This window comes from Azospirillum sp. OGB3, assembly GCF_014192915.1.
Lineage (GTDB): Bacteria > Pseudomonadota > Alphaproteobacteria > Azospirillales > Azospirillaceae > Azospirillum.
In genome coordinates this window covers 165,176-612,129 of sequence record NZ_JACHYN010000002.1, presented here as the reverse complement: position 1 = coordinate 612,129, position 446,954 = coordinate 165,176, and the positions used below count along the sequence as shown (strand labels likewise).

General features: G+C 68.7%; 407 protein-coding genes, 11 tRNA genes, 1 other RNA gene and 1 pseudogene (2 of these 420 running past the window's edge). 181 read left to right on the top strand and 239 right to left on the bottom strand.

The annotated features are described in order from the left end of the window. On the top strand, positions 1-1,347 hold the 3' portion of the coding sequence (locus tag FHW79_RS06755; protein WP_247884193.1) for a TrkH family potassium uptake protein. 129 nt of this gene lie to the left of the window's left edge; only the last 1,347 of its 1,476 coding nucleotides appear in the window; its start codon lies off the left edge, out of view; its stop codon occupies positions 1,345-1,347. 32 nt (positions 1,348-1,379) lie between these two features. Here FHW79_RS06755 and FHW79_RS06750 read toward each other — a convergent pair whose 3' ends face one another. The 4 genes from FHW79_RS06750 to FHW79_RS06735 form a co-directional block, all read right to left on the bottom strand. Beyond that, positions 1,380-1,727 (bottom strand): type II toxin-antitoxin system RelE/ParE family toxin, encoded by a 348-nt coding sequence (locus tag FHW79_RS06750; protein WP_183178172.1) that lies wholly within the window; start codon positions 1,725-1,727, stop codon positions 1,380-1,382. Further along, complete coding sequence (locus FHW79_RS06745; RefSeq protein ID WP_038527053.1) at positions 1,714-1,986, bottom strand: type II toxin-antitoxin system ParD family antitoxin; 273 nt, start codon at positions 1,984-1,986, stop codon at positions 1,714-1,716. Before FHW79_RS06745 ends, FHW79_RS06750 begins: the two co-directional genes overlap by 14 nt. Before the next feature lie 53 nt (positions 1,987-2,039). After that, the gene (locus FHW79_RS06740; protein ID WP_183178171.1) at positions 2,040-3,200 is read right to left on the bottom strand and encodes a phosphoserine transaminase; all 1,161 of its coding nucleotides are present in this window, start codon (positions 3,198-3,200) and stop codon (positions 2,040-2,042) included. Between the two features lie 72 nt (positions 3,201-3,272). Beyond that, positions 3,273-4,409 (bottom strand): sialidase family protein, encoded by a 1,137-nt coding sequence (locus FHW79_RS06735; RefSeq protein ID WP_183178170.1) that lies wholly within the window; start codon positions 4,407-4,409, stop codon positions 3,273-3,275. 137 nt (positions 4,410-4,546) lie between these two features. Here FHW79_RS06735 and FHW79_RS06730 point away from each other — a divergent pair, with 137 nt between their 5' ends. Next, on the top strand, positions 4,547-5,563 hold the full coding sequence (locus FHW79_RS06730) for a radical SAM/SPASM domain-containing protein (protein ID WP_183178169.1): 1,017 nt from the start codon (positions 4,547-4,549) through the stop codon (positions 5,561-5,563). A 19-nt stretch (positions 5,564-5,582) separates the two neighbouring features. Here FHW79_RS06730 and FHW79_RS06725 read toward each other — a convergent pair whose 3' ends face one another. Next, positions 5,583-6,959 carry a YihY family inner membrane protein gene (locus FHW79_RS06725; RefSeq protein WP_183178168.1) on the bottom strand — a complete coding sequence of 459 codons (1,377 nt, stop codon included), beginning with the start codon at positions 6,957-6,959 and terminating at the stop codon, positions 5,583-5,585. Positions 6,960-7,095: 136 nt separating this feature from the next. Here FHW79_RS06725 and fabI point away from each other — a divergent pair, with 136 nt between their 5' ends. From fabI to FHW79_RS06710, 3 genes are all read left to right on the top strand, one after another. Next, a complete protein-coding gene (gene fabI / locus FHW79_RS06720; protein WP_183178167.1) occupies positions 7,096-7,944 on the top strand; it encodes an enoyl-ACP reductase FabI in 849 nt (282 codons plus the stop codon). A gap of 187 nt (positions 7,945-8,131) precedes the next feature. Beyond that, on the top strand, positions 8,132-9,223 hold the full coding sequence (gene aroC, locus FHW79_RS06715; protein WP_183178165.1) for a chorismate synthase: 1,092 nt from the start codon (positions 8,132-8,134) through the stop codon (positions 9,221-9,223). A gap of 47 nt (positions 9,224-9,270) precedes the next feature. Further along, positions 9,271-9,792, top strand: a complete 522-nt coding sequence (locus FHW79_RS06710) for a hypothetical protein (protein ID WP_348984067.1) — start codon at positions 9,271-9,273, stop codon at positions 9,790-9,792. 25 nt (positions 9,793-9,817) lie between these two features. On the opposite strand, the gene FHW79_RS06705 is transcribed toward FHW79_RS06710, so the two are convergent. Next, positions 9,818-10,912 (bottom strand): response regulator, encoded by a 1,095-nt coding sequence (locus tag FHW79_RS06705; protein ID WP_183178162.1) that lies wholly within the window; start codon positions 10,910-10,912, stop codon positions 9,818-9,820. A 215-nt stretch (positions 10,913-11,127) separates the two neighbouring features. On the opposite strand from FHW79_RS06705, the gene FHW79_RS06700 reads away from it, so the two are divergent. Together FHW79_RS06700 and sppA are read left to right on the top strand one after the other, a co-directional pair. Beyond that, a complete protein-coding gene (locus FHW79_RS06700) occupies positions 11,128-11,700 on the top strand; it encodes a peroxidase-related enzyme (protein WP_183178161.1) in 573 nt (190 codons plus the stop codon). 28 nt (positions 11,701-11,728) lie between these two features. Beyond that, complete coding sequence (gene sppA / locus FHW79_RS06695; RefSeq protein ID WP_183178160.1) at positions 11,729-13,480, top strand: signal peptide peptidase SppA; 1,752 nt, start codon at positions 11,729-11,731, stop codon at positions 13,478-13,480. A 38-nt stretch (positions 13,481-13,518) separates the two neighbouring features. Here sppA and FHW79_RS06690 read toward each other — a convergent pair whose 3' ends face one another. From FHW79_RS06690 to FHW79_RS06680, 3 genes are all read right to left on the bottom strand, one after another. Beyond that, positions 13,519-13,869, bottom strand: coding sequence for a hypothetical protein (locus tag FHW79_RS06690; protein ID WP_183178158.1), 351 nt, complete (start codon positions 13,867-13,869; stop codon positions 13,519-13,521). 26 nt (positions 13,870-13,895) lie between these two features. Further along, positions 13,896-14,264, bottom strand: coding sequence for a hypothetical protein (locus FHW79_RS06685; RefSeq protein WP_183178157.1), 369 nt, complete (start codon positions 14,262-14,264; stop codon positions 13,896-13,898). A 194-nt stretch (positions 14,265-14,458) separates the two neighbouring features. Continuing rightward, a complete protein-coding gene (locus tag FHW79_RS06680; protein ID WP_183178156.1) occupies positions 14,459-14,704 on the bottom strand; it encodes a hypothetical protein in 246 nt (81 codons plus the stop codon). Between the two features lie 646 nt (positions 14,705-15,350). Between FHW79_RS06680 and FHW79_RS06675 the strand changes: the two genes are divergently transcribed. After that, positions 15,351-18,398 (top strand): chemotaxis protein CheB, encoded by a 3,048-nt coding sequence (locus FHW79_RS06675; RefSeq protein WP_348984066.1) that lies wholly within the window; start codon positions 15,351-15,353, stop codon positions 18,396-18,398. Continuing rightward, entirely contained in the window at positions 18,395-20,941 is a 2,547-nt protein-coding gene (locus FHW79_RS06670) for a PAS domain S-box protein (protein WP_183178155.1), read from the top strand. The genes FHW79_RS06675 and FHW79_RS06670 overlap by 4 nt, the downstream gene beginning before the upstream one ends. A 74-nt stretch (positions 20,942-21,015) precedes the next feature. Here the strand turns inward: FHW79_RS06670 and FHW79_RS06665 are convergent, their stop codons facing one another. The 3 genes from FHW79_RS06665 to FHW79_RS06655 form a co-directional block, all read right to left on the bottom strand. After that, positions 21,016-21,228, bottom strand: coding sequence for a hypothetical protein (locus FHW79_RS06665; protein ID WP_014240891.1), 213 nt, complete (start codon positions 21,226-21,228; stop codon positions 21,016-21,018). A gap of 75 nt (positions 21,229-21,303) precedes the next feature. Beyond that, a complete protein-coding gene (gene fetB / locus FHW79_RS06660) occupies positions 21,304-22,101 on the bottom strand; it encodes an iron export ABC transporter permease subunit FetB (RefSeq protein WP_183178154.1) in 798 nt (265 codons plus the stop codon). A 4-nt stretch (positions 22,102-22,105) separates the two neighbouring features. Beyond that, on the bottom strand, positions 22,106-22,696 hold the full coding sequence (locus FHW79_RS06655) for an ABC transporter ATP-binding protein (RefSeq protein WP_183178152.1): 591 nt from the start codon (positions 22,694-22,696) through the stop codon (positions 22,106-22,108). 128 nt (positions 22,697-22,824) lie between these two features. Here FHW79_RS06655 and FHW79_RS06650 point away from each other — a divergent pair, with 128 nt between their 5' ends. After that, on the top strand, positions 22,825-24,366 hold the full coding sequence (locus FHW79_RS06650; protein WP_183178151.1) for an MDR family MFS transporter: 1,542 nt from the start codon (positions 22,825-22,827) through the stop codon (positions 24,364-24,366). Between the two features lie 14 nt (positions 24,367-24,380). On the opposite strand, the gene FHW79_RS06645 is transcribed toward FHW79_RS06650, so the two are convergent. From FHW79_RS06645 to FHW79_RS06610, 8 genes are all read right to left on the bottom strand, one after another. After that, complete coding sequence (locus FHW79_RS06645) at positions 24,381-25,499, bottom strand: AI-2E family transporter (protein WP_183178149.1); 1,119 nt, start codon at positions 25,497-25,499, stop codon at positions 24,381-24,383. A gap of 226 nt (positions 25,500-25,725) precedes the next feature. Beyond that, on the bottom strand, positions 25,726-27,123 hold the full coding sequence (locus FHW79_RS06640; protein ID WP_183178148.1) for a HAMP domain-containing sensor histidine kinase: 1,398 nt from the start codon (positions 27,121-27,123) through the stop codon (positions 25,726-25,728). A gap of 19 nt (positions 27,124-27,142) precedes the next feature. Then, positions 27,143-27,820, bottom strand: a complete 678-nt coding sequence (locus FHW79_RS06635) for a winged helix-turn-helix domain-containing protein (protein WP_035674886.1) — start codon at positions 27,818-27,820, stop codon at positions 27,143-27,145. Positions 27,821-28,013: 193 nt separating this feature from the next. Beyond that, positions 28,014-29,591, bottom strand: a complete 1,578-nt coding sequence (locus FHW79_RS06630; protein WP_183178147.1) for a DegQ family serine endoprotease — start codon at positions 29,589-29,591, stop codon at positions 28,014-28,016. A gap of 121 nt (positions 29,592-29,712) precedes the next feature. Next, positions 29,713-30,261, bottom strand: coding sequence for a tetratricopeptide repeat protein (locus FHW79_RS06625; RefSeq protein WP_348984065.1), 549 nt, complete (start codon positions 30,259-30,261; stop codon positions 29,713-29,715). Positions 30,262-30,457: 196 nt separating this feature from the next. Beyond that, positions 30,458-32,602, bottom strand: a complete 2,145-nt coding sequence (gene fusA / locus FHW79_RS06620; RefSeq protein ID WP_183178144.1) for an elongation factor G — start codon at positions 32,600-32,602, stop codon at positions 30,458-30,460. A gap of 229 nt (positions 32,603-32,831) precedes the next feature. Continuing rightward, positions 32,832-33,179, bottom strand: coding sequence for a RidA family protein (locus FHW79_RS06615; RefSeq protein WP_183178143.1), 348 nt, complete (start codon positions 33,177-33,179; stop codon positions 32,832-32,834). A 112-nt stretch (positions 33,180-33,291) separates the two neighbouring features. Continuing rightward, positions 33,292-34,080: a trypsin-like peptidase domain-containing protein gene (locus tag FHW79_RS06610; protein WP_247884192.1), complete on the bottom strand. Its 789-nt coding sequence runs from the start codon at positions 34,078-34,080 to the stop codon at positions 33,292-33,294. Between the two features lie 42 nt (positions 34,081-34,122). On the opposite strand from FHW79_RS06610, the gene FHW79_RS06605 reads away from it, so the two are divergent. The 4 genes from FHW79_RS06605 (at position 34,123) to FHW79_RS06590 (ending at position 38,386) form a co-directional block, all read left to right on the top strand. After that, positions 34,123-36,351, top strand: coding sequence for a DNA topoisomerase (locus tag FHW79_RS06605; RefSeq protein WP_183178141.1), 2,229 nt, complete (start codon positions 34,123-34,125; stop codon positions 36,349-36,351). 231 nt (positions 36,352-36,582) lie between these two features. After that, positions 36,583-37,032, top strand: a complete 450-nt coding sequence (locus FHW79_RS06600) for a hypothetical protein (RefSeq protein WP_137103235.1) — start codon at positions 36,583-36,585, stop codon at positions 37,030-37,032. Positions 37,033-37,120: 88 nt separating this feature from the next. Next, entirely contained in the window at positions 37,121-37,471 is a 351-nt protein-coding gene (locus FHW79_RS06595) for a hypothetical protein (RefSeq protein ID WP_014240907.1), read from the top strand. An 87-nt stretch (positions 37,472-37,558) separates the two neighbouring features. Next, positions 37,559-38,386 carry a hypothetical protein gene (locus tag FHW79_RS06590; protein WP_183178140.1) on the top strand — a complete coding sequence of 276 codons (828 nt, stop codon included), beginning with the start codon at positions 37,559-37,561 and terminating at the stop codon, positions 38,384-38,386. A gap of 65 nt (positions 38,387-38,451) precedes the next feature. Here FHW79_RS06590 and FHW79_RS06585 read toward each other — a convergent pair whose 3' ends face one another. Next, complete coding sequence (locus tag FHW79_RS06585; RefSeq protein ID WP_183178139.1) at positions 38,452-41,103, bottom strand: glycosyltransferase; 2,652 nt, start codon at positions 41,101-41,103, stop codon at positions 38,452-38,454. Between the two features lie 190 nt (positions 41,104-41,293). Here FHW79_RS06585 and FHW79_RS06580 point away from each other — a divergent pair, with 190 nt between their 5' ends. Together FHW79_RS06580 and FHW79_RS06575 are read left to right on the top strand one after the other, a co-directional pair. Further along, positions 41,294-41,560 carry a hypothetical protein gene (locus tag FHW79_RS06580; protein WP_183178138.1) on the top strand — a complete coding sequence of 89 codons (267 nt, stop codon included), beginning with the start codon at positions 41,294-41,296 and terminating at the stop codon, positions 41,558-41,560. A 24-nt stretch (positions 41,561-41,584) separates the two neighbouring features. Beyond that, entirely contained in the window at positions 41,585-41,806 is a 222-nt protein-coding gene (locus tag FHW79_RS06575) for a hypothetical protein (protein ID WP_183178137.1), read from the top strand. Positions 41,807-41,828: 22 nt separating this feature from the next. Here FHW79_RS06575 and FHW79_RS06570 read toward each other — a convergent pair whose 3' ends face one another. From FHW79_RS06570 to FHW79_RS06550, 5 genes are all read right to left on the bottom strand, one after another. Next, positions 41,829-42,602, bottom strand: coding sequence for a Fe-S cluster assembly protein HesB (locus FHW79_RS06570; protein WP_348984064.1), 774 nt, complete (start codon positions 42,600-42,602; stop codon positions 41,829-41,831). Beyond that, positions 42,599-43,138, bottom strand: coding sequence for a hypothetical protein (locus tag FHW79_RS06565; RefSeq protein ID WP_183178135.1), 540 nt, complete (start codon positions 43,136-43,138; stop codon positions 42,599-42,601). The genes FHW79_RS06570 and FHW79_RS06565 overlap by 4 nt, the downstream gene beginning before the upstream one ends. 108 nt (positions 43,139-43,246) lie before the next feature. After that, a complete protein-coding gene (locus FHW79_RS06560) occupies positions 43,247-46,627 on the bottom strand; it encodes a DEAD/DEAH box helicase (protein WP_183178134.1) in 3,381 nt (1,126 codons plus the stop codon). Positions 46,628-46,813: 186 nt separating this feature from the next. Continuing rightward, positions 46,814-47,467, bottom strand: coding sequence for a phosphatase PAP2 family protein (locus FHW79_RS06555; RefSeq protein ID WP_051140303.1), 654 nt, complete (start codon positions 47,465-47,467; stop codon positions 46,814-46,816). Positions 47,468-47,490: 23 nt separating this feature from the next. After that, a complete protein-coding gene (locus tag FHW79_RS06550) occupies positions 47,491-47,952 on the bottom strand; it encodes a hypothetical protein (protein ID WP_183178133.1) in 462 nt (153 codons plus the stop codon). Between the two features lie 257 nt (positions 47,953-48,209). Between FHW79_RS06550 and FHW79_RS06545 the strand changes: the two genes are divergently transcribed. Together FHW79_RS06545 and arsN2 are read left to right on the top strand one after the other, a co-directional pair. Next, positions 48,210-48,286 (top strand) — tRNA-Arg (locus FHW79_RS06545). Between the two features lie 132 nt (positions 48,287-48,418). Next, a complete protein-coding gene (arsN2, locus tag FHW79_RS06540) occupies positions 48,419-48,964 on the top strand; it encodes an arsenic resistance N-acetyltransferase ArsN2 (RefSeq protein WP_211108128.1) in 546 nt (181 codons plus the stop codon). Here the strand turns inward: arsN2 and FHW79_RS06535 are convergent. From FHW79_RS06535 to FHW79_RS06515, 5 genes are all read right to left on the bottom strand, one after another. Beyond that, positions 48,933-51,263: a tetratricopeptide repeat protein gene (locus FHW79_RS06535; RefSeq protein WP_183178132.1), complete on the bottom strand. Its 2,331-nt coding sequence runs from the start codon at positions 51,261-51,263 to the stop codon at positions 48,933-48,935. The two genes, arsN2 and FHW79_RS06535, sit on opposite strands and share 32 nt — an antisense overlap. A 174-nt stretch (positions 51,264-51,437) precedes the next feature. Further along, positions 51,438-51,513, bottom strand: a tRNA-Ile gene (locus FHW79_RS06530). Positions 51,514-51,662: 149 nt separating this feature from the next. Beyond that, a complete protein-coding gene (rpoD, locus tag FHW79_RS06525; protein ID WP_183178131.1) occupies positions 51,663-53,624 on the bottom strand; it encodes an RNA polymerase sigma factor RpoD in 1,962 nt (653 codons plus the stop codon). 185 nt (positions 53,625-53,809) lie between these two features. Next, entirely contained in the window at positions 53,810-55,732 is a 1,923-nt protein-coding gene (dnaG, locus tag FHW79_RS06520; RefSeq protein WP_183178130.1) for a DNA primase, read from the bottom strand. A 38-nt stretch (positions 55,733-55,770) separates the two neighbouring features. Continuing rightward, the gene (locus FHW79_RS06515) at positions 55,771-56,232 is read right to left on the bottom strand and encodes a GatB/YqeY domain-containing protein (RefSeq protein ID WP_094302953.1); all 462 of its coding nucleotides are present in this window, start codon (positions 56,230-56,232) and stop codon (positions 55,771-55,773) included. 453 nt (positions 56,233-56,685) lie between these two features. Here FHW79_RS06515 and carA point away from each other — a divergent pair, with 453 nt between their 5' ends. The 3 genes from carA to FHW79_RS06500 all read left to right on the top strand — a co-directional run bounded on the left by carA (position 56,686) and on the right by FHW79_RS06500 (position 61,543). Next, positions 56,686-57,861: a glutamine-hydrolyzing carbamoyl-phosphate synthase small subunit gene (gene carA / locus FHW79_RS06510; RefSeq protein WP_014240921.1), complete on the top strand. Its 1,176-nt coding sequence runs from the start codon at positions 56,686-56,688 to the stop codon at positions 57,859-57,861. A gap of 254 nt (positions 57,862-58,115) precedes the next feature. Beyond that, complete coding sequence (locus FHW79_RS06505) at positions 58,116-61,184, top strand: cache domain-containing protein (protein WP_183178129.1); 3,069 nt, start codon at positions 58,116-58,118, stop codon at positions 61,182-61,184. Between the two features lie 104 nt (positions 61,185-61,288). Beyond that, a complete protein-coding gene (locus FHW79_RS06500) occupies positions 61,289-61,543 on the top strand; it encodes a restriction endonuclease (RefSeq protein ID WP_094302956.1) in 255 nt (84 codons plus the stop codon). 16 nt (positions 61,544-61,559) lie between these two features. On the opposite strand, the gene FHW79_RS06495 is transcribed toward FHW79_RS06500, so the two are convergent. Further along, on the bottom strand, positions 61,560-62,153 hold the full coding sequence (locus tag FHW79_RS06495) for a hypothetical protein (protein WP_183178127.1): 594 nt from the start codon (positions 62,151-62,153) through the stop codon (positions 61,560-61,562). Positions 62,154-62,362: 209 nt separating this feature from the next. Beyond that, positions 62,363-63,619, bottom strand: coding sequence for a phosphoglycerate dehydrogenase (gene serA / locus FHW79_RS06490; protein ID WP_211108127.1), 1,257 nt, complete (start codon positions 63,617-63,619; stop codon positions 62,363-62,365). 200 nt (positions 63,620-63,819) lie between these two features. Between serA and arsC the strand changes: the two genes are divergently transcribed. Together arsC and prmB are read left to right on the top strand one after the other, a co-directional pair. Then, the gene (arsC, locus tag FHW79_RS06485) at positions 63,820-64,161 is read left to right on the top strand and encodes an arsenate reductase (glutaredoxin) (protein ID WP_183178124.1); all 342 of its coding nucleotides are present in this window, start codon (positions 63,820-63,822) and stop codon (positions 64,159-64,161) included. Then, positions 64,162-65,103 carry a 50S ribosomal protein L3 N(5)-glutamine methyltransferase gene (gene prmB / locus FHW79_RS06480; protein ID WP_183178123.1) on the top strand — a complete coding sequence of 314 codons (942 nt, stop codon included), beginning with the start codon at positions 64,162-64,164 and terminating at the stop codon, positions 65,101-65,103. It begins immediately after the preceding gene. On the opposite strand, the gene FHW79_RS06475 is transcribed toward prmB, so the two are convergent. Then, the gene (locus FHW79_RS06475) at positions 65,104-65,694 is read right to left on the bottom strand and encodes a GNAT family N-acetyltransferase (RefSeq protein ID WP_183178122.1); all 591 of its coding nucleotides are present in this window, start codon (positions 65,692-65,694) and stop codon (positions 65,104-65,106) included. A gap of 206 nt (positions 65,695-65,900) precedes the next feature. On the opposite strand from FHW79_RS06475, the gene FHW79_RS06470 reads away from it, so the two are divergent. Beyond that, positions 65,901-66,239 (top strand): hypothetical protein, encoded by a 339-nt coding sequence (locus FHW79_RS06470; protein ID WP_183178121.1) that lies wholly within the window; start codon positions 65,901-65,903, stop codon positions 66,237-66,239. Positions 66,240-66,278: 39 nt separating this feature from the next. On the opposite strand, the gene pssA is transcribed toward FHW79_RS06470, so the two are convergent. Beyond that, a complete protein-coding gene (gene pssA / locus FHW79_RS06465; protein ID WP_183178120.1) occupies positions 66,279-67,187 on the bottom strand; it encodes a CDP-diacylglycerol--serine O-phosphatidyltransferase in 909 nt (302 codons plus the stop codon). Beyond that, positions 67,184-67,882 carry a phosphatidylserine decarboxylase gene (locus tag FHW79_RS06460; protein ID WP_145678433.1) on the bottom strand — a complete coding sequence of 233 codons (699 nt, stop codon included), beginning with the start codon at positions 67,880-67,882 and terminating at the stop codon, positions 67,184-67,186. Before FHW79_RS06460 ends, pssA begins: the two co-directional genes overlap by 4 nt. A gap of 127 nt (positions 67,883-68,009) precedes the next feature. Here FHW79_RS06460 and FHW79_RS06455 point away from each other — a divergent pair, with 127 nt between their 5' ends. Beyond that, complete coding sequence (locus tag FHW79_RS06455) at positions 68,010-68,474, top strand: hypothetical protein (protein WP_149163256.1); 465 nt, start codon at positions 68,010-68,012, stop codon at positions 68,472-68,474. Between the two features lie 19 nt (positions 68,475-68,493). On the opposite strand, the gene FHW79_RS06450 is transcribed toward FHW79_RS06455, so the two are convergent. Together FHW79_RS06450 and FHW79_RS06445 are read right to left on the bottom strand one after the other, a co-directional pair. Then, positions 68,494-69,573 (bottom strand): LysM peptidoglycan-binding domain-containing protein, encoded by a 1,080-nt coding sequence (locus tag FHW79_RS06450; RefSeq protein ID WP_183178119.1) that lies wholly within the window; start codon positions 69,571-69,573, stop codon positions 68,494-68,496. Positions 69,574-69,728: 155 nt separating this feature from the next. Continuing rightward, positions 69,729-69,953 carry a hypothetical protein gene (locus tag FHW79_RS06445; RefSeq protein WP_183178118.1) on the bottom strand — a complete coding sequence of 75 codons (225 nt, stop codon included), beginning with the start codon at positions 69,951-69,953 and terminating at the stop codon, positions 69,729-69,731. Positions 69,954-70,095: 142 nt separating this feature from the next. Here FHW79_RS06445 and FHW79_RS06440 point away from each other — a divergent pair, with 142 nt between their 5' ends. The 4 genes from FHW79_RS06440 (at position 70,096) to FHW79_RS06425 (ending at position 73,379) form a co-directional block, all read left to right on the top strand. Next, positions 70,096-70,680 carry a TIGR00730 family Rossman fold protein gene (locus FHW79_RS06440; RefSeq protein ID WP_183178117.1) on the top strand — a complete coding sequence of 195 codons (585 nt, stop codon included), beginning with the start codon at positions 70,096-70,098 and terminating at the stop codon, positions 70,678-70,680. Positions 70,681-70,920: 240 nt separating this feature from the next. Next, positions 70,921-72,144 (top strand): NADP-dependent isocitrate dehydrogenase, encoded by a 1,224-nt coding sequence (locus tag FHW79_RS06435; protein WP_109070573.1) that lies wholly within the window; start codon positions 70,921-70,923, stop codon positions 72,142-72,144. Positions 72,145-72,301: 157 nt separating this feature from the next. Continuing rightward, positions 72,302-72,682: an oxidoreductase gene (locus tag FHW79_RS06430; RefSeq protein ID WP_137138954.1), complete on the top strand. Its 381-nt coding sequence runs from the start codon at positions 72,302-72,304 to the stop codon at positions 72,680-72,682. Positions 72,683-72,770: 88 nt separating this feature from the next. Then, the gene (locus tag FHW79_RS06425) at positions 72,771-73,379 is read left to right on the top strand and encodes an exopolysaccharide biosynthesis protein (RefSeq protein WP_183178116.1); all 609 of its coding nucleotides are present in this window, start codon (positions 72,771-72,773) and stop codon (positions 73,377-73,379) included. Positions 73,380-73,521: 142 nt separating this feature from the next. On the opposite strand, the gene FHW79_RS06420 is transcribed toward FHW79_RS06425, so the two are convergent. From FHW79_RS06420 to FHW79_RS06405, 4 genes are all read right to left on the bottom strand, one after another. Continuing rightward, positions 73,522-73,905, bottom strand: a complete 384-nt coding sequence (locus FHW79_RS06420) for a GcrA family cell cycle regulator (protein ID WP_094302970.1) — start codon at positions 73,903-73,905, stop codon at positions 73,522-73,524. A 175-nt stretch (positions 73,906-74,080) separates the two neighbouring features. Beyond that, the gene (locus FHW79_RS06415) at positions 74,081-74,872 is read right to left on the bottom strand and encodes an anti-sigma factor (protein ID WP_183178115.1); all 792 of its coding nucleotides are present in this window, start codon (positions 74,870-74,872) and stop codon (positions 74,081-74,083) included. Then, a complete protein-coding gene (locus FHW79_RS06410; RefSeq protein WP_183178114.1) occupies positions 74,872-75,375 on the bottom strand; it encodes an RNA polymerase sigma factor in 504 nt (167 codons plus the stop codon). Before FHW79_RS06410 ends, FHW79_RS06415 begins: the two co-directional genes overlap by 1 nt. A 141-nt stretch (positions 75,376-75,516) precedes the next feature. Beyond that, a complete protein-coding gene (locus tag FHW79_RS06405; RefSeq protein WP_183178113.1) occupies positions 75,517-76,962 on the bottom strand; it encodes an NADP-dependent isocitrate dehydrogenase in 1,446 nt (481 codons plus the stop codon). A gap of 250 nt (positions 76,963-77,212) precedes the next feature. Between FHW79_RS06405 and FHW79_RS06400 the strand changes: the two genes are divergently transcribed. Then, entirely contained in the window at positions 77,213-77,692 is a 480-nt protein-coding gene (locus FHW79_RS06400) for a phosphate-starvation-inducible PsiE family protein (protein ID WP_183178112.1), read from the top strand. 14 nt (positions 77,693-77,706) lie between these two features. On the opposite strand, the gene FHW79_RS06395 is transcribed toward FHW79_RS06400, so the two are convergent. The 4 genes from FHW79_RS06395 to FHW79_RS06380 all read right to left on the bottom strand — a co-directional run bounded on the left by FHW79_RS06395 (position 77,707) and on the right by FHW79_RS06380 (position 82,313). Continuing rightward, positions 77,707-78,027: an antibiotic biosynthesis monooxygenase gene (locus tag FHW79_RS06395; protein ID WP_183178111.1), complete on the bottom strand. Its 321-nt coding sequence runs from the start codon at positions 78,025-78,027 to the stop codon at positions 77,707-77,709. Positions 78,028-78,152: 125 nt separating this feature from the next. Beyond that, positions 78,153-78,857: a hypothetical protein gene (locus FHW79_RS06390; RefSeq protein ID WP_183178110.1), complete on the bottom strand. Its 705-nt coding sequence runs from the start codon at positions 78,855-78,857 to the stop codon at positions 78,153-78,155. 129 nt (positions 78,858-78,986) lie between these two features. Next, positions 78,987-80,678, bottom strand: coding sequence for a methyl-accepting chemotaxis protein (locus tag FHW79_RS06385; protein WP_183178109.1), 1,692 nt, complete (start codon positions 80,676-80,678; stop codon positions 78,987-78,989). 441 nt (positions 80,679-81,119) lie between these two features. Beyond that, positions 81,120-82,313: a VWA domain-containing protein gene (locus FHW79_RS06380; protein ID WP_183178108.1), complete on the bottom strand. Its 1,194-nt coding sequence runs from the start codon at positions 82,311-82,313 to the stop codon at positions 81,120-81,122. A 67-nt stretch (positions 82,314-82,380) separates the two neighbouring features. Here FHW79_RS06380 and FHW79_RS06375 point away from each other — a divergent pair, with 67 nt between their 5' ends. Together FHW79_RS06375 and ccoG are read left to right on the top strand one after the other, a co-directional pair. Then, positions 82,381-82,932, top strand: coding sequence for an HD domain-containing protein (locus tag FHW79_RS06375; RefSeq protein WP_183178107.1), 552 nt, complete (start codon positions 82,381-82,383; stop codon positions 82,930-82,932). Positions 82,933-83,036: 104 nt separating this feature from the next. Further along, positions 83,037-84,497, top strand: coding sequence for a cytochrome c oxidase accessory protein CcoG (ccoG, locus tag FHW79_RS06370; RefSeq protein ID WP_183178106.1), 1,461 nt, complete (start codon positions 83,037-83,039; stop codon positions 84,495-84,497). Between the two features lie 42 nt (positions 84,498-84,539). On the opposite strand, the gene FHW79_RS06365 is transcribed toward ccoG, so the two are convergent. From FHW79_RS06365 to FHW79_RS06350, 4 genes are all read right to left on the bottom strand, one after another. Then, the gene (locus FHW79_RS06365) at positions 84,540-85,037 is read right to left on the bottom strand and encodes a DUF6803 family protein (protein ID WP_183178105.1); all 498 of its coding nucleotides are present in this window, start codon (positions 85,035-85,037) and stop codon (positions 84,540-84,542) included. Positions 85,038-85,136: 99 nt separating this feature from the next. After that, a complete protein-coding gene (locus tag FHW79_RS06360; protein WP_183178104.1) occupies positions 85,137-85,589 on the bottom strand; it encodes a hypothetical protein in 453 nt (150 codons plus the stop codon). Next, a complete protein-coding gene (locus FHW79_RS06355; protein ID WP_183178103.1) occupies positions 85,586-86,566 on the bottom strand; it encodes a pyridoxal-phosphate dependent enzyme in 981 nt (326 codons plus the stop codon). The genes FHW79_RS06360 and FHW79_RS06355 overlap by 4 nt, the downstream gene beginning before the upstream one ends. A 356-nt stretch (positions 86,567-86,922) precedes the next feature. After that, positions 86,923-87,768 (bottom strand): MoxR family ATPase, encoded by an 846-nt coding sequence (locus FHW79_RS06350; RefSeq protein WP_183178102.1) that lies wholly within the window; start codon positions 87,766-87,768, stop codon positions 86,923-86,925. A gap of 116 nt (positions 87,769-87,884) precedes the next feature. On the opposite strand from FHW79_RS06350, the gene FHW79_RS06345 reads away from it, so the two are divergent. Next, positions 87,885-88,289, top strand: coding sequence for a DUF962 domain-containing protein (locus FHW79_RS06345; RefSeq protein ID WP_183178101.1), 405 nt, complete (start codon positions 87,885-87,887; stop codon positions 88,287-88,289). Here FHW79_RS06345 and alaS read toward each other — a convergent pair. Both alaS and recA read right to left on the bottom strand, forming a co-directional pair. Then, positions 88,286-90,955 carry an alanine--tRNA ligase gene (gene alaS, locus FHW79_RS06340; protein WP_183178100.1) on the bottom strand — a complete coding sequence of 890 codons (2,670 nt, stop codon included), beginning with the start codon at positions 90,953-90,955 and terminating at the stop codon, positions 88,286-88,288. The genes FHW79_RS06345 and alaS overlap by 4 nt on opposite strands. Before the next feature lie 446 nt (positions 90,956-91,401). Next, complete coding sequence (gene recA / locus FHW79_RS06335; protein WP_014240962.1) at positions 91,402-92,481, bottom strand: recombinase RecA; 1,080 nt, start codon at positions 92,479-92,481, stop codon at positions 91,402-91,404. Positions 92,482-92,704: 223 nt separating this feature from the next. On the opposite strand from recA, the gene FHW79_RS06330 reads away from it, so the two are divergent. Then, positions 92,705-93,208 carry a class I SAM-dependent methyltransferase gene (locus FHW79_RS06330; RefSeq protein ID WP_183178099.1) on the top strand — a complete coding sequence of 168 codons (504 nt, stop codon included), beginning with the start codon at positions 92,705-92,707 and terminating at the stop codon, positions 93,206-93,208. A 12-nt stretch (positions 93,209-93,220) separates the two neighbouring features. Here FHW79_RS06330 and FHW79_RS06325 read toward each other — a convergent pair whose 3' ends face one another. From FHW79_RS06325 to flgB, 7 genes are read right to left on the bottom strand one after another with little or no spacing between them, the layout of a single operon-like run. Then, a complete protein-coding gene (locus FHW79_RS06325; protein ID WP_183178098.1) occupies positions 93,221-95,746 on the bottom strand; it encodes a PAS domain-containing sensor histidine kinase in 2,526 nt (841 codons plus the stop codon). Positions 95,747-95,796: 50 nt separating this feature from the next. Further along, on the bottom strand, positions 95,797-96,873 hold the full coding sequence (gene flhB / locus FHW79_RS06320; RefSeq protein ID WP_183178097.1) for a flagellar biosynthesis protein FlhB: 1,077 nt from the start codon (positions 96,871-96,873) through the stop codon (positions 95,797-95,799). Positions 96,874-96,888: 15 nt separating this feature from the next. Then, entirely contained in the window at positions 96,889-97,659 is a 771-nt protein-coding gene (fliR, locus tag FHW79_RS06315) for a flagellar biosynthetic protein FliR (protein WP_183178096.1), read from the bottom strand. After that, complete coding sequence (locus tag FHW79_RS06310; RefSeq protein ID WP_183178095.1) at positions 97,656-97,976, bottom strand: flagellar biosynthetic protein FliQ; 321 nt, start codon at positions 97,974-97,976, stop codon at positions 97,656-97,658. The genes fliR and FHW79_RS06310 overlap by 4 nt, the downstream gene beginning before the upstream one ends. A 59-nt stretch (positions 97,977-98,035) precedes the next feature. Continuing rightward, positions 98,036-98,335: a flagellar hook-basal body complex protein FliE gene (gene fliE, locus FHW79_RS06305; protein ID WP_183178094.1), complete on the bottom strand. Its 300-nt coding sequence runs from the start codon at positions 98,333-98,335 to the stop codon at positions 98,036-98,038. 38 nt (positions 98,336-98,373) lie between these two features. Further along, on the bottom strand, positions 98,374-98,784 hold the full coding sequence (flgC, locus tag FHW79_RS06300) for a flagellar basal body rod protein FlgC (RefSeq protein WP_183178093.1): 411 nt from the start codon (positions 98,782-98,784) through the stop codon (positions 98,374-98,376). A 49-nt stretch (positions 98,785-98,833) separates the two neighbouring features. Next, the gene (flgB, locus tag FHW79_RS06295) at positions 98,834-99,238 is read right to left on the bottom strand and encodes a flagellar basal body rod protein FlgB (RefSeq protein WP_183178092.1); all 405 of its coding nucleotides are present in this window, start codon (positions 99,236-99,238) and stop codon (positions 98,834-98,836) included. 225 nt (positions 99,239-99,463) lie between these two features. Here flgB and FHW79_RS06290 point away from each other — a divergent pair, with 225 nt between their 5' ends. The 5 genes from FHW79_RS06290 (at position 99,464) to FHW79_RS06270 (ending at position 103,393) form a co-directional block, all read left to right on the top strand. Next, a complete protein-coding gene (locus FHW79_RS06290; protein WP_183178091.1) occupies positions 99,464-99,790 on the top strand; it encodes an EscU/YscU/HrcU family type III secretion system export apparatus switch protein in 327 nt (108 codons plus the stop codon). Then, on the top strand, positions 99,787-100,155 hold the full coding sequence (locus FHW79_RS06285) for a hypothetical protein (protein WP_183178090.1): 369 nt from the start codon (positions 99,787-99,789) through the stop codon (positions 100,153-100,155). Before FHW79_RS06290 ends, FHW79_RS06285 begins: the two co-directional genes overlap by 4 nt. Positions 100,156-100,163: 8 nt before the next feature. Next, positions 100,164-100,514, top strand: coding sequence for a flagellar biosynthetic protein FliO (locus FHW79_RS06280; RefSeq protein WP_183178089.1), 351 nt, complete (start codon positions 100,164-100,166; stop codon positions 100,512-100,514). Then, positions 100,514-101,284: a flagellar type III secretion system pore protein FliP gene (gene fliP, locus FHW79_RS06275; RefSeq protein ID WP_183178320.1), complete on the top strand. Its 771-nt coding sequence runs from the start codon at positions 100,514-100,516 to the stop codon at positions 101,282-101,284. Before FHW79_RS06280 ends, fliP begins: the two co-directional genes overlap by 1 nt. Before the next feature lie 210 nt (positions 101,285-101,494). Then, on the top strand, positions 101,495-103,393 hold the full coding sequence (locus tag FHW79_RS06270) for a potassium transporter Kup (RefSeq protein WP_183178088.1): 1,899 nt from the start codon (positions 101,495-101,497) through the stop codon (positions 103,391-103,393). A gap of 113 nt (positions 103,394-103,506) precedes the next feature. Here FHW79_RS06270 and FHW79_RS06265 read toward each other — a convergent pair whose 3' ends face one another. The 9 genes from FHW79_RS06265 to FHW79_RS06225 all read right to left on the bottom strand — a co-directional run bounded on the left by FHW79_RS06265 (position 103,507) and on the right by FHW79_RS06225 (position 113,368). Next, entirely contained in the window at positions 103,507-106,947 is a 3,441-nt protein-coding gene (locus FHW79_RS06265; RefSeq protein ID WP_183178087.1) for a tetratricopeptide repeat protein, read from the bottom strand. Between the two features lie 5 nt (positions 106,948-106,952). Continuing rightward, positions 106,953-107,690, bottom strand: a complete 738-nt coding sequence (locus FHW79_RS06260; RefSeq protein ID WP_183178086.1) for a flagellar motor protein MotB — start codon at positions 107,688-107,690, stop codon at positions 106,953-106,955. Further along, positions 107,687-108,373: a hypothetical protein gene (locus tag FHW79_RS06255; protein ID WP_247884190.1), complete on the bottom strand. Its 687-nt coding sequence runs from the start codon at positions 108,371-108,373 to the stop codon at positions 107,687-107,689. Before FHW79_RS06255 ends, FHW79_RS06260 begins: the two co-directional genes overlap by 4 nt. 4 nt (positions 108,374-108,377) lie before the next feature. Beyond that, entirely contained in the window at positions 108,378-109,094 is a 717-nt protein-coding gene (locus FHW79_RS06250; RefSeq protein WP_183178085.1) for a protein phosphatase CheZ, read from the bottom strand. A gap of 447 nt (positions 109,095-109,541) precedes the next feature. Next, the gene (locus tag FHW79_RS33500) at positions 109,542-109,880 is read right to left on the bottom strand and encodes a general stress protein (RefSeq protein ID WP_137114835.1); all 339 of its coding nucleotides are present in this window, start codon (positions 109,878-109,880) and stop codon (positions 109,542-109,544) included. 202 nt (positions 109,881-110,082) lie between these two features. After that, on the bottom strand, positions 110,083-111,042 hold the full coding sequence (locus tag FHW79_RS06240; RefSeq protein ID WP_183178084.1) for a hypothetical protein: 960 nt from the start codon (positions 111,040-111,042) through the stop codon (positions 110,083-110,085). Then, positions 111,039-111,749, bottom strand: a complete 711-nt coding sequence (locus FHW79_RS06235; RefSeq protein WP_183178083.1) for a DUF6468 domain-containing protein — start codon at positions 111,747-111,749, stop codon at positions 111,039-111,041. Before FHW79_RS06235 ends, FHW79_RS06240 begins: the two co-directional genes overlap by 4 nt. Further along, positions 111,746-112,828: a flagellar motor switch protein FliM gene (gene fliM, locus FHW79_RS06230; protein WP_014240985.1), complete on the bottom strand. Its 1,083-nt coding sequence runs from the start codon at positions 112,826-112,828 to the stop codon at positions 111,746-111,748. Before fliM ends, FHW79_RS06235 begins: the two co-directional genes overlap by 4 nt. Before the next feature lie 18 nt (positions 112,829-112,846). Continuing rightward, positions 112,847-113,368, bottom strand: coding sequence for a flagellar basal body-associated FliL family protein (locus FHW79_RS06225; RefSeq protein ID WP_035674997.1), 522 nt, complete (start codon positions 113,366-113,368; stop codon positions 112,847-112,849). Between the two features lie 498 nt (positions 113,369-113,866). On the opposite strand from FHW79_RS06225, the gene flgF reads away from it, so the two are divergent. From flgF to flgH, 4 genes are read left to right on the top strand one after another with little or no spacing between them, the layout of a single operon-like run. After that, complete coding sequence (flgF, locus tag FHW79_RS06220; protein ID WP_183178082.1) at positions 113,867-114,589, top strand: flagellar basal-body rod protein FlgF; 723 nt, start codon at positions 113,867-113,869, stop codon at positions 114,587-114,589. A 25-nt stretch (positions 114,590-114,614) separates the two neighbouring features. Then, the gene (gene flgG, locus FHW79_RS06215) at positions 114,615-115,400 is read left to right on the top strand and encodes a flagellar basal-body rod protein FlgG (protein ID WP_014240989.1); all 786 of its coding nucleotides are present in this window, start codon (positions 114,615-114,617) and stop codon (positions 115,398-115,400) included. Positions 115,401-115,444: 44 nt separating this feature from the next. Next, complete coding sequence (gene flgA / locus FHW79_RS06210) at positions 115,445-116,236, top strand: flagellar basal body P-ring formation chaperone FlgA (protein ID WP_183178081.1); 792 nt, start codon at positions 115,445-115,447, stop codon at positions 116,234-116,236. Between the two features lie 13 nt (positions 116,237-116,249). Then, complete coding sequence (gene flgH, locus FHW79_RS06205) at positions 116,250-117,020, top strand: flagellar basal body L-ring protein FlgH (protein ID WP_183178080.1); 771 nt, start codon at positions 116,250-116,252, stop codon at positions 117,018-117,020. A 249-nt stretch (positions 117,021-117,269) separates the two neighbouring features. Here flgH and FHW79_RS06200 read toward each other — a convergent pair whose 3' ends face one another. The 4 genes from FHW79_RS06200 to FHW79_RS06185 all read right to left on the bottom strand — a co-directional run bounded on the left by FHW79_RS06200 (position 117,270) and on the right by FHW79_RS06185 (position 121,230). Continuing rightward, on the bottom strand, positions 117,270-118,355 hold the full coding sequence (locus tag FHW79_RS06200) for a calcium-binding protein (RefSeq protein WP_348984062.1): 1,086 nt from the start codon (positions 118,353-118,355) through the stop codon (positions 117,270-117,272). Positions 118,356-119,135: 780 nt separating this feature from the next. Then, positions 119,136-119,645 carry a hypothetical protein gene (locus FHW79_RS06195; RefSeq protein WP_183178079.1) on the bottom strand — a complete coding sequence of 170 codons (510 nt, stop codon included), beginning with the start codon at positions 119,643-119,645 and terminating at the stop codon, positions 119,136-119,138. 559 nt (positions 119,646-120,204) lie between these two features. Then, entirely contained in the window at positions 120,205-120,624 is a 420-nt protein-coding gene (dksA, locus tag FHW79_RS06190) for an RNA polymerase-binding protein DksA (RefSeq protein WP_035675009.1), read from the bottom strand. A 189-nt stretch (positions 120,625-120,813) separates the two neighbouring features. Beyond that, positions 120,814-121,230, bottom strand: coding sequence for a flagellar assembly protein FliX (locus FHW79_RS06185; RefSeq protein ID WP_183178078.1), 417 nt, complete (start codon positions 121,228-121,230; stop codon positions 120,814-120,816). A gap of 252 nt (positions 121,231-121,482) precedes the next feature. On the opposite strand from FHW79_RS06185, the gene FHW79_RS06180 reads away from it, so the two are divergent. The 7 genes from FHW79_RS06180 (at position 121,483) to FHW79_RS06150 (ending at position 127,823) form a co-directional block, all read left to right on the top strand. Beyond that, on the top strand, positions 121,483-122,646 hold the full coding sequence (locus tag FHW79_RS06180) for a flagellar basal body P-ring protein FlgI (RefSeq protein WP_247884189.1): 1,164 nt from the start codon (positions 121,483-121,485) through the stop codon (positions 122,644-122,646). Then, positions 122,646-123,053, top strand: a complete 408-nt coding sequence (locus FHW79_RS06175) for a rod-binding protein (protein ID WP_183178077.1) — start codon at positions 122,646-122,648, stop codon at positions 123,051-123,053. The genes FHW79_RS06180 and FHW79_RS06175 overlap by 1 nt, the downstream gene beginning before the upstream one ends. Next, a complete protein-coding gene (locus FHW79_RS06170; protein ID WP_183178076.1) occupies positions 123,046-123,561 on the top strand; it encodes a flagellar basal-body protein in 516 nt (171 codons plus the stop codon). Before FHW79_RS06175 ends, FHW79_RS06170 begins: the two co-directional genes overlap by 8 nt. A 240-nt stretch (positions 123,562-123,801) precedes the next feature. Continuing rightward, the gene (locus tag FHW79_RS06165) at positions 123,802-125,820 is read left to right on the top strand and encodes a flagellar hook-length control protein FliK (RefSeq protein ID WP_183178075.1); all 2,019 of its coding nucleotides are present in this window, start codon (positions 123,802-123,804) and stop codon (positions 125,818-125,820) included. Between the two features lie 40 nt (positions 125,821-125,860). Next, a complete protein-coding gene (locus FHW79_RS06160) occupies positions 125,861-126,589 on the top strand; it encodes a flagellar hook assembly protein FlgD (protein WP_183178074.1) in 729 nt (242 codons plus the stop codon). Between the two features lie 214 nt (positions 126,590-126,803). Continuing rightward, positions 126,804-127,127 carry a DUF1153 domain-containing protein gene (locus FHW79_RS06155; protein WP_051657784.1) on the top strand — a complete coding sequence of 108 codons (324 nt, stop codon included), beginning with the start codon at positions 126,804-126,806 and terminating at the stop codon, positions 127,125-127,127. 240 nt (positions 127,128-127,367) lie between these two features. After that, complete coding sequence (locus tag FHW79_RS06150; protein WP_183178073.1) at positions 127,368-127,823, top strand: MaoC family dehydratase; 456 nt, start codon at positions 127,368-127,370, stop codon at positions 127,821-127,823. A gap of 85 nt (positions 127,824-127,908) precedes the next feature. Here FHW79_RS06150 and FHW79_RS06145 read toward each other — a convergent pair. Continuing rightward, positions 127,909-127,984 (bottom strand) — tRNA-Lys (locus FHW79_RS06145). A gap of 75 nt (positions 127,985-128,059) precedes the next feature. Next, positions 128,060-128,135, bottom strand: a tRNA-Lys gene (locus FHW79_RS06140). 280 nt (positions 128,136-128,415) lie between these two features. Here FHW79_RS06140 and FHW79_RS06135 point away from each other — a divergent pair. Next, positions 128,416-129,942, top strand: a complete 1,527-nt coding sequence (locus FHW79_RS06135; protein ID WP_183178072.1) for a class I SAM-dependent methyltransferase — start codon at positions 128,416-128,418, stop codon at positions 129,940-129,942. Positions 129,943-129,957: 15 nt separating this feature from the next. On the opposite strand, the gene FHW79_RS06130 is transcribed toward FHW79_RS06135, so the two are convergent. Both FHW79_RS06130 and FHW79_RS06125 read right to left on the bottom strand, forming a co-directional pair. Further along, positions 129,958-130,752, bottom strand: coding sequence for a DUF2243 domain-containing protein (locus tag FHW79_RS06130; protein WP_183178071.1), 795 nt, complete (start codon positions 130,750-130,752; stop codon positions 129,958-129,960). Between the two features lie 64 nt (positions 130,753-130,816). Beyond that, complete coding sequence (locus FHW79_RS06125) at positions 130,817-132,649, bottom strand: ABC transporter transmembrane domain-containing protein (protein WP_348984061.1); 1,833 nt, start codon at positions 132,647-132,649, stop codon at positions 130,817-130,819. Between the two features lie 252 nt (positions 132,650-132,901). Between FHW79_RS06125 and rpmE the strand changes: the two genes are divergently transcribed. Beyond that, positions 132,902-133,126, top strand: a complete 225-nt coding sequence (gene rpmE / locus FHW79_RS06120) for a 50S ribosomal protein L31 (protein ID WP_014241009.1) — start codon at positions 132,902-132,904, stop codon at positions 133,124-133,126. An 83-nt stretch (positions 133,127-133,209) separates the two neighbouring features. Here the strand turns inward: rpmE and FHW79_RS06115 are convergent, their stop codons facing one another. Next, the gene (locus FHW79_RS06115) at positions 133,210-133,617 is read right to left on the bottom strand and encodes a DUF1465 family protein (RefSeq protein ID WP_183178316.1); all 408 of its coding nucleotides are present in this window, start codon (positions 133,615-133,617) and stop codon (positions 133,210-133,212) included. A 279-nt stretch (positions 133,618-133,896) separates the two neighbouring features. Here FHW79_RS06115 and FHW79_RS06110 point away from each other — a divergent pair, with 279 nt between their 5' ends. Next, the gene (locus FHW79_RS06110; RefSeq protein WP_038526830.1) at positions 133,897-134,358 is read left to right on the top strand and encodes an Hsp20 family protein; all 462 of its coding nucleotides are present in this window, start codon (positions 133,897-133,899) and stop codon (positions 134,356-134,358) included. A gap of 83 nt (positions 134,359-134,441) precedes the next feature. Here the strand turns inward: FHW79_RS06110 and FHW79_RS06105 are convergent, their stop codons facing one another. The 5 genes from FHW79_RS06105 to FHW79_RS06085 form a co-directional block, all read right to left on the bottom strand. Further along, positions 134,442-136,352 (bottom strand): PAS domain S-box protein, encoded by a 1,911-nt coding sequence (locus tag FHW79_RS06105; protein WP_348984060.1) that lies wholly within the window; start codon positions 136,350-136,352, stop codon positions 134,442-134,444. 98 nt (positions 136,353-136,450) lie between these two features. After that, entirely contained in the window at positions 136,451-137,248 is a 798-nt protein-coding gene (locus FHW79_RS06100; RefSeq protein WP_183178070.1) for an alpha/beta hydrolase, read from the bottom strand. Positions 137,249-137,258: 10 nt separating this feature from the next. After that, complete coding sequence (locus FHW79_RS06095; RefSeq protein WP_183178069.1) at positions 137,259-138,569, bottom strand: O-acetylhomoserine aminocarboxypropyltransferase; 1,311 nt, start codon at positions 138,567-138,569, stop codon at positions 137,259-137,261. A 187-nt stretch (positions 138,570-138,756) separates the two neighbouring features. Beyond that, entirely contained in the window at positions 138,757-139,887 is a 1,131-nt protein-coding gene (locus tag FHW79_RS06090; protein ID WP_183178068.1) for a carboxylate-amine ligase, read from the bottom strand. A gap of 6 nt (positions 139,888-139,893) precedes the next feature. Next, on the bottom strand, positions 139,894-140,766 hold the full coding sequence (locus FHW79_RS06085) for an N-formylglutamate amidohydrolase (RefSeq protein WP_183178067.1): 873 nt from the start codon (positions 140,764-140,766) through the stop codon (positions 139,894-139,896). Between the two features lie 186 nt (positions 140,767-140,952). On the opposite strand from FHW79_RS06085, the gene FHW79_RS06080 reads away from it, so the two are divergent. Beyond that, on the top strand, positions 140,953-141,867 hold the full coding sequence (locus FHW79_RS06080) for a DMT family transporter (RefSeq protein WP_183178066.1): 915 nt from the start codon (positions 140,953-140,955) through the stop codon (positions 141,865-141,867). A 109-nt stretch (positions 141,868-141,976) separates the two neighbouring features. Further along, positions 141,977-142,735 carry an FCD domain-containing protein gene (locus tag FHW79_RS06075; protein ID WP_348984059.1) on the top strand — a complete coding sequence of 253 codons (759 nt, stop codon included), beginning with the start codon at positions 141,977-141,979 and terminating at the stop codon, positions 142,733-142,735. Between the two features lie 113 nt (positions 142,736-142,848). Here FHW79_RS06075 and FHW79_RS06070 read toward each other — a convergent pair whose 3' ends face one another. The 40 genes from FHW79_RS06070 to FHW79_RS05875 form a co-directional block, all read right to left on the bottom strand. Beyond that, the gene (locus FHW79_RS06070; protein ID WP_183178064.1) at positions 142,849-143,496 is read right to left on the bottom strand and encodes an adenylate kinase; all 648 of its coding nucleotides are present in this window, start codon (positions 143,494-143,496) and stop codon (positions 142,849-142,851) included. Further along, on the bottom strand, positions 143,496-144,836 hold the full coding sequence (gene secY / locus FHW79_RS06065; protein ID WP_014241020.1) for a preprotein translocase subunit SecY: 1,341 nt from the start codon (positions 144,834-144,836) through the stop codon (positions 143,496-143,498). Before secY ends, FHW79_RS06070 begins: the two co-directional genes overlap by 1 nt. Positions 144,837-144,954: 118 nt before the next feature. After that, positions 144,955-145,440: a 50S ribosomal protein L15 gene (gene rplO / locus FHW79_RS06060; RefSeq protein ID WP_149467682.1), complete on the bottom strand. Its 486-nt coding sequence runs from the start codon at positions 145,438-145,440 to the stop codon at positions 144,955-144,957. 4 nt (positions 145,441-145,444) lie between these two features. Next, positions 145,445-145,636, bottom strand: coding sequence for a 50S ribosomal protein L30 (gene rpmD / locus FHW79_RS06055; RefSeq protein ID WP_014241022.1), 192 nt, complete (start codon positions 145,634-145,636; stop codon positions 145,445-145,447). A gap of 2 nt (positions 145,637-145,638) precedes the next feature. Further along, positions 145,639-146,220 carry a 30S ribosomal protein S5 gene (rpsE, locus tag FHW79_RS06050; RefSeq protein ID WP_035675037.1) on the bottom strand — a complete coding sequence of 194 codons (582 nt, stop codon included), beginning with the start codon at positions 146,218-146,220 and terminating at the stop codon, positions 145,639-145,641. A gap of 12 nt (positions 146,221-146,232) precedes the next feature. Then, positions 146,233-146,595: a 50S ribosomal protein L18 gene (gene rplR, locus FHW79_RS06045; RefSeq protein ID WP_014241024.1), complete on the bottom strand. Its 363-nt coding sequence runs from the start codon at positions 146,593-146,595 to the stop codon at positions 146,233-146,235. An 8-nt stretch (positions 146,596-146,603) separates the two neighbouring features. Further along, on the bottom strand, positions 146,604-147,137 hold the full coding sequence (gene rplF / locus FHW79_RS06040) for a 50S ribosomal protein L6 (protein ID WP_014241025.1): 534 nt from the start codon (positions 147,135-147,137) through the stop codon (positions 146,604-146,606). 13 nt (positions 147,138-147,150) lie between these two features. Then, positions 147,151-147,549 (bottom strand): 30S ribosomal protein S8, encoded by a 399-nt coding sequence (gene rpsH, locus FHW79_RS06035; protein ID WP_035675041.1) that lies wholly within the window; start codon positions 147,547-147,549, stop codon positions 147,151-147,153. 13 nt (positions 147,550-147,562) lie between these two features. Continuing rightward, positions 147,563-147,868: a 30S ribosomal protein S14 gene (gene rpsN / locus FHW79_RS06030; protein ID WP_014241026.1), complete on the bottom strand. Its 306-nt coding sequence runs from the start codon at positions 147,866-147,868 to the stop codon at positions 147,563-147,565. Positions 147,869-147,887: 19 nt separating this feature from the next. Then, the gene (gene rplE / locus FHW79_RS06025) at positions 147,888-148,430 is read right to left on the bottom strand and encodes a 50S ribosomal protein L5 (protein WP_094303024.1); all 543 of its coding nucleotides are present in this window, start codon (positions 148,428-148,430) and stop codon (positions 147,888-147,890) included. A gap of 11 nt (positions 148,431-148,441) precedes the next feature. Then, positions 148,442-148,762 carry a 50S ribosomal protein L24 gene (gene rplX / locus FHW79_RS06020; protein ID WP_348984057.1) on the bottom strand — a complete coding sequence of 107 codons (321 nt, stop codon included), beginning with the start codon at positions 148,760-148,762 and terminating at the stop codon, positions 148,442-148,444. Then, positions 148,759-149,127, bottom strand: a complete 369-nt coding sequence (gene rplN / locus FHW79_RS06015) for a 50S ribosomal protein L14 (RefSeq protein WP_012973215.1) — start codon at positions 149,125-149,127, stop codon at positions 148,759-148,761. Before rplN ends, rplX begins: the two co-directional genes overlap by 4 nt. A 17-nt stretch (positions 149,128-149,144) precedes the next feature. Further along, a complete protein-coding gene (gene rpsQ, locus FHW79_RS06010) occupies positions 149,145-149,399 on the bottom strand; it encodes a 30S ribosomal protein S17 (protein ID WP_014241029.1) in 255 nt (84 codons plus the stop codon). Between the two features lie 12 nt (positions 149,400-149,411). Further along, a complete protein-coding gene (gene rpmC / locus FHW79_RS06005) occupies positions 149,412-149,618 on the bottom strand; it encodes a 50S ribosomal protein L29 (RefSeq protein WP_183178062.1) in 207 nt (68 codons plus the stop codon). Next, positions 149,615-150,046: a 50S ribosomal protein L16 gene (gene rplP / locus FHW79_RS06000; RefSeq protein ID WP_014241031.1), complete on the bottom strand. Its 432-nt coding sequence runs from the start codon at positions 150,044-150,046 to the stop codon at positions 149,615-149,617. Before rplP ends, rpmC begins: the two co-directional genes overlap by 4 nt. Before the next feature lie 15 nt (positions 150,047-150,061). Beyond that, entirely contained in the window at positions 150,062-150,838 is a 777-nt protein-coding gene (gene rpsC, locus FHW79_RS05995; RefSeq protein ID WP_014241032.1) for a 30S ribosomal protein S3, read from the bottom strand. 1 nt (position 150,839) lies between these two features. After that, positions 150,840-151,235: a 50S ribosomal protein L22 gene (rplV, locus tag FHW79_RS05990; RefSeq protein WP_035675046.1), complete on the bottom strand. Its 396-nt coding sequence runs from the start codon at positions 151,233-151,235 to the stop codon at positions 150,840-150,842. A gap of 3 nt (positions 151,236-151,238) precedes the next feature. Next, the gene (rpsS, locus tag FHW79_RS05985) at positions 151,239-151,517 is read right to left on the bottom strand and encodes a 30S ribosomal protein S19 (protein ID WP_014241034.1); all 279 of its coding nucleotides are present in this window, start codon (positions 151,515-151,517) and stop codon (positions 151,239-151,241) included. 12 nt (positions 151,518-151,529) lie between these two features. Then, positions 151,530-152,357 carry a 50S ribosomal protein L2 gene (rplB, locus tag FHW79_RS05980; RefSeq protein WP_094303028.1) on the bottom strand — a complete coding sequence of 276 codons (828 nt, stop codon included), beginning with the start codon at positions 152,355-152,357 and terminating at the stop codon, positions 151,530-151,532. A 16-nt stretch (positions 152,358-152,373) separates the two neighbouring features. Continuing rightward, entirely contained in the window at positions 152,374-152,691 is a 318-nt protein-coding gene (locus FHW79_RS05975) for a 50S ribosomal protein L23 (RefSeq protein WP_094303029.1), read from the bottom strand. Next, positions 152,688-153,308, bottom strand: a complete 621-nt coding sequence (rplD, locus tag FHW79_RS05970) for a 50S ribosomal protein L4 (protein ID WP_183178061.1) — start codon at positions 153,306-153,308, stop codon at positions 152,688-152,690. Before rplD ends, FHW79_RS05975 begins: the two co-directional genes overlap by 4 nt. 5 nt (positions 153,309-153,313) lie before the next feature. After that, on the bottom strand, positions 153,314-154,024 hold the full coding sequence (rplC, locus tag FHW79_RS05965; protein ID WP_109070630.1) for a 50S ribosomal protein L3: 711 nt from the start codon (positions 154,022-154,024) through the stop codon (positions 153,314-153,316). Positions 154,025-154,084: 60 nt separating this feature from the next. After that, positions 154,085-154,393 (bottom strand): 30S ribosomal protein S10, encoded by a 309-nt coding sequence (rpsJ, locus tag FHW79_RS05960; RefSeq protein ID WP_014241039.1) that lies wholly within the window; start codon positions 154,391-154,393, stop codon positions 154,085-154,087. A gap of 457 nt (positions 154,394-154,850) precedes the next feature. Beyond that, positions 154,851-156,041: an elongation factor Tu gene (gene tuf, locus FHW79_RS05955; protein ID WP_014241041.1), complete on the bottom strand. Its 1,191-nt coding sequence runs from the start codon at positions 156,039-156,041 to the stop codon at positions 154,851-154,853. A gap of 37 nt (positions 156,042-156,078) precedes the next feature. After that, entirely contained in the window at positions 156,079-158,157 is a 2,079-nt protein-coding gene (gene fusA, locus FHW79_RS05950; RefSeq protein ID WP_183178060.1) for an elongation factor G, read from the bottom strand. A 26-nt stretch (positions 158,158-158,183) separates the two neighbouring features. After that, positions 158,184-158,654, bottom strand: a complete 471-nt coding sequence (rpsG, locus tag FHW79_RS05945) for a 30S ribosomal protein S7 (RefSeq protein ID WP_014241043.1) — start codon at positions 158,652-158,654, stop codon at positions 158,184-158,186. A gap of 12 nt (positions 158,655-158,666) precedes the next feature. Continuing rightward, a complete protein-coding gene (rpsL, locus tag FHW79_RS05940; protein WP_012973201.1) occupies positions 158,667-159,038 on the bottom strand; it encodes a 30S ribosomal protein S12 in 372 nt (123 codons plus the stop codon). A 319-nt stretch (positions 159,039-159,357) separates the two neighbouring features. Beyond that, on the bottom strand, positions 159,358-160,071 hold the full coding sequence (locus FHW79_RS05935) for a DJ-1/PfpI family protein (protein WP_183178059.1): 714 nt from the start codon (positions 160,069-160,071) through the stop codon (positions 159,358-159,360). Between the two features lie 126 nt (positions 160,072-160,197). Continuing rightward, entirely contained in the window at positions 160,198-164,367 is a 4,170-nt protein-coding gene (gene rpoC, locus FHW79_RS05930) for a DNA-directed RNA polymerase subunit beta' (RefSeq protein WP_183178058.1), read from the bottom strand. 100 nt (positions 164,368-164,467) lie between these two features. Then, positions 164,468-168,661 carry a DNA-directed RNA polymerase subunit beta gene (gene rpoB / locus FHW79_RS05925; protein ID WP_183178057.1) on the bottom strand — a complete coding sequence of 1,398 codons (4,194 nt, stop codon included), beginning with the start codon at positions 168,659-168,661 and terminating at the stop codon, positions 164,468-164,470. A gap of 233 nt (positions 168,662-168,894) precedes the next feature. Beyond that, complete coding sequence (rplL, locus tag FHW79_RS05920) at positions 168,895-169,269, bottom strand: 50S ribosomal protein L7/L12 (RefSeq protein WP_014241048.1); 375 nt, start codon at positions 169,267-169,269, stop codon at positions 168,895-168,897. Between the two features lie 57 nt (positions 169,270-169,326). Then, positions 169,327-169,845 carry a 50S ribosomal protein L10 gene (rplJ, locus tag FHW79_RS05915; protein ID WP_014241049.1) on the bottom strand — a complete coding sequence of 173 codons (519 nt, stop codon included), beginning with the start codon at positions 169,843-169,845 and terminating at the stop codon, positions 169,327-169,329. Positions 169,846-170,112: 267 nt separating this feature from the next. Beyond that, positions 170,113-170,814, bottom strand: coding sequence for a 50S ribosomal protein L1 (rplA, locus tag FHW79_RS05910; protein ID WP_035675066.1), 702 nt, complete (start codon positions 170,812-170,814; stop codon positions 170,113-170,115). A gap of 4 nt (positions 170,815-170,818) precedes the next feature. Then, positions 170,819-171,253: a 50S ribosomal protein L11 gene (gene rplK / locus FHW79_RS05905; RefSeq protein WP_014241051.1), complete on the bottom strand. Its 435-nt coding sequence runs from the start codon at positions 171,251-171,253 to the stop codon at positions 170,819-170,821. Between the two features lie 134 nt (positions 171,254-171,387). Continuing rightward, positions 171,388-171,918, bottom strand: a complete 531-nt coding sequence (gene nusG, locus FHW79_RS05900) for a transcription termination/antitermination protein NusG (RefSeq protein WP_014241052.1) — start codon at positions 171,916-171,918, stop codon at positions 171,388-171,390. A 5-nt stretch (positions 171,919-171,923) separates the two neighbouring features. Then, a complete protein-coding gene (gene secE / locus FHW79_RS05895) occupies positions 171,924-172,121 on the bottom strand; it encodes a preprotein translocase subunit SecE (protein WP_035675069.1) in 198 nt (65 codons plus the stop codon). 69 nt (positions 172,122-172,190) lie between these two features. Next, positions 172,191-172,266 (bottom strand) — tRNA-Trp (locus FHW79_RS05890). 154 nt (positions 172,267-172,420) lie between these two features. Then, on the bottom strand, positions 172,421-173,611 hold the full coding sequence (tuf, locus tag FHW79_RS05885) for an elongation factor Tu (RefSeq protein ID WP_014241041.1): 1,191 nt from the start codon (positions 173,609-173,611) through the stop codon (positions 172,421-172,423). 81 nt (positions 173,612-173,692) lie between these two features. Next, positions 173,693-173,766 (bottom strand) — tRNA-Gly (locus FHW79_RS05880). A 64-nt stretch (positions 173,767-173,830) separates the two neighbouring features. Then, a tRNA-Tyr gene (locus FHW79_RS05875) sits at positions 173,831-173,916 on the bottom strand. A gap of 144 nt (positions 173,917-174,060) precedes the next feature. Between FHW79_RS05875 and rlmB the strand changes: the two genes are divergently transcribed. The 4 genes from rlmB (at position 174,061) to FHW79_RS05855 (ending at position 175,955) form a co-directional block, all read left to right on the top strand. After that, positions 174,061-174,912 carry a 23S rRNA (guanosine(2251)-2'-O)-methyltransferase RlmB gene (gene rlmB, locus FHW79_RS05870; protein ID WP_183178056.1) on the top strand — a complete coding sequence of 284 codons (852 nt, stop codon included), beginning with the start codon at positions 174,061-174,063 and terminating at the stop codon, positions 174,910-174,912. 91 nt (positions 174,913-175,003) lie between these two features. Then, a tRNA-Thr gene (locus FHW79_RS05865) sits at positions 175,004-175,079 on the top strand. 34 nt (positions 175,080-175,113) lie between these two features. Next, a complete protein-coding gene (locus FHW79_RS05860; protein ID WP_183178055.1) occupies positions 175,114-175,572 on the top strand; it encodes a hemerythrin family protein in 459 nt (152 codons plus the stop codon). A gap of 110 nt (positions 175,573-175,682) precedes the next feature. Further along, the gene (locus FHW79_RS05855) at positions 175,683-175,955 is read left to right on the top strand and encodes a hypothetical protein (protein ID WP_183178054.1); all 273 of its coding nucleotides are present in this window, start codon (positions 175,683-175,685) and stop codon (positions 175,953-175,955) included. A gap of 151 nt (positions 175,956-176,106) precedes the next feature. Here the strand turns inward: FHW79_RS05855 and FHW79_RS05850 are convergent, their stop codons facing one another. Together FHW79_RS05850 and FHW79_RS05845 are read right to left on the bottom strand one after the other, a co-directional pair. Continuing rightward, entirely contained in the window at positions 176,107-176,679 is a 573-nt protein-coding gene (locus tag FHW79_RS05850) for a polysaccharide biosynthesis/export family protein (RefSeq protein ID WP_114860736.1), read from the bottom strand. 234 nt (positions 176,680-176,913) lie between these two features. Further along, complete coding sequence (locus FHW79_RS05845; RefSeq protein ID WP_183178053.1) at positions 176,914-178,218, bottom strand: outer membrane beta-barrel protein; 1,305 nt, start codon at positions 178,216-178,218, stop codon at positions 176,914-176,916. An 865-nt stretch (positions 178,219-179,083) separates the two neighbouring features. On the opposite strand from FHW79_RS05845, the gene FHW79_RS05840 reads away from it, so the two are divergent. The 5 genes from FHW79_RS05840 (at position 179,084) to FHW79_RS05820 (ending at position 184,388) form a co-directional block, all read left to right on the top strand. Then, positions 179,084-179,524, top strand: coding sequence for a MarR family transcriptional regulator (locus tag FHW79_RS05840; protein WP_183178052.1), 441 nt, complete (start codon positions 179,084-179,086; stop codon positions 179,522-179,524). A gap of 173 nt (positions 179,525-179,697) precedes the next feature. Further along, positions 179,698-180,924: an ABC transporter substrate-binding protein gene (locus FHW79_RS05835; protein ID WP_183178051.1), complete on the top strand. Its 1,227-nt coding sequence runs from the start codon at positions 179,698-179,700 to the stop codon at positions 180,922-180,924. A 166-nt stretch (positions 180,925-181,090) separates the two neighbouring features. After that, a complete protein-coding gene (locus tag FHW79_RS05830; RefSeq protein WP_183178050.1) occupies positions 181,091-182,932 on the top strand; it encodes an ABC transporter permease in 1,842 nt (613 codons plus the stop codon). Continuing rightward, positions 182,929-183,675: an ABC transporter ATP-binding protein gene (locus tag FHW79_RS05825; protein ID WP_183178049.1), complete on the top strand. Its 747-nt coding sequence runs from the start codon at positions 182,929-182,931 to the stop codon at positions 183,673-183,675. Before FHW79_RS05830 ends, FHW79_RS05825 begins: the two co-directional genes overlap by 4 nt. Beyond that, positions 183,672-184,388, top strand: a complete 717-nt coding sequence (locus FHW79_RS05820; RefSeq protein ID WP_183178048.1) for an ABC transporter ATP-binding protein — start codon at positions 183,672-183,674, stop codon at positions 184,386-184,388. Before FHW79_RS05825 ends, FHW79_RS05820 begins: the two co-directional genes overlap by 4 nt. Before the next feature lie 35 nt (positions 184,389-184,423). Here FHW79_RS05820 and FHW79_RS05815 read toward each other — a convergent pair whose 3' ends face one another. Together FHW79_RS05815 and otsB are read right to left on the bottom strand one after the other, a co-directional pair. Next, positions 184,424-184,669 carry a hypothetical protein gene (locus FHW79_RS05815; protein ID WP_137139021.1) on the bottom strand — a complete coding sequence of 82 codons (246 nt, stop codon included), beginning with the start codon at positions 184,667-184,669 and terminating at the stop codon, positions 184,424-184,426. Between the two features lie 76 nt (positions 184,670-184,745). Next, positions 184,746-185,570, bottom strand: a complete 825-nt coding sequence (otsB, locus tag FHW79_RS05810) for a trehalose-phosphatase (RefSeq protein ID WP_183178047.1) — start codon at positions 185,568-185,570, stop codon at positions 184,746-184,748. 496 nt (positions 185,571-186,066) lie between these two features. On the opposite strand from otsB, the gene nagA reads away from it, so the two are divergent. Then, positions 186,067-187,275 carry an N-acetylglucosamine-6-phosphate deacetylase gene (nagA, locus tag FHW79_RS05805; protein ID WP_211108125.1) on the top strand — a complete coding sequence of 403 codons (1,209 nt, stop codon included), beginning with the start codon at positions 186,067-186,069 and terminating at the stop codon, positions 187,273-187,275. Positions 187,276-187,552: 277 nt separating this feature from the next. On the opposite strand, the gene FHW79_RS05800 is transcribed toward nagA, so the two are convergent. Further along, complete coding sequence (locus FHW79_RS05800; RefSeq protein WP_183178046.1) at positions 187,553-187,882, bottom strand: hypothetical protein; 330 nt, start codon at positions 187,880-187,882, stop codon at positions 187,553-187,555. Between the two features lie 72 nt (positions 187,883-187,954). Next, a complete protein-coding gene (locus FHW79_RS05795) occupies positions 187,955-188,869 on the bottom strand; it encodes an ROK family protein (protein WP_247884188.1) in 915 nt (304 codons plus the stop codon). Between the two features lie 205 nt (positions 188,870-189,074). On the opposite strand from FHW79_RS05795, the gene FHW79_RS05790 reads away from it, so the two are divergent. Then, positions 189,075-191,543 (top strand): ankyrin repeat domain-containing protein, encoded by a 2,469-nt coding sequence (locus FHW79_RS05790; RefSeq protein ID WP_183178045.1) that lies wholly within the window; start codon positions 189,075-189,077, stop codon positions 191,541-191,543. A gap of 97 nt (positions 191,544-191,640) precedes the next feature. Here the strand turns inward: FHW79_RS05790 and FHW79_RS05785 are convergent, their stop codons facing one another. The 17 genes from FHW79_RS05785 to FHW79_RS05705 all read right to left on the bottom strand — a co-directional run bounded on the left by FHW79_RS05785 (position 191,641) and on the right by FHW79_RS05705 (position 215,560). Then, a complete protein-coding gene (locus tag FHW79_RS05785) occupies positions 191,641-193,332 on the bottom strand; it encodes a methyl-accepting chemotaxis protein (RefSeq protein ID WP_183178044.1) in 1,692 nt (563 codons plus the stop codon). A gap of 509 nt (positions 193,333-193,841) precedes the next feature. After that, positions 193,842-195,242, bottom strand: a complete 1,401-nt coding sequence (locus tag FHW79_RS05780; RefSeq protein WP_183178043.1) for a M20/M25/M40 family metallo-hydrolase — start codon at positions 195,240-195,242, stop codon at positions 193,842-193,844. A 183-nt stretch (positions 195,243-195,425) separates the two neighbouring features. Further along, positions 195,426-196,121: an urea ABC transporter ATP-binding subunit UrtE gene (gene urtE, locus FHW79_RS05775; RefSeq protein WP_014241091.1), complete on the bottom strand. Its 696-nt coding sequence runs from the start codon at positions 196,119-196,121 to the stop codon at positions 195,426-195,428. A gap of 174 nt (positions 196,122-196,295) precedes the next feature. Further along, the gene (gene urtD, locus FHW79_RS05770) at positions 196,296-197,042 is read right to left on the bottom strand and encodes an urea ABC transporter ATP-binding protein UrtD (protein WP_183178042.1); all 747 of its coding nucleotides are present in this window, start codon (positions 197,040-197,042) and stop codon (positions 196,296-196,298) included. Between the two features lie 6 nt (positions 197,043-197,048). Beyond that, entirely contained in the window at positions 197,049-198,188 is a 1,140-nt protein-coding gene (urtC, locus tag FHW79_RS05765) for an urea ABC transporter permease subunit UrtC (protein WP_183178041.1), read from the bottom strand. 4 nt (positions 198,189-198,192) lie between these two features. Next, complete coding sequence (gene urtB, locus FHW79_RS05760; protein WP_183178040.1) at positions 198,193-199,797, bottom strand: urea ABC transporter permease subunit UrtB; 1,605 nt, start codon at positions 199,795-199,797, stop codon at positions 198,193-198,195. A 188-nt stretch (positions 199,798-199,985) separates the two neighbouring features. Beyond that, positions 199,986-201,305, bottom strand: coding sequence for an urea ABC transporter substrate-binding protein (gene urtA, locus FHW79_RS05755; protein ID WP_183178039.1), 1,320 nt, complete (start codon positions 201,303-201,305; stop codon positions 199,986-199,988). A gap of 213 nt (positions 201,306-201,518) precedes the next feature. Beyond that, positions 201,519-202,397 (bottom strand): sugar phosphate isomerase/epimerase family protein, encoded by an 879-nt coding sequence (locus FHW79_RS05750; RefSeq protein WP_247884187.1) that lies wholly within the window; start codon positions 202,395-202,397, stop codon positions 201,519-201,521. 162 nt (positions 202,398-202,559) lie between these two features. After that, positions 202,560-203,732 (bottom strand): dihydrodipicolinate synthase family protein, encoded by a 1,173-nt coding sequence (locus tag FHW79_RS05745; RefSeq protein ID WP_183178038.1) that lies wholly within the window; start codon positions 203,730-203,732, stop codon positions 202,560-202,562. Positions 203,733-203,748: 16 nt separating this feature from the next. Further along, entirely contained in the window at positions 203,749-204,900 is a 1,152-nt protein-coding gene (locus FHW79_RS05740) for a Gfo/Idh/MocA family oxidoreductase (RefSeq protein ID WP_035675142.1), read from the bottom strand. Positions 204,901-204,920: 20 nt separating this feature from the next. Beyond that, a complete protein-coding gene (locus FHW79_RS05735) occupies positions 204,921-206,213 on the bottom strand; it encodes a hypothetical protein (protein WP_183178037.1) in 1,293 nt (430 codons plus the stop codon). Between the two features lie 191 nt (positions 206,214-206,404). Next, complete coding sequence (locus FHW79_RS05730) at positions 206,405-207,229, bottom strand: ABC transporter ATP-binding protein (RefSeq protein ID WP_183178036.1); 825 nt, start codon at positions 207,227-207,229, stop codon at positions 206,405-206,407. A gap of 26 nt (positions 207,230-207,255) precedes the next feature. After that, positions 207,256-208,254, bottom strand: a complete 999-nt coding sequence (locus FHW79_RS05725) for an ABC transporter substrate-binding protein (RefSeq protein WP_035675146.1) — start codon at positions 208,252-208,254, stop codon at positions 207,256-207,258. 67 nt (positions 208,255-208,321) lie between these two features. Continuing rightward, the gene (locus FHW79_RS05720; RefSeq protein WP_200776838.1) at positions 208,322-209,194 is read right to left on the bottom strand and encodes an ABC transporter permease; all 873 of its coding nucleotides are present in this window, start codon (positions 209,192-209,194) and stop codon (positions 208,322-208,324) included. Between the two features lie 171 nt (positions 209,195-209,365). Then, positions 209,366-210,073, bottom strand: coding sequence for a TetR/AcrR family transcriptional regulator (locus tag FHW79_RS05715; RefSeq protein WP_183178035.1), 708 nt, complete (start codon positions 210,071-210,073; stop codon positions 209,366-209,368). 162 nt (positions 210,074-210,235) lie between these two features. After that, a complete protein-coding gene (locus FHW79_RS05710; protein WP_183178034.1) occupies positions 210,236-212,572 on the bottom strand; it encodes an SH3 domain-containing protein in 2,337 nt (778 codons plus the stop codon). A 240-nt stretch (positions 212,573-212,812) separates the two neighbouring features. Continuing rightward, complete coding sequence (locus tag FHW79_RS05705; RefSeq protein WP_183178033.1) at positions 212,813-215,560, bottom strand: SUMF1/EgtB/PvdO family nonheme iron enzyme; 2,748 nt, start codon at positions 215,558-215,560, stop codon at positions 212,813-212,815. A gap of 289 nt (positions 215,561-215,849) precedes the next feature. On the opposite strand from FHW79_RS05705, the gene FHW79_RS05700 reads away from it, so the two are divergent. Further along, the gene (locus tag FHW79_RS05700) at positions 215,850-216,080 is read left to right on the top strand and encodes a DUF3126 family protein (protein WP_035674258.1); all 231 of its coding nucleotides are present in this window, start codon (positions 215,850-215,852) and stop codon (positions 216,078-216,080) included. Between the two features lie 111 nt (positions 216,081-216,191). Here FHW79_RS05700 and FHW79_RS05695 read toward each other — a convergent pair whose 3' ends face one another. Further along, on the bottom strand, positions 216,192-216,803 hold the full coding sequence (locus FHW79_RS05695; RefSeq protein ID WP_183178032.1) for a hypothetical protein: 612 nt from the start codon (positions 216,801-216,803) through the stop codon (positions 216,192-216,194). A gap of 342 nt (positions 216,804-217,145) precedes the next feature. Beyond that, on the bottom strand, positions 217,146-217,565 hold the full coding sequence (locus FHW79_RS05690; RefSeq protein WP_183178031.1) for a cupin domain-containing protein: 420 nt from the start codon (positions 217,563-217,565) through the stop codon (positions 217,146-217,148). Positions 217,566-217,739: 174 nt separating this feature from the next. On the opposite strand from FHW79_RS05690, the gene FHW79_RS05685 reads away from it, so the two are divergent. From FHW79_RS05685 to FHW79_RS05670, 4 genes are read left to right on the top strand one after another with little or no spacing between them, the layout of a single operon-like run. After that, entirely contained in the window at positions 217,740-223,217 is a 5,478-nt protein-coding gene (locus FHW79_RS05685) for an AMP-binding protein (RefSeq protein ID WP_183178030.1), read from the top strand. Continuing rightward, the gene (locus tag FHW79_RS05680; protein ID WP_094306364.1) at positions 223,214-223,987 is read left to right on the top strand and encodes an ABC transporter ATP-binding protein; all 774 of its coding nucleotides are present in this window, start codon (positions 223,214-223,216) and stop codon (positions 223,985-223,987) included. Before FHW79_RS05685 ends, FHW79_RS05680 begins: the two co-directional genes overlap by 4 nt. Next, positions 223,980-224,804: an ABC transporter permease gene (locus tag FHW79_RS05675; RefSeq protein ID WP_247884186.1), complete on the top strand. Its 825-nt coding sequence runs from the start codon at positions 223,980-223,982 to the stop codon at positions 224,802-224,804. Before FHW79_RS05680 ends, FHW79_RS05675 begins: the two co-directional genes overlap by 8 nt. Positions 224,805-224,836: 32 nt before the next feature. Next, positions 224,837-225,859, top strand: a complete 1,023-nt coding sequence (locus tag FHW79_RS05670; protein ID WP_183178029.1) for an ABC transporter substrate-binding protein — start codon at positions 224,837-224,839, stop codon at positions 225,857-225,859. Between the two features lie 9 nt (positions 225,860-225,868). Here the strand turns inward: FHW79_RS05670 and FHW79_RS05665 are convergent, their stop codons facing one another. Further along, on the bottom strand, positions 225,869-226,177 hold the full coding sequence (locus FHW79_RS05665) for a peptidoglycan-binding domain-containing protein (RefSeq protein ID WP_038526709.1): 309 nt from the start codon (positions 226,175-226,177) through the stop codon (positions 225,869-225,871). Between the two features lie 192 nt (positions 226,178-226,369). Continuing rightward, positions 226,370-227,492, bottom strand: a protein-coding gene (prfB, locus tag FHW79_RS05660; protein ID WP_104675338.1) for a peptide chain release factor 2 whose coding sequence is annotated in 2 segments (ribosomal slippage) — positions 226,370-227,422 and positions 227,424-227,492 — 1,122 coding nt in all. Because the reading frame shifts where the segments join, the coding sequence is not laid out codon by codon here. Between the two features lie 330 nt (positions 227,493-227,822). Between prfB and FHW79_RS05655 the strand changes: the two genes are divergently transcribed. Both FHW79_RS05655 and FHW79_RS05650 read left to right on the top strand, forming a co-directional pair. Next, the gene (locus FHW79_RS05655) at positions 227,823-229,262 is read left to right on the top strand and encodes an MBOAT family protein (protein ID WP_183178028.1); all 1,440 of its coding nucleotides are present in this window, start codon (positions 227,823-227,825) and stop codon (positions 229,260-229,262) included. A gap of 13 nt (positions 229,263-229,275) precedes the next feature. Next, positions 229,276-230,232 carry a hypothetical protein gene (locus FHW79_RS05650; protein WP_183178027.1) on the top strand — a complete coding sequence of 319 codons (957 nt, stop codon included), beginning with the start codon at positions 229,276-229,278 and terminating at the stop codon, positions 230,230-230,232. Between the two features lie 71 nt (positions 230,233-230,303). On the opposite strand, the gene FHW79_RS05645 is transcribed toward FHW79_RS05650, so the two are convergent. Next, a complete protein-coding gene (locus FHW79_RS05645; protein ID WP_183178026.1) occupies positions 230,304-232,811 on the bottom strand; it encodes a penicillin-binding protein 1A in 2,508 nt (835 codons plus the stop codon). A gap of 266 nt (positions 232,812-233,077) precedes the next feature. Beyond that, the gene (locus FHW79_RS05640) at positions 233,078-234,385 is read right to left on the bottom strand and encodes an N-acetylmuramoyl-L-alanine amidase (protein ID WP_247884185.1); all 1,308 of its coding nucleotides are present in this window, start codon (positions 234,383-234,385) and stop codon (positions 233,078-233,080) included. Between the two features lie 574 nt (positions 234,386-234,959). Between FHW79_RS05640 and FHW79_RS05635 the strand changes: the two genes are divergently transcribed. Further along, positions 234,960-238,094, top strand: a complete 3,135-nt coding sequence (locus FHW79_RS05635; protein WP_183178024.1) for a ribonuclease E/G — start codon at positions 234,960-234,962, stop codon at positions 238,092-238,094. Between the two features lie 82 nt (positions 238,095-238,176). Continuing rightward, positions 238,177-238,740: a transcription elongation factor GreB gene (gene greB, locus FHW79_RS05630; protein ID WP_183178023.1), complete on the top strand. Its 564-nt coding sequence runs from the start codon at positions 238,177-238,179 to the stop codon at positions 238,738-238,740. A gap of 12 nt (positions 238,741-238,752) precedes the next feature. Here the strand turns inward: greB and FHW79_RS05625 are convergent, their stop codons facing one another. The 3 genes from FHW79_RS05625 to FHW79_RS05615 form a co-directional block, all read right to left on the bottom strand. Then, positions 238,753-239,367, bottom strand: a complete 615-nt coding sequence (locus tag FHW79_RS05625) for an HAD family phosphatase (protein ID WP_247884184.1) — start codon at positions 239,365-239,367, stop codon at positions 238,753-238,755. A 17-nt stretch (positions 239,368-239,384) separates the two neighbouring features. After that, complete coding sequence (locus FHW79_RS05620) at positions 239,385-240,140, bottom strand: DsbA family protein (RefSeq protein WP_183178022.1); 756 nt, start codon at positions 240,138-240,140, stop codon at positions 239,385-239,387. Between the two features lie 107 nt (positions 240,141-240,247). Further along, positions 240,248-241,600 carry a M48 family metalloprotease gene (locus FHW79_RS05615; protein WP_348984055.1) on the bottom strand — a complete coding sequence of 451 codons (1,353 nt, stop codon included), beginning with the start codon at positions 241,598-241,600 and terminating at the stop codon, positions 240,248-240,250. On the opposite strand from FHW79_RS05615, the gene FHW79_RS05610 reads away from it, so the two are divergent. Together FHW79_RS05610 and FHW79_RS05605 are read left to right on the top strand one after the other, a co-directional pair. After that, on the top strand, positions 241,569-242,990 hold the full coding sequence (locus FHW79_RS05610; protein ID WP_247884183.1) for a gamma-glutamyltransferase: 1,422 nt from the start codon (positions 241,569-241,571) through the stop codon (positions 242,988-242,990). The two genes, FHW79_RS05615 and FHW79_RS05610, sit on opposite strands and share 32 nt — an antisense overlap. A 19-nt stretch (positions 242,991-243,009) precedes the next feature. Beyond that, the gene (locus FHW79_RS05605) at positions 243,010-244,164 is read left to right on the top strand and encodes a pyridoxal phosphate-dependent aminotransferase (protein WP_183178021.1); all 1,155 of its coding nucleotides are present in this window, start codon (positions 243,010-243,012) and stop codon (positions 244,162-244,164) included. A gap of 168 nt (positions 244,165-244,332) precedes the next feature. On the opposite strand, the gene FHW79_RS05600 is transcribed toward FHW79_RS05605, so the two are convergent. Together FHW79_RS05600 and FHW79_RS05595 are read right to left on the bottom strand one after the other, a co-directional pair. Next, the gene (locus tag FHW79_RS05600; protein ID WP_183178020.1) at positions 244,333-245,697 is read right to left on the bottom strand and encodes a glutamate--cysteine ligase; all 1,365 of its coding nucleotides are present in this window, start codon (positions 245,695-245,697) and stop codon (positions 244,333-244,335) included. Positions 245,698-245,778: 81 nt separating this feature from the next. Continuing rightward, positions 245,779-246,573, bottom strand: a complete 795-nt coding sequence (locus tag FHW79_RS05595) for a 16S rRNA (uracil(1498)-N(3))-methyltransferase (protein WP_183178019.1) — start codon at positions 246,571-246,573, stop codon at positions 245,779-245,781. Positions 246,574-246,723: 150 nt separating this feature from the next. Here FHW79_RS05595 and ubiA point away from each other — a divergent pair, with 150 nt between their 5' ends. Then, positions 246,724-247,650: a 4-hydroxybenzoate octaprenyltransferase gene (gene ubiA / locus FHW79_RS05590; protein ID WP_183178018.1), complete on the top strand. Its 927-nt coding sequence runs from the start codon at positions 246,724-246,726 to the stop codon at positions 247,648-247,650. A 24-nt stretch (positions 247,651-247,674) separates the two neighbouring features. On the opposite strand, the gene FHW79_RS05585 is transcribed toward ubiA, so the two are convergent. Beyond that, positions 247,675-248,406: a CHAP domain-containing protein gene (locus tag FHW79_RS05585; protein WP_348984054.1), complete on the bottom strand. Its 732-nt coding sequence runs from the start codon at positions 248,404-248,406 to the stop codon at positions 247,675-247,677. A 249-nt stretch (positions 248,407-248,655) separates the two neighbouring features. On the opposite strand from FHW79_RS05585, the gene FHW79_RS05580 reads away from it, so the two are divergent. The 6 genes from FHW79_RS05580 to FHW79_RS05555 all read left to right on the top strand — a co-directional run bounded on the left by FHW79_RS05580 (position 248,656) and on the right by FHW79_RS05555 (position 254,953). Continuing rightward, the gene (locus tag FHW79_RS05580; RefSeq protein WP_183178016.1) at positions 248,656-249,315 is read left to right on the top strand and encodes a 50S ribosomal protein L11 methyltransferase; all 660 of its coding nucleotides are present in this window, start codon (positions 248,656-248,658) and stop codon (positions 249,313-249,315) included. A gap of 3 nt (positions 249,316-249,318) precedes the next feature. Then, positions 249,319-250,095: a HEAT repeat domain-containing protein gene (locus tag FHW79_RS05575; protein ID WP_183178015.1), complete on the top strand. Its 777-nt coding sequence runs from the start codon at positions 249,319-249,321 to the stop codon at positions 250,093-250,095. 94 nt (positions 250,096-250,189) lie between these two features. Next, on the top strand, positions 250,190-251,701 hold the full coding sequence (locus FHW79_RS05570; protein ID WP_183178014.1) for a UbiD family decarboxylase: 1,512 nt from the start codon (positions 250,190-250,192) through the stop codon (positions 251,699-251,701). A gap of 41 nt (positions 251,702-251,742) precedes the next feature. Continuing rightward, positions 251,743-252,855: a DUF3616 domain-containing protein gene (locus FHW79_RS05565; RefSeq protein WP_183178013.1), complete on the top strand. Its 1,113-nt coding sequence runs from the start codon at positions 251,743-251,745 to the stop codon at positions 252,853-252,855. Between the two features lie 131 nt (positions 252,856-252,986). Continuing rightward, positions 252,987-253,436: a DoxX family protein gene (locus FHW79_RS05560; RefSeq protein ID WP_183178012.1), complete on the top strand. Its 450-nt coding sequence runs from the start codon at positions 252,987-252,989 to the stop codon at positions 253,434-253,436. A gap of 161 nt (positions 253,437-253,597) precedes the next feature. Beyond that, the gene (locus tag FHW79_RS05555; protein WP_183178011.1) at positions 253,598-254,953 is read left to right on the top strand and encodes a metallopeptidase TldD-related protein; all 1,356 of its coding nucleotides are present in this window, start codon (positions 253,598-253,600) and stop codon (positions 254,951-254,953) included. Positions 254,954-254,991: 38 nt separating this feature from the next. Here the strand turns inward: FHW79_RS05555 and FHW79_RS05550 are convergent, their stop codons facing one another. The 3 genes from FHW79_RS05550 to FHW79_RS05540 all read right to left on the bottom strand — a co-directional run bounded on the left by FHW79_RS05550 (position 254,992) and on the right by FHW79_RS05540 (position 258,147). Beyond that, positions 254,992-255,414, bottom strand: coding sequence for a hypothetical protein (locus FHW79_RS05550; protein WP_183178010.1), 423 nt, complete (start codon positions 255,412-255,414; stop codon positions 254,992-254,994). 128 nt (positions 255,415-255,542) lie between these two features. Next, positions 255,543-257,153 (bottom strand): hypothetical protein, encoded by a 1,611-nt coding sequence (locus FHW79_RS05545; RefSeq protein WP_183178009.1) that lies wholly within the window; start codon positions 257,151-257,153, stop codon positions 255,543-255,545. Between the two features lie 121 nt (positions 257,154-257,274). Next, complete coding sequence (locus FHW79_RS05540) at positions 257,275-258,147, bottom strand: diacylglycerol kinase family protein (RefSeq protein ID WP_348984053.1); 873 nt, start codon at positions 258,145-258,147, stop codon at positions 257,275-257,277. A gap of 288 nt (positions 258,148-258,435) precedes the next feature. On the opposite strand from FHW79_RS05540, the gene FHW79_RS05535 reads away from it, so the two are divergent. Together FHW79_RS05535 and FHW79_RS05530 are read left to right on the top strand one after the other, a co-directional pair. After that, entirely contained in the window at positions 258,436-259,263 is an 828-nt protein-coding gene (locus tag FHW79_RS05535; protein ID WP_183178007.1) for a UDP-2,3-diacylglucosamine diphosphatase, read from the top strand. Then, entirely contained in the window at positions 259,260-260,258 is a 999-nt protein-coding gene (locus tag FHW79_RS05530; protein ID WP_183178006.1) for a glycosyltransferase family 1 protein, read from the top strand. The genes FHW79_RS05535 and FHW79_RS05530 overlap by 4 nt, the downstream gene beginning before the upstream one ends. Positions 260,259-260,303: 45 nt before the next feature. Here the strand turns inward: FHW79_RS05530 and FHW79_RS05525 are convergent, their stop codons facing one another. Next, positions 260,304-261,659, bottom strand: coding sequence for a globin-coupled sensor protein (locus tag FHW79_RS05525; RefSeq protein WP_183178005.1), 1,356 nt, complete (start codon positions 261,657-261,659; stop codon positions 260,304-260,306). Positions 261,660-261,944: 285 nt separating this feature from the next. Here FHW79_RS05525 and FHW79_RS05520 point away from each other — a divergent pair, with 285 nt between their 5' ends. From FHW79_RS05520 to FHW79_RS05485, 8 genes are all read left to right on the top strand, one after another. After that, positions 261,945-263,228, top strand: a complete 1,284-nt coding sequence (locus FHW79_RS05520) for a 3-deoxy-D-manno-octulosonic acid transferase (RefSeq protein WP_183178004.1) — start codon at positions 261,945-261,947, stop codon at positions 263,226-263,228. A gap of 32 nt (positions 263,229-263,260) precedes the next feature. Beyond that, complete coding sequence (lpxK, locus tag FHW79_RS05515; protein WP_348984074.1) at positions 263,261-264,235, top strand: tetraacyldisaccharide 4'-kinase; 975 nt, start codon at positions 263,261-263,263, stop codon at positions 264,233-264,235. Then, positions 264,228-265,136, top strand: a complete 909-nt coding sequence (locus FHW79_RS05510; RefSeq protein ID WP_183178002.1) for a lipid A biosynthesis lauroyl acyltransferase — start codon at positions 264,228-264,230, stop codon at positions 265,134-265,136. Before lpxK ends, FHW79_RS05510 begins: the two co-directional genes overlap by 8 nt. A gap of 11 nt (positions 265,137-265,147) precedes the next feature. Then, entirely contained in the window at positions 265,148-265,819 is a 672-nt protein-coding gene (locus FHW79_RS05505; RefSeq protein ID WP_183178001.1) for a LysE family translocator, read from the top strand. A gap of 129 nt (positions 265,820-265,948) precedes the next feature. Further along, positions 265,949-266,341 (top strand): NADH:ubiquinone oxidoreductase subunit NDUFA12, encoded by a 393-nt coding sequence (locus tag FHW79_RS05500; protein ID WP_038526645.1) that lies wholly within the window; start codon positions 265,949-265,951, stop codon positions 266,339-266,341. Positions 266,342-266,371: 30 nt separating this feature from the next. Next, on the top strand, positions 266,372-266,857 hold the full coding sequence (gene mlaD / locus FHW79_RS05495; RefSeq protein ID WP_014241151.1) for an outer membrane lipid asymmetry maintenance protein MlaD: 486 nt from the start codon (positions 266,372-266,374) through the stop codon (positions 266,855-266,857). Between the two features lie 156 nt (positions 266,858-267,013). After that, positions 267,014-267,283 carry a hypothetical protein gene (locus FHW79_RS05490; RefSeq protein ID WP_137114903.1) on the top strand — a complete coding sequence of 90 codons (270 nt, stop codon included), beginning with the start codon at positions 267,014-267,016 and terminating at the stop codon, positions 267,281-267,283. Positions 267,284-267,388: 105 nt separating this feature from the next. After that, positions 267,389-267,826 carry a DUF2155 domain-containing protein gene (locus FHW79_RS05485; protein ID WP_348984052.1) on the top strand — a complete coding sequence of 146 codons (438 nt, stop codon included), beginning with the start codon at positions 267,389-267,391 and terminating at the stop codon, positions 267,824-267,826. A gap of 21 nt (positions 267,827-267,847) precedes the next feature. Here FHW79_RS05485 and aat read toward each other — a convergent pair whose 3' ends face one another. After that, positions 267,848-268,489, bottom strand: a complete 642-nt coding sequence (gene aat, locus FHW79_RS05480) for a leucyl/phenylalanyl-tRNA--protein transferase (protein ID WP_183178000.1) — start codon at positions 268,487-268,489, stop codon at positions 267,848-267,850. Between the two features lie 125 nt (positions 268,490-268,614). Between aat and FHW79_RS05475 the strand changes: the two genes are divergently transcribed. Beyond that, positions 268,615-269,268 carry a ribonuclease T2 gene (locus FHW79_RS05475; RefSeq protein WP_183177999.1) on the top strand — a complete coding sequence of 218 codons (654 nt, stop codon included), beginning with the start codon at positions 268,615-268,617 and terminating at the stop codon, positions 269,266-269,268. 157 nt (positions 269,269-269,425) lie between these two features. Here the strand turns inward: FHW79_RS05475 and accC are convergent, their stop codons facing one another. From accC to FHW79_RS05450, 5 genes are all read right to left on the bottom strand, one after another. Then, positions 269,426-270,769, bottom strand: coding sequence for an acetyl-CoA carboxylase biotin carboxylase subunit (gene accC / locus FHW79_RS05470; protein WP_183177998.1), 1,344 nt, complete (start codon positions 270,767-270,769; stop codon positions 269,426-269,428). Positions 270,770-270,789: 20 nt separating this feature from the next. Continuing rightward, the gene (gene accB, locus FHW79_RS05465; RefSeq protein WP_183177997.1) at positions 270,790-271,239 is read right to left on the bottom strand and encodes an acetyl-CoA carboxylase biotin carboxyl carrier protein; all 450 of its coding nucleotides are present in this window, start codon (positions 271,237-271,239) and stop codon (positions 270,790-270,792) included. Between the two features lie 23 nt (positions 271,240-271,262). Continuing rightward, the gene (aroQ, locus tag FHW79_RS05460; RefSeq protein WP_014241158.1) at positions 271,263-271,712 is read right to left on the bottom strand and encodes a type II 3-dehydroquinate dehydratase; all 450 of its coding nucleotides are present in this window, start codon (positions 271,710-271,712) and stop codon (positions 271,263-271,265) included. A gap of 125 nt (positions 271,713-271,837) precedes the next feature. Further along, a complete protein-coding gene (locus FHW79_RS05455) occupies positions 271,838-272,632 on the bottom strand; it encodes a transporter substrate-binding domain-containing protein (RefSeq protein ID WP_183177996.1) in 795 nt (264 codons plus the stop codon). Between the two features lie 34 nt (positions 272,633-272,666). Then, positions 272,667-274,130 (bottom strand): dynamin family protein, encoded by a 1,464-nt coding sequence (locus tag FHW79_RS05450; RefSeq protein WP_183177995.1) that lies wholly within the window; start codon positions 274,128-274,130, stop codon positions 272,667-272,669. A gap of 188 nt (positions 274,131-274,318) precedes the next feature. Between FHW79_RS05450 and FHW79_RS05445 the strand changes: the two genes are divergently transcribed. Together FHW79_RS05445 and FHW79_RS05440 are read left to right on the top strand one after the other, a co-directional pair. Beyond that, positions 274,319-275,314 (top strand): cation diffusion facilitator family transporter, encoded by a 996-nt coding sequence (locus FHW79_RS05445; protein WP_348984051.1) that lies wholly within the window; start codon positions 274,319-274,321, stop codon positions 275,312-275,314. Positions 275,315-275,383: 69 nt separating this feature from the next. Next, entirely contained in the window at positions 275,384-275,941 is a 558-nt protein-coding gene (locus FHW79_RS05440) for a hypothetical protein (protein ID WP_183177993.1), read from the top strand. A gap of 194 nt (positions 275,942-276,135) precedes the next feature. On the opposite strand, the gene FHW79_RS05435 is transcribed toward FHW79_RS05440, so the two are convergent. Both FHW79_RS05435 and FHW79_RS05430 read right to left on the bottom strand, forming a co-directional pair. After that, positions 276,136-276,498, bottom strand: coding sequence for a hypothetical protein (locus FHW79_RS05435; RefSeq protein WP_183177992.1), 363 nt, complete (start codon positions 276,496-276,498; stop codon positions 276,136-276,138). Positions 276,499-276,641: 143 nt separating this feature from the next. After that, the gene (locus FHW79_RS05430) at positions 276,642-279,083 is read right to left on the bottom strand and encodes a methyl-accepting chemotaxis protein (RefSeq protein ID WP_183177991.1); all 2,442 of its coding nucleotides are present in this window, start codon (positions 279,081-279,083) and stop codon (positions 276,642-276,644) included. Positions 279,084-279,584: 501 nt separating this feature from the next. Here FHW79_RS05430 and FHW79_RS05425 point away from each other — a divergent pair. After that, positions 279,585-279,836: pseudogene (locus FHW79_RS05425) on the top strand (helix-turn-helix transcriptional regulator); the annotation flags it as partial. 565 nt (positions 279,837-280,401) lie between these two features. On the opposite strand, the gene FHW79_RS05420 reads toward FHW79_RS05425, so the two are convergent. Together FHW79_RS05420 and FHW79_RS05415 are read right to left on the bottom strand one after the other, a co-directional pair. Further along, on the bottom strand, positions 280,402-281,577 hold the full coding sequence (locus FHW79_RS05420) for a hypothetical protein (protein ID WP_183177990.1): 1,176 nt from the start codon (positions 281,575-281,577) through the stop codon (positions 280,402-280,404). Between the two features lie 171 nt (positions 281,578-281,748). After that, on the bottom strand, positions 281,749-282,345 hold the full coding sequence (locus tag FHW79_RS05415; protein WP_183177989.1) for a DUF882 domain-containing protein: 597 nt from the start codon (positions 282,343-282,345) through the stop codon (positions 281,749-281,751). A gap of 332 nt (positions 282,346-282,677) precedes the next feature. Here FHW79_RS05415 and FHW79_RS05410 point away from each other — a divergent pair, with 332 nt between their 5' ends. Continuing rightward, entirely contained in the window at positions 282,678-283,910 is a 1,233-nt protein-coding gene (locus FHW79_RS05410; RefSeq protein ID WP_183177988.1) for a L,D-transpeptidase family protein, read from the top strand. A gap of 69 nt (positions 283,911-283,979) precedes the next feature. Here the strand turns inward: FHW79_RS05410 and FHW79_RS05405 are convergent, their stop codons facing one another. Both FHW79_RS05405 and FHW79_RS05400 read right to left on the bottom strand, forming a co-directional pair. Next, a complete protein-coding gene (locus FHW79_RS05405) occupies positions 283,980-284,564 on the bottom strand; it encodes an HPF/RaiA family ribosome-associated protein (protein ID WP_183177987.1) in 585 nt (194 codons plus the stop codon). A gap of 48 nt (positions 284,565-284,612) precedes the next feature. Continuing rightward, on the bottom strand, positions 284,613-284,906 hold the full coding sequence (locus FHW79_RS05400) for a DUF2934 domain-containing protein (RefSeq protein WP_183177986.1): 294 nt from the start codon (positions 284,904-284,906) through the stop codon (positions 284,613-284,615). A 223-nt stretch (positions 284,907-285,129) separates the two neighbouring features. Between FHW79_RS05400 and FHW79_RS33495 the strand changes: the two genes are divergently transcribed. After that, entirely contained in the window at positions 285,130-286,440 is a 1,311-nt protein-coding gene (locus FHW79_RS33495; RefSeq protein ID WP_348984050.1) for a polysaccharide deacetylase family protein, read from the top strand. 33 nt (positions 286,441-286,473) lie between these two features. On the opposite strand, the gene FHW79_RS05390 is transcribed toward FHW79_RS33495, so the two are convergent. The 5 genes from FHW79_RS05390 to treZ all read right to left on the bottom strand — a co-directional run bounded on the left by FHW79_RS05390 (position 286,474) and on the right by treZ (position 293,230). Continuing rightward, positions 286,474-286,869, bottom strand: a complete 396-nt coding sequence (locus FHW79_RS05390; protein WP_247884182.1) for a hypothetical protein — start codon at positions 286,867-286,869, stop codon at positions 286,474-286,476. Between the two features lie 72 nt (positions 286,870-286,941). Further along, positions 286,942-287,139, bottom strand: a complete 198-nt coding sequence (locus tag FHW79_RS05385) for a hypothetical protein (protein ID WP_183177985.1) — start codon at positions 287,137-287,139, stop codon at positions 286,942-286,944. 649 nt (positions 287,140-287,788) lie between these two features. After that, on the bottom strand, positions 287,789-288,955 hold the full coding sequence (locus FHW79_RS05380; protein WP_183177984.1) for a PAS domain-containing sensor histidine kinase: 1,167 nt from the start codon (positions 288,953-288,955) through the stop codon (positions 287,789-287,791). Positions 288,956-289,215: 260 nt separating this feature from the next. Then, complete coding sequence (locus tag FHW79_RS05375) at positions 289,216-291,276, bottom strand: amylo-alpha-1,6-glucosidase (protein ID WP_183177983.1); 2,061 nt, start codon at positions 291,274-291,276, stop codon at positions 289,216-289,218. Beyond that, on the bottom strand, positions 291,269-293,230 hold the full coding sequence (gene treZ / locus FHW79_RS05370) for a malto-oligosyltrehalose trehalohydrolase (RefSeq protein WP_348984049.1): 1,962 nt from the start codon (positions 293,228-293,230) through the stop codon (positions 291,269-291,271). Before treZ ends, FHW79_RS05375 begins: the two co-directional genes overlap by 8 nt. 112 nt (positions 293,231-293,342) lie before the next feature. Here treZ and FHW79_RS05365 point away from each other — a divergent pair, with 112 nt between their 5' ends. Beyond that, positions 293,343-294,089, top strand: coding sequence for a ThuA domain-containing protein (locus FHW79_RS05365; RefSeq protein WP_183177981.1), 747 nt, complete (start codon positions 293,343-293,345; stop codon positions 294,087-294,089). A 4-nt stretch (positions 294,090-294,093) separates the two neighbouring features. Here the strand turns inward: FHW79_RS05365 and FHW79_RS05360 are convergent, their stop codons facing one another. From FHW79_RS05360 to FHW79_RS05340, 5 genes are all read right to left on the bottom strand, one after another. Beyond that, positions 294,094-294,348, bottom strand: a complete 255-nt coding sequence (locus FHW79_RS05360; protein WP_183177980.1) for a hypothetical protein — start codon at positions 294,346-294,348, stop codon at positions 294,094-294,096. Between the two features lie 29 nt (positions 294,349-294,377). Next, on the bottom strand, positions 294,378-295,568 hold the full coding sequence (locus FHW79_RS05355) for a zinc-dependent alcohol dehydrogenase (RefSeq protein WP_183177979.1): 1,191 nt from the start codon (positions 295,566-295,568) through the stop codon (positions 294,378-294,380). Further along, positions 295,565-296,302, bottom strand: coding sequence for an SRPBCC family protein (locus tag FHW79_RS05350; protein ID WP_183177978.1), 738 nt, complete (start codon positions 296,300-296,302; stop codon positions 295,565-295,567). Before FHW79_RS05350 ends, FHW79_RS05355 begins: the two co-directional genes overlap by 4 nt. Then, positions 296,299-296,733, bottom strand: a complete 435-nt coding sequence (locus FHW79_RS05345) for a DUF3775 domain-containing protein (RefSeq protein ID WP_183177977.1) — start codon at positions 296,731-296,733, stop codon at positions 296,299-296,301. Before FHW79_RS05345 ends, FHW79_RS05350 begins: the two co-directional genes overlap by 4 nt. Positions 296,734-296,813: 80 nt before the next feature. Next, the gene (locus tag FHW79_RS05340; RefSeq protein ID WP_183177976.1) at positions 296,814-297,020 is read right to left on the bottom strand and encodes a hypothetical protein; all 207 of its coding nucleotides are present in this window, start codon (positions 297,018-297,020) and stop codon (positions 296,814-296,816) included. Positions 297,021-297,242: 222 nt separating this feature from the next. Between FHW79_RS05340 and FHW79_RS05335 the strand changes: the two genes are divergently transcribed. The 4 genes from FHW79_RS05335 to leuA all read left to right on the top strand — a co-directional run bounded on the left by FHW79_RS05335 (position 297,243) and on the right by leuA (position 301,159). Next, complete coding sequence (locus FHW79_RS05335; protein ID WP_183177975.1) at positions 297,243-297,902, top strand: dienelactone hydrolase family protein; 660 nt, start codon at positions 297,243-297,245, stop codon at positions 297,900-297,902. Between the two features lie 75 nt (positions 297,903-297,977). Continuing rightward, complete coding sequence (locus FHW79_RS05330; RefSeq protein ID WP_183177974.1) at positions 297,978-298,352, top strand: CidA/LrgA family protein; 375 nt, start codon at positions 297,978-297,980, stop codon at positions 298,350-298,352. Continuing rightward, on the top strand, positions 298,349-299,071 hold the full coding sequence (locus FHW79_RS05325; RefSeq protein WP_094301991.1) for an LrgB family protein: 723 nt from the start codon (positions 298,349-298,351) through the stop codon (positions 299,069-299,071). Before FHW79_RS05330 ends, FHW79_RS05325 begins: the two co-directional genes overlap by 4 nt. A gap of 390 nt (positions 299,072-299,461) precedes the next feature. Further along, entirely contained in the window at positions 299,462-301,159 is a 1,698-nt protein-coding gene (leuA, locus tag FHW79_RS05320; protein WP_183177973.1) for a 2-isopropylmalate synthase, read from the top strand. A 215-nt stretch (positions 301,160-301,374) separates the two neighbouring features. Here leuA and glyS read toward each other — a convergent pair whose 3' ends face one another. The 3 genes from glyS to FHW79_RS05305 form a co-directional block, all read right to left on the bottom strand. Continuing rightward, complete coding sequence (gene glyS / locus FHW79_RS05315; RefSeq protein ID WP_183177972.1) at positions 301,375-303,624, bottom strand: glycine--tRNA ligase subunit beta; 2,250 nt, start codon at positions 303,622-303,624, stop codon at positions 301,375-301,377. Positions 303,625-303,628: 4 nt separating this feature from the next. Further along, a complete protein-coding gene (locus FHW79_RS05310) occupies positions 303,629-304,516 on the bottom strand; it encodes a glycine--tRNA ligase subunit alpha (RefSeq protein WP_145626780.1) in 888 nt (295 codons plus the stop codon). A gap of 88 nt (positions 304,517-304,604) precedes the next feature. Continuing rightward, complete coding sequence (locus tag FHW79_RS05305; protein WP_183177971.1) at positions 304,605-304,874, bottom strand: hypothetical protein; 270 nt, start codon at positions 304,872-304,874, stop codon at positions 304,605-304,607. A 193-nt stretch (positions 304,875-305,067) separates the two neighbouring features. On the opposite strand from FHW79_RS05305, the gene FHW79_RS05300 reads away from it, so the two are divergent. Beyond that, positions 305,068-305,295 (top strand): type II toxin-antitoxin system HicB family antitoxin, encoded by a 228-nt coding sequence (locus FHW79_RS05300; RefSeq protein ID WP_038526563.1) that lies wholly within the window; start codon positions 305,068-305,070, stop codon positions 305,293-305,295. 170 nt (positions 305,296-305,465) lie between these two features. Here FHW79_RS05300 and FHW79_RS05295 read toward each other — a convergent pair whose 3' ends face one another. The 3 genes from FHW79_RS05295 to FHW79_RS05285 are packed head-to-tail and all read right to left on the bottom strand — an operon-like array spanning position 305,466 to position 307,351. After that, on the bottom strand, positions 305,466-306,338 hold the full coding sequence (locus tag FHW79_RS05295; protein ID WP_348984047.1) for a S49 family peptidase: 873 nt from the start codon (positions 306,336-306,338) through the stop codon (positions 305,466-305,468). A 51-nt stretch (positions 306,339-306,389) separates the two neighbouring features. Then, a complete protein-coding gene (locus FHW79_RS05290) occupies positions 306,390-307,133 on the bottom strand; it encodes a methyltransferase (RefSeq protein ID WP_183178305.1) in 744 nt (247 codons plus the stop codon). A 2-nt stretch (positions 307,134-307,135) separates the two neighbouring features. After that, a complete protein-coding gene (locus FHW79_RS05285; protein ID WP_183177969.1) occupies positions 307,136-307,351 on the bottom strand; it encodes a DUF2007 domain-containing protein in 216 nt (71 codons plus the stop codon). Positions 307,352-307,461: 110 nt separating this feature from the next. Here FHW79_RS05285 and FHW79_RS05280 point away from each other — a divergent pair, with 110 nt between their 5' ends. The 4 genes from FHW79_RS05280 (at position 307,462) to FHW79_RS05265 (ending at position 309,481) form a co-directional block, all read left to right on the top strand. Beyond that, the gene (locus FHW79_RS05280; RefSeq protein ID WP_183177968.1) at positions 307,462-308,478 is read left to right on the top strand and encodes a polyprenyl synthetase family protein; all 1,017 of its coding nucleotides are present in this window, start codon (positions 307,462-307,464) and stop codon (positions 308,476-308,478) included. A 109-nt stretch (positions 308,479-308,587) separates the two neighbouring features. After that, positions 308,588-308,664, top strand: a tRNA-Pro gene (locus FHW79_RS05275). 205 nt (positions 308,665-308,869) lie between these two features. Continuing rightward, a tRNA-Pro gene (locus FHW79_RS05270) sits at positions 308,870-308,946 on the top strand. A 121-nt stretch (positions 308,947-309,067) separates the two neighbouring features. Further along, positions 309,068-309,481, top strand: coding sequence for a hypothetical protein (locus FHW79_RS05265; protein ID WP_183177967.1), 414 nt, complete (start codon positions 309,068-309,070; stop codon positions 309,479-309,481). A gap of 3 nt (positions 309,482-309,484) precedes the next feature. Here the strand turns inward: FHW79_RS05265 and FHW79_RS05260 are convergent, their stop codons facing one another. Beyond that, positions 309,485-309,874 carry a carboxymuconolactone decarboxylase family protein gene (locus FHW79_RS05260; RefSeq protein ID WP_183177966.1) on the bottom strand — a complete coding sequence of 130 codons (390 nt, stop codon included), beginning with the start codon at positions 309,872-309,874 and terminating at the stop codon, positions 309,485-309,487. Between the two features lie 256 nt (positions 309,875-310,130). On the opposite strand from FHW79_RS05260, the gene FHW79_RS05255 reads away from it, so the two are divergent. Next, positions 310,131-312,266: a hybrid sensor histidine kinase/response regulator gene (locus tag FHW79_RS05255; RefSeq protein WP_183177965.1), complete on the top strand. Its 2,136-nt coding sequence runs from the start codon at positions 310,131-310,133 to the stop codon at positions 312,264-312,266. 28 nt (positions 312,267-312,294) lie between these two features. Here FHW79_RS05255 and FHW79_RS05250 read toward each other — a convergent pair whose 3' ends face one another. Both FHW79_RS05250 and FHW79_RS05245 read right to left on the bottom strand, forming a co-directional pair. Further along, entirely contained in the window at positions 312,295-312,483 is a 189-nt protein-coding gene (locus FHW79_RS05250) for a hypothetical protein (RefSeq protein ID WP_014241200.1), read from the bottom strand. Positions 312,484-312,646: 163 nt separating this feature from the next. Continuing rightward, on the bottom strand, positions 312,647-312,877 hold the full coding sequence (locus FHW79_RS05245) for a hypothetical protein (RefSeq protein WP_014241201.1): 231 nt from the start codon (positions 312,875-312,877) through the stop codon (positions 312,647-312,649). 363 nt (positions 312,878-313,240) lie between these two features. On the opposite strand from FHW79_RS05245, the gene FHW79_RS05240 reads away from it, so the two are divergent. Continuing rightward, positions 313,241-314,134 carry an NAD(P)-dependent oxidoreductase gene (locus FHW79_RS05240; protein WP_183177964.1) on the top strand — a complete coding sequence of 298 codons (894 nt, stop codon included), beginning with the start codon at positions 313,241-313,243 and terminating at the stop codon, positions 314,132-314,134. Between the two features lie 73 nt (positions 314,135-314,207). Here FHW79_RS05240 and FHW79_RS05235 read toward each other — a convergent pair whose 3' ends face one another. The 3 genes from FHW79_RS05235 to FHW79_RS05225 form a co-directional block, all read right to left on the bottom strand. Then, the gene (locus FHW79_RS05235; protein ID WP_183177963.1) at positions 314,208-315,611 is read right to left on the bottom strand and encodes an FAD-linked oxidase C-terminal domain-containing protein; all 1,404 of its coding nucleotides are present in this window, start codon (positions 315,609-315,611) and stop codon (positions 314,208-314,210) included. Between the two features lie 269 nt (positions 315,612-315,880). Then, the gene (locus FHW79_RS05230) at positions 315,881-319,489 is read right to left on the bottom strand and encodes a hydantoinase B/oxoprolinase family protein (RefSeq protein WP_183177962.1); all 3,609 of its coding nucleotides are present in this window, start codon (positions 319,487-319,489) and stop codon (positions 315,881-315,883) included. A gap of 110 nt (positions 319,490-319,599) precedes the next feature. Beyond that, positions 319,600-320,154, bottom strand: a complete 555-nt coding sequence (locus FHW79_RS05225) for a GNAT family N-acetyltransferase (RefSeq protein WP_183177961.1) — start codon at positions 320,152-320,154, stop codon at positions 319,600-319,602. A 321-nt stretch (positions 320,155-320,475) separates the two neighbouring features. On the opposite strand from FHW79_RS05225, the gene FHW79_RS05220 reads away from it, so the two are divergent. The 23 genes from FHW79_RS05220 (at position 320,476) to lpxC (ending at position 346,698) form a co-directional block, all read left to right on the top strand. Then, on the top strand, positions 320,476-321,213 hold the full coding sequence (locus FHW79_RS05220) for a TerB family tellurite resistance protein (protein ID WP_183177960.1): 738 nt from the start codon (positions 320,476-320,478) through the stop codon (positions 321,211-321,213). Positions 321,214-321,433: 220 nt separating this feature from the next. Then, positions 321,434-323,260 carry an ATP-binding cassette domain-containing protein gene (locus FHW79_RS05215; protein WP_183177959.1) on the top strand — a complete coding sequence of 609 codons (1,827 nt, stop codon included), beginning with the start codon at positions 321,434-321,436 and terminating at the stop codon, positions 323,258-323,260. Further along, entirely contained in the window at positions 323,257-324,135 is an 879-nt protein-coding gene (locus tag FHW79_RS05210; RefSeq protein WP_183177958.1) for an EamA family transporter, read from the top strand. Before FHW79_RS05215 ends, FHW79_RS05210 begins: the two co-directional genes overlap by 4 nt. Positions 324,136-324,142: 7 nt before the next feature. After that, positions 324,143-324,853, top strand: a complete 711-nt coding sequence (locus FHW79_RS05205) for an N-acetylmuramoyl-L-alanine amidase (protein WP_183177957.1) — start codon at positions 324,143-324,145, stop codon at positions 324,851-324,853. A 62-nt stretch (positions 324,854-324,915) separates the two neighbouring features. Then, positions 324,916-325,333: RNase P RNA component class A (gene rnpB / locus FHW79_RS05200), an RNA gene on the top strand. Positions 325,334-325,886: 553 nt separating this feature from the next. Further along, entirely contained in the window at positions 325,887-326,384 is a 498-nt protein-coding gene (locus tag FHW79_RS05195) for an MraZ family transcriptional regulator (protein WP_038526524.1), read from the top strand. Beyond that, positions 326,381-327,391: a 16S rRNA (cytosine(1402)-N(4))-methyltransferase RsmH gene (rsmH, locus tag FHW79_RS05190; protein WP_183177956.1), complete on the top strand. Its 1,011-nt coding sequence runs from the start codon at positions 326,381-326,383 to the stop codon at positions 327,389-327,391. The genes FHW79_RS05195 and rsmH overlap by 4 nt, the downstream gene beginning before the upstream one ends. After that, positions 327,388-328,116 carry a hypothetical protein gene (locus tag FHW79_RS05185; RefSeq protein ID WP_183177955.1) on the top strand — a complete coding sequence of 243 codons (729 nt, stop codon included), beginning with the start codon at positions 327,388-327,390 and terminating at the stop codon, positions 328,114-328,116. The genes rsmH and FHW79_RS05185 overlap by 4 nt, the downstream gene beginning before the upstream one ends. Continuing rightward, complete coding sequence (locus FHW79_RS05180; protein ID WP_183177954.1) at positions 328,113-329,918, top strand: penicillin-binding protein 2; 1,806 nt, start codon at positions 328,113-328,115, stop codon at positions 329,916-329,918. Before FHW79_RS05185 ends, FHW79_RS05180 begins: the two co-directional genes overlap by 4 nt. Continuing rightward, on the top strand, positions 329,881-331,353 hold the full coding sequence (locus FHW79_RS05175) for a UDP-N-acetylmuramoyl-L-alanyl-D-glutamate--2,6-diaminopimelate ligase (protein ID WP_348984046.1): 1,473 nt from the start codon (positions 329,881-329,883) through the stop codon (positions 331,351-331,353). Before FHW79_RS05180 ends, FHW79_RS05175 begins: the two co-directional genes overlap by 38 nt. Next, positions 331,350-332,846, top strand: a complete 1,497-nt coding sequence (locus FHW79_RS05170; protein ID WP_183177953.1) for a UDP-N-acetylmuramoylalanyl-D-glutamyl-2,6-diaminopimelate--D-alanyl-D-alanine ligase — start codon at positions 331,350-331,352, stop codon at positions 332,844-332,846. Before FHW79_RS05175 ends, FHW79_RS05170 begins: the two co-directional genes overlap by 4 nt. Before the next feature lie 10 nt (positions 332,847-332,856). Beyond that, on the top strand, positions 332,857-333,942 hold the full coding sequence (gene mraY, locus FHW79_RS05165) for a phospho-N-acetylmuramoyl-pentapeptide-transferase (RefSeq protein ID WP_035675379.1): 1,086 nt from the start codon (positions 332,857-332,859) through the stop codon (positions 333,940-333,942). Positions 333,943-333,955: 13 nt separating this feature from the next. Then, entirely contained in the window at positions 333,956-335,359 is a 1,404-nt protein-coding gene (murD, locus tag FHW79_RS05160) for a UDP-N-acetylmuramoyl-L-alanine--D-glutamate ligase (protein ID WP_183177952.1), read from the top strand. Beyond that, positions 335,359-336,480: a putative lipid II flippase FtsW gene (gene ftsW / locus FHW79_RS05155; protein WP_183177951.1), complete on the top strand. Its 1,122-nt coding sequence runs from the start codon at positions 335,359-335,361 to the stop codon at positions 336,478-336,480. The genes murD and ftsW overlap by 1 nt, the downstream gene beginning before the upstream one ends. Positions 336,481-336,485: 5 nt before the next feature. Further along, positions 336,486-337,625 carry an undecaprenyldiphospho-muramoylpentapeptide beta-N-acetylglucosaminyltransferase gene (gene murG, locus FHW79_RS05150; RefSeq protein ID WP_183177950.1) on the top strand — a complete coding sequence of 380 codons (1,140 nt, stop codon included), beginning with the start codon at positions 336,486-336,488 and terminating at the stop codon, positions 337,623-337,625. Then, positions 337,622-337,888: a hypothetical protein gene (locus tag FHW79_RS05145; RefSeq protein WP_183177949.1), complete on the top strand. Its 267-nt coding sequence runs from the start codon at positions 337,622-337,624 to the stop codon at positions 337,886-337,888. Before murG ends, FHW79_RS05145 begins: the two co-directional genes overlap by 4 nt. A gap of 7 nt (positions 337,889-337,895) precedes the next feature. Further along, positions 337,896-339,311 carry a UDP-N-acetylmuramate--L-alanine ligase gene (gene murC, locus FHW79_RS05140; protein ID WP_183177948.1) on the top strand — a complete coding sequence of 472 codons (1,416 nt, stop codon included), beginning with the start codon at positions 337,896-337,898 and terminating at the stop codon, positions 339,309-339,311. Positions 339,312-339,322: 11 nt separating this feature from the next. Then, positions 339,323-340,249: a UDP-N-acetylmuramate dehydrogenase gene (murB, locus tag FHW79_RS05135; protein ID WP_183177947.1), complete on the top strand. Its 927-nt coding sequence runs from the start codon at positions 339,323-339,325 to the stop codon at positions 340,247-340,249. Continuing rightward, a complete protein-coding gene (locus FHW79_RS05130; protein WP_183177946.1) occupies positions 340,246-341,196 on the top strand; it encodes a D-alanine--D-alanine ligase in 951 nt (316 codons plus the stop codon). The genes murB and FHW79_RS05130 overlap by 4 nt, the downstream gene beginning before the upstream one ends. Then, positions 341,181-342,143: a cell division protein FtsQ/DivIB gene (locus FHW79_RS05125; protein WP_183177945.1), complete on the top strand. Its 963-nt coding sequence runs from the start codon at positions 341,181-341,183 to the stop codon at positions 342,141-342,143. The genes FHW79_RS05130 and FHW79_RS05125 overlap by 16 nt, the downstream gene beginning before the upstream one ends. 82 nt (positions 342,144-342,225) lie before the next feature. Continuing rightward, complete coding sequence (gene ftsA / locus FHW79_RS05120; RefSeq protein ID WP_183177944.1) at positions 342,226-343,488, top strand: cell division protein FtsA; 1,263 nt, start codon at positions 342,226-342,228, stop codon at positions 343,486-343,488. Positions 343,489-343,630: 142 nt separating this feature from the next. Continuing rightward, a complete protein-coding gene (gene ftsZ / locus FHW79_RS05115) occupies positions 343,631-345,394 on the top strand; it encodes a cell division protein FtsZ (RefSeq protein WP_183177943.1) in 1,764 nt (587 codons plus the stop codon). Between the two features lie 359 nt (positions 345,395-345,753). Continuing rightward, on the top strand, positions 345,754-346,698 hold the full coding sequence (gene lpxC, locus FHW79_RS05110; RefSeq protein WP_183177942.1) for a UDP-3-O-acyl-N-acetylglucosamine deacetylase: 945 nt from the start codon (positions 345,754-345,756) through the stop codon (positions 346,696-346,698). A 445-nt stretch (positions 346,699-347,143) separates the two neighbouring features. On the opposite strand, the gene FHW79_RS05105 is transcribed toward lpxC, so the two are convergent. Further along, on the bottom strand, positions 347,144-347,542 hold the full coding sequence (locus tag FHW79_RS05105; RefSeq protein WP_183177941.1) for a bacteriohemerythrin: 399 nt from the start codon (positions 347,540-347,542) through the stop codon (positions 347,144-347,146). A 111-nt stretch (positions 347,543-347,653) separates the two neighbouring features. Continuing rightward, positions 347,654-350,041: an NAD-dependent DNA ligase LigA gene (gene ligA / locus FHW79_RS05100; protein ID WP_183177940.1), complete on the bottom strand. Its 2,388-nt coding sequence runs from the start codon at positions 350,039-350,041 to the stop codon at positions 347,654-347,656. A gap of 265 nt (positions 350,042-350,306) precedes the next feature. On the opposite strand from ligA, the gene FHW79_RS05095 reads away from it, so the two are divergent. Then, positions 350,307-350,834 (top strand): hypothetical protein, encoded by a 528-nt coding sequence (locus FHW79_RS05095; RefSeq protein WP_183177939.1) that lies wholly within the window; start codon positions 350,307-350,309, stop codon positions 350,832-350,834. 290 nt (positions 350,835-351,124) lie between these two features. Next, the gene (locus FHW79_RS05090; protein WP_348984045.1) at positions 351,125-352,561 is read left to right on the top strand and encodes a globin-coupled sensor protein; all 1,437 of its coding nucleotides are present in this window, start codon (positions 351,125-351,127) and stop codon (positions 352,559-352,561) included. Between the two features lie 41 nt (positions 352,562-352,602). On the opposite strand, the gene FHW79_RS32535 is transcribed toward FHW79_RS05090, so the two are convergent. The 9 genes from FHW79_RS32535 to FHW79_RS05045 form a co-directional block, all read right to left on the bottom strand. After that, positions 352,603-354,444, bottom strand: coding sequence for a carbohydrate-binding domain-containing protein (locus FHW79_RS32535; RefSeq protein WP_247884181.1), 1,842 nt, complete (start codon positions 354,442-354,444; stop codon positions 352,603-352,605). Positions 354,445-354,847: 403 nt separating this feature from the next. Next, positions 354,848-356,518, bottom strand: coding sequence for a DNA repair protein RecN (gene recN / locus FHW79_RS05080; protein ID WP_183177937.1), 1,671 nt, complete (start codon positions 356,516-356,518; stop codon positions 354,848-354,850). 8 nt (positions 356,519-356,526) lie between these two features. Further along, complete coding sequence (locus FHW79_RS05075) at positions 356,527-357,345, bottom strand: outer membrane protein assembly factor BamD (protein ID WP_014241237.1); 819 nt, start codon at positions 357,343-357,345, stop codon at positions 356,527-356,529. Between the two features lie 128 nt (positions 357,346-357,473). Beyond that, positions 357,474-358,211, bottom strand: coding sequence for a protein phosphatase CheZ (locus tag FHW79_RS05070; RefSeq protein ID WP_014241238.1), 738 nt, complete (start codon positions 358,209-358,211; stop codon positions 357,474-357,476). 200 nt (positions 358,212-358,411) lie between these two features. Then, positions 358,412-359,518 carry a protein phosphatase CheZ gene (locus FHW79_RS05065; RefSeq protein ID WP_183177936.1) on the bottom strand — a complete coding sequence of 369 codons (1,107 nt, stop codon included), beginning with the start codon at positions 359,516-359,518 and terminating at the stop codon, positions 358,412-358,414. A gap of 3 nt (positions 359,519-359,521) precedes the next feature. After that, a complete protein-coding gene (locus FHW79_RS05060; protein WP_014241240.1) occupies positions 359,522-359,887 on the bottom strand; it encodes a chemotaxis response regulator CheY in 366 nt (121 codons plus the stop codon). 369 nt (positions 359,888-360,256) lie between these two features. Continuing rightward, entirely contained in the window at positions 360,257-362,287 is a 2,031-nt protein-coding gene (locus tag FHW79_RS05055) for a M24 family metallopeptidase (RefSeq protein WP_183177935.1), read from the bottom strand. Between the two features lie 104 nt (positions 362,288-362,391). Then, positions 362,392-362,853 (bottom strand): TerB family tellurite resistance protein, encoded by a 462-nt coding sequence (locus FHW79_RS05050; protein WP_149648405.1) that lies wholly within the window; start codon positions 362,851-362,853, stop codon positions 362,392-362,394. Positions 362,854-362,920: 67 nt separating this feature from the next. Continuing rightward, the gene (locus FHW79_RS05045; protein WP_183177934.1) at positions 362,921-363,835 is read right to left on the bottom strand and encodes a 50S ribosomal protein L11 methyltransferase; all 915 of its coding nucleotides are present in this window, start codon (positions 363,833-363,835) and stop codon (positions 362,921-362,923) included. Between the two features lie 318 nt (positions 363,836-364,153). Here FHW79_RS05045 and FHW79_RS33215 point away from each other — a divergent pair, with 318 nt between their 5' ends. Then, positions 364,154-365,260, top strand: a complete 1,107-nt coding sequence (locus tag FHW79_RS33215; protein ID WP_183177933.1) for a PDZ domain-containing protein — start codon at positions 364,154-364,156, stop codon at positions 365,258-365,260. Between the two features lie 16 nt (positions 365,261-365,276). On the opposite strand, the gene FHW79_RS05035 is transcribed toward FHW79_RS33215, so the two are convergent. Then, entirely contained in the window at positions 365,277-366,473 is a 1,197-nt protein-coding gene (locus FHW79_RS05035) for a hypothetical protein (protein WP_183177932.1), read from the bottom strand. 136 nt (positions 366,474-366,609) lie between these two features. Then, on the bottom strand, positions 366,610-368,949 hold the full coding sequence (locus FHW79_RS05030) for a UvrD-helicase domain-containing protein (protein WP_183177931.1): 2,340 nt from the start codon (positions 368,947-368,949) through the stop codon (positions 366,610-366,612). A gap of 562 nt (positions 368,950-369,511) precedes the next feature. On the opposite strand from FHW79_RS05030, the gene FHW79_RS05025 reads away from it, so the two are divergent. Then, complete coding sequence (locus FHW79_RS05025; RefSeq protein WP_014241248.1) at positions 369,512-370,201, top strand: response regulator transcription factor; 690 nt, start codon at positions 369,512-369,514, stop codon at positions 370,199-370,201. A gap of 247 nt (positions 370,202-370,448) precedes the next feature. Beyond that, the gene (locus tag FHW79_RS05020; RefSeq protein ID WP_183178302.1) at positions 370,449-371,111 is read left to right on the top strand and encodes a response regulator transcription factor; all 663 of its coding nucleotides are present in this window, start codon (positions 370,449-370,451) and stop codon (positions 371,109-371,111) included. Between the two features lie 28 nt (positions 371,112-371,139). On the opposite strand, the gene FHW79_RS05015 is transcribed toward FHW79_RS05020, so the two are convergent. Together FHW79_RS05015 and FHW79_RS05010 are read right to left on the bottom strand one after the other, a co-directional pair. After that, positions 371,140-371,910, bottom strand: coding sequence for an alpha/beta hydrolase (locus tag FHW79_RS05015; RefSeq protein WP_183177930.1), 771 nt, complete (start codon positions 371,908-371,910; stop codon positions 371,140-371,142). A gap of 212 nt (positions 371,911-372,122) precedes the next feature. Beyond that, positions 372,123-372,683 (bottom strand): hypothetical protein, encoded by a 561-nt coding sequence (locus FHW79_RS05010; RefSeq protein ID WP_183177929.1) that lies wholly within the window; start codon positions 372,681-372,683, stop codon positions 372,123-372,125. 232 nt (positions 372,684-372,915) lie between these two features. Between FHW79_RS05010 and FHW79_RS05005 the strand changes: the two genes are divergently transcribed. Then, a complete protein-coding gene (locus tag FHW79_RS05005; RefSeq protein ID WP_183177928.1) occupies positions 372,916-373,365 on the top strand; it encodes a YccF domain-containing protein in 450 nt (149 codons plus the stop codon). Here the strand turns inward: FHW79_RS05005 and FHW79_RS05000 are convergent. Further along, positions 373,359-374,516 carry a DUF3095 family protein gene (locus tag FHW79_RS05000; protein WP_183177927.1) on the bottom strand — a complete coding sequence of 386 codons (1,158 nt, stop codon included), beginning with the start codon at positions 374,514-374,516 and terminating at the stop codon, positions 373,359-373,361. The two genes, FHW79_RS05005 and FHW79_RS05000, sit on opposite strands and share 7 nt — an antisense overlap. Positions 374,517-374,694: 178 nt before the next feature. Here FHW79_RS05000 and FHW79_RS04995 point away from each other — a divergent pair, with 178 nt between their 5' ends. Continuing rightward, a complete protein-coding gene (locus FHW79_RS04995; RefSeq protein ID WP_183177926.1) occupies positions 374,695-375,969 on the top strand; it encodes a hypothetical protein in 1,275 nt (424 codons plus the stop codon). 58 nt (positions 375,970-376,027) lie between these two features. Here the strand turns inward: FHW79_RS04995 and FHW79_RS04990 are convergent, their stop codons facing one another. Beyond that, complete coding sequence (locus FHW79_RS04990) at positions 376,028-376,468, bottom strand: CBS domain-containing protein (RefSeq protein WP_183177925.1); 441 nt, start codon at positions 376,466-376,468, stop codon at positions 376,028-376,030. A 431-nt stretch (positions 376,469-376,899) separates the two neighbouring features. Here FHW79_RS04990 and FHW79_RS04985 point away from each other — a divergent pair, with 431 nt between their 5' ends. Further along, positions 376,900-377,256, top strand: coding sequence for a hypothetical protein (locus FHW79_RS04985; protein WP_183177924.1), 357 nt, complete (start codon positions 376,900-376,902; stop codon positions 377,254-377,256). A 90-nt stretch (positions 377,257-377,346) separates the two neighbouring features. On the opposite strand, the gene FHW79_RS04980 is transcribed toward FHW79_RS04985, so the two are convergent. The 4 genes from FHW79_RS04980 to FHW79_RS33210 form a co-directional block, all read right to left on the bottom strand. Further along, positions 377,347-378,555 (bottom strand): acetate/propionate family kinase, encoded by a 1,209-nt coding sequence (locus tag FHW79_RS04980; RefSeq protein ID WP_183177923.1) that lies wholly within the window; start codon positions 378,553-378,555, stop codon positions 377,347-377,349. A gap of 14 nt (positions 378,556-378,569) precedes the next feature. Next, positions 378,570-379,967 (bottom strand): bifunctional enoyl-CoA hydratase/phosphate acetyltransferase, encoded by a 1,398-nt coding sequence (locus FHW79_RS04975; protein WP_183178301.1) that lies wholly within the window; start codon positions 379,965-379,967, stop codon positions 378,570-378,572. 632 nt (positions 379,968-380,599) lie between these two features. Further along, positions 380,600-382,840, bottom strand: coding sequence for a CHASE domain-containing protein (locus FHW79_RS04970; RefSeq protein WP_183177922.1), 2,241 nt, complete (start codon positions 382,838-382,840; stop codon positions 380,600-380,602). 241 nt (positions 382,841-383,081) lie between these two features. Further along, positions 383,082-384,533: a hybrid sensor histidine kinase/response regulator gene (locus FHW79_RS33210; protein ID WP_348984044.1), complete on the bottom strand. Its 1,452-nt coding sequence runs from the start codon at positions 384,531-384,533 to the stop codon at positions 383,082-383,084. A 453-nt stretch (positions 384,534-384,986) separates the two neighbouring features. On the opposite strand from FHW79_RS33210, the gene FHW79_RS04960 reads away from it, so the two are divergent. The 3 genes from FHW79_RS04960 (at position 384,987) to FHW79_RS04950 (ending at position 388,687) form a co-directional block, all read left to right on the top strand. Further along, positions 384,987-386,120 (top strand): HAMP domain-containing sensor histidine kinase, encoded by a 1,134-nt coding sequence (locus FHW79_RS04960; RefSeq protein WP_183177920.1) that lies wholly within the window; start codon positions 384,987-384,989, stop codon positions 386,118-386,120. Between the two features lie 112 nt (positions 386,121-386,232). Next, complete coding sequence (locus FHW79_RS04955; protein WP_183177919.1) at positions 386,233-386,715, top strand: MmcB family DNA repair protein; 483 nt, start codon at positions 386,233-386,235, stop codon at positions 386,713-386,715. Positions 386,716-386,812: 97 nt separating this feature from the next. Then, the gene (locus FHW79_RS04950; RefSeq protein WP_183177918.1) at positions 386,813-388,687 is read left to right on the top strand and encodes a response regulator; all 1,875 of its coding nucleotides are present in this window, start codon (positions 386,813-386,815) and stop codon (positions 388,685-388,687) included. Here FHW79_RS04950 and FHW79_RS04945 read toward each other — a convergent pair. Beyond that, the gene (locus tag FHW79_RS04945) at positions 388,684-389,247 is read right to left on the bottom strand and encodes a GNAT family N-acetyltransferase (RefSeq protein ID WP_183177917.1); all 564 of its coding nucleotides are present in this window, start codon (positions 389,245-389,247) and stop codon (positions 388,684-388,686) included. The two genes, FHW79_RS04950 and FHW79_RS04945, sit on opposite strands and share 4 nt — an antisense overlap. A gap of 183 nt (positions 389,248-389,430) precedes the next feature. On the opposite strand from FHW79_RS04945, the gene FHW79_RS04940 reads away from it, so the two are divergent. The 3 genes from FHW79_RS04940 to FHW79_RS04930 all read left to right on the top strand — a co-directional run bounded on the left by FHW79_RS04940 (position 389,431) and on the right by FHW79_RS04930 (position 393,737). Next, positions 389,431-391,515: a 4Fe-4S binding protein gene (locus FHW79_RS04940; protein WP_183177916.1), complete on the top strand. Its 2,085-nt coding sequence runs from the start codon at positions 389,431-389,433 to the stop codon at positions 391,513-391,515. A 197-nt stretch (positions 391,516-391,712) separates the two neighbouring features. Beyond that, complete coding sequence (gene moaA, locus FHW79_RS04935; RefSeq protein ID WP_183177915.1) at positions 391,713-392,738, top strand: GTP 3',8-cyclase MoaA; 1,026 nt, start codon at positions 391,713-391,715, stop codon at positions 392,736-392,738. Between the two features lie 144 nt (positions 392,739-392,882). Continuing rightward, complete coding sequence (locus FHW79_RS04930) at positions 392,883-393,737, top strand: NAD kinase (protein ID WP_183177914.1); 855 nt, start codon at positions 392,883-392,885, stop codon at positions 393,735-393,737. 24 nt (positions 393,738-393,761) lie between these two features. Here FHW79_RS04930 and FHW79_RS04925 read toward each other — a convergent pair whose 3' ends face one another. Then, positions 393,762-394,628 carry an N-formylglutamate amidohydrolase gene (locus FHW79_RS04925; protein ID WP_183177913.1) on the bottom strand — a complete coding sequence of 289 codons (867 nt, stop codon included), beginning with the start codon at positions 394,626-394,628 and terminating at the stop codon, positions 393,762-393,764. 256 nt (positions 394,629-394,884) lie between these two features. On the opposite strand from FHW79_RS04925, the gene FHW79_RS04920 reads away from it, so the two are divergent. Together FHW79_RS04920 and FHW79_RS04915 are read left to right on the top strand one after the other, a co-directional pair. Next, positions 394,885-395,835, top strand: a complete 951-nt coding sequence (locus FHW79_RS04920) for a succinylglutamate desuccinylase/aspartoacylase family protein (RefSeq protein ID WP_247884179.1) — start codon at positions 394,885-394,887, stop codon at positions 395,833-395,835. A 19-nt stretch (positions 395,836-395,854) separates the two neighbouring features. Then, positions 395,855-396,916 (top strand): AbrB family transcriptional regulator, encoded by a 1,062-nt coding sequence (locus FHW79_RS04915; RefSeq protein ID WP_183177911.1) that lies wholly within the window; start codon positions 395,855-395,857, stop codon positions 396,914-396,916. Between the two features lie 316 nt (positions 396,917-397,232). Here FHW79_RS04915 and FHW79_RS04910 read toward each other — a convergent pair whose 3' ends face one another. Beyond that, entirely contained in the window at positions 397,233-397,766 is a 534-nt protein-coding gene (locus FHW79_RS04910; protein WP_183177910.1) for a CreA family protein, read from the bottom strand. 127 nt (positions 397,767-397,893) lie between these two features. Here FHW79_RS04910 and FHW79_RS04905 point away from each other — a divergent pair, with 127 nt between their 5' ends. The 3 genes from FHW79_RS04905 (at position 397,894) to FHW79_RS04895 (ending at position 400,584) form a co-directional block, all read left to right on the top strand. Then, positions 397,894-399,006: an AI-2E family transporter gene (locus tag FHW79_RS04905; protein ID WP_183177909.1), complete on the top strand. Its 1,113-nt coding sequence runs from the start codon at positions 397,894-397,896 to the stop codon at positions 399,004-399,006. Positions 399,007-399,089: 83 nt separating this feature from the next. Further along, positions 399,090-400,124, top strand: a complete 1,035-nt coding sequence (locus FHW79_RS04900; protein ID WP_183177908.1) for an SPFH domain-containing protein — start codon at positions 399,090-399,092, stop codon at positions 400,122-400,124. A gap of 31 nt (positions 400,125-400,155) precedes the next feature. After that, positions 400,156-400,584: an NfeD family protein gene (locus tag FHW79_RS04895; protein WP_183177907.1), complete on the top strand. Its 429-nt coding sequence runs from the start codon at positions 400,156-400,158 to the stop codon at positions 400,582-400,584. A gap of 364 nt (positions 400,585-400,948) precedes the next feature. Here FHW79_RS04895 and FHW79_RS04890 read toward each other — a convergent pair whose 3' ends face one another. Then, complete coding sequence (locus FHW79_RS04890) at positions 400,949-401,365, bottom strand: HRDC domain-containing protein (protein WP_183177906.1); 417 nt, start codon at positions 401,363-401,365, stop codon at positions 400,949-400,951. Between the two features lie 227 nt (positions 401,366-401,592). Between FHW79_RS04890 and FHW79_RS04885 the strand changes: the two genes are divergently transcribed. The 4 genes from FHW79_RS04885 (at position 401,593) to FHW79_RS04870 (ending at position 404,614) form a co-directional block, all read left to right on the top strand. After that, a complete protein-coding gene (locus tag FHW79_RS04885) occupies positions 401,593-402,567 on the top strand; it encodes a hypothetical protein (protein WP_183177905.1) in 975 nt (324 codons plus the stop codon). A 144-nt stretch (positions 402,568-402,711) separates the two neighbouring features. Next, positions 402,712-403,029 carry an STAS domain-containing protein gene (locus tag FHW79_RS04880; RefSeq protein WP_247884178.1) on the top strand — a complete coding sequence of 106 codons (318 nt, stop codon included), beginning with the start codon at positions 402,712-402,714 and terminating at the stop codon, positions 403,027-403,029. Positions 403,030-403,048: 19 nt separating this feature from the next. Continuing rightward, positions 403,049-404,308: a fused response regulator/phosphatase gene (locus FHW79_RS04875; RefSeq protein ID WP_183177904.1), complete on the top strand. Its 1,260-nt coding sequence runs from the start codon at positions 403,049-403,051 to the stop codon at positions 404,306-404,308. A 93-nt stretch (positions 404,309-404,401) separates the two neighbouring features. Further along, positions 404,402-404,614: a hypothetical protein gene (locus tag FHW79_RS04870; protein ID WP_014241290.1), complete on the top strand. Its 213-nt coding sequence runs from the start codon at positions 404,402-404,404 to the stop codon at positions 404,612-404,614. A 58-nt stretch (positions 404,615-404,672) separates the two neighbouring features. Here FHW79_RS04870 and FHW79_RS04865 read toward each other — a convergent pair whose 3' ends face one another. Next, a complete protein-coding gene (locus FHW79_RS04865; protein WP_183177903.1) occupies positions 404,673-405,143 on the bottom strand; it encodes a ferritin family protein in 471 nt (156 codons plus the stop codon). 608 nt (positions 405,144-405,751) lie between these two features. Between FHW79_RS04865 and FHW79_RS04860 the strand changes: the two genes are divergently transcribed. From FHW79_RS04860 to FHW79_RS04840, 5 genes are all read left to right on the top strand, one after another. Then, on the top strand, positions 405,752-407,518 hold the full coding sequence (locus FHW79_RS04860; RefSeq protein ID WP_183177902.1) for an ABC transporter permease subunit: 1,767 nt from the start codon (positions 405,752-405,754) through the stop codon (positions 407,516-407,518). A 13-nt stretch (positions 407,519-407,531) separates the two neighbouring features. After that, positions 407,532-408,845: a nitrate/sulfonate/bicarbonate ABC transporter ATP-binding protein gene (locus tag FHW79_RS04855; RefSeq protein ID WP_183177901.1), complete on the top strand. Its 1,314-nt coding sequence runs from the start codon at positions 407,532-407,534 to the stop codon at positions 408,843-408,845. 88 nt (positions 408,846-408,933) lie between these two features. Further along, the gene (gene hrpB / locus FHW79_RS04850; protein ID WP_183177900.1) at positions 408,934-411,486 is read left to right on the top strand and encodes an ATP-dependent helicase HrpB; all 2,553 of its coding nucleotides are present in this window, start codon (positions 408,934-408,936) and stop codon (positions 411,484-411,486) included. Between the two features lie 17 nt (positions 411,487-411,503). Then, on the top strand, positions 411,504-412,031 hold the full coding sequence (locus FHW79_RS04845) for a DNA-binding protein (protein WP_183177899.1): 528 nt from the start codon (positions 411,504-411,506) through the stop codon (positions 412,029-412,031). A 43-nt stretch (positions 412,032-412,074) separates the two neighbouring features. Further along, entirely contained in the window at positions 412,075-413,307 is a 1,233-nt protein-coding gene (locus FHW79_RS04840; RefSeq protein ID WP_183177898.1) for an adenylate/guanylate cyclase domain-containing protein, read from the top strand. A gap of 164 nt (positions 413,308-413,471) precedes the next feature. On the opposite strand, the gene FHW79_RS04835 is transcribed toward FHW79_RS04840, so the two are convergent. The 3 genes from FHW79_RS04835 to FHW79_RS04825 all read right to left on the bottom strand — a co-directional run bounded on the left by FHW79_RS04835 (position 413,472) and on the right by FHW79_RS04825 (position 418,484). Further along, on the bottom strand, positions 413,472-415,028 hold the full coding sequence (locus tag FHW79_RS04835) for a SpoVR family protein (RefSeq protein WP_137139176.1): 1,557 nt from the start codon (positions 415,026-415,028) through the stop codon (positions 413,472-413,474). 166 nt (positions 415,029-415,194) lie between these two features. Further along, the gene (locus tag FHW79_RS04830; protein WP_183177897.1) at positions 415,195-416,487 is read right to left on the bottom strand and encodes a YeaH/YhbH family protein; all 1,293 of its coding nucleotides are present in this window, start codon (positions 416,485-416,487) and stop codon (positions 415,195-415,197) included. A gap of 50 nt (positions 416,488-416,537) precedes the next feature. Then, entirely contained in the window at positions 416,538-418,484 is a 1,947-nt protein-coding gene (locus FHW79_RS04825) for a PrkA family serine protein kinase (protein ID WP_183177896.1), read from the bottom strand. 553 nt (positions 418,485-419,037) lie between these two features. Between FHW79_RS04825 and FHW79_RS04820 the strand changes: the two genes are divergently transcribed. Continuing rightward, on the top strand, positions 419,038-419,268 hold the full coding sequence (locus FHW79_RS04820; protein ID WP_183177895.1) for a hypothetical protein: 231 nt from the start codon (positions 419,038-419,040) through the stop codon (positions 419,266-419,268). Between the two features lie 34 nt (positions 419,269-419,302). Here FHW79_RS04820 and FHW79_RS04815 read toward each other — a convergent pair whose 3' ends face one another. Continuing rightward, positions 419,303-419,692: a response regulator gene (locus FHW79_RS04815; RefSeq protein ID WP_183177894.1), complete on the bottom strand. Its 390-nt coding sequence runs from the start codon at positions 419,690-419,692 to the stop codon at positions 419,303-419,305. 146 nt (positions 419,693-419,838) lie between these two features. On the opposite strand from FHW79_RS04815, the gene FHW79_RS04810 reads away from it, so the two are divergent. Further along, positions 419,839-420,687: a DUF4743 domain-containing protein gene (locus tag FHW79_RS04810; protein WP_183177893.1), complete on the top strand. Its 849-nt coding sequence runs from the start codon at positions 419,839-419,841 to the stop codon at positions 420,685-420,687. A gap of 21 nt (positions 420,688-420,708) precedes the next feature. Here FHW79_RS04810 and FHW79_RS04805 read toward each other — a convergent pair whose 3' ends face one another. The 3 genes from FHW79_RS04805 to FHW79_RS04795 form a co-directional block, all read right to left on the bottom strand. Then, positions 420,709-422,271, bottom strand: coding sequence for a PAS domain-containing hybrid sensor histidine kinase/response regulator (locus FHW79_RS04805; RefSeq protein WP_183177892.1), 1,563 nt, complete (start codon positions 422,269-422,271; stop codon positions 420,709-420,711). A gap of 167 nt (positions 422,272-422,438) precedes the next feature. Beyond that, on the bottom strand, positions 422,439-423,290 hold the full coding sequence (gene gluQRS, locus FHW79_RS04800; RefSeq protein WP_183177891.1) for a tRNA glutamyl-Q(34) synthetase GluQRS: 852 nt from the start codon (positions 423,288-423,290) through the stop codon (positions 422,439-422,441). 79 nt (positions 423,291-423,369) lie between these two features. Further along, entirely contained in the window at positions 423,370-423,537 is a 168-nt protein-coding gene (locus tag FHW79_RS04795; RefSeq protein ID WP_014241314.1) for a hypothetical protein, read from the bottom strand. A 332-nt stretch (positions 423,538-423,869) separates the two neighbouring features. Here FHW79_RS04795 and FHW79_RS04790 point away from each other — a divergent pair, with 332 nt between their 5' ends. Both FHW79_RS04790 and FHW79_RS04785 read left to right on the top strand, forming a co-directional pair. Then, positions 423,870-424,433 carry an HNH endonuclease gene (locus tag FHW79_RS04790; protein ID WP_183178299.1) on the top strand — a complete coding sequence of 188 codons (564 nt, stop codon included), beginning with the start codon at positions 423,870-423,872 and terminating at the stop codon, positions 424,431-424,433. A gap of 42 nt (positions 424,434-424,475) precedes the next feature. Beyond that, positions 424,476-424,640, top strand: coding sequence for a DUF1289 domain-containing protein (locus FHW79_RS04785; RefSeq protein ID WP_183177890.1), 165 nt, complete (start codon positions 424,476-424,478; stop codon positions 424,638-424,640). A gap of 33 nt (positions 424,641-424,673) precedes the next feature. Here FHW79_RS04785 and FHW79_RS04780 read toward each other — a convergent pair whose 3' ends face one another. Together FHW79_RS04780 and FHW79_RS04775 are read right to left on the bottom strand one after the other, a co-directional pair. Next, complete coding sequence (locus FHW79_RS04780; protein ID WP_183177889.1) at positions 424,674-425,288, bottom strand: demethoxyubiquinone hydroxylase family protein; 615 nt, start codon at positions 425,286-425,288, stop codon at positions 424,674-424,676. After that, on the bottom strand, positions 425,285-425,815 hold the full coding sequence (locus tag FHW79_RS04775) for a disulfide bond formation protein B (RefSeq protein ID WP_183177888.1): 531 nt from the start codon (positions 425,813-425,815) through the stop codon (positions 425,285-425,287). Before FHW79_RS04775 ends, FHW79_RS04780 begins: the two co-directional genes overlap by 4 nt. A gap of 137 nt (positions 425,816-425,952) precedes the next feature. Here FHW79_RS04775 and FHW79_RS04770 point away from each other — a divergent pair. The 3 genes from FHW79_RS04770 (at position 425,953) to FHW79_RS04760 (ending at position 427,109) form a co-directional block, all read left to right on the top strand. After that, positions 425,953-426,039: transfer RNA gene (locus FHW79_RS04770), tRNA-Leu, on the top strand. Positions 426,040-426,163: 124 nt separating this feature from the next. After that, positions 426,164-426,559, top strand: coding sequence for a cupin domain-containing protein (locus tag FHW79_RS04765; RefSeq protein ID WP_183177887.1), 396 nt, complete (start codon positions 426,164-426,166; stop codon positions 426,557-426,559). 157 nt (positions 426,560-426,716) lie between these two features. Beyond that, a complete protein-coding gene (locus FHW79_RS04760; RefSeq protein WP_183177886.1) occupies positions 426,717-427,109 on the top strand; it encodes a c-type cytochrome in 393 nt (130 codons plus the stop codon). Positions 427,110-427,124: 15 nt separating this feature from the next. Here the strand turns inward: FHW79_RS04760 and FHW79_RS04755 are convergent, their stop codons facing one another. Then, entirely contained in the window at positions 427,125-427,712 is a 588-nt protein-coding gene (locus FHW79_RS04755; RefSeq protein ID WP_211108122.1) for a PQQ-dependent catabolism-associated CXXCW motif protein, read from the bottom strand. Positions 427,713-428,124: 412 nt separating this feature from the next. On the opposite strand from FHW79_RS04755, the gene FHW79_RS04750 reads away from it, so the two are divergent. The 4 genes from FHW79_RS04750 to FHW79_RS04735 all read left to right on the top strand — a co-directional run bounded on the left by FHW79_RS04750 (position 428,125) and on the right by FHW79_RS04735 (position 431,094). Further along, positions 428,125-429,111 (top strand): ABC transporter substrate-binding protein, encoded by a 987-nt coding sequence (locus FHW79_RS04750; RefSeq protein ID WP_183177885.1) that lies wholly within the window; start codon positions 428,125-428,127, stop codon positions 429,109-429,111. Further along, positions 429,111-429,869 (top strand): ABC transporter permease, encoded by a 759-nt coding sequence (locus FHW79_RS04745; protein ID WP_183177884.1) that lies wholly within the window; start codon positions 429,111-429,113, stop codon positions 429,867-429,869. Before FHW79_RS04750 ends, FHW79_RS04745 begins: the two co-directional genes overlap by 1 nt. Then, positions 429,760-430,569, top strand: a complete 810-nt coding sequence (locus tag FHW79_RS04740) for an ABC transporter ATP-binding protein (RefSeq protein ID WP_183177883.1) — start codon at positions 429,760-429,762, stop codon at positions 430,567-430,569. The genes FHW79_RS04745 and FHW79_RS04740 overlap by 110 nt, the downstream gene beginning before the upstream one ends. 90 nt (positions 430,570-430,659) lie before the next feature. Continuing rightward, positions 430,660-431,094, top strand: a complete 435-nt coding sequence (locus FHW79_RS04735; RefSeq protein WP_183177882.1) for a hypothetical protein — start codon at positions 430,660-430,662, stop codon at positions 431,092-431,094. A gap of 179 nt (positions 431,095-431,273) precedes the next feature. Here FHW79_RS04735 and FHW79_RS04730 read toward each other — a convergent pair whose 3' ends face one another. The 6 genes from FHW79_RS04730 to pedF all read right to left on the bottom strand — a co-directional run bounded on the left by FHW79_RS04730 (position 431,274) and on the right by pedF (position 437,391). After that, a complete protein-coding gene (locus FHW79_RS04730; RefSeq protein ID WP_145622721.1) occupies positions 431,274-431,939 on the bottom strand; it encodes a response regulator transcription factor in 666 nt (221 codons plus the stop codon). Between the two features lie 227 nt (positions 431,940-432,166). Beyond that, the gene (locus FHW79_RS04725; protein ID WP_183177881.1) at positions 432,167-433,918 is read right to left on the bottom strand and encodes a methanol/ethanol family PQQ-dependent dehydrogenase; all 1,752 of its coding nucleotides are present in this window, start codon (positions 433,916-433,918) and stop codon (positions 432,167-432,169) included. Positions 433,919-434,191: 273 nt separating this feature from the next. Next, positions 434,192-435,124 carry a quinoprotein relay system zinc metallohydrolase 1 gene (locus FHW79_RS04720; protein WP_183177880.1) on the bottom strand — a complete coding sequence of 311 codons (933 nt, stop codon included), beginning with the start codon at positions 435,122-435,124 and terminating at the stop codon, positions 434,192-434,194. Continuing rightward, a complete protein-coding gene (locus tag FHW79_RS04715) occupies positions 435,121-435,933 on the bottom strand; it encodes a quinoprotein dehydrogenase-associated SoxYZ-like carrier (RefSeq protein ID WP_183177879.1) in 813 nt (270 codons plus the stop codon). Before FHW79_RS04715 ends, FHW79_RS04720 begins: the two co-directional genes overlap by 4 nt. A gap of 142 nt (positions 435,934-436,075) precedes the next feature. Continuing rightward, a complete protein-coding gene (locus tag FHW79_RS04710; RefSeq protein ID WP_183177878.1) occupies positions 436,076-436,936 on the bottom strand; it encodes a transporter substrate-binding domain-containing protein in 861 nt (286 codons plus the stop codon). 11 nt (positions 436,937-436,947) lie between these two features. Continuing rightward, positions 436,948-437,391 (bottom strand): cytochrome c-550 PedF, encoded by a 444-nt coding sequence (gene pedF, locus FHW79_RS04705; protein ID WP_183177877.1) that lies wholly within the window; start codon positions 437,389-437,391, stop codon positions 436,948-436,950. A gap of 264 nt (positions 437,392-437,655) precedes the next feature. On the opposite strand from pedF, the gene FHW79_RS04700 reads away from it, so the two are divergent. Genes FHW79_RS04700 through FHW79_RS04685 form a run of 4 tightly spaced genes read left to right on the top strand, consistent with a single transcriptional unit; the run spans position 437,656 to position 441,416 of the window. Continuing rightward, positions 437,656-438,828 (top strand): ABC transporter substrate-binding protein, encoded by a 1,173-nt coding sequence (locus tag FHW79_RS04700; RefSeq protein ID WP_183177876.1) that lies wholly within the window; start codon positions 437,656-437,658, stop codon positions 438,826-438,828. 52 nt (positions 438,829-438,880) lie between these two features. After that, the gene (locus tag FHW79_RS04695) at positions 438,881-439,849 is read left to right on the top strand and encodes a YVTN family beta-propeller repeat protein (RefSeq protein WP_183177875.1); all 969 of its coding nucleotides are present in this window, start codon (positions 438,881-438,883) and stop codon (positions 439,847-439,849) included. 20 nt (positions 439,850-439,869) lie between these two features. Then, entirely contained in the window at positions 439,870-440,610 is a 741-nt protein-coding gene (locus FHW79_RS04690; protein WP_183177874.1) for an ABC transporter ATP-binding protein, read from the top strand. Beyond that, positions 440,607-441,416 (top strand): ABC transporter permease, encoded by an 810-nt coding sequence (locus tag FHW79_RS04685; RefSeq protein ID WP_183177873.1) that lies wholly within the window; start codon positions 440,607-440,609, stop codon positions 441,414-441,416. The genes FHW79_RS04690 and FHW79_RS04685 overlap by 4 nt, the downstream gene beginning before the upstream one ends. Positions 441,417-441,426: 10 nt before the next feature. On the opposite strand, the gene FHW79_RS04680 is transcribed toward FHW79_RS04685, so the two are convergent. Continuing rightward, positions 441,427-443,091 carry an NAD+ synthase gene (locus FHW79_RS04680; RefSeq protein WP_183177872.1) on the bottom strand — a complete coding sequence of 555 codons (1,665 nt, stop codon included), beginning with the start codon at positions 443,089-443,091 and terminating at the stop codon, positions 441,427-441,429. A 146-nt stretch (positions 443,092-443,237) separates the two neighbouring features. Here FHW79_RS04680 and FHW79_RS04675 point away from each other — a divergent pair, with 146 nt between their 5' ends. From FHW79_RS04675 to FHW79_RS04665, 3 genes are all read left to right on the top strand, one after another. Beyond that, a complete protein-coding gene (locus FHW79_RS04675; RefSeq protein WP_183177871.1) occupies positions 443,238-444,806 on the top strand; it encodes an FAD-dependent oxidoreductase in 1,569 nt (522 codons plus the stop codon). Between the two features lie 127 nt (positions 444,807-444,933). Beyond that, entirely contained in the window at positions 444,934-445,911 is a 978-nt protein-coding gene (locus FHW79_RS04670) for a hypothetical protein (RefSeq protein ID WP_183177870.1), read from the top strand. 133 nt (positions 445,912-446,044) lie between these two features. Further along, the gene (locus tag FHW79_RS04665; protein WP_183177869.1) at positions 446,045-446,464 is read left to right on the top strand and encodes a nuclear transport factor 2 family protein; all 420 of its coding nucleotides are present in this window, start codon (positions 446,045-446,047) and stop codon (positions 446,462-446,464) included. A 27-nt stretch (positions 446,465-446,491) separates the two neighbouring features. On the opposite strand, the gene FHW79_RS04660 is transcribed toward FHW79_RS04665, so the two are convergent. Further along, positions 446,492-446,954, bottom strand: partial view of a serine hydrolase gene (locus FHW79_RS04660; protein ID WP_183177868.1) — the 3' end only. It continues 716 nt past the right edge of the window; only the last 463 of its 1,179 coding nucleotides appear in the window; its start codon lies beyond the right edge, outside the window — the gene reads right to left on this strand; the stop codon is at positions 446,492-446,494.

The window sequence follows — 446,954 nt, the reverse complement described above, 5'->3', positions numbered from 1 at the left end:
TGGACCGCCTTCGTCGGCTCCAGCGCGGCGACGCTGGCGGTCAGCGGCGGCATGGTCCTGGCGACGTCGAGCAAGGAGCACGCGCGCTTCACCGTGAAGCAGCATTTCCTTCTGACGACGCTGTCCTGGTGCGTCCTGGCGGCCTTCGGCGCCCTGCCCTTCATGATCTCCGCCGCCCGCCTGTCCTTCACCGACGCCTATTACGAGGCGATGTCTGGCCTCTCCACAACCGGCGGCACGGTCATCGTCGGGCTGGACGACTCCCCGCCGGGGGTTCTGCTGTGGCGCTCGCTGCTCAACTGGTTCGGCGGAGTCGGCATCATCGTCATGGCGATCGCGGTGCTGCCCATCCTGCGGGTCGGCGGCATGCAGCTGTTCCGCACCGAGTCCTCCGACAAGGGCGACAAGCCCTTCGCCACGGTGCAGGATACCGCCGGGGCCATCGCCATGATCTATCTGGCGCTGACTGTGCTGTCGGCGGTGGCCTACCATCTGGCCGGCATGACGTGGTTCGACGCGATCAACCACGCCATGGCCTCCATCGCCACCGGCGGCTTCTCGACCAAGGACGCCTCGCTCGGTTGGTTCGATTCCCACGCGGTGCTGTGGGTGGCAACCTTTTCGATGATCTGCGGGGCCTTGCCGCTGACCTGGTACATCCGCCTGCTGCGCGGCCAGCGCAACGCGCCGGTCTTCGGCGACAGCCAAGTGAACGCGCTGCTGGCGATCCTGCTGGTGGCCGGCGTCGCCATGACCCTGTGGGCTTTCACGGTGGTCGGCCTGCCCTTTTGGGACGCGCTCAGCCATTCGGCGGTGAACGTCACCTCGATCATCACCGGGACGGGCTTTGTCTCCACCGACTATTCGACCTGGGGCAGCTTCGCCGTCGTCGCCTTTTTCTTCTTCTACTTCATCGGCGGCTGCACGGGCTCGACGGCTGGCTCCATCAAGGTCTTCCGCTGGCAGGTGCTGGCCCTGTCGATGCTGAACCAGATGCAGCGGATGCTGAAGCCGAACCGGGTTCTGGTCCCCCTCTACCAGGGCAAGGTGCTGGACGAGGATGTGGTCGGCTCGGTCATCAACCTCGCCTTCGCCTTCATGGCGGCCTTCGGCATCTTGTCGCTTCTGGTCGCCGCGATGGGGGTAGACTACCTGAGCGCGGCCAGCGCCGTCGCCTCCGCGCTCGCCAACGCCGGACCGGGGCTGGGGCCGGTGGTCGGCCCGTCGGGCACCATGGCCCCCCTGCCCGACGCCGCGAAATGGGTGCTGAGCTTCGCCATGCTGCTGGGCCGGCTGGAGGTCTTCACCGTGCTGGTGCTGATCCTGCCGAGCTTCTGGCGGGATTAAACAGGCCATGAAAAAGGCCGCGCCGGAGTGGCTCAGCCGCGCAGCCTGTCCAGAATCTGGTGGCTGTGATTCACACCGCCGAAGAAGACGGCGAGAATCCGGACTTCGAGCAGCCCCTCATCGATTTCGAAATAGAAGATGAAATTCCGACTGGTCACGGTGCGGATGCCGGATCGGATTTCCGGATGCTCCGTGCCACGATGCGGATGGGCCTCGAACGTACGCATGTAGGAAAGAGCGTCGTCGATCCGCCCGGCGGCCCGTTCCATCGCGCGCTCCCCATCGTCACCCAGGTCCCGATAGGCCTGGACGAGATGATCCTCGATCAGGTCGAGGTCCCGGGTAACGGAGGCCGCACGGCGGACCTTATAGAGCCGCACGCGCACGCCTCTTGCGCTCCAGCATCGCCCGGGTTTCCGCTTCGCCGTCATCAAGATCGACGAATGCACCGGCGCGGCGCTGGTCGATCAGGATCCGCAGCGCTTCGATCTCGGCGTTGCTTCTCTCGGTGTCGCGCCGAAGCATGTCGAGACCGCGCTGGAGCACCGCGCTGAGGCTTGGATACTGCCCGGTCTCGACAAGGCTGCGTGCGAAGGCTTCCTGTTCGTCGGTCAGCGAGATCGAGGTCTTCACGGTCATGCGTTGCCCTCCCTCACCAACCAAGTACTACCCAGTAGCACCAGCGTCAAGGTTCAGCGCCCGAAGGCCTCCGCCTTGACCGTGGCAAAGGCCCAGTCGAGCCAGGGGAGGACCGCCTCCATGTCCTCGTTCTCCACCGTGGCGCCGCCCCACAGGCGCAGCCCCGGAGGGGCGTCGCGGTAGGAGCCGGCGTCGAAGGCGGCCTCCTCCTTCTCCAGGAGCGCGGCGAGCTTCTTGGCGAAGTCGGCTTGGGCCTCCGGCGTCAGGGCGGTCACCTCGGGGTCGGTGAAGCGCAGGCAGATCGAGGTGCAGGAGCGCGTCGCCGGATCGTCCGCCAGGAAGCCGGCCCAGGTCGAGGCTGCCGCCCATTCCGAGACGATGCGCAGGTTCTGCTCCGACCGGCGGATGAGTTGGGTCAGGCCGCCGACCGACAGCGACCAGCGCAGCCCGTCGATGGCGTCCTCGACGCAGAGCATGGACGGCGTGTTGATGGTGTCGCCGACGAAGATGCCCTCGATCAGCTTCCCGCCACTGGTCAGGCGGAAGATCTTCGGCAGCGGGCGGTCGGGCTGGAAGCTCTCCAGCCGCGCCACGGCGCGCGGGCTGAGCACCAGCATGCCGTGCGCGCCCTCGCCGCCCAGCACCTTCTGCCAGGACCAGGTGGCGACATCGATCTTGCTCCAGGGAATGTCCATGGCGAAGGCGGCGGAGGTCGCGTCGCAGATCGACAGGCCCTCGCGGTCCGACGGAATCCATTCGCCGTTCGGCACGCGCACGCCCGACGTCGTGCCGTTCCAGGTGAACACCACGTCGCGGCTGAAGTCGGCCTGCGACAGGTCCGGCAACGCGCCGTAGGGGGCCTGGATGGTCCGCACGTCGGACAGGCGGAGCTGCTTGGTGACGTCGGTCACCCACTCCTTGCCGAAGCTCTCCCAGGCCATCATGTCGACGCCGCGCGGCCCCAGCAGGTTCCACAGCGCCATCTCCACCGCCCCGGTGTCGGACGCCGGGACGATGCCGATGCGGTAGTCGCCGGGGATCGCCAGGACGGCGCGGGTGAGGTCGATGACCTCCTTCAGCTTCGCCTTGCCCGGCTTCGAGCGGTGGGAGCGGCCGAGCAGCGCGCCGTCCAGGGCGTCCAGCGACCAGCCGGGCCGCTTGGCGCAGGGGCCGGAGGAAAACAGCGGATTCGACGGCCGGCGGGCGGGCTTCATGGACACTCTACTCCCGGAACATGGGATTGCGGTATGGCCGGGGACGATAGGAGGTGCGCGGAACTCCGTCAATCAGCCGCTCACGCGCAGCAGCGTCGCCTGGATGTGCCGGATGCCCGCCGCGTCGCAGATGTAGTAGCAGACCGCCACTCGCCCGTCCGCCAGCACGGTCGCCCAGGGATAGCCGACATCGGGCGACGGCGCGTCGGCGCGGATGACGATCTCCGGCGCGCTTTCCAGCGTCTCGCACCGGCAGTCCCAGACCCGGGCGCGCACGCCGTATGGCTCATGGCGGTAGCCGTAGACGACGAGCAGCCGCCCGTCGGGCAGCGGGCAGGCGTCGTAGGGATGCCCGATGACCGCGCTCTCGATCCACGGCGCCCAGCTTTCCCCGAGGTCATGGGAGACAGATGTGGCAAGGCGGTCGCCCAGCCCGGTGGTGCGGTGGAAGGCGACCAGCTGCCCATCCGCGGTCAGGTGCAGGGCGGTCTCGCAGAAGCCGGCCCGCCCCGCCGGGTCGCGCGCGATGGTGCTGCGCAGGGTCCAGCTTTCCCCCTGGTCGCGGGAGGCGAACAGGTAGCTGGTGTAGGGACCGCCGGTGTAGGTCGCCATCAGCAGCGTGCCGTCCGGCGCCTCCACCGCCCGCCCGCGCACCGCACCGCCCAGCATCGGGCGCAGGCCGGGCAGGATCGGTCCCTGGCCCGGCAGCTCCGGCAGGTAGCGGTGGGCCGACCAGTGCCGACCGTCGTCGTCGCTGACTCGGGTGCTGCCGCCCCAGAACAGGAAGAAGGTGCCCGACGTCTCGGCGTTGCCCAGCAGGTGGACGCCCTTCTCGCGCAGCCGCAGGCCGTGGCGCGCCGACATCGGGTACCAGCCGAAGCTGCCCAGGATGATCCGCCCCGAGCGCAGAACCAGCAGGCTGGGGTCCTGGTCGCCCGCCTCCGGATCGGTGGGCAGCGGCAGCGGCGTGCCCTCCGGCTCGAAATCCGGGGTGAAGCGCTGGATCACGAGATGCGAGCGCGAGTCCACATGATCGACGCTGGTGAAGTCGCCGCCGCCCTCGGCCGGCTCCCCGTGCAGCCAGCGGTGATCGCGGGCGCGCCGGAAGGCCACCAGCACCCGCCCGTCGGCCAGAGTCGCCGCGGATGGGAAGGACGCGTAGAAGCGACGGTCGCTGTAGACGATGCGATGGGAAAGACTGTCGAGCATGCCCCTGGAATCCACCTTGCGCCCGCGGCATTGGGGACGCCCGTCCAATGTCCGGTTGCCGGAATGAAGGATTCCTTTACGGTGCGCGTGATCCCTTGCTAGTCACACGCTTTCCGCAGCCCTGCCCGGCGAAGGTCATGACCGAAGTGAACACCGAAGCGGCCGCCCCCGCGAACATTCCCTACGGCCGTCACCGCGACCGCAACGACCTGTCGCAGGTGCTGCCGCTGACCACCCCCTTCTCGCTGCTGATCGACCCTTCGAACGGCTGCAACTTCCGCTGCGTCTTCTGCGCCACCGGGAACCCGGAGCTGCTGAAGGAGGTCGGTCGGCCGCGCGGGGCCATGAAGTTCGACCTGTTCCGCAAGATCGCCGACGACATCGCCGCGTTCGACGCGCCGATCAAATCCGTCCACCTCTACAAGGACGGCGAGCCGCTGGTGAACACGCGGATCGAACACATGGTCCATCTTCTGAAATCGCGTGGCCTCGCCCGCCATGTCGAGATGACCAGCAACGGCTCCCTGCTGACGCCGGAGCGGGCGGACGCGCTGCTGGCCGCCGGGCTGGACGCCATGCGCGTCTCCGTCTACGGAGCCAGCGACGCCATGTACAAGCGGGTGACCCGGCGCTTCGACCGCTTCCAGACCATCGTGGACAACGTGGCCTATCTGTACCGCCGCAAGACGGAGCTGGGCCGTGACTTCCACCTCCACTGCAAGATCATCAACGTGGAGCTGACGGAGGAGGAGCGGCAGAGCTTCATCGACACCTTCACGCCGATCGCCGACAGCCTCTTCGTCCATCCCCTGCACGGCGAGGCGCTGGCGGAGGAGAGCGCCTTCGCCGCCGCCCCGGACACCGCCCGCAAGGTCTGTTCCGAGCCCTTCCTGAAACTCGCCATCAACTTCAACGGCGAGGTCTCGGTCTGCTGCGCCGACTGGCGCATGGGCACCATCGTCGGCAACGTCGCCGAGGAATCACTGCATGACATCTGGAACGGCGAGCGGCTGCGCGATTTCCGCCTGAAGCATCTGGAGGGCCGGCGCGACGAGATCGAAGCCTGCCGCGGCTGCTCCTACGTCCAGACCCTGCCCGCCGACAACAACCTGGACGGATTCGCGGCGGACCTCATCGCCAAGTACCGGGCTTGAGCGTTCGCAGGGCGCGCGTTCAGGGCCAGCGCTTCGCGCGCAGCGGCACCGCGCCGGAGCCCTCCCCCGCCGCGGTTCCGGAAACCTGCGTTCCGGAGAGCTGGGTTCCGGAGACCTGCGGCTCCGCTTCCCGCGGCCCCGTTTCAAGCGGTCCCGCCTCCAGCGGCCGGTCGGACAGCAGGTCCTTGATCGCCACGCCGAGGATGTCCTCCTGGGTCCGCTCCGCCTGCTCCAGAAGCTGGGCCGTGCGGTCCTGCCAGGGCAGCTCCAGCCCGCCCAACCCCCGGACGGAGCCGCGCAGGCCGATGCCCAACGCCTTCATCAGGTCGTAGAGCGTGGCCTCGCTGAGGTCGCGGGTGACGACCCAGGCGTTGTGCGTGGTGTGGGCCACCCAATGGGCGTCGCGAAGCTGCTCCAGGATGCCGTCGATCAGCACCGTGCCCACCGGCACGCGCCCGACCAGCGTCCGCCGCCGCAGGCCGACGCCGAGCCGCGTGCCCTCCAAAAGCTCGTGAAGGACGGCCAGCGCCAAGCCCAGCCGCTGGGCGGGCAGAAGCCCCTCCGGCCCGCCGCGGGTGATCTTGCCGGCCCGCCATTCGGGCAGCGAGGCGGTGATGACCGCGCCGAACAGCACGGTGGACCAGGCGATGTAGAGCCAGAACAGGAAGATCGGCACGGTCGCCAGCGCGCCGTAGATCGTCTGGTAGGCCGGGAACTCCTTCATGTACATGGCAAAGCCGGCCTTGGACGTCTCCAGCAGCAGCGAGGCGACCGCCCCACCGCAGGCGGCGTCCATCCAGCCGACGTCCCGGTTCGGGATGATGACGTAGAGCAGCGTGCAGCCGACGAGCTGCAGCATGAAGGGCAGGATCGCCCCGATCCCCACCAACGGGTCGGCGAAGCCCTCCAGATGGGCGAACTGGAGCACCGCCCACAACGTGCTGGACAGCGACAGGCTGGCGCCGGCGAACAGCGGGCTCAGCGACACCACCGCCCAGAAGGACAGGATGCGGGTGACGTAGGAGCGCGGCTCACGCACCCGCCAGACGGTGGCGAAGGACCCCTCGATGGTCCAGATCAGCAGAACGGCGGACATCGCCAGCCCGACGATGCCGAACACCGGCATCTGCCCGGCGTTGGCCATGAAAGCCGCCAGATACTGCAAGATGGCGTCGCTGTTCTCCGGCACGAGATTCTTGAACAGCAGCGTCTGGATGCGCGACTGCAGCGCGTTGAAGGCGGGAAAGGCGGAAAAGATCGCGAAGCCGATGGTCATCAGCGGCACCAGCGCCAGCAGCGAGGTGTAGGTCAGCGAGGCCGCGGTCTGGAAACAGTTGTCGTTGTAAAAGCGCATGGAGGAATAGGCGATGAAGCCGCCGATTTCCCGAACGCGCACAAAGGGGTTCCAGGCCCCTTTCGACGTGCCTTCGGTTTCAGCCACAGGACGCCTCCCGCCTTGGTTTGACCGGGCCGGCCTTTCGTGTAGGATGCGGCCCACTTTTCAAAGCATACTCTGGATGCACGAGGTACGGATGTCCAACCCGAAGCCGCTCATGGACGGCAAGCGCGGCCTGATCATGGGCGTGGCGAACGATCGTTCGATCGCCTGGGGAATTGCCTCCACGCTGGCGCAGCACGGCGCCGAGCTGGCCTTCACCTATCAGGGTGACGCGCTGCTGAAGCGTGTGAAGCCGCTGGCCGAGCAGGTCAAGGCCCCGCTGCTGCTGCCCTGCGACGTCACCGACGAGGCCAGCGTCGACGCGACCTTCGCCGCCATCGAGAAGGAATGGGGAAAGCTGGACTTCCTGGTTCATGCGATCGCTTTTTCCGACAAGAACGAGCTGGACGGCCTCTATCTCGACACGACGCGGGCCAACTTCCTGCGCACCATGGACATCTCCTGCTACTCCTTCACCGCAGTGGCGCAGCGCGCCGTTCCGCTGATGAAGGATGGCGGCAGCCTGCTCACCCTCTCCTACTACGGCGCCGAGCGCGTGATGCCCCACTACAATGTGATGGGCGTCGCCAAGGCCGCGCTGGAGGCGAGCGTGCGTTACCTTGCCGTCGATTTGGGCGGTCGGAACATCCGCGTCAATGCCATCTCCGCCGGCCCGATCAAGACGCTGGCCGCCAGCGGCATCGGCGACTTCCGCTACATCCTGAAGTGGAACGAGCTGAACGCCCCGCTGAAGCGCAACGTCACCATCGGCGAGGTCGGTGGCGCCGGCCTGTTCCTGCTGAGCGACCTCGGCACCGGCGTGACCGGCGAGGTGATGCACGTCGACTCCGGCTACCACACCGTCGGCATGGTCGCGGTGGACGCGGCGGCCGAGGTGTCGCAGCTCCTGGGATCGCTGGGCGGCTCCGGCAAGGCGGAGTGACGGCTTCCAAGTGACCGCTTGGCGGGCGCCTCCGGCTTCACCCGGAGCGCCCGCTGACACCCCATGATCCTTCGTTGATATCGCCGATTCTCGACCCTCGTGCTTGACGCGCTGGCGGAAACGCCGCAAGAAACGCGCTCCACCGCACGTCGTGCGGACAGATCGTGTCGCATCGGGAGTCCTCGCCATGGCCGGCAACAGCTTCGGAACGCTTTTCCGCTTCACCACTTGGGGCGAAAGCCATGGGCCGGCGATCGGCGTGGTGGTGGACGGTTGCCCGTCGCTGCTCTCCCTGACCGAGGCGGACATCCAGCCCTGGCTCGACAAGCGCCGCCCCGGCCAGTCGCGCTACACCACCCAGCGCCAGGAGCCGGATCAGATCAAGATCCTGTCGGGCGTCTTCGAAGGCCAGACCACCGGCACGCCGCTCTCGCTGATGATCGAGAACACAGATCAGCGCTCCAAGGACTACAGCGAGATCGCTGCCAAGTTCCGGCCCGGCCACGCCGACTACACCTATTGGAAAAAGTACGGCATCCGCGACTACCGCGGCGGCGGGCGCTCCTCGGCGCGCGAGACGGCCTGCCGCGTGGCGGCGGGCGCGGTGGCGCGCAAGGTGCTGGGCGACGGCGTGACCGTTCGCGGCGCGCTGGTGCAGATCGGCCCGCACAAGGTGGACCGCAGCCGCTGGGATTGGGCGGAGGTCGACAACAACCCCTTCTTCTGCCCCGACCCGCAGGCCGCCGCCGAATGGGCCGACTATCTGGACGGCATCCGCAAGAGCGGCTCCTCCATCGGCGCGGTGGTCGAGGTCGTGGCCTCCGGCCTGCCCGCCGGGCTCGGCGACCCGCTCTACGACAAGCTGGACGGCGATCTCGCCCGCGCCATGATGACCATCAACGCTGTCAAGGGCGTGGAGATCGGCAACGGCTTCGAGGCCGCCACCCTGACCGGTGAGCAGAACGCCGACGAGATGCGCGCCGGGCCAGCCACCGAAGATGGATATGGCGAGCCGGAGTTCCGGTCCAACCTCGCCGGCGGCATCCTCGGCGGCATCTCCACCGGACAGGACGTCGTGGTGCGCTTCGCGGTAAAGCCGACCAGCTCCATCCTCACCCCGCGCCAGACGGTCGATCTGCAGGGCAAGGACACCGACATCCTGACCAAGGGCCGTCACGACCCCTGCGTCGGCATCCGGGCCGTTCCAGTCGGCGAGGCGATGATGGCCTGCGTTCTGGCCGACCATCTGCTGCGCCACCGCGCCTACGCGCGGGGCTGATGCCGATGCGGGGACCGGGACGCAGGACGGGTGCGTGGCGTGGCGCCGTGATCGCGGGGGTTCTGCTGGTCGCCGCCCTCCCCGCCACCGCCCAATCCCCGGCCTACCGCGAGCATGCGGAGACCTTCAAGGACTGGCGACTCTACTGCCAGGTCTGGAGCGAGCCGCGCCGCGTCGAATGCGAGCTGCTGTCCCGCCCCGGCAGCGACCGGCGGTCGCGCCTCGTCTGGCTGCGCTCCAGCGAGCGCTGGCTGGAGGGGCTGCGCTTCCGGCTGGACGAGCAGACGATGGACCTGTCGAAGATCGTCCGCGTCTGGGTGGACCGGGCGCTGTTCCGCCCCGAATACCCGTGCGAGCGCTTCGAATGGGAGACCAACACCTGCGCGGTGGTCGATCCGGAGACCAACGCCAAGCTGGTCGAGCGGCTGGCTCCCGGCAAGGAGGTTTCCGCCGTCGGCTCCGCCCCGGCGGGCGGCAAGGCCGAGGTGCGCTTTTCCCTGACCGGCTTCAAGCCGGCGCTGGAGCGCATGGAGGAGATCCGCCGCGAGGCGGGAATTCGCTGGAAATAGACCCCACTGGAAACAGAAACGGCGCTCAGGCCGGATCGCCCTCGCCCTCCGGCTTGGCGTACTTTTTCTTGGCGCGGTCCAGCGAGGCCAGAAGCCGCCGGCCGGTCGTCCCGCCGTCGCCGCTGATCCGCCCGCCCATCACCGCCTTGATGGCGTCCACATGGGCCTTCAGCAGCAGGCGCTCGTTGCCGGTGACGGCGGAAAAGCCGCCCTGCGTCGCCTCGTAGAGCGACTTGGCGATCCGGGTGATCAGCGGATAACCGAAGATGCCGCCCTGCCCGCGCATCTCGTGGGCGGAGCGGTTGATCCGCGCCATCAGCACCGGGACCGCGGCGGCGTCCGCGCCCAGCCGGTCGACGCGGCGGGCCAGTTCGTCCACCTCCCCGGCGATCCAGGTCGCGTAATCGCCGGCCCGGTTCTGGATCTCCGCCTCCGCCGCCGCCAGCACCTCGTCGGGCAGGCTCGACACGGGGGCCTTCGGCGCGATGCCCATCTTGGCGCCCAGCCGGTTGGGCAGATCGAAATGCACGACGGGGAAGCGGTCGATGCCCACCGCCTTGGACTTGCTGTGCACCACCAGGATTTCAGCGGGCCCAGTCATCCGGCAGTCCATGGCCACGGGCCGTTGCGTCCGCCGCCGGTCCGGCCCGAAATAGCCCTTGGCGAGCACGAAGCGCCGCGGCCGTGCGATGGCGGCCAGCAGGCGACCGGCGATGATGGCGGCGGAAAAGGGCTTGGCGATGAAGTCGGTGGCGCCCAGGTCGCGCGCCTGCTCCACATACTGGCGGTCGGCGGCGCCGGACAGCATCAGCAGGGGCAGGAAGCGGTCCGGCGACCGCGGGCTGAAGCGCAGCCAGCGCAGCAGCGTCAGCCCGTCCACCTCCGGCATCACCAGATCGGTGATGATCACGTCCACCGGCGCCGTGCCGGGCGGCAGGGCGGCCCGCCGCTCCTCCAGGAAGCGGATGGCCTCGGCTCCGTCGGACTCGGCGTGCACCGCGCCGACCCCGATGGCGCGCAGGGTGGCGCTCAGCACGTTGCGGATGAAGGCGCTGTCCTCGACCACCAGCACCGAAAGGAGGCCGAGCCTGGGCGCGCCCTTGGCACCCGGATCGTTCATCGCTGGGACCACTGCGTTGCGACGGGGTCAAGTCTTCGCATGGGCGACGGTCCTTGGCGAGGAACAACGCACGAAAGGCTGGGTTGCAACCCCGCGGCGAGGCGCCATGCCGCCTGACCGGAGGTGGGGCTTTGCGAAGCGCCGCCGCCCGGCTACCCTGTCGGCCAAAACAACATCGTCCGCAGCGACGCCAACCACCGGAGGAGACCACCGCAATGCCGCAACCCGATCACGTCATGGCCCTGCCCGTTCCCGAGACGCCCGACCTCGACCCGGACATGGCCGCGCTCTTCGCCAAGTGCGAGGAGAAGCTGGGCTTCGTGCCCAACGTGCTGCGCTCCTACAGCCTGCGCCCGAAGAAGCTGCGCACCTTTGCCCAGCTCTACAACGAGCTGATGGTCGGCGAGAGCGGGCTGTCCAAGCTGGAGCGCGAGATGATCGCCGTGGTCGTGTCCTCGGCCAACCACTGCTACTACTGCCTGGTCGCCCACGGGCAGGCGGTGCGCAAGCTGTCCGGCGACCCGGAGCTGGGCGAGATGCTCGCCTTCAACTACCGCGCCGCCAAGCTGGAGCCGCGCCAGCGCGCCATGCTCGATTTCGCGTGGAAGCTGACCAAGGAGCCCTGGACCATGGGCGAGCCGGACCGGCAGGGACTGCGCGACGCCGGCTTCGGCGAGGAGGAGATCTTCGACATCGCCGATACCGCCGCCTTTTACAACATGTCGAACCGCGTCGCCTCGGCGGTGGACATGATGCCGAACCGCGACTACCACAAGCAGGACCGCTAAACGCCGCGCAACCACCGGAGCCCCCCGGATGCTGAGGTTCTTTGTCCGCCTGTTCGCCCTCATCGGCTTCCTGGTGGTGGCCGCCGTGGTCACCGGGGTCGTCCTGGCGGTCCGGCATGAGCCCTCCCTGCCCGACACCGTGGTGCTGGAGCTGGACCTCCGCGACCCGCTGGCGGAGGGCAGCGTGGACCGGCTGGGCAGCGTCCTCGGCCACGAGACGACCTTCCAGGAGGTGCTGGACGCGCTGGAGCGGGGGCGCGCCGACCCGCGGGTGAAGGGCGTGCTCGCCCGCTTCGGCGGCGACGGCGCCAGCTTCGCCCAGGTGCAGGAGCTGCGGGCGGCGGTGGAGCGGTTCCGCGCATCGGGCCGCTTCGCCATCGCCTTCGCCGAATCCTACGGCGACACCGGGGCGGGCAACCGCTCCTACCTGCTGGCCAGCGCCTTCGACGAGGTGTGGATGCAGCCACTGGGCCTGCTCGGCCTGACCGGCCTGTCCGCCCAGATCCCCTTCGCCCGCGGCGCGCTGGACAAGCTGGACATCCAGCCGCAGGTCCTCCAGCGCGAGGAGTACAAGAGCCTCGCCGACAGCGTCATGCGCACCGACTTCACGCCCGCCCACCGCGAGATGATGGAGTCGCTGCTCGGCGACCTGACCAACCAGATCGTCGATGGGGTGGCGGTGAGCCGCCGCCTCCCTCCCGCCGCCGTCAGGGCGGCGATGGACCGCGCCCCCCTGATCGACCGCGAGGCGGTGGACGCCAAGCTGGTCGACCGGCTGGGCTACGCCGACGAAGCGCGGGAGGAGGCGCTGCGCCGCGCCGGGGCCGTGCCCGGTGCCGACACCATGGAGGCGGCGGAGTATCTGGAAGTCGCCGGCCCGCCCAACCGCAGCGGCCCGACCATCGCGCTGATCCACGCCGCCGGCACCATCACCGGCGGCGACAGCGGCAAGCCCGGCCTGGGGGAGGTCACCGCTGGGTCGGAAACGATCGTGTCGGCCATCGAGGACGCGGTGGACGATCCCGACGTCAAGGCCATCCTGTTCCGCATCGACAGCGGCGGCGGCAGCGTGACCGCGTCCGAGACGATCCGCCGCGCCCTGGTGAAGGCCCGCCAATCGGGCAAGCCGGTGATCGCCACCATGGGCGGCACGGCGGCGTCCGGCGGCTATTGGATCGCGCTGGCCGCCGACCGCATCGTCGCCTCCCCCGCCACCGTGACCGGCTCCATCGGCGTGGTCGCCGGCAAGATGTCGGTGGCCGGCCTGTCGGAGCGGCTGGGCGTGCATTGGGGCGTTCTCGACACCGCGCCCAACGCCGGGCTGTGGTCGCCCTTCCGCCCCTTCGGCCCCGCTGGGGAGGAGCGGCTGAACGCGATCATCGACAGCAGCTATTCCACCTTCCTGTCCCGCGTGGCGGAAGCCCGGCACCTCACCCCCGAGCAGGCGCGGGACGCCGCCAAGGGCCGCGTGTGGACCGGCGCCCAGGCCAAGAATCTCGGGCTGATCGACGAGTTGGGCGGAGTCGCCACCGCGCTGACGCTCGCCAAGCAGGCGGCGAAGCTGGAGCCGGACGCCCCGGTCACCGTGACCGGCTACCCCCGCCCGAAGCCGCTGATCCGGGAAATCCTCGACCTCGCCTCGGGCAAGGGCGATCTGGTGGAGGCCGTGGCGGTGCTGGCCGGGCTGCGCCCGGCGTTGGCCGAACTGGCTCCGCTGGTCAAGGCGGCCCGCGGCGGCGCGGTGGAAGCGCGCATGCCGCCGCTGGGCATCGAGCGGTGACGCATCGTTCGGGCGGCAAAGCGGCTGTTGGCCGCCCGTTACTCATCCAGTTTTTCAAAGTCGAACAATAGCCTGCCGGATTTGACCGTGTAGGTTCCGCACCACCAAAGCTTGATCTTGTATCGGAGCGGTTGGGCAGCGTTGAAGCGTTGAAAAAAAATGTAGTAACCGCTTTTATAGCGGACGTGAGCGGTTCCAACAGGTGTAGACGGAAAAAGAATATCACTCCTGCTTTCTGGGTGACCATCAAAAGACTCAACAAGATACTCAATTATCTTTCGGCCTTCAGGATTGATCTTCGCGCGCTCTGAAAGGAAATCTCTCGTAACAAGTCGTGAGCAAATTATTTGAGCGCGCGACCCAGCCAAGGGAATATTGATTTTCTTCATATTCAGCCGCCTGATTTACAAAGCCTTCAGCCGGACCCCTCAGCCAACTTAGAAGCGCTGGCAACGACCTGACTGGCTGTGCTTTTTTGTCGAAGCGGGCTATCGGCCTTCTTGTAGACTTCCCATCCGGTCTCTTTGACCGACTTGGAGAGGTGGCTGAAGAGTTTGTTCGCCTTGCGCTGTTGTTCGGGCGACGCAATCCGAGACACAGTTGGAACGGCCCCCGCGACTTTCAGCACGTCCTCAATACGGTCGGCGGCCCCCGCGGCCGGCGTTGCCCTTAGAGCGAAAACCCCCCATCTCTGCGCATTTCTGGCGACGAGTGATTTCGACTTCGGCTTTTTTGCGCCCATATTGGTTAATCCAAATTCAATCAAAACAGTCTTGTCTACCACTAATTTTAGTACGATACGGAAGCATCCTCAACACAATTCCGGCTATGAGTATAGTTACTTAACTTTAGTTCGCGGCCTCGCATCGCTTCAGAAGACTTTTGTATGCATAAAGATCAGGCCGGCGGGATGACCGCCGGCCTGCGAAGAGTGGCTGCGTTGCACCGTGACGAAAGCGCGCCGTCCATGGAGCGTCGTCAATGGCGCGTCGCAAGCCCCGCCGAACAGAGCATCATCAGCGAACTGGCGCCGGCCCGGTTCTCACTTTCCAAGTAACTCTGAAATCCTGGGGAACAGACCAACCGCGCGATTTCGTCCTTCGAAAAGACCGGCAGGAAGGGATTGTTCGACAGCTCCTCGTAAGCAGCCCTGGCCACTACTCTCAGGTTAAGCGGAATCGCCGCGATATATCGGTCGAGAGCACATTCGTCCTCGCGCTCCATCTGGCGCACTCCTTTCCTACGTTTCTCATGATTAGTGGCTACGGATTAAAGATTGCGCAAAGCGCCAATCGCGTAAAGCGACATAAGCGAACGGGGCAACAGATCCTGCACAGTGTTGTGCCCGTATCACATCATACGTTTTGGGTAAGCTGTGCGCTGGTGGCAAATCCCATCGATTTTTATCTTTCCACCCTGCCATGAAGCCGGGCGAGCGGAGAAAGGAGAAAGGCGCCGTGACGCAATGAATTCACGCAATCGATCTCAGGAGATTAGAAGGGAATGAATATGGAAAACCACGTCACATTCGAAAGTCTGGGCCTGGAGTGTTTCCGAAGCCGAACGCGAGCCTCATCAAAAACATCGCCAAAATGAGTCCATTGGTCATATGCGATACGTTAAAACACCATGACCCACACTCGCCGCCTGATCTTCGGAATGCCAACGGCACTCGCGCATCCAAGGCAAAAATTGTCCGGATTGACTGGCATGGACGCTTCCTATATAGCCGCTGGACCCTCCGCCGTTTCAAAGCCGCCGGCGCGCACGGAAAAGGAAAAGCGCCGTGCAAGGGAGGGTTTGAATGTCATGGTCAGACGGCAAATAATTCAGTAGGCCGTCCTTTACTCCCGCAGACCCGAAGTGCTCCGTGGAACCAGAAGACAACAATCGCCCCATCGCCGACGCCCACACGCCGCCCGACGAGGGTGAGGATACGGTTTCCGTCTATGGTCCCTATCCGGAAGGCCGGGATCGGGTCTGCTGCATCGTCGGCATCGGCGCTTCCGCCGGTGGGCTGGAAGCGCTTCAGCGCTTCTTCGACAATGTGCCGGGGGAGAGCGACCTCGCCTATGTGGTCGTCCAGCATCTCTCGCCGGTCCACAAGAGCTTGATGGTCGATCTGCTGGCCAAGCACACCGCCATGTCGGTGGTGCAGGCCGCCGACGGCATGGCGGTGGAGCGCAACACCGTTTATCTGCTGCCCCCCGCCAAGCACCTGTCCATCGAGGACGGCCGGCTGATCCTGACCGCCAAGGACAGCGCCGGGGGCATGAGCCTGCCCATCGACATCTTCTTCACCGCCCTGGCCAAGGACCAGGGGCCGCGGGCGCTGGGCGTGGTGCTGTCCGGCACCGGGTCGGACGGCACGCGCGGCTTGCTGGCGATCAAGTCGGCGGGCGGCTTCGCCGCGGCGCAGGACCCCGAATCCGCGCAGTTCGACGGCATGCCGCGCAGCGCGATCGCCACCGGGCAGGTGGACGTCGTCAAGACGGCGGACAAGCTGCCGGGCTGCCTGATTGAACACGCCGGCCGGGTGCTGTCGCGCAACCTTCCTGTCCCACCCCGACCGCAGGATCGCGACAACGACCCTCTGGCGCAGATCGTCGCGGCCATCCGCTCGGTCACCGGCGTCGATTTCTCGCATTACAAGCTGGCGACCCTGCTGCGCCGGATCGAGCGGCGGATGCACACCGCCGGCCTCGATTCGATGAGCGACTACGCAGCCCTGCTCCGCCGCAACAGCGCCGAGACGGTCAGCCTCTACAAGGAGATGCTGATCGGCGTCACCCGCTTCTTCCGCGACGAGGGCGCCTTCGCCTCCCTGGCCGACAAGGTGATCCCCACCCTGCTGGCCAAGCGCAGCCCCACCGACATGGTGCGCGTGTGGGTCTGCGGCTGCGCCACCGGCGAGGAGGCCTATTCCATCGCCATCCTGTTCGCCGAGGCGCAGGAGCGGATGGGGCGGTCCTTCGACGTCAAGATCTTCGCCACCGACATCGACCAGGACAGCATCGAGATCGCCAGCCTGGGCGAGTACCCGCGCTCCATCGCCGAGGACGTGTCGCACGAGCGGCTGACCCGCTACTTCTCCGCGCGCGGCGACCATTACCTGGTGTCGCGCGACATCCGGCGCATGGTGGTCTTCGCGGCCCACAACATCATGCGCGATCCGCCCTTCACCAAGATCGATCTGGTGAGCTGCCGGAACCTGCTGATCTACATGGACTCGCCGCTCCAGCGGAAGGTGCTCAGCCTGTTCCAGTACGCGCTGCGGCAAAGCGGCTTCCTGTTCCTCGGCACCAGCGAGACGCTGGGCGACCTGTCGGCGGAGTTCCACGTCCTGGACAGCCGGAACAAGCTGTTCCAGAGCCTGCGCACCGGCACCCACCGGCTGTCGCGGCTGCTCGTCCCCACCGTCGCCGCGCCGGTGCACCGCCATGGCGACGAGACCATGTCGCAGGCGCAGGAGGAAGGGGCCGCCATCGACGAGGCGATCTCGACCCTGATGCGGGCCTACGTGCCGCCCAGCCTGCTGGTCAACGAGCAGATGAACATCATGCACGTGTTCGGCGAGGCGTCGACGATCCTGAAGGTGCCGCCGGGCGAGGCCACGCTGAACGCGCTGAAGCTGCTGCCTTCCTCGGTCTCCATGGTGGTGGGGACCGCGCTGACACGGGCCTTCCGCTCCGGCGAGGAGTTCGCCCTGTCGAACATCCCGGTGAAGGACCGCGAGGGGCTGCCCGCCGTCAGCCTGCGCGTGAAGCCCTTCGTCGCCCGCAAGACCGGCCGGCGCTTCGCGCTGATCGTGCTCGACCCCAGCGCGCCGGCGCTGGCCCTGCCGGACAGCGACTTCGACTTCGACACCGACACCGCGGAGCGCATCCGCGGGCTGGAGCAGGAGCTGGTCTCCCGCGGCGAGAACCTCCAGGCCACCATCGAGGAGCTGGAGACCGCCAACGAGGAACTCCAGGCGACCAACGAGGAGCTTCTCGCCTCCAACGAGGAATTGCAGAGCACCAACGAGGAGCTGCAGTCCGTCAATGAGGAGCTGTATTCCGTCAACGCCGAGTATCAGGCGAAGGTGGAGGAGCTGACCGAGGTCACCAACGACCTGGACAACCTGCTGCGCTCGACCGAGATCGGCACGGTGTTCCTGGACAGCGGCATGGTGATCCGGCGCTTCACCCCGGCGGCGGCGCGCTTCATCAACATCATCCCGCGCGACGTCGGCCGGTCGATCTCGCACTTGTCAACCAACATCGACTACCCGGATTTCCTCAAGGACATCGAGCGGGTGTTCCATGACCACAAGCCGGTGGAACGCCACGTCCCGGTGCGCGGCGACCGCTGGATTCAGACACGCATCCTTCCCTACCTGACCGAGAAGAACCAGGTGGCAGGGGTGGTCGTCACCTTCGTGGACGTCACCGCCGCCAAGGCTGCGGAGCACCGGCTCCAGACGGTGCTGGACAGTCTGCCGGAGCATGTGGCGGTCATCGATTCCGACGGCGCCATCACCATGGTCAACCACGCTTGGCGCATGTTCGGCGAGAAGAACGGCGCCCCGGCGCTGGACCGCTGTGGTCCGGGAACCAATTATCTTGATGTCTGCAACGCCGAGGAAGGAACCGAAGGCGAAGACATCGCCCGTGCCGTGAACGACGGGCTGCGCCGGATTCTGTCCGGCGACATCGAGCAGTTCACCATCGAATACCCTTGTCATTCCGACAAGGAGGAGCGCTGGTTCATGATGCATGCCTGCCGTCTGGCCGGGTTGTCTGGGGGAGCGGTGGTCAGCCACATCGACATCACCAATCGGAAACGGATGGAACTGCGGGCGAGCGGACGGCGGCAGGGTCAACGCAAACAAGGCGGCACCACCGCCAAAGGCCCGGCGGCCGGAGACGCGGCGTGAACGGCTTCCGCAACGAACGGCTTCGCAAGCGCGCGGAACAGGCTCTCAACTCGGGCGGCTTCGAAGGCGCGGAGGTCTCGGCGACCACGCTCAAGGAGGTTCTGCACGAGTTGTACGTCCATCAGGCCGAGCTTGAGATCCAGAACGAGGAGCTGCGCACCGCCCAGCAGGCGCTGGAGGCCTCGCGCATCCAGTATCTCCAGCTCTTCCAGTCGGTGCCGCTGGCCTGCTTCACCGTCAACGCCGCCGGCATCATCTGCGAGGCCAACGTCGCCGCGGAGCGGCAGTTCGGCCTGCCGCTCCGCCGGCTGAAGGGCCGCCCGCTGACCCTCATGGTGGAGTCGCTGGACCATGGGCGCCTGTTCACGGCGCTGGCCCGGCTGCGCGATTCCGGACAATGGACGCGCCAGGAATACGCCTTCGTCGGCGCCCACAGCGCCATCGACGGGCTGACCGACGCCCGGGTCGTCGAGCTGGAGGCCGGACCGGACGGCGTCGACAAGGGCGACGTCCTGCTGACCATCACCGACGTGACGGAGCGCAACGCCTGGGTCAGCGAGCTCCAGGACGCCCGCGACGAGGCCGAGCGCACCCGCGCCGCCTACCACCACATCCTGCAGGCGGTGGCCGACGGCATCTGCGGCCTGGACGCGCGCGGCGCCGTCACCTTCGTGAACGCCGCGGCCCAGTCCATGACCGGCTTCGGCGCCAGCGAACTGGTCGGCCGTTCCTTCGCCGCGCTGATCGGCGGCGACGCGGAGGAGGAGGGCCGGCGCGCCCTGACTCTGTCGCTGGCCGACGGGCTGGTCCGGCAGGTGACCGATGGACGCCTGCGCCGCCAAGGCGGTGAGGATTTCGTGGCGGAGCTGACCATTTCCCCGATCCGCCAGAACGGAGCGATCACCGGAGCGGTGGTGGCCTTCCGCGACGTGACCGCACGCCGCGCCGCGGAACAGGCGCTGGCGGAGAGCGAGCGGCGGCACCGCACGCTGGTGCAATCGCTGTCCGAAGGGCTGGTGATGCGCTCGACCGACGGCACGGTGATGGTCGCCAACGCCATGGCGGAACGGTTGATGTCAGGGCCGACGGGCGTGCTGCTCGACCCTCTCGCCCGCCCCCTCGAAAGCCGCAAGCCGGGCGATCGGACGGGCCGCGCGGCGCGGCGGCGCTTCATCGGCGCCGACGGCGCCCGGCTGACCGGACTGCCGCCCGCCGCCAAGGCGGTGGACAGCGGGAAGCCGGTGGTCGAGCAGATCGTCGGCATCGCCGAGGGCGACGAGGCGGCGGCCCCGATCCGCTGGCTGCGTGTCTCCAGCCACCCGGTCCCGGGCGCGGACGGACGGCCCGAGGCGGTGGTGTCCAGCGTCACCGACATTTCCGCCATCAAGTCGATGGAGCGCGACCTGAACGTGGCGCTGGATGCCAAGGAACGTTTCATGGCGGCGGCCAGCCACGACCTGCGCCAGCCGGCCCAGGCGCTGACCCTGCTGTCCGGCCTGCTGCTGAAGGAGCCGATCCCCGAGGACGCCCGGCGCATCGCGACCCAACTGCGCGACACCGTGGCCTCGCTCGGCGGGCTGCTCGACTGCCTGCTGGACATTTCCAAGCTGGAAGCCGGCCTCGTCACCCCCCACAGCGCTCCGGTCGAGGTGGGGACGATCATGGAGCGGCTGCACGGGGAGTTCCGGGCGGTCGCCGCCTCCTCCGGGCTGACGCTGCGCACCGTGCCGGTGCGGCTGGGCGTCTGCACCGATGGCGGCCTGCTGGAGCGGGTGCTGCGCAATCTGCTGACCAACGCCATCCGCTACACACGGCAGGGCCGGGTGCTGTTCGGGGCGCGGCGCCGCGGCGGAGCCCTGCGGTTCGAGGTGTGGGACACCGGCATCGGCATTCCGGAGAACCAGATCGACCGCATCTTCCAGGACTTCTACCAGATCGGCAACGCCGCCCGCGACCGGCGGGAAGGGTTGGGCATGGGGCTCAGCATCGCGCGGCGCCTCATCCACATGCTGGGAGGCACCATCGAGGTGACCTCAGTGCCGGGCAATGGGTCCTGTTTCGCCGTCACCCTGCCGTCCGGGGCCATTCTCGACCAGCGGCACTGCGGCGATTCACCGGACGACTCCGCCGCGGGAGGTGCCGAGGCGGACGGCGACGCCTCCGTCCTGCTGGTCGAGGACGACGCGGTGATCCGCATGGCGCTGGCGCTGATGCTGGACGGCTGGGGCTACCGCGTGACCGAGGCCGGCTCGGTGGCGGAAGCGCTGGACCTGGTGGACGGCACGCTGGCGCCTGACCTCGTGCTGACCGATTACCGCCTGCCGGACGGCGACACCGGGCTGATGCTGATGGACACGCTGCGCCGCCGCTTCGGTCCCGACCTGCCGGGGGTGCTGCTGACCGGCGACACCTCGTCCGACCGGCTGCGCGAGGCCGCCGGCGCGCAATGCGCCCTGCTGCACAAGCCCATCCAGCCCGACGACCTGCGCCGCACCGTTCGCGCCAGCCTGGAGCACCGCGACGTGGAGACGGAGGCGACGTAGCGGCGTTTTGCCCCCTCCCTGCCCCTCCCCCGCTGCCGCAGGGGAGGGACGGGGTGGGGGCAAAGTCAGCCGCCTTACGGACGCTCCAAATCCGCCTGGGTGGCGCGCTTCAGGTGGTTCAACCGCTCCTCGGCCTCGTTGCGGGCGTAGGGGCCCTCCACATCCATGCCGAAGCTCACATAAAATCCGTCGGCTTGCGCGATGTGGGTTCCGACGGGCAGATACTCGTCGGTTGCCTCGTCGTTGCCGATGATCGCGCCGTTCCGGATTTCCACGATGTGCGCCATGACCCGCTCCCCCACCGTCGTTGGTGAACACCAATCGGTGTTCAACGGCGGCGCTCCCGTCCGGGTTCCTTCCGCTCACCGCCGCCGCACCAGCCGGTCGAGCCGCAGCCGGTGCCGCCGGTCGCTGAGCCGCCGCACCGTCGCCAGCGAGGCCGCCAGCACGCCCAGCCCGGTCGCGCCGGAGATCAGGAACATGATGAGGATCTGGTACTTCACCGCCTCCCCCGGATCGACGCCGGAGAGGATCTGGCCGGTCATCATCCCGGGCAGGGCCACCACGCCCATCGCCGCCATGCTGTTGATCGTCGGCATCAGCGCGGTGCGCAGCGCGTGGCGCAGGGTGGGCCGCAGGGCCGTCCAGCGGGTGCAGCCGAGCGCGAGTTGCGCCTCGATGGCCGCCCGCTCCCGCGCCGCCGTCGCGGTCAGCGTGTGGAGGGCCAGCCCCACTCCGCTCATCGCGTTGCCCAGCACCATGCCCAGCATCGGAATGGCGTAGCGCGCGTCCCACCATGGATCGGGCCGCACCGCGGTGGACAGGCCGAGCAGCAGGACGATCCCCGCCGCCGCCCCCATCGCCCCGGTGCCGATGCCGTAGGACCACCAGCCGGTCAGCCGCCGTTCCTGACGGGCCATCGTCTCCTGGCCGGCGAACAGCAGCATGATCAGCGCCGCCCCCAGGGTCAGCCAGGGCGACTCCAGGGCGAACAGCCGGGTCAGCACCAGCCCGACCAGCGACAGCTGGACCACCATCCGCAGCGCCGCCACCAGCAGCGGGCGCGCCAGCCCCAGATCCAGCGCCATGGACAGGCCGCCGTTGACCAGCAGGAGCAGCGCCGCCACGGCGAGGTCAGTGTAATGCAGGGTCACCAGCATCGCCCTACCCCTCCGTCACCACGCCGTCCGCGACGTGCAGATGGCGGTGGGCCAGCCGGACGGCCTGCTCCGGCGCGTGGGTGACGATCAGCACCCCGGCCCCGCGGACCAATTCAGCACGCAGCAAAGCCTCCACCCGCTCCGTCGCCTCGGCGTCCAGCGGGCCGGTCGGCTCGTCGAGCAGAAGCACCTCAGGCCGCTGGACCAGCGCGCGGACCAGCGCCAGCCGTTGCCGCTCCCCGGTGGACAGGCGGGCGACCGGCCAGCCCATGACATCGCCCGGCAGGCCCAGCGCCCCGGCGAGCGCCGCGGCGCGGTCGGGCTGCGCGAAGTGGGCGCCCACCCGATCCTCCCACCAGCCTGATTCGGCGGCGACGTAGGTGACCCGGCGGCGCCAGAGCGGCGCCGGCATGTCATCGCGACGATCGCCGTTCAAACACACCTCGCCGGACGACGGGTCGAGGTCGGCCAGGGCGCGCAGAAGCACGGACTTTCCTGATCCGGATCGCCCCTGAACGGCGACGCATTCGCCGGCCTTCAGCTGGAAACTGGCGGGTTTCAGCACCGGGGTGGACAGGTTGCGGACGCTCAGCATCAAGGGTTACCGCGACTATTCCGGACTGTGGAAAGGGAGATTAGCAGCCATTCATGGCGGAGTCCTTGCGCGGAACGTCCCGGGGGCTATGGTACGCCCCACCGCTCATTCCGGCCTGAACCGAGACCATGACCGACGCCTCCAACGACCACGCCGTCTTCACCCACCGCGAGATCATGCGGGTGTTCAGCGGGGTGGCGCTCGCCATGCTGATGGCGGCGATGGACCAGACCATCGTCGCGACGGCCCTGCCGACCATGGCCCACGACCTGGGAAGCCTGGAGAATCTGCCCTGGGTGGTCACCGCCTACCTGCTGGCCTCGACCTCGACCACCCCGATCTATGGGAAGCTGAGCGACCTCTACGGGCGCAAGCGGGTCCTCCAGGTGGCGATCTTCCTGTTCCTGATCGGGTCGGTGCTGTGCGCGCTGGCGCAGAGCATGGGGCAGCTCATTCTGTTCCGCGGCATCCAGGGTCTGGGCGGCGGCGGCCTGATGGCGCTGGCCTTCACCATCATCGGCGACGTGGTCGCCCCACGGGAGCGCGGGCGCTACCAGGGCTACATCGGCGGCATCTTCGCCCTGTCCAGCGTGGCCGGGCCGCTGCTGGGCGGCGTGTTCACGGAACGGCTGAGCTGGCACTGGATCTTCCTCATCAACCTGCCGCTGGGAGCGGCGGCGCTGCTGATGACCAGCCGGGCGCTGGACCGCCTGCCGGCGGGACGGGCGAAGCCAACCATCGACTATCTGGGGGCGGCGCTGCTGATGGGCACGGTGACCTCGCTGCTGTTCGTGGTGTCGCGCGCCGGGGTCGCCCTGCCCTGGACCTCTCCGACGATCCTCGGCCTGTGCGCGCTGGGCCTCATGATGCTCGGGGTCTTCCTGTGGCACGAGCGGCGGGTGGAGGAGCCGATCCTGCCGCTCCACCTGTTCCGCGAGCCGGTGGTGGCGGTCGCCAACCCGGTGGTCGCGGTGTCGGCCATGGTGCTGTTCGCCGGCATCGTCTATCTGCCGCTGCGCTCGCAGCTCGTCGCCGGGACCAGCGCCACGACGTCGGGCTTCCTGCTGCTGCCGATGGTGCTGGGCATGGTGCTGGGCGCGGGCGGCGGCGGGCGGCTGATCTCCAAGTCCGGCCGCTACAAGATCTTCCCGCTGGCCGGGCTGGCGCTGGCGGCGCTGATGTATCTGGCGCTCGGCCTGTCGCCGACGGTGTCGGAGAGCGGGCTGTGGTCCACGCTGATCCTGGTGCCGCTGGGCATCGGGCTGGGACTGGTCATGCCGGTGATGACGGTCGCCGTGCAGAACGCGGTGGACCGGCGCGACCTGGGTGCGGCCACGGCGTCGGTCGGCTTCTTCCGCTCGCTCGGCGGCTCGGTCGGGGTGGCGGTGTTCGGCGCGGTCTTCGCCGCCGATGTCGAGGCCCGGCTGAACGCCGCCGGCCTGCCCGGCATAAGCGGGCGCGAGGTGATGGAGCGCGGCCCGTCCGCCCTGGCCAATCTGGCCCCCGCCGCCCGCACCGCCGCCCAGTCGGTGTTCGAGCACGGCTTCTCCACCCTGTTCCTGCTGGCCGCCGGACTGGCGGTGGTGTCCTTCGCGCTGACCCTGTTCCTGAAGGAGCTTCCCCTGCGCTCCGCCGCCGACGCCGCCAAGGCCGGGGCGGAGGCGGCCTGAGGGCTGGAACCGACCTACGCCTTGTCCTCGCTGGGGAAGTGCCGCCCTTCCCCCAGCTTGTCCTCGATGTAGAGCATGTTGACCAGCACCAGCATCACGACCGCGAAGGGCGTGGCCAGGAACATGCCCATCAGCCCGAACAGCACGCCCCCCGCCGCGATGGCCGCGATGGTGATGACCGGGGGCAGGTCCACCACCTTCTTCTGCATCAGCGGCATGACGACGTTCCCCTCGACCTGCTGGATCGCCAGGTAGAGCAGCGCCACCCACAGCGCCTCCTGCGGCGACTGGGCGAAGGCGATGAGGATCGCCGGGACCGCCGCCAGGAACGGGCCGATCAGCGGAACGAACTCCAGGAGCGCCGCCAGCAGGCCCAGCGCCGGGGCGCTCGGGATGCCCAGCAGTAGCAGGCCCGCGGTGGTCAGCACGCCGACGATGGCCATGGCCGAAAGCTGCCCGATCAGCCACTTCCACAGCGAGTCCCCCATCACGTCCATCACCTCCCGCGCCCGCTCGTGGCCGCGGGGCGGCACCAGCAGGATGACGCCGCGCTGGTAGACGCCGGGCGAGGCCGCGAGGTAGATGGCCGTGAACATCACCACCACCAAATCGCCCAGGAAGAACATCACGCTGGAGGCGACCGTCTGCAGCCGGTTCAGCCACGAGGAGGCGTCCCGCCCCTGCTCCATGATCTGGTCGCGCAGCGAACCCGGAAGCTGCTGCACCGCCCCGCTGATCTGCTGGGAAAGCTGGTCGAACTGGCTCACCACCGACTGGCCCATCAGGACGCCGCCGCCGATCAGAATCACCGCCAGAAGCAGCAGGACCACGCCGAGCGACCAGCCCTGCGGCAACCCGGTGAAGCGCCGCACCAGCCCGGCGATGCGCTGGAACAGGATCGCCAGAAGCACGCCTGCGAAGACCAGCAACAGCGCGTCGGCCACCTGCCAGGCCAGGAACAGCGTCCCCACCACGCCGGCGGCAATCAGCATCTTCCAGGTGAACAGCTTCAGTTCGGTCGCGGTGTTCCGCCCGGCGGTTGTTGGCTCCCCAGCCTGCATGGGGGCCTGAATGGGGGCCTGAATGGGGGCCTGAATGGGGGCCTGAATGGGGGGCTGTCTGGTCGCGTCCATCGTTTCTTCCCGCCGTGTTGCCACCGGCATGCCGGTCCGATGGACAAACGTCGCCCGCAGGGAAGTGTTGCACCGCCAAGCCTCTAGCACCTTCGTGCTAATACGCTTATCCGAATGCGCGCGGACGGTTGGCGCCCCATATCATGTCTGACGCCAAGGAGTCATTCTCGCTGATGTCACCTCAGAAGCCCGCCGGAAACGGCGGGCTCTTTTCTTGTGGAGCGCCTCACGCGGCGTCCGGCGGGAAAACGATGCCGACCTTCAGGCCCGGCTCGTTGTCCTCCAGCCGCAGCGACGCGTCGTGCAGCCGCGCCACCGCCTCCACAAGGCTGAGGCCCAGCCCGTTCCCCGGCGAGGCCCGCGCGGTATCGAGCCGGACGAAGCGCTCCAGCACCTTCTCGCGCATGTCGGCGGGGATGCCGGGACCGTTGTCCGCCACGGTGATGCGGGCGGACTGCCCCGGCCCGACGCCCTCCAGCAGCAGAGTGATGCGCCCGCCCTCCGGCGTGTATTTGATGGCGTTGTCGAGCAGGTTCGACACCGCCTGGGCCAGCAGCTGCTCGTTCCCCCGCACAGTCGGCTCGGCCCGGATGTCGGTGACCAGGGTCAGGCCCTTCTCCTCGGCGACCGGCTCGTAGAGGTCGGCGGCCAGGCGGACCGCGTCGGCCAGCCGCACCGGCTCCAGCGCCTTGCGGTTGGCGCCGGACTCGGCCTCGGCGATGGACAGCAGCGCGGTGAAGGTGGCGAGCAGCCGGTCGGCCTCCAGGATGGTGTCCTGCAGAACGGCGCGGTAGACCTCCGGGTCGTCGGTCTCACGGATCAGCGCCAGCTCGACGCGGGCGCGCAGGCGCGACAGCGGCGTGCGCAGGTCGTGGGCCACGCTCTCGGTCACCTGCCGCATGCCGGTCATCAGCCGCTCGATCTGGTCCAGCATGGCGTTCAGGTTGCCGGCCAGCCGGTCGATCTCATCGCCGCCGCCGCCGCGCGGGACTCGGCCCGACAGATCGCCGGCCATGATGCGGTGGGTGGTGCGGTTGATCGCCTCGATCCGGTGCATGGCGCCGCGCGCCAGCAGCAGGCCGCCGCCCAGCCCCAGCACCACCGTCACCAGGAAGACCCAGCGCAGCGACACGACCATGCGTCCGCGGAGCTGATCCAGCTCGCTCATGTCGCGGCCCACCAGAAGGCGGAACTGGCCGGGCAGGACGAAACTGACCGCCATCGCGGTGGAGGGCCGGTTGTTCACCCCGCCGTAATCGGAAATCTTGAAATGGGTCCAGCCGCCCGGCCCCGCCGTGGCGTCGGGCCAGCCCGACAGGTTGCCGGCCAGGATGACGCCGCCCGGCGTGGTCAGCAGGTAGATGGAGTTGGTGTGGGAGTAGCCGCTGCGCTCGCGCACGGAATCGACCAGCCCACGCAGGCCGGCGCTGCGGTACTGGTCCTGAAGCCCGGCGACCTCCAGCGCGATGGTGGCGCCGATCTCCTCCTCCAGGAAGCCCGCGGTGGAGCGGTAGACCACCCCCAGGATCACCCCGACCGAGATGATGAACAGGCCGAGATACAGCAGGGCCAGCCGGAACGGCGTGGTGCGCAGAAGGCGCAAGGTGGGAATCGCCGCCTTCACCCTTTCCGGCCCGCCATCCTCATTGCGGCGCCCGCAGGCTATAGCCGGCGCCGCGCACCGTGTGGATCAGCGGCGTCGGGAAATCCTTGTCGATCTTCTGGCGCAGGCGGGCGATGTGCACGTCGATGACGTTGGTCTGCGGGTCGAAGTGATAATCCCACACATTCTCCAGCATCATGGTGCGGGTCACCACGCTGCCGGCGTTGCGCATCAGATATTCCAGCAGGGCGAATTCCCGCGGCAGCAGGTCGATGGACTTGCCGGCCCGCCGGACGGTGCGCGACAGCAGGTCCAGCTCCAGATCGGCGACCGCCAGACGGGTCTGCGGCTGGGCGGCGCTGCGGCGGCGCACCAGCACCTCGATCCGGGCGAGCAGCTCGGAGAAGGCGAAGGGCTTGGTCAGGTAATCGTCGCCGCCGGCCTTCAAACCCTTCACCCGGTCGTCCACGCTGCCGAGCGCCGAAAGGAACAGCACCGGCGTGTCGTTGCCGGTGGCGCGCAGGATCTCGACCAGCGACAGCCCGTCGCGGCCCGGCAGCATGCGGTCCACGATCATGACGTCGTAATGCTCGGAGCCGGCCAGGAACAGCCCCTCCTTGCCGTCGTTGGCGGCGTCCACGACATGCCCGGCCTCCTTCAGCCCCTTGGCCAGATAGGAGGCGGCCTGCTGGTCGTCTTCGATGACGAGGACTTTCATGAGCATGAGTCTACCGCATCCTTCCGCGAGTCCAAAGGTGAATGCCCTCGCCCCTCCGGGGAGGGGAAAGGGCCGAACGAAACAAAGGGGGAGGATGTCCGCGCGGCGGGGGCTCGCATGACGGACACCCTCCACCCCGTCACACCGGCCCCCGATCGTTGGAGGGGATGAGGAGCGCCGGTGTTTTCCGGCGTCACGCCTTGACGAGCTTCAGCGGGACGAAACTCTCGTTGCCGCCGCGGTTGACCAGCAGCAGAACCGCCTTGCGGCCGTCCTTCTCGGCCTCGTGCAGGCTCTTGGTCACCTCCGCGGGGGAGGTCACGTTGTGGTCGCCGACCTTGACGATCACGTCGCCCGGGCGGACAGGCAGATCACCGGCCTGCGGCGACACCGCGGTGACGACCACGCCCTTGACGCCCTCGCCCAGGCCGAGGCGGCTGCGGGCGGCGCCGTCAAGCGGGGCCAGCTTCAGCCCGTTGACGGTCTCCACCGCGCTGTCGGCGGCCGGACCGGCCCCTTCCGCGGCGGCCATGCGCTGTTCGGCGGGGAGCGGCGCGATGTGGGCGGTCAGGGTCGTTTCCTTGCCCTTGCGGACCACGGTCATGTCCACCGTGTCGCCGGCCTTGGTGTCGGCCACCCGGCGGGTCAGGTCGCGCAGCGTGTTCACCGGCTTGCCGCCATAGGCCAGGATCACGTCACCCTGGCGCACGCCGGCCTTGGCGGCGGGGCTGTCCGGGGTCACCTCGGCGACCAGGGCGCCCTTGGTCTGGGGCAGGCCGACCGACTCGGCGATTTCCGGCGAGATCTCCTGGATCTTCACGCCCAGCCAGCCGCGCTCGACATGGCCGTTTTCCTTGAGCTGGGCGACGACCTGCTTGGCGATGTTGGAGGGGATGGCGAAGCCGATGCCGACCGAGCCGCCGTTGGGCGAATAGATGGCGGTGTTGATGCCGATCACCCGGCCATCCAGCGTGAAGGTCGGGCCGCCCGAATTGCCGCGGTTGATGGCGGCGTCGAGCTGGAGATAGTCGTCGTACGGACCGCTGTGGATGTCGCGCCCGCGGGCCGAGATGATGCCCTTGGTCACCGTGCCGCCCAGTCCGAAGGGGTTGCCGACGGCCATCACCCAGTCGCCGACGCGGGCGGCGTCGCTGTCGCCCCAATCCAGCGCGGGCAGCGCCTTGTCGGACTTCACCTTCAGAAGGGCGATGTCGGTCTTGGCGTCGCGCCCGACCAGCGTGGCGGGCAGCTCCGTTCCGTCCTGGAGCGTGACCTTGATCTCGTCGGCGCCGTCGATGACGTGGTTGTTGGTCACCACATAGCCGGCCGCGTCGATGATGAAGCCGGAACCGAGCGAGCCAACCTTGCCGCGCGGCTGGCCCTCGGACTCGTCGTCAGAACCGCCGCCCGGACCGCCGCCCGGACCGCCATTTTGGCCGAACTGGTCTTGGAACTGGCGGAAGAACTCCTCGAAGGGCGACCCCGGCGGGAAGCCGGGCATGCGCGGGTTGCCGCGCTCGGCCTTGGCCTGCTGGGTGGTGGAAACGTTCACCACGGCGGGCGACACCTTGGCCGCCAGATCGGCGAAGCTGCCCGGCGCGTTCTGGGACAGCGTGTTCTGCGTCAGGGCGCTTTCGGCGGCCGCGGCGGTGGACTGGTTGGCGATCAGGAACGGACCGGTCAGCACCGTGGTGCCGAGGAGGACGGCGGCGATGGTACGCCGCACCCGGCTCGACCGCGGGGCGCGTCCGGCGTTGGCGGGGGTGGACATCGGTTGCTCTCCGTGACTGGCATGCGTTGTTCGTTGTCCTGAACCTAGCGGACGCCGAGTCACGGGGGGCTTGCGGGCGGATTAAAAGTTTTTCAGGGAGGGATTAGGACGTCACGTCCTGTTACAGCGCCGATCCGGCCATGCGCAGGCGGATGTTGGCGGCCTGCTGGCGGACGCGGTCGAGGTGCGGGTTGATGGCCAGCGCTGCGTCGAAGGCACGCAGCGCCCCCGCCGGCTGGTCGATGGCGAGGTAGACGAGGCCCAGACCGGCCAGCGCCCCGAAATGCCGCGGTTCCAGCGCCAGCACCCGGCGGATGTCGCGCACCGCGGCGTCGTAATCGCCCAGCATGTATTCGGCGTTGGCCCGTTTGTTCCAGCCCTCGGCGTAGGCCGGATCGGCGGCGACCACCTGGTCGAAGGCGGCCAGCGCCTCGCCGTAACGATCGGCGTTCAGGCTCTGGACACCGTGATGCATCAGCACGATCAGGTCGTCGTTGGAATGCTCCAGCCAGACGTCCCAGATGCGGTCCTCGACCGCCTCCGCCGCGACCGCGTCGCCGGCGGTCTGCAGGTCCTGGAACAAGCCACCGAGTCGCGCGTCCTCCTGCCCTGCCCAGGCCCGCGAACCGGGGCCGGAAGCGCCGAGGATCAGGAGGGCCAGCAAGGCCACGGGCAAGAAGATTCGCTGGGTCATTCCCAAAAACTGGGATGCGTCACCTGCCGGCAACACTGATCCGAAAGAGGTATCGCCGCAAGAAGAATCCCTCATCCCGCCGGGGTGGCGCCGGCAAAGTTCCCGCCGGACAAAGAAAAAGAGCCGGCGAATCGCTTCGCCGGCCCCTTCCCCTGAAAGCAGCAGCCCGTTATCAGGCGGCCTTGTTGCTGCGGCCCGCCACGATCTCGTCGGTGACGTTGCGCGGCACCGGCTCGTAGTGGCTGAACTCCATCGAGTAGGACGCGCGGCCCGAGGTCATGCCACGGAGCTGGCCGATGTAGCCGAACATCTCGTTCAGCGGCACATGGGCCTCCACGGCGATGTTGCTGCCACGCTCCAGCTGACCGAGCACCGTGCCGCGGCGGCGGTTCACGTCGCCGATGACGTCGCCCAGGTAATCGTCCGGGGTGACGACCTCGACCTTCATGACCGGCTCGAGCAGGATCGGACCGGCCTGCTTGAGGGCCTCACGGAAGCAGGCCTTGGCGGCGATTTCGAACGTCAGGGCGTTCGAGTCGACGTCGTGGTACTTGCCGTCCACCAGGCGGGCGCGGAAGTCCACAGTCGGATAGGAGGCGAGCACGCCCTCTTCCTTCTGCATTTCCAGGCCCTTCGCGACCGACGGGACGTATTCGCGCGGCACCGTGCCACCAACCGTCTCGTCCTTGAACACGAAGCCCTCGCCACGCTCCAGCGGCTCGAAGACGATCTTGACTTCGGCGAACTGGCCCGAACCGCCGGTCTGCTTCTTGTGGGTGTAGGTGTACTCGACCGGCTTGGTGATCGTCTCGCGGTAGGCGACCTGGGGCTTGCCCATGTTGCCTTCCACGCCGAACTCCGTGCGCAGACGGTCCAGCGTCACTTCCAGGTGCAGCTCGCCCATGCCGCGCAGGATGGTCTGGCCGGTTTCACGGTCGGTCTCCAGACGCAGCGACGGGTCCGCGCGAACCATCTTGCCGAGCGCGATGGAGAACTTCTCCTGCTCGCCCTTGGTCTTCGGCTCGACCGAGACGCTGATGACGGGGTCGGGGAAGCGCATGCGCTCCAGGATCACCGGGTGGGCGGCGTCGCAGAGCGTGTCACCGGTGTCCGTCTCCTGCAGGGAGACGAGCGCGATGATGTCGCCAGCGCGGGCTTCCTCGATCGGGTTGGCCTGGGCGGCGAACATCTCGACCATGCGGCCGATCTTCTCGCGCTTGCCGCGGGTGGTGTTCAGGACCGACATGCCCTTGGTCAGCACGCCCGAGTAGACGCGCACGAAGGTCAGCGAGCCGTAGGTGTCGTTCAGCACCTTGAAGGCCAGCGCCGCGAAGGGCGCGTCGTCGGAGCTGAGACGCTCGCCGTTCGGGTTGCCGTCCTCGTCCACCGTCTTGATGGCCTCGACGTCGGTCGGGGCCGGCAGCAGGTCGACGACCGCGTCCAGAACCTGGCAGACGCCCTTGTTCTTGTAGGACGAGCCGCAGAGAACCGGGGTGAAGGTGCTGGTGATGGTGCCCTTGCGCAGGCAGGTGCGCAGCACGTCGGCCGACGGCTCCTCACCCGACTCCAGGTAGGCTTCCATCGCCGCGTCGTCCATCTCGAGCGCGGTGTCGACCAGCTCGGCGCGCAGGGCCGGGATGCTGGCGATGTTGTCCAGGTCTTCCTTGACGGTCAGGTTGAGCTTGCTCGCCAGATCGTCGGTGATGTCCCAGATTTCCCACTTGGCGTCCTTGTCGTCCGAGAACCAGACGTACGCCTTCATCTCGATCAGGTCGACCATGCCGCGGAAGTTGTCTTCCGAGCCCAGCGGAACCTGGATGCAGACCGGGCGGGCGTTCAGGCGGCTCTTGATCATGCCGACGCAACGCTGGAAGTTCGCACCCGAACGATCCATCTTGTTGACGTAGCAGATGCGCGGGACGTTGTAGTTGTCCGCGAGGCGCCAGTTGGTCTCGGACTGCGGCTCAACGCCGGCCACGCCGTCGAACACGACGACCGCGCCGTCGAGCACGCGGAGCGAGCGGTTCACCTCGATGGTGAAGTCCACGTGGCCCGGGGTGTCGATGACGTTGATCTTCTTGCCGCGCCAGAAGGTCGAGACGGCAGCCGACTGAATCGTGATGCCGCGCTTCTGCTCCTGCTCCATGTAGTCGGTCGTCGTCGAGGACTTCAGGTCCTTCGTCTCGTGCACGTCGATGATCGTGTGCTTACGACCGGTGTAGTACAGGATGCGCTCGGTGGTCGTCGTCTTGCCGGCATCGACGTGGGCGATGATGCCGATGTTCCGGATGTCAGAAAGAGGCGTTTGGCGCGGCATGTTGCGAATCCATTACTGTAACGCAGCTATCGAAGCGCAACGACGGTCGTCCGCTCCGGCGGCAGAGGTTGGTCGGGGTTTTACGGATGATCTGTTAAGGCGTGATTAACGTTCTGTAAATCCGGAAGGTCAAGCCTTCCGGATTTTTTCGAAGCACGCGGCCCTCACAGTCTGGTGGGCCACGCCGGCAAACCCCAACCGAGGGAGCCGGGTCGCCCCGTCACGCAGCTTATTTGGCCGCCGTCACCTGAATTTCAACGAGGTACTCCGGCGCGGCGAGCTTCGCTTCCACGGTGGCGCGGGCGGGCGGGTTGGTCGTATCGACCCAGGCTTCCCACGCCTTGTTCATCGCGCCGAAGGTGGACATGTCCGTCAGATAGATGGTGGCGGACAGCAGCTTGCTCTTGTCGGAGCCGCCCTCGGCCAGCAGGGCGTCGATCTGGCCCAGGATCTGGCGGGTCTGCGTCTCCACGTCCGGAGTCGGATCGTTGGCCACCTGGCCGGCCAGATAGACCGTGTCCTTGTGGATGACCATCTGGCTCATGCGCGGTCCGGAATGGAAGCGCTGGATCGACATCGGTACGGCTCCGGTTACGGGGTCTTGAACGCGCGTACGTCTATGCGATTCACGTCCACCGGCCTAGCAAAAAATGAGGCGCCACCGCTCAAAGCTGCCCCGCGCCCGTGCATCACCGCAAAGAAGGCGTATTTCCCTCGACCGCGGCCACGAAAGCGGCGCTCGGCACGGCGATGTTGCGGGGGTTGGGGCCGCTGACCGCGGCGACCGCGATGCCGGCCACCGCCCAGCCCTCCCCCGCCCCGTCCGCGCCCCCATCCCCGCCGGGCGTGCGCACCAGCAGCGCCGCCCCGCTCACCCCGCGCGTGCCGTCGCAGTCGTGGACCAGCAGCGGTCCGCGGTCGGTATCGTTGATGCCGCGCGCCGCGCAGCCGGTGTCGGCGGTGACGAGGTGCGCCCGGTCCTGGCTGTAGCCGCCCAGCATCAGCGGCGTGCCGGCGTCCGGCGGGACTCGGGCGAGCGGCAGCGGCGGCATCCCCTCCGGCGCGTCGCCGTCGAGCGTCAGCACCGCCCAGTCGCCGACCAGCCCGTCGAGCCGCCGCTCGGTGTCGTAGGGGCCGCCGGTCTCCAGCGCGGCGACGGCGCGGTGCTGCCGGTACTCACCGCGCTCGTAGCCGAACAGCACGTGCAGGGAGGAGGCCGGCAGGAAGCGCTGCGCCCGGTTGATCAGGCAGTGGGCGGCGGTGACCACCCGGCGCGGCGCCACCAGCACGCCGGTGCAGCGGGCGCCGAGATTGCTCTGCACCTTGACGAGACTGTTCCACGGCGCGTGGGTGGCGTCCACCACCACCCGCCGGTCCTTCGCCCCGATCCCCGGCAGCAGCGGGTTCTGCGCCGCCGCCGGGAGGGCGGCGGCGAGAAGCGGCACCGCGATCAGAAAACCGCTCAGAATGGCCATCATGTGTTCTTGATACGTTTTCATGTTCGTCTTACCATGGCAGCCATGGCCACGCTCATCATCACGGAAAAATCCAGTCAGGCAAAGGACCTGCACGCCGCGCTGGGGGATCGCTACGGGCGCATCCTGCCGGCCGAGGGGCACCTGCTGCGTCTGGCCGAACCGGACGAGGTCAACCCGGACTGGAAGCGCTGGGCGCCCACCCTGCTGAAGCCGGACGGACTCTACCCGACCCGGCCGGACAGCGGCGGTAACAAAACGGCGAAGCTGGCGGCGATCAAGGCGGCGCTGAAGGGTTGCGACCAGGTCATTCTCGCCACCGACTGCGACCGCGAGGGGCAGCTGATCGGCCAGGAGATCCTGGAGCATCTGGGCTTCCGCGGGCGGGTGCAGCGCGCCCTGTTCACCGCCCAGGACCCCAAGACGATCCGCGACGCCTTCGCGAAGCTGAAGCCGAACACCGAGCTTCGCCCGCTCTACGAGGCGGCGGTGGCCCGCCAGCAGGCCGACCAGATCTTCAACCTCTCCCTGACCCGCACGGCGACCAAGACGCTGCTGGCGCCGGGGACGCGCGGGGTGATCGGCATCGGGCGGGTGAAGACCCCGACCCTGTCCATCGTCTGCCTGCGCGAGTTGGATATCCGCAACTTCAAGCCGGAGGATTATTTCGAGGTCGTGGCGACGGCCACCGCCGCGGGCGGCTCCTTCCTGATGCGCCACGCCCCGCCGCCGAAGGACCGCATCAAGGACCGCGCCCGCGCCGAGGCCATCGCCCGCGCCGCCGACGGCCATGGCGGCCCGCTGTCGGTGACGGTGGAGGACCGGCGGCAGGCCCCGCCGAAGCTCTACGACCTGCCAGCGCTCCAGAAGACCTGCGGCCAGCGCTGGGGCTGGACCGCCGACCGCACGCTGGAGGTCGCGCAGGAGCTTTACGACGGCGAGGGCAAGAAGCTCATCACCTACCCGCGCGCCGAGGCGCGGTATCTGTCGGAGAACCAGATCGCCGACGTCCCGGCGATCACCGGGGCGCTGACCCGGCTGCGCGGCTTTGCCCATCTCGACCTGTCCCGCCCGGTGATCCGCCGCGGCAAGTCCGGCCATTTCTGCGACAAGGCGCTGGAGGGCGTGTCGCACCACGCCATCGTGCCCAACGTCAACGTGCTGGACGATCTGGAAAGCCGGCTGAACCGCCTGAGCGACGACGAGAAGCGGCTCTACGCGCTGATCTGCCGCTCCTACCTCGCCGCCGTCATGCCCGACTACGACTACCGGCAGACCACCGTCCTGATGAACGTGCCCGTCGAGGGCAAGCCGGTGGTTTTCCGGGCGGTCGGGCGCATCCCCCTGAAGCTCGGCTGGAAGGCGGCCTTCGGCTCCGCCGAGACGGACGGCAAGCCCGACGAGAAGGAGGAGGAGCAGACCCTGCCCCCTCTGACCGACGGCGAGCCGGCCCGCCTGTCCGAACCGCGGGTGGAGGCCAAGCGGACCCAGGCGCCGCCGCGCTACAACGAGGGCACGCTGGTCGACGCCATGCAGAACGCCTGGCGCTTCGTCGAGGACCCGGCGCTGCGCGACCGGCTGAAGGAGGCCAAGGGCATCGGCACCCCGGCCACCCGCGCCGAGATCATCAAGGGCCTGCGGCGGCAGAACCTGCTGGGCGCCGACGGCAAGTGGCTGGTCCCCACCCCCGCCGGGCTGCAGCTGTTCGAGACGCTGCGCGGCGCCGCCCCCACGCTGGTCGATCCCGGCACCACCGCCTTGTGGGAAATGCGGCTGGACGAGGTGGTGGTCGGGCGCGCCGACTTCCGCAGCGTCATCGACGGCATCGCCGACGAGGCCGGGCGGCTGATCGGCGCGCTGGTCGGCAACCGAGGGCCGGCGGTGGATCTCGGCGTCCGCGGCGGCCCGATCCGCGCCGGACGAGGAATCGGGCGACGGCGTTCCGCCAGCCCGCGCGCCGCTGGAACGACGCCGCGGCCACGCACGCGCAAGGCGGCGGTTGCCACGGTCGGTGAGGACGGCGAAGCGCTGAAGAAACCCCGCCGCACCCGCAAGAAGGCCGCGCCGGAGGTGCCCGACTCGATCAGTCCGGTCGCCGCGCCCGTCCCGGCGGTCCCCGCCGCGCCGCCGGGCGGCGCGCGGCGCAAGGCGCCGACCGACAAGATGGTCGCCTTCGCCCGCAGCCTCGCCGACCGCAAGGGCGTCGAGCTGTCGGACACGGTGCTCCAGGACTTCGATTCCTGCCGCCAGTTCCTGGATCAGCACGCGCGCTGAGCGCCGACTCTCCCCCACCCCGGCCCTCCCCCGCTTCGCAGGGGAGGGAGAGCGGTCCCCTCCCCTGCGGCAGCGGGGGAGGGTTAGGGAGGGGGCAAAACGTCCCTCAAACCGCCGGAATCACGCCCCGACTGTGGCCCAGGCCACAGCGGCGGGGGCGGCATCCGCCTACCCTCTCCTCCACGGACATCGAGCCACACACGGCCCCACACCCCGGAGGAGACCCAGCCCATGCGCCGCCTGACCCTGATCGCCGCCGCTGCCGCCACGCTGCTCGCCGCTCCCCACGCCTTCGCCAACGACCTCAAGACCGGCGGCATGCCAGTCAACCCGATGATGATGCAGCCGGGCTTCGGCAGTCCCTTCGCCGCGGCGCCGTCGCTCTCCAACACCAACGTCGGCGTCGCGACGAACCTTGCGGCGGGAATCGGCAACAAGGCCAAGCAGAACGTCTTCACCATGCAGCAGGGCACCGGCGGGTCGCTGGTGAACACCAACGTCGGCGTCGCCACCAACGTCGCCGCCGGCATCGGCAACAAGGCCAAGCAGAACGTCACCGGCGTCACCTTCGGCTTCGGCAAGGGCGGCCTGCTCGACACCAACGTCGGGGTGACGACCAACGTCGCCGCCGGCATCGGCAACGCCGCCGGGCAGAATCTGTTTGGTCTCAAGGCCCAATAGGCTCAAGGCACAGTGATCCACCCCATCCGGCGCCGCCAATCCGCAAGGCGGCGCCCCTTTCCGGATTCCTCACTGGAGGACTGCCGCCATGCTCCGCTTCGCCCTGCCGGTCTTCGGTGCGCTTGCCGCCATCCTGGCCCTGGCCGGAACCCCGCACACCGCCGCCGCCGAAAACCTCGCCTGCCAGACGGTCAACGGGAAGACGGTGTGCAGCCGCGGTTCGGGCTCGCTGTCGTGCCAGACGGTCAACGACCGGACGACCTGCGTGACCGGGCCGGGCGCGCTGACCTGCGAGACCGTCAACGGCCATACCGCCTGCCGCCGCGGCCCGTCGCAGCCGGATCTGAAGCCGATGCCGATGCCGCCGATGCCCCCGCAGGCCGCCCCGATGCCCGATCACCCCTTCGGCAAGAACTTCCCTTTTGAGGAAGAGGCGTAAAGCGCCCCGACTGTGGTCCGCCTCACAGCGGTTCCCCGCCCGCCCGCCCTAGGATCAGCGCACACCGCCGAACAGAGGAGCCCCGCCATGATCCGCATCCGCCGCTTCGCGCCGCTGCTGTCCGGCCTCGCCGCCCTGGCGCTGCTGGGCGGAACCGCCGCCGCCCAGGATGCCGGCGGCTTCTCCGTCAACCCGCAGCTGGGCGCGGCGGTCGGCATGTCGATGGGGATGGGCATGGGGATGCCGCCGCTGCTGCCGCGCCAGCCCGTCTTCGTCAACGCCGTCCGGCGCGGCGCCCCTCCGGGTGCGACGGTGACCAACCCCAACGTCAGCCGTCAGGCCACGCACCAGCAGGCCATCGCCAAGATCCGCGGCGACGCCGGCTTCCTGGGCGGCTTCAACAAGGGGCAGGCGCTGGCCGCCAGCCGCCAGCCGCCGCCGGAACCGATCGTGCCGAACTTCACCTTCATCGACGCCCCCTTCATCGTGAACAACTTCGACAGCTCGCTGGCCCTGTCCTTCGGCGACAGCAACGTGACGGAGCAGTTCATCATCCAGGGTGCGGACGGGTCCGCTGGGGGTGGAGCCGGTGGCGGTGTCGCAGAGCAAGCGGCCGTGCCGGCCCCCGTCGGCCAAACGCCCACCCCGGTTCAGGCTCAGGCCCCGGCGCCGGCCAAGGCTCCGGTCCCGAAACCCCAGCCGGGCGTGACCACCGGCAACGGTGGCCCGCCCCCCGACGGCTTCTTCGATCCGGTGATGAGCAACTTCGGCCCGCTGCCGCATCTGCCCGCGGCCCTGGCCAGCGGCGGCATCCAGTTCAACAACGTCGGCAGCGCCTTCAACGCCGCGATGGGCCAGGGAAACGTCGCCTCCCAACAGATCACCAGCATCCAAGGGAAGAAGGGCAAGCGCTGAACCATCGACAAGGAAAAGCCCCCTTGCCGGCGGCAAGGGGGCCTTCTCCGTTCAGAGTTGCGCCGTTACGCGGCGACCGGCTCGTTGGCGGCCTTGGCCGGGGTGGCGGCGGGCTGGACCACGCCCTGCGGGGCGGGCAGCGGCGCCGGGCGCGGGGTGCCGGCAGGCAGCATGTCGCCGATCGCGAGGCCCACGGCCATCAGGTTCGGAACGGCCATCGCGGTCAGCAGGATCGCCCACAGCTCCAGCGACAGGGTGCCCAGCGGGTTGGCGAACCACGCGGTCACCGCGGAGACCAGCAGCGCACCCGACAGCCAGGCTTCCGGCTTGGCGCAGAAGGCGCCCTGGGTCCGCTTGCCGCCCTTGGCGGTGACGCGGAAGGCATCGCGTTTGCGGACCACACCGCGCAGGGCGGCGAGCGCCACCGTGGTGGACAGCGCCATGCCCACGGCGCAGGCCCCGAAGCTCTCCTTCCACGAGTTGCCGGAGGCGTAGCGCGAGGCCAGCAGGCTCGACCCGGCGCGCAGGACCAGGGCGCCCAGCACCGCGGCGGTGGCCTGGACCGGCGGCAGGTGCAGCGGCAGGACCAGCGAGGCGAAGGTCCAGGTGACCGCCGCACCGGCGGCCAGCACGCCCACCGCGTCCGACCACCAGCGCGCCCAGTTGGTCAGGTAGCCGATCTTCTGGCCGACCGTCAGCTCCGTAGCGCCGGGCAGGAACTTCCGCCAGTGGGCGCGCAGGATCTGCGTGGAACCGAAGACCCAGCGGTCGCGCTGCTTGCGGAACTGCATGAAGTTGTCGGGGGCGAGGCCCTGGCCCAGACGCTCGTCGGTGTAGGCGGCGCGGTAGCCGGCCGACAGGATGCGGATGCCCAGCTCCGTGTCCTCGCAGATTCCCTCTTCCGACCAGCCGCCGACCTCTTCCATGGCGGAGCGGCGCAGCATGATCATCGTCCCGTGGCAGACGAAGGCCTGGGAGGTCAGACCCTCCTGCATGCCGACGTCGAAGAAGGGGCGGTACTCGGCGGTCATGGCGGCCTTCAGCGGCGTCTCATGGCCGTCGCGGTGCTCCTGCGGGGCCTGGACGATGCCGATGCGCGGGTCGGCGAAGGTCGGGGCCAGCTTGTTCAGCCAGTCCGGCTCCACCGTGTAGTCGGCGTCGAGCACGGCGACGATTTCGGCGCGCGGGTCGGTGTGGCGCAGCGCGGCGTTCAGCGCGCCGGCCTTGAAGCCGCTGATCTGCTTGTACCAGTGGAACTTGAACTTCGGACCCAGTTCGGCGCACAGCTCCTCGACCGGACGGACCAGCGCCTCGTCCTCGGTGTTGTTGATGAGGACGACGACCTCGTAGTCCGGGTAGTCGACGCGGGCCAGCGAGGTCAGCGTGGCGGCCAGCACGTCCGGCTGCTCGCGGCAAGCGGCGATGTGCACGGAGACCATCGGCTTGTGCTCCGGCACCGCGGGGACCCGCGGCAGCAGGGCCGGGGCGCGGCCGGTGAACAGGCGGCGGGCCACCTCGGTCAGGTCGGCGAAGGCCACCGACATCATCAGCGCGCCCAGCAGGAAGGCGGAACCCCAGGTGGTCGCGGCACCGAAGGTGAAGTATTCGGCGTAGGCGCCGGCGACGGCCGAGCCGACGCCGAAGCCGACGATGTTGGCGCCCACCGACGCGGCCAGCGCGTAGGTCATGTTGGTGCGGCGGCGGAAGGCTGCGAAGGCCGACAGGGCGAGGCCGAGGGCCAGCGCCACGGCGGCGCCCGCACGGTCGCCCCAGGGGGCCGGGACGTCGCCGGCCAGCGGCCACTTCGGCGCGCGGTCGGCGTCGAGCACGCCCCAGGTCGGGCCCGGCGAGCCTTCGATGCTCGACTTCCACACGCCGTCGAACGCCTCGACCACGTTGTAGTCGATGCCGAGCATCCCTGCCTCGGCGGCGAAGTTGCGGACGACGAAGGCCTGGGCCTGCGGCGTCGGGTAGGCGTCGTGGAAGTTCTCGCCGCCCGACGGCCAGCCCACCTCGCCCACGAACAGCGGCTTGCCCGGATGCGCCTTGCGCACGGTGTCCAGCCGGTCGCGGATCCAGGTCAGCGCCTTGTCCACCGGCACGCCTTCCCAGTAGGGCAGGACGTGGACGCCCATGTAGTCGGACGCCGCGATGGTCTCCTTGGCCTTGACGATTTCCGACCACACGTCGGCGGTGCCGACCTTGATGTGCTTCGGCACGCCGGCGCGGACGCGGCGGATGTAGGAGGCTAGCTCCGCGTCGGTCAGCTCGGCGCGCAGCAGCGTCTCGTTGCCGACCACGACGCGCTCGATGCCGCGCACGGTGCGCGACAGCACGATGGCGCGGGCGACCTCGCGCTCGTTGCGGGCCTTGTCGTCGCTCAGCCAGACGCCCAGCGTGACGTCCAGGCCATGCTTGGCGGCGATGGCCGGCACGTCGCCCTGGGAGCCCAGCGTGGAATAGGTGCGCACACCGTCGGCGAAGCCGGCGATGGCGGTCATGTCGCGGTCCAGTTCCACCGCATCGACCACCGGCTGGTGGTTCGGGTCGTAGCTGCGGCCCGACGGGGAGTAGGAGACGGATTCGATGCGACCCGGCACGGCGTCCACAGGAGTGGGCGCGTTGCGCCAGGACCAGAAGGACGCGTGGCCGGCGGTCACGGCGAGCATCGCCGCGGCCAAGGCCGCAGACCGGATCGAACGCTTCGGGTTGCTCATGTGGGGATTTCGCAAGCCTGGGTAGGATGGGTGGCGGGCGCCACCGGACACACAGACGAACGTGCGCTGCAAAAAACTATTCCCGCGCCCGCGTCGATTTTTTTCGCCCACCGCCGGGATTACCAAATCGGGAACGGCGAACGCTCCGCCCCTGTTGGCATCACCAACCGCAACGACCGGAGACGACGAAATGACCGGCAAAAAGGTCGATGTGACCGCGCTGGAGGAAACGATGGACGAGGTGGTCGAAACCCTCGACCTTGCCGAGCAGGCCGCCGGCTATGTCCGCAAGGAAAGCACCGACCCCATGGACCAGGCCCGCGCCGCCGCCGTGCAGAAGCAGGCCGAAGCCATGCTCGACGCCGCCGAGCAGGCCGCCTCCGGTGGCGAACGGCCGCAGCGCAGCAACCCCTCCCCCCTGCCGGGCATGCGCCGCCCGCCCTCCCTCATCAATTGATGATCATTCGGCAAGGAGACAAATATGGCCGGCAAGCATGAACAGAGCCCTGAACACCGCAAAGCCCACGATCTCGCCGAAGAGGCCATAGAAACGGCGGCCCAGGGCGACACGCGCAAGGCCAAGGGGCTGGCGGACGAAGCCAAATCCATCGACCCGAAGATCGGCCAGGAGATGGCGCGCGAATTGGAAGGCGACCGCCGTCAGGCCGAAAACTACAAGGGGAAGGCGGGCGAGGCCCCCTGACACCTTATTCCCGGCTGACTTGTTATTCCTGGCGGACTTGGGGCGGTGGCACTCCCGCCATCCGCCCCTGCCCCTCCGGACACAGCTCCAGCAGCACGCACCGCTCACAGGCCGGGTTGCGGTAGAAGCAGACCCGCTGCCCGTGCAGCATCATCACCTCGTGATGGTCGTAGATCTGCTGAGCCGTCCACTCCTGGGGAAGCCGCGCCTCCAGGACGGTGTGCGACGGGCCGACGGCCACGCTGGGCGGGATCAGGCCGGTGCGCACGGCAACGCGGTGGTGGTGGCTGTCCACCGGCAAGGCGGGACGGCGCAGGCTGCTGAAGCTCATCACCGCAGCGCTGGTCTTCGGGCCGACGCCGGGAAGCGCCTGCAACCAAGCCCGCGCCTCCGGCACCGTCATCTCCGCCAGGAAATCCAGGGAAAGCTCGCCGCGCAGTTCGGTGATCCGGCGAAGGATCGCCTGGATGCGCGGCGCCTTCTGCTCCGGCCAGGTCACCCCGGCGATGACCGACTCGACCTCCGCCGGATCGGCGTCGCGCACCGCCGCCCAATCTTCACCCCAGCGCGCCCGCAAGGCGCGGAAGGCCGCGCCGGACGCCGCGTTGCGCGTGCGGTGCGACAGCAGCGAGGACACCAGCTCGCTCAGCGGGTCGAGCGCGCGGAAATAGGCGATCGGACAGCCGAAGATCAGGCAGAGCCGGCGGTGGATCTCCAACAGCTTCTCATCGGGCAAGGCCATGGGCGAGAGCGCGAAGGACGCCTGATCGTCGTTGGCCTTGAGACGGCGCTTCACGGGGCCGTCACACCGCCGGACCGGCCGCCCTCCGGAAGCATCAGCCCCTCGTCCGCCGCCATGGCGCGGGCGCGGGGATCGGCCTGCACGGCGCGGGCGGTGTTGCGGGCGCGCTCCTGGACGCGGCGGAAGGCGCGGAGCAGGGCCTGGGCCTCCGCCCGCTCCTGCTCGTCGCGCCGCGATTCCGCCGCTTCCGATGCGGCGATCTTGCCGGCGGTGGAGCGCTGCGTCTCGCTGTAGCCGAACAGGCCGGGCTCCCAGCGCTTCAGGTTGGCGTAGGCCAGGGCGCGGGCGGAGCCGTCCAACCCCTGCCCGCCCTCCCAGGCGGCGCGGGCGGCGTGCAGCTCGTCGGCCAGCACCCGCTGGGGCGGGCGCGGCGGTGGTGGTGGCGGCTGGTGCAGCCGGGTGCGCGCCGCCTTCAGGGCGGCCACGCGGTCCGGATCGTCACGCCAACGGCGGGCGTCCGCGGCGGCGTCGCGCCACGCGCCGATGAGCCGTTCCGGATCGGGTGCGGTGTCCCGCTTCGTCGATGCCATGGCCCTCCCCGTTGCAAGGGAAACGAACGCAATGCTTTCGTCGTCAAGGATCTATGCCATGGCGCCGCAAAGGCCAGACCGGGAAGGGCGGTAATCCCGAGGGTGCGGTCAGTCCGCCGCCCTACCCAGCAGATAGTCGATGTCCCCGCCTTCAAGTGCACTGATGAGACCGCTGCCCTCGATGGTTGCGTCGGACAGGTTTCCTTTGCGCCGTTGCAAGTCGAGGATGCGCTCCTCCACCGTGTCGGCGGCGATCAGCTTGTAGACGAAGACCGGTTTGTCCTGCCCGATTCGGTAGGCGCGGTCGGTCGCCTGATCCTCGGCCGCCGGGTTCCACCAGGGATCGTAATGGATCACCGTGTCCGCCGCCGTCAGGTTCAGGCCTCGTCCGCCCGCCTTCAGGCTGATGAGGAAGACCGGCACCTCGCGGTTCTGGAAGCGGTTGACCGGCTCGGCGCGGTCCAGCGTGCGCCCGGTCAGCTCGACATAGCCGATCTTCGCCTCCTCCAGCCGCAACTTGATGAGGTCGAGCATGGATGTGAACTGCGAGAAGATCAGGATGCGCCGGCCTTCCGGCACCATTTCCAGCACCATGTCGGTCAGCGCGTCGAGCTTCGCGGTCTCCTTCACCTTGCCGGCGGCGGGGATTTTCACCAAGCGCGGGTCGCAGCAGACCTGACGCAGCTTCAGAAGCGCGTCGATGATGGTGATGGCGTTGCGCGACACGCCGCTGACCGCCAGAGCCGCCCGCACCGTCTCGTTCACCGACAGGCGGATGGTCTCGTAGAGGTCGCGCTGCGCCGGCTCCAGGTCGATCCGCACCACCACCTCGGTCTTCGGCGGCAGTTCCTTGGCCACCGCCTCCTTGGTGCGGCGCAGCAGGAAGGGGCGGATGCGGCGCATCAGCTGCTTGGCGCGGGTGCCGTCGGCGCGCTTCTCGATGGGGGTGCGGTAGCGGCGTCCGAACTCCTTGCGGTCGCCGAGCAGGCCGGGCATCAGGAAGGCGAACTGGCTCCACAGCTCGCCGAGATTGTTCTCCACCGGCGTGCCGGACAGGCAGAGCCGATTGCGGGCGTTCAGCGCGCAGACGGCGCGGGTCGCCTTGCTGTCCGGATTCTTGATGGCCTGCGCCTCGTCGAGGATCAGCAGGTGCCAGTCCCGGCGCTTCAACACCTCGACGTCGCGGCCGACCACGCCGTAGGTGGTCACCACGATGTGGGCACGGTCGAGGTCGCCCAGCTTCTCGTGCCGGTCCAGACCGTGCAGCACCACCACCCGCAGGTGAGGCGTGAAGCGCTGCGCCTCGGCCACCCAGTTGGGGACGAGGCTGGTGGGCACGACGACGAGGCAGGGATCGGTCAGCCGGCCCTCCTTCTCCTCCATGGCGATGTGGGCGAGCGTCTGGGCCGTCTTGCCCAGGCCCATGTCGTCGGCCAGGATGCCGGCCACCCGGTTGGCCCGCAGCCCCTGCATCCAGGCCAGACCGACGCGCTGGTAGTCGCGCAGCGTGCCCTGGAAGCCCGGCGGCGGGTCCATCTCGGCCGGCAGCTCCTGCTCCTGGATGGTGCGCAGGTAGCGGTCGATCTGGCCGGTGTCCTCGGTGCGCCGCGCGATCAGGTCGTCGATGTCCAGCAGCCCGTCGGCCTCGGTCAGCGGCACCTTCAGCGTGTCGTCGAGCCGCCGCCCGCTGTCGAGCATGGACTCCAGGACGCTGAGCAGCCGTTCGACCCGCTCCGCCGGCAGGGCCAGCACGTTGCCGTCGTCCAGCACCAGATGGGCGCGCCCGTCGATCACGCGGGTCGCCTCCATGCCGCCGCGCTCGATCAGCGTCGCCAGGATGGGCAGCAGGGCACGGCGCTCCCCGTCGATCTCCACGCCGACGTCGAGGTCGAACCAGCCGTCGCCGGAATCGCGCACGGCGACCGCGACCTCCTCGTTCGCCTCGACGACGCGGGTGCCAAAGTCGGCGCCGATCTCGACGGTCCAGCCGTCCTTGCGCAGGACCGGCACCTCGGTCTTCAGAAAGGCCGACCAGCGCTCGTCGGCGTCCTTGCCGGTCAGCCAGTGCACGCGGGTGCCGCGGGCGTTCAACTGGCCCTTGGGCGGCTCGATGCGCGCCTGGGCGAAGCCGAAGGCGGCGAGACGGTCCAGCGCACCCTGCTCCAGCGCCTTGTCGCGACGGACGAAGACCGCGCCGGCGGGCTCCTCGACGCGGGCGAACTGGCGCTGGTCGTCGGGCTCGATCTCCGAGGGCGAATCATCCTCGCCGTAGTCGAAGGCCAGCCGCAGCACGTCCACCAGACCGCCGTCCGGCGACACCACCCGGCCCAGCCGGGCAACGACGCGGGGGTCGCGCTCGACGATGGTCGCGGCGGGATCGGAGCCCATGCGCACGCCGCCGGGCATGCCCGCGGCGAAGGCGGAGGCCGCCGGGAAGTCCGGGCGCTCCGCCATGGGCCGGGCCGCTGCTGGTCGGGCGGACGCCTTCAGGAGCGCCGCCTTGGCGGGGACGGTCTTCGCAGCGGGCGGGACGACCGCGGCCTTGGGCTTCGGCACCTCCACGACCTGCAACTCGACCGGACAGACGGTGCCGGCCTTCGGATCGACGCACCAGTAGCCCAGCCCCTTGATCAACGCGGCGCCGGGCGGCAGACCGGTCGGGCGCAGCTTGCGCGTCGCCGGGTCGCGAAAGGCGCGGATGGTCATCCCCGCCCCCTCCGCCAGCGTCGTGCCACCGCGCCAGCGCAGCCGCCCGCAGCCGAGCAGCCGGCGCAGGATGCGGTCCACCACGTCGCCACGGCTCTTGGCGACCGGCGTGCGCACCACCCCGCCGCCGCCGAGCAGACGGGCGATGGCGCGATCCACGTCGCCGTCCAGGCTGCGCGGCGCCCGGGCCAGCACGTCGCGCGGGCTGGCCGGGGTGGACACGTCGTCGCCCTCCCCCGCCCCCTCCACCGCGATGACGGCGGAGACGAACATGGCCGCGTCGTCCTTGCCCGGCTCCAGGGTCCAGCGGACGCTGAGCACCGGATCGGGCGGAGGTGGCGTCGCCGGGGCCGGAACCGGCGGCTGCACGGGGGTCGGCTCGGGAACCGGCTGGAGCGCCGGCGGCTCCCCCTCCGGATGGGCCGCCGGGGGCGCGTCGAACAGGGACATCTGCCGCCCTTCCGGACGGGCGTCGAGCGTCATCAGCGCCGCCGCGGCCATGTGCGCGCAGGCATTGCGCCCGCAGGTGCAGCTCTTGTCGAAGACCACCCGGCTGCGCCCGCGCACCGGGACGACCGTCACCGACAGGGTCCGGCCAAGGTCGGTCACCGTGGCGGCGATCCGCGCCTCCGCCTCCAGCAGCATCACCGCCCCGGTCAGGATGAGCGTGCGCCCGCGCTGCAGCGTCTTCGCATCGAAGACGCGCGCCAGATCCTCCTGCGAAAAGGAGACCGTCGCGCTGGCGGTGGCGGCGGCGCGTGGAAGGGAACCGAACAGCGACATGGGCCGGAAGGGATACCGAGAAAGCAGAACGGGTCAGGAACGGGGGCGTCGGTATAAGCCCACACCATGCCCCGTCGCAAGCCCGCTCTCAACCCTCAACCGACACCGCAAGGCAAACATTCCGGTTGCCAAGTCCAGGAAAGACCAACCCTGCACAACCGCTGCATCCGTCAAGAAAAACACCCGCTACAGCCGTTCGAGGAAACTGTTCAGCGGCGGCATCGGGCCGCAGACCGGAGATTCCTCACGGAGCAGATAGGCGAAATGCTTCAGCATCGGTTCGGCGTTGGTGCGGTCGCCGAGCGCGTAGGTGGCGACGCCGAACAGAACGACCAGGGCCAGGACCAGCGGGCTGAGGTTCAGGCGCGACGGGGTCATCCGGTTGAAGCTCTGCGCGAAGGCCGCCACCGCCAACCCGCCGAGGACGAGGCCGACCACCACCTCCGTCACCGAATGGTAGCGCAGCAGGATGCGCGAGGCTGCCACGCCCACCACCAGCCCAAGAGCGCCGAGGACCACCACGCCGCGCCGCCAGCCGTCCAGCGAGCGCGCCGCCATCACCCCGACGGCTCCGTAAACGGCGGCGGCGAGCGCGGCGTGGCCGCTGGGGCTGGTCAGCCGGTCGTCGAACAGGCGGATGCCGCAGGCGTGGCCCAGGATCTTCAGAAGCGCCACCGAGCCCATCAGCATGGCCAGCACGGCCAGCCAGCGCGCCGCCGAGACCGCCGAATGGCGGCGCCACAGCATCACGATCAGGATGCCAGCCACCGGCAGCACGAAGGACGTGCTGCCGAGAAGCGAGATCGCCTTGTTGACGTGCCAGAGGTTCAGATGTCCCACGGTCCTCGCGGCTCCCTTTCCGTTCAGCGCATGCGAACGAGCATTCCGTCCCGGTAGTTCCAGGCCGCCGTGCTCTTTCCATCGGACGCCGGCAGCGAAACGGTCAGCGTCCGGTCCGCCTGCTCCACCTTCGGCGCGTCGCTGCAGGTCCCGAAGGGCAGCGAGACGGAAGGCTTGGCCCCACCGAGGTCGAGCACGCGGAAGCGCGCGGCGCACTTGCCGTCCACACTCTCCTGCAGCAGCACCAGCCAGCGCCCTTCCATGTTGTAGGCGTTGACGAAGGACAGGGTGCGCCCCTCGCGGTCCTCGTAGACGACGCGGTCGTTGACGGTCACCTGGATGACCTTCGGCCCGAGTTCGACCATTTGGACGACCTCGTTGCCGATGGCCGCGGACACCAGGACCGCGGCGCCGGACCGGTCGTCCGCCGCCTGCGCCGTCCCGATTGCCGCCGTCCCGATTGCCGCCGTCAAGAAAGCTGCCATCAGCGAACCCACCGGCCCCATAACGGCGCGGCTCAGAAACGTCATGCCCATAGCTGTTCTCAAATGCCCTTCTGGCTGGTCGCTCTCCACGCCAAGGTAAGCCCAACCGCCGCCATTCTGTAGTCCGTCAAAGGGCTGACATCCCCTTGCCGGAAAAATTTCACGAGCCGGACGATTTTGGTTGCCTTCCGGCCACGCCGCGATTAAAAACCGCGCCACCGCAGACGACGGCCCCGCCGACGCCGCGGCAGAGAGAAGCGCCCGTAGCTCAGCTGGATAGAGCACCAGACTACGAATCTGGGGGTCAGGAGTTCGAATCTCTTCGGGCGCGCCACTCTCCTCTTCCCATGCAAACTCCCTCGACACGGTGCCGAACGCGGTTGGATCAGACGATCCGACGGCGCTATTGTCTGTTTTCGGCGGTCATTCGCACCGCCGCGGGCATGCCGAGCGGGAGGAAGCCTTCATGATGGGATCGCGGACGGCCACGCCGCTGGCGGAGCAGGAGTTGCCGGCCCTCGCGACTCTTCTCGCCATGGAAAACTTGCCGAGCCAGGACATCACCGACGCAGGGCGGCGCTTCTGGCGCGTCGACGACCCCGATGGGCTCCTGGGGTACGGCGGCTTGGAGGTCTATGGGCGCGACGGGCTCCTCCGCTCGGTCGTCATGCCGCCGGAGCGCCGCGGCAAGGGCGATGGCCGTGCGGTCGTGGACGCGCTCTCCCGCGAGGCCGTGGCGCTCGGCCTGGAACGGCTGTGGCTGCTGACCATCGGCGCCGCCGGCTTCTTCGAACGCATCGGCTTCACGCGCGCGGAACGCGGCGAAGTGCCGCCGGACATTCGCGCCAGCGCGCAGTTCGCCGGTCTGTGCCCCGGCAGCGCCGTCTGCCTGCGCCGTGACCTCGTGTCGCCCCGGATGGAACCCGCTGTGGACGCCGCCGTGGACGCTGCCATGGACGCTGCCATGGACGCCGCCGCGGCTATCCCGTCAGGAACCGTTCCAGTCCGGTGATGGCCGCCCGATCACGATAGACGGCGGGAAGCGCGACAGACTGGCGGGATCTGCGAATGGATCGCGCCTCGGGATCGAGCCCCAAGCGAATGGCGTCCGCGATGAAGCCGTCCGGGCTTTCGGACACTGCATCGGCCATGCCAAGGCGGTCCAGCAGAGCGGCGGCAAGCCGTCCACGCATGAAACGCCCCCGCAAGGTCACCACCGGAAGTCCCGCCTCCACCGCCTGCAAGGCGGTGTTGAACCCGGAAAAGCCGATGCTGTCGAGATAGACGTCCATCACCCGCAGAGTGGCGAGATACGCGTCATGGTCGAGCGGATCGGCGAAGATGCAATGCTCACGGCTGTCGATCCCCTGAAGGGCGAAGGCCCGCTCCAGCCGGTCCTGCAAGCGGCGGGTGACGGCGGCTTGGCCGTGCCGGAAGAACAGGAACCGGCTGCCGGGCACGGCGGCGGCGATGGCGGGAAACACACAGTCGTGCTGCGGCAGGTACTTGAACAGGCTTTGGCTGCACAGGAAGGCCGGCGCCCCGTCAGGCAGGCCGAAGCGCCCGCGCGCGACCGACGAGACGGGCTGGCTTGTGGGCTCCACATAACAACCCAGGTTGGGCAACCGGACCAGGCGCTCGCTGTAGAAGGCGTCTCCTTCGGGCGGCTCCAGAAGTTCGCCCGACAGGTAATGGTCCAGAGTGGGAAGCCCCGTCGTGTCGGGGTGCCCCCAAGCGACGGCCTGCACCGGTGCGAGGCGCAGTGCCGCGAGCCGATAGGTCGTGGCCTCCATACCGACTTCGGGGAACAGCACCGCGTCGGGCCGGTCGGCGACGATGGTCTCCGCCCAGCGCTCCACGGTGCCGAGCCCGCGGCGGAACGCCGCGCAACGCGATGCCGCCACAGCGGTGCGCGAATCCTCCTCCCCGGTGAGGTGGTAGCCCAGGAGGATGAAGCGATCCGGATCGAGTTGGGTGAGCCAACCGGCCAGGATCGCCCGCCAGACCGAATGGTCATGGAAGTATGAGGAGACGATCCCGACCCGCAACCGGGCTCGGGCCGACGGGAGTCGGGTCGATGCGCGAGGCGAAACCGGGATGGATGGGATTCGGTCTTGCAGGCGCGCCGCCATCAGCCCGGCCATGATGCCGCCGAAGGTTTCCTGCAAAGACCGGTTGTCCATGCCCTGGTAAGCCAGCAGGAAAGGCAGGTGCGAGCCTGCAAGATCGGAGGCGCTCCGCTGCACCTCGACCGGAGCGCCGGGACCGACCAGCCCGTCGAGTACGGCAAGATGGTGCGCGTAGGCGTTCCGTCTGGACGCCAGTTCCGCCTCGTCGGCGTAGACGTGGCTGAGCTGCCCGATGCACAAGGCCAGCCGGGACCCGGCGTCTCCAGGCGCGGCCTCCACCGCCCGGGCCAGGAAGCCGGCGGCCAGGACGTCTTCCCCCCGACCGGCGTGGAGCACCCCCAACGCGTACAGCAGCCCTGGATGATCCGGACAGACGCGCAGCCCCCGGTTCAACATGCACAAGCCGGCGGGCTGTCGAGGTCCGGACGACGCGCTGCTCAGCCCGAAATAGGCGTCACCGTTGTCGGGCTGGCAGGCGATCGCCCGGCGGAACACGGCCATCGCCATCTCGGTGCGCCCGAGATCGGCGAGCGCCGCGCCGAGATTGACCAGCATCATCGCCGAGTTGGGCGCGAGCCGCGCGGCGCAGCGGAAGGAGGTTACCGCCTGCTCCACGGCACCGTCGGCGCGCAGGAGGTTGCCGAGATTGTTGCAGGCCGCGCCATGACCCGGATCGAGCGCGATGAGACGGCGATAGGCCGTCGCCGCTCCCGCCTCCTCCCCCCGTGCCCGTAGCATCCGCGCGAGTGAGAAGCACAGGCCGGCATCCTCGGGGGACAGGCGCAGACACTGCCGCAAGACCGACACGGCCTCGTCGGTCGGGGCCCCTCCGGCCAGAATGGACGCCAGGCCGGTCAGTGCCTCTGGATGGCCGGGGCGCAGCGTCAGCGCCCGGCGGTGGAGCGACGCCGCCTCGTCCGTCCGGCCCAGCGCCAGGACCAGCTTGCCGAGGTTGGCGTGGAAGTCGGCGATGTCCGGGGCGCTGGCAATGGCACGGCGAATCCGCGCCACCGCCTCCGCGGGGCGGCCCTGCTGTCCGTCGAGCACGCCCAACAGATGCAGCGCGTGAGGCTGGTCCGGCTCGACGGCGAGGATTCGGCCGTAAAGTTCCCTGGCCTCGGTCAGTCCGCCCTGGAGATGATACTCGACCGCAAGCCCCAGCGCTTCCTGCACCGTCGCCATGGAGACGCCCCCGCGCGCACCGTCATTGATCGGGGCAACCTACGGTAAATTCAGTTTTCCGGACAGCCTTACTGCGTTGCACGGGGTGATGCGTCCGTACCGCACCATCGCCACGGTCGCTTTTCCATTTGCCGCATCGGCAAGCCTTGGACAGTGGCAACCCATTGGAAAGCTTGGTGGGCCCGGCCGGATTCGAACCGACGACAACACCGTTATGAGCGGCGCGTTCTAACCGCTGAACTACAGGCCCCCACCAAGGGATGCCGAATGTGCCCAGAACCGGGGGCTTATGCAACCCCGTTCGATAAAGGCCGAAGGCCAAAATGAAAAGGGGGACCCGAAGGCCCCCCGCTTTCCATACGACCGCATTCCGCGCGGCGCGTTCGCTTCCCGGAACCCTCAGGTATCCAGGAAGCTGCGCAGCTTGCGCGACCGCGACGGGTGCTTCAGCTTGCGCAGCGCCTTCGCCTCGATCTGGCGGATGCGCTCGCGCGTCACGTTGAACTGCTGGCCGACCTCTTCCAGCGTGTGGTCGGTGTTCATGCCGATGCCGAAGCGCATGCGCAGGACACGCTCCTCGCGCGGGGTCAGCGAGGCCAGGACGCGGGTCGTCGTCTCGCGCAGGTTCGCCTGGATGGCGGCGTCGAGCGGCAGGACCGCGTTCTTGTCCTCGATGAAGTCGCCGAGATGCGAATCTTCCTCGTCGCCGATCGGCGTCTCGAGGGAGATCGGCTCCTTGGCGATCTTCAGGACCTTGCGGACCTTCTCCAGCGGCATCATCAGACGCTCCGCCAGTTCCTCCGGGGTCGGCTCGCGGCCGATCTCGTGCAGCATCTGGCGGCTGGTGCGGACCAGCTTGTTGATCGTCTCGATCATGTGGACCGGGATGCGAATGGTCCGCGCCTGGTCGGCGATCGAGCGGGTGATCGCCTGACGGATCCACCATGTCGCGTAGGTCGAGAACTTGTAGCCGCGCCGGTACTCGAACTTGTCCACCGCCTTCATCAGGCCGATGTTGCCCTCCTGGATCAGGTCCAGGAACTGCAGACCGCGGTTCGTGTACTTCTTCGCGATGGAGATCACGAGGCGCAGGTTGGCCTCGACCATCTCCTTCTTCGCGCGGCTCGCCTCCTTCTCGCCCTTCTGGACGGTGGAGACGATGCGGCGGAACTCGCTGATCGGCAGCTTGGCCTCATCCGAGATGCTCGACACGCCGTCGCGCGTCTTGCGGATGTCGGCCTCGTACTTGTCGTAGAACTTGCCCCAGGTCTTGGGGTTCAGGCCGCGGATGCGCTCCAGCCAGTTCGGGTCGAGTTCGTGCCCGAAATAGTGGTTCAGGAAGTCCTCGCGCTTCACGCGGCAGTCGGTCGCCATGCGCAGCAGCTTGCCCTCGAAGCCGGTCAGCTTGCGGTTCAGGGCGTAGAGCTGCTCGACAAGCTGCTCGATGCGCTGGTTGTTCAGGCGCACCGTGTTCATCAGCTCGACCATCTCGGTCTTGAGCTTGTCGTACTTCTTGTCCGACTGCTTGGCCACGTCCTCGCCGCGCTGGATGGCCGCGATGCGGCCCTCGTGCAGCTTGTGCAGCTTGTCGTAGGTGGTCTTGATCTTCTCGAAGGTCTCGATGACCTGCGGCTTCAGCGCGGCTTCCATGGCCGACAGGGACAGGCTGTTCTCGCCGTCCTCGTCGCCTTCCTCCTCGCTTTCGCCCTCCGGGCGCGGCGGACGCTCCTCGTCGGTCTCCTCCGGGGCGGCTTCCACCGTCTCGGCCAGACCTTCGGGGATCTCCTCACCGTCCGGGCCGCCGCCATAGGTGGCGTCCAGGTCGATGATGTCGCGCAGCAGCATCTTCCCTTCCATGAGGGCGTCATGCCACTCAAGGATGGCACGGATGGTCAGGGGCGATTCGCAGATCGCCCCGATCATCATCTCGCGCCCGGCCTCGATGCGCTTGGCGATGGCGATCTCGCCCTCGCGGGACAGCAGCTCGACCGAGCCCATCTCGCGCAGATACATGCGCACGGGGTCGTCGGTGCGGCCGATGTCGTCATCGTCCAGATTGCCGGCGGACCGGCCTTCGCCCTCGCCGTCGGCGTTGGCGTTGCCTTCCGAGTCCTGCTCTTCCGATTCGACGATGTTGATGCCCATCTCGGAGAGCATGGCCATCGTGTCTTCGATCTGCTCGGAAGACGACGTATCCTGCGGCAGGGCGGCGTTCAGCTCGTCATAGGTGACGTAGCCACGCTCCTTGCCGCGGGCGATCATCTTCTTGACGGCAAGACCCATGCCGTCCATGAGCGGGCCGTCGCCGGCCTCGTCCCGGGCTTCGGAAACTTCAACGCTGTTCGCAGCTTTCGTGGCCATGCGATCGATGCCCCCGCATTACCCCATTATAAAAACCCATAGCACGCATCGCAGCGGCCCCCCGCTGTCGATCCGCACCTGCTTAAACCGGTTGTGAACCGTTCCGGACCTTGTCCGGCCTGACCCTTCCGGGTCTCATTCCCTCCGGCCCTTCCCTTCCGCACCACGCCCGGCGGCGCTGGCCGCTAGGCATCGTCGAGATCCTCGTCATCCGTCATACCCATTCCGGACCTGATGACCTCCTGTTGAAGGGCCACGACCCGCGCGAAGTTCGCCTCGCTGTTGTCACGGGCCAAAGCCGCCTCCGCTTCTCTCAAATCGGCCATCACCTGCCTGTGATGCAGGTGATGCCATGTCGGCCACCACCCCCGTTTCGCGTCCAGGGAGGACGCGTCCGGGCGTGCAAAGCCGGCATGGACATAGGTCGACTCGCTGAGCAGAGAGCGGACAATGGTATCATAGCCGGCGGAAGACAAGTGGCGACAAAGCGATGCGGCGTCAAGTCCCGAGTCGTTTTCCCGCCGTTCAGCAAGCAATCCAATGACCGCTTGGCGCAATTCCTCCAATTCCCGGTCGGGAAACGGCAGCATGCCCAACGATTCGCCCAACTCATCAAACAGTTCGGGGTGATTGATGATCACGGCGAGCAGAACGCGTTCCCGCGCCGCGGCGAGATTGCCGGGGTTGCGGCGGCGGTGGCCGGGCGGTGGTGCCGTGCGCAGGCCCGGCAGGCCCGGCGTGTGCCGGCGCGTCTGCTGGCCGAAGCGCCCGCCCCCCTGCCATTGCCCCCCCGGAACCCAGGGGCCGCGCTCGTTGCGCTGGCGCGGCGGCGGGGCGAAGGCCTCGTCGACACGGCGGCGCATCTCCGTGCGGTAGAAGACCTGCACGTCGCGGTCGGCGATCTGCCCGACCCGCGAGTCCAGGGCGGCTTTCACCGCCGCCTTCGATTCGGGGGTGTCGGTGGGCTTGCCTTCGGTCTCCATGCGCCAGACCGCCTCGGACAGCGGGATGGCCTCGCCGAGCACCTCCTGCATGGCGCGGGGGCCGTGCAGGCGGATCAGGCTGTCGGGGTCCTCGCCCTCCGGCAGGAAGGCGACGCGGGCGGAATGGCCGGGGGCGAGGTGGGGCAGGATGCGCTCGACCGCGCGCCACGCCGCCCGCCGCCCGGCGTTGTCGCCATCGAAACAGAGAAAGGGCACCTTCTCCGCGTCGGGGATCAGCTTCCACAACTCCTGGACCTGCGTCTCGGTCAGGGCCGTGCCGAGCGGGGCCACCGCCCCTTCGAACCCGGCGCGGACCAGCGCGATGACGTCCATGTAGCCTTCGGCGACGATCACCGGCTTGCCGTCCGCCGCCGCCTGCCGCGCCCGCGACAGCCCGTACAACAGCGTGCCCTTGTGGAACAGCGGCGTGTCGGCGGTGTTGACGTATTTCGGACCGTCGCCCTCCAGGATGCGCCCGCCGAAGGCGACCACCCGGCCGCGCCGGTCGGTCACCGGGAAGATCACCCGGTTGCGGAAGAAGCTGTAGGGCGTGCGCCCGTCGTCCGGCCGCTTCAGCAGGCCGGCGGTCACCATGTCCTCTTCCGAGAAGCCCTGCTTTAGAAGCTGGCTGCGCAGCGCGCCGGAATCGCCGGGGGCGAAGCCGAGGCGGAAGCGCGCCATGCCGTCGGTGTCCAGCCCGCGGCGCTGGAAATACTCCAGCCCGGCGCGCCCCGCCGGGGCGTAGAGCTGCTGCTCGAACCAGCGGGCGGCCTGCTCCACCAGATCGTGCAGCGTCTTGCGCCGCTCGTAGCGCTGCTTGTCCTCCTCGGTGGCGCGGGGGACCGGCAGTCCCGCCTCGCCGGCCAACGCCTCCACCGCCTCCGGAAAGGCGAGGTTGTCGTGGCGCATGACGAAGCCGATGATGTCGCCGTGCGCCCCGCAGCCGAAGCAATGGAAGAAGCCCTTCTGGTCATTGACGTAGAAGGAGGGCGACTTCTCGTTGTGGAAGGGGCACGGCGCCTTGTACTCGCGGCCGGCGCGGATCAGGCGCAGGCGCTTGCCCACCACGTCCGACAAAGCGAGACGGGTGCGCAGTTCTTCCAGGAATTGAGGCGGGAAGGCCATGGGCGGGCGGCCCCCGTGCTAGATCGGATAACGCACGTTCAGCAGGCCGAAAGCTGCTGCTTCACGGTGCCGCTGACCTTGGCGAAATCCATCTGGCCGGCGTAGCGGGCCTTCAGCTCCGCCATCACCTTGCCCATGTCCTTGATGCAGGTGGCGCCAATCTCGTCCACCACCGTCTTCACGGCGGCGGCCACTTCCTCCTCCGACATCTGCTTGGGCAGGAAGCCCTCGATGACGGTGATCTCCTCGCGCTCCTGCTCGGCCAGTTCCAGGCGGCCGCCCTGCTCGTACAGCTTGATCGACTCGCCGCGCTGCTTGATCATCGTCTGCAGCATGGAAAGGATCTCGGCCTCGTCGATGCCGTCGGTGACGCCGCGTGAGCGCGCCGCGATGTCCCGGTCCTTCAGCGCGGCCAGGATCAGGCGCACGGTCGAGACGGCGCGCTGGTTCTTGGCGAGCATCGCCTGCTTCAAGGCCTCGTTCAGGCGCGTGCGCAGCATTGCGTGTGTCCTTCGTGTTCGTCAGATGTGTTCGTTAAGGTCGAAACGATCAACGGCCGCCCGGCAGCGTCCGCACCGTCCCCATCCATGGGATGGCGCGTGAGACGCGGCGCGAACCGGCAATATTCCTAAATTTGCGCCGGATTGCCACGTCAATTCCGAAGGGCCGCTTCACGCCACCCGACAGCCCCTCCAACGGCCAAGCCCCACCGGTGAAGCACGGCGAATATGCAAACGCGCCGCTGGAAATCGGGGTACCAATCGTCATATACGGTTGACCGGCTCACCCGTCCCGACTAATCGATCCAGGCTCAGACACCCGAACCGCAAGGAACCGGGATGGCGGGGCACGGACCGACGACGACGCGTGCGCCCAGCGGGACGGGACGCGGCGCCGACGTTCCGCGATGCAGGAATATGTGGCCCGCGGCGGCTCTTGATAAGGTCTGAAGGATGGCTCAATCGACTCTCCCGGCGGGCGATGCCGGCGCTTACACCGGTGTCCTGGTTCTGGCCGACGGCACCGTCTTCAAGGGCCGAGGCATCGGTGCGGTGGGGGATTCGGTGGGCGAGGTGTGCTTCAACACCTCGATGACCGGCTATCAGGAAATCCTGACCGACCCCAGCTACGCCGGGCAGATCATCACCTTCACCTTCCCGCACATCGGCAACACCGGCGCCAACCCGGAGGACATCGAGACGGTGACCCCCGCCGCGCGCGGCCTGATCCTGCGCGCCGACGTCACCGACCCGTCGAACTGGCGCGCCACCCGCCATCTCGACGACTGGCTGAAGAGCTACGGGCTGGTCGGTCTGGCCGGGGTGGACACCCGCCGCCTGACCCGCCGCATCCGCGACCTGGGCGCCCCGAACGGCGTCGTCGCCCACGCGCCGGACGGCAAGTTCGACCTCGACGCGCTGGTCGCCAAGGCCAAGGGCTGGCCGGGGCTGGAGGGCATGGACCTGGCCAAGGACGTCTCCTGCCGCCAGACCTACGGCTGGGATGAGGGCGCCTGGACGCTCGGCGCCGGCTACGCCACGCAGGAGAGCCCGCGCTTCCACGTCGTGGCGATCGATTTCGGCGCGAAGCGCAACATCCTGCGCTGCCTCGCCGCGGCCGGCTGCAAGGTCACCGTGGTTCCGGGCACCGCCACCGTCGAGGACGTGATGCGTCACAAGCCGGACGGCGTCTTCCTGTCGAACGGCCCCGGCGACCCCGCAGCCACCGGCGAGTACGCCGTGCCGACGATCAAGGGCCTGCTGGACACCGGCCTGCCGATGTTCGGCATCTGCCTCGGCCATCAGATGCTGTCGCTGGCGCTGGGCGCCAAGACGAAGAAGATGCCGCTGGGCCACCGCGGCGCCAACCATCCGGTCAAGGACCTGGCCTCCGGCCGGGTGGAGATCACCAGCCAGAACCACGGCTTCGTGGTGATGGAGGAGACCCTGCCCGCCGACGCCGAGGTGACCCACGTCAGCCTGTTCGACGGCACCAACGAGGGCATCCGGCTGAAGAACAAGCCGGTCTTCTCGGTGCAGTACCACCCCGAGGCCTCGCCCGGCCCGCAGGACAGCCACTATCTGTTCGACCGCTTCGTGGCGCTGATGGACGGCAAGCAGCCGGCCTGACGTTCGACGGACGCACCGACCGATGATGGAAAGGGAGCCGCTCGCGGCTCCTTTTTCTTTTCATGCACGCGGGGTCGCCGCGCTCCTTGCCCTCTCCACCTCCGCCGCCCCAATCGATCGAAGGGGTTAGCCGGATTTCCACCCCCTTCGATAAAAACCCTGCTCCGTCAAAGGTGTGTCCTTTGCTTCCGGACTCTGCGATGGTTACGGACGCGTCCACCGCCATGCATACTGGAGCATGATATCCCTTGCCAGTGCACGCTCAGGATGACAACGCACCCGCCGGGAACGACGGCGTGGCGGGCGACGACCAGCCCCGGGCCGGCGGCCTGTCGCTCCGCACCGGACTGGTGCTGCTGGTCATGGCGGCGCTGTTGCCGATGCTGGGGTTCGCCGGCTGGACAGTCTTCCGCATGGCCGAGACGCAGAGCGCCGCCATCGAGCGGTCCGGCCAGGATCTGGCGCGGACGCTGGCGGTCGCCGTCGACCGCGAACTCATGGCGATGGAGACGGCGCTCCGGGTATTGACGACCTCCCCCCACCTGGAGAAGGGCGATCTCGCCGCCTTCCACCGGCAGGCGACCGAACTGCTGCGGCACAAGGGCTCCCAGCGCGAGGGTGTCCACATCATGCTGAGCAACGCCCAGGGTCAGCAACTTCTCAACACGAGGCGCCCGTTCGGCGAGCCGCTTCCCCGCAGCGCGGTGACCGGGCTGATCCGGCGGACGGCGGACAGCGGCCAGACCCAGATCTCCGAGATTTTCACCGGCGCTCTCGCCCAGCGCCCCCTGATCGCCGTCGCTCTCCCCATCACGCGGAACGGCCCCTCGGAGCATGTGCTGACCATGAGCATCCCAGCCGAGATGTTCATCGACGTGCTGCGCCAACAAGGTCTTTCGGAGGGCTGGGTCGCTGCCCTGTGGGACCGGCAGGGCGTCGTCATCACCCGCACCGCCGCGCACGACACCTTCACCGGCACGCCGATCCCGGCGGAGGTGTTCCGCCGGACCGCCTCGACCGGTTCCGGCACCTTCGCCATCGTGGCGCGGGACGGCACACCGCTGTTCAACGCCTTCGCCCGGTCGGAGTTGTCGGGCTGGACCGTCGCCGTCGGCGTGCCGCAGGCGCTGATCGCCGAGCCCATGCGCCGCTCGGTCGCGCTGGTGTTGTGCGGCGGCGGCATCCTGCTGCTGGTCAGTCTGGCGATGGCCCTGGCGGTCGGGCGGCGCATCGCCGATCCGGTCGCGGCGCTGGCCGGCTCTGCCCTGGCGCTGGGGCGCGACGGCCCGCACGCCTCGCTGGTGATGACCGCCCCCGCGCCGATCCGCGAGGTCAACGCGGTCGCCGGCGCTCTGAACCGGGCGGCCCGCCGCCTGCGCGACAGCGAGGCGCAACAGCGGCTGGTCATGGAGGTCGTCGGGTTGGGAGTCTGGCGCTTCGACATGCGCAGCCGCCGTTTCCATGGCTCGGACCGCACCGCCGCCCTTCTGGGAGTGCCGGTGCTCGACGGCGCCTCGGTCGAGTCCTGGATTCGCAACGTTGCGGCCGATCACCGCAACGCTGTCCGCGCCGCCCTCTTCCGTGATGCCCCGGCGAAGGGCGAGCTGGAGGCGGAGTTCCCCGTCGGCTCTCCCGACGGACAGGTGCGCTGGCTGGCCATGCGTGGCTCCTGCCTGACCGATCCGGACGGCACCACCCGCGCCGTCGGCATCCTGGAAGACGTGACGGAGCGGCGGCGCGCCCACGAGATGCAGCTCGGCGAGCTGGTCGACCGCCACACCTCCGATCGCCGCCTGTTCGCCGCGATCATCGAAAGCTCCACCGACCTGATCGTCGCGGTGGACCAGGAGTGTCGCTACATCCTCTTCAACGGCGCCTACCAGCGGGAAGTCGAGGCGCTCTATGGCCACCGTCCGGCCATCGGCCAGCGCCTGCTGGAGATGATGGAGCATCTGCCGACCGCCCAGGTCACCGCGGAATCCTTGTGGAGCCGCGCGCTCGGCGGGGAGCGCTTCACCATCGTGGAGGAGCTGGGCGACCCCACCCTGCAGCGCAAGCGCTACGAGCTGGCCTTCGGCACCATCCTGGATTCCAGCGGGCGGCGCATCGGCGCCTATCACGTCGCCCGCGACGTCGAGGAGCGGGAGCGCACCGGCCAAGCCCTGCGCGAGATCGAGGAGACGCTGCACCAGGCCCGCAAGATGGAGGCCATCGGCCAGCTCACCGGCGGCATCGCCCACGACTTCAACAACCTGCTCCAGGCCATCGGGACGTCGCTCTACCTGCTGCGCGCCGCCAGCGAAGGCGGCGGGGCCAGCCATCCCCAGGCGCTCGACATGGCGGAGAAGGCGGTGGAGCGCGGCGCCACCCTGACCCAGCATCTCCTGGCCTTCTCCCGCCGGCAGCGGCTGGAGCCCAAGACGGTCGACGTCGGCGCCCTGGTCACCGGCATGGGCGGGCTTCTGGAACGCACGCTGGGCGGCACCATGCGCATCGTGACGGAGACGGACCCCAGCCTGTGGCCGGCGCGGGTCGACCCGAACCAGCTCGAAATGGCCATCCTCAACCTCGCGATCAACGCGCGGGACGCCATGGCGGCGGGTGGCACCCTGACCATCCGCACCGGCAATTGCCCGGACGACATGGAGGGACGGCCGCTCGATCTCGCCGCCGGGGACTGCGTATCCATCGCCGTCGCCGACACCGGCAGCGGGATGAGCGAGGAGACGGCGGCCCGCGCCTTCGAGCCCTTCTTCACGACGAAAGGCGTCGGGCACGGCACCGGCCTGGGCCTGTCGATGGTGCATGGGCTGGCCGCGCAATCCGGCGGGACGGTGGTCCTGACGACCCGTCTGGGCGCCGGCACGACGGTGACGCTCTATCTGCCGAGGGCCGACGCCGAGGAGGACGCCGCCCCGGACGCCGCGCTTCCCGCCGCCGTCCAATCCCCGCCCCGCCCCGCCACCATCCTGCTGGTGGAGGACGAGGCGCTGGTCCGCATGGCGACCGCGACGGTTCTGGAGCAATCCGGTTTCCGCATCATGGAGGCGTCCAGCGGCCCCGACGCGCTGGACGCCTTCGCCCGCGAACCGGAGGTGGATCTCGTGCTGACCGATTACGCGATGCCTGGCATGACGGGGTTGGAACTGGTGCAGGAGCTGCGTGCCCGGCGTCCCGGCCTGCCGGTCCTGATGGTCACCGGCTATGCGGAAATCCAGCGTGCCTCGGCGCTGGACGGGCTGCCTATCCTGCAAAAGCCTTATCAGGCCGACGAGCTGGTCGCCCGCATCCGCGCCGCCCTGCCCGCCGCGCCCTCTGCCTGACGGCCGCCGCCCGAACGGACGCCATGCCGCCGCCCGCCCCGTCCCATCCGCCCGCGTTCCATCCGCCCTCGTTCCATCCGCCTTGCCCGCTCTGCGGCCGCCCGATGGTGCCCGGCCCCAGCCTGAACGAGCATCACCTGATCCCGCGCACCTACGGCGGACGGGACACCGTGACCATGCACCGCATCTGCCACGCCAAGATCCACGCGGTGCTGAGCGAGGCGGAACTGCGCGACCACTACCACACCATCGCCAGCCTGCGCGCCCACCCGGACATCGCCGCCTTCCTGCGCTGGGTATCGCGCAAGCCGCCGGAGTTCATCGACCGCCACGCCTCCGGACGCGGGCGCCGGCGGTGACGCGTTCCTTGATGGATCAGACGCGCCCAAGGTAGCGGTTGATTTCACCGTTGCAGGATTGGCCGATCCGCTCGTATTCGGCGGGGGTGTCGATGCGGGCCTGCCGCGCGTTGCGCTCGCGCCCGAACTCTTCCATCAACTGCCGCATCGCCGCCTTGATCGGCTGCTCGATCGCCGCCATGACCTGCCGCTCGGAGCGGCCCTGGGCGGGTCGGGCGCGGCCGACCACCTCCTCCAGCCGGCGCTTCAGGACCGGCACATATTCGCGCAGAAGCTGCTCGTCCACCGTGACGTGGCGCATCTCGTGGGCCAGGACCTCGCCATGGATGCAACTGCCTTGCGGCAGCTCGCGGGCCACATAGACAGTGCGCTCGTCATAGCCGAAGGTGACGGTCAGCGTCTGCGCCGCGCCGCAATAGCGGCCCTGCCCGAGCGACGCCGTCACGACGCCGGCCTGCCATTGCTGATTGTATTGAATGGCCGCCAGCCCCAGCGTGTGGGAATTGGCGATCCGCCCCGCGACGGGCCGCCGCCCCGGCTTTTGGGCCAATTGTCGGATCGACTGGCTGTAATCGGTGCGCAGCGGGGCGATCTGCAGATCGAGGACCACGCGGGCCGGCGCGAACTCCGGACAGGCGGCGATCCCGCTCTGTGCGACCGCGGTTTGCGCGGCCGCGGGCGCCGCGAAGCAAACCCCTCCTCCGCCCAGGCACAGGAGCGTCAGGAGACTGGCGCTTACACGCGGTCGAAACGGGCGGAAGGTCATTCCGCCTATGTCGGTGCGGCCCTCGCCGACGGCAAGGGCCGCGACGCCGGACCTCAGCGCTTGCCCGGATAGAGGAAGCGGGCCTTCAACGTGCCCTCGATGGAGCGCAGGTCGCTCGCCACCTCGTTCTCGTCCACGTCGCCGTCGACGTCCACCACGACGTAGCCCAGTTCCGGGTCGGTTTGGAGATACTGCGCGGCGATGTTCAGGTCGCGGCCCGAGAACACCTCGTTGATCTTGCGCAGGACGCCCGGACGGTTCTCGTGGACGTGCAGGAAGCGGGTGCTGCCGGCGTGGACCACCGGCAGGCCGACCTGCGGGAAATTCACGGCGCCCATGGTCGAGCCGTTGTCCGAATACTCGATCAGCTTCTGCGACACCTCGGTGCCGATGTTGGCCTGCGCCTCCATCGTCGAGCCGCCGATGTGCGGGGTCAGGATGACGTTGTCGAGCCCGCGCAGCGCGCTCTCGAACACCTCCTTGTCGCCGCCCGGCTCCTTGGGGAACACGTCGATGGCCGCACCCAGCAGGTGCTTGTCCCTCAGGGCGGCGGCCAGCGCCTCGATCACCACGACCTTGCCGCGGGCGGCGTTGATCAGGTGGGCGCCCTTCTTCATGGCGCGGATCTGCGCCTCGCCGATCATGTCGCGGGTCTGCGGCGTGTCGGGGACGTGCAGGGTCACCACGTCGGACACCGCCAGCAGCTCCTCCAGCGAGTGGCAGGGCTGCGCGTTGCCGAGCGCCAGCTTGTTCACGACGTCGTAGTAGCGGACCTTCATGCCCATCGATTCGGCCATGATCGACACCTGGGTGCCGATGTGGCCGTAGCCGACGATGCCCAGCGTCTTGCCGCGGATCTCGTAGCTGTCCTTGGCCGACTTCATCCAGCCGCCGCCATGCACGAGGGTCGACTTCGAGAAGATGCCGCGCATCAGCATGATGACCTCGCCGATCACCAGCTCCGCCACCGACCGGGTGTTCGAGTAGGGCGCGTTGAAGACCGGGATGCCGAGTCGGCGCGCGGCCTTCAGATCGACCTGATTCGTGCCGATGCAGAAGCAGCCGACGCTGAACAGGCGGGTCGCGGCCTCAAGGACCTTGGCGGTCAAATGGGTGCGCGAGCGGATGCCCAGCATGTGGACGGACCCGATGCGCTCCAGCAGCTCCGATTCGTCCAGCGCGTGCGGCAGACGCTCCACGGTGGCGTAGCCGCCATGCGCCAACTCGTTGATGGCGTTGTCGTGAACGCCTTCGAGCAGCAGGATGTTGATCTTGTCCTTGGAGAGCGAGAGCTTCGTCACGGCCGGCATCCGTCGAAATGAATGGCCCCGCACGCGGCGGGCCGCCAATAATGCGAGCGCGCAAGGTAATGCCAAGCGCCGGCCTTGTCACGCGAGGGATGTTGCGTTGCCGCCGCCATTCCGCATGGCGGGTTGGCGCCGCGCGCGGGGCGGGTGTATTGCTGCCGCAGGCAATGCCTTGGGCTGGGAACAGCGAGGGAAACACCGGGATGAGCGACGTCACCATCTACCACAACCCGCGCTGCACCAAGTCGCGCCAGACGCTGGAGCTTCTGCGGTCCAGGGGCGTCGAGCCCACGGTCGTGGAGTATCTGAAGACCCCGCCCTCCCCGGCCGAGCTGAAGGCCATCCTGGCCAAGCTGGGCAAGGGCCCGCGCGACATCCTGCGCGCCAAGGAGGCGGCGGAGGCCGGGATCGCCAAGGATCTCGACGGCGACGCCCTGATCGACGCATTGTCCGCCAACCCCGCCGCCATCGAGCGGCCCATCGTCGTCACGGGCGACAAGGCCCGCGTGGGCCGTCCGCCGGAAAGCGTTCTGGAGATCCTGTAAGTGACCAAGCCCTCCCTGGACCTCACCCCCGCCGACGCGGCGACCGAGCTGCGCACCGTCCGCGACCTGATCCGCTACGGCGTCAGCCGCTTCACCGAGGCCGATCTGGATTACGGCCACGGCACCACCAACGCCCATGACGAGGCGGTGTTCATGGTGCTCGAAGGGCTGAGCCTGCCCATCGACCAGCTCGACCCCTATGTGGACGCCCGGCTGACCCTGGCGGAGCGCCGCAAGGTCGCCGACCTGCTGCACGCCCGCGTGGAGACGCGCAAGCCGGCCTCCTACCTGCTGAACAAGGCCTACATCCAGGGCATCCCCTTCTATGTGGACGAGCGGGTGATCGTCCCGCGCTCCTACATCGGGGAGATCCTGTTCTCCGACCTGATCGGCGGCGACGACTTCACGCTGGTGGAGGACCCGACGGAGGTCGAGCGGGTTCTCGACCTCTGCACCGGCTCGGGGTGCCTCGCCATCCTGGCCGCGCAGATCTTCCCGGAGGCCCAGGTGGACGCGGTGGACCTGTCCGCCGACGCGCTGGAGGTGGCCAAGCGCAACGTCGCCGACAGCGGGTTCGAGGACCGCATCGCCCTGCACCACGGCGACCTGTTCGCGCCGCTGAAGAACCGCAAGTACGACGTCATCATCACCAACCCGCCCTACGTGGACGCCGAGGCGATGGCCGCCCTGCCGCCGGAGTTCCGCCACGAGCCGCAGATGGCCCTGGCGTCGGGCGAGGACGGACTGGACATCGTGCGCCGCATCCTGAAGGACGCGCCCAAGCACCTGACGCCGGAAGGCGGCCTGCTCTGCGAGTTCGGCACCGGCCGCGAGATCCTGGAGGCCGAGTATCCGGACCTCGACTTCTTCTGGGTCGAGACCGCCAACAGCTTCGGCGAGGTCTTCTGGCTGACCCGCGACCAGCTGAAGCCTGGCCGCTAACTAGACCGCGCGCCGGAGCAGCACGCTTCCCCCCTGGTGCGGCAGCCGCTCGTGCCAGGGGATGTCGGCGCGGCCGATCTCGGCGAAGCCTTCCTTGGCGTAGAGTTGGCGGGCGTCGGCGTTGTCGGCCCAGACATGCAGCGTCACCCGGTCGAACCGGCCGCGCCGCGCCCGTTCATAGACCCAGGCGAGAAGCTGGCTGGCGATGCCGTGGCGGCGCCATGCCGGGTCGACGGCCAGCGCCGACAGAAAATAGCTGCCCCAGTCGTGCACCCGGTTGAAATCCTCCATGTGGGCCAGCCGGTCGACGGGCAGCCCGCTGTAATCCTGCGTCTTGATCCAGTCCACGGGGTAGGCGTGGGCGACTCCGACGATGCGGCCCGCCGCCTCCGCCACACCCGAATGGCGGTGGGAGAAGGACCCCGACGTGCCCGCCAGCCCCGGCACCAGCATCTCCGCCGCCGTCTGGCCGGGCACCAGCCCGTCGAGCAGGAACTCGTAGACGCCGCCGCCGGCCATGTCGATCAGCCGCGCCAAGTCCGGCGCGTCGTCCGGCTCGGCCGGGCGGATGTGGATGCCGCTGTCGTTCATGGCTTCGCGTGTCCTGTTGAGAGCGTCATTTCCCGACTCCATTGACCATGGCCGCCCATCGCCCTATCCTGACGCCCATGATGGACCGTCACCTTACCCTGGGTCTGCGAATTAGCAGCCCGGTTCTCGTGTGAGAGCCGGGGTTTTCGCGCGTCTGCAGGTCTGACCCTGCACTCATCGACTCAAGACCAAGGTAAGAGAGATCCATGTCCACCATCACGTTGTCCGCCGTCACTCTGGCGGCGCCCGCCGCCGAATCCCGTCCGACCGATCCGAACCGCCTCGTCCGCTTCGCCGTCCAGGCCGACGCCGATCCCGGCACCCTGCCCCGCGTGCTGGAGCTGTTCGCCAAGCGCGGCCTTGTCCCGCTGTCGCTGAACAGCCGCCTGCTGAGCGACGAGTTGACGGTGGAGGTCGAGATGACCGGCATGGTGGCCGCGGAATCGAACCATGTCGGCAATTGCCTGCGCCAGATCCCGATGGTCCTGACGGTCGCCGTGACCGAGCGGACCGTGCCGCTGGACCTGCCCGCCGCCGCCGAGTGACGGCGACGGCGGGCGGCTTTCGTCAGTCACCGGCTTTCGTCAGTCGGACGACGGCGTCCTGGTCTTTTCAGACACCATCTCAGGCGATGGGGGCGGCACGTCCGAAGCGGCCGCCGCGGGCTCCTCCACCGGAGTCTCCTCCGTCTCCTTCATCAACTGGGCGGCCTGCTGCAGCTTGCGGAACTGCGCCACCGAGAAGGGCAGGCTCGCCAGATAGGCCAGCCCGAGGAAGGCGAGCGTCCACCAGGGCTGGCTGACCAGCGAGGCGGCGAGCAGGCCGACGCCGACCAGACCCGGCACCACATACTGGGTCGGCACCCGCATGCCCTTGAAGGAGAAGGTCGGCAGCGTGCTGACCATCAGCCCGCCCATCGCCAGCGTCCAGGGCACGACGACGGCCGGATGGCCGGCGATGTCCGGCCCGGCCTCGAAGCCGATGACCATGGGAAGGACGGCCAGACCGGCGCCCGCCGGGGCGGGAACGCCGGTGAAGTAGTTGAAGGCCCAAGGCGGCAGGTCGACGTCCAGCCGCGAGTTGAAGCGGGCCAGCCGCAGCGCCGCGCAGACCGCGTAGGCCATGGCGGCGATCCAGCCCAGGCTGCCGGCGCCGTTCAGCGCCCACAGATACATCATGAAGGCGGGGGCCACGCCGAAGCTGATGACGTCGGACAGGCTGTCCAGCTCCGCGCCGAACTTGCTCTGCCCGTTCAGCAGGCGGGCGATCCGCCCGTCCAGCGCGTCGAAGATCGCCGCGATGACGATGCAGACGACCGCCTGCTCCCACCGCTCGTGCATGGCGAAGCGGATGGCCGTCAGGCCGGAGCACAGCGCCAGCACCGTCAGCACGTTTGGCAGAAGATGGTTGATCGACAACCCCTTCAGCCGCGGGTGCGGACGGCGCGCCCGGCGCTTGCGGAACACTGCCGGCTTGAAGACCGGACGCTTCATCGGCGGACATCCCCCTGCCGTTGCGGTTCGGTGGCGGTCAGGTCGGCCAGCACGGTCTCGCCGCCGATCGCCGTCTGCCCGACGCAGACCAGCGGGACCACGCCGTCCGGCAGATAGACGTCGGTGCGGCTGCCGAATCGGATCAGGCCGAACCGCTCGCCCGCCTTGACCTCCTGGCCGGCCTTCACCCAGTAGAGGATGCGGCGGGCGACGAGGCCGGCGATCTGCACATAGGCAATCTCACGCCCGTCGGGAAGGCGGTGGCGGAAGGCGGCGCGCTCATTCTCCTCGCTGGCCTTGTCCAGCGCGGCGTTCACGAAGGTGCCCTTGTGGTATTCCGCCGCGACCACCGTGCCGTCCGCCGGCACCCGGTTGACGTGCACGTTGAAGACGTTGAGGAAGATGCTGATGCGGGTCAGCGGCGCGTCGCCCATGCCCAGCTCCGGCGGCGGAACCGCGGGAACGATCATGGTCACGCGCCCGTCGGCGGGGCTGACCAGCAGGCCGGGCCGCGTCGGCGTCACGCGATCGGGATCGCGGAAGAAATACACGCACCACAGGGTGAGGACGAGACCCAGCCAGCCCAGCGGTTTCGCCACGGCAAGCCCGAGAATCAGGGAGACCACGGCGAAGGCGGCGATGAACGGCCAGCCGGCGCGGTGGATCGGAACGACTACGGTGTTGAGGGCGGACATCGCCGGTTACTTCAGCCTCGGATCGTTGGAGCGGCGCATTCTAGACAGCATCCCCCGCCCTTTACAGAATTTTAGCAGGGAAGGTGGAGAGTGACGCCACCGACACCACAGGAATGAGCGAGCCCCCGTGTCCGTTCCCGCCGCCCGCCTTCAGGCCATGCCGTCGCTCGCGCAGGTCTCGCAGACCGCCCTGCCCTTCAGCCCCGACACCTTCGTGATGACCCCCGAGGGCGTTCTGGGCATCGCCCAGCCGCCGCGCCCGGCGCGGCTGCACTTCATGGCCGACGGGCTGCCCTTCAGCATCGCCGTCGGCTTCGACGGGGAAAAGTCGCGCTCGCAGGTGTGGGCTGAGATCGGCCACATCCCCTATACCGCCCAGTCGCCGGAACGGCGACGCCAGCTCCTGGCGATCCTGCGCGGCATCCAGGACCGCCGGGGCACCCGCTTCCTCGTCCAGGAGGGCCAGAAGATCCTGCTGTTCTCCGAGGCCGAATACGAGGGCCAGGCGACGCCGGAGGATCTGATCCACCAGACCGTGGTGGCGCTCCAGCAGGCGCGGCCCTTCCTGCGCCTGCTCGCCCCGTATCTGTAAGGCTCGGCCCGAAAAAATTTCAGTTCGAGACCGGCAGCGCGAAGATCTGGCCGGGATAGATCAGGTCCGGGTCGCGGATCTGGCCGCGGTTGGCCTCGTAGATCAGCGTGTACTGCACGCCGTGCCCGTAGGTGGAGCGGGCGATCCGCCACAGGCTGTTGCCCGGCTGGACGACCATCGACCGGCCGTCCGGCAGGTTGGCCGGAACCTCCGACACCTGCACCGGCAGTTCGACGCGGGCGGTGACCTTGCCCGAGTCGGTCACCTGATCGGCGCGCAGCGTGTAGACGCCCGGCGGCACGGCGCGCTCCGGGCGCAGCCGCCACTGGCCGTTCGGGTCGGTGTGGGCGCTGCCGACCAGAAGATTGTCGAGATAGAGCTGCACGGCGCTTCCCGGCTGCGCCCGGCCGCCCATGGCGACCTGTCCCGAGGCGTCGTAATCCATGCTTTCCAACGATACGCCCCCCGGCGGCGGCGGGGCCGCCATGCCCCGGGTCGCCGGGCCGGCCGGCCCCTTCGGAGCCTGCAGGATCGTGCTGCCGCCCCGCCCGTCGCCCAGCCCATCGCGTGGCATGGCGACGGCCAGCGGACCGGTCGGCGCCTCCGAAGACGCCCCGCCGGTGGCGGGTGGCGGTTCGGGCACCACGACCACCACGACGCGCTCCGACGGGGTCGGCTCGGCGGCGGGGGTGGCCTTCTCCGAGAGGCTCAATTCGCGGGCGCCGGGGGCCAGGGGCTGGTCGGGAAGAAGGACCCACTCGCCGCGCGCGTCGGCGTTGACGGAACCGAGCGAGCGCTCCCCGTCATGGACGGTCACCGACGAGCCCGGCGTGGCACGGCCGGCCATCACGGTGGCGCCGTCCGGGGCGACCCGCACGATGTCGAAGCGTGGACCGGCGGGCTCCTCCGCGGCCTTCGCCGGGGCCGGCGCGGTCGCCGGCGGCTTGGCCGGGGACATGCTGCCCAGCGCGACGGTCGTTCCGGAACCGGCCGTTCCGGCGCGGAAGCCCGGCACGGGCGCCGGATCGAAGGCCAGATACGCGACAACGGCGGCCGCGGCGACAGACGCCGCACCGCCGAACAGGAGAGCTTGCTTCACCGGAGCACCGCCGCATCATTGCCGGCGGACACGCCGGCTTGCGACAGGATAGCAGATCGCGGCGGTGGAACTGAACACCGCCGATGGAGCAGACGCATAGCCGCATCGGGACCGGCACACCGCCTTCGCGTCCGCCGGAAAGGAGTTCCCCGCGCTTACTTCTCCAACTTGGCGACCGTCTCGGAATGGCGGCTGGAGGACAGGTCCCCTGGAGAAATATTGGCCGCGGAGACGCTGGTTTCCGTGGCCTGAACCGTCGTGGCGCCGCCTGCGTTCGCCTTGCCCCCGCCGGTCAGAAAGCCGATCCCGCCGCCGAAGCCGAGGAACAGGAACGTGGCCACCGAGATGGCGGCCAGGGCGTTGACGACGCGCGAATCCATAGTGTTTTCTCCCGATGGGCTGAAGTCCGATGTCCGGGTAGACGTTGCCCCGGCTTTGCTATTCCCTTGCATTAGGTGACCCCGCTGGGCGCACCGGAACAGTCACCGGAACGTGTACCCAACCGGCGAGAAAGGGTGAGCGATGAAAGCCCCGAATTCCGTCTGCGTCTATTGCGGCTCATCCAGCCGCGTCGCCGCTGTCCACAAGGAGGCCGCCCATATGTTGGGCGACGGACTCGCCCGGCGGGGCATCCAGCTCGTCTACGGCGGCGGACGCGTCGGGCTGATGGGCATCGCCGCCGACGCCGCACTCGCCGCCGGGGGGCAGGTCGTCGGCATCATCCCGGAGCACATCCAGTCCGCCGAGATCGAGCACACCGGCCTGACCGAACTGCTCGTCGTCGACAGCATGCACACCCGCAAGCGCATGATGGTGGATCGCGCCGACGCCTTCGTGGTGCTGCCGGGCGGTCTCGGCACGCTCGACGAGGCGTTCGAGATCCTGACCTGGAAGCAGTTGGGCCTGCACGACAAGCCGGTGGTGATCGCGGATGTGGACGGCTACTGGCGCCCCTTGCTCGGCCTGATCGACCATACGGTGGCGCAGGGTTTCACCCAGCCGGCGCACCGCGCGCTTTACACCGTCGTCGATGACGTGGACGACGTGTTTGCCGCGCTGGCCTATGAACCGGAGCCCACGTTGAAGATTCCCACACAAAAGCTCTGAAAAGGCCAAGTGGTAGGACCAGATCGCGCAAATTGCGCCGTTTTCAGCGCGATATCGTCTGTTTTGATGCCCCGCGGTCCTTTCTTTCGGCGGTGCCCCGGTGCTATATAACCGCCATCCGTTTCCGTCCGGGGAACCGGGGCCCGTCTTCGGATGGACGCCCCGGCCCGTGCCCTCGCACAGCGCGCCCGGCGTCCAAGCATAAGACAACCCCTACCCGTTCGGGGAGAACTCGCACCCATGACGAAGATCAAGGTAGCCAATCCGGTCGTCGAACTCGACGGCGACGAGATGACGCGCATCATCTGGCAGTTCATCAAGGACAAGCTGATCCTGCCGTACCTCGACATCGACCTGAAATACTACGATCTCAGCGTCGAGAACCGCGACAAGACGGACGACCGGGTGACGGTCGAATCGGCCAACGCGATCAAGCAGTACGGCGTCGGCGTCAAGTGCGCGACCATCACCCCGGACGAGGCGCGGGTGACGGAGTTCAATCTCAAGAAAATGTGGAAGTCGCCGAACGGCACGATCCGCAACATCCTGGGCGGCACCGTCTTCCGCGAGCCGATCGTCTGCTCCAACGTTCCGCGCTACGTTCCGGGCTGGACCAAGCCGATCATCATCGGCCGCCACGCCTTCGGCGACCAGTACAAGGCCACCGACTTCGTCGTTCCCGGCAAGGGCAAGCTGACGATCAAGTGGGTGCCGGAAGGCGGCGGCGAGCCGATCGAGCATGAGGTGTACGATTTCCCCGGCGGCGGCGTCGCCATGGGCATGTACAACCTGGACGAGTCGATCGAGGGCTTCGCCCACTCCAGCTTCATGTACGGCCTGGAGCGCGGCTACCCGGTCTACCTGTCCACCAAGAACACGATCCTCAAGGCCTATGACGGGCGCTTCAAGGACATCTTCCAGAAGGTGTTCGACGAGCATTACGCCGCCCAGTTCAAGGCCAAGGGCCTCGTCTACGAGCACCGCCTGATCGACGACATGGTCGCCTCGGCCCTGAAGTGGGAAGGCGGCTTCGTGTGGGCCTGCAAGAACTACGACGGCGACGTGGAGTCGGACGTCGTGGCGCAGGGCTTCGGCTCGCTGGGCCTGATGACCTCGGTGCTGATCACGCCGGACGGCAAGACCGTCGAGGCGGAGGCCGCCCACGGCACGGTGACCCGCCACTACCGCGAGCACCAGAAGGGCAAGGAGACCTCCACCAACCCGATCGCCTCGATCTACGCCTGGACGCAGGGCCTGGCCTACCGCGGCAAGTTCGACAACACGCCGGACGTCGTGAAGTTCGCCGAGACGCTGGAGCGCGTCTGCGTCGAGACCGTCGAGTCGGGCTTCATGACCAAGGATCTCGCGATCCTCATCGGTCCGGAGCAGCCCTGGCTGACCACCAAGCAGTTCCTCGACAAGCTGGACGAGAACCTGCAGAAGAAGATGGCCGCCTGGGCGTAACGCGAAATCCGCGTCAGGTGCGACGACGCGTCCCGGTCAAACGGGGCGCCCTGTCGATGTAAGGTTGCGGCGGGGAGTTTCGGCTCCCCGCCTTTTTCTTGCCCGCGCGGCCTCGACGGCGACGCGGACCTGACGAACCGGAATTCGAGACTTTGCCATGGCCAAGGACATCTTCCGCATCGCCGTGATCGGCGCCGGCGAAACCGGAACGCCCCTGCTGACGCAGCTTCTGGACGCGCCCTTCGTCGAGATCCTCGGCGTCGCCGACCTGGACGCCGAGGCGCCCGGCATGCGGCTCGCCCGCGCGCGCGGCGTCGCCACCACCACCGACTTCATGGACCTCGCCCGGCTCGGCGCGGCGGTGGACGTGCTGATCGACGTGACCGGGGTGCCGAAGGTGCGCGAGGCGCTGCGCCAGCACATGCAGGACAGCGGCAACACCCACACGCTGATCGTCCACGAGATGCTGGTGCAGCTCATGCTGTCGCTGCTGAGCGGCCGTCTCGTGCAGGTGAAGCACGAAGTCGAGGAGTACTGACCCCCACCGGTGTCCTGCCCCCTTTCCTGCGAGCCGCCGCGCCACCACATCCACGCGGCGACCATGGAACAGGGAGTTGGAACAGGACATGGACACGAAGGACCCGGCTCGGGCGTCCGCGCTGCTCAAACGGCTGCACGGACGCATGACCGGCGACAAGCCGACGCTGGGGGAGGTCCTGGGCCATCTCGGCGACCGGGCGCCGGGCTTTCTGCTGCTGGCGCTGGCGATCCCCGCCGTGGTTCCGACACCGGGGCTGCCGGCGGGCATGATCTTCGGCACGGTGCTGGCGCTGGTGGCGATCCAGATGATCGTGGGCCGCGACCGGCTGGAAGTGCCGGGCTGGATCGGGCGGCGTCGCGTCGCCCGCAGCACGCTTGAAAAGATCGTGGAGAAGGGAACACCGCTGGTGGAGCGGCTGGAGGCCCGGCTGCGGACGCGCTGGCCATCCCTGACTCACCGCGGCGTGTTGCGGCCGCTCGGCCTTTTCGTGCTGGTGATGGGCGTTCTGATCGCCCTGCCCATCCCGTTCGGCAACACCCTGCCCGGTCTGGCGGTGCTGGTCATCGCGCTGGGGCTGATCGTAAAGGATGGTCTTGCGGTCGCCGCCGGCCTCGGTCTCGGCGTGGCGGCGGCGGGTGTCTCGGCGATGCTGATCGCCGGAAGCTGGTGGGCGATCACCGCGGCGCCCATTTGATCGGCGCCGATCCGGAAGCGGTCGTTCCGGAGGCCGTGTCGGGCGGGCGCCCGCGTGAAGAGCGCCCGAAATCCGGAAACCCGGCGGAGAAATCCAGCGGAGAAATCCAGCGGAGAAATCCAGCGGAGAAATCCAGCGGAGTCTAGGCGGCGCCGACGTTGCGGTCGCCGGTGTTGCGGTCCTCGTCGCGCTTCTTGCCGGAGGACGCCGGCTGGTAGGCCACCGCCGCGTGCTCGGCGCAGTAAGGCAGGCCGGGCAGCGAGGGCTTGCCGCAGAAATGGAAGTCCTGGTGCTTCGGGTCGCCGACCGGCCACTTGCACATGCGCTCGGTCAAGGCGAGGATCGTCGCACCGCGGGTCGGCTTCTTCTTGATCGGCGACGGGCGTCCCGACAAGCCGAGGCGGTGCGCCTTTCCGATCACCGCGTTGCGGGTGATGTCGCCAAGGATGTCCGCGATTTCACTCGCGCTCAGCCCCTGGGCCCAGAGGTCCTTAAGCTGCTGAACCCGTTCGTCCGTCCAACTCATCCCCTGTCTCCCGTGGTCCGGTAACCGGTGACTTGGTTAACCAATATACCTTCCGACCAGACGGCCGTTTTCCATAAGGCGCAATATTTTGTGCCCAACGCCGGCCAACCTACCAGATGGCCGGATAGAGGGATAGGGGGCTCGAACAACATTCCTGTGCATAAGTCTGTGGGTGTTATGAGTTCAACGCGCCGTACACCTCCTCGGCTATGGCCGAAAGGGTCACTCGATCGAGGTCACCCGTCACCGCCCACGCCAAACCGCTGTCCCGCCAGTAGAAAGCCTGAACGCTGCCGTCCTGGGCAAAACGGAAGGACGTGTCCGGCGCGCCGGAGGCCGGACGGATGTAGAGGGTGATGCGGCGACCGGCCGCATCCTGGTACATGAGCTGGGCCGCCGGCCCCCGCGCGTCGGAGAGCAGCCGCCCGCCCACCAGATCATAGCCCTTCGCGGCCAGCCGCGGCGCCTGCAGGGGCTTGCCCAGGCGCTTGGACAGCCAGCCCACGAGATGCGCCTCCTGGTCGGCCCCGACCTCCACGGGGTGGCGGACCTCCACCGCGAAGACCCGGTGCGCCGCCACCGCGTCGGCGACGAAGGCCGCGCCACCGCCGCCCGTTCCGCCCGACCAGCCGCGCAGCCACCAGCCCCCCGCCCCGCCGGCGACGAAGACCAGCAACACCGCGGCCGCGGCCAGCGCCGGAAGCCAGCGCCGCGGGCGCACCGCCGGCCGGCCCGCCGAGCGGGCGTAGGGCGGCACCAGGGCCGCCGGCAAAGGACGGTCGACCAACGGGCCGAAGGTTTCTTGAAGCATCGCCCGCTGGGCGCGGTAGCGCTCGAAGCGGCGGGCCAGATCGGGGTTGCCGGCCAGATGGCGCTCGACCTCGCCGCGCCGGTCCTCCGGCAGTTCGCCGTCCATCCAGGCGTGCAGGTCGGCCTCGGTCACCGGGGCGTCCGGTTCGGTGTCCATCACTTGATCCTCCTCACCGCCTGCTCCGTCCCGCCGTCCAGCAGGACGCGCAGCCGTTCCCGGGCGCGGGCCAGCCGCGACATGACGGTTCCCACCGGAACCCCCAGCACATCCGCCGCCTCGCGGTAGGACAGCCCCTCCAGCCCGGTCAGGAGCAGCACGGCCCGGTGCTCCTCCGTGAGCTGGTTGAAGGCGCGCACGAAATCCCGCACCTCCGCCCGGTCGGCTGGGGCGGCGCTGAGCGCCAGATCGTTGGCGAGATCCTCCACCGGCACCTCCGGCCCGCGGCGGCGGCGCCAGCGCAGACCGGAGACGTGCAGGTTGTGCAGGATCGACAGCAGCCAGCCGCCGAGCCGGGTGACGTCCCGCAGGGTGTGCCGGTTGGCCAACGCCTTCTCGATGCAATCCTGCACGAGGTCGTCGGCGTCGGACAGGTTGCCGGCCAGCGCGGCGGCGTAGCGGCGCAGCCGCGGCACGTGCGCGGCGATGGCCCGCTCGTCCACGGGAGAACCAGTTGGCGGGCCGTTCGCTGGAGGAGGGTCGGGAGGCGGCTTTGGCAGAGGCATGCGGCGGCGCTCCCCTTGGAAGGATATCCTGCCCGTCTGGACGCCCGGCGGCGGCGGATTATTCCGCCGCTTCGCGCGTCACGTGGCCGAGAAGCCGGACTTGCCGTCGAAGTTGCACAGGTTCTCGGTCTGGGTGAAGTCCAGCCCGGCGCGGGCGAGCCCCGACAGCAGTTCGACGATGTCGGGGTGGCCGACCGCCACACCCTCCGGCGCCAGGAAGCGGCAGCGCCAGTGGTCTGTGCAGAAGACGCCGATGTTGCCCTCGGGCCAGACCTTCTGCGAGCGGTTGGAGATGCTGGACAGCCGCAGCGCCGGGGTCGCCACCGGCAGGACCAGCCCGGCCAGCTCGTCCGGGTTGCCGCCCGGCCAGTGCAGGAACACGTCCACCCCGACCAGTTCCTTCACCGCCTTGCGGCGCGGCGACAGCCGCACCCCGGATTCATAGGCGGCCCGCGCCGTGACCGCGTAGCCGACGGTGGGCAGGGTCACCGGCATCTGGCCCAGCCGCTCCACCACCGCGTCGGCGAAGGCGTGGGTGCCGACGCGCTGGCGGCTGACCCCGCGATTGAAGATGTCCACGGTGTGGACGCCGTCCTCGATGGTCTTGAGCCAGGCGTTGTGGATGCGCGCCGCCACGTCGCCCTGCCCGATGTGGACCAGCATCATCACCGCGGCCATCAGCAGCCCCGACGGGTTGGCGATCCCCTGCCCCGCGATCATCGGCGCCGAGCCGTGGATCGCCTCGAACATGGCGCAGGCGTCGCCGATGTTGGCGGAGCCGGCCAGCCCGACCGAGCCGGTGATCTGGGCGGCGATGTCCGACACGATGTCGCCGTAGAGGTTCAGCGTCACGATCACGTCGAACCGCTCCGGCTGGTCGGCCAGACGGGCGGCGCCGATGTCGACGATCAGGTGGTCGGCCTTGATCTCCGGGTATTCGGCGGCGATCTCGTTGAAGATCTTCAGGAACAGCCCGTCCGTCATCTTCATGACGTTGTCCTTGACGAAGGCCGTCACCTTGCGCCGGTGGTTGGCGCGGGCGTAGTCGAAGGCGTAGCGCACGATGCGCTCCGACCCCGGCCGGGAGATCAGCTTGACCGACTGGATCACGTCGTCGGTCTGGCGATGCTCGATCCCGGCGTAGAGGTCCTCCTCGTTCTCGCGGATGATCACCACGTCCATGCGCGGATGCCGCGTGCGGACGTAGGGATGGTGCGACACGCAGGGCCGCACGTTGGCGAACAGCCCCAGCGTGGTCCGCGCGGTGACGTTCAACGACTTGTTGCCATAGCCCTGCGGCGTGGTGATCGGCCCCTTGAGGAAGACGCGGGTGCGGCGGATCGAGCCCCAGCCGGCGGCGTCCAGACCGCCCAGATGGCCGCGGCGGTAGACCTGCTCGCCCGCCGGCACCTCCTCCACCTTCAGGCGGGCGCCGGCGGCCTCCATCACGTGAAGCACCGCGTCGGTGATCTCCGGACCGATGCCGTCGCCGCGGGCGACCGTGATGGGGGTGGTTTCGCGCATCCATTCACTCCTGGGGGAACCCTCGAAGGAACGAAGCCGGAGGGACCGCGGCGACCCTAGACGAAATCAGGCCCGGAGTTCAATGGCCGGTGCTTTTTTCCACCTGCAAAGCCGGGACCATTGATGCGGCGACTTGACGCTGATCTGCAATGCTTGCGTTTTCCCCATGGCGGCAATGGCAAAACGGCGGGGGCGTCCGCCGGGTTGGGCTTCTATCTTCCCGCACCCTTCGACCTTGCGACCCGCCCCGATGCTGCAATCGATCCCCCGCGCCCCGTCCAACTCGCTTCTCGAACAGGGGCTGATCCGCGCCCTGAAGTCCTTCAACGGGCTGCTGCACGTCGTCCTGGCCATCGCCCTGGTCGCGGCGAGCGCCATGGTGGTCTGGGAATTCTTCGTGGAGGCCTGGGCGGCCTTCCAAAAGGACCAGCTGGCGCACGGCTTCCTGCACGCGCTCGGCGTGCTGTTCATCGTCTGGACGCTGTCCGCGCTGATCTCCGCGGAGGTCGACTATGTGCGGACCAACCGCTTCCACCTGCGGGTCTTCCTGGAGGTGGCGATGATCACCCTGTTGCGGCAGCTGATCGTGCGCCCGGTCCAGGCGGTGGCGGGCGACGTGCAGACCGGCGACTGGTCCAGCCTGTGGCAGTACGGCCTTCTGCTCGCCGGCCTCATCACCGTCGCCATTGCCCACCGCCTGATCGGCGACGAGGACGCTTTGAAAGGCTGAGCGCAGCCGGCGGCTCAGCCCTCGCGCCTCACGGTCTGGATGACCTCGAAGCCCTCGAACTGCGGCGGGCCGAGATAGAGCGGTTTGCGGTCCCCCGCCCCGCGATGGGCGGCGCGGAACTCGCCCGAGCGGGTCCAGGCCTGGAAATGCGCCTCCGACTCCCAGACGGTGTGGGAGGAATAGAGGCGGTGATCCTCGTAACGCGGGCCGCGCAGCATGTGGAACTCCACGAAGCCCGGAACCGTGTTCAGATGGACCTCGCGGTTCAGCCAGACCTCCTCGAAATCCTGTTCCGAGTCTGGACGCACGCGGAATCGGTTCATGGCGATGTACATGGCGGAGCCTCCCGAGACCATTTTTGAAGGGCCGCCCCTGAAGGGCTGATCCTCAAAGTGACGGCGGAGGCCCGCCCCGTCAACCTGACCGCGTCAACCTGACCGCGTCAACCGGCCGCCGGCCGTCAGATCTCCCCCTTGGCGAGCGCGCTGTGCAGGCGACTGATGGTGTCGGCCAGGTTAACGCCGAGATCCTTGGCCACCTTGTCCCACGGCATGGCGGTCCAGGCGCCCTGATCCGCGCACGTCTTGCAGGCGCTCCGGGTTCCCGACCCGATGTTCACTTCCTTGGGTGAGCGGACGGCCACGTATTCCTTGTACGCCTCTTCCGCAGGCCCCGCCTTCGACAGCTTGCCTTTCAGGATCTTGTCGTACAGCTCGACATTCTCGAGCGACATTTCCTGCTTGGCGACCTTGTGCAGCAGCTTGAACCAATACGGCGACTTGAAATAGCCGTCGATGGTCTTCGGCAGGTCGTCAAACCGTTCCAGATCCGTCACGACGTTCGCGGCGATCTTGTTCAGCGACGCCACCATGTCGGCGCAAGCTTCGGCGTAGACCGCGTCGCCGTCCTGCTTGGCCGCCTTGCCCGCCGCGTCGAGCGTTGGGATGTAGCCGCCCGCCGCGGATTGGAAGGCACGGGCGTGCTTTTGCGCGTCTTGCACGGTCGTGGCGGCGTCGTAGCTCTTCAGCGCGCCTTCCAGCCCGGTCGAGCTGATCTTGCTGAACAGCTTGCCGAAACGGCTCTTGGGATCGGGCTTCTTCTTGCCCGTCGTCTTCTCGAAGCGGTCCTTCGCCTTTTTCCAGGACGCCAGATAGGATTTCGCCACGGTACCCCTCCATTCGAACGCGAATGGCCGTGACGATAAAAACGGGATTTCAGTCCGGCAAATGCCGTTCGGTCCGTTCAGGATGAGAATGGGCGGGGGTGCGCGTCCTCGCACACCCCCGAAACCTCCTCACGCGGCGCGGATGCCGGCCAGGAAGCGCTCCACCTCCGTGCGCAGGCTCTCCGACTGGCGCGACAGCTCGCCGGCGGCGCCCAGCACCTCGGTGGCGGCGGAGCCGGTCTGGGTGGCGCCGTCGCTGACCTCGGTGATGTTGGTCGTCACCAGATGGGTGCCCTGCGCGGCCTGCTGGACGTTGCGGGCGATCTCGCCGGTCGCCGACCCCTGCTCCTCGACCGCCGAGGCGATGATCGTGGCGATCTCGCTGATGGTGCCGATGGTGTCGCCGATCCCGTTGATGGCCGCCGCCGCCCCGCCGGTGGCCTCCTGCATGGAGGCGATCTGGGAGGCGATCTCCTCGGTCGCCTTGGCGGTCTGGTTGGCGAGGTTCTTCACCTCCGACGCCACGACGGCGAAGCCCTTGCCAGCCTCCCCGGCGCGCGCCGCCTCGATCGTCGCGTTCAGCGCCAGCAGGTTGGTCTGCGACGCGATGTCGGTGATCAGCTTCACCACGTCGCCGATCCGCTGCGCCTGCGCGACGAGGCCCTGGACGCGCTCGTTGGTCTGCTGTGCCTCGCCCACCGCGTGGCTGGCGATGTTGGTGGAGCGCGTCACCTGACCGCTGATCTCGTTGATCGACGCACTCAGCTCGTTGGTCGCCGCGGCGACGGTCTGCACGTTGACCGACGCCTGCTCGGCCGCGGCCGCCGTGCTGGCCGCCTGCCCCTTGGTCTGGTCGGCGGTCGTCAGCATGCTCTGCGCCGTGGCCTCCAGCTCCGTGGCGGCGGAGGCGACAGTGCGCAGGATGCCGGAGACGTTGCGGTCGAAGGACTGCACCAGCTCCTCGACGGCGTGGGTGCGCCGCTCCTTGGCCCGGCGCTCGGCCTCCTCGGCGACCCGCATGCGCTCGCGGTCCACGGCGTTGTCCTTGAAGACCGCCACGGCCTTGGCCATGCCGCCGATCTCGTCACCACGGCCGAGGCCCGGGACCGTCACCGAAGTGTCGCCGGTCGCCAGACGAGCCATGACGTCGGTGATTCCGGCAATCGGGCGGGAGATGCCGACGCGCGCGACCAGGACGCTCAACGCCAGCGCGCCGAGCCCACCACCGATGCCGACGACCATCATCAGCGTCGTCATCAGGCTGTTCAAAGCGCCCAGTTCATCGTTGGCCTGGGCGATCCCCTGCATGTTGCGTTCGGAGGCCTTCTCCAGGAACTGGCCCAGCTTGCTGCGCAGCGCGCGGGCCTCGGGAGTGTCGCCATGCGCGCGCGCTTTTTCCGGACCAGCCTCCATCCCGAGGCGGGCGACCTCGTTACGGTGCAGGACAAAGGCGCGGGCCGTCTGCTGCGTCTCGCCGAAAGCATCCTTGCTTTCCAGAGGCAACAGGGATTCGAGCTTGGCCACGAGCTTTTCCAGCTCGCCGGTGGCACCGACGATGTTCTTGGCGTAAGGCGTGGCGTCCGCCGTCCCATCCGCGGCGTAGATGCCGCGGCTGTCCATGACGACCTTGTAAATCAGGCTGTTGATCTGCTCGTTGATCAGGGCGCGCCGGGACCAGTTCTGAATCTGGTCGAACTTGTCGTCGTAGGCCTGCATTCCAAACGAGCCGACGCCACCAATGATAGCGGCCACCACACCCAGAATCGCGACAACGCTGTAGATTTTGCCGCTGATGCTGATGCGCGCAAGAACACCCTCCATTTTCCCTGACCCTCATCGACTGCATGCTGTGAATGGGAAGCCTCATGCTTCGTAATGCAATCGTATGCGTTCAAGGAAGAACGATTCTCAGCAATCATTTGCCCACGAATGTTGCCGGGAAGTCGCAGAAATGACGATCAATGTTTAAAACGAAGGGAAGCCGGAAGCCGATTGTATCATATAGTAATACAAATCCGAATAATGTTCAGATACTTAACTTTACGACTCGGAATCTTTGATCCGCGAAATCTGTAAATTCATTCCGTTTTCGAAGCAAACCAATTCGAGTGCGCAAGCAACGACGATTTCTTTTCAGCCAGTGATTGATAATCCATCTCATCCGGAATCATCAACACACATTATCCATTTCGGCGCACGCCGATGGATTGAAAATCCGTAACGTTGGATTGGAATTTGAAGGCGCGTGGTTGTCCGGAGATGTTAGCGCACCAGTTCGCGCATCGCCGCATCCAGCCCTTGCAGCGTCAGTGGGTACATGCGCCCGCCCAGAAGCCGCTGCAGCATGCGGGTGCTCTCCGTGTAGCCCCAGCGCGATTCCGGTGTGGGGTTGAGCCAGACGGCGCGGCTGTAGACGGACAGCATCCGCTGCAGCCAGACCTGTCCCGGTTCCTCGTTCCAATGCTCGACGCTGCCGCCGGCATAGACGATCTCGTAGGGGCTCATCGCCGCGTCGCCGACGAAGACCAGCTTGTAGTCGGCGGGATAGGTGTGCAGCACGTCCCAGGTCGGGGTGCGCTCGTCGTGGCGGCGCTTATTGTCGCGCCACACGCTCTCGTAGACGCAATTGTGGAAGTAGAAGTGCTCCAGATGCTTGAACTCGCCCCGCGCGGCGGAGAACAGCTCCTCGACCAGACGGATATGGTCGTCCATCGAGCCGCCGATGTCGAGGAACAGCAGCACCTTCACCGTGTTGTGGCGCTCCGGCACCATCTTCAGGTCGAGCCAGCCGGCGTTGCTGGCGGTGGCGCGGATGGTGCCGGGCAGGTCCAGCTCGCTGGCCGCCCCGGTGCGGGCGAACTTGCGCAGGCGGCGCAGCGCCACCTTGATGTTGCGGGTGCCGATCTCGACCTGATCGTCCAGATTCTTGAACTCCCGCTTGTCCCACACCTTCACGGCGCGGCGGTGGCGGGAGTCATGCTGGCCGATGCGCACGCCCTCCGGGTTGTAGCCGTAGGCGCCGAAGGGCGAGGTGCCGGCGGTGCCGATCCATTTGGAGCCGCCCTGGTGCCGCCCCTTCTGCTCGGCCAGCCGCTCAGCCAGCGTCTCCATGAGTTTCTGCCAGCCGCCCAGCGCCTGGATCTGCGCCTTCTCCTCCTCGGTCAAGAAGCGTTCGGCCAGCTTGCGCAGCCATTCCTCCGGCAGGTCGACCACGGGAATTTCGTCGCCCCCGGTGCCATCCGCCCCCTCCAGCCCCTTGAAGACCTGCCCGAACACCCGGTCGAAGCGGTCGAGATTGCGCTCGTCCTTCACCAGACAGGCCCGGCTGAGGTAATAGAAGTCTTCGATGCGGAAGGCGGCGACGCCGCGCTTCATGGCCTCCATGAGCGTCAGGTACTCGTTCAGCGAGACCGGCACGCCCGCCTTGCGCAGTTCGAAGAAGAAACCCGTGAACATGCCGCTTCCCCCCGTGGGGTTTCGCCCCCATCCGCCCACATCGTAGCGCCGACCCGCCAGGAACGCCATGACAGCCCTTCTCGACTTCGCCCGCGCGCTGGAGTTCGCCGCGCACAAGCACATCGACCAGCGCCGCAAGGGCGTGCGCGCCGAGCCCTACCTCAACCACCTGTCGGAGGTGGCGTTCCTGTGCGCCGAGGCGACGGCCGGCAACGACCCGGTCGTGGTCATCGCCGCCTTGCTCCACGACACGCTGGAGGACACCGACGCCTCCTATGAGGAGATCGAGCAGCATTTCGGGGCGGAGGTCGCCGGCGTCGTCGCCGAGACCACCGACGACAAGCGCCTGCGCAAGGCGGAGCGCAAGCAGCGGCAGATCGACGCCGCCCCCACCGCGTCGCCCCGCGCCAAGCTGGTCAAGCTGGCCGACAAGGTGTCCAACCTGCGCTCCATGGCGCACAGCCCGCCCGCCGACTGGCCGCTGGAGCGCAAGATCGAGTATTTCGAATGGGCGCACGCGGTCGTCGCCGGCTTGCGCGGCACCGACGCGCGGCTGGAATCGCTGTTCGACCGCGCGTATGAGGACGGTCTGGCCGAGCTGCGCGGCGAGGCGGTCTGACCCTCACCATCCGGGCGTTTGATCTGCCGCAGTGTGACTACATCACGGAAGGCTTATAAAGGAGGGGCTAGGTTGACCGCCGCGTCAAAGCAAGGTCGCACGCCATGTCCCTCACCTCCCCCGCCGCCCATGATGCCGACCAGCCGCGCGAGCGCTGGTTCGTGCAACGCCCCAAGGTCTACGCCGCCGACGTCCATGGCCGCTACCGCCGGCTGAAATGGCTGGCCCTGGCGGTCCTGCTCGGCGTCTACTACGTCACGCCCTGGCTGCGCTGGGATCGCGGGCCGGGCATTCCCGACCAGGCGGTGCTGGTCGATATGGTGGGCCGGCGCGCCTACTTCTTCTGGATCGAGATCTGGCCGCAGGAGGTCTATTACCTGACCGGCCTGCTCATCATCGGCGCCTTCGGCATCTTCTTCGCCACCACCCTGCTCGGCCGCATCTGGTGCGGCTACGCCTGCCCGCAAACGGTCTGGACCGACCTGTTCATGTGGGTGGAGCGCAAGCTGGAAGGCCCGCGCACCGAGCGCATCCGGCTCGACAAGGCGCCCTTCTCGGCGCGCAAGCTGGGGCTGAAGGCGTCGAAGCACGTCATCTGGCTGGTGATTTCCCTGGTCACCGGCGGCGCCTGGATCTTCTACTTCAACGACGCCCCGACCCTGCTGCGCGAGATCGCGACGGGCGCGGTGTCGTGGAAGGTCCTGGCCTTCGCCGGGCTGTTCACCGCCACGACCTACTTCTTCGCCGGCTGGGCGCGCGAACAGATCTGCATCTACGTCTGCCCGTGGCGCAGCTTCCAGGCGGCGATGGTCGACGAGGACACCTACGTCGTCACCTACCAGGATTGGCGTGGCGAAGGGCGCGCGCCGCTGCGCAAGTCGCAGAACTGGGAGGAGCGGACGGCGGAGGGGCTAGGCGACTGCATCGACTGCAAGCTGTGCGTCCATGTCTGCCCGACCGGCACCGACATCCGCAAGGGGCAGCAGATCTCCTGCATCGGCTGCGGCCTGTGCGTGGACGCCTGCAACGACGTGATGGCCCAGGTCGGGCGCCCCGGCGACCTGATCCTGTTCGACACCCGCTCCAACCAGGTCGCCAAGGCGGAGGGCCAGGCCGCCCCGGTGCGGTTGCTGCGCCCGCGCACGGTGATCTACGCGCTCATCATCCTGGTGGTGGCCGGCGCGATGGTGATCTCCCTGGCGCTGCGCCCGACGCTGGACGTCAGCGTGCTGCGCGATCGCGCCCCGCTCTACGTTCAGCAGTCGAACGGCGACGTGCAGAACGCCTACACCATCAAGATCCTCAACAAGACCCACGAGGCGCGGACCTACCGCCTGTCGGTGGAGGGCTTGGCGAACGCCGACCTGTCGGTCGCCAGCGTGGACGCCCAGTCGGGGAACGCGCTGACACTCGCCGCGGAAGCGGATTCGGTGGCGACCTACCGCATCTTCGTCCGCGTGCCGCAGGGCGCCGCGACGCCAGGCTCCACCGACGTGACGGTGCTGGCGCGCGACCTGACCAGCGGCGAGATCGGCCGGCACCGCAGCGTGTTCATGGCGCCCTAGGAATCCCTTTCCCAGGGCGGGAGAGGGACAGTCCGCATCCGTTCAGTGCATCGTGTGGCCGCCGGCTGCGGCGGCCCCGGTGAGGAGCGTCGGGTCCAGCATGCCGAAGATCATGGCGATGTGGGCGACGATCAGGAACAGCCCGACCAGCGCCGCGTGGATCGCCATGCGGCCATGCTCGCCTCGGCCCCGGCCGATCAGCCCGAGGTCCAGCAGCGCGATGCCGCCGAGCGGGACGATGCCGGCAAGATAGAAGCCCACCGCCAGCACATCCGCCGGCCCGCGCCAGCCGCCGGACGCGGTCAGCGGAACCACCGCGTTCTGGATCAGATGGACGAAGACGCCCGTGAAATAGACGCCGACGGTGATCCCGGCCCAGCGGTTCAACCGCCGCACCGGGCCGTCATAGTCACGGGTGTAGAGCAGGTACAATTCGCTGATCGCCACCGTCTCGGCCAGGATGACGGGGACCGCCATGAAGATCAGCAGGTTCCAGGGCTGGTTGACGGCCAGAAGTTCCATATAGTGGGTCATATTCATGGGATGACTCGCGCGTGTTCGGCAGGCGCGCCGGTGCCGCGATGGGCGTAAAACCGGGCACGTCCGCAGGTCGGGGAAAAGGCGACGGAACGGCGGGAGTCAGGCGCGCGGCGGTGGCAGCGGCGGCGCGTGGGCGGTGGCGGCGGACCCGGTGTCCACACCCGGAAGCAGGGTCGCGAGGCGATGGCCGAAGGGCACGCCGATCCGGGCCGGCAAGCCGGTCAGATCGCAGGCCCCGCTCAGGCAGAGACACCCGGCGGTGCCGTGGGCGTGGGCCTTTCCCGGAACCGGGCTGTCCGTCGGATGGTGGGTGTCGCAGTCCGCGGCATCCTGCACCGCAGCGGGTTCGCAATGCGATGCCGGGAGGTCCGGCGCGCCCATGGAGGCGGCCCCGCCGAGAAGCCCGACGGCTAGAACCACAAGCGCGAGGAGGGATAGCAGACGAGCCACAGGATCAACCGGCCTTTTGCCTGCGTGGCCACCGTTTTCCGGACGGTGCCACGCAAGTCGATCCTGGTCCTGTTCCTGTTTGCGGTCGTTGATGTCGATCAAGCGGCGGCGAGCGTCCGCACCAGCGTGTCGGAATCCACGTTGCGGCCGGACAGCACGGCGACGGTCCGCCCTTCCGCCGGCGCCTTCCCGGCCAGCAGGGCCGCCACGGCCGCCGCCCCGGCACCTTCCGCGACCATGCCGAACGACCCGTGCAGGGTCCGCATCGCCGCCGCGACCTCCACCTCCTCCACCTCGACCAGGGCGTCGACGAAGCCGGCCAGCAGAGCCTGCGGCAGCTTGCCCAGCGCGTCCACCGCGATCCCGTCGGCCAGCGTCGGCCCCCGCCGACGCGCCAGCCGCACCCCGACCACGGTGACGGAGGGCTTGCGCGCCTTCACCGCCGCCGCCATCCCGGCCAGCAGGCCGCCGCCGCCCACCGGCACCACCAGCGTCTCAAGGTCCGGACGGTCGGCCAGCACCTCCAGCCCCACCGTGCCCTGCCCGGCGATCACGTCGGGATCGTCGTAGGGGTGCACGAAGGTCAGCCGCCGTTCCGCCGCCAGTTGCAGCGCGCGGGACTTCGCCTCTCCCACGTTGGCCCCGGACAGCACGACCTCGGCGCCCAGCGCCTCCGTCCGCTCCACCTTGCAGCGCGGTGCGGTGACCGGCATGACGATGGTCGCCGCCACCCCCAGCCGCTGGGCGTGCAGCGCCAGACCGGCGGCGTGGTTGCCCGCCGACATGGCGACGACGCCCGCCGCGCGCTCCAGCGCCGTCAGGCGCAGCAGGCGGTTCAGGGCGCCGCGCTCCTTGAAGGCACCGGTCACCTGGAAGGTCTCGGCCTTGAGCCAGACGTCACGCCCCAGCGCCGGGGCGGGCAGCAGCGGCGTGCGGACGATCCGCCCTTGCAGACGCTCGGCGGCGTCCTCGATGGCGGAGAGGGGGAGCCAGGGCGGCAAACGGTCTTCGGTGTCGCGGCTCTCGCTTTTTCTGGGGAAGGAAACGGCAGGCAGACGGGCGGCGTGCGCGGACGGCATCGCGGGAGTCCTCGGGCGGAGGGAACGAACGGGGGGCGGAAAAGGAAGGCGCGAAACCCGGCCCGCGTCAGCGGACCGGGACGATAATTCGCGCGGAGCCCCGCATTCGCTCCGCCGGATGGCGCAACGCACGCGTGAAGCAACGGGTCAGGGGATCGTGATGAACCGGATTGCGGGTTCCGGAAGACCCAGGGCGCACGGACACGCCACACTCCACACCAGATTGCGAAAACGAACGCTCGCGGTCCGGCGCCCTCTGTCAGAGCGCCGGGGCGGTAATTCGCATTCGGTTCAAGTGCGGGGTCGATTGCATGGGTTCAGGCTGCCCCAGAAGGCCGGCCGCGGTCAAGCGCTTCCTAGCGCCCTTCCCGCTTGGCGAGAAAAGCCAGCCGTTCCAGCAGATGCACGTCCTGCTCGTTCTTCAAAAGCGCGCCGCACAGCGGCGGGATCAGGCTGCGGGCGTCCTTGGCGCGCAGGGTCTCGGGGTCCACGTCCTCGACCATCAGCAGCTTGATCCAGTCGAGAAGCTCCGAGGTGGAGGGCTTCTTCTTGAGCCCCGGCACCTCGCGCAGGCTGTAGAACAGCGCCATCGCCTCGCGCAGCAGGTCCTGCTTCAGGGCGGGATAATGGACGTCCACGATCCGCTCCATGGTGTCGCGGTCGGGGAAGCGGATGTAGTGGAAGAAGCAGCGGCGCAGGAAGGCGTCCGGCAGTTCCTTCTCGTTGTTCGACGTGATGATGACAAGGGGTCGCCGGGCCGCCTTGACCGTTTGCCGCGTTTCGTAGACGTGGAACTCCATGCGGTCGAGTTCGAGCAGCAGGTCGTTGGGAAACTCGATGTCGGCCTTGTCGATCTCGTCGATCAGCAGCACGGGGGGTTCCGGCGCCTCGAACGCCTCCCACAGCTTGCCGCGCACGATGTAGTTGCCGATGTCGTGCACCCGCTCCTCGCCGAGCTGGCTGTCGCGCAGGCGGCTGACCGCGTCGTACTCGTAGAGGCCCTGCTGCGCCTTGGTGGTGGACTTGATGTGCCAGGCGAGCAGCGGCTTGTTCAGGGCGCGGGCGACCTCCTGGGCCAGCACGGTCTTGCCGGTGCCCGGCTCCCCCTTCACCAGCAGCGGGCGCTCGAGCGTGATGGCCGCGTTGACGGCCACCATCAGGTCGTCGGTGGCGACGTAGGAATCGGTGCCGGTGAAGCGCATGCCAGTCGGTTCCGCGGTATCGTTCGTTGACCCGCGCATCCTTCCAGCACGGCGGGCGTCATGCAAGACGGAACCGCCGCGGGTCGCCCGGCGTTCCCCCGCGGAAGGAGACCGCGATGGCGACCGATCCCAATTTCTGGCCCGATTATCTGGAGCAGCACCGCGACCCGATGAACCGGGCGCTGCACGTCGCCGGCACGCTGTCGGCGGCGGCCCTGCTGGGGGTGGGGCTGGCCCGCCGCGACTGGCGGGCGCTGGTGGCGGCCCCGCTGGTCGGCTACGGCGCGGCGTGGCTGGGCCATTTCCTGGTGGAACGCAACCGGCCCAAGACGCTGGACGCGCCGCTGGCCTCGCTGGCCGCCGACGTCCGCATGGCAGGGCTGGCCCTGACCGGACAGCTGGCGCGGGAATACCGGCGCTACGGCATCCCCGACCGCCCCGGCCTCGTCATCCGCCGGCATCCGCCAAGCGCCCCCGCCCCCGCGTTGGAGCCGGTGCGCTCGGAGGAGCGGCCCGGTTAAGAAGCGGCCTTCGCCGCCACGGCCTTCTCGATGGCTTCGACCGCGGCGGGCGCCAGCGCGGCGTCCGGACCGCCGGCCTGCGCCATGTCCGGACGACCGCCGCCACCCTTCCCGCCCAGAGCCTCGGCGCCGACACGCACCAGATCGACGGCGCTGATCTTGGCCGTCAGATCCTCGGTAACGCCGACGACGATGGACGCCTTTCCCTCGTTCGAGGCGATCAGGACGACGACGCCGGAACCGACCTGCTTCTTCAGCTCGTCGGCCATCGGCTTCAGGTCCTTGGCCGGCAGGCCCTCGACCACGCGGGCGGCGAACTTGACGCCCGCGATGTCCTTGGCCTCGTTGCCGCCCTCGGCCTTGGCGCCGCCGCCCATCGCCACCTGACGGCGGAGTTCGGCCAGCTCGCGCTCCATCTTCTTGCGCTCGTCGACCAGCGCGGCGAGGCGCGACGGGACGTCCTCCGGACGGACCTTCAGGACGGACGCCGCCTCGGTCAGCAGATGGTCGCGCTCCGACAGCCACGCCTTGGCGCCGGTGCCGGTCAGCGCTTCGATGCGGCGCACGCCGGCGGCGACGGCGCCCTCGGCAACGATCGTGAACAGGCCGATGTCACCGGTGCGGCGAACGTGGGTGCCGCCGCACAGCTCGATCGAGTAGTCGCGGTCCAGCTCGCCGTGCGGGCCGCCCATGGAGACGACGCGCACCTCGTCGCCGTACTTCTCGCCGAACAGGGCCATGGCGCCGGAGGCGCGGGCCTCGTCAGGGGACATCAGGCGGGTGACGACCTCGCTGTTGCCGAGGATGCGGCGGTTCACCTCGTCCTCGACCGCGGCGATGTCCGCCGGGGTCAGGCCGGTCGGCTGGCTAATGTCGAAGCGCAGGCGCTCCTGGGCGACCAGCGAGCCCTTCTGGGTGACATGCTCGCCCAGGCGGCGGCGCAGCGCCTCGTGCAGCAGGTGGGTGGCGGAGTGGTTGGCGCGGATGGCCGAGCGGCGCTCCGTGTCCACGCGCAGTTCCACCACGTCGCCGACCTTCAGCGTGCCCTTGATGACCGTGCCGACATGGGCCCAGACGGCGCCCAGCTTCTTCTGGGTGTCGGAGACGGCGACCTCGGTGCCCTCGGCGGAGAAGATCACGCCGGCGTCGCCGACCTGACCGCCCGACTCGCCGTAGAAGGGCGTCTGGTTCACGATGACCAGCACCTCGTCCCCGACGGCGGCCTGCTCGACGCGGGCGTCGCCCTTGACGATGGCGGTCACCTTGCCCTCGGCGACCTCGGTGTCGTAGCCGAAGAATTCCGTGGCGCCCAGCTCGTCCTTCAGCTCGTACCACAGCTTCTCGGTCGTCGCCTCGCCCGAGCCGGCCCAGGACTCGCGGGCCTTGCGGCGCTGCTCGTCCATGGCGGCCTTGAAGCCGCTCTCGTCGACCGGGCGGCCCTGGGTGCGCAACACGTCCTGGGTCAGGTCGAGCGGGAAGCCGTAGGTGTCGTACAGCTTGAAGGCGACGTCGCCGGGCAGCGGCTGCCCCTCGCCCAGACGGCCGACCTCGTCCTCCAGCAGGCGCAGGCCGCGCTCCAACGTCTGCTTGAAGCGGGTTTCCTCCAGCTTCAGCGTCTCGACGATCAGGGCGCGGGCACGGTTCAGCTCCGGATAGGCGTCGCCCATCTGCTGGATCAGCGCCGGGACGAGGCGGTGCATCAGCGGCTCGCGGGCGCCGATCATGTGGGCGTGGCGCATGGCGCGGCGCATGATGCGGCGCAGCACATAGCCGCGGCCCTCGTTCGACGGCAGCACGCCGTCGGCGATCAGGAAGCAGCAGGAGCGCAGATGGTCGGCGATGACGCGGTGCGAGACGGCGTGCGCGCCGTCCGGCGCGGTCTTCGTCGCCTCGGCGGAGGCCACGATCAGCGCCCGCATCAGGTCGATGTCGTAGTTGTCGTGCTTGCCCTGGAGCACGGCGGCCAGACGCTCCAGCCCCATGCCGGTGTCGATGGACGGCTTCGGCAGGGCGATCAGGTCGTCGGGACCGCGCTGCTCATACTGCATGAACACGAGGTTCCAGATCTCGATGAAGCGGTCACCGTCCTGGTCGGGCGAGCCCGGAGGACCGCCGGCGATGTGCGGGCCGTGGTCGAAGAAGATCTCCGAGCAGGGGCCGCAGGGGCCGGTGTCGCCCATGCGCCAGAAATTGTCGTCGGTCGGGATGCGGATGATGCGGTCGTCCGACAGGCCGGCGACCTTGCGCCAGATGCCCGCCGCGTCCTCGTCGGAGCTGTGGACGGTGACCAGCAGCTTGTCCGCCGGCAGTCCGAACTCCTTCGTCACGAGGTTCCAGGCGAAGGCGATCGCGTCGTCCTTGAAGTAGTCGCCGAACGAGAAGTTGCCCAGCATCTCGAAGAAGGTGTGGTGCCGCGCCGTGTAGCCGACATTGTCCAGGTCGTTGTGCTTGCCGCCCGCGCGCACGCATTTCTGCGAGGTGGTGGCGCGCGAATAGGGCCGCTGCTCCGCCCCGGTGAAGACGTTCTTGAACTGCACCATGCCGGCGTTCGTGAACATCAGCGTCGGGTCGTTGCGCGGAACCAGCGGCGACGACTCCACGATCTGGTGGCCGTTCTTCGCGAAAAAGTCCAGGAACGTGCGGCGGATGTCGTTGGCGGTCTTCATAAGCGGTCCAGGCTCCGGCTACGGTCGGCTACAATCGGCGGCGCGGCCTTGTTCGCGGCCGAACCGTGCTTTTAACGTGACTTGCGGTGGCTGTCCACAGAGTGCCCGCGACGGGCACCCGCGCGGCGACAGGCCGCGTGGACGGAGCGCCACACATTTGCATGATCGTCAGCGCGGACGGGCGGTGGATCGCCACCGCCCCGCCGCTCACAAGGAGATGAGAGGATGCGGAAAATCCTCGAACTCCTGATCCTGCTGTTGCGGGCGCTCAAGCTGCTGCTTGAGATCCTGAACCGCTAGGACCGGGCCGGCGGACGGGTGCAGGAACACCCGTCCGCCCAGCCTGAATGTAAGGTCTTTCCCGCCGTCCGGCAAGACGGCGAAAGCCCCTCCCCGGCGGACCGGAGAGGGGCTTTCACACAGCAAAACCGGCTTTCCGCTCGGGATCACTCCGGCGTGGCGGCCTCGCCGTCGGCTTCCGGGGTGCCCATCATCGCGTCGGCGACGAGACCGGCGTTGCCGCGGATCTTCGCCTCGATGGCGTCGGCTGTGGCCGGGTTGTTGCGCAGGTAGTTCTTGGCGTTCTCGCGGCCCTGGCCGATGCGGGTGCCGTCGTAGCTGAACCAAGCGCCCGACTTCTCCACCACGCCGGCCTGGATGCCGAGGTCGAGAAGCTCGCCCACCTTCGACACGCCCTCGCCGTACATGATGTCGAACTCGACCACGCGGAACGGCGGGGCCATCTTGTTCTTCACCACCTTCACGCGGGTCTGGTTGCCCACCACCGTCTCGCGGTCCTTGATCGCGCCGATGCGGCGGATGTCCAGGCGGACGGAGGCGTAGAACTTCAGCGCGTTGCCGCCGGTCGTCGTCTCCGGGTTGCCGAACATCACGCCGATCTTCAGGCGGATCTGGTTGATGAAGATCACCAGGCAGTTCGACTTGGCGATGGAGCCGGTCAGCTTGCGCAGCGCCTGGCTCATCAGGCGGGCGTGCAGGCCGACGTGGCTGTCGCCCATCTCGCCTTCCAGCTCGGCGCGCGGCACCAGGGCGGCCACCGAGTCGACCACCAGCACGTCGACGGCACCGGAGCGCACCAGCGTGTCAGCGATTTCCAGCGCCTGCTCGCCGGCGTCGGGCTGGGAGATCAGCAGCTCGTCCACATTCACGCCCAGCTTGCGGGCGTAGGACGGGTCCAGAGCGTGCTCCGCGTCCACGAAGGCGCAGGTGCCGCCGCCCTTCTGGGCCTGGGCGATGGCGTGCAGCGCCAACGTCGTCTTGCCCGAGCTTTCCGGGCCGTAAATCTCGATGATGCGGCCGCGCGGCAGGCCGCCGATGCCCAGCGCGATGTCGAGGCCGAGAGAGCCGGTGGAAACGACCTCCGTCTCGACCGTGTTCTCGCGGGCGCCGAGCTTCATGATCGAGCCCTTGCCAAAGGCGCGCTCGATCTGCGCCAGAGCGGCATCCAGGGCCTTCTGCTTATCCATGGAATCCTTCTCGACCAAACGAAGCTGTGCGGACGACATGCCCGTCTCCCCTTGTTAGATCACATCCGCGGCCCCAGGGCCAACGATCTCACCAACGGTCATTCGGTGAGAGGGAATGTACCAGCTTTGTTCCCCTTCGCAAAGCCCTAAGTTCCGCGAATGTTCTTGTCGTAAGGTAGGAACGACCCGGCGCCATGCAACGGAATTCCAACTGCGGCGTTCATGAGGAGATGTCCCGCCACAACGCCCCATAAAGCCGGATATGAAGACAGCCCACTCCACGCTCGACCGCATGATCGACCGCCTCACCACCCAGCGCGTGGCGCTCGGCTGGGCCGCCGGCCACGCCGCGGGAACCTCCGGTCTGGTGATGGAGATCGGCCTGGGGAAGGGCCGCACCTACGACCATCTGCGCAGCCTGTTCCCGCCGCGCGACATCCTGGTCTTCGACATGTGGGCGCGCGTTCCCGCCTCCCTGCGGCCGGACGAGGACCGGCTGTTCCTCGGCGATTTCCGGGACACGCTGCCCGCCGCCGCGGAGCGCTTCCGCGGCGCGGTGCGGCTGGCCCACGCCGATATCGGCAGCGAGCGGGAGGATGCCGAGGAGGGCATCCGCCACTGGATCGGCGGGTTGATCGACCCCTTCCTTGCGCCGGGCGCGCTGGTTCTGTCGGACCGCCCGATCGGCGCCGGTCGTCGCGGGTGGGAGCCGGTCGACGTGCCGGGAACGGAACGCTGGGCCTATCACGGCTGGCGGGTCGGATAAGGACCCACCCCGTTACTTCCCGTCGCGGATGACCTCCTTCACCTTGGAGGCCAACTGCTTCAGGGAGAAGGGCTTGGGCAGGAAGTGGGCGACTTCGACTCCGTCGATTTCCCCCAACCGGTCCTCGGCGTAGCCGGAGATGAAGATCACCCGCATGTCCGGCCGCATCTGCCGGACATGGCGGGCCAGGGTCGGGCCGTCCATCTGCGGCATCACCACGTCGGTGATCAGCAGGTCGATGCGGTTGCCGTCCGTGCCGATCTGCTGCAGCGCCGCCTCGCCGTTCTTCGCCTCCAGCACCTGATAGCCCTTGTTGCGCAGCGCGCGCGCGGAGAAGACGCGCACGGCATCCTCGTCCTCCACCAGCATGATGGTGCCGGAGCCGGTCAGGTCGCTGCCGCGCCGCTCGCGCGGCTCGCCCTGGTCGGGACGGGCCTCGCCCTTGTGGCGTGGCAACAGGATGGTGAAGGTCGTCCCCTCCCCCTTTTCCGACTCGACCAGCACGAAACCGCCGGTCTGGCGGACGATGCCGTAGACGGTGGACAGCCCCAGCCCGGTGCCCGACCCCACGCCCTTGGTCGTGAAGAAGGGCTCGAAGATGCGCTGGAGATTTTCCTTGGGGATGCCGCAGCCGGTGTCGATCACCTCGATGGACACATACTCCCCGGAGGGAATCGTCTCGTGCTCGCGGCGCTGCGCCTGCTCGACCAGATGGTTGGAGGTGACGATGGTCAGCCGCCCGCCGCCGGCCATGGCGTCGCGCGCGTTGACCACGAGGTTGATGATGACCTGCTCCAGCTGGTTCTGGTCCACCTTGACGTAGCCGATGTCCCGGCCGTGGAGCATCTTCAGCTCGATGTTCTCGCCGATCAGCCGGCGCATCAGGTTGCCGAGCTCGGCCAGCACGTCGGTCACGCTGAGGATGCGCGGCTGCAGCGTCTGCTGGCGCGAGAAGGCCAGAAGCTGCCGCACGAGGTTGGCCGCGCGGTTGGCGTTCTGCTTGATCTGCATGATGTCGCTGAAGGACTGGTCGCCCGGCTTGTGGCGCAGCAGCAGCAGATCGCAGAAGCCGATCATCGCGGTCAGCAGGTTGTTGAAGTCGTGGGCGACGCCGCCGGCCAGCTGGCCCACCGCCTGCATCTTCTGCGACTGGGCGAACTGGGCCTCCAGCCCCTTGCGCTCGGTCATGTCGATGAAGTGCAGGATCAGCCCCGCCGCCCCTTCCGGCCCCACCCCGCCGAGCCGCCGCGCGTAGAGCTGGGCCACCAGCTCGCGCCCGCCGGACAGCCGCACCTCCAACGGGGCAGCGGGGTCGGAACCGCCCTGCACGGCGGTCAGCCGCTCGGTCACCATGGCGCGCTCCGCCGGGACGATCAGGTCGGCCATGCCCCGCCCGAGGAGGTTGCCGGCTTCGCTGCCGATCAGCGCCAGGAAGGCCTGGTTGCACTCGGCCACACGCCCGCCCTCGTCCACCAGGGCGATGCCGATGGGCGCGTCCTCGAAGAAGCGCTGGAAGCGCTGCTCGGACAGGCGCAGGGCCTCCTGCCACTCGCGTTCCGGCGTCAGGTCGCGCACGACGGAGCGGGTGTGCGAGATCCGCCCGTCCTCGCCCCTCACCACGCTCTGCGCGACGTAGGCCTGGAAGCGGCGGCCCTGGAGCCCGTGCATGGCGATCTCGCCGCGCTGCTCCAGCCCGCCGCCGTCCAGGAGGTCGTAGGGCGCGGAGGCGGCAGGCGGATGGGCCAGCACGTCGTGAAGGCGGCGCCCGCCCTCGACCAGATCTTCCGGCGCGCAGCCCAGCCACTTCGCCAGGGTCGCGTTCACAAACTGGAAATGCCCGTCCTGGTCCACCGAGAAGAAGCCGACCGGCGCGTGGTCCATGAAGTCGACGAGCTGGGTCTGCTCGCGCCGGGTCACCTGCTCCAGTTCGCGCCGCGCGGTGATGTCCTCGACGCGCCACATCACCGCCTCGGCGTGCCCGTCGATGGGCTGGCCCTGGATGCGGCGCCATTCGGCGGCGCGCCCCTGCTGGCGGACCGCCAGCTCGATGGAGCCGGAATAGCCGCCCTTGACCCGCTCGCACAGGCGGCGGAAGGCGTCGGCGCTGTCCGGGTCGTCGGCGAACTGGCGCTCCAGGGCGCGCAACGGCGGCTCCCTCTCGCTCCAGCCCGTCAGCGAGCGGAAGGTGCTGTTGACGAAGACCACATGCCCGGCGCCGTCGCAGACGAGCTGGCCGGAGGGCAGCCCTTCCAGCGCACTGCCCAACAGGGACCCGACGCGGGCCACCCGCCGCCGCGCGCGGACCATGCGGAGCGCCAGGGCCAGGGCTCCCGTGCCGGCGGTGGTGAGGCCGGCCCAGGCCAGCGGGTCGCGGTCCAGAACCACCCCTGCCCCCGCCGCGACCAGCCCGGACAGAAGAAGGACCACCAGAACCCCGGTGGCGAATCCGCCGCCGGGCCGTTCCCCCACCCCGGCGGCCCCATCGCTGCGATGGCCGGCGGGCGCGCTGTCGGCAAAGGAAGAGGTCGTGTCGTCCACCGGAACTCCAGGTCAGCCGTTCGCCGCAAGGAAAGGTCCGGGAACGGTCCTCAGTTCCGCACCGCGCGTCCTTTCAGCTTGAAGACATAGGTAATGACTTCCGCCACCGCGCGATAGTGCTCGGACGGAACCTCCTCGTCGATATCGCATGCGGCATAGAGCGCTCGGGCGAGGGGCGGATTCTCCATCACCGGCACGCCGTTCTCCTCGGCGATCTCGCGGATCCTGAAGGCGACGGCGTCGGCGCCCTTCGCCACCACCATCGGGGCACCCATGGTGGTCGAGTCGTATTTCAGCGCGACGGCGAAGTGGGTCGGGTTGGTCACCACCACGTCGGCGCCGGGCACCGCCGCCATCATGCGCTTGCGCGCCCGCTCGAAGCGCAGCTGGCGGATGCGGCCCTTCACATGCGGGTCGCCTTCAGCCTGCTTGTGCTCGTCCTTCACCTCCTGCTTGGTCATGCGCATCTTCTTGTCGAAGCTGTGGCGCTGCCAGAACAGGTCGGCTCCGGCGATCAGCGTCAGGATGGCCAGCACGCCGGCCAGCAGCCGGAAGGTCAGCCCGTCCATCTCGCGGAGCAGCAGCATCATGTCGATGCCGATGAAATGCCCGATGGTCAGCATCATCGGCTGGAGCGCGATGTAGGCGACGACGCCGACCACCGCGACCTTGGCCAGGCTTTTCAGAAGATCGACGCCCTTCTGGGCGCTGAACAGGTTGGCGATGCCGGAGATCGGGTTCAGCTTGCTGAATTTCGGCGTGATCAGTTCCCAGGAGACGTTGAAGCCCTTCTGCCCGATGGTGCCGATCACTCCGGCGAACAGCAGGAACAAAATCGGAAGCCACAGCGCCCACAGGATGTCCTTCATCACCCGCATCAGCACCGCACCTACGCCGCCCTGGTCCATGGGGATCTGGTCCAGGTTCTCGAAGAAGAAGTTCAGGCGGGGCACCATGCCTTTCAGCGTTCCGGGCAGCGTCGTGACCAGGATCACCAGCGCCGCGGCGATCATCAGCCAGTTGCCGATTTCCTGGGTCATCGCGAACTGGCCCTGCTTGTGGGCCTCGTCGAGCTTCTTTTGCGTCGGCTCTTCTGTTTTGGATGATTCATCCGCGTCTTCGGACACCGGATCTCTCCCCGCTCAGCCCGGTCTCAGGAAATCGACGAAGGCAGCCTCGAAGTGGGTCAGCCAGAACATCATCATCGCGGCCAGCGTCAGAGCGAACATGAACAGCCCCAGCGCGACCTGCAGCGAGGTGAACAAAAAGAACACCTGGATCTGCGGCGCCAGCTTGTTCAGCAGCCCCAGCGCCAGCGCGAACAGCATGCCGGAGATCAGGAAGGGCGCCGCCATCTGCACGCCCAGCAGGAAGGACTTGCCGACCAGTTGCCCGACCACGTTCGCCATGTCGTCGATGGGGATCGCCGCCCCCGGCGCGAAGGTGGAATAGCTGTCCACCACCGCCATGATCAGCAGATGGTGCAGGTTGGTGATGAAGATCAGCAGCAGCCCCAGCCACCCCATCAGGGCGCCGGGCAGCGACCCCTGCGACGCCATGGCCGGGTTGAACATCTGGGCGTTCGACAGGCCGGACTGCAGCGCGATGATCGTCCCGGCCACCTCCAAGGCCCCCATCAGCAGGCGGGCGACGGTGCCCATGAAGATGCCGACGGTCACCTCGCCGGCGATCAGGACGAACAGGCGGAAGATGTTGTCGGGCATCGGCGGCATGCGGTCGCCCAGGACCGGCGACACCAGAACGCTGACCGCGACGGAAAAGAGAAGGCGCGTGCGGGCGGAGACGAAGGCGTCGCCGATGGTCGGCATGATGCTGAAGGCCGTCCCGACGCGCGCGAACACCAGCAACCAGACAAAGATCTGGTCGCCCAGAAACTGCTGAAGCAGGTTCATCCGCCGCCGCCGGGCAGGTTTCCGGCGTTGGGCACACTGTTGACCCCGGTGCCGATGGCGACGATGCGGTCGGCGACCTCATGCTCGAAGAAGGAGCGCAACTCGCCCAGCATGAAGGGCATCAGCAGGATCGACAGACCGAAGACCAGAAGCACCTTCGGCACCATGGCCAAGGTCTGCTCGCTGATCTGGGTGACCGCCTGGAACACCGAGATGACCGTGCCGACCACCATCATGGCGACCAGCACAGGCGCCGCCACGAACACCAGCGTGACGATGGAGGTGCGGCAGATCTCGATGACGTCGGTTTCGCTCATGGCACTTCGCTCGGGGCACTTCGCTCGGGGCGCTTTCGCTCTGGGTCGGCAAGCCGCCGTCAGATCGGCATGCGCAGGATTTCCTGATAGGCCGACAGCACCTTGTCGCGCACGGCGGTGACGGTCTGCAGCGTCACCTCGGCGTTGGTGACGGCCTGGACCACGTCGGTCAGGTCGGCCTGCCCGACGGCGGCCTTGGCGGTCATCGTCTCGCCCTGCTTCAGGTCGCCGATGACCTCCTTGGCGGTCTGCTCCAGCACGTCGCCGAAGCTGACGCCGCTGCGCGGGGCCATGCCCGGCCCGGTCGTGGAGGCGGCGGTGTTCGCGTAGGCCGCGGCGGCGTTGATCGGGTTGACCATGGGACGTACGTCCTTCCTTCAAAAAAAACGTCGCGACGTCAGACGCGGAGGATGTCGATGGTGCGCATCAGCATCTGGCGGGCGCTGTCCACCGCCGACAGGTTGGCCTCGTAGGAACGCTGCGCCTCGCGCATGTCCATCGCCTCGACCACCGAGTTGACGTTGGGCAGCAGCACGTAGCCATCGGCGTCCGCGGAGGGGTGCGAGGGGTCGTAGCGCCGCTCGAAGTCCTTCTTGTCCACGTCGATCTTGGCGACGCGGACGAGATCGACCCCCATCTGGCGGTCCAGGGCGTTCTGGAACATCACGACCTTGCGCCGGTAGGGCAGATCGCCCGGCGTTTCCGCCGTGGTGTTGGCGTTGGCCAGATTTTCCGCGATGGTCTTCAGGCGGGTGCCCTGCGCCTTCATGCCGGACGCGGACACCGCCATCGACGTGTAGAGATCCATCTTCCGCCTCCTTTGCCCCGAACCCTGCCGCCCCGAACTTCGCCGCTCCTTAACCGCCGCTGCGGATGGAGGAGCGGATCAGGTTGACCTGCTTCTTGTAGAGGTTCGTGATCGTCTGAAAGTCCATGCCGGTCTGGCCCTGCTTCAGCATCTGCTCTTCCAGGACCACGGTGTTGCCGTCCGGCGCCGTCTCATAGGGGTTGCGCTGGCGCTGCTCCTGGTTCAGCCCGCCCGCGCCGCGCGTTCCCTGGAGATGCGAGGCGTTGGTGGCGGCGGGCTGGAGGCGGCGGCTGTCGGACAGGGCGTCGCGGAAGGTGAAGGGCTTCAGGTCCCGGCCCTTGTAATCCGGCGTGTCGGCGTTGGCGATGTTCGCCGCGATCACGTTCTGGCGTTCGGTCAGCCAGCCCATCTTGCGCGACATCAGCTTGAAGAGGCCGAGATTCTCGAGATTCATCGCCGGGTTCCGGTCTGGGGGCCTGCCGCCCGGACGCGCGAAGACGCGCAGCAAGGCGGGCGGAATGCATCACAGCATTTCGATCTTCCGCCGTTTCAGTTAACCAAAGATGAATCCCATCCACGGCATCGCTCCGCCCTTCCCCGTCACGCTCGAGCTTCATGCTTCGTTAAGCATGTTCCGCCAGGATGCGCCCATCGACGCAGGCCATCCGGCAGGAGCCCCTTGTCCGAGCCGACTCCCAACCACCGCTCTCTTCCCAACCGGCCCGTCGCGGTCGCGCTGAAGTATGAGCTGGGCGACCAGTCCCTGCCCCGCGTGGTCGCCACCGGCAAGGGCCATGTGGCCGAACAGATCCTGGAGCTGGCCTTCGCCAACGGCGTGAAGGTGCGCGAGGACGCCGACCTCGTGCAAATTCTGTCGGCGGTGGACATCGACTCGGAAATCCCCATCGAGGCCATCGCCGCCGTGGCCGAGATCCTCGCCTACGTCTACCGCGCCAATGGCACGCTGCCGCCCGCGGCCGAACCGGCCGCCGGAGACGTCCCATGACCGGCACCGCCACCCTCCTCCATGACATCCAGGCGCTGGCCGCCGCGCTCGAGGAAACCCGCGAGCAGATGGAGGCCGGGCTGGCCGCGGACCTCACCGGGCTCGACACCCGCGTGGCCACCCTGTGCGCCGAGGCGCAGTCCGCCCGCGGCGACGCCGAGTTGGCCTCCGCTCTGGAGCGCCTGCTCCCGACGCTGGACGCCGTCGCGGCGGCGCTGACCCGCCAGAGGGAAACGCTGGCCGCCGCCACCGAAGGGCGCCACGATCCCCACTCGGCGCGCCAGCGCGCCAGCGCCGCTTACGGCCGTGGCGCCCCCGCCGACCTTCCGTCCGACCCGCCGGCCACGCCGTCCCGACAGAGCTGATCTGATCCATGGGCCTCGACCAGTACATCCAATTCGTTCTCGCCCTCGCCTTCGTCATCGCGCTGATCGTGCTGGTGGCCTGGGTGATGCGCCGCATCGGCTTCGGCGGCATGACCGCCACATCGGGGCGCCAGCGCCGGCTGGGCGTCGTCGAGGTGCTGCCGCTCGACGGCAAGCGCCGGCTGGTGCTTGTCCGCCGCGACGACCGCGAGCATCTGCTGCTGCTGAGCGCCTTCGGCGACCAGGTGGTCGACCAGACGCCGCGCGGCGGCTTCCCGGGCGCGCTGGCCGAAGCCGCCGCCCCGCCATCCACCGCCCTGCCATCCACCGCCCTGCCGCCCGCCGGGGACCGGACATGATGACCGGCACGGGCGTTACGAAGCGGCTGGCCTTCGCCGGCCTGCTGGCGCTGGCGATCGGGGTGGCCGGGGCGCTGACCGCCGGGCCGGCGCTGGCGCAGAGCATGACCTTCGACCTGGGCGATACCGGGGGATCGACCACCGGACGCATCGTCCAGATGGTCGCGCTGATCACGGTGCTGTCGCTGGCGCCGTCGATCCTGATCATGATGACGGCCTTCACGCGCATCGTCATCGTCCTGTCCTTCCTGCGGTCGGCGCTGGGCATCCAGCAGGTGCCGCCGAACACGGTGCTGATGTCGCTGGCGGTCTTCCTGACCTTCTTCGTCATGGCTCCGGTCTTCGAGAGGTCCTACAACCAGGGCATCCAGCCGCTGATCAACCAGGACATCGACGAAACGGAGGCGTTCCGCCGCACGGTCGCCCCGCTGCGCGAATTCATGCTGAAGCACACCAGCGAGAAGGACCTGCGCCTGTTCATGGACATGGCGCGCATCGAGAACGTGACCGACGCCGAGCAGACCCCGCTGCACGTGCTGGTCCCCGCCTTCATGATCTCGGAAATCAAGCGGGCCTTCGAAATCGGCTTCCTGCTGTTCCTGCCCTTCCTGATCATCGACATGGTGGTGTCGTCGATCCTGATGTCGATGGGCATGATGATGCTGCCGCCGACGATGGTGGCGATTCCGTTCAAGATCATCTTCTTCGTGCTGGTGGACGGCTGGTACCTGATCGCCGGGTCGCTGGCCCGCAGCTTCGGCACGCTGTAGGCGCCGCCACCCGGGGGCGCCGACGGATTCCGGCACAGATCGTCGCAGGTGAAACAGCCAGCGGACGGGCGCATCGGCTTGCGCTAGTATTGGGCCAGGGAAGAGCGTAAGAGGATCGGCCCGCGCGAACGCGCCGATCGCCGCCGTACCCGCAGCTTGTGGCTTTCTCGTCCCCGCTCGGACTCCCAACGGACCTCCTCGACGTCCCACATGTCAGACACGACCCTGAAAGCCGCGGCACCCGACAAGGGCAGGCTGGCCGCGCTCACCCTCGGTGCGCTTGGCGTCGTTTACGGCGACATCGGCACCAGCCCGCTCTACACGCTGCGCGAGTGCTTCTCGCCGGAACATGGGCTCGCCCTGACGCCGCAGAACATCCTGGGCATCATGTCCATGGTCTTCTGGGCGCTGGTGATCGTGGTCACGGTGAAATACGTGCTGTTCGTCATGCGCGCCGACAACAAGGGCGAGGGCGGCATCCTGGCCCTGCTGGCGCTGGCGACCAACAGCCGGCCCGACTCCACCGGACGGCTGTCCGGCCTGATGGCGATGGGTCTGTTCGGCGCCGCCCTGTTCTACGGCGACGGCATGATCACCCCGGCCATCTCCGTCCTCTCCGCGGTGGAGGGGCTGGAGGTGGCGCAGCCGGCGCTGGAGCGGGTCGTCGTGCCGGTGACGGTGGGCATCCTGATCGCCCTGTTCGGAATCCAGAGCCGCGGCACCGAGAAGGTCGGGCGGCTGTTCGGCCCGATCATGGTCGCGTGGTTCGCCACGCTGGGCCTGCTCGGCCTGATCGAGCTGGTCAAGGAACCGCAGGTGCTGGCCGCGCTCGACCCGCGCCACGCCGTGCATTTCTTCGCCTCGAACGGCTGGATCGGCTTCCTGGTGCTGGGCGCCGTCGTTCTGGCCGTTACCGGGGGCGAGGCGCTCTACGCCGACATGGGCCATTTCGGCCGCCGCCCCATCAAGGTGGCGTGGTTGGCCGTGGTGCTGCCCGCGCTGCTGCTCAACTATCTCGGCCAGTGCGCCCTGCTGCTGAGCGACCCCACGGCGGTGCGCAGCCCCTTCTACCTGCTGGTGCCGGAGTGGGGCCTCTACCCGATGATCCTGCTGTCGACCTGCGCGGCGGTGATCGCCAGCCAGGCGGTGATCTCCGGAGTCTTCTCGCTGACCCGGCAGGCGGTGCAGCTCGGCCTGTGCCCGCGGCTGGACATCCGCCACACCTCGCAGGAGGAAGGCGGGCAGATCTACATCCCGCGGGCCAACTGGGGCCTGCTGTTCGCGGTCATCGGGCTGGTTCTGTGGTTCGAGTCCTCCAGCCGGCTGGCGACCGCCTACGGCATCGCGGTGACCGGCGACATGGTCATCACCACCATCCTGGCGCTGGTCGTGGCGCACCGCCGCTGGGGCTGGAGCCTGCCTGTCTGTCTGGCGCTGGGCACGCTGTTCCTCAGCGTCGATCTGGCGCTGTTCCTCGCCAACGCGGTGAAGATCCCGCACGGCGGCTGGGTGCCGCTGGTCATCGCCGCGGTGACGCTGGGGCTGATGTCGACGTGGCGCCGCGGCCGCGCCGTCCTGAACCGCCGTCTGGCCGAGGATTCCCTGCCGCTGGACAGCTTCATCAAGCGCCACGCCAAGTCCTCCGAGATCCAGCGGGTCAAGGGCACGGCGATCTTCCTGACCTCCAGCGCCGACACGGTGCCCATCGCCCTTCTGCACAACCTCAAGCACAATCAGGTGATGCACGAGCGCATCGTCTTCCTGACCGTGCTGGTCGAGGACGTGCCCCGCGTCCCGGCCAAGGAGCGCGTCGTCCTGGAAGGTCTGGCCGACGGCTTCTACCGCCTGACGGTGCGCTACGGCTTCTCGCAGGAGCCGAACATCCCCAAGGCGTTGCGGCTGTGCAAGGCGTTCGGGCTGGAATTCGACGTGATGACGACCTCCTTCTTCCTCGGCCGCGAGACGCTGATTCCCCGCATCAACCCGCAGATGGCCCAGTGGCGGGAGAAGCTGTTCGTCGTGATGTCGCGCACCGCGGTCAGCGCCACCGACTTCTTCAAGATCCCGCCGAACCGCGTGGTCGAGCTGGGCACTCAGGTTCAGCTTTGAAGGGTTCAGCTCTGAAGGGTCCAACTCCGACAATCCACCGCCGCGCCAAAGAAAAGCCCCGGTCCGATGGACCGGGGCTTTTCCGTTGAGCGAAGGCCTGTCCGAAGAGGCGGTCAGTTGATCGCCGCGCTCTGCTTGCCGCGGTAGTTCTTCAGGAACTTCTGGAACACGTCCACCTCGGCGACGCGGGAGCGGACGGTGTTGACGTCGATCAGGCCCAGCGCCTGCTCCGGCCGGGTCAGCACGCGGAAGGCGTCGGCGTCGGGACCGTTGGTCATCGCCGAGCCGAATTCCTTGCGCAGCAGGTTCAGGTTCGTGCCGTCTCCCGCCAAGGCCAGGGCCACCGCGCGGTTGAGGACGAGCTGCGAGGTTGCCGGGTTGATCGGCTGGGTCGGCGGCGGCGGCGGACCGATCAGCTTGTTCAGGGCGAAGGCCGCGGCCTCCCATTTCTGGGCGCGCCACGCGATGTCCACCCGCAGCGAGTTGGCCGGCTTGCTGTCGTCCTCGGCCAGCAGCAGCAGCGCCTCGTCGCCGCGGCCCAGCTCGGCCAGCGCCTTGGCCTGCATCAGGCGGCGCTCGCCCACCAGATCCGCCGGCAGGTTCGGCACGTTGGACAGCTCCAGCGCGCGCAGGGCCTCCTCCGGCTTGTTGTCGAGCAGGCGGACGGAGGCGAGCCGGGTGCCGACCCGCGCCTTGTCCTCGCCGGACAGGCGGTATTCCACCTGATGCTGAAGCAGGTCGGCGGCGCGGTTCAGCAGGTCCACCGAGATCAGCCGCTCGGCGAGCTGCCGGATCACCTCGTCGCCCGCCTCCCCCACAGGGGTCAGCTCGCGGAACTGGTCGTAGAGCTGGAGCGCCTCGATGGTCGGCAGCTTCTGCGCCCCGTCATTGTAGAGGTCGGCGAAGATGCGCGACATCTCGCGGGTGATCTCCTCCGCCCGCGGCGTGTCGGCGACCAGCGCGGCAGTCTCCTTCATGGCGTTGAAACCGTCGGCGTACTGGCCGGCGGCGATCAGCACCTCGCCCATGCGCTGGCGGATCTGCATCTCCAGCTCGTCGCCGCGCCACGTGAAGGTCAGCCCGGCCAGTTGCTCCGCCGCGGCGGGCGGCGACATGCGGCCTTCCGCCAGTTGCAGGTTCACCAGCGCCAGCCCGGCCTTGGCCCGGTAATAGCGGTCGAGGCTGTTGTAGGAGGCGGTCAACTGCTCCAGCGCCCGCTCCGGCTCGTTGGTCTGGGCGTAGTAGAGGCCGCGGAGATACTGGACGTCGGGCCGCTCCTCCGCCTCCGTGCCGCCGCGCTCGGCGATGCGGTCGAGCAGCCGCTTGGCGAAGGGCGCGTCGCCGGTCTTCAGCGCGGCCTCGGCGGCGCGGGTCGCCAGCTTGGTCAGGATCGGATCGGGGTAGGAGCTGAGGATCGGCGCCGCCGCCTTGAAGCCGGCCTGGGCCGCCGGCCAGTCGTTGCGGTCCGCCGCGATGGCGGCGCGCCACAGCGCGGCCTCGCCGTTGCTGGCAAGGTTCGGGTGGGCGAAATCCTCCGCCGCGGCGTCGGTGTTGCCCGCCAGGAAGCGCGCCGCCCCGCGCAGGGCGCGGAATTCCGGCCAGCCCTCCAGGTCGGGCTGGGCCTCCTGCAGCACATCCATCATGCCGATGGCCTCCTGCCCGAAGCCATTCGCCAGATAGAAGCGGGCGAGGTCGAGCTGGGCGCGGGGGCGTTCGGAGTCGGGCGCGTTGACGATGTTGAGCTGAAGATTCTGTCGCGCCTCGGTGTAATGGTCGAGGTCGCCCTTCTTCCAGGCCGGCAGGTCGAACAGGCGGCGTGCGGAAGGCACCGGCTTCGGATCGGTGGGCGGAGTCAGCGTGTTGGAAGCGCCGCCGGGCGACGGCCGCGGCGGCAGCGACGCCGTCTGCGCGGGCGCCGCCGGACGGTTTCCGGCGTCGGCCATGGGCGACAGGTGCAGGCCGCCGGCCGCGGTCACCTCCACCCCTTCCTTGACCGGGCGCACGGTGACGGCGTCGGCGATCGGCCGCACGACGACGCCCTGGTAGCTGGGCAGCAGTTCCAGGTCGGCGTAGCGGTGCGATTCGGGGATGGCGTTGCCGGGAACCGGCAGCGGCACGACCTGGAGGCGGTCGCCGACGTCGGGGTCGGACAGCGTCACCACGGTCGCCGCGTCCGCGGCGCGCACCAGCAGGCGGGCGCCCAACAGGAAATCCGGTTCCGGGTCGATCTTCAGCGCGAAGGGCGGCGTGCCGGTCAGGCGGCTGGCCGGGGTGATCTTCCAGCTCGTCCCCTGCCGTTCGACCTTCGGCCAGACCAGCGCCCCGATCCTCGTGCGGAACGCGCTGCCGCCGGTGGCCGGCACCGGCTCGATCGCACCGACCGTTCCGGCTCCGCCGCCGATGGCCTTGCCGGCACCGATAGGCAGGGACTTGTCGAACACGATGTAGAGATGGCCGGCGCGCGGGTAGACGGCGATGGAGGCCGGGCCGCCCGCGTCGAACACCAGCGTCGGCCCCTGCGGCTCGGCCTTCGCCGGATCGGGTTTGGCCGGATCGGGCTTGGCGGCTTCGGGCCTCGTGGCATCAGGCTTTGTGGCTGCCGGGACCGCCGCAACCTCCTTCGGCGGAGATGGCGCCGCCGCCGGCTTGGCGGCGGCCGGGGGTGTCGCCGTCGCGGGCGGCGGTGCCGCGGCTTCGGCGGAGGGCGCACGCACGGTGGTCATCGTGGCGCCGGGCGGCGGGGCGGCGTTCGCGGCGTCGCTCTTCGGCAGACCGGCGCGCGTGCCCGGATTCCGCACGTCGATCACCACGGAGCGGCCCGACTTGCTGTCCTTGATCTCGGCGTCCTGCGGCACGGCGAAGGTGACGGCCAGCGCGCCGTTGGCCTGCCGGAACTGCTCCACATTCTGGATGTTGCGCAGCGCGGTCCTGGCCACCGGCGCCAGATCGGCGGTTCCGTTGCGGTCGAACAGCAGCGTGGCCGACGCGCCGTCGCGGCGCAGCGTGTAGTCGGCGCCCTCCGGCCAGGTGAAGGACAGGCGGCTTTGCTCCGGCGTGTCGGCCGCGCTGACCGTCACCTGCCCTGCGGAACGGGCCGGAGCGGGTGCGGCTGGCGTCTCCGCCTTAGCATTCTGGGCCGGGGCCGAGGTTGGGGCCGGGGCCTCCGCGGCGGGGGTCAGGTCGAGCGCCACGGCGTTGCCGTTGCGGAAGCTCTTCAGCGTCACCGGGCGCTTCAGATCGAAGGTCACCGTCTTGCCGTCGCCGCCGATCCGCACCCCGGACAGATAACCGGGCAAGGCCGCCACCGCGCGATCGAGCGCGGCGTTGATCGGTTCGTCGAAGCGGACGACCAGTGTGTTGCCCTCCACCGACGCGCTGTAGCCGGTCTGGCGCGGCCAGTCGAAGACCATGCGCCCGAAGGTCTTGTGCGTGGCCGCGCGCACCGGCACATCGACGGCCCAGGCGACCGGCGGGGCGGCGACCTGGACCGCGAGCAGAGCCGTGGCGGCCACGAAGCCGCTCAGCCAGCGCCGGTATGCCCTGCCCCGCCCCATCCGTTTCACTCCTCCGGCTCCGCGTCGGTGGCCGCCCCGGACACCGGCGGTCCCGCCGTCTCTTCGCGCACCACCACATCGACCCGCGCCCCGCCGGGCACCGGATCGATGCCGGGCGGCTCGCTCATCAGGCTGCGCGCCACGAGGTCACGCTTGTAGCCCGTTTCGCGCAGCAGCGCCGCAACGGCAACCGCGCGCGTCAAAGCGCGTTCCCAGGCCAGCCCCGCGGACTGGTCCTCCCGCTCCGCGTGGCCGACCACCTCGATCCGGTTGCCGATGCGGCCCACCGCCGCACCCAGCAGATACAGCACCCGCCGCCCCTGGTCGGTGAAGCTGCCGCCGGTCGGATCGAACATCACGTGGGCCGGCAGGCCGATCACCACGCGGTCGTCCTCCCGCCGCACCTCGACCGCCGCCAGATCCTCGTTGGACGCGGTCTGGGTGCGCAGCAGGGCGCTGAGATAATCCAGATTGATCGCCGAATATGACTCCACCGTGGCGGCGTTGAAGGCGGCCCTCGGCTCGGGCGGCGTCGCGGACGGGGTGACCGCGGTGGAGCGGGCCGACGAGAGCGACTTGACCAGCCCGGTCCAGCGCTGGGCCTCCGGCTCGCTCATCGAATACATCAGCACGAAGAAGGCGAGCAGCAGCGACATCAGATCGGTGAAGCTGATCAGCCAGATCGTCCGGTTGTGGCCGCCGCTCTTGTCCTCGGCCTTGGGCAGTTTGGGACGGCGGATCATCGGCGTCCTCCCCCCGGAAGGTCGTCGGTGACGCGCAGGCTGAACAGCAGGCGGACGGCGCCCGGCGCGCCGCGTTCGATGCCCACCGTCACCGCGTCCGCCGGCGCCCCGTCGGCGACCAGCAGCCGGGCCAGCGCGCCGGCCCGCACCACCGGGCCGGGCGGCTGACTGGGACCGCCCGCCAAACCGATGGACAGCAGCGCGTCCAGCTCGATCCGCTCGCCGGGGCGGTTCTGCAACAGGGCGTCGGCCACCCGGTCGATCAGGCCGATGCGGTCCGGGCGCAACTCGGCCGTGCCGGGCAGGAACAGCTCGTCGGCGGGCAGGCGCACCTCCAGCAGGCGGCCCGGCGTGACGCTGTCCACTTTCGCCACGGCGATGGCGGTGGCGAACAGGTTGCCCAGCCCATCCAGCCGCTGCACGGCGAAGACGGTGCCGGCACGCGAGGCCAGCGGGTCGGCCGGTTCGCGCAGGCGGGGGTCGATGTAGAAGGCGGGGAAGCTGCGCTCCAGCGACACCAGCACCGTGCGCACCCGCTGGGCGGTCTGCACGGACTGGGCGTTCAGCACGATGAAGAAGACGAGCAGCAACAGGAACAGCGACAGCAGAAGCACGATGCTCCCGTTGTTCGGGTTCGGCCGGCTGCCCGACAGGTCCGGCTTCCTGTGGCCGGGCGCAGCCATGGGATTAATCGAAGCTCGCCAGCAGACGGTCGATCTCGTCCTGGTCCATGGCGGCGCTGGTCATCTGCGGCCCGTGCAGAAGCCTGGCCTCCGGGTCGTCCGCCGGGCGGTCGGTGGCGAAGTTCGGCGCCGGATCGGCGTGAGCCTCGACCACAGCGACTGCGGCGGCGGGGCGGGTGTGGTTCTGCCGCACCTCGTCGCCGAAGGCCGCGACGATCATGTCGACCTTCGATTCGATGTGCTTGAGCGTGCGCACGACCTTGGAAATGCGCTGGCCGGTGATGTCCTGGAAGTTGCAGGCCTCGAAGATCTTGGTCACCTGCTCGGTCAGCTTCGCGGAGTTCTCCGGGTCGATCTGGCCGGATATCCCGGTGATGACGTCGCAGGCGTCGAAGATGGCGAATGTGGCCTGCTCCGTCGCGCCGACGACGGCGTCCAACTCATCGGTGGCGTTGGGAATGTGCTGGTCGCGGATTTCCGCGGGCTGCAGCGCCGCCAGTTCCTGCTTGGCGCTCTCGATGAAGCGGGCGAGGTCGACCACCTCCTTGTAGAGGCGTAGGTCGGTGGCGGAGATGTCGCCGTCCATGCTGCCGAGGATGGAGCGGACGATGTCCGTCACCTCCTCGCGGGTCAGCGGCTGGGCCGCTTCGGCGTGGGCGGCGTCGAGCTGCTGGCGCAGGAGCTTCTGGTCGGCGAGCGAGGAGGAAACGGGCGGGGCCATGTGCGTTCCGATGTGAGCGTTCCGTGGTCTAGACCGGCCTGCGTGCGATCGGGTGCGTCGGCCGACCCGGACGCGGGCGCCCGAAGCGGGTTCGACCCGACCTCACGCCCTCGCACGGCCGCCGCCGACTCAGAGCCTCGTCAGCCTTTCCAACCCTAATTTCGCTCGGTTAACACGCCGTTAAGCGCCTGAAACGTCGCAACGCAAAGACGGGGTTGAACCGCGTCGCCGGAAAGAAAGCGGAAGCGTTGTTCTGCGCCCACCCGCCTTCAATCAACGCTCGTCATTGTCGAACTTTGATGAGAGCTGCGGCAATTTGCTTCAATCGGAGTTCACAAACGGACAAAGGGCCGCTCTGGGAGCGGCCCTTCTTCCCCGTTGCACGGTGCGACTGTTCCGTCAGACGGGTGCGTTACGGGAACAGTCAGTGGTCAACGGCCCCGGCGGTCAGCTCCCGCTGCTCCGTCCGCCGCCATGGCTGTGTTCGCCGCCTTTGCGGCCTGCTTCCGATGCGCGTTCCGGGTCGTTCTTGAAGTTGCCGCCCGATGCCTGCCCACCCTTGTGGCCGGCTTCCGACGCACGCTCCGGGTCGTTCTTGAAGTTGCCACCGGACGCCTGGCCGCCCTTGTGGCCGGCTTCGGAAGCGCGCTCCGGGTCGTTCTTGAAGTTGCCGCCGGAAACCTGACCGCCCTTGTGCCCGGCTTCCGCCGCACGTTCCGGATCGTTCTTGAAGTTGCCGCCGGAGTGCTGACCGCCCGAGCTACGGCCCTGGTTCTGGTCGTTCATCTTGTTTCCTTCCTTCTTGCTGTTGGGCAAACTTGCGTTGCCCGAACACGCCGGAGCCAACATGAACCGAAGCCGACCGTCGCGGGCCTTCTACCATCCTGACAGTACGTGTACGTATATTCAGTAGATGCGCTGCGGGCGTCGGGTATGACCAACCGCACGGTCATACCCACTTTCCCGTCATCGCAATCAAAGGGCGTATTCAGTTCTTCGGTGCCGATGGCACACCGCGCCGCTCGATGAGCGCGGAGGTCAGCTCCTTAGCCTTCAGGGGGTCCATCGCGGCTAGGATCGGCGCCGTCTTGGTTTCCTTCATCTTCTCCACCACCCCCAGCAGGACGGGCATGTCCAGCTCCTCGAAAATACGGGCGGCTTCCTTGGGCTTCATTGTCTCGTAGATCTTCACGAGGCTTTCGAGCTGCGCGGTCTGCTTCTCGTCGCCCTGACGCATCAATTTCTGGATGTCGGTGCGGACCTTGTCCATCTCCTGCACCTTCTGATCGATGCGCTTCTCGGCAGCGGTCAGCAGGGCTTCGCGTTGCTCCAATTCCTTGGTGCGGCGTTCGATCTCGGCGCGGCGTTCGGCGAAATGCTGGAGAAGCTCCTCGTTCTTCACCGGGCCGAGGGCGGCGTTGTCCGGCGGCGTCGGGTTGGGCGGCGCACCGTTGCTGGAGCCGCCCTGGGCCGGTTCCGGCGAGGGCTTGGCGCCGTTGGCGGCAAGCTGCATCGGCGGCGCCGGAACGGCGCTCTGCCCCTGCGCCAGGGTCACCGGGAACTCCGGCAGACGGGCGTCGCGCGTGGTGATCCGCCACAGGTCACCGACTCGCACCCCCAACATCAGGACGGCGACGAAGATGGTCAGCGGCAGGATGCGGAACCGCCACGCCTTCATCTTCTCGCGCAGCCGCTCCGACAGCGGGCGGCGCGGAACGGCGGGCTTGCGCTTGGCCTTCGCCTTCATCTTGGCCTTCGGCTTCGCCCTGGCGGCGGTTTGGGCAGCGGTTTGGGCGGCGGCCTGCGCAGCACCCGGAGCCAGCGGCTGACCAGCCACGCTCGGGCTGGTGCGCACACCGGTCGGGGTGGCCCCGGCCGGGCGGATCACGACTTTGGGCTCTCCGCCGGCAGCGGCGGTTGCGCCCTTCGTGGTGGTGGCGTCGCTCATCCGACCCCCTTGCCGGCGTTCTCGATGGCTTGCAGAAGTTCACGTTCGGCGCGGGACAGGCTCTCACCCTCCCGCAAGATGGGATCGGACGCCGGCGCCGGGCGCCGCGACAGGGCATCGCCCCGCAGCGGATCGCCCCGCAGCGGATCGGCGCGCAGCGGCTCGTTCCGGAACGCGGCGGAACGCAGCGGCGGCAGGTCGTCGTGATCGTCGTGGTCGAGGTGAGCGTGATCGTGGAGATCATGGTCGTCGTGATCGTGGTCGTCGTGACCGTGATCATCCTCGACGATCGGGCGCGGGGCGGCGGCCGGGCGCGACGCGACGGGCGGACGGGCGGACAAGCCGGGGCGCGTCGCCGGACGCGCCGCCGGGCCCGGCTTCGGGCGCTCGCCGCCGACGTTGCCCAGCCGGTTGGCCATGGCGTCGGCGGCCTCGATCATGAATTCCAGCTCGTCGCGCAGGGTCTGCGCCTTGGCGACCGTGCGCTGCAGGTCGTCGCCGGTTTCGTGGGCCGTCTTCTTCAGACCGCGCACGCCGGTTTCGGCGCGCGACATGGCCTCGTTCAGGCCGCGCACCAGCTCGGCCATCTCGCCGCGGCTCTCGCGCAGCTTGATGATCTGCCGGTTGAGGATGATCGCATAGGCGATGGTCGCGGCGAGCAGCCCCACCATCACCAGATCGAGGACGAGCGTGAGGGTCGGGCTCATAGCCGCATGACCTCCTGCTTGGGCAGCTCCCGCTCGATCCGCACGGCGATGTGCCCACCCTTGCGGCCCATGCGGCCTTGGAACATGGAAACGTCGCCGCAGCGCAGCTCGATGGTGCCGTCCGGCGTGGCGTTCAGAAGAATTCGCGTGCCGACGCGCCAGTTCAGCACGTCGTGCAGGGTCATCGTCACCTCGTCCAGCACCGCGGAGATGTCCACGTCGGTGACCAGAAGTTCCGAGGCGAGGTGGGTTTCCCAGATCGAGTCGCGGCCGAACTTCTCGCCCATGAACATCTGGAGCAGAAGCTCGCGCACCGGCTCCAGGGTCGCGTAGGGGATCATCAGCTCCAGGCGGCCGCCGCGATCCTCCATGTCGATGCGCAGCTTGACCAGCACCGCCGCGTTGGCCGGGCGCGCGATGGTCGCGAAGCGCGGATTGGTCTCCAGCCGGTCGAAGCGGAAGGTGACGGGCGACAGCGGGTCGAAGGCGGCGGACAGGTCGGACAGCACCACATGGACCATGCGCTCCACGAGGTTGCGCTCGATGGTCGTGTAGGGGCGTCCTTCGATGCGCATCGCCGCGGTGCCGCGCCGTCCGCCCAGCAGCACGTCGACGATGGAGTAGATCAGCGCCGAGTCCACGACCATCAGGCCGTAGTTGTCCCACTCCTCCGCCTTGAAGACGGACAGCATCGCCGGCAGCGGGATCGAGTTCAGATAGTCGCCGAAGCGCACCGAGGAGATCTGGTCGAGGCTGACCTCGACGTTGTCGGAGGTGAAGTTGCGCAGGGACGTGGACATCATGCGGACGAGGCGGTCGAAGACCACCTCCAGCATGGGCAGGCGTTCGTAGTTGACCAGCGCCGAGTTGACCAGCGCCATGATGCCGGAGTTGTCGCCGTCCCCGGCCCCGCCCTGGTCGAAGCCGAGCAGGCTGTCGATCTCGTCCTGGTTCAGGACGCGCGTCGACCCGCCGCCGCCCATGTCCGCCATCTCGCCCATGTCGCCGCCGTCTTCGGCGAGGGCGGCCCATTCGGCGGCAAGGCGTTCTTCTTCGCTCAGTTCCTCGGTGTTGCTCATGGCCCGTTTCCGCCGCCCCTACTGGACCAGCATTTCCTTGAACAAAACGTCCTTGACCTTCACCGGGTGGGCGGATGCGGTGATCCGCATCAGCAGTTCCTGGCGCAGGCGGTACATGCCCGCCGACCCCTTCAGATCCTCCAGCCGCAGTTCGCGCAGATAGACCTGGAAGTTGTCGATGATGCGCGGCAGCACATGCTCGATCGCCGGTATGTCCTCGCCCTTGGCAAGCTGGATCGAGATCTTGATCTTCAGGAAGGCCGGACGCTTGCCGCTGCTGTTCAGGTTCACCAGCATGTCCGGCAGGTCGTAGAAGACCGGTGCGGCGTGCGGGTCCGGCTGCGCCGGTTCCGCCGGCACCTCCGCATGCTCCTCCTTCTTGCCGAGCAGCGAGTCGAGCAGGCCGCTGAAATACACGCCCGCCCCGGCGCCGATCAGCAGCACCAGCGGCAGGATGACGAACAGGACCAGCTTCTTGCCGCTGAATTTCTTGCGCGGCAGGCCATCGGTCGGAACGTCGTCTTCAGCGTGCGCGGTCATGGAATCCTAAGCGCGAGCGGTGGCGGAGCGTGGCCTTACCAGCCCGGCAACCCTATCTTTCGGATAGTTAACAAAGCCTTTCAGACCATTCTGAGGGCTGTGACAGAAGCGCAACCACGGACAACGGCACGGTTCTTGATTGGGGCTTCGCCGGAAATCCCCGTCAACCGAGGAGCGAACGCCCGAACCACGCCCGCCATCCCCGTCCGCACCACCCTGCCCTGCCCCGCCTGCCGTTGCCGGTCCGCCCGCTTACGGCGGATGAGGCCCCCGTGAACCCGCGCGCCGTCCGCGCCGCGGCAACGGGACGCTTTTGCCCGGCGTCGGGCGGCAGCCCTTGCCAGCCCACCGGCAGTTCTTGCCCGGCAGGCGCTTCCCCAACGGCGGCAACGCCCGTCATCGCCGTCTTTCCGGCTCTCGCCGGCGCTGGCACGCGCCGTGCATTGCCATTTGCGCCGGTCGGGACGCTCCCCCGGCCCGATTGGAAAGAGGCCGCCGATGGAAAACCCGATCTACGTGTCCCTGTCGCGTCAGATGACCCTGCGCCGCCAGCTGGACGTGATCTCGAACAACATCGCGAACATGAACACCACGGGCTTCAAGCAGCAGCGCATGCTGTTCACGGAGTTCCTGGAGCGTCCGGGCATGCACGAGCAGATCAGCTTCGTGCAGGACCGCGCCGTGGTGCGCGACCTCTCGGCCGGCGGGATGATGCAGACCGGCAACCCGCTGGATCTGGCGCTGACCGGCCACGGCTATTTCACGGTCGATACGGCGAGCGGCCCGCGCTACACCCGCGCCGGCAACTTCCGCCTGAACGACCAGCGCCAGATCGTCGACGGCGGCGGCCTGCCGGTCCTGGGCGACAACGGCCAGCCCCTCGCCGTCCCGAACGGCACCCGGGACATCATGGTGTCCGGAGACGGCACCGTCTCCACCGAGCTGGGTCCAGTGGGCCGGCTGAACATCGTCACCTTCCGGAACGAGCAGCTGATGACCGAGGTCGGGGCCGGCCTCTACGTCAGCGACGAGGAGCCGCAGGCGGCCCCCGCCGACACGAAGGTGGCACAGGGAATGCTAGAGAATTCGAACGTGAAGCCGGTGGTCGAGATGACGGCGCTGATCGAGATCCAGCGCCAGTACCAGTCGAACCAGAAGCTGATCGAGAACGAGCACGAGCGCATCCGCAGCGCCATCCAGAAGCTGGGCCGCACGGCCTGATCGACCGCGTAAAGGAGCAAGAACCATGCGCAGCCTCGCCATCGGCGCCACCGGCATGATCGCCCAGCAGCTGAACGTCGAAACCATCTCGAACAACATCGCCAACGCGACGACGACCGGGTTCAAGAAGCAGCGGGCCGAGTTCCAGGACCTGCTGTACCAGAACTTCCGCCGCATCGGCTCGACCTCGTCGGACGCCGGCACCATCGTGCCGACCGGCGTGCAGGTCGGTGCCGGCGTGCGCGTCGCCGCGGTGGCCCGCGTGCTGGAGCAGGGCAACCTGACCGTCACCGACAACAAGCTGGACGTCGCCGTCAACGGCTCCGGCTATTTCCAGGTGCAGCTCCCCAGCGGCGACACGGCCTACACCCGCGCCGGCAATTTCAAGCTGTCGCCGGAGGGCATCATCGTCACCGCTGACGGCTATCCGGTGCAGCCGGCGATCACCATCCCGGCGGAAGCCGTGGACGTCGCCATCAACGCCTCGGGCGAGGTGATGGTGAAGCTGGACGGCCAGGTGGCGCAGCAGAATGTCGGCCAGCTCCAGCTCGCCACCTTCGCCAACGCGGCCGGCCTGGAAGCCGTCGGCGACAACCTGTTCCTGCAGACCGGCGCGTCGGGCGAGGCGGTCGGCGGCAACCCCGGCGCTCCCGGCTTCGGCCGCGTGGTGCAGGGCGCGCTGGAGACCTCCAACGTCAACATCGTTCAGGAGATCACCACCCTGATCTCTGCCCAGCGCGCCTACGAGATGAACTCCAAGGTCATCAAGACCACCGACGAGATGATGCAGCAGGCCTCGCAGCTCCGCTGATCCCGGCATCGTCCTAAGGCTCGTCTTTGCAAGGAATTCCCGCCATGTCCCGCCCCGCCCCGCGCATCCTCGGCACCGCCCTCCTCGCCGCCGCCCTCGTCGGCGGCCCGACGGTCTTTGCCCAGACGGCCCTCGCCCAGACGGCCCTCGCCCAGACGATGGACGGCGCCACCTCGGCGGCACAGGCGGTGGTCTACAGCCCGGCCCACGTCGAAGCGGTGCTGTCCGACGCGCTGGCCCGCCAGATCACCACGGGCCGCCTGCAGATGGAGCTGGACAACCGGGCGGTGGAGCTGCGCGCCCCGGCGGGCGCCGGCAGCCTGACGGTGGAGAACCTCTACTACAACCCGATGCAGGGCCGCTTCGCCGCGGAGATGATCGTGGCCGATACCCGCCCCGTCGTGCGCCTTCCGGTGTCGGGCCGCGCCTACGGCGTGGTCCAGGTGCCGGTGCTGTCGCGGCGCATCGCACCCGGCGACGTGATCGGCCCCGGCGACGTGGATTGGCAGGACGTGCGCGCCGACCTCGCCGGCAGCGACATCGCCGCCACCGACGCCCAGCTCATCGGCCTGACGCCGCGGCGCGGCGTCCCGGTGAACCAGCCGGTCCGGCTGCGCGACCTGCAGTCGCCGCGGGTCGTGGACAAGGGCTCGCTGGTCACCATCACGCTGGCCACCGAGAACCTGACCCTGTCGGCTCAGGGCAAGGCCCTGCAGGACGGCGGCCGTGGCGACGTGATCCGAGTCATCAACACCCAGTCGAACCGCATCCTCGAGGCGACCGTCGCCGGCCCCAGCATCGTCGCCGTGGCAAAGCCCGGCCTCACTGCGAAGTAAGGAGAAAGCTCCCATGCCTGCCCCCACGAACACCGCCCGCATGGCGTTCCGCTTCGCTCTGCTCGCCGCCGTCGCCGCCGGCCTTCCCGCCTGCAACGCCATGTCGCGCGTGGCGGACATCGGCTCCGCTCCCGAACTCACCAAGATCAAGGACCCGCAGGCCCAGCCCGGCTACCAGCCCGTCAGCCTGCCGATGCCCACCCCGCTGCCGACGGAGCGCAACCCGAACTCCCTGTGGCGGACCGGCGCCAAGGCCTTCTTCAAGGACCAGCGCGCATCCAAGGTCGGCGACCTGCTGACCGTCGACATCCAGATCAACGATCAGGCCCAGCTCAACAACCAGACCACCCGCACGCGCGGCAACTCCGAGAAGGCCGGCATGCCGAGCTTCCTCGGTTTCGAAGGCAAGGCCCTGCAGCGTGCGCTGCCCGACGGGGTGAGCGCCGACAGCCTGCTCGACCTCTCCAGCTCGACCTCCAACGACGGCAAGGGCGCCATCAACCGCAAGGAGCAGATCACCTTGAAGGTGGCCGCCCTGGTCACCCAGAGCCTGCCCAACGGCAACATGGTGATCCAGGGCCGGCAGGAGGTCCGGGTGAACTACGAGGTGCGCGACCTGATCATCACCGGAGTGATCCGGCCGGAGGACATCACCGCGCAGAACACCATCAGCTACGAGAAGGTCGCCGAAGCCCGGATCTCCTACGGCGGTCGCGGCCAGATCACCGACGTGCAGCAGCCGCGCTACGGCCAGCAGCTCTTCGACATCATCATGCCCTTCTGAGGACGTTCCCAGACGCACCGCTGAAAACAGACGAAGGACAATGCGAAAGGGGGCGCCAGCCCCCCATGGTCACGCCACGCTCTCGCTGTGCGCGGCTCCCCTGGGCAGGCAGTTTCTGCCGCCCGGCGCGTTCTGCCGCCCCCTTCTCTGCCCATTCATATTATCGGGCGTAAAGCCTGACGCACTCGGCTTTACGCTTGCCCTCAGGGCGCCCGGAAGCGCCCTTCGGCGGTCAAGCGAGCCGCTTTTTTACTTGAGCCCAAAAGCGAGATATCCGTTGCTGTCGACTTGGCCCGGCGTGGTCAAGATCGAACCGGAGAGCTGGCCGGAAATGGTCACGCTCATGTCGATGCTGCCGTTGCCGTCCAGGTCGATGTGAGCCGTTGCGCCCTTGTAGCCTTCGGCGCCGCCCATCTCGTTCCAGGTCAACTTCGAGACTCCCTCCTTCCAACCCCAGGCGGTCACCCATTCCCCCGCCTCCAGGTCGGTGACGGTGGACCAGGTCGCTCCACCGCTGCGACCATCGACGAAGAATGTGTCAGTGCCCCAGCCGCCGGTCAGGAAATTGGAGCCCAAACCGCCGTCCAGGACATCGTCGCCATTCCGCCCGTCGATCGCGTCATCGCCGGCGAGCGCGTTGATGAAATCGGCCTGACTGGAGCCACGGATCGCTTCGCCGGCGGCGGTGCCAATGTGCTGGTTCGCGACCCCTGCCACCGGGCCGGAATAAGCGGCCATCGCGACCTCGACACTGGCGCCGTCGGACGTGATGGCAACGCGGTTGGTCGAATCTTTGGAGTAATCGGTGGTGGCCCGGGTCTGGAGCAACGCTTCACGGTTCAAGTAGTAAGCTATCGCCTCACTGACATCCGGAGTGTTCATATGCATAATCTGCATACGATCCGTAAACGATTCCCATGAGAAATCTCCCATAAATCGTGGGGACTTCTGAAGCAACGAAACAATATTGTCGTATAAATAGGTCGCATCAGACAAAACGACTTTTTCAATTTTAAAGCGAGGCTCTCTGTAATTAATCACATACACCAACTGGCTAGATTTTGTGTCACCAACCACCAAATGGCGACCATCAATAGTTGCCGCATATGTGGTCGAGCTGTTAATCCCGATTCCTGACGTAACCAATTGATCGGAAGAACCATCCGAGTCAATGATTACAATTGCCCCTGGCGAATGAATTGAATATGTGTCATCCCCAGAACCCCCGAAGAAGAATGTAAAATCGACTCCGTATCCTCCATAAAATATATCATTACCTTGCAGTCCAAAAATCACGGTATCTTTTGAAGCCACCATGTAGTCTTCGTCTTTCACACCGATGCGCTCAGCAAATCTTAATGCCACTTGCTTTTCCTTTCGTTTTCATGCCAAAATCTCATGGGCGCTTAACTCGCCCCTCACGGCCCCGCCAGCCGGCTGGCCTGAGCGCGGTCCTTACGGCAGAACCACTCCCTTTCCCTCAACTCAACCATGCGGACTGAGCGGTTTGGCGCGTGCTTATGCACAAAGCACTGAAAAGCTTCGCCGTTCATCTGCTCGGGATCCTTTTCGAGCATACCCGGATGTGCATGCTCGATGCTCAACGCTACCAAAGCGAGCAAGAAAAGGAAATCCAAAACAGTTTATGACCAACGTAAGACTGTCGCGGTGCCGTACCCCCCGAGAATTGAGGGGAGCGCTCGCGCTGTTGTCCGGCTTGGCAAGGCGGGAGGGGATCTATGCGTGCCTGAAGGTTGAAATGCCGTGTTGGCGTTACCAGCCGGCGACCGATCTACCCTGCATCTCCTTCCGCCGCACGCGCGGCCTCAACAATGGCCGCGGTGCTCGCGACCGGCCCTTTTGGCCTCTCCATTCGCGTGAGGGCGCCCAAGAGTTTCTTGACTGATCTCGCTGCATGCAACGTCGGCGCAACAGGGACTCGCCAAGTCATCGCTTCTTTTGAGATTAATTCAGAATGCGCTTTAGGGCGTCCTTGTGCCGACGTTCCGGGAGAGCAAGGCCGCTTCTTCCCGCCCGGTACGATCCGCGTGGGCGGAAAGGTCCTGCCGCCCGGCTGGAATTGCCCCGCCCTTCCTGCCGTCCGCTAAAGCCCCGTCACCCGATCCGGGCCAGAAGCGCCTCGTAACGCTGCACGGTCTCCCGCATCTCTTCGAGGATCTGGCGCTGCTCCTCGTTCGCCGCCCGGGCGCGCTCCGCGTCGGCGCGCGCGCACTCGGCGTGACGCCGGGCCTTCTCGGCGTAACTTCGGCTGGCCTCATGGAATCGCCGGGCCTCCTCTTCGGCGCGGCGGGCCTGTTCCGCCGCAAGCCTGGCCGTCTCGGCGGATCGGCGAAGCTCCTCGCCCTGAATGCGCACCACCTCAGCTTCCCGCCGCTGCGACTCGCCGGTGATCCGTCCCTCTTCCGCAATAAGTCTCGCGCCCTCCGCCTCGACTTGGCGCTGGTAGCTCACGGTCCTTTCCTCTTCGGCCGCTTCGCGCCTGCGTTCGGCCCCGGCGCGCGCCTCCTCGGCTCTGCTGCGCCTGGTCTCGCTGCGCCGATGCCAATCCTCCGCTTCACTGTTCGACGGCTCAGAGCGGTCCACCGGATGATGCGTTTGGGTCATGGGGCTTCCTCCTTTTCAACCGGCGGTGAGAGCCTTCCAACGCCTTCTCGGCGGAGCGCAGGCGCTCAAAGGATCGATCCAGGAGACGCTCCCTGCGTGTTTGCGTCTCACCGACCAAGGCCCGCAATGTCTCGATCCGCTTCAGAACGTCCATTTCACCCTCAACAGGCCGTTCTGGCAACCCGCACCATGGGGTTGCGGACAGCCGTGCCGGGTGAGCCGGCGAAAGGCGCGAAAGCGCCACGCCGAAGGGCAAGTCGGTCGACGGAAGGCGTTCTTCGTTCGGTGATGGAGAGCGGCAGGGAGTGGCAAGCCGTTTCCCAGGCTGGCCGGGACCGGTCGAAACCGGTAGCTTGACGGTTCATTGCAGCGGGCTCGCGGCCGGCCCGAGCGAACCAAGCTCCGACAGAGGGGCGGGCCGCCCCTTCCTCAGCTTGTGGTCGAACCGCGACCGCTGGACGGCAGTTTCCGCGACAGCGTCCACGGACGGACAAAAGCCCCCGCCGGGATCGGAGGAGGCTCGTCCAAGGCGCGGCCAGAGACGCGAAGAACCGTCGCGTCAGTCGTCGCGCTGGGTGCGCTCCATGCGCTCGTGCCGCTCCTGAGCCTCCAGGCTCAGCGTCGCGATGGGACGGGCGTCGAGGCGGCGGACGGAGATGGGCTCCCCCGTTTCCTCGCAATAGCCGTAGGACCCATCCTGCAACCGCTCCAGCGCCGCGTCGATCTTGGAGATCAGCTTGCGCTCGCGGTCGCGGGTGCGGAGTTCCAGCGCCCGGTCGGTCTCCGCCGACGCGCGGTCGGCGATGTCCGGTTCCTGGATGCCGCCTTCCTGAAGGCTGCTCAGGGTCTCGCTGGATTCGGCCAGCAGCTCCGCGCGCCAGCGCAGCAGCTTCTGGCGGAAATATTCCCGCATCACGGGATTCATGAACTCCTCGTCTTCCGACGGGGTGTAGTTCTTAGGCAGAAGCGGAGACGACATCCGAGAGCATCCAACGCAAAAGGGTGATCCGGGCGGCGCGGAGTATAGGTAGGCGCATCGGCAACCGCAACCCCGCGCTTCGCCAATCGAAGCGCGAACAAGCCCTTGGAGAAGCAAAGTTTTGTGAAACGCCCCGCGATGGCCGTACGGCCGAGGCCGAAAAGCCGGTCCTATGGCCGGATAGGCCGCTCAGGGGGTGAGCTTCGCCAGCTCGACCTGGGCGCGCAGGTCGATCTGGTCAAGGATGTCGGCCAACCGCGGGTCGTCCACATGGACGCGGCGCGACTGCACCACTTTCACAAGGTCCATCAGCTTTTGGGCTGGAAGCGTGCCGGCCAGAAGCCCGTGCTGGATCTCTTCCAGCTTGTCGAGCATCTCCTCGGCGCGCATCTTGCCGCGCGACGCACGGGCCGCCGCGTCGTCCACCTCCTGCAACGCCAGCACGCTGGCGATGCCGGCCAGCGGCCCTGCGGCATGGACGTTCTGCGCGGTGTTGGTCTCGCCGACGAGCTGCTTGGAAAAGGACGCACCGGACGAGCCTTCGGCCTTCCCCGTGCGCCGGACCGAGCTGCTGCCGCGAAGTTTTCCGGGGCCTTCGACTTTCATGTTCCGTGCAACCGGTTTCGGAAAAGCGCGATACTCTAGATGGAAGCACCTTAACATCCGGTCAAGGTTTGCCGCAATCGGGCAAAAATTGCCCCGCTTCCGTGACATAAAGCGGTCGGACGCGGTGCCAATTTCCGGCCTTTTCATCCGGCGCCGCCGCTTCCCCTTGCCGATCCTGCGCTTTGCCTGCCATCCGCGGCTCTGGCACGCCGTTTGTATGGGAAGGGACAGCCGTTGAGGAGTGTCCCCGCCATGACCGCCACCGCCTTGCCCCGTGCCACCATGCCGCGCACCGCCGTCCTGCTGCGTGCGGTCGCGATGCTGGCCGCCCTGGCTGCGGCGCTGCTCGCGCTGTCGGGACCGGCCGCGGCCTCCTCGGCGCGGATCAAGGATGTCGTGGACGTCGAGGGCGTACGCGACAACATGCTGATCGGCTACGGCCTGGTGGTCGGCCTGAATGGCACGGGCGACAGCCTCAACAACTCGCCCTTCACCGAGCAGAGCCTTGTCGGCATGCTGGAGCGGATGGGCGTCAACACCCGCGGCACCAACCTGCGCACCAAGAACGTGGCGGCGGTGATGGTGACGGCGACCCTGCCGCCCTACTCCGCCCAGGGCACGCGCATCGACGCCACCGTGTCGGCGATGGGCGATTCGAAGAGCCTGCTCGGCGGCACGCTGCTGGTCACCCCGCTGCTGGGCGCCGACGGCGAGGTCTACGCCGTGGCTCAGGGGCCGATCGCGGTGTCGGGATTCTCCGCCCAGGGCCAGGGGGCCAGCGTGACGCGGGGCGTTCCGACCTCGGGCCGCATCTCCTCGGGCGCCATCGTCGAGCGCGAGATCCAGTTCTCGCTGGCCGAACTGCCGGTGCTGCGCCTGTCGCTGCGCAACCCGGACTTCACCACGGCCCAGCGCGTGGCGACCGCCATCAACATCCAGCTTCGCGGCAACCGCGCGCAGGCCACCGACCCGTCCTCGGTCCTGCTGAGCGTGCCGGAGGCGCGGCGCGGCGACATCGTCGGTTTGATCACCGAGATCGAACAGCTCCGCGTCACCCCCGACCAGGTCGCCCGCGTGGTGGTCGACGAGAAGTCCGGCGTGATCGTGATGGGTGAGAACGTCCGCATCTCCACCGTCGCCATCGCTCAGGGCAACCTGACGATCCGCGTCACCGAGACGCCGCAGGTCAGCCAGCCCGGCCCCTTCAGCCAGGGCCAGACCGCCGTGGTGCCGCGCACCGACATCCAAGTGGACGATCAGTCGAACAACCGCCTCGCCGTGATGAATTCCGGGGTGACGCTCCAGGAGTTGGTACAATCCTTGAATGCGCTTGGCGTGGGTCCCCGGGACATGATCGCCATCCTTCAGTCGATCAAGGCCGCCGGAGCCCTGCAGGCGGAGATCGAGGTGATCTGATGGATACGACGCTTTCCCTTCCCGGTCTTCCGCCGCCGCGCCTGCCTGCGGCCGCCGAGCGCGCCCAGGGCAACGGTTTGGGCAACGGCCAGACGGGCGTCCGGACGGCGGTGCGGACCGATCTGGTCGATCCCAAAAGCGCGGAGAGCAAGGTGGACCCGGCGATCCGCGCCAAGATCCGCCAGTCCGCCAACGAGTTCGAGAGCGTCTTCGTCTCCCAGATGCTCGGCCACATGTTCGACGGGATCGAAGTGGACCAGACCTTCGGCGGCGGCCATGCGGAGGAGATGTTCCGCTCCATGCTGACCAACGAATACGGCAAGCAGGTGTCCCGCAGCGGCGGGTTCGGCATCGCCGATCAGGTTTACCGCGAGCTTCTGCGCGCACAGGAGGGCAACCATGGATAAGGTCGACGTCCGTTTCCCGCAGCCGTCCAAGGCTCCCGCCGCCAATCTGCCCAAGAACGCGGAGGAACGCGCCGCCGCTCTGGTCGAGTTGATGAACCGGCTGAGCGTCCATCTGGCGCGCGAGACCGAAGCCGTGATGCGGCACTGCACCAGCGCCGAGCTGGCCCGGCTGGGGCGCGAGAAGCAGCCGATGATGCTGGTCTACGAAGAGGTGTCGCGCCTGCTGCGCGTGGACCGCGAGGGCATGGCCGCCCTGCCCGACGAGGCCAAGGCCGCGTTGCGCGAGGCCACGCGCGGCCTGTACGAGGCGTCCGCCGCCAACGCCGACGCGCTTCGGCGGAACAGCGCGGCGCAGAAGATCCTGGTGGACACCGTGGTCGGCGCCATCAACCGCGCCCGGCAGACCACCACCCCCGCCTACGGCACCGCCCCGGTTCCGCCGCGCGCGACCTACGTCACGCCGAGCCACGGGCCGTCCACCTCCGCGACGCTGAACACCCGGCTCTGACCCCCGGCTCTGACCCCTCCGCCGGCATCACCGGAAACCACAGCAAGGGCCGTCCCACCGGGCGGCCCTTCGGCGTTGCCGGGTCCGGCAAGAAGCGCCGGCCACCCGGCGGAATTTGCCGCCCGGCGGACGGAACTGCCGGGCGCGCGGCCATGGAGGACCAAGCCGGCGCCGGCCTGAAACTGGCCCGTTAGTTGCTTCTCCACGGGGTGCACCTGTCCGCTTCGGGGAACCCGTTCCATGGCCATCCAAACGAACACCGCGCCCTCCGCGTTCGAAAGCCTGGTCCGGGGCCAGACCTCGTCCAGCCAGAACACGGCCCCGCGAAGCGACAAGTTCGCCTCCATGATGGATCGGCTGATCGGCGAGGCCGCCACCCGCAAGCGCGACCAAGCCCAGGCGGAGGCCACGGCCCAGGATCGGCGCAACGCTGCGGCGAACGCGGCCGACCGAGCTGCAGCCGATCGGGCCGCCGACCGCAAGGCCGCGGAACGCAGCGCGCCCTCCCGCCCCGACCCGATCCGCGCGGAACCCGCCAAGCCGCGCCAAACCTCCGAAGCCACGGCACAAGCCGATTCCCGTGCCGCCCGCAAGGACGACGCCCAGCGCACCGCCGAGCGGAGGGACGCCCAAGCGTCCGACGCGGCCAAGGCCGGCGACTCCGCCCACGCGACGCGCACCGAACGGCGGAACGCCGCCGCCGCGGCTCACGCCGCAGCCAAGGACGCGAAGGCCGGAAACGCCAAGGCGGTGCCGGACGATGCCGCCAAGCCCTCGCCCACCGGCATCAGCCTTCCGACCGACACGGACGGGAAGCCCTTGCCGGACGAGATCAACGGCGTGTTGGGCGACGATGGCGCGCAGGACGGCTCCGGTGATCAGGCCACCGAAGACGGGTCCGGCGAGGCGGTGATTCTCGACCTGACCGTCACGGTGACCGAGACCACCGTGGAGTTGGTCACCACCGACCGGTCCGCCGTCCTGACCGACCGTGAAGCCGCCCTGGCGCTGGCCATCGCCCCGGTGGCCATCGGAGAGCCGGATGGTGAGGCCAAGGGGACGGCGGAGGATGGCACGGTCGAGGCGACCGCCGCGACGACGCCACCCGACGCTTCGGTTCCGGATGGCGAGAAGGCCCCTTTGGCCGGTGACCCTGCCGCCGAGGCCGCTTTGGCCGCCGCCCTGGCCGCAGGCGCTCCGCATCCGGACGGCAAGACCAAAGCCGCCGCCGACGAGTCCGTGAAGGCCGCCGCCGCGGCGAAGCCGGTTGCGGAAGCGCCCCCGACGCCGGCGGACGCGGTGCCGGCCCAAACCGTCCCGCCGGGCGGTCCGCAGGACGAGGTGCCGACGCCCCACGCCGAGCCGAAGGACGCCACTGCCAAGGACAAGCCGGCGACGGCCGCCGACGCACTGTCCGCCGGTGCCCTGTCCGTTGCCGACCTGCCGAACGAGGACAGCGCGCCGCTGCCGCAATCCCCGGCCGACCTCGCCGCGGCCAAGGCCAAGGGTACGACCCGGACCGGAGCCGAGGGCGATGCGGGCGCCAACGCCGGCAACCGCGGCAACCCGGACCCGAACGGCAACGCCGCGTCCCTGGCCCAGCCGCCGTCGCCCCAGGCACCGGTTGCCGACCCGGCAAAGCCTGCCGGGCAAAGCGCGTTCCTGAACGCCGCCGTGGCCGCCACTGACGCGCCGCCGCCGAGCGACGGCTCCCCGCACGCCACCACCCCGACGCATCCGGTTTTCGCCGGGATCGAAGGCGTGCACACGGCGAGCGGGATGGAGACGGGCTTGACCACCGCCCAGCTTCGCCCGTCCCGCGGGTCCGCCGGTCTGCCGATGGGCGTGCAGGAACAGGTGGCCGTCCACATCAGCAAGAACGTGTTGGACGGCAACGACCAGTTCACCATCAACCTGCGCCCCGCAGAGCTGGGCCGCATCGACATCAAGCTGGAGATCGGCCAGGACGGCCGGGTTACCGCGTCGGTCGCCGTGGAGAAGGCCCAGACCCTCGAACTTCTCCAACGCGACAGCCGCAATCTGGAACGCGCTTTGCAAGACGCTGGGCTGAAGGCGGACAGCAACAGCCTCAACTTCAGCCTGCGCGGCGAAGGCGGCCAATCGTTCCAGGAGTCGGGGCGGCAGGGCGGCTCGGGCCGGCGGGGCCGCGGCTTCGGCGGCGGCAGCGGCGAGGTGGAGGATGCGCAGGCCGCCTACACCCTGACGCTGGCCCCGGGCCGCGTCGACATCCAAGCCTGACTCAGACCAGCCGCAGCCATTCCAGCGAAGGACCACGACCATGGCCACCACCAACACCGATTACGGCAGCAGCTGGAACCTGAACCAGACCAAGACGAAGACGGACACCTCCACCAAGACCACCAAGACCGCCGACGAGCAGAAGCTCGATACCGCGGTGAAGGGGCTGGGCGACAATTTCGAACATTTCCTGAAGCTGCTGACCACGCAGATGCAGAACCAGGACCCGCTGAAGCCCATGGACACGAACGACATGACCAAGCAGCTGGTCGACTTCGCGAACGTGGAGCAGAACATCGGGACCAACAGCCGCCTGGACAAGCTGCTGAAGCTGCAGAACGCCTCGACCAACTCGACCAACCTCGCCTATCTGGGCCGGACCGTCACCTTCGAGGGCGACAGCTTCGACTACACCCAGGGCATGACGGCGGCCCCGCTGGCCTACGAGCTGGAGAAGTCCGCCAAGTCGGTGCGGGTGGACATCCTGGACAGCAAGAACCGCGTCGTCCGGTCGATGACCGGCGAGACCACCGCCGGCACCAAGCATGTCGTGAACTGGGACTTCAAGGACGACGGCGGGAACGCCGTCCAGCCGGGCCAGTACCGCCTGAACATCGCCCCGGTGTCCGAGAAGAAGGACGACATCATCAAGGCGACCCCCTTCACCTTCGGCACGGTCAGCGGCATCGGGTCCAACAAGGAGGGCGAGACGGTGGTCTCCGTGGGCAGCGTCGAGGTTCCGCTGTCGAAACTCAGCAAGGTGTTCTGAGGGCCACGCCCTCACCCTCATAGGCGTCGTCCAGACGCATGGTCGAAGGCATGGGCAGGGGTCCGAATGGACCTATGCGCCATGCCTTTTATGCTTAAAACATTAACCCTATCGTTTAGGCTTTTGTTAAGCGGAGAAGGGGTAGATTACCACCAAATCGTGGAATACACTGCTGATGGTGGAGCGTCCGCGCATGTCATCTCGCGAGCTTGAAATGAGCGACGATGGCTCCAGTGGAGCGTCGGTCATCGGTCCAGCAGGACGGCCGATGACAGAAAATGATCTTCCCCCTCCGGACACCAAGCGCTGGGTGATGCGGCGCAAGGCGGAGGTTGTGGCCGGCGTGCGTTCGGGGCTGATCAGCCTTGAGGAGGCGTGCCGCCGCTACACCCTGTCCGTGGAGGAGTTCCTGTCCTGGCAGCGGCTGATCGACAGCCACGGCATGCGGGGCCTGCGCGCCACGCGGTTGCAGGACTATCGTGGGAACCAGCCGCCGCCGTCCGTGCGCAGCCGCATGGCCAGCACCGCCGCCGAATAGGCGACACTCACGCTCCGTCCGACCGGACCAGACCGCCGCAGGCCCGCCCTGCGGCGTCGTTGTTTTGTGGGTTGGCCCGCGGTTGTGTGGGTTGGTCCATGCCCGGCGGGCGATTCCGGTGCCGACATTTTGCGTCCCGACAGCTTTGCAATTTTTGCGTGGCAGGTATCGCTTTCGTTCCCGCCTTGCAGAGGTTAACGCATTGCGACCAGGCAACCCGTGACGGGAGTTCACAGCCCCATGCGCTATCTTGACGATCTGACCCCCGGCGACCGCTTCACCGGCGGCCCGGTCACTGTGACGGAGGAGGACATCGTCGCCTTCGCTCGCCAGTTCGACCCGCAGCCCTTCCACCTCGACCCCGAGGCGGCCCGGGACAGCGTCTTTGGCGGGCTGGCGGCGAGCGGCTGGCACACCGCCGGACTGACCATGCGGATGATCGTCACAGGGAACGGCGCGCTCGCCGGCGGCTTCGTCGGGATGGGGGTGGAGGATATCCGCTGGCCCAAGCCCACCCGCCCCGGCGACGTGCTGCGCATCGAGAGCGAGATCCTGGAGGTCCGCGTGTCGGGCAAGCGTCCCGACCGCGGCATTGCCCGCGTGCGCACCACCACGCTCAACCAGGACGGAGAGACCGTGCAGCAGATGACCGCGAACCTGCTCGTCCCCCGCCGCCCAGGCGCCAATCAGGCATGATCGCGCACCCGGAGCCCCAAACGCACAAAGGGCCGCCCGAGGGCAGCCCTTTTGTGTGCGTCGCTGTCATACCGATCTTAGGGAATGGTGGGCGCACAAGGACTCGAACCTTGGACCCGCTGATTAAGAGTCAGCTGCTCTACCAACTGAGCTATGCGCCCATTCCCATCCGGACGTCGAAACACCCGGCGGCATGAAAGGGTCCTGGGAACGATCCCTTTCGATCCGGCAAGTGATGGTGGGCGCACAAGGACTCGAACCTTGGACCCGCTGATTAAGAGTCAGCTGCTCTACCAACTGAGCTATGCGCCCATCACTTATCGTTCACACCGGCACCGAAGCCTTCGTCTCTGCGTCAGGGGGTGCCTGACCGTATCGACTAGGGTTCCTGTCCGGCCAAGCCGTCGTCCCGGCCGGTGTGGCGCGGTTTATAGCGAAGGGTCCGGGGCTTGTCGATACCAAAATGGATAGGATCGAATTTTTTTGCGGGGCTCATTCCGGCTCCGCATTCACCGTTCATAACCGCCTTCTTTGACAGGCCGCCAAGCCCGGCGCTATCACCCTTTCGCGGCGGATGGAAGGAGTGGAGACGATGCAGGGCTGGACCGAGGGCTATGTGGGCGGGATCGGCTACATCCATGCCTTCTACCGGGAACTGTCGCCGGCGCTGCTGTCCTTCGCGCTGACCCTGCGCGGCTGGCGGCCCCCGATGGACCCCGCCGGGTTCTTCACCTGCGCGGAGATCGGCTGCGGCCATGGGGTGAGCAGCGCCGTCCTGGCCGGCTGCCATCCCGGCGCCCGATTCGAGGCAGTGGACTTCAACCCCGGCCACATCGCCGGCGCCCAGCGCCTCGCCGCCGAGGCCGGACTGGGCAACGCCGCCTTCCTGGAGGAGAGCTTCGCCGACTACGCCCAGGGCGGGGGCAAGGATCTGGACGTCGTGACGCTGCACGGCGTCTGGTCGTGGGTCAGCGCGGAAAACCGGGCGATCCTGGTCGAGATGCTGAAGCGTCGGCTGAAGCCCGGCGGACTGGTCTTCGTCAGCTACAACGCCCTGCCCGGCACGCTCGCCTACATGCCGCTGCGCCGCGTCCTGGTCGAGCATTGCGCCGACCGCACCGGCCCGCTGCCGGAACGGATCGAGGAGGCCGTGGCCTTCGCCAGCCGCCTGACGGCCCTGAACGCCGGCTCGTTCGCCCAGGCGGACGCGCTGCCGGCGCGGCTGGATTCGCTGAAACGCAAGTCGCCCAACTACATCGCCCACGAGTATCTGAACCGCGACTGGACCGCTTTCTACCACGCCGACGTGGCGCGCGAGCTGGCCGCAGCCAAGCTGGACTTCGCCGGCCCCGCCGTCCCGATGGAGCAGATGGACGAGCTGTCCCTGCCGCCGGACGCCCTGCCCCTGCTGGCCGAGGCGCGCGACCCGGCCTACCGCGAGACCTTGCGCGACCTGCTGACCAACCGCGCCTTCCGCCGCGACCTGTTCGTGAAGGGGGCGGAGCGGCTGACCACGGCGGAGCGGCGGGACCGGCTTCGCGCCACCCGCTTCGCCCTTCTGGTGCCGCCCGACGATCTGCCGGAGGTGGTGCTGGCCCCGGTCGGACGCGTGCCCCTGCCCCAGGATCTGCACGGCCCGCTCGCCGAGGCGCTGGCCGCCGGCACGCCGACGCTGGCCGAGCTGGCCACCCTGCCCGCCCTGGCCCGCCACGGCGAGGAGGCTGTGCTGCGCGCTCTGATGATTTTGACCAGCCTCGCCCTGACGGCGCCCGCCCTGCCCGAGGCTGGCCAAGCGGCGCGCGCTCTGCAGGCCGACCGCTTCAACGCCGCCATCCTGGAGCGCAACCGCCGCGACGACACGCTGGACACGCTGGCGTCGCCCGTTCTCGGCTCCGGCGTCGCCCTGTCGCGGCTGGAGGCGCTGTTCCTGCTGGCCCGGCGCACCGGCGCCGACCCCGCGGCGACCGCCTGGGAAGCGCTGTCGGCGGATGGGCTCGCCCTGTCGCGCGACGGCGCGCGGCTCGAAGGGGAGGAGGCGAATATGGCGGAGCTGCGCGCCCGGTTCGACCGCTTCACCCGCCAGCGCCTGCCGACGCTGAGCCGCCTCGGCGTGGCGTGACCGGGCGGCGGCGCCTCAGGTCCGGAACCAGTCGAGGCAACCGGTCGGCAGCAGCGTGTTGCTGACCAGCAGGGCGCCGTGCCGGTACAGCGCGGTCGGGCTGCCTCCCTCGCCCAGATCAATGGCCCAGAGCTGGCCGGAGGAATCCTGCCAGACCGGCCGCCCGTCCACCGCCGCTAAGGCGGTGAAGACCTCGATCGCCGTCGTGCCGGGCTGGAACAGCACCATCACCGTGGTCACGCCCGGAGGCGGCAAAGCGGCGACCGGCCCGGCGATCAGAATTGCCAGCGTCAGGGCCACCGGCGCGCCCCGGCCACCACCGCCCGTTCCCCCGCCGCGCCGCAACCGCCAGCCCGCCCCGGCGACGGCGACGCCGAAGACGACGAACCACAGCAGGTCCCAGAACAGCGGGTTCGCCGAATCCATGCGGATGCGGTGGATGCCGAGAATCCAGTGGGACAGGACGCCGTCGATGATGTGCCAAACGCCGAATCCGATCAGCGCGTTGGCAAACAGGAACCGGTCCGCCCCCGACTCGGCGAAGCGGCGGCGGCTCCGCCACAGCAGCCACAGGCCGCCCGCCGCGACGAGGTACATCGCCGCATGGAACAGGCCGTCCGCCAAGATCTGAACGCGGATGTCCTGCACGGCCGAGGATTCGACCGCCGACAGCAGGTGATGCCATTGCAGCACCTGATGCAGCAGGATCCCGTCGAAGAAGCCGCCGAGCGCGAAACCCAGCAGGTATCCCGCCCAGGAAAGCCCCGCCGCCCGTACCGGTGAAGGACGATGAGTCGTGTCTGTGGACATGGCCCGACAACCGCCGCAAACGCGGACGGGTTCCGCACCCGGCGCCCGAAGGGCGGCGGGCTCCTCAGCCCCCGACCAGCCCGGCCTCGTCCGCCGCGCGGTCGAACTGGAGCGCCGCGAGGCGGGCGTAGAGGCCGCCCTCACGGACGAGGTCGGCGTGGCGCCCGGTGGCGACGACGCGCCCCTGCTCCATCACCACGATCCGGTCGGCGTTGAGGACGGTCGCCAGACGGTGCGCGATGATGATCGTGGTGCGCCGGGTCATCAGCTTGTCCAGCGCGTCCTGCACCATGCGCTCGCTCTCCGCGTCGAGCGCGCTGGTCGCCTCGTCGAGCAGCAGAACCGGCGGGTCGCGCAGGATGGCCCGCGCGATGGACAGGCGCTGGCGCTGGCCGCCGGACAGCCGCACGCCCTTTTCGCCCAGGAAGGTGTCCAGCCCCTCGGGCAGCGCTTGCAGGAACTCCAGCGCGTGGGCGGCCTCGGCGGCAGCGAGCACCTCGGCGTCGCTGGCGTCCGGGCGCCCGTAGCGGATGTTCTCCCAGGCGTTGGCGGAGAAGACCACCGGGTCCTGCGCCACGAGGCCGAGCCGCCGCCGCACCTCCACCGGGTCGGCGTCGCGGACGTCCACCCCGTCCAGGGTGACCGCCCCGGCCTGCGGATCGTAGAAGCGCAGCAGAAGCTGGAACACCGTGGACTTGCCGGAGCCCGACGGGCCGACCAGGGCCACCGTCTCCCCAGGTTCGATCTCCAGCGAGAACTCCTTGAGCGCCGCCCAGTCCGGGCGCGACGGGTAATGGAAGCGCACGTCGCGGAAGGACAGCGCGCCCTGCGCCGGTTCCAGAAGCGCGCGCGGGTTGGCCGGGGCGCGGATCTCCGGCTCGGTGTCGAGCAGGTCGAACAGCCGCTCCGTCGCGCCGGCGGCGCGCTGGAGGTCGCCGGCCACCTCGCTGATCGCCCCGACCGAACCGGCGACGACCACCGAATAGATGACGAAGGCCGAGAGCTGCCCCACCGTCAGCCGCCCGGCCAGCACGTCGTGCCCGCCGATCCACAGGATGAGGCCGACGGAGCCGAAGACCAGCACGATGACGATCATCGTCATGATGGCGCGCACCGTCACCCGCCGTCGGGCGGTGGCGAAGGCGTCCTCCACCCGCCCGCCGAACAGGCTGCGGTCGATGGCCTCGTGCGTGTAGGCCTGCATGGTGCGGATGGCGCCCAGCGTCTCCTCGACGAAGGAGCCGAGGTCGGCGATCTTGTCCTGGCTGGCCCGTGATAGCGCGCGCACCCGCCGGCCCAGGATGATGATCGGCAGGATGACCACCGGCACGCCCAGGAACACCAGCCCGGCCAGCTTCGGCGAGGTCACCAGCAGCATCGCCGTGCCGCCGACGAACATCAGCGTGTTGCGCAGCGCGATCGAGACGGAGGACCCGACCACGGTCTGAAGCACCTCGGTGTCGGTGGTCAGGCGCGTCAGGATCTCGCCGGTCTTGGTGGTCTCGAAGAAGCCCGGAGAGAGCTTCACCACATGGCTGTAGACGGCGCGGCGGATGTCGGCGACCACCCGCTCGCCGATCCAGCTCACCAGATAGAAGCGCCCGAAGGTCGAGGCGGCCATCAGCACGATGACCACCAGCAACACCAGGAGCGCCCGGTCGAGAAGCGCCGAATCGCCCGCGACGAAGCCCTGGTCCACCAGGACGCGCATCCCCTGCCCCAGCCCCAGGACGGTCCCGGCGGCCACGGTCAGGGACAGCATGGCCCCCAGAATGTGCAGCCGGTAGGGCCAGAGGAAAGGAAACAGCCGGCGCAGCGGCGACAGGTTGCGACGGCGCGTTGCGGCGACGGGCGTCCCTTCGGACACCGGATCGGACTTGGACGACGGACGGGACACCGGGGCTCCCCAGGGCAGGACAGTGTGCGGATGGTGCACGGGGGCAAGCCCGGCATATAGCAAGGGGGGGACCTATGAACAAGGTATGGTGCGGCCGGCGGATGGAACCACGCGGGCATGGCGGCACGGCGAAGCGGCGATTCCTAAGGACTGCCCAGCTTTAGGACTGCCCAGTTTTCCGGCGCAGGAACGCGGTTGCATCATTCCGCATGCTTTGCTATAGACCGCGCTCGCTTTGCAGGAACCCCGGCCATGAAGACTGATATCCATCCCGACTACCACGAGATCAACGTGGTGATGACCGACGGCAGCACGTTCAAGACCCGCTCCACGATGGGCAAGCCGGGCGATACGCTGCGCCTCGACATCGACCCGAAGTCGCACCCGGCTTGGACCGGCGTGCAGAAGCTGCTGGACACGGGCGGCCAGATCGCCAAGTTCAACAAGCGCTTCGCGAGCTTCGGCCTGAAGAAGTAAGCTTCTTCGCCCGCAAAACGAAAAGGGGCGTCCGGTCCGCCGGGCGCCCTTTTCGCGTTTGCGGCTTTTGAAAAAGCCGGCCGTCAGCCGGCCAGTGCCACCGCGTCGCGGGCGCGCTCGTCCAGGCGGGCGACGCGCATGTAGAGCCGGTGGCTGCGCTCCAGAAGGCTGCGCAGGCCTTCCGGAAGCTGCTCGTTGTCGGGGCCGGAGGGATCGGTGCAAATGTCCCCGCCCGACAGGGCGAAATCTTCGCTCGCCGCCTGCTCGCGGGTCATCTCCCCGGCATGGACGGCCTTCTGTGCCAGCAGCCAGGCCATGACCTGGGTCAGGCGGCTGGTCACCCGCATGGATTCGTACGAGATCTGAAGCCGGACCTGGGGCGGCAGCGCCCGATGGCTGGCGGCGTCATGATAGGCGATGTAATTGCGCGCCTCGATCAGCAACGCCATCGTCTCGTCGTAAGTCCCGTTGAAGAAGGTCGGTGTTTCCATCACGGCCGTACCCCTCCCGCGGCCGAATGGCCCGATTCCGAGCCTCGCCGCAACTGATTAACAATCGATGAGTGGTTATGGACCCCCGCCGTCCGCCCTGTGGGCGGGGGCGGCGCGATCCGGTGAATTTCGAAAAGCGCGCTCTTGAACGGCAAGGACGCTCGCTTATCTGTCGCGGTATCGGCGGACGCCCAGTTGGGGTTCGCCGGATCCGCAAGCCGAGGGACCGACGATGATCGTGGTCTCCGATCGCTGTATCGCTCATCTGGAGGATATGTCATGCGCTCCTACGACCTTTCGCCCCTGTTCCGTTCGACCGTCGGGTTCGATCGCCTCTCGCGACTCCTGGAGAACGCGATGACCGGCGACGAGGCCGCCGCGTCCTACCCGCCCTACAACATCGAAAAAACGGGCGACGACGCTTACCGGATCACCATGGCCGTCGCCGGCTTTGGCCCGGAAGACCTGGAGATCACCGCTCAGCAGAACTCTCTGGTGGTCACAGGAAAAGCTAAGAAGGAACAGGAGACCGGCCAATTCCTCTACCGGGGTATTGCCGGCCGCGCTTTCGAGCGCCGCTTTCAGCTTGCCGACTTCATCAAGGTGGGCAACGCCAATCTGCTGAACGGGCTGCTCCACATCGATCTGGTGCGCGAGGTGCCGGAGACGATGAAGCCGCGGACCATTCAGATCGGCACCAACGGCACGGCGAAGCCCGCGCTGACCCAGCAGGCCGCGTAACCGGAAACCTCCACACGTCGGCACGGCGCTCCGGGAAACCGGGGCGCCGTTTTTGCGTCCGCAGGGAGGCCTCGCCGTAGCCGTCATCCGTCGGCCATGACCCGGCCCGGCGGCAAGGCCACCGTCACCGTGGTCCCCTGCCCCGGCGCGCTGTCGATGTGCAGCCTGCCGCCATGCGCCTCGACCAGCCGTTTCGAGATGGACAGGCCGAGCCCCATCCCCTCGTAGCGCCGCGCCATCGACTGGTCGACCTGGACGAAGGGGGTCATCGCCTTCGGAAGATCCTCCGCCGCGATGCCGATCCCGGTGTCCGTCACCGACAATTCCAGCCCGCTGTCGCCGCCGCGGCGCGCGCGCACCACGGCGGGTTCGCCGGGGTTGGAGAATTTCACGGCGTTCGAGAGCAGATTCACCAGCACCTGCCGCAGACGCCGCGCGTCGCCGAACAGCATCGGCAGACCGTCCTCCAACTCGATATGGATCGGCACGCCGCGCTTGCCCGACTGGATGGCGACGAGATTCAGCGCCTCACCCACCAGGGCGGACGGGTCGAGGGGTGTTTCGTTCAACCGCAGCCCGCCGGCTTCGATCGTCGTGATGTCCAGTATGTCGTCGATGATCGCCAGCAGATGCTCGCCCGACTGGCGGATCGAGCCGGCATAGTCGATGTAGCGGTCCACATCCTGCGGCCCGAGCAGCCGCATTTCGATCACCTGGGCAAAGCCGATGACCGCGTTCAGCGGCGTCCGCAGTTCGTGGCTCATGACCTGAAGGAAGGTCGACTTGGCGCGGTCCGCCGATTCGGCGGCCTCCTTCGCGGCGATCAGGTCGCTTTCGGCGCGCTTGCGCGCGGTGATGTCGCGGATGATGCCGGTGAAAACGCGGCGCCCGCCCGTCTCGACCGCGCTCACCGACAGTTCGATGGGGAAGCGGCCGTCGCCCCGCACCGCCACGGCCTCCCGCACAGCCCCGGCGCCATGGGCCTCGCCGCCCGGCTGGTAGACGGCCAGCCCGCCATCCTGAAGCAGCCCGACGATGTCCGGAATCAGCCGGTCGATCCGGCTCCACATCATGTCGCCCGCAGGAATGCCGAACATCGCCTCCGCCGCCGGGTTGAAGCTGTGGACGATGCCCTCCCCGTCCATGGTGACGATGGCGTCGGCGGCGGCGTCCACGATGGCGTTGGTCCGGGCTTCCGCCATCAGCAGGGCGTCGGCCGTCCGCACATATTCGGTCATATCGGTCAGCGTGCCAACGCAGCCCCGCATCCTCCCGTCCGCGTCGGCCAGCGGCGAGCCCTGGCACAGGGCGTGAGTGATCCCGCCATCCGCCCCGCGGAAGCGCAAATTCAGCAGAATCGGCTGTCCCGACGCCAAGGCATCCGCCCATTCGGAGTCCAGCCGCTTGCGGTCATCCGGATGCAGCGCGGCGCGCCAGCCATGCCCATGCGAAGCATCGGGCGGCAGCCCGGCGATGGCGGCGAAGCGCGGGTTGGCGGAGACGATGGCGCCGTCCCGATCCGCCTGAAAAATGCCGACCGGGGCGGCGTCCGCTAAGGTCTGGTAGAGCGTTTCGCTCGCCCGCAGCCGCTGTTCGGCCTCCACCCGGTCGGTCACGTCGCGGGCGTTGAGGACAATCCCCTGGACATCGGGGTCGTCCAGCCGGTTCAGCGCCGTCACCTCCAGATGCCGCCAGCCACCCGCCGCGTGGCGCAGCCGGCAGGCGAACCGGCCGATGCCGTCGGCGGACGCCCCGTGCCCGTGTCCGGCGAGATCTTGGGCGAGACGGCGGGCGAGACGGCGGGCGACCTCGTCCCGGTCGTCCGGATGAACCCAATCCAGCGCGGCCGTCCCCAGCAGAGCCTCCGGAGGAACGCCGAGGACGCGCAGCGACGCCGGCCCCATTTCGGCGAACCGGCCGTCCGGCGACAGCACGGCGATGATATCGCCGGCACCCGCCAGCAGGGCATAGGCAGACCGCTCAAGTCTTCGCACAGCTCACCATTCCGCATCGCCGCTCCAACGCAGATCAGTAAGACGTGAATCTGTTAACGATTCATGATGGCACTGTAATGAACGAAGAAACAACCGGCCTAGCGCGCAGAGAACCGGGCCGCGAAAGCATCTGTGGTTGCGTTTGGTGCTTCTGTCATAACCATATGGCCTATGCCGGAAAGCAGCACGACTTCGGAACCATTGACTTTGGCGGCAAGCGCTTTGCCGGACTTCGCCGGAGTCATCCGGTCAACTCCGCCCAGCAGGAACAGCGCCGGGCAGGACACCGCGGCCGCCGCTTCACCGCCGCGGACATAGGCGTTGCAGGCGCCCAGATCGACGCCCAGCACACCGGGCCGCGCCCGTTGCATCAGCCGCCGCCCGCCGGGGAGCAGCGACAGTCCGGGCGCCGCGGCGCCGCCGACATGCCCACGCGGCCCGTGTCCCCAGCCGATGACCAGCTCGATGGCGGACGGGTCGTTCAGCGCCGCGGCGGCGAGCAGGTCGGGATGGACCGGCATCGTCTCCGCCACCCCCAGCAGGGCCAGCGATTCGACGCGGTCGCCATGGCGCGCCGCGGTTTCCAGGGCCACCAGAGCGCCCATGGAATGACCGGCGAGCGCGGCCTTCGCCACACCCGCCGCGTCCAGCAACGCCACGATCCAGTCCGCCAACTGCTCGATGGAGGGCAGCGGCGCCCCGCCGGAGCGGCCATGGCCGGGCAGGTCCACAGCCAGGACCGACCGCCCGTGATGGGCGAGGTGGCGGCTTTGCAGGCTCCACACCGTGTGGTCCATGCCGGCGCCGTGGATCAGCACGATCACCGGCAGCACCGGGTCGAAGGGCCGTCCGCCGGTGTGGGCGTAGACGGCGTGGCCGTTGACGGTCAGGTCCATGGCAGCCTCCTCACGCCTTCGTCGCGGCGCGCAGCGCCTGGCGCAGATCGTCGATCAGGTCGTCGCAATCCTCCAGTCCGATGGACAGGCGGATCATGTCCTCCCCCACCCCGGCGGCGGCGAGCGCCTCGGCGTCGAGCTGGGCGTGGGTGGTGCTGGCGGGGTGGATGACCAGCGACTTGGCGTCGCCGACGTTGGCGAGGTGGGAGAACAGCGCCAGCTTCTCGATGAAGCGTCGCCCGGCCTCCCGCCCACCCTTGATCCCGAAGGAGATGATGGAGCCCGCACCGTGCGGCAGGAGCTGGGCACGCAGCCGGTGGTCGGGATGATCGGGCAACTCGGGATGGGTGACCCAGGCGACGCTGCCGTTCTCCGCGTAGGCCTCCGATTCGAGGAAGCCCAGCACCTTGCGGGTGTTGTGGATGTGGCCCTTCATGCGCAGCGGCAGGGTTTCCACGCCCTGGAGGATCTGGAAGGCGTTCATCGGGCTCATGCAGGCGCCGAAGTCGCGCAGCCCCTCGGCGCGGGCGCGCATGATGAAGGCGGCCGGCCCGTATTCCTCCGCGAAGTCGATGCCGTGATAGCCGGCGTAGGGCTCGGTCAGGGTCGGGAACTTGCCGGACGCCTCCCAGTCGAAGGCGCCACCGTCGATCACCACCCCGCCGATGGCGACGCCGTGCCCGGCCAGCCACTTGGTGCAGGAATGCATGACCAGATCGGCGCCGACGCTCAGCGGCTTGCACAGATAGGGCGTGACGAAGGTCGCGTCGACCATCAGCGGCAGGCCGGCGTCATGGGCGATCGCCGACAGGCGGGGGATATCCAGCACCTCCAGCCCTGGGTTGCCCAGGACCTCACCGAACAGCAGCCGCGTCTCCGGCCGGATCGCCGCGCGGAAACCGTCGAGATCCCGCGGATTCACGAAGGTCGTGGTGATGCCGAATCGCGGCAGCGTGTAAGCCAGCAGGTTGCGGCTGCCGCCGTAGATCGAGGAGGAGGCGACGATGTGCCCGCCGGCATCCATCAGCGTCATGATGGCGAGCGCCAGCGCCGCTTGGCCGCTGGCCGTGCAGACCGCGCCGACACCGCCGTCCAGGGCCGCCAGCCGCTCCTCCAGCACCGCCACCGTGGGGTTGGAGATGCGGGAATAGATGTGCCCCGGCCGTTCCAGGTTGAACAGGGAGGCGGCATGGTCGGTGTCGTCGAAGACGTAGGACGTGGACTGGTAGATCGGCACCGCCCGCGCCCCGGTGGCCGGATCGGGCCGCTGGCCGGCGTGCAGGCTTAGCGTGTCGAACTTGAGGAACTTGGCGTCGGCCATTCCCATCCCCCTGAAAAGGTAAGGGCCGCCCGTGGTGCGAGCGGCCCTCTGCTGCTTCGTTATTTTTTGCCTGCCCTGCTCAACTCGGTGAGCTGATTTGCGGCGAGGGTATGGCTGGATGACGCAAAGGTCAAGTAGTGGCTTTCCGAAAGTTGCCATGGATTTCGAAGCAACTCTTCGGTGCAAATCACTCCACCCCGACCATGGTCTCCTCGGCCAGCCAGTCGACCACCTGGGCCAGGGCCTCCCAGCCGGTGGCGCCCTGCTCCAACGCCTCGCGGTAGATGGCCACCTGCCGGTGGGCGCTCGTACCGCGCCGGATGATGTCGCGGGCGTTGGCGACCTCGGCCGCGCAATCGAATCGCTCCGCGTCCTCGCGGGTCAGCTCGATCAGCTCCTCCATCAGGTCGGCGTAGGGAACGATGGTGCCGCGCCCGAAATCGACCAGCCCCTCGTCGAGGCCGTAGCGCTGGGCGCGCCAGCGGTTCTCGCCGATCAGCAGGTTCTTGTAGGGCCGCCACGTCACGTTCCGCAGCCGCAGCCGCCACAGCATGCGCAGCAGGCAGCGGAACAGCGCCGCCACCGTCACCGCGTCGTCGAGGCGGGTGCAGACGTCGGTGATCCGCATCTCCAGCGTCGGGAAGCGCTGGGACGGGCGGATGTCCCACCACAGCTTGCTCGCGTCCTCGATGATGCCGGCGTTGACCAGGACGTTCACCTGCTGCTGGTACTCGCCGAAGCTCTGGAAGCTGTCGGGCATGCCGGTGCGCGGCAGCTCGTTCCACACCGCCAGCCGGTAGGATTTCCGCTGCATGTCCTGCCCCCGCCAGAAGGGCGAGGAGGTGGACAGCGCCAGCAAATGCGGCAGGAAGTAACGGACCTGATTCATCAGGTCGATGCGCAGGTCGTCGTCCTCGATTCCGACATGGACGTGCATGCCGCAGATCATCAGCCGCCGCGCCGGCGCGCCCAGGTCGCGGGCCAGCATGTTGTAGCGGTCGCGGTTGGTGTGCTTCTGCGGCTCCCACGCGGCGAAGGGATGGGTGGAGGCGGCAATGGGCGCCAGATTGTGGGCGCGCGCCACCCCGGCCACCGTCGCGCGCAGCCGCGCCAGCTCCGCCCGCGCCTCCTTGAGATTGGCGCAGACCGGCGTGCCGACCTCGATCTGGCAGCGCAGGAACTCCGGGTGGATCTGACCCGGCGCCTGCTCCTGGCAGGCTTCCAGCATCTCGTCCGGCGGGTTTCGCGCGATGTCCCGCGAACTGCGGTCGACCAGCAGATACTCTTCCTCAAGCCCCAGCGTGAAGGCAGGCTCCATGAACGCTCACTCCCGCGGGAACAGTTTGATTTCGTAGAGGCCGGGGTCGGCCAGAATCGGCTCCAGCGCATCGCCCAGCACCGTAGCCCACAGCGCCGCCCCCTCCGGCGTGGCGATCAGGTCCTGGCGCACCTCGACCAGGACGTTGGGCAGCCCGGCGGGGGTGGCGTGGCTTTCCACCGTGCCGCCCAAGGTCGTCCGGCCCGAATAGGGCTCGTTGTCGCCGACGCACCAGCGCCCGTCGGCGCGCAGCCGCGCGATCATCGGAATCGGAATGCGCGGGTCGTGGTCCCACAGGATGCCGACATGCCAGGGCCGGGCGACGCCGCGCATGGCGGGCGTGAAGCTGTGGATCGACAGCAGCACCGGCACCTGCCCGCGCTCCCGCCGCCGGGCGACCTCGGCGGCGACCGCCGCGTGATAGGGCCGGAAGATGGCGTCGATGCGCCGCTCCTCCTCGGACCGGTCGAGGGCCCGGTTGCCGGGGATCACCACGTCGTCGCTGACCACCGGGATCGCCGTCGGGTCGTTCAGCGCGCGGTTCGGATCGATGACCAGCCGGGAATAGCCGGACAGCACCGCCGTGGCCCCGAACCGTTCGGACAGCCGCCGCGTCACCTCGGCCGCGCCGATGTCGTAGGCGATGTGCCGGCACAGATTGGTCTCGTCCAGCCCCAGCGTCCCCAGCGCCTTCGGAATCGCCCGCGAGGCGTGGTCGCACAGCAGCAGGACCGGACTGTCCGACTCCGGGCGCAGGACGGTGAACGGCGGCGGATCGTCGGGACCCAGCAGCGGCGAGGGCGGCGCGGCGCGCGGCGGCGACGGCAGGGTCACCGGTCGGGGGTGTTCGGCGGGCTTGCAGGGGGATCGCTGCGTCATGATGGCACAGTATTGCAGGGTCTCGGTTGCAGCGGAAGTTCCCGCCGAAGGGTCACCAGGGCAACGGTCCGGACGCAAGGATGATCCCACCGCCGCGGCAATGCCCCACAATCCGGGTCTTCCGCAGATGTGCCATGCGGCGGGGGACCGTGGCGCCCGCAGGGTGCGTCCGCTATAACGGGCGCCATGCCGGACGCCAGCACCCTCGCCCCCGTCGCGCGCGTCGATTCCGCGCAGCGGATCGCGCTGATCGCCCTTCTGACCGGGGCACTGGGGATCGCCTTCGCCCCGATCTTCGTGCGCCTGTCCGAACTGGGCCCGAGCGCCACCGCCTTCTGGCGGCTGGCCTTCGCCATCCCCGCTCTGTGGGTCTGGATGGCCATGGAGCCCAAGGGCGGCGCGCGCTCCCGCAAGCCTTCATCGCTCAACGACTATGCCCGACTGACCGCCGCCGGGTTGTTCTTCGCGGGCGACCTTGCGATCTGGCACTGGTCGATCCGCTACACCTCGGTCGCCAATTCCACGTTGCTCGCCAACTTCGCGCCGATCTTCGTGACGCTGGTGTCCTGGCTGGTGTTCAAGGAGCGGTTCAGCCGCACCTTCCTCACTGGGCTGGCGCTGGCGCTGTGCGGGGCCATCGTGCTGATGGGGCAAAGCCTGCAGCTGAGCCCGGACCACCTGTTCGGCGACGCTCTTGGGCTGCTGACCGCCGTGTTCTACAGCGGATACTTCCTGATGGTCGGCCGTCTGCGGTCGGAGTTCTCGACCGCCACCATCATGACCTGGAGCGGCGTCGTCACCGGCCTCGCCCTGCTGCCCATCGCCCTGCTGTCGGGGGAAAGCCTGATCGCCGGCTCGCTCGGCGGCTGGGGCGTGCTGCTGGGGCTGGCCCTGGTCAGCCACGCCGGCGGCCAGAGCCTGATCGCCTACGCGCTGGCCCATCTGCCCGCCGCCTTCTCCTCGGTCAGCCTGCTGCTCCAGCCGGCCGCCGCCGCGGTTCTGGCCTGGGCGCTGCTCGCCGAGCCGCTCGGCGCGTTCCAGGCGGTCGGCGGGACCATCGTGCTGGCCGGAATCCTGGTGGCACGCCGCGGGAGCCGATAAGGCACGACGGACGACGCGGTCCATACGCCGCCGTCCGGATGCGAGTTGACGAGATTTGCCCGACTCGGGTACGACCTATGACCGATTGCTGATGAAAGGGCATGCCACCGTGTCCGACACCGAAGAACCCCACCACGTACCGGCCTCCTCCCAGCGCATTTCCGAATGGGTGGCGGAACGGATTCTAGAACGGATCGCCCGCGGCGAACTGGTTCCGGGGGAGCGCCTGCCCGGCGAGCGCCAACTCGCCGAGCAGCTCCATGTCAGCCGGGTGTCGGTGCGCGCCGCCCTGCAGAAGCTGAAGACCCAAGGTTTCCTGACCGCCGTCCAGGGCGGCGGCACGCGGGTGGTGTCCTCTGCGGGTGCCATGGACGGCGCCCTGACCGAGATGGTCCGGGTGAAGCACACCAACCTCTGCGACCTCGTGGAGATCCGGCAGGCGTTGGAAAGCTGGGCGGCGCGGCGCGCCACCGAACGCGCGACCCAGGAGCAGATCGACCACATCGGGCGAGTCCTCGCCGCAATGGGCGAGACGGGCCGCGACGGCAAGCAGGCCGCCGACGACATGGACTTCCACCTCGCCGTCGCCCAGGCGGCGGGAAGCCCGGTCTACCTGCACCTGCTGGCGACCATCCGCGACATCCTCGGCCAGATGATGGAATACCATCACACGGAGCCCTTCGCGCTGGGCCGCGAGGCGCTGATGATCGACCATCACCGCGCCATCTACGACGCCATACGGCGCCGTGACGCCGATGCCGCCGCCGTTGCGGCCACCGACCACCTCGGCTGGGTGCTCGACCGTTACAACGACCTGAGCCGGAAGGCGGAGGACCTGTCCCACCCCGACACCGACGCCAATCCGTAGAGGCGGGTCGACCGGGGAGGTCCGCCCTCCCCGCTCCATCGCCGACACATGAAAAAGCCGCGGGGTCCGGAAACCCCGCGGCTTTTCTTTTCAGCGGACTATGACGATCCCGGTCAAGCGGCCAGGATGTCCTCGATCTGCTTGGTCACATCGTCGATCTCGGCTATGCCGTCCACCGTCTTCAGAACGCCTCGGCTCTGGTAATACGGGAGGATCGGCGCGGTCTGCTCGTGATACTGGGCGAGCCGGGTCTTCACCGTGTCGGCGTTGTCGTCGGCCCGGCGCTTGAACTCCGTGCTGCCGCAAACGTCGCACACGCCCTCGACCTTGGGCTTCTCGAAGACGTCGTGATAGCCCTTGCCGCACTTGGCGCAGGTGTAACGACCGGTGATGCGCTCCACCAGGATGTCGTCGACGACCTTCATCTCGATCACATGATCGAGCTTCAGGCCCTTGTCCGACAGCATGGTGTCCAGCGCCTCGGCCTGGGCGACCGTCCGCGGGAAGCCGTCGAGGATGAAGCCGTTGGCGACATCCGGCTTGGAAATGCGCTCAGCGATGATTTTGACCATCAGCTCGTCCGGCATCAATTTGCCGGCGGACATGATGTCCTTCGCCTGCTGCCCAAGCGGACCACCCTCGGCGACCATCGCGCGGAGCATATCGCCCGTGGAAAGCTGGACGAGTCCGCGCGTGTCTTCGAGACGCCGCGCCTGGGTCCCCTTCCCGGCGCCCGGCGGTCCGAGCAGAATGAGATTCATTACTTTCTCCCCCGAAGCTTCGCTTTTTTAATCAGCCCCTCATACTGGTGGGCCAGCAGATGGGAATGAATCTGCGCAACCGTGTCCATCGTCACCGTGACCACGATCAGCAGGCTGGTGCCGCCAAAATAGAACGGAACCGAATGCTGGGAAATCAGGATTTCGGGGAGGAGACAAACCGCCACAAGGTACGCGGAACCGATCACCGTCAGGCGGGTCAGCACGTAGTCGATGTAGTCCGCGGTGTTCTTGCCCGGACGGATGCCGGGAATGAAGCCGCCATACTTACGCAGGTTCTCGGCCGTGTCCGCGGGGTTGAAGACGATGGCCGTGTAGAAGAAGCAGAAGAAGATGATCAGCGCCGAATACAGGATCATGTAGAGCGGCGTGCCGTGCGCCAGATAGCGCGTGACGGTCTGCAGCCACTCCGGACCCTCGCCGCCGGCGAAGCCGACCGCGGTCAGCGGCAGCAGCAGCAGCGACGACGCGAAGATCGGCGGGATGACGCCCGACGTGTTCAGCTTCAGCGGCAGGTGCGACGCTTCGCCGCCGAACACGCGGTTGCCCATCTGCCGCTTCGGGTACTGGATCAGCAGGCGGCGCTGCGCGCGCTCCATGAACACGATGAAGAACACGACGCCCACCGCCATCAGCAGCAGGAAGACGATGAACAGCGTGGACAGCGCGCCGGTGCGGCCCAGTTCCAGCGTGCTGACGAGAGCGCGCGGCAGCTCGGCGACGATGCCGGCGAAGATGATGAGGGAGATGCCGTTGCCGATGCCGCGGGCGGTGATCTGCTCACCCAGCCACATCAGGAACATCGTGCCGCCGACCAGCGTGATGACCGTGGCGATCTTAAAGAACAGCCCCGGTTCCGGAACCGCGGCGCCGGACGCGCCGGTCATCGCCTCGAGTCCCACCGCCAAGCCCCAGGCCTGCACGGTCGCCAGAAGGACGGTGCCGTAGCGGGTGTACTGGTTCAGCTTCTTGCGGCCCGACTCGCCCTCCTTCTTCAGCGCTTCCATCTGCGGCGACACCGCGGTCAGAAGCTGCACGATGATGGAGGCCGAAATGTACGGCATGATGTTGAGCGCGAAGATCGTCATGCGGTGCAGCGCGCCGCCGGCCAGCATGTCGAACATGCCCAGGATGCCCCCGCCCTGCTGCCGGAAAATATCGGCCAGGATCTGCGGGTTGACGCCCGGAATCGGGATGTAGGTGCCCAGGCGGTAAATGATCAAGGCACCAAGGGTGAACCAGATCCGCTTCTTCAGCTCGGTTGCCTTGGAGAAGGCCCCGAAATTAATGTTCGCGGCAAGCTGCTCGGCCGCTGATGCCATGGGTCGTATCCCTGTCCCTAATGCACGAACGGGGCGGCTCTGCAGGATGCAGGCCGCCCCTCGCAACTTCGCTTCATTTAGTGCCGGAGGGGACCCGCGCGCAAGCGCGGGCTTCCGATCACTCGGCGGCTTCGGCGGCGGACGCGGTCAGCGTGACGCTGCCACCCGCCTTCTCGACCGCTTCCACAGCCGACTTGGAGGCGCCGGCCACGGTGAAGCTGGCCTTCGTCGTCAGGGCGCCCTTGCCCAGCAGACGAACGCCGTCCTTCTTCACCTTGCCGGTGACACCCGCCGCTTCCAGGGCCACCGCATCGATGGTCTGGCTGGCGTCGAGCTTGCCGGCGTCGATGAACTTCTGGACCAGGCCCAGGTTCACGACCGAGTATTCCTTCGCGAAGATGTTGCGGAAACCGCGCTTCGGAAGGCGGCGGTGAAGGGGCATCTGGCCGCCTTCAAAGCCGTTGATGGCCACGCCGGTGCGCGAGGTCTGACCCTTGACGCCACGGCCGCCGGTCTTGCCCTTGCCAGAGCCGATACCGCGGCCGACGCGCATGCGCTCCTTACGGGCACCGGGGTTGTCCCGGAGATCGTTCAGCTTCGTCATGGGTTCAGCCCTCGTTCTCGACGCGGACCAGGTGCGCGACCTTGGCGATCATGCCCCGCACGGCCGGAGTGTCCTCCAGCTCGCGGGTCCGGTGCAGCTTGTTGAGACCCAGACCGACCAGCGTCTCACGCTGGTCGTGCTTGCGGCCGATCGGGCTGCCGGTCTGGGTGACGATGACGGTCTTCTTCTCGGCCATGATCAAGCCTCCTGCGCACCGGCAGCGCCGGTTTCACGCTTGCCGAGGATGTCGCTCACGCGACGGCCGCGACGGGCGGCGACGCTGCGCGGGCTGGAAACCTGCGACAGGGCGTCGAAGGTCGCCTTGATCATGTTGTGCGGGTTCGAGGTGCCGATGGACTTCGTCACCACGTCCTGCACACCCAGCGCCTCGAAGATCGCGCGCATCGGACCGCCGGCGATGATGCCGGTACCGGCCGGAGCGGTGCGCAGCACGACCTTGCCGGCACCGAAGTGACCGTTGGAGTCGTGGTGCAGCGTGCGGCCCTCGCGGAGCGGAACGCGGATCATGCCGCGCTTCGCCTGGTCGGTGGCCTTGCGGATCGCCTCCGGCACTTCACGGGCCTTGCCCGATCCGACGCCGACGCGGCCCTTGCCGTCACCGACCACCACCAGGGCGGCGAAGCCGAAGCGACGGCCACCCTTCACAACCTTGGCGACGCGGTTGATGCCGACGAGCTTTTCGATCAGCTCGCTCTCTTCCCGGTCGCGATCGCGCGGCTGCCGATCACGGTCGCTCCGCTCGCCTCTTTCACGTGCCATTTCGGAGCCTCCTTAGAACGACAGCCCGCCCTCGCGGGCGGCGTCAGCCAGGGCCTTGACCCGGCCGTGGTAAATGTAGCCACCACGGTCGAACACGACCTCGGTGACGCCCGCCGCCTTGGCGCGCTCGGCGATGAGCGCGCCGATCTTCTGGGCGGCTTCGACGTTCCCACCGTGCTTGAGCTGCTCGCGCAGCTCCTTTTCCACGGACGAGGCCGAGGCGACCGTGCGGCCGTTCTCGTCGTCGATGATCTGGGCGTAGATGTGCAGATTGGACCGGAAAACCGAGAGGCGAGCCCGCCCGCCGGCCTTCTTGGCAATCTGCGCGCGCACGCGCTGCTTGCGGCGCTCGTGGAGTTGCTTTGGCTTGAGCATGGCGGACCTTACTTCTTCTTGCCTTCCTTACGGATCAGCGTCTCGGTCTCGTACTTGATGCCCTTGCCCTTATAGGGCTCCGGCTTCTTCCAACCGCGGATCTCCGCGGCGACTTGACCGACCTTCTGCTTGTCGAAGCCCGACACCGAGATCGCGGTGGGCTTGTCACACTTGATGGTGATGCCCTCCGGGATCGGGTACTTGACGTCGTGCGAGTAGCCGAGCTGCATGACCAGCTCCTTGCCCTGCACGGCGGCACGGTAACCGACGCCGTTGATCTCGAGGTTGATGGTGAAGCCCTGGTTGACGCCCGTGACCATGTTGTTGATCAGGGTGCGCGAGGTTGCCCACATGACGCGGGCGCGCTTGCTGTCGTTCGCCGGGGCCACCACGACCTTGCCGTCTTCCAGCTTGGCCGTGATGTCGTCGATGAGGGTCAGGCTGAGCGAACCCAGCTTGCCCTTGGCCGACACCTGCTGGCCGTTGACGGAGACGTCAACACCAGCCGGAACCGGCACGGGATGCTTTCCAATGCGCGACATCGAAGGGTCCCCCTTAGAACACGCGGCAGAGGACTTCACCGCCGACGTTGGCGGCGCGGGCCTCATTGTCCGACATCACGCCGCGCGGCGTGGAGAGGATCGCGATGCCGAGGCCGTTGAAGACGCGGGGCAGATCGGTGATCTTCGAATAGACGCGGCGGCCGGGCTTCGACACGCGGGCGATCTGCTTAATCACAGGCTCGCCTTCGTGATACTTCAGCTCGATCTTCAGGTTCTTGATGCCGGGGCGCAGCTCCTCCTCGGAGTAGCCGCGGATGTAACCCTCGCGCTTGAGAACCTCAAGCACGTTGCTGCGCAGCTTCGACGCCGGGCTCTGCACAACAGACATACGGGCGTGCTGACCGTTGCGGATGCGGGTCAGCATATCGCCGAGCGGATCGCTCAAAGACATTCTCCGACCCTCCTTACCAGCTCGACTTCACCATCCCCGGGATCTGGCCGGTCGAGGCCAGTTCGCGGAGGGTGACGCGGGACAGCTTGAACTTGCGATAGAACGCCCGCGGACGGCCGGTCATTTCGCAGCGGTTGCGGATGCGCACCTTCGACGAGTTGCGCGGCATTTCGGCCAGCTTGAGGCGGGCGGCGAACTGCTCTTCCGGCGGGAGGGAGCGATCGGAGGCGATGGCCTTCAGGCGGGCACGCTTGTTGGCGAACTGCTTCACCAGCTTGGTGCGACGCTTGTTCTTCTCGATGGCACTGGTCTTAGCCATGGGGTCGTGCTCCAGCCAATCAGGCCACAAACGGCATGTCGAAGGCCTTCAGGAGAGCCTTGGCCTCCTTGTCGGTCTTCGCCGAGGTGACGAAAATGATGTCCATGCCGCGGATCTGATCGATCTTGTCGTAGTCGATCTCCGGGAAAATGATCTGCTCCTTCACGCCCATGGCATAGTTGCCACGGCCGTCGAAGCTGTTGCCGGGAATGCCGCGGAAGTCGCGGACACGCGGCAACGCGATCGTGACCAGGCGATCCAGGAACTCGTACATGCGGTCACGGCGGAGCGTGACCTTGCACCCGATCGCCATGCCCTCACGCAGCTTGAACTGCGCGATCGACTTGCGGGACTTCGTGACGATCGGCTTCTGGCCGCTGATCGCCGTCAGTTCGCTCACCGCATTCTGGATCTTCTTGGAGTCGCCGACAGCCTCGCCGACACCCATGTTGATGACGATCTTCTCGATCCGCGGAACTTCCATGTCGTTCGCGTAGCCGAACTCAGCCTTGAGCGCGGCGCGGATCTTGGAGTCGTACACTTCCTTCAAACGTGCAGCCATTGGTCCGGTCCTCACACGTCGATGACTTCGCCGGACCGCTTGGCGACACGCACCTTGCGGCCATCCTCAAGGACCTTGAAACCGACGCGGGTCGGCTTGCCGTCCTTGGGGTCGACATGAGCAACGTTCGAGACGTTGATCGGCGCCTCGAACTCAACGATGCCGCCCTGCGAGGTGGCGCTCGGACGCTGGTGCTTCTTCACCACGTTCACGCCCTGCACGACGACACGGTTTTCCGCCGGGATGACCTTGAGGACCTCACCGGTCTTCCCCTTGTCCTTGCCGGCAAGGATGACGACCATGTCCTTGGTCTTGATCTTCGCGGCCATCACAGCACCTCCGGCGCCAGCGAGATGATCTTCATGAACTTCTTGCCGCGAAGCTCACGAGTGACCGGCCCGAAGATACGCGTGCCGATCGGCTCGCCCTGCTTGTTGATCAGCACGGCGGCATTGCGGTCGAAACGGATCGCGGACCCGTCCTCCCGGCGCAGTTCCTTCGCGGTGCGGACGATGACGGCGCGATGCACGTCGCCCTTCTTGACGCGACCCTTCGGAATGGCCTCCTTCACGGAGACGACGATGACGTCGCCGACGGTGGCCACCTTCCGCTTGGACCCGCCAAGCACCTTGATGCACTGCACCCGGCGCGCCCCGCTATTGTCGGCGACTTCCAGGTTGGTTTGCATCTGGATCATGGTTTGTACCCTTCCGTTTACGCGGCGCCGCTAACGGCGGCGGACTCAAGCACGACCGTCCAGCGCTTGCGCTTGGAGATCGGGCGGCATTCGATGATCGAAACGGTATCGCCGACCTTGAACTGGTTGCCCTCGTCGTGGGCGGCGTACTTCTTCGACTGACGAATGAACTTCTTGTACACGGGGTGCATGACGCGGCGCTCGACCAGGACGATAACCGTCTTGTCGCCCTTGTCGCTGACCACCGTGCCCTGCAGAACGCGGCGAGGCATAGGTAGCCCTCCTTACTTGCCGGCTTCGGCCGAGCGCGTGCGCTCGCCGAGGATCGTCTTGATGCGCGCGATGTCGCGACGCACCACTCGCACCCGCGCGGTGTTCTCCAGCTGGCCGGAGGCCCGCTGGAAACGCAGGTTGAACTGTTCCTTCTTGAGCTGGAGGAGCTGATCGTTCAGCTCCTCGGTGCTCTTCGCGCGAACGTCGACGGACTTCATGCCGCCACCTCCTCACCGCCGCCGAGGCGGGTCACCAGCTTGGTCTTGATCGGCAGCTTGGCGGCCGCCAGGGCGAACGCCTGCTTTGCCACATCCGCGGGCACGCCGTCCAGCTCAAACAGAATGCGGCCGGGATGAACGCGGGCCGCCCAGTACTCGGGCGTGCCCTTACCGGAACCCATGCGGACTTCGGCGGGCTTGGTGGAGACCGGCAGGTCCGGGAACACGCGGATCCACACGCGGCCCTGACGCTTCATGGCGCGGGTGATCGCGCGGCGGGCCGCCTCGATCTGGCGGGCCGTGATGCGCTCCGGCTCCAGGGCCTTGAGGCCGAAGGAGCCGAAGTTCAGCTGGGTGCCGCCCTTCGCGTTGCCGTGGATGCGGCCCTTGTGGGCCTTGCGGTACTTGGTACGCTTCGGAGAAAGCATCGCTCGTGCCCCTTACTAGCGGTCAGCCCGCTCGGAGCGGTCACGGTCGCCGCGACCACGGCCCCCACGCTCCTCACGGTCACCACGCTCGCGACGCTCGCGCCGCGGCTCGCCATCGGTCGACACCGGCTCGGTGCCCATGCGCTTGTCCTGCGCCATCGGGTCGTGCGCCATGATCTCGCCCTTGAAGACCCACACCTTGACACCGCAGGTGCCGTAGGTGGTCTTCGCGGTCGCGGTGCCGTAGTCGATGTCCGCACGCAGGGTGTGCAGCGGAACGCGGCCCTCGCGGTACCACTCCAGGCGGGCGATCTCGGCGCCGCCGAGACGACCGGAGCAGTTGATCCGGATGCCCTGGGCGCCCAGACGCATGGCCGACTGCACGGCGCGCTTCATGGCGCGACGGAAGGCGACACGGCGCTCGAGCTGGTTGGAGATGTTCTCGGCGATGAGCTTGGCATCGATCTCCGGCTTGCGGATCTCAATGATGTTCAGGCTCACCTCGCCGCCGGCCATCTTCGACAGCTCGGTGCGCAGCTTCTCGATGTCCGCGCCCTTCTTGCCGATCACCACGCCCGGACGGGCCGAGTGGATGGTGACGCGGGCCTTCTTGGCCGGACGCTCGATGATGACGCGCGAGCAGCCGGCCTGCTGCAGGCGGCCCTGCAGATAGCCGCGCAGCTTCAGGTCCTGGTGCAGCAGGTTGGCGTAGTCGCGCTTGGCGAACCAACGGCTGTCCCAGGTCCGGTTGATGCCGAGGCGCAGCCCGATCGGATTGACTTTCTGACCCATCTTACTCGGCCCCTTCGGCAGCGGCGGCTTCGCGCTCACGCACGATGATCGTCAGGTTGGAGAACAGCTTCTCGACCCGCGCGCCACGGCCACGGGCACGGGCGTGGAAGCGCTTCATCACCAGGGCGCGACCGACCGTCGCCGAGGAGACGTACAGGCGGTCCACATCGAGCTGATGGTTGTTCTCGGCGTTGGCGATCGCGGCCTGAAGGACCTTCTTCACCTCGCCGGCGATGCGGCGCTTGGAGAAGGTCAGCTCGGCCACGGCGCTGCTGGCGTCCTTGTTCCGGATCAGCTGGGCGACGAGGTTCAGCTTGCGCGGGCTGGTGCGGATCATCGGATTGGAGGCGATCGCCTCGTTCTCCGCGATACGGCTGGGGTTGGAGGGCTTGCCCATGGCTTACTTCCTCTTCGCCTTCTTGTCCGCCGCGTGCCCGTAGAAGGTGCGCGTCGGAGCGAACTCACCGAACTTGTGGCCGATCATGTTCTCGGTCACCAGAACCGGCAGGAACTTGTGGCCATTGTACACGCCGAACGTGAGACCCACGAACTGCGGCAGGATCGTCGAGCGACGCGACCAGATCTTGATGATCTCGTTGCGGCCCGAAGCCCGCGACTTGTCCGCCTTCTTGAGCAGGTAGCCGTCGACGAACGGGCCCTTCCAAACGGAGCGTGCCATCGTCCGCCCTCCTTACTTCGAATGACGGCGGCGCAGGATCAGGCCATCCGTCTTCTTGTTGTGACGAGTCTTCTTGCCCTTGGTCGGCTTGCCCCACGGCGTGACCGGATGACGGCCACCCGAGGTACGGCCTTCACCACCACCGTGCGGGTGGTCGATCGGGTTCATGGCGACACCACGGACGGACGGGCGGATGCCCAGCCAACGGCTGCGACCGGCCTTGCCCTTGTTGGTGTTCATGTTGTCCGGGTTCGACACGGCACCCAGGGTGGCCATGCAGTCCCCGCGGACCACGCGAAGCTCGCCCGAGGGCAGCTTCAGCTGGGCGTACCCGCCGTCGCGGCCAACCAGCTGCAGGTAGGTGCCGGCCGAACGGGCCAGCTGACCACCCTTGCCGGGCTTCAGCTCGACGTTGTGCAGCACGGAGCCGACCGGGATGTTCTTCAGCGGCATGGCGTTGCCGGGCTTCACATCCACCTTCTCGCCGGCGATCACCGTGTCGCCCACCTTCAGGCGCTGCGGCGCCAGAATGTAGGACAGGGTGCCGTCCTCATACTTGATGAGGGCGATGAAGGCCGTGCGATTCGGATCGTACTCCAGGCGCTCAACCGTCGCCGGGACGTCGAACTTGCGACGCTTGAAGTCCACCAGACGGTAGACGCGCTTGTGACCGCCACCCATCCGGCGCGCGGTGATGCGGCCGGTGTTGTTGCGGCCACCGGACTTGGTCAGGCCCTCGGTGAGGGTCTTGACCGGCTTGCCCTTCCACAGCTCCGAGCGGTCGACGATGACCAGCTGGCGGAGCGACGGCGTAATCGGGCGATATTGCTTCAGAGCCATCGGATCACACTCCCGCTCAGATGCCCGTGGTCACGTCGATCTTGTTCCCCTCGGCGAGGGTCACGACGGCCTTCTTGAAGTCCGAGCGACGGCCGATGGTCCCGCGGAAGCGCTTGGTCTTACCCTTGGAAACCAGGGTGTTGACCGCCGTCACCTTCACGTTGAACAGCCCTTCGACAGCCGCCTTGATCTCCGGCTTGGTCGCCGACAGCGGCACGCGGAACGTCACCTGATTGTGCTCCGACGCCATCGTCGACTTCTCGGTGATCACCGGAGCCAGGATGAGGTCGTACATCCGCTCCTGGCTCACCGCAGGTTTCGACTGCTTGCTCATTTCAGGCGAGCCTCCAGCTGCTCGACCGCGTTGCGGGTCAGGACCAGCGTATCGCGGCGAAGAATGTCGTAGACGTTGGCGCCCTGCTCCGGCAGCACGTCGATCAGCGGGATGTTGCGCGAGGCCCGAGCGAAGTTCTCGTTCAGGTTGGCGCCATCGATGATCAGAGCCGAGGTCAGGCCGAGCGAAGCGAGGCGGCTGGCCAGTTCCTTGGTCTTGTGCGTCTCGGCCGAAGCGGCGTCGAGGACCAGGAGCTTGCCTTCCGCGGCCTTGGTGGACAGCGCGGTCTTCAGGGCCAGCTTGCGGACCTTCTTGGTCAGGTCATGCTCATGCGAGCGGACGACCGGGCCGAAGATGGTCGCACCGCCACGGAACTGGGCGGAGCGCATGGAACCCTGACGGGCACGGCCGGTGCCCTTCTGGCGGTACGGCTTCTTGCCGGTGCCGGAAATCTCGCTGACCGTCTTGGTCTTGTGCGTGCCGGCGCGGCGCTTGGCCAGCTGCCAGTTGACCATGCGGGCCAGGATGTCCGTGCGGGACGGGAGGCCGAAGACCTCGTCGGCCAGCTCGATCTCGCCGACGGTCTCGTTGTTCAGGTTCTTAATGGTCGCCTTCATGGCCATCACTCCTGCGGCTCGGCGGCGGCTTCAGCGGCCGGCGCAGCCTTGATCCCGGCGGGGAACGGCAGACCTTCCGGAGCCTTCTTCTTCACCGCGTCGCGGATGCGGAGCCAAGCCCCCTCGGCGCCCGGAACGGCACCCTTGAGGAAGATCAGACCGCGGTCCTCATCGACCGACACGACCTTCAGGTTCAGAACCGTGACCTTCTCGTCGCCGAGATGACCGGCCATCTTCTTGTTCTTGAAGACCTTGCCGGGGTCCTGGCGGTTACCCGTCGAACCGTGCGAGCGGTGCGACACCGACACGCCGTGCGTCGCGCGCAGACCACCGAAGTTCCAGCGCTTCATCGGACCGGCGAAGCCCTTACCGATGGAGGTGCCGGTGACGTCGACGAACTGGCCCGGGACGAAATGCGCAGCCGAGAGCTCGGCGCCGACCTCGATCAGCGCGTCGGCATCGACGCGGAACTCGACCAGCTTGCGCTTGGGCTCGACGCGCGCCTTGGCAAAATGCCCGCGCTGCGGCTTCGTGACGTTCTTCACCTTGATGGCGCCTGCGCCGAGCTGGACGGCGGTGTAGCCATCCTTGTCCTCGGTGCGAACGGCGACGACCTGGCAGCTGTCGACTTTCAGCACAGTCACCGGCACGTGCTGCCCGTCGTCCGTGAAGACGCGGGTCATGCCGACTTTCTGCGCGATCAAACCGGATCGCATTGTTCTTTATCTCCTGACCAGGGACATCCTCAGAGGGAGAGGTCCCTCAACAGCAACGAATTAGAGCTTGATCTCGACGTCCACACCGGCAGCGAGGTCGAGCTTCATCAGCGCGTCCACCGTCTGCGGCGTCGGATCGACGATGTCGAGCAGACGCTTGTGGGTGCGGATTTCGAACTGCTCGCGCGACTTCTTGTCGACGTGCGGCGAGCGGTTCACCGTAAACTTCTCGATCTGCGTCGGCAGCGGGATCGGGCCCCGCACCCGAGCACCGGTCCGCTTGGCGGTGTTGACGATCTCGCTGGTCGACTGGTCGAGCACGCGATGATCGAACGCCTTCAAGCGGATGCGGATGTTCTGGCTGTCCATGTCCAAACGTCCCTTGCACCTCGTTTCGGTGACGCGACTGCGCCACCGGCACCCCAAAATCTGTCCCCCGGGGACCCGCGGCGGCAGGCGAACCTGCGCCGGCTCACCGAAGCGGTGGGCGGCGGTTCGCTCTGTCCGATCTGACGGCCGATACGAAAAAGAACATCCCCCGCATCGCAATGCGGGCGGATGTTCCGGGCAGCAACCGGTGCAAGTGGAGCTTGCGGTGCCGTTCGTGATCGGGCTGCGTCTAGGCCGGACGTGCCTACTACCAACCCAAATTCCAGAGGGCGTAACGTGTATGCCCTGGGCGCTCCGGTGTCAACCCACATTTTCCCCCTTGTGACAGGAGGGTGACGGGATCGGACCGGTTCGGCGCGTCACGCCGCAATTTCGCGGATCGGCCATGCAAAAGGGGGCCGACCCGAAGGCCGGCCCCCTTCCGCAGAACGCGACCTTACTTGATGATCGAGGCGACGACGCCGGCGCCGACGGTGCGGCCACCCTCGCGGATGGCGAAGCGCAGGCCCTCGTCCATGGCGATCGGAGCGATCAGTTCGACTTCCATGGAGATGTTGTCGCCCGGCATCACCATCTCGGTGCCTTCCGGCAGCTTCACCATGCCCGTCACGTCGGTCGTGCGGAAGTAGAACTGCGGACGGTAGTTGGTGAAGAACGGCGTGTGACGGCCACCCTCTTCCTTCGTCAGGATGTAGGCCTCGGCCTTGAAGGTGGTGTGCGGCGTGATGCTGCCCGGCTTGGCCAAAACCTGGCCGCGCTCGACGTCCTCACGCTTCGTGCCGCGCAGCAGCGCGCCGATGTTGTCGCCAGCCTCACCCGAGTCGAGCAGCTTGCGGAACATCTCCACACCGGTCACCGTGGTCTTGACCGTGGTCTTCAGACCGACGATCTCGACTTCCTCGCCGACCTTGACGATGCCGCGCTCGACGCGCCCGGTCACCACGGTGCCGCGGCCCGAGATCGAGAACACGTCCTCGATCGGCATCAGGAACGGACGGTCCTTCGGACGCTCCGGCTGCGGGATGTACTGGTCGACCTCGGCCATCAGCTTGAGGATCGCGTCACGGCCGATCTCCGGCGAACGGTCCTCCAGAGCGCACAGCGCCGAGCCCTTGACGATCGGAATGTCGTCGCCCGGGAACTGGTAGGAGGACAGCAGCTCGCGCACCTCCATCTCGACCAGCTCGAGCAGCTCCGGATCGTCGACCATGTCGACCTTGTTCATGAACACCACCAGCGCCGGCACGCCGACCTGGCGGGCCAGCAGGATGTGCTCGCGGGTCTGCGGCATCGGGCCGTCGGCGGCCGACACGACCAGGATCGCGCCGTCCATCTGCGCGGCGCCCGTGATCATGTTCTTCACGTAGTCGGCGTGGCCCGGGCAATCGACGTGGGCGTAGTGGCGGTTGGTCGTCTCGTACTCGACGTGCGCCGTCGAGATCGTGATGCCACGGGCCTTCTCTTCCGGCGCCTTGTCGATCTGGTCGTAGGCGGTGAAGGTCGCGCCGCCGCTCTCGGCCAGCACCTTCGTGATCGCCGCCGTCAGCGACGTCTTGCCGTGGTCGACGTGGCCGATCGTGCCGATGTTGCAGTGCGGCTTGTTCCGCTCGAACTTTGCCTTCGCCATGGTGTGTGCTCTCCGTCTCTTTGTCGTTCCAGCGGTTTCAGGCCATCCTGGCGCGGATGGTCTCCGCAATGGTCTGCGGCACCGGCTCGTGGTGGTCGAACTGCATCGTGTACTGCGCGCGCCCCTGGCTCATCGAGCGCAGGGTGTTCACATAACCGAACATCGACGCCAGCGGAACCATCGCCAGGATCGAGCGGGCGTTGCCCCGCTGGTCCATGGCGGTGATCTGGCCGCGGCGGCTGTTCAGGTCCCCGATGATGTCGCCCATGTAGTCTTCAGGCGTCACCACCTCAACCCTCATGATCGGCTCGAGAAGCATCGGGCCGGCCTTCTGCATGCCCTCGCGGAAGGCCGCGCGGGTCGCGATCTCGAAGGCGAGCACCGAGGAGTCGACGTCGTGGAAGGCGCCGTCGACCAGCGCAACCTTGAGGTCGATCACCGGGAAGCCGGCCACCACCCCGCTGTGCAGGGAGGCGTCCAGCCCCTTCTGCACGCCCGGAATGAACTCCTTGGGCACGGCACCGCCGACGACCTTGTTCTGGAAGACGAAGCCGGTGCCGGCGGGCTGCGGCTCGAAGACCAGCTTGACGCGGGCGTACTGGCCGGTGCCCCCGGTCTGCTTCTTGTGGGTGTAGTCGATCTCGGCGGTCTTGGTGATGGTCTCGCGGTACGCCACCTGCGGCGCGCCGACGTTCGCATCCACCTTGAACTCCCGCTTCATGCGGTCGACGATGATCTCCAGATGCAGTTCGCCCATGCCCTTGATGATCGTCTGACCGCTCTCGTGGTCGACGGCCACGCGGAAGGACGGGTCCTCCTGGGCGAGGCGGGACAGCGCCATGCTCATCTTTTCCTGGTCGGCCTTGGACTTCGGCTCGACGGCCACCTCGATGACCGGTTCCGGGAACTCCATCCGTTCCAGGACGATGGGCTTGGCTGGATCGCACAGGGTGTCGCCGGTCGTCGTGCTCTTCAGAGCGGTGAAGGCGACGATGTCGCCGGCGTAGGCCTCGTCGATCTCCTCCCGGCTGTTGGCGTGCATCAGCAGCATGCGGCCGATGCGCTCCTTCTCGTCCTTGCCGGGATTCAGCACGGCGGTGCCGGAGGCGACGGTGCCGGAATAGACGCGCACGAAGGTCAGCGACCCGACGAAGGGGTCGTTCATGATCTTGAAGGCGAGCGCGGAGAAGGGAGCGGCATCGTCCGGCGCGCGCTCGTCCGGCTCGGGACTGCCGATGCGGTGCCCCCGCACCGCCCCGACGTCCACAGGGGCCGGCAGATAGTCCACCACGGCGTCCAGCATCGGCTGGATGCCCTTGTTCTTGAAGGCGGAGCCGCAGAGGACCGGCACGAATCGCAGGCCGACGGTGCCCTTGCGGATGCAGGCCTTGAGCGTCTCTTCGGACGGCTCCTGGCCGGACTCGAGGTAGGCCTCCATGGCCGCGTCGTCGAGTTCCAGGACCGCGTCGAGCAGCGCCTGGCGGTGGCGCGCCGCGGCGTCCTTCAGGGCGTCCGGAATATCGGTGTGGTAGAATTCGGCACCCAGCGTCTCTTCTTTCCAGACGATGGCGCGCATGGCGACCAGATCGACGACGCCGACAAAGCTGGCCTCGGACCCGATCGGAAGCTGGAGGACGAGCGGAAAGGCGCCCAGCCGTTCCTTCATCATGTCGACGCAGCGGAAGAAGTCCGCGCCGGTGCGGTCCAGCTTGTTGACGAAACACATGCGGGGCACGCCGTACTTGTCGGCCTGCCGCCACACGGTCTCGGACTGAGGCTCCACCCCTGCAACGGAATCGAACACCGCAACCGCACCGTCGAGCACGCGCAAGGAGCGTTCGACTTCGATCGTGAAGTCGACGTGACCCGGCGTGTCGATGATGTTGATGCGGTGATCGCGCCAGAAGCAGGTCGTGGCCGCGGAGGTGATGGTGATGCCCCGTTCCTGTTCCTGCTCCATCCAATCCATCACCGCGGTGCCCTCGTGCACCTCGCCGATTTTGTACGACTTTCCAGTGTAGTACAAAATCCGCTCGGTGGTCGTGGTCTTCCCGGCATCGATGTGGGCCATGATGCCGATGTTGCGGTAACGGTTCAGGGGATGGGAACGGGGCATGACAAGCACCTGGGCCGGTGGGTGCCTTACCAGCGGTAGTGCGAGAAGGCCTTATTGGCTTCCGCCATACGATGGGTGTCTTCGCGCTTCTTCACGGCGGTGCCACGCTGGTTGGCGGCATCCAGCAGCTCACCCGACAGACGCTCGGTCATGGTGTTTTCCGAGCGGGCGCGGGCGGCGCCGATGAGCCAACGGATGGCCAGGGCCTGGGCGCGGTCCGTGCGGACCTCGACCGGAACCTGATAGGTGGCGCCACCGACGCGACGCGAACGCACTTCGAGGTGCGGCTTCACGTTCAGCAGGGCGTCGTGGAAGACCTGAACCGGCTCGTTCTTGGTCTTGGCCTCGATGCGGCTGAGCGCGCCGTAGACGATGCGCTCGGCGGCGGACTTCTTGCCGTCCAGCATCAGGCAGTTCATGAACTTGGTCAGGACGCGGTCGCCATACTTGGCGTCCGGCAGGACCTCACGCTTCTCGGCGCGACGACGACGGGACATCGTGAATACTCCTTACTTCGGACGCTTCGCGCCGTACTTCGAACGACGCTGCTTACGGTCCTTCACGCCCTGGGTATCGAGCGTGCCGCGGATGATGTGGTAGCGAACGCCGGGAAGATCCTTCACACGGCCGCCGCGGATCATAACCACCGAGTGTTCCTGGAGGTTATGGCCTTCACCGGGGATGTAGGAGGTCACTTCGAAGCCGTTCGTCAGGCGAACGCGGGCGACCTTACGCAGAGCCGAGTTCGGCTTCTTCGGCGTGGTCGTGTAGACGCGGGTGCAGACGCCACGCTTCTGCGGGCACGCCTCCATCGCGGGAACCTTATTGCGCGCGGCCAAGGGCTCGCGCGGCTTACGGATCAACTGGTTGATCGTCGGCATATCTGCCCTTCATCCCTTCAGGTCGATCGGCCGGCGGAGCCGGACCGATTGGAAAATCGCCCGGCGGTACCGGACGATGCAAAAGCCCGCCTGCGAAGCCTGAGGGGCTTCGAGCGGGCCCAATGGTCGTTCGCCGTCGGATCGGTTCGCAAGGAACCCGTCGTTCAGCTATGTCGCTTGGGTTCAGCCGGATGCCGGACGGGATGGACGAAAGACCTTCCCGAGGCTCCTTTTGAAGTTCGCGGACTATATGGGGCCGCCGGGAACCCGTCAAGCGCGCAGATGACCGTTTGTCGCGCGCTTCGACGACGTTTCCGCGTCAGTCGACGCCGCCCGAGCGGCGGCGGCGCAACGCCTCCGCGCCCGCCGTCACCGCGGCAGCCCGCGCGTCGAGCATCGGGCGCATCCGGGCGAGGAGATCGGCCGTCACTCCCTCCCCCGCCGCTTCCGGCGAACCGGCGTCGAAGGGCGGCTTGGGATCGTATTCGATGGAGAGCTGGATGAGCTTCGCGGCCGGCTCACCGAACAACTCGGCGACGATGCGCAGCGCCACGTCGATTCCCGCGGTCACGCCGCCGCCGGTGAACAGCGTGCCGTCCACGACCACGCGCTCCGCCACCGGCGTGGCTCCGAAGGCGGCGAGGAAGTCGCGGGAGGCCCAGTGCGTGCCCGCACGCTTGCCCTCCAGCAGCCCGGCGGCGCCGAGCACCAGGGAGCCGGTGCAGATCCCCGAGAGATAGCGGGTGCCGGACGCCCGCTCCGCCAGGAAGGTCAGGACCTCCTCGTCGGTCAGCAGCGCGTTGATGCCGCCGCCGCCGGGAACCAGGAGGAGATCGAGCGGCGGGGCGTCGGCCAGGGTCGCCGTGGGGAGGATGGTCAGGCCGGTGTCGGAGCGCACCGGATCGAGCGTCTTCCACAGCAGATGGACCTGCGCGCCGGGCACGCGGGCCAGCACCTCGTAGGGGCCGGTGAGGTCGAGCTGGGTCACGTTGGGAAACAGCAGCAGGCCGAAGCTGGGCGCGTTCTCGGTCATGGCGGAGGCTCCGATGCGTGGCCTTGACGATCCTAAACCCGGCGGCACAAACGGGAAAGGGGCGCGTCCCCTGCGGAACGCGCCCCCTGCCCTACCCTATGCGCCGAAGCCTGAGGCTCCGCGCCCTCAGGCCGCGGTGCTCTCGCCCGGATGCGGCAGGGCCGGAGCCTCGCCGTCGCCGGTCTCGCCCTCCGCCAGGGCGCGGTCGCGTTCGGCGGCGATCTGCTTCAGGCGGTTGACGACGGAGCCCGTGCCCGCCGGGATCAGGCGGCCGACGATGACGTTCTCCTTCAGGCCTTCCAGGTTGTCGGTCTTGCCCGACACCGCCGCCTCGGTGAGGACGCGGGTGGTTTCCTGGAACGACGCGGCGGAGATGAAGGACCGGGTCTGCAGCGACGCCTTGGTGATGCCCTGCAGGACCGGGTGGCCGGCGGCCGGCTTCAGCCCCTCGGCGACGGTCTTCTCGTTCTCCTCGTCGAACTCCTGACGATCGACCTGCTCGCCCACCAGGAAGGTGGTCTCGCCGGCGTCGGTGATCTCGACCTTCTGCAGCATCTGGCGGACGATCACCTCGATGTGCTTGTCGTTGATCTTCACGCCCTGCAGTCGATAGACGTCCTGGATCTCGTTGATCAGGTAGTTGGCCAGAGCCTCCACGCCCATCACCGACAGGATGTCGTGCGGCACCGGGTTGCCGTCCATCAGCAGGTCGCCGCGCTGAACATAGTCACCCTCCTGCACGGAGATGTGCTTGCCCTTCGGGATCAGATACTCGCGCTCGTCCCCCGTCTCGTCGTTGCGGACGACGATGCGGCGCTTGGTCTTGTAGTCCTTGCCGAACTCCACGCGGCCGTCGAGGTCCGAGATGATCGCGAAGTCCTTCGGACGGCGCGCCTCGAACAGCTCGGCCACGCGCGGCAGACCGCCCGTGATGTCGCGGGTCTTGGACGACTCGCGCGGGATACGCGCCAGCACGTCGCCGGCCCGGACGTGGGCGCCGTTCTCGACCGAGAGGATGGCGTCCACCGACATGAAGTAGCGGGCCTCCAGACCGTTGGCCAGCGTGATGATCTCGCCCCGCTCGTCGCGCAACGTGATGCGCGGCTTCAGATCCGCACCGCGCGGCTGCTGACGCCAATCCACCACGACCTTCGACGAGATGCCGGTCGCCTCGTCCATCACCTCGCGCATGGAGATGCCTTCCACGAGGTCGACGTAGTGGGCGGTACCCTCGCGCTCGGTGATGATCGGCAGGGTGTAGGGGTCCCACTCGGCGAGCTTCTGGCCGCGCTCGACCTTCACGCCCTCGTCGGCCAGCAGCTTCGCACCGTACGGCACACGGTGACGCGCCCGCTCGCGGCCCTGCTCGTCGAGCAGGATCACCTCGGTGCTGCGGCCCATGACGACCGGGATGCTGGAGGAATTGATGACGACGTTGCGGTTGTTGATCCGCACCGTGGCATCGAACGCCGCCTCCACCTGGCTCTGCTCGGCACCGCGCTGCGCCGCGCCACCGATGTGGAACGTGCGCATGGTGAGCTGCGTGCCCGGCTCGCCGATCGACTGGGCGGCGATGACGCCGACCGCCTCGCCGACGTTCACCAGCGTGCCGCGGGCCAGATCGCGGCCGTAGCACTTGGCGCAGACGCCGTCCTTGGTCTCGCAGGTCAGGACCGAACGGATCATGACGCTGTCGATGCCCGAACGCTCGATGCGGTCCACCGTGGCTTCGTCGATCAGGCCGGCGTTCGGCACGATCAGTTCGCCGTTCAGCGGGTCGATCAGGTCGCCGACCACCGTGCGGCCGAGGATTCGGTCGCCCAACGGGGAGATGACCTCGCCGCCGTCGATCACCGCCTTGACGGTGATGCCCTTGTCGGTGCCGCAATCGGTCTCGACGATGATGGCGTCCTGGGCCACGTCGACGAGACGACGGGTCAGGTAACCGGAGTTCGCCGTCTTCAAGGCGGTGTCGGCCAGACCCTTGCGGGCGCCGTGGGTGGAGTTGAAGTACTCCAGCACGGTCAGGCCTTCCTTGAAGTTCGAGATGATCGGCGTCTCGATGATCTCGCCCGACGGCTTGGCCATCAGGCCGCGCATGCCCGCCAGCTGGCGGATCTGGGCGGCCGAGCCGCGCGCGCCGGAGTGGGCCATCATGTAGACCGAATTGACCGGCTTGCCGGGGGCGGTGTCTGAGATGACCTTCATCATCTCCGTCGCCACCTTCTCGGTGCATTCCGACCAGACGTCGACGACCTTGTTGTACTTCTCGCCCTGGGTGATCAGACCGTCGAGATACTGCTGCTCGAACTCCTTCACCCGCTCCTTGCTGTCGTTGACCAGCTTCTTCTTGGCCTCGGGGATGACCATGTCATCCTTGCCGAAGGAGATGCCGGCGCGGCAGGCGTGGCCGAAGCCGAGCTTCATCAGGCGGTCGGCGAAGATCACCGTCTCCTTCTGACCGCAATGGCGGTAGACGGCGTCGATGACGTTGCCGACGTCCTTCTTGGTCAGCAGGCGGTTGATCAGCGCGAAGGGCACCGCCGGGTTGCGCGGCAGGATCTCGGACAGCAGCATGCGGCCCGGAGTCGTCTCGACGATGGAGATCTTCTCGTCGCCGTTCTCGTCCACGCCCTTGTAGCGCGCCTTCACCTTGGCGTGCAGCGTCACGACCTTGGCGTCCAGCGCCTGCTCGATCTCGCCGACGTTGGCGAAGGTCATGCCTTCGCCCTTCTCGCCCGGCCGGTCCATCGTGATGTAGTAGAGACCCAGCACGATGTCCTGCGACGGCACGATGATCGGCTTGCCGTTGGCGGGCGACAGGATGTTGTTGGTCGACATCATCAGGACGCGCGCTTCCAGCTGGGCCTCGAGGCTCAGCGGGACGTGCACGGCCATCTGGTCGCCGTCGAAGTCCGCGTTGAAGGCGGTGCAGACCAGCGGGTGGAGCTGGATCGCCTTGCCTTCGATCAGCGTCGGCTCGAAGGCCTGGATGCCCAGGCGGTGCAGCGTCGGCGCGCGGTTCAGCATCACCGGATGCTCGCGGATGACCTCCTCAAGGATGTCCCACACCTCGGGACGTTCCTTCTCGACCATCCGCTTGGCGGCCTTGATGGTCGAGGCGAGGCCGTACAGCTCCAGCTTCGCGTAGATGAAGGGCTTGAACAGCTCCAGCGCCATCTTCTTCGGCAGGCCGCACTGGTGCAGCTTCAGCTCCGGACCGACCACGATGACCGAACGGCCCGAGTAGTCGACGCGCTTGCCGAGGAGGTTCTGACGGAAGCGACCCTGCTTGCCCTTCAGCATGTCGGACAGCGACTTCAGCGGACGCTTGTTGGCGCCGGTGATGACGCGGCCGCGGCGGCCGTTGTCGAACAGCGCGTCGACGGCCTCCTGCAGCATGCGCTTCTCGTTGCGGACGATGATGTCCGGCGCCTTCAGCTCGATCAGCCGCTTCAGACGGTTGTTGCGGTTGATGACGCGGCGGTACAGGTCGTTCAGGTCGGACGTCGCGAAGCGGCCGCCGTCCAGCGGGACGAGCGGGCGCAGCTCCGGCGGGATCACCGGAATGACTTCCAGGATCATCCATTCCGGACGCGACTGCGACGACAGGAAGGCGTCGATCAGCTTCAGGCGCTTCACGAGCTTCTTGCGCTTGGCCTCGGACGAAGTGTCCCGCAGCTCCTCGCGGCAGGTCTTCTTCTCCTCCTCCATGTCGAGCGCCGACAGCATGATACGCAGCGCCTCGGCACCGATGGAGGCGGTGAAGGCGTCCTCGCCGTACTCGTCCTGGGCGGAGACGAACTCCTCCTCGCTGAGGAGCTGGTGGAGCTTCAGCGGGGTCAGGCCCGGCTCGATGACGACGTAGTTTTCGAAATAGAGGATGCGCTCCAGATCCTTCAGCGTCATGTCGAGCAGCAGACCGATGCGGCTCGGCAGGGACTTCAGGAACCAGATGTGCGCGACCGGCGAGGCCAGTTCGATGTGGCCCATGCGCTCGCGCCGGACCTTCGACAGCGTCACTTCGACGCCGCACTTCTCGCAGATGATGCCGCGGTACTTCATGCGCTTGTACTTGCCGCACAAGCATTCGTAGTCCTTGATCGGACCGAAGATGCGGGCGCAGAACAGGCCGTCGCGCTCAGGCTTGAAAGTGCGATAGTTGATGGTTTCCGGCTTCTTGATCTCGCCGAACGACCAGGACCGGATGCGCTCGGGGCTCGCGATCTGGATGCGGATCTGATCGAAGCTCTGGGGACCCTGGACCTGGCCGAAAATGTTCATCAACTCGTTCATGACCGTCTCCCGCTGGCAGCGCCGCGTTGTCGGTTAAGGGCAGTTCCCGCCGGAAGGGGCCAACATGGCCCCTCCTCCGGCGGGTTCAAGTCTCTTGGGCTCAGTACGACCGCTGGTTCAGCTCGACGTTCAGGCCCAGGGAGCGCAGCTCCTTGACCAGAACGTTGAAGGACTCAGGGATGCCCGCCTCGAAGTTGTCGTCGCCGCGGACGATCGCCTCGTAGACCTTGGTGCGGCCGGACACGTCGTCCGACTTGACCGTGAGCATTTCCTGCAGCGTGTAGGCGGCGCCGTAGGCTTCGAGCGCCCACACTTCCATTTCACCGAAGCGCTGCCCGCCGAACTGGGCCTTACCGCCGAGCGGCTGCTGGGTGACCAGCGAGTAGGGACCGATCGAGCGCGCGTGGATCTTGTCGTCCACGAGGTGGTGCAGCTTCAGCATGTAGATGTAGCCGACGGTCACCTTGCGGTCGAAGGCCTCGCCGGTGCGCCCGTCGATCAGGGTGACCTGACCGGAGCGGTCCAGACCCGCCTTTTCAAGCTGCTGGCAGATGTCCTCCTCGCGGGCGCCGTCGAAGACCGGCGTGGCGAAGGGAACGCCCTTGCGCAGGTTTCCGCCCAGCTCCAGCAGCTCGCCTTCGGTCATGTCGGCGATCTGGTCGTCGTAGACCTTCTCGCCGTAAGCCTCCTTCAGCGTGATGCGCAGCCCGTCCATGGTCTGGGCGGCGTCGCCGCGGCCCTTCATGGCGAGGCGGTACTGGTCGATGGCCCGGCCGATCTGCTTGCCGAGGCCGGCCGAGGCCCAGCCCAGGTGGGTCTCCAGGATCTGACCGATGTTCATGCGCGACGGCACGCCCAGCGGGTTCAGCACCAGATCGACCGGCTGGCCGTCCTCCAGGTACGGCATGTCCTCCTGCGGCAGGATGCGGGAGACCACACCCTTGTTGCCGTGGCGGCCGGCCATCTTGTCGCCCGGCTGCAGCTTGCGCTTCACCGCGACGAAGACCTTGACCATCTTCATCACGCCCGGCGGCAGCTCGTCGCCGCGCTGCAGCTTCTCGACCTTGTTCTCGAAGCGGTTCTGCAGCGCCTGGATCGAGTCGTCGAAGACCTTGCCCAGGCTCTCCACCGTCTCCATCACCTGCTCGTCGGCGATGGAGATCTGGCGCCACTGGCCCTTGGTCAGGTTCGCCAGCTCGGCGTCGGTCAGGACCGTGCCGGCCCGCATGCCCTTCGGGCCGGACTGCGCGGTCTGACCGAGGATGACCTCCTTCAGGCGGGTGTAGAAGCTGCGCTCCAGGATCGCGCGCTCGTCGTCGCGGTCCTTGGCCAGCTTCTCGATCTCGGCGCGCTCGATCGCCAGGGCGCGCTCGTCCTTGTCGACGCCGCGGCGGCTGAAGACGCGGACTTCGACGATCGTCCCGGCGACGCCCGGCGGCAGGCGCAGCGAGGTGTCGCGGACGTCGGACGCCTTCTCGCCGAAGATGGCGCGCAGCAGCTTCTCTTCCGGAGTCATCGGGCTCTCGCCCTTCGGCGTCACCTTGCCGACCAGGATGTCGCCCGGGCGGACCTCGGCGCCGATGTAGACGATGCCGGCCTCGTCGAGGTTCTTGAGGGCTTCCTCACCGACGTTCGGAATGTCGCGGGTGATTTCCTCCTGGCCCAGCTTGGTGTCGCGGGCCATGACCTCGAACTCCTCGATGTGGATCGAGGTGAAGACGTCGTCCTTGACGATGCGCTCGTTGATGAGGATCGAGTCCTCGAAGTTGTAGCCGTTCCACGGCATGAAGGCGACGAGCACGTTGCGGCCCAGCGCCAGCTCGCCCAGCTCCGTCGAGGGGCCGTCGGCGATGATGTCGCCGGCCGCCACGCGGTCGCCCACCTTCACCAGCGGACGCTGGGTGATGCAGGTGTTCTGGTTGGAACGCTGGAACTTCAGCAGGTTGTAGATGTCCACGCCCGGCGCCGTGGCGTCGGACGAGTCGGTCGCCCGGACCACGATGCGGGTCGCGTCGATCTGGTCGACGATGCCCTTGCGCTTGGCGACGATGGTCACGCCGGAGTCACGGGCGACCGTGGCCTCCATGCCCGTGCCGACCAGCGGCGCGTCGGCCTTGACCAGCGGCACCGCCTGACGCTGCATGTTCGAGCCCATCAGCGCGCGGTTCGCGTCGTCGTTCTCGAGGAACGGGATCAGAGCCGCGGCCACGGAGACGAGCTGCTTCGGCGACACGTCGATCAGGTCGATGGCCTCGGGGCGGAACATCAGGTACTCGCCGCCCTGCCGGCACGACACGAGGTCGGCGGCGAAGCGGTTGTCCGCGTCCAGCTCGGCGTTCGCCTGGGCGACGACGTAGCGGCCCTCCTCCATGGCGGAGAGGTAGACCACCTCGTCGGTGACGCGCCCGTCCTGGACCTTGCGGTACGGGCTCTCGATGAAGCCGTACTGGTTCACGCGGGCGTAGGTCGCCAGCGAGTTGATCAGACCGATGTTCGGACCTTCGGGCGTCTCAATCGGGCAGATGCGGCCGTAGTGCGTCGGGTGCACGTCGCGCACCTCGAAGCCGGCGCGCTCGCGGGTCAGACCGCCCGGCCCGAGGGCCGAGAGACGACGCTTGTGCGTGATCTCGGACAGCGGGTTCGTCTGGTCCATGAACTGCGAGAGCTGCGAGGAGCCGAAGAACTCGCGCACCGCCGCCGCCGCCGGCTTGGCGTTGATCAGGTCGTGCGGCATGACCGTGTCGATCTCGACCGAGCTCATGCGCTCGCGGATCGCGCGCTCCATGCGCAGCAGGCCAACGCGGTACTGGTTCTCCATCAGCTCGCCGACCGAGCGGACGCGGCGGTTGCCGAGATGGTCGATGTCATCGATCTCGCCGCGGCCGTCCTTCAGGTTCACCAGAACCTTGAGGATCGACATGATGTCCTGCTTGCGCAGGACGCGGACGCTGTCCTCGGTCTGGAAGTTCAGGCGCGCGTTCATCTTGACGCGGCCCACCGCCGACAGGTCGTAGCGCTCGCTGTCGAAGAACAGGCCGGCGAACAGCGCCTCGGCCGACTCCAGGGTCGGCGGCTCGCCCGGACGCATGACGCGGTAGATGTCGATCAGCGCATCCTCGCGGGACGCGTTGCGGTCGGCCGCCATCGTGTTGCGGATGTAGGCGCCGACGTTCAGGTGGTCGATCGCCAGCACCGGCAGCTCGTCGACGCCGGCCTTCTCCAGCTTGTCGAGGTCGCTCGCCGACAATTCGTCACCGGCTTCGAACAGGACTTCGCCGGTCCGCTCGTTGATGATATCGACGGCGAGGTAACGACCGGTCAGCTCCTCGGTGGAGACGAGCTGCTCGGCGAGGCCGCCCTCGACCAGCTTCTTGATCAGGCGCGGCGTCATCTTGGTGCCGGCCTCGGCGACGACCTGGCCGGAGGCCGCGTCCACGAGGTCGGAGGCGACCTTCACGCCCTTCATGCGGTCGGCGTTGAACGGGGTCTTCCAGCCGCCCGACGCGCGGGTGTAGGTGATGGTGTCGTAGAAGAAATTGAGGATTTCTTCCTTCGCCATGCCCTGCGCCTCGTAGGGCAGCAGGTCCTTCTTCTGGGCCTTCCGCTCGGCGCGCAGCGCCTCGGTCTCCGCGCCGTCCAGGGCGAACAGCAGCGTGGTGGCCGGCAGCTTGCGGCGGCGGTCGATGCGCACGTAGACGAGGTCCTTGGCGTCGAACTCGAAGTCCAGCCAGGAGCCACGGTACGGGATCACGCGGGCGGCGAAGAGGTACTTGCCCGACGAATGGGTCTTGCCCTTGTCATGGTCGAAGAAGACGCCCGGGCTGCGGTGCATCTGCGAGACGATGACGCGCTCGGTGCCGTTGATGATGAAGGTGCCGTTGGCCGTCATCAGGGGCATGTCGCCCATGTAGACGTCCTGCTCCTTGATGTCGCGGATCGAGCGCAGGCCCGTGTCCTCTTCCACGTCGAAGACGGAGAGGCGCAGGGTCACCTTCAGCGGGGCGGCGAAGGTCATGCCGCGCTGCTGGCATTCCTCGACGTCATACTTCGGCTGCTCAAGCTCGTACTTCACGAAGTCGAGGACGGCGCGGTCGGAGAAGTCCTTGATCGGGAACACCGACCGGAACACCTCCTGCAGACCCAGGTTGGCCCGCTTCTCCGGCGGGACGTCCATTTGCAGGAAGTGGTCGTAGGAGCTGCGCTGCACCTCGATGAGGTTGGGCATCTGGGTGACTTCCGGGATGCGCCCGAAGCTCTTCCGAACACGCTTTCGACCCGTAAAGGATTTGGCCATGGATGTCCCCAAACGTCAGAATCGTGAGTACGCTCGACCAGAAGCACGCGAACCTAGGTGCTCGCCGCGACGCGGCGATGATCGCGCGGCCCGTCCCTTATGCAGGGACGGAAAGAGCCGGACCGGGAAGCCCGGTCCGGTGGAAGGCAGAAAACGCCGTGCGGCGGCGGGCCCCCTCGGGGACCAGCCGCCGTCCGGCGTGGATATGTCTTATCCGTCGCAGCAAGACGGTCTTACTTAATATCGACCTTCGCGCCGGCCTCTTCAAGCTGCTTCTTGATCTTGGCGGCCTCGTCCTTCGACACGCCTTCCTTGACCGGCTTCGGAGCGCCTTCGACCAGGTCCTTGGCTTCCTTCAGGCCCAGGCCGGTGATGGCGCGGACTTCCTTGATCACGTTGATCTTCTTGTCGCCGGCGTCGGCGAGGATCACGTTGAACTCGGTCTGCTCTTCGACCGGGGCGGCGGCGGCGGCCGGACCGGCGGCGGCAACGGCCACCGGAGCGGCGGCGGAGACGCCCCACTTCTCTTCCAGCAGCTTCGACAGCTCGGCGGCCTCGATGACGGTCAGGGCCGAGAGATCGTCGACCAGCTTCTGCAGATCAGCCATTTTGATGCTCCAACAACTCGATGTTCTGGGATGGGTAGACAGCTAGACGGATGCGGCTCAGGCCGCCTCGTCCTTCTTCGCGTAGGCCGCCAGCACACGGGCGACCTGGCCGCCCGGAGCCTGGAGAACGCCGGCGATGCGGGTCGCCGGGGTCTGGATCATGCCCACGAGCTTGGCGCGCAGTTCGTCCAGCGACGGGAGCGTGGCGAGAGCCTTCACTCCCTCCGCGTCGAGGATCTGGTCGCCGAGAGCGGCACCGACGATCTTCAGCTTCTCGTTGGTCTTCGCGTAGTCGGCCACCACCTTGGCGGCCGCGACGGGATCCTTCGAGTAGGCGATCGCGGTCGGTCCCTTGAAGAGACCGTCCAGACCTTCGAACTGCGTGCCCTGAAGGGCGCGGCGGGCGAGCCGGTTCTTCGTCACCTTGAAGCTCGCGCCCGCGGCCCGAATCTTGCCACGCAGGTCGGTGACTTCCGCCACCGTCAGGCCGAGATGGTGGGTGACCACCACCAGGCCCGTTTCCTGGAGCTTCGACTGCAGGTCCGCGATCGTCGCTTCTTTTTGTGTACGATCCACGGATCGCCTCCTTGCACAGAGGTTTACGAGGGACCCCTTTCCTTGCGGTCGGAGGCCCCGGCGAACCTGTCCCAGAAGTTCGAGCCGTTCCTGAACCGCGGGCAAGCCCGCGTGGTTAACGGTTCAACTCCTGTCTGCTCTGGCGGGTTTAAGCTTCGATCTCCGGAGAGACGTCGGCACCAGCGGTCTTGGACAGGGTGGGCATCCCCGCAGGGACACCCGATCGCCGCCGGTTCCCGAGGAAACCGGCGGCGAAACTCAGGTCACTCAGGCCGTGGCGGCCAGAGTGGACAGATCCAGCTTCAGGCCCGGACCCATGGTCGAGGACAGCGAGACCTTCAGCAGGTACTGGCCCTTGGCACCGGTCGGCTTGGCGCGGGTGATGGCATCCACGAAGGCGCGGATGTTCTGCACCAGAGCCTCTTCCGAGAAGCTGGCCTTGCCGACGCCGGCGTGCACGATGCCGGTCTTCTCGGCGCGGAACTCCACGGCGCCGGCCTTGGCGGCCTTCACGGCGCCGGCCACGTCCGGGGTCACGGTGCCGAGCTTCGGGTTCGGCATCAGGCCGCGCGGGCCGAGCACCTTACCGAGCTTGCCGACGACGCCCATCATGTCCGGGGACGCGATGCAGCGGTCGAAGTCGATGTTGCCGGCCAGGATCTTCTCGGCCAGATCGTCGGCGCCGACGATGTCCGCGCCGGCGGCCAGGGCGTCGTCCGCCTTGGTGCCCTTGGCGAACACGGCGACGCGCACGGTCTTGCCGGTGCCGTTCGGCAGGTTCACCACGCCGCGGACCATCTGGTCGGCGTGGCGCGGGTCGATGCCCAGGTTCATGGCGATTTCGATGGTCTCATCGAACTTCGCCTTGGGCAGGCCCTTGATCAGGGAGACGGCGCCTTCCAGGGAGTAGAGCGCCTCGCGGTCGACCTTCTTGTAGGAATCGGTCAGACGCTTGCCGAGCTTCGCCATGGGATCAGCCCTCCACCACTTCGAGGCCCATCGAGCGGGCGGAACCAGCGATCATGCTCGCGGCCGCCTCGACGTCGTGGGCGTTCAGGTCCTTCATCTTCTTCTCGGCGATGTCACGAATCTGGGTCTTCGTGATCTTGCCGGCGAAAGCGCCCTTGCCGGTGGTCTGCGAGCCCTTGTCGATGCCAGCGGCCTTCTTCAGGAAGTAGCTGACCGGCGGGGTCTTCGTGACGAAGGTGAAGGTACGGTCGCCGTAGGCGGTGATGACCACCGGGATCGGCATACCGACTTCCAGGTCCTGCGTCTTGGCGTTGAACGCCTTGCAGAACTCCATGATGTTCAGGCCGCGCTGACCGAGCGCCGGGCCGATGGGCGGCGACGGATTCGCCTTGCCGGCCGGAACCTGCAGCTTGATGAAGCCGACGATTTTCTTTGCCATGTCACAACCTCCAGATACGACGCCTCGATACGCTGTCCGGCGTCGCGGGGCTTTGCGGTGCGGCTATGGCGGGCCTTCCGCAGCAGAAAGGAGCACGTGACTGTTCATCACGTGCTCCGGGAAAACGATTGGTCTCAGACCTTCTCGACCTGGGTGTATTCCAGCTCGACCGGCGTGGAGCGGCCGAAGATCGACACCGCCACCTTGAGGCGGGCCTTCTCCTCGTCGACTTCCTCGACGGTGCCGTTGAAGGAGGTGAAGGGGCCGTCGCTCACACGAACCTGCTCGCCCACCTCGAAGGTGATCGAGGGCTTGGGGCGCTCAAAGCCTTCCTGCACCTGATGGATGATCCGCTCGGCTTCGCGCTGGCTGATCGGCTGCGGCTTGCCGCCGCCACCCAGGAAGCCGGTAACCTTCGGCGTGTTCTTCACGAGATGCCAGGACTCGTCCGTCAAATCCATCTTGATGAGGACGTAGCCGGGGAAGAACTTCCGCTCGGTGTTGATCTTGGAACCCCGGCGCACCTCGACCACTTCCTCGGTCGGCACCAGGATTTCTTCGAACTTGTCTTCCAGACCCTTCTGAGCCGCCTTCTCGCGGATGGCCTGGGAAACCTTCTTTTCGAAGCCCGAATAGACGTGAACGACGTACCAGCGCGCGGCCATGGCGATCAGGCTCCCAGCCCAAGGATCATACGGACGGCGAAGGCCAGCACCTGATCCACGACGAGGAAGAACAGCGAAGCCAGCACCACCATGACGAACACCATGGCGGTCGTCACGCCGGTTTCCTTGCGGGTCGGCCAGGTGACCTTGGCCACCTCGCGGCGGACGTCGCGCGCGAATTCTGCGGGGTTCACTTTAGCCATCGTAGACCGTGCGGGCTCCGGTGCGACGTGTAGGGCGCGGTCAGCGGCCCGTTCTTGTTCGGTACGGCGTGGCAGGAGTGGAGGGGCTCGAACCCCCAGCCCCCGGTTTTGGAGACCGGTGCTCTACCAATTGAGCTACACTCCTATCGCCGCAGGCTCTACCCCCTGCGGGGAGCCGAGCTTATAGCGCATAGCCGCGTGGCTTGCCAGCCTTTTTATCGGCCGGCACGCCGAAAACGACAGGGACCGATCCTGCCGCCGAACCACGAGGGAACGGCGGCGGGACCGACTCCTTTACCTTACTTGATGATCGAGGCGACGACGCCGGCGCCGACGGTGCGGCCACCCTCGCGGATGGCGAAGCGCAGGCCCTCGTCCATGGCGATCGGAGCGATCAGTTCGACTTCCATGGAGATGTTGTCGCCCGGCATCACCATCTCGGTGCCTTCCGGCAGCTTCACCATGCCCGTCACGTCGGTCGTGCGGAAGTAGAACTGCGGACGGTAGTTGGTGAAGAACGGCGTGTGACGGCCACCCTCTTCCTTCGTCAGGATGTAGGCCTCGGCCTTGAAGGTGGTGTGCGGCGTGATGCTGCCCGGCTTGGCCAAAACCTGGCCGCGCTCGACGTCCTCACGCTTCGTGCCGCGCAGCAGCGCGCCGATGTTGTCGCCAGCCTCACCCGAGTCGAGCAGCTTGCGGAACATCTCCACACCGGTCACCGTGGTCTTGACCGTGGTCTTCAGACCGACGATCTCGACTTCCTCGCCGACCTTGACGATGCCGCGCTCGACGCGCCCGGTCACCACGGTGCCGCGGCCCGAGATCGAGAACACGTCCTCGATCGGCATCAGGAACGGACGGTCCTTCGGACGCTCCGGCTGCGGGATGTACTGGTCGACCTCGGCCATCAGCTTGAGGATCGCGTCACGGCCGATCTCCGGCGAACGGTCCTCCAGAGCGCACAGCGCCGAGCCCTTGACGATCGGAATGTCGTCGCCCGGGAACTGGTAGGAGGACAGCAGCTCGCGCACCTCCATCTCGACCAGCTCGAGCAGCTCCGGATCGTCGACCATGTCGACCTTGTTCATGAACACCACCAGCGCCGGCACGCCGACCTGGCGGGCCAGCAGGATGTGCTCGCGGGTCTGCGGCATCGGGCCGTCGGCGGCCGACACGACCAGGATCGCGCCGTCCATCTGCGCGGCGCCCGTGATCATGTTCTTCACGTAGTCGGCGTGGCCCGGGCAATCGACGTGGGCGTAGTGGCGGTTGGTCGTCTCGTACTCGACGTGCGCCGTCGAGATCGTGATGCCACGGGCCTTCTCTTCCGGCGCCTTGTCGATCTGGTCGTAGGCGGTGAAGGTCGCGCCGCCGCTCTCGGCCAGCACCTTCGTGATCGCCGCCGTCAGCGACGTCTTGCCGTGGTCGACGTGGCCGATCGTGCCAATGTTGCAGTGCGGCTTGTTCCGCTCAAACTTTGCCTTCGCCATCGCTTTGGTCTTTCGTTCCCGACGTTCCGGACGCACACAATGGCCCGGCCGAGACCGACATTTCCCTTAGCGCGGGGGGATTGGAGCGGGTGAGGGGAATCGAACCCCCGTCGTAAGCTTGGAAGGCTTCTGCTCTACCATTGAGCTACACCCGCCTGCCATGCCCCGCCCGGCGCTATCGACCGGGAAACGCGATCACGGACAAGCCGTGGAATGTAGTGGTGGAAGGGGCTGGATTTGAACCAGCGTACGCTTACGCGGGCAGATTTACAGTCTGCTGCCTTTAACCACTCGGCCACCCTTCCTCAGGTCCGCTGCGGGACATGCCCGCCGCGGAGTTCGGCACTATGAGAATTTTTCAGGCCTTGTCAACACGTCTGAAGCAGTCCAAACCAGAAAACTGTGAATAACCGCGGCGGGCTTAGCCCTGCCCCCTCCAGCCGGACACCATGACCCGTTCGAAGAAGCCATTCGCGCCCCACGGCCAGCCCCCTGCCCCATCCAAGGGCCCTTCCCCGTCCCAACGCGAGTCGCGCGGTGACCGCTCCTCCGGGCGCGGCGCGCAGGGCGTCCTGCTCTACGGTCTGCACCCGGTGTCGGCGGCGTGGCTGAACCCGGAGCGGCGCATCCACCGCCTGATCGCGACCGAGGCGGGCCGCGCCGCCCTGGAGCCGGTCCTGGCCCAGGCCAAGGCCCGCGGGCTGCAGCGCCCGGGCCTGATGCCGGCCGACCGCAACGACCTCGACCGCATGCTGCCGGCGGGCGCCGTGCACCAGGGCGTGGCGCTGGACGTCGCGCCCCTGGAGGAGATCGGGATCGAGGACATCTGCGCGGAGGCCGATTCGGATCCGTCGGCGCTCATCGTTGTCCTCGACCAGGTGACCGACCCGCACAACGTCGGCGCGGTCCTGCGCTCCGCTTCGGCCTTCGGCGCCAAGGCGGTGGTGGTGACGGAGCGCAACGCCCCGGAGACCACTGGCGTGCTCGCCAAGAGCGCCTCGGGCGCGCTGGAGTCGGTGCCGCTGGTCCGCGTGACCAACCTCGCCCGCGCGCTGGCCGACCTCCAGCAGGCGGGCTTCTGGACCGTCGGCCTCGCCGAGTCGGGCAAGAGCACGCTCGCCCAGTGCAACCTGACCGGCCGCACCGCGTTGGTGCTGGGGGCGGAGGGCGCCGGCCTGCGCCGCCTGACCATGGAGCGCTGCGACATCATCGCCCGTCTGCCGACCCAGGGTCCGGTGGGCAGCCTGAACGTGTCCAACGCCGCCGCTGTCGCCCTCTACGAGGTCGCCCGGCTGCGCTGAGGCGTCGCCCTTCGCGCCGCACAGGTGAGGCTTGCTGCCGGCCGCGCGGGACGCTACTGTAGGCGCCCGCCGCGGTCTGGCCGAGCGGCATGCCGGTTTAGCTCAGTTGGTAGAGCAGCGGTTTTGTAAACCGAAGGTCGCGGGTTCGAGCCCTGCAACCGGCACCACCCCCTCCCAGCAGACTGACGCCCGGCCCCGCCCATGACGCACGCGCCCAACGGCGGCTCCCTCATCCCGACCGGTTCCGGCGTCATCGACGCGGAGCATGGCGCCATTCTCGATCTGCTTTCGGCGATGACCGGGGGCGGTCCGGTCGGGCTTGCGGAGTTGACCGCGCTTCGGCACGAGGTGGCCGGGCATTTCGCCACGGAGACGGCAGAGATGGCCATCCTGGCTGTGGAACGGCGGGAACGGCACGAGCAGGCCCACCGCAACTACCTCGCCAACATCGACGCCCTGATCGCAACCGCTGAACGCGGCGGTTCGTTGAGCGACGACGATGCGAATCGGCTGATGCTGTGGTTCATCGTCCATTCCAACACCGCCGACACCGAACTGGTGGAGGCCGCCCGGCGAGCCGGCGACGAGCCGCCGATGATCGCCATGGACGACTGGCTCGACAGCCTGGACGAGGCGGACCGGGACGCCCTGCGCTCCTGAAGCGGCCGCCCCACCCCGCCCAGGGGGAACCGCGACTGGGGGAACCGCAACTGGGGGCACCGGTTGGAAGGAGGGACAGTTCCTTCCCGCAACCGATTCAGGTTTCCCCTATGGAAAAGCCCGATACACCCAACGCCGGGGCGCAGCGCCTGCGCGACGCCATCGACAAGGGTTTGACCGGCGACAAAATCCCCGCCTCGGACCCCGCGGCGGCCCCGCTGGGCACCGACGACGAGGCGGCGGGCACCCGTCCGCCCCCCGCCGCCAGCGATCACGACCACGCCCCGCCCGATGGCCGCGCGCCCTCCGGTCACTCCAAGGGAGCCGACGCCTACCGCAAGGGCGACCTCCCCTTCGGCGAGGGCACCCGCGACGACGGGTGACCGCCGCGGCGGGAAGGGCTCCCGCGCAAAAAATGTCCCTCTTCCCGGTGGGAAGAGGGACATCGTCATGGCGTCGAATGGTGGCGGGGCGCCTGCCCCAGTCTTCCGAAACAAATGAGCCGTCTGGCGGGTGTCCGGAACCGGCTGCCGATCAGAAATAACGCTCCGGAACGCGCAGCACGTCGTCGGGCATCACGGGCGTGGTGATCGGAGCGCGGCGCAGTTCCTTCTTGGGATCGGCCCCGCGGGTGATCAGGACATAGTCCTCCTTGGCGCGGTAGGTGTAGCCGCCAGCCATCGCGACCGCGGACAGGGCGGTCATGCCGTTGACATACTGGTACTGGCCGGGGTTGCGGACCTCGCCCAGGATGAAGAAGGGCCGGTGGTTCAGCACCTCGACACTGACCTTGGCATCGCGCACATAGCCCTGCGACAGGCGCTTGGAGATGTCGGCCTCCAATTCACGCGGGGTGTGGCCACGGGCCGTCACCTCGCCGATCAGCGGCATGGCGACCTTGCCCGACCCATCGACGCGGAACTCGCCGGAGAGCTGCTCCTCGCCGAAGACGATGACGCGCAGCGCGTCGCCGGCCCCCAGGCGGTAATCCGTCATCTGGGCGACGCCGGGCGGTTCGAGAGGGGCATCCTGGCCACCGGCGCAGCCGACCATCGCGGCGGCGACCACGGTCATTCCGAGCGCGCGGAACACGTTACGTCGATTCATCCCTAACCCTTCTCCATAGCTCGTGAGGACATCGGGCCCGGCCGCCCGCGGAGGGAGCGGCCGAAACCCTGAGCGGTCACGGAGGGAGACTAGCAACTCGCACGCGCTTGGGAAAAAGTGGAGAGGAAGTAACGCCAACGGAGGAAAAGGATTCGCGTCACCGTATAGGCGGAAATGCAAAAGGGGCGCCCATCGGCCGATGAGCGCCCCTTTGTCATGCTTCGGACGAACTGATTACATCTGGGCGCCGACGCGCAGATAGACCAGATTGTCGGAATAATCGAAGCCACTGAGGTTCGAGTTACGCTTTTCGTAAGTGTAACCGCCATTCACGAAGACATAGCGGCTGAGCTGGTAGCTGGCGCCGGCCCCCAGCGTGTAGACGTCGTCGGTGCGGTCCACGCCGTTGAAATCATCCTGGCGCCACTGCACGCGGGCGTTCAGCAGCAGGGTGCGCAGAAGCTCGTGATCGACGCCGACGGCGGCGACGGTGCGGTTGTAGCTCGACGCGATCTGGCTGCCCCGGGCGTAGGTCGATTCGCGGACCTGGCGGCTGAGCGAACCGGTGACCGAGGTGAGCTGGGTCACCGACCAGTTCAGGCGGCCGCCCACGGCCAAGCCGCCGAAATCCTTCAGCGTCGGGTCGTCGTAGGTCCGGCTCAGATAGCCGGCATAGATCTCGCCGTTGATCAGGCCGGTCAGGTCGGTGGACAAGCCGCCGACGACCTCGTAGCCTTCCGAGTCGCGGTTGACGCCGCCGAAATCCTGGCTCAGCCGGTAATTAGTCCAGTTGTAGGAGCCCTGAACGAAGGCCTCGTAGCCCTGGATGAACTCGTAGCCGGCGCGGGCGGTGCCCGTGTAGCTCCAGCGGTCGCGGTCCTCCTGCGACTCCGTCCGCCCATTGGTCAGCTCGGCGTCCTGGTAGGAGGTGTACTGGGCGCCGCCGGTCAGGCGGACGCGCAGGCGGTTGAAGCGCTGGTTGAAGGACGCCTCGCCGCCGTGGGTGAAGTAGTTCACCGGCTCCGCGAAGCGCGGCACCACGGTGCCGGTGCCCAGCGTCACGTCGAAGTTCGGGTCGGACCGCCCCTCATGGTCCCGGCGGCTGAACAGCAGACCGCTGACCGAGGAGTCGCGGGTGATGTCGTAGCGGCCGTCCACCTGCGCCCGGTAATCGGCGTAGTTCTCCGACGAGTAGTCGAAGAAGCGGCCGATGTTGCCGGAGGCCGAGAAGTTCAGGGCGTGGTTATTGAAATCCGAACGCACGTCGACGCGCGGCTGGGTGACCCAGATGAAGTCGTCGCGGGTGTCGTTCTCGGTCGCGAAGACGTTGCTTTCATAGGTCAGACCGGTCTCGATGCGCGGCAGGATACGGAACGATCCGGCGCGGATGCCGAGCTGTTCGACCTCCGGACGGCGGCGCTCCAGCACGGTTTCACCGGGCTGCAGTTCCTGGGCGCTCACCGGCATGGCCGCGGGCAGCGCCGTCAGCACGGTGGACGCGAGCGCGAGGGCGAGAAGGGACAGGGAGCTGGGCTTCATGGGTCACCGCGCAAGGCTGAAATCAGTGGCTCGTATCGGGCGGCCGAATGGCCTTGGAATGTGCAATCGCCGCTCCGGCAGAAGCGGACAGTCGCTGCAAAGACAACTCATGGCGTGATGTCCGTGCAACAGTGAAGCCGTTCAGCCGTGGTTTTTGCCCGCGCCTGTGTTGTTGGCGCAACAAGACTTGCGTCTGACGGGCTCTCTATTGCCATACGGCCGCGTCATTAGAGCTAAGGTCATACGACCCGCAAGCCGCATGCCCGTTTTCTCGGGAACCAGCCATCGGCAGCGTCCGTTCACACCTGGGCGGTCCACGGCCGCGCCAACCGGACCAACAAGGAAGCGCCATCATGACGAAACCCCTGACCACGCCCCCGCCGCCCAAGTCGCCCCGCCACCCAGGCGACGATGTTGTGATGCCGCCCTACACACCGGGGAGTGTCCCGCCGCCGGACGGCGACCTTCCGAAGTCCGACCGCGAAAGGACTCCGCCGCCGAACACTTACCCGCCGAAACAAAACCCATAATCGAATTACGGACAAGCGTCCGGCATGACCAAAACACACCCGCATATGCAGATTGCCGTTCAGTCCCCCGGAAAGATTATGGAAGCGCACGACTCATCTTCGTTCGCGAGTGCTTTGCAATCCAAATAGTCAGAGGGCCATGACTGTGGCTCTATGCCGCAGCGGCGAGCGTTGCCTATTGCGACTTCCACCCCTAGGCTTCAAAACGAAGCCTGCTGCATTTGGCACAAGCCCGGGAACACTCCCCGGGATCGCTGCCGAACCTGTCGCATGGTGTTCCGCCGACACCCGCCGCGACCGGAAACGGTCCGGCTCCGCAACGCTCGTGTGCGCCCATGGATCAGATCGCCCATCCTCCGACCGACGATTACCTGCTGACCGGGCAGGTCCACTATCGCCTTCGCCGGGCCCACCAGCGCGCGTCCTCCATCTTCATGGACATGATCGGCGACTCCCAGCTTACCCCCACCCAGTGGGGCGCCCTGGTCACCCTGCGGACCGAAGGGTCGCTGTCGCAGAACCAGCTCGGCCGGCTGACCTTCATGGACCCGGCGACCACCCAGGGTGTGATCCTGCGCCTCGTGGAGCGCAAGCTGGTGGAACGCCAGCCGGACCCGCAGGACCGGCGGCGCACCAGCGTCAGCCTGACCCGAACCGGCCAATCGCTGGTCAACGCCCTGCTTGGAAACGCCACCCAGGCGCACCACCGCACGCTGGACCCGCTGACCCCGGAGGAGCAGGCGACCTTCCTCATGCTCCTTTCCCGCCTGATGTGAGGCCGGCGGTTCCGGCACCGGCCCGCGGAAAACAGGCGTGGTGAAAACCCGGCTGGTGCGGCGCAACGGAACGGTGACTTTTGCGGTGGGTTTGCTATGAACGCAGACATTGCGTTCACGCTGCCGTTCCATGCGTTCACGCAGCCGCCAACCGCGCCGGGATACCGCCGACCATGAACCGCCGCCATCTCCTGCTTGCGCCGGGCGCTGCCGCCCTCGCCGCCGCCCTTTGCATCGCCGTGCCGTCGGCATCCCACGCCCAAGCGGGTGGCCAGCCGATTCGCGTCGGCGAGATCAACAGCTACACCGGCCTGCCGGCCTTCACGATCCCCTACCGCCAGGGCTGGCAGCTCGCGGTGGAGGAGGTGAACGCGGCGGGCGGCCTGCTCGGCGGGCGCAAGCTGGAGGTCGTCTCCCGCGATGACGCCGGCAAGCCGGACGACGCCGTGCGCGTCGCGCAGGAGCTGCTGTCGAACGAGAAGGTCGAACTGTTGGCCGGCACCTATTTCTCCCACGTCGGGCTGGCCGTAGCGGACTTCGCCGCGCGCAACAAGCTGCCCTTCGTGGCGGCGGAGCCGCTGACCGACGCCATCACCTGGACCAAGGGCAACCGTTACACCTTCCGCCTGCGCCCCAGCACCTACATGCAGGCGGCCATGCTGGTGGAGGAGGCGGCGAAGCTGCCGGCCAAGCGCTGGGCCACCGTCGCCCCCAACTACGAATACGGCCAGTCGGCGGTGCAGTGGTTCCGCCAGCTCCTGTCGGAGAAGCGTCCGGACGTCGAGTTCGTCGCCGAGCAGTGGCCGGCCCAGGGCAAGCTGGAGGCCGGGCCGACCGTGCAGGCTCTGGCCGCGGCCAAGCCCGACGCCATCTTCAACGTCACCTTCGGCGCCGACCTCGCCAAGTTCGTGCGCGAGGGCGAGGGCCGCGGCCTGTTCCGCAACCGCACCGTCGTCAGCCTGCTGACCGGCGAGCCGGAATATCTCGACCCCATGAAGGACGAGGCGCCGGAGGGCTGGATCGTCACCGGCTACCCGCAGGAGCAGATCGACACGCCCGAGCACAAGGCTTTCCGCGAGGCCTATGTGAAGCGCTTCAATGAGGCGCCGCGCCAGGGCTCGGTCGTCGGCTACGCCACGTTCAAGGCCATCGCCGCCGCCGTGGAGAAGGCCGGCTCCACCGATGCGGAGAAGGTGGTGGACGCGCTGTCCGGCCTGGCCCTGTCCAGCCCCTTCGGACCGATCACCTTCCGCGCGCTCGACCATCAGGCGACGATGGGCGCCTATGTCGGCAAGACCACGGTGAAGGGCGGCCAGGGCGCGATGACCGGCTGGCGCTACGCCGACGGCGCGGATTATCTGCCGTCCGACGAGGCCGTCCGCAAGATGCGCCCGGAGTAAGGGGCGGAGGGGCCGCGCTTCCCCCCACCCTTCCCGCGGCTGCGCCGCGGGCCCCTTCCCTCCCCCCGCTTCGCAGGGGAGGGAGAAAAGCCCTCTCCCCTGCGAAGCGGGGGAGGATCAGGGAGGGGGCAAGACCTCGCTCCCCCGCAGACCGCCGAAAGAGCCGATGTCCTTCTACCTTGTGCAATTTCTCAGCGGCCTCGCCACGGCGGCGACGCTGTTCCTGGTGTCGTCCGGGCTGACCATCGTGTTCGGCGTGACGCGGATCGTGAATTTTGCGCACGGCTCCTTCTACATGCTGGGAGCCTATCTCGGCTGGACGCTGGTGGAGCGCTGGGGGTCCACGCCGCTGGGCTTCTGGGGCGCGGTGGCCGCGTCCGCGCTGGCGGTCGGGCTGCTCGGCGCGCTGATGGAGGTGGGGCTCCTGCGCCGCCTCTACCGCTCGCCGGAGCTGTTCCAGCTTCTCGCCACCTTCGGCGTGGTGCTGGTGGTGCAGGACGCCGCCTCCTGGATCTGGGGGTCGGAGGATCTGCTGGGCCGGCGGGCGCCGGGGCTGCGCGGCTCCGTGGACATCCTCGACCAGCCCTTCCCGCTCTACGACCTCGTGCTGATCGGGCTGGGGCCGCTGGTGCTGGGCCTGCTCTGGCTGCTGTTCAACCGCACGCGCTGGGGCACGCTGGTGCGCGCAGCGACGCAGGACCGCGACATGGCCTCGGCGCTCGGCGTCGATCCGGCGCGGCTGTTCACCGGGGTGCTGTTCCTGGGATCGGCGCTGGCCGGGCTGGGCGGCGCGCTCCAGGTCCCGCGCGAGGCGGTGAACCTCCACATGGACATGGCCATCGTGGTCGAGGCCTTCGTGGTCGTCGTGGTCGGCGGGATGGGCAGCCTGACCGGCGCCTTCGTCGCCTCGCTGCTGATCGGGCAGTTGCAGGCCTTCGGCATCCTGGTCTTCCCGCAGATCACGCTGGTCCTGGTCTTCCTGTTCATGGCGGTGGTGCTGGTCATCCGCCCCTACGGCCTGCTCGGCCGCGCCGAGGACGCTCCGCCCACCGCCGCCAGCCCCGGTCCACCGCTGGTCGCCGCGGCCGGCGCGGCGCGCTGGGCGCCCGCCCTGCTGCTCGCCCTGCTGGCGGCGGTGCCGCTGGTCGCCGGCGACTACGCGCTGATCGTGCTGACCGAGGTGGTGATCCTGGCGCTGCTGGCGGCCAGCCTGCATCTGCTGATCGGGCTGGGCGGCCTCGTCTCCTTCGGGCACGCCGCCTATTTCGGGCTCGGCGCCTACGGCGCGGCCCTGCTGGTCAAGCATTTCGCCGCGCCGATGCCGCTGGCGCTGGCCGCCGCCCCGCTGGTCGCCGGGCTGGGGGCGCTGGCCGCGGGCTGGTTCTGCGTGCGGCGGTCGGGCCTCTACTTCGCCATGCTCACGCTGGCCTTCGCGCAGATCGTCTGGTCGGTGACCTTCCAGTGGTACGGCGTCACCGGCGGCGACAACGGCATTCTCGGCGTTTGGCCGCCGGACTGGGCGGCCGGCAAGGCGGCCTATTACTGGCTGACCCTGGCGCTGGCCGGCGGCGCGCTGCTGCTGCTGCGCCGCGCCGCCTTCGCGCCCTTCGGCTACACGCTGCGCGCCGGGCGCGATTCCACGCTGCGCGCCGAGTCGGTGGGCATCGACGTGCGCCGCCACCAGTGGCTGAGCTTCGCCCTGGCCGGCTCCGCCGCCGGTCTGGCCGGCGGGCTCTACGCCTTTTCCAAGGGCAGCGTCTTCCCCACGCTGATGGCCGTTCCCGTGTCGGTGGACGCGCTGGTCATGGTGCTGATGGGCGGCATCCAGACGCTGAGCGGTCCGGTGGTGGGGGCGGCGCTGTTCCACCTGCTGGAAACCGAGGCGATGAGCCGGACCGACTGGTGGCGGCTGGTCCTGGGCGCCATCATCCTGGTGCTGGTGCTTGCCTTTCCCAAGGGCGTCGCCGGCTTCGTCCGCGACCTGTGGACCCGCGGGAGGGATGCATGAGCCGCCGCCTCGCCGTGGAGAATCTCCAGCGCGCCTTCGGCGGCGTGCAGGCCGTGCGCGGCGTCTCCTTCGTCCTGGGCGCCGGGGAGGTCCTGGCGCTGATCGGGCCGAACGGCGCCGGCAAGACGACCTGCTTCAATCTGCTGAACGGCCAGTTGCGGCCCGACGCGGGCACGGTACGGCTGGACGGGGTGGACATCGTCGGCCTGCCGCCGCGCCGCATCTGGCGGATGGGCGTCGGCCGCACCTTCCAGATCACCGCCACCTTCGCCTCAATGACGGTGCGCGAGAATGTGCAGATGGTCCTGCTCTCCGTCCACAGGCGCCTGTTCGGGCTGTGGAACCCGGCCGCCGCCGGGTTCCGCGACGAGGCGATGGCCCTGTTGGAACGCGTCGGCATGGGCGCCCAGGCGGAGCGGCCCTGCGGCGTGCTGGCCTATGGCGACCTGAAGCGCGTCGAACTCGCCATGGCGCTGGCCGGCGACCCGAAGGTCCTGCTGATGGACGAACCCACCGCCGGCATGGCCCCCGGCGAGCGGCAGGAGTTGATGGCGCTCACCTCCTCCCTCGTCCGCGAGCGCGGTCTCGCCGTTCTGTTCACGGAGCATGACATGGACGTCGTGTTCGGCCACGCCACCCGCATCATCGTGCTCGACCGCGGCCAGCTGATCGCCGAGGGCACGCCCGACGCCGTGCGCGCCGACCCACGGGTACAGGCCGTCTATCTGGGAGGGGCCGCATGACCACCCAGCCACTCCTGAGCGTCCGCGGGCTTCAGGCCTGGTACGGGCGGGCGCACATCCTGACCGGGGTCGATCTGGTGGTGGGCCGGGGCGAGGTGGTCGCCCTGATGGGCCGCAACGGCGCTGGCAAGACCACGACGCTGAAGGCGATCATGGGGTTGCTCGACCGGCGCGCCGGGTCGGTCACCTTCGACGGGCGCGACGTCTCCGCCCTGCCGCCGCACCGCATCGCGCGGCTCGGCCTCGGCTATGTGCCGGAGGACCGCCGCGTCTTCACCGACCTGACGGTGGAAGAGAACCTGGAGGTCGGCCGGCAGCCGCCCCGCGACGGCGCCCCCCACTGGACGCCGGACCGGCTCTACGCGCTCTTCCCCAACCTCGCCGAGATGCGGGGCCGCCGCGGCGGGCGGATGAGCGGCGGCGAGCAGCAGATGCTGACGCTCGCCCGCACGTTGATGGGCAACCCGTCGCTCCTGCTGCTCGACGAGCCGTCGGAGGGGCTGGCTCCGCGCATCGTGCAGCAGATGGCCGACGCCCTGCGCGCGCTGAAGGCCGAGGGGCTGTCGATCCTGGTGTCGGAACAGAATCTCGCCTTCGCCGCCGCGGTCGCCGACCGGGCGAGCGTCATCGAAAAGGGGCAGATCCGCTTCGAAGGCCCGATGCGGACTCTGCTGGAGGACGAGGCGGTGCGCCGGGCCTATCTGGCGGTGTGAGGCTGGCGGTGTGAGGCTGGCGATGCGAAGACGGATCACACCAGCATGTCGAGAATACGCTTTGTGTTGTCCTGCGCGGCCTGCATGACCTTGACGTTGGCGGCGAAGTCGGTCTGCGCTGAAGACAGGCTGACCACCACCGCCGGGTCGAGGTTGCCGGCGGCGAGCTGCGCCCCCGCCTCGTCGGCGCGGGACTGGGCGCCCTGAAGCCCCGCCAGGGCCGAGGCCTGGGCGTCGGGCAGGGACGGCATCCGCGGTGCGCCGGGCGCGCCGATGTCCATGATGGGACCTCTCGATTGATCGGTGACCACCCTACCCCTTTTTCGGCGGGAAAGCGACGGGGAGCGATGGGGACGGTCAGCCCTCCGCCAGCCAGCCTGCCAAGCGGTCGAGGAAGGCGCCGGCCTCCGCCGGGTCCTTGAGGCTCCATGCGGCGGCGCTCGGGGCCGGCGGATCCATGACGCGGATGCCGACACCCCGTCCTTCCCCACGTCCCGCCAGGGCGCGGAAGGCGTCCTCGTCCGTCTCGTCGTCGCCGAGATAAAGCGGCAGCGTCTCCTGTCCCGCCAGCCCAAGGGTGTCGAGCAGCGACAGGACCGCCTTGCCCTTGTCCCAGGGGACGTTGGGCCGCAGTTCGTGGATCTCCTTGCCACCGGTGACGCGCAACGCCGGAAAGGCGCCCGCGACGTCCCGCACCGCGTCGCCCACCGACACCTTGCGGTCCGGGGCGACCCGCCGGGTGTGGATGGCGATGGCGAAGCGCTTGCGCTCGACCAACGCTCCCTCCACGCCGTCCAGGCGCCGCAGCAGTTCCGCTTCAGCCGCGTCGAGGTCGCCCAGATATTCCTCACCGATCTGGGTGCGCAGGCCGGGACCGCGGATGTCGAAGCCGTGGCTGCCGGCGTAGATCAGGTCGCCGATCCCGACATGGCGGGCCACATCCTCCAGGTCGCGCCCGCTGACCACCGCCACCGGGCACAGCCCGGCCAGCCGACGGATCACCGCGCGCACGGGGTCGTCGAGGACCGCCAGGTCGGGCCGCTCCACGATCGGGGTCAAGGTTCCGTCATAGTCGAGGAAGACGGCAGGCCGCCGGGCGCCCAGCATCGCCGCGAAGGCGTCGAACCGGACGAGCGCCGACGGCTTGCCTGCGGTGGAGGCGGGGGGCGGCTGATCGGTCACGAGCGGCTCTCCTTCACTGTCAGCGGACATCGTCGGCGGGCGCGGTGGCGCCGGCGCACGATCGGAACAACGAGAAAGCGCGCCTTAAGGTCCGGATGCGTTGAACAACGATGTTATCGCATCCGATACGATTGTGACTCTCCGGTCACAGCGACCCTGGAAAAAGCAACGGCCCCGCATGGGGCCATTGCTTCGGGGTTTTCACCCATCCGAGATCTTTGTTAATTTTGCAGCGCAGCAAGAGATTGCTGCTTCGCCCTTCTTGGGCGTTTCCTCCCTAAACTCAGGCCGCTGTTCGTCAGCGGCCTTTTTTCTGCCAGAAACCTGTCCCTTCTGGCAATCCCTAACAAACACCATACCCCAACAAATCCGGCGGCATAATCCGCACAGAAGAAAGGGTTTTAACCTCCCACGACGCCCTCTTGCGTCATCGGCCCCGCCGGGTTTTCCTGTCGGCCCACCGCCGATCCCCTGCCGCAGCCCATCGGGTGCCGAATTGAGCCACGCACACAGCCCCGCTGCCGACCGGACGCTGAAGGCGCTGGTCAACGCCACGCTTCACACCGGGGATTCGGTGCTGGCGGGTGCCGCTCTGCTGATCGACGGTCCGGCCATCGCCGCGATCGTCGCGCCCGAGGCGATTCCGCCGGAGGCCACGGTGATGGACCTGGGCGGCGGCATCCTCGCCCCCGGCTTCATCGACCTCCAGGTGAATGGCGGCGGCGGCGCCCTTTTCAACGACACGCCCGACCTGCCGACGCTGCGCCGCATCGCCGCGGCGCACCGCCGGTTCGGCACCACCGGCCTGCTGCCCACCCTGATCACTGATTCGGCCGAGACGCGCGCCGCCGCCGTGGCCACGGTGCGCGCCGCGCTGGCCGAGGGGGTGCCGGGTGTGCTCGGCATCCATCTGGAAGGCCCGCACATCGCGCCGGAGCGTCGCGGCGTCCATGACGCGCGCTTCATTGCGCCCCCCGATGCGAACGACCTCGCCCTGCTCGGCGGTCTCTCCGGCCTGCCGGCCCTGGTCACGCTGGCGCCGGAAACGGTTCCACCCGAGCCGATCCGCCGGCTGGCCGCCGCCGGGCTGCGCATCGCCGCCGGCCACAGCGCCGCCACCTGGGCGCAGGCCAAGGCCGGCTTCGCCGCCGGCATCACCGGGGTGACCCACCTGTTCAACGCCATGAGTCCGCTTGGCTCCCGCGAGCCGGGCATGGTCGGGGCAGCGCTGGAAGACGACACGGTCTGGTGTGGCATCATCGTCGATGGGCACCATGTCCACGACGCCTCCGTCCGTCTGGCTTGGAAGGCCAAGGCTCCCGGCCGCCTGTTTCTGGTGACCGACGCGATGCCCCCCGTCGGCGCAACCGAGTCCGGCGCCACCGAATCCGGCGCCACCGAATCCGGCGGCTTCCAACTTTACGGTGAGGACATTCGGGTGGAGGACGGGCGCTGCGTCACCGCCGACGGCACGCTGGCCGGGTCCGCCCTGGACATGGCGACGGCGGTGCGCAACGCCGTGGAACGGGTCGGCATCCCGCTGGACGAGGCGTTGCGCATGGCCTCCGCCTACCCGGCCGATTTCATGGGCATGGCGGCGCGGCGCGGCCGCCTCCGGCCAGGCTTGGCCGCCGACCTCGTGCATCTCGACGAGCGGCTGCGGGTGCGGGCGACCTGGATCAGCGGCAAAATGGCCGTTTCGTGAAACACCCACTGCACGCGCGCGCAAAACTGTCGTATAGAGGCCGCAGAATTTCGACCCTCACACGCATCTTCGAGGAGAGTTAACCCATGGACATCGCCCTGATGGTTCTGGCCGTCGTGTTCTTCTTCTGGCAGACCGTTTCCGAGTGATCGGCGTCCGGACACCCGGACAAGCGAAAGGGCGGCTCCCCGGCGGAGCCGCCCTTTCGCGTTTTCGACCCGTCCGTTCGGCTTCCGTACACCCCCGTCGGTCGGCCGGCCCCGTCAGTCGGCCAGCGTCAGTCGGCCAGCGCGCCGCCATGGATCTGCGGGTGCTCCAGCCGCGCATGGGCGGAGGCGACCAGCCTCAACGTCTCCATAATCGTGCCGATCGCCTCGTTCAGGTCGGCCCGGCCGGCGGGCATCGGCATTCCCGACAGCACCGACTCCAGATCCTCGGCCGCATCCTGCAGAAGGACACAGGCCTCCTCCAACTGACGTTTGGCCAGTACGCCGTTCGCGGGATGCGACGGAGCTGCCTCCTGCATATTGCGATAGGCATTTTGATTTGCACTTTGCAGCGAAGACCCGCGCTGCCCCTTCTGAAACCCTGATATAAAGCCGAACATGGGCCCTCTCCCTTCCGTGTCGGAGGGTATAGAGCAAAAGCCGCGCCAAATTCGAAACATCGGCCGAAGGGATCACTCCTTGGGCCAAAGCCACGCCGCGCCGCGCATACCGCTTTCGGCGCCATGGCGCGCCCGCAGGAGGCGGGTGCGGGGTGCCGGGCTCAGCGCCCAACGTCCCCACAGGGCCGGCACCGCCTCGTACAGCCCCGGCAGGTCCGACAGGCCGCCGCCGACCACCACCGCGTCGGGATCGAGCAGGTTGATGACGGCGGCCAGCGCGCGGGCCAGCGCGTCGGCATGGCGATCCAGCGTCGCCCGTGCTGCAGCGTCGCCGGCGGCGGCGCGGGCGGCGATCTCCGGCGGGGCCAGCGCCTCCCCCGTGCGCCAATGGTGCAGGCGGGCCAGTCCGGCACCGCACAGCAGCGTCTCGATGCAGCCCTCCCGTCCGCAGCCGCAGGGCAGCGGCGGACCGTCCTCCGCGCTGCGCCAGGGCAGCGGGTTGTGCCCCCACTCCCCGGTCAGGGCATTGGCGCCGGCCAGGATGCGCCGCTCCGCAACAATCCCGCCGCCAACTCCGGTGCCCAGAATGATACCGAAGACCAGCGACGCCCCGGCGGCGGCGCCGTCCACCGCCTCCGACAGGACGAAGGCGTTGGCGTCGTTGGCGATCCGCACCGGGCGGTCCAGCGTCCGCGCCAGATCGGCGGCGAAGGGCCGGCCGTCGAGCCAGGGCAGGTTGACCGCGTGCACGGTGCCCGCGGCGCCGTCGACGATGCCGGGCAGGCACAGCCCGACCGTGGCGTCCCGGCAGCCCGCCTGCGCCTCCAGCGCGGCGACGGCGACGGCCAGCGCCTGCAGCGTCTCCGCGTAGCCGCGCGGCGTGCCGGCGCGGTGCCGCGCCCGCTCCGTCCCGTCCGGGGCGAGAAGGCTGGCGGCGATCTTCGTGCCGCCCAGATCGACGCCGATTCGCATCGGACCCATGCCCATGACGGACTCCCAACGCGGGTGGACAGTGAGGGGGGAGGAAAAGCAGTCCCTCCCTATAGCGCAGCGCTCCGCCCGAATCAGCCATCCCGACGCGCGCCTTCTCCATAAGAGGTGGCGGTCCCGTCCCTTTGCACCGTCGCAGGACGACGGCGGACCACTAGAGTCAGGAGTGTCACATCCCATCAATTGGATTGCGCGCGCCCCCATGGACCGTTCCGCTCCGAAAGCCACGCCATCCTCGAATCGCTCTGCGGCGAAGGCGAAGCCCCAACCCCAGGCCGCCGGCCTGCGCCCCGACCAGACGGAGGTCTTCGACGGCCTCCTGCTGGCCCTGCTGGCGCGCAAGCGGCTGCTGGTGCTGGTCGGCGAGGCCGGGTCCGGACGGGCCGCGGTCTTCCACCAGCTCGTCGAGCAGGTCGGCTCCGACGGGGCGCTGGTGCTTCCGGTCGCCGCCAGCGCCGGGGCGCAGGTCGAGGATCTGGTCTCCGCCGCCGGTGACGCCGCCCTGCCCTCCGACAGCGACGACCGCGATTTCGACACGCTGATCGGGGAGTTGGAGGAGCGGCTGGACCTCGCCGGCACCGGGCTGCTGGCGGTGGAGAACGCTGGCGTCCTGGCCGCGCCGACGCTGGCCGACCTGATCGACCTCACCCGCTCCGAGACGCCGAGCGGGCGTTTCCTCCAGGTCCTTCTCTGCGGCACGCCGGAGATGGAACGCACGCTGGCCCGCCCCGGGCTTGCCGAGGCGGTGCGTGAGCTTGGCGTGATCTACCGCATGACGCCCGGCGCCGGCCCCTCCGTCACCCCCGCCATCGCCATCCCCTCCGCTGGCTCCCCCACCGGGCCGGTGGCCGCGCCGCCGCGCGCCGCGCCGCCGCCGCCGCGCCGAGCGGCGGAGCGCGACGCCAACGACTGGCCGGCCAACGACTGGGACGCTCCGGACGGCTGGACGATCCCGGAAGCCGGCGCCCCGGTCGCCGATCTGCCCGTCAAGCGCCCGCGCCGCCGCGCCGCGCTGGCTGGAGCGGCGATCACCACCCTGATCCTGCTCGGCGCCGCCGGGGCCGGCGTGGCCCTGACGGTGCCCGGCGCCACGCCCGAACGGGCGCTCGATTACGCCCGGCAGGGCTGGCAGGACCTCCGCAGCTTCGTGGCGGAGCGGGTGAACATCCCGTTCGGGCCGTTCGCGGACGAGCCCAGCCTGGGCAGCCGCGGTCCCGACACGCTCGCGGTCACCCGGCCGCAGAACCCCTATCTCGCCTCGCTCCCCGCCGAAGCGGGTGTGCCGGTCGCCGGACCGTCGCCGACCAGATCCGACGCCCCGCCGTCCGCCGCCCGCACCGTGAGCCCGCCGGCCGCCCAATCTCCGGCCCAACCTCCGGCTCAGGCGGCCACTCCCACGGTGTCTCCGCCGACGACCGTCGCCAAGCTCGATCCCGCACCGCTGGCGAAGCCGGAGCAGCCGGTCGTCGCCCCGGCGACCCAGTTGCCGAAGCCCCCGGTGCCGGCCGCAGATCCGCTGTCCACGGAGCACGCCCAACCGCCCACCCAACCGCCCAAGCCGCGGGCGACGGAATACCGCACGGAGCAGAGCGAAGGCCCGACCGGCTCCGCCACCCTGCCGCCACTGGTCGATGAGCCGGCGCCCCAGATGGCCGCCCCGGCGATGCCCCAGCCTGCGGCTCCCACCGCGTCGACGCCTTTCTCCGCCAGCGACAACGGCCTGAACCCGCGCGTCCGCACCCTGGTCGATCAGGCCCGCCGGCAGATCGCCGCCAAGCTCCTGACCACGCCGCCGAACAACAACGCCTACGAGACGGTGTCGCGACTGCGCGAGATCGCCCCGGCGACTCCGGAGATCCAGGACCTCCTGACGACCATGGAGGAGACCTACCGCCGCTGGGCCGCGCTGGCGGAGCGCGACGGCAATTGGGACGAGGCGCGGCGTTTCTACGAGCGTGCCCTGATCGTCGCGCCCAACACCGGTGACCTGCGCGACCGCATCAAGGCCGCCGGCGAAGGACGCGTGCTGCCTGCGACGCCCACGGCCTCGGCGGCACCCGGCACCCCGTCGGCGACGCCGGCCGCCGCCGAGGTCCGGCCTGGCCTGGACAGCCGCGACGGCGCCATCGCCCTGATGCGCCGCACCGACGAGTTGAAGCGCGTGCTGGATGGCGGCGCCGATCCGAACAAGCGGGTGGACAACGGCAAGACCCTGCTGATGCTGGCCTCCGAGCAGGGACTGACCGACGCGGTGCGGCTGCTGATCGACCGCCGGGCCAAGACGGAGCTGCGCACCGCCGACGGTGCCACAGCGGTCATGTACGCCGCCTGGGGCGGTCACGAGGCGGCGATCCACGCGCTGGCCGCCGCCGGGGCCGAACTCGACGCCACCAACGACGACGGCAAGACCGCCCTGATGGCCGCCGCGGCCCGCGGCCACGACGGCGTCGTGAAAATCCTGGTCGACCGCGGCGTGTCGGTGGACCGGGTCGCCAGCCACGGCTGGTCGGCCCTGATGTACGCCGCCAACAACGGCCACGACCGCGTGGCCCGGATGCTGGTGGAGCGCGGCGCCAACCCGTTCCGTATGGACACCGCCGGCAATTCCGCCCTCACCCTCGGCGCGCTGCAGGGCCACATGCAGGTGGTCGAGGCGCTGAAGCCGCACTGACCGGAAAGCCAGGAATCGAAACGGCGGGCGCCCCTGGGGACGTCCGCCGTTTTCGCGTGCCGATCCTGCCGAACCGCTCCCCCGAACCGCGGCCCGTTCAGGCGGCCTTGATCTCCGCCAGAAAGCTCTCGATCTCCTTGCGCAGCGTTTCCGACTGGCGGGCCAGTTCGCCCGACGCGCTCATCACCTGACCGGCCGCCGCACCCGTCTCGCCTGCGGCCAGCGTGACCTCGGTGATGCTGCCGGAGACCTGGTGGGTGCCCGTCGCGGCCTCCTGGACGTTGCGGGAGATCTCGTTGGTCGCCGCACCCTGCTCCTCAATAGCGGCGGCGATGGTCGTGGAGATCTCGTTGATCTGGCCGATGATGCCGCCGATGGCCGAGATGTCGCGCACCGCGCCGTCGGTCGCGCCCTGGATGGCGGCGATCTGGGCGGCGATCTCGTCGGTCGCCTTGGCGGTCTGGGAGGCCAGATGCTTCACCTCGCCGGCGACGACGGCGAAGCCCTTGCCGGCCTCGCCTGCCCGGGCGGCCTCAATCGTCGCGTTCAGGGCCAGCAGGTTGGTCTGGCTGGCGATGTTGGTGATGAGGCTGACCACCTCGCCGATCTTCTGCGCGGCCTCAACCAGACCGCGCACCGTCTCGTTGGTGCGGGTCGCCTGTTCCACCGCCTGCCCGGCGATCTCCGAGGACCGCGACACCTGCGTCGCGATTTCGCGGATGGAGCTGGCCATCTCCTCGGTGGCCGAGGCGACGGTCTGGACGTTGGCGCTGGTCTGCTCCGCCGCCGCCTGGACGGCAGTCGCCTGGATGTTGGTCCGCTCGGCCATGGAAGTCATGCTGTGGGCGGTGGCGTCCAACTCCGAGGCGGCGGCTGCCACCGTGCGCAGGGAGGCCGCGGAGGAGTCCCCGAAGCGGTTCACCAGACGCTCCACGGCTTCCGACCGGCGCAGCTTGGACGCCTGCTCCGCGGCCTGGGCGGCGGCCAGCCGGTCCGCCTCGATCAGCCCGTCCTTGAAGACCTGGACGGCGCGGGCCATGGCGCCCAGCTCGTCCTTGCGCTGCGCACCGTCCACGGCGACCGTCAGTTCGCGCCCCGCCAAGCGGTTCATCACCCCGGTGAGCTGCTGGATCGGCTTTGAGACGCCGGCGATGATCAGCAGCCCCATCACGGCGCCGAGGAGGGTCACGACGGAAATCGCGACGATGAGCAGGGTCTTGCTCGACCCGTAGGTCGCCTCGCCCTGATCGGCGGCGATGCGGCCGTTGCGGATGTTGAATTGGATGAGGTCGCGCATGAGCTCCTGGGCCTTGCGGAACTCGACACGTGATTCGCCTTTGTAGAGTGTGGTCGCCTCGTTGTTGCGATTGTCCCGGGACAACGGAAGCAATTTTCGCTGGCTCAGTTCCTGGTAACGCTCCCAATGGCCCATGAGCTTCTGGAACGTTTCGGTCTCGTAGCCGGGGGTCAGTATGGATTCATACTTGCGAACCGCGTCCTGGAAGTTCTCCAAGGTCGCCGCCATTGTCTTCTCCTCCTCGGCCTGCTGGGCAGGCTCGGTGGATAGAATGTGCGCGGACTCCAGAATCCGGTAGAACTCGAAGTAATCGGTCATCCGGGCAATCTCGCCGACACTCGGCAGCCAATTGTCGCGAATGTCCTTCCCCGCGTCATTCACCGTCGAAATGCGGTCTATGCTGAAAAGACCCAATGCGATGATGAACATGACGAGTACGGAGAACGAAGACACGATCTTCGCTTTTATCGTGATGTTCGATAGAACAGACATGCGACATTCCCTCCACGAATTCCCGAGCAAACCAGCGCGCCACCTTGTGCAGAGCTTCAACTTTTTATTGTCTGCAACGCATTCCTAAGCGAGCTACCGACCACGACACGCGCGATACCGACAGGGCTGCAGATTACGCAAGAGTTTCCCCAACGCAGGAGCGCAAAGCTCACACGCTTGATGTCGACAACGGGTTCATGATTCCTTTTAGTCTAGAACACAGAGCCTTTTAACATTCTGCACTGCGCGCCGATGCCAACCGGTACTGCACTCACCTCACTGGTTATCTCACATCATAAGTAAACTAGCTATTAAAGCATCATGAAAGCTGGTAACTTTTTTTCTTTTTATTTATTACATCGATGGTTTTGTAAAGTTTCTCATTTGAGAAACGTTTGTTTCGCCGGAGGCGCCACGGATCGCCAGGGGTGCCAAAGGCGCAAAAAAGCCCGCGGGCGCGTGATGCGCAGCCGCGGGCTGAACCACGAAAAATTGCGGACCGGGACGGATCAGAGAGCGGCGAAGCGCGCCAGCATGGCCGCGTGCGAGCGGATGCCGTTGTGCAGGCACTTCACCTCGAACTTCTCGTTGGGCGAATGGATGCGGTCATCCTCCAGCCCGAAGCCGACGAAGATCGAGTCGAAGCCCAGCGCCTGCCGGATGTAGCCGCCGACCGGGATCGACCCGCCGCTGCCGACCAGCGCCGGCTTGTTGGCGAAGACGTCGCCCAGCCCCGCCATGGCGGCGCGCAGATAGGGGCTGTCGGTCGGCACCTGGACGCCCGGCGACTTGCCGAACACCTTGATCTCCCACCGCCCGTCGGCCGGCGTGCGCTCCTCCAGGAAGCTCTTGATCCCGGCCAGGATCTTCTCCGGGTCCTGGGCGGGCACGAGGCGGCAGGACAGCTTGGCCGAGGCCTTGGAGGCGATGACCGTCTTGGACCCCTCCCCGGTGTAGCCGCCCCAGATGCCGTTGATGTCGCAGGTCGGGCGCGACCACAGCCGCTCCAGCGCGCTGCGCCCCGCCTCGCCCGCCGGGGCCGTCAGCCCGACGCCGGCCAGGAAGGCCCCCTCGTCGAAGCCGAGGTCGCGCCACATCGCCTTCTCCTCGTCCGTGGGCTCGGCCACGTCGTCGTAGAAGCCGGGGAAGCGGACGCGCCCGTCCTCGTCGTGGATCTGGCCGAGGATGCGGGTCAGCGCGTTGATCGGGTTCAGCACCGCGCCGCCGAACATGCCGGAATGCAGGTCGTGGCTCGGCCCATGCAGCGTCGCCTCGACATAGAGCAGGCCGCGCAGCCGGGTGGTGATGGCCGGGGTGTCGATGTTCCAGGCATTGGTGTCGGTGATCACGCAGACGTCGGCCTTCAGCTCCTCCGCGTTGGCCTTCAGGAAGGGCAGCAGGTTCGGGCTGCCGGTTTCCTCCTCGCCCTCCAGCAGGACGGTCGCGCGGATCGGCAGGGTGCCGTGCACGGCGTGCCAGGCGCGGAACGCCTCGATGAAGGTCATCACCTGACCCTTGTCGTCCACCGCGCCGCGGGCGACGATGCGGCGGCCATGCTCGGCCTCGACGATGGCCGGCTCGAAGGGCGGGCTGTTCCACAGCTCCAGCGGTTCCGCCGGCTGCACGTCGTAATGGCCGTAATAGAGGATGTGCGGCACATCCTGACCGCCAGGCCCCGGATGATGGGCGACGACCGCGGGATGGCCGGCCGTCTCGCGCACGGAGGCGTCGAAGCCAAGCCCGCTCAGCTCGCGCACCAGCCAGTCGGCGGCGCGGCGCACGTCGCCCTTGTAGGCGGGGTCGGTGCTGACGCTGGGGATGCGCAGCAGGTCGCAGAGGCGGCCCAGGGAGTCTTCAAAGCCGCGGTCAACCTGTTGGAGAACGGGATCGGCTGACAGGACGCTCGACATTCGGAACTGCCTTCGGTGTGAATGACTGGCAGCGATGGTAGCGCATCGCGCTTCCGCGCCAAGCTCCACAAAGCGCAGGGGTGCCATCCTCGCGACGGCGGCGTTTCCGGTTCCCGCCACGGGAAGCACAGGATGGCGGAACCGCGGCTCCGCCATCGCGAGGATGCCCTGGACGCAGGCGCGTCAAACGGTCAGGTACCGCCGGACCTCGCTCTCCTCCAGCCCGTCGCGGCTGCCCGCCAGCATGACCTCGCCGCGTTCCATCACCGCCCAATCGTCGGCCAGATCGCGGGCGAACTCGAAATACTGCTCGACCAGCAGGATCGCCATCGTGCCCTTGTCGCGCAGGTAGGCGATGGCCCGCCCGATGTCCTTGATGATGCTGGGCTGGATGCCCTCGGTCGGCTCGTCCAGCACCAGCAGCCGGGGCCGCGTCACCAGCGCCCGCCCGATGGCGAGCTGCTGCTGCTGCCCGCCCGACAGGTCGCCGCCGCGGCGGTCCAGCATGGACTTCAGCACCGGGAACAGCTCGAACACCTCATCGGGGATCGAGCGGTCGGCGCGCTTCAGCGGCGCGTAGCCGGTCAGCAGGTTTTCCCGCACCGTCAGCAGCGGGAAGATCTCGCGCCCCTGCGGCACATAGGCGATGCCGCGCCGCGCCCGTTCCGACGGGGCGAGCTTGGTGATGTCGCCGCCGTCCCAGGCGATGGTGCCGCCGGTCACCGGCTTCAGCCCGACGATGGCGCGCAGCAGCGAGGACTTGCCGACGCCGTTGCGCCCCAGCAGGCAGGTGACCTTCCCCACCTCCGCCGTCAGCGACACGCCGCGCAGCGCCTGTGCCGCACCGTAATGAAGATCGACCGACCGTACGTCGAGCATGAAACTTCCTCTGATCCAAAACCCCTCTCCCGCCCCGGGAGAGGGAGGGCCCCATGCGCAGCATGGGAGGGTGAGGGTGTCGGCAAGAAACGGTGCCTTGATCCTTGCACGACCCTCACCCGCCCGCTGCGCGGGCACCCTCTCCCGGGACGGGAGAGGGATGATTGTTGGCGGTCAACGGCCCAGATAGACGTCGATGACCTGCTTGTTGGCGCTCACCGTGTCGAGCGAGCCTTCGGCCAGCACCGAGCCCTCGTGCAGCACCGTGACCTTCACGCCCAGTTCGCGGACGAAGACCATGTCGTGCTCCACGACGATCACCGAATGCTTGCCGGCGATGTCCTTCAGCAGATGGGCGGTCTGTTCCGTCTCGGCGTCGGTCATGCCGGCCACCGGCTCGTCGACCAGCAGCAGTTTCGGGTCCTGGGCCAGCAGCATGCCGATCTCCAGCCACTGCTTCTCGCCGTGCGACAGGCTGCCCGCCGGGCGGTCGCGACGCGGCGACAGGCGGGTGATGTCGAGGATCTCCTCGATCCGCGCCCGATCCTCCCGCGTGGCCGAGTAGGTCAGCGTCTTGAGCGGGCGGCGCGGCGCCTTCAGCGACAGTTCCAGATTGTCCCAGACCGTGTGCATCTCGAACACGGTGGGGCGCTGGAACTTGCGGCCGATGCCCAGGTTGGCGATGGCCGGCTCGCGCAGGCTGGTCAGGTCGGTGCGGCCTTCGAACAGGATGGTGCCGGTGTCGGGCCGGGTCTTGCCGGTGATGACGTCCATCATGGTCGTCTTGCCGGCGCCGTTCGGCCCGATGATCGCCCGCATCTCGCCCGGCTCGATGACCAGCGACAGCCTGTTCAGCGCCCGGAACCCGTCGAAGCTGACCGACACGCCGTCCAGATACAGCAGGGTGTCTTCGGTGCTCATGTCGTCTCAGACTCCCTTCTGGTCCGCCGGCTTGGCGGAGACCGTCGCGCGCGCCGGCAGCCGGTCGCGGAGCTGCGCCGCCAGACCCAGGATGCCCTTGGGCAGGAACAGGGTGACCAGGACGAACAGGCCACCCAGCGCGAACAGCCACAGCTCCGGCAGGGCCGCCGTGAAGTAGCTCTTGCCGAAATTCACCAGCACCGCGCCCAGCACCGGCCCGGCCAGCGTGCCGCGCCCGCCGACGGCGACCCAGATCACCGCCTCGATGCTGCTCGCCGGCGAGAATTCCGACGGGTTGATGATGCCCACCTGCGGCACGTAGAGCGCGCCCGCCACGCCGGCCATGCAGGCCGACAGCGTCCAGGCGAACAGCTTGTAACGGTCCGTCTCGTAGCCCAGGAAGCGCACCCGGCTCTCGGCGTCGCGCACGGCGATCAGCACCTTGCCGAGCTTGGACGCCACCACGGCCGAAGCCAGGATGTAGCCGACCGCCAGCGCCGCCACCGTCGCCACGAACAGCCCGACGCGGGTCGAGGCGGCCTGGATGTCGAAGCCCAGGATCTCCTTGAAATCGGTCAGGCCGTTGTTGCCGCCGAACCCCATATCGTTGCGGAAGAAGGCCAGCATCAGCGCGAAGGTCAGCGCCTGCGTGATGATCGACAGGTAGACGCCGGTGACGCGCGAGCGGAAGGCGAACCAGCCGAAGGCGAAGGCGAGCAGGCCCGGCACCAGCATCACCATGATCGCGGCGAACCAGAACTGGTCGAACCCGTGCCAGTACCAGGGCAGCTCCGTCCAGTTCAGGAAGACCATGAAGTCCGGCAGGTCGGCGTTGCCGTACATCCCGCGCGAGCCGATCTGCCGCATCAGGTACATGCCCATGGCGTAGCCGCCGAGCGTGAAGAAGGCGGCGTGGCCCAGCGACAGGATGCCGACGAAGCCCCAGACGAGGTCGAGCGACAGCGCCAGCAGCGCGAAGCACAGATATTTGCCGAGGAGCGCCACCGTGTGTGTGGACAGGTGCCAGGGCGAGTCCGGCGCCGTGCCCAGCGCCATGACCGGCACCGCCACGGCCAGCACCGCCAGGACGGTCAGCAGAACGCCGGCCTTCTTGTCGAGGCCCATCAGGAAGAAACGGGTCAGCATCGGATCAGGCCTCCACCGCCCGGCCCTTCAGCGCGAACAGGCCGCGCGGACGCCGTTGGATGAACAGGATGATGAAGATCAGCACCAGGATCTTGCCCAGCACCGCGCCCGCGTAGGGCTCCAGGAACTTGTTGACGCCGCCGAGCGCCAGCGCGCCGACCAGCGTGCCCCACAGGTTGCCGACGCCGCCGAACACCACGACCATGAAGCTGTCGATGATGTAGCCCTGACCAAGGTTGGGGCTGACGTTGTCGATCTGGCTCAGCGCCACCCCGGCCAGACCGGCGATGCCGGAGCCGAGCCCGAAGGTCAGCGCGTCCACCCGCGCGGTGCGGATGCCCATGGCGTTGGCCATGCTGCGGTTCTGGGTGACGGCGCGGATGCTCAGCCCGAACCACGTCTTGCGCAGCGCCACCAGCAGCGCGCCGAAGACGAGGAAGGCGAAGACGACGATCCACAGCCGCCCGTAGGTGATGGTCAGCCCGCCCAGCTCGAAGGCGCCGGACATCCAGGACGGGGCGCCGACCTCGCGGTTCGTCGGCCCGAAGATGGAGCGCACCGCCTGCTGGAGCGCCAGCGACAGGCCCCAGGTCGCCAGCAGCGTTTCCAGCGGACGCCCGTAGAGCCAGCGGATGACGCTGCGCTCGATGGCGACGCCGACCGCGCCGGAGACGAGGAAGGCGACGGGCAAAGCCACCAGGATGGAGAAGTCGAACAGGCCCGGCGCCCACTGGCGGAAGGCCTCCTGCACCAGGAAGGTGGCGTAGGCGCCGATCATCACCATCTCGCCATGCGCCATGTTGATAACGCCCATGACGCCGAAGGTGACGGCCAGCCCGATCGCCGCCAGCAGCAGCACCGAGCCGAGCGACAGGCCGTACCACAAATTCTGCGCCGCCCCCCACAGGGCCAGCCGCTGCTCGACGGACGCGATGGCCTTCTTCGCGGCGTCCTTCACCGCGTCGCTTCCCGTGTTGGCGGCACCGTTCAGCAGGGCCCGCGCGTCCTGGTCGCCGCGCTCCTGAAGCACTTCGACGGCGGCGATCTTGTCGGCGTCGGGCGCGTCTCCGGCCAGCAGGACGGAGGCCCGCGCCTGGGTCATCGCGCGGCGGACACGCGCGTCGGTTTCCTTGGCCAGCGCCGTGTTGAGCGCGTCCAGCGCGTTGGCGTCGCGGCTCTTGAACACCGCCTCGGCGGCCTGCCGGCGCGTGTTGGCGTCGGGGCTCATCAGGGTGAGCGCGCCGAGCGTCGCGCTGATCGTGCGACGCAGGGCGTTGTTGATTCGGATCTTCTCGACCGCGTTGCGGTCCGCCTCGCCCAGCGCGGCGCCGGTCAGCGGGTCGGTCAGGGCGTAGCCGTTGCCGGCGCGCTTGGCGACGACCACGGCGCCGTCCGCCTTGCGGACGTGCAGGTCGCCGGCCTGAAGGGCCTCGATCACCGGCACGACGGCGGGATCGCCCGTCTCGGCCAACCCGGCGATGGCCTTTTCGGTTTCGGCGTAGCTGCCGGCGCCCAGGCCGCGGACCAGCGGGGCCAGATCGGCGGCGAAGGAGGCAGGAGCGGCCAGCGCCAGAAACGCGGCCAGCAGCCAGCAGAATGCGCGGTGCATCGCGGTTCCTGTGATGTGTCGGAAGTCGTTTTTTGGATAAGGGCGTTGCCCCCACCCTTCCCGCTTCGCGGGCCCCTTCCCTCCCCCGCTTCGCAGGGGAGGGAGGATGATCCCCTCCCCTGCAAAGCGGGGGAGGGTTAGGGAGGGGGCATCAAGCAGACAGTTACCGAAAGGCGTTCAAACGGTCCTCACGACCCCTTGCCGCCGCACTTGCCGGTCTTCACGTTGAAGTTGCCGCAGGACATCGGGGCGCGCCAATCGGAAATCAGGTCCTTGCTGTCCGGCAGGAAGTCCGACCACTCGTCGCCGGCCACGAGGCCCGGCGTCTTGGAGACGGTCTCGAACTGGCCATTCTCCTGCACCTCGCCGATCAGCACCGGCTTGGTGATGTGGTGGTTCGGCAACATGGCCGAATAGCCACCGGTCAGGTTCGGAACGGCGACGCCGACGAGGCTGTCGATCACCGCGTTGCTGTCGGTGGTGCCGGCCTTCTCGACCGCCTTCACCCACATGTTGAAGCCGATGTAGTGGGCCTCCATCGGGTCGTTGGTGACGCGCTTGTCGTTCTTGGTGTAGGCCTGCCACTTCTTGATGAAGTCGCTGTTCTCCGGCGTGTCCACCGACATGAAGTAGTTCCAGGCGGCGAGATGGCCGACCAGCGGCTTGGTGTCGATGCCGGCCAGTTCCTCCTCACCCACGGAGAAGGCGACCACTGGGATGTCCTGCGCCTTGACGCCCTGGTTGCCCAGCTCCTTGTAGAAGGGGACGTTGGCGTCGCCGTTGATGGTCGAGACGACGGCGGTCTTCTTGCCGGCCGAGCCGAACTTTTTGATGTCGGCGACGATGTTCTGCCAGTCGGCATGGCCGAACGGGGTGTAGTTGATCATGATGTCCTCGGACTTCACGCCCTTGGACTTCAGGTAGGTCTCCAGGATCTTGTTGGTCGTGCGCGGGTAGACGTAGTCGGTGCCGGCCAGCACCCAGCGCTGCACGCCTTCCTTCTCCGCCAGATAGTCGACGGCGGGGATCGCTTGCTGGTTCGGGGCGGCGCCGGTGTAGAAGACGTTGCGCGAGGACTCCTCGCCCTCATACTGCACCGGGTAGAACAGGATGCTGTTCAGCTCCTCGAACACCGGCAGGACGGACTTGCGGCTGACCGAGGTCCAGCAGCCGAACACCGCGGCCACCTTGTCCTTGCTGACCAGCTCGCGCGCCTTCTCGGCGAACAGGGGCCAGTTGGAGGCGGGATCGACGACGACCGGCTCCAGCTTCTTGCCGAGAACGCCGCCCTTCTTGTTCTGCTCTTCGATGAGCATCAGCATGACGTCCTTCAGCGTGGTCTCGCTGATCGCCATGGTGCCCGACAGGGAATGGAGGATGCCGACCTTGATGGTGTCCTGGGCCGACGCCGGGGCGGCGAAGCCCGCGGCGAACGTGACGGCAAGACCCGCGGCCGCCGCAAGGGTGCGACCGGTCTTGAAGCCCGACTGGAACCCCGTCTTCAACATTGTGAATACCCCCCGTTCTTTGGTCTGGCGCCCGCCTCAGGCGCCCGGGGGTGTCCTTCGCAAATGTGATGCCACGACAGGTCGGCAGGAGGGCCGTTCAAGGAATCCGCAGCGATTTGCAGCCCAGTATTCGCTTACGAATTATGCATGCCCGCTTTTTTATGATCGAATTTTACTCATTTCCGCCGAAATGGCTGATTTTTAGGCAGTCGGTCACACCGAAGACCGATGCCGTTCGACACAGACCGCCAGCACCTCATCCAAAGGTCGTGCCCACCAGCGGCGCGAGAAGATTTCGACCTCGGAATAGCCTTGGAATCCAACGGCTTCCACCCAGCCACGGATCATTTGTATGTCAATCATTCCGTCGCCCATCATGCCGCGGTCCTCCAGCAGATCGGCGGTCGGCACCAGCCAATCGCACACATGGAAGGCACACAGGCGATTCCGGCCCGCCCGGCGGATCTGCGCCTCCAGGTCCGGGTCCCACCAGACATGGTAGACGTCCAACGCAACACCCAGCGCGCCGGTTCCCTGCGGGTCCAGCCGGTCGCAAAGGTCGAGCGCGTGGCGCATCGTGTTCACGCAGGCGCGGTCGGCGGCGTACATGGGGTGCAGCGGCTCGATGGCGAGCGGCATCCCGGCGGCGCGGGCGTGCTCCAGCAGCTCGGCGATGCCGTCCTCCACCTGGGCGCGGGCGAGCGCGATGTCCTTGGACGGCGGGGAGCCGGGGCGGGAGAATTGCGGCAGTCCGCCGACCACCAGCACGAGGCAGGGGGCGCCCAGCGCCACCGCCTCGTCCACCGCGCGGCGGTTGTCGTCGCGCACCTCGGCCCGGCGGTCGGGATCGGCGGGAAACATGCCGCCACGGCAATAGCCGGACAGTTCCAGCCCCAGCTCCTTCACGGCCCGCACGGCGTGGTCCAGCCCCACGGCGGCCACCTGATCCCGCCAGGGCGAGACGGCGCGGATGCCCTGGCGGGCGCAGGCGTCGAAGATTTGCAGCAGGTCGCCCTGCTTGCGCACCGTGGCCGTGTTGATCGACAGCCAGCGATGATCGCCGGAGAAGTCGCGCATGATCGTGGTCCTCATTGCGAAATCCCCTCTCCCGCCCCGGGAGAGGGTGCCCGCGAAGCGGGCGGGTGAGGGTCGTGCGAGGATCGACGCACTGATCCTTGGCAGCACCCTCACCCTTCCCGCGCATGGCGCGGGCCCCTTCCCTCTCCCGGGGCGGGAGAGGGAGTTACCCTCACCTCACACCGCTTCGATGCCGCGGACGGCCAGGACGTCGGCCATGCGCCACACCGCCTCTTCCGGGTCGCGCAGCAGCCCGGCCTTGTCGGCCAGCCGGAAAATCTCGGCCAAGTGCTGGGTAGAGCGCGTGCCCTCCTGCCCGCCGATCATCGTGAAATGGTCCTGGTGGCCGTTCAGGTAGGCCATGAAGACAACCCCGGTCTTGTAGAAGCGGGTCGGCGCCTTGAAGATGTGGCGGGATAGCGGGACGGTCGGCTCCAAAATCTCGTGGAAGCGCCCCTCCTCGCCCGCCGCCAGCTCGGCCAAGGCCGCCGCCGCCGCCGGGGCGATGGCGTCGAAGATGCCCAGCAGAGCGTCGGAATGACCCTCCGCATCGCCGGCGATCAGCTCCGCGTAGTTGAAGTCGTCGCCGGTGTACATGCGCACGCCGGGGGCCAGACGGCGGCGCATGACGATCTCCTTGTCCTTGTCGAGCAGGGAGATCTTCACCCCGTCGACCTTGGCCGCGAAGTCGTTGATGATGCCGACCGCGGTGTCCAGCGCCACCGGGAAGTCGTTGGTCCCCCAATAGCCGGCCAGCGCCGGGTCGAACATGTCGCCCAGCCAGTGGATGATCACCGGCTGGCGCACCTGGGACAGGATGCGGCTGTAGACGCGGACGTAGTCGTCCGGTCCCTTGGCGACGCGGGCGAGCGCGCGCGACGCCATCAGGATCACCCGCCCGCCAAGGTCCTCGACCGCGGCGACCTGCGTCTCGTAGGCGCGGATCACGTCGTCGAGGGAGCGGGCGTCCTCCGGCGCCAGATGGTCGGTGCCAGCCCCGCAGGCGATCAGCGCGTTGCCGCGCGCCTTCGCCGCGGTCAGGGAGCGCCGGATCAGCTCCAGCGAGGCGTTCCAGTCCAGCCCCATGCCGCGCTGCGCGGTGTCCATCGCCTCAGCCACGCCGAAGCCGAGGTCCCACAGATGCTCGCGGAAGGCGATGGTGCGGTCCCAGTCGATGGCCGGGGTCAGCCAGGGGTCGTTGTCGGCCAGCGGGTCGGCCACCATGTGGGCGGCGGCGTAGGCCACGCGGTTCAAGGGCCGGTCGGTGCGGGCGGGGAAGCCCCGCGCCGGAGCGACCTCGTAGCTTTCCAGCGACCGGTCGGCGCGCGGCAGCTTGATGGTCAGTGCCATGGACAAGGCCCTCCGGTCAGGCGGTCAGCGAGGGAACGTCGACCCAGCGGCGCTCCTTCCAGCTCTTCAGCGCGGCCTCGACGAGCTGCACGCCCTTGGCGCCCTCGATCAGCCCGTGGTTGAAGGGGGCGTCCTCGACGACGTGGCGGATGAAGGACTCCCACTGCGTCTTGAAGCCGTTGTCGGTCGGCTGGTTGTCGGGCACCGGCTGCCACGTCGCGTAGAAGTCCATGGTCTGCTTCTGGTCCGGGTTCCACACCGGGCGCGGCGTGCCCTGCCGCGGCTGGATCACGCAGTCGCTCAAGCCCGCGACGGCCGAGCCGTGGGTGCCGTCCACCTGGAAGGTCACCAGATCATCGCGGTACACCCGCGTCGCCCAGGAGGAGTTGATGTGGGCGATGACTCCGCCCTCCAGCTCGAAGGTGGCGTAGGCCGCGTCGTCGGCGGTGGCCTGATAGCGCTTGCCCTGCTCGTCCCAGCGTTCCGGGATGTGGATGGCGCCCAGGCAGGAGACGCTCTTCACCTGCCCGAACAGGTTGTCGAGCACGTAGCGCCAGTGGCAGACCATGTCGAGGATGATGCCGCCGCCGTCCTCCTCCCGGTAGTTCCAGGAGGGGCGCTGCGCCGGCTGCCAGTCACCCTCGAACACCCAATAGCCGAACTCGCCGCGCACCGAGAGGATCTTCCCGAAGAAGCCGCTGTCGCGCAGCATCTTCAGCTTCTGCAGGCCGGGCAGGAACAGCTTGTCCTGCACGGTGCCGTTCTTCACCCCGGCCTCCTCGGCCAGCCGGACGACGCGCAGCGCCTCCTCCAGGTTGGTGGCGATGGGCTTCTCGCAATAGACGTGCTTGCCGGCGCGGATCGCCGCCTCCAGCAGCGTTGGGCGCATCTGGGTGGTGCCGGCGTCGAAGAAGATCGTGTCGTCGGGGTTGGCCAGGGCCGCGTCCAGATTGTCGGTCCAGCGCTCCACCCCGTGGCGCTGGGCCAGTTCGCGGATCTTCTCGGCGTTGCGCCCGACCAGGATGGGGTCCGGCATGACGCGGGACCCGTCGGACAGCGTGACGCCGCCTTGCGCCCGGATGGCGAGGATCGACCGGATCAGGTGCTGGTTCATGCCCATGCGGCCGGTCACGCCATGCATGATGATACCAAGGCGCTTCGTGCTCATGTCGGGAACTCCCTAGGGGATTATTCGTTCTGCAGAGGGGACAGGCGGTCCCACCGGGGCTGCGCCGCGCTGGCGAAGCCGGGGACGGCCAGGGTTTCGGTCGGCAGGCTGCCGCCCGCCGTGGCGAGGCGGACGACGCCGTCCCGCCGGGTGTAGAAGCCGGGATGCGCGTCGAGGAAGGCGTCGGCCTCCGGCGCTCCGTCGAAGCCGTTTCCGTACTGGTGCCCGTTGCGCTCCGCGTCGGCGATGCCGAGCAGCGCGACCAGCGCCGTGTCCTGCTGCACCGCCAGCCCGGCCTGACAGGTCAGGTCCTCCGCCGCGATGAAGTGCGGCGCCCCCCAGGCGGCGCAGCGCGCCCGGTTGAGGACGGCCTTGTAGAGCCCCTTGCAGGACTTGGACGACACGCCGCGGTAGCCGGCGGCGCGGGCGCGCGGGAAGGCGTCGTAGCCGTCGTCGGACTCGTCGATGATGAAGGGGATGCGTTCCGCCACGGCGCCCAGCGGCGCCTCCAGCGCGCGCTCCCGCGCCACCGGCTGTTCGATGTAGAGCAGGCGTCCGCGGAAGCCGGCCAGCGCCGGGTCGCGCTCCAGCCCATCCACGAAGGCGGCGAGGGCCGCGGCGTCCGCGTATTGTTCGTTGCCGTCCAGCGTGGCGCGGTAGTCGCCCGCCGCCGCGTCCAGCACGCCGGCGATCGCCGCCAGGCGCGCAAGGTCGGCGGATGGATCGCCGCCCAGCTTGATCTTGAAGCGGCCCAGCCGCTCCCGCGCCAGCAGGGCGCGCAGGGCCTCCGGCTCGTCGAGCAGCCCGACCGTGTGGCGGAGCGCCACGGACGGTCGCGGCTCCAGCCCGGCGAGGAAGCCGTCCAGGTCGAAGCCCGCCAAGTCCGGCGTCAGCCGCGCATCGATCCCGGCGCGGTTCATCCGCATGCCGGTGAAGAAATCCGTATCCAGAACGCGCAGCAGCCCGTCCAGCACCGCCTTGTCGATCAGCGCCGGCCCGTAGGCGGCGGTCAGGTCGGGCAGCCCGGCGGCCCGGCAGGCCGCCCGTTGCGTCTCGTAGGCCGCCGCGTGGTGCCCGAAGGCGGTGTCGGCGCGGTCCGTCCGGTAGGCGTCGCGGGCGAGGCGCAGGGAGCGGCGCAGGCCGTCCACCGTCTCGTCCGGGCTGCGGTCCGGGCGTTTGTCGAACCACTTCGGCATCATCATCTCGGCGGTGCCGCCCCACGCCTCGCCGACGCCGTCCACATGGACCAAAGCGCGGACGAAGGCCTGGGGAGCCGCCTCCACCGTCACGCTGCCGAAGCGGAAGGGCTTCACGAAGCGGACGGGGCGTTCATACAGGTCGATGGCGCGGATGGTGAGGAGGGGTGCGGGTGCGGTGCCCCCACCCTTCCCGCTTCGCGGGCCCCTTCCCTCCCCCGCTGGGCGGGGGAGGGACAATTCCCCTCCCCCGCCCAGCGGGGGAGGGTCAGGGAGGGGGAAATCCTTCGCCATCTCCTCACTCCCCCTCAGTCCAGATGCCCTTGGGCGTTGAAATGCGCGCGGATGCGCTGGGTCAGCTCGATGAAGACCGGGTGGCCCATGACATCCAGCGAGCGCGGGCGGGGCAGCGGCACCTCGTAGGTCGCGGCGATGGCGCCGGGACGCTCCGACATCACCATCACCCGGTCGGCCAGGAACACCGCCTCGGGGATCGAGTGGGTGATCAGCAGCACCGTCTTGCCCGTCTCGTGCTGGATGCGCTGCAGCTCGACGTTCATCTTCTCCCGCGTCATGGCGTCGAGCGCGCCGAACGGCTCGTCCATCAGCAGGATCTTCGGGTCGTGGACCAGCGCCCGGCACAGCGAGGCGCGCTGCTGCATGCCTCCGGAGAGCTGCCAGGGGTACTTGTTTTCGAACCCCTCCAGCCCGGTCATGCGGATCAGCGCGCGGGCGCGCTCCAGGTACGTGTCGCGCGGCAGGCCGCGGACCTCCACCGGCATCATGATGTTGCGCAGCACCGTCCGCCAGGCGAGCAGCACCGGGCTCTGGAACACGATGCCGACGTCGTCGTGCGGCTCGGTCACCGTGGTGCCCTCGATGGTGATGGCGCCCTCGCTGACCGGCAGCAGGCCGGCGACCAGCTTCAGCAGCGTGGACTTGCCGCAGCCGGACGGGCCGACCACCACCAGGAATTCACCGTCCCGCACGTCGAAGGTGATCGGGCGCAGGGACGGCACCTCCCCGTCGCGGGTGCGGTAGGTCTTGGTCACGCCGTCGATCTGGATCAGGGTCTTCTGCGACAGGCGGGCCGTTTCGGCCGATCCGACGACTTTCAACTGGGGCTGAGCCATGTCCCTGCTCTCCTGTCCGTTCGGCCTCACTGGCCCGCCGCGGCGGGATCGGGGAGGAAGTCGCGGGTGTAGAAGGCCTTCGGGTTCTTCTTCGCCGCGGCGTCCAGACCGCCGTACTCGACCAGCAGGTCCACGGTTTCGGCCATGTTGGCGTCGGTGACGCGGAAGGGCCGCTGCCCCTTGGTCTCCGCCGTGCGGTAGAGCGGCGTGGTCAGCTCGAAGCCTTCCAGCAGGGTGGCTTCCTGGCCGCCCTTGGGGTTGGCCTTGAGGATGGCGGCCACGGCCTCCTTCGGGTTCTTCTCCGCCCCTTCGACCGCCTTGGTCGTCGCGGCCATGAAGCGCTTCACGAGGTCGGGCTTGTCCTTCAGCGTCTCGGTGTGGGCGATGATGCCGGAGGAGACCATGTTGACGCCGTAGTCGGCGAAGCGGATCGGCGTCACCGACTTGCCGGTGGCGTCCTTGATCTTCATGCTCTGGTCCATGACGTAGCCCAGCAGCAGGTCCGCCTGCCCGTTGATGACGGCGTTCAGCTTGGTCTGGGCGTCGCCCGATACGACGCGGAAGTCGCTGTCCTTGAGGCCGGTCTTCTTCAGGAACAGCGGCCAGATCTGGGACATGCTGTCGCCCGGCGTCATGGCGACGGTCTTGCCCTTGATGTCCTCGGGCTTGCGGATGTTCTTGTCGGTGAAGCCCATGGCCGACATCGGGCTGGTCTGGAGCAGCACGCCGGGCGAGGTGACCGGGGCGCCCTTCACCGCCGCCTTCATCATGGTCGGCACGTCGACGTAACCGAAATCGACGGTCTTCGCGGCCACCGCCTGGGTCGTCACCGCCGACCCGCGGCCCTCCTGGATCTCCAGGTCGATGCCTTCGGCCTCGTACAGGCCCTTGTCCTTGCCGTAGTAGAAGGGGGCGTGCTCGCCATACACGTACCAGTTCAGCATCAGCACGACCTTGTCCGCGGCCTGGGCCGGAAGCGTCGTGGCCGTGAGGGCGCAGAGCGCCGCGAAGAGCGTCCGTTTCATCTCGTCTCCTCCCAAAGGGTGTCCGGCCGAAAGGTGTCCGGCGTCGCTGTTGGTTTTGTTGTCGGCGTTACGACGTCGGGATGTAGTTGTGGCGTTGGCTCGCGTGCCAGGGAATGGCGAGCCGCTCGATCACGTCGATGACCCAGAAAAGCACCACCCCGATCAGCGCCAGCACCACCAGGGCCGCGAACATCAGGGGAAGTTCGAAATTGCCGATGGAGCGCTGCAGGACGAAGCCGATGCCGGAATTCGCTCCAACGAACTCGCCCACCACCGCGCCCACCACGGCCAGCGTGATCGACACCTTCAGGCCGGCGAAGATGGCCGGCATGGCGTGCGGCAGGCTGACCATGCGGAAGGTCTGAAGGCGCGTCGCCTTCATGGACTTGGCAAGGTCCATCATGTCGCCGTCCACCGACTTGAAGCCCTGCACCGCCGACACGACGATGGGGAAGAAAGCCAGCAGGAAGGCGGAGATCACCTTGGGCAGCAGCCCGAAGCCGAACCACACCACGAACAGCGGCGCGATGGCGACCTTCGGGATCGACTGCGAGAAGACCAGCAGCGGGTAGACGTAGGATTCCACCGTCTTCGACCCGGCGATCAGCATGGCGATGGGAATGCCGAACAGCACCGACAGGGCGAAGCCGCCCAAAGTCGCCAGCGTGGTCGGCACCGAGGCCGCCAGAAGCTGGTCCCAGTCCGCGGCGAGCGCCAGGGCGACGTCGCCGGGTTTCGGTATCAGATAGGGTGGGATCGCGAAGATCCGCACCGACAGGTCCCACAGGACGGTCAGGACCACCAGGAACAGCACCGGCCGGAACCAGCCGGAATTGAGCAGACGCAGCAGCGTGGCACCCGCCCCGCCCCGTCGCGCCGCCGTTCCCGAAGCGGGACCGCCACGGGACGCATTCCCGTGAGCCGCCGCATCGACAGCCATCGCTCCTCCTCCCCCGGTCGTTGCGGCGCCGACGTGCGGCGCTCTTTTAACCGGCTGGTTAAAAGTAAGCCCGGCGCGGCAAAGCGGTCAACCCTGCCAAAGAGGTAGGACGGATGGTCAGGTATGCGGATTATTCATGATGCAACCGCCGGCATGAAGCCACCGACGGACTCACGCCCGCAGCGACGACAGGATCAGCTCCACCATATGGTCCAACCGCTCCGCCTTCGCCTCCTCGGCGAGCAGGTTGCGGCCGAAGATGACCGACAGGGTGTGGACGTTGGACAGGTAGAAATAGGACTGCCCGGCGATGGAGATGTAGAGCTGCACCGGGTCCACCCCGGCCCGGAAGATTCCGGTGGCGACGCCCCGCGCCAGCACGTCGGCGATCATCTGCACGAAGGGCGAATGCATGGCGTGCACCTTGTCGGAGGTCTTCAGCAACTCCGCCCGGTGCAGGTTCTCGATGTTCAGCAACGCCATGAACTCGGGATGGTCGAGGAAATACTGCCAGGTGAAGTGGATCAGCCGGGCGATGGCGGCGGGCGGGTCCAGCGTCTCCAGGCTCAGCGTGCGTTCGGTGGCGCGGATGTGCTCGTAGGCGCCCTCCAGCACGGTCAGGTACAGGCTCTCCTTGTTGCCGACATGGTAGTAGAGCATGCGCTTGTTGGTGCCGGCGACCTCGGCGATCCGCTCGACGCGGGCACCGCCCAGCCCGTAACGCGCGAACTCCTCCGTCGCGGCGGCGAGGATGCGCGCGCGGGTGCCCTCCGGGTCGCGGGTGACCTTCGCGGGTTTGCCCGGCTTGGCTGGGACGGATTTATCTCCGGCAGGCTTTGATGCGGAAGCGGTCTTCTTCGGGTCGGTCAGCGTGTCCATCCAGGCCGGTCCTCGCAAGGCGCGGCCGGAAGGCGAGCCGCAATGCGTTCCAATGTGGAGCATATCAGCCGAAACGGAAAGACGCGTTCCCTCCTCCGACAGGCTCATCGCCTATGAAGTCCCCTCTCCCCGGAGGGGAGAGGGCTATAAGGCCAAGGGAATTCAACGGCTCAGCAGGGTCGCGCCGCGCCAGATGCCGGGCTGCATCGTGCCGGCGGCGTCGATGGCCGCCCCCGGACCGTCCTGGATGCCGCTGCGGAACTGCCCGACATGGCGGGTGCCGCCGCGCATCGACAATTCGCCCGGCCCCGCTGGGAGACGGTCCACCACCACGCCATTGAACCGCTCGCCGTTGGTGAAGGCCAGCTCGCCATGGCCGTCGACGCGGCCCTGGCGGACCTCGCCCGCATAGGAATCGCCGTTGGCGAAGCGGTAGACACCCGGACCGTTCGGCACGGCGTTCACGAAGGTCCCCTCGAAGCGGTCGCCGGACGGGAAGCCCAGAACGCCGTAGCCGGACATCTGGTCGTCCTTCCACTCTCCCTCATAGACCTGACCGTTGGCGAAGCGGTAGACGCCGACGCCGTTCCGGCTGATCGTGCCCTGAAGGGAGAAGTTGCCCAGCCCGCGGTTCCACGACCCCTCATAGACGTCGCCGTTGGGGAAGCGGTGAACCCCAAAGCCCGACTCCCCCCCACGGGCCTGACCGGCGGCGCGGCGGGCGGCGGCCTGGGCCTCGCGCGCCTTCGCCTCGGCGCCCCGTCCGGCGGTGGCGGAACGGGCGGCGCGGGCGGCGGCGTTGCGGCCGGCCTGCACGGCGTCGCGGTAGGGTTCGGCCAGTCCGGCTAGAACCGGGTCGGCGCTGGAAGTGGGGCGCCTCGCGGCGCTTTCCCCGCCGCTGTCCGGAAGGGCGGCCAGCCGCGTCGGGCCGGTCGTGCCGGACAGCGCGCCGGCCACCGGATCGACGTCGTTGCGGACCACCGTGGGCGGCGGGTAGGCGCTGGGCGCCGCACCGCCCGCCGCACCGCCCATGGACACCGCCTCCCCGGACCGGCCGGCCAGCGTCCCGGTGGTGACGTAGCCCTCCTGCCCCGACGAATCCCGCACCAGCACCCAGCCGGAGTCGGGGGCGGCCTGGAGCAGCGTCACCCGCTGGCCCTGCTCCAGATCACGCAGGCTGCGGGCGCCCAGCACCGGGCGAGCGAACAGGTTGGCATCGCGCGCCACGGTGTAGACGCCGGGCGTCAACGCCGCCGGCTGAGATTGCGGCGGTTGCTGAGTTTGCTCGGGCTGTGCCGACGGCTGGGCGGAGGCGACCGGCACCTCCTCCGGCTTGGCGAGGTTGCTGGCGAAGGCGAACCCGGTCTTGCCGTCCTGCTCGACGCGCAGCCAGCCGCCGTTCCGCCGGGTCCGCCCGGTGACCGTCACCTCGCTGTCGTGGCGCAGCGTGCCGACGACCGACGCCTTGGTGTCGGGACCGGCGCGCAGATTGGTGTCGCGCGTCACCACCCGCTTCTCGTTCAGCGGGTCCACCTCGACCTCGGCGACCGCCGGGGCGGCGGGTTTTTCCTCCGCCTTCTGCGGCAGCGGCTTGGGTTCGATTGGCTTGGGCTCGATCGGCTTGAGTTCGGCCGGCTTCGCTTCGGGGGCCGCCGCCACGGCGGGCGGCGCCTCCTCCGTCCGGGCGACGGCGGGGGCGGACGGCACGCGCGGGCCAGGCACCAGCACAAGGTCGGCGCCCAGCCGGTCCTGGAGCCAGGGGTGCTGCGTCCCCCGCGTGCGCCCGACGACGGTGCGGGCGACCTCGGCCAGCGCGTCGCGCAGCGGCACGCCGGGCTTGACCATCTCCTGCGCCAGGGCGGTGGAGAAGGCGTCCGCCCCCTTCCCGGCCGTCGCGGGTGGCGTGCCGGGCCGGTGCGAGTAGACGACGAACAGATTGTCGAGCGCCGCCGGGGCCGCCAGCGCCGGCTTCACGGACCGCCCCTCCTCGCCCATCGCCGAGGCCAGCCGGTCGGCCAGCGGGTGGGCGGGCACCGGGTCGAACACCGCGACGGCCTTGCGCCCGCTGCGCTGGATCTCCTTCAGCGCGTAGTCCAGCTCGATGGTGTCGAAGATCACGTCGTATTCAGAGCCGGGCTTGGCGTCCACCGGCACCAGGAAGCCTTTGGCCGACAGGCTCAGCGCCACGCCGGAGTAATAGAGGAAGCCCAGGTCGGCCTGCCCCAGCGCGTCCTGGAAACGGCTCAGCGCCGCGACCATGCCGCGGTGGTCGAGGTTCTCGGCGGCGGTGACGGTGAAACCGGCGCGGCGCAGCGCGTCGGCGACGACGGCCGCGTTGGCGCCCACCCCGGCGGCCGGACCGCCCTCCTGGTACTGCGCGTTGCCGATCACCAGCGCGACGCGCTTGTCGTCGGCGAACGCCTGGGGCGCAAAGGCGGTGTTCGCCGTCACCAGGACCAGCGCAACAGTCCAAACGGCGCTCCGGGGCCAGCGCAACACGTCGATACCCTCCACCTGATCTTTCTTTGACCACCCCTTTAGGGAGTCGCGGGCCACGCCGGCTGTAACGATTTTGGTCGAAGCCACCGCCGGCCTTCCGTCGTCGGGCCGTTCGGCCCGCGGATCGCCAAGCCTTGAACGGCCAAGTCTAGCGCATTGGCCCAACACCAATTTCTGCAATTTCGGGGGCGCCGCGGTCCCATCCGCAGACGGTGCGTCCCACCAACGAACGCGACGGAGTCAGTTCAGGTCGCGGGCGACCCGCAACCCGTCGGCGACATAGCGCACGTCGGCGTCGTAGCCGATGCGGGCGGTGACGGCGATGGCGTCCTGCCCGTCCCGCCAGGAGCCGCCGCGCAGCACCCGCTTGCGGCAATCGCCCTCCGTCCAGGCGCCGCCGTCCGTCGGGGCGCCCTTGTAGCCGGGGTTCCAGCAGTCCGCGACCCACTCCGCCACGCCGCCGCTGGTGTCGTAAAGGCCGAAGGCGTTGGGCTGGAAGCTGCCGACCGGCGCCGGCAGGGAGCGGTCGGCGGCCCCGCCACAGTCGCGGCAGTTGGCCAGCCGCGCCCCCGGCGTCAGGCTGTCCCCCCAGGCGAAGCGCGCCACGCTGCCGCCGCGCGCCGCGTATTCCCACTCGGCCTCGCTCGGCAGGCGGTAACGCTGGCCGGTCTTGCGGCTGAGCCACTCGGTGTAGGCCAGCGCGTCCTCGACATGGATGTTGTGGACCGGCGTGTCGTCGGAGGGGTTGCGCATCCGCGGCATGGCGGCGCAGCCGCCGCCCTCCACGCAGGCCCGCCAGTTGGCGACCGTCACCTCGTAGACCCCGATGGCGAAGGGCCGGGCGAAGGTGACGCGGCGGGGCGGGCGCTGGCTGGGGTCGCCGCGCTCGCTGCCCATGACGAAGCTGCCGGCGGGAATGCGCATCATCGGCGGGCAGGCCGGGCAATCCTGGAAGCTGCTGCCGTTGCCCTGCGCCCGCCCCTGCGATCCTCCCGGCTGGACCGGCGCGGCGAGCGCCAGTCTCTGGCGGTCCTCCGGCCCGGCAGGGCGCAGCGCGGGGCCGCGGACGAAGCCCTGCACGCCACCCTGGCTGCCGTCATCCAGGGCCACCCGGTACCAGTCCGCGTCGGCCACCCGGCCCAGCACCCGCACCGCGCCGTCCTTGGCGAGGGCGCCGACCCGCTCCGACCGCGCATCCGGCCCGGCGCGCAGATCCGCGTCGGCGACCGCCACATACATCCCCTCCCCGGCGGTGTCGAGCTGGAGTTCCGGCGGCGGAGACGCCTTGCCGCCGGCGGCCCCGTTGCCCCCACCATTGCCGGACGATCCGCTGGCCCCCGCCCCGCCCGCCGGGGAGAGCGCCGCGACCTTGGCCGATTCGGCACGCAGCCGGTTCAGCCGGTCCCGCGCCGGCGCGGCGAAGGGACCGGTGCCGAACAGCCGCAGGAAGGCGTCCAGCGCGTCGGCGTCGCGGCTGTCGCGCACGCGGCGCCACAGCGACTCCTCCAGATCGGCCTGCGGCGGGGCAGCGCCGGCCTCCTCGACCTCCAGCAGCGCGCTCATCGTCGTGCGCCCGCCGCGCCCGTCCTCGACCAGCACGCTGAACACCCCGGCGCGTCCCGCGGGGGCGCGTTCCGGGTCGAAGGTCAGCGCGGTCAGCCGCTCCGGCGCCAGCTTGTCGCCGGGCTTCAGCGGGGTGGTGCCGTCATGGACCTTGCCCCGCTCCGGCACGGCGCTGACGGTGAAGGTCAGCGGGTCGCCGTCCGGGTCGGTCGGCACCTCCAGCCGCAGGCTGTTGACCACGGCGCGCACGCTGCGCTCGGCGACGGCGACCGGCGGACGGTTGCTCGGCTTGATGAGGATCGGCACGGCACCGCGCGCAACCCCGCCGCGCCCGTCCATCACCGCGAACTCGAAACTGCCGGCGTCGCCGAGGTGGGTGGCGTCGGCCCGGAAGGTCGCGGCGGTGAGCTGGTCGAGCGTCAGATAATCGCCTATCAGCACCACCCGGTCGCCGATGCGCACCCCGCCGCCACGCGGCAGGCCGGTCACCTGGGCGAAGAGCTGGTCGTTGTCGGGATCGCTGGGCCGCGCGATGCCCAGCCCTTCCGTCCCGCCGCGGTCGAACACCTCCAGCGTCTTGACGGCGGCGAGCTGCGGCGGCCGGTTCTCCGGCAGCGGGTTGAAGTAGAAGGGGGCGGCGCCCAGCGAACCATAGAGGAACGGTTCCTGCCGGCCCTGGGTGACCTGCATCACGTCGTCGCGCACGCGGCGGAAGAACAGGCTCAGCTCCAGCCCCGGCACGTCGAAGTTCTTCAACAGCGAGGCGGTGTAGGGGCTGTGGTCGCCCTGCCCGTCCTCGGCCACCGCGTCGGCACGGGTGGCCATGGCGACCAGCGTGTCGGTCGGCGTGTCGTCAACGCGGGCGAAGCCGGAATGCACCTCCGTCTTCTTGGTGCCGGACCGCACCAGACGGTCGGCGAAGGGGTTGTTGCGGCAGGCGTCCAGGATCAGGATGCCCAGCTTGCGCGCCTGGGCCAGCTCGCCCATCGGCAGGTTCAGGGGCAGCGCCTCATAGACCAGATCGCGCTCGCGCTCCAACCGGGCGTCGGCGGGGATCAGGAAGTTGGTGCCGCCCACCTGCATGCCGTGGCCGGCGAAGTAGAGCAGCGCCACGTCGGCCTGCGCCGCCTGGATGCCGAAGCCCCGCAACGCCTCGGCCATGCCGCGGTTGTCGAGGTCGTAACGCTCCTCCACCGCGAAGCCGAGCTTGCGCAGGGCCGCCGACATGGCGCGGGCATCGTTGCGCGGGTTGGGCAGTTCGGTGGCGTGGCGGTAGGCGCCGACGCCGATGACCAGGGCGATGCGCTGCTCCGGCACAGTGGCCGCCAGACCAGGCACGGCCCACGCCGCCACGGCCAGCAGCAGGCCGGCGGAGATCGCCAGGACGAAGCGGCACGAGACGAAACGGCGAAGGCGTGCAGCCATGGTCACCCCATGCCATGGTCACCGGACGGCGGAGCGAGGACGCTCCCACATTCCAATTCATCCAGTATTTGGCCGCGCCCCCCGGAACAAGAGGACAAAACCGGCTAAGAGCCTTCCCACAGGCGGGGCATGGCCATCCGCAAGAAAGACGGACCCTGTGGGGGGCGGGGCGGCGAATGCGCGATCCGCGGCGATGTTGTGCTTTCCCTTTGCCCGAAAGGTTTCTATATGACCCCTTCGACAACACAGGGATCATGCCATGCCGCCCGCCAAGCCGACGGTCGCCAAGATGACCGAAACCGAAATCGCCCGTGTGCAGAGCTATCTGCGCAAGACGCTCGGCAACGACAAGATCATCATCCAGCCGCCCGAGAAGGCCGGTCAGTCCGCAGAAGTCATGCTGGGCGACGAGTTCGTCGGCACCCTGCACCGCGACGTGGACGAGGGTGAGGTCTCCTACGCCCTGCACGTCGTCATCCTGGAAGAAGACCTGCCGGCAGCCCCGACGGCCCGTCGCTGAGGCACGTCCTTCCGGCGTCCTTCCAGCGCGGTCCTCTCCCGCCCTGCGGCGGGAGGGGCGCTTGCCCGCGCGCCAATCTTGCCCGCGCGCCAATGAAAATTCTGAGGAATGTCAGCCCGGCCGGCTGTGGCGGCGCAGTTCGGCGGCCAGCCCGGCCATCAGCGTCTCGCCGCCCGACAGGGTAAGGCCACGCACCAGGATCAGCGCCGGCTGATGGTTCCGGCGCAGCAGAAGCAGCCGGTAGCCGGCGCGCGGACGCCGTCCCCTTACGGGCTTCTCCTCCTCCATGTCCACGTCACCGCCGGCCAGCGCCAGCTCGCGTTCGTGCTGCTGCGGGGTCATCGTCTGGATGCGCGCCACGAACAGCGGCCGCTTGCCCTGCGGCGGGTAGAGCGCCACGCCGCGGATGGTGTTGTGCGGGATCAGCTGCCCGTGGGCGGTCAGCCCCTCCGGCGCCACGACCAGCCGAACGGCGCTGCGCCTCGCGGCCCGCAGCAGCGTGATCACCCACATCAGGAGAAGCGGCACCGCGCACAGCATGCCCAGCCAGCGCAGCATGGAGGCCGCCGGCTCCAGCGTCAGCTCGGCGACCACGACGAAGCCGGCCAGCAGGATCGCCGCGTAGAGCAGATGGGCGAAGCGCTGTGGCGGCACGCTGGAAGGCGACGCCTCGAACACCGCCGCCTGCCCCGTGTCTTCACGGGATATCTCGACCTCGGGCATCCCGTCCGCATCCTCGTCACGCCGCCGCACGCCGTCCTAATACCTCCGACGCGCGCAACTTGCCAGCGGGCCGGCGCCCGTCCGCCTGTCCGGCGATCCGGTCACCTGTCCGGTCCTCCAGACAGGTGCGGTCCGGAGGCCCTCCCCGAAAGCGAGGGAAACCGGCTCCGGAAGCCTGTCCAAGCTCTGGCACGGGCATTGCTTTCCTTTGCAACGAAGCGTCCCGTGGCTGCGTCGTTCCCTGTGGCCATGGCGGCGATTCCTCCAAAGCATCTGGCCGGCCGCACCGCCGTTTTTCGCGACGGGTGCGACCGGCACTTTTTTCTGGAGGAGACTGTGCTGTCAGTTGCCGACGGGCGGCTCGGCCCCTTCGGTCGGGAAGTCGGCGGGAAGCGTGATCTCCAGCATCTCCAGATCGTCGGAATGCGCGATCTCCACATGCCGGATGCCCGGCGGCTGGTGGACGCAGGAACCGGCCTGCAACAGCACCTCTCCCACGCCCTCATACGCGAACTTCACCCAGCCCTTCAGCACATAGACCATCTGGAAATCCAGCGCGTGCCGGTGCCAGCCGCCGTGCGACGGCTCGCCGGGGCGGGCGCGGATGACGTGGGCGTTCGCCTTGCCCGCCGTGGCGGCGCGAATGCCCAGGTCGCGGTACTCGAAGAAGGGCCGCAGTCCGTCGCGCGTGAAGTCCGCCGGATCGGCATGGCTGACCGCGAAGGTCACCGAATCATTCGCAGGCGCGTCGTTTTTGGACATGCCGTTTCCTCCCGTCATCATTGATTGCACCGAGTATGACCGAAAGCCGCGTATACGGCATACCCCCGCCGCGCACGGCGCCATTGCGGCGGATGCAGGGCGCCGCGCTATAGTGATCCCCGCCGCGCGAAAGACGTGGCCGCCAAAGAAGAAATGCCCGATCGGGAGGAAAGCATGGACCACGCCGTCGCGGAGTCCGCCGGACAGCCGCCGCTGCCGCAGGATGTCGCCGTCAACCCCATCCGCTCCGCCGCGGACTGGCAGAGTCAGCGCGCCGCCTGCGAAGCCGATCCCGGCGCTTTCCACGGAGCCATCGCCGCGCAGACGATCCACTGGTTCGACGGCGCCCACTGGCTGATGCGCGGGGCCGACGGCGTCTGGCGCGGCTGGAACGCCGCGACGGGCGAGGCTGCGGAGCGGGCAGATTGGACGCCCTGGACCCAGGCCTTCGACGGGTCGGAGGCGCCCTTCTACCGCTGGTTCGCGGGCGGGCTGACCAACGCGGCCTTCAACGAGGTGGACCGCCACGTCCTGTCCGGCCATGGGGCGGAGACCGCTTACTGGTACGAGGGCGACCGCTGGGACGCCGCCGCCAACGGCGGGCGCGGGGGCCCGGTCCATCACGTCACGCTGACTCGGCGCGAGCTGCTGATCCGCTCCGCGCTGGCCGCTCTGGCGCTGCGCGGGTTGGGCCTGCGCCAGGGCGACCGCATCGCGCTGAACATGCCCAACATCCTCGACCAGATCGTCTGGACGGAGGGGGCGAAGCGCCTCGGCGTCATCTACACCGCCGTCTTCGGCGGCTTCTCCGACAAGACGCTGTCCGACCGCATCGAGAACGCCGGCGCCCGCGTCGTCATCACCGCCGACGGCGCCAGCCGCAACGCCGAGATGGCCCCCTTCAAGGAAGCCTACAGCGACCCGGCGCTCGACCGCTTCGTCGCCCTGCCCACGGCGCTGCGCATCACCGAGGAGGTCCTGCGCGCCAAGCTGGGCGACACCGCCCTGATGGAGCCGGTGCGCCGCGGGCTTGAGGGCGAAATCACCGTCGCCCCGGCCGACGTGATGCGCGAGCTGGGCCGGGCGCTGGACCGCGACGGGACGCTCGACGCCGCCACCGTGGCCGACCTGCGCGCCAGCGTCGCCGAGGCGCTGACCGCCGCCCCGCCGCGGGTCGAGGCGGTGATCGTCGTCCGCCACGCCGGGCTTCCCGACATTCCTTGGACCGAGGGGCGCGACGTCTGGGCGCACGAGCTGCTGGCGAAGGCCGAAGCGGAGCTGTGCGCCGCCGCCGGGCTGCCGGACACCGGTCTTCCGGGCATGGAGGCGCTGCGCGCGCTGGATGACCGGGCGCTCTACGCCGCTGTGGCGAAGGCCGTTCCCTGCGTTCCGGTGGATGCCGAGTATCCGCTGTTCATCATCTACACCTCCGGCTCCACCGGGAAGCCGAAGGGCGTGGTGCATGTCCATGGCGGCTACGTCGCCGGCCTCGCCCACACCATGAAGGTCAGCTTCGACGCCCTGCCGGGCCGCGACGCGATCTACGTCGTCGCCGATCCCGGCTGGATCACCGGGCAGAGCTACCTCATCACCGCCAGCCTCGCCGCCCGCATCCCCGGCATCGTGACGGAGGGAGCACCCGTCTTCCCCAACGCCGGGCGCTTCGCCTCGATCATCGAGCGGCACAAGGTGACCATCTTCAAGGCGGGCGTGACCTTCCTGAAGACGGTCATGACCCACCCGGAGAACCGCGCCGACGTGGAGCGCTACGACCGCAGCAGCCTGCGCGTCGCCACCTTCTGCGCGGAGCCGACCAGCCCGGCCGTCCAGGCCTTCGGCATGGCGGTGATGACGCCGCAATACATCAACAGCTATTGGGCGACGGAGCATGGCGGCATCGTCTGGACCCACCCCTACGGCAACCCCGACCAGCCGCTGCGCGCCGACGCCCACACCTACCCCCTACCCTGGGTTCTCGGCGACGTCTGGGTGCCCGAAAGCGAGCCGGACGCCACGGGCCGCGTCGCCTTCCGCCCCTCCGGGCCGGAGGAGAAGGGCGAGATCGTCGTCACCGCCCCCTATCCCTACCTGACCCGCACCATCTGGGGCGACGCGGACAACGTCGGCAAGCCGGGCTGGAAGGGCGACTTCGACCGCTTCGTAGCGACTTATTTCGGGCGCTTCCGCGATGCCGAGGGCCGGCCGGTCTGGGCCTATCTGCAAGGCGACTTCGCCCGGCGCTACGACGATGGCAGCTTCAGCCTGCACGGCCGGTCCGACGACGTCATCAACGTGTCCGGCCACCGCATGGGCACGGAGGAGATCGAGGGCGCGATCCTGCGCGACAAGCAGATCAACCCCGACAGCCCGGTCGGCAACGTCATCGTGGTCGGCGCCCCCCACCGCGAGAAGGGCCTGACCCCCGTCGCCTTCGTCCTGCCCGCCAAGGGCCGGGACCTGACGGCCGACGACGAGCGCCGGCTGAAGGATCTGGTGCGGCAGGAGAAGGGCGCGGTCGCCGTCCCCTCCGACATCCTCGCCGTTCCGGCCTTTCCCGAGACGCGCTCCGGCAAATACATGCGCCGTTTCCTGACGGCGATGATGAACGGGGAGCCGCTGGGCGACACCTCCACCCTGCGCAACCCGGAGTGCCTGACCGACCTTGAGGCGCGCATCGCCGCCTGGACGCGCGGCCAGCAGCGGGCCGAGGAACAGACTCTCATCGAGCGGCAGCGCTTCCTGTCCGTCCAGTACGACCGGCTCGCCGACGGCGTGCGCATGGCGACGGTGACCATCGACAACCCGCCGGTCAACGCCCTGTCCGACCGCCTGCTCGACGAGTTGGACACGCTGGTCGTCCATCTCGCCCGGCGGGCCGACGTGCGCGCCGTGGTCATCACCGGCACGGGCCGCAACTTCGTGGCCGGCGCCGACATCCGCCAGCTTCTCGACGAGGTGCGGGACGAGAGCGAGGCCCGCGCCCTGCCCGCCAAGGCCCACGCCGTCTTCCGCGCCCTCGCGGCGATGGACAAGCCGGTGTTCGCCGCGATCCGCGGCGTGGCGCTCGGCGGCGGCTGCGAATTGGCGATGGCCTGCCACGTCCGGGTAGCTGACCCGCGCGCCCGGCTGGGCCAGCCGGAGATCAATCTGTTCCTGCCGCCGGGCTATGGCGGCACGCAGCGTTTGCCGCGCCTGCTGCTGCGCAAGGACCCGGAGCGGGGGTATGGGCGGGCGCTGGAGATCCTGCTGTCCGGGCGCCAGATCGACGCCGGGACCGCGTTGGAATACGGGCTGGTCGATGTTGTGGCGCGCGGGGCGGACGACGCGCTGACGCTGGCGAAGGCGATGGCCCGCGACGCCGCACTTGCCCCCACCCTAACCCTCCCCCGCTGCGCAGGGGAGGGAACTCCGCCGCCCGCCGACAAAACCCTCCCCTGCGCAGCGGGGGAGGGAGGAGCCCGCGAAGCTCTCGCGCAAGCGAAGCTTGCGCTGACGCGGCAGGCGGACCCTCTGGGTCCGCCGAGAGCGGGAGGGTGGGGGCAACACTCCCCCAACACCGCCCGCCTCCTCCGCCAAGCCCATAGCGTCGGCCGCGGCCCGGTGGCCGACACCATCGTCCAGCTCGTCGACACCGGCCTGCGCGACGGCTTCGACGCCGGCTCAGCCGCCGAGATCGCCGCCTTCGCCCGCTTCCTCCTGGATTCCGAGCACGGTGCCAAGAAAGGCATCGCCCTGTTCCTGGAGAAGAAGTCCCCGCCCCTCCCCGCCCGTCCGCGGCGCGACAGCCGCGACGGCGTGCTGCCCATCGGCAGCCCCTTCGTCCCCGGCGCCACACCCCTGCCCCGCTGGCAACTCGCCCAGGCCGTCGTCCGCGACCTGGAGACGGGAGCCGCCGCCCACGGCGACCCGGCGCAGGCCGAAACGGAGGTCGTCATCCCCGTCCCCGAGCCCGGCCCCGCCCAGGCGCTCGTCTACGTGCTCGCGTCGGAGGTCAACTACAACGACGTCTGGGCACTGACCGGCATCCCCATCTCCCTGTTCGACGAGCATGACGAGGACGTGCACGTCACCGGCTCCGGCGGCGTCGGCATGGTCGTGCGCATGGGCGAGGCGTTGCAGGCGCAGGGGCGCTTGGCGGTCGGCGATCTGGTCGCCGTCTATTCCGGCGTCTCCGACCTGCTGGACCCGGAGGCCGGGGCCGACCCGATGTTCACCGACTTCCACATCCAGGGCTATCAGTCGCCGGACGGCAGCCACCAGCAGTTCATGCTGGCCGACGGGCCGCAGCTCTTCCCCCTGCCGCCCGGCCTCGCGCTGGAGGAGGCCGGCAGCTACATGCTCGCCGCCGGGACCGGCTACCGCGCGCTGTTCACCGCCCTCGACGTGCAGCCCGGCAAGCGCCTGCTGGTGGAGGGAGCGGCGGGCGGCACCGGCGCCTGGACCGTGGAACTGGCGCTGGCCCGGCGCATGAAGGTGACCGGCATGGTCTCCTCGGAACGCCGCGCCGCCGCGATCCGCGCCCGCGGGGCGGCGGCGGTGGACCGCTCCGTCGCCGAGGCCGCCTTCACCCGCATCCCCGCCGATCCGGCGCAGTGGGCGGCGTGGGAGGAGGCCGGACGCCCCTACCTCGACGCGCTGCGCGCCGCCAACGGCGGCCAGCTCGTCGACTACGCGGTCAGCCACGCCGGCGAGACGACCTTCCCCCGCACCTTCCAGTCGCTGGGGGACGGCGGCGCGCTGACCTTCTTCGGCGCCTCCAGCGGCTATCACATGACCTTCCTCGGCAAGCCCGGTTTCGCCGAGCCCGCCGAAATGCTGCGCCGCGCCCGCCTGCGCCCCGGCGAAGCCGTGCTGGTCTTCTACGGCGCCGGGGCGGTGGGGCTGCGCGACGACATGGCGCTGTCGGCCATCGAGGCGGCGCGCGAGTCCGGCGCCCGCGTCTGCGTCGTCACCGACCGCGATTCCGAGCGCGACTTCGTGCTGTCACTCGGCTATGGCGAGGCGCTGGCCGGCGCCGTGTCGCTGGCCGAGATCGCGCGCCGCGTCCCGCATTTCGACTGGCCCGACACCATGCCGGACCTGCCCGATCCGCAGCGCGAGACCGCCGCCTTCAAGGAGGCCGTGCGCCTGTTCACCGAGGACACCTTCAAGCCGCTGGGCCAGGCGGTGGGGCGCATCCTGCGCGCCGCCGACAACCCGCGCGGCATGCCGGACGTGGTGGTGGAGCGGGCGCGGCGCGACACGCTGGCCGTCTCGACCATGCTCGTGAAGCCGCACACGGGGCGCGTCGTCTATTGCGGCGACATGAGTGGTCGTCGCTACAGCTTCTACGCGCCGCAGGTGTGGATGCGCCAGCGCCGCGTCCTGATGCCATCGGCAACCATCGTCGGTACGCATCTTTCGAACGCTGCGGAAATCGCAGGGCTGAACCGCGTCATTGCGTCGGGGGCGGTCCGTGTGCCAACGACATACCTCGGTGACTGGGAGGAGCTGCCCACGCTCCATCAGGCCATGTGGGAGAACCGCCTGCCGGAAGCGACCGGCGGCGCCGCCAAGGCCGTCGTGAACCACGCGCTGCCGGAGGCGGGCCTGACCTCGCGCGACGAACTGCTGATCGCCTGGGCGGGGTCGGCAACAGGAAAGGGACAATGAGGCTTATCATCAAGGACCTGTGCCACCGCTACGACGACCTCGTCGTGCTGGACGGCATCGACCTGACGGTGCAGGAGGGCGAGGTTCTGGCCGTCATCGGCCCGTCGGGCTGCGGCAAGTCCACCCTGCTCGGCATCGCCGGCGGCATTGTGGCGCCCACCTCCGGCACCATCGCGGTGGCGGGAGAAGTGCCGGACGGCTGCCTGAACCCGATCACCTTCATCTTCCAGGACTTCGCCCTGCTGCCCTGGCGCAGCGTCGAGGACAACCTGTCGCTCGTCCTCGAACACCACCCACTGTCGGCGGCGGAGCGGCGGGAGCGCATCGAGTCCGGCCTGCGCCGCATGGGTCTGTGGGATTTCCGCAAGGCGCTGCCCAAGCAGTTGTCGGGCGGGATGCGCCAGCGCGTCGGCATCGCCCGCGCGCTGGCCGTGCGCCCGGCCATGCTGCTACTGGACGAGCCGCTGTCGGCGCTCGACGCCCAGACGCGCGAGCTGCTGATGGAGGATTTCCTGTCGCTCTGGCAGCGCGAGCGGACGACCGCCCTCTACGTCACCCACAATCTGGACGAGGCGCTGCGGCTGGCCGACCGGGTCGTCGTGCTGAGCCGCCGCCCCGGCCGCCTGCGCGAGATCGTAACCATCGAGGAGCCGCGCGACCAGCGGCTAGAGCCCTCCGCCCAGGCCCATCTGGCGGAGGTGCGCGACCGGCTGTGGCACCTGATCCGGGCCGAGGCCCAACTGGCCGACCGGGAGATCGCCGATGCCTGACACCAGTCTCCCGATGACCGAACGTTCCGCCGTGCCGTCGCAACCCGTCCGTTTCCGCGGCGGCGGCTTCACGGTCAAGGGGCACCGCTGGGCGGCGCTGCTCGCCTTCGTGGTCCTGATCGCGGTGTGGGAATCCACGAACCGCTTCGGCCTCGTCAGCGAGCTGTTCCTGCCGCCGCCGAGCGCCGTCGCCTCGGCGCTTGCCGCCATGGCGCAGGACGGGTCGCTGTGGCAGCACCTGAAGGCGTCGCTGATGCGCATCGGCGTCGGCTGGGTCATGGGCACGGTGGCCGGCATGGCCGTGGGCTTCGCCATGGGCATCGGGTCGGTGGCGCGGGCGGTCGGCGTGCCGCTGGTCTCGGCCTTCTTCCCGATCCCGAAGATCGCGCTGCTGCCGCTGTTCATCCTGTGGTTCGGCATCGGCGAGCCGTCGAAGTTCGCCACCATCGGCTTCGGCGTCTTCTTCCCGACCGTGATCGCCACCTACAGCGCCATCGATTCGGTGCCGCGCAACCTGATCCGCATGGCGCAGAGCTTCGGCCTGCCCTGGGCGTCGATCCTGCGCAAGATCGTGCTTCCCGGCGCCCTGCCCGGCATCCTCGCCGGCTTCCGCATCACCGCCTCCATCGCGCTGATCCTGGTGGTCGCGGCGGAGATGATCGGGGCGGAATACGGCATCGGCGCCTTCGTCCTGACCGCCGGCAACCTGATGCTGACCGACCAACTCCTGGCCGGCGTGCTGGTCCTGTCGCTGCTCGGCCTGACCATCGGGACCGTGCTGTCCATCCTGGAACGCCGCCTGCTGAAATGGCGGTAAGAAAAATGAACATCGAGAAAGGGAGACTGAGAATGACCGTCGTGCGTTGGAGCCGCCGTTTGGTTCTGGGTGCAATGGGTGCCGCGGCCCTGGCGCTGGCCGGGACGCCCGCCGCCGAGGCGCAGGGGTTGGAGAAGACCTCGATCGGCGTGCTGGCGCTGGCCTCCTCCGGCCCGATCTTCATCGCCAAGTCGAAGGGCTATTTCGAGAAGGAAGGGCTGGACGTCGATCTGAAGATGTTCACCTCGGCCCAGCAGGTGCCGGTGGCGGTGGCCTCGGGCGACGTGGATTTCGGCGTCACCGGCCTGACGGCGGGCTTCTACAACCTCGCCGCCAAGGGTGCCGTCACCATGATCGCCGCGCAGAGCCGCGACGAGCCGGGCTTCCAGCTCAGCGCCTATGTGGCGACCAAGGCGGCGCATGATGCCGGGCTGACCAAGCCGGCCGACCTCAAGGGCAAGCGCATCGCCATCACCACGGTGGGCTCCACCTTCCATTACATGGTCGGCCTGCTCGGCCAGAAGCACGGTTTCACGGTCAAGGACGTGACCATGGTGGCGATGCAGGACGTGCCGAAGATGGTCGCCGCCTTCAAGGGCGGTCAGGTGGACGCGGTGATCGCCCCGGTGACGGTGGCCCGTCAGCTCGCCGCCGAGGGCTCCGGCACCATCCTGGGCTGGGTCGGCGACGAAACGCCGTGGCAGCTCGGCGCCCTCTTCACCAGCCCGAAGACCGTCGCCCAGCGCCGCCCGCTGGCCGAGAAGTTCGTCAGCGCCTATCTGACCGCGCTGGCCGAGTACCACGCCGCCTTCAACGCCAAGGACGCGTCGGGGGCCGTGGTCAAGGGTCCCGGCTACGACGAGCTTCTGGCGATCATCGCCGAGGCCACCAAGCAGAAGCCCGAGGTGGTCGCCGCTGGCCTGCCCTACGTCGAGCCGAAGGGCAAGCTGCTGGTCGACGACGTCGTCAACCAAGTGAAGTTCTGGCAGTCCGAAGGTCAGGTCGACAAGGCGCTGGACGCCAAGTCCGTCATGGACCTGACCTTCGTCAAGTAAGCTCGGGTCTCAGCGCTTGCCCGGCCCGTAGACCTTCGGCTGGGAGAAGTTGATGTGGTCGAGAAGCTCCTGCGTCGGACAGCCGTCCACCGGGAGCTTCGCGGCCTTCTGGTAGGCGCGGATGGCAGAGCGGGTGTTGGGACCGATCTTCCCGTCGATCACGCCGGGACGGAAGCCCTGCTCGGTCAGGGTCTTCTGGATGCCTTCCACGTAGGCGAAATACATGTCCGGCGTCATGCTGTCCGTCGGACAGGCGGCGTAAGCCGGCGCCGCGAAGGCCGTGGCGGCGAGGAAGGCGGCGAACAGGCTGCGGTTCATGGTCTCTCTCCGTTTCTTGTTGCGGAGATCAACAACGCAGAGGCCGCGTTTCTTCCCAAGGGGTAAAAATAGGGCCAAGGGGTAAAAATAGGGCCAAGGGGTAAAAATAGGGGGGTGCTTTACCCCCACCCTAACCCTCCCCCGCTGAGCGGGGGAGGGCCGGGGTGGGGGCAAGACCTACCCCACCCGCACTCACGCAGCCGCGTCGTCGCTCTGCCCCTTCAGGCGGGCGGCCAGCGCGGCTTCTAGGAACATGTCCAGGTCGCCGTCCAGCACCGCCTGGCTCTGCGAGGTTTCCACCTCGGTCCGCAGGTCCTTCACCATCTGGTAGGGGTGCAGGACGTAGGAGCGGATCTGGTGGCCCCAGCCGATGTCGCTCTTGGTCGCCTCAAGCGCGGCGGCGGCGTCCTCGCGGATCTTCAGCTCCCGCTCGTACAGGCGGGCGCGCAGCATGTCCCACGCCTTGGCGCGGTTCTTGTGCTGCGAGCGCTCCTGCTGGCAGGCCACCACGATGCCGGTCGGCAGGTGGGTGATGCGGATCGCCGAGTCCGTCTTGTTGACGTGCTGGCCACCGGCGCCCGACGCCCGGAAGGTGTCGATGCGGCAGTCCTTCTCGTTGATCTCGATGTTGATCTTGTCGTCGATCACCGGAGACACCGAGACGGCGGCGAAGCTGGTCTGGCGGCGCGCCTGGCTGTCGAACGGGCTGATGCGCACCAGACGGTGCACGCCGGCCTCGGTCTTCAGCCAGCCATAGGCGTTGTGGCCGCTGATCTGCGCGGTGGCGGACTTGATGCCGGCCTCCTCGCCGGGGCTCTCTTCCAGCCACTGCGTCTTGTAGCCGTGCTGCTCCGCCCAGCGGAGATACATGCGCATCAGCATCAGCGCCCAGTCCTGGGCCTCCGTGCCGCCGGCGCCGGCGTTCACCTCGATGAAGCAGTCGTTGGCGTCCGCCTCGCCCGAGAGCAGGCTCTCGATCTGGAGCTTGGCCGCGCGGTCGCGCAGCGCGTAGAGCTGGGCCTCGGCATCGGCGACCACGGTCGCGTCGCCCTCGGCCTCGCCCATCTCGATCAGTTCCAGGCTGTCCGACAGGTCGCGCTCAAGCGCACGGTAGCCGTTCACCGAGGTTTCGAGCTGGGTGCGCTCGCGCATGATGGTCTGCGCGCGGGACGGGTCGTCCCACAGCTTGGGGTCTTCGGCGTGGGCGTTCAGTTCGTCGAGACGACGCAGCGCGTTATCCCAGTCAAAGATGCCTCCTCAGCAGCGCCAGCGATTCTCTAATCTCGCCGGCGGCCGCTTCGATCTCGGCCCGCATCGCAGTGCCTCCTCGTCAGCCAGAGTTGAACCAGTGTCTTGGCCCTTATGTAGCGGGTTGGCAGCGGCGTTGCACCCTCTTATTCCACAGCCGCCCCGGCTTCCGCGACGCTGGACCGATCCGCGACGGTAACCCGACGGAGCGCCGTTCCGTCACCGGCGCACCCGGCCAACCCACTCGGATGAAACCGTTTTCGCACCGCAAAACCACTTTCGCGGCGCGAATAAGTGGCAGCCCCCCGTGATAGCGTCACCGACGTTCGTGCCCGTCTTCCGGCGGGCGCGGGCTGTCGGCGCCCCCGTTCCCCAACAACAATAGCGTGGCCCCCCGATGAACTTCACCAGCCTGGGGTTCCTGCTGTTCATCACGGCCTTCACGGCGGGCTTCATGATGCTCGCCAGGACGCGGCTGTTCACGCCGCTGCTGCTGGTGTCCAGCTACATCTTTTACGGCTTCTGGGATTACCGCTTCTGTCTGCTGCTCGCCGGCACGACGCTGCTCGACTTCTATTGCGGCCTGCGCATCGCCGACGCGCCGAACCGGGCCACCGCGCGCATCTTCATGCAGATCAGCGTGGCGACCAATCTGGCGATCCTGTTCTTTTTCAAATACTTCAACTTCTTCATCGACAGCGCGCAGGTGGCGCTGGCCTCGCTCGGCCTCGACGTCGGGCACCGCACGCTGTCCATCATCCTGCCGGTCGGCATTTCCTTCTACACCTTCCAGAATCTCAGCTACACGCTGGATCTCTATCTCGGCCATCTGGAGAAGCCGGAGCGCTCGCTGCTGCGCTACGCGACCTTCGTCGCCTTCTTCCCGCAGCTCGTCGCCGGACCGATCGTCCGGGCGCGCGATCTGCTGCCCCAGATCCAGAACGGCCCGCGCCACGATGTCAGCTTCGCCTTCCGCTTCGCCGGGCTGGAGAAGATCATCTGGGGCTATTTTCTCAAGCTCGGTCTGGCCGACAACGCTGCCGCGGTGGTCGACGCCCGCTTCGCCCAGCCGGAGTTCTTCAACGCGCTGAACCACGTCATCGGGCTGATCTGCTTCTCGCTCCAGATCTACGGCGACTTCGCCGGCTACTCGCTGATCGCGATCGGTCTGGCGCAAATCTTCGGCTACACGCTCTGCCAGAACTTCGCCCGCCCCTACTTCGCCATGGGCATGAAGGACTTCTGGCGGCGCTGGCACATCTCGCTGTCCACCTGGTTCCGCGACTATGTCTATATCCCGATGGGCGGCGGGCGCACCCACTGGCTGCGCATCCGCAACCTGACCATCGTGATGCTGGTGTCCGGCCTGTGGCACGGCGCCGCCTGGACCTTCGTCCTGTGGGGCGCCATGCACGCCACCCTGATGGCGGCGGAGGACGGCGTGCGCTGGCTGGCCAAGCGCAGCCCGCTGCGGCTGAGCGGCGCGCCGCTGATGGCGGGCAAGCTGCTGACGGTCGGTCTGGTCTTCCTTCTCATCACCCTGACCTGGCTGCCCTTCCGCGCCGACGACATGCACACCGTGCGGACCATCCTGGGCATCATCGCCGAGGGCGATTTCAGCCTGCCGCGCGGCATGCAGCAGATGAGCTATCTAGTCCGCGTCGCCCTGTTCGGCCTCGTCGTGCTGATGATCGACGCGATGATCGAGTTCGGGGCCGGGCGCCGCTACGCCGGGGTCAACGTCGTGGTCCGCTCCGCCGGCTGCGCCACGCTGATCCTGATGCTGCTGCTCTTCGGCAACTTCGCCAACCGATCCTTCATCTATTTCCAGTTCTGAGGGAGCCCGAACCATGATCCGCCTTTTGGCCGCCGTCGGACTGATCCTGGGCATGGTGGTCGCCATGGACCGCGCGGTGGCGTCCTGGATGGGCGACACGCTCCTCCAATCGTCGGACCGCTTCATGACCGTCTACCGCAACGGGCCGCCCGCCGACGTGGTGATCCTGGGCAACTCCCGCGCCGACAACCACTTCCCGGTGGAGGAGGTGCAGGCGCTGACCTGCGGCCGGGTGCTGAACCTGGGCATGGGCGGCGCCCCCACCACGGTCGGCGACCTGCTGTGGGAGGATTACCTAGACCGGCACGGCGCCCCCCGCCTGTTGCTGGTCGAGCCGACGAGCGTGGTCGACGATCCCAAGGCGCTCGCCGACCTGCCGCTGCTGGCCTACTACTCGGAGCGGGTGGACGGCTTCATCCGGCAGGTCGACGCCACCATGTGGGCCTCCAACAAGCTGTTCAACACGCTGATCTTCAACAACAACCAGACGATCCGGCTGGCCTTCGACGGGTTGCACCCGACCGGCGACCGGACGCTGAGCGGCACCATGTCGCCCTTCCTCAAGGCCCAGCTCGAAAAGGCGCCGACGGAGCGGATGGAGGGCTTCCAGCCGAACTGGGACGCGCTGGACCGCATCATCGGCACGGCGCGGGAGAAGGGCACGCGGGTCGCGGTGGTCATCACGCCCTTCTTCCCCGGCTACATCGAGAAGGTGACCAACTTCGACGCCTTCTTCGAGGATTTGAAGGCCCGCCTGCCGCCCGACGTGCCGGTCATCGACACCCGCCGCGAGGTCGAGGACGAGGCCCATTTCGTGGACGCCCTGCACATCAACCAGGAGGGGGTCCGGGTGATGCTGGCGCGGATGGAGGACCGGCTGCGCCCGCTCGCCGACTGCCCCACCGACACCGCCCCCGCCGACGCCATCGCCCAGCTCCGCCCGGACACGCACACCGCCGCCCGGCCCTGAGGCTTCGCACAAAAGAAAAGCCCCGCCTCCCGAACCGGGAAGCGGGGCTTTTTTCTTGGTCAAAGGACCGGTCAGTAGAGACCGCCGGTTCCCACCGTCGCCGCCGAGGGCGGAGCCGCCGGCGCGCCCCAGCCACCCGGCTGCTGGGCCGCCGGATCGCCGCCGGGCACCCCACCGGTCCAGCCGCCGTCCGCGGCATGGGCGGAGCCGTCCAGCACCATCTGCGGCTGGTCGGGGTTCGGCTCGGTGCCGGGGATGAAGGCCTCCCAGATCGCCTTGCGCTCGCCGGGCTGGGCGAGGCGCCCGTTCTCCGGGTTGACGCGGACGAGGCGCAGGCCGCGCGGCACGCGGAACGGCGTGGCCGGCTGGTCCTTCAGCGCCACCTCCATCACGTCCTTGAACACAGGCACCGCCGCCGAGCCGCCGGTCTCGCGGGCGCCCAGCGAGCGCGGCTGGTCGAAGCCGATGTAGGTGCCCACGACGAGGTCGGGCGAGAAGCCCATGAACCACGCGTCGTGGCTGTCGTTGGTCGTGCCGGTCTTGCCGGCCAGCGGCTTGCCGAGCGACAGCAGCTTCGTCGCCGTGCCGCGCTGCACGACACCCTCCAGCATGGAGACCATCTGATAGACGGTGCGCGGGTCGTTCACCTGCTCCCGCGTGTCCGTGACGGCGGGAACGGCCAGCCCGTCGTTCCAGGCCACCTGGTTGCAGGAGGCGCAGGGGCGCGTGTCGTGGCGGAAGACGGTCTTGCCGTTGCGGTCCTGCACCCGGTCGATGAAGGTCGGGCTGACCCGCTTGCCGCCGTTGGCCAGCATGGCGTAGGCGGTGGCGAGGCGCAGAACCGTCGTCTCGCCCGCGCCGAGCGACATCGGCAGGTAGGGTTGGAGGTTGTCGGTGATGCCGAAGTTCTCGGCCAGCGCCTTCACCTTGTCCATGCCGACAGCCTGGGCCAGACGGACGGTCATGACGTTCCGCGACTTCTCGATGCCGGCGCGCAGCGGCGTCGGGCCGTAGAACTCGTGGCTGTAGTTCTCCGGCCGCCAGATCGGCTGGCCGTGGCCGGGGTCGTACTCGAACGGCGCGTCCATCACCAGCGAGGACGGGGTGAAGCCCTGGTTGAGCGCCGTCAGATAGACGAAGGGCTTGAAGGAGGAGCCCGGCTGCCGCATCGCCTGGGTGGCGCGGTTGAAGGAGCTCATGTGCGGGGAGAAGCCGCCGACCATGGCGAGCACGCGGCCGGTGTGAGGGTCGAGCGCGACCAGACCGCCCTGCACCGCCGGGACCTGCCGCAGCGCGTAGGTGCCCGCCGGCGGCTCCTTGCCCTTCTCGTCCTTGCCGGCGGCCTCGACCAGGATCAGGTCGCCCAGCTTCGCGACGTCGGAGGGGCGGCGGATCTCCGGGCCGAGCCGGTTGTCGTCGCGCTGCGCCCGCGCCCAGCGCAGCTCGGCCAGCGGCACCCGGCCGCGCGAGCCGTCCGGCAGGCCGATGTCGAGCGCCGCCGCCTCGTCGTCCTTCAGCACCACCGCCAGATGCCAACCCTCGGACCCCGGAGGCGGCGCCATGGAGGCGAGCTTCTTCGCCCAGTTGTCGAAATTCTCCATCTTGCCGACCGGCCCGCGGTAGCCATGGCGGCGGTCGTACTGGACCAGCCCAGTGCGCAAAGCCTTGGTCGCCGCCTGCTGAAGCACCGGGTCCATGGAGGCGCGGACCGACAGGCCGCCCTCGTAGAGCGCCTGCTCGCCGTAGAGCTTCACCAGCTCGCGCCGGACCTCCTCGGCAAAATACTCCGAGGTCACATACTCCTGCTCGTCGCGCTTGCGCACGACCAACGGCTTGGACTGGGCGATTTTGGCCTCTTCCGGGGTGATGTGCCCGTCCTCGGCCATGCGCCCGATCACCCAGTTGCGCCGCGCGATGGCGGCGTCGCGCTGGCGTTCCGGGTGATAGTTGCTGGGCGCCTTGGGCAGGGCCGCCAGATAGGCCGCCTCCTCGATGTCCAGCTCGTCCAGCGCCTTGTTGAAGTAGTTCAGAGCCGCCGCCGCCACGCCGTAGGAGCGGTATCCCAGGAAGATCTCGTTCAGGTACAGCTCGAGGATGCGGTCCTTGCTGAAGGCACGCTCGATGCGGATCGCCAGGATCGCTTCCTTGATCTTGCGCTGGAAGGACACCTCGTTGGTCAACAGCATGTTCTTGGCGACCTGCTGCGTGATCGTCGAGGCGCCCATCGGCCGGCGGTCGCGGCCGAGATTCTCCACGTTGGTCAGGATGGCGCGGGCGATGCCGACCGGGTCGATGCCCTGGTGATCGTAGAAGTTCTTGTCCTCGGCGGACAGGAAAGCGTTGGTCACCCGCTTCGGCATGGCGTCGATGGGGACGAACACGCGCTTTTCCGACGCGAACTCCGCCAAAAGGCGTCCGTCCCCCGCATGGACTCGGGTGGTCACCGGCGGTTCGTAGTTGGCGAGCTTGGTGTAGTCCGGCAGCTCGTGGTCGTAATGGTCCAGCATGTAGACCAGCCCTCCCGCCCCGGCCAGGGCGAGGATCACGACGGCCATCAGGACGGACAGAATAAAGCGCATGACGGTTCCCAAACAGGCATGGCGGCGGTCCCGCCGCCTTCGTCCGGGACAGAGACCGGGAAGACGCGGAACCATCCGATGGGCGGCATACTACACCGCGAGGGGCGGCAGTCCGACTCCCTCGCAGCCATGTCAGGAAAATGTGACGACCACAAGGCGCATGCAAGAAAGTGGTGACCGGGTAAAGCGTATGCCCGACCGCATCCGCCCGCATGGCTCTTGATTGCCGGCGGTGCCCGGCGTGGCGAACCTTCGCTCTGTCGGCCTCAGCTCTTCTGGGCCCCGGTCAGCCATTTGAAATAGGCGTCGATGGTGCGGACCATGCCGCGGCCCAGCTTCTCGCGGTGGGCCGACTTGCTCAGCAGGCTGACGTCCTGGGGACTCGACAGGTAGCCCATCTCCACCAGCGCGGACGGCATGTCCGGCGCGGTCAGCACGGCGAAGCCGGCCTGCCGGTGCGGCTTGTTGGGGATCAGCTTGACCTCGCGGCCGAGATGGTCCAGCGCCATGTTGGCGAAGCGCTTGGAGTGGTTCATCGTGTCGCGCTGGGCGAGGTCGATGAGGATCGAAGCCACCAAGTCGTTCTCGGACGACAGGTCCATGCCGGCCAGCGCGTCGGCCCGGTTCTCCTTGGCGGCCAGCATCTCCGCCTCGCGGTCGGACGCCTTGTCGGACAGGGTGTAGATGGACAGGCCGCGCATGTTGGCGGAGCCGATGCTGTCGGCGTGCAGGGACAGGAACAGGTCGGCGTTGGCCTCCCGCGCGATGGCGACGCGGTCGCGCAGGCGGATGAACACGTCCTTGTCGCGGGTCAGCCGGACCCGATAGCGGCCGCTGCCTTCGAGTTGGCGCTTCAGCTCGCGCGCCATCGCCAGCGTGATGTCCTTTTCATAGACACCGCCGACTCCGACCGCGCCGGGATCGACACCGCCATGGCCGGGATCGACGACGATCATCGGCTTCTCCGGCACCGGCGCCGCCCGCGGCGGGACCGGCGGCGGCAGGGCCGCGGCGACCGGGACGATGGGATCCCTCGTCGCCGGCGGGCGGGCGGCCTCGCGGCTCACCGACGCGGTGCTGGTGGTGACTGCGACCGGGGCGGAGGCGGCGAACTGCGCCGGGGTGGTGCGGGCGATGTCCAGGACGAAGCGCGGCTTGAAGCCGTCGCGCGGCGGGATGAGGTAGGATTCGACCACCCGCGCCGGCCCGTCGGTCTCCACCACGAGGCGGGAGGCCCCGCCGTCGCGCCCTTCAAAGCGGTAACGGGCGACCACGCCCTTGCCCGCCATCACCGTGTTGCCGCCCGGCCAGCTCACGTCCGGCAGATCGACGACGACGCGGTAGGGCGAGCCGTGCACCGACACGGTGAAGGGCACCGAGTCGGTGAGTTCCAGAACCAGCCGCGTCTTGTCGGGATGCAGGCCGAGCCGCGCGTTCAGAACGGACACCCGCTCCTGCACCGGCGGCGGAAAGGGCAGCGCCGCGGTGGTCTGGGCCTGCGCCGGGGCGTACGGCAGGGCGACCGCCCCCAGAAGGGCGCCCAGCGCAGCGACAATCGCGAGCAATCGGGGCATCCGTTCCACCAGAAACCACAAACCGGCAAAGCCAGCGGTCAGCTATAGCGCAGCGAAATCAAGGCGCTCAACGGTGGTTTCCGGAAGCGTGGCGGAATTGTCTGCGAGGGTGCCGTTCGTGCAACAGTGCTCTGCTTCGTCCTCATCCCGGTGGAATGCCGCCGAACCGGATGCGGTGGACCGCAACTTTCGCCGAATTCCACGTTGTGCATGGTTTCGTGCTTGTCTATGGTAGCTCTGCGACATACCGCGACCCACCAGCCCACTCTTCCGAGAGGTTTCTCTCCGGGGTGACTGTGGGCGTCGCCCGCGGACCCCCACGGCCGAAATTTACATCATCGGGCGCGGTCCGGGGCGTGACGCTTCTGGGTTGCCGGTGGATTGGGACGAAACCTCGAAGCTGGTGCCGGCCGCAAGGCCGTAACCCGGAGGCCGAAGCCCGACCCGTCCTGGCTGCTTCGTCAGCGCCGTTCGACGGGTTAGGGGCCGGTTCCGCAGGCTTCGCTCACAACGATGACGCGCCCTGGCGGCTTGTCCGTCGCGCGGGCGGCCTGGGGCGTCATGGGGATCTTGTATGGCCAAGCGCATGCTGGTGGACGCCACGCACCCGGAAGAAACCCGGGTTGCCGTGGTCAATGGGAACAGACTCGAAGACCTCGACTTCGAAATCGCCACCCGGAAGCAACTCAAGGGCAACATCTACCTTGCCAAGGTGACCCGGGTCGAGCCGTCGCTCCAGGCGGCCTTCGTGGAATATGGCGGGAACCGCCACGGCTTCCTGGCCTTCTCGGAAATCCACCCCGACTATTACCGCATCCCGATCGCCGACCGTGAGGCCCTGCTGGCCGAGGAGCGCCGGCTGGAGGAGCAGGCCGAGGCCCGCGCCGAGGCCGCCGCCGACGGCGCCGTGATGGCCGAGCCGATCCGCCCGGAGGTGGTGGTCGAGGAGAACTCCCCGATGCCCGGCTCCTATGCCGAGGCCGAGGGCGATGGCTTCGAGGGCGACGTCCCGGCCTTCGCCACGGACGCCGGCACGGACGAGGCAGCGGAGTCGGAGGAAACTCCGGACGGCGCCGCCCAGGCCGAGAGCCCGGACGTCATCGGCGGGGACGAGGTCGAGGAGGCCCACCGCCGCCGCGCCCGCCCGCTGCGCAGCTACAAGATCCAGGAAGTCATCAAGCGCCGGCAGGTCATGCTGGTCCAGGTGACCAAGGAGGAGCGCGGCAACAAGGGCGCGGCGCTGACCACCTACCTGTCGCTGCCGGGCCGCTACTGCGTGCTGATGCCCAACACCGGCCGCGGCGGCGGGATTTCCCGCAAGATCACCAACCCCGCCGACCGCAAGCGCCTGAAGGAGATCCTGTCCGATCTCGACATTCCGGAAGGCATGGCGGTCATCCTGCGCACCGCGGGGCTGGAGCGCTCCAAGCAGGAAATCAAGCGCGATCTCGAATATCTGCTGCGTCTGTGGGACGACATCCGCGTCCAGACGCTGAAGTCCTCCGCGCCCTGCCTCATCTATGAGGAGGCGAACCTCATCAAGCGCTCGATCCGCGATCTCTACACCGACGACATCGACGAGATCTGGGTGGAGGGCAGCGCCGGCTTCAACACCGCGCGCGACTTCATGCGCATGATGATGCCGAGCCACACCAAGCGCGTCATGCAGTACCAGGACGACACGATCCCACTGTTCCACCGCTATCAGGTGGAAACGCAGATCGACGCGATCCACAGCCCGGTCGTGCAGCTCCGCTCCGGCGGCTACATCGTCATCAACCCGACCGAGGCGCTGGTTTCCATCGACGTCAACTCGGGCAAGTCGACGCGCGAGCGCAACATCGAGGAAACGGCCTACAAGACCAACCTCGAAGCCGCCGACGAGGTGGCGCGCCAGCTCCGTCTGCGCGACCTCGCGGGCCTCATCGTGATCGACTTCATCGACATGGAGGAGCCCCGCAACAACGCCGCGGTGGAGCGCCGCCTGAAGGAGGCGATGAAGAACGACCGAGCGCGCATCCAGCTCGGCCGCATCTCCGCCTTCGGCCTGCTGGAACTGTCGCGCCAGCGCCTGCGCCCGTCGCTGCTGGAGACCAACTTCGAGCGCTGCCCGCACTGCTCCGGCACCGGCGTCATCCGCTCGGTGGAGTCCGCCTCGCTGCACGTTCTGCGCGCCATCGAGGAGGAGGGCATCCGCAAGCGGTCGTCGGAGATCACCGTCTTCGTGCCGACCCGCATCGCGCTCTACATCCTCAACCAGAAGCGCGGCGAGCTGACCAAGATCGAGGACCGCTACCGGTTCCGCGTCATGGTCCAGGCCGACGACACGCTGATCGCGCCGGACCTGCGGCTTGAGCGCGTCAAGGCCCGCACGCCGGAGGACGACGTGCCGCTGGTCAGCGCCGAGCGCGTCCTGGCCGAGACCGACCGCATCCTGGCCGCCGAGGCCGAGGAGGCCGAGGAAGAGGCGCCCGTCGTCGAGGCCGCTGAGGCCGCCGGGGCCGAGGTGACGGAACGCGCCGACGCCGCCGGGGAAAGCGAGGGCGACCGCCGCCGCCGCCGCCGCCGGCGCCGTGGCCGCGGGCGTGATCGCGAGGATGGCCGCGCGCCGTTCGGCGAGTCCGCCGAGGGGACCGAAGGCGACGAGGGTGACGCCGAGGCCGAGGCTGCCGCCGATGCCGATGTCGACGAGACGGCGGTCGACGAGGAAGCGATCGAGCGCGCCCAGATCGAGGCTCCGGAGTTCGTCATCAGCGACGTCGATGTCGGCCCCGCCCACATCGAGGACGACGAGGACGAGGACGCCGACCTGGCCGCCTCCGAGGCAGACGACGGCGCCGATGCGTTCGATACGAACGGTGACGCCAATGGCGAGCGCAAGAAGCGCCGCCGCGGCAAGCGCGGTGGTCGTCGGCGGTCCCGCCAGCGCGAGGGCCTGGAGGCCGGCGAGGGTCTGCCCGCCGCCGAATCGGAAGATGGTGCCGAGGGCGAGGCGGAAGCCGAGTCCTTCCCGACCGCCGTCGAGGCCGGCCGCGCCGTCAACCCGCCGGAGCTGCCGGCGGACATGGAGCCGGTCGAGTTCGACTGGGTCCTGACCAGCGCGGTGCCCGCCAAGAACGCCGCCGAGGACGCTCCGGAAACCACGGCGGACACCGCCGCGGAACCGGCTGCCGAGGAGGCCGCCCCGGTGGCGGAGGAGGCTCCGGCCCGCAAGCCGCGCCGTGGCCGTGCCAAGGCGACCGCCGCGGAGGCCGCCGAGGCGGTGACGGCGGTGCCGGAAGCAGCCCCCGCCAAGCCGAAGCGCGCCGCCAAGGGTGCCAAGGCCGCCGCGAAGGTTGCCGCTCCGGAGGAGACCGCTCCGCCGCCGGCCAAGCCGTCGCGCAGCCGCAAGGCGAAGACCGCGGCCGTCGAGGCGGCGCCGGTCGCGGCCCCGGTCGCCGAGGAGCCGAAGAAGCGCCCGGCGCGTAAGCGCAAGACCACGGCGGACGCTCCCGCCGAGGCGGCGCCCGCTCCGGCTCCGGTTGCGGCTCCGGTCGCCGAGGAGGCGAAGAAGCGCCCGGCGCGCAAGCGCAAGACCGCGGCGGACGCTCCCGCCGAGGCCGCGCCCGCTCCGGCGGTCAGCGAGACGCCGGCGGCCCCGACCCCGGCCAACGAGCCGGCCGGCGCCGCTCCGGAGGCCAAGCCGCGCCGGGGCTGGTGGAACCGCTAAGCGCGTTTCATCGCCGTAAAGACTGGAAAAGGCGCCTCGCGGCGCCTTTTCCTTTTCCTGAGAACCGCGAAGGGTCCCGACCATGAGCAAGGCCTTCACCCGGGAGAACGACTCCGCCCCCGACGACGACGAGGCCGACGATCCCAAACCCTTGCCCAAGGGCGTGAAGAACTACATGACCCCCGAAGGCTTCCAGCGCATGCAGGAGGAGTTGCGGTCGCTGCTGCGCGTCGAGCGCCCGAAGGTGGTCGAGGTGGTGTCCTGGGCGGCCGGCAACGGCGACCGCTCGGAGAACGGCGACTACATCTACGGCAAGAAGCGCCTGCGTGAGATCGACCGGCGCATCCGCTTCCTGACCAAGCGCCTGGAATCGGCGGAGGTGGTCGATCCCACGCTTCAGAAGAACCGCGACCGCGTGTTCTTCGGCGCCACCGTCACCTACGCGCGGGAAGACGGGACGGAGAACACCATCACCATCGTCGGCGCCGACGAAGTGGACATGGACCGCGCCCATGTGAGCTGGATTTCGCCCATCGCCCGCGCCCTGCTGAAGGCGCAGGAGGGCGACGTGGTGGACCTGCGCACCCCCGCCGGGCTGGAGCAGATCGAGGTCGTCGCCATCCGCTACCCGGGCGACACGGCGTAGGAAAGGCTGGGGCTACAGAAGCCCCAGCTCCTCCAGTTCGGCGCGCAGGCTGGCGGCGCCGGAGAAACGGTGCGCCGTCATGCCGAGGACGCGGGCGGTCTCGACGTTGGCCGGGCTGTCGTCGATGAAGCAGCAGTCCGCCGCCGACAAGCCGTAGCGGTCCAGCAGGAGCTGGAAAATCGCCGGATCCGGCTTCACCAGCCCCTCGTCGCCGGACACGATGATCCCGTCGAAGACGTTCAGGAAATCAAAGCGCCTGCGGGTCAGCGCCAGCTTCTCCGACGAGAAGTTGGTGATGGAGTAGAGCGGCGTCCCGCGCTGCTTCAGCTCCATCAGGATCTCCGGCGTCCCGGCCATCGGGCCGGGCACCATCTCCTCCCACCGCTCGTGGTAGGCGCGGATCAGCTCGCGGCAGTCGGGGAACTCGGCGGCCAGGACGGCAACCGCCTCGTCCCACGGGCGGCCGCGGTCCTGCTCCAGGTTCCAGGCGGGGGTGCAGACGCTGTCGAGGAAGTCCTCCATCAGGTCCTCGTACCCGTCGAACAGCTCGCGGTAGAGATGCCGCGGGTCCCATTCGATGAGCACCTGCCCGATGTCGAAGACGACGGTGGTCGGCTTGGTCATCATCAGCCCTCGCCCCCGGCTCAGCCCTTGCGGGCCGCGGCGACGAGGTCCTTCATCTGCTCCAGCTTGATGGCGCCGGGGACCAGCTCGTCGCCGATGACGAAGGCCGGGGTGCCACGGATGCCCAGCTCCTCGGCCAGCGCCTGGTTGGCGGCGATGACCTTCAGCACCTCGGGGCTGTTCATGTCCTTCTTCAGCTTGTCGGTGTCCAGCCCGACCGACTTGGCCAGCCGCTGGATCACGTCGTCGTCGAGCTGGCCGCGGTGGGCCATCAGCGCGTTGTGGAACTCCAGATACTTGCCCTGCCCGCGCGACGCCAGGGCCGCCTTGGCCGCGGTCAGCGAGGCCGGGCTGAGGATCGGGAACTCCTTGAAGACGAAGCGCAGCTTGCCGTCGTCCTTGATCAGGCGCTCGGTGTCGGCCTGCACGGCCTTGCAGTAGCCGCACTGATAGTCGAAGAACTCGACCACCGTCACGTCGCCCTTGGGGTTGCCGGCCACCGGATCGGCGGGGTTCTGGAACAGCGCCGCCTTGTTGTCGGCCAGCGCCGCCTTGGCCTTCTGCTCCTCGGCCATCTTCTGGCGCTTCTGGAGCGAGTCCACGGCCTCCAGGATGATCTCCGGGTTCTTCAGGATGTAGTCGCGCACGACCTCCTCGACGGCCTTGCGCTGGGCGTCGTCCATCGGGCTCTGCGCCTGGAGGGCGGGGGCCAGCAGCCCCGTCGGAAGGGCCAGCGCGGCGGCGAGCGCCAGGGCGGCGGGGCGGATGCGGGTCATGTCGAACTCTCTCGTGGGGAGCCAAAACGGCGCGAAACGGGGCGGTACTGTGGACCGGGACGGCGGGGTCAGGCAAGACGGCTGTGCGCCGCCCAAAGGGAGAAGGCTCACTTGCCGCCCGCCTGCCCGCGGATGTCCTGGGCGCGCAACCAGCCGGGGGAGCCGGCGGGCAGCAGCTTCTCCGCCCGCTCCGCCTGGAAGCGGGCCATCGGCTTGTCGCCGCGGGCGAAGGCCTCCTCCGCGGTGGCGTAGGCGACCATGCCGGCGTTGCCCTTCATGCTCCAGGCTTGGGCCATCAGCCGCCACAGGAAGGCCGACTGCGCCTGCGTCTTGGACGCCACCTGAAGGTTGCGCAGCGCCTCGTCGGCCAGCCGGCCGTCGTTCTGCTCCATCAGGGAATGGGCCAGCGAGACGCGGATGCTGCCGGCGTCCGGCTCCAGCTCGATCGCCTTGCGGTAGGGGGCGGCGGCGTCCACCGCCCGCCCGTTCTGCAGCATCAGGTCGCCCTTCATCTCGTAGAGGAAGGCGTTCTTCGGCTCCTGGGCGATCAGCCCGTCGACCAGAGGCAGGGCCTGCCGGACCTCGCCGCGCCGGAAATAGGCGTAGGCCCGGCCGTAGCGCGCCACGAAGGACGGGTCGTCCGCCTTGTAGCGGCGCAGCGCCCCGTTGGGGTCGAGATAGGCGTAGAGCTTGGCCTGGATGCGGCGGAACTCCTCGTTCCACTGCGCCGGCACCGGCTTCTTGCCGGCGCGCGACCGCTCCACGAAATTGCGCACCGTCTCGATGCGCTCGCGGGTCAGCGGGTGGGTGCGGCGGTAGCCGGCGTCGCGGTCCACCAGCAGCGGGTCGTCGGCGGCGCCCAGCTTCTCCAGGAAGGTGACCAGCCCCTCCGCCGAGATGCCGGACTGCTCCATGTAGGACAGGCCCGCCTGGTCGGCCGAGGATTCCTGGCTGCGCGAGAAGGACAGGAAGTTCCGCTCCGCCAGATGCTGCCCCAGCATCACGCCCGCCGCACCGGCCCCGGCGTTGCCCGCGGCGATGCCGCCGACGATGCCGATGCCCATGCCGATCAGCGAGGACAGGAAGGCGTTCTCCATCGCCTCCGACCCGCGGACCAGATGGCCGCCGGCGATGTGGCCGGTTTCGTGGGCGATCACGCCGATGAGCTGCCCGGCGTCCTCCAGCCCCAGCAGCAGGCCGGTGTGCAGGAAGATGTTCTGACCGCCGGCGACGAAAGCGTTCATCGTGTTGTCGTTGACCAGGACGATGTTCACGGCGTCCGGATCGATGCCGGCGGCCTGGAAGATTGGCCGCGCCATGTCGCGGATGATATGTTCCGTCTCGGCGTCGCTCAGGAACTGCATCTCCTGGCGCCGCTGCGCGCCCGCGGGCGGCGACCACGACAGAACCATCACGGCAAACATGGCGATGACCGAAACCAGCCTGCTGGGCTTGCGCACCGTTACTTCCTCCGCACACCGGGGCACCGGGCAGCCGGTCAAGATGCCGGTCCGGGCGCCCCATTCCACCCGCCGAATCTGGCAAGGGTTGGGCGCGATTGCCATAGCCGCATCGCTGGTCGGCGGATGCGTCAACGCGAAATACCGCACGGGCGCCCCGGCCCAGAGCTTCGTCGCGGCCGACGAGCCGCGCGCGGCGGAGATCGGGCGCGACATCATCGCCCAGGGCGGCAAGGCCGGCGACGCCGCCACCGCCATGGCGATGGCGATGGCCGTCACCCTGCCCTCGCGCGTCGGGATGACCGGCGGCGGCGTCTGCGTGGTGTTCGACGCCGCGAAGAAGGAAACCCGCACGCTCGACTTCCTGCCCCGCCCCGCTGGCGCCGGCGGCAGCGCCCTGCCCGGCTTCCTGCGCGGCGTCTACGCGCTCCAGGCCTCCACCGGGTCGATGCGCTGGGAACAGGCGGTGGTCCCGGCCGAGCAGCTCGCGCGCTCGGCCCCGGTCAGCCGGGCGCTGGCCCGCGACCTCGCCGACTCCGCCGCCCGCCTGTCCGCCGACCCGGAGGCGCGCCGCGTCTTCCTGCCGACCGGCGCGCCGCTGGCCGAAGGCGCGGCGCTGAGCCAGCCGGAACTGGCCGCCAGCCTGTCGCAGGTCCGACGCAGCGGCATCGCCGCGATGTACGGCGGGCCGCTGGGCGGTGCCGTGGCCCAGGCCGCCGCCATCGACCCCGCGACCATCCGCGGCTTCCAGCCGCGCTGGACCGGCACCGCCGCCGTTCCGCTGGGCATCGTCTCGATGCATTTCGCCCAGCTTCCCGAGACCGACAACGGCGCCGCCCTGGCCGCCGCCTGGAACGCCGCCGCCGGCCTGCCGTCCGACCAGCGCGCCGCCCGCGTCGCCCAGGCGCTGGGCGCCACCGGCAATGGGGCCTCCAACAGCGCTTCCGCGCCCGGCGCCGGTCTCGTGGTGATCGACCATGAGGAGAACGGCGTTGCCTGCTCCTTCACCATGGGGGCGCCCTTCGGCAGCGGCCGCATGGTGCCGGGCACCGGCCTGCTGGCCGCCCGCGGGGTGGACGGCGCCGGCTTCGGGGCGCCCGGCCTGCTCACCAACGCCATCGTCGGCCGCACCCAGTTCGCCGGGGCGGCCAGCGCCGCCGGCAACGACGGCCCCGCCGCCGCGCCAGCCGCCCTGCTGACCGCCGCCCTGCCGGCCGCGCTCGACAAGGAGCCGGGCGCCGCCATCCGCGCCAGCCGCGCCGCGAACGGGCCGGGCCGGGCCACCTTCGTCACCTGCCAGACCTCGATGGAGAGCGGCTGGAAGGAATGCCAGATCGCCGCCGATCCGCGCGCCCATGCCCTGGGCATCCTGGTCGAAACCGAGCGTTGATGTTCAGAAGTCTGGAATCATGAGCAAAGCACCCAAAGTCTCCAAACGGGGCGCCATCCCGCCCTTCTTCGTCATGGAAGTGATGCGCGCCGCCGCCGAGCGCGAGGCTGCCGGACTCGAGGTCCTGCACATGGAGGTCGGGCAGCCCTCGACCGGCGCGCCGAAGGGCGTGCTGGAGGCCGCCCACCGCATGCTCGACGCCGACGTGCTGGGCTACACCGGGGCGCTGGGCATCCCGGCGCTGCGCGCGGCCATCGCCGGCTGGTACCGCGACCGCTACGGGATCGAGGTGCCGGAGCGGCGCGTGGTGGTCACCACCGGCTCCTCGGGCGCCTTCCAGCTCGGCTTCCTGGCGGCCTTCGATCCGGGCGACCGGGTGGCCATGGCCTCGCCCAGCTACCCGGCCTACCGCCACACGCTGACCGCCATCGGGGTCGAGCCGGTGGAACTGCCGACCGGTCCGGAGCACCGCTTCCAGCCGACCATCGAGCTTCTGGAGCAGCTCGATCCGCCCATCCAGGGGCTGATCGTCGCGAGCCCGGCCAACCCGACCGGCACGATGCTGAGCCGCGAGGAGTTGACCGCGCTCGCAAACTGGTGCGACGCCAAGGGCGTGCGCCTCGTCTCCGACGAGATCTACCACGGCCTGACCTACGGGCCGGAGGCCGTCACCGCCGCCGAGGTCAGCGACAGTGCGCTGGTGGTGAACAGCTTCTCCAAATACTTCTCGATGACCGGCTGGCGGCTCGGCTGGATGATCGTGCCGGACGACCTGATCCGCTCGGTCGAATGCCTCGCCCAGAACCTGTTCATCTCGGCCCCCAGCCTGTCGCAGGCCGCCGCGGTCGCCGCCTTCAGCTGCACCGAGGAGTTGGACGGCCACGTCGCCCGCTACGCCCGCAACCGCGAGCTTCTGCTGAGGGAACTGCCAAAGGCCGGCTTCGACAAGCTGGCTCCGGCCGACGGCGCCTTCTACATCTACGCCGACGTGACGGAGATGACCGACGACAGCGAGGCCTTCTGCAAGCGCATCCTGGCGGAGACCGGCATCGCCTGCACCCCGGGCGTCGACTTCGACCCGGCCCGCGGCCTCCGCTTCGTGCGCTTCAGCTTCGCCGGCTCGGAAGAGACCATCGCCGAGGCGGCCCGGCGGCTGATCGCCTGGAAGAGGTAGGTGGCCCCTTTCAGTCCTCGCACCGGGCCCTCACCCCGGCCCTCCCCCGCTGCGCAAGGGAGGGTGCCTTCTGCGAAGCGGCGGCAGTCCCCTCCCCTGCGTTAGCGGGGGAGGGTTAGGGTGGGGGCTTAACGCGACCACTTTGCCAAGCAGCCGCCGGCGAAGACCTCAGTACGCGTATTCCTTGAACACCGGGTCGACGCTGCCGCCCCAGGAGCCGTTGAACTTCGCCAGAAGCTCGTCGGCCGGGGTCTGGCCGGATTCGGCGATGTCGAGCAGCGTGTTCAGGAAATGCGCCTCGTCGTCGCCCCAGTTGTCGTTGCGGGCGCGCCGCGCCAGACCGCCGCGGGCGATCTCCAGCACCTCAAGCGCGACCTCCCGCACCGTGCGGCCGCGGAAGGGGGTGCGCAGGGCGTGGCGCGGCACCTCGGCGCGCAGGTGGGCGCGTTCCTCCGTCGTCCAGCCCTTCACGAGGTCCCAGGCGGCGTCCAGCGCCTGGCTGTCGTAGAGCAGCCCGACCCACAGGGCCGGCAGGGCGCACAGGCGGCGCCACGGGCCGCCGTCGGCGCCGCGCATCTCCAGATACTTCTTCAGACGCACCTCGGGGAAGGAGGTGGTCATGTGATCGGCCCAGTCGGTGATCAGCGGGACCTCGCCCGGCAAGGCCGGCAGGCGGCCCTGCATGAAGTCGCGGAAGGACTGGCCGGAGGCGTCGATGTACGTGCCGTCGCGGTAGACGAAGTACATCGGCACGTCGAGCAGGTAATCCACGTACCGCTCGAACCCGAAGCCGTCCTCGAACACGAAGGGCAGATCGCCGGTGCGGTCGGGGTCGGTGTCGGTCCAGATGTGGCTGCGGAAGCTCTGGAAGCCGTTCGGCTTGCCCTCGGTGAAGGGCGAGTTGGCGAACAGCGCCGTGGCGATGGGCTGAAGCGCCAGGCTGACCCGGAACTTCTTCACCATGTCGGCTTCCGACGCGAAGTCCAGATTCACCTGCACGGTGCAGGTGCGCATCATCATGTCCAGGCCGAGCTTGCCGCGCTTGGGCATGTAGTCGCCCATAATCTTGTAGCGGCCCTTGGGCATCCAGGGGATCTCGTCGCGCCGCCACTTCGGCTGGAAGCCGAGGCCCATCATGGCGATGCCCAACTCGCCCCCGATCTCCTTCACCTGATCGAGGTGGCGGTGCACCTCGGCGCAGGTCTGGTGCAGGGTCTCCAGCGGAGCGCCGGACAGTTCCACCTGCCCGCCCGGCTCCAGCGTGATGTTCGCCATGCCCTGGGTCAGGGCGATCAGGTTCCCCTTCTCCTCCACCGGGTCCCAGCCGAAGCGCTGCAGGCGGGTCAGCAGTTCGCCGATCCCGTCCGGCCCCTCGTAGGGCAGCGGCCGGTGGTCGGAGACGCGGTAGGCGAATTTCTCGTGTTCGGTCCCGATGCGCCACTGGTCGGCCGGCTTGTTGCCGGATTCCAGATAGGCCGCCAATTGGCGGCGGTCGGTGATCGGTTCACCACGCGTCTGCGGAGGTGCGGACATGGAAGCTCCCGCTTTCAAAAAGTCTGAATTGGCCAACGAGTCAAACGGCCCGCTTCGGAACAGCGGCGCGTCGAGCGGCCCTTACTCCCCCACGGTGGGGTCGGCCGGCGCGCGGAAGGGCGGTCGGGTGTCGCCGCCGTCCGCCGTCCAGTCCCCCGCAAGGGCCTGCCAGCAGGCGAGCGCCGCGACCACCGCCGTGTCGGCCCGGAGAATGCGGGGCCCCAAGCCAACGGGAACAACAAAGGGGAGTTTGCAAATTTCGTCAAGTTCGGACTGCGCAAAGCCGCCCTCCGGCCCGATCAGGAAAGCGGCGGGGCCGCGCGGTCGGGCGCGGACGGCCTCCGCGATGGGGCGTACGTTCCCGGCCTCGGCGCACAGGTACAGCGTACGTTCCGCCGGCCAGCCGGCCAGCGCCTTGTCCAGAGGCAGGGGGTCGGCCATCTCCGGCACGGTCAGCCGCTCCGACTGTTCGGCAGCCTCGATGGCGTTGGCCCGCAGCCGGTCGGTGTTGACGCGGTTGGGGTCGGTGCGGCGGGTGAAGACCGGCCACAGCCGGGACACGCCCAGTTCGCTGGCCTTCTCCGCCACGAAATCGATGCGCCCGCGCTTAATCGGGGCGAACAGCAGCCACAGGTCCGGCCCGGCCGCCTGGAGACGCCGCTGCGCCGTCACAGTGAGCGAGCACCAGCCCTTGCCGAAACCGTCGATGGCGGCCAGCCATTCGCCGTCCAGCCCGTTGAAGACGGCCACGACGTCGCCCTTGTCGAGCCGCAGGACATGGCGCAGGAAATGCGCCCGCTCGGGGTCGAGCCCCACCGCCTGTCCCTCGCCGAGGGGGCTGTCCACATAGAGGCGGGTCTTCGGTTGGTTTGCCATGGCGCGAGGTCTCCGGTGTGCGGCGCCGACTATAGCGATAACGCTCCGGGGCGGAAACGGCCCAGCCTTGCGGGGAACCACCCCCCGCCGCTACCTTGCCTCCCGGCTTTCTTCCCTTCCCTGTCCGCAATCCTAATTACTGGGTCCGCCATGACCAGCCCCGCCTCCCCCGCCCCCGGCGAGTTCACCGACATCCGGCGCGGCGACTGGATCGACCGCTTCGCCCCGGCGGCGGTCCGTCCCTATCTGCGGCTGGCGCGGCTGGACCGGCCCATCGGCACGTGGCTGCTGCTGTTTCCCGGCTGGTGGAGCATCGCGCTGGCCGGATCGGGGCCGCTGCCCGACCTCTGGCTGATGGCCCTGTTCGCAATCGGCGCCGTGGTGATGCGCGGGGCCGGCTGCACGGTGAACGACATCCTCGACCGCGACTTCGACGCGATGGTGGAGCGCACGCGGACCCGCCCGATCCCCTCCGGGCAGGTGTCGGTTCGCCAAGCGCTGGCCTTCCTTGCCGTCCAACTCCTGATCGGGCTGGCGGTGCTGGTGCAGTTCAACCCGTTCACCATCGGGCTCGGCGTGCTGTCGCTGGTGCTCGTCTTCACCTACCCTCTGATGAAGCGCATCACCTGGTGGCCACAGGCCTTCCTGGGGCTGACCTTCAACTGGGGCGCCCTGATGGGCTGGACCGCGGTGCGCGGCGAATTGGAGTGGCCGGCGCTGGCGCTGTACGCGGCGGGAATCGTCTGGACGCTGGGCTACGACACCATCTACGCCCACCAGGACAAGGAGGACGACGCGCGAATCGGCGTGAAGTCCACCGCCCTGCGGCTGGGCGACCAGAGCAAGATCTGGATCTACGGCTTCTACACGCTGACCTTCGTGGGAATCGGCATCGCCGGGCGTCTGGCCGGGCTGAGCGGGATGTTCCTGCCGCTGCTCTCGCTCGCCGCGCTGCAACTGTCCTGGCAGGTGGCGACCTGGAACCCCGACGATCAGACGGACTGCCTGACGAAGTTCAAGTCGAACCGCTGGTTCGGCTGGCTGGTGCTGGCGGCCTTCCTGGCCGGAAAGATCTGAGGCGGCCTGGGACTTGGAGGGAGGTTAGCGCGTCAGCTCGGCGACGGTGCTGTCGACGGAGCCCGGCTTGCGCGGCGGCAGGACCGCGCGGACGCCCTCGGTGGAAGCGACCATCTCGACGCCCTTCTGGAAGGCCGGCTGGGTCGGCTTGCGGGCCGGCAGCACGGCGACCGTCATCACCGGCTGAGCCGTCTTCGCGGCCGTGCCCTTGCCGGAGAGGGACAGCGACGCGGTCAGCACCTGCGGCTTGCGGCCCGGAACGGCGACGGCTTGGCCCTTCAGGGAAGCTTCCATCAGGCGCGGCCCGGCGGCGGGCTTGGGCGCGGAGCGGCCCTGCGGGGCGACGGCGAAGGTGCTGCCGATGCCGGCGCCGCGGGAGTCGGCCTGACGGATCTCCGCCTCCTCGCCCTCCGGCAGGATGAAGCCGTAGGTGGTGTAGACGCGCAGGCCGAGCTGGTCCGACGGTTCGTGCCAAACGCGGACGGCCGACCAGTCGTTGCGCGGCGACACGTCAACCACGCGCATGTTGCGGCGCAGCCCGCGACCGTCGAGCCAGGAGTGATCGACCTCGATGGTGCGGCGGTCGATGATGTGGCTGACCAGGGAGACATGGCCGCGGCCCAGCCGCTGCGACCGCTTGAAGACGAGGACGGAACCGAGCGCCGGGCGCTGGTCGCGCTCATATTGCTGGTTGGCGGCGGTGTTCCACCACGTCCAGGCATCGCCCCGGATGTCGAAATCCGATATGGAGCGCACCGTACGGACGCAATCGCCGTCCTGGGCCTGGGCTTGGGATATGGTGAACGGGCTGAGAGCGATGAACGCCGCGAACGATGCGCAGAGTGCAATCCCTTTCGACCGCATATCAGCCCCATGCCCTTTGTTTTTCTCCTTTCGAACGGGTAACACGGGACAGCAGGTGTGTCTACTCCGTTTGAATTATGTAACCAAAACCGGTTGTGGATAGATCATCCACCCCCGCGCAGCTCCGGTGAGAGTCCAGTTATGAACAACTTTTCTCAAATCGACTTCATTCGCTCCAACACGGTCGTAACGCGGACTCCATTGCTGCCCGAAATCGCGCTGCATCTGGCGACGGAAATCACGCCGCTGTGGGAAGCTACGGAGGATTCTTTGAAGGAGTCCAATGTACCACCGCCCTATTGGGCCTTTGCTTGGCCAGGCGGCCAGGCGGTGGCCCGGCTGGTGCTCGACCGGCCGGAGCTGGTGGCGGGCAAGTCGGTGCTGGATTTCGCCGCCGGCACCGGGCTGGTCGGCATCGCCGCGATGATGGCTGGCGCGGCGCGCGTGCAGTCCTGCGACATCGACCGCTTTGCCCTGTCCGCCATCGCCCTGAACGCCGAATCCAACGGAGTCGACGTGAAGCCGGTCAGCGCCGATCTGGTGGACCGCCCCCTGCCCGGCATCGACGTCGTCCTGGCCGGCGACGTCTGCTACGAGAAGCCGATGGCCGACCGGGTGACCGCCTGGCTGCGCGCAATCGCCGCAACCGGCACGCTGGTCCTGTTGGGCGATCCGGGCCGCGCCTATGTCCCGCTCAGCGGAATCGAGCGGGTCGCGCAGTACAGCGTCCCGACCTCCCTGGAACTGGAGGACCGCGAGATGCGCGAGACGACGATCTGGCGCCTGCTGCCGGAGACCTGAGCCATGACCGCGACCGCCCCGCGCAAGGGCGCTACCCGGATGGCCGACATCCCGCCGGAGGTGCTCGCCGACCTGAACGCCGGCCGGCGCGAGACCGCCACGCTGGCCGAGTCGCTGGCCATCGACTTCGCCGCCCTTCTGGCCGCCGCGGTTCCGGAAGCGGCGGGCGCCGTCGTTTTCGACCCGCAGGAGGGCGTGACCCGGCGCATGGCGGCGGCGGGGAGCGCGGCCATTGATCGCCTTGGCCCGGGCGCCGTGGAGCGGTTGGCCGCCCACCCCTCCGACACGGTGCGCGGCTGGGCCTGCTACGCGCTGGCGGCGGCCCCCGGCCTGACCCTGGCGGAGCGGCTGGAGCGTGTCCGCCCGCTGGCCGACGACCCGCATTTCGGCGTGCGCGAATGGGCGTGGCTGGCCCTGCGCCCCCACATCGCCGCCGCCATCGACGAGTCGCTGGCTCTCCTCACGCCATGGACCGCCGAACCGTCGGAGCGGCTGCGCCGTTTCGCCAGCGAGGCCACCCGGCCCCGCGGCGTCTGGTGCGGCCACATCGGGGTTCTGAAAAGCGACCCGGCGCGCGGCCTGCCGGTCCTCGACCCGCTGCGGGCGGACGGCGCGCGCTATGTCCAGGATTCGGTCGCCAACTGGCTGAACGACGCGGCGAAGAGCCAGCCCGGCTGGGTGCAGGCGCTGTGCGCCCGCTGGGAAACGGACAGCCCCGCCCCAGAGGCCACCCGCCGCATCGTCCGCCGCGCTCTGCGCAGCGTGAAGGAACCCGCGTGAGGCGGCACCTCACCCCTTGACGCGGCGCCCTCCAGGCCGATGCTAGGCGCCCTCTCCCGATCCGACCCCATCGCATCCGAACGGACCCTCGACCATGCCCTACACCTCGTTGCGCGACTTCATCGACCGGCTGGAGAAGGCCGGGCGGCTGGTGGTGGTCCGGGAGCCGGTGTCCACGGCGCTGGAGATGACCGAGATCCAGACCCGCCTGCTCGCCGAAGGCGGCCCGGCCGTGCTGTTCGAGAACGTCATCAAGGCCGACGGCACCCGCTCGGAGATGCCGGTGCTGGTCAACCTGTTCGGCACGGTGGAGCGCGTCGCCTGGGGCATGGACCGCGAGCCGCACGAGCTGCGCGGCGTCGGCGAGACGCTGGCCTTCCTGAAGCAGCCGGAGCCGCCGGGCGGCTTCCGCGAGGCGATGGAGCTGATCCCGCTCGCCAAGACCGTGCTGTCGATGAAGCCGAAGACCGTCGGCTCGGCCCCCTGCCAGGAGGTGGTGCTGACCGGCGACCAGATCGACCTCGGCCGCCTGCCGGTGCAGAGCTGCTGGCCGGGCGAGCCGGCGCCGCTGATCACCTGGCCGCTGGTCGTCACCAAGGGGCCCACGGCCAAGCGCGAGGATGATTTCAACCTCGGCATCTACCGGATGCAGGTGCTGGGGAAGAACAAGACGATCATGCGCTGGCTGAAGCACCGCGGCGGCGCGCAGCACCATCACCGCTGGCAGGCGAGCGGAAAGCGCGAGCCGCTGCCCTGCGCGGTGGTGCTGGGCGCCGATCCCGGCACCATCCTGGCCGCCGTCACGCCGGTGCCGGACACGCTGTCGGAATACCAGTTCGCCGGGCTGCTGCGCGGCAAGAAGGTGGAGCTGGTGGACTGCAAGACGGTGCCGCTGAAGGTGCCCGCCCAGGCCGAGATCATCCTGGAAGGCCATGTCAGCCTGGACGAGTACGCCGACGAGGGGCCCTACGGCGACCATACCGGCTATTACAACTCGGTCGAGCCCTTCCCGGTCTTCACCGTCACGGCGATGACCATGCGGCGCAACCCGATCTACCTGTCCACCTTCACCGGCCGCCCGCCCGACGAGCCGTCGGTGCTGGGCGAGGCGCTGAACGAGGTCTTCATCCCACTGCTGACCCAGCAGTTCCCGGAGATCGTGGATTTCTGGCTGCCGCCGGAAGGCTGCTCCTACCGGATCGCCGTGGTCAGCATGAAGAAGGCCTATCCCGGCCACGCCAAGCGCGTGATGATGGGCGTCTGGTCCTTCCTGCGCCAGTTCATGTACACGAAATGGGTGATCGTCGTGGACGACGACATCGACGCGCGGAACTGGAAGGACGTGATGTGGGCGATGAGCACCCGCATGGACCCGGCCCGCGACATCACGGTGATCGAGGGCACCCCCATCGACTATCTGGACTTCGCCAGCCCCGAGTCGGGCCTGGGCGGCAAGGTCGGGCTGGACGCCACCAACAAGTGGCCGCCGGAGACCAAGCGCGAATGGGGCCAGAAAATCCGCATGGACCAGGACGTGGTCGACGAGGTGTCGCGCAAATGGGCGTCCTACGGTCTTCCGGGCAGCGGGACCCCGATCTGGAAATGAGGCGTTAAGGGACGGTCCGCACCCTCCAGGGAAGCCCCGCCATGCCCAGTGACATCGCCAGCCCCCTCGCCACCATCCGCCTGATCTTCCGCGACGGCGGCGAGACCGCCGGAGACCTGTCGGTGGCGGAGCGGGCGGGAGACAACCTGTTCGTGGCGTCGGACGAGGGTGCGCGGGTTGTCCGCATGATGGCCGAGGAGGGTGGAACCCTCTACCGCCAGGACGCCGACTTTTCCCTGTCGGAGTTCTTCGCCCTGCCGGCGACGACCCCGGGAGAGGACGAGGCGGACATCGAGGGCATGGCCATCGCCGGCGGCTGGCTGTGGGTCACCGGCTCCCACGCGCTGGCCCGCAAGAAGCCGGAGCGGGAGGAGAACGGCACCGAGGCGGCGCTGGAGCGGCTGACCGAGGTGCGCTGCGACCCCAACCGCTTCCTGCTCGGCCGCATCCCGCTGGTCACCGAGGCGGACGGGCGCCTCACCCCAGTCCGCCGCGACGGCAAGCGCGCCGCCGGTTGCCTGAAGTTCCGCAAGGGCGGCAACGCGCTGACCAAGGCGCTGGCGGAGGACGAGCATCTGGCCCGCTTCGTCGCGATTCCCGCCAAGGAGAACGGCTTCGATGTGGAAGGGCTGGCCGCCCACGGCGACCGGGTCTGGCTGGGGCTGCGCGGCCCGGTGCTGCGCGGCTGGGCCTGCATCCTCGAACTGGCGGTGGAGGACCACTCTGAGGTCGAGGAGCGCCTGCGGCTGCGCCCCATCGGGCCAAACGGCGAGAAGGTCCGCAAGCATTTCGTCGACCTGAACGGTCTGGGCATCCGCGAACTGACCTTCGACGGCGAGGATCTGGTCATCCTGGCCGGGCCGACCATGGACCTGGACGGTCCCGTCGCCCTGTGGCGCTGGACCGACGCCCTGTCCGTCACCCACGAGACCGTCATCCCGCGCGACCGGCTGGTTCCCCTGCTGAGCCTGCCTCACGGCAAGGGCGACGACCACGCGGAGGGCATCGCCTGCGTCCGCCGCGACGGCGCCCCGCCCGCCGTTCTGGTGGTCTATGACAGCCCATCCAAAGCGCGCCTTCACGGCGCCGGGACCACCGCGGACCTGTTCGCCCTGCCCTCCCGCTACGATCCGGCCAACGCCTTCCGGGCGTAGCGGCTGTCCTGCTATGGGCAACAATCAGTGCATAATTAAGCTGATTATCCCGACCGCGGACACCGCTATTCTTGGCCTCAGACGACAACGGCCCCGACGCGGGGCACACGCAGAGACCAGGAGACCACGCCATGAACGCCGACACCGCCGCCATCGACAACCGCACCGCCCCCTACGCCGCCTTCCTGCTGCGCGTCAGCCTGGGCCTTCTGTTCATCGCCCACGGCCTGATCCTGAAGGTCTTCACCTTCGGCATCGCCGGCACGGTCGGCTACTTCGAGAGCCTGGGCTACCCCGGCCTCTTCGCCTATCTGGTCATCCTCGGCGAGATCGGCGGCGGCCTGCTGCTGGTGGCCGGCGTCTTCACCCGTTGGATTTCGCTGGCCCTGCTGCCGATCCTGATCGGCGCAACGCTCCAGCACACCGGCAACGGCTGGGTCTTCTCGGCCCAGGGCGGCGGCTGGGAGTTCCCGGTGTTCTGGACGGTTCTGCTCGGCGTGCAGGCCCTGCTCGGCGACGGCGCCTTCGCCCTGAAGCTGCCGATTGCCGGCCGCGACACCCTTCAGAGCCGGCTGGCCTGACCTCGAAACAAGAACCGGCGCGCGGCGCGCGGGAGGGCACCAGCCCCCGCGCGCCGCCGCGTTTGCGTCCAAACCGCGCCCGACCTGAGGCGATATGCCCCTTCCTCTTCTTCTCCGCGCTCCCATTTGCTAGACAAGCCGGAGACCTAGCGGAGACCGTAATGCCCGTTTCGACCACCTCGCAACCCGACGTGCTGACCCTGCTGGACGATCTGATCCGCAAGGCGAAGGGTGCCGGGGCCGATGCCGCCGACGCCGTGCTGTTCGACAGCGCGTCCCTGTCGCTGAGCCAGCGTTTCGGCAAGACGGAGAAGCTGGAGCGGTCCGAGTCGGGCGATTTGGGCCTGCGCGTCTTCATCGGCAAGCGGCAGGCCATCGTCTCCTCCACCGACCGCAGCGCCAAGGCGCTGGACGAGCTGGTGGAGCGCGCCGTCGCCATGGCCCGCGTGGTGCCGGAGGATCCCTTCTGCGGCCTCGCCGACCCGGAGCAGATCTACACCACGCTGCCCGACCTCGACGTGTGCGACCCGTCGGAGCCGTCGGCGGAGCTGCTGATCGAACGCGCCCGCATCGCCGAGGAGGCCGCGCTGGCGGTCGAGGGCGTCACCAACTCCGAAGGCGCCGACGCCGGGTGGAGCCGCTCCACCATCGCCATCGCCGCGTCCAACGGCTTCACCGGCAGTTACGGGGTGTCGCGGCAGTCCCTCTCGGCCTCGGTGCTCGCCGGGACGGGCACGGGGATGGAGCGCGACTATGATTACGACAGCAAGGTCTACGGTTCCGACCTGCGCGATCCGGCGTCGATCGGGCGCGAGGCCGGCGAACGGGCCATCCGCCGCCTGAACCCGCGCCGGGTGAAGAGCTGCAAGGTGCCGGTGGTGTTCGACCCGCGCGTCTCCCGCGGACTGCTGGGCCACCTGACCGGCTCGATCAGCGGGCCGAGCATCGCGCGGGGCACCAGCTTCCTCAAGGACAAGATGGGCCAGCGGATCTTCGCCGCTGGCATCACCATCGTGGACGATCCGCATGTGAAGCGCGGCTTGCGCTCCCGCCCCTTCGACGCGGAGGGCATCGCCACCACCCGCCGCAACCTGATCGAGGACGGGCACCTGACCACGTGGCTGCTCGACCTGCGCTCGGCCCGCCAGCTCGGCCTGTCGACGACCGGCCACGCGGCGCGCGGCACCTCCGGCCCGCCGGGCCCGGCCCCGGCCAACGTCTACATGGCCCCGGGCGCCAAGAGCCGCGACGAGCTGCTGGCCGAGATCCCCAACGGCTTCTACGTGACGGAGCTGATGGGAACGGGCGTCAACGGGGTGACCGGCGATTACAGCCGGGGTGCGGCCGGCTACTGGATCGAGAACGGCCAGATCGCCTACCCGGTCACCGAGCTCACCATCGCCGGCAACCTGAAGGAGATGTTCCTGAACATGGAGCCGGCCAGCGACCTGGAACTGCGCTTCGGCATGGACGCCCCGACCATCCGCATCGACGGTCTGACGATCGCCGGCCTGTGAACGCAACGGGAGGCGCCTTTCGGCGCCTCCTCCTCGTGTCAGCGGACCACGCCGCGGACGATGTCGGCGATGGTGCCGTGAACCGCGTCGAGGATCAGCATGTCCGCGCCGGCCAGGATGCATTCCCAACCGTTCATGCACACCGGCACCCGCTGGCGCAGCTCGACCGGCGCCATTTTCTTGGCGATGCCCGGCGGCAGCGGCTGACCGCGCGCCAGCTTCTTGGCGATCCCCGGCGGCAGGGCCGTCGTTCCGACCGGATGGGCGACGAAATAGTCGCGGATGATCGTCGCCTCGCCGCGCGACACCGCGCCACGGGAACCGCGCGGCGACTCGCCCTGCGCCTTGCCGTGCCCTCCACCGGGGCCCCCCGCCCAATCGGGCTTGTCCGCCAGCGCCGGGCTTGCAACGGACAGCATCGCCAGAAGCGCCAGCGCGGCGCGCCCGCTCCGGAGCCGCATCCCATTTCCATTCATGATCCGCATTCCCTTGCCGGCCGACGGTGAGCCGCAAGCGTATCCCGCCCGCGGCTCTACCCCTATCGGATTAGCCGCTGGCGTCGCCGTCGGCCTGTGGCAAGAGCGGGATATCAGACCGTCACGCTCATCGGACCGCCGGCGCTGCGCACCGACAGGTTGGGCAGGAAGTCGCGGAACAGCGACAGGCTCTTCAGGTCGGACACATAGCCCGTGCCCTCCCCGCCCATCGTCTTCCCACCGACGCTTTTCATCACGTCGGCGGCCTTCGCGTCCTGGGCCTCCAGCGCGTCCTTCAGCACGGAGGCGAGCGCGCCGCCGTTGCCCAGGCGCTCCATCGCCGCGCCGGTTTCCTTCGTCGTCTTCTCGTAGCTGAACTGCAGCGCGGCGCGCTGGACCGACCAGTTGACGGACTGCTTCTCCTCCTGGCTGGCCTCGTCGAGGAACTTCACCCCGGCGCGGTAGGCGGCGGCCTTGTCGGTGCCGAGGGGGTCGGCACCGTCCATCGCCTGCTTCTGCTGGCGGGCCATCATGGACTGCGCCGCCTCCTGCTCGTTCTTGGAGAAGGTTCCGTCCTTGTTGCTGGCGATGGCGTAGAGGCTGCGCCGCTCAAAGCCGCCGAACAGCCGTTCCACGTCCTTTCCGGTCGGGTCGGCGTAGTTCACCCCCTTCCCTTCCTTCGCCATGGCCGTGTAGGTGGCGTCCAGCGAGTCGCGGGCGTCCTGGATGACCTTCGCGAAGCCCTGCAGCCCCGGGGTCTGGCCGGTGGTCAGCACCGTGGTGGGTGGCGGCGGCAGACCGGCGGCCTCCGCCTCTGCCTTGGCGGATGGCTCATACTCCTCAGGAAGGGGTTGATTCTTGTCGACCTTGCCACGCCCGACGCCGGGAATGTTCACGTCCGCGGCGTACTCCGCGAGGCCATTGGCGTAGAGCGTTGCCTTGAAACCCAGGTCATACATGAGCTTGGCGGCGGCCTTTCCCTTCTCATTGTCCGGCCCCAGCAGCCCGCCCTCGCCACCTTCCACTTCGCCAGCGAAATCGAGCTTTTCGAACTCCTCCTCTCCCTTGTCCCGCATGTTCACAAAGGCCTTGCCATCGACTTTCAAGAGATCGCCGCCGATGGCTTCCTGCAACTCCCGCTCGATGTCCGCCGTCTCCGCCTTGAAGCGGTCATTGGCCGGAGCCATCGCCGCCTGGAACGCCGCGGCGTCCTGGTCCTTTTCAAAGGCCGTGTAGGCCGCGGTCCGCACCTCGTTGAAGGCCGACATGGCCTTGTCCATGCGCTCCGTCTTGGCCTTGAAGGCGTTGCTGGCCAAGGCGGACTTCTCCGCCCAGGCCTTGTCCTCCTCGTCCTGGGGCCGCTCGTTCACATAGCGTTCCTTCACGGCGTTGGTCGCCATTTGACGCAGCCCCAGCGCCACGTCCTTCTCGGTCATTTTGCCGGACTTGACGAAGTCCTCCAGCATCGCGCGGCCCTTGGAGCCGATGGACGCGAAGACCTTGCCCGCCACGCCGGTCAGGGACTTGGCCAGCCCGCTGAGTTCCACGCTGTCCTCACCCTTCAAAGCGGCCAGGGCCGCGGAACCCGCGGAGGACCCGGCGTCGGAGGCCGACTTCCAGGTCCCCTCCGCCTCGGCGGCGGAGCCGGCGGGCTTGAATTTGGTGGCGGTCGCGGTGGCGCTGGCCGTGGTGGCCGAAAACAGGGCGTTGATCGACGTGGACATGACTTCCCCCTTGCGGTCCCGCCTGGCCTGCCCGGCCTTAATCCTTAGAGACCGAAGTAATTATTGAATGTTCCCAAGTAATTTTCCCAAGAGACACCTTAACGGACTCTTAAAACACCATTCAGCGCACCAGCACCGGCAAGACCCAGGGAGCCAGCGCGATTTCCACCGGCAGGCGGGCGATCACGTCTCCGTCGCCCTGCACGGGCTCCCCCGCCGGCCCGTCGACGATCACCCGGCGGGCCGGCAGGATGCGGTAATCGGGAAAGCGCGGCAGCCGTCCGGCGGTGACGCCCCAGAGATAGCGCAGGGCGTTGCCCCGCCCCGACCGCGGAAACAGGCAGACATGCAGCCACGGGTCGGCCAGCCGGGCGTCGGGCGCGCAGACGAAGCGTCCCCCGTAGAAGTGCCCCTTGGCGACGATCACGGAGGCGACCTCCACCGGTTCCGCGCCGTCCACCGCCACGCGGTAGGGTCCGCCGCCGCCCGCGGCGATCCGCGCCAACGTTTCCACCGCGTAGGCGCCCTTGCCGATCAGCCGCTTCAGCCGCGGGTCCACCCGCTCGACCACGCGGGCGTCCAAGCCGGCGCCGGCCATCATGGCGAAGGCGCGGCCATTCGCCACACCCAGATGCACCGGCAGAGACCGCCCCTCCGCCAGCACCCGCGCCGTGCCCTCCGCGTCCAGGGGCAGGCCCAGCTCATGGGCCAGCACGTTGGCGGTGCCAAGCGGCACGATGCCCAAGGGGATCGCCGCACCCCCGTCGCCGCGCGCGCCCAGCCCGTTGACCACCTCGTTGATGGTGCCGTCGCCGCCCGCGGCGACCACCGCATCGAAGGCGCCAGGCGCCACCGCGCGGGCCATCGCCTCCGCGTCGCCCCGCCCGCCGGTGGCCCGGAGCGTCACCGCGACCCCATGGCGTTGTTCCAACCGCTCCAGCACGGCGCCCAGACGGCGGGCCCGGCGGGCGCCGGCCACCGGATTGTGGATCACCAGAAGACGCCGTGGCGCTGCAACGGCCGGGCCACCGTTCGGATCGGATCGGAGTTCGGACGTTTCAGACACCGATTCGCCCCCGTCCGCCGCACCGGGGTTCAATGTGACGATACCATGTCAGTTTTGATAAAGTCATTTTTCGCCTTTGTTTCACTGTCAAGAAGTCTCATTGAAATCATCGACCCGAACAGATGCGGACGACTGAAATCATTGTCAAGAGAACTTCTCATCGATATACGGGAAACGTTTCAATGAATCCTTGCCGAAACGGCGATGGAGCGGGACATGAGCGCATCACGCGACGTCAAGCAGTACCGCAGCATCTGGATCTCCGACGTCCATTTGGGCACGCGGGGATGCAAGGCGGAGTATCTTCTCGATTTCCTGAAGCACAACGAGTCCGATCACCTCTATCTCGTCGGCGACATCGTGGACGGCTGGCGTCTGCGCAAGACCTGGTACTGGCCGCAGGCGCACAACGACGTGGTGCAGAAGATCCTGCGCCGGGCGCGCAAGGGCGTGCAGGTCTATTACATCCCCGGCAACCACGACGAGGCCGCCCGCGACTACGCCGGCCTGCAGTTCGGCGGCGTCCAAGTGGTCGAGGAGATGATCCACGTCACCGCCGATGGGCGGCGGCTTCTGGTCACCCATGGCGACCGCTTCGACGTGGTGGTGAAGTACGCCCGCTGGCTGGCCTTCATCGGCGACAACGCCTACGTGGTCCTGCTCCAGGCCAACACGCTGTTCAACTGGGTCCGCCGCAAGCTGGGCTTCCCCTACTGGTCCCTGTCCGCCTTCCTGAAGCACAAGACGAAGACGGCGGTCGAGTTCATCGGCAACTACGAGACCGCGCTGGGCGACGAGGCCCGGCGCCGCAAGGTGGACGGGGTCATCTGCGGCCACATCCACACCGCGGAGATCCGCGACATGGAAGGAATCCTCTATTGCAACGACGGCGACTGGGTCGAGTCCTGCACCGCCTTGGTCGAACACCCCTGCGGCCGGCTGGAGATCATCGATTGGGCGGCGGACATCCGCCGGCGCGCCGCCACGACGCTGCCCGCCCGCATCCCGGCCAAGGAGAAGCCGGAGACTGTGAAGGCAGCGTGAACATCCTGATCGTCTCCGACGCTTGGCTGCCCCAGGTCAACGGCGTGGTGCGCACCATCGGCACCGTCCGTTCGGAGCTGGAGGCCATGGGCCACCGCGTGGAGGTGATCGGCCCCGACCGCTTCCGCACCGTGCCCATGCCCACCTACCCGGAAATCCGGCTGGCGGTGGGCGTGGGACGGCGGCTGAACGCGATGATCGACGCGCTCCGCCCCGACTGCATCCACATCGCCACCGAAGGGCCGCTGGGTTTCGCCGCCCGGCGCTATTGCCTCGGCCGCGGCAAGCCCTTCACCACCGCCTACCACACCCGCTTCCCGGAATATGTGCGCGACCGGGCGCCGGTGCCGCTTGCCCTCAGCTACGCGTTGGTGCGCCGCTTCCACAAACCGTCTTCTGCGGTGATGGTGGCGACGCCATCGATCGAAAGTGACCTCGCCGCGCGCGGCTTCACCAACATCCGGCGCTGGAGCCGCGGCGTGGACACCGAGTTGTTCCGCCCCCGCTCCAAGGACTTCCTGGCGCTGCCCCGCCCCATCGCCCTCTATGTCGGGCGCGTGGCGGTGGAGAAGAACCTGGAGGAGTTCCTGAGGCTCGACCTGCCGGGCAGCAAGCTGGTGGTCGGCGACGGTCCGGCCCGCGCGGAGCTTCAGCAGAAGTACCCGGACGTCCATTGGGCCGGCGCCCGCCATGGCGAGGAACTGGCCCGCCACTACGCGGCGGCGGACGTCTTCGTCTTCCCGTCGCGCACCGACACCTTCGGCCTGGTTCTGCTGGAGGCTCTGGCTTCGGGCGTGCCGGTGGCGGCCTACCCGGTGCCCGGACCGCTGGATGTGGTCGACGGCTCCGGCGTCGGCTGCCTGGACGAGGATCTGAAGGGGGCGATCGAGCACGCCCTGACCATCCCGCCGGACCTGTGCCGGAACCATGCCCTGAACTTCTCCTGGCGACGCTCCGCCGAGCAGTTCCTGGCGAACCTGCGTCCCTTCGCCTGATGCGGGAGCGGGGCCGGCACGCGGCCGGCTCCGCTCCCCCTTGCATCACGCGGCGCGGATGCGCTGCATGAACAGGTCCACGCTCTCGCGCAGGCGGTCGGATTCGCGGTGCAGGTTGCCGGCGGCCCCCAGCACTTCCTCGGCCAAGCTGCCGGTCTCCGACGCGCCGCTGGCCACCGCCCCGATGGTGTCGGTCACGCTGCGGGTTCCGCGTGCAGCCTCCTGCACGTTGCGGACGATCTCCTGGGTGGCGGCGGTCTGCTGCTCCACCGCGGCGGAGACGGTGATGACGATGTCGTTGATGCTGCCGATGGTGGCGCCGATGCCGCTCAGCGCCTCGGCGGAGCCGCGCGCCACCTCCTGGATGCTGGCGATCTGGGCGGAGATGTCCTCCGTCGCCTTGGCCGTCTGGTTGGCCAGGTTCTTGACCTCCTGAGCGACCACGGCGAAGCCCTTGCCGGCCTCCCCGGCGCGGGCCGCCTCGATGGTCGCGTTCAGCGCAAGCAGGTTGGTCTGGCCGGCGATGCTGTTGATGAGCTGAAGCACCGCGCCGATCTTCTGGGCGGCGTCGACCAGACCGTTCACCGTGGTGTTGGTCCGCTCCGCCTCGGCCACCGCGCCGCGGGCAATCTGCGAGGACTGGGCGACCTGCCGGCTGATCTCGCCGATGGAGCTGGTGAGTTGCTCCGACGCGGCGGCGACCGTCTGCACGTTGGCGGACGCCTGCTCGGCGGCGGCGGCCACGGCGAGCGACTGGCGGTTGGTGGCGGCGGCGATCTGCGCCATGCGCTGGGCGTAGCCCTTCATCTCGTCGGACGCCGCCACCGTGTTGTCGGCGATGCCGCGAACGCTGCCTTCCAGGCTGTCGGCAAGCCGGTTCAGGATGGCGCGCTTGCTCTCCTGCTCGGCCGCCGCGTAGGTTTCCAGCAGCACTTCGAGATCGAGCCAGGCGACGCGGCCCAGCGTATCGCGCATGGCGGCCGCCTCCGCCGACTTCTTCGCTCCGAACAGCGACCGCTGAGCCGCCGCCGCGTCGAGGCCCAACTCGCGGACGATGCCGCTGGACACCGTGTGATGGCAGATGGCCACCGCATAGCCCGGCACGCCGTGGTCGTAGAAGGCCTTGGCCAGCCGATGGGCGGACTCCAGGAAGCCCGTCCCGAGATCGCCCGAGACCACACGGCTCCAGTGGGCGACGCGCGCGGCGTGCACGTCCGGCCGGGTCAGGGCGTCGCGGATTTCCGGCCAGGCCGCAAAGGCGCTGTGCCATTGCTCCAGCAGCCGAGGCAGGCGGTGCTCCGCGAAATCCCGGTTGGCGCGCAGACGCGCGATGTCCGCTTCGGTGATGCTGAAGGCCCGGAGCCGGCTTTCCTGGCCGTCACGTTCCTGTACGCCCGCCATGATGTTATCATCCTGAAATGTTGGAGGCTGGCGCGTTGCCCGCCCTCCTTGAAGCTGCCAACGTTTCTACGCCATCAGGATAGCAGCGGATTGCTTCAAAATTATCATAATGGGTCTCAAAATCGTCATACCCTAGTATGCGAGCGAACCCCATCCGGCCATCGGTCTTCCGGTGGGCGTTAGCGCAAAGCCTTACCTCTGCCACAGCCCCCCATGCTAAAGTGGAGGGGACCGCGACCGGGACACCTGGCCGCGTTGGTTTTGTCGGATGGCGTTTCGACCCGCATGCTTCAATCACTCTACCGCGGCCTGACGACCCTTGCCGGGCCGGCGGTTCGTCTGTATCTCGACCGGCGGCTGGCTGCCGGCAAGGAGGACTCCGCCCGCCGGGGGGAACGCTTCGGCACGGCCGCGCGCCCGCGCCCGCCGGGACGGCTCGCCTGGATTCACGCGGCCAGCGTGGGGGAAGCCAACTCCGTCCTGGTCCTCATCGACCGCCTGCTCGACGCGGCGCCGGACCTGACGGTTCTGATGACCACGGGCACGGTCACCTCGGCGGAACTGATGGCCCGCCGCCTGCCGGAGCGCGCCTTTCACCAGTATGTGCCGGTGGACCTGCCGGCGGCGGTCGACCGTTTCCTCGACCATTGGCGCCCCGACCTGGTGCTGTGGACGGAATCGGAGATCTGGCCCAACCTGCTCGGCGCCGTGCGGGCACGCGGCATCCCGGCGGCGCTTGTCAACGCGCGCATGTCGGACCGCTCCTTCAACCGCTGGCGCTGCGCGTCGGGCCTGATCACGCCGCTGCTCTCCACCTTCCAGGTCACGCTGGCCCAGTCGGAGGAGGACGCCGACCGCCTGCGCCGGCTGGGCGCGCGGGGCGTCGTCAGCGTCGGCAACCTGAAATTCTCCGCAGAGCCGCCGCCCGCCGACCCCGCAGCCCTGGCGGCCCTGCGCGCGGCCTGCGCCGGGCGCCCCGTCTGGCTGCTCGCCAGCACCCACCCCGGCGAGGACGAGCTGGCCGCCGCGGTGCACGCGGCGTTGGCCACGCGCCTGCCCGGCCTGCTGACCCTGGTGATCCCGCGCCACGCCCACCGCGGCGCCGACATCGCGGCGCTTCTGCGCGGGCGCGGCCTGACCGTCTCGCGCCGCGGCGAGGGCGTCCTGCCCGCCGCCGCGGACGCCGTTCACATCGCCGACACGATGGGGGAGATGGGGCTGTTCTACCGGCTGGCCCCGGTGGTCTGCATGGGCGGTTCCTTCGTGCCGCACGGCGGCCAGAACCCCGTTGAGCCGGCCCTGCTCGGCTGCGCCGTCCTCTACGGCCCGCACATGTGGAACTTCGCGGAAATCACCCGCCAGCTCGAAGCCGCCGGGGGCGCCCTGCCGGTGGCCGGGGCGGAGGAGCTGCCCGACGCGGTCGGGCGCCTGCTGACCGACGAAGCCGCCCGCGCCCGCATCGCCGCCGGCGCGACGGCGGTGACCGAGGGCAACCGGCGGATCGTCGACCGCGCGCTCGCGGCGCTCGCCCCCATCCTCGGTGTCGGCAGCGTCCGGCCCGCGGCATGAGGACTCCCGGCTTCTGGTACGGGTCCGGCGGAATGGCGGGGGCGGCCCTGGGCTGGGCGCTTGCCCCGCTGGGTGCGCTCCACGGGCTGGCCGGGCGGCTGCGCATGGCCGCGGGGCAGCCGGAGCGGGCGGCCGCCCCGGTCCTCTGCGTCGGCAATCTGGTGGCGGGCGGCGCCGGCAAGACGCCGGTCTGCATCGCCGTCGCCGAGGCCCTGCGCGCCCGTGGCGTGGCCCCGGCCTTTCTCACCCGCGGTCATGGCGGGCGCGAGCGCGGTCCGCTGGCCGTCGACATCGGCCGCCACGACTCCGCCGCGGTCGGCGACGAGGCGCTGCTGCTGGCCGCCCACGGCCCCTGCTGGGTGGCGCGCGACCGTGCCGCCGGGGCGCGGGCGGCCATCGCCGCAGGTGCCTCCATCCTGGTGATGGACGACGGCTTCCAGAATCCCGGCCTCGCCAAGGACCTGTCGCTGATCGTGGTGGACGGCGCGGTGGGTTTCGGCAACGGCCATCTTGTCCCTGCCGGCCCCCTGCGCGAGCCGGTGGAACGCGGCCTGGCCCGTGCCGGGGCCGTGGTGGTGGTGGGCGAGGACCGCGCCGGGGTGGAGCACCGCGTGGCCGGCACCCTGCCTGTCCTGCACGCCAAGCTGGAGCCGGTGGAGAGCGCCGGCGCCCTGGCCGGCCAAGCGGTCCTCGCCTTCGCCGGCATCGGGCGGCCGGAGAAGTTCTTCGCGACGCTGGAAGCGCTGGGCGCCCGTGTGGTGGAGCGCGCCGCCTTCGCCGACCACCATCCCTACCGCCCCGAAGAGGTGATGGCCCTGATAGACCGCGCCAACGCGTTGGGCGCCGTGCCGGTCACCACCGTGAAGGACGCCGTCCGCCTGCCGGACCCTCTGCGCGCCCTGGTCCGGGCGGTGCCGGTGCGCGCCGTCTGGCGGGACCCCGCCGCCCTCGACCGCCTGCTCGCCCCTCTTCTGATCGGGCTTCCGACTGGAGTTCCCAATGGCTAAGCCGCGCGGCCCCCTGGTGTCCTGGCTGACCCGCCGGGTCGCCTATCCGTTGGAAGCCGTCTTCGTCTACGGCCTCTGCGGCCTGTTCCGCGCCCTTCCGGTCGACCGCGCCTCGGCGCTTGGCGGCTGGATCGGGCGGACCGTCGGCCCGCGCCTTCGCAGCACCCGCACCGCCCGCCGCAACCTGGAGCGCGCCTTCCCCGAGAAATCCCCTGCGGAGATCGACGCGATCATCCTCGGCATGTGGGACAACCTGGGCCGTGTCATCGCCGAGTACCCGCATCTGGACGCCATCGGCGCGTACGGCCCCGGCGGCCGGACCGAAGTGGTCGGCGGCGAGCACATCGACGCCCTGCGCGACGACGGCAAGGCCGGCATCCTGGTGTCCGGCCATTTCGCCAACTGGGAAGTGAAGCCCGTCTGCTCCCGCAAGATGGGATTGGAACTGGCGGTGGTCTACCGCGCGCCCAACAACCCCTATGTCGACCGGCTTCTGACCGAACTGCGGGGGGCTGCCGGCGGCACGCACATTCCCAAGGGGCCTGAGGGCGCGCGCACGCTGATCCGGGTGCTGACCAAGGGCGGGCATGTCGGCATGCTGATCGACCAGAAGATGAACGACGGCATGCCCGTCCCCTTCTTCGGGCGCGACGCCATGACCGCCCCGGCGGCGGCGCAACTCGCCCTGCGGCTGGGCATCCCACTGGTGCCGGCGCGCACCGAGCGTCTGGACGGCGCGCGCTTCCGCATCACCGTCCTGCCGCCGGTGGAGCCGCCGAACAGCGGCGACCGCAACGCTGATGTGCGGATTTTGATGGAGCGCCTGAACGCCCTGTTGGAGCAATGGATTCGCGAGCGCCCCGCCGAATGGCTCTGGCTGCACCGGCGCTGGCCCGACTGACGGAGACTTCCATGCCCCTGCCGCTCGACCCGCATCTGCTTCAGCTCTACCTCGTCGCGGCGCTGGTCCTGACGCTGGCGCCGGGACCGGACTCCCTGCTCGTCCTGTCGCGCAGCGTGATGGACGGGCGCAACGCCGGGGTGGTCGCCACCGCCGGCATCACGCTGGGCAACCTGATCCACGCGCTGCTCGCCGCCGCCGGCATCTCGGCGCTGGTCGCCGCTTCGCCGGCTCTGTTCGATGTGCTGCGCTACGCCGGCGGCGCCTATCTCGGCTGGATCGGTGGGCGGGCGCTGTGGAGCGCCCTGCGGACCGGCTTCGGCCGCCGCGGCGGCGAAGAGCAAACCACCGCCAGACCCGAGTCGGCCCCGGCGCACCGCGTCTTCCTCCAGGCGTTGCTGACCAACCTGCTGAACCCGAAGGTCATCCTGTTCTATCTCGCCTTCGTGCCGCAATTCGTCGCACCGGCGCTCGGCCATGTCGCGCTGCAGATCTTCCTGCTCGGCGCGATCCTCGGCGTCATCGGCGGCCTCTATCTGCTGGGGGTGGCCACCCTCAGCGCCGGCGCGGCCCGGCGCGCGCTGTCGAGCGCGAAGGTGCGGGCGGTGCTGGACGGTGTCGCGGGGGTGCTGTTCCTGGGCTTCGCGCTGCGCCTGCTGCTGACCGACCGGCGCATCGCCTGACGGCAAATCCGTCAGGCGGGAAAAGACGTTGCGGAGTCAGTGGACGAGCGTGGCCGGGGGTGTCATAGTGCCGCCCGCGTTTAACCGGCCAGCCCGTCCGGCCGAATGGCTTACCGACCGCGAGCGACGATGAGCGAGAAGATCTCCCTGATCACCTGGATGGCGAACATCCACATCCGGTTTGTCACCTGGCGCCGGGGCAACAAGGTCGGCACCGACCGCTTCGGCAACACCTATTACCGCTCCCCGAGCGCGATCGCCGGCGTCAAGGAACGCCGCTGGGTGATCTATGCCGGCGAGCCGGATGCCTCCAAGGTGCCGCCGGAATGGCATTCCTGGCTCCACCACACCACCAAGGAGCCGCTGCCGGAAGGCAACAGCGCCTTCCACAAGCCGTGGCAGAAGGAGCATCTGCCGAACCTGTCCGGCTCGCTGCAGGCCTACCGGCCGCCCGGGCACCAGTATGCGGGCGGGCAGCGCGTGCGCGCCACCGGCGATTACGAACCCTGGACTCCGGGCTGAGACGCCCGCGCGGTCCCTTAGGAATTTCTCATGCGCCGCAATGTGATTGAAACCGTGCTCGGCGGGGTCGTCCTCGCCGTGGCCGGCTTTTTTCTGGCTTTCGCCTACACCAGCGCCGATTTGCGCAAGGTGAACGGTTACGCCCTCACAGCCAATTTCACCAGCATCTCCGGCCTGCAGAGCGGGGCGGACGTGCGGATCAGCGGCGTGAAGGTTGGGTCGGTCACCGAACTGACGCTCGACCCGAAGAGCTATCAGGCGGTCGTGCACATGTCGATCCATCCGGACATCAAGCTGCCCAAGGACACCGCGGCGGTCATCGCCTCGGAAAGCCTGCTGGGCGGCAAGTTCCTGTCGCTGGAACCGGGCGGCGAAGAGGACATGCTGAAGCCGGACGGCCGCGTCGAATACACGCAGAGCACCCCCGGCATCGAGCAACTCCTGGGCCAGGTCATCTTCTCGCTGCAGAACATGAGCAAGCCCGGCCAGGAGGGCGGCGAGCCGCCCAAGCTGTAAACGCCGCACACCGCGCTACGACGAACGAAGGGGCCTCGCGGCCCCTTTTTTCGTTTGCTCGCCCACTTTTTCCCGTCCTCCATCGGAACAGCCGCGGCCACGCTGGCGTTTCCTTGCCCGGATCCAACACGGCACACTCATCAAAGGAGATCAGCGATGAAAGCCCGTTTCCTGGTTCTCGGCCTCGCCCTGCTCGCCGCCGCCTGCGGCGTCAACACCGAGGAGAAGGCCGCCAGCGGCGCTCTGGGCGGGGCTGCGGCGGGCGCCGTGGTTGGCGGGCCGGTCGGCGCGGTGGTCGGCGGCGCCGCGGGTGCTGCGGGCGGCACCGCCACCCAGAAGGTCGAGGAGAAGGAGGGTACTGCCGGTCCGTCAACCCCCAACGCCCCCTACGGCGGCACCCGCCCCAGCGGCAGCATCACCCAGTAAAGCCGGCCCGACAAAGCCTGCACGGAGTAGACGGGGAGACGCTTCCGGGCTAGAAGGCTGTCGGGTTTCGGCCCACGCCGTTCGACATCACGGAAGCGATCCCCAGTGACGACGATCCAAGTGACGACGACTCCGAAAAGCCTCCGCCTTCGCGGCGCGGCCCTGGCGGCCGCGCTGCTCTGCCTGCCGGCCCTGGGCCTGACCGGCCCGGCCGACGCCGCCCCGGTGCCGGAGGAGATGGTCAGCCGCCACGCCGCCAAGCTACAGGGGCTGGACAAGATCACCGCCCGCACCTCCACCTTCACCATCGCGGTCGGCGAGACCAAGGCGCTCGGCAGCCTGCGCATCACGCTGCGCGCCTGCAAGGAGAACCCGCCGATCGAGCCGCCGGAGACCGCGGCCTTCCTCGAAGTGATCGAGAACAAGCCCGGCGAGCAGGCCGAGCCGGTGTTCAGCGGCTGGATGTTCGCCTCCAGCCCCGCCTTGTCGGCGATGGAGCACCCCATCTACGATGTCTGGGTCCTGTCCTGCGAGGGGGACTGAGCCCAGCCCAGCGCCCCGCTCTCAGCCTTCCGCGCCGAACAGCGCCGCGATGGCCGCCTCCTGGTCGACGCCGCCGAAGTCCGTCGGCACCGCCAGCGCGGCCGCCAGCCGGCGGCGGTACTCGGCGCGCGGGATCTCCACGGCGCCGAACTGGCTCAGATGCTCCGTCACGAACTGCGCGTCCAGCAACGTGTAGCCCGCCGCCCGCAGCCGGGCGACCAGATGCACCAGCGCCACCTTGCTGGCGTCGGTGACGCGGCTGAACATGCTTTCCCCGAAAAAGGCACCGCCCAGCGCGACGCCATAGAGGCCGCCGACGAGTTGCCCCCCGCTCCAGCATTCCACGCTGTGGGCGCAACCGCGCTCGTGCAGTTCGGTGTAGAGCCGCAGGATGTCGCCGTTGATCCAGGTCTTCGGGCGATCCGGCGTCGGTTCCGCGCAGGCCTCGATCACCGCGCGGAAGGCCGTGTCGAAGCGCAGCTCGAACGGGCCGCGCCGCACCGTCCTGCGCAGCTTGCGCGGAACGTGGAAGCCCTCCAGCGGCAGGACGCCGCGCCGTTCCGGATCGAACCAGTACAGCTCCTCGGAGTCGGCGTTCTCCGCCATCGGGAAAATGCCGGCGGCGTAGGCGCGCAGAAGCAGCGATGCAGACAGTTCGATCATCGCCGACACTATAGCCGTTCGCCCCCTCGCCCCCGCAACGTTATCTCAGCGCACCACTTCCGCGCGACAGGTGGCTCCCACCATGGTATGCAACTGGAAGAGGTTCTCATCACAGGAGCTCCAACATGAAGACGGTTCTGTCAGCCATCATCGTATCGGTGGTTGCGTTTCTCTCGATGACCGGCGCGTCATGGGCGCAGCGCAGGGCGGAGCCCGGCACCTTCGATTACTATGTGCTCAGCCTGTCCTGGTCGCCCACCCATTGCACCAAGAATCAGGGCGACGCCGACCCGGACCAGTGCGGGGTGGAGCGCAAGTTCGGCTTCATCGTCCACGGCCTCTGGCCGCAATACAGCAACGGCGGCTACCCGGCCACCTGCAGCCGCGATCGCACGGTTCCCCGGGCGGTGGTCGACGCCACCATGCCGGTGATGCCCAGCGTCGGGCTGATCGTGCACCAATGGACGAAGCACGGCACCTGCAGCGGCCTGCCCGTCACCGATTATTTCGCGCAGGTCCGCAAGGCCTTCGCCAAGGTGAAGATTCCTGAGGCGCTCCAGGCTCCGAAATCCGACCTGTCAATCCCGGCGACCCAGGTGGAACGCCTGTTCGTCCAGGCCAACCCGGGGCTGGAACCGGAGTCGGTGGCGCTGATCTGCTCCAAGCGCGACGTGGCGGAGGTGCGGTTGTGCCTGAACAAGGACCTGTCCTTCATGCCCTGCGGCGCCAAGGTGGTCGATCGCTGCCGCCGCGACGCGCTGCTGACCGCGGCGCCATAGCCCCATCCGCCCCCGACGCTCCCCTCTTCCCTCCGGGGAAAGGGGCAAGGTTGCCAATTCCTGTTGGAGCAGAAGCTCGCCAAACGAAAAGAGCCCTTCCTCCCCATCGGGAGGAAGGGCTCTTTTCGTTGAACCGCTCGGCGAACCGTTCGACGGCTTACTTCTTCATGCCCATCAGCTGTTCGAGCCAGTGGATGTCGTAGTTGCCGTCGATGAAGGCCTGCTGCGCGATGATGCGCTGGTGCAGGGGCAGCGTGGTGTCGACGCCGCCGATCACATACTCCTCGATCGTCCGGCGCAGCCGCATCAGGCACTCGTTGCGGGTGGTGCCGTGGACGACCAGCTTGGCGATCAGGCTGTCGTAATGCGGCGGGATGCGGTAGCCGTCGTAGAGCGCCGAGTCGACGCGCACACCCAGGCCGCCCGGCGCGTGGTAGCCGTCGATCTTCCCCGGCGACGGGATGAAGGTCTCCGGATGCTCCGCGTTCACGCGGCACTCGATCGAATGGCCCTGGAAGCGGATGTCCGCTTGGCCGTAGCCGAGCGGGGCGCCGGTCGCCACGCGGATCTGCTCGCGCACCAGATCGATGCCGGTGATCATCTCGGTGATCGTGTGTTCGACCTGCAGGCGGGTGTTCATCTCGATGAAGTAGAACTGCCCGTCTTCGAACAGGAACTCCATCGTGCCGACGCCGCGATAGCCGATGGCCGCCGCCGTCTTGGCCGCCAGATCGCCGATGAAGGCGCGCTGCTCGGCGTTCAGGGCCGGCGACGGGGCTTCCTCGATGACCTTCTGGTGGCGGCGCTGCACGGAGCAGTCGCGCTCGCCGAAATGCACGCAGTTGCCGTGCTCGTCGCCGAGAAGCTGGATCTCGATGTGCCGGGGCTTGCCGAGATACTTCTCGATGTAGACTTCGTCGTTGCCGAAGGCGGCGCGCGCCTCGCCGCGGGCGAGCTGGTAGGCTTCCTTGAGCTGGTCGGGGTTGCGGGCGACCTTCATGCCCTTGCCGCCGCCGCCCGCCGCCGCCTTGATGAGGATCGGATAGCCGGTCTCGCGGCCGATCGCTTCGGCCTCTTCCAGCGTCGGCACCGGGCCATCGGAGCCGGGGACCACGGGCAGCCCCTGTTCCATCACCGTCTTCTTGGCGGTGACCTTGTCGCCCATGATGCGGATATGCTCCGCGGTCGGGCCGATGAAGGTGAAGCCGTGCTCCTCCACCATCTCCGCGAACTGGGCGTTCTCCGACAGGAAGCCGATGCCGGGATGGATCGCGTCCGCCCCGGTGATCGACGCCGCCGACAGGATCGCCGGAATGTTCAGGTAGCTTTCGCGGGCCGACGCGGGACCGATGCACACGCTCTCGTCCGCGAGGCGGACGTGCATGGCGTCGGCGTCGGCGGTGGAATGCACCGCCACGGTCTGGATTCCCATCTCGCGGCAGGCGCGGTGGATGCGCAGAGCAATCTCACCGCGGTTCGCGATCAGGACCTTCTCGAACATCGCCAAGGGATGATCCCCGCTCACTCGATGATCATAAGGACTTCGCCGAACTCCACCGGCTGGCTGTCGGAGATCAGGATCTCGACGACCGTGCCGCCCCGCGGGGCCTTGATGGGGTTCATGACCTTCATCGCCTCGATGATGAGGACGGTCTGGCCGGCCTTCACCGTGTCGCCGACGCGCACGAAGGGCGTGCCGCCCGGCTCGGCCGCGGCGTAGGCCGTGCCGACCATCGGCGAGGTGACCGCGCCGGGATGGCTGGCGGGCTTGCCCGCCGGGGCGGCGGCCGGAGCCGCAACGGGGGCGGGAGCGGCGACCGGAGCGTGCACGGCCACCGCTTGGGCGGCCGTCGGGCGGGTGACGCGGATCCGCTTCTCGCCCTCGGCAAACTCGATCTCGCTCAAGCCCGTCTCACGCAGGAGATCCGCGAGCTTGCGGACCAGATCGCCGTCGATGTCGAAGCTTGCCATGGTGTTCGTTTTTCCCGTGTTCCTTAGTCGCGCTCGAGGATATTCGCCATGGCGTCCAGCGCCAGCAGATACCCGTGCGGGCCGAAGCCGCAGATCATCCCCTTGGCCACCGCGGAAATGTGCGAGTGGTGGCGGATGGCCTCACGCTTGTAGATGTTGGAGAGATGCACCTCGACGATCGGCAGCTCGGACAGGATCAGCGCGTCCATGATGGCGACGGAGGTGTGGCTGTAGGCGCCGGCGTTGATGACGATGCCGTCATGCTCCGTCCGCGCCTGCTGAATCCAGGAAACAAGTTCGCCCTCGTGGTTCGACTGCCGGAAGTCGATGGCCAGCCCGAGCTGTTCGGCGCGTTCCTGGCATGCGCCTTCCAGGTCGTCGAGCGTCATGGAGCCATAAATGTGCGGTTCGCGCACGCCCAGCATGTTCAGGTTCGGTCCGTTCAGGACCAGAACGGAAGCGTCGATGGCCACGGGCCACGCCCCTTTTCCAAGATCGAGTCCGCGCGTTTATAGCACTTTGCGTCGCGCTGGCAATGCCGCATGGCGCAAACATTACGTCCATTCGGCGTGTTCTGCCTCCTTCGGCGCCAAACGCCTCACGGCGCGGCGGACAGATGACGGCGCAGGATCTCCTCGAAGGCGCCGCCTTCCTTCAGCTTCTTCAATCCGGCGTTGAAGGCGGCCAGGATTGCCGCCGCCTCCGGCAGCGAACGGGAGAGAATCAGGTGCTGCCCGGCGCGGGCATAGGGCAAGGGGGCGACGCGGATCTCATCCCCGGCCATCGCCTTCGCCACCGCGCTCCGCCCGGTGAATTCGTCGATGACGAAGGCGTCCACACGGCCCGAGGCGACCATCCGCACGCAGGCCGGCAGGTCCGCCGGGCTTTCGCGCGTCAGGGCGCCCGCCGCGGCCAGTTCCGCCAGCTCCGGCGGCAGGGCGTAGCCCACCGGAGCACAGACCGTGCGACCCCGGAAATCCTCGGGGCTGGTGAACGCCATGCCACTGCGGACGGACAGATAGACGAGCTGCCGCACCTCCAGAAGCGGGTCGGAGAACAGCATCTCCATCTCCCGGTCCGGCGTGCGGACATAGGGGAAGGTGCCCAGGAACTTGCCCGCCAGCACGCCGTCGTAGCCGCGGCGCCAGGGCATGAAGCGCACCTCGTAACGCAGCCCGACCTCACCGAAGGCGCGGCGCACGATGTCGGTCAGCAGGCCGCCTTGCGGCAGATCCTCCCCGGTGAAGGGCGCGAAGTCGTTGCCGGTGACCAGATCCAGGGCCGACCCAAAGGGGACCGACCCAAGGGGGGCCGAGCCGGACGACGCCGCCCGGACGGGACCGAACGCCGCCAGCAGCAGGAGCATGGCCAGAACACACCGGCGCCCCGCCATCGCCCAGCCCCTCCCCTCACCCGTTGCCGTTCGCTCACTCCGCCGGGGCGCGGTTGCGCCGCCCGGCGGGGTCGGTGAACAGGTCGTTGATGCGCTGGACATGCTCCGCCACCGCCTCGCGGATGGAGAAGATGCGCTTCTCGGCCCCACCGCTCCAGCCCACTGGCTTCTTGCGGAAGATCGAGCGGAAGAAGCGGGTGTTGCGCAGGAAGCCCTGCTGGAGGTTCAGGTCCACATCGCCGTAGCGCTCCGGCAGGCTGCGGGCGACGCGACGGGCCATGAAGGAGCGCAGCCAGAAATGGCCGGCGCCGAACAGGCCGCCCAGCACCACCAGCGCCGCCAGCACCCCGACCGGCAGGCCGCCGGCCCAGGCCGGCTGCGACTGGGTCAGCCAGGTGAGGAAGACCGACACCGTGTCTCCGCCGGCGAGGCTGGCGATCCCGCCGAACAGCAGGGCGAGCAGGGCCAGCCACACCGCATCGCCGATCAGCACCAGCTTGCGCCAGCGCTTCATCGCCGCGGCGAGCTGCGGGACGATCTCGCCCTTCAGCTCCTTCACGAGGCTGTCGATCATGCCGACGATGCGGTAGGCGCGGGCGACCTCCACCTCGTTGATGCGCACCTGGAGTTCGGCGAGGTCGGAGTCGCGCCGTGCCTCGTAACGGGCGCGCACCGCGTCGTCGGCGATGGCGACCGCCGACTTGCTGTCGTAGAGCGCGTAGAAGCGGCCCGACACCAAGCCGGCCTGGGCGATGGCGCGCTGCCACGCGCCGAACACCGCCTCCAGATTGTCTTCCTTCGCCGTGGTGTCGATCTGGTTCAGGATGTAGCAGACCTTGCGCGCGTCGGCGCGGTCCACCGTCTTGGCCACCAGATGCTTCAGCGTGTCCTGCATCGCCCCCGGCTCCGGGTGGCGCCCGTCGAAGAAGACCAGCACGAGGTCGGACAGCTCGACGATGTGGTCGACCAGTCGCAGCACCGAGCGGCGCTGGTCGTCGGCGTCGAAGCCCGGCGAGTCGATGAAGATCTTGCCGCGCGTCCGGTCGCCCGACAGCGTCTTGAGCTGCAGGTAGTTGTCGATGCGCTTGCCCTCGCCGGCCGCGACCTTCTCGATCTCGTCGGCGATCCGGTAGAAGGGAAAGCGCGGGTCGGCGTTCAGCGCGGTGCCCGGCAGGGCCTCGCGCCGGGTCTCCTGGCCGTGGCAGATCACCGTGAACTTGTCGTCCACCGCCTGGTTGCCGGTGTTCTGCAGCGGCGCGCCGAGATAGCCGTTGAGGAAGGTGGACTTGCCCGCGGAGAAGGTTCCCAGCACCGCGATCATCGGCCACCAGGGAATGCGCGTGGTCAGCGACTCGTGCGGCCCCAGCAGGCCCAGCCGGACCAGCACCCGGTCGAAATTGCGGAAGGTCGGAATGACCGGGAGGAGGTTCGGGTTTTCCGCGCGGAGATGCGCGTCCAGGGCGGCGAGGCGCTGCTGGAGGGCTTGCCTGGGGGTCATGGCCGGCCGGGTCCCGTCTGCTGTGAAATGGGGTGACGTCTCGTGTCGGAGGCATTCTCTAGCACGAGGGCCCGTTGCGATGGACAGCGAAATCGCCGTGACCGGAAACGCCGTGACGGCGGCGCGGCATCGGTCCTATCCTGATGCTGTCGTCCCATTCCAAGCATGACCGTGAGGGGGCAAGGCCAGTGACGCAGGGACCGCAGGGCCACGGCGCCCATCACCACGATCACGAGCATCATGACCATGACCACCATCACGGGCACGGGCACGAGCATGGCCATGGGCATTCCCACACCGCCACGGTGACGGCGGACAGCGAGCGGCGGATCCTGCTGGTCCTGCTGATGACCGCCAGCCTGATGGTGGTGGAGGTGGTGGGCGGCGTGCTGTCCGGGTCGCTCGCCCTGCTGGCCGACGCCGGGCACATGCTGACCGACGCGGCGGCGCTGGCGCTGGCCTGGCTGGCCTTCCGGCTGGGGCGGCGCCCGTCCGACCGGCGGCGCAGCTTCGGCTACCACCGGCTCCAGGTGCTCGCCGCCTTCGTCAACGGCCTCAGCCTGTTCCTGCTCTCCGCCTGGATCCTGTGGGAGGCGGCGCAGCGGCTGATGGAGCCCCAACCGGTCCTGGGCGGCACCATGATGGCGGTGGCGGTGCTGGGCGGGCTGGGCAACCTCGCCGGCCTCTACATCCTGCACCGCGGCGACCGTGAGAACCTGAATGTCCGCGGCGCCGCCCTTCATGTTCTGGGCGACCTGCTCGGCTCGGTGGCGGCGGTCGCGGCGGCAGGCATCATCCTGGCGACCGGCTGGACACCCATCGACCCCATCCTGTCGGTGCTGGTCGCCCTGCTGATCCTGCGCGGCGCCTGGGAGGTGGTGCGGCAGAGCGCCCACATCCTGGTGGAGGGCACGCCGGTCGGCATCGACGTGGACGAGTTGCGCAGCGCCCTGCACGAGGCGGTACCGGCGGTCACCGACATCCATCACGTCCATGTCTGGTCCCTGACGGCGGAGAGGCCCCTGCTGACCATGCACGCCGTGGTGCCGCCGGGAACCGACCGGGACGCGGTGCTGCGCGATCTGGTCGAAACCCTGCGCGGACGCTTCGGCATCGGCCACGCCACGGTCCAGGTTGAAACCGGCCCCTGCCCGGACGCCCGGGAGATGCACCACGCGGCCTGACACGCGTCCGGCCTGTGACCTTCTTTGGCGGCATGGATCAACGACGGCGCCCGAAACGTTGCTTTCGGCATGATTGCCGAAAACGACGCTGACGCCGACACCGATTCCCTGCGCCTGACCGCGGAGGAGCTGGCCTTCCTTCTCAGCGATCCGCAGAGCCACGCGGACCGGGAGGAGCGCAACGCCCGCGCCAACCGGGCCCGCACCGAGCGGCGGCGCAGCGACCCCGCCTATGCGGAACGGCTGCGCAACGAGGACCGGCTGCGCCAGCGGCGGTGCCGCGCCAAGGCGGCCATCGGCCGGCCCGAGCCGGAACCGGAACCGCCCGTCCCCCTGCCCGCCCTGTCGGCGGCGGACGCCCTGCACCGCCTGGAAGCCCATCTGGAGTCGGCCGCCACCCCACAGGCGGCCCAACTCCGCCGTCGCCCGGACGCCTTGCGACGCTACGCCGCAGCGTTCGAGCTGTACCGCAGCCTGTCGGAACGGGGGGAGCGCCCGACGCGCGGCGCGCTGGCCGCCGCCTTCGCCGCACGGCTCGGCCTCGCCCTCACCCCGTCGCAAATCCAGAAGCTGCGCGATCAGGTGGAAAGATTCGCTCGTCCGGGCGGTCCCTGGCACGCCGGCTGACCGGTAGCATGAAAAGGCCGATACAGCGCGTCACGCAGCCCGGCCCTTACGGCCTCTGTTCGGCCTGCAAACGGTCGTTAACGCGCTATTAACTATGAATTAAGGAAGCGTTAAGGCTGTTCGGGGGGGCCGCCGCGCTTGGCAATCCGCACCGGAGCGCTGCGTGACATGCTGTATCGGGCTTCACCGTCGCTCTAAAGGTCGGTCGGGGCGTTCGGCACCGGCGGTTCGGACTTCGGCGGCGCCGGTTCGGCCGGTGACGGATTGGGCGGTGCGGGGCGCGAGCGGTCCAGCCGGCGGATGACGATGTCGCCCTCCGGCGTGACTTCGGGCGGAGCGAACATCGGCACCTGCCGCACCCACCCTTCCAAGGCCTTCATCAGCAGTTCCACTCCCTGGCGGGCCTGCTCGCCCGGCGTGCTGGGCGCGCCGGGACCCGGTGGGGTGGCGCCGGGCGGGGGCGGTGTGTCGGCGGCGCACGCCGGCACCGTCCACAGGGCACCGGCAAGGAACAGAGGCGCCATGAGATTTACGGGGATGAGGCGGCGCGCGGTCATGGGTTCGTCACTCCCGGTTGGTGATCAAGGCCGGTGTGAAGGCCTACCCTGACAAACGTCCGCGCCACCCTTTCCATCGCACGCTTTTTTCAGCGCGCGCCCAATCACAACGTCTTGCCAGAACGCCTTGTCAGAACGCCTTGTCAGAACTCCTTCCAATCGTCCTCGTCGGCCGAGGCGCGCTGCAGGGTGGCCGAGGCCGCCTTGCCCGCCGCCGCCGGACGGGCCACAGGCACCGCCGCCTTGCGGGCGACCGGTTTGGCCGGGGCCGGCTTGGTCGGGGCGATGCTGCGCCGCAGAACCGGCGACGCCCCGCCATGATGGACGGCCGGAGCCGCCGCGAAGGCTGCGGCGTCCAGCTTGAAGAAGCTGACCAGGGAACGCAGGTCCGTCGCCTGGTTGGCAAGGGACTGCGCCGCCGCCGTGGTCTCCTCGACGAGCGCGGCGTTCTTCTGGGTCATCTCGTCCATCTGCGAGACGGTGGCGTTGATCTCGTCGAGGGCCGCCGCCTGCTCGGAGGAGGCCGAGGCCATCTCGGCGATCAGCCCGGCGACCTGCTGGACGCCCGACACGATGCCCTCCAGCGCGTCGCCGGCCTTCTTGACCAGCTCCACCCCGTCCTTCACCTGGCTGTCGCTGTCCAGGATCAGGCCCTTGATCTCCTTGGACGCCTGGGCGGAGCGCTGGGCGAGGTTGCGCACCTCCTGCGCCACCACCGCGAAGCCGCGCCCGGCGTCGCCGGCCCGCGCCGCCTCCACCGCCGCGTTCAGCGCCAGCAGGTTGGTCTGGAAGGCGATCTCGTCGATCACCCCGATGATGTCGGTGATCTTGCGGCTCGACGCCTCGATGCGCTTCATCGCGTCGATCGCCGAATCCGCCACCGTGCCGCCGGACTCCGCGGCGGTGCGGGCGTCGGCGGCCATGCCGTTGGCGCGCTGGGCGTTGTCGGCGTTGGAGCGCACCGTCGCCCCCAGCTCCTCCATGCTCGCCGCCGTCTCCTCCAGCGAGGACGCCTGCTGCTCCGTCCGCTCCGCGAGGTCGCTCGACCCCAGCGAAACCTCGGACGCCGCTCCGGAAATCGCGTCGGTGGCGCGCAGGATCTGGCCGACGATCTCCGACAGCTTGGCGGAGGTGGTGTTGACGTCGGTCTTCAGCGTCTGGAAGGCGCCCTGGTAATCGCGCTCCACCCGCTTGTTGAGGTCGCCCTGGGCGAGCGCGCTGAGCACCGCGCCGAGGTCGGCGATGACCGCCTCCACCGTGTCGGTCAGGCGGTTGATGCCCTCCGACATGGTCTTGTAGAAGCCGTCCTTGCCGGTCAGATCGAGGCGGCGCGACAGGTCGCCCTTCGACACGCCGTCGATCAGCGCGGCGATCTCCTCGCCGATCGCCGTCTCGCGGGCGCGCTGCGCCTCGTCGGCGCGGCGTTCGGCCTCCAGCCGCTCGCGCTCGGCCTCGTCCATCGCCTTCTTCTGGATGGCGTTGTCCTTGAACACCTGCACCGCCTGCGCCATCCGCCCGATCTCGTCGCGGTTGGCCAGCGCCGGGATGGTCACCGTCAGGTCGCCGCCGGCGAGGTTCGTCATCGTCTCGGTCATCGACACGACCGGCTTCACGATGGACCGCGCCACCGCCCAGGCCAGCAGCAGGCCGAACAGGAAGGCGCCGGCCGCGATCGTCATGTTGGCCGACAAGGTGCGGTCCATGCCGCCGGTGGTGTCGGCCAGCACGGCGTCGCGGTCCTTGCCCTCGATCGCGACGGTGCGGTCGGAGAGGTCGGCGAACTCGACGCCGCGGGCGCCCATGACGTCGACCAGCCGGGCGTTTTCCAGCATGACGGCGGCGGTCTCGCGGAACAGGGAGACGTAGCGGTCGGAGAGCTGGTCGGCGGCCAGCGCCGCGGCCCGGCGCGCGGGGTTGCTCAGACGCTCCGTCGCCCGGCGGATGGCCTCGCCGAAGGCGTCGTCGCGGGCTGATACCTCGGCGATGATCGACTCGTTCGGGCTGGTGAAGAAGCGCGACGCGGCCAGCCGCGCCAGCAGCAACTGCTCCTGCGCGAGGGCGGCGTTGGCCGCCGCCTCGTGCTCGCCGTCGGCGATCAGGGTGGAGACGAGTTGCGACACGGTCTCGCGCGCCTTCTCGCCCGCCGGGACGAGCTGTTCGGCGTAGAGGCGGTCGCGGCGCAGGCGAAGCTCAGCCAGCGTGTTGAAATCGGTCACGTAGTTGGCGAAGACCTGGTTCATCCGCTCCAGCAGGGCGCGGCGTTCGCCGGTCGTTCCGTCGAGCGCTCCCCGCAGGTCCTTGACGAGGGTCGCCTGGACGGCGCGCACCTGATCCGCCACCTTCGGGTCGCCGAACGTGTTGAAGGTCAAGGCGAGGCGGCGCATCTGGGCGACCTGCGCGTCGATGGAGCTGACCTGGATCGAGTGGTTGCTCACCGCCGCGTAGGATTCGAAGCCGTCCCGCGCCACCCCGAGTCCCCGCACGCCGATGGCGACCACCACCGCCAGCAGGAACAGAACCACGAGGAATCCAAAGTAAATGCGGGTTCCAACTTTGAAGCGCCCCGCCAGACTGCTTGTCTGCATCGACCTGATCCTTTGATTGCGAGTCGGCGGCGCAAAGGAAACTCGCCGTCGATCATCGCAGCCGTCCATAGCGGCCACCCTTCCCCGCCGGACCGGCGCTCCGGACCCGGCGCAGCCTGTGGCGCGAATCTTACCTCATACGACCTATCCGAATTTGATTATCAAAGTGTTTCCACACCAAGGCGAGGCTGCGGAATCACCGCAAATTAAAACATTCAGTCCATAAATCACGTCCAACGGCGCCCTTCCTTTCCATCCTCACATCCGGTGAAAGCACGCAACCGTCACGCGCGGCACAGCCAAGACGCCGCAATCAGTGCCTTCAACAGACCGGCCACAAGGGGGCGGGGGAATTCATATGCTCTTGCACATGCCTAAATCATGACCATGGCGCAGTAATTTAAGAGATTCCGCTTGCGCACAAGAAAGTTCTATGTGAACAATCTCTACAACATTCTCAAATCCTACATATTTATTCGCAAGCATTGGAGTTCCGGGTCCATGAGCGAACCAGCCGTGCGCAAAAGAGGGCGACGCGGGTCGCCCGAATCATGGTCGGTCGATGCACATGTCGGGCAGCGCGTGCGCATGCGCCGCACCTTGCTGGGCATGAGTCAGGAAAAGCTGGGCGAAGCCATTGGCCTGACATTCCAACAGGTTCAGAAATACGAACGCGGATCCAACCGGATTTCGGCCGGAACGTTGTATCGGTTGAGTCAGGTACTTGATGTTCCGGTGAGCTTCTTTTTTGATTACTACGACGCCCCGCAAGGGTCCGCCACAAAGACAGCCCGTACGGACATCGACCGGATCGGCGACAGCGCCATCAGCCGCCGCGAGGCCCGCATGCTGCGATTGTGGCGCGCCGCGCCGGACGGCGTTGGCGATGAGCTTCTGTCGCTTCTCAGTTCCTTGTCGCCGCACCTGCATGATGCCCGGGACGAGGAGAGTGGCGAACCGATGGGCGTCGTGGGCATCACGCCGAACGACCTCCTCCAGGGAAAGGGCCAGGGAAAGGGCCAGCGGGAAAGGGGCGTGCTGACGATCCCGACGGCGCCGACCGGCGGCCTCATCGCGACGGGGGGAAAGGCTTCCGTGGGAAAAACGGTTGTAAAAGGCGCCTCCCCCCGCATCAAGGTCGAGGCAACGGGCGGAAAGCGGCGGCGTCACGGCGCGGTCTGGGACCCGGCCGACATTTACCGGGCGGGCAAGCCCAACGCCGGCAAGCCAGGCAAGGCGTCCACCTGACGGCAAAACGTCGGTGGGGCGGCGCCGTCGGACGCCGTCCCACCGACCGGAATCCTCGCGGTACCCAGGATCAGAAGCGCAGAATCGCCGCAGTCGAGGCGCCGGACGGCAGCTCCTCCTTGGTCACCACATGCACCTCGCCGCCCCGCAGCAGCGTCTCGGTGGCGGCCTCCTCGACAAGGTCGACGGCACCGTCCGTCTCGTGGTGCAGCGGAAAGGCCCGGTGATAGTCCTCCCGGAAGTGCCCCCAGACCTTCTCGTTCTCGGCCACCAGAAGGACCCCGACCCGCCCCTCGCGCGCCGCCACCATCACGTCCTCGGCCCGCGTCGTCGTCCGTTCCGCCATGTTGCGGTCACCGTGGAGGGCGTTGAACCGCTCCACCGCCGTCCGGCGGGTCGATTCGAACATCGGCTGAACCAGCGCGTAGGCACGTTGATGCAACTCGGTGATCTCCAGCGCGTCGGGGTTCGCCACCACTCCCTTTTCCAGAAGTCCCTGAACATGCGCGCCCTTGCGCAGGTGCCCCTGGATTTCCTCGTCGGCGACCAGCACAAGCGGGCCGCGGAAAGGTTTCAGATGATCCTGAACCCGGCCGGCGACCCGCCCGAGATACTCGATGAGATGGGCCTTGCGCAGTTCCTCGGGATCTTCGCCGAAATTCTGAGTCTTGACCATCGACACGCCGCCGCGGTCCGTGCGGTTGGCTTGGCGGGCCGGCGGGGCGGAATGCAGGGTGTTCTCGTAATTGGTTTCGGCGTGGATCTCCGCCACGCCCTGCGGCAGATCGGCATCCTCCTCGGCGATGCCGTGGCGGGTGGCGCAGAACAGGCGGGACCGCCCGGCGGTGACGGCCAGGATCATGAAGGCCCCGTCATCCGCCAGCAGCGGGAGCAACGGCCGCAGCGTGAAGCGGGCGTTCACGACGACCTCCTCCGGCAGTTCGACGGGCACGCGGTGGATGGCCGACATGCCCTTGGCGAGGAAAATCGCCAGACCACGGTCCATGTGACGCCAGAAGTCGCTCTGCTCCAGCAGGTCGGAGGCCGGTTTCAGGAAAGCCTCGGCGTCCGGCCGGCGCAGGCCATGCTTCTCGCAGAGCTGGTCCTGGGCCTTGGCGAGCAGGTTGCGCAGCCGGATCACGTCTTGGCGGATGTCGCGCCCGGCGATGTGGGTGGGCAGGAAGATGGACACCGCCGGGGCGGCATCGACGGTCAGGAGCCGTTCCAGATCGTGTTTGCAGAACATCGCCTTCGTCGCCCTCCGTGTTGCTCGTTCGGGGAATTCCGATTGGAGCAACCGGCGCGTCGGGCCATGGTTCCGGGATGCCTACCGACTGGGCAGGCGTCCGGAACACGGCGTACGGCAAGTCAGCCTATGACGCCCGCGGCGAAAGCCCCCGCCCAGGACGGAGCGGTGTCACCATGTGCGAACCGGCCCGGTATCGATGTGTACGAAGCCGCTGCGCGGGTAATAGCCGACGCCACCGGCCTCCATGCCGCGGGCTGCGCTGGCGATGGCCTTCAACTCGACATCCGGCAGCATCACGTCGATGGCCATGCCGCGGGTGTGGTAGCTTTCCTTCGCCACCCCGCGCGAGCGGCGGCGGGCCATGGCGTTGGTGCGGCGCGACCGGTAGCCGCAGATGACCCGGAAGGGCTCGTCGCTGTCCAGCGTCTGGTGCAGGCGGGCCAACACGTCGAACAGGCGCGGATCGTAACGGCCGACCTGCTTGGCCCGATGATCGCGCAGAAGCACGTCCAGCGTCTTCAGCGCGTCCGGTCGATAGGCGCCGTTGGCCCAATAGACTCCGCTGAACTGTTCGTTGGTGTTGATGTTGTGCAGCGCCAGGCGGCGGACACCGCCGGCCAGAGGGGCGGCCAGGGCCGGTGCGGCGGGCACCAGAACCGGAACGGCCAGGGCGGTCAGGGTCGCGGCGGCGAAGGTCAGAAACCCACGGCGGCCGGTCTCGCGCCCATTCATCGGCGCGGCACGGTCGTCATTCCCCAAAAGCATCACTCCCTATGCATTTTGGTGATCGGGTCGCACCGTTCCAGCGCCGGACGACCCCCTATGGATTGTTCGAATAGGACCAAAATATTGTGGTCATAGCGAACGACTATTCCCTATAGGCTAGGGCTTGACCGGGATCAACCCGAAAATGGCCCGAATCGGTCACAAACCGGTCTCCAGCGCTCTCACCCGCGATGGTTGCCCCCTGGCCGGAGGCCGTACGCCCATTTCCCGACCCCTGCAATCTGCGTCCCAGCCTCGCCGGACGGGGCTCCACGTACTACATTCGATAGAAAGGACAGGGGATCGGACCACCTGCCAGCCGAGGACGGATCATGCACACATCCCAGACGCTTACCGACCAACGACGCCGCCCGGCGCCGGTCCTGGCCGCGCTGACGCTGGCGCTGTCCGTGATCGCCGGCACAGTCGCCACCCGCACCGACGCCGAGGCGGCCTCCTATCACGACACGCTGACCGGCTGGGCCGACCGGCTGGACGCCGCCGCCGCCCTGCTGGAGGCGGAATCGGAGCGTCCCATCACCCGCATCGGGTCCGGACCGCTCCTGAAGAAGGGCAGCAGCGGCGAGCGCGTGGAGCGGCTGACGCAGCGTTTGGCCGAACTGGGTTTCCTTGACCGGCTGCGCCAAGCCGATCTGTTCGACGAGGAGGTGGACACCGCGGTGCGCGCCTTCCAATTCAGCCAGCGCATGAAGGTCGACGGGCTGGTCGGCGGCGGCACGCGGGTGGCGCTGGACCGCAGCCCGCAGGAGGCGGCCGTCCAGATGCGGCGAAGCGCACTGTCCATGCGGGCCTTCCGCGACACCGCGCCGGGCACCGTGATCCTGGTGAACCTGCCCAGCCAGACCACCACGCTGGTCCGCGACGGGGAAGAGGCGCTGACCATGCGCTCGATCGTCGGGCGCCCATCGCGCGAGACTCCGCTGCTCCAGGACCAGATCACCCACGTCATCGTCAACCCGACCTGGACCGTGCCGCCCACCGTCCTGAAGGAGGACAAGCTGCCCCTGCTGCGGGCCAAGGGCACGCCGGGCATCGCCAACGCGGTGGTTTATCTGGACGGCGCCCCGGTGGAGCCGGCGATCGTGGACTGGAGCAACGTCTCGCCGCGCCGCGTGCGGATCGTCCAGCAGCCGGGCGACCACAACGCGTTGGGCCGGTATCGCTTCAACATGACCAACCCCTACAACATCTATCTGCACGGCACCAACGAGCCGAGGCTGTTCGACCGCGAGATCCGTACCGTCAGCTCCGGCTGCGTGCGCCTTGAGGATGCGCGCGGCATGGCCGAGGCGCTGCTGACGACCGAGCATGTGTCCACGGCGCGGCTCGACCGCATGCTGGACCGGCAGGAACCGCAATGGATCAAACTGACCCAGCCGGTGCCGGTGCGCTTCGTCTACTGGACGGCGACGGTGGACGACCGCGACGGCGTGCGGCTGCACCCGGACATCTACGACCTGAACGAGGACCCCGCTCCCGCCGCGGCACCGGACCCGACCGGCCCGACCTCGGCCGAACCGATGCCCCCGGCCCAAAGGGCCTGATCGCAGGCGGAGGGACAGACGGGAAAGCGCTCAAAGAAAAAGCCCCCGCGGGTTGGCGGGGGCTTTTCCTCAGGTGGCCCGCAATTCGGTGTCGGACCCGGACGCCCGCCAGACCTTGGAGGCGGTCGGGCCGGTGTCGCCCGCGGTTTCCACATACTTCACCGGGTCACCGGTCCTGAGCTGGTCCAGATCGACGTTCAGGCAACTGTTCCGGTGGAAGTAAAGCTGCGTCCCGGTGTTGGTGGTGATGAAGCCGTGATCCTCGTTCGGGTTCAGCTGCGAAACGCGGCCGGGCTGCTCCGGATCATGCACCTTCACGTCACGGCGCATCTTGTCCTTGTATTCCTTCAACTGCCGTTCCGCGGCTTCGAACGCGTCGCGGATCGACGTGCGGGCGTCGGGGTTGGCGTAGCGCTCCTTCGCCTTGTTCGGCTTGCGGCTGACCACGATGTCCTGGCCCGGCACCATCAGCTCGATGTGCACATCGAAGACGTTGCCGGTCTTGTGCTGACGGTGCTGGGCTTCCACGGCGACGCGCATGCCGACCAGCCGGTCGAACAGCTTTTCCGTCTTCTCCGCCCGTTCGCGGATGTAGGCTTCCAGCTCCGGCTGGGAGTCCATGTTGTGGAAGGCGATTTCCAGGTTCGTGTCCATGGGGAGTCCTCTCTAAGCACGACGTGAGGAAGGCGGTGGGAGCCGCCGTCAGGAGTCGCTGGCCCGGCCGGGGATGCGGAATTCCTCACCTTGGTCGGCAATGCCGGGCATCTCGCCCTGGTTTTCCATGCTCAGCACGGGTTCGACCGGCTCGGTCCGTTCCGCGGTGTCGTCGGGGCCGCGCGCCGGATTCGGGCGCAGCGTGTCCCGGTAATTGTCCTCGATGGCGATTTCCTCGCTCGCCAGTTTCCAATGGTCCTCGGCACGATCCTCCGGACGGCCTTCACGCTCCCAGATCTGGTGAGCGCGCGCTCTGATCCGGCTTTCCAAATCATCCGCCATCCGGGCTGCCTCCTGTCCGTTCTCGTTCCGCGCCGGCCTTGCACCTGATCCTGCCCCTTGGGGCGGGGGACACAGCAGACGCGCTCCCGGTCAACCACGCCGGAACACCGAAGGTTCCGCCTCAAAGGAGGGGCGGAGCGGGCGAACCAATGGAAGCCGCGCCGTTTGAATTAATCCCGAAGGGGTGGTATTCGACGACGGCGACGATCCGGAGGATAAACGTGTGAATCGGCCTGAACACGGACTCTCCCTCACGTCCTCGCTCCGCACGGGCATCCGCCGCTTCCGCTCCTCGCTGCTCGCGCTGCCCCTGGCCGCAGGGGTTCTGACGGCATTTCCGGACACCGACGTCCGCGCCGCGGATGGACCATCGTTGCTGCAACTCGGCCTTTTCCAAAGGGAAGGAGACGCCTGGTGGGCGTGGGACAGCCTGCGCCGCCGCTCCCCCGATCTGGCGGACGGGCTCAGCCCGGCGGTCGTTCCGCTCGACGCGCGACGCCAGGGCGAAGGCGTCGCCCTGCGGGCCACCGCCCCGGTCGGGCTGGACGTGACGGCGCTGTGCCGCCGCATGCTCGGCGCCGGCTTCGGCTGCCTCGTCCTCGAAGCGGCCGCCCCGAGCACGCTCCCTCAGGCACCGCCCCGGGCGCCGGAGATCACGCCGCCCGCCGACAGCGCGCAGGTTGCTCCACCAGGCCCGGCCGGGAACGGCAAGGCCGAGGTCGCGATCACCTATCCGCCGGAAGCTGTCCGCACCATGGCCGCCATCGAGAAGTCCGGGCGCCGCAAGGGCCGGCTGGGCGCGGTGATCCCCGACACGGCGCTCGACGTCATGCCGGCGACGCTGAAGGAGGAAGGCTGGAACCTCTGCGCCCTCACCTTCGACGACGGGCCGCACCGGGTGGTCACCCGCCAGATCCTGGAGGTGCTGAACCGCGAGAAGATCCCCGCGACCTATTTTCCAGTCGCCAGTGTCGCCGAGAACCAGGGCGAGGTGATCCGCGACTTCATCGCCGCCGGGCACGAGATCGGCAACCACAGCCTGACCCACGCCGACCTGCGCGCCATGGACCCCGAGGCGCAGCGCCACGAGATCGCCGAGGCCAACCGCATCCTGCGCGGCTTCGGCGCCAACCCGGTGCTGTTCCGCCCACCCTACGGGCGCTACACGCCCGACCTTCTGGCCATCGCCCGCGAGGAGAGCATGAGCCCGGTGCTGTGGACCGTGGACACCCGTGACTGGCAGGTCCGCGACCCCGACCGCATCGTGCAGCATGTGAAGACCGAGGCGGGAACCGGCAGCGTGCTGTTGCTGCACTCCACCTACCCGTCCACCCTCAACGCCCTTCCCCGCGTGATCGCCGCGATGCGCGCGAAGGGCTGCGAATTCGTCACCCTGTCGGAATGGATCGAGCGGATGCACCAGATCGCCACGCCGGCCACGGCCATGGCGCCGACCCTGGTCAATGCCGGTGTGAACAGCGGGATAAAGACCGGAGGGAAGCCCGGCCCAACACCTCTGCGCACCGCCAACTGAGCGGTACCGGCTGCCGGAACCGGGGCAGCCTCTTTATTTTCCGGTCTTCTGCTTGCGGATCTGCACGTATTTGCGAATGGTCGCCTCGACCTCCGGCGGCAGCATGTTCCAGGCGCCGGACACCGACCCGCCCTTGACCTCCTCGATGGTCACGGTGGCGGGGAAGGTGAACTTGCCGCAGGAGTCATCGACCCGCACGGTGATCCGCGCGGTCTGGCTGGGGATCAGGGATCCGTCGAAGCCGGTCGCCACGAAGCCCTTGTGGCTGACCCCGGCCAAGGGAAAGCTCTTTCCATCGAACTCGATGACATTGGACGCGCCAGCGGACGCGTTGGGCCGGCGCGGCGGCGCCTTCCTCTCATCCTTGACGGTGACCTTCAGAAAATCGAACAACCCCATGCGCAGCCCCCGCCGTACAGCGCCGTCCATCGCCACGGCGTCGTCACTTTATGCGCGGACTTACAAAAGGGAGCAACCGTGATTTCCCCGCCCGTTGGCGCTTCAACCCTGCGCTGCGGTCACACCCCTGCGTCGCTCCGGTGCGGCGGACAGCGCGTCCAGCGCCCGCCGGATGCACAACAGCGCAAAGGGCAGCAGAGTCGCCAGGACCGCGACCATGCCCGCCGCCACCGTCAGCACGCCCGCCACGTCGGCCCCGCCCAAATGGGCACCGAGGGTCAACAGCAGATGGAGGATCAACGCCGAAAGCGACGCCGCCGCCAAAGCGGGAACGGCAAATCCTTGCCGGCTCCGGCCTTGTGACTCTCCGGTCGCCGCGCGCCATGACCATCGTGGACGCGCCGCCGGACAAGACGTCCCATAGACATCCAGCATGGGCACTCCTCCCGTCAGTGCTCATCCGGCACCGGTTGGATTGGGGCAATACGCCGGGATGAGGCGCGACCACTATAGCGGCAAAAATGCGCGAAGCCTAAAATCTGAAGTACTTATTCTGATTGGACGGCTCTCCCGCCAAAGGTTATGGGCCGTGCAACGCTCCCTTCACCTCCCGCGTAGGCTCTCCACAGAGTCTGTGGATAACTGTGTTGACAAGGACCGGCTTTTCCCGATTCGAGTCAAGCGCGCCAAGGCCATAGCGCGATTTGCCCAAATTTTGAGCATGTCACACAAACCATTGAAATGCATTGCCTTTCCAGAATTTAGGAGGTGTTGCAGCGCTCACGCCTGTCAATTGGATTCTGATGCCGGACTCCCGGCGCGGCGATTTCGCGCGGGTCTGTGCCCTGTTGACAACTGAATGTTGGAATTCCCCGCAAGGGGCACCCCGATCCCGCCGCAACCTCTCCAACCGGCCGAAACGGTTCGTCCAACCATCCGTTCGCCGGTGTTACAATCCGGCCGTTCCACCTGGAGTCAGGGTCACGGTGACCGCGGTTCCGCCGCCCGGCTTGCTGAAGATACGGATGCCGCCGCCCATGCGTTCGACCAGCGCCTTGCAGATCAGCAGGCCGAGGCCGCTTCCCACCTCTCCATCGGCACCGGGCGCAGCGTGGTGCGGATCGATGCGGAACAGATGGGGCTGGAGTTCCTCCGGGATGCCCAGCCCATTGTCCTGAACCCGCACGGTCACCCGCCCATCCGCCTGCGCGGCGGACAGCATGACGATGCTTCCCGAAGGAGAGAAGCGCACCGCGTTCTCGATCAGATGCTTCAGCACCGTGTTCAGCGCGGACAGATCGCCCAGCACCGGAGTCGCGACAATGCGGTTGACGATCAGGATGTCGCGGGCCCGGGCACGGGGCTCCAACTCCTCCAACACGTCCTGAAGCAGGCCGCCCAGATCGTACACCCGCAGTTCGAACGGCACCTGATTCAGCTGCAGGCGGGACCACAGCGACAAATTCTCGATGGTCCGCATCATCTGCCGACCAGCGTCGCTGCACAGCGCGGCGTAGGCACCGAGCTGGGCGGTGCTCCGGCCGGGTCCGCCGCCCACCGGTTCGGAAAGCCCCGCGTCGGAGGAAATCATCTGCGTCGCGCCCAGGATGGCGCTCAGCGGGTCCTTCAGCTCCTGGCAAATCTGCCCGAGAAAGCGGTTCATCCGGGCGACCGCGTCCGCCAACTGGTCCACCCGCAGGGCGCGCTGAGTCTCCTCCTCGCTGCGGCGGGTGATGTCGGTGACGAAGATGCAGAACCCCGGCGCCGCCCCACCGGTCTCGCCGTCCAGCCGGGAGTCGTTGAGGATCGCGCGAAGCGGCATCCCGTCGGAGCGGATCAGGGTCACCTCGTAACTGCGGTGCGGGGTCAGGTCGCGAATGGCCGCCTGCCGCTCCAGCACGCCCCGGCTTTCCTCCGCCACATAGGACAGCAGGTGGGTTCCGACCAGCTCGCCGGCCCGGTAGCCGAGCAGCGCGCACAGCGCCGGGTTGACGGCGACGGTGACCAGTTCGCCATCCACCACCCAACAGGCCTGCGCGCTCTCTTCCAGAATCCGCCGGCTCAAGGCGTCCCAATCAACCGCCGGGCGCTTTGCCTTCGACAGCAGTGCCAGCATGACCCCTCCCGTCATCATCCTGCGCGGGTGGTCACACGGCCGTGTGTTCGTGAATTTTCGTTCCAGCCCGCTACCGATGATAGGCACGGCCGGCAGAAACCTTCAACAAAATGTGGGTTTCTCGAATGTCATGGCGCCGTCATCGAATCGTGTTTTTCCCCGATCCGCCGCTTTCTGTTCAGTAACCGGGAGTCTCCCGTGTCCTGTCTCCTTAACTACTTATGACGCTTTTCATAGGCAATATGACGATGGACGCGGATTCACCGATCTTCCGCCGTCGCTGCCCAGCAGCGCAGGACCTCCGCGACGCTCCAGGCCTGCGAGATGCAGCCGCGCGGGCTGAAAGGCGGTTCGGCGTCGAAGATCTCCGAGATCGTGCCGACCCCCGCCTGGTCCAGATGCGGCAGGAAGCCCTGGAGCAGTTCCCGCGCCCCCGCCTTGTCCTCCGGATGCAGCTTCAGCCAAGCGTCGACATAGGGGCCGATCAGCCATCCCCACACCGTGCCCTGGTGATAGGCGGCGTCGCGGGCACGCAGGTCGCCGAAGTATTTCGGCTTGTAGTCGCGCTGCCCCGGCGCCAGCGAGCGCAGCCCGACCGGGGTCAGCAGCCGCTGCCGCACCGTCTCCACCACCGGCTCCCAGCGGGCACGGTCCAGCACCGGGTTGTCGAGCGAGACGGCGAAGATCTGGTTGGGCCGGCAGGCGTCGTCGTCCCCCCGCTCCCCGTCCACCACGTCGTAGAGGTGCCCGGCGTGGGCGCACCAGAAGCGCGCGTTGAAGGAGGCGCGGGCCCGTTCCGCCAGCTCCTCCAGCGGGCGGGCCGCCTGGGTGTCCCCCTCCTCGGTCAGCCAGCCGGCGGTCAGGCACAGGGCGTTGTACCAGAGCGCGTTGATCTCAACCGCCTTGCCCCGGCGCGGCGTGACCACCCAGTCCTCGACCTTCGCGTCCATCCAGGTGAGCTGGTAGCCCTCCCGCCCCTGGCGCAGCAGCCCGTCGCCGGGGTCCACGGCGATGCCGAAGCGGGTGCCGCGCCGGTGATGGTCGATCACCTCGACCAGCCGGGGCAGCAGCAGTTGCAGCGTGTGCCGGTCCCCGGTCGCCCGGACGTAGCGGTTCAGCGCGTGGAAGAACCACAGGGTGGCGTCGGCGGTGTGGTACAGCCCCTCGTCCTTGCCGTCGGGGAACATGTTGGGGATCAGCCCGTCGCGGATGTAGTGGGCGAAGGTGCGCAGGATCCAGCCGGCCTCCATATGGCGTCCGGTGGTCAGGGTCAGCCCTTCCAGGCTGATCATGGTGTCGCGGCCCCAGTCGGTGAACCAGTGGTAGCCGGCGATCACCGTGCGCACCTCGTCGCCCTCGGCGCGGGCGCGCATCTGGTCGGCGACGCGGCCGGCCGGGACGAACAGGAAGCTGTCCGCCGACAGCACCAGCTCCGCCATCGGCCCGGCGCGCAGTGACGGGTGCGCCGTCCCGACGATGCGCCGCCGCCGCTCCTTCTCGAAGCGCAGGACGTCGGCGGGCGGCAGCGCCCACAGCCGCTGCCAGGGCTCGGTCGCGGCGACGAAGCTCAGCGTCTGGCCCTGGCTGAGCGGGCCGCTGAAATAGCCGGGCGTCCACAGCGAGCCGCGCGATTCGTAGCCGCGCTCGGCCTCCACCGGATAGACGATGTCGCGCCGCGCCCCGCCGTCCAGCGTCAGGGGAAGCTCCGCCCCCTCGATGGTCATGCGCAGCACCGGCAGTTCCGGCCCGGCCCAGACCTCGTACTCGTGGCCGCGGGCGGTGACCCGGTAGTCGCGGGCCAGCGGCTCGTCCACCGCCGATTCCAGCTTGCGGAAGGCCATCACCGGGCGTAGCCGCAGGCAGATCGGCTGCGGCGCCTTCACCACCCGGTAGGTGACATGGACGATGTTCTGCAGATGCGGCAGCACGATCTGCTTTTCGATCACAACGTCGCCGATCTCGTAGCGCCAGACCGGCAGCCCGGATTCCATGCGGAACTCGGCAAGGCCGGAGGGGGCGGCGTCCGACGGGTAGTTCGGGTCGGGCCACTGGTCCGCCTGCGGGTTGTGTCCGGTCAGCCGCCGCTCGGTGCCGTCCGGCTCGATCAGCACGTCGTTGAGCTGGCTCAGCATGACCACCCGGCCCAGCGGCGCCGGCAGGGCCGCCACCAGCAGCCCATGATACCGCCGCGTCACCGCCCCCGACAGGGAGGAGGAGGCGTAGCCGCCCAGCCCGTTGGCGACCAGCCATTCGCGGGACAGCGCGGCGTCCGGCGCGGACCGCACGACGTCGCGGGTGATCTTGCGGATGTAATCAGCCATGGGTCTCCTGCGCGCTCGCGCCGTTGCCTTCGCCCCGTTCCCCGTCCGGAACAACCTCCTTGGCGGCCAGGACGACCGCCGCATGGCCGGGCAGCCGCCAGCCGCTGTCCGGCGATTCCAGCGGGGCGATGCCGCAGCCGCCGTAGCGAGGGTCCTCGCTGGACCACAGGGGCGTCCAGTCCCTGCCAACCGGCGGCGCCAGCAGCGGTTCCGGCAGGACTTCCAGCCGCAGGTCGCGGCCGAGATTGACCAGCAGCAGCCGGTCGTCCCCGCACCCTCCAAAAAAGCGCAATGCGAACGCCTCCTCCCCCAGCACGGCGCCGTCCAGCCCGCCGTCACCCTGCCCGCGGAACACCGGGTCCTCGCGGCGCAGACGCAGAAGGTCGCGGTGCAGCGCCCAGACCTCCGCATGAATGTCCCGCTCCGCGTGGTCGAGCGTGCAACGCCGGAAGGTCTCCTCGTCCTGGGGGCGCATCAGGTGGGCGCGCATGGCCGGGGTGGCGAGGCTGGGGAACTGGGACAGGAACTCTCCCCGCCCCTCTTCCACCTTGCCGGCCAGACCGGGTTCGTGGTCGGCGAAATAGTAGAAAGGCGCGCTGGCCGCGAACTCCTGTCCCTGGAACAGCATCGGGGTGCCGGGACCCAGCAGCAGCAGCGCGGTCAGCGCCCGCAAACGTCCCGGCGTGGTCAGGGCGTGCACCCGCTGGCCCCGGCCCGAATTGGCGATCTGGTCGTGGTTCTGGAGAAAGGTGACGAAAGTCGGCCGCGGCAGCCCATAAGCCGGAGAGCCCCGCCGTTTGCCCTGCCAGCGGTACCATTGCCCCTGGTAGAGGAAACCGTGCTTGACCGCCGACAACAGTTCCTGCGGCGTGCCGCGGTAGTCGGTGTAGTAGGCCTCGTTCCGCCCCGTCAGGGCGACCTGGGCCGTGTGGTGGAAATCGTCGTTCCACAGCGCGTCGAGTCCATAGCCGCCCCGCTCCACCGGTGTCGCCATGGCGGCCTGCTGGGATTCGTTCTCCCCGATCAGCAGGGTGCCGCGCCCGCGCGCCGCTTGGCGGACGGCTTGCCCGATCTCCTGGATGATGTGTGGGGTGGAATCGTCGAAGATCTGCTGGGTGGCGTCCAGCCGCAGCCCGTCGAGATGATACTCGTCGATCCAGAAGGCGGCGTTCGCCCGGAAGAACTCCCGCACCGGGCCGCAGTTCGGGCCGTCGAAATTGAGGGCGTCCCCCCACTCGTTCTTGTAGCGGGTGGTGAAGTAGTCCGGGGCGAAGCGGGACAGGTAGTTCCCGCTGGGGCCGAGGTGGTTGTAGACCACGTCGAGGATCACCGCGAGGCCCAGCGCGTGGGCGCGGTCCACGAAGCGCCGCATGTCGTCCGGATCACCGTAGAGCCGGGTCGGGGCGAACAAATCCACCCCGTCGTAGCCCCAGCCGAAGCGGCCCGGAAACTCCGCCACCGGCATCAGCTCCAGAACCGTCACCCCCAGTTCCGCCAAACGCGGCAGTTCGCGCGCCGCCGCATCCCAGCGGCCCTCCGGCGTGAAGGTGCCGATGTGCATCTCATAGATCACCTGCCCGCGCAGGCCGCAGCCCGTCCAGCCGGTGTCGGTCCAGGCGAAGGCGGACGGGTCCACCACCTGCGACGGCCCCTCCGGCCCGTCGGGCTGGAAGCGGGAGGCCGGGTCGGGGAAGGCCGGGCCATCGTCGAGCTGGAACCGGTAGAGGCCGCCCACCGGCACCTCCTCCACCAGGGCGGAGAAATAGCCGTCGCCTTCCGGCTCCAGAGCCACCGCGCGCTCCTCCGGCCCGACCAGCAGTTGGACGCTGCGGCAGGCGGGCGCCCAGACCCGGGCCGATACCCGGTTGCCGGGCGCGGGCTCGACGCCGATGGGACAACGGCGGACGGCGGAGGCCGAACCGCTGGAACGCGCTGCATCGGGAGGACTCGACACGGAACGCTCCCACCGCAATGTTTCGATCATCGGCCCCCAACAGGCGCCGCCTCCCTTCGTCCCACGGGCGATCCATCGGAGCCGGCGCCATCCCTCCGAAAGGTCTCCCGCCATGCCGCCCCCGTCGCCGCGCGTCTTGATCTGGAACGAATTCCTCCACGAACGCCGGGACGAGACGGTGCGGGTCCACTACCCCCAGGGCATCCACGAGGCGCTGGCCGCCCCCCTGCGCGCCGCCGGGCTGACCGTGGAGACCGCCACGCTGGACGAACCGGAACACGGCTTGACCGAGGAGCGGCTGAACGCCGCCGACACGCTGGTCTGGTGGGGCCACCGCGCCCACGCCGAGGTGTCCGACGCGGTGGTGGAGCGGGTGAAGCGGCGGGTGACCGAGCAGGGCATGGGCCTGGTCGCCCTGCACTCCAGCCATTTCGCCAAGCCCTTCCTGGCGCTGATGGGCACCGGCTGCTTCCTGAAATACCGCGTCGCCGGCGAGAAGGAGCGGCTGTGGGTCGTCGATCCCGGCCACCCCGTGGCGGCGGGCATCGTGGACTGCATCGAATTGGATCATGAGGAGATGTATGGGGAGCCCTTCGACGTGCCCCCGCCCGACGACCTCGTCTTCCTGAGCTGGTTCCAGGGTGGCGAGGTGTTCCGCAGCGGCTGTGGCTGGCGGCGGGGGCTGGGCCGCGTCTTCTACTTCCGTCCCGGCCACGAAACCCACCCCACCTACCACCACCCGCAGATCCAGCGCGTGATCCTGAACGCCGTCCGCTGGGCCGCGCGGCCGGAGGGGCTGGAGGCGCCGGTGCGCGGCCGGCGGGAGACTCCGCTGGAGCCGATCCCGCCCCGTCCGTGAAGGGTCAGACCCGCTCGCCGAAGCTCTCGGCGGCAGCGTCGATCACCGCGGGGTGGGCGCGCAGCGTGTTGAGGGCCGTTTCCTGCTGCGACCCGTCCATCTCCAGCGTGACGATGACGTCGACGGCGCCGCCGCGCTCCGCGTCGCGTTCCTCGCGCGCGGTCTGGACGATGTGGCCGCAGCGGTCGCGCAAGCCCCCAAGAATCTCCGCCTCGACGCCGCGCCCTTTCTCCGCCGGGTAGGCGTAGACGATCTTCATGGCTTTCCCCCCTTCATCCTGGCCTGTCGTCACGGCGCGAAAACGACCCGCATGCAGTCGTCGGCCTTCTCCTTGAACATGCGGTAGCCCTGGGGCGCGTCGTCCAACGCCCATTTGTGGGTCAGCAGATAGGCAGGATCGAGTTCGCCCTTCTCGATGTGCTCGAACAGGCGCTTGACGTAGCGCTGGCCGTGCTGCTGGCCCATGCGGAAGGTCAGCGCCTTGTTCATCGCCGCCCCCATCGGGAACTTGTCGATGAGGCCGCCATACACGCCGACGATCGACAGCGTCCCGCCCTTGCGGCAGCACTGGATCATCTGGCGCAGGACGGCGGGCCGGTCGCTTTCCAGCCGCAGGGCCTGCTTGCCGCGATCGTACAAGTCTTCAATGGCCAGACCCTTGGTGGACGGGGCGCCGCTGTCCGCCTCCATGCCCACCGCGTCGATGCAGACGTCCGGCCCGCGCCCGCCGGTCATCGCCAGCAGGGCGTCGTAGATGTCGACGCGGCTGTAATCCAGCGTCTCCGCTCCCGCCTTCATCTGGGCGGCGCGCAGCCGGTCGGGGAAGCGGTCGATGCCGATCACCCGCTCCGCCCCCATCAGGAAGGCGCTCTTCATCGCCATCTGGCCGACGCCGCCGCAGCCCCAGACGGCCACCACGTCGCCCGGCTTGATGTTGCCCATGTCGGCGGCCATGTAGCCGGTCGGCACGGCGTCGGAGACGAAGACCGCCTGCTCGTCCGTCACCCCCTCCGGCACGCGGAAGCAGTTGGTGTCGGCGAAGGGGACCCGGATGTACTCGGCGTGGCTGCCGGCGTAGCCGCCGAAGGCGTGGCTGTAGCCGAAGATGCCGGCGGTGCAATGGCCGTAGGCCATCTCCTCGAAGGCCGGCTGCGGGTTGGAATTGTCGCAGAGCGAGAATTCCTCGTGTTCGCAGTGCCAGCACTTGCCGCAACCGATGATCGACACGGTGATCACCCGGTCGCCGCGGTTCAGCCGCGTCACCTCCGGTCCCTTCTCGACCACCTCGCCCAGGAACTCGTGGCCGATGATGTCGCCGGCCCGCATGGTGGGGACGTAGCCGCCGATCAGGTGCAGATCCGACCCGCAGACCGAGGACAGGCCGACCTTGATGATCGCGTCCTGCGGGGCGAGGATCGTGGGGTCCGGCACCCGCTCCACCCGCAGGTCGTTCACGCCGTTCCAGCAGAGCGCCCTCATCCCGTCACCTCGCGCAGTTTGGCTGTCACCCGGCCCCGCTCGGCCCGCCCGCTCGGCTGACCCTCGATGGTGGGAAGCTCCCCGACCTCCATGATCCGCTTCAGCCGGCGCAGCGCCTCGCGCGCCTGCTGCTCCGGCGCGGCGCCGAACAGGCGGGACACGGCGTCGCCGCCGGCGCCGCCCGGCGGATGGTAGGCCAGCGTCAGGCTGACCTCCGTCCCGCGTCCACCCGGCGCCGGACGGAACAGGACGGTGCCGCGGTGCGGTAGGTCCGCCCCCTCCAGCGTGTGCCAGGTGATGAGTTCGTTCTCCCGGACCTTGTCCAGCCGGCTGTTCCAGACCACCGGAACGCCGCCGGGGCCATGGGCCTTCCAGCGGCTTTCCGTGTCGGACAGGATCTCCACGGCGTCGAGGTGTGGGAACAGCGCCGCCAGATGGCGGACGTTGCGCCAATGGCGGAACAGCTTGTTGGCCGGGACCGCGATGGTGACGTTCGCCTGGGTGGTCGTCGGCTCCCGGCGCATTGCCGGCAGAGCAACCTGCCGCAGCGGGCTGGACAGCGGGACCCCCGCCGCCCCGGCGAGGAACAGCCCGCCGCCGAGCGCGGCCAGCGTCCAGCTTCCACGCCGCGCCCCGGCGAAGCCCAGCGCCGTGCCGCCGAGGATGGCGGCCCAGCGTTCAAGCGTCCCGGCGGAGCCCTCAAGGCGCCGCCCGCCGTCCCGGCCCCTGGTCATTGCCCGTCCTTCTTCTTCAGCAGGTCCAGCTCGTACAGCCCCTTCATCAGGTCGCGGTGCAGGTCGATGCGCTCCGCGATGTCGGTGTAGTGGGTGGCGTCCGGGGCCCGCCCGGCCTCGTCCAGCGCGCGGTCCCACTGGTTTCCGGCGAAATCGCCGCGCCCGACGAACATGACCGCGCGCAATTCCATCCGTTGTTCGGGGGTCAGGTCCTCCAGCATCCGGTTCAACTGGCTCAGCGCGCCGCTGGCGTCGGCAGACAGGATGCTGAGGGCGTCGAGATCGGTCGGGTTCCGCGAACCGCGTTCGCTGGTCTGCTCCCCGAGGTCGATGTTGCGCATTCCTGCAAGGAAACGCTGGCGGTCGGCCACGGCCTCGTACGCGAGGTCGGCGGCCTGCTTCACGGTATCGACCGAAATCTGTTTGAGCATGTGTCGCACTTCTTTTCAGTTGCACGGCTTTGCCCGACGCCAACAGCCGGGCCGGGGGTTCGTCGCGGAAGCAGCGGCGGTCAGCCGTCCCGCTTGCGCTGCTCGTCGGAAGCGCCGCGGGACCCGCCGGAGCCCGAGCCGCGCTCGCGCCCCTGCCCGCTGGCCTGGTTCTGGCCGGGCTTGTTGCCGGCGGCCTTGTCCGCATCCTCATGGCCGGATTTGGCGGCCTTTCCGGCGCCGCCGGACTGGTGCTTTTCCTGCTCGGTGTCGCGGTTGCTGCGGGACATGGGGTTTCTCCCGGTGTGGTTTGTCGGATTGGCGGCGCCCGACGCTGCAGGGCGTTGCGCGGGGCCCTTATCACGGGGCCCTTATCATGGGGCCAGTGTCGCGAACCGCCTCCCGGCACAACCGGAGACGGTGCGGCGAGGTTCCGAAGCAACAGGCCGGAGCAACGGAGATGCCCGGTGGCTTGTTAATCCCGCAAGACCTTGGCAAGCCGGAGAACACCCATGCCGCTCCTGTCGGCGCAGATCGGTGACACCGTGGACGAGGGGTTCGCCCCCGTGCGGCTGGACACCGACCGCGGCACCGTGGACGCCCGCCTCTACCCCGCCCCCGATGGCCATAAGGCAACGGAAACGCTTGGCGTGATCTGGCTGGGGGGCGTCGGCGGCGGCTTCGACTCGCCGGCCCGCGGGCTCTATCCACGGCTGGCCGAGGATCTCAGGCCGGACGGCATCGCCTCTCTGCGCGTCGGCTACCGCAACCCGCGCGCCCTGGACGAGGCGGTCTACGACGCGCTGTGCGGCCTGACCTTCCTCGGCCGGATGGGCATCCATCATGTCGCCCTGGTCGGCCATTCCTTCGGCGGGGCGGTGGCGATCCAGGCCGCAGCCTCCAACCGCGGCGCGGTCTGCACGGTGGTGACGCTGGCCACCCAGGGGCTGGGCACCGACGCGGTGGCGGACCTGAGCTGCCCGGTGCTGCTGGTCCATGGCGAGGCCGACGAGGTGCTGACGCCGATGTGCTCCATCCACGTCCACCGCATGGCGCGCGAGCCGAAGAAGCTGGTCCTGATGCCCGGCGCCGGGCACTGCCTGGACGAGACCGCCGAGGCCGTCTGCCGCGAGGTGCGCGACTGGCTCAAGGCTCAACTGCTGGAGCGGTAGGGCATATCCTCTCCCCCCACGGCACCCTCCGGGATTAGGCTGCGGCCACCTCCCCGAAAAGCCCGGAGCCTGCCGATGCTCGGCACCCTGACCCTTCTTCTCTCCTGCCAGCTGGCGGGGGAACTGACCGCCCGCCTGCTGCATCTGCCCGTACCGGGACCGGTGATCGGCATGGTCCTGCTGTTCGTCGGCCTGCTGGTCCGCGGCGGCGTGCCGGAGCCGTTGCAGGAGACGGCGGGCGGCATCCTGCGCCACCTGTCGCTTCTCTTCGTTCCGGCGGGCGTCGGGGTGATGGCGCACCTGAACCGGCTGGAGGCGGAGGCCCTGCCCATCGCCGCCGCTCTGCTGGGCAGCACGCTGATCGGCGTCGCGCTGACCGCCTGGGTGATGAGCGTGCTGAGCCGCCGCGGTCCCGACGCCGAAACCGGCCATGGAGAGGACGCGTCATGAGCCCCGATTTCCACGAAATCTGGGTCTATCTGTCGGCCAGCCCGCTCGCCGGCCTGACCCTGACGCTGGCCGCCTATCAGGCGGGGATGTGGGTGTTCGAGCGGTTTGGGCGGCGGCCCGCGCTGAACCCGGTGATGATCGCGGTGCTGCTGATCGCCGCGACGCTGATGGTGGCGGGGATCGACTACCGCACCTACTTCGACGGCGCGCAGTTCGTGCATTTCCTGCTCGGCCCCGCCACGGTGGCGCTGGCGGTCCCGCTCTACCGCCAGTTCCAGCAGGTCCGCCGCTCCGCCGTGGCGCTGCTGGTCGCCCTGCTGACCGGTTCCGCCGCGTCGGCCTTGAGCGCCGTCGCCATCGCCTGGGCGCTGGGCGCGTCGGAGCGGACCATGCTGTCGCTGGCGCCGAAGTCGGTGACCTCCCCCATCGCCATGGGCGTGTCGGAGCAGATCGGCGGGCTGCCCTCCCTCACCGCGGTCTTCGTGATCCTGACCGGGATCATCGCCGCCTCCTTCGGCACCTGGGTCCTGAACCTCGTCCGGGTGACGGACTGGCGGGCGCGCGGCTTCGGGATGGGGGTGGCCGCCCACGGCATCGGCACCGCCCGCGCGCTTCAGGTCAACGAGGTGGCGGGGGCCTTCGCCGGGTTGGGGATGGGGCTGAACGGACTGGTGACGGCCATCCTTCTGCCGGTCCTCTACCGCCTGTTCTTCACGTGAAGCCCCGTTCCGCGACAGAAGATTTCATGGAATCGTGGCTTGACAGAGCAAGCCTGCCTGCGCAGAGTGTGGCCCATGACCCGCATCGACCACACGAACGCCCTTCTGCGACTTATCACCCCGGCGCTTTGAGCGTCCGGGTCGTCTGCGTTCGTCTGCCCTGTTCCCTGGTCGAAGTGTCTGTTTTCCCATGAGCACCTATTGCACGCGTCCTTTCGGCACGCGCCCTTGCGGGGTGAAGCGTGTCTCCCGGCTGGGGCCGGGGCTGCGACTTAGGAACGGTCGCTGAGCCGCCCGGCAGCTCGGCGACCGTAGTCCCGCCGGTCCCCACACGACACGAGACAACGCCCCGCCGCACAAACCGGGGCTCCCAAGGGATCACGAAGCGTCATGAACCACATCGCCACCCCCGCCGCCACTTCCGCCGCCAAGCATGAGAAGTACGTCCCCTTCGCCCCGGTGAAGCTGACCGACCGCCAGTGGCCGAACCGGACCATCGAGAAGGCGCCGGTCTGGTGCTCGGTGGACCTGCGCGACGGCAACCAGGCGCTGATCGAGCCGATGGGTCCGGACCGCAAGCGCGCGATGTTCGACGCGCTGCTGAAGATGGGCTTCAAGGAGATCGAGATCGGCTTCCCCGCCGCCTCGCAGACCGATTTCGACTTCTGCCGCGAGATCATCGAGGGCGGCAAGATCCCCGACGGCGTGACCATCCAGGTCCTGACCCAGGCCCGTGAGGAGCTGATCCGCCGCACCTTCGAGGGCATCAAAGGCGCCAAGCGCGCCATCGTCCACCTGTACAACTCGACCTCGGAGCTGCAGCGCCGCGTCGTCTTCGGGCTGGACCGCCAGGGCATCGTCGACATCGCCGTCGCCGGCACCAAGCTGATCAAGCAGCTGGCCGCCGAGCATCCGGAGACCGAGATCGTCCTGCAGTACTCGCCGGAGAGCTTCACCGGGACCGAGTTGGAGTTCGCCCTGGAGATCTGCGAGGCGGTGATGGAGACCTGGGGCGCCGACGCCACCAACAAGGTCATCCTGAACCTGCCGGCGACGGTGGAGATGTCGACCCCGAACATCCACGCCGACCAGATCGAGTGGTTCTGCCGCAACATGAAGAACCGCGACGCGGCGATCATCTCCCTGCACCCGCACAACGACCGCGGCACCGGCGTCGCGGCGGCGGAGCTGGGCATGCTGGCCGGCGCCGACCGCGTGGAAGGCACCCTGTTCGGCAACGGCGAGCGCACCGGGAACGTGGACGTCATCACGCTGGCGCTGAACCTGCTGACCCAGGGCGTCGATCCGGAGCTGCGCATCGACGACATCAACGAGATCGTCCGCGTCGCCGAATACTGCACGCAGCTGCCCGTCCATCCCCGCCACCCCTACGCGGGCGAGCTGGTCTTCACGGCCTTCTCCGGCTCGCACCAGGACGCCATCAACAAGGGGCTGAAGGCGCTGGCCAAGTCCAACCACGGCACGTGGGAGGTTCCGTACCTGCCCATCGACCCGCAGGACCTGGGCCGCAGCTACGAGGCGGTGATCCGCATCAACAGCCAGTCGGGCAAGGGCGGCATCGCCTATGTGCTGGAGAAGGATTACGGCATCCAGATCCCGCGCCGCCTGCAGATCGAGTTCTCCAAGACGGTGCAGCGCATCGCCGACGAGACCGGCAAGGAGCTGGCGCCCGCCGACATCCACAACGCCTTCAAGGCGGAGTATCTGGACATCGACGCCCCGCTGGCCCTGATCGAGCATTCGACCGAGCCGCGCGGCCCGAACTCCGGCGCCCGCGTGCTGAACGTGGTGGTGTCGCGTGACGGCGTGGTCAGCACGCTGAAGGGCTCGGGCAAGGGTCCGATCGACGCCTTCCTGGACGCGCTGCGCCAGGGCACCGGCATCGACCTGCATGTGGTGGACTACCGCGAGCACGCGGTCGGCGAGGGCGAGGACGCCCAGGCCTGCGCCTATGTCGAGGTGAAGACCAAGGACGAGCGCACGCTGTTCGGCGTCGGCATGGACGCGGACATCGTGACCGCCTCGCTGCGCGCCCTGGTCAGCGCCGCCAACCGCGCCGCGCGGTAAGGGGTTCGGGGAAAAGGAAAAGGGGCGCCCGGTGGGGCGCCCCTTTTTTGTTGGTGCGGTGGGGAGTGGCCGAGACGGGCCCCCACCCTGACCCTCCCCCGCTGCGCAGGGGAGGGAAACTTGGCAAACTTGCCCTCCCCTGCGAAGCGGGGGAGGGAGGGACCCACGCGCAAGCGTGGGAGGGTGGGGGCACCGCCGCGGCACCCCCTCCCCCATCACCCCTCGATGCGCGAGAAATCCGCCACCGCGTTCAGCGTCGCCCGGATCTGGCTGAGCAGCCGCAGGCGGTTGGCGCGCAGGTCGGCCTGTTCGGCGTTCACCGTCACCTTGTCGAAGAAGGCGTCCACCGGGCCGCGCAGGCGGGCCAGCGCCGCCATGGTGCCGGTGAAGTCCTCCTTCGCCAGCAGCGGCCGGGCCGTCTCGCCGGCACCGGACAGGGCGCCGTAGAGGTCCTTTTCCTCCGCCAGCGTCAGCAGGGCCGGATCGACCGGCTGGTCGTAGGCCTTACCGTCCTTCTTCTCCTCGATGCGGACGATGTTGCTGGCGCGCTTGTAGGCGGCGAGCAGGTTCGCCCCCTCCTCCGACCCGACGAAGGCCTGGAGCGCCTTCACGCGGGCCAGCAGCCGGACAAGGTCGTCCTCGCCGCCGAGCGCGAACACCGCATCCACCAGATCATGCCGCACGCCCTGATCGCGTAGCGTCACCTTCAGGCGGTCAGCGAAGAAGGCCAGAAGCTCCTTTAGAGCAACATCATACCTAGGAATTACTTTCTCATTAATGTCCTTGATAACGGGGTCGTCATAATCACGACCAGCAGAAACAGTTGCTTCACTAAAAATGTTAGACGCGTTATGCCCATAGACTTTCACAAAGCCCTTATGAGCCTCATGCAAGCTACCTAGTTGCTCATGCATGCGTGCTATGATTTCGCGCTCAATGTAAGAACGCGCATTAGGCACAAGCAGCGACCAAAGAGAAACCCGCAGCCCGTTCTCCAGGATCAGCCGGATGATGCCCAGCGCGGCGCGGCGCAGGGCATAAGGGTCCTTCGACCCCGTCGGCTTCTCGTCGATGGCGAAGAAGCCGACCAGCGTGTCGAGCTTGTCGGCCAGCGCCACGGCGACCGACACCGGGGCGGTCGGGCAGGAGTCGGACGGGCCGAGCGGCTTGTAATGCTCGGCAATCGCCTCGGCGACCGCCGGGTTCTCGCCCTCGCCCAGCGCGTAGTAGCGGCCCATGATGCCCTGGACCTCGGGGAACTCGCCGACCACCTCGGTCACGAGGTCCGCCTTGGACAGCAGGGCGGCGCGGGTCGCGGCGTCCGCGTCGGCGCCGATGGCGCGGGCGATCTCGGCGGCCAGGACCTGGACGCGCGTGACCTTCTCCGCCACCGTGCCGAGCTTGGCGTGGAAAGTGATGGCGCCCAGCTTGGACACGCGGTCTTCCAGCTTCGTCTTGCGGTCCTGGTCCCAGAAGAACTTGGCGTCGGACAGGCGGGCACGCAGAACGCGCTCGTTGCCGGCAACGATCGCCTTGCCGCCGTCCGCCGTCACCGTGTTGGCAACCACGACGAAGCGCGGGGCCATCTTTCCGGACTGGTCCAGCAGGGCGAAATACTTCTGGTGCGTGCGCATGGAGGTGATGAGGACCTCCGACGGCACGTCCATGAACTGCTCGTCGATGGTGCCGACCAGGGCGACCGGCCATTCGACAAGGCCGGCGACCTCTTCCAGCAGCCCGTCGTCGGGGGAGAGGGTCAGCCCCTCCGTCGCGGCGAGCGCCTCGGCGTCGGCCTTGATCTTGGCCTTGCGCTCGGCACGGTCGAGCACGACGTGGGCGGCGCGCAGCTTGGCCTTGTAATCGGCGAAATCGGTGACCGTGAAGGCGTCCGGCGACAGGAAGCGGTGGCCGCGGGTGCTGTTGCCGAACACCAGCTTGCCCTGGGCGCCGCCGAGGTCGAAGGAGCCCTCCAGCACCGCGCCGCCGAACAGCGCGATGATCGAGTGCAGAGGACGCACCCAGCGCACGGTGCCGGTGCCCCAGCGCATCGACTTCGGCCAGGGGAAGTCGCCCATGACCGCCGGGATGATCTCGGCCAGCACCTCGGCGGTGGCGCGGCCCTTCTTCTCCGCCACGGCGAAGTAGAAGACGCCTTTTCCGGTGTCGCGCTGCTCGCACTGGTCGAGGCTGGTCAGGCCGGCGGACTTCAGGAAGCCGGCGACCGCCTGCTCGGGCGCGCCGACGCGCGGCCCCTTCTTCTCCTCGCGGACGTCGGCGGTGCGCTCGGGCAGGCCGTCGATCACCAGCGCGAGGCGGCGGGGGGTGGAATGGGCCTCGGCCTTCTCGAAGGACAGGCCGTTGGCGGCCAGCTTCTCGGTGACGAGGCGCTTGAGGTCGTCCGCCGCGCGCGCCTGCATGCGGGCCGGGATTTCCTCGGAGAAGAATTCGATCAGAAGTTCGGGCATGGTTTTACTTGGCCCCCCCGGCGGTCCACGCCTCGCAGCAGGCTTTCGCCAGCGCGCGCACACGGCCGATGTAGGCGGCGCGCTCCACGACGCTGATGACGCCGCGCGCGTCCAGCAGGTTGAAGAGGTGCGACGCCTTGATGCACTGGTCGTAGGCCGGCAGCGCGACGCCCTTGGCGATCAGCGACTGGCACTCCGCCTCGGCGTCCTTGAAATGCTGGAGCAGCATGTCGGTGTTGGCGTGCTCGAAGTTGTGGGCCGAATACTCGACCTCGGCGCGCTTGAACACGTCGCCGTACTTCACGCCCTGGCCGTTGAAGTCCAGGTCGTAGACGTTCTCTACGCCCTGCACATACATGGCCAGACGCTCCAGCCCGTAGGTCAGCTCGACCGCGACCGGGTCGCACTCGATGCCGCCGACCTGCTGGAAGTAGGTGTACTGGGTGACCTCCATGCCGTCGCACCAGACCTCCCAGCCGAGGCCCCAGGCGCCCAGCGTCGGGCTTTCCCAGTCGTCCTCGACGAATCGGATGTCGTGCAAGCCGGGGTCGATGCCCAGCACCTTCAGGCTTTCCAGATACAGCTCCTGCGGGTTGGCCGGCGAGGGCTTCAGGATCACCTGATACTGGTAGTAGTGCTGGAGCCGGTTCGGGTTCTCGCCGTAGCGGCCATCCTTCGGGCGGCGCGAGGGCTGCACATAGGCCGCCTTCCACGGCTGCGGGCCAAGCGCGCGCAGCGTCGTCGCCGGGTGGAAGGTGCCCGCACCCACCTCCATGTCGTAGGGCTGGAGGATCACGCAGCCCTGCTCCGACCAGAACTGGTGGAGCTTGAGGATCAGGGCCTGAAAGGACAGGCCGCGGCTGTCTTGGGAAGACCCGCTCGGGGAGGCCATCGGCGGTCACTTATGATTGGTGTGGAAAAACGCGCCGCACGATACGCGGCGGTATCCCCGGAATCAAGCGCCCGCCTGGGTTTAAGGTTCAGCGCCCGTAGGGGCAGACCGGCCGGCCGCAGGCCACGGCGGAGCGCGGGGCGACGTAGGCGCCGCATTCCGGGCACTTCTCCATGTCCTCCGCGGCCAGTTGGGACGAGCCGCCGCCGCTGGTGGAGGCGGGCTTTCCGGAGCCGCGACGCTCCCGCTCGCGCAGGCGCTCCCGTCCGACCGCGCCGACGCGGTTGTACCAGCGCCAGCCGAACCACACGGCGCCGATCACCAGCGCCAGGAACAGGATTTTGGACAAGCTGAACATGGAAGCAGGATTAGGGGGTGCGGGGCCGCCCGGTCAAGAGCGGCCTTCACCCCGAACGCACCCCGAACGGTTGAAGCATCGAAAATGGATCGAACATCGAAAGAAGCGCCCGTCCAGCGCAAAGAATCCTTGTCGTCCGCAGCGGAAGCGGCACCTAATGGATGAAAACCGCGCGCAGAGGAGACGCAACGTCATGAACGCCAGCGCCTATCCGGTCATCGTCCGCCCCCTGCCCCCGGAGCAGGGTGTCGGCTATGTGGCCGAGGTGCCCGACCTGCCGGGCTGCACCGCGGGCGGCGCCACCCCCGCCGACGCCAGCACGGCGGCGCTCGACGCCATCGCCGCCTGGATCGAGAACGCCCGCCGCACCGGCGCGCCGGTCCCGCCGCCGTCGGAGCGTTTGCGCGAAGTCACCCAGTGAGAGTCTGGGATATTTCCAACGGGGCATAAGCCCTTGCACAGGGCCCCCACCCTAGCCCTCCCCCGCTGCGCAGGGGAGGGAACTCCGCCGCACGACCCTCAATCCCCTCCCCTGCGTCAGCGGGGGAGGGTCAGGGTGGGGGCCTCACGGCGACCACAAACCGAAAAAACTCAAAGGCCGTAGCGCGACCAGAGCGCGCGCTCCTCGACAGCGGACAGAGCCGCCGCGGGGAGGTCCGCCGCAAGACGATCCAGCACGGCCGTGCCCACCGGCGCATCCACGCGGAAGCCCATGCGGCGGAACCAGCGCCGGTCCTCCTGCACCACGCGCAGCCGGACCTTTTCGCCGAAGCGGCCGCGCAGCACGCTGCGCAGGTCGCCGATGCCGTCGATCAGCCCCAGTTCCAGCGCGCGCCGACCCGCCCAGAAGGCGCCGGAGAACAGCTCCTCCTCGGCCCCGGACAGGCGGGCGCCGCGGCGGTCGCGCACCATCGCCTTGAAGGCGTCGTGGATCTCCGCCTGGATCGCCTTGAGATGGGCCACCCCGTCCTCCCGCTCCGGCGAGAAGGGGTCGAGGATCACCTTCTTGTCGCCCGCGGTGTAGAGCCGCCGCTCGATGCCGTAGCGCTCGATGAACTCGTGCGCGCCGAAGCCGGCGGACACCACGCCGATGGAGCCCAGGATGCTGCTCTCATCCGCCCAAATCTCGTCCGCGGCGCAGGCCAGCCAGTAACCGCCGGAGGCCGCCGCGTCCTCGCAGAAGGCGAAGACCGGCACCTTCTTCTCGGTGGCGAGGTCGCGGATGCGCTTGGCGATCAGCGCCGACTGCACCGGCGACCCGCCCGGCGAGTTGACGACCAGCGCCACCGCCGCCTGCCCCTTCGGCGCGAAGGCGCGTTCGATCAGCCCGGCCATGCTGGACATGGTCAGGCCCTGGCGGAAGGCTCCGGCCTGGCCGATGACACCGGACAGGCGGAGGACGGACACGATCGGCCCGGCGTCGCGCCAGGGGCCGAACGGGAGTTTGGCGAGCAGCTTCGTCATGTTCATCGCCGGTTGAAATGGTGCCGCTGAGGCTGGATTGAAAGCGCCGACTTACGGGATCAACGGTTCCATGTCGCGCAGAATCCTTTGCGCCTGCCCGCCATAGGCGCCGTCGGGGCCGTGCAGCACCAGCCCGGCGGTGAAACGGGCCGGCGAGCGCCCTCCCTTCCGGGCCGCCACCAGGAGGCGCCGCGCCTCCTCCCCCGCCTTCGGCCAGAGCGGGACGAGCGTCAGGGAGCCGAATCGGGTGCCATGCAGCGCGGCCAGGATCTCGTCCACCCGGTCGGCGCGGTGCACCATGGTCAGCGTGCCGCGCGGCTTCAGCATCGCGGCGGCGAAGCGCACCCAGTCGGCCAGCCTCGCCTCCCCCTCCACGTTCGCGGCGGCCTTCCAGGGATCGGGCGGGACGCTGGCCGCCCCGGCGCGCAGATAGGGCGGGTTCATCATCACCCGGTCGAAGGTTCCGGGAATCAGCTCCGGCGGCGGGGCCAGCAGGTCGCCCTCAAGGACGCCCACCCGGCTTTCCAGCCCGTTGAGGGCGGCGTTGCGCCGGGCGAATTCCGCCGCCTCCGCCCGTTTCTCCAGCCCGACGACCACGACACCCGGCACGCGGGCGGCGAGGCACAGCGCCGCCGCCCCGGTGCCGGTGCCGACGTCCAGCACCCGTTCCCCCGCCCCGGCGGCGGTGAATGCTGCGAGCAGCACGGGGTCGATGGCGGCGCGGTAGCCGGCCTGCGGCTGGTGCAGGCGGACGCGCCCTTCGAGAAGCGTGTCGAACGCCGCGGCGCTTTCCATCGTCACGCCCCCAGCTCCTCCCCAGCGTCGCGCAGCAGGCGGCAGGCGGCGGCGTGATCCTCCTCGGCCACCATCAGGCGGCGGGGGATGGCGCCGATGGAGCCCTCCAGGATGCTGGTGTGGGTGTCCAGCACGATCCCCTCGATTCCCGCGTCGTTCAGCAGGGCGAGAAGCCAGCTCAGACGGACCGGATCGGTGGTGCGCAGAAGTTCCTTCATGAAATCCCGGCTGTTCTGTGCCCTTATTCGCCTTGCGGACTTGACCGAAGAGGCTATGCCGTTATGCTCCCTGCCGGAATTCGTCACGTCAATCATCATTGGAGTCGACCTTGGCGGTCGTGACCAACCTCGAGCCGAAACGGCGGAAGTCCACCCCGCTCGACGATCTGACCGCCCTGGTGGCCGATGACCTGAGCGCGGTGAACGAGATCATCGTCCAGCGGATGCATTCATCCGTCGATATGATCCCGCAGCTCGCCGGCTATCTCATCGCCGCCGGCGGCAAGCGCCTGCGCCCCGTCCTCACCCTCGCCGCCGCCGAGCTGTGCGGCTACAAGGGCGAGGACCACAAGATGCTGGCCGCGGTGGTGGAGTTCATCCACACCGCCACCCTGCTGCACGACGACGTCGTGGACGAGAGCGACCTGCGCCGCGGTCTCGCCTCGGCCAACGCGGTGTTCGGCAACAAGGCCAGCGTGCTGGTCGGCGACTTCCTGTTCTCCCGCAGCTTCGAGCTGATGGTGGAGGTCGGGTCGCTCGACGTGCTGCGCATCCTGTCCAAGGCGTCCGCGGTGATCGCCGAGGGCGAGGTGCTGCAGCTGCGCACCACCAACGACACCGAGACCAGCGAGCAGGCCTATCTGGAGGTCATCAAGGCCAAGACGGCGGAGCTGTTCGCCGCCGCCTGCCGCGTCGGCGCCGTGGTGGCCGCCCGCCCGCAGGCGGAGGAGCTGGCGCTCTACGACTACGGCATGAACCTGGGCATCGCCTTCCAGCTCGTCGACGATGTGCTGGACTATTCGGCCAAGCAGGCGAAGCTGGGCAAGACGGTCGGCGACGACTTCCGCGAGGGCAAGATCACCCTCCCCGTCGTGCTGGCCTTCCGCCGCGGCAACGACGAGGAGCGGGCCTTCTGGCGCCGCACCATGGAGGAGCTGGACCAGCAGGAGGGCGACCTGGAGCGCGCCCAGGAGCTGATGGCCAGGCACAACGCGCTGAAGGACACCGTGGAGCGCGCCCGCCACTACGGCTCCATCGCGCGCGACGCGCTGGGCCTGTTCCAGGACAGCCCGGTGAAGGCCGCCCTGCTGGAGGTGCTGGACTTCGTGATCGAGCGCGATTTCTAAGCTTCGGGAACTTTTTCGCCGCCGGGGGTGATTTTCACGTTGCAGCCCCCGGATCGAGCGGCTATATACGCGGCCCACGGTGACGCCGGCCACGGCGCAACCGACGGACCGGAGAGTAGCTCAGCCTGGTAGAGCACTGCTTTCGGGAGGCAGGGGCCGGAGGTTCGAATCCTCTCTCTCCGACCAGCACGACAAGGGCCGATGCGGAAACGCATCGGCCCTTTCGCTTTTCCGGCCCGGCCAACCAACCGTTGCGCCCGCCTTCCCGCCGGCTTTCGCGACCCGGCAAAAAAACATTCCGCAAATGCCGCTTATTCCCATTGCAGCCCGCGGGCAATGGGTCTATACACCCGCTCCACGGCGACGCTGGCGACGGCGGCACCGACTGGACCGGAGAGTAGCTCAGCCTGGTAGAGCACTGCTTTCGGGAGGCAGGGGCCGGAGGTTCGAATCCTCTCTCTCCGACCAACACGACAAGGGCCGATGCGGCGACGCATCGGCCCTTTCGCTTTTCCGCTCCGCCGCCGCGGCACAGGCCGCGCTCCCGCCTGTTGTCTTTGGCAAGCGACACAAGACGGGGAGCGGACCCATGGAACAGGCGATCGGACAGGAACCCCACGCGGCGGGCGGGCCGGTGGGGACGGAGATCGATCCCAAGGCCGTGGTGGTGTCCCGCGCGGTGCGCGACCTGCTACAGCCCCACGGCTTCCGCCCCCGCGACATCGGCAGCGGCCTGGGCGGCGGCATGGCCTGGAACCGGCGCGGCGGCGACGACACCCACGAGATGATCACCTGCAATGGACGGTTGTCCGGTGACCCCGAGCGGGCGGAATGGACCGCCGGGCGCTACGGCAACCGCGGCGGCTTCGTGGAGGTCACCGGCCTGACGCTGCGCGGCGCGCTGGACGCCGTCGCCGTGCTCCCCCGCCCGGTGCGGGTGGACGGTTCGCTGGCCGAGGGCATCTACCCGTCGCTGGAGGACGCCCTCGACGACATCGCGTGACGGCTATTTCAGGGCTTCGTCGATCTCCACCTGATAGCCTTTGGCGAGGCGGTTGGTCTCGTTGGCCATGCCGATGACGGCCATCAGCTCGCCGAACTGGGCGTCGGTCATGCCGGCGCGGCGCGCGGCGGCCTCGTGCGAGCGGATGCAATAGTCGCAGCCGTTGGTCACGCTGACCGCGACGAAGATCATCTCCTTGACCAGCGGGTCCAGCGCGCCGGGGGCCATCACCTCCTTCAGGCTTTCCCAGGTGCGCTTCAGCGTGGGCGGATGATGGGCGGCCATCTTCCAGAAATTGTTGACGTCCGGCACGTTGCGGGCCGCCTTGATGTCGTCGTAGACGGCGCGCACCTCGGGAGCGGCGTCGACGTGCTCGATGGGCTTCAGGGGCATGCTGGATGGTCTCCGCGGCAGCGTTGGCATGGTTGGGGGCACCGGCTCGCCGCATTCTCGCCGCTTCCGCAGAGCAGGGCCATGGGGAATGGCTTGGGCCCCACCCTCACCCCGCTGAAAGTCATAGGGCTGCCGGAAAGTTCGGGTTGCCCCGGCTGCCGTGTACCGTCATAGCTTCCTGACCCCGGTGGCCCGCGCATGGCGCCCCGCCCCATCGCCACCCATGATCGCCCTCCCCGCCGCCCCCCCGCAGCCCATGCCTCTTCGTTACCTCGACGCCCTGGCAACCGAATCGGCGGGAATGGTGCGCCTTCTGCGCATCCTCCTGGTGGCATCCGTCCTGCTTCCCACGCTGCTGTTCACAGCCATCGCTTGGCGCGACTTTCACGAGGAGGAAGCGCAGGCCGAGCGCAACATCCGCAAGACCGTGCTGATCCTGCACGAGCACATGCAGAAGGTTTTCGACACGGTCGAACAGGTCCTGGACCGGCTGGACGAGCGGACCGCCGGCATGAGCTGGGACGAGATCGGCCGTTCCGATGATCTGCATGGCTATCTAAGGACTCTGGTCGAAGAGGTCCCGCAGATCGGCGTTGTCGGGCTGGTCGATCCCAACGGCGCGCTGCGCAACGACAACCGCCTGTTCCCGGCCCCGTTGATCAACGTCGGCGACCGGGAGTATTTCCGCATCCAGGCGGCCGGTGACGCCAGCATCTTCGTCAGCGAGGCGATCACCGGGCGCGGGTCGGGCAAGCGGCAGTTCAACGTCACGCGCCGCCGCGCCGCCGGGGGCGGCCCGGAAGGGCCGTTCAACGGCGTGCTGCTGACCGCGGTGCTGACCGATTATCTGGCCGATTTCTATCAACTCGTCGTCGGCGGTCCGAAGGAGTCGATCTCCCTCGTCCGCCGCGACGGCTCGGTTCTGGTCCGTTTCCCCTCAATGGGCGACCGTCAGGCCCGTCATGCCGCGGACAGCTTCCTGCTCGGCGCCATGGCGGCCGGGAAGACCGAAGGTGTATTCCGCACACGGGGCCGCCTCGACGGCGTGGCGAGGCTCAACGGCTTCATGCAGGTCGCGCCCTACCCGATCTACGTCACCTACGGCATCCCGATCGCCGAGATCCGGGCCGGCTGGGTGCACAACGTCCTGACATACGCTGCCTTCACCGTGCCGGCGATGCTGGCTCTGATCGGCATCACCCTGTTGGCGCTGCGCCGCGCGCAGAGCGAGATGCGCGCCGTCCGCCGCTGGACCGAAGAGGCCCGCGCCCGCGAATCGCTGGAGAACGCGCTGCGCCAGTCGCAGAAGCTGGAGGCATTGGGCCAGTTGACCGGAGGCGTCGCCCACGACTTCAACAACCTGCTGACCGCCGCCCTGGCCAATCTGCATCTGATGGAACGGCATCTGCCTGGGGAGGGCGCGCGCTATCTGGACGGCACCCGCACCGCGCTGAACCGCGCCCGGACCCTGACCGGGCAGTTGCTGGCCTTCTCGCGTCAGGAGGCGGTGGACCCCAAGGTGATCGATCTGGGCGACGCCCTGCGCGCCATGGCCGATCTGCTGGAACGCTCCATCCGCGCCGACATCGCGCTGGATTGGGCGCTTCCCAGCGCCCCGCTGCGGGTGGAGGTGGACCCCGTCCAGCTGGAACTGGCGGTGCTGAACCTCGTGGTGAACGCCCGCGACGCGATGCCGACGGGCGGACGCATCCGCATCGCCGTCCGGCAGGAGGAAACGTCTGACGGCCCGCTGGCCGTTCTGGAGATCACCGACACCGGCGGCGGCATGCCCTCGGAGGTCGCCGCCCGCGCCTTCGAGCCTTTCTTCACCACCAAGCCGCACGGCAAGGGGACGGGCCTGGGGCTGTCGATGGTCTACGGCTTCGCCCGGCAGTCGGGCGGCAACGCGACCATTTCCAGCGCGCCGCGCCGCGGCACGGTGGTCCGCGTGACCCTCCCGGTGTCCGACCGGCTGCCGGAGCCGGAAGCGGTGCCGGACGCGGCGGAGGAGGCGCCACGCGGCCCGGTCCGCCTGCTGGTGGTCGAGGACAACGCGCTGGTCCTGATGGCCACCGTGGAAGGGCTGACCCAGGAGGGCTTCGAGGTGGAGACCGCCGACCACGGCGCCGCCGCGCTGGAGATCCTGGAGCAGGACGCGGCCTTCGACGCGATCGTGACCGACGTGGTCATGCCCTACGGCGTATCGGGAATCGATCTGGCACGACGGGTCCAGGAGCGCTGGCCCGGCATCCGGGTCCTGCTGATTTCCGGCTACAGCCCCGAATCGCTGACCGGCCTGCGGGCCGACGCCGCCGTCCTGCCCAAGCCCTTCACCCCGGACCAGCTCGCCGCCCGCATCCGTGCCCTGCTCCGCTCCGCGAAGACCGCCTGACCGGGGCTGTTCTGAGCGGACGGGAGGGTCAGAGCAGAACGCTGATGAACATCGGCGCCCACAGCACCGCCGACCAGATCAGCCCCAGGAAGATGCCGTGGGTAAGGTCGGTGAAGGTCGGTTCCGACAGGCAGTGCATGCGCCAGAACGCTTCGCGGTCGTTCATGCCCTGACGCTGCCCCTGACGCTGCGGGGTGTGGTTCTGAGCGTCCTTCATGACCGTTTCCTTGCTGGGGGCCAAATGGAAGGAACCAGCGAAGGGCGCCGCGGTTCCGCGCCGCGACGGGAACAATGGTGGGACGGGATGGGGCATGCCGAAAAGGAAAAGGCCTCCCTGTCCTTTCGGACGGGAGGCCTTCCGGTCGGATGGGATGAGCCGCTTACTTGGTGCGGATCATCGGGGTGAGCTGGTCGCCCCAGTTGCCCGTCGCGTTGTGATAGCGGGCCGTGCGCATCAGCTCGACCGTCACGCCGGCCTCCACGGCCTTGACGACGGCGTCGTTCAGGCGGTGCAGGCTGTTGGCGAGGACGCGGATGGCGCTTTCCTGCTCGTCCGTGAGGTTCGAACGCTCGTCCGGCGGCGCATCCTGGAAACCCGACTGATTCGTCATGCGGCTATCCTTCCCTTGTTCTCCGGCCCGGGTCTTGCGGCCCCGGCTCTGCCCTGGTTCACCGGCGCCGTTGCGCCGGCATGGCCGGGTGCTGCGCTGCAAACCCGGCATTAACGTCTTAACACATCACGCGCCGGTAGCAAGGGCGCGGCAAGACAACCTCGTTCGAAAGAGTCATGCCTCCCGCGGCAGAGTGCCGCTGTCCGGGGATGCCGGATGGGGGAAGGACCCCGCCGAACTTCAATCGCGCTGCGTTCGATGGACGGCGTTTGATCCGGGCGCGCTCCCGGCCTAGCTTGGCTGTCCAAAGGCAGACGCCGACAAGAACGATCCGCAGCCGATACAACGAAGAAAGACAGGACCATGGCCGACACCGCGACCGATTCCCGCTCCGTCGCCTTTCTGGGGCTTGGCACCATGGGCTTTCCCATGGCCGGCCATCTGGCCGTCCGGGGCGGCCACCGGGTAACCGTCTTCAACCGCACCGCAGCCAAGGCCGAGGCCTGGACCGCCCGCTTCGGCGGCGCCAGCGCCGCCACCCCGGCCGCCACCCCGGCCGAGGCCGCCCGCGACGCCGAGGTGGTCTTCCTCTGCGTCGGCGGCGACGACGACGTGCGGGCGGTGGCCGGCGAGGCGATGGACGCCATGAAGCCCGGCACGATCATCGCCGACCATTCCACCGTCTCAGCCACCGTCTCGCGCGAGATGGCCGAGCTGGCCCGCAAGCGCGGCCTGTTCTTCCTCGACGCGCCGGTGTCCGGCGGGCAGGCCGGAGCGGAGAACGGCGTGCTGACGGTAATGGTGGGTGGTGACGCCGACGCCTTCGCCCGCACCCAGCCGCTGATGGCCTGCTACGGCCGCTCCGTCACCCACATGGGTCCGGCGGGCGCCGGTCAGCTGACCAAGATGGTCAACCAGATCTGCATCGCCGGGCTGCTGCAGGGGCTGGCCGAGGGCATGGCCTTCGCGCAGAAGGCGGGTCTGGACGGGCACAAGGTCGTGGACGTGATCGGAAAGGGAGCGGCGCAGTCGTGGCAGATGGACAACCGCGCCAAGACGATGCTGGACGGCAAATTCGACTTCGGCTTCGCCGTGGACTGGATGCGCAAGGACCTGGGCATCGTCCTGGGCGAAGCCCGCAACAACGGCGCCACCCTGCCCGTCACCGCCCTGGTGGACCAGTTCTACGCCGAGGTGCAGGCGATGGGCGGCAACCGCCTGGACACCTCCAGCCTGATGACGCGCCTGACGCGCTGAACGAGACGCGCTGAACGAAACGCGCTGACCGGAAGGAAGCTGGGAGCGCCGCGGCGCTCCCCTCGCCCTATCCTCAGATGCGGACGACCTTGCCGGGGTTCATCCGGTTCTCCGGATCGAAGGCGCGCTTCAGCTCGCCCATCACGGCGAAGGCGTCGCCGGCCTCCTTCTCCAGGAACTCCATCTTGCCGTAGCCGATGCCATGCTCGCCGGTGCAGGTGCCGCCCATGGCAAGCGCCCGGTCGACCATGCGGTCGTTCAGGCGCTTGGCCTCGGCCAGCTCCTCCGGCTTGTCGGGGTCGATGACGTAGACGAGGTGGAAGTTGCCGTCGCCGACATGGCCGACCAGCGGGGCCAGCATCGAGGATTCGGCGATGTCCTTCTTGGTCTCCAGGATGCAGTCGGCCAGCCGCGAGATCGGCACGCAGACGTCGGTCGGCCAGCCCTTGGAGCCGGGGCGCAGCGCCAGCGCCGCGTAATAGCCGTCGTGGCGGGCCTGCCAGAGCTTGGAGCGGTCCTCCGGACGGGTCGCCCAGGTGAATTCGCTGCCGCCGAACTCCGCGGCGATGGCCGCGACCATCTCCGCCTGCTCCTTCACCCCGGCGGCGGTGCCGTGGAACTCGAAGAACAGGGTCGGGGCGACCGTGTAGTCCAGCTTGGAGTACTTGTTCACCGCGTCCATCTGGACCTCGTCCAGCAGCTCGATGCGGGCGACCGGGATGCCGGACTGGATCGTCTGGATCACCGTGTCCACGGCGCCGCGGATGTCGTTGAACGGGCAGACCGCCGACGAGATCGCTTCCGGAATGCCGTAGAGGCGCAGCGTCACCTCGGTGATGATGCCGAGCGTGCCTTCCGCCCCGACGAACAGGCGGGTCAGGTCGTAGCCGGCGGCGGACTTGCGGGCGCGCCCGCCGGTCTTGATGATCCGGCCGTCGGCCAGCACCACGGTCAGCCCCAGCACGTTCTCGCGCATGGTACCATAGCGCACGGCGTTGGTGCCGCTGGCGCGGGTCGAGGCCATGCCGCCCAGCGAGGCGTCGGCGCCGGGGTCAATGGGGAAGAACAGGCCGGTGTCGCGCAGATGCTCGTTGAGCTGCTTGCGGGTCACGCCGGCCTGGACGGTGACGTCGAGGTCCTCCGGGCTGACGCGCAGGACCTCCTTCATGTTCGACACGTCGATGCAGACGCCGCCGGCCAGCGCCGCGACGCCACCCTCCAGCGACGTGCCGGTGCCGAAGGGGATGATCGGGAGCTTGTGCTTGGCGCAGAGCGTGACGATGGCGCTGACCTCCTCGGTGGAGGTGGCGAAGGCGACGCCGTCGGGCGGGAAGTTGGGGTGGTAGGATTCGTCCTTGCCGTGATGCTCGCGCACCGCCGCGGCGGTGGTGAAGCGGTCCCCGAGCAGGGCCTTGAACTCGGCCTTCATCTCGTCGGTGAAGGCGACGCGAGGCTGGGCGGCGGGTACGGCGGTCATGGACGAATCTCCCCGGGGGTCCTTTTGGCACGGTGACGTGCGGTGGTAGGACCGGAGAAGCTAAGCCCCGCCGCCCGCGCAGACAAGCGACTCGCGCGCATGGGTGGGGGGCTTGCGCTTTAATCCCCTCTCCCGCCCCGGGAGAGGGTGGCGCCGAAGGCGCCGGGTGAGGGTCGTTCGAGAATCGTGGGCTGATCCTTGCCTGTACCCTCACCCTTCCCGTGCGGCGCACGGGCCCCTTCCCTCCCCCGGGGCGGGGGAGGGATTCCTCACGCCTCCTCGTAGCCGCCGCCGCCCGGAGTCTCGACGACCAGCACGTCGCCCTCCCCCATCGCCGTCTTGTCCTGGGGGCCGAGTTCGTCCACCGAGCCGTCGGTGCGCTGGACCCAGGTGCGCCCGATCTGGCCGGGGGCGCCGCCCTTCAGGCCGAAGGGGGGCACGCGGCGGTGGTTGGACAGGATGGCGGCGGTCATCGGCTCCAGGAACTTCAGGCGCCGCACCACCCCGTCGCCGCCGCGCCAGCGCCCCGCCCCGCCCGATTCGCGGCGGATGCGGAAGCTGTCCAGCAGCACCGGGAAGCGCCATTCCAGCACCTCCGGGTCGGTCAGGCGCGAGTTGGTCATGTGGGTGTGCACCGCGTCCGTGCCGTCGAAGCCGGGACCGGCGCCGGAGCCGCCGCAGACCGTCTCGTAATACTGGTAGCGCTCGTTGCCGAAGGTCGTGTTGTTCATCGTCCCCTGGGCCGAGGCCAGCACGCCGAGCGCGCCGTACAGCGCGTCGGTGACGCACTGGCTGGTCTCCACATTGCCGGCCACCACCGCGGCGGGGTAGCTGGGCGACAGCATGGTGCCCGGCGGGATGACGATCTCGATCGGCTTCAGGCAGCCCTCGTTCATCGGGATCTCGTCGTCCACCAGCGTGCGGAAGACGTAGAGCACCGCCGCCCGGCACACCGCCGTCGGGGCGTTGAAGTTGCTGGTGAGCTGCGGGCTGGTGCCGGTGAAGTCCACCCGCGCCGACCGCTCGTCCTTGTCGATGGTGATGCGGACCTTGATGACCGCGCCGTTGTCCAGCTCCTGCACGAACTCGCCGTCGGTCAGAACGTCGATGACGCGGCGGACCTGCTCCTCGGCGTTGTCCTGGACCAGCTTCATGTAGGCGTTGACCGTCTCCAGCCCGAACTGGGCGACGATGCGGCGCAGCTCCCGCGCCCCCTGCTCGTTGGCGGCGATCTGGGCCTTCAGGTCGCCCAGGTTCTGCGCCACGTTGCGCGCCGGCTGCGGCCCGGCGGTGAAGAGGGCGACGACCTCCTCCTCCAGGAAACGGCCGCGCTCGACGAGCTGGATGTTGTCGAGGAGGACGCCCTCCTGGTCGATCGTCGTGCTGTCCGGCGGCATCGAGCCGGGGGTGATCCCGCCGACGTCGGCGTGGTGCCCGCGCGAGGCGACGTAGAACAGCACCCGCTCGCCGGCTTCGTCGAAGACCGGGGTGATGACGGTGATGTCCGGCAGATGCGTGCCCCCGTGGTAGGGGTCGTTCAGCATGTAGACGTCGCCGGGGTTCATCTCCCCCTGGCGCCGCTCGACGATGGCGCGCACGCTCTCGCCCATGGAGCCGAGATGCACCGGCATGTGCGGGGCGTTGGCGATCAGACCGCCGTCGGCGTCGAACAGGGCGCAGGAGAAGTCCAGCCGCTCCTTGATGTTCACCGAATAAGCGGTCTTCTCCAGCGTGAAGCCCATCTGCTCGGCGATGGACATGAACAGGTTGTTGAAGACCTCCAGCATCACCGGGTCGGCCCTGGTGCCGATGGCCAGGCGCTGCGGCAGCTCCTCGAAGCGGGTGAGCACGAGGTGGTTCTTGCGGGTCACCTCTGCGATCCAGCCGGGCTCGACCACCGTCGTGGCGATCTTCTCCCGGATGACGGCGGGACCGGTCACCCGGTTGCCGGGCTGGAGCTGGTCGCGGTCGTAGACCGGCGCCTCGCGGTCGGCGCCGCCGGTGTGCAGGGTGACGGTGGCGAGGCGGCGCGGCAGGGCGCCGGTGACGCCGGGCAGGTCCTGGTCGTCGGCGCTCTCGGTGCGGCCCACCGCCTCCACCGACACGGCCTCGACCACCAGGGCCTTGCCCTCCATCATGAAGCCGTAGCGCTGGCGGTGCGCCGCCTCGAAGGCCGCGGCCATGGCGTCGAGCGGCCCGAAATCGACGACCAGCGGGCTGTCGGAGCCCTCCACCTTGATGTGCGCCTTGCGCAGGACGGCGAGACGGTCCTCCGGCACGCCCTGCCGGGCCAGCTCCATGCGCCCCTCGGCCTCCAGCGCGGCAAGCGTGACGGTCAGCTCGTCCACCAGGGCATCGTCGAGCCGGGCCTCCACCGCGCGCTCGCGGATCGCCACCGTGTCGGCGAGGCCGATGCCGTAGGCGGACAGCACGCCAGCGTGCGGGTGCAGGAAGACCTTGCGCATGCCCAGCGCGTCGGCGACCAGACAGACATGCTGCCCCGCCGCCCCGCCGAAGCCGTTCAGCGTGTACTGGGTGACGTCGTAGCCGCGCTGGACCGAGATCTTCTTGATGGCGTTCGCCATGTTGTCCACGGCGATCTTCAGGAAGCCCTCGGCCACCTGATGCGGGGTCATCTCGGTGCCCAGCGCCTCGTTCACCTCCTCGGCCAGCTCGGCGAACTTCTCGCGCACAACGGCGGCGTCGAGCGGCTGGTCGGCCTCCGGCCCGAAGACGTGGGGGAAGAAGTCGGGGTGCAGCTTGCCGACCATCACATTGCAGTCGGTCACGGTCAGCGGCCCGCCGCGGCGGTAGCAGGCCGGGCCGGGGTTGGCCCCGGCGCTCTCCGGTCCGACGCGGAAACGGGTCCCGTCGAAGAAGCAGACCGAGCCGCCGCCCGCCGCCACGGTGTGGATGTGCATCATCGGGGCGCGCATCCGCACCCCCGCCACCACCGTGTCGAAGGCGCGCTCATACTCCCCGGCATAGTGCGACACGTCGGTGGAGGTGCCGCCCATGTCGAAGCCGATGACCCGGTCGAAGCCGGCCATGCGCGCGGTGCGCACCGCCCCGACGATGCCGCCCGCCGGGCCGGAGAGGATGGCGTCCTTGCCCTGGAACCAACGCGCGTCGGTCAGCCCGCCGTTCGACTGCATGAACATCAGCCGCACGCCGGAAAGGTCCCCGGCCACCTGCTCCACATAGCGGCGCAGGATCGGCGACAGGTAGGCGTCGACCACCGTGGTGTCGCCGCGCCCGACGATCTTCATCAGGGGGCTGACCTGATGGCTGACCGACACCTGGGTGAAGCCGATGGAGCGGGCCAGCGCCGCCACCTGCTTCTCATGATCCGGGAAACGGTAGCCGTGCATCAGCACCACCGCGGCGGCGCGGAAGCCGTCCTGGTAGGCCTGCTCCAGCTGGACCCGCACGGCGCGCAGGTCCACGGCCTTCAGCACCGTGCCGTCGGCCTTGATCCGCTCCGGCACTTCGGCCACCCGCTCGTACAGCAGCTCGGGCAGGACGATGTGGCGGGCGAAGATCTTCGGACGGGCTTGGTAGCCGATGCGGAGCTGGTCACCCAGCCCTTCGGTGATCAGCAGCAGCGTGCGCTCGCCCTTGCGCTCCAGAAGCGCGTTGGTGGCGACGGTGGTGCCCATCTTCACCGCCTCGACCGCTTCCGCCGGGATCGGCTGGCCGGCGGCGAGGCCCAGCAGGTCGCGGATGCCCTGGATGGCGGCGTCGCGGTAGCGTTCCGGATTCTCCGACAGCAGCTTGTGCGTGACCACCGACCCGTCCGGGCGTTTGGCCACGATGTCGGTGAAGGTACCGCCACGGTCGATCCAGAACTGCCACCGGCCCTGCGCTTGGGACGCCATACCCCACTCCCTGATGTTTCCGATTTCCGGGGAGTGTGACGATACGCCGCCGCAGGTCAAGCCGGGGAGGACGAAAGGGTGGGATGCGTCCCCTTTCCCTCTCCGTCCGGTCAGGCCGCCTTGAGCAGCGCGGGCAACCTGTCCAGCACGGCGTTCACCGCACCCGCCCCGTCCTCGAACGCCTCGAGCGCCAGCGAGAACTGCGAGGGACGCGGCAGGTCGATGGTGATGGCGAACTCCCCGCCGTCCCGCTCCATGTGCCCGCCGAAGCGGCGCGACAGGGCGCGCATGCGGGTGTTGTCGGCCAGGCACATCATATGGACCTGCCGGATGCCCCGGTTGGCCGCGATGGCCAGTGCGCGGCGGACCAGGGTGGAGCCGACGCCCCGCCCCTGAAGCCCCTTCTCGACGCTGATCGCCAGCTCCGCCGCGCCGGGCCACAGCAGCCGGTCGAAGCACAGCTCCACCGCACCGCGCAGCGCGCCGCGGTCGAACAGGCCGAGCAGCGTGGTCCGCGTCCAGTCGAGCGAGTCGCAATGCGCGACGATAACCTCGTCGGAGACGGTGCCGGTGAAGCGGGCGTAGCGGTCCGCCTTGTCCAGCCGCAGCAGATGCGCGCGGTACGGACCGCGTTCGGCGGGGAGAAGCTTGCGGATGGCGGACATGGGGGGACTCGTGGCGCTGGTGATTCGGGACATCGCACCGCTTCGCGTCGTCCGCTTCCCCCAATCGGCGGCCTGGGCTGGCCCCCTTCTTGTTGCGGCGCAACATGGCGAAGGCGAGGCCAAAGGGCAAGACTTCTGGCGATGACGGCACGGCTCTGTTGCAGTGCAGCAACATTCCGCCCCGCCGGAAAATCCCATACCCCCAACGGATGAAAAGGGCGCGGCGCGCGAAGATTTTGGGAAACAACGAAAAAGTATGGGCCGGTTGGCGCGGTGCCGGACTGCCGGTATGCTGCTCCAGCGGTCGAAAGGCGGATAAAAATGAGCATCTGGGGCAGCGTCCTGGGCGGGGCGGCCGGTTTCACCATCGGCGGGCCGATCGGGGGCCTGATCGGTCTGGCCGCCGGCTATGCGGTGGGGCGCGGCATCCGCGGCCTGTGCGGCCCGGCGGATGGGACTAAGTCCATCGCCTTCACCATCGGCGTGATCGCCCTGTCGGCGAAGATGGCCCGCGCCGACGGCGTGGTGAAGCGGGTGGAGGTGGACACCTTCAAGCGCCTGTTCCGCGTCCCGCCGGAGGAGCTGGACACGGTGGGCCACGTCTTCGACCTCGCCCGCAAGGACACCCACGGCTTCGAGGAATACGCCCAGCAGATCGCCGGCCTCTTCGAGGACCGCCGTGCCGTGCTGGAGGAGCTGCTCGACAGCCTGCTGGCCATCGCCGAGGCCGACGACGAGCTGCACGAGACGGAAGTCGAGTATCTGCGCACGGTCGCCCATATCTTCGGCTTCAGCGACGAAGAGTTCGAGCGCATCGTTGCCGGCCACCACATCGCCGGCACGCCGAACGAGACCGATCCCTACGGCGTGCTCGGCGTCTCCCGCCGGGCCAGCGACGAGGCGATCAAGGCCGCGCACCGCCGTCTGGTGCGCGAGCATCACCCCGACGTGCTGATCGCCCAGGGCATGCCGCAGGAGTTCGTGGATCTGGCGACGCAGAAGATCGCCGCCATCAACGCCGCCTTCGACCGGATCGAGAAGGAGCGCGCGCGGGGGTAAGAGGTGGTTTCGTTGGGGCCCCCCTCCCAACCTCCCCCCGCTTCGCAGGGGGAGGAGCCATTCCCTCCCCTGCGATAGCGGGGGAGGGTTAGGGTGGGGCCCCCGGCGCAACCACCCCCCCGTCCCTCCCCGTGCATCCCCGCCCCGGCGCAATCGGGTGTCGCGGGCCTGCGGACCGCACGCTATATAAGCACACCTCCGCACACCGCACCGTTGGGTCATGGCTCCTCCCGCTCCGATCACCGCGCTCCAGGGCGTGTCCGTCACCTTCGGTGGCCGTCCGCTGTTCGAAACCATCGACCTGTCCATCGGGCGGGGCGACAAGGCCTGTCTGGTCGGGCGGAACGGGTCCGGCAAATCGACGCTGATGAAGGTGCTGGCCGGCATGATCCAGCCGGACGGCGGCACCGTCTTCACCCAGCCGGGCGCCCGCATCGCCTATCTGCCGCAGGAGCCGGACTTCACCGGTTGCGCCACCGTCCACGACTACGTCGCCGCCGGCCTGCCCGCCGACGAGCGGGACGAGACGCACCGGGTGGACGCCGTGCTGGACCGGCTCCAGGTGCCCGGCCATCTCGACCCCAACACGCTGTCGGGCGGCGAGGCGCGGCGCACCGCGCTGGCCCGCACGCTGGTCGGCGCCCCCGACGTCATGCTGCTCGACGAGCCGACCAACCACCTCGACCTTCCCACCATCGAGTGGCTGGAGGAGGAACTGCTGGCCTACCGCGGCGGTCTGCTGCTGATCTCGCACGACCGCAGCTTCCTGAACCGGCTGGCCAAGCGCACGCTGTGGCTGGACCGCGGCACGGTGCGCGCCACCGACCGCGGCTTCGCCGAGTTCGAGACCTGGCAGGCCGAGGTGTTCGAATCGGAGGAGATCGCCGCCCAGAAGCTCGACCGCAAGATCGAAGGCGAGATGAAGTGGCTGCGCGAGGGCATCTCGGCGCGGCGCACCCGCAACATGGGCCGTGTGCGCGCCCTGCTCCAGCTCCGCACCGACCGCGCCGAGCGCATCAAGGGCGGCCAGCAGGCCAAGCTCGCCGTTGCCGAGGCCGAGCGCGGCGGGCGTCTGGTCATCGAGGCCGAGCACATCTCGAAGGGCTTCGACACGGCGGACGGCCGCAAGACCATCGTCAACGACTTCTCCACCCGCATCCTGCGCGGCGACCGGGTCGGGCTGATCGGGCCGAACGGCGCCGGCAAGACCACCCTGCTGAAGATGCTGACCGGCCAGATGGAGCCCGACAGCGGGACGATCCGGCTGGGCACCAACATGGAAACCGCCTATTTCGACCAGCGGCGCGACGGGCTGGACCCCGAGGACACCATCCGCAAGGTGCTCTGCCCGTTCGGCGGCGACAGCGTGATGGTCAACGGCCAGCCGCGCCACGTCGCCGGCTACATGCGCGACTTCCTGTTCGACACGCGCCAGCTCGACAGCCCGGTCAAGGCGCTGTCCGGCGGTGAGCGCAACCGGCTGCTGCTCGCCCGCCTGTTCGCGCGGCCCAGCAACATGATGATCCTCGACGAGCCGACCAACGACCTCGACATGGACACGCTGGACCTGTTGGAGGACGTGCTCGGCGACTATCAGGGCACGCTGCTGCTGGTCAGCCACGACCGCGACTTCCTCGACCGGCTGGTCACGAGCACCATCGCGGTGGAGGGGGACGGCGTGATCGCCGAATATCCCGGCGGCTATTCCGACTATCTGGTGCAGCGCCCGCCGCCCAAGGAGAAGGCCGCCGCCCCGGCCAAGGCGAAGCCCGCCGCCGCCCCGGCCGCCGCCAAGCCGAAGGGCAAGCTCAGCTACAAGGACCAGCGCGAGCTGGACGACCTGCCCGCCCGCATGGACAAGCTGACCGCGGAGGTGGCGAAGCTTGAAGCCGCGCTGGCCGACCCCGACCTGTTCGCCCGCGACGCCGCCAAGTTCCAGAAGACATCCGATCAGTTGCAGGCGAAACAAAGTGAGCTGGCCGCCGCCGAGGAGCGCTGGCTGGAGCTGGAGGCCCTGCGCGAGGAGCTGGAAGGCGGCCGCGGATGAGTCTGCGCGACTCGCTGCTGGCGCTCCTGGTCATGGCGATCTGGGGCCTGAACTTCGTCGTCGCGAAATGGGGGCTGGCCGAGTTCCCGCCCCTCTTCATCATGGCGCTGCGCTTCATCGCGGTGGCGGCGCTGATCCTGCCCTTCAAGCGCATTCCCTGGAGCGCGGTGCCGCCCATCGCCCTGCTGTCGCTGACCCTGGGGACCGTGCATTTCCCGCTCATGTTCAGCGGGCTGAACGGCATCGACGCGGCGACCGCCTCGCTGGCGGCGCAGGCGCAGGTGCCCTTCTCCTCCCTTCTTGCCGCGCTGGTCTTCAAGGACAAGCTGGGTTGGCGCCGCGCCGCCGGGATGGCCGCCGCCTTCGCCGGCGTCATGGTCATCGCGGGGGAGCCGCGGCTGTCCGGGTCGCTGCTGTCGCTGTTCATGATCCTGGGCGCCAGCTTCGCCTTCGCCGTCGCCAGCGTCCAGATGAAGCTGATCGTCGGGGTGGACGGCTTCGCGCTGAACGGCTGGATGGCGCTGTTCGCCGCCCCGCAGTTGCTGTTCCTCTCCTTCCTGTTCGAGGAAGGGCAGATGGCGGCGCTGTCCGGCGCGACCCTGTGGGGCTGGGGCTCCATCGCCTACATGGCGGTGGGCGTGACCATCGGCGCCTATGGGATGTGGTACCCGCTGCTGCGCAAATACTCGGTCAACCAGACCATGCCCTTCCTGCTGACCGTTCCGGTCTTCGGCGTGCTGGCGGGTGTTCTGCTGATGGACGATCCCTTCACGCTGCGGCTCGTCCTGGGCGGTCTGTTGACCGTGGGCGGCATGGCCGTCATCGTGAAGCGCCGCCCGACGACGGTGGCGGAGAAGGTCACGAATCCGACCTGAGGACACCATGATGCGCACGGGCACCGGATGCATCGACCGCCCCTCCCCCAACCACGGGCCGCGGCCCGAGGGCGTGGGGGTGGAACTGCTGATCCTCCATTACACGGGGATGCCCACCGCCGAGTCGGCGCTGAGCCGGCTGTGCGATCCCGCCGCCCAGGTCAGCGCCCACTACACGGTGGATGAGGACGGCGCCGTCCACGCCCATGTGCCGGAGGACCGGCGCGCCTGGCACGCCGGCCTGTCCTCCTGGCGGGGCCGGGCCGACGTGAACAGCCGCTCCATCGGAATCGAGATCGTCAATCCGGGGCACGAGTTCGGCTACCGCCCCTTCCCTGCCGTCCAGATGGCCGCCGTGGCCGATCTCTGCCTGGACATCATGGGGCGTCATGGGATCGCGCCGGCCGACGTGCTCGGCCACAGCGACATCGCCCCCGCCCGCAAGGAGGACCCCGGCGAGCTGTTCGACTGGCCGGGGCTGGCGGCGCGCGGAATCGGGCTGTGGCCGGAGCCCACCCCGGCGGACGATCTGGCGGACGACTCGGCGGATTGCGCGGAGGATGTGGCCGCGCTTCTCGGACGCTATGGGTACGACACCGCCGAATCGCGGGCCCTGCTGTCCTTCCAGCGCCATTTCCACCCCGAGCGCCTCACCGGGGAGCCCGATCCGGAGACGCTGCGCCGTCTGCGCGCGCTGCTGCGGATGACCGGGCGCTGAGATTCCGAATCACTCCCGAACACCGTTGCGAATCGAACGGCGACCCTATACACAGTGCCCCGCCAGATGGCCGGATGGCCGCCTTCGACCTTTTGGATCGGGGGAGGAAAGTCCGGGCTCCACGGAAACACGGTGCCGGCTAACGGCCGGCGGGGGCGACCCTAGGGAAAGTGCCACAGAGAGCAAACCGCCACCGGCCTCGCGCCGGCGGTAAGGGTGAAAGGGTGCGGTAAGAGCGCACCGCGCGCCTGGCAACAGGGGCGGCACGGTAAACCCCACCGGGAGCAAGACCGAATAGGGGCGGCACGGCCCGCCATCTCCCCTGATCCTTGATCGGTTGGGATGGTTTGGGGCCAAGCGCGTTTCCGCGCCGCCGCCCGGGTTGGTTGCGTGAGGCGCCGGGCAACCGGCGTCCCAGATGAATGGCCATCCATCAGGGTAACCTGAGGACAAAACCCGGCTTACAGGCCATCTGGCGTTTATCCCCACCACCTCCGGATCACCGGACACCCCTTTTCCGCAGCGCGGGCTGGGATGGCGCCCCCTTGTCCACAGATGTCCCCAGCTTCATCCACAGGCGGTGGATAACTGTGGGGCAAATTCCCATGCCGTCCCATGCCCAACCACAGCAGGTTACCCCAGCAGGCTATACCATTCGTAGGGTGCGATTCGCCTTTATGGAAAGCCACATGGTGGGAACCATTCGCGGGACTCACGGAACATCCTGCGAACTCTGTGGGGCAACGCCGCGTAATCGCTCATTAGCGCGCTGGTATATTGCCGATTCTCGCCGATTCGGTTCACCTATTTGCACGCTGGCAACACATCGCCCCAAAAGTCTTGACAGCACCATATGAATACTGGAGGGGGCGTTGACGCCCAAACTGTCCCATGCTATCCCATGAAAGCCCAGTTCGGAGGGGGAACTACCCAACCAAGGTAGCCAAACCGGGCGCGTTCAGCGGCAAGAGCGGATAGGGCTTCGCGACGGCGAAGACCGGCAACGGGATAAGGGGGGGCGTTCGTCAGGCCGATGGCCATTTTCCTGTCCACATACGTCAACAAAGTTGACAGGAAAGGCCGCTGCTCCATCCCGGCGCAGTTCCGGCAGTCGCTTGCCAAGACGTCGGCTCCCGGCACCGTCTACCTCTGGCCTTCGCTGAATCATCAGGCGCTGGAAGGCGCCGATCAGGATTATCTCGATGTGCTTTCCGAAAGCCTGGAATCCCCCGATCTGGATTCGGACGAGCGCGACATGATCGAGACCTTCATCTTCGGCAAGCTGATCCCCGTCTCGCTGGACACCGAAGGCCGGATCGTCCTGCCCAAGGAACTCGCCGAATTCGCCGGAATCGACGAGGAAGCCGCCTTCATCGGCCGCCGCAAGACCTTCCAGATCTGGGAGCCCGGCGCCCTGAAGGCCCATGAACAGACGCTGCGCGACCAGGTCGTGCGCAAGGACATTTCGCTGAGCCAGATCGTCGCCAAGGCGTCCCGCGCCGCCGCCGGCCGGGGAGGGGAGGGCGCATGACCGTGAAGCCCCCTGCCCCCGCCCCCGTCTCCTCCGTCCCGGATTCGCCGCACATCTCCGTCCTGCTGAACGAGGTCGTGGACGCGCTCTCCCCGCGCGACGGCGGCGTCTATGTGGACGGCACCTTCGGCGCCGGTGGCTATTCCCGCGCGATTCTCGACCGGGCCGATTGCCGGGTCTGGGGAATCGACCGCGATCCCGAAGCCATCGAACGCGGTCGCCAGCTCGCCCTCGCCTATCCGGGCCGGCTGGAGATCGTCGAAGGCCGATTCGGCGACATGGACCGGCTGCTCGCCGAGCACGGGGTCGAATCGGTGGACGGCGTGGCGCTGGACATCGGCGTTTCCTCCCCGCAGATCGACGAGCCGGAGCGCGGCTTCTCCTTCCGATTCGACGGCCCGCTCGACATGCGGATGGGACGCGATGGGCCGACCGCCGCCGACGTGGTGAACACCGCCACCGAGGCCGAGCTGGCCGACATCGTCTTCCATTACGGCGAGGAGCGCATGGCCCGCCGCGTGGCCCGCGCCATCGTCGCCGCGCGTCTGGACACGCCGTTCGCGCGCACCAAGCAGCTGGCCGACGTGGTGCGGTCGGTGGTGCCGAAGGGGAAGGGCGACGCCATCGATCCGGCGACCCGCACCTTCCAGGCGCTGCGCATCCATGTGAACGACGAGCTGGGCGAGCTGCGCCGCAGCCTCGCCGCCGCCGAATCGCTGCTGAAGCCCGGCGGCCGCCTCGCCGTCGTCTCCTTCCATTCGCTGGAGGACCGGGAAGTGAAGACGTTCCTGAAGGAACGCTCCTCGCCCCCGCCCTCCCCGTCCCGACACGCGCCGAGCCTTGCGGCGGACGCGCGCTCCCCATCCTTCCGGCTCCTGTCGCGCAAGCCCATCGTGCCGACGGACCAGGAAGCCCACAGCAACCCACGCGCGCGCTCTGCCCGGCTGCGCGCGGCAGAACGCACGGCGGCGCCGGCCTATCCGGCGCCCGGCAAGGAGGCGGCATGAAATACAAATCCGCACTTTTCTGGGGTGGCCTGATCGCCGCCGCCGGCTTCGTCCTGTTCGAGACCAGCTACGAGGTTCAGGAGCTGGAGGAAAAGCTTGGCTCGCTCAACCGCAAGATCATGGTGGAGCAGGAGGCCATCCAGGTCCTCAAGGCCGAGTGGAGCTTCCTCAACGACCCGACCCGTCTCGAAACCCTGTCACGCGAGCATCTGGCGCTGCAGCCGACCGAGGCGCGCCAGTTCGTGGCGATGACCATCGTGCCGATGCGCCCCTCCCCCACCGTCGCGCCGGAGGAGGCCCCGCTGCCGCCGATGGTCCGCAACCAGACGCCGGGCAAGACGCCGAACGTGGCGACCGCCTCCACCGGGGACAGCGTCGTGGGAGGCGGCGCCATCGTGCAGGGCGGCGTTCAGGGCGGCGTGGTGATCCCGGCCTCGGCCTCGCCGATCAAGCCGGCCCCGATCAAGCCCTCGGCCATCGTGCCCGCCTCGGCCAAAGTCCCACCGCTCCCCTCCGCCGCCAAGTCGGCCCCGGCGCCCGTGGTGACCACCAGGCCGACGGAGGTCGCCACCAAGCCGCCGGTCACCTCCCGGACGCTGGCGCCGCCGCCCGCGGCCCGTCCGCAGCCGCAGCAGGCCGGCTTCCAGGCCGCCCCGCCCCCGGCCGCTCCGGCCCAGCATGACAGCATCGGTCTTCTCGTCGCCCGTCTCGGAGCCAACCGATGAGCGTTCCGCCGCCCGGCATCGATCCCGCGCACGGCGCCTACAGCGTCCCGCCCCCGGCCTCCAAGCCGCGGACGTCGCTGTCGGTCGCGCTGGAGCAGAGCCGGAACCGGTTGATGGTGACCGCGGCCATGGTCGCCGTGGTCTTTACCGCCATCGGCGTGAAGCTGGTGGACGCGACGCTGTTCAACCACGCGGCGGAACCGCGCCCGCGCATGGCCGCGGAGGTCGACGCCCCGCCGGTCAACCGCGCCGACATCGTGGACCGCAACGGCAACCTGCTGGCGACCTCGCTCGCCACGCAGTCGCTCTACGCCGACCCGAAGCTGGTGAGCCGGCCGGACGAAGTGGCGCGCAAGCTGTCCACCGCCCTGCCGGAGCTGGATTACAAGGACCTGCTGACCAAGCTCAGCGGCGACAAGCGGTTCGTCTGGATCAAGCGCAACCTGACGCCCAAGCAGCAGGCAGCCGTGTTCCGGCTGGGCCTGCCCGGCGTCTATTTCGAACGGGAGGAGCGCCGCTTCTACCCGGCTTCCAACCTGACCTCGCATCTGGTCGGCTTCACCGGCGTGGACAACAACGGCCTCGCCGGGCTGGAGCAGCAGTTCAACAAGCGGCTGACCACCGACCCAAAGCCGCTGCAACTTTCGATTGATCTGCGCCTTCAGCACATCATGAAGAAGGAATTGCAGACGACGATCGAAGAATTCAGCGCCATCGGCGCCGCCGGCATCATTTACGATGTCCGCAACGGCGAAGTCATGTCCATGGTTTCGCTGCCCGACTTCGATCCGCACAACCCGACGGGACTTGACCCGGACACGCTGTTCAACCGCGCGACGCTCGGCGTGTACGAAATGGGCTCCACCTTCAAGATCTTCAACACGGCGATGTCGCTGGATTCGGGCAAGATCCGCGTGTCCGACACCTTCGACACCATCAACAACATCAAGGTCGGCCGCTTTACGATCCGCGAATTCCACGCGTTCAAACACAACCTGACCGTGGCGGAGGTGTTCCAAGAATCGTCGAACCTCGGGTCGGTGCGCATGGCGCTGACGCTCGGCGTGCAGCACCAGAAGTCCTTCATGACCAAGCTGGGCATGACCCGCCCGACCTCGCTGGAACTGCCGGAGAACGGCTGGCCGCTGGTGCCGAATCCGTGGCGGGAGGTCAACGCCATGACCATCTCCTTCGGCCACGGCATGTCGGTCAGCCCGATGCACACGGTCAACGCCGCGGCCTCGATCATCAACGGCGGCGTGCTGCACCCGCCGACCCTGCTGAAGCGCGACCCCGCGGTGGAGGTGCCGGGCGAACAGGTCATCAGCCCGAAGACCTCGGCGATGATGCGTCGCCTCTTCCGCTTCGTGGTCACCGACGGAACGGCGAAGTCGGCCAACGCCAAGGGTTACGTCGTCGGCGGCAAGACCGGCACGGCGGACAAGCAGAAGGGCCGGAGCTACGCCCGGAACTCCCGCATGTCATCGTTCCTCGGGGCCTTCCCGATGCACGACCCCCGCTACATCGTCTATGTCCTGATCGACGAGCCGAAGGGCACCAAGAAGACCTACGGCTTCGCCACCGGCGGCTGGGTTGCCGCCCCCGCGGTCGGCCGGATCGTCAAGCAGATCGGTCCGCTGCTGGGCGTCCAGCCGGTGGACGAGGCTTCCCCCGACGTCATCAACGCCACCTACATCAACACCGCCGGTCAGACGACCCCACCCGCACCGCCGCCTCCGCCCGCGCAACCGAAAGGCAGCACCGTTGCTTCTGTCCCACCTGCTGGCAACAAGCCGCGCTGACGCGGCGGCCTCCTCCATCGAGGTGCCGGCCGTCCATGTGACCGGGCTGACCGCGGACAGCCGCGCGGTCAGGCCCGGTTTCGTCTTTGCCGCCCTGCCTGGCGCGAAGGCGGACGGGCGCGCCTTCATCGCCGACGCGCTCGCCAAGGGCGCCGTCGCGGTGGTGGCGCCCATCGGGACCGCCCTGCCCGCCGGCAGCGCCGCGACGCTGATCACGGACGAGCAGCCGCGCCGCCTCTTCGCACGCCTCGCCGCCGCCTTCCACGGGCGGCAGCCGGACACCGTGGTCGCCGTGACGGGGACCAACGGCAAGACCTCCACCGTGCAGTTCGCCCGCCAGATGTGGGACCTCATGGGCCTGAAGGCGGCCAGCCTGGGGACGCTGGGGCTGATCGGGCCGGGGCTGGACGATTACGGCGGGATGACCACCCCGGACCCGGTGTCGCTCCACCGCGATCTCGCCGTCGTCAAGGACAAGGGGATCGAGCATCTGGCGATGGAGGCGTCCAGCCACGGGCTGGAGCAGTTCCGACTCGACGGCGTGGTCCTGAAGGCCGCCGGCTTCACCAACCTGACCCGCGACCATCTGGATTACCACGGCACGATGGAGGCCTACCTCCAGGCCAAGGCGATGCTGTTCGGACGGGTGTTGCCCGATGGGGGAACCGCCGTTCTGAACGCCGACAGCGGCACCTTTGCCGAACTTGCCGGGATTTGTTCACAGCGCGGTCACCGCGTCTTCGGATACGGTCTGGCCGGTCGCGAGATCCGGGTGAACGGGGTCGAGCCGCTGGCTCACGGCCAGCGCCTGGACCTGACGGTCCTGGGCCGCGACATCACCGTGGACCTGCCGCTGGCGGGCCGCTTCCAGGCGTGGAACGTGCTGTGCGCGCTCGGCCTGGTGATCGGCTCCGGCGCGGACCGTGACGAGGCTCTGGCCACCCTGACCCGCCTGGAAGGCGTGCCGGGGCGCCTGCAGCACGTCGCCACCCACCCCTGCGGGGCGGCGGTGTATGTCGATTTCGCCCACACGCCCGACGCGCTGGAAACGGTGCTGCTGGCGCTGAAGCAGCACGCCCGGAACCGCCTGATCGCGGTGTTCGGGTGCGGCGGCGACCGCGACCGCGGGAAGCGGCCGGTGATGGGGGAGCTTGCCGGCCGTCTGGCCGACCGCGCCATCGTCACCGACGACAACCCGCGCACCGAGGTGCCGGCGGCCATCCGCAAGGAGGTCCTGGCGGGCCACCCGGCCCTGGAGGAGATCGGCGACCGGCGCGAGGCCATCCGCGCCGCCGTCCGCAGCCTCCGGCCCGGTGACGTCCTGGTCATCGCCGGCAAGGGACATGAGCATGGTCAGATCGTCGGGACGGAAGTCCTTCCCTTCGACGACGCGACCGAGGCACGAGCCGCCGTGGCAGAGGTTGGAGCAGCATGAGCGAGGCCAAGACCGTCCTGTGGACCGCCGAGGACGCCGCCGCCGCCACCAGCGGCCAGGCGACGCGCTCCTGGGCGGCGACCGGGGTCAGCATCGACAGCCGCAAGGTGGCGCCTGGCGACCTGTTCGTCGCCATCAAGGGGCCGAACTTCGACGGGCACGACTTCGTCGCCAAGGCGCTGGAGGCCGGCGCCGCCGCGGCGCTGGTCAGCACCGTGCCGCCGGGCGTGCCGGGCGACGCCTCCCTCCTGGCGGTGGAGCAGGACACGCTGGCGGCGCTGGGCGATCTCGGCCATGTCGCGCGGCTGCGCACCCAGGCCAGGGTGGTGGGCGTCACCGGCTCGGTCGGCAAGACCAGCACCAAGGAGGCGCTGCGCCACGTCCTGTCGGCGCAGGGCCGCACCTTCGCCACCGAAGGCAGCCTGAACAACCATTGGGGCGTGCCCCTGTCGCTGGCCCGCATGCCGGAGGACAGCGAGTTCGGCGTGTTCGAGCTGGGCATGAACCACGCCGGCGAACTCGGCCCGCTGTCGCGGCAGGTGATGCCCGACGTCGCGGTCATCACCACGGTCGAGGCGGCGCATCTGGAGTTCTTCGACTCCGTCGAGGCGATCGCCGACGCCAAGGCCGAGATCTTCGAGGGCATGAACCCCAACGGGGTCGCCGTCCTCAACCGCGACAACCCCCATTTCGCCCGTCTGCTCGCCGCCGCGCGCACCCAGGGGCTGAGCCGCATCTGGAGCTTCGGCTCCCACGCCGACGCCGATGCGCGTCTGATGGAGTGCTCGCTGCACGCCACCTGCAGCGCCGTGACCGCGGTCATCCGGGGCGAGCGTATCCAGTACTGTCTGGCCTTGCCCGGCCGGCACTGGGTGATGAACAGCCTCGCCGTCCTGCTGGCGGTCAAGGCGCTGGGTGCCGACGTCGCCGCGGCGGCCCGCGCGCTGTCCACCATCGCACCGGTCAAGGGCCGCGGCACGCGCAAGCGCGTCCAGGCCGCAAGGGGCGCCTTCACGCTGATCGACGAGAGCTACAACGCCAGCCCCGCCGCCATGACCGCGACCTTCGCGGTGCTCGGCAAGATCGACCCCGGCGCGGGCGGCCGGCGCCTCGCCGTGCTGGGCGACATGCGGGAACTGGGGGACCGTGCCGACGCCCTGCACGCCGCGCTGGCCGAACCGCTGCGCGCCGCGCATGTGGACGCCGTCTACGCCTGCGGCCCGCACATGCGCGCCCTGTTCGACCGCCTGCCCGCCGCCCTGCGCGGCGCCTGGACGGAAACCAGCGCCGAACTGGCCCCCCTCCTGGCCGGTGCGGTGCGCGGCGGCGACGTGGTGCTGATCAAGGGTTCGCTGGGCAGCCGCATGGCAACGGTGGTGGACGCCCTGTCCGCCCTGGACACCAAAGACAGCAAACAAACTGACAAGAACAACAACGGCTCCTCGCCCGCGGCTGACACGGATCAGACCGCGGCGCACGGGCACAAAGGCTGACCGCTTCACGATGCTCTACAACCTGCTCTTTCCTCTGGCGGATGTCTTCACGCCGTTCAACCTGTTCCGGTATCTGACCTTCCGGACGGGAGGCGCGGTGCTGACGGCGCTCGTCATCAGCTTCGTGTTCTTTCCGCGCCTGATCGCGTGGCTGAAGCGCAAGCAGGGCGAGGGCCAGCCGATCCGCTCCGACGGGCCGGAAAGCCATGCGAAGAAGAAGGGCACGCCCACCATGGGCGGCCTGATGATCCTGATCGCCGTGTCGATCAGCACACTGCTGTGGGTCGACCTGACGAACGCCTACACCTGGATCGTGCTGCTGGTGACGATCGGCTACGGGCTGATCGGCTTCGGCGACGACTACCTGAAGCTGACCAAGCGCAACACCAAGGGGCTGTCGGGCCGCTTCCGCCTGACCTGGGAGATCATCATCGGCGTCTCCGCCGCCGCCGCCATCATGTATGTGTCGGCGCCGCCGCTGTCCGGCGGTCTGGCCGTGCCCTTCGTCAAGGATTTCCTGATCCAGCTTTCCTGGTTCTTCATCCCCGTCGGCGCCTTCGTCATGGTCGGCGCGTCGAACGCGGTGAACCTGACGGACGGGCTGGACGGCCTCGCCATCGTGCCGACGATGATCGCGGCGGGCTGCTTCGGCCTGATCGCCTACCTCACCGGCAACGCGATCTTCGCCAACTATCTCCAGATCCACCATGTGCCCGGTGCTGGTGAGCTTGCCGTTTTCTGCGGGGCTCTGGTCGGTGCGGGGATCGGATTCCTCTGGTACAACGCGCCCCCCGCCATGGTCTTCATGGGCGACACCGGCTCGCTGGCCCTCGGCGGCGCGCTGGGAGCCGTCAGCGTGGTCACCAAGCACGAGATCGTGCTGGCGATCATCGGCGGCCTGTTCGTGCTGGAGACCGTGTCGGTGATCGTCCAGGTCGCCTCGTTCAAGCTGACCGGAAAGCGCGTGTTCCGCATGGCGCCCCTGCACCATCACTTCGAGAAGAAGGGATGGGCGGAGTCCACCGTGGTCATCCGCTTCTGGATCATCGCCTCCATCCTGGCCCTCGTCGGCCTGTCCACGCTGAAGCTCCGCTGAGGGTCGCCGCCCGATGATCAACCTGTTCTACATGGAAGGACTGCCGGTGGCGGTCATGGGGCTGGGCAAGTCGGGCCTCGCCACGGCGGAGGCGCTGACCCAAAGCGGCGCCGACGTGTGGGTGTGGGACGACAACGAGTCCAGCCGCGCCGCCGCGCTCGACAAGGGCTACAAGGTCGTCGACCTGACCACGGCGGACCTGACCGAGCTGACCACCATCGTCTGGTCGCCGGGCATCCCGCACACCCACCCGAAGCCCCACCCGGTGGCGCTGCGCGCCCGCGCAGCGAACATCGAGCTGGTCTGCGACATCGAGCTGCTGGCCCGGTCGGAGCGCGATTCGGCCTACATCGGCATCACCGGCACCAACGGGAAGTCCACCACGACGACCCTGATCGGCCATGTGATGGAGGCCGCCGGACGGCGCATCGCGGTTGGCGGCAACCTGGGCACCCCGGCGCTGACCTTCCCCTCCGTCGGGGCCGGCGGCAGCTACGTGCTGGAGATGTCGAGCTACCAGCTTGAGCTGACCTATTCGATCACCTTCGACGTGGCGGTGCTGCTCAACATCACGCCGGACCATCTGGCCCGGCACGGCGGCATGGACGGCTACGTCGCGGCCAAGAAGCTCGTCTTCCACCGCCAGACCAAGCCGCGCACCGCGGTGATCGGCGTGGACGACCCGACCTGCCGGGCGATCTGGGAGGAGCTGAAGGCCAAGGGCGACCAAGTGATCTGGCCGGTCTCCGCCCTGGGTCCGGTGCCCGGCGGCGTCTACGCCGCGGACGGCTGGCTGGTCGACGACACCTTCGGCGCCGCGGAGCGCGTGGCCGAACTGGCCGCCTTCCCGGCGCTGCTCGGCACCCACAATTGGCAGAACGCCGCCGCGGCCTTCGCAGCCTGCAAGGCGGCGGGCGTGCCGACCCCGGCCATCGTCGCCGCCATGACCACCTTCCCCGGCCTCGCCCACCGCCAGCAGCTGGTGCGGACCATCGACGGCGTGCGCTTCGTCAACGACAGCAAGGCGACCAACGCCGATGCGACGGAAAAGGCCCTGGCGACCTTCGACCCGATCTACTGGATTCTTGGAGGTCAGGCGAAGGAGACCGGGCTGGACGGTCTGGAGGCCTACGCCCCGCGCGTCCGCCACGCCTTCCTGATCGGCGAGGCGTCGGACCGTTTCGCCGTGTGGCTGGAGGCCAACAAGGTCCCACACACCCGCTGCGGCACGCTGGACGTTGCGGTCAACGCCGCGGCGGAGCTGGCGCTGGCCAAGGCGCTGCCCGGCGCCTGCGTGCTGCTGTCGCCGGCCTGCGCCTCCTGGGACCAGTTCGCGAATTTCGAGAAGCGCGGCGAGGCCTTCGCCGACGCCGTGAACCGTCTCGAAGGCAACGCCGTTCCGGGGGACCGCGCCTGATGATCACCTTCGACCGCACCGACCAATCCATCTTCGGCCGCTGGTGGTGGACGGTGGACCGCTGGCAGCTCGCCGCGCTGGCGGTGCTGATGGCGCTCGGCACGGTCCTGATCACCGCGGCCAGCCCGCCGGTGGCGGAGCGCATCGGCATCCAGGACACCTTCTACTTCGTCGAACGCCACCTGATGATGCTGATCCCCAGCGTTGCCATCATGTGCGGCGTCTCGCTGCTCAGCCCGCGCGGCGTGCGGCGGGCAGCGCTGGTGGTCTTCCTGATTTCGGTGGCGATGGTCTACGCGACGCTGGTCGTCGGCGTCGAGATCAAAGGCGCGCGGCGCTGGATCCACATCCCCGGCCTTTCGATCCAGCCGTCGGAGTTCGTGAAGCCGGCCTTCGCGGTGGTCGGGGCGTGGCTGTTCTCGCTGTCGCGCACCAACCCGGGCTTCCCCGGCACGATCCTGTCGATCCTGCTCTACGGCCTCACCGTCGGCGGTCTGCTGCTCCAGCCCGACCTGGGCATGACGGTGGTGGTCTCGGCGGTGTGGTTCTCGCAGTTCTTCCTGGCCGGGCTGAACATCATGCTCGTCGGCGGCCTCGGCGTGCTGGGTGTGGCCGGCCTCGTCGGCGCCTATTTCACGCTGCCGCACGTCCACAGCCGCATCAACCGCTTCCTCGATCCGTCGAGCGGCGACACCTATCAGGTCAGCCGCTCGCTGGAGGCCTTCGCCAACGGCGGGCTGATGGGCACCGGCCCCGGCCAGGGAACGGTGAAATATTCGCTGCCGGACAGCCACGCCGACTTCATCTTCGCCGTCGCCGGCGAGGAGATGGGGCTGATCTTCTGCCTGATCATCATCATCCTGTTCGCCTTCATCGTGCTGCGCGGCTTCGCTCGGGTGTTCAACGACACCAACTACTTCGTGCTGCTGGCGGCGAGCGGCCTGCTGATCCAGTTCGGCCTCCAGGCGGCGATCAACATGGGCTCCGCCCTGCATCTGATGCCGACCAAGGGCATGACGCTGCCCTTCATCTCCTACGGCGGCTCCTCGCTGCTGGCGCTGGGCTTCGGCATGGGCATGGTGCTGGCGCTGACTCGCAAGCGCTTCGGCCCGGCGGAGTGACGACGATGGCCGACACCACCCAACGCCCCATCATCCTGGCCGCCGGCGGCACCGGCGGGCACTTCTTCCCGGCGGAAGCGCTGGCGCGCGAGCTGCTGGCCCGCGGCGAGGCGGTGGCGCTGGTCACCGACAAGCGCGGCCAAGCCTTCGGCGACAGCCTGCCGGAGGTGACGGTCCACCGCATCCGCTCCGCCGCCCCCGGCGGCAACCTGCTGGCCAAGATGAACGCGGCGTGGCAGATGGGCCTCGGCCTGCTCGGCGCCAACGCGCTGATGCGCCACCTGAAGCCGGCGGCGGTCGTCGGCTTCGGCGGCTACCCCTCCGTCCCCACGGTCTACGCCGCCGCGCAAGGCCGCGTGCCGGTGATGCTGCACGAGCAGAACGCCGTGCTGGGCCGCGCCAACCGGATGCTCGCCGCCGCCGCGCGGCGCATCGCCGTCGCCTTCCCCGAGGTCGCCTCGGTGAAGGAGGAGCACCGGTCGCGCCTCGTCCGCACCGGCAACCCGGTCCGCCCCGCCATCGCCGCCCAGCGCGATGCCGCCTATGCCGTTCCCGCCCCCGGCGGCCCCGTCCGCATCCTGGTGATGGGCGGCAGCCAGGGCGCGCGCGTCTTCTCCGAAGTCATCCCCGAAGCGCTGGGCCGGCTGCCCGCCGATCTCCGCGCCCGCATCCATCTGGCGCAGCAGTGCCGGCCCGAGGACCTGGAGGCCGCCCGCCGCTCTTACGCCGGCATGGGCCTCGGCGGGCTGGAACTGGAGAGCTTCTTCCGCGACGTGCCGGACCGGCTGGCCGCCTGCCACCTCGCCGTCACGCGGGCCGGCGCCTCGACCATCGCCGAACTGACCTGCATCGGGCGCCCGGCCATTCTTGTGCCATATCCGCATGCCATGGACGACCACCAGACGGCCAACGCGCGGCAGCTCGCCGCCGCCGGGGCCGCCTGGGTGATGGCGCAGCCGGACTTCACCGCCGACGCGCTCGCCGCCCGCCTGACGGCGCTGCTGGAGTCGCCCGACGCGCTGACCGCCGCGGCGCAGGCCGCCCACGGCTGGGGCATGGCCGACGCCGCGCGCCGGCTGGCCGACGCCGTGCTCGACATGATCGCCAACCCGAACCACGCCCGAACCAAGGAAGCCGCGGAATGATTAAGGCAACGCGCAGCACCATCGCACGCCCCCGCTCGTCCCGGCCCCCCTCGTCCCGGCCCCTGGGCGACTGGCCGGCGGACATGACCCGGACCGAAGGCGCCTGGAGCAACCGGCCCGACTGCCCGCTGCTGCCGCGTGCCGGCGCCGGCTTCCTGCGCGACCGGCTGCACGTCACGATCGGTTCCCAGCCCCTTCCCTACGGCCTGTCCGACATGGCCGTGGACGCCACCCTCAGCCTGATGCTCCGCCGCGGAAAGTAATCCAGACATGCGCGCCCTCCCCCTCTCGATCGGCACCATCCATTTCGTCGGCATCGGCGGCATCGGCATGAGCGGCATCGCCGAAGTGCTGCGCAACCTCGGCTACACCGTCCAGGGCTCCGACCTGGCGGAGAGCGCCAACGTCAAGCGGCTGCGCGGGCTGGGCATCCAGATCAGCATCGGCCACCGCGCGGAGAACATCGCCGGTGCCGCGGTCGTCGTCGTCTCCTCCGCCGTCAAGCGCGACAACCCGGAGGTCGTCGCCGCCCGCGCCGCCCTGGTCCCGGTGGTCCGCCGCGCCGAGATGCTGGGCGAGCTGATGCGCCTGAAATGGGCCATCGCCATCGGCGGCACCCACGGCAAGACCACGACGACCTCGATGGTCGGCAACATGCTGGAGCACGCCAACCTCGACCCCACGGTCATCAACGGCGGCATCATCAACGCCTACGGCACCAACACCCGGCTCGGCTCCGGCGACTGGATGGTCGTCGAGGCGGACGAGAGCGACGGCACCTTCATCAAGCTGCCGGCCTGCATCGCCGTGGTCACCAACATGGACCCGGAGCATCTGGACTATTACGGCACCTTCGACAACATGCGGGCCGCCTTCGACAGCTTCGTCCAGAACATTCCCTTCTACGGATTCGCCGCGCTCTGCATCGACCATCCCGAGGTGCAGGCGATGATCCCGCGCGTGTCGGACCGCCGCATCATCACCTACGGCTTCAGCCCGCAGGCCGACGTGCGCGCCGTGAACATGCGGCTGGGCACCGAGGGTGCGGAGTACGACGTGGTGATCGACGACCGCCACACCGGGGAGAGCCGGACCATCATCGGCGTCCGCCTGCCGATGTACGGGCCGCACAACGTCCAGAACTCGCTGGCCTGCTTCGCGGTGGGCAACGAGATGGGCTTGCCCGACGTGGTGATGCGCGACAGCATGGCGAAGTTCCAGGGCGTCAAGCGCCGCTTCACCAAGACCGGCGAGTCGAACGGCATCACCGTCATCGACGATTACGGCCACCACCCGGTGGAGATCGCCGCCGTGCTGAAGGCGGCGCGCACCGCCGGCACCGGCCGCACCATCGCCGTCGTGCAGCCGCACCGCTACTCGCGCCTCGCCAACCTGTTCGAGGAGTTCTGCACCTGCTTCAACGACGCCGACGCGGTGATCGTGGCGGACGTCTACGCCGCCGGTGAGCAGCCGATCGAGAACGTCAACCGCGACAGCCTCGTCGAGGGCCTGCGCATGCACGGCCACCGTCAGGTGCTCGCCCTGCACGGCCCGGACGAACTGCCTCAGCTCATCCGTGAGATCGCGCGGTCCGGCGACCTCGTGGTCTGCCTGGGCGCCGGCAACATCACCCAGTGGGCCAACGCCCTGCCGGGCGAGCTGGACAAGCTGTCGGGCAAGGCGTGACGGGTTTTCCGATGACAGCCATCACCGCCTCCCTCATCGACCGGATGCCCGCCTGCCGCGGACGGCTGACCGCCGCGGCACCGCTGGCCAACGTGACGTGGTTCCGCGTCGGCGGGCCGGCGGAGGTCATGTTCCGTCCGGAGGACGCCGACGATCTGGCCGGCTTCCTGGCCGGCCTGCCGGACGACGTGCCGGTGACGGTGCTGGGCGTGGCGTCGAACCTGCTGATCCGCGACGGCGGCATTCCCGGCGTGGTGATCCGGCTGGGCCGCGGCTTCGCCGGCATCGCGGCGGATGGGCTGACTCTGGAGGCCGGCGCCGCGGCGCTCGACCTGAACGTCGCCGCCGTGGCGCGCGACGCCGGCGTCGCCGGGCTGGAGTTCCTGTCGGGCATCCCCGGCACCATCGGCGGCGCGCTGCGCATGAACGGCGGCGCCTACGGCCACGAGATCAAGGACGTGCTGGTCTCCGCCCAGGGCGTGACCCGCCGGGGCGGGCGCGTGTCCTACGACAACGCCGGCATGGGCTTCACCTACCGCCACGCCGGGGTGCCGGAGGACGTCATCTTCACCGGCGCCACCCTGCGCGGCGCGGCCGGCGACCCGGCGGAGATCGCCCAGCGCATGGCGGAGATTTCCGGCAAGCGCGCCGACACCCAGCCGGTCCGCTCGCGCACCGGCGGCTCGACCTTCAAGAACCCGCCCGGCCACAAGGCGTGGGAGCTGATCGACCGGGCCGGCTGCCGCGGGCTGACCGTCGGCGGCGCGCAGGTGTCTGAGAAGCACTGCAACTTCCTCATCAACCAGGGCACCGCCACCGCGGCGGAGCTGGAGGCGCTGGGCGAAGAGGTCCGGCGCCGCGTGTTCGAGACCTCCGGCGTCACGCTGGAGTGGGAAATCAAGCGGGTCGGCGTGGCCCGCGAAGGAGCGTCCGCATGACCACCCCCCACAAGAAGCATGTCGCCGTCCTGATGGGCGGCTGGTCGGCGGAGCGCGAGGTGTCGCTGGTCAGCGGCGCCGGCGTCGCCAAGGCGCTGGAGGAGGAAGGCTACCGCGTCACCGCGGTGGACGTGCAGCGCGACCTGGAGGGGTTGCTGCGCGCGCTCACCGACCCGCGCCCCGATGCGGTGTTCAACGCCCTGCACGGGCGCGGCGGCGAGGACGGGACGATCCAGGGCGTGCTGGAATTCCTCGGCATCCCCTACACCCATTCCGGCGTGCGCGCCGCCGCCGTCGCCATGGACAAGGCGATGACCAAGGCGCTGCTCGCCCCGGTCGGCGTGCGCTCGCCCAAGGGCCTCGTCCTCACCAAGGGCGAGCTGACCGGCGGCGCCCACCCAATGCCCGCCCCCTACATCGTCAAGCCGGTGGACGAAGGCTCGACCGTCGGGGTCACGCTGGTGCGCGAGGGGCAGAACAGCCCGGTCGGCGACGCCTGGACCTTCGGCGAGCGCGCCCTGGTCGAGGAGTTCATCCCGGGCCGCGAGCTGACCGTGGGCGTCATGGGCGGGCTGGACGGCGAGTGCCGCGCCCTCGAAGTGACGGAAATCCGGTTCGAAGCGCAGGTGTATGACTACACGGCTAAATACAGCGCCGGTCATGCCGTTCATACTGTGCCCGCGCAGATTCCCGAGACCGTCGCGGAAGAAGCCAAGAGGCTGGCGATTCTGGCCCACCGGACCCTGGGGTGCCGCGGCGTTTCGCGCAGCGACTTCCGCTGGGATGATCGTAAAAGTGGGACCGACGGACTCTTTTTCCTGGAAATCAACAACCAGCCGGGCATGACGCCGCTGTCGCTGGTTCCCGAACAGGCCGCTGCCGTGGGGCTCTCCTACGGGGCTCTCGTCGCTTGGATGGTGGAGAACGCCGCATGTCAACTCGACTGAGCATCGATCCGCAGTTCCGCGCCGGCTTCGGGGGCTCTGCGAACCGGGCCCGCGACGACATGCCCGTGCCGCCGCGCGCCATGGCGAAGTCGGCCCAGAAAGGCAACCGCCGCCGCGCCTGGCCGCGCTGGACCCGTCCCGCGGTCAAGGCGGCCATCCTGCTGACGCCCGTCCTGGTCGTCGCCGGCATGGCCGCGTCGGCGTGGCAGCGCGGCACCTTCGCCGAGACCACCGCGGCGCTCCAGGAAAGCCTGATCCAGACCAGCGCGTCCGCCGGCTTCGCCATCGCCGACGTGCTGGTCGAGGGCCGCACCGAGACCGACCCGGCCTCCATCCTGCGCGTGCTCGGCGTGCAGCGCGGCGACCCGATCCTCGCCGTCACGCTGTCCGACGCCAAGGAGAAGCTGGAAAGCCTGCCCTGGGTCGCCTCGGCCTCCATCGAGCGCCACCTGCCCGGCATCCTGTTCGTCCGCCTGACCGAGCGGCAGCCGACGGCGATCTGGCAGCACGACCGCAAGTTCACCGTCATCGACCGCGAAGGCCGCCCGCTGGCCGACGCGACCGAGCTGGCGCGCCGCGGCAACCGGCGGATCGAGACGCTGCCGCAGGTCGTCGGCGCCAACGCGCCGATGCAGGTGCCGAAGCTGCTCGCGGCCCTCGACAACGTGCCGGCGCTGCGCGAAAAGGTGAGCGCCGCCTCCTGGGTCGGCGACCGCCGCTGGGATCTCAAGCTGAAGAACGGTGTCGTGGTGAAACTGCCGGAAGCCCGCATGCCGTCCGCGCTGCGCCAGTTGGCGGAGATGGACGCGACGGGTCAGGTCCTCGATCGCGACATCGTGGCCATCGACCTGCGCCAGAACGACCGCGCCGTGCTGCAGACCTCCGCCACCGCCGTCCTGCCCTGGACGGAGGAGGAGAACAAGAAGAAGCCGGGCAAGAAGACGTGATGCTCCGCCCCCCCTCTTCCTGAACCCCTCTTTCTGAAACGCGAACGACCGGACGCATCGAGGCCATAGGGTTGTGCTGAACATGGGCTTCAACGGGGCGAAAAAGCCAAAACGGGCCACACGCGGCGGGATCATCGCCGCGCTGGACGTCGGCTCGACCAAGGTGTGCTGCCTCATCGCCCGCGTCGAGGATGCGGGGGCCGTGCGCATCGTCGGCATCGGCCACCAGATCGCCACGGGCGTGCGCGCCGGCGCCATCATCGACATGGAGGCGGCTGAGACCTCCATCGGCGCCGCCGTCCACGCCGCCGAGCAGATGGCCAACGAGACGATCCGCGACGTGATCGTCAACGTGTCCTCCCCGATCTCCCACGGCTTCAACGCCGAGGTCCCCGTCTCCGGCCAGGAGGTGACGGAGGGCGACGTCCGCCGCGCGCTGGCCCACGCCCGCAGCCTGCAGGTCGGCCCCGACCAGGCGCTGGTCCACGCGATCCCCGTCGGCTTCGCGCTCGACGGCAGCCGCGGCATCCGCGACCCCAAGGGCATGTATGGCGAGCGGCTGGGCGTCCAGGCCCACGTCATCACCTCGCCCGCCGGGGCGGTGCGCAACCTGCAGACCTGCGTGGCCCGCTGCCACCTCGACATCGAGGGTCTGGTCGCCAGCCCCTACGCCTCCGGCCTCGCCTGTCTGGTCGACGACGAGATGGAGATGGGCTCCGCCTGCATCGACATGGGCGGCGGCACCACAACGATCTCCGTCTTCTCCGAAGGCACGCTGGTCTGGTCGGACTGCATCCGGCTGGGCGGCAACCACGTCACCAACGACATCGCGCGCGGGCTGACCACGCCGGTCGTCCATGCGGAGCGCATGAAGACGCTGCACGGCAGCGCCATCACCAGCCCCGCCGACGAGCGCGAGATGATCGACGTCCCCCAGGTCGGCGAGGAGGAGCGCCTCGGCGCCAACAACCTGCCGAAATCCTATCTGGTGCGCATCATCCAGCCGCGGCTGGAGGAGATCTTCGAGCATGTCCGCTCGCGGCTGGAGCATTCCGGCTACGCGAAGCTGGTCGGCCGGCGCGTCGTCCTGACGGGCGGTGCCAGCCAGCTGCCGGGCATGCGCGAGCTGGCGCAGCTGATCCTGGACAAACAGGTCCGCATCGGGCGACCGACGCGGATCACCGGTCTGAACGAGGCGCAAGGCGGTCCGTCCTACGCGACCGCCGCGGGCCTCCTTCTGCACGCCGTGCGCAATCCGGCGGAACTTCCCGTGGCGGGCCATGAGGCTGGCGCCGGCACGGGGTTCTTCGGGCGTGTCGGCCTGTGGCTGCGGGAGAACCTATGACCCACCAGAAATGGTTCCCGGCCCCAAAAAGGCTCCCGCCGAACCACGCTGTTCCTGCCTAAAAAACATCCCCCGGATCCAACCGGGCAAAAACCCGCGACGCAAAGCATCGAACCAATCAAAAGGTTGTGGAGGCCATAACATGATCAACGTGACCATCCCCAGCATCGAACCTGAACTGAAGCCCCGCATCACCGTCTTCGGTGTCGGCGGCGCCGGCGGCAACGCCGTGAACAACATGATCAAGTCCAACCTGGAAGGCGTGGACTTCGTCGTGGGCAACACCGACGCGCAGGCCCTGAAGGGCTCGCTCTGCGAGAAGCGTGTCCAGCTCGGCACCACCATGACCCGCGGCCTGGGCGCCGGCTCCAAGCCGGACGTCGGCCGCGCCTCCGCCGAGGAGCAGCTCGAGGAGATCATCGGTCACCTCGAAGGCGCCAACATGGTGTTCATCACCGCCGGCATGGGCGGCGGCACCGGCACGGGTGCCGCTCCGGTCATCGCCCGCGCCGCCCGCGAGCGCGGCCTGCTGACCGTCGGCGTGGTGACCAAGCCCTTCCACTTCGAGGGCGCGCATCGCATGCGGCTGGCCGAATCGGGCATCGCCGAGCTGCAGCAGTATGTCGACACGCTGATCATCATCCCGAACCAGAACCTGTTCCGCATCGCCAACGAGAAGACGACCTTCGCGGACGCCTTCAAGATGGCCGACGACGTTCTGCATTCCGGCGTGCGCGGCGTGACCGACCTGATGGTGATGCCCGGCCTCATCAACCTCGACTTCGCCGACATCCGCTCGGTGATGACCGAGATGGGCAAGGCGATGATGGGCACCGGCGAGGCCGGCGGCGAGCGCCGCGCCATCGAGGCCGCCGAGGCCGCCATCTCCAACCCGCTGCTCGACGACGTGTCGATGAAGGGAGCCCGCGGCGTCCTCATCAACATCACCGGCGGCTACGACATGACCCTGTTCGAGGTCGACGAGGCGGCGAACCGCGTCCGCGACGAGGTTGATCCGGACGCCAACATCATCTTCGGCTCGACCTTCGACAGCTCGCTGGACGGCGTGATGCGCGTGTCGGTGGTCGCCACCGGCATCGACGCCGCGGCGATGTCCAACCCGCGCACCCTGCACCCGGTCAACCTGTCGCTGGTCTCCGACCGCAACGGCGGCAACGCCGGTGCCAAGAAGCCCGCCGGTGCCGCCGGTCTGACCCAGGCCGCCCCGGCGCCGCTCGCCTCCTCCGGTGCGGTCGCCCCGGCGATCCCCGGCGCCGGTCTGCCGCCGCGCCCGATGGGCGGGGTCGCGCAGCCGCAGCCCCAGATCCAGCAGCCGGTCCATCCGACCGAGGTCCAGCAGCATGTTCCGGTCCAGCATCCGGCACAGCATCCGATGGACCCGATGGTCCAGCACGCCCCGCAGCATGCGCACCACCCGCACATGCCGATGGGCCACGACGCCATGCAGCCGGTGGAGTCCGCTCCGGCGCGCAACATCCCCACCGGCCCGCTGCACAGTGAGCGCCGCGACGGCCACTTCATCGCCCCGAAGGCCGCCGATCCCGGCCCGCGCCAGCCGATGAACGCCCCGCCGATGTCGAGCCAGCTCGCCGCCGCCGCCCAGACGGAGCCGCCGGCTCGCAAGCCGAACTTCCTGTTCGGTCTGGTCACCGGTCTGGCCGGTCGCAAGGCCGACCCGGCGCCGCAGCCGGCCCCCCAGCCGCAGCATCAGCCGCAGCATCACCATCAGCCCCAGCAGCACCAGCCGCAGCACCAGCAGCCGGTGATGCCGCAGCCGCCGATGGCCCAGGCTCCGCGCCCGCAGGCGATGGGCGACGGCACCACCCAGAAGATTGACGAGGAAGCGCTGGACATCCCCGCCTTCCTGCGCCGTCAGGCCAACTGACGCGTCAACGAGGCTGGCCCAATTGATCTGAGGGCAACAGCAACCCGCCGGTCGCCGCCGCCTCTTTCGAAGCGGCATCGGCGGGCATCCACAACCTGTTAGACTTCAAACCGCCTCCAGAGCTTCGCAAGAACGCTCCGGGGGCGGTCTTTTCATGCCTGGGGAGCGCCCGTTTCGCGTCCGGCGACGGTTCTCTGCCGCCCTGCAACAAACGGTAACAAAGAGTGATTTGTCCTCCACAGGGGCCAATGATACCTAGCATATGCAGTCATAAGCGATAACCCGCCCCCTCCCGAAGGAGACCGGCGGCAAGTCGCGGATCGACCGCACAAGACCAAGATTGAAACGGGACAGACACCGTGGCTCAGAATCGCATCAAGACCGAAGGCATGCTGCAGCGTACCCTGGCGAAGCCGGTGCGTTGCTCGGGCGTCGGGCTGCATACGGGCGCGACGGTCACCCTGACGATTTCCCCGGCCGAGCCGAACACCGGCATCGTCTTCCGGCGCAGCGATCTCAGCGGCCCCGCCGCGGTGATCCCGGCGCGCTGGGACCATGTGGTCGACACCAAGCTGTGCACGGTCATCGGCAACGCCCACGGCACCACCATCGGCACCATCGAGCATCTGATGTCGGCGCTGGCCGGCTGCGGCGTGGACAACGCCGTGGTTGCGCTGGACAACATCGAGGTGCCGATCATGGACGGCAGCGCCGCCCCCTTCGTGGAGGCCATCGAGCGCGTCGGCACCGTGTCGCAGAACGCGCCGCGCCGCGCCATCCGCATCCTGAAGCCGGTCACCGTGACCGAGGGCAACAAGAGCGCCACCTTCACGCCGGACCACACGACGGGCTTCAGCTTCGAGATCGACTTCGCCAGCAAGGCCATCGCCCAGCAGAGCCACGAGATGGAGCTGGACGCCGAGACCTTCCGCGACGAGATCAGCGCCGCCCGCACCTTCGGTTTCCTGCATGAGGTCGAAGGGCTGCGCAAGATGGGTCTCGCCCGCGGCGGCTCGCTGGACAACGCGGTGGTGATCTCCGGGGACGAGGTGATGAACGAGGGCGGCCTGCGCTTCGACGACGAGTTCGTGCGCCACAAGATCCTCGACGCGGTCGGCGACCTCTATCTGGCCGGCGCGATGTTCGTCGGTCACTTCCACGGCGTGCGGTCCGGCCACGCCCTGAACAACCAGCTCCTGCACGCGCTGTTCGCCGACGCCAGCGCCTGGTGCTACGAAACCCCGCCGAGCACGGCGCTGCCGGGCGCCGTCTGGCACGCGACCGAACGGCTCGCCGTCGCCTGATCCGCGCCTCGCAGCGTCGCGCTGCCCCTGCCCTCCCCTTCCGGGGAGGGCATTTTCGTTTCGTGCACTCCCCTCCCCTTCCGGGTTCGCGCGAAGCGCGTCGCGCGCGCACTCCCCTCCCCTTCCGGGGGAGCGAGGGGTAGGGTTTTTCCGCGCTGCACCCGGAATCGATAAAATATTGAATTATATCAACATTTTATGTTGTGTTTTTGAGACTTCGGCTGAGGATGCAGGGTTGAAATCCCCTCTCCCTTCCGGAGAGAGGGTCAGGGTGAGGGGGGTGCGCCTTTGCCGAACGCACCGCCACGCGCATCCCCCTCACCCTTCCCACGCCGGTGCGGCGTGGGCCCCTTCCCTCTCCCCGCTTTCGGCGGACCAAAGGTCCGCCTGCCGCGTCAGCGCAAACGTCGTTTGCGCGTGAGCGGAGGAGAGAGGGCCAATCCGCTCACCGATCCGCGGCGTAGGCGCCGAAACGGGTGTCTTCCTTGAGGATGTGCTTGCCCAGCCAGTCGGCACAGAATTCGAACACCTCGTCGCCCGTGATGGTGTCGCGCTGGGCGTGGAAGCGCTCCCGGTAGGATTCGACGTTGCGCGTCAACGCGTCGTGCAGGGCCTTGTGCGCGGCGAAGGTCGGGTAGTTGGCCTGGGCCATGTGCGCTTCTTCGCGTGCGAAGTGATCCTTGGTGTAATGGATCAGTTCGTCGAGGATCGCTTCGATGACCTCAGGTGACGCGCGGTTTTCGTCCGCACCCAGCTTGTTGACGATGTCCACGAGAACGCGATGATCCTCATCGAGCTCTTCGATGCCGACGCTCATCCAGCGCGACCATTGAATGGAGTCCATGGCGATCCCCCGTCTCGTTCTTCTTATGGCGCTTCGACCCTTTATGGAACCGGCGGCGAGGGGCGTCAACGCGGCACTCAGCCGCGCCGCCCCTCCCCTTCCTTTCTCCGGTCAGCCGGCGATCAGTTCGGCCCACTCCTGCTCGCTGAGGATGGTCACGCCGAGGTCGTGCGCCTTGGCGGCCTTGCTGCCCGCGTCCGCCCCGCAGATGACGTAGTCGGTCTTGGCCGAAACCGAGCCGGCCACTTTGGCCCCCAGCGACTCCGCGCGGGTCTTGGCCTCGGTGCGGGTCATGGTCTCCAGCGTGCCGGTGAAGACCACCGTCTTGCCGGCGACGGGCGAGCCGCTGGCCGCCTTCGGGCGCTCGGAGTCGGCAACCCGCACGCCGGCGGCGCGCAGGTCGTGGATGATGGCGCGGTTGCGCTCCTCCTGGAAGAAGCCGGCCAACTCCTCCGCGGCGACTTCGCCGACGTCGGGGATGGCGACCAGCTCGCCCCAGCCAGGGCCGGGCTGCGCGCCGACCGCGGCGAGCATCGCCGCCTTCCAGTCCGCCAGGGCGCCGTAGCGCTCGGCCAGAGCCTGGGCGGCGCGGCTGTCCACCTTCTTGATGCCCAGCAGCTTGATGACGCTGTCCAGCCGCAGCGCCTCCTGGCCGGCGTAGAAGTCCAGCTTCGGCAGATTCTCCGGGTCGGCGAACCAGGCGAGCAGCGCGTCGGCCTTCACCGGGCCGAGGCCGTTGAGGGCGTGCAGGTCGCGCCACGCCTCGCCCGGCATGTTGGCGACGGCGCGCTCCATCCCCTCCAGCCAGCCGTCGATCGAGCCGTACTGGCGGGCCAGCGACTTGGCCGTCACCTCGCCGATGTGGCGGATGCCCAGCGCGAAGATGAAGCGATGCAGGTCGATGCGCTCGCGCCGCTGGTTGATCGCGGCGAACAGGTTCTCGACCGACTTCTCCTTCCAGCCCGGACGGCCGAGGATGGCGATCTCCCCCGCCGCCACCCGGCGCTCCAGCGTGAAGATGTCCACGGGGGAGCGGATCAGCCCGTCCTCCCAGAACTCCTCGATGGTCTTCTCGCCCAGCCCCTCGATGTCGAAGGCATTGCGCGACACGAAATGGCGCAGCCGCTCCTTGGCCTGGGCGGCGCAGATCAGGCCGCCGGTGCAGCGGCGCACCGCCTCGTCCGGCTCGCGCACGGCGAGGCTGCCGCAGACCGGGCAATGGTTGGGGAAGACGTAGGGCATGGCGTCGGCGGGGCGCTGCCCCTCGACCACCCCGACGATCTGCGGGATCACGTCGCCGGCCCGCTGCACGGTGACCAGGTCGCCGATGCGGACGTCCTTGCGGGCGATCTCGTCCTCGTTGTGCAGCGTGGCGCGGCTGACCACGACGCCGCCGACGGTGATGTCCTCCAGTTCGGCCACCGGAGTCAGGGCGCCGGTGCGGCCGACCTGGATGGTGATTCCCTTCAGCCGGGTCTGCGCCTGCTCCGCCGGGAATTTGTGGGCGATGGCCCAGCGCGGCGCCCGGCTGACGAAGCCCAGCCGCTGCTGAAGCTCCAGGCTGTTGACCTTGTAGACCACCCCGTCGATGTCGAAGGGCAGCGCCGAGCGCTCCTCGCCGATCTTGCGGTAATGGGTCAGCAGCGCCTCGGCGCCGTCGCACAGGTTGGCCGGGCGGTTCAGCGAGAAGCCCCAGCCGCGCAGGCGCTCGCGGATACCCCACTGGGTGTCGGCGATCGGCTCCGACAGCTCGCCCAGCGCGTAGCCGAAGAAGCAGAGCGGGCGCGACGCGGTGATCTTCGAATCCTTCTGGCGCAGCGAACCGGCGGCGGCGTTGCGCGGGTTGGCGAACAGGTCCTCCCCCCGCTCCGCGTAGGCGCGGTTCATGGCCAGGAAGTCGTCGCGGTTCATGTAGACCTCGCCGCGCACCTCCAGCACCGCGGGATAGGGCGCCTCCAGGGTCTGCGGCACGTCCTTGATGGTGCGGACATTGGCGGTCACGTCCTCGCCCTCCGTCCCGTCGCCGCGGGTGGCGGCCAGGACCAGCCGGCCGTTCTCGTAGCGGAGCGAGCAGGACAGCCCGTCGATCTTCGGCTCGGCCACGAAGACCAGCGGGGCGTCGTCGGGCAGGCCGAGGAAACGGCGGACGCGGGCGACGAACTCGTGCGCCTCCTCCGGCTCGAAGGCGTTGCCGAGCGACAGCATGGGCAGCGCGTGCCGCACCTTGCGGAAGGCCGCCGACGGGGCGGCGCCGACGCGCAGCGACGGCGAATCGGCCCGGCGCAGCTCCGGATAGCGCGCCTCGATCCCGTTGTTGCGGCGGACCAACGCGTCGTAGTCGGCGTCGGATATCTCCGGCTTGTCCTGCTGGTGGTAGAGCCGGTCGTGGTGGGCGATCTCCTGGGCCAGCGCGGCCAGTTCCGCCTGCGCCTGCTCCACCGTCAACTCCTCCACGGGGATGCTGCGGAGCGCGGCGGGGGTATCGAACAGGTCGTTCATGGCGGGTCTCTTCGATGCCTTCTCGGGTGGACGGCGCTGGATCGGCGGGCGCCGCCGGGGGCGCAGCATAGCGTCGCGGGGGCGTGCCGTGGAGTCCGGCCTTGAGCCGGTCTGGCATTCGGCCCCGTCCGCACCAACCTTGAAACCATGGCCCTTGAAACCACGGCCCTTGAAACCACGGCCCCTGCAACCACAGCCCTTGAGAGGTGCGGGGGCTCCAGGGTTGCGTGTATGATGTGCCGGCGCCCGTGAACGGATGTGCTGTATGACCGAGCCGACCAGCCGTGCGACCGCCGGCAGCCTGACCATCGACGATCGCTTCGTCATCGCCGCGGCGCTTGACCGCATCCTGTACGACGATCCCGACCATTTCGCGACGGAGGACGCGCGCCTGCTGCGCCGCATGATCCCGCGCACCCGCTCCGCCTGGCTGCGGCTGGGCTTCCGTGCGGAAAGCCAGGGGCCATCCATGTCGGGCCGCGCCGCCGGCGTGGGCGACGTCAAGATGGACGGCGACAAGAAGGTGGTCGAGGGCGGCGTCGGCGAAGCCCCGGTCTGGCGCTGCGGCCAGTACAAGATCTCCAACCATGGCGACGATCTGGAGATCTGGCAGGTGATGAGCGACGAGTTCGCCGAGGAGCCGAAGGGTGCCCGCCTGGAATACGGCGCAACCGGCACGCCGGAACGCCTGACCTTCTTTCAGCCCCGCGACCTTGAGTTGCGCATCCCGTTCACCGGCATCGCGGTCGGACTTCGTCTGGGCGGCTGGCAGCCGTGGAAGAGCGCCGCCTGAGACCGGCATAGGCCTGCGCCCGGTTGTCGCATACCGGAGTATTAAAACGTTTCGGCAGTGAAGCGCCCGACGTGAGACAAACGTTGTCCCACGGCACCTTTGCGAAGATTTCCAGAGACTTGGAAAGCCGCCTTATTTCCTATGACCTCAGCAAAAGGCAGATATGAGAAATTATCTTGTTTCCCTGATATCCTCTTTTTATTCATCAGAATTCGATAAATTCAATATTTTATAAAGCTGCAATAGAACGCGAAACCAATCGTTAAAATTGTCATGCCCATGATGCCCGCATGGTGATAGCCAAGCGGCGATCAGCCGGGAGGAGCCCCGGTCCAGCCGTATCTCAACGCTTGCCAATCAAGAACAAAGAGACGAACACCATGGACAGTGGCATTCAAGGCGGCATTCAGGAACGCCTCTCCTTTTTGCGGATTGATGGTGAGACGGCCACGCTTTTGAAGGAAGCCTGGAGCATCGGCGAGCCTCACCTGCCTGTCATTCTCAAAGACTTCTACGACCACCTTCTCGCCATTCCCGAACTCCGGAAGATTCTGGACGGAAAATCCGTCGAGCGATTGAAGGATGTCCAGGTCAACCACTGGCGATACCTGTTTTCCGGGAACTTCGACGATGTCTACCTGACGCGCGTGAAGGCCGTGGGCCAGGCGCATTACCGCATCGGCCTGCACCCGCGCTGGTATTTCGGAGCCTACCGGCTGGTTATGGGGCGGCTGGGCGCTCTGATCGGCGAGCGTCACCGCCGCGACGCGCCGCGCGCCATGAAGATCATGGGGGCGGTGGAAACCGCGATCTTCCTCGATCTCGACCTGTCCTTCGACGCCTACAGCACCGCCGTAATGACCATGACCAACCGGATGCTGGTCGAACTGGCGGAAAATTTCCGGGACACGGTGCAGGGCGCCATCGACACCGTCGGCCATTCGGCGGTGGCGGTCAACGCCGCGACCGGCGCGGTGCGCGGCATCGCCCAGGACACCGGCGTGCGCACGGAGCATCTGTCCGGCGCAGTCGCCGGCACCGCCAGCAACGCGCGGGCCATCGCCGCCGCCGCCGAAGAGCTGACCGCCACCAACCACAGCGTGGTGTCGCGCATGCAAAGCGCCTTCTCCATCGTCGACGAGGCGCAGGCCGCCACCCAGCGCTCGACCGAGGCGGTCACCGCGCTGGCCGGGATCGCCGGGCGGATCGGTGGGACGCTGAAGCTGATCAACGCCATCGCCAACCAGACCAACCTGCTGGCTCTGAACGCCACCATCGAGGCGGCCCGCGCCGGCGAAGCCGGGCGCGGCTTCTCCGTGGTGGCGGCGGAGGTCAAGCAGCTCGCCAAGCAGACCGCCGGAGCCACGGAGGACATCACCCGCCTGCTTCAGGAGATCGACGGTGCGACGGGCCGGACCCGCGACGAGATCGCCGGAATCGGCGCTGTGGTCGGAGCGCTGCGCACCCATTCGCAGGACGTGCTGTCGATCATGGGCCAGCAGAACGACGCGACCCGGGAGATCGCCCAGAACATCCACGAGGCCAGCCAGTCCGCCGAACGCATGTCCGACGAGGCCGGACACCTCGCAGACGGCGCGCGGTCGGTCATGACGTCGGTCGAGGACGCCTTCCACACCACCGCTCGGCTGACCGGGACGGCGGAGGAACTGCGTGCCGCGCTGGACAAGTTCCTGTCGCACATGATGTCCCTGCGCGTGGCGGCGTGACCGACACGGGGGGCGATGCGCCCCCCAACGGGCGCCGTCGCTCAGGCCACGTCGAACGGGTGCAGCGGGTCGGGGTGATGGTCCGTCAGCGCGGCGTGGGCGTTGACATCCCCCGACAGGCCGAGATCCGCCATGGACAGCGCCGCGTCCGCATGGACCGGCGCCGCGGCCTCCAGCCCCTGGGCGACGAGGTGCTGCCACACCGTGTCCTGTCCATCCGCCGACAGGGCGGAGGCCATGGCGCCACTTCCCGAGGCGGTTCCGGAAGACGGGAACCAGGACTTGTCGGCGTCGACGACCAGCGTGCCGTTCCACCACAGGCCGGCCTGCCCCTTGACCACGTCCTTGCCGTCGAGAGCGCCCTTGTCGTAGGTGACGTTCGACGCCGTGGGGGCGACGGCGTGGCCGTTGATGGTGACCTTGTTGACGAACAGCGAGCGGTCCTGCCCGTTCACCACGGCGTCGTTGTCGTACTGCACCTGGACCTTGTGCGCCTGATCGGCGGTCAGGTTGGTGGCGAAGGCAAAGTCCTTGGCCACCGTGCCGGCCACGCCCTCGCCGACCTTCTGGCCGTCGATCAGCAGGTTGAAGTGGGCGTTCACCCCGCCGGCCGCAGCGCCGGAGGCGTTGACCGTGATGGTCGTGTTGGCGGGCGCCGACACAACCGGAGCATTCTGGGCCGGGAAATCCTTGGCCGGGGCATCGACCACCAGCGTGCCGCCCCACCACATGGACGACTGGCCCTTCACCACGTCCTTGCCGTCGAGAGCGCCCTTGTCATAGGTGACGTTGGCGGCGGTCGGGCTGTGGGCGGTGCCGTTGATGGTGACCTTGTTGACGAACAGGTTGCGGTCCTGGCCGTTCACGAAGCCGTCGTTGTCGTACTGGACCTGCACCTTGTGCGCTTGGTCGGCGGTCAGGTTCGTCGTGAAGCTGTAGTCCTTAGCCGCCGAATCCACCGTGGCCTGCCCCACCGTCTTGCCGTCCACCAGCAGCTTGAAATGGGCGTTCACCCCGCCGGCCGGCGCGCCGGAGGCGTTGACGGTGATCGTCGTGGTGCTCTGCGCCGTGGGGACCGGAGCGGACTGGGCGATCTTGGCGAGCAGGGCATCGGTGTCCAGCTCGAAGTAGCCGGCGGTGCCCATGGCCTTGCCGGTGCTGCGGGCGAGGTCGAGGAACTCGTCCTGGGTCAGCCGGGTGCCGGTCTGCTCCACCCAGGCCTGCTGCGCCTTCGCCACCGCTGCGGTGACCGCCGGGGCGGCGAAGGAGGAGCCGTTGGCCGTGTAGGTGACGCCCGACAGGTTGGTGATCCGCACGTCGGTGCCATCGGCGCAGACGTCGGTCAGGGTCGGGCTGCGCTGCGCCCAGGACGGGAACGCTCCGTCGCCCGTCGAGGCCGACACGCAGATCTGGTTCACGTCGGCCGAGTAGCTGGAGACGCCCTGCGTCACCCCGCCGTCGCCGCTGTTGCCGGCGGCGGCCACGGTCAGCACGCGCTTGGCGGCGAGCGCGGCCAGCTCGTCGGAGATCGAGGTGGTGGCCGCGGTTGTCTGCGCGCCGCCGCCCAGCGACAGGTTCACCGCCGTGATGTTGTAGGCTTCGGCGTTGGCGACGACCCATTGCAGGGCCTTCTCGATGTTGGCCTCGCTGGCGCCGCTGCCGTCGTCGGGCATGACCTTCAGCGCGATGATGCCGACGTCGGGCGCGTTCTCCAGGATCTCCGCGGTGACCAGGGCGCCATGCGTGTTCGCGTTGGCGACCATGACATCGTTGTCGTTTCCGTAGAAGTCATGCTGGTAGACCAGCCGGCCCGTGTTCCAGGCGGAGGACAGGCCGCTGTCGATCACAACGACGTTGCCGGCGGAAGCGGAGCTGTTCGACATCTTGCCAACCTTGTTCGTTCTTGGGCGAACGGCGCCCGGTTACCGGACGCGCAGGGCTGGACTATGCGTGTTTTGCTGTGGCCGCCGTATGACCGCTGCGGGCGATTGCTGTGACCTGGACAGAGGATTTAACCCTCTCCCCTCCGCTCACGCGCGAACTTCGTTTGCGCTGACGCGACAGGCGGACCTCCGGTCCGCCGAAAGCGGGGAGAGGGTGGCCCGCAGGGCCTCTCGCGCTGGCTGAAAGCCAGCGCTGACGGCGACAGGCGGATGCCTATGGCATCCGCTGAGAGCCGGTGAGGGGGGTGCGCTTGTGCCGAAGCTTGTGCCGAACGTGGCGCCACGCACATCCCCCTCAACCATAACCCTCTTCCCAGAGGGGAGAGGGGATAGAGGCAATCCACTACCCCCGCCCGGCGATCAGGCTGTCGGCGGCGGCGCGGGCTTCGGCGGTGACGGTGGCGCCGGACAGCATGCGGGCGATCTCCTCGCGGCGGTCGTCGCCGTCCAGCTCGACCACGCCGGTCGTCACCTGCTCGCCCTTCACCGACTTCTGCACCTTGAGGTGGATGGAGCCGCGCGCGGCGACCTGCGGGCTGTGGGTAACGACCAGCACCTGAAGCCCTTGCCCGAGCGTCTTCAGCCGCTCGCCCACCGCGGCGGCGACGGCGCCGCCGATGCCGGTGTCCACCTCGTCGAACACCAGCGTGCCGACGGTCGAGGTCTGGGCCAGCACCACCTTCAGCGCCAGCATGAAGCGCGCCAGCTCGCCGCCGGACGCGATCTTGTTCAGCGCTCCGGGGGGCGAACCGGGGTTGGTGGCGACCTGGAAGGCCACGCGGTCCATGCCCGACGCCGTCCAGTCCGATTCGTCGGCCAGCGGCTCGACCAGCGTGCGGAACTTCGCCTTTTCCAGTTTCAGCGGAGCGAGTTCCGTGGCGACGGCGGCGTCCAGGCGGCCGGCAGCCTGCTGGCGCTCCCGGCTCAGCGACTCGGCGGCCTTGCGGTAGGCGTCGCGGGCGACCTCGGCCTCGCGGGCGAGACGGGCCAGCAGGTCGCCTTGGTCCTCAATCAGCAGCAGCCGGTCGGCCATGTCCTTGCGCAGGGAGGCCAGCGCGTCCACGTCCACCCCGTGCTTGCGGGCGGCGGCGCGCAGGGCGAACAGCCGCTCCTCCAGCTTCTCCAGGGCCTGCGGGTCCATGTCCACGTCGGAGGACACGGCATGGAGACCGGCGATGGCCTCTCCCGCCTCGGTCGCGGCGCGGTCCAGGGCGGCGATGACCGGGTCGAGCTTGCCGGCGGCCTTGTCGGCGATCCGGCTCAGCGTGCGGATGGCCGAGGACAGGGCGCGCTCCACCCCGCGGTCGCCCGACAGCTCCCCATAGGCGGCGTTCAGGGCATCGACCAGCTTTTCCCGGTGCATCAGCACGGCGCGGGTCTCGGCCAGTTCCTCCTCCTCGCCGGCCTTGGGGGCGAGCGCGTCCAGCTCGGCCACGGCGTGGCGGAGATACTCCTCCTCCGAACGGGCGCGGGCGATCTCGGCGGCGGCGTTGGCGCGCGCGTCCTCCACCTGCCTCCAGGCGCGGTGGGCGGCGGCGACCTGGGCGGCGTGGGCGGACAGCCCGGCGTAGGCGTCCAGCACGCCGCGGTGAGTTTGCGGATTCAGCAGGCCGTGGGTGTCGAACTGGCCATGGACCTCGACCAGCTCCTCGCCCAGCCGCTTCAGCAGGCCGACGCCGACCGCCTGGTCGTTGACCCAGGCGCGGCTGCGCCCGTCGGCGCTGACGGTGCGGCGGACCACCAGCCGCTCCTCGGGGTCGAGCCCCTGCTCCCTGAGGATGGCGAGCGCCGGGTGGTCGCCGGACAGGTCGAACTCCGCCGTCACCGACGCCTGATCGGCGCCGTGGCGGACGAGGCCCGAATCGGCCCGCGCGCCGAGCGCCAGGCCCAGCGCGTCGAGCAGGATCGACTTGCCCGCGCCGGTCTCGCCGGTGAGGACGCACAGGCCCTTGCGGAAGCCCAGCCCCAGCCGTTCGATCAGGACGACGTCCCGGATCGTCAGCGACGCCAGCATGGATCGTCCTAGAACAGGGAGCTCCAGGCTCTGCTGATCCAGGACTTCTCGTTTCGCTCCGGACGCACGTTGGCGTCCACCAGCAGTGCGTAGCTGTCCGTGTACCATTCGCTGCCGGGGAAGTTGTGGCCGAGCACGGCGGCGGCGGTCTTCGCCTCGTCCGTGATTCCCAGCGCCAGATAGCACTCCACCAGCCGGTGCAGCGCCTCAGGGACGTGGGAGGTGGTCTGGTAGTTTTCAATCACCGTGCGGAACCGGCCGATGGCGGCGGTGTACTGACCCTGCTTCAGATAGAAGCGCCCGACCTCCATCTCCTTGCCGGCGAGATGGTCGTTGGTCAGGTCGATCTTGATCTTGGCGTCGCGGGCGTACTGGCTGTCCGGGAAGCGGCGCACGACCTCCGACAGCGCGTCGAGCGCCAGACGGGTCATGCGCTGGTCGCGGCGGACGTCGGTGATCTGCTCGTAATAGGACAGCGCCCGCATGTAGTAGGCGTAGGAAACGTCGGGGCTGCCCGGATGAAGCTGGATGTAGCGGTCGAGCGCCAGGATCGCGTCGTCGTACTTCAGATCCTGGTAATGGGCGTAGGCCGCCATGATCTGCGCCTTGCCCGCCCATTCGGAATAGGGGTGCTGGCGCTCCACCTCGTCGTAGAGCTTGGCGGCCACCTTGAAGCGCTCCTCCCGCATGGCGGCGTCGGCCTCTTGGTAGATCTGCTCGGCCGGGCGCTCGACATACTGGTCCTCGGGTTTGGTCGAGGAGCAGGCGGTCAGGGCGGAAGCCAGGAGGAGGGCCGCAAGCGGCAGACGGGAAAAACGGCAGGGCATGGTCGTCGCGATGCTTTCGAAGTTGGCCCTATATAGCACGCCGGGGCGCGGGGGCGGCAAGCCGCTTCGGCGAACAAATTTCGAACCTCGCCGCCATGACGCGGACGGACCCCCGGAATGGACGGCGATCAGCCGAACAGGGCGTCGATGTCGGCCTGGCTGATGTTGCCCATCTCCTGATGGTCGGCCGGGCCGTGCAGTTCCAGCGTCTCGTCCATCTTGGTGACGGTGGGCGGCAGGGGCATCGCCTCGAACTCGCGCTTGTTCCAATGGCTCATCATCGCGTCGACGCGCTCTTCGATGAAGGACAGGGCGCGGACGACCTTGGTGATGCGCTGGCCGGTCAGGTCCTGGAAGTTGCAGGCCTCGTAGATGCGGACGATCACGTCGTTCATGTCGTTGACGCGGTCGGCGTGGTAGCCCTCCGGCAACGACGACTTCAACTCGTGAACGACCTCCTCCAGCTCCTCGGCGCAGGCCATGATGGTGTTGGTCGCGGCCTCCGTCGCCGAGACGACGGCGTTCAGTTCCTGGGACGCCTGCACAAACTTGTCGTCGCCGGCCAGCGGGTGGCGGATCGCCGCCATCTCCACCTTGGTGGCCTTGATGCGGCCAGAGATGTCGGCGATCTCGACCTGGATCTGGTCGATCTGCTGGGCGTCCATGGTCAGGAAGCGGTCGAGCTTCGCGCCGAGGTCGCTGATGGCGCGGATGACGTCGCTGTTGTCCACCGTGACCGGACCGGACGGCAGCGACGCCAGCGCCGGCGCCAGGGCGGAGGCGTCATCCACCACCGCCTGATAGGGATTGCCGGTCCGGCGGGCCTTTTGAAGCTCCGCCATGAAGGGTTTCGAGAGATTCCTCATGCGGGCTGCGCCTCTTTCCGAAGGGACGTCCGGGGCATCCGCGCACGCCGGCCCGTCTGGTCAGGACTGCCCGCCAAGGCCGGCATCGGCCCGGCGGGCGACGATCGTCATAGCAAACTTCATGTCCCAATTCGCCCGCCGATTGGAGCGGCGGCAACTCTTCACAAATCCGACGCCGGACCGTCTTGTTGACCGTGAGGTCAGCCGAACAGGGCGTCGATGGCCGCCTGATCCAGCGGCGCCGGAGGCTCGTCCGCCGCGGGCGGCGGGGTGGCCGCCGGCTTGGCAGCCGGCTTCGGGGCGGGCTTGGCCGCCGAGGCCGGCTTCGGCACCGGCTTCTTGGCGGCGGGAGCAGGAGCAGGAGCCGGCGGAACCGCGGCAGGAGCGGGAGCCGGACTGTCGAACAGGCTGTCGATGTCCGCCTGGCTGGCCTTCGCCGGAGCGGCCGGTGCAGGGGCTGGGCTGTCGAACAGGCTGTCGATGTCGGCCTGACTCGCCTTGGCTCCGCCTTGGGCCGCCGCCGGGGCGGCGGGAGGGGGTGGAGGAGGAGGCGGTTCGGGAGCCGGCGGCGGTGCCGCCATCGCCGGACTGTCGAACATGCTGTCCACGTCGGCCTGGCTGACGCCGAGGCCGTCGAGCTGCGGGCCGTTCAGCAGGTGCGCGTCCGGGCGGGTGTCCGTGTTTTCAGGCGCGACCTGGAGACCGGCGAGCTTCTCGACGCCCCAGATGTTGATCATCGCGTTGACGCGCTGCTCGATGTAGCGGAGCGCGTTGACCACCTTGCTGGTGCGCTGGCCGGTCAGGTCCTGGAACGAGCAGGCGGTGAAGATGTTGGTCACCTCCCCCTCGATCTCGGAGCACAGGCCGGGGTCGGCGCCGTCCGCCTTCAGCTTGCCCGACAGGTCCATCAGCCGCTCGGCGGCGTTCAGGATCTCGAAGGACGCGCGCTCGGTGGAGATGACGATGGCGTCCAGCTCGTTGGTCGCCGACATGATCTTGTCGCCGCCGGCGTCGGGCGGACGCAGGGCCGCGACCTCGCGCCGCGCCTGCTCGATGGAGGCCGCCATCTCCATCAGCTCCAGCCGCAGCACCTCAACGTGCTTGGAGGCTTCCACCGCCTCGCTCTGCTGATGCCAGGAGCTGCGGAACTCCAGCAGCATGTTGCGCACCTCCTCCGCCGCGGCCCCATGGGCCCGGCGGTGGAAGCGGCGCAGGAAGGCTCGCCCCTTGGTCGTGCGGGCGATCGCTTCCTCGATCTGGTCGAACTCTTCCTCGGAAAGCTGCGGAAGCTGATCCAACCCAACCACTCCTTACCCGCCGATGACGGCCTGGATCTTCTGCTTCAGGGTGTCGGCGTTGAAAGGCTTGACGATGTAGTTGTTCACACCGGCCTGCTTGGCGGCGATCACGTTCTCGGTCTTGCTTTCGGCGGTGACCATGATGAACGGGGTCGAGGCGAGCTTGGCGTCGGCGCGGATCTCCTTGAGGAGCTGCAGGCCGGTCATCGGCTCCATGTTCCAGTCGGAAATGATGAGGCCGAACTTGCTCTCGCGCAGCTTCTGCAGGGCCGAGACGCCGTCGCCGGCCTCGTCGATGTCCGTGTAGCCGATCTGGGTCAGGAGGTTCCGCACGATGCGCCGCATGGTGGCGTAGTCATCGACGACAAGGATCTTCATCTACGCGTCTCCGCATTCTTCCGTTGCTAGGCCCCGGCCCGGCGTTCAGCCCGCCCGGCGCGGCATGGCGTGCGCCGAGGTCGGTCTGGTCCGAGTGTGATGCCTTAAGTCTGCCGAAAAGTCATCCCTCACGGCCACAGTGACGCACGCCCGTAAATATCGGGTTACCAAGACCGCCGAATTTCCGCCGCGCCCCGACGCGATGAGACATCGCTTCCAAGGCACGGGCGCGCGTCCGGCGGCGGCCCGAACAGGCATACCCCTGCGCCGGGTGGGGACCTTGCCAGATTTCACAGGCGAACGCACGGGCTGATTCTCGCCTCACGCGCCGCACACCGGCCGACAAGGATCCATCCCGGCGCATTTCCCTCAATCGATGATCGGCGACGTCGCCTGCCTCAACCAGTGCGTCACGGCGGCGTCCCCCTCACCCGCAAGCCGCGGCTCCAGCGTCTCGCGCACCTGCGTGTGGTAGGCGTTCAGCCAGGCGATCTCCGCCTGGGTCAGCAGCGCCGGCTCGACCAGATTGCGGTCGATGGGGGCCAGGGTCAGCACCTCGAACCCCAGCATGGGCCGCTCCGCCATGGGCAGGTCGAGCGGCTGGACGACGATCAGGTTCTCGATGCGGATGCCGTAGGCGCCGGTCTTGTAGTATCCGGGCTCGTTGGACAGGATCATGCCGGGCTGCAGCGCCACGCTGTTCGGCACCTTGGATATCCGCTGCGGCCCCTCATGCACCGACAGGTAGCTGCCCACCCCGTGGCCGGTGCCGTGGTCGTAGTCCAGCCCCAGCGACCACAGCGGCAGGCGGGCCAGGGTGTCGAGCTGCGACCCGGTGGTGCCGCGCGGGAAGCGGGCCGTGCTGATGGCGATGTGCCCCTTGAGGACCAGCGTGAAGCGCTCGCGCATCTCCGGGGTCGGCGCGCCGATGGCGATGGTGCGCGTCACGTCGGTGGTGCCGTCCTGATACTGGGCGCCGCTGTCCAGCAGGAACAGGCTGCCCGGCTCCAGCCGGCGGTCGGTCGCCTCCGACACCCGGTAATGGACGATGGCGCCGTTCGGCCCCGCCCCGGCGATGGTGTCGAAGCTGAGGCCGCGGAAGCGGTCGTTGGCGCGGCGGAAGGCCAGCAGCCGGTCCGCCGCCTCGATCTCACTCACCGTGCCCGACGGCGCCTCCTGCGACAGCCAGTGCAGGAAGCGGACGAGCGCCGCGCCGTCGCGGATGTGGGCGGCGCGGGTGCCGGCCAGTTCCGCCTCGTTCTTGCAGGCCTTGGGCAGGGCGCAGGGGTCGGGGTCGCGCTCCAGCTTGGCGCCGGCCATGTGCAGCCGGTCGAAGATCCAGGCCGAGGTGCTCGCCGGGTCGGCCATCACCTTGCGCCCTTCGCGGCCCAGCCCGTCGAGCGCGGCGCCCAGTTCGTCCGGGGCGCGCACGGCGACCTGGTTGCCGAGATGGGATTCGACACCGGGCGCCAGCTTGCGGCAGTCGATGAACAGGTCCACCTGCGCGTCGTCCTTCAGGATCGCGAAGGACAGCGGCAGCGGCGTGCAGGGCACGTCCGCGCCGCGCAGGTTGAGAAGCCACGCGATGGAGTCGGGCTGGGTCAGCACCACCGCGCCGATGCCGTTGCGCGTCAGGTCGCCGGCGATGCGGGCGCGCTTGTCGGCGGCGCTGTCCCCGGCGAATGGGAGGTCCTGGGCGACCACCGGAGCCAGCGGGGGTGGGGGCTGGTCCGTCCACACGCAGTCCACCGGATTGTCCGGGCAGGGCACCAGCGACAGGCCGACCCGCTCCAGCTGCTGGCGGGTGCGCTCCACCCAGCCGGCGGTGTGCAGCCACGGATCGTAGCCGAGCCGCCCGCCTTGCGGCAGCGCCTCCCCCACCCATTCGGTCAGCGGATCGTCGACCAGATGCCGGTATTCGTAGAGATCGCCCGACACCTCCGTCTGGACCTGGAGGGTGTAGCGCCCGTCCACGAAGATGGCGGCGCGCTGGCGTCCCACCACGGCGTGGCCGGCCGATCCGGTAAAGCCGGTCAGCCAGGCGAGCCGCTGGGCGCGCGGCGGCACATACTCGCCCTGATGCTCGTCGCCGCGCGGCACGATGAAGCCGTCGAGGTCGGCGCGCGCCAGGACGCCGCGCAGGGCGGCGATGCGGGCGGCATAATCCGGCGCGTCTGCGACGCGGCCGGCGGCGATTTCGGCCTTCAGGGCGCGGAGCTGCCCGGCGAGGTCCTCCGGGACCCGCGCCCCGACCAGGACCATCCAGCCGTCCGAATCCTCCCCCTCCGGCGCGGCGAGCACCCCGGCGACGAGGCTGCGGATGTCCGCGGGGGTTTGGGGCAGGCCCGCCTGGGCCAGAAGCTGCGCCAGGGTTTCGTCGCCGCGGTAAGCGCTGGACACGGGGGCTGATCCTCATCCGGTGAAGCCGACCGCCACAGGCTAGGCAGGGACGCCCCAGCGCGCAAGCGCGGGAATGGGCAGGGACACGTGAAAGGCCGAACCCTCTACAGCCCTGAATCGTCGGGCAGGCCCAGCCGCTCCAGGACGCGCTTGCGGGCGAGGCCGCGGTCGACGTCGGGCACATGCAGCAGGCCGCCGATGCGGCGCAGCAGATTGGCCTCCAGGTCGTTCAATTCGCCGTCGGCGTAGGCGACCTCCCACAGCATCTCGATGATCCACAGCCGCTTGTCCGGCGGACAATGATCGTTGATCACCGTGACGTAGCGGTAGTAGGGCGAGGCGCCCTCCGTGTCGAACACGGCGGCGGACAGCAGGTCCTGCGCCTCCTCCTCGCTCAAATGGAAGTGGCGGCGGGTGACGTCGAGGATGCGCTCGCGCTCCGCCGGGGAAATGGTGTTGTCGGTGCGCGCGGCCTCGACCAGAAGGGCGGCGGCGGCGGCCTCCAGCCTGTGGCGGTCGTCGCCGGGGTCATTCTCCTGGAACAGCGCCCTGATCCGGTTCAGCATCGGTCCTCCGCGGGTCGTCCATATGTCCGCAAGACATTGGCGGCGGGAGGACCGAAATCCAGGGGTGTCAGCCCTTTACGGCTTTCCGCTTCGGCCGCTTCACCACAAGGGTGGTCCATTCGCCGACCGGGATACGCGCCACCAGATGCAGGCCCTGGGTGCGGTGCGCCTGGATGACGTGGCGCTCCTGCCGGTTCAGCAGGCCGGCCAGGACGGCAACGCCGCCGCGCTGGAGATGGCGCTTCAGCTGCGGCGCCATGCGGGCCAGCGGGCGGGCCAGGATGTTGGCGGTGATCAGGCGGTAGGGCTTGTGCTTGCCCACGATGGCGGTGTGGTAGCCGTCGCCGCCCTGCGAGCGGATGCGGGCCTTCACGCCGTTGAGGGCGGCGTTGACGCGGGTGACGCGCACCGCCTCCGGGTCGATGTCCACGGCGGTGACGGGCACCCGCCAGCGCTTGGTCACCGCCAGCGCCAGGATGCCCGAGCCGCAGCCCATGTCGAGCGCCCCGCCCCGCCCGGCGCGCGGTAGGCTCATCCGCCGGGCCAGCCGATCCAGCGCCATCAGGCAGCCCTTGGTGGAGCCATGCTCGCCCGTGCCGAAGGCGGTGGCGGCGTCGACCAGCAGCGGAATGCTGCCCGCCGGGACGATGCCCTCGTGGTGGGAGCCGTGGACGAAGAAGCGGCCGGCCTGGATCGGCGGAAAGCCCTGGTAGCTGTGCGAGACCCAGTCGATGAGGGGCAGTTCCTCGACGATCAGCTTGGGCTCGGGGATGCCCATGGCCTCGGCCAGAACGGCGACGCGGGCGTTCAGCCGCGGCTCGTCCGGCTGCCCGTAGACCGTCGCCTCGACCAGCCAGTCGCCGTGCTCCTCCAGCTCGAAGGTGGACACCGCGTCGGCGTGATCGCCAATCGCCTCGGCGAACGCGGGGGCGTGGGCTTCGGGAATGACGAGCGCGATGCGCCAGAGCTTGGAAGAGGACATGGGGACGGTCGCCGATGATGGGGTGGTCGTTGTCTGGTGGGAGACTTAACCACAGAGACGCGGAGACACAAAGATTTCCTGCAGCCGGGACGTCCTGCAGCCGCAAGCACGCTCCCGTCGCGGCACGGGGCTGCCGCATCCGGAAACGGGTCGGCCGGGCCGGATCGACCGCGGCCTGCGACGATTTGGCTGACGAAAACACGCCACAGGCTTGCCATCGCTTTTCTTACCACTTTTGAGCGGGCACACTGCGACCACGGACGGGCGGACCGAGGGCTCCCCCAGAGGCTGTTTTGTGGGCATAGGGGGGCGGGCTTGATGCAGCGTGTTTGCAAGGCGGCCAAGGCATGGATGACCGCGCTGGTGGCGGTTTCAGGGGCGGCGATGGTGTCGGGCTGTGCGCTCGATCCGGTCGGGCTGGCGATCGGGGCGGCAAGTTCGATGTCCGGACCGTCGGAGGCGTCGATGACGGCCGATGTCGCTGCCGCCTACCGGGGCACGGACTGCCCGACGCTGGAAGCGCTGCTGAAAGACTACAGTGACCCGCTGCCCACGTTGGGCGGGAGCGAACGTCAAGCGCAGACGATTCATATTACTGCGGTGCGGCAGCTTATGGCGGAACAACGCTGCCCGGCGGCGGGTGCGGGCTCCACGGCGACGGCGGCGGTCACCGCCGGGCCCGGCACACCCGCCCCCGCCCCGGCACCAGCGGCGGCGCGCGAACCGCAGGGGGCGATGGGGGCGGCCGTGGAGCCCCTGACCCCCCATCTGGTGCAGGCATTGGGTGTGGAATCGCCGCGCGGTCTGGTGGTGACGGCGCTGGCACCGGGCAAGGCGGCCGAGCTGTCGGGCATCCGGGCGGGCGACGTGATCCTGGAGGTGCGCGGCGTGGCGGTGGACGATGCGGCGCAGATGCGCCGCGTCCTGGGCGTGGTGCCCAGCGGGCAAAGCGTGCCGGTCAAGCTGTGGCGCGCCCGCGAGCCGCGCGAGTTGATCGTCGGCCCGATCACCAGCACCACCCCGGCTCTGCCGCCCGGTGCTGTGTACGCCGATGCGCCGGTCCTGCCGGTCGCGCCGGTGCGGGAGCGCTTCTGCGTGGCCCAGGTGATCGGTTCGGGCCTGTTCGCGAGTGGGCTGCACTCGCCGCTGTTCACGGTGCGCAACGACGGCAGCGAAGCGGAAAGTGCCAAGCTGACGACAGCCTTTTTGGAGGCGGCGCGGAAGGCTCAACCCGGGTATTGGCTGGCGCCGCACCCGCGGCCGACCTGCACCCGGGATTCGAAGGTCTGCACGTCGGCCAGCGCCGACTCCGACGTGCTGATGATGATGTGCGAGACGGACCGCGAGAAGGGCGCGCAGATCTACGAAGCGCTGCGGCGGGACCAGCCGCTGATCGAACTGGCCTGGTCGCCATCGGCGCCGTGAGGCGAAGCCGGCGGAGTCACCGTCCCGACAGCCGGTCCGCGATGTCGTGCATCCCCTGCTCGCGAAGGATCGCCTGACGGTGGCGGATGAGGCGGCGGGCCAGCGCCTTCTCGACCTCGGCGCCGCCGAGCAGGCGCCCCTGCGGATCGCGCAGATGGGTGGCGAGGTGGTCGGCCAGCAGCGCCTCCTTCTTCGGGTCGCGGCGGTCGAGCGGCTGGGTGCCGTTCAGCGATTGCTGGATGCGCTCCAGAAGAACGGCGCGGCAGCAGGGCGCGCGCCCCTGGACGATCAGCGCCCCGACATGGGCGAGCAGGGGGCTGACCGGCTCGCTCTTCGGCTGCGGGTCGCGGCCCAGGATCAGGTCGGCCAGCGCGCACAGCCCCAGGGCGAGGTTCGGCTGCGCCCCCAGAAGCTCCTTCACCAGTTCGGCGGAGCCCAGCGCGTCGGCCATCACCCCGTCCAGCAGGGCGAGGTGCCGCGGCTCCACGTCCGGCCCGATCAGGTCGAGCAGCATCTCCAGCTTGCCCGCCAGCGAATTGCGGTCCGCCAGATGGACGGTGAGCTGGCTGAGAAAGGCGAAGTCGTGCCCCTCCTCCCCCACCGCGGCGACGAGGACCCGGCTGGATCGGGACAGGTCGGCGGGATCGAAGGCCGGCAGCGTCTTGCGCTCCGCCTGGAAATCGCGGGCGCGGGTCATCACGACGTCGGCAAAGGCCCGCAATTCGCGCGCCCGCGCCGGCACCGCGACGCCGTGGCGGTCCGCGTGGTGGCGGGCCACCGCCTGAATCGCCGCGCCGAGCAGAAGGCCCTGCTCGTCGAGCTTGCGCAGGTAGGTCCAGGAATGGAGAAGCTCGGTCGGGATGATGCGGAACTTGTCGAGGAAGGAACGCAGCAGCCGCCCGGTGACCATCCGCGATTCGAAGCCGTAGAGATCGCCGGGGGCCGTGCAGCAGGGCGCGCCTTCCGCCGTGCCGCCCAGCGCCATGGGCCTGTCCTTCACCACCGGGACCGCCTTCTGGAAGATCACCGTCTCCAGCGACAGCCCGGCCAGCGAGCGGAACCTGAGGGTCTTGACCTCCTCGACCCCGCTGACCGCCAGCCAACTGCGGGCGGAGGCCAGGGCCCGGCGCTCGTCGTCGTAGGTCCCCTCGATGGTCCAGCGTCCCTCGCGGCGGATCTGGACCTCGAACGCGGTGCTGCTCTTGCCAAACACTGGGCGGGTTCCGTGGCTGTGGGTGCGCTGTCTGGACCCCACCAGTAGCCGAACGCCGCCGCCCGGCCTGTGACGATCGTCACCGCGGCGGGGCGCTGCGGCAATCCGTCACCCTGCCCCGACCATCCCGCCTGTGTCAGCCCGCCTTCTCGGCCGGCACCACGAAGCTGTCCATCACCTTCTTGCTGCCGGCCTGGTCGAAGTCGATCTCCAGCTTGTCCTGGTCGACCGCCGTGACGGTGCCGTAGCCGAACTTCTGATGGAACACCCGCGCCCCCTTCGGGAAGGGCGCGTTCGGGCGGGCGCGCGGAGCGACCTGATAGGAACCGCTGTCCAGCGTGATGGTGCGCGGTGACGGAGGCTGCTGCCGGCCCGCCGCCTGCTGGCCGGCGCGAAAGGCGGCGTAGCTCGACGAGTCGCGGAAGCTCCCGCCCCCGCCGAAGCCGCCCCCGGCATTGCCGCCCGGATAAAGGCCGCTCGCCGCCTCCGCCTCGACGTCGCCGCCGGGGATCTCCTCGACGAAGCGGGAGGGGATGGCGCTGACCCAGTTGCCGTAGAGCCGCCGGTTGGCGGCGTGGCTGATGTAGGCCCGCTTGCGCGCGCGGGTCAGCCCGACATAGGCGAGGCGGCGCTCCTCCTCCAACCCGGCGATGCCGGTCTCGTCCAGCGCGCGCTGGTTGGGGAACACGCCCTCCTCCCAGCCGGGCAGGAAGACCATGTCGAACTCCAGCCCCTTGGCGCCGTGCAGGGTCATCACCGTGACCTGATCGACCCCGGCGGCCTCGGCGTTCTCCATGACCAGGGCGACATGCTCCAGGAAACCCGACAGGTTCTCGAACTCCGCCATGGCGGTGATGAGTTCCTTGAGGTTCTCCAGCCGGCCCGGCGCCTCGGGCGTCTTGTCCTCCTGCCACATGCGGGTGTAGCCGGACTCGTCCAGGATCATCCGGGCCAGCTCGGTGTGCGGCATGGTCGCCGACAGGGTGCGCCAGCGGAAGAAGTCCTGCAGCAGGTTGCGCATCACGCCGCGCACCTTGGGCTTCAGCTCGTCCGTCTCGGTCAGCGCCCAGCCGGCCTCGGTCAGCGGCATCCCGCGCGAGCGCGCCGCCTGATAGAGGCATTGCAGGGCCGCCGGGCCGACGCCGCGCTTGGGCACGTTGACGATGCGCTCGAAGGCCAGATCATCGTCGGGCGAGTTGACGACGCGCAGATAGGCCATCGCGTCGCGGATCTCCTGCCGCTCGTAGAAGCGCGGGCCGCCGATCACCCGGTAGGGCAGGCCCAGCGTGATGAAGCGCTCCTCGAACTCGCGGGTCTGGAAGCCGGCGCGGACCAGGACGGCGATCTGGGCGAGCGAGACGCCCTGGCGCTGCAGCGCCTCGATCTCGTCGCCGACCCAGCGGGCCTCCTCCTCGCCGTCCCAGACGCCGCGCACGCGCACCGGCTCGCCGCCGTCCGCCTGGGTCCACAGCGTCTTGCCGAGCCGCCCCTTGTTGTTGGCGATCAGGCCGGAGGCCGCGGACAGGATGTGCCCGGTGGAGCGGTAGTTCTGCTCCAACTTGACCACCTTGGCGCCGGGGAAGTCGGCTTCGAAGCGCAGGATGTTGCCGATCTCGGCGCCGCGCCAGGCGTAGATCGACTGGTCCTCGTCGCCGACGCAGCAGATGTTCTTGTGGGCCTGCGAGAGGATGCGCAGCCAGAGATACTGGGCGACGTTGGTGTCCTGATACTCGTCCACCAGGATGTATTTGAACTTGCGGTGGTATTCCGCCAGCACGTCCGGGTGCTTCTGGAACAGCGTGATGTTGTGCAGCAGAAGGTCGCCGAAGTCGCAGGCGTTCAGCGTGCGCAGCCGCTCCTGGTAGGCGCGGTAGAGCGCCACCACGCGCCCGCCGGCCACGTCGCCGCCGTCGCCGTCGTTCAGCCGGTCCGGCGTCAGGCCGCGGTCCTTCCAGCGCTCGATCACGCCCAGCACCTGCCGCGCCGGCCACTTCTTGGAATCGACGTTCGCCGCCTCCAGAAGCTGCTTGATCAGGCGGATCTGGTCGTCGGTGTCGAGGATGGTGAAGTTGGACTTCAGACCCACCAGCTCGGCGTGGCGGCGCAGGATGCGCGCGGCCAGCGCGTGGAAGGTGCCCAGCCACCAGCCCTCCGGCTCGATCCCCACCAGATGGGCGACGCGCTCGCGCATCTCGCGGGCGGCCTTGTTGGTGAAGGTCACCGCCAGGATCTGGAAGGCGGCGGCGCGGCGCGTCATCAGCAGATGGGCCAGCCGGGTGGTCAGCACCCGCGTCTTGCCGGTGCCGGCGCCGGCCAGCACCAGAACCGGGCCGTCCAGGGCCTCGACCGCCTCGCGCTGCACGGGATTCAGCCCGTCCAGATAGGCGAAACGCTGCGCCGGCGCGGGGGCCGGGGCGCCCGCGTGGCTGAGGGGATCATGGCCCAGCGGATCGTCGTAGGCGTAGGGATCGGACATGCGGCACCGGAGTTCCTGGGCGGGCTCCCCCGCGGTCGGGAGACGCCCTTCATCGAAAGAGGACACCGTATATAGCACGCCCCCCGGCGCATCGAACCCCTTCCCTCGACGGGACGGCCGGGGGGCTCCGCCGATCGGCATGGACCTAGGCCCATGGACCGAGACAGAGGCGATCCGCCCTATGTCCGACACCATAGCGCCTGTCTTATCACAATCGCCCGAAGTCACATCGGCCATAGGAACCCAAGAATCACCCGCAGTCACAGACAAATCACAGGCCGGAGCGAATTCAGGACCGATTGATTATTCCACCCGGAACATTCACGAACGGTTCCTTGGACGGTTTGTCTTATTTCGGCTTAGGGCATATGCCCATTGCGAGACATAATTTTTCCTTTGGAGAAATTTTCTGTTCCGCAAATCCGGGGTAATGTCCAATCAGATCGTGGCACCCCGGAACCAAACGGACAGCCGCGGAGAGCGGCCCTCCCCCCGGACCGGATGTCCACGGAGGCGCCAGACGAACGACCGAATTGAAACAAGCAGAGGGCGGGTAGGAACAATGGACCCCGTGAACGTTTTCCTGATCGACGCGAACAAGCTCTTCCGCGAAGGCATGAAGCGTCTGTTCGAAAACACGCCCTTCAAGGTGATGGGCGAGGCCGGCACCCTGCGCGAGGGCGTCCCCGCGGTCGAGGCGGCGGGCACCCAGCCCGATCTGGTCCTCATCGACCTTATCAACGGCGGCGAGGACGAGGCCGACCAGCTCCGCGCCTTGCGCGACGGCCACCCCGGCATCCGCGTCGTCATCCTGACCACCGACCTGTGCACCCGCCGCCTGTCGGGCGCGCTCGGCGCCGGCGCCCACGGCTACCTGATGAAGGACATCGCCTGCGAAGCGCTGATGCAGTCGCTGAAGCTGGTGATGATGGGCGAGAAGGTGTTCCCCACCCACCTGGCCGAGCTGCTCATCAACGGCCGCAGCGAAGAGCTGGCGACCGAGGTCCCGGCGCGGCGCAAGGGCCTGTCCCAGCGCGAGATCCAGATCCTGCGCTGCCTGCTGAACGGCAACTCCAACAAGATGATCGCCAACCACCTCCACATCACGGAGGCCACGGTGAAGGTCCATCTGAAGAGCCTGCTGCGCAAGATCAACGCCTCCAACCGCACCCAGGCGGCGATCTGGGCGCTGAACAACGGCATCGGCGACCAGCCGGCGGAAGCCGCCGGGGTCAGCGCCAACGTGGTCTGATCCATCGTCCTGCAGTTCTGCCTTCCCGGCATCCACAACGCCGGCCGCGCCATCCCGCGGCCGGCGTTGTCGCGTCCGGAGCACCCGCTTTGGCTGCGGCGACACGCCATAAGTGGTGTGCCATAGGACCAAAGGCCCTCTTCCGCCTCGAAATGATGATGGCTATTTCGGCAATACGCTCCGAATTTGTTTGGATCGCAGCCCCGACACGATGAGCATCATGGAATACAGCGCGGAAAAGCCGACCCTGAACGTTCTGCTTGCCGACGATCACCTGCTGTTCCGGGACGGGCTGCGGCGTCTGCTCGCCCAGTCGGACGACAGCATGGTGTTTCACGAGGCCGGGACGTTCGACGACGTCCGCCGCCTGTGCGACGGCGCCATCGCCTTCGACCTGATCCTTCTTGATCTCGGCATGCCGGGATGGAACGGCTTCTCCTTGCTCGGCGAGATCCACCAGCGGCTTCCCAAGGCGCTTCTGGTCGTGGTGTCGGGATCGGAGAAGCGGTCGGACCTTCTGGCCGCGCTGGAGAACGGCGCCGCCGGCTTCATCCCGAAGTCGAGCAGCGCGAAGGTGCTGATGGGCGCCCTTCAGCTCGTGCTGGCCGGCGGCGTCTATCTGCCGGAACAGGCGATCCGCGGCGACCGGACGACCGACAGCGCGCCGCACACCGTCAACGGCGCGGGCGATGCCGACCCGCTGGGCTCCCTGGCCGATGGGGCGGGCGACCAGCTCACCCCGCGCCAGCGCGACGTGCTGAACCGGCTGCGCGACGGCAAGTCCAACAAGCAGATTGCGCATGAGCTAGGCCTGACCGAGGGCACGGTGAAGGTGCATGTGACGGCGATCCTGCGCCAGCTCGGCGTCCGCAACCGCACCCAGGCCGCAATCACCGCGAACGGTTTCTGACCGGACGCTCCTTCAAGGCCTGTTCCTCTCAGGCCCCTCCCCGCTCCACCGAAGCGACCAACGCGGCCAGAGCGCCGCGGATGGCCGATTCGTGCTTGGAGGGCAGAACCTGCTGACCAGGAACGGTCACCACCGTCAAGGTGCGGCAGCCGGTCAGGCGCTGCTCCAGAAAGGACGTGCCCGCGAAGCCGTCCGGCACATCCTTCCCCTGCACCAGCGTGACCGGCACGCGGACCGCGTCGAGCGCGGGCGCCATGGCCAGAAGCTCCGCCGCGCTGTCGCGGACGACCGGCGGCAGAATGCGGGCGGCGATGCGGCGGAACACGCCCGGCCGGGCCGTCTCCTCGGTCATCGGGTCGATCAGCAGAAGGCCGCCGACCAGCTCCGGAAAATCCAGCACGGCCCGCAGCGCCACCGGCACACCACTGCCGCAGCCGATCAGCAGCGGCTTGCGTGAGCGGCGGAGCGCCAGAAGCGGACGCAGCGCCGCCGCCGGCACGCCGGGGTCGCCGCCGTGCAGGCGGGAAGCGCCGCTGATCGGCGCCGGATCGGGACGTGGCACGGCCACCCATTCCTGCCCCGCCGGCACCGCGCGCAGCAGGCGGGTCCAGGCCCGGGATTCGCTCGACGCCGCATGGACCAGGATGATCCGCCGCCCAGCGGGATCGCCGGCGACGAGGCAGCCCGGCCCCACCTCCCGCGATGCGCCGCAACGTGCGGTCGGCGCCTCGCCCGGCGACGACGGCACGATGCCGAACGCGGCTCCAGCGGGCCGCCCGGCGCTGCTGTGTATGGTCAAGGCTCCGCTCCCCGATTCCCGAACACGTCGCGGAGATCGTCTCCGCCGATTGACAGGGAGCCTAATGGAGGGTTTGCAGCCTTGTCCCGTACCATAAAAAGGCCCGAAATGGCGCGAACGGTGGCCGCAAATCCCGAAAATCGCAGGTTTTTACCCCAATTGTTGTGCAGTTCCGCGATTGACGGCGGAATCCGCACAAGAATTGGGGACGCTCAGTGAATGGTGTTGCCGTCGGGAAGCGCCTCGACCGGACGGTCGTCGCGCGGCTCGGACGGGCGGTGCAGTTCGCGCATCAGATCCCGCCAGTCCGGCGACCCGCCGAGCTGCTGGATCAACTGCGTGGAGAAGGCGAACACAGCCATCTCCAGCGGCCCGTTGTCCTCGGCGTGGGCGTTGACGGTCAGGCAGGATTCCGCGGCGCTGACGAAGATGGCCGACGCGATGGCCACCCCCGGTCCCGGCTCGGGCAACGGCACCGGGACCGGGGCGGAGCCGGTGGTGCGCAGGGCCGACAGGTTCTCCACCAGCAGGCGCGTGCGGATGGCGGTGTCGATCGCCGCCCCCATGGTGTAGCCGGCCTCCGACTCCGCGGCGGAGCGCAGCAGGCGCAACCCCGCGATCACCCCGTGGGCGACGTCGGCGGTGCCGGCGCGCTTGGCCGCCGCGGCGATGGCGGTGCCAAGGATGGCGGTGACCACCGGCGCCATGCTTTCGGCGTCGTCGCCCATGACGGCGGCGTCGGTGGGTTCTTCGTGGTTCTGGACCTCGTTCATGCGGCCTCCGATCCGGTGATACCCTGGATGGCGTGCGGCGCGGACCCCGGTTCCCTGCGGAACCGCTTTTTGCTCAAAGGTCCCTCTTTCGATCTGTGGCCTTTCCGGAGGGCATTCAAGCCGCCGGAAGCCGGGAGAGGGTGAATCTTTCGATGCGCCACTTTCGCCGATCCCTCCTCTGGGCGAAGCCGCCCGCCATCCCCACATGTGCGGGCAAAAGGAGAAACACCCGATGCCCTTCCTCAGCCTTCTTCTCAACATCCTGTGGGTGGTGACCGGCGGCATCTGGATGGCCGCGGGATGGCTCCTCGCGGCCGTCCTGATGGTCTTCACCATCGTCGGCATTCCGTGGGCGCGGTCGGCCGTCACGATCGCCTGGTACACCCTGTTGCCCTTTGGACAAACCGCCGTCCGCCGCGATGAGTTCCGTGGCCGCGAGGACATCGGCACCGGCCTGCTCGGCACGCTGGGCAACATCCTGTGGTTCGTGCTGGCCGGCTGGTGGCTGGCGCTCGGCCATCTCGTGGCCGCGGTCGGCCTCGCCATCACCATCATCGGCCTGCCCTTTGCCTGGGCGCATCTGAAGCTCGCCCTGCTGGCCCTGTGGCCGGTCGGCACCGAGATCGTCACGGTGGACGAGGCGGAATCCCGCCGCCGCCTGCTAAGCCGTGGGAGCTACTGAACGGACGGCGCCCGCTCCGGCATCCGCTTCAGCATGACCGAGGCCCTCCAGAAGCCGAGGTCCGCCCCATCCACGAAATGGACGTGCCGGTCGGCGGCGAGGTCGCCGACCAGGCAGGTCACCGTGGAAGCCGCCGCCCGCGCGGTGCCGTAGCGGATGCGCCCGGCCGCCGCGTGGTCGGCCAGCATGGCTTCGATGGCTTCCGCCTCCGCCTCCGTCACGTCGAGGACGAGGCGCGGCCCGCCCGCCGACTTGCGGAAATCCGACCGTTCGGCCATGCCGCGGCGGTAACGGGCCGGATCGAAGCCGGCCAGCCGCCAGCCGCCCCCCAGCAAAGCGGCGAGCAGGGCGGATTTCCCGAGAAGCGACAGGACGCAGGCCAGCCGCCGCCCGCGCGGGCGCGTCCGCGCCTCCAGCCACATCGACCGCCAGGACGGCGGCCAGCGCACCGCCAGCCGTTCGCCCATGCCGAGCGGCGCCGCCGTGACGGTCGGCACGATCCGCTCGATGTCGGCCTGGACCCGGGCGAGAACCGACAATCCCGGACCGCCGCCGGGCAGCGGGTCGACGATCACGCACAGGATCACCCCGCGCCCGCTGTTCACCGGGTTCCAGCGGCAGGACACGCCTTCCAGGCCGGTCAGCGGACCGGGCCGCGGCTCCAGCCGCCAGCGCGGGTCGGTCTTCACCCAGGCGTCCGCTGCGGCGACCCCGCGCCCCAGGAACAGGCCGAAGGCGTCGCCGTTGCCGAAATCCTGCAGGGCGACCAGAACCTCCAGCCCCTCGTCGAGAAGCGCCCGCACCGGCACGAGGCCGACGCGCAGCGGCACGTCCATCTCCGTCGTCGCCCAATGGGCCAGCGCCGCCAGCGCCTGCTCCGCCGCCGCCCGGCGGCCCGGCGGAACCGCGGCGATGGCGCCGTCCCCGCCGAACTGGCAGGCGGGGGCCTGCTCCGGCTCCCGCACTGCCTCGGACAGGACGGCAACCACCGCGGCGGCGACGAAATTCACATCGCGATGCCGCCCTTCCCCGGCCAGACGGGTGCTCGCCACCACGTCGGCGACGGCCAGCGACCAGTCGCCGTCCAGCGCCGCGTAATGGGCGGGATCGGCGGCTTCGGCGGTGAAATCGTGGATGGACGGCAGAAGCATCGCCTTCCTCACGCCTGCGGGTTCCGGGAACGGACCACCCCAGTCTACGCCCCGGCCCGCGCCCTGTGAATCACCCCCGTGGTTCGGTCTCCGAACCCATCCGCAATGGACGCATCCCGGATTGTCGGCCCGACCCGTCCGGCCCATCGTTCCGCGGTCCAATCCGGGGAGGAACGCCATGGGATTCGCGAGCGACTGGAAATCCGCCAAGACGACGTTTGAGACGGCCACCGGCAAGAAGAAGCCGAGCGCCAAATTCATGGGCGTCTTCCACAAGTCCGGGCTGGAGGACGTGACCAAGGCGCTCGACACCGCCCTGGGCAAGAGCGACGCCAAGGCGCTGGAAAAGGCGCTGCTCGACTATGTGAAGAGCGCCACCGCCTATCAGACGACGCTGGAGAAGTCGGCCAAGGCCGAGGGCGTCGCGACCATCGCGGCGGAGTTGAAGAAGCTCGGGCAGGCGCTGGACGACATCGGGCGCCGCGCCGGCGTGGCCGTCAACGAGCGCATCGCCGAAATGCGCGAGGACGCCGAGGCGGAGAAGGCCAAGGAAGTCGAGGAGCAGGGCAAGGCCGCCCGCGCCATCGCCGACAAGGTCGCGGTGCAGATCGACGGGCTGCTGAAGACCACCAACGCCGACATCAAGCTGCTCGATCAGGCCGCCGCCAACGCCGACCTCGCGCTGCGCAACGTGCTGGAGGCGCAGGGGGCGGGCAACGCCAAGGAGGCGAAGGCTCAGGCCGCCGCGGTTCAGACCGCCGCCAAGACGGTGGACGCCCAGGCCAAGAAGGTTGCCGCGACCGCCGTCCAGGCCGCCAAGCTGTTCTCCCAGGCCAAGGCCGCCGTCGCCAAGATGAAGCTCGACCCCAAGCAGCACGGCGGGCGCGACCCGGCCCAGGGGGCCTTCGATCGCGCCGACGCCATCGTCATGAAACTGGACCAGCTGAAGGACGACGCCGCCGAGGCCGCCGCCGAGGCCGCCGGCATCGTCAAGGAGGCCGCCCAGGCGCTGAAGGGCGCCCTGGACCTGCGCGCCACCTATCTGGCGAGTTGCCGCAAGCTGGCCAAGCGGGCACGCGACGCCGACGCCTTCTACGACAACATCGCCCGCGACGTCGGCGGTCAGGCCGACCGCGCGCAGCAGGAACAGATGGTCGCCGACGAAGCGGAGGACGACAAGCGCGCGGCGTCGATCAAGACGGCCACCTTCTACATCACCCAGGTGCGCCAGCAGGCCGCCCAGGCGAAGAAGGAAATCCTCGCCGCCGCCAACGAGATCACCGGCACCCGCAAGTCCTTCCCGGCCATGGTCTCCGACAAGGACCCCGACTTCGGCCCGCTGCTCGCCGAGGCGAAGGTGTCCCTGGACGGGCTGAAGGAATCGCACGCCGCCCTGACCAAGGCCGAAACCAAGATCGACAAGGTCGAGACCGCCCTGAAGAAGTTGGGGTGACGGGACCGCCCGGCGCCTCCCGCGCCGCCCGGACGGGCGCGGAAGGCGCCGGGCGCCGTCACATCATGACTTCGGTCAGGCTGTCCATCATCTCCCGCTCGTGCTCGATCAGCATCAGTTCCTCGCCCAGGAAATCGCGCATCGACAGGACGCCGATGACGCGGCCGTCGCGGACGACCGGCAGGTGGCGCAAGCCATGATCGGCCATTCGGCGCAACGCCTCGCCCACCGTGATGTCGTGGGCCGCGGTGACCGGGCATGGGGTCATCACCTCCGACAGCGGGGTGTGGTCCGGGTCCAGCCCGTCAGCCACCACGCGGTCGGTCAGATCGCGTTCGGTGAAGATGCCTTCGATCTGTTCGTCGATGGAGGCGGTGACGACGACGGACGCCACATGGGCGGCCTTCATCTGCCTTGCGGCGTCCCGCACCGACGCACCCGCCGGAAGGCTGACCACGCGGCGGCGATTCAAAAGATCTCCGATGTTGCGATGCATCATGGCTTTCCTCCTCCAAGTGCGGGTGTTCCGGAAGACCACGGCGGCTGTTTTTATTGAGCTGACCGCCGCGCCGCGCCTTTGGCTCGCGTCTCTTTTCGCCGTCCATTTTCGGGTGCAAAGAAAATACCGCAACTGCGAAATGACGGAATGGGCGAGGTTTGCCCACAGACCTTCTCATCAAGTGTTTAAAAAGGTAATGACTTTCCCTTAATTTGACGAGCGCAGCCGCCACCAAGCAACGTCATGGTTGCCATGACGACGCAACATGCGACAAAACCCCTCACCATTGGCCGATGGCGACGGTTCTGGCATGAAAAATCAGACCTTTGGCCTCGGCAAATCACCCTTAACCATTATTAAAGGAAATAGGTCCGAAACTCCGGACAATTGCAGTTCTGTCACGATGTCGTTTGGAAGGGGCCTGCGCCGCCATGTCGTGGTTGTCGAAATTGAGCGGACGAGGCAAATCCACCGCGGCTTCCGCGTCCTCCGCCAAGGAACGCCCCGCCGATCCCCCGACCATCCGGATCGACAGTCACGAATATGTGCCGGAGGAATTCGTCCTCGGATCTTTCCGCATCCGCCCCTATGACGGGGACCTGATCGCCAAACAGCAGTTCGACTTCCGTATCCTCTTCCGACTCGGCGAGGAAAGTTCGGATTTCGCCTGCCGGGGCGTCGTCGTGAAAATGGACGAGCAGGCCGGCCTGGTCGCCCGCTTCCACCAGCCGCCGCCGCTCCACACGCGCAAGTTGATCGAATATCTGAAGCTTTGGAAAGGTCTGTAAACCCAGACCGCCCTCCTCCCGCAAAAAAGAAGGCCCGCCGTCACGACGGCGGGCCTTCTTCATTGGGAGCCTCAGCGGAAGGGCCGCGGATCAGGCGCTCTCCAGCGCCTTGCGGCTGTGCAGGGCGATCATCTGCTCCTCGTCGGTCGGGATGACGTAGACGGGGATGCGGCTGGTCGGGGCGGAGATCAGCGGTCCGTTGGCCTCGTTGGCCGCCGGGTCGAGGACCACGCCGAGCCAGGCCAGCTTGTCGCCCACCCGCGCCCGCACCGGGGCGGAGCGCTCGCCGATGCCGGCGGTGAAGACCAGGGCGTCGATGCCGCCCATCGACGCCGCCAGCGCGCCCGTCTCCTTGGCGATGCGGAAGCAGAACAGCTCCACCGCCTCCCCGGCGTGCGGGTCCTCGCTGTCCAGCAGGGTGCGCATGTCGTTGGACAGGCCCGACACGCCGAGCAGCCCCGACTTGTTGTAGAGCAGCTTCTCGATGGCGTCGGCGCCCATGCCCTTCTGGCGCATCAGGTAGATCAGAACGCCGGGATCGATGTTGCCGCAGCGGGTGCCCATGGGCAGCCCGTCCAGCGCCGTGAAGCCCATGGTGCTGTCCACGCTGCGCCCGGCGTGGATGGCGCACATGCTGGCGCCGCTGCCGAGATGGGCGACCACGACGCGGCCGTCGGCCAGTTCGGGCGCCAGCTCCGGCAGGCGGCGGGCGATGTATTCGTAGGACAGGCCGTGGAAGCCGTAGCGGCGCACCCCCTCGTCGGTCAGTTCGCGCGGGATGGCGAACATCTGCGCCTGCCAGGGCTGCCCGCGGTGGAAGGCGGTGTCGAAGCAGGCGACCTGCGGCAACTCCGGATGGGCCTCGGCCAGCGCGCGAATGGCGGCAAGGTTGTGCGGCTGGTGCAGCGGCGCCAGCGGGATGAAGCTCTCAAGCTCCTCCATCACCGCCGGGGTCAGCCGCACCGGGGCGGCGTGGCGGGTGCCGCCGTGCACGACGCGGTGGCCGGCGGCCAGCAGCTTCGCCCCGTCCAGCCGCCCTTCGATCCATTCCAGCAGGAAGGCCAGCAGGGCGGTGCGGTCGGACGGTTCGCCCGCCGCCCAGACCCGCTCGGTCAGCGGGCGCTTGGCGGCGTCCCTGGCCTCGAACTTCGGCTCGGTGCCGATGCCGGAGATCTGGCCGTTGATCGTCACCCGCAGCCCCCCCTCCCCGCTTTCCCGGAAGACCGAGAATTTCAGGCTGGAGGAGCCGGCGTTGATGACCAGGATGGCGTTGCCGCCACCCGCGTTCTGGCTGCTCATGACAAGCCCCCCTCTCACTCGGCCGCGGCGGCGGCGCCCCGGCGGCGGGCGGCGGCGGCCAGGACGGCCACGGCGCAGGACGCCAGACGGGTGCGGACGTTGTCGGCGCGGCTGGTCAGGATGATCGGCACGCGAGCGCCCAGGACGATGCCCGCGGCGTCGGAGTTCGCCAGGAAGGAGAGCTGCTTGGCCAGCATGTTGCCGGCCTCCAGATCGGGCACCAGCAGGATGTCGGCCTGGCCGGCGACCTCGGACACGATGCCCTTGGTGCGGGCGGCCTCCAGGCTGATGGCGTTGTCGAAGGCCAGCGGGCCGTCGAGGATGCCGCCCTTGATCTGGCCGCGGTCGGCCATCTTGCAGAGCGCCGCGGCTTCCAGGGTCGAGGCGATCTTCGGGTTCACCGTCTCGACCGCCGACAGGATGGCGACTCGCGGCGTCTCGACGCCCAGGACCTTGGCGAGGTCGATGGCGTTCTGGACGATGTCGACCTTGTCTTCCAGCGTCGGGTAGATGTTGATCGCCGCGTCGGTGATGAGAAGCGTGCGCGGGTAGGTCGGCACGTTCATCACGAAGACATGGCTGAGGCGCCGGCCAGTGCGCAGGCCGGTCTCCTTGCGGACGACCTCGGCCATCAGCTCGTCGGTGTGCAGGCTGCCCTTCATCACCGCCTCGCACTCGCCGGAGCGGGCCAGCCGGACGCCGGTCTCGGCCGACGCGTGGGAATGCGCCACGTCGACGATGCGGTAGCGGCTGATGTCCAGACCGTGGGCCTCGGCGACCGACTTGATCTTGGAGGCCGGGCCGATCAGCACCGGGTCGATCAGGTTGGCCTCGGCGGCCTCGACCGCGCCCTTCAGCGAGCTTTCGTCGCAGGGATGGACGACGGCGGTCGGCACCGGGGGCAGCGTTTCCGTCTTGCCCAGCAGCTCGTCATGGCCGTCGTGCCGGATGACCTGGACCTGCGGCAGCTCGTGCGCCGCGCGGCGGACCTTCTTGGTCGGCGCGATCACCTCGGCGAGGCCGGAGACGACCTCCTTGCCGTCCTGGTTGCGGGCGACGCAGTCGAAGACGACAATGTTCTTCTCGCCGTGCTTCTCCTTGGCGGTGACCGTCACGGTGATGACATCGCCCAGGCCCACCGGGCGCTTGAAGCGCAGGTCCTGGCCCAGATAGATCGTCCCCGGACCCGGCAGCAGCGTGCCGAGAACGGCGGAGATCAGCGAGCCCGACCACATGCCGTGGCCGATCACCTTATGGAACAGGCTGTCCGCCGCATATTCCTCGTCGAGGTGCGCCGGGTTGATGTCGCCGGACACCGTGGCGAACAGCTCGATGTCGGACATGGTCAGGCGCCGCGACAGGCTTGCCTGCTGGCCGATCTGGATTTCCTCGAAGGTGACGTTCTCGATCATGGCGGATGAGCCGTTCTTGCCGAAGTCGGGGGTGGCGGGCGCGGTAACACGGTCCATTGGAGAAGCTCCTCAATCGGATAGCGGCTCGGAATCGCATGATACCCGGGCCGAATCCTCCCGGCCTGCGGATCGCCCTGTCGTCCGCGGCCTTCTTGTTGGGCCCCTGGTGCGGCCGGCCCGGATAGGGCCGCCCGCCAAGAGCCGGTTCGGGGTGCCTTGAATAACGTGGCACCATGAAAGAGATGTGACAGGGTGGCGCATTTCGCGGTTCCGTTGCGATGCAACAATGTCGCACCCTTCCGTCGCCACCGATCCTGCCGCCTCGCCGCACCCCACGCCGCCCGTCTTTGCCGATCGGCGGAAAGGTCGTTCCGTCACGGTCTTACGACGGCCCAAAGTGTCGCCCCATGACCTATGTCAAGCGGTTGGAAAACGGCATCCGCTTACTTTAAGGCAACACAATCCGCGTGCGCAGCATTGTATCACTGAGCAGGCGCAGCATGGCAAGACCTTGCGCGGTGAAGCGCAGGATTGGCGGTTCATCGGGATTTTCGTGGGAAACCGACTAAGGGAGCCCACCCATCCCCGCCGATTTTGCGGCGCACACACCCGCCGCGCGCATGGCGGGAGGGTCAGGCGCTCGCCGCCGACGTGGTGGGCTCCTCGGGCAACGGATGGTGGCGGTCGCCAAGCATCAGGACGGCAATGGAAAAGACCGTGCCCTTGCCCACGCGCGACCGGACATCGACCTGATGGCCGAGGATCTGCGCGGTGCGCCGGACGATCGACAGCCCCAGCCCCAGCCCGCGCCCGCTGTCCCGCTGGTCGGTGCCGCAGCGGTAGAAGTCGTCGAAGATCAGCTTGAGCTGATCGGCGGGAATCCCCGGCCCGGTGTCCCACACCTCGACCAGCGCGTGGCCGTCGCGGTGCCGGCAGCCCAGCAGGATCGTCCCGGTCCCGGCGTAGCGCAGCGCGTTGACCAGCAGGTTGCGCACCATGCGCTCCAGCAGCACCGGATCGCTGAGCACATAGGCGGAGGTCGGGACCATCCGCAGCACCATGCCCTTGCTGGCCGCCTGCTCCGCGAACTCGCGGTTCAGCCGGTCGGCGATGTCCTGGAACGGGAACACGGTGGGGCGCGGCTTGACGTTGCCGGCCTCCAGCGCGGAGGTGTCGAGCAGCGTGTTGAGCAGCGTGTTGCCGGCGGCAATCGCCTCCCCCAGCTTGTCGGCCACCTCCATCTGCTTGCCGTCGGACAGGCGGGCGGACAGGATGTGGTGGAACAGGCTCATCGCCTGGAAGGGCTGTCGCAGGTCGTGACTGGCCGCGGCGAGGAAACGCGACTTGGCACGGTTGGCCCGCTCCGCCTCGGCATGGGCCTCGGCCAGCGCCTCGCGGATGCGCACCCCGTCGGAAATGTCGATGGCGGCGCAGATCACCCCCGACACCGCCCCGGTCTCGTCCCGCAGCGGCTCGACGATCAGGTCGAACACCTGCTCCGGGCCGGGGGCAGCGCCGATGCGGACCTCCTGCCGGGCGCCGATGCCGGTGTCCAGCACGGCGCGCTTCACCGCGTCCAGCCGCGCCGCGTCGTCCGGGGCGTGGATGCCGGCGTTGGTCCGCCCGATGAAGGTTTCCGCCGCCCGCCCGGTCTGCGGGTTGTACATCCACATGTAGCGCAGGTTGCGGTCCAGGCTGAAGACGGCGACGCGCGAATGGCGCAGCGCCATGCGGAACCGCTCCTCGCTTTCGCGCAGCGCGCGGGCCATGGCGGCGCGGGCGCGGGCCTCGGTCACCAGGAGGCGCTTGGCCTGCGCCTCGCGCCGGGTGTAGCCGGCCAGCGCGCCGGTCAGCAGAAGCCCCATCACCAGGACGATCCAGGCCGGGTAATCCACCGGCGCCAGCCCCGGCTCGGGCGGAATCGCCAGCGCCAGGGTCCAGCGCCGGCCGCCGATCAGCAGATCGCGCTCGATCACCGTATCGCCATCCTTGCGGATGTCGCTGAAGGGAACGCCCTCCCGGCTCGCGGACAGGGCGTCGAGGTCGCGGGACGCCAGGATGCGCCCGCCGTCCCCCGCCGGCCCGTCGAGCAGGTGCACGGCCCCGTGCAGACCGTCCACGCGGTTGCCCGCCTCCTCCAGAAGGCGGGCGATGCCGAAGACCGAGGCGACGTAGCCGACGACCTCGGCGCAGCGGTCGGCCCCGTCCATCTCGTCCACGGGGTAGCGGTAGACGGGAAGATACAGGCCGATGCTGTGCCCGGCCTCCCCCCGTTGACGCGGCGGCAGGGCCTCCGTCGCCGTCAGGTCGCCCGAAGCGCAGGCCCGCGCCAGCACCTCCGCCCGGTTGGGCAGGGACAGGATGTTGATCCCCTGCCCGAAGGCGCCGCCGCGCTCCGGCTCCACCAGCGTGTTGACGAACAGATCGCCATGGGAGGCCGCCGGGGCCGTGCCGGGAGAAGCGCCTCCCGTCTCGTCCGCGTCCCGGACGGTGAAGTCCCGCCGCCCGGCGGCCCGCATCGCCGCCTCCAGCGCGGGAACCTCCGCCGAGGACACCCGGCTTACCCAGGCGACCGACCACAGGCCGGGATAGAGCGGCATGATCGGCCGGACCGCCGCCGCGAAGCCGTCGCGGTCGGCCGGGCGGGAGTCCGAAAAGGCCGAGCGCAGCGTCCGCAACAGCAGCGTGTGGCTGCCGATCCGCTCCGTCAGGGCGTCATGGAACTGCGCGAACTGCCGCTCGTGCTGCGTGCGCTCCGCCTCGCGATTGGCCACGCGCATCTGGAAAAAGGCGCCCAGAGTCAGCGTCAGGCCCGCGGCGACCAGCACCGGAACCGCAAACGAGCCCCTCCTCCTTCTGTCCAGCAGCGGCATGCACCCGTTCCCAACGGCGTTTTCACCAAAATCGTCGGATCATCCGACTATAGCAAGCGCCCCCACGCCTCGATAATGGAAAAGCCCCTATCCTCCCAAATGGATAGTCTGTTCCGGCGAAAACACAAGGACGATCGACTATTGATTGTCGTTTTCAAAGGGATTGCGACCCAACTCTATGTCAATTCTGCAATACAAAGCGCAGGGCGCGCTTCGGCCTTGACAGCGACCCGAAACCTTCTCAGGACTTCAGCCGCTCACGGCCGAGAAGCCGCGCCACCGCCCCGCGCAGCGCCATCGCCGCCACCGGCTTGTGAAGCAAGGGATAGCCGGACAGCCGGGCTTCGCGAAGACGCATCGGGTCGGTGTCGCCGGTGAGGATCAGCCCGGGCAGCGTGGCGTCGAGCGCCTTGCCGATCTGGCGGATGGCGACGATCCCGTTCATCGCTCCTTTCAAACGCAGATCGGAGATGACGAGGTCGGGCGGCTGCGGGCCGGGACCCAGCCGCTCCAGCGCGGCGTCCACCGAGTCCGCGGCGACCACCGCGCAGCCCCATTGGCCGAGCAGCGCGCCCAGCGCCTCCAGCACCATCGGGTCGTCCTCGATAACCAGCACGCGGGCGCGGCTGACGTCCGCGACGGGAGCGGGGGCGGCATCGGCGGGGCCGGGTTCCGCCGCGGGCGGCGGCTCGTCCGCGCCGTCCGCCGCCCGAGGCACCAGCACCGCCAGCATCGTGCCGCGGCCGGGCGTCGACTCCACCTCCAGCCGGTGCCCCAGCCGGCGCGCCAGCCCGCAGGCGAGCCGCAGGCCGAGGTCGATCACCGACGGGTCGCCCGCCCCGTCCGGGCGCCGGAACTCCTCCCGCAGGGCGAGCAGCTGATCGGGCAGCAGGCCGCGACCGGTGGACCACAGTTCGATGCGCAGATCCGGGCCCTGACGGCGGCAGCCGAGCACGACCCGCCCCCGTTCGGTGTGGCGCAGGGTGCTGGCGACAAAACCCTGGAGGATGCGTTCGAGCAGCGAGGCGTCGGTGGCCACCCGCACCGAGCAGGGCAGCACCGAGAAGCGCAGCCCCCGCCCGTCGAGGCGCGGGGCGGCGTCCAGCGCCATCCGCGTCAGGATGCCGTTGACCACGGGCGCCCCGATGTCCGGCTGCACCAGACCGGCTTCCAGCCGCACGAGGTCGAAATGCCCGTCCACCATCCCGCGCATCGACTGCACCGCGTTGCCCATGGCGTTCAGCAGATCGCGCGCCGCCGGGTCGTTGAGCGCCCCGCCCCGCCCCGGCAAGCCCTTGCCGCCCCCCACGGCCCCATCCAGGCGCCCCTCCAAGGCCCCCAGCAGCAGCGACAAGGCGGCCAGAGGCTGGCGCAGATCGTGGCTGGCCGCGGCGAACAGGCGGCCCGACAGGTCGCCACCCGTTGCGGCACCGCCCGCCGTGGCATCGTCGCCGGCGGTGCGGCGGACGAAGCCGCCTCCGCTGAGCGGCCAGTCCGTAACGGTGTGGCCGGGCGGCAATCCGCGGAAAAGCGGCGCCAGCGCTTCCGGCAGGGCGCCCTGGGTGAGAAGGCGGCCGGCGCCGGTCAGCGCCTCCGCCGCCTCGTTCCAGGCGATCAGCCGGTCGTCGGCGTCAAAGACCAGGACCGCGCCATGCCGTCCCACGCCATACGGATAAGCTCCTTCGCTCGTCACGGGCGGCGCCTCCCACTGCATGCACGCGGCTTCCTGGCGACCGGAGCGGTCGCTGGCGAACAGGCTACGGATGCGGCGCCCAGGATCAAGCCCACCGTTCGTCCGATCACCGACAGGACTATTCGGCATGGCGCCCGGCACGGCGTTGGCGGCCGCTGGCCCTGAGAACAATTAAACGTATTTTTATATAAAAGTCAAGAAAAGCCACTGAGAAGCCCTTGGGACGCCCTAGTAACGACAGAGGTTGTCGCAATTTGTCGATTGCATGTTTCTCAAAATTTTTCGACTATGCGGTCAATGGATGCCGCGACCGAAACCCCTTTCCGCGACCGACAACCGGAGGCGGCAACGCCGGCTGGCGCGGACCCTGTTGCGATCTTGCATGGTCGGAAGGCGGGCGGATACGGTTCCACCGGTGACCTCCTGGCGAACGATGCTTTGGTGGGCGCGGCCATGGCGGCACTCGCCGATGGCGTCGGCGTGCTGGCCGCGATCGTTGACGACAGGGGCGCCCTGGACGATTTTGAGTGGCTGACGGCCAACCGCGCGGCGGAGCGGCTGTTCGGGCATCCCCTGGCCGGCCGCCGCCTGCGCGCCGACGATCTCCAGGATGGCGAGGAGGCCGGCCTGTTCGCCTGTCTGGCCGAGTGCCTGATGGAAAAGCAAGCGGTGCGCCGCCTGGTGGTCGCGCCTGGCGGCGCGCGCTGGCGGATCGCCGCCACCCCGTTCGACACCGCCTCTCTCGATACGCTCCCGTCCGGTGCCGGCCACGCGGCGCCGACCGTTTGCGTCTCCCTCGCCGAACTTGGCTCCGAGGTTCCCGCCGTGCCGGAGTCGGACCGCGCCCATCGGGCCAAGGCGGAATTCCTGGCGCACATGAGCCACGAGTTGCGCACCCCGCTGAACGCGGTTCTCGGCTTTTCCGAAGTGCTTCTGGCGGAAACCTTCGGCCCGCTCGGCTCCCCGCGCTACCGCAGCTACGCCGCGGACATCCACGCCAGCGGCACGCATCTGCTGTCGCTGATCGACGGCATCCTCGATCTGTCGCAGAGCGAGACCACGCGAACGGAAATGCAGGAGGAGGCCATCAACGTGGCCGAAGCCGCCCGTCAGGCGCTGGCCCAGGTGGGCGACAAGGCCGCGGCCCGCGGCGTGGACATCGGGGAGGATCTTTCCGGCGACCTTCCCCTGCTCTACGGCGACGCCCGGGCGCTTCATCGGATGCTGACCAACCTGCTGTCGAACGCGGTGAAGTTCACTCCCTCGGGCGGTCAGGTGATGCTGTCGGCCAGCCCCATGCCGGACGGCGGAATCGGGCTGATGGTCGCCGATACCGGCGCCGGCATCGCCGAGGACGAGATGGCCCGCGTCCTGGAACCCTTCGGAAGCGCCGACATGGCCGTTCCCCGCGGCGCCACCGGGACGGGCATCGGCCTGCCCGTGGTCAAGCGGCTGATGGAGATGCACGGCGGGCGGCTGGACCTCTACAGCGAGCCCGGCGCCGGTACGACCGCCATCCTCATGTTCCCACCGCGGCGCAGCCTGCCCCATGCCGCCTCTCACGTGGGGCCGCACGGCCTGGCCTGATCCGGCTCCCGCCCCTGCCCCTTTCGCGCGGCCCGGACGTGGCGAAAGTTCCTTGGCAAAGGCACCAAACCGGGTCATTGTGCCGCTTTGTTCCTGAACCGTTCTGCTTCAAATGGTCGATTTCCTGTTGCGAGGCGAGGAGCCGGCGATCCCGGCGAGCGGCGCCGTCCCGATCTTCCGCGGGGTGCGCCGGGCCCTGGCCGCGCGCGGCTTCGTCAGCATGGCGGAGTTCCGGCTGGCCAGCGGACGCCGTGCCGACGTCCTGGCCATGGACGGCGCCGGCACCGTCGTCATCGTCGAGGTGAAAAGCTGCGTGGCCGACTTCCGCTCCGACCAGAAATGGCCGGAATACCGGGACTGGTGCGACGCCTTCTATTTCGCGGTGGACGACGCCTTTCCGATGGAACTGATTCCGGACGATTGCGGCCTGATGGTCGCCGACGCGTACGGGGCGGAGATCCTGCGCGAGGCCCCGGAGCATCGGCTGGCGCCGGCGCGGCGCAAGGCCCTGACTCTTCGCGCCGCCCTCACCGGGGCCGGGCGCCTGCACCGGATCGAGGACCCGTCCTGGACACAGGACACCTCGCCGGTGTGAGTGCCCCGGCGCGACCACCCGGTCCGATCGAAGCTCCATGGCAAAGCCTCTCCAAGCCGGTGTAACCTGCGCCACGAACGGGAACGGGCGGGCGGACATGCACGCACAGGACGCCGCGCCAGCCGCCGCGGCGCAAACGCACCATCGGAACGGCAACCGGAGGATGGACGCCTTCGGGATCGGGGCTCCATGGATTGGCGCGCTCGCCCTGGCGGCACTGCTGGCCGGCGCCGGTGCCGGCGGCTCCGTTTGGCTCGCCCTGGCCGAGATGGACGCCCGCGCCCGCGGCCAGGCCGCGCGCAGCCTGGACGAGGCGCTCGACCTCATGCGCGTTGCGGAACAGGCCGCCGGCCTGTCCTCCAGCGCGGCGGAGTTGGAATCGGCGGGCACCGCCCAGCGCCGGCTGACCGCCCACAACACCTTGCGCCAGAGGACGCAGCAGCTCGGCACCGCGCTGGACGGGCTGCCGCGGGCTTGGCAGGCCGAGCTGCGCTTCGCCGCCATGGCCATCCGCGCAGAGGCGGACGACCTGAACGCCGCGGTGGAACGCCGTCTGGCCGTGCAGCGCAGTCTCCAGGCTCTCACCGAACAGGTGGCGGTCCGCAGCGAAACCCTGGCGGCGGCGCTCGCCGCATCGCGCACGTCACCGCCGGACGGCGACGCGCTGCGTCGAATCGACGACTCGCGGCAGACAGTGGCCCTGCGGCTGCTCGCGGGCATGACGGCAACGCTGGAGGCCGCCTCGGCACGGGTCGATTTCCGCCAAGCCGCCGGAGCGCTGCTCGACGCTCTGAGCGATCTACCGATCGACGCCGCAAGTCCGCGCCGTGCCGACGCCGCACGCCAACTCGTCGCGCTGGGAATGGACGAGCAGAACGTCTTCGACTTGCGGCAGGAGCACGAAGCGCTGACCGCCAGGGCGGCGGGAATCGCCACGCTGTTGCGCGATACAGCCACGGACCTCGCCCTGCGGGCCGGGCGCGGCGCGCTGGCCCTGCGCGACGGGTTGCGGGACCGGGATGCATCCTTCCACCGGTCTGCGGCGGAGCTGTCCGCCGCCCCCGCCGGGGTCGGGCTGGTCGCCGGTTTGGCGGTCCTCGCGGCAGGCCTGGGCATCGCGCGGGCCCGCGCCCCCCGGCCCGCCCAGCCCCAGCCCGACCCGGCCCGGCCCGGCCCGGCGGAGCGGAGCGGTGCAGGGCCCGAAACGCCCCCGCTGCGCGTCCTTCTGGCGGAGGACGAGCCGGTCAGCCAGCAGGCCGCGGCCATTCTGCTGCGCCGCGCCGGTCACAAGGTGACGGTGGCGGGCGACGGGCGGGCCGCCCTGGCGGCGGCGGCGCGGGAGCGCTACGACCTTGTCCTGATGGACATGCAGATGCCGGGCATGGACGGGGTCGAGGCGACCCGCCGCATCCGCGCGCTTCCCGACGGCGCCGGAAGCGCGGCGGCGGGGCCGCGCATCATCGCGCTGACCGCCTCCGCGCTGCCCGACGCCGCGGAGCGCTGCCGGGCGGCGGGGGCCGACGCCGTCCTTGAGAAACCGCTGCGCCTGTCCGCGCTGGACGCCCTGCTGGACCGACTGTCCACCGGCTCCGCCATGGAATCGGCCGAGGCGGGCGTGCCGGCCACCGCCGGCCTTCCCGTGTTCGACGAGGACGCGATCCGCCAGATGCGCGAGCATCTGCCGGCGGAGCGGGTGGCCACCCTGGTGACCAACACCCTCGTCACGCTGCGCGGCTACCACGCCGCGCTCGGGCAGGCCTGGAGCGCCGGGGACCGGGCGACCGCCGGAGCGATGGCTCACAAGATCGCCGGGGTGGCCGGCATCTACGGCTGCATGGCGCTGCGCGGCGCGGCGCAGGCGCTGGAACGCGCCCTGGACAGCGGCGAAGGCGATCCCGACGCCTTGCATCGCGCGCTGGACGCCGCCGTTCCTCCGGCGCTCGCCGCCTTGGACCGGTGGAGCGGCGGCTAACGCACCGCCACCGGCTGGCTCGGCCCGGCGCCTTGTGGAATGTCCGACCGCCCCGCCCCCAGGTCCTTCTGCATCATGACCACGTCCAGCCAGCGCCCGAACTTCAATCCCACGGCCTCGACGACACCGCAGGTGCGGAAGCCCAGCGCGGCGTGCAGCCCGATGGAACCGGCGTTCTCCGCCCCGCCGACCAGCGCCACCATCTGGCGGTAGCCCAACGCCGCGCAGCGGTCGATCAGCGCCTGGAGCAGCAGGCGCCCCAGCCCCTGGCCGCGCGCCTCCTCGGCGATGTAGACGGAATCCTGGATGGTGAAGCGGTAGGCGGACCGGACGTGGTACGCGCTGCCGTAGGCGTAGCCCAGGATCACCCCGTCACGCTCGGCGACCAGCCAGGGCAGGCCGGCGCCAGCGATGGCGCGGAAGCGCGTCTCCAGCTCCGCCGCGTCGGGCGGCTCCTCCTCGAAGGTGCCGACGCCATGGAGGACGTGGTGCTCGTAGATCCGCTGGAAGGCGGAAACGTCCCCGATGCGGGCGTCGCGGACGATGGCGGTGCTGGTCATGGAGCGTCGAATCCGAAAAGGCTTGGAGATTGGCGGGACGGCCATCCTGCCGCACGCATTTTGCAGTCGCAACCGTGCCACCCAGCCGATATGTACAGAACTGGAACGCGCTGTTCGCAACAGGGCTTCTCAGGGCAGGTTTTTTTCCAGGGCAGGTTTTTTCAGGGCAAGGGGTTGGAAGCGATGAAGATCAACGGCCGGACGGTGCTCGTCTGCGATTGCGCCCACAGCATGGCGCTCGACGGCAAGGCGTTGGCCAGGTCCTGCGGGGCCGCGGCGGGGGCCGAGGGCGACCTGTCCGTCGCCACCCAGCTCTGCCGCACCCAGCTCGACCGGTTCGAGGCGCGCGTGGCGGAGGGCGCCCCGCTGCTCGTCGCCTGCACCCAGGAGGCCCCACTGTTCGCGGAGATCGCCGCCCAGGACAATCTTAACGCCGACAATCCCGACGCCGCGCTCGCCTTCACCAACATCCGCGAGCGCGCCGGCTGGTCGGACGAAGGCGCGCTGGCCGGGCCGAAGATCGCCGCGCTGCTGGCCGAGGCGGCCATGGACATCCCGCCGACCGGCACGATCACCCTGGCGTCCGAAGGCACCGCGCTGGTCTACGGTACCGACGAGCGCGCCATCGAGGTGGCCCGGCAGCTCTCCGGCAGCCTGGACGTCACCGTGCTGCTGAAGTCCCCGAAGGACGTCGCCCCGCCGCGCGTCATGGACGTGCCGGTGTTCAAGGGCACCATCCGCGCCGCCAAGGGCTGGCTCGGCAACTTCGAGATCGTGGTGGACGACTACGCACCGGCCCTTCCGGCGTCCCGCGCCGTGCTGGGCTTCGAACAGCCGCGGCACGGCGCCGCCTCGCGCTGCGACGTGATCGTGGACCTGACCGGCGGCGCGCCGCTGTTCCCCGCGCACGGCAAGCGCGACGGCTACCTGCGCCCCGACCCGGACAGCCCGGCCGCCGTCGCCAAGGCGGTGTTCGAGGCCGCCGATCTGGTCGGCGAGTTCGAGAAGCCGCGCTACATCGACTTCAAGGCCGACCTCTGCGCCCATTCGCGCAGCCGCAAGACCGGCTGCACGCGTTGCCTGGAGGTCTGCCCGACCGGCGCCATCACGCCGAACGGCGACCATGTGGCGATCGACCCGCACATCTGCGCCGGTTGCGGTTCCTGCGCGTCGGTCTGCCCGACGGGGGCCAGCACCTATGCCCTGCCGCCGCTCCAGACCGTCTACGACCGGCTGCGCACCCTGCTGTCGAGCTACGCCAAGGCCGGCGGCACGGAGCCGGTCCTGCTGGTCCACGACCCGCGGCACGGCGACGAGATGATCTCGCTGATCGCGCGGTACGGGCGCGGCCTGCCGGCCCGTGTCCTGCCCTTCGCGGTGAACGAGGTGACGCAGCTCGGCTTCGACGTGTTCGCGGCGGCGCTGGCCTATGGCGCGGCGCGGGTGCGCGTCCTCGTCGGGCCGGGCAACGCCGGCGAGACGGCGGGGCTGGCCAGCCAGATCGGTCTGGCCGAGACGGCCATGGCCGGGCTCGGCTACGGCTCGGGCCGGGTGTCGATCATCGACGCGCAGGACCCCGACGCGGTCGCCGCCGAGCTGTGGGGCCTGCCGCGCGGCGACGCCCCCGCCCCCGGCGCCTTCCTGCCGATGGGCGGCAAGCGCACCGTCACCATGCTGGCGCTGCGCCACCTGCACAAGGTGGCACCGGAGCCGGTGGAGGTCCTGCCGCTGCCGCCGGGCGCGCCCTTCGGGCGGGTGCAGGTGATGGTGGAGGGTTGCACGCTCTGCCTGTCCTGCGTCGGCGCCTGTCCGACCGGGGCGTTGCTCGACAACGCCGACAAGCCGATGCTGTCCTTCTCGCAGGATGCCTGCGTGCAGTGCGGCCTGTGCAAGACGACCTGTCCGGAGAAGGTCATCGCCCTGGTCCCGGAGATCGATTTCCGCGACAGCGCCCGCGGCGCCAGGGTGCTGAAGGAGGAGGAGCCTTTCTGCTGCGTCAAGTGCGGCAAGCCCTTCGCCACCAAGTCCTCGATCGACAAGATCGTTGCGGTGCTGGCCGGACGGCACGCCATGTTCGCCACGCCGGAGGCCGCCGACCGCATGCGCATGTGCGGCGACTGTCGCGTCGTGGACCAGTTCGAACGGGGCGATTCGCCCTTCGCGCTGGGTGCGCCGCGCGCGCCGCGCACGACCGAGGACTATCTGCGCGAGCGGGAACTGGCTCAGAACAGCAAAAGCGGCGACCCGGACGGCGGCAGCATCCACTGAGCGAGGCCACCGGAGCCATCCGCGCCGCCAGGATTTGATCCCCGTCAAGTCCCGGCGCCGCGCTCCGTGGTCTCCTGCGCCTGAAATTCCAGGTGGCGAAAAATCCGCAACTCGGACCTATATATCAGGATCGGGTTCGGCCTCATAATCGCCGCCCGGACCGCTTGACACGGACCCCCTTGGGGAGAAGCCTGACGATGACGACCGTTCCGCCGACCGCCGCCGCCCCGCTCGTCGATCCTTTCGGGCGGACCGTCAGCTATCTGCGCGTGTCCGTCACCGACCGCTGCGACCTCCGCTGCGTCTACTGCATGGCGGAGGACATGAGCTTCCTGCCCAAGGCGGAGGTGCTGTCCCTGGAGGAGATCGACCGCGTCTGCTCCGCCTTCGTCAAGCTGGGCACCCGCAAGCTGCGCCTGACCGGCGGCGAGCCGCTGGTCCGCAAGGGCATCCACGAGCTGATCCACAGCCTGGGCCGCCATGTGAAGGCCGGCGACCTGGACGAGCTGACGCTGACCACCAACGGCACGATGCTGTTCAAGTATGCCGGCGATCTGGTGGAGGCCGGGGTGCGCCGGATCAACGTGTCGCTGGACACGCTCGACCCCCACAAGTTCCAGGCGATCACCCGCTGGGGCCGGCTGGACAAGGTGCTGGGCGGGCTCCAGGCCGCCAAGGAGGCGGGGCTCAAGGTCAAGATCAACACGGTCGCGCTGAAGGGCGTCAACGACGACGAGTTCCACCGGCTGGTCGGCTGGTGCGGCGAGCAGGGCTTCGACCTGACCTTCATCGAGGTCATGCCGATGGGCGAGATCGGCGACGAGGCGCGGCTCGACCAGTATCTGCCGCTCAGCCTCGTGCGGGCGGAGCTGGCCAAGCGCTGGACGCTGGACGAGATCGACTACCGCACCGGCGGCCCGGCCCGCTATGTGCGGGTGGCCGAGACCGGCGGGCGCATCGGCTTCATCACGCCGCTGACCCACAATTTCTGCGAAAGCTGCAACCGCGTGCGGCTGACCTGCACCGGCACCCTCTACATGTGCCTGGGCCAGGAGGACGCCGCCGACCTGCGCACCCCGCTGCGCCTCAGCGACGACGACGGGCTGCTGGTCCAGGCGGTGCGCGACGCCATCGCCCGCAAACCCAAGGGCCACGACTTCATCATCGACCGCCGCCACCAGGGACCGGCGGTCCCCCGCCACATGAGCGTGACCGGGGGATGATCCGCCCGCAGCCGAGCGCCCTCGCGCCGCAGGCGTGGGGAGGGTGAGTGGGCTGCGTGTGGCCGTGCGCCCGAGACCGGCGCGCGCCTCCTCGACCGAAGCGGCCTTCTGCAACCGGGCATCCTGCGCTATGGTCCCCGTGACATGACCGAAACCGCCGCCAAGCTGCCCGCCGATCCGACCCTGGACCCGCTGGCGCCCGATTCCTCGGCCCGCAAGCCCGCCGACCTCCGCATCGCCTTCTGCGCGGCGAACACGGAAGAGGCGATGCGGGCGCGCACCCGGCTGGTCCACCGCTACGGCAACGCGCCGCTGGAGGACGCCGACGTCATCGTGGCGCTGGGCGGCGACGGTTTCCTTTTGGAGACGCTGCACCGCGCGCTGAAGCGCGACGGGCAGAACCCGCCACCGGTCTATGGCATGAACCGGGGGTCGGTCGGCTTCCTGCTGAACGTCTTTCGCGAGGACGAACTGGCCGAACGGCTGGCCAGCGCCCAGAGCGTCAAGCTGCACCCCCTGCGCATGAGGGCCACCCGGTGCAACGGCGAGCAGATCGAGGCGCTGGGCATCAACGAGGTCTCGATGCTGCGCGAGACGCGGCAGGCCTCGAAGCTCCGCATCACCGTGGACGGCGTCGTCCGCCTGCCGGAACTGATCTGCGACGGCGTGCTGGTCGCCACCCCCGCCGGCAGCACCGCCTACAACCTGTCGGCCCACGGCCCGATCATCCCACTGGGCGCCGGGGTGCTGGCGCTGACCCCCATCAGCTCCTTCCGGCCGCGGCGCTGGCGCGGCGCGCTGCTGCCGCACAGCTCCAAGATCACCGTGGACATCCTGGAGGAGGTCAAACGCCCGGTCAGCGCCGTGGCCGACTCGACCGAGGTGCGCGAGGTCATCCGCGTCGATGTGGAAGAAGCGCGCGACGTCGCGCTGACCCTGCTGTTCGACCCGGAGCTGAATTTCGAGGAGCGGATCCTGAAGGAGCAGTTCTCGCCGTAACCGCGCCCCTTCCCGGCCCGGCCCTTACTCGGCGGCGCGGCGCTCGGTGTTGGCTTGCGCGTGGGCGCAGATGCGGCGGGTCAGCGTGGTCAGGTCGGTCTGGAGCCGGGCGAAGCCCTGGTTCCGCTCCAGCGTCTCCTCGTTCATGTAGAGGCGGCGGTTGATTTCGAGCTGGAGGGAATGGCGGCCCCGCGCCGGGTCGGAATGGCGGGACACCAGTTCGACCCCCTTGAAGGGATGGTTCCGCGTGACCTTGTAGCCGAGCCCGGTCAGCACCCGCTCGACCAGGGCGGTGAATTCCGGCTCGCAGGTGGTGCCGTCGCGGTCGCCCAGCACGAAATCCATGCCCAGCTTGTGCGCCGCTCCCGGCCCGACCGCGGAGGGCATCGAATGGCAGTCGATGTGCCAGACGGCGCCGAACCGGGCGGCCAGATCGTCCATCACGCTGGCGACCTGGAAATGATAGGGCCGGTAGTAGCGGTCGATGCGCTCAGCCACCTCGGCCACCGACAGCCGCCCGTCGTAGAGGGGCATCCCCGGACGGCACAGCGTGCGGATCAGCCCCATGCCGGCGGCGCTCTTCTCCGTCGGGCGCAGCGGTTCGGGCCAGCGCCCGTCGAGAAGCGCCGGGTCGATGTCGTCGATGGCCCGGTTCGCGTCGATGTAGGTGCGCGGGAACAAAGCACAGAGGAGGGTCGCGCCATGCTCGGGTGCGTGGGCGAACAGCTCGTCCACGTGGGTGTCCTCGGCCTGCCGCAAGGTCGGCAAAGGGCAGACGAAGGCGAAGTCGCGCGGATAGACCGTGCCGCTGTGCGGTGAATCGAAGAACACCGGCAGACGCGGGACGATCGGATCGTTGCGGACGAGCACGTCCTCGATCACGAAACTCATGGCTGACCCCGGTGTACCAACGGCTCCGGCCAACCGCGGCGCCTGCCCGGATGGCATAGCGCGGCGCTGCGGCGGATGGATTCGGGTATAGACGATGACCGGGTGCCCGTCGACCAAAAACCGTCATACACCAGTAAGGCAAAGGACATGATGAAGCGGGGAAATGGCGGGGCTGGCGCAGCGCCGTACTCTCCGCCATACTGACCATTCAGCGACAGCGCCCGGCACCGGCCAGACCCGCAAAGGCGATATCCGCTTGACCGAATCCCTGCCACCAATCGAATTGACGCCGCCGGACATCGGCCCCTACCGTCGTGGCAACACAGGCATCGACCATGTCACGACGCTGGAGTCCGGGTGCCCCGGCCCTCACGCCGTCATCGTGTCGCTGATCCACGGCAACGAGATCGGCGGGGCGGTGGCGATGGACCGGCTCTTCCGGTTGGGCGTCCGCCCCACCCGCGGGCGGCTGACGCTGGTCTTCGCCAACACCGCCGCCTATCAGAGCTTCGACGCCGAGCGCCCCTACGCGTCCCGCTTCGTCGACGAGGACATGAACCGCGTCTGGTCGCCGGAGGTGCTGGACGGCCCGCGCGACAGCGTGGAATTGCGCCGCGCCCGGCAGCTCCGACCGGTGTTCGACGCCGCGGACGTCATCCTCGACCTGCATTCCATGACGGCGGACACCCCGCCCCTGACGCTGTGCGGGCGGACCGCGCGCGCCCGCGCCCTGGCCCGCCGGCTCGGCTTCCCGGCCTGGATCGTCGCGGACGAGGGGCATGCGGCGGGGAAACGGGTGATCGACTACGCGGACTTCGCCGCGGCGGACGGGCAACGCACCGCCATTCTGGTCGAATGCGGCCAGCACTGGCGGAACGAGACGGCGCTGGTCGCCCTGGAAAGCGCGATGCGCTTCCTGCTCGCCCAGGAGATGATCGACCCATCGCTGGCCGATCGCCACATTCGCCGCCACCCCGATCCGCTGCGCACCGTCGAGGTGACCGAGGCGGTGACCGCGGAGACCGACGAATTCTTCTTCGACGAGCCCTATGTCGGAATGGAGATCATTCCCCGCGCCGGAACGGTCCTCGGCCACGATGGCGACCGCCCGGTCGTGACGCCTTACGACGACTGCGTGCTGATCATGCCGGCGCGGCGCCCCAAATCCGGGCAGACCGCCGTCCGGCTGGGGCGGATCGTTCCTTGAACCGGACACAACGAGCGGCATGAGCATCGGACCCGGGCTGCGGCCCTTCGCGCTCGCCCTCGCGCTGGGGACGGCGGGGGGCGCGCTGTTCAGTTATTTCCATCTGCCGCTGGCCTGGATGATCGGCGCCATGACCGTGACCACCGTCGCCGCCATGGCCGGAGTCGCGCTGCATGTGCCGAAACCGCTGCGCAACGCCATGATCATGATCCTCGGCGTGATGCTGGGCAGCGGCTTCACCCCGGACATCCTGGGGCGGCTCGGCGAATGGAGCCTGTCGCTGAGCGCACTGGCCGTCTATCTCGTGCTGGCGACCACACTGGGGGTCCAATACCTGCGCCGCGGGGCCCGGCTGGACCCGCCGACCGCCTTCTTCACCGCCACCCCCGGCGGGCTGAACGAGATGGTGATGGTCGGCACCCAGATGGGCGGCGACAGCCGGACCATGGCGCTGTCCCACGCGCTGCGGGTGATGCTGGTGGTGCTGGTCATCCCCTTCGCCTTCCAGGCGCTGGGGCTGTACGACCCGGCGCGGCGCGGCACACTCGGCCCGCCCCTGCTGTCGCTCGCCCCGCTGGACGTGGCGCTGCTGTCCGCCTGCGCGCTGGGCTATCCCCTGGCGAAGCTGCTGCGCATTCCCGCCGCCCAGATCGTCGGGCCGATGCTGCTGTCCGCCGCGATCCACCTCGCCGGGCTGACCGAGGGCAAGCCGCCGGGCGTTCTGGTCGCCGCGGCCCAGGTGGTGATCGGGGCGTCGCTGGGCTGCCGCTTCACCGGGCTGAACATCCGCCGGATCGGGCGCGACGGGCTGACCGCGCTGGGCCTCACCGGGCTGATGCTGCTGGTCACCACGGCGGCGGCCTGGATGGTTGACGAGGCGACGGGGCTGGGACTCGCCGCGCTGATTCTCGCCTTCGCGCCGGGTGGGCTGGCCGAGATGACGCTGGTCGCGCTGGCGCTGAACATCGACGTGGCCCTGGTCGCCACCCACCACATGGTGCGCATCATCCTGATCGTGACGCTGGCGCCCGGCTTCTATCTGCTGTGGCGCAAGTGGCGGTCCCGCCGCGGCAAGACCTGACGAATCACCCTTGGGGCAGCCAATCCGTCGCACACGCATGCGTGGAGTTTCCGTTGCGCCCAGCCCTCACGCCGTGTGAGGTGGAGGCGCGGACGGGTGGTGGGTGGCCACCACCCCGCCGCTCAACAAGGAGGCTCGGAGGACGAAGGAAATCCTCGGTCTCCTGATCCTGCTGCTCCAGATCGTCAAGGCGATCCTTGACCTTCTGAACCGGCAGTGATCGGGCCGGGAGGCGGGGGATAGGAGCCTCTGCCTCCCAAGCCTGATGATGGCTCCGCACCCGCCCGATTGCAAGCCATCCGATCATTTCCTCCGATCACTTCACGGGGGGTTTGCCCTTTTCCCATTGGGGGTTCGTGTCGATCAGCGGCACGCTGGAGATGGCCATCTTTGCCGAGGCGTCCTTCACCTGCCGGCTGTAGACGACGTAGATCAGCGTGTCGTTCACCCGGTCGTAGATGCGGCGGATGGCGATGGACTTGAAGACCAGGCTCTTGCGCTCGGAAAAGACCTCCTCGCCCTTCTGCGACAGTTCGATGTCGCCGATCACCAGCGGCCCGGTGCGCCGGCAGGCGATGGAGGCGTTGGACGGGTCCTCGAACCAGTTCCCCTTGGTCAGCCGGTCGAGCACGCTGCGGTCGAAATCCACCAGATGGCAGGTGATGCCTTTTACCTTCGGGTCCTCGATCGCCTGCACCTGAAGCCCGTTGCCGGTCCAGTCGTTGGAGAAGCGCCCGACGACGGGGTCCTCGGCCAAAGCAGCGGTGGAGGCAGCCATCGGTGGCAGCACGGATAGCGCCAGGACCATCAGGCCGCGGCGGATGTTTATCGAAGGGAACGGGCTGCGCATCTCGTGGAACTCCGGTCATCGCGAAGCGGGGCCGCGTGGGCGCGGTCCTGGAATACCCCTAAATCGGGCGGGGGTCCGGCGCCGTCAAGCGCCCCCCGGCCCGCTACTCCCGGAGTGCCTGCCCCCGATGAGCGACCGCACCATCGATCCGCCCCTGACCCCGCCGCCGGAGCCGGTGACCGAGCCCCTGCCACCGGCCCGGAACCCCCGCGACCCGGTGCGGGTGGCGGTGGTGGGGCTGTTCGTCATCGCGCTGCTGTTCACGCTGTATTTCGGGCGCGATGTCCTGCTGCCGATCATGCTGGCGCTGATCCTCAGCCTTCTGCTGCGGCCCTGCGTGCGCGGCCTCTACCGGCTCGGCCTGCCGGAGGCGCTGGGCGCGGCGGTGGTGGTGATCACGGTGTTCGGCGCCGGGCTGGGAGCCATCTTCACGCTGGCGACCCCAGCCACCGAATGGGTCAACCGGATGCCCCGCGTGGTCCACGAGCTGGAGTTCAAGCTGGGCGACATCCGCGAGGGGATCGACCGCGCCCGCGAGGCCTCCCGCCAGATCGAGCAGATGGCCTCTGACCGCAACGGCGCTGCGCGGGAGGTGGTGGTGCGCGGCCCGTCGCTGGCCGAGCAGGTGCTTCATCAGGCGGAAGCGGTGATCGCCAACGTGGTGATCCTCCAGGTGCTGCTCTATTTCTTCCTGGCCCGCGGCCGGCAAAGCCTGGAGGCGCTGATCGGCACGATGCGCGACGTGGACGACCGCGTGCATTACGCCATGGTCGCCGCCACGGTGCAGCAGAACATCGCCGCCTATCTGGCGACCATCACGGTCATCAACATCGGCCTCGGCCTTGCGACGACGCTGGCGATGTGGCTGTGGGGTGTGCCCAACGCGGCGCTGTGGGGGACGCTCGCCGGACTCATCAACTACGTCCCCTTCATCGGGCCGGCGGTGATGACGGCGGTGCTGTTCCTGGTGTCGGCGCTCACCTTCGACGGGGGTGTGCACATCTTCGGGCCGCCGCTGACCTTCGTGGCGCTGACTATGATGGAGGGCAACTTCCTGACCCCGATGATCGTCGGGCGGCGGCTCGCGCTCAACCCCATCGCGGTGTTCGTGTCCATCCTGTTCTGGGGCTGGATGTGGGGCATTCCCGGCGCGCTGCTGGCGGTGCCCATCCTGGCGATCCTGAAGATCCTGTTCGACGCGCACGAGCCGCTGAAGCCGGTCGGCGCCCTGCTGGGCTGACGCTCTGACCGCTCTAGCTCTGGCCGGGGCAGCCCCGCCATGGCATGGTCCAAGGGAGAAAACGACCGGATGGAGGTGGGGTGATGGTGGTCAGCGGCTTGACGCTCTTCGTCATCGCGCTTCTGATCTTCGCGCTGGCGCTGGTTCTGCTGGGCGTGCGGACCGTGCCGCAGGGCCAGGAATGGACGGTGGAGCGGTTCGGCCGCTACACCCGCACGCTCCAGCCCGGCCTGCATCTGCTGCTGCCGCTGGTCGACCGCATCGGGCGCAAGCAAAGCATGATGGAGACGGTGCTCGACGTGCCCTCGCAGGAGGTCATCACCCGCGACAACGCCATGGTCACGGCGGACGGCGTCGTCTTCTTCCAGGTGATCGATGCCGCCAAGGCGTCTTACGAGGTCAACAACCTGGAACTGGCGATCCTCAACCTGACCATGACCAACACCCGCACGGTCATGGGCTCGATGGACCTGGACGAATTGCTGTCCCAGCGCGACCAGATCAACGCCCGCCTGCTCGGCGTGGTGGACGAGGCGACCAGCCCGTGGGGCGTCAAGGTGACACGCATCGAAATCCGCGACATCCAGCCGCCGCGCGATCTCGTGGACAGCATGGCCCGCCAGATGAAGGCGGAGCGCGACCGCCGCGCCTCCATCCTGGAGGCGGAGGGGCAGCGCCAGGCGGCCATCCTGCGCGCGGAGGGCGCCAAGCAGGCCGCCATCCTCCAGGCCGAGGGCCGGCGCGAGGCCGCCTTCCGCGACGCCGAAGCGCGCGAGCGCTCCGCCCAGGCCGAGGCCGAGGCCACCCGGCTGGTCTCCGACGCCATCGCCGGGGGCAGCGCCCAGGCCATCAACTACTTCGTCGCCCAGCGCTATATGGACGCCCTGACCGCGGTGGCCGCCGCGCCGAACCAGAAGGTGCTGTTCATGCCGCTGGAGGCCGCCAACGTGATCGGCGCCATCGGCGGCATCGCCGAGATCGCCCGCGAAGCCTTCCCGAACCGCCCCCCGAATCAACCGGCGCCCTCCGGAACGGCCACCCCGCCGACGTCTTCGCGCAGCCCCTGGAATCGTGGCGAGCCGAACAGGAGCGATGCGCCGACGCTGCCGGAGTCGTAGGATTGGAGGAAATTCCGAAAGCGGATCCGCGATGATCGAGTTCTGGCACTGGTGGGTTCTGGCGGTGCTGCTGGGCGCGCTGGAGACGGTGGCGCCGGGGGCGGCCTTCCTCTGGCTGGGCGCCGCCGCCGCGCTGGTCGGCGTGGTGCTTCTGCTCTGGCCGTCCCTGCCGTGGGAACATCAGGGCCTGCTGTTCGCCCTGCTCGCCATCGCCGCGCTGGCGGGAACCCGCTTCCTGTCCCGCGGGTCAGCGCATACGACGCACACGCCGCATCTGAACCGCCGGACGGCGCAATACATCGGGACGCTGCACACGCTGGACGGCCCCATCGTCAACGGGCGGGGCCGGGCGCAGATCGGCGACGGGCTTTGGACCGTCGAGGGACCCGATCTCCCCGCCGGAACCCGTGTCCGCATCGTCGGCGCCGAGGGCACCTTGCTGAAGGTCGAGAAGGCCTAGGCGCCAGCCGAAGCGGCGCGTCGAAGCTTCGGCGAGGTCGTGCCGGATCTCTTCGGCGTGGCGCCCCAGCCGCTGCGCCAAGGCGTCCATGCTGCCGTCGCCGGTGGCCGCCGCACGTTCCGCCGCCTGACGGCTGAAGGCTTCCAGCTCCCGCGCCATCGCGCGGTAATCGGGAGCGCCGCCTCTCGATCCGGATGTCCCGTCCATGGCCCCCGCCATGCTGCATTGCCGCAAATTACACCGGTATGCTGGCACAGCATGGACGCGTCTGGAATCGGGCTTACGGCGGGTCCGGCTTCTCTTTCAGCACAGCGGAGTCGGTCCTTAGGCCCCTGCGCCTATGCTCTTCCGCAGAGCCGACGACTCAGTCGATCAGCTCATCCAGGGTCGCCCGGACGACCTGCACGATCTCTCCGCCGTAATGGCTGACGTCGAGGTCGCGGGCACCGACGATGATGGACAGCTCGCGCTCCGTCGTGGGAGCGAAGCGGGCGATTTCCGGCACCAGCTCGTCCGCCAGTATGGCGTCGCGCGGCAGCCCTTCACCGGCCGCCCTGCGGTCCCGCCAACCGTTGAGGGCGGCGTTGATCGCGGCCTCGATCTGCAAGGATTCCTCCTTGCGCTTCAGATCTTTGTAAAGAACGAGAACACGCCAGGCACCGTCGGCGTAGGCGGTGTCGATGCGCTGCACCTCGACCGTTCGCAGGAAGGAGGACAGGTGCCCCTGCGCCTCGTCCGCGCTCGCGTCGGGGATCATGAAGGTGCGGATTTCAGTGCTCATCCTCGTCCTCGATGCGTGCCTCGGCTTTTGCGCAAGACTACACGAAAGAGCCGGCACCCGGCTACTCCGGCACGATCCCGAGCGCTGCGCCCTTCGTCATAGGAGGTGATGGCGAAAAACACGGTGGAAAGCGGCGCGGTGCGCGGGACCCGGCCCCCTTCCGAAGTGTTGGAGTCACCGGACACCGTGCATCGCTGGGCGCACCGCTGGGAGGGAGCAGAGGGACCATGACCGGGCCTGTTGAACCGCAAGAGCACCGGACGGACCGGACCGGACCGCAAGCCAAGCCGCGGCGGTTGTGGATCACCCTGCTGGCGGTGATCCCCGCCCTGTTCGCGGCCGGGACGGCGGGGGCCTTCTGGACCGGCTACAGCCTCCACGACCGGCCCTTCGCCTGGTACAACAGCAACCGCATCGCCGCCACGGCCGAGCGGGCGGCGCGGGACCTGTCCCCGACCATCGTGGTGGCGCTGGGCGACGCGGCGCTGCGCCACGCCACCCTGGACGAGCCGGGCATGGCCGCGCTGGCGGCCAGGCACGGGGTGGAAAGCCTGCATTTCCTGCGCATCGTCCACGACCACGCCCGCATCGAGGACTTCGAGCCACTGTTCGGCGACGTGTTGAAGCTGAAGCCGGCGCTGGTTCTGCTGGACGCCGACCTGCTCTTCGCGGAGCGCGGCGACGTTGCCGGCCTGCGCCGCTACGGCGCGCACCTGACCGAGGTGGCGATGCTCGGCCGCTCCTACCTGCCGGACCAGAGCGCCCTGCAATACGCCAAACCGTGCCACGCCGTCGGTCCACAGGGCTGGACCGCCACCGCCGCCGACCGCTGGGTGGAGGCCCGCGAGACCGCCGTCCGGATGAACGACGACTCGCCGGCCTTCGAGCGGGTGCGCCGCTTCGCCGATCAGGCGCGCGCCGCCGGGGTCGGGATCGCCCTGCTGCTTCCGCCCCGCCCGGCGGCGGTGGAGGAAAAGCTGTACGGCGCGGGGAACGGCTACCGCCCGGCGGCGCTTGACCGGCTGCGCGGGCAGGCGGACCTGCCGCTGTGGCGTTTGCCCGACTCGGCGCGCAAAACGATGACCTTCTGCCGGAGCGGCATGCTTGCACCGGAGGGCCGCGATGCCTATTCGGCATGGCTGGCCGGCGGAATCGCCGAACGCCTGTCACATCCAAGGGTGGAAGAGGCCGCGCTGCAATAAAGTCCGCCCATTCCGGCCGGATTACCTAATGCCGACACGGCAGCGTCATCAAAGTGCAATTCCCGGGGCCCTAGAATGCGCCCGCGTCCCCGCTGGTCCAACCGGCGGGGATCGCGCCTCTCTTCGGCCACGGGTGAACCACAGATGAGCGCCGCCATGGATTTCTCCGTCCGCGAGGCCCCGGCCAGCACCGAGATCGTGCTGAGCGGGCGCATGACCTTTGCCGACCACGACACCTTCCGCGACGTCATCGCCACCTTCGAGCGCCCGGCGGGCCACCGCGTGGTCTTCGACCTGTCGCGGCTCGACTTCGTCGATTCCTCCGGCCTCGGCATGTTCATCATCGCCCGCGACACCGCGCAGCGGCGCAACCTGGACTTCGCGCTCCGCGGCGCCCGCGACGAGGTGCGGCGCCTGATCACGATCGCCAAGTTCCACACCATGTTCAACATCGCCGACTGACGCGGCGGGAACGGACGCGATGGGCCACGCCCGCGCCATGGCGGCGCCGCCCGACACCGACGGGGACACCCCGCCTCGCCCCGCCCGCCCCGGCGCCGGCGCGTCGGTCTACGGGATGGAGCTGGGCATCCCGCTCGGCGGCTGCCGGGTGCTGATCGCCGACGACAGCGCCTTCAACCGCCGGACGCTGACCCGCTTCCTGCAATGGGCCGGCATCACCCAGGTCGCCTTCGCCGCCTCGGCGGAGGAGGTGATGGAGCGGTTGGAGAGCTTCGCCCCCGACCTGCTGCTGCTCGACGCGGCCATGCCGCGGATGGACGGCATCGGCGTCTGCCGAAGCCTGCGCGGCGATCCGCGCTGGCGCGACCTGCCGATTCTCATGCAGAGCGCGCTGCACTCCGATCAGATGAGGACGGTCTGCTTCAGCGCCGGCGCGACCGACCTGATCGCCAAGCCGATCAACCCCGGCGAATGCATCGCCCGCGTGCGCTACCATCTGGAGCGCCGGTCGATGGTGCAGGAGCTGCGCGCCTTCCACGAGCGGGTGGAGCGCGACCTGCGGCAGGCCCGCGCCATGCAGCTCGCCCTGGTGCCGGAAACGGCGGAGTTGGCCGCCCTCGCCGAGCGGAACAGGCTGGCGGTGGAGTCGGTCTTCCGCGCTTCGGAAGAGATCGGCGGCGATTTCTGGACGGTCTTCGCGTTCGACGGGAGCCGCGTCGGGGTCTTCGCCGCCGATCTGTCGGGCCACGGCATCGCCGCGGCGATCAACGCCTTCCGCCTGCACACGCTGCTGACCCGCACCCCGCCGGAGGAGATGCGGGATCCCGCCAGCCTGCTGCGCCAACTGAACGGGCGGCTCTGCGAGATCCTGCCGCTGGGCCAGTTCGCCACCGCCTTCTACGGGGTGATCGACCGCACCGACGACACGCTGCTCTACGCCGCCGCCGCGTCGCCCAGCCCTCTCCTGATGACCAACTTCGGCATCCAGCCGCTGGACGCCTCCGGCCCGCTCCTCGGCGCCTTCCCGAACTCGGCCTACACGAACCGCCGCGTGCCGTTGCGGCGTGGCGACAGCCTGTTCCTCTACTCCGACGGGCTGAGCGAAGCCCGGGGCGCCGACGGCGCCATGCTGGGCGAGGACGGCCTGCTCCGTCTGGCCGAGCGCGCGGCGGCGGAGGCCCCCGACCGCCCCCTGCCCGCCCTGATGGCCCGTCACGCCGCGATCCATGGCGAACACCTGAACGACGACGTCACCGCGCTCTGGATCACCCGCCGCTGACGCGCCGCAGCAATTTATCCATTGGCCCCATACCCTTATTCGAGTTATGGATATTGCAGCGTCGGGCGACGTGTAACAGGAGACGGAACGGATATGGCTTCGATCATGATCAAGAAGGCCGGCGAGGGCCTGATTTCCCAGGCTCACCGCAACGCCGACGTTGGCCCGACCAGCGGCAGCTCGGTCGTGTACGAGATTCTCAACGTGCCGGCGGGCGTGTCGGTGGACGACGTCATCGCCGCCTTCAAGACCTTCAAGCCGGCGGACAAGAAGTACGAGTACGACTACGCCGACCTGTCCAAGTAAGGCGCTCGTTCGCCCTTCCCGCGGTTCCCGCAAGGGCGGAAACCGCGGGAAACGGCCTTTATCCCTTCTTGGGGAAGCGCTCGATCCAGCGCTCCAGTTCCGCCACATGCTCCGCCTCTTCGGAGGCGAATTCCTCAGCCATCATGCGGACCTCCGGGTCCGTGGTGGAGGCCGCCACGTCGGCGTAGAAGGCGTGCCCGCGCTTTTCGCTGTCGAGCGCCAGTTCCAGCGCGTAATCCACCGTCATCAGATAGTGCGAGCCTTCCATGGAGGCCGCTTCCGGGCTCTCGTCGTCCGGCCACTGGAAGTCTCCCGGGGCGAGCACCGGCACGTCACGGAAGGCGGAGCGCTTGCGGGCGTCCGCCAGATGCAGGCGCGAGAACTCGGCCATCTTTGCGAAGAAGGCCGCGACGTCCGCGTTGCCGTAGGTCTTCATGGCCTCCGACAGGTCGGCGAAACGGTTGGCGGCGTCCTCCTCCAGCGCGCAGGCGTGGGCGAGGAACAGGGCGGGGTCGTGAATGTTGGCCATAGGGTCCCGAGATCGTTAAGTCACAAATGGATTGTGGTTATTTGAACCATAACGCCTTGTTGCGAAAGGTTCTCGGATCGCTGGCCGGTTGCGGGCTTCTGCGACACTTTGACACGCCCGCAGGGGCTGCGCTCCTCCCCCGCCGGCATCGCGGGGCGGGAAAGATGAAACCTCTGCAATGATCGCCAAGAAACGCCGCCACGCGCTTGACCGGCTTCAATTCCAGGAATAGATCAGCACCAACGTCACCGCATGATTGGCTGGCGTCCGGACGTGCGGTCCGGTCCCGCGCCGAGAAAGCAAGAGATGGACAGCCACAGTCGTCGACCCCGACCAATCTTCGGTACTCTGCCGATCCTGGGCTGACCTTTCCGCAGGTTCGCCACGGCCGGCCGCGATGCCGACAGCCGCACAGGTGAACCATGGTGACGTCTTCCATCACCATCCCGATGCCGCTCCGCGCGCCCTTGCCGCCGCCAGCGCCGGGCTGACCGCCATCCTCCCCCTTTGACGCCCACCCGACGCCGCACGGCGTCAGGCGCCTGCACACGCCGATTGCGCATGCCGAACGCGACCGGGCTCCGATCCGGCCGCAGGATGGAGGGGCCATGGTCTGGACCCAGACAAGCGTTTCCGTGAAGACGGCGACCGCCACGCCCAATCGCTGGGACCTCGTGGCCCTGCCGCTGGTCGTCGGCCTGCTCGCCCTGGCCGCCGTCGGCGGTCACCAGATGACAGCACCACTGGCGAGCCTCGACACGCCGGCCGTCTCGCTCGACCCCTGGAACCTGCCGGACTACGCGCTGCGCTCGACGCTGCGCATGCTGGCGGCGATGGCGGCCTCGCTGCTGTTCACCTTCACCTACGCCACGCTGGCGGCCAAGAGCCGCCGGGCCGGCTTGGTGCTGATCCCCGTGCTGGACGTGCTCCAGTCGGTGCCGGTGCTCGGCTACATCTCCTTCACCGTGGTCTTCTTCCTGTCGCTGTTCCCCAGCAGCGTGCTGGGCGCCGAATGCGCGGCGATCTTCGCCATCTTCACCAGCCAAGCCTGGAACATGACCTTCAGCGTCTACCAGTCGCTGCGCTCGGTGCCGCGCGACCTGGACGAGGCGGCGACCAGCTTCCGCTTCTCCGGCTGGCAGCGCTTCTGGCGGCTGGAGGCGCCCTTCGCCATGCCGGGGCTGGTCTGGAACATGATGATGTCGATGTCCGGCGGCTGGTTCTTTGTCGTCGCGTCGGAGGCGATCACCGTCGGCGACCACACCGTCACGCTGCCCGGCATCGGCTCCTATCTGGCCGAGGCCATCGCGCAGAAGAATCTCGGCGCCGTCGGCTGGGCGGTGCTGGCGATGCTGGCGGTCATCCTGCTCTACGACCAGTTCCTGTTCCGCCCGCTGGTCGCCTGGGCCGACAAGTTCCGCTTCGAGCAGACCGGCGCGCAGGAGGCGCCCGAGTCCTGGGTGCTGCGGCTGTTCCAGCGCACCCGCGTCTGCCGCGCGCTGCTGGCCCCGGTCGAGGCGCTGCTCGGCCGGGTGACGTGGCTGCGCCTGTCGCCCTTCTCCTCTCTCGCCGCAGCCCTGCCCCCGGCCCTGCGGCGCCGGGTCGCCAGCCCGCCTTCCCCAGCGCTTGAGCGCACGCTCGACCGGGTGTTGTACGCGGTCGTCGCCGCGGCGGCGCTCGCCCTGGGCTGGACCCTGGTGAGCTTCATCGCCGGCGGGGCCGGCTGGGGCGACGTCGGGACCGCGCTGCTGCTCGGGGCGGCGACGCTGCTGCGGGTCGTGGTGCTGATCGCCATCGCCTCGCTCGTCTGGGTGCCGCTCGGCGTGCTGATCGGGCTGCGCCCACGCCTCGCCGAGGCGGTCCAGCCGCTGGCGCAGTTCCTGGCGGCCTTCCCGGCCAACCTGCTGTTCCCGGTCGCCGTCCTCACCATCCTGCGCTTCGACCTGAACCCGGACGTCTGGCTCAGCCCGCTGATGATCCTGGGCACGCAGTGGTACATCCTGTTCAACGTCGTCGCCGGGACCGCCGCCTTCCCCGGCGACCTCAAGGAAGCGGCCTCCAGCTTCCGCATTCGCGGCTGGCAATGGTGGCGCGAGGTCATGCTGCCCGGCGTCTTCCCCTATTACCTGACCGGTGCGGTGACCGCGGCGGGCGGCTCGTGGAACGCCAGCATCGTCGCCGAGGCGGTGCGCTGGGGTGACGCCGAGGTCACCGCCCACGGGCTGGGCAGCTACATCGCCCAGGCGACCGCGGCGGGCGACTACCCGCGCATCGTGCTCGGCATCGCCGTGATGTCCCTGTTCGTCACCCTGCTCAACCGGCTGCTCTGGCGTCCGCTCTACGGCTACGCCGAACGCCGCCTGCGCCTTGCCTGACGGAGGCCGTACCATGACGCAAACCACCGCCCTCTTCGAACTCCACGGCGTCCGGCAGGCCTACCGCAAGCCGTCCGGCCCGCCGTATGTCGTGCTCGACGGCGTGGACCTGACGCTGCGCGACGGCGAGATCGTCGGGCTGCTCGGCCGCTCCGGCTCGGGCAAGTCCACGCTGCTGCGCATCGTCGCCGGGCTGGCCCAGCCGACCTCCGGCCGGGTCCTGCACCACGGCGCGCCGGTGGCCGGGCCGACCGACGGGGTGGCGATGGTGTTCCAGTCCTTCGCGCTGTTCCCCTGGCTGACCGTCGAGGAGAATGTGCTGGCCGGGCTGAAGGCGTTGCGCGTCCCCCGCGACGAGGCGGCGGCGCGCGCCGAGGAGGCCATCGACCTGATCGGCCTGTCGGGCTTCGAGAGCGCCTACCCCAAGGAGCTGTCCGGCGGGATGCGCCAGCGCGTCGGCTTCGCCCGCGCGCTGGTCGTCCATCCGGAAATCCTGCTGATGGACGAGCCCTTCTCGGCGCTCGACGTGCTGACGGCGGAGACGCTGCGCACCGACCTGCTCGACCTGTGGATGGAGCGCAAGCTGCCGACCCGCTCGATCCTGATGGTCACCCACAACATCGAGGAGGCGGTGCTGATGTGCGACCGCATCCTGGTCTTCGCCTCCAACCCGGGCCGCGTCGCGGCGGAGATCCGGGTGGACATCCCGCACCCGCGCAACCGGCTGGCCCCGGACTTCCGCGATCTGGTCGACGACATCTATGGCCGGATGACCGCGCGCAAGCCGCTGACCGCGGCGGGAACTCCGGGAACGCCGGCCGGGCGCCCAAGGCCGGTCTACGCCGAACCGCTCCAGCAGGTCTCGACCAACCGGCTGTCCGGCCTGATGGAGACGCTGGCCGCCCCGCCCTACCAGGGCAGGGCGGACCTGCCGCACCTCGCGGCGGCGCTGCGGCACGAGATCGACGACCTCTTCCCCATCGCCGAGACGCTCCAGATGCTGGGATTCGCCGAGGTGGCGGAGGGCGACATCCGGCTGACCGAACCGGGCCACCTGTTCGCCGAGGCCGGGACGGACGACCGCAAGGCGCTGTTCGCCGAGCATCTTGTCCATTTCGTGCCGCTCGCCGCGCACATCGACGCCGCCCTGGCGGAGCGTCCCGACCACCGTGTTCCCTACGCCCCGTTCGCCCGCGAACTGGGGGCCTTCATGAGCGAGGACTACGCCGAGGAGACGCTGAACGCCGTGACCAGCTGGGCCCGCTACGCCGAGCTGTTCACCCACGACACCGAGGCCGGGGTCTTCTGCCGGGAGGAGGCCGAATAGCCGGGGCATCCCGGCGGAAGGCTTGACCAGGGCGCCCGCCGCTGCCAGGAACACGGGCGGCGCCCCTCTCCACCGGTTCACAGAATTCATGAGCATTCCGCCCCTTCCCATCGATCCCGTGCTTCCCGAGCTGCTGGCCGCGCTGGACGGGCGCGGCGTGGCGGTGCTCCAGGCGCCGCCGGGGGCGGGCAAGACCACCCGCGTGCCGTTGGCCCTGCTCGACCGGCCCTGGCTGGCCGGGCGCAAGGTGATCGTGCTGGAGCCGCGGCGGCTGGCCGCCCGCGCCGCCGCCCGCCGGATGGCCGCGATGCTGGGGGAAAGTGTCGGCGAGACGGTCGGCTACCGCGTGCGGCTGGACACCAAGGTCGGGCCGAAGACCCGGATCGAGGTGGTGACCGACGGCCTGTTCCTGCGCCAGCTTCAGGAGGACCCCGAACTGCCGGCGGTGGGCGCCGTGCTGTTCGACGAGTTCCACGAGCGCGGCATCGACAGCGATCTGGCGCTGGCCCTGGTGCAGGAGGCGCGCGGCGCGCTGCGCGACGACCTGCGGCTGGTGGTGATGTCGGCGACGCTGGACGGCGGCCCGGTCGCCGCCCTGCTGGGCGACGCCCCGATGGTGACCAGCGAGGGCCGGGCCTTCCCGGTGGAGACCCGCCACCTCGACGCTCCCGCCGCCGGAACCCGCATTGAGGACGCCGTGGCCGCCGCCGTCCGCCGTGCCCTGCGCGAGGAGAGCGGCAACGCGCTGGTCTTCCTGCCCGGCGCCGGGGAGATCCGGCGGGTGCAGAGCCTTCTGGAAAGCGCCGACCTCGGCCCCGGCACGGTGATCGCCCCGCTCTACGGCGACCTGACGGCGGACGCCCAGGACCGCGCCATCGCGCCCAGCCCGCCGGGAACGCGCAAGATCGTGCTCGCCACCCCGATCGCCGAGACCAGCCTGACCATCGAAGGCATCCGCATCGTCGTGGACGGCGGGCTGATGCGCGTCCCCCGCTTCGACCCGCGCAGCGGCATGACGCGGCTGGTCACCGCCAAGGTCTCCCAGGCCTCGGCGGAGCAGCGGCGGGGCCGCGCCGGCCGGCTGGAGCCCGGCGTCTGCTACCGCCTGTGGCCGGAGCCGTCGCACAAGGCGCTGGCCGCCTTCACCCCGCCGGAGATCATGGACGCCGACCTCGCCCCGCTGGCGCTGGAGCTGGCGGTATGGGGCGTGTCCGACCCGGCGTCGCTGGCGTGGCTCGACCCGCCGCCCGCCGCCGCCATGGCCCAGGCGCGGGAGCTGCTGCGCGAGCTGGGGGCGCTGGATGCCGGCGGCGGCATCACCGCCCATGGCCGCCGCATGGCCGGCTTCGGCGTGCACCCTCGGCTGGCCCACATGATGCTGAAGGGCAAGGCGATGGGGCTGGGCGCGCTGGCCTGCGAGGTCGCCGCCCTGCTCGGCGAGCGCGACATCGTCCGCGCCCAGCCCGGTTTCCGCGACGCCGACCTGCGGCTGCGCGTGGAGTTGCTGCGCGGGCTGGACGATGAGGGCCGGGTGCGCGGTGCCGGGCGCGGCCTGACCGTGGAGCGCGGCGGCGCCCAGCAGGCGCTGAAGCAGGCCCGCAACTGGAAGCGGCAGTTGGGCGTGAAGGGAGGAGGAGGCGACCTCGGCGCCACCGGCCTGTTGGTCGCCCTCGCCTATCCCGACCGCATCGGCCAGCGCCGATCCGGAGGTGGCATGGGCGGCAGCGCAGGCGGGGCCGCCGCCCAGTACCGGCTCTCCAACGGGCGCGGCGCCTATTTCCAGGACGCCGAGCCGCTGAGCGCCCAGGACTGGCTGGCCGTCGCCGACCTGGACGGCGCCGCCCGCGAATCGCGCATCTTCCTGGCCGCCCCGCTCACCCTGGCGGAGCTGGAGGAGGCCTTCGCCGAGCACATCCGCAACGAGATCGTGGTCGCCTGGGATGGGCGGGAGCAAACGGTCCTGGCCCGCCGCCGCCGCATGCTGTTCGCCCTGGCGCTGGAGGACAAGCGACTGGCCAACCCGCCCGCCGAGGCCATCGCCGCCGCCATGCTGGAGGGCATCCGGGAGATGGGGCTGACCGCCCTGCCCTGGAGCGACGAGCTGCGCAAGTGGCAGACGCGCGTCCTGTTCCTGCGCCGCAGGGAGGGCGAGGAGTGGCCGGACGTCTCCGACGCCGCCCTGCTGGAGACGATGGAGGACTGGCTGGCCCCCTTCCTGAACGGCGCCTCGCGCCGCGCCCATCTCGACCGGGTGGAGCTGGGCAACGCGCTGCGCGGGTTGCTGCCCTGGGCGATGCAGCAGCGGCTCGACAAGGAGGCGCCGACCCATGTCGAGGTGCCCAGCGGCTCCCGCATCCCCATCGACTATAGCGGGGACGAGCCGGTGCTGGCCGTCCGGCTGCAGGAGATGTTCGGGCTGGCCGAGACGCCGCGCATCGCCGGCGGCCGGGTGCCGCTGCTGCTGCACCTGCTGTCCCCGGCCCGCCGCCCGGTGCAGGTGACGCGCGACCTCGCCAGCTTCTGGGCCAACGCCTACAAGGCGGTGAAGGCGGACCTCAAAGGGCAGTATCCCAAGCATTATTGGCCCGACAACCCGCTGGAGGCCGAACCCACGGCGCGGGCGAAACCACGCGGACGGTAACAGGGAGGCGGATGGATATGGCGATCATCGGGGTGATGGGGTCGGGGCAGGAGGAATGGGCGGACTACGCCGAGCCGCTCGGCGCTTGGATCGCCGGGGCCGGGCACGACCTGCTGACCGGCGGCGGCGGCGGGGTGATGCGGTCGGCCGCGCGGGCCTTTCACGGCACGCCGGGGCGGCGGGGCCGCTCCATCGGCATCCTGCCGTCCGAACCCGACCCGATCCGCGGCCATGCGCTCCTGCCCGGCTACCCCAACCCCTACATCGACCTGCCCATCCTGACGCCCTTCGCGCGCAAGCCGGCCGGCGCGCCACCGACGGAGCTGAGCCGCAACCACGTCAACATCCTGACCAGCGACGTGGTCGTCGTCCTGCCGGGCCGCCACGGGACGCTCGACGAGGTGCGGCTCGCCCTGCGCTTCGGAAAGCCTATGATCGGTTTCGGACCGGAGCTTGACTTTCAGGCCATGCCCGCCGAATTGCGGTCAACCGGGGACTTCGGAACGGTCACGGCCTTCATCGCGGACGCCCTGTCCCGCCGCTGACCCTCCGTTCCCGGACAAGACGACCTGTGGCAGGATGGCGGGCATGGATGCGCAAGGGATTCTCGACCTCAGCCGCTGGATCGCGGAGGCCGGGCTGCGGGGGGTGCCGGAGACAGACCTCATCGGCGGCTTCTGCGAGCGGCTGGTCGCGGCGGGCGTGCCGCTGACCCGGACGGTGGTCGGGGCGGACACGCTGCACCCGACCATCGCCGGCCATGTCGTCACCTGGGACAGCAGCGGGCGCAACGCCGCCGAGGTGCGCCGGACCGAGTATGGCGGCGACGGCAGCGATCCCGACATCGACGAGAAATGGCTGCGCAGCCCCTTCCACCGGCTCTACACCTCCGGCGAGACGATGCTGCGCCTGCGGCTGGCCGACGGCACGGAGGGCGGCGAGTTCCCGATCGTCGACGAGCTGCGGGCGCAGGGCGCCACCGACTACATGGCCATCGTCAACCGCCTGGGCCCCCGCGCCGCCATCGGGGAGCTGGACTGCATCTTCTCCTCCTGGGTGTCGCACCATCCCGACGGCTTCAGCGACGCCCAGCGCGACGCCCTGCTCACCCTCACCGGCAGTCTGGCGCTGGCGCTGCGCGGCCACGCCATGGCGCACATCGCCAACACGCTGGCCGAGACCTATTTGGGGCGGGACGCCGGCCACCGCGTGCTGCGCGGTCACATCCGCCGCGGCGTCGCGGAGGAGCTGGACGCCGTGCTGTGGTTCAGCGACCTTCAGGGCTTCACCCGAATCACTGACACCGCCGCCCCGGAAACCATCCTGCCGCTGCTGAACGATTACGCGGAGCTGGTGGTGACGGCCATCCACCGGCACCACGGGCAGGTGCTGAAATTCATCGGCGACGGCATCCTGGCCGTCTTCGACCGTTCCAGCGCCGAGGACGCCTGCCGCGCCGCCCTCGACGCGGCGGAGGAGGCGCGGGAGCGCTGCAAGGAGCTGAACAGCCGCCGCTCCGCCGCCGGTCTGCCGGTGACGCGCTTCTATCTCGGCCTGCATCAGGGAAAGGTGTTTTACGGCAACATCGGCGGGGTCGACCGGCTGGACTTCACCGTCGTCGGACCCGCGGTGAACGAGGCCAGCCGCATCGCCGCCATGTGCCGGTCGCTCGACCAGGACATCCTGCTGTCCTCCGCCTTCACCGAATCCGCGCCGGAATGCCGGGAGCGGCTGATCTCGGTCGGGCGCTACCTGCTGCGTGGGGTGGGCCGGCCGCAGGAGCTGTACACGCTGGACCCGGAGGCGGCGCCCCCACCCTAACCCTCCCCCGCTCTCGGCGGACCAAAGGTCCGCCTGCCGCGTCAGCGCAAACCTTTGGTTTGCGCGAGAGCTGCCGAAGGGGAGGGGACTGCCGCCGTCCTGCGATTATCTCCCTCCCCTGCGAAAGCGGGGGAGGGCCGGGGTGGGGGCAAAAACGCCCCCCATCATCCCCCGATGCCGCTGGGCGCGGTGACCGCGTGCTCTTTCAGGATGGCGTCGGACAGGGCCGACACCTCGACGAGCTGGACCTCGTAGCCCCACAGGTTGGCGATGTGGCGCAGCACGGCCTTGGCGTCGCTCTCGTCCAGCAGCACGCCGTTGGTCACGCGGTGGTGCAGGATCAGCTTGCGGTCGCCGGCCAGATCGACGTCGACGATCTGGATGTCCGGCTCCAGGAAGCCCAGGTCGTACTGCCGCGCCAGCAGCTTGCGGATGCCGCGGTAGCCGCGCTCGTTGTGGATGTTCTCGACCAGCAGATAGGGGTCTTCCGCGTCGTCGCGCACGCTGAACATCTTGAACTTCCGCATCAGGTGCGGGCTGAGATACTGAAGCACGAAGCTCTCGTCGCGGAAGTTGGCCCAGGCGTCGCGCAGCGCGCCCATGCCGTCGCCCCGCCCGGCGAGGTCGGGGAACCAGTAGCGGTCCTCGTCCGTCGGGGTCTCGGCGATGCGCTGGATGTCCTGCATCATCGCGAAGCCCAGCGCGTAGGGGTTGATGCCCGAGAAGCGCTGGTCGTCGAACTCCGGCTGGAACACCACCGAGGTGTGCGAATGCAGGAACTCCAGCATCGCGCCTTCGCTGATCATCCCGCGCCGATGCATCTCGTTCAGGATGGTGTAGTGGGTGTAGGTCGCACACCCCTCGTTCATCAACTTGGTCTGCTTCTGCGGGTAGAAATACTGCGCCATGTGGCGGACGATGCGGAGGATCTCGCGCTGCCAATGCTCCAGCCGCGGCGCCTTCTTCTCCAGGAAATAGAGCAGGTTCTCTTCCGGCAGGCCAAGCAGCTTCTTGCGCTCCGACACCGACTTGGACGGGCGGTTGCCGCCGACGGCGACCTTGGGCACGGTGCGCCACAGGTCGTTGAAGGTCTGCTCCTGGTACTCCTGCCGCTCCCGCTCGCGCTTCTGCTCCAGCCGCAGGTCGAGGCTGCGCTTCTTCGGATACTTGTGCACGCCCTGGTTCATCAGAGCGTGGGCGGCGTCGAGCACCCGCTCCACGGCATGGTGGCCGTAGCGGTCCTCGCACTGGGCGATGTAGGACTTGGCGAATTCCAGATAGTCGAGAATGCCCTCGGCGTCCGTCCACTGCTGGAAAAGCTGGTTGTTCTTGAAGAAGTGGTTGTGGCCGAAGGCGGCGTGGGCGATCACCAACGTCTGCATCGTCATGGTGTTTTCTTCCATGATGTAGCTGATGCAGGGGCTGGAATTGATGACGATCTCGTAGGCGAGGCCGCGGTAGCCCTTGCGGTAGAGCATCTCGTCGCGGGCGAAATGCTTGCCGAAGGACCAGTGCTTGTACATCAGCGGCATGCCGATGGACGAATAGGCGTCGAGCATCTGCTCGGCGGTGATGACCTCGATCTGGTTGGGATAGACGCTGAGGCCCATGTCCTTGAGGGCGATGTCCTCGATGGCGTCGTAGACGCGCTTGATCTTGTCGTAATCCCAGTCCGCCCCGTCGTAGAGCAGGCTGTCGGGCTTGTCGATCACAGCGGTCATGCCTCACATCCTCTCAAACTCTGCGGGGTGTTGGCCCCGATTCTTGTTTCGGCCTTGCGGTGGCGGGCATTGCCCCCTCCCCGACCCTCCCCCGCTTCGCAGGGGAGGGAAACGAAGCCCCCTCCCCTGCGTCAGCGGGGGAGGGTTGGGGTGGGGGCAAGGACGCCTACGCCCTCGCCTTCTCGCGGGCGAACAAATCGCGGAAGACCGGGAAGATCTCCCGGCGGGAGCGGACGCGGCGCATGGCGATCGGCAGGTCCGGCCCTTGGACCGTCTTGTAGGTCCGCCACAGCTCCGTCTCGCGGCCCAACGCCGACAGGCCCATGTTGTGCTCCGCCGCCACCTCGATGTAGGCGAAGTACTGGCACAGCGGCAGGATGCCGTCCCGCAACAGGCCCGCCGACCGCGCGTTGTCCGACGACATGTTGTCGCCGTCCGACGCCTGGGCGGCGTAGATGTTCCACTCGTTCTCCGGATAGCGCTCCTTGACAATGCGCTGCATCTCCTCCAGCGCCGTGGAGACCACGGTGCCGCCGGTCTCGGTGGAGTAGAAGAACGTGTCCTCGTCCACCTCCTTGGCCTCGTGGGTGTGGCGGATGAAGACGATGTCCACCGACCGGTAGCGCCGCTTCAGGAAGAGGAACAGCAGCATGAAGAAGCGCTTGGCGAGGTCCTTCATGTGCTCGGTCATCGAGCCGGAAACGTCCATCAGGCAGAACATGACCGCCTGCGCGATGGGCTTCGGCACCGTTTCGAACCGGTTGTAGCGGACGTCGATCGGGTCGATGAAGGGGATGCGCTTGGAGCGGAGATAGTGCCGCTCCAACTGGTCGCGCATCTCCCGCAGCTTCTCGGGGTCCTCGCCGCGGTCCTCCGCCTCGCGCAGAAGAGCCTCCAACTCCAGCATCTCCGCCGGCTTGGGGCGCTTCAGCGCAATGCGCCGGCTGAGGCTGTTCCGCATGGTGCGGACGAGGTTGAGGTTGGCCGGCGAACCGGTCACCGAATAGCCCGCCCGCGTCAGCGAGTGGGACTCCGTCTGCTTGACCTTCTGCTTGACGAGGTCGGGAAGCTCCAGGTCCTCCAGGAAGATGTCCAGGAACTCCTCGCGGGACAGGACGAAGCGGAAATCGTCGTCGCCCTCCCCGTCCGGGCTGCCTTCGTTGCCGCCGCGGCCGCCGCCACTCTCCGGCCGCGCGATGGTGTCCCCTTCCACATACTCCTTGTTGCCCGGCACGACGTAGTCGCGCACGCCGCCGGCCCCGGAGCGGTGGAAGGAGGGCTCCCGAACGCCACCGGTCGAGATGGTCACCTTCTCGCCGTTTTCGATGTCCTGGATGCCGCGTTTGCCGGAGGCATCCCGCACCGCCTTCACCACCTGCTCCTTGGCACGGCGCAGGAACCGCTGGCGGTTGGCCAGGCTCTTGCCTTGCGGATTCAGGCGACGGTCGATGATGTTCATCAAGGGGGAGCCCCTCCTACCCGTTCACGCTCGTGTGGCGAAGCGGGCCGTCAGCCGGCCTGCTTCACACGCATGTACCACTCGACCAACCGGCGGACCTGCCGCTCGGTGTAGCCGCGCGACATCATGCGCGACACGAACTCGTTGTGCTTCTTCTCGGTCTCGCCGTCCTTCTTGGACCCGAAGCTGATGACCGGAAGCAGATCCTCCACCTGGGAGAACATGCGTTTCTCGATCACCTCACGGATTTTCTCGTAGGACGTCCAGGAGGGGTTGCGCCCGGCGTTCGCCGCGCGCGCGCGCAGCGCGAACTTGACGACCTCGTTGCGGAAGTCCTTCGGGTTGGCGATCCCGGCGGGCTTCTCGATCTTGGTCAACTCCTGGTTCAGAAGCTCGCGGTTCATCAACTGGCCGGTGTCCGGGTCCTTGAAGTCCTGGTCCTCGATCCACGCGTCGGCGTAATCCACATAGCGGTCGAACAGGTTCTGCCCGTAGTCGCTGTAGGATTCCAGATACGCCTTCTGGATCTCGTTCCCGATGAACTCCGCGTAGCGCGGCGCCATCTCGGCCTTGATGAACTCGATGTATTTCTTCTCGGTGTCGTCGGGGAACTGCTCCCGCTTGATCGACTGCTCCAGGATGTACATCAGGTGGACGGGGTCGGCCGAGATCTCGTTGGAGTCGTAGTTGAAGGTCGCGGCCAGCACCTTGAAGGCGAAGCGGGTGGAGATGCCGTCCATGCCTTCGTCCACACCCGCCTGGTCGCGGTATTCCTGCATGGACTTGGCCTTGGGGTCGGTCTCCTTCATGCTTTCGCCGTCATAGACGCGCATCTTGGAGTAGAGGCTGGAGTTCGGATGGTCGCGCATGCGCGACAGCACCGAGAACTTCGCCAGCATCTCCAGCGTCGACGGCGCGCAGGGCGCGGTCGCGAGGTCGGAGCCCTTGACCAGCTTGTCGTAGATCCGCTGCTCCTCCTGCACGCGCAGGCAGTAGGGGACCTTGATGACGCAGATGCGGTCGATGAAGGCTTCGTTGTTCTTGTTGTTCTTGAAAGACTGCCACTCCGCCTCGTTGGAGTGGGCGAGGATGATGCCCTGGAACGGGATGGCGCCGATGTTCTCCGAGCCGACGTAGTTGCCCTCCTGGGTCGCCGTCAGCAGCGGGTGGAGCATCTTGATGGGGGCCTTGAACATCTCGACGAATTCGAGCAGGCCCTGGCTGGCCCGGTTCAGGCCGCCGGAGAAGCTATAGGCGTCGGGATCGTTCTGGCTGTAGACCTCCAGCTTGCGGATGTCGACCTTGCCGACCAGCGAGGAGATGTCCTGGTTGTTCTCATCGCCCGGCTCCGTCTTGGTGACGCAGATCTGGCGCAGCTTGCTGGGATGCAGCTTGACGACGCGGAAGCGGGAGATGTCGCCGCCGAACTCGTCCAGCCGCTTGACCGCCCACGGGCTCATCAGGCCGGTCAGGCGGCGGCGCGGGATGCCGTAGCGGTCCTCCAGCAGGTCGCCCATCTCGTCCGGGTTGAACAGGCCGAGCGGGCTTTCGAAGACCGGGCTGATCTCCTTGCCGGCCTTCAGCACATAGACCGGGCATTTCTCCATCAGCGACTTCAGCCGCTCCGCCAGCGACGACTTGCCGCCGCCCACCGGGCCCAGCAGGTAGAGGATCTGCTTGCGCTCCTCCAGCCCCTGCGCGGCGTGGCGGAAGAAGCCGACGATCCGCTCGATCGTCTCCTCCATGCCGTAGAAGTCGGCGAAGGCCGGATAGATCTTGATCGTCCGGTTCATGAAGATTCGGCCAAGGCGCGGGTCCTTGGCGGTGTCGACGACTTCCGGTTCGCCGATGGCGGCGAGGATGCGCTCCGGAGCGGAGGCATACATCATCGGGTCGTCGCGGCATTCCTGGAGGTATTCCGTGAGGCTCATCTCGACCTCACGGCGCCCCTCGTAGGACTGTGTGTAGCGCGTGAACAGTTCGTCGGCCGGGAACATTCCGCTCTCCGTGTCTCTTAGTCCGATGCGTCGGGGCTGCCGCCGGGGGACCCGGGCGGCGGGGGCGGCACCTGCCGCAGGTGCGAACTCTGGGGTGTCACGGACGCAACGGTCCCGCGGCACCCCCGCTCACCGTCGAAAGCCAGACCTTTTATCCAGTTGCCCTTCAAATGAAGCGCCCCCTTCGGAGTGCTAAACTCGAATGCTTCAAAACTGAATGTAATGCTCGACCTAGAGCTTTCCAGGAGGAAAGCCTTGATAGCCTGAAAAGACGGGCGGTCGGACACACCGGTCGTCAGTAATAGACCACGCGGCCGGGTTGTCCGGGAAAACCGGCGTGCAAGCACCGGCGGAAAGGACGGCAAAAGCAACGAAGTTCGATGGGGTTGACACTTCCAGCCGGCTTCCGGCACGCGGCCCGGATGCCGTTCGTCGGGGACTCGCTGGACTTTGCCGATCACCCATCGACCTCCAGTGCATCCACGCGCCTTAACCCACTAAGGCGCTACGGTTAACGTTAAGTGTGCCGACTATTTCTTAACAACACACTTCCATGCCTGTGACCACCACTCCGCCTGCGGATATTAACGCATGGGCGATCGGCGTGGTCCACACCTTCCAAAGAAGGATGGTGAGCCTCATCACAGCAGATCAACAAGGCAGAATTTGGGTGAGACGCCTTTGCCATTGCGGCGCACAATCCGGCAGGAATCCGGAAGCCGGCTGGAATCAAGCACTTGGCCACATTTTTGCAGCCCTGCCACAGGTCGGGGAAAAAGTGTGACCGGCGGAGGCCGCTCTCGGCCGGCCACACGACCTCAACCGAGCTTGGCTCCCAGCGTTTCCTTGAGCGACGCCGGGGTGGCCGGCTTGAGGATGAAGGTGTCGGCACCGAAAGCCGCGGCTTCGTCCATGCGGCTCTGGTCAGCGCGGTTCGTCATGAAGACCACCGGCAACACGCGGTGACGGGCATCAGCGCTTGCCCGCAACGCCTTCAGGAAGTCCAGCCCGTCCATCGGCTGCATTTCCACGTCGCAGACGACCAGATCGGGTTCGTGCGCCCGCACGGCGGCCAGCCCGGCCTCGCCGTCGGCGGCCTGATGGACGGAGCGGAAGCCCAGCGTTGCCAGCATCTTAGCCAGCACCATACGGGTGAAGCTCTCGTCTTCGATCACCAGAACCGAAAAATCCCCGAACGCCGCCGGCATCGACCTGTCCCCCGAGTCCGATAGGCCGTGTGTGTACGCCGCAAGGACGCCCTTTGCAACCGGCTGGCACCGCTTCCAGCCCGCCGGGAATCGTCTCGCGGAAGAACGGTTGCGCGGCAGGGGGCGCTGCGGCTACACGGAGTCGCATGAGCTTCCTCGACCACATCCGCGCGTGCAACGCGCACGACCTCTCCGGCTTCCGTCCGTTCGAGCTGGAAGGGCATCGCCTCGGCTGGGTCCGCCACGCGCTGGCCGAGCAGCTTCCCGGCGTCGATCCGGGCTTCGTCGTCACCGCCGACCGGGTGACGCTGGCCCCGGAGGTGCGCGATTTCGAAGCGCGCTCCTCCGTGCTGGCGCACGCCGCCCAGTTCCTTGTCGAGACGGGGGCGGTATCCGCCCTGCGCGGCGAGTTCTATCCGGTCATGCCGGCCTGGGGGGCGGAACCGCTGATGCGCATCGACCGTGCGGTGGTGGCGCAGTTCGGCACACCCGCCTACGGGCTGCACGTCAACGGCTTCGTCCGCCGGCCGGACGGCGGCCTGTCGCTGTGGATCGGGCGGCGCGCGAGCGACCGCGAGGTGGCGCCGGGCAAGCTGGACAACATGATCGCCGGCGGCCAGCCGATCGGCCTGACGCTGGCCGAGAACCTCGTCAAGGAGGCGCAGGAGGAGGCGGGAATCGACGCCGCCCTGGCGTCCCGGGCCGTTCCCGTCGGGGCCGTCACCTACCGCATGGAGACGGAGGCCGGGCTGAAGCAGGACACGCTGTTCCTCTACGACCTGGAACTCGACGCGGACTTCGTCCCGCAGAACACCGACGGCGAGGTCGAGCGGTTCGAGCTGTGGCCGCTGGACCGCGTCGCGGAGTCGGTGCGCGCGACGAAGGACTGGAAGTTCAACGTGAACCTCGTCGTCATCGACTTCATGGTCCGACACGGCTGGCTGACGCCGGAAGAGCCGGACTATCTGGAGATCGTCAGGGGCCTGCGGCGGTAGGCGCCGCCCCGAAGTCTCCGGTCATTCCGCCGCGGCGCGCGCCCTCGCGTCCTCCAGGTGGGACGACAGCTCCGACAGGGTGACCGGCTTGTGCAGGACGGTGAAGCCACTGCGCCGCGCCTCGCGGATGCGGTCGGGGCTGGTGTCGCCGGTCAGCAGGATCGCTGGGATGAGTTCTCCGGCGAAAGCGTGGATGTCGCGGATGGCGTCCACCCCCGTCCGCCCGTAGCGCAGGCGGTAGTCGGCGATGATGACGTCGGGAAGCCGCTCCGCACCGTCGAGCTGGCGCAGCGCCTCCTCCCCCGACGCGGCGGCCAGCACATCCCACCCCCACTGCTCCAGCACCAGCCGCAGGCTCTGCAGGATCAATTCCTCGTCGTCGATGATCAGGGCCAGCGCGCCGGGCGGGTCCAGGGACGGCATGGCGCGTTCTGTCCCGTTGGGATTCCAGGAAGCGTGCAAGGGAACCTCCACCGTAAAGCATGTGCCCCGCCCCGGACGCGACCGCACGCGGACCGGCAGGCCGAGCAGATGCGACAGCCGCTTCACCACCGCCAGCCCCAGGCCGAGGCCGCGGCTGCGGTCGCGTTCGGCGTTGCCGAGCTGGACGAACTCCTCAAAAATCTCATCGAGCTTGTCGGTGGGGATGCCGACGCCCGTGTCCGCCACCTCGATGCACAGCATCATGCCCCGCCGCCGGCAGCCCAGAAGCACCCCGCCCGACGCCGTGTAGCGCACCGCGTTGTCGAGCAGGTGGCGCAGCAGCCGTTCCAGCAAGATGGCGTCGCTGCGGACCTGCGCCTTGAGCGGGCGCACCCGCAGCTTCAGCCCCTTGGCGGTCGCGCGCGGGCCATAGTCGGCCTCCAGCCGCTCCAGCATCTCGGCCACCGCGAAGGGCGCCATGTCGGGCGACACGCTCCCGGAGTCGAGCCGGGCCACGTCCAGCAGCGCGTCGAGCAGGCCGCGCATCGCCTCGACCGCCCGGTTCATCGTCTGGACCAAGGGCAGCTGCGGATGGTCGGACAGGCGCTCCGCCAGGACCGCACCGAACAGGGTCAGCGACTGGGCGGGCTGGCGCAGGTCATGGCTGGCGGCGGCGAGGAAGCGCACTTTGGTCTGGCCGGCGCGCGCCACCTCGTCCCGCGCGGCGCGCAGGGACTCCTCCTTCGAACGCAGTTGCGCCTCGGCGGCCATGCGGCGGCTGGCGTCCGCCGCGGTCATCACAACGCCGGCCGGCTCTCCGCCGGCCTCCGCCGGAAGCGGTGTCAGCACGATGTCGAGCCAAGTCCCGTCGCCCGTCAGGGTCAGTTCCTGAAGCACCCCACGGCCGGCCGCGGCCACGGCCTGGGCGAAGCGGTCCGCGGCGCCCTCCCGGCCACCCCAGACGAAGGCGCCGGCCATGGGCTGCCCGATCAGCAGATCATGCGGGCATCCGATGGCGCGTTGCATGGCCGTGTTGAGATCGGCAATGCGTCCCTGCCGGTCGAGCAGGGCGATCGCCACGCCGATCGTGTCGAAAACCCGCCGCAGTTCGGCGGAGTTGGCGGGACGACGGTCGCCCCCCGCCACATCCTCCTCTCGCATCGCTTGCCCCCTTCGGATTGCAAGCCGGCCGATCATTCGGCGCCACCCTTTTGGCGGAACAAACAATCAGTCGCGATTAAAAAGATACGCACAAGAGGAAGGAGATTCCAGACGACCCGCCTCAAACGGATAGTTTGGCGACGCATGTATACACAGATGGTGGTAGATCATAACTCTTCCGGAAAGCCGGCCAAGGCGCGCACCGCCGACGGTTCCTGGCCCGATTCCCGAAGGGATCGCAATGTCTTGGCGTTGTCGCGCTTGGCAAGGCGCTCCCCCCGCTCATTGACCAACAAAGGGTGATGTTCGTAATCGGGAGGACCGAATCGGAGGAGTTCCTGAAGCAGGCGGTGCACGTGAGTCGCGAAAAAAAGATCATTTCCTCGCGTCACCAGGGTCACGCCCTGGAGGTGATCGTCCAGCGTGACCGCGAGATGATAGCTCGTCGGCGCGTCCTTGCGGGCCAGCACGACGTCGCCCAGGATTTCCGGCGTGGCGTCCTGCCAGCCCCGCCTCCGGTCGTGCCAGCGCAGCGGCCCGGTCAGGGAAACGGCTTTCTCCACATCCAGCCGCAGGGCATAGGCCGCCCCCGCGGCGATGCGGTCCTGCCGTTCCAGGTCCGACAGGGCGCGGCAGGTGCCGGGATAGAGCGGACCGTCCGGTCCGTGCGGCGCTTGGCCGGCGCGGGCGATCTCGGCGGCGATGTCTTTGCGGGTGCAGAAGCAGGGATAGACGGCGCCGAGGCCATCGAGCCGCGCCAGCGCGGTGCGGTAATCCTCCGCATGCTCCGACTGTCGCCGCACCGGCTCCTCCCAGGTCAGGCCCAACCAGGCCAGATCCTCGCGCAGGTCGCGGTCGAACTCCGGACGGCAGCGCTGGGGGTCGATGTCCTCGATGCGCAGCAGGAACCGCCCCCCGGCCTTGCGGGCGGTGGTCCAGCCGAACAGAGCGGAATGGGCGTGCCCGAGATGCAGATGGCCGGTCGGGCTCGGCGCGAAGCGGGTGACGACGTCGGTCATTCCCGCCTTATACCCCAACCGCGCCCAGCCCGCATGGGGGACCGTGGGCGCTGCGGATGGAGGAGGCGGACGGCGGGGCTCAGATGTAGGGATTGTCCTTGATCGGCTCGACCGGGATGTCCTCGCCCTCCAGATACATGGCGAGGCGGCGGCGCAGTTCGCGGTCGAAGGCGTCGATGCGGCGCTGGCGGTCGCGCTCCTCGCGCTCGGCGCGCTTCTCGGCAAGGTCGATGATCGTGGCGCTCATGGATGTTCCCTTCGAAAGCGTCCCCCTCGGGCGCCGTCACCATCTCAGAGCATGGTTAACGTACAGTAACCACGATGTCGGAAAATGCACGATCAAGGCTTCACAACCAAATGTCACAGGCATCCTGCCGGCCGTCCGGAAACGCCGGCCCCATGTCCATCGAAAGGGTTATGGGATCGTGAAGAAATGACGCAGTGCGGCGCGACATATTGAGTTCGAAGCACAAATCAACTATGTATCTGGTGTTCCGGTCACCCGGCGGCGTGTCATCCCGCAAGGGGGAGCGGAACACCAGAAAGGTTCCAGACACGTCTCAGATAAGGGAGTGGCCATTGGCTCCACCACCCGATCACTGTCCGGCCCTGGTGCTGAACGCCGACTTCCGGCCGCTCAGCTACTTCCCTCTGTCGCTCTGGTCCTGGCAGGAGGCGGTGAAGGCCGTCTTTCTGGACCGGGTGAACATCATCTCCGAATATGACCGCGTCGTCCGCTCCCCCACTTTCGAGGTCAAGCTGCCGAGCGTCATTTCGTTGAAGGAGTTCATCCCGGCGACGCGGCGGCCGGCCTTCACCCGATTCAACGTCTTCCTGCGCGACCGCTTCACCTGCCAGTATTGCGGCCACCACTTCCCCACGCAGGAACTGACCTTCGACCACGTCATCCCACGGTCGCGCGGCGGGCGCACCACCTGGGACAACGTCGTCACCTCCTGCTCGGCCTGCAATCTGGCAAAGGGAAACAGGTTGCCGCACAGTTGCGGCATGATCCCCCTCAGTCCCCCGTTCCAGCCGAGTGCCTACCAGCTTCAAGAGAACGGACGTGCATTCCCGCCAAACTTCCTTCACGAAAGTTGGCGGGATTTTCTTTATTGGGACACCGAACTCGATCCAGTGTAGAAACGCCGCGATCGGGAAGGCTGGACCGAGGAAGATTTGGGAATGGACGACGAGAATCCCTGCGTGGGCATCTGCATCATCGGCGAGGACGGCTATTGCGAAGGCTGCGGGCGGAGCGAGGACGAGATCTACGGCATATCGCCCGCTCCGGCACCCATCCCGGCCTCCATTCCGGCGAAGAACGGAGCGGACGGCAAGGCCGGCTGAGTCCGCTCCGGTTTCCACCGGAGCGGACGGCGGTCACACCCGTTCGGCCACCCAGATGACCGCCTTGGTGCCGGCCTTGATGGCGGCGGACAGCACCGGATAGGCCGGGGCCTGCTCCGCGCCGTTGAGCAGGCCGATGTCGCGGTGCTCCACCTCCTCCGCCTGGAACTTGAGGATGGAGGTCTTCAGATCCTCCTCCTCCGGGCCGAGGTGCTTGAGTTGCGCCTCGTAATGACCGTCGATCACCTGCTCGACGGCGACGGTGCAGGCCATGGCAGCACGTTCGCCCATCACCGCCGTGCCGGCGCCGAGCAGGAAGCCGGCCACGTGCCACAGCGGCTGCAGCACGGTCGGCCGCACTTGGCGGGCGACGAGCTGCTTCTCGAAATACTGGAGATGCTCCAGCTCCTGCTCGGCCATGTGGCGCAGGGTCTTGGCGTGGCGGCCCCGGCCCATGACGGAGAGCTGGCCCTCGTAGATGCGCTTGGCCCCATACTCGCCGGCATGGTCCACGCGCACGATCCGCGCCAGCCGCTGTTGCGGGGTCGGGTCGCCGGGCAGGCGCCCGCGCGGGCGGGGCCGGGGGGCGGACGACTCGCCGGCGGACGGAGCGGAAGCGGCGGCGGCAGTGGCGTCGAGCGGTGTCATGCGAAGGTCCTGGAAACCGAGGTCCGGATGTAGGCGGCGCGGGCCGCCACGAAGGCGAAGGCGGACAGAGCCAGCGAAATCACGACGTTGTAGCCCGCCATCGAAATTCCGAACAGCGACCACGCGACTTCGTCGCAGCGGGTGACCGGAGCGGCGAGCACTTGGGCGCGCAATTCCTCCAGCGTCTGGGGCGCGCGTCCTCCACCGGCGCCGCAGGCCGAGGTGCCGGCCCACCAGTGCTGCTCCACCCCCACATGATAGGCGGCGATTCCCGCACCGGCCAGCAGGGCCAGCCCGCTCGCCACCAGCAGCGCGTCGCCCAGCCCTCGCCACTGGCGGAACAGCAGGGTGACGATGCCGAAGGCCATCACCGCCCCGTAGGGCACACGCTGCCACAGGCACAGGACGCAGGGCTGATAGCCCAGCACAAACTGGAAAAACAGCGCGGCGGCCAGAACGCCGACGCTGGCGATGGCCAGCAGCCCGGCGGTGTAGCGCGGATCGTCGATGGGGAGGCGGTTCATCATGCGGGTGAGATTAGCGCGCCCCACAGGCTTAGGCCAGACACGCCGACGCATCCGCACAAAACACTTTGTCCCAGGGCCGTTTCCCCTCTATATAGCGGGCACCGGTCGCCGCGAGCGCCGGGTCCGGCAGGCACCGTGCGGGCGTGGCGGAATTGGTAGACGCAGCGGACTCAAAATCCGCCGTCCTCACGGATATGTCGGTTCGAGTCCGACCGCCCGCACCACCTTCCCTCCTGTGCCTGCTCCACGGACCCCTGCTCCACGGACCGCCGCAAGGCCACATCCGCCCTCCCCGCCTGTTTCTGCCAGACGGCCCCGGACTTGGGGCAGCGAGCGGAGGATTGGGCTATGGACATCACCCGGGTTGGCATGCAGCCATCCGTCACCGGACCGGCCGACTGGTTCACCGGCACCGTCCGCATCGACCCCATCGTTCAGACCGAAGCCCCGGCCCGCACGGCGGCGGCGAGCGTCACCTTCGAACCCGGCGCCCGCACGGCGTGGCACACCCACCCCCTGGGACAGACCCTGATCGTCACCGCCGGCGTCGGCCGGGTCCAGCGAGACGGCGGCCCCGTCGAGGAGATCCGCCCCGGCGACATCGTCTGGTTCCCGCCCGGCGAAAAGCACTGGCACGGCGCCTCGCCCACCATGTTCATGACCCACATCGCCATCCAGGAGCAGTTGGACGGCAAGGCGGTCGACTGGATGGAGAAGGTCACCGACGAGCAATACGGGGGGTGAGACGGCGGCGACGGCCCGTTGCGCGCCCAAAACCTCAACGCGATTGCGGGCTTGTTCCAAAGTCCAATTCGGCGGCCCGTCCCAACCCCTTAAAATGCGCGGCATCGACCGCCGCCGCGACCGGCGCCGCGGGTTTTTGGCTGGGGAGCCACCTCACATGACCGTTTCCAGACTCGTCATCGCCGCTGCTCTTCTGCTTGCCGCCGGGACGGCCAACGCCGAAAGCGGGCCACAGCCCAAGACGGCCGAGGAGGCCGCCGGCAAGCAGATCTTCCATCAGTGCGCGGCCTGCCATTCGCTCGATTCCAGCAAGAACGCCTTCGGCCCGAGCCTGTACAACGTCGTCGGGCGCAAGGCCGGCTCGATCCCGCGCTTCGACTATTCCAACGCGCTGAAGGCATCCAACATCACCTGGACCGAAGACAACCTGCGCCACTGGATCGCCGGCAACGACAATTTCGTGCCTGGCACCCGCATGCGGCACGTCGCCATCACCGATCCGGCGGAGCAGGATTATCTGATCGCCTTCCTGAAGTCGCTGAAGCAGTGAGCAGCGAAGAGCCGGTTACGGTGCGGCGACCGGAACCGGCTTCCCATCCTCGGTCGGCAGGCCGGCTTCGGCCCAGCCGTCCGCCCCGTCGCGGTACCAGAGGACGCGGCGGTAGCCCATCTCCAGGGCGCGCTTGCCCGCGTTCCACGACATCCAGCAGTCCGCCAGGCAGTAGAACAGCAGGCCGCGCCCGCGGTCGCCGCGGGTCAGCCGCTCCAGATTGGCCCGAAAATAGCCGTCCAGTTCCGGTGTCAGCGCCCCGAGCCCGACGTTGGGAAGCCAGACGCTGCCGGGAATCTGCGGAAAGGGCTTCGGCACCAGCCAGGGACCGCCGGGCAGCGTGCTGCGGTCCAGCTTCATCACGTTGATGGGAAGAGCCGCACCCGACTCCACGAGAGCGCGGGCCCGCGCCGTGTCCACCGTCTCGGCCCCGGGCAGCGAGGCCGGGGTCGGCGACCGGTATTCGGTCATCCGGTAGCCGTCCGGCACCGGGACCGCGTCCGCCACGGCGTCTCCCGCCGGCCCGGCCAGCAAGAGCGCCAGCCCGGCGGCGCCCAGCCATCCTGCGCGCACCACGTTCCCTCCCCCATTGTTCTGCGGCATCCACGAAATCCCCCCGTGCCCGACAGGGTCAAGTTGCCCGATAGTCGAATACCGGGGACCGGCGGGCGGGGCCTAAGCTCAGCGTTCGCCATCGTGGGATTCCCGCGTTCCGCTGCGCCACCGCACCGCAGAGGCCTGCCTTGCAAACGACCGCAGGACGCATCATCATCAGGCTAGGGAGACAAGGGTGGCTAGACCCTTGCCTCCCGGCCCGATCCTTAGCGGTTCAGGAGATCAAGGATGCCCTTGACCACCTGAAGCAGCAGGATCAGGAGAGTGAGGATTTTCTCCATCCTCGACGCCTCCTTGTGATGGGACACGGGCGGTGGCCAATCCGCCGCCCTGTCCACCGCGCAACCATGACGCGGCAAAGCCTTCATGAAAATGCAATTTTTGGCGCAGGGGCGGAGCCATGCGCCTGATGCCCCTCGTCCGGCTGTTTCTGGTCCTGGCGCTGATCTGCGTCGCCTCCGTGACGCGTGCGGCGGACCGGCCCACGGTGACCATCGGGGTGCTGAAATTCGGCACGGTCAGCTGGGAGCTGGACGTCATCCGCCACCACCGGCTGGACGAGGCCGCCGGCTTCGAGCTGAAGCTGATGGAGCTGGCGAGCGGTCAGGCGGCGCAGATCGCCCTGCAGGGCGGCGCGGTGGACATGATCGCCAGCGACTGGCTGTGGGTGGCCCGCCAGCGCGCGGCGGGGGCCGACCTGACCTTCATTCCCCATTCCGCGGCGGTCGGCGCGCTGATGGTGCCGGCGGCCTCGCCCATCGCCTCCGTCGCCGACCTGAAGGGCAGGCGCATCGGCGTCGCCGGAACCCCCATCGACAAGAGCTGGCTGCTGCTGAAGGCGCTGGCCCGCGACCGCCATGCGCTCGACCTCGACGCCGCGGCGACGCCGGTCTTCGCCGCCCCGCCCCTGCTGAACCAGAAGGCCGCGACGGGGGAGCTGGACGCGGTGCTGAATTTCTGGCCCTACGCCGCCCGTCTCCAGGCGGCGGGGATGCGGACGGTCATCGGGGTGGACGGGATGATGCGGGATCTCGGCCTGTCGGCCCAGGTGCCGGCGGTCGGCTTCGTCTTCCATGAGGGCTGGGCCAAGGCCAACCCGGCGGCGCTCGACGCCTTCGTAACCGCCTCGCGCAAGGCCAAGGCGATCATGGCGCAATCCGACGCGGAATGGGACCGGCTGCGCCCGTTGATGAAGGCGGAGGACGAGGCCACCTGGGCGGCGCTGCGCGACCAGTTCCGCGCCGGCATCCCGAACCGCTGGACGGAGGAGGAGCGGGAGGCCGCCGCCAAGCTCTACGGGCTGATGGCCAAGCTCGGCGGGCGGGAGCTGGTGGGCAACGCCATGGCCCTGCCGGACGGCACCTTCTGGCCGGGGGTCCATTTCTGATGCGGTGGCGGCGGCTGGCCCCGGTCCTGTCGCTGGCTCTGCTGGTCGCGCTGTGGGCCGTCGCCGCGGAACTGGCGGCCAGCCGCAGCCTGCCCGGCCCCGCCGCCGTGCTGTCCGTCCTGGTCCGCGAGGCGGCGGACGGCGCGCTGTTCCATCACCTGGGGATCACGCTGGCGCGCATGGCCGCGGCCTTCGTCATCGCCATGTCCATCGGCTCGGCGCTGGGCATCCTGCTCGGCCGCTCGGCCACCGCCGACCGGCTGTTCGGGCTGTGGCTGACCGTGTTCCTGAACATCCCGGCGCTGGTCGTGATCGTGCTCGCCTATGTCTGGTTCGGCCTGACCGAGGCGGCGGCGGTCGGCGCGGTCGCCGTCAACAAAATTCCCAACGTCGTGGTCGTCCTGCGCGAAGGGACGCGCGCCATCGACGAGCAGTATGTCGAGATGGCGCGGACCTTCCGCATGGCGCGGTCGGACGTGCTGCGCCATGTGCTGCTGCCCCAGCTCACCCCCTACTTCGCCGCGGCGGCGCGGTCCGGCCTTGCGCTGATCTGGAAGATCGTGCTGGTGGTCGAGCTTCTGGGCCGCAGCGACGGGGTGGGATTCCAAATCCACCTCTACTTCCAGATGTTCGATGTGGCCGGCATTCTTGCGTACACCGTCGCCTTCGTGGCCGTCGTCCAGCTTCTCGAGCTCTGCGTCCTGCAACCCGTCGAGCAGCGGCTCAGCCGCTGGCGGCCGGTGCGCGCTGAGGCTTGAGATCCGCTCCAAGCGCTTCGCCGGGCGGGAGGTCATCCGCGGCCTGTCGCTGACGGCCGCGCCGGGAGAGTTCCTGGCGCTGGTCGGCCCGTCCGGCTGCGGCAAGACCACCGCCCTGGCCATCGCCGCCGGGCTGGACCGCGATTTCGACGGAACGCTCGACTTCGGCGGGCCAGAGCCGGTGCTCGGCTGCGTCTTCCAGACGCCCCGCCTGCTGCCCTGGCGCACGGTGCGGCAGAACGTGGCGCTGGTTCTGCCCAAGGCGCGGCGGAGCGACGGCACGGCGGAGCGCTGGCTGACCGCCATGGGGCTGGAGGCGGTGGCCGACGAGTATCCGGCCCGCCTGTCCGGCGGTATGGCGCGGCGGGTGGCGCTGGCCCGCGCCTTCGCGGTGGAGCCGGGTCTGCTGCTGATGGACGAGCCCTTCGTCTCGCTGGACGAGCCGACGGCGCAGCGGATGCGCGCCCTCCTCGCAACGATGCTGGAGCGGTCCCCGGCCACCGTGCTGTTCGTCACCCACAATCTGCGCGAGGCGATCCAACTGGCCGACCGCATCCTGGTGATGGCCCCCGGCCCGACGCGGGTGGCGGCGGAGGTGCCGCTGGAAACGCCGCGCGCGCTGCGCGACGATGCGCTGGTCGAGCGCGTGCGGGCGGAGCTGCTGGCCCGGCCCGATCCGGCTTTCCGGCTGCTCGCCTGACTCTTTCGCCGAAACTGTGAAGCGGCTCACACCCGACGCCGCCCGCCGGGCGCAGTCTGTCCCGCTGCGATGAAACCGGCGGAGACGACGATGCGCACCCTGTTCCTGCCCATGTTCCTGCTGGGCGCCGGCCTGGCGCTCCTGTCCGGCGCGGCCCTCGCCGGGGAGATCGTGATTTTGCAATCCGGCTCTCACAGCCCCAACCACGCCGACCGATCGCGCGATCTGGCGATCATCGGCGATTCCGTCACCGGGTCATCCATCGTCATCATCGAGCGTGCGACGCGCGACGAGGAGTTGGGGCGGCGCGACCCCGGCCTGGAGGCCCGGCGCGCCGTGCGCAAGGCGGAGGCGAAGCGGCGCAGCAAGGACAAGGACTGGTCGGATTGGGCGGAGTTCGACGGCCACGCCCTGGACGGCTTCGGCTGGCTCGACGGCCCTGTGCCGCTCGGCTTCGGGCGTGGCGATCCGGGACAGGAGGCGGCGCGCGCCGCCGCGGACGCGCGGCGGATGCGGAACCGTTAGGCAAACCCGCGCGGGGCTACGCCGTTGGCGCTCCATCCCTCTCCCGCCCCGGGAGAGGGTGGCCCGAAGGGCCGGGTGAGAGTCGTGCGAGGATCAAGCCGCCGATCCTTGGGGTACCCTCACCCTTCCCACGCCTGCGGCGCGGGCCCCTTCCCTCTCCCGGGGCGGGAGAGGGAACCTCAGATGCCGAAGCGGGCCTTTTCCAGTTGCAGGCGGTTGGCGAAGACCACGGCCTGGGTGCGGCTGTAGACCTTCAGTTTTTGCAGGATCGCCGAGACGTGGGCCTTCACGGTGGTTTCCGTGATGCTCAGCTCATAGGCGATTTCCTTGTTGAGCTTGCCGGTGCCCAGCATCTCCAGCACGCGGAGCTGCTGCGCCGTCAGGGTGGACAGGCGGCGGGCGATCTCCGCCGTTTCCTCGTCCTCCGCCGCGGCCCCCTCCTCGACCGAGGCGGGCAGATAGACCTCCCCGGCCAGGATCTGGCGCAGCGCGCCGGCAATGGCGTCCCGCGGAGTCGATTTCGGGATGAAGCCGGCGGCGCCGCAGCGCACCGCCTCCAGCATCACCTTGCGGTCCTCGTGCGCCGAGACGACGGCGACGGGGATGGCCGGAAAGCGGCGGCGCAGGGCGATCAGCCCGGTCAGACCGTTCATGCCCGGCATGTTGAGGTCGAGCAGGACGAGGTCCGGCTCCCCCTTGCCGCTGTGCATGGAGTCGAGGATGGAGATGGTTTCGTCCAGGCAACCGGCCTCGTGGATCTCCTGCGCCTGGCAGGAATAGAGGACGGCGCTGCGCAGGGCGTCGCGCACCAGCGGATGATCGTCCGCAATCAGAATTCGGCTCATGGCGTGGTTCCCACGCTCATCGTTTCGGGGCGTTTCCAGGTGTGATCATGCCGGACCGTTCAAGAATGCGCAAGGACGGGAACGGGTATTCCCCAAAACAGCCGATCGTAGGCAATTCCGTTTTAAATCCCGGCCCAAATCCTGTTGCAAGCGGTTCGCAAGAAAAGACGGCCCGAACCCTTCGGGCCGCCCTTTCCTGGTCCGGTCACGGCACGGGGGTTTCCCCGTCAGGCCTTCGGCAGCTTGAAGACCCAGAGGGAACCGCCCTGGTTGATGTCCTTGACCAGCTTGGCGACGTCGCCGCCCCACAGCGGTACGGCACCACCCCAGCCGGAAACCACGGCCACATACTGCTCGCCGTCCTGTTCCCAGGTGACCGGGGAGCCGACGACGCCGGAGCCGGTGTTGAACTTCCAGACCTCCTTGCCGGACTTGGCGTCGAAGGCCTTCAGGTAGCCCTCCGGCGTGCCGGTGAAGACAAGGTTGCCGCCGGTGGTCAGCACGCCGCCCCACAGCGGCGCCGGGTTCTTGTATTCCCAGACGATCTTGCCGGTCTTCGGGTCGATGGCGCGCAGCGCGCCGATGTAGTCGTCGTAGAGCGGCTTGATGGTGAAGCCGGCGCCCAGATAGGCCGCACCCTTCTTGTAGGTGATCGGCTCGTTCCAGATGTCCATGCCCCACTCGTTGGCCGGGACGTAGAACAGCTCGGTCGCCGGGCTGTAGGCCATCGGCATCCAGTTCTTGGCGCCGAGGAAGGCCGGGGCGGCGAAGACCGACGTGCCCTTCTCGGCACCGACCGGGGTGCCCGGACGGTTGTCGTCGTTGTAGACCGGCCGCCCGGTCTTCACGTCGATCTCCTTGGCCCAGGTGATCTTGGTGACGAAGGGCGAGGCGCTGAGCAGCTTCCCGTTGGTGCGGTCGAGCACGTAGAAGAAGCCGTTGCGGTCGGCCTTGGCGCCGGCCTTGATGGTCTGGCCGTCCTTCTTGAGGTCGAAGGACACCAGCTCGTTCACGCCGTCGAAGTCCCAGCCGTCGTGCGGCGTGGTCTGGTAGTGCCACTTGATGTCGCCGTTGGCCGGGTCGATGGCCAGCGTCGAGGAGGTGTATAGGTTGTCGCCCGGGCGCAGGTGCGAGTTCCAGGGCGCCGGGTTGCCGGTGCCGAAGAACAGCGTCTTGGTCTCCGGATCGTAGGTGCCGCCCAGCCAGGTGGCGCCGCCGCCGGTCTTGTAGAGATCGCCCGACCAACTTGCGTTCATCACGCCGGTCATGGTCGATTCCTTGCCATTGAGGGTGCCCATGTTGCCCTCGATGGTCGGGCGCTGCCAGACCAGCTCGCCCGTCTCGGCGTCACGCGCCTCGACCATGCCGATGATGCCGAACTCACCGCCGGAATTGCCGGTGATGACCTTGCCGTCGACGATCAGCGGGGCGGCGGTCGCCGAGTAGCCGGCCTTGTAGTCCTCGATCTTCTTCGACCAGACGACCTTGCCGGTATCCTTGTTCAGCGCGACCAGACGGGCGTCCAGCGTCGCGAAGTAGATCTTGTCCTTGTAGAGCGCGGCACCACGGTTCACCACGTCGCAGCAGGGCATGATGCCTTCGGGCAGGCGGTGGTCGTACTGCCACTTCTTCTGCCCGGTCTTTACGTCCACGGCGTAGAGGCGCGAATAGGAGCCGGTGACGTAGATCGTGCCGTCATGGATGATCGGCTGCGACTCCTGCCCGCGCTGCTTCTCGCCACCGAAGGAGAAGGACCAGACCGGCACCAGCCCCTTGACGGTGTCCGGGTTGAGCTTGTCGAGCGGGCTGAAGCGCTGCGCCTGAGGACCCATGCCGTAGGTCAGGACGTCGCCCGTCGACTTGGCGTCGTTCAGCAGGTCGTCGTTGCTCGGCCCGTCAGCGGCCAGCGCGGGGCCGCCCAGGCCAAGGCCGGCGGCCATGGCGCTTGCAAGCAGGCAGGTTCGGAAGAGACGCTTCATGGTGCGGATACCTCCCAGGGGAATGGACAGCCGGAGGCGTGGGCAGAGATCATGTGCAGACGAATTGGCGGAATCCGTCTGCTTCGTCCGCCCGTTCTCGGCTTCTTTTCGGAACAATCAGGGGTCCGACGCAGGGGCGACGCGGTATCGCGAAGCCCCTATCCTTCTGACAATAAAGCAGTCTACCGGCGCTCCGGATGGGGTCCATTGGCAAATAGTCGAATGGGCGGAGCGTTCTGCTGGAGGACACGAACCGTTTCATTACGAACGGCTTCAATTCACTCGCGGCAGCACCGCCTTCTCGATCCGCGGCCAGAGATGCGAGACGGAGCGCCGGTACTCCTCGCGCAGCACCCCCATCCCGGCGAAGCGCTCGGGGATCGGCGCGTCGAGCAGCTCGGCCATGTCGGCCCCGGCCTCCGCCCGCTCGCGCAGGGTTCGGTCCAGCCAGCTCAGCCAGTCGCGGGTCTGGACAATGGCGGCCTTGTCGGAGCGGATGCGCCCGTGGTTGGGCACCAGAACCGTCACCTCCAGCGCGTCCAGGGCATCCAGCGCCGCCAGCCATTGGCCGATGTCGGCGTGGGGCGTCGTCGGCGTCCGGTCGGAGAAGACGACTCCGCCGGCGAACAGAACGCCCGTCGTCTCGTCCAGGATGGCGAGATCGGCGGCGGTGTGGCCCTCCAGCGGGATCAGCCGCAGCCGGTGCGTACCGAAGACGACGGTGGAGCCGTAGACCGTCTCGGTCGGGACCAGCGGCTCGGTCCCGCGCATCCAGTCGCCGACGAGGCGGTACATGTTCTCGGTCATCCCTTGCCCCTCGGACTTGATGCCCTCGATGGTGCCGGGGAGCGCGGCGATGGGCACGTCGGCGAAGGCGCGGTTGCCCAGCCAATAGTCGGGGTGCAGGTTGCTGACGAAGACCTTGCGGATCGGCTTGTCGGTGACCGCGGCGATGGCGGCGCGCATCTCCTCGCCGAAGCGGCGCGACGGGCCGGTCTGGATCACGATCACCCCGTCGTCGGTGACGATGAAGCCGGGATTGAGGATGTTGCCGCCGTTGGTTCGGGTGAAATGCTCCCGCGTTCCCTCGAAGACCCAGGTGTCCGGTGCGATGGCGACGGGCTTCAGATTGTAGGTCAGCGGGCCGGCGGCCCAGCCCGGCGCGGCGGAGGCGACCAGAAGGAAAAAGGCGAGAAGCGCTCTCATGGCAGCGCTCCCTGCATCGTCCCTTGCACCCAGGGCAGCGGGATGGCCGCCTTGACCTCGCCGCCCTGGTTGTCGCGCCCGTCGAGCGTCAGGCTGCGTGCGCCCGCGGCCGGCTGAACCTCCAGCGTGAAGACGGGGTTCTCCGACAGCGGCTCCGCCGTCTGCAGCTGGGCCAGCGCCCGCCCGTCGGCGTCGCGCAGGGTCAGCGCCTCGATGAAGTAGGCGGGGATGCCGGCGACCAGACCGGTGTCCATCGGGTGGCGGACGAGGAAGCGCACGCGCGTCGCCTTGTCTTCCCCGGTCGGCGCCCAGGCGCGGCCCTGCACCTCCCCCACATGGTCGGCCCAGTCGGCGGCGGCGTAGGTCGCGGGCGGCGCGGTGCAGCCGCCGCCAGCCGCGTCGAGCAGCTTGCCGCCGATGTGCCAGACGCCGTCCGGCGTGCGGGCGGCGGCGCGCAGCGGTGTGGCCTGCTGCACCTTGAAGCGCGTGGCGATCACCGGCTTCGCCGCCAGCGGCTGGAAGCGCAGGATGACCGGGAAGGGGTTGAGGTCGGCGAACAGCACCATCTCCTCCACCGCGCCCAGCGCCGTGGCGTCGGCCATCACCGGGACGGCGGCGGCGTTCTCGGCGTTGTCGGGGGCGGTGACGGTCACGCGGTCGTCGAATTGGATGGGGGCCGTTCCGAACAGCTCCGGCCGCAGCACGTCCCACATGACCGAGGCCAGCGGGTCGGCGGGGTCAGGCGGACCGGCATAAGCCGGGCTGGAGAGCGCGGCCAGGAGCGCCGCGGCGGCGAGATGGCGGTTCATGGCGGTTTTCCCCCTCCCTTGCCTCGTTGTTCTTGTGTGGGCGCTTGCCCCCTCCCTAACCCTCCCCCGCTTCGCAGGGGAGGGGACTCGATTCTCCCTCCCCTGCGCCAGCGGGGGAGGGCCGGGGTGGGGGCAAGCGCCGTCACTCCACCGGAATCGCGTTGTGAGTCACCCCATGCTTCCGGAAGATCTCCGGCAGCGTCCCGTCCTCCAGCATTGCAGTCACCGCGTCGCCCACCGCGTAGGCGAGATCACGGGAGTTCTCCTTCACCGCCATGCCGATGTCCCAGCTCGACGCCATCATGCCGGGGAAGGTGACCGGGGTGATCGGGAAGCCGGCGGCGCGGTCGCCCAGCGCGGCCTCCACCTGGCTCTGCGTCGCGACGACGGCGGCGACGTCGCCCTTGACCAGGGCCTCGACCGCCTCGGGGATCGTCATGTAATGGACCAGCCGCTCGCGCAGCCGCCCGCCGAAGGCCCCCAGCAGGTAGAAGTCGGGGATGCTGTCGATCTCCACACCCACCGGCTCGTCGGGCAGGGAGGCGAGCATCGGCTGGGTCATGCGCATCGGGTTGCGGGCCAGCGCGAAGCCCTCCCGCTGGTACGGGCCGAACAGCACGGCCTCCGGGTTGCGCAGCCCGAACTCCTTCTGGTAGGGCACATGCATCATCACGTCGGCCACGCCGCCCCCGACGACCGGGCCGCGCCACACCGCGTTGCGCAGGTCGTCCGACACGGTTTCCCCGGCGGTCAGCTCCATGAACTCGACGCCGACGCCCAGCCGCCCGGCGATGGCGCGGGCGAGGTCCACGTCCACGCCGACCAGGGCGCCGCCCTTGCGGTGGGAGAAAGGCGGGTTGTCGCGGTAGACCGCGACCATCAGCCGCCCGGCGGCCATCACGTCATCCAACGGGCGCGCGCCGGCGCGCCGGGGGAGGACCCCGGCGGCCAGCGCGGCGGCGGCGAAGGACAGCAGCTGGCGCCGCGTCGGAAGCCCCGTCATTCCAAACGCATTCATTCCTCGTGCACCGTCTCCAGCCACGACCGGATGGCCCACAGCGCCTCCTGGCCCAACGCCTCGCCGAAGCGCGGCATGTAGGTGACGCCGTTGCGGATGGAACCGTTGATCACCCGCTCCTTGAACCACTCGTCCCCGGTGTCGCCCTTGTCCAGATAGCGCAGGTCCGGGGCGATGCCGCCCGACACCGCGCCCAGCCCATGGCAGCGCGCGCAGTTCTGGTTGAAGGCGGAGGAGCCGATCTCGATCGCCCGCGGGTTGCCGCGGTAGGGGTTCGCGTCGCGCCAGTCCTCGCCCAGCTTGTCGAGGCCGGTGGTGTCCACGGCCTGGGGGGTCACGTCGCCATGGGCGAAGGCCGCCGTGGGGACAACCGTGGAGGCGACGGCAGCCGCGCCGGTCAGGAAACCGGCCGTCGCGAGCCGGAGAAGCCGTGCGTTCATAAGGGGCGTCCTCATTCAGAGAAGATGCGAAGGGAGCGTTGTCCGTTGCCCCGGAGCATAGCGGGCGGTCCGTGCGGCCAATAATTGGACTTTGGTAGCAACCGTGCGTCGAACCCGCCGCGATCGGACCGAACCGCAATTTTCCGCCCGCGCAATCGTACCAAAGTTGCATTCCGGGACGCCGCCCGGCGGGGATACCCTGGTCTCCCGAAACCAGGCGAGTGCAAACCCGCGATGCGTTTCAGCTTTTGGTTACCCTCCTTGATGCAGATCGCCTTGCTGGCCGGCGGGCTTTGCGCCTCGCCGGCCGCCTTTTCGCAGGAGGCAGCGCCCGCGGACAACTCGACCGTCCGCATCGCCTACCTGACGCAGGAGGTCGAGCATCCCCCCGCCCTGTCCAATCTCGACGAACCGCCCGCCGACGAAGGGGTGGCCGGCGCCCGTCTCGCCGTGGCCGACAACAACAGCACGGGCCGTTTCCTCAAGCAGCGCTTCGAGTTGGAGGCTGTGACCGTCCCCATCGACGGCGACCCGGCGCAGGCGCTGCGCGACCTCGCCGCCGCCGGACACCGCATCGTCGTGCTGGACCTGCCCGGCGAAACGCCCGGCGCGCTGGCCCGCCTGCCCGAGGCGGCAAACCTGCTGCTGTTCAACGCCGGCTCCACCGACGACAGCCTGCGCAACGCGCTGTGCGCGCCCAACCTGCTGCACACCGTGCCCGACCGCGCCATGCTGGCCGACGCGCTGGCCCAGTATCTGGCGGTCAAGCGCTGGACGAAGTGGCTGCTGATCGTCGGCACCCGGCCGGAGGACCGGCTCTACGCCGCCGCCGTCAAGCGGGCGGCCAAGCGCTTCGGCGCCGAGGTGGTCGAGGAGAAGAGCTGGAGCGAGGACCACGATGCCCGCCGCACCGCCCAGGCCGAAATGCCGGTCTTCACCCAGGGCAAGCGCCACGACGTGGTGATCGTCGCCGACGAGATCGGCGACTTCGGCGATTACGTCCTCTATCGCACTTGGGACCCGCGCCCGGTCGCCGGCACGCAGGGCCTCGTCCCCACCAACTGGCACCGCGCCCACGAGGCGTGGGGGGCCGCACAGCTCCAGTCCCGCTTCAAGGCCGCCGCCCAGCGGACCATGCTGCCCCGCGACCACGCCGTCTGGGCCGCCATCCGCGCGGTGGGCGAGGCGGCGACCCGCACCCGCTCCACCGATCCAGAGGCGCTGGCCGCCTACATCCGCGGACCGGACTTCACGCTGGCCGCCTTCAAGGGCGTGCCCCTGTCCTTCCGCAGCTGGGACGGGCAGTTGCGCCAGCCGGTGCTTCTCGCCGCCGACCGCTCGCTGGTGTCCGTCTCGCCGCAGGACGGCTTCCTGCACCCCAGGACCGAACTCGACACGCTGGGCCACGACCAGCCCGAAACGGGCTGCCGCCGTTGATGGGCCGCCGCTGATTCTTCCCAATCATTTCCGCCAAGAGGACGCCGCCCCGATGACCACCGCCCGCACCCTTCTCCTCGCCGCCCTGCTGGCCGGCTGCGCCGTTCCTGCTTTGGCGGAGACCGTCTATGTCTCGAACGAGAAGGACAACACCCTGTCCATCATCGACGGCGCGACCCTGACGGTGACGGAGACGGTGAAGGTCGGGCGGCGCCCCCGCGGCATCACGCTGAGCGCGGACGGCAAGCACCTCTACATCTGCGCCAGCGACGACGACACGGTGCAGGTGATGGACCTCGCGACCAAGAAGATCCTGCACAACCTGCCCTCGGGCGAGGACCCGGAGCTGTTCGCCCTGCACCCTGACGGCAAGCACCTGTTCATCGCCAACGAGGAGAGCAACGTCGTCACCATCGTGGACGTGCCCAGCCGCAAGGTCGCCTATCAGGTGGATGTCGGCGTGGAGCCGGAGGGCATGGCGGTCAGCCCCGACGGCAAATGGGCGGTGAACACGTCGGAGACGACGAACATGGTCCATTGGATCGACACGGAGAAGCGCGCCGTCGTCGACAACACGCTGGTCGACGCCCGCCCGCGCTACGCCCAGTTCAACAAGGACGGCAGCCGCCTGTGGGTGTCGGCGGAGATCGGCGGCACCCTGTCGGTGATCGACACGGCCGACCGCAAGGTGGCGCAGACCATCCGCTTCAAGATCAAGGGTGTGCCCCAGGACCGCATCCAGCCGGTGGGCATCAAGCTGACCGACGACGGGCGCTACGCCTTCGTGGCGCTCGGCCCGGCCAACCACGTCGCGGTGGTGGACGCCCAGACCTTCGCGGTGAAGGACTATCTGCTGGTCGGCCGCCGCGTCTGGCAGCTCGACCTGTCGCCCGACCAGAAGCGGCTCTACGCCACCAACGGCGTGTCGGGCGACGTGTCGGTGATCGACGTGGACAGCCTGAAGGTCGTCAAGTCGGTCAAGGTCGGCCGCTACCCCTGGGGCGTTGCGGTGAAGGGCTGAGCGGGTGAAAGGGTAAGGGCATGGCGGAACCGGCGCTGTCCATCGAGGGGCTGAGCTACGCCTACGGGCGCGGAACCTTCGCGCTGAAGGACGTGTCGCTGGCGGTCGGGGCGGGGTCCTTCACCGCCCTGCTCGGCCCCAACGGGGCGGGCAAGACGACGCTGTTCGCGCTGATCACCCGCCTGTTCGAAACGCCGGGCGGCACCATCCGCATCGGCGGGATCGACCTGCGGCGGGAGCCGGCCAGGGCGCTCGGCCGCATGGGGGTGGTGTTCCAGCAGCCGACGCTCGACCTCGACCTGACGGTGCGGCAGAATCTGCTCTATTTCGCGGCCCTGCACGGCATCCCCCGCCGCACCGCCGAGGCGCGGGCGCAGGACTCGCTGGAGCGGCTGGGCATGGCGGAGCGCATCGGCGAGACGGTGCGGGCGCTGAACGGCGGGCATCGCCGCCGGGTGGAGCTGGCCCGCGCCCTGCTGCACGAGCCGGCCCTGCTGGTGCTGGACGAACCGACCGTCGGGCTGGACGTCCCGGCGCGGCGCGCCATCGTCGAGCATGTCCACGCGCTGTGCCGGGAGCGCGGCATCGCCGTGCTCTGGGCCACCCACCTGATCGACGAGATCGGCGAGGGCGACCGCGTGGTGGTGATCCACCGCGGTCGGGTCCGCGCCGCCGGGCCGGTGACGGAGGTGAACCGCGCGACCGGGGCGGACACACTGACCGAGAGCTTCACCCGGCTGACCGCAAAGGAGGCGGCGTGACGGCCCCCGCTCATTATGCCCGCGCCCTCGGCGGGATCGTCGGGCGCGAGGTGCTGCGCTTCGTCCACCAGCGGGAGCGCTTTCTGTCGGCCCTGGTCCGCCCGCTGCTCTGGCTGTTCGTCTTCGCGGCGGGTTTCCGCGCGGCGCTGGGCATCGCCATCACCCCGCCCTACGAAACTTACATCCCCTACGAGGTCTACATCGTCCCCGGCCTTGCCGGGATGGTGCAGCTCTTCAACGGAATGCAAAGCTCGCTGTCGATGGTCTACGACCGCGAGATGGGCAGCATGCGGATGCTGCTGGTCAGCCCCCTGCCCCGCTGGTTCCTGCTGACGGCGAAGCTGCTGGCCGGGACGGCGGTGTCGATCCTCCAGGTCTATGCCTTCCTCGCCGTCGCCTGGGTCTACGGGGTGCAGGCGCCGCCGCTCGGCTACCTCACGGTGCTGCCGGCGCTGGTGGTCAGCGGGCTGATGCTGGGGGCGCTGGGGATGCTGCTGTCCTCGGCCATCCGGCAATTGGAGAATTTCGCGGGCGTGATGAACTTCGTCATCTTCCCGACCTTCTTCCTGTCCACCGCGCTCTATCCCCTGTGGAAGATGCAGGAGGCCGGGGAGCTTCTGCACTTCCTGTGCACCGTCAACCCCTTCAGCCAGGCGGTCGAGCTGATCCGCTTCGCGCTGTATCTGGACGTGAACCTGCCGGCGCTGGGCTGGACGGTGCTGGCGCTGGCGCTGTTCCTCGGCGGCGCGGTCTACGGCTACAACCCGGCGCAGGGCTTCCTGGCGCGCAAGACCGGCGGGGAGTAGGAGGCTTCCCTCACAGGAGGCTGCCGAACCCGTTGGTGATCGGGTAGCGCCGCTCGCGGCCGAACGGACGCCGGGTGATCTTCGGGCCGGGAGGGGCCTGGCGGCGCTTGTATTCGGCCGCATGCAGCATGCCCCAGACCGCGTTCACCACCTCCGGCGCGTGGCCGCGGGCGACGATCTCCGCGACGCCCAGGTCCTCCTCGATCAGGCAGCGCAGGATGTCGTCCAGCGCCTCGTAGGGCGGCAGCGTGTCCTGGTCGGTCTGGCCGGGGCTCAGCTCCGCGGTCGGGGCCTTGACCAGCACCCGCTCCGGCACGACGCGGCCGGCCGGGCCGAGCGCCCCCTCCGGCACATGGGCGTTGCGCCAGCGCGCCAGCGCGTAGACCGTCGTCTTGTAGACGTCCTTCAGAACGGCGAAGCCGCCGCACAGATCGCCGTAGAGCGTGGCGTAGCCGACCGACATCTCCGACTTGTTGCCGGTGGACAGCACCATCGGGCCGAACTTGTTCGACAGCGCCATCAGCGTGACGCCGCGGGCCCGCGCCTGGATGTTCTCCTCGGCGACGTCGGGGTCGCGCCCGGCGAAGGCCGGCCGCAGCATCCGTTCGAAGGCCTCCATCGCCGGCAGGATGGACACGGTGTCGAGCCGGCAGCCGAGCAGCTCCGCCGACTCTGCGGCGTCCTCCTGGCTCTCCGGCGCGGTGTGGGGCGACGGCATCATCACGCCGTGCACCCGCCCGGCGCCCAGCGCGTCCACCGCGATGGCCACCGCCAGCGCCGAATCGATGCCGCCCGACAGGCCGAGGATGACTCCGGGGAAACGGTTCTTGGCCACATAGTCGCGCAAGGCCAGCACCAGCGCCGCGTAGACCGCCTCCAGCTCGTCCGGCGGGGCCACGCATTCCGTGTCGGCACAGCTCCACACATCGTCCTCGCCGCGCTCCCAGCGGGTGATCAGCAGATGCTCGGCGAAGGCCGGGGCCTGCGCGACCAGCCGGCAATCGGCGCCCAGCGCGAAGCTGGCGCCGTCGAAGACCAGCTCGTCCTGCCCGCCCACCTGGTTGACGTAGAGCAGCGGCAGGCCGGATTCGGTGACCCGCCGGACGGCCAGCTGCACGCGCTGGTCGTGCTTGCCCAGCTCGAACGGGCTGCCGTTGGGGACCACCAGGATCTCCGCCCCGCTCTCCGCCAGAGTCTCGATCACGTCGGTCGACCACATGTCCTCGCAGATCGGAACGCCCAGCCGCACCCCGCGGACGTTGATCGGGCCGGGCAGCAGACCGGGGACGAAGACGCGCTTCTCGTCGAAGACGCCGTCGTTCGGCAGGTCCACCTTGAAGCGGGTCGCCGCGATCCGCCCGCCGTCGAGCAGCAGGGCGGCGTTGTGGCGTTTGCCGCCGTCGCGCCAGGGCGCGCCGACCAGCAGGGCCGGACCGCCGTCCGCCGTCTCGGCGGCGAGTTCACGCACCGCCTGCTCCACCACGTCCAGGAAGAAGGGCTTCAGCACCAGATCCTCCGGCGGGTAGCCGGTCACCGCCAGTTCCGGGCAGACCATCAGATCGGTACCGCGCGCGGCGGCCTCCGCCCGCGCGTTGCGGATGCGGTCGATGTTGGCGGTGATGGCGCCGACGGTCGGGTTGATCTGGGCCAGCGCGATGGAAAGGCGGTCGGTCATGGCGGCGTCGTCCGGTGAAGCGGCGGATCGGCGACACCGTAACAGCCGGAGGCCGGGGGCGGAAGCGGCGCACGGCCGCAGCGGAACCGCACCATCGCACGCTGTGTTGCCGGAAGGACAGGACCCCAACAGAAGGATGACCGGTCATGCAACAGTCCGGGCAGGGTTCCGGTGCCACGACCTCCGTCTGGATGGACCGCGGCGGGGTGGCGATGCCCGCCGGGACGGCCGCCCCAACCGCCGCAGGGCTGACTGCCTTGCGGCCCGACGTGATCGTCGTCGGGGCGGGCATCGCCGGGGTGACCGCCGCCTATCTGCTCCAGCGTTCCGGCAAGTCGGTTCTGCTGCTGGACGACGGACCGCCCGGCGGCGGCGAGACCGGGCGCACCACCGCGCATCTCTCCAACGTCATCGACGACCGCTTCACCGAGATCGAACGGCTGCACAGCGAGTCCGGCGCCCGCATGGCCGCGGATAGCCACGGCGCCGCCATCGACACCATCGAACGGATCGCCCGCGAGGAAAACATCGACTGCGGCTTCGCCCGGCTCGACGGCTATCTGATGCTGGCGCCGGGGCAGGACCCCGCCGGGCTGGACCGCGAGCGCGACGCCGCCCGCCGCGCCGGGCTGGACGATGTCGAGCGGATGGACGCCCCGCCGATCCGGCATCCCGGCCCCTGCCTGCGCTTCCCCGGGCAGGCGCGCGTCCACGCGCTGGACTATCTGGCCGGGCTGACCCGCGCCTTCCTGGCGCGCGGCGGCGCGCTGTCCACGGGGGCTCATGTCTCCACGATCCGGCAGGACGGGGAGCGCGTGCGCGTCGAGGCCGGGCCGGACCATGCGCTGGTCGAGGCCGATGCGGTGGTCGTCGCCACCAATTCCCCGATCAGCGACCGCTTCGCCATCCATTCCAAGCAGGCACCCTACCGCACCTACGCCATCTCCCTACGGGTGCCCAAGGGCAGCGTGCCCGACGCCCTCTATTGGGACACGCTCGACACCTATCACTACGCGCGGCTCCAGCCGGAGGCCGACCACGACCGGCTGATCGTCGGCGGCGAGGATCACAAGACCGGCGAGGCCCGCGACATGGCCGAACGCTGGGCCGCGCTGGAGGCCTGGACGCGCGACCACTTCCCCCAGGCCGGGGCGGTCGAGCACCGCTGGTCCGGGCAGGTGATGGAGCCCTTCGACGGGCTGGCCTTCATCGGTCCCGACCCGGCCTATGGCGGGCGGGTCTTCGTGGCGACCGGCGACAGCGGCATGGGCATGACCCACGGCACCATCGCCGGGCTGGTCCTGTGCGAACTGATCCACGGCAGCGGCAGCCCGTGGGCCGCGCTGTACGATCCCGGCCGCAAGATGACCAACAAGCTCGGCACCTATCTGCGGGAGAATCTGGACGTGGCCCGCCACTTCCTGCCCTACGTCCAGGGGCCGGAGCTGGAAGGTGAGGACCGCATCGAGCCCGGCCAGGGCGCGGTGCTGAAATCGGGGGTCTGGCCCGTCGCCGTCTTCCGCGACGAGTCGGGGACGCTGCACCGCCGCTCGGCCATCTGCCCCCATCTGAAATGCGTGGTGCGCTGGAATCCCGGCGAGCGGAGCTGGGACTGCCCCTGCCACGGCTCCCGCTTCGCGGTGGACGGGACGGTTCTGAACGGTCCGGCCACCCAACCCCTGGCGCCCGTGGAGGACTCCGCAAGCAAAAACTGATAAAATCCTTCGAAGCCGAAGAGTTTCGACCGGGCGTTGCAGGAGCCCTGCGACGAATTAACCTGTGGTAAAGGACTCCGGTACGATCATACCCTTACGGCGAAACGATCACGCGCGGGAGGCGGCGATGTATTACTCGGAGATGTCCGGACCGACAGGGACGACCAGCACGGTCCTGCAGCAGGCGAACAACGCCAAGAAGGCAACCGAGAGCAAGGCCGCGGACGGCGCCAAGGCCGCCGCCACCACCGACGCCGCGACTCCCGCGAAGAGCGCCAGCCCGGCCTACACGATCAGCCAGTCGATGGAAAACCTGCTCGACAACCTGTCGGGCAAGAAGCCGGCGGCGGGCGCCGACGGGGCGAACGCCGATGCGGCGGGCGATGCCGCCGGCGGCGGCAAGACCGGCGCCCAGGCCATGGCCGACCGGGCCAAGCAGGCCGAGCAGATCATGCAGAAGGCCCTGGAGCAGTCCAAGGGCCTCTCCGGCCTGTTCGAGAAGGCCATCGACAACATGGCCGGCGACCTGGGCAGCCTGCTCGGCGGGCTGGGCATGTCGGACGACGACGTGAAGGGCGCCGTCGGCGATTTCGGCAGCGCCATGAAGGACAAGCTGAAGTCCATGGACTTCAGCCAGATGGGCATGAGCATGGAGGAAGCCCGCTCGCAGTGGTCGATCGAGTCCCGGGGCATGGAACTGACCATCCAGGACGGCGACAAGTCGGTCCGCATCTCCTTCGCCAAGTCCACCCTGGACTTCACCCGCGAGGACCGCGGGCTGGCCGCCACGCTGAACGCGGACGGCTCGGGCAGCGCCATGTTCTCCGCCGCCACGACCAAGGTGTCCGGCAAGGCCACCGGCATGATCGTCCGCGCCAACGGCTTCAGCGACGACGAGATCAAGGGCGTCCTGGAGAAGCTGAACGGCATGGCCGCAAAGGGCGGGATGAGCGGCCTCGGCGCGCTGACCCCGACCAAGAGCGCCGATGGCGTGATGCACCTGAACCTTGACCTGTCGCAGCCCATCGCCGGCCTGACCGACGGCAGCAGCACCAAGGGCGCTGCCGCAGCGGACGCGTCCCAGAAGGTGGACATCAAGGCGTGAGGAAGGGCGGGCCGTTTCCCGGAAGGGGCGCCCGCAAAAGGGGTGCGGTCTGTGACAACGGGGGCCGGCGCTTGCCGTCGAGCCGGCTCCCTGTATAGAAGCGGCTTTCGCTGTTTCGGAGATTCGCTTCCCCATGACCGACCGCAACGCCGTGCTGGCCGCGAACCAGGCATTCTACCAGGCCTTCACCGGGCGTGACTTTCCCGCCATGGACCGGCTGTGGGCCTCCCGCCTGCCCGTGTCCTGCATCCATCCCGGCTGGATGATCCTGTTCGGCCGGGAGGCGGTGGTGTCGAGCTGGCAGGACGTCCTGCGTTCCCCCCGCGGCCCGGCGGTGCAGGCGCGCAACGAGCGCGTCAGCCTGTACGGCGACACCGCGGTCGTGCTCTGCGAGGAGATCGTCGGAGACGCCGTTTTGGCCGCGACCAACCTGTTCGCGCGCGAGGACGGCGAATGGCGATTGGCCCACCACCAGGCCGGACCGGTCGCCGAGCCGGCCGCGCAGATCCTGACCCCTCCCGACCGTCTTCCGCCCGGCGGCCTGCTGCACTGAGCGCGGTCGCATTCCCCTTTGCCGGCCTCAGCGGCGCTCCGCCGCCCTCTCCAACTGCCAGATCAGGTCGCCCACCACCCGGTCGGCGGTGATCCGCTCGGGGTCGCTGTTGGTCAGCGCCACCGCGGCCCAGCGGTGGGCGCGTGAAAAGGCGATGTAGGCGTTGAAGCCACCGGTGGAGCCGGAGTGCCAGAGGATCGGCGTGCCGTCCGCCGCCCAGGCGACGAACCAGCCCAGCGCCATCGCCCCCTGCCCCAACGCCCCCGGATCGCGCAACGCCCGTCCGTCCACCTGCACCGACTGGGCGAGCGCCAGGGTGGCCGCGGTCTCGCCGTCGCAGGCGGCCTTTCCCAGGCCGGTGCAGTCCCCCATGTTGGCGCGCAGCCAGCGCAGCAGATCGTCGGCGGTGGAATAGAGCCCGAAGGAGGGCTGCATGGCCGGCGCTTCCCAGTCGGGGACCACCTGCCCGCGGGCGTGTCCCACCGCCTTG

What these genes read in the sequence shown, in the direction of transcription:
- FHW79_RS06745 (WP_038527053.1), bottom strand. Translation starts at nt 1,986, where the DNA reads ATGACCGTGAAGACCTCGATCTCGCTGACCGACGAACAGGAAGCCTTC.
- FHW79_RS06740 (WP_183178171.1), bottom strand. Translation starts at nt 3,200, where the DNA reads ATGAAGCCCGCCCGCCGGCCGTCGAATCCGCTGTTTTCCTCCGGCCCC.
- FHW79_RS06735 (WP_183178170.1), bottom strand. Translation starts at nt 4,409, where the DNA reads ATGCTCGACAGTCTTTCCCATCGCATCGTCTACAGCGACCGTCGCTTC.
- FHW79_RS06730 (WP_183178169.1), top strand. Translation starts at nt 4,547, where the DNA reads ATGACCGAAGTGAACACCGAAGCGGCCGCCCCCGCGAACATTCCCTAC.
- fabI (WP_183178167.1), top strand. Translation starts at nt 7,096, where the DNA reads ATGTCCAACCCGAAGCCGCTCATGGACGGCAAGCGCGGCCTGATCATG.
- aroC (WP_183178165.1), top strand. Translation starts at nt 8,132, where the DNA reads ATGGCCGGCAACAGCTTCGGAACGCTTTTCCGCTTCACCACTTGGGGC.
- FHW79_RS06705 (WP_183178162.1), bottom strand. Translation starts at nt 10,912, where the DNA reads ATGAACGATCCGGGTGCCAAGGGCGCGCCCAGGCTCGGCCTCCTTTCG.
- FHW79_RS06700 (WP_183178161.1), top strand. Translation starts at nt 11,128, where the DNA reads ATGCCGCAACCCGATCACGTCATGGCCCTGCCCGTTCCCGAGACGCCC.
- sppA (WP_183178160.1), top strand. Translation starts at nt 11,729, where the DNA reads ATGCTGAGGTTCTTTGTCCGCCTGTTCGCCCTCATCGGCTTCCTGGTG.
- FHW79_RS06690 (WP_183178158.1), bottom strand. Translation starts at nt 13,869, where the DNA reads ATGAAGAAAATCAATATTCCCTTGGCTGGGTCGCGCGCTCAAATAATT.
- FHW79_RS06680 (WP_183178156.1), bottom strand. Translation starts at nt 14,704, where the DNA reads ATGGAGCGCGAGGACGAATGTGCTCTCGACCGATATATCGCGGCGATT.
- FHW79_RS06665 (WP_014240891.1), bottom strand. Translation starts at nt 21,228, where the DNA reads ATGGCGCACATCGTGGAAATCCGGAACGGCGCGATCATCGGCAACGAC.
- fetB (WP_183178154.1), bottom strand. Translation starts at nt 22,101, where the DNA reads ATGCTGGTGACCCTGCATTACACTGACCTCGCCGTGGCGGCGCTGCTC.
- FHW79_RS06655 (WP_183178152.1), bottom strand. Translation starts at nt 22,696, where the DNA reads ATGCTGAGCGTCCGCAACCTGTCCACCCCGGTGCTGAAACCCGCCAGT.
- FHW79_RS06650 (WP_183178151.1), top strand. Translation starts at nt 22,825, where the DNA reads ATGACCGACGCCTCCAACGACCACGCCGTCTTCACCCACCGCGAGATC.
- FHW79_RS06645 (WP_183178149.1), bottom strand. Translation starts at nt 25,499, where the DNA reads ATGGACGCGACCAGACAGCCCCCCATTCAGGCCCCCATTCAGGCCCCC.
- FHW79_RS06635 (WP_035674886.1), bottom strand. Translation starts at nt 27,820, where the DNA reads ATGAAAGTCCTCGTCATCGAAGACGACCAGCAGGCCGCCTCCTATCTG.
- FHW79_RS06630 (WP_183178147.1), bottom strand. Translation starts at nt 29,591, where the DNA reads ATGTCCACCCCCGCCAACGCCGGACGCGCCCCGCGGTCGAGCCGGGTG.
- fusA (WP_183178144.1), bottom strand. Translation starts at nt 32,602, where the DNA reads ATGCCGCGCCAAACGCCTCTTTCTGACATCCGGAACATCGGCATCATC.
- FHW79_RS06615 (WP_183178143.1), bottom strand. Translation starts at nt 33,179, where the DNA reads ATGTCGATCCAGCGCTTCCATTCCGGACCGCGCATGAGCCAGATGGTC.
- FHW79_RS06610 (WP_247884192.1), bottom strand. Translation starts at nt 34,080, where the DNA reads ATGATGGCCATTCTGAGCGGTTTTCTGATCGCGGTGCCGCTTCTCGCC.
- FHW79_RS06605 (WP_183178141.1), top strand. Translation starts at nt 34,123, where the DNA reads ATGGCCACGCTCATCATCACGGAAAAATCCAGTCAGGCAAAGGACCTG.
- FHW79_RS06600 (WP_137103235.1), top strand. Translation starts at nt 36,583, where the DNA reads ATGCGCCGCCTGACCCTGATCGCCGCCGCTGCCGCCACGCTGCTCGCC.
- FHW79_RS06595 (WP_014240907.1), top strand. Translation starts at nt 37,121, where the DNA reads ATGCTCCGCTTCGCCCTGCCGGTCTTCGGTGCGCTTGCCGCCATCCTG.
- FHW79_RS06590 (WP_183178140.1), top strand. Translation starts at nt 37,559, where the DNA reads ATGATCCGCATCCGCCGCTTCGCGCCGCTGCTGTCCGGCCTCGCCGCC.
- FHW79_RS06585 (WP_183178139.1), bottom strand. Translation starts at nt 41,103, where the DNA reads ATGAGCAACCCGAAGCGTTCGATCCGGTCTGCGGCCTTGGCCGCGGCG.
- FHW79_RS06580 (WP_183178138.1), top strand. Translation starts at nt 41,294, where the DNA reads ATGACCGGCAAAAAGGTCGATGTGACCGCGCTGGAGGAAACGATGGAC.
- FHW79_RS06575 (WP_183178137.1), top strand. Translation starts at nt 41,585, where the DNA reads ATGGCCGGCAAGCATGAACAGAGCCCTGAACACCGCAAAGCCCACGAT.
- FHW79_RS06565 (WP_183178135.1), bottom strand. Translation starts at nt 43,138, where the DNA reads ATGGCATCGACGAAGCGGGACACCGCACCCGATCCGGAACGGCTCATC.
- FHW79_RS06560 (WP_183178134.1), bottom strand. Translation starts at nt 46,627, where the DNA reads ATGTCGCTGTTCGGTTCCCTTCCACGCGCCGCCGCCACCGCCAGCGCG.
- FHW79_RS06550 (WP_183178133.1), bottom strand. Translation starts at nt 47,952, where the DNA reads ATGGCAGCTTTCTTGACGGCGGCAATCGGGACGGCGGCAATCGGGACG.
- arsN2 (WP_211108128.1), top strand. Translation starts at nt 48,419, where the DNA reads ATGATGGGATCGCGGACGGCCACGCCGCTGGCGGAGCAGGAGTTGCCG.
- FHW79_RS06535 (WP_183178132.1), bottom strand. Translation starts at nt 51,263, where the DNA reads ATGGCGACGGTGCAGGAAGCGCTGGGGCTTGCGGTCGAGTATCATCTC.
- rpoD (WP_183178131.1), bottom strand. Translation starts at nt 53,624, where the DNA reads ATGGCCACGAAAGCTGCGAACAGCGTTGAAGTTTCCGAAGCCCGGGAC.
- dnaG (WP_183178130.1), bottom strand. Translation starts at nt 55,732, where the DNA reads ATGGCCTTCCCGCCTCAATTCCTGGAAGAACTGCGCACCCGTCTCGCT.
- FHW79_RS06515 (WP_094302953.1), bottom strand. Translation starts at nt 56,232, where the DNA reads ATGCTGCGCACGCGCCTGAACGAGGCCTTGAAGCAGGCGATGCTCGCC.
- carA (WP_014240921.1), top strand. Translation starts at nt 56,686, where the DNA reads ATGGCTCAATCGACTCTCCCGGCGGGCGATGCCGGCGCTTACACCGGT.
- FHW79_RS06500 (WP_094302956.1), top strand. Translation starts at nt 61,289, where the DNA reads ATGGTGCCCGGCCCCAGCCTGAACGAGCATCACCTGATCCCGCGCACC.
- serA (WP_211108127.1), bottom strand. Translation starts at nt 63,619, where the DNA reads ATGCCGGCCGTGACGAAGCTCTCGCTCTCCAAGGACAAGATCAACATC.
- arsC (WP_183178124.1), top strand. Translation starts at nt 63,820, where the DNA reads ATGAGCGACGTCACCATCTACCACAACCCGCGCTGCACCAAGTCGCGC.
- FHW79_RS06475 (WP_183178122.1), bottom strand. Translation starts at nt 65,694, where the DNA reads ATGAACGACAGCGGCATCCACATCCGCCCGGCCGAGCCGGACGACGCG.
- FHW79_RS06470 (WP_183178121.1), top strand. Translation starts at nt 65,901, where the DNA reads ATGTCCACCATCACGTTGTCCGCCGTCACTCTGGCGGCGCCCGCCGCC.
- pssA (WP_183178120.1), bottom strand. Translation starts at nt 67,187, where the DNA reads ATGAAGCGTCCGGTCTTCAAGCCGGCAGTGTTCCGCAAGCGCCGGGCG.
- FHW79_RS06460 (WP_145678433.1), bottom strand. Translation starts at nt 67,882, where the DNA reads ATGTCCGCCCTCAACACCGTAGTCGTTCCGATCCACCGCGCCGGCTGG.
- FHW79_RS06445 (WP_183178118.1), bottom strand. Translation starts at nt 69,953, where the DNA reads ATGGATTCGCGCGTCGTCAACGCCCTGGCCGCCATCTCGGTGGCCACG.
- FHW79_RS06440 (WP_183178117.1), top strand. Translation starts at nt 70,096, where the DNA reads ATGAAAGCCCCGAATTCCGTCTGCGTCTATTGCGGCTCATCCAGCCGC.
- FHW79_RS06435 (WP_109070573.1), top strand. Translation starts at nt 70,921, where the DNA reads ATGACGAAGATCAAGGTAGCCAATCCGGTCGTCGAACTCGACGGCGAC.
- FHW79_RS06430 (WP_137138954.1), top strand. Translation starts at nt 72,302, where the DNA reads ATGGCCAAGGACATCTTCCGCATCGCCGTGATCGGCGCCGGCGAAACC.
- FHW79_RS06425 (WP_183178116.1), top strand. Translation starts at nt 72,771, where the DNA reads ATGGACACGAAGGACCCGGCTCGGGCGTCCGCGCTGCTCAAACGGCTG.
- FHW79_RS06420 (WP_094302970.1), bottom strand. Translation starts at nt 73,905, where the DNA reads ATGAGTTGGACGGACGAACGGGTTCAGCAGCTTAAGGACCTCTGGGCC.
- FHW79_RS06415 (WP_183178115.1), bottom strand. Translation starts at nt 74,872, where the DNA reads ATGGACACCGAACCGGACGCCCCGGTGACCGAGGCCGACCTGCACGCC.
- FHW79_RS06405 (WP_183178113.1), bottom strand. Translation starts at nt 76,962, where the DNA reads ATGCGCGAAACCACCCCCATCACGGTCGCCCGCGGCGACGGCATCGGT.
- FHW79_RS06400 (WP_183178112.1), top strand. Translation starts at nt 77,213, where the DNA reads ATGCTGCAATCGATCCCCCGCGCCCCGTCCAACTCGCTTCTCGAACAG.
- FHW79_RS06395 (WP_183178111.1), bottom strand. Translation starts at nt 78,027, where the DNA reads ATGTACATCGCCATGAACCGATTCCGCGTGCGTCCAGACTCGGAACAG.
- FHW79_RS06385 (WP_183178109.1), bottom strand. Translation starts at nt 80,678, where the DNA reads ATGGAGGGTGTTCTTGCGCGCATCAGCATCAGCGGCAAAATCTACAGC.
- FHW79_RS06380 (WP_183178108.1), bottom strand. Translation starts at nt 82,313, where the DNA reads ATGTTCACGGGTTTCTTCTTCGAACTGCGCAAGGCGGGCGTGCCGGTC.
- FHW79_RS06375 (WP_183178107.1), top strand. Translation starts at nt 82,381, where the DNA reads ATGACAGCCCTTCTCGACTTCGCCCGCGCGCTGGAGTTCGCCGCGCAC.
- ccoG (WP_183178106.1), top strand. Translation starts at nt 83,037, where the DNA reads ATGTCCCTCACCTCCCCCGCCGCCCATGATGCCGACCAGCCGCGCGAG.
- FHW79_RS06365 (WP_183178105.1), bottom strand. Translation starts at nt 85,037, where the DNA reads ATGAATATGACCCACTATATGGAACTTCTGGCCGTCAACCAGCCCTGG.
- FHW79_RS06355 (WP_183178103.1), bottom strand. Translation starts at nt 86,566, where the DNA reads ATGCCGTCCGCGCACGCCGCCCGTCTGCCTGCCGTTTCCTTCCCCAGA.
- FHW79_RS06350 (WP_183178102.1), bottom strand. Translation starts at nt 87,768, where the DNA reads ATGCGCTTCACCGGCACCGATTCCTACGTCGCCACCGACGACCTGATG.
- FHW79_RS06345 (WP_183178101.1), top strand. Translation starts at nt 87,885, where the DNA reads ATGGCGACCGATCCCAATTTCTGGCCCGATTATCTGGAGCAGCACCGC.
- alaS (WP_183178100.1), bottom strand. Translation starts at nt 90,955, where the DNA reads ATGAAGACCGCCAACGACATCCGCCGCACGTTCCTGGACTTTTTCGCG.
- recA (WP_014240962.1), bottom strand. Translation starts at nt 92,481, where the DNA reads ATGTCGTCCGCACAGCTTCGTTTGGTCGAGAAGGATTCCATGGATAAG.
- FHW79_RS06330 (WP_183178099.1), top strand. Translation starts at nt 92,705, where the DNA reads ATGAAGACAGCCCACTCCACGCTCGACCGCATGATCGACCGCCTCACC.
- fliR (WP_183178096.1), bottom strand. Translation starts at nt 97,659, where the DNA reads ATGAACCTGCTTCAGCAGTTTCTGGGCGACCAGATCTTTGTCTGGTTG.
- FHW79_RS06310 (WP_183178095.1), bottom strand. Translation starts at nt 97,976, where the DNA reads ATGAGCGAAACCGACGTCATCGAGATCTGCCGCACCTCCATCGTCACG.
- fliE (WP_183178094.1), bottom strand. Translation starts at nt 98,335, where the DNA reads ATGGTCAACCCGATCAACGCCGCCGCGGCCTACGCGAACACCGCCGCC.
- flgC (WP_183178093.1), bottom strand. Translation starts at nt 98,784, where the DNA reads ATGGATCTCTACACGTCGATGGCGGTGTCCGCGTCCGGCATGAAGGCG.
- flgB (WP_183178092.1), bottom strand. Translation starts at nt 99,238, where the DNA reads ATGAATCTCGAGAATCTCGGCCTCTTCAAGCTGATGTCGCGCAAGATG.
- FHW79_RS06285 (WP_183178090.1), top strand. Translation starts at nt 99,787, where the DNA reads ATGACCGGCACCGCCACCCTCCTCCATGACATCCAGGCGCTGGCCGCC.
- FHW79_RS06280 (WP_183178089.1), top strand. Translation starts at nt 100,164, where the DNA reads ATGGGCCTCGACCAGTACATCCAATTCGTTCTCGCCCTCGCCTTCGTC.
- fliP (WP_183178320.1), top strand. Translation starts at nt 100,514, where the DNA reads ATGACCGGCACGGGCGTTACGAAGCGGCTGGCCTTCGCCGGCCTGCTG.
- FHW79_RS06270 (WP_183178088.1), top strand. Translation starts at nt 101,495, where the DNA reads ATGTCAGACACGACCCTGAAAGCCGCGGCACCCGACAAGGGCAGGCTG.
- FHW79_RS06265 (WP_183178087.1), bottom strand. Translation starts at nt 106,947, where the DNA reads ATGGGGCGGGGCAGGGCATACCGGCGCTGGCTGAGCGGCTTCGTGGCC.
- FHW79_RS06260 (WP_183178086.1), bottom strand. Translation starts at nt 107,690, where the DNA reads ATGATCCGCCGTCCCAAACTGCCCAAGGCCGAGGACAAGAGCGGCGGC.
- FHW79_RS06255 (WP_247884190.1), bottom strand. Translation starts at nt 108,373, where the DNA reads ATGGCTGCGCCCGGCCACAGGAAGCCGGACCTGTCGGGCAGCCGGCCG.
- FHW79_RS06250 (WP_183178085.1), bottom strand. Translation starts at nt 109,094, where the DNA reads ATGGCCCCGCCCGTTTCCTCCTCGCTCGCCGACCAGAAGCTCCTGCGC.
- FHW79_RS33500 (WP_137114835.1), bottom strand. Translation starts at nt 109,880, where the DNA reads ATGAACGACCAGAACCAGGGCCGTAGCTCGGGCGGTCAGCACTCCGGC.
- FHW79_RS06240 (WP_183178084.1), bottom strand. Translation starts at nt 111,042, where the DNA reads ATGAGCGACGCCACCACCACGAAGGGCGCAACCGCCGCTGCCGGCGGA.
- FHW79_RS06235 (WP_183178083.1), bottom strand. Translation starts at nt 111,749, where the DNA reads ATGAGCCCGACCCTCACGCTCGTCCTCGATCTGGTGATGGTGGGGCTG.
- fliM (WP_014240985.1), bottom strand. Translation starts at nt 112,828, where the DNA reads ATGAGCAACACCGAGGAACTGAGCGAAGAAGAACGCCTTGCCGCCGAA.
- FHW79_RS06225 (WP_035674997.1), bottom strand. Translation starts at nt 113,368, where the DNA reads ATGACCGCGCACGCTGAAGACGACGTTCCGACCGATGGCCTGCCGCGC.
- flgF (WP_183178082.1), top strand. Translation starts at nt 113,867, where the DNA reads ATGGAAAACCCGATCTACGTGTCCCTGTCGCGTCAGATGACCCTGCGC.
- flgG (WP_014240989.1), top strand. Translation starts at nt 114,615, where the DNA reads ATGCGCAGCCTCGCCATCGGCGCCACCGGCATGATCGCCCAGCAGCTG.
- flgA (WP_183178081.1), top strand. Translation starts at nt 115,445, where the DNA reads ATGTCCCGCCCCGCCCCGCGCATCCTCGGCACCGCCCTCCTCGCCGCC.
- flgH (WP_183178080.1), top strand. Translation starts at nt 116,250, where the DNA reads ATGCCTGCCCCCACGAACACCGCCCGCATGGCGTTCCGCTTCGCTCTG.
- FHW79_RS06195 (WP_183178079.1), bottom strand. Translation starts at nt 119,645, where the DNA reads ATGACCCAAACGCATCATCCGGTGGACCGCTCTGAGCCGTCGAACAGT.
- dksA (WP_035675009.1), bottom strand. Translation starts at nt 120,624, where the DNA reads ATGTCGTCTCCGCTTCTGCCTAAGAACTACACCCCGTCGGAAGACGAG.
- FHW79_RS06185 (WP_183178078.1), bottom strand. Translation starts at nt 121,230, where the DNA reads ATGAAAGTCGAAGGCCCCGGAAAACTTCGCGGCAGCAGCTCGGTCCGG.
- FHW79_RS06180 (WP_247884189.1), top strand. Translation starts at nt 121,483, where the DNA reads ATGACCGCCACCGCCTTGCCCCGTGCCACCATGCCGCGCACCGCCGTC.
- FHW79_RS06175 (WP_183178077.1), top strand. Translation starts at nt 122,646, where the DNA reads ATGGATACGACGCTTTCCCTTCCCGGTCTTCCGCCGCCGCGCCTGCCT.
- FHW79_RS06170 (WP_183178076.1), top strand. Translation starts at nt 123,046, where the DNA reads ATGGATAAGGTCGACGTCCGTTTCCCGCAGCCGTCCAAGGCTCCCGCC.
- FHW79_RS06165 (WP_183178075.1), top strand. Translation starts at nt 123,802, where the DNA reads ATGGCCATCCAAACGAACACCGCGCCCTCCGCGTTCGAAAGCCTGGTC.
- FHW79_RS06160 (WP_183178074.1), top strand. Translation starts at nt 125,861, where the DNA reads ATGGCCACCACCAACACCGATTACGGCAGCAGCTGGAACCTGAACCAG.
- FHW79_RS06155 (WP_051657784.1), top strand. Translation starts at nt 126,804, where the DNA reads ATGAGCGACGATGGCTCCAGTGGAGCGTCGGTCATCGGTCCAGCAGGA.
- FHW79_RS06150 (WP_183178073.1), top strand. Translation starts at nt 127,368, where the DNA reads ATGCGCTATCTTGACGATCTGACCCCCGGCGACCGCTTCACCGGCGGC.
- FHW79_RS06135 (WP_183178072.1), top strand. Translation starts at nt 128,416, where the DNA reads ATGCAGGGCTGGACCGAGGGCTATGTGGGCGGGATCGGCTACATCCAT.
- FHW79_RS06130 (WP_183178071.1), bottom strand. Translation starts at nt 130,752, where the DNA reads ATGTCCACAGACACGACTCATCGTCCTTCACCGGTACGGGCGGCGGGG.
- rpmE (WP_014241009.1), top strand. Translation starts at nt 132,902, where the DNA reads ATGAAGACTGATATCCATCCCGACTACCACGAGATCAACGTGGTGATG.
- FHW79_RS06115 (WP_183178316.1), bottom strand. Translation starts at nt 133,617, where the DNA reads ATGGAAACACCGACCTTCTTCAACGGGACTTACGACGAGACGATGGCG.
- FHW79_RS06110 (WP_038526830.1), top strand. Translation starts at nt 133,897, where the DNA reads ATGCGCTCCTACGACCTTTCGCCCCTGTTCCGTTCGACCGTCGGGTTC.
- FHW79_RS06100 (WP_183178070.1), bottom strand. Translation starts at nt 137,248, where the DNA reads ATGGACCTGACCGTCAACGGCCACGCCGTCTACGCCCACACCGGCGGA.
- FHW79_RS06095 (WP_183178069.1), bottom strand. Translation starts at nt 138,569, where the DNA reads ATGGCCGACGCCAAGTTCCTCAAGTTCGACACGCTAAGCCTGCACGCC.
- FHW79_RS06090 (WP_183178068.1), bottom strand. Translation starts at nt 139,887, where the DNA reads ATGGAGCCTGCCTTCACGCTGGGGCTTGAGGAAGAGTATCTGCTGGTC.
- FHW79_RS06085 (WP_183178067.1), bottom strand. Translation starts at nt 140,766, where the DNA reads ATGACGCAGCGATCCCCCTGCAAGCCCGCCGAACACCCCCGACCGGTG.
- FHW79_RS06080 (WP_183178066.1), top strand. Translation starts at nt 140,953, where the DNA reads ATGCCGGACGCCAGCACCCTCGCCCCCGTCGCGCGCGTCGATTCCGCG.
- FHW79_RS06070 (WP_183178064.1), bottom strand. Translation starts at nt 143,496, where the DNA reads ATGAATCTCATTCTGCTCGGACCGCCGGGCGCCGGGAAGGGGACCCAG.
- secY (WP_014241020.1), bottom strand. Translation starts at nt 144,836, where the DNA reads ATGGCATCAGCGGCCGAGCAGCTTGCCGCGAACATTAATTTCGGGGCC.
- rplO (WP_149467682.1), bottom strand. Translation starts at nt 145,440, where the DNA reads ATGACGAAGCTGAACGATCTCCGGGACAACCCCGGTGCCCGTAAGGAG.
- rpmD (WP_014241022.1), bottom strand. Translation starts at nt 145,636, where the DNA reads ATGGCCGAGAAGAAGACCGTCATCGTCACCCAGACCGGCAGCCCGATC.
- rpsE (WP_035675037.1), bottom strand. Translation starts at nt 146,220, where the DNA reads ATGGCACGTGAAAGAGGCGAGCGGAGCGACCGTGATCGGCAGCCGCGC.
- rplR (WP_014241024.1), bottom strand. Translation starts at nt 146,595, where the DNA reads ATGCTCAAGCCAAAGCAACTCCACGAGCGCCGCAAGCAGCGCGTGCGC.
- rplF (WP_014241025.1), bottom strand. Translation starts at nt 147,137, where the DNA reads ATGTCGCGCATTGGAAAGCATCCCGTGCCGGTTCCGGCTGGTGTTGAC.
- rpsH (WP_035675041.1), bottom strand. Translation starts at nt 147,549, where the DNA reads ATGTCTTTGAGCGATCCGCTCGGCGATATGCTGACCCGCATCCGCAAC.
- rpsN (WP_014241026.1), bottom strand. Translation starts at nt 147,868, where the DNA reads ATGGCTAAGACCAGTGCCATCGAGAAGAACAAGCGTCGCACCAAGCTG.
- rplE (WP_094303024.1), bottom strand. Translation starts at nt 148,430, where the DNA reads ATGGCTGCACGTTTGAAGGAAGTGTACGACTCCAAGATCCGCGCCGCG.
- rplN (WP_012973215.1), bottom strand. Translation starts at nt 149,127, where the DNA reads ATGATCCAGATGCAAACCAACCTGGAAGTCGCCGACAATAGCGGGGCG.
- rpsQ (WP_014241029.1), bottom strand. Translation starts at nt 149,399, where the DNA reads ATGCCTCGCCGCGTTCTGCAGGGCACGGTGGTCAGCGACAAGGGCGAC.
- rpmC (WP_183178062.1), bottom strand. Translation starts at nt 149,618, where the DNA reads ATGAAGTCCGTCGACGTTCGCGCGAAGAGCACCGAGGAGCTGAACGAT.
- rplP (WP_014241031.1), bottom strand. Translation starts at nt 150,046, where the DNA reads ATGCTTTCTCCGAAGCGTACCAAGTACCGCAAGGCCCACAAGGGCCGC.
- rpsC (WP_014241032.1), bottom strand. Translation starts at nt 150,838, where the DNA reads ATGGGTCAGAAAGTCAATCCGATCGGGCTGCGCCTCGGCATCAACCGG.
- rplV (WP_035675046.1), bottom strand. Translation starts at nt 151,235, where the DNA reads ATGGGCAAGCCCTCCAACCCCAGCCGTATCGCGGAGAACGAGGCGATC.
- rpsS (WP_014241034.1), bottom strand. Translation starts at nt 151,517, where the DNA reads ATGGCACGCTCCGTTTGGAAGGGCCCGTTCGTCGACGGCTACCTGCTC.
- rplB (WP_094303028.1), bottom strand. Translation starts at nt 152,357, where the DNA reads ATGGCTCTGAAGCAATATCGCCCGATTACGCCGTCGCTCCGCCAGCTG.
- FHW79_RS05975 (WP_094303029.1), bottom strand. Translation starts at nt 152,691, where the DNA reads ATGAGCAAGCAGTCGAAACCTGCGGTGAGCCAGGAGCGGATGTACGAC.
- rplD (WP_183178061.1), bottom strand. Translation starts at nt 153,308, where the DNA reads ATGAAGGCGACCATTAAGAACCTGAACAACGAGACCGTCGGCGAGATC.
- rplC (WP_109070630.1), bottom strand. Translation starts at nt 154,024, where the DNA reads ATGCGATCCGGTTTGATCGCGCAGAAAGTCGGCATGACCCGCGTCTTC.
- rpsJ (WP_014241039.1), bottom strand. Translation starts at nt 154,393, where the DNA reads ATGGACAGCCAGAACATCCGCATCCGCTTGAAGGCGTTCGATCATCGC.
- tuf (WP_014241041.1), bottom strand. Translation starts at nt 156,041, where the DNA reads ATGGCGAAGGCAAAGTTCGAGCGGAACAAGCCGCACTGCAACATCGGC.
- fusA (WP_183178060.1), bottom strand. Translation starts at nt 158,157, where the DNA reads ATGCCCCGTTCCCATCCCCTGAACCGTTACCGCAACATCGGCATCATG.
- rpsG (WP_014241043.1), bottom strand. Translation starts at nt 158,654, where the DNA reads ATGTCCCGTCGTCGTCGCGCCGAGAAGCGTGAGGTCCTGCCGGACGCC.
- rpsL (WP_012973201.1), bottom strand. Translation starts at nt 159,038, where the DNA reads ATGCCGACGATCAACCAGTTGATCCGTAAGCCGCGCGAGCCCTTGGCC.
- FHW79_RS05935 (WP_183178059.1), bottom strand. Translation starts at nt 160,071, where the DNA reads ATGACCGAGAACGCGCCCAGCTTCGGCCTGCTGCTGTTTCCCAACGTG.
- rpoC (WP_183178058.1), bottom strand. Translation starts at nt 164,367, where the DNA reads ATGAACGAGTTGATGAACATTTTCGGCCAGGTCCAGGGTCCCCAGAGC.
- rpoB (WP_183178057.1), bottom strand. Translation starts at nt 168,661, where the DNA reads ATGGCCAAATCCTTTACGGGTCGAAAGCGTGTTCGGAAGAGCTTCGGG.
- rplL (WP_014241048.1), bottom strand. Translation starts at nt 169,269, where the DNA reads ATGGCTGATCTGCAGAAGCTGGTCGACGATCTCTCGGCCCTGACCGTC.
- rplA (WP_035675066.1), bottom strand. Translation starts at nt 170,814, where the DNA reads ATGGCGAAGCTCGGCAAGCGTCTGACCGATTCCTACAAGAAGGTCGAC.
- rplK (WP_014241051.1), bottom strand. Translation starts at nt 171,253, where the DNA reads ATGGCAAAGAAAATCGTCGGCTTCATCAAGCTGCAGGTTCCGGCCGGC.
- nusG (WP_014241052.1), bottom strand. Translation starts at nt 171,918, where the DNA reads ATGGCCGCGCGCTGGTACGTCGTTCACGTCTATTCGGGCTTCGAAAAG.
- secE (WP_035675069.1), bottom strand. Translation starts at nt 172,121, where the DNA reads ATGGCTAAAGTGAACCCCGCAGAATTCGCGCGCGACGTCCGCCGCGAG.
- tuf (WP_014241041.1), bottom strand. Translation starts at nt 173,611, where the DNA reads ATGGCGAAGGCAAAGTTTGAGCGGAACAAGCCGCACTGCAACATTGGC.
- rlmB (WP_183178056.1), top strand. Translation starts at nt 174,061, where the DNA reads ATGACCCGTTCGAAGAAGCCATTCGCGCCCCACGGCCAGCCCCCTGCC.
- FHW79_RS05860 (WP_183178055.1), top strand. Translation starts at nt 175,114, where the DNA reads ATGACGCACGCGCCCAACGGCGGCTCCCTCATCCCGACCGGTTCCGGC.
- FHW79_RS05855 (WP_183178054.1), top strand. Translation starts at nt 175,683, where the DNA reads ATGGAAAAGCCCGATACACCCAACGCCGGGGCGCAGCGCCTGCGCGAC.
- FHW79_RS05850 (WP_114860736.1), bottom strand. Translation starts at nt 176,679, where the DNA reads ATGAATCGACGTAACGTGTTCCGCGCGCTCGGAATGACCGTGGTCGCC.
- FHW79_RS05845 (WP_183178053.1), bottom strand. Translation starts at nt 178,218, where the DNA reads ATGAAGCCCAGCTCCCTGTCCCTTCTCGCCCTCGCGCTCGCGTCCACC.
- FHW79_RS05840 (WP_183178052.1), top strand. Translation starts at nt 179,084, where the DNA reads ATGGATCAGATCGCCCATCCTCCGACCGACGATTACCTGCTGACCGGG.
- FHW79_RS05835 (WP_183178051.1), top strand. Translation starts at nt 179,698, where the DNA reads ATGAACCGCCGCCATCTCCTGCTTGCGCCGGGCGCTGCCGCCCTCGCC.
- FHW79_RS05830 (WP_183178050.1), top strand. Translation starts at nt 181,091, where the DNA reads ATGTCCTTCTACCTTGTGCAATTTCTCAGCGGCCTCGCCACGGCGGCG.
- FHW79_RS05825 (WP_183178049.1), top strand. Translation starts at nt 182,929, where the DNA reads ATGAGCCGCCGCCTCGCCGTGGAGAATCTCCAGCGCGCCTTCGGCGGC.
- FHW79_RS05820 (WP_183178048.1), top strand. Translation starts at nt 183,672, where the DNA reads ATGACCACCCAGCCACTCCTGAGCGTCCGCGGGCTTCAGGCCTGGTAC.
- FHW79_RS05815 (WP_137139021.1), bottom strand. Translation starts at nt 184,669, where the DNA reads ATGGACATCGGCGCGCCCGGCGCACCGCGGATGCCGTCCCTGCCCGAC.
- FHW79_RS05800 (WP_183178046.1), bottom strand. Translation starts at nt 187,882, where the DNA reads ATGTTCGGCTTTATATCAGGGTTTCAGAAGGGGCAGCGCGGGTCTTCG.
- FHW79_RS05795 (WP_247884188.1), bottom strand. Translation starts at nt 188,869, where the DNA reads ATGGGCATGGGTCCGATGCGAATCGGCGTCGATCTGGGCGGCACGAAG.
- FHW79_RS05790 (WP_183178045.1), top strand. Translation starts at nt 189,075, where the DNA reads ATGGACCGTTCCGCTCCGAAAGCCACGCCATCCTCGAATCGCTCTGCG.
- FHW79_RS05785 (WP_183178044.1), bottom strand. Translation starts at nt 193,332, where the DNA reads ATGTCTGTTCTATCGAACATCACGATAAAAGCGAAGATCGTGTCTTCG.
- FHW79_RS05780 (WP_183178043.1), bottom strand. Translation starts at nt 195,242, where the DNA reads ATGTCGAGCGTCCTGTCAGCCGATCCCGTTCTCCAACAGGTTGACCGC.
- urtE (WP_014241091.1), bottom strand. Translation starts at nt 196,121, where the DNA reads ATGCTCGACGTACGGTCGGTCGATCTTCATTACGGTGCGGCACAGGCG.
- urtD (WP_183178042.1), bottom strand. Translation starts at nt 197,042, where the DNA reads ATGAGCACCGAAGACACCCTGCTGTATCTGGACGGCGTGTCGGTCAGC.
- urtC (WP_183178041.1), bottom strand. Translation starts at nt 198,188, where the DNA reads ATGCTGACCCGTTTCTTCCTGATGGGCCTCGACAAGAAGGCCGGCGTT.
- urtB (WP_183178040.1), bottom strand. Translation starts at nt 199,797, where the DNA reads ATGCACCGCGCATTCTGCTGGCTGCTGGCCGCGTTTCTGGCGCTGGCC.
- urtA (WP_183178039.1), bottom strand. Translation starts at nt 201,305, where the DNA reads ATGTTGAAGACGGGGTTCCAGTCGGGCTTCAAGACCGGTCGCACCCTT.
- FHW79_RS05750 (WP_247884187.1), bottom strand. Translation starts at nt 202,397, where the DNA reads ATGAGGACCACGATCATGCGCGACTTCTCCGGCGATCATCGCTGGCTG.
- FHW79_RS05745 (WP_183178038.1), bottom strand. Translation starts at nt 203,732, where the DNA reads ATGGCACTGACCATCAAGCTGCCGCGCGCCGACCGGTCGCTGGAAAGC.
- FHW79_RS05740 (WP_035675142.1), bottom strand. Translation starts at nt 204,900, where the DNA reads ATGAGCACGAAGCGCCTTGGTATCATCATGCATGGCGTGACCGGCCGC.
- FHW79_RS05730 (WP_183178036.1), bottom strand. Translation starts at nt 207,229, where the DNA reads ATGGCTCAGCCCCAGTTGAAAGTCGTCGGATCGGCCGAAACGGCCCGC.
- FHW79_RS05725 (WP_035675146.1), bottom strand. Translation starts at nt 208,254, where the DNA reads ATGAAACGGACGCTCTTCGCGGCGCTCTGCGCCCTCACGGCCACGACG.
- FHW79_RS05720 (WP_200776838.1), bottom strand. Translation starts at nt 209,194, where the DNA reads ATGGCTGTCGATGCGGCGGCTCACGGGAATGCGTCCCGTGGCGGTCCC.
- FHW79_RS05715 (WP_183178035.1), bottom strand. Translation starts at nt 210,073, where the DNA reads ATGGACACGCTGACCGACCCGAAGAAGACCGCTTCCGCATCAAAGCCT.
- FHW79_RS05705 (WP_183178033.1), bottom strand. Translation starts at nt 215,560, where the DNA reads ATGGCTGCACGCCTTCGCCGTTTCGTCTCGTGCCGCTTCGTCCTGGCG.
- FHW79_RS05700 (WP_035674258.1), top strand. Translation starts at nt 215,850, where the DNA reads ATGACCGAAACCGAAATCGCCCGTGTGCAGAGCTATCTGCGCAAGACG.
- FHW79_RS05695 (WP_183178032.1), bottom strand. Translation starts at nt 216,803, where the DNA reads ATGCCCGAGGTCGAGATATCCCGTGAAGACACGGGGCAGGCGGCGGTG.
- FHW79_RS05690 (WP_183178031.1), bottom strand. Translation starts at nt 217,565, where the DNA reads ATGTCCAAAAACGACGCGCCTGCGAATGATTCGGTGACCTTCGCGGTC.
- FHW79_RS05685 (WP_183178030.1), top strand. Translation starts at nt 217,740, where the DNA reads ATGGACCACGCCGTCGCGGAGTCCGCCGGACAGCCGCCGCTGCCGCAG.
- FHW79_RS05680 (WP_094306364.1), top strand. Translation starts at nt 223,214, where the DNA reads ATGAGGCTTATCATCAAGGACCTGTGCCACCGCTACGACGACCTCGTC.
- FHW79_RS05675 (WP_247884186.1), top strand. Translation starts at nt 223,980, where the DNA reads ATGCCTGACACCAGTCTCCCGATGACCGAACGTTCCGCCGTGCCGTCG.
- FHW79_RS05670 (WP_183178029.1), top strand. Translation starts at nt 224,837, where the DNA reads ATGACCGTCGTGCGTTGGAGCCGCCGTTTGGTTCTGGGTGCAATGGGT.
- FHW79_RS05665 (WP_038526709.1), bottom strand. Translation starts at nt 226,177, where the DNA reads ATGAACCGCAGCCTGTTCGCCGCCTTCCTCGCCGCCACGGCCTTCGCG.
- FHW79_RS05655 (WP_183178028.1), top strand. Translation starts at nt 227,823, where the DNA reads ATGAACTTCACCAGCCTGGGGTTCCTGCTGTTCATCACGGCCTTCACG.
- FHW79_RS05650 (WP_183178027.1), top strand. Translation starts at nt 229,276, where the DNA reads ATGATCCGCCTTTTGGCCGCCGTCGGACTGATCCTGGGCATGGTGGTC.
- FHW79_RS05645 (WP_183178026.1), bottom strand. Translation starts at nt 232,811, where the DNA reads ATGCGCTTTATTCTGTCCGTCCTGATGGCCGTCGTGATCCTCGCCCTG.
- FHW79_RS05640 (WP_247884185.1), bottom strand. Translation starts at nt 234,385, where the DNA reads ATGCCCCGATTGCTCGCGATTGTCGCTGCGCTGGGCGCCCTTCTGGGG.
- FHW79_RS05635 (WP_183178024.1), top strand. Translation starts at nt 234,960, where the DNA reads ATGGCCAAGCGCATGCTGGTGGACGCCACGCACCCGGAAGAAACCCGG.
- greB (WP_183178023.1), top strand. Translation starts at nt 238,177, where the DNA reads ATGAGCAAGGCCTTCACCCGGGAGAACGACTCCGCCCCCGACGACGAC.
- FHW79_RS05625 (WP_247884184.1), bottom strand. Translation starts at nt 239,367, where the DNA reads ATGATGACCAAGCCGACCACCGTCGTCTTCGACATCGGGCAGGTGCTC.
- FHW79_RS05620 (WP_183178022.1), bottom strand. Translation starts at nt 240,140, where the DNA reads ATGACCCGCATCCGCCCCGCCGCCCTGGCGCTCGCCGCCGCGCTGGCC.
- FHW79_RS05610 (WP_247884183.1), top strand. Translation starts at nt 241,569, where the DNA reads ATGACCGAAACCAGCCTGCTGGGCTTGCGCACCGTTACTTCCTCCGCA.
- FHW79_RS05605 (WP_183178021.1), top strand. Translation starts at nt 243,010, where the DNA reads ATGAGCAAAGCACCCAAAGTCTCCAAACGGGGCGCCATCCCGCCCTTC.
- FHW79_RS05600 (WP_183178020.1), bottom strand. Translation starts at nt 245,697, where the DNA reads ATGTCCGCACCTCCGCAGACGCGTGGTGAACCGATCACCGACCGCCGC.
- FHW79_RS05595 (WP_183178019.1), bottom strand. Translation starts at nt 246,573, where the DNA reads ATGGCAAACCAACCGAAGACCCGCCTCTATGTGGACAGCCCCCTCGGC.
- ubiA (WP_183178018.1), top strand. Translation starts at nt 246,724, where the DNA reads ATGACCAGCCCCGCCTCCCCCGCCCCCGGCGAGTTCACCGACATCCGG.
- FHW79_RS05580 (WP_183178016.1), top strand. Translation starts at nt 248,656, where the DNA reads ATGAACAACTTTTCTCAAATCGACTTCATTCGCTCCAACACGGTCGTA.
- FHW79_RS05575 (WP_183178015.1), top strand. Translation starts at nt 249,319, where the DNA reads ATGACCGCGACCGCCCCGCGCAAGGGCGCTACCCGGATGGCCGACATC.
- FHW79_RS05570 (WP_183178014.1), top strand. Translation starts at nt 250,190, where the DNA reads ATGCCCTACACCTCGTTGCGCGACTTCATCGACCGGCTGGAGAAGGCC.
- FHW79_RS05565 (WP_183178013.1), top strand. Translation starts at nt 251,743, where the DNA reads ATGCCCAGTGACATCGCCAGCCCCCTCGCCACCATCCGCCTGATCTTC.
- FHW79_RS05560 (WP_183178012.1), top strand. Translation starts at nt 252,987, where the DNA reads ATGAACGCCGACACCGCCGCCATCGACAACCGCACCGCCCCCTACGCC.
- FHW79_RS05555 (WP_183178011.1), top strand. Translation starts at nt 253,598, where the DNA reads ATGCCCGTTTCGACCACCTCGCAACCCGACGTGCTGACCCTGCTGGAC.
- FHW79_RS05550 (WP_183178010.1), bottom strand. Translation starts at nt 255,414, where the DNA reads ATGCGGCTCCGGAGCGGGCGCGCCGCGCTGGCGCTTCTGGCGATGCTG.
- FHW79_RS05545 (WP_183178009.1), bottom strand. Translation starts at nt 257,153, where the DNA reads ATGTCCACGTCGATCAACGCCCTGTTTTCGGCCACCACGGCCAGCGCC.
- FHW79_RS05535 (WP_183178007.1), top strand. Translation starts at nt 258,436, where the DNA reads ATGAGCGCATCACGCGACGTCAAGCAGTACCGCAGCATCTGGATCTCC.
- FHW79_RS05525 (WP_183178005.1), bottom strand. Translation starts at nt 261,659, where the DNA reads ATGGCGGGCGTACAGGAACGTGACGGCCAGGAAAGCCGGCTCCGGGCC.
- FHW79_RS05520 (WP_183178004.1), top strand. Translation starts at nt 261,945, where the DNA reads ATGCTTCAATCACTCTACCGCGGCCTGACGACCCTTGCCGGGCCGGCG.
- lpxK (WP_348984074.1), top strand. Translation starts at nt 263,261, where the DNA reads ATGGCGGGGGCGGCCCTGGGCTGGGCGCTTGCCCCGCTGGGTGCGCTC.
- FHW79_RS05510 (WP_183178002.1), top strand. Translation starts at nt 264,228, where the DNA reads ATGGCTAAGCCGCGCGGCCCCCTGGTGTCCTGGCTGACCCGCCGGGTC.
- FHW79_RS05505 (WP_183178001.1), top strand. Translation starts at nt 265,148, where the DNA reads ATGCCCCTGCCGCTCGACCCGCATCTGCTTCAGCTCTACCTCGTCGCG.
- FHW79_RS05500 (WP_038526645.1), top strand. Translation starts at nt 265,949, where the DNA reads ATGAGCGAGAAGATCTCCCTGATCACCTGGATGGCGAACATCCACATC.
- mlaD (WP_014241151.1), top strand. Translation starts at nt 266,372, where the DNA reads ATGCGCCGCAATGTGATTGAAACCGTGCTCGGCGGGGTCGTCCTCGCC.
- FHW79_RS05490 (WP_137114903.1), top strand. Translation starts at nt 267,014, where the DNA reads ATGAAAGCCCGTTTCCTGGTTCTCGGCCTCGCCCTGCTCGCCGCCGCC.
- aat (WP_183178000.1), bottom strand. Translation starts at nt 268,489, where the DNA reads ATGATCGAACTGTCTGCATCGCTGCTTCTGCGCGCCTACGCCGCCGGC.
- FHW79_RS05475 (WP_183177999.1), top strand. Translation starts at nt 268,615, where the DNA reads ATGAAGACGGTTCTGTCAGCCATCATCGTATCGGTGGTTGCGTTTCTC.
- accC (WP_183177998.1), bottom strand. Translation starts at nt 270,769, where the DNA reads ATGTTCGAGAAGGTCCTGATCGCGAACCGCGGTGAGATTGCTCTGCGC.
- accB (WP_183177997.1), bottom strand. Translation starts at nt 271,239, where the DNA reads ATGGCAAGCTTCGACATCGACGGCGATCTGGTCCGCAAGCTCGCGGAT.
- FHW79_RS05455 (WP_183177996.1), bottom strand. Translation starts at nt 272,632, where the DNA reads ATGGCGGGGCGCCGGTGTGTTCTGGCCATGCTCCTGCTGCTGGCGGCG.
- FHW79_RS05450 (WP_183177995.1), bottom strand. Translation starts at nt 274,130, where the DNA reads ATGACCCCCAGGCAAGCCCTCCAGCAGCGCCTCGCCGCCCTGGACGCG.
- FHW79_RS05440 (WP_183177993.1), top strand. Translation starts at nt 275,384, where the DNA reads ATGATTGCCGAAAACGACGCTGACGCCGACACCGATTCCCTGCGCCTG.
- FHW79_RS05435 (WP_183177992.1), bottom strand. Translation starts at nt 276,498, where the DNA reads ATGACCGCGCGCCGCCTCATCCCCGTAAATCTCATGGCGCCTCTGTTC.
- FHW79_RS05430 (WP_183177991.1), bottom strand. Translation starts at nt 279,083, where the DNA reads ATGCAGACAAGCAGTCTGGCGGGGCGCTTCAAAGTTGGAACCCGCATT.
- FHW79_RS05420 (WP_183177990.1), bottom strand. Translation starts at nt 281,577, where the DNA reads ATGTTCTGCAAACACGATCTGGAACGGCTCCTGACCGTCGATGCCGCC.
- FHW79_RS05415 (WP_183177989.1), bottom strand. Translation starts at nt 282,345, where the DNA reads ATGCTTTTGGGGAATGACGACCGTGCCGCGCCGATGAATGGGCGCGAG.
- FHW79_RS05410 (WP_183177988.1), top strand. Translation starts at nt 282,678, where the DNA reads ATGCACACATCCCAGACGCTTACCGACCAACGACGCCGCCCGGCGCCG.
- FHW79_RS05405 (WP_183177987.1), bottom strand. Translation starts at nt 284,564, where the DNA reads ATGGACACGAACCTGGAAATCGCCTTCCACAACATGGACTCCCAGCCG.
- FHW79_RS05400 (WP_183177986.1), bottom strand. Translation starts at nt 284,906, where the DNA reads ATGGCGGATGATTTGGAAAGCCGGATCAGAGCGCGCGCTCACCAGATC.
- FHW79_RS05390 (WP_247884182.1), bottom strand. Translation starts at nt 286,869, where the DNA reads ATGGACGGCGCTGTACGGCGGGGGCTGCGCATGGGGTTGTTCGATTTT.
- FHW79_RS05380 (WP_183177984.1), bottom strand. Translation starts at nt 288,955, where the DNA reads ATGCTGGCACTGCTGTCGAAGGCAAAGCGCCCGGCGGTTGATTGGGAC.
- FHW79_RS05375 (WP_183177983.1), bottom strand. Translation starts at nt 291,276, where the DNA reads ATGGCTGATTACATCCGCAAGATCACCCGCGACGTCGTGCGGTCCGCG.
- FHW79_RS05365 (WP_183177981.1), top strand. Translation starts at nt 293,343, where the DNA reads ATGCCGCCCCCGTCGCCGCGCGTCTTGATCTGGAACGAATTCCTCCAC.
- FHW79_RS05360 (WP_183177980.1), bottom strand. Translation starts at nt 294,348, where the DNA reads ATGAAGATCGTCTACGCCTACCCGGCGGAGAAAGGGCGCGGCGTCGAG.
- FHW79_RS05355 (WP_183177979.1), bottom strand. Translation starts at nt 295,568, where the DNA reads ATGAGGGCGCTCTGCTGGAACGGCGTGAACGACCTGCGGGTGGAGCGG.
- FHW79_RS05350 (WP_183177978.1), bottom strand. Translation starts at nt 296,302, where the DNA reads ATGACCAGGGGCCGGGACGGCGGGCGGCGCCTTGAGGGCTCCGCCGGG.
- FHW79_RS05345 (WP_183177977.1), bottom strand. Translation starts at nt 296,733, where the DNA reads ATGCTCAAACAGATTTCGGTCGATACCGTGAAGCAGGCCGCCGACCTC.
- FHW79_RS05340 (WP_183177976.1), bottom strand. Translation starts at nt 297,020, where the DNA reads ATGTCCCGCAGCAACCGCGACACCGAGCAGGAAAAGCACCAGTCCGGC.
- FHW79_RS05335 (WP_183177975.1), top strand. Translation starts at nt 297,243, where the DNA reads ATGCCGCTCCTGTCGGCGCAGATCGGTGACACCGTGGACGAGGGGTTC.
- FHW79_RS05330 (WP_183177974.1), top strand. Translation starts at nt 297,978, where the DNA reads ATGCTCGGCACCCTGACCCTTCTTCTCTCCTGCCAGCTGGCGGGGGAA.
- FHW79_RS05325 (WP_094301991.1), top strand. Translation starts at nt 298,349, where the DNA reads ATGAGCCCCGATTTCCACGAAATCTGGGTCTATCTGTCGGCCAGCCCG.
- leuA (WP_183177973.1), top strand. Translation starts at nt 299,462, where the DNA reads ATGAACCACATCGCCACCCCCGCCGCCACTTCCGCCGCCAAGCATGAG.
- glyS (WP_183177972.1), bottom strand. Translation starts at nt 303,624, where the DNA reads ATGCCCGAACTTCTGATCGAATTCTTCTCCGAGGAAATCCCGGCCCGC.
- FHW79_RS05310 (WP_145626780.1), bottom strand. Translation starts at nt 304,516, where the DNA reads ATGGCCTCCCCGAGCGGGTCTTCCCAAGACAGCCGCGGCCTGTCCTTT.
- FHW79_RS05305 (WP_183177971.1), bottom strand. Translation starts at nt 304,874, where the DNA reads ATGTTCAGCTTGTCCAAAATCCTGTTCCTGGCGCTGGTGATCGGCGCC.
- FHW79_RS05300 (WP_038526563.1), top strand. Translation starts at nt 305,068, where the DNA reads ATGAACGCCAGCGCCTATCCGGTCATCGTCCGCCCCCTGCCCCCGGAG.
- FHW79_RS05295 (WP_348984047.1), bottom strand. Translation starts at nt 306,338, where the DNA reads ATGACGAAGCTGCTCGCCAAACTCCCGTTCGGCCCCTGGCGCGACGCC.
- FHW79_RS05290 (WP_183178305.1), bottom strand. Translation starts at nt 307,133, where the DNA reads ATGGAAAGCGCCGCGGCGTTCGACACGCTTCTCGAAGGGCGCGTCCGC.
- FHW79_RS05285 (WP_183177969.1), bottom strand. Translation starts at nt 307,351, where the DNA reads ATGAAGGAACTTCTGCGCACCACCGATCCGGTCCGTCTGAGCTGGCTT.
- FHW79_RS05265 (WP_183177967.1), top strand. Translation starts at nt 309,068, where the DNA reads ATGGAACAGGCGATCGGACAGGAACCCCACGCGGCGGGCGGGCCGGTG.
- FHW79_RS05260 (WP_183177966.1), bottom strand. Translation starts at nt 309,874, where the DNA reads ATGCCCCTGAAGCCCATCGAGCACGTCGACGCCGCTCCCGAGGTGCGC.
- FHW79_RS05255 (WP_183177965.1), top strand. Translation starts at nt 310,131, where the DNA reads ATGCCTCTTCGTTACCTCGACGCCCTGGCAACCGAATCGGCGGGAATG.
- FHW79_RS05250 (WP_014241200.1), bottom strand. Translation starts at nt 312,483, where the DNA reads ATGAAGGACGCTCAGAACCACACCCCGCAGCGTCAGGGGCAGCGTCAG.
- FHW79_RS05245 (WP_014241201.1), bottom strand. Translation starts at nt 312,877, where the DNA reads ATGACGAATCAGTCGGGTTTCCAGGATGCGCCGCCGGACGAGCGTTCG.
- FHW79_RS05240 (WP_183177964.1), top strand. Translation starts at nt 313,241, where the DNA reads ATGGCCGACACCGCGACCGATTCCCGCTCCGTCGCCTTTCTGGGGCTT.
- FHW79_RS05235 (WP_183177963.1), bottom strand. Translation starts at nt 315,611, where the DNA reads ATGACCGCCGTACCCGCCGCCCAGCCTCGCGTCGCCTTCACCGACGAG.
- FHW79_RS05230 (WP_183177962.1), bottom strand. Translation starts at nt 319,489, where the DNA reads ATGGCGTCCCAAGCGCAGGGCCGGTGGCAGTTCTGGATCGACCGTGGC.
- FHW79_RS05225 (WP_183177961.1), bottom strand. Translation starts at nt 320,154, where the DNA reads ATGTCCGCCATCCGCAAGCTTCTCCCCGCCGAACGCGGTCCGTACCGC.
- FHW79_RS05220 (WP_183177960.1), top strand. Translation starts at nt 320,476, where the DNA reads ATGAGCATCTGGGGCAGCGTCCTGGGCGGGGCGGCCGGTTTCACCATC.
- FHW79_RS05215 (WP_183177959.1), top strand. Translation starts at nt 321,434, where the DNA reads ATGGCTCCTCCCGCTCCGATCACCGCGCTCCAGGGCGTGTCCGTCACC.
- FHW79_RS05210 (WP_183177958.1), top strand. Translation starts at nt 323,257, where the DNA reads ATGAGTCTGCGCGACTCGCTGCTGGCGCTCCTGGTCATGGCGATCTGG.
- FHW79_RS05205 (WP_183177957.1), top strand. Translation starts at nt 324,143, where the DNA reads ATGATGCGCACGGGCACCGGATGCATCGACCGCCCCTCCCCCAACCAC.
- FHW79_RS05195 (WP_038526524.1), top strand. Translation starts at nt 325,887, where the DNA reads ATGGCCATTTTCCTGTCCACATACGTCAACAAAGTTGACAGGAAAGGC.
- rsmH (WP_183177956.1), top strand. Translation starts at nt 326,381, where the DNA reads ATGACCGTGAAGCCCCCTGCCCCCGCCCCCGTCTCCTCCGTCCCGGAT.
- FHW79_RS05185 (WP_183177955.1), top strand. Translation starts at nt 327,388, where the DNA reads ATGAAATACAAATCCGCACTTTTCTGGGGTGGCCTGATCGCCGCCGCC.
- FHW79_RS05180 (WP_183177954.1), top strand. Translation starts at nt 328,113, where the DNA reads ATGAGCGTTCCGCCGCCCGGCATCGATCCCGCGCACGGCGCCTACAGC.
- FHW79_RS05170 (WP_183177953.1), top strand. Translation starts at nt 331,350, where the DNA reads ATGAGCGAGGCCAAGACCGTCCTGTGGACCGCCGAGGACGCCGCCGCC.
- mraY (WP_035675379.1), top strand. Translation starts at nt 332,857, where the DNA reads ATGCTCTACAACCTGCTCTTTCCTCTGGCGGATGTCTTCACGCCGTTC.
- murD (WP_183177952.1), top strand. Translation starts at nt 333,956, where the DNA reads ATGATCAACCTGTTCTACATGGAAGGACTGCCGGTGGCGGTCATGGGG.
- ftsW (WP_183177951.1), top strand. Translation starts at nt 335,359, where the DNA reads ATGATCACCTTCGACCGCACCGACCAATCCATCTTCGGCCGCTGGTGG.
- murG (WP_183177950.1), top strand. Translation starts at nt 336,486, where the DNA reads ATGGCCGACACCACCCAACGCCCCATCATCCTGGCCGCCGGCGGCACC.
- FHW79_RS05145 (WP_183177949.1), top strand. Translation starts at nt 337,622, where the DNA reads ATGATTAAGGCAACGCGCAGCACCATCGCACGCCCCCGCTCGTCCCGG.
- murC (WP_183177948.1), top strand. Translation starts at nt 337,896, where the DNA reads ATGCGCGCCCTCCCCCTCTCGATCGGCACCATCCATTTCGTCGGCATC.
- murB (WP_183177947.1), top strand. Translation starts at nt 339,323, where the DNA reads ATGACAGCCATCACCGCCTCCCTCATCGACCGGATGCCCGCCTGCCGC.
- FHW79_RS05130 (WP_183177946.1), top strand. Translation starts at nt 340,246, where the DNA reads ATGACCACCCCCCACAAGAAGCATGTCGCCGTCCTGATGGGCGGCTGG.
- FHW79_RS05125 (WP_183177945.1), top strand. Translation starts at nt 341,181, where the DNA reads ATGTCAACTCGACTGAGCATCGATCCGCAGTTCCGCGCCGGCTTCGGG.
- ftsA (WP_183177944.1), top strand. Translation starts at nt 342,226, where the DNA reads ATGGGCTTCAACGGGGCGAAAAAGCCAAAACGGGCCACACGCGGCGGG.
- ftsZ (WP_183177943.1), top strand. Translation starts at nt 343,631, where the DNA reads ATGATCAACGTGACCATCCCCAGCATCGAACCTGAACTGAAGCCCCGC.
- FHW79_RS05105 (WP_183177941.1), bottom strand. Translation starts at nt 347,542, where the DNA reads ATGGACTCCATTCAATGGTCGCGCTGGATGAGCGTCGGCATCGAAGAG.
- ligA (WP_183177940.1), bottom strand. Translation starts at nt 350,041, where the DNA reads ATGAACGACCTGTTCGATACCCCCGCCGCGCTCCGCAGCATCCCCGTG.
- FHW79_RS05095 (WP_183177939.1), top strand. Translation starts at nt 350,307, where the DNA reads ATGACCGAGCCGACCAGCCGTGCGACCGCCGGCAGCCTGACCATCGAC.
- FHW79_RS05090 (WP_348984045.1), top strand. Translation starts at nt 351,125, where the DNA reads ATGGTGATAGCCAAGCGGCGATCAGCCGGGAGGAGCCCCGGTCCAGCC.
- FHW79_RS32535 (WP_247884181.1), bottom strand. Translation starts at nt 354,444, where the DNA reads ATGTCGAACAGCTCCGCTTCCGCCGGCAACGTCGTTGTGATCGACAGC.
- recN (WP_183177937.1), bottom strand. Translation starts at nt 356,518, where the DNA reads ATGCTGGCGTCGCTGACGATCCGGGACGTCGTCCTGATCGAACGGCTG.
- FHW79_RS05075 (WP_014241237.1), bottom strand. Translation starts at nt 357,345, where the DNA reads ATGCCCTGCCGTTTTTCCCGTCTGCCGCTTGCGGCCCTCCTCCTGGCT.
- FHW79_RS05070 (WP_014241238.1), bottom strand. Translation starts at nt 358,211, where the DNA reads ATGAGGAATCTCTCGAAACCCTTCATGGCGGAGCTTCAAAAGGCCCGC.
- FHW79_RS05060 (WP_014241240.1), bottom strand. Translation starts at nt 359,887, where the DNA reads ATGAAGATCCTTGTCGTCGATGACTACGCCACCATGCGGCGCATCGTG.
- FHW79_RS05050 (WP_149648405.1), bottom strand. Translation starts at nt 362,853, where the DNA reads ATGCTGAACCGGATCAGGGCGCTGTTCCAGGAGAATGACCCCGGCGAC.
- FHW79_RS05045 (WP_183177934.1), bottom strand. Translation starts at nt 363,835, where the DNA reads ATGTCCTCTTCCAAGCTCTGGCGCATCGCGCTCGTCATTCCCGAAGCC.
- FHW79_RS33215 (WP_183177933.1), top strand. Translation starts at nt 364,154, where the DNA reads ATGCAGCGTGTTTGCAAGGCGGCCAAGGCATGGATGACCGCGCTGGTG.
- FHW79_RS05030 (WP_183177931.1), bottom strand. Translation starts at nt 368,949, where the DNA reads ATGTCCGATCCCTACGCCTACGACGATCCGCTGGGCCATGATCCCCTC.
- FHW79_RS05025 (WP_014241248.1), top strand. Translation starts at nt 369,512, where the DNA reads ATGGACCCCGTGAACGTTTTCCTGATCGACGCGAACAAGCTCTTCCGC.
- FHW79_RS05010 (WP_183177929.1), bottom strand. Translation starts at nt 372,683, where the DNA reads ATGAACGAGGTCCAGAACCACGAAGAACCCACCGACGCCGCCGTCATG.
- FHW79_RS05005 (WP_183177928.1), top strand. Translation starts at nt 372,916, where the DNA reads ATGCCCTTCCTCAGCCTTCTTCTCAACATCCTGTGGGTGGTGACCGGC.
- FHW79_RS05000 (WP_183177927.1), bottom strand. Translation starts at nt 374,516, where the DNA reads ATGCTTCTGCCGTCCATCCACGATTTCACCGCCGAAGCCGCCGATCCC.
- FHW79_RS04995 (WP_183177926.1), top strand. Translation starts at nt 374,695, where the DNA reads ATGGGATTCGCGAGCGACTGGAAATCCGCCAAGACGACGTTTGAGACG.
- FHW79_RS04990 (WP_183177925.1), bottom strand. Translation starts at nt 376,468, where the DNA reads ATGATGCATCGCAACATCGGAGATCTTTTGAATCGCCGCCGCGTGGTC.
- FHW79_RS04985 (WP_183177924.1), top strand. Translation starts at nt 376,900, where the DNA reads ATGTCGTGGTTGTCGAAATTGAGCGGACGAGGCAAATCCACCGCGGCT.
- FHW79_RS04980 (WP_183177923.1), bottom strand. Translation starts at nt 378,555, where the DNA reads ATGAGCAGCCAGAACGCGGGTGGCGGCAACGCCATCCTGGTCATCAAC.
- FHW79_RS04975 (WP_183178301.1), bottom strand. Translation starts at nt 379,967, where the DNA reads ATGATCGAGAACGTCACCTTCGAGGAAATCCAGATCGGCCAGCAGGCA.
- FHW79_RS04970 (WP_183177922.1), bottom strand. Translation starts at nt 382,840, where the DNA reads ATGCCGCTGCTGGACAGAAGGAGGAGGGGCTCGTTTGCGGTTCCGGTG.
- FHW79_RS04960 (WP_183177920.1), top strand. Translation starts at nt 384,987, where the DNA reads ATGGCGGCACTCGCCGATGGCGTCGGCGTGCTGGCCGCGATCGTTGAC.
- FHW79_RS04955 (WP_183177919.1), top strand. Translation starts at nt 386,233, where the DNA reads ATGGTCGATTTCCTGTTGCGAGGCGAGGAGCCGGCGATCCCGGCGAGC.
- FHW79_RS04950 (WP_183177918.1), top strand. Translation starts at nt 386,813, where the DNA reads ATGCACGCACAGGACGCCGCGCCAGCCGCCGCGGCGCAAACGCACCAT.
- FHW79_RS04945 (WP_183177917.1), bottom strand. Translation starts at nt 389,247, where the DNA reads ATGACCAGCACCGCCATCGTCCGCGACGCCCGCATCGGGGACGTTTCC.
- FHW79_RS04940 (WP_183177916.1), top strand. Translation starts at nt 389,431, where the DNA reads ATGAAGATCAACGGCCGGACGGTGCTCGTCTGCGATTGCGCCCACAGC.
- moaA (WP_183177915.1), top strand. Translation starts at nt 391,713, where the DNA reads ATGACGACCGTTCCGCCGACCGCCGCCGCCCCGCTCGTCGATCCTTTC.
- FHW79_RS04930 (WP_183177914.1), top strand. Translation starts at nt 392,883, where the DNA reads ATGACCGAAACCGCCGCCAAGCTGCCCGCCGATCCGACCCTGGACCCG.
- FHW79_RS04925 (WP_183177913.1), bottom strand. Translation starts at nt 394,628, where the DNA reads ATGAGTTTCGTGATCGAGGACGTGCTCGTCCGCAACGATCCGATCGTC.
- FHW79_RS04915 (WP_183177911.1), top strand. Translation starts at nt 395,855, where the DNA reads ATGAGCATCGGACCCGGGCTGCGGCCCTTCGCGCTCGCCCTCGCGCTG.
- FHW79_RS04910 (WP_183177910.1), bottom strand. Translation starts at nt 397,766, where the DNA reads ATGCGCAGCCCGTTCCCTTCGATAAACATCCGCCGCGGCCTGATGGTC.
- FHW79_RS04905 (WP_183177909.1), top strand. Translation starts at nt 397,894, where the DNA reads ATGAGCGACCGCACCATCGATCCGCCCCTGACCCCGCCGCCGGAGCCG.
- FHW79_RS04900 (WP_183177908.1), top strand. Translation starts at nt 399,090, where the DNA reads ATGGTGGTCAGCGGCTTGACGCTCTTCGTCATCGCGCTTCTGATCTTC.
- FHW79_RS04895 (WP_183177907.1), top strand. Translation starts at nt 400,156, where the DNA reads ATGATCGAGTTCTGGCACTGGTGGGTTCTGGCGGTGCTGCTGGGCGCG.
- FHW79_RS04890 (WP_183177906.1), bottom strand. Translation starts at nt 401,365, where the DNA reads ATGAGCACTGAAATCCGCACCTTCATGATCCCCGACGCGAGCGCGGAC.
- FHW79_RS04885 (WP_183177905.1), top strand. Translation starts at nt 401,593, where the DNA reads ATGACCGGGCCTGTTGAACCGCAAGAGCACCGGACGGACCGGACCGGA.
- FHW79_RS04880 (WP_247884178.1), top strand. Translation starts at nt 402,712, where the DNA reads ATGAGCGCCGCCATGGATTTCTCCGTCCGCGAGGCCCCGGCCAGCACC.
- FHW79_RS04875 (WP_183177904.1), top strand. Translation starts at nt 403,049, where the DNA reads ATGGGCCACGCCCGCGCCATGGCGGCGCCGCCCGACACCGACGGGGAC.
- FHW79_RS04870 (WP_014241290.1), top strand. Translation starts at nt 404,402, where the DNA reads ATGGCTTCGATCATGATCAAGAAGGCCGGCGAGGGCCTGATTTCCCAG.
- FHW79_RS04865 (WP_183177903.1), bottom strand. Translation starts at nt 405,143, where the DNA reads ATGGCCAACATTCACGACCCCGCCCTGTTCCTCGCCCACGCCTGCGCG.
- FHW79_RS04860 (WP_183177902.1), top strand. Translation starts at nt 405,752, where the DNA reads ATGGTCTGGACCCAGACAAGCGTTTCCGTGAAGACGGCGACCGCCACG.
- FHW79_RS04855 (WP_183177901.1), top strand. Translation starts at nt 407,532, where the DNA reads ATGACGCAAACCACCGCCCTCTTCGAACTCCACGGCGTCCGGCAGGCC.
- hrpB (WP_183177900.1), top strand. Translation starts at nt 408,934, where the DNA reads ATGAGCATTCCGCCCCTTCCCATCGATCCCGTGCTTCCCGAGCTGCTG.
- FHW79_RS04845 (WP_183177899.1), top strand. Translation starts at nt 411,504, where the DNA reads ATGGCGATCATCGGGGTGATGGGGTCGGGGCAGGAGGAATGGGCGGAC.
- FHW79_RS04840 (WP_183177898.1), top strand. Translation starts at nt 412,075, where the DNA reads ATGGATGCGCAAGGGATTCTCGACCTCAGCCGCTGGATCGCGGAGGCC.
- FHW79_RS04835 (WP_137139176.1), bottom strand. Translation starts at nt 415,028, where the DNA reads ATGACCGCTGTGATCGACAAGCCCGACAGCCTGCTCTACGACGGGGCG.
- FHW79_RS04830 (WP_183177897.1), bottom strand. Translation starts at nt 416,487, where the DNA reads ATGAACATCATCGACCGTCGCCTGAATCCGCAAGGCAAGAGCCTGGCC.
- FHW79_RS04825 (WP_183177896.1), bottom strand. Translation starts at nt 418,484, where the DNA reads ATGTTCCCGGCCGACGAACTGTTCACGCGCTACACACAGTCCTACGAG.
- FHW79_RS04820 (WP_183177895.1), top strand. Translation starts at nt 419,038, where the DNA reads ATGCCTGTGACCACCACTCCGCCTGCGGATATTAACGCATGGGCGATC.
- FHW79_RS04815 (WP_183177894.1), bottom strand. Translation starts at nt 419,692, where the DNA reads ATGCCGGCGGCGTTCGGGGATTTTTCGGTTCTGGTGATCGAAGACGAG.
- FHW79_RS04810 (WP_183177893.1), top strand. Translation starts at nt 419,839, where the DNA reads ATGAGCTTCCTCGACCACATCCGCGCGTGCAACGCGCACGACCTCTCC.
- FHW79_RS04805 (WP_183177892.1), bottom strand. Translation starts at nt 422,271, where the DNA reads ATGCGAGAGGAGGATGTGGCGGGGGGCGACCGTCGTCCCGCCAACTCC.
- gluQRS (WP_183177891.1), bottom strand. Translation starts at nt 423,290, where the DNA reads ATGACCGACGTCGTCACCCGCTTCGCGCCGAGCCCGACCGGCCATCTG.
- FHW79_RS04795 (WP_014241314.1), bottom strand. Translation starts at nt 423,537, where the DNA reads ATGAGCGCCACGATCATCGACCTTGCCGAGAAGCGCGCCGAGCGCGAG.
- FHW79_RS04785 (WP_183177890.1), top strand. Translation starts at nt 424,476, where the DNA reads ATGGACGACGAGAATCCCTGCGTGGGCATCTGCATCATCGGCGAGGAC.
- FHW79_RS04780 (WP_183177889.1), bottom strand. Translation starts at nt 425,288, where the DNA reads ATGACACCGCTCGACGCCACTGCCGCCGCCGCTTCCGCTCCGTCCGCC.
- FHW79_RS04775 (WP_183177888.1), bottom strand. Translation starts at nt 425,815, where the DNA reads ATGATGAACCGCCTCCCCATCGACGATCCGCGCTACACCGCCGGGCTG.
- FHW79_RS04765 (WP_183177887.1), top strand. Translation starts at nt 426,164, where the DNA reads ATGGACATCACCCGGGTTGGCATGCAGCCATCCGTCACCGGACCGGCC.
- FHW79_RS04760 (WP_183177886.1), top strand. Translation starts at nt 426,717, where the DNA reads ATGACCGTTTCCAGACTCGTCATCGCCGCTGCTCTTCTGCTTGCCGCC.
- FHW79_RS04755 (WP_211108122.1), bottom strand. Translation starts at nt 427,712, where the DNA reads ATGCCGCAGAACAATGGGGGAGGGAACGTGGTGCGCGCAGGATGGCTG.
- FHW79_RS04750 (WP_183177885.1), top strand. Translation starts at nt 428,125, where the DNA reads ATGCGCCTGATGCCCCTCGTCCGGCTGTTTCTGGTCCTGGCGCTGATC.
- FHW79_RS04745 (WP_183177884.1), top strand. Translation starts at nt 429,111, where the DNA reads ATGCGGTGGCGGCGGCTGGCCCCGGTCCTGTCGCTGGCTCTGCTGGTC.
- FHW79_RS04735 (WP_183177882.1), top strand. Translation starts at nt 430,660, where the DNA reads ATGCGCACCCTGTTCCTGCCCATGTTCCTGCTGGGCGCCGGCCTGGCG.
- FHW79_RS04730 (WP_145622721.1), bottom strand. Translation starts at nt 431,939, where the DNA reads ATGAGCCGAATTCTGATTGCGGACGATCATCCGCTGGTGCGCGACGCC.
- FHW79_RS04725 (WP_183177881.1), bottom strand. Translation starts at nt 433,918, where the DNA reads ATGAAGCGTCTCTTCCGAACCTGCCTGCTTGCAAGCGCCATGGCCGCC.
- FHW79_RS04720 (WP_183177880.1), bottom strand. Translation starts at nt 435,124, where the DNA reads ATGAGAGCGCTTCTCGCCTTTTTCCTTCTGGTCGCCTCCGCCGCGCCG.
- FHW79_RS04715 (WP_183177879.1), bottom strand. Translation starts at nt 435,933, where the DNA reads ATGAACCGCCATCTCGCCGCCGCGGCGCTCCTGGCCGCGCTCTCCAGC.
- FHW79_RS04710 (WP_183177878.1), bottom strand. Translation starts at nt 436,936, where the DNA reads ATGACGGGGCTTCCGACGCGGCGCCAGCTGCTGTCCTTCGCCGCCGCC.
- pedF (WP_183177877.1), bottom strand. Translation starts at nt 437,391, where the DNA reads ATGAACGCACGGCTTCTCCGGCTCGCGACGGCCGGTTTCCTGACCGGC.
- FHW79_RS04700 (WP_183177876.1), top strand. Translation starts at nt 437,656, where the DNA reads ATGCAGATCGCCTTGCTGGCCGGCGGGCTTTGCGCCTCGCCGGCCGCC.
- FHW79_RS04695 (WP_183177875.1), top strand. Translation starts at nt 438,881, where the DNA reads ATGACCACCGCCCGCACCCTTCTCCTCGCCGCCCTGCTGGCCGGCTGC.
- FHW79_RS04690 (WP_183177874.1), top strand. Translation starts at nt 439,870, where the DNA reads ATGGCGGAACCGGCGCTGTCCATCGAGGGGCTGAGCTACGCCTACGGG.
- FHW79_RS04680 (WP_183177872.1), bottom strand. Translation starts at nt 443,091, where the DNA reads ATGACCGACCGCCTTTCCATCGCGCTGGCCCAGATCAACCCGACCGTC.
- FHW79_RS04675 (WP_183177871.1), top strand. Translation starts at nt 443,238, where the DNA reads ATGCAACAGTCCGGGCAGGGTTCCGGTGCCACGACCTCCGTCTGGATG.
- FHW79_RS04670 (WP_183177870.1), top strand. Translation starts at nt 444,934, where the DNA reads ATGTATTACTCGGAGATGTCCGGACCGACAGGGACGACCAGCACGGTC.
- FHW79_RS04665 (WP_183177869.1), top strand. Translation starts at nt 446,045, where the DNA reads ATGACCGACCGCAACGCCGTGCTGGCCGCGAACCAGGCATTCTACCAG.